The sequence below is a fragment of the Ruegeria sp. HU-ET01832 genome, assembly GCF_040371315.1.
GTDB classification, from domain to species: Bacteria; Pseudomonadota; Alphaproteobacteria; order Rhodobacterales; family Rhodobacteraceae; genus Ruegeria; species Ruegeria lacuscaerulensis_A.
This window is the reverse complement of the sequence record NZ_BAABWL010000004.1, coordinates 57,672-470,357: the sequence shown is the minus strand read 5'-3', so window position 1 is coordinate 470,357 and position 412,686 is coordinate 57,672. Positions and strand designations below refer to the sequence as shown.

Sequence of the window (412,686 nt, the reverse complement as noted above, 5' to 3'; positions counted from 1 at the left end):
GAAAAAACTCAGAATTTTAAAATTTCATTTATTTTCAGACACTTACCGTTAATTCTCCTTCCAAAACGAACTCCCCACACCACCGTTTCACCGTGTAACCCAGGTTTTGCATAGGCTTACCCACAGACTCAGGCGGAATCGACCTGTCGGAATCGGCTGAGCGGGTTCGACAGTGGCAGACGCAAGGCCAGAAGGCCCAGAATCACGCTCAGATAGATCAGTGGCTCGATCTGGAACCCTTTCGCCAGCATCACGTAATGCAGCCCGCCCAAAATCGCAGCTGGATAGACCAGACGTTGCAGGACGCGCCAGCGTGGACCCAAACGGCGCACCGACAGATTATTTGAAGTCACAGCTAGCGGCAGCAGCAGAAGAAATCCGGCCATGCCCACCGTGATATAGGGACGTTTGAGGATGTCGGCCCAGATCTGACTCGGCAGTTGCACATCCAAAACCAACCATACCAACAGATGCAGACTAACATAGACGAAGGTCAGCACGCCCAAAGCGCGACGGAACTTCGTCAGGTTCAGTCCCGAAAACCGCCGCAACGGGGACACCGCAAGCACGACAATTAACAGCTGTAACGCCAACTCGCCATAGCGATGTTCCAGCGCCTCAATCGGATCAATACCCAGCCCTCCGGTCAAACCCTGATAGAACAGCCACGGTGCCGGGATCAGGCCCAGCAGGTAGACGGCCCAAACAGGCACCCGGCGGAGTATCTGGTTCACGGTCTGCATGCGCTTAGTAGTATTCCGACAGATCCATGCCTTCGTAAAGACCGGCGACTTCAACCTCGTAGCCGTTGAACATCAGTGTCGGGATACGTTTCGAGAACAGCCCGCCCCCGATGGTACGCTCGGACGCCTGAGACCAACGCGGGTGATCCACATTCGGGTTCACATTACTATAGAATCCATATTCACGCGGGTTGGCCATGTTCCAGCTTGTCGGAGGTTCAACATCCGTAAGGGTAATCCGGACGATCGACTTGATCGACTTGAACCCGTACTTCCATGGAACAACCAAACGCAAAGGGGCGCCATTCTGGTTCGGGATCGGACGATCATAGATTCCGGTCGCCATGATCGTCAGCGGATGCATGGCCTCGTCCAGTCTCAAACCTTCACGGTAGGGCCAGTCCAGGACCGGGAATTGCACGCCGGGCATCTCATCCGGGCGATAGGCAGTCTCAAACGCCACATATTTGGCACCTTCTTGAACACCGGCCATATTCAGCAGATCAGCCAGTTCGAACCCGTTCCAGGGAACAACCATCGACCAAGCCTCGACACAGCGGAACCGATAGATTCGCTCTTCGACTGTCATCTCGGACAATATGTCTTTGAAGTCGTATTCACCGGGGCGGTCCACCAGACCATCAATCTGAACGCTCCAGGGTTCGGTGACCAGCGTGTGGGCGTATTTCGCAGGATCATCCTTGCGGGTGCCGAACTCGTAGTAATTGTTGTAGGACGTGATCTCTTCCCAAGTGTTGGGCGTCAAACCCTCAGGAGACTCTTCCGCGGAACCCTTTTGCGCAATCCCCGCCAGCCCGGCACCCGCAAGCCCAGCCATCACCTGCCGCCGGTTCATAAACATCGCCCTTGGGGTGACATCTGCATGTGTCAGTGTATTGGTCCAGCGACGCGCCATCTCTGTCTCCGTGATCGTACATTGTTAATTGTCAGTTAGTGCGCTCTTAGCACAGGACCAAGGCAACATGCGTCACGATTGGGAGACGAGGCTGTAACGAACCATCAGGCGGCGCAACTAAGGCTCAATACAATACTAAACGTCTAATCATTCATAAACTTCGGCTAAAAGTAGCCGCTTTTTCATACGAAATGTACATTTAACCCAACAGAACCTAGCGTCACCCTTGATATTGGCGCTAGCCAACCCGCAGCCCAGCCGCTTAAGTTTTCCCAAGGCGTGAAGGGACGGAGTTGAGATCACCCCAAGGCTGATCACGCAGATAGCGCCACAAAAAATACGACGATATGATCGGAAAGGACGAGACATGAAAATGAAGCTGGTAGCTGGCCTGTCGCTGGCCCTGTTCATCGCGGCATGCGCTGAAAAAGAGACCTACCCAATCTCTGGGTGCGACTCGAATGAGACATTCCCCGTGACCTGCGAGGAAATCGGTGAAGATACCAATCTCGATGAGAGCAACGCACAAGACCTGAATGCGTTGCCGACCGGCACCTAAGATTTCCGATCCTTTGGCCCCTCTGGGTCATGCACGTATTCAAGAGCCTGCCATTCGGCAGGCTCTTGTCGTTTGCGGTCCTTGAAATCAGTTATTCGTTAGATGCAACGTTAACCAAAACGCACAGAACCGATCACGGTGAGTTGAAGCATCGTTCCCCGAAACACTGCAGCCTCTCCTACCGCTATCTTTACAACTGCTTCTCGCAAAATGCAGTCTGTTCCGAAGGGGTCTTGTAGGGATCCTTCGAAACCCGACAACCGGGACAGCCGAAAGGGAGAAGACAAATGTGTGACATCTGTGTGATGAACGCGGTCAAGGACCGGATGCTTTCAAGGCGGAGTTTCTTCAAAGCCGCCGCAGCCTCGGGCGTGGCCGTAGCGGCGACCAGTGCAGCAGCGCCAATGGCGATGGCCGCGGGGCACGGCAAGGTTGAGGATATGACCCACACGATCAGCCCTGACTTTCCCACCTATTTTGGTGAGCCCGGCTATGCGTCCGAACAACTGTTCAATTTTGGCGACCACGGCTTCAACCTGCAACGCATGACTGTAAACGAGCACACCGGAACTCATATTGATGCGCCATTGCATTTCTCGGCGGATGGGGCAGCGGTCGACGAAATCCCGGTTACAGATCTCGTGGCACCGCTTTGTGTTGTCGATATCGCTGCGCGGGCGGCCGAAGATGCCGATACTTTACTGACACCGGACGATCTGAAGGCGTGGATGGCAACCCACGGAGATATTCCGGACGGCGCCTGCGTTGCCCTATACTCTGGTTGGGCCGCCAAGGTCGACAGTGACGCCTACCGCGGATTTGACGGGCAGGCGCAGCACTACCCCGGCTTTCATGTCGAAGCCGCTCAGATGCTGATCGAGGAAACGGGCGCGCGGTCGTTGGCTTCAGACACCCTGTCGCTGGATCACGGAATGTCGGCCGACTTTGCCACCCACTACGCGTGGCTGCCAACGGGCCGTTTCGGGATCGAAAACATCGCTGGGCTGGACCGCGTCCCCGCTTCGGGCGCAACGCTGGTTATCGGAGCGCCAAAGCACAAAGGCGGCACAGGCGGACCCGCGCGCATTTTCGCGATGGTTTGAATGATAACGGTCGAAAAGGATCGAATGCCCGATCCTTTTCGGCACCGCCAATGAGCGGGTCTTGAACATCGAATAAACCTGCCACAAAGTCCGGACTGCAACTCCAATCCCAGACATGTAGAAACCAGATATGATCACGACCGAGCGGATGATGAAGGCAACTGCCCTGCCTGAAGTGTCTGGACTATCCTTCGACGCGTTTTCCCAAAACGATCTGGTCAATCTGATCATGCAAAGGTCAGAGATCATTCATGATCAACCCCGCTCCGGCAGGATTAACCGCGCCTGGGCCGCCGGAAATCCCGAACCCGCCCTATCGCTTGTGCGGGATCACGGAACCGATCTGGCGCGCCGCGCTGCCGCAATTATCTATTTAGAGTATCTGGAACTTCGGGATACGATACAAAGCCTCGCTCCGTCATCGATTGCAGATATCGGCTGTGGTTATGCTATGTTCGATCTGTTTTTGTGGCAGGACCACAAGTGTCACCTGAACCTGATTGATTTAGAAACTACTACAGAACGGCATTTCGGATACGCGGAAACCGGCGCGGCCTATTCCAATCTGTCTGTCGCCCGATCGTTCCTGATGGAAAACGGCATCCGCGCCGGCGACATCAACTGCCTGAATCCCGGCTCAGACGAGCTCTCATCAATAGGCACCGTTGATCTGGCGATGAGCTTTATCTCGTGCGGCTTCCACTATCCCGCGCAGACCTATGCAGGTTTTTTTCGCGACGTGGTCGAAGACGACGGTGCCGTCATTCTCGACGTGAGAACCCGCAAACTCCGCGAAGGTTCTGCGTTTCTGGAAACCTTGGGTCAGGTTTCTTTACTTGTGGATGCGGCGCAAGGTGGTGCGTAACGGCTAATTGTCCGAAAAGGCCCGTAGGTTTATTGCGTGGTCAGCTTTGGCGCTCGGGCGCGAAAGAAAACGATCGTTTATCTGGGCAACAAAACACATGCTTTCGCAAACGAAAAAGACCTACCGAATGGGTAGGTCTTTTAAGACTTAAAGCTCAGTGCACGACCGCATCATCCGGCCTTGGACGATCCGACGTTCCCAATCGGTCGCCGATGATCAGGCCGTCTGAGCCCGCAGTAACCGGTACGGTCTCACCATCCTTGATTTCACCGGCCAGCAATGCCTCGGCCAGCGGATTCTGCAACGCGCGTTGGATCACACGTTTCAGCGGACGGGCACCAAAGACCGGGTCATAGCCTTCATCGGCCAGCCATTGCTTGGCGCCATCGTCCAGCGCCAGCTCGATCTTACGGGCGGCCAGACGTTTTTGCAGACGCGCCATCTGGATATCGACGATGCCATCCATGTCAGCCCGCTTGAGCCGGTCAAAGATGATCGTCTCGTCCAGACGGTTGAGGAATTCGGGTCGGAAATGGGCCCGGACCGCATCCATCACGTCGCGCCGCGCCTGCGCGCTGTCTGCGCCTTCGGGCAACTGGCTCAGCGCCTGAGACCCAAGGTTCGACGTCAGGATGATCAGCGTCTGCTTGAAGTCGACAGTGCGGCCCTGACCATCGGTCAAAACGCCATCGTCCAGAACCTGCAACAGCACGTTGAACACGTCCGGGTGCGCTTTTTCGACCTCGTCAAACAGCACGACCTGATAGGGCCGGCGCCGCACTGCTTCGGTCAGCACACCGCCTTCATCATAGCCCACATAGCCCGGAGGGGCACCGATCAGACGGGCAACCGCGTGTTTCTCCATGAACTCGGACATGTCGATACGAACCATCGCGTTGTCGTCGTCGAACAGGAAGTTCGCCACGGCTTTGGTCAGCTCGGTCTTACCCACACCGGTCGGCCCGAGGAACAGGAACGAGCCCAAGGGGCGGTTCTCATCATTCAGACCGGCCCGCGCACGGCGCACGGCGTTTGCGACGGCAGTGACGGCGGCATCCTGACCAATCACGCGGGAATGCAGATCGTCTTCCATCCGCAGCAGTTTTTCGCGCTCACCTTCCAGCATCTTGGCGGTAGGAATACCGGTCCAACGCTCGACCACAGACGCGATTTGGGCTGGCCGCACGGTTTCTTCGGCCATCATCGCATTGCTTTCGGCGTTCTCAGCGTCTGTCAGCTTTTTCTCAAGCTCGGGGATGACGCCATAGGACAGCTCACCCGCCTTGGCCAGATTGCCCTCACGCTTGGCGATTTCCAGATCGGCCCGCGCCTTGTCGAGCTGTTCTTTCAAATCCCGCGCACCTGCCAGCTTATCACGCTCGGCCTGCCACTGGGCGGTCATCTCGGCAGACTGCTCCTGCAGATCGGCCAGGTCCTTTTGCAAGGTTTCCAGACGATCCTTGGAGGCTGCGTCATCTTCGAGCTTCAGCGCCTCTTCCTCGATCTGCATCTGCAGGATCTGGCGATCCAGCTGATCGAGTTCTTCGGGCTTCGAATCCACCTCCATCCGCAGACGCGACGCGGCTTCATCGACAAGGTCGATCGCCTTGTCGGGCAGGAAACGGTCAGTGATATAGCGATGTGACAGGGTCGCAGCCGAGACCAGCGCCGAGTCGGAAATACGCACACCATGGTGCAGCTCATACTTTTCCTTGATGCCGCGCAGGATGCTGATCGTATCCTCGACTGTTGGCTCCTGCACCAATACAGGCTGGAAGCGACGCGCAAGGGCCGCGTCTTTTTCGACGTATTTACGATACTCATCCAACGTGGTCGCGCCGATACAATGCAGCTCACCCCGGGCAAGCGCAGGCTTGATCAGGTTTGCGGCATCCATTGCGCCGTCGGATTTACCAGCACCAACCAGCGTGTGCATTTCGTCAATGAACAGGATGATCTCACCAGCGGCCTCGGTCACTTCGGTCAGAACGGCCTTCAGGCGTTCTTCGAACTCACCACGGTATTTCGCACCAGCAATCAGCGCGCCCATGTCGAGCGCCAGCAGCTTTTTGTCCTTCAGCGATTCCGGCACGTCGCCATTGACGATGCGCAGGGCCATGCCCTCGGCAATCGCAGTTTTACCCACGCCGGGCTCACCGATCAGAACAGGGTTGTTCTTGGTCCGTCGCGACAGAACCTGCATCGAGCGGCGGATTTCTTCATCCCGCCCAATGATCGGGTCGATCTTGCCCTCAGCCGCCGCCTCGGTCAGGTCGCGCGAATATTTTTTTAACGCGTCATAGCCTTCTTCCGCCGACGCGGTGTCGGCAGTGCGGCCTTTGCGGATATCGTTGATCGCCTCGTTCAGTTTCTGCGCGGTGACTGCACCGTCTTCCAACGCCACCTTGGCTTTCGATTTCACCATGCACAGCGCCATAAGAATGCGCTCGACCGGGACAAAGCTGTCGCCTGCCTTGGTCGCGATTTTCTCGGCCTCATCCAAGACTTTGGCAGTCTGGCCGTCCAGATAGACCTGTCCTGTGTCGCCTTTGACCTTTGGAATACGCGCCATCGAGGCATCAAGCGCGTTCACGACACGGCTGGGCGCACCACCGGCCCGCGTGATCAGGTTGCTGGCCAGTCCCTGATCGTCATCCATCAATGCTTTCAGCAAATGTTCGGGCGTCAGACGCTGATGCTCTTCCCGCATCGCAATAGTCTGCGCCGCTTGCACGAAACCCCGTGCCCGCTCAGTGAACTTGTTCAAGTCCATAGTATTCTCCTTTTCCAAGCGCCCTGTGTCGATGCGCCCGCTTGGCGGCACGCTTCTGATCTGGGCCTCACATTCAATCTGGGAAATATCTGTCCCGGTTCAAGAGGTCGAAACGCTATTTCCGCCCTACCTGCGCGGAACCGAATAGACAGTGTATCCCCCGGTTTCAGCCACTTCTAGCGCGCCATACATCTGGACCAGAGATTGCGCCGCTTCACCACCTGTTGGACAGGATACCAGATCAGCGGCATCATCCAGAAAATCAATTGTAAACGCAGTCTCACCTGTGATCTGACAATCATCATTGGTCGAACGATAGCCTCTAAAAAGCCGCAGGTTGTCGTTTGTGGGGGTCCTTACGACCGTGTCAGCGGCCTCGGTTTCCAATGGCATATCCTGACATCCTGTCAGCAATACGATGATTACGGCGGGTGCAAACTGTTTCACTTTGAATTCCATTCCTTCAATCCGCGCACATTATACCACATCTGGTAAATTCTGCCGTGACCTGAATCACCTACTCGTCCCACATGGACAGAACCTTGCAAACCCGCTAGGACGCAGACGTTTGCCAAAAACGGAGCGCCCCCATGTCCGACGATCGCCTTATCGTAGCCCTAGATGTCCCCAACGCCCTGCAGGGTTTGGCCATGGCCGAAAGGCTGGGCGACAGTGTCTCTTTCTACAAGATTGGTTTGGGCATGCTTACAGGCGGCGGGCTGGCACTGGCCAATGAGCTGAAACAGGATCACGGAAAGCGCATCTTTTTGGATATGAAACTATTCGACATCGGCAATACCGTCGAAAACGCGGTACGTGGGCTGGCGCAGTTCGATCTGGATTTCCTGACCGTCCATGGCGACCCCCACGTAGTGCGCGCCGCGAAAGAGGGTGCCTCGGGCAAGGATCTGAAAATCCTCGCTGTAACCATTCTGACCTCGCTGAACCGCGATGATCTGGATGCCAGCCTGTTGAAGGATGGCGACGTGCAGGAACTGGTCGTCAAACGCGCGGCAAAGGCGTTTGAGGCCGGGGCAGATGGTGTCATCGCCAGCCCGCAAGAGGCCGCGCTGATCCGGGCCTTACCACAAGCCGAAGGTCGCCTGATTGTGACCCCAGGTGTGCGCCCGGCAGGTGCTGCGCTTGGCGATCAAAAACGCGTCGCCACCCCAGCGACCGCGATCGGTGACGGTGCAGATCACATCGTGGTCGGCCGCCCAATCTATCAATCTGACGACCCGAAAGCCGCCGCCGAGGCGGTTCTTGCCGAGTTAAATTCCTTGACACGGCACTAATCGCGGACGTCAGAAACCGCGGAAAAACCCGGTTTCTCTCAGCCAAACAGTTGACCTTACGTAACTTTTAATGAAAACCGCGCCAAATCGTCCCTGTGCCCGAAAACACACATGAAAACTGCCTGTTTTCCTTGTGTGAACTCGATCCTATCGAAACCTCTGATTTTCAGCGAATCTGGTCCCGTGATACTCCCCGCGGACCGTCTCTTCCTGAGGTCCGTCACCTCCCCCCGCAACGCGCGGGGGGTCTTCTTTTGCATCAAACAACCACGCGGCGGGGTTTTTCTTGACCAATTGGGTGGTATATTCAAACCCCGCGAATTGATCGAATGAGAGACGGGAACATCGCATGCCCGGTCTGTGCCGAGACTGCCTGACCACTGTGACGGACGACCGCCGCTGCCCTGCCTGCGGTAGTCCGCGCATCAAGACGCATCCTGAACTGTTTGACCTGACCATCGCGCATATGGACTGCGATGCGTTCTACGCTTCGGTCGAGAAACGCGACAACCCTGAACTTGCCGACAAACCCGTCATTATTGGCGGCGGGAAACGCGGCGTCGTGTCGACTGCCTGCTATGTGGCGCGTATTCGTGGAGTGCGTTCAGCGATGCCCATGTTCAAAGCCCTGCAACTGTGCCCCGATGCTGTGGTCATCAAACCCCGCATGTCGGTCTATGCAGAAGTCTCGCGTCAGATTCGGGCGATGATGGACGAGTTGACCCCAGTCGTCGAACCTTTGTCATTGGACGAGGCTTTCATGGACCTGTCCGGCACCCAGCGACTGCACAGTGCACCACCCGCAGTGATGCTGGCGCGCCTTGTGAAACGGATGAAGGATGAGCTGGGCGTGACTGGTTCAATCGGGCTTTCACATAACAAGTTCCTCGCCAAGGTCGCATCCGACCTCGACAAACCACGTGGCTTTTCCGTAATCGGCGAGGCCGAGACCGCTTCGTTTCTGCACGACAAGCCCGTCCGGCTGATCTGGGGCATCGGACCAGCTGCACAAGAATCGCTCGAGCGCGCAGGGATTCGTACGTTCTCGGACCTGTTGCGCTGGGATCAGGAGGCCCTGACAGCCAGATTCGGCGCGATGGGGTATCGGTTGTGGCATCTGGCCCGAGGACAGGACAAGCGCCGCGTCTCTGCCCATGAACCGATGAAGTCCATCAGTAATGAAACTACCTTTTTCGAAGACACGGCCAGCCCTGACATACTTGATGGTCATCTGTGGCGCATGTCCGAAAAGGTGGCGGATCGTGCCAAGGCCAAAAGTCTGGCTGGCAGGGTCGTGACCCTCAAGCTGAAGAAAGCCAATCACAAGATTATCACCCGCCGTGTCTCGTTACGTGATGCGACGCAGATTGCCGACCGCATTTACCGCACGGCCCGCAGTTTGTTCGATCAGGTCGGAGATCAGGGACCCTATCGCTTGCTTGGATGCGGTTTGTCGGATTTGTGCCCCGAGGATCAGGCCGATATCACGGGCGACTTGCTTGACCCCGGCGCAGCACAGCGGTCGCAGGCCGAACGCGCCACGGATGAAATCCGTCGCAGATTCGGACATGATGCTATCTTGAAGGGGCGATCTTTGCGCTGATCTTATTCGGCCGCAAGGCGCAGAGGCTCTTCACCGATCAATGTAATTTCGCCAATGACCTGCCGCAACAGCTCGCGAAAGGCGGTGAAATTCCCGTTTGGCTCAATCCGCGTTTCGTCCATATAAAGCGAACGGTCTATTTCGATTTGCACCGCGTGCTGATCGCGCGCGGGTCGACCATAGGTCTGCGTCACATACGCCCCAGCAAACGGTGCGTTTCGCGCCACTGTCAGACCAGCGGCCACAAACGCGGCTTCGATACGGTCCACGACTTCGCCAGAGGCTGCGGCGCCAAACCGGTCCCCTAACACGATCTGAGGGCGCGAATTTGCGGTGCCGGCCATGGCCACAGCTTCGTGCGGCATCGAATGGCAATCCACAAGGATCGCCTGCCCGAACGCCTTGTGCGATTCGGCCAACAATGCCTTGAGTCGCGTGTGATATGGCCGCCAGCAGGTATCGATGCGCAGCCGCGCCTCGTCCATTGTTAGCTTACCGCGATAAATCGCGCGACCATTCGCAACCACACGGGGGATTACGCCAAGCCCCGAGGACACGCGCGGATTGTGCCCCTGTCGACGCGCGCCTTCCACAAGCGCCGGATCCAACTCCTCGGCACTGCGGTTAAGATCCAGATAAGCCCTTGGCTTTGTCGCAGAAATCAGCGGCGCTCCAAAATCCGAAGCGGGTGCGAACAACTGATCCACGAACGCATCCTCAGAGGATCGAATCACGTCGCGGCTAAGAATGGTTCGCTCCATCAGCTCCTGAGGGTAGTTCCGGCCGCTATGCGGGGAAGCAAAGACCACACAAGACGTGCGCTTGGCAGGCATATCCAATACATAGGCGGCGTTCGGCATGGTGGCTCCTTGGTTCGGTCTGAACATAGACCGGAAAATAGTTATACCAAACCCCTTGAACCCCTTTGCGACTCCTTTTATAGACCCCGCTACCGGCGCGGGGTTCCGCGCCCCATTTCGTTATGGGGCAGGGCACGCAAAGGTAAAGTGGGCGGTTAGCTCAGCGGTAGAGCACTTCGTTGACATCGAAGGGGTCACAAGTTCGATCCTTGTACCGCCCACCATGATTTCACTGTTCCGGGGCTCCGGGACACCCGATTAACCCAGGCGCTGGCCACGTCTTTGATGAAGGCGCCGCAGATTGGAGACAGACCCATGAAGGTCAAGAACTCGCTCCGCTCGCTCAAGAACCGGCACCGTGATTGCCGGATTGTGCGTCGCAAAGGCCGCGTCTACGTGATCAACAAGACGCAGCGCAAGTTCAAAGCTCGCCAGGGCTAAGAACTGCACAAATCGAATTCAGGGAAACCGCGCCGGTTGGGTGCGGTTTTTTTGTTTTCAAATCGCATGTTGCGTTGATTTCCCGCTAAGCTGGTCGCTTGCATGTTTCAGATACTCACATTCCCTTGACGCGATGTGAGTTGGCAGCGCCCCCTTTGTCTGCGCAGCATCCTGCAGTCGCAGAACGAGATAGGGAATTCGCTATGACAATCAAACGCCGCCAATTCGTACAGCTGGGGCTTGCTTCCGCAGCCGCTCTGACACTGGGAACACCTTCTGTATTTGCCGCAGACAAGGAACGCACCGGCAGCCTTTCCGGCCGCAGCGGCTATAAGGTGAAGGGGACGGTTTCCGTTTCCGGCGACACCGTCACGCTCAAAAGCGATTATGTCTTCGACCCCAGCAAGAACCCGCCAGATATCAAAATCGGCTTTGGCAACGGCGAGAAATACGCGAAGGGCTCCAAGATTCACGACAAACTGACCGTGAAAAAGGGCGAAGCCTCATTCAAGATCCCTTCTGGCATCGACGTCTCCAAATACAACGAGCTGTATATCTATTGTGAGAAATTCACTGTGATTCTGGCCGTCGCGCCACTCAGCTAAATCTCGCCTTGCGCTATTTGAAATCCGCCTGCATGCGTAGGCGGGTTTCTTTTTTGCCCGGCTTTGCGGAGGGCGAAAATGTACAGTCAGGATTCCTTTTTTGATCTGTCCGCGTGGGGACAGGTCGGGCTTGTCTTCATCAGCCTCACTCTGTTTCTGATGATGGTGCTTTTGGCCCGGCGCTGCCTGAGACGTTTGCCGATATGGGCAAGGTTTCTGGGGGCGCTGATCCTTTTCTGGGTGTTTGTGTCGGCCTCGCCGCAGGTTTACTACATGTATTATCGCATGATCATTCCGGATTTGCCGCTGCAATGGGTCATCTGGCCACCAAAAAACGCCGTTATCCCTTTTGAAATGCTGTTTTTCTCGCACCAGAAAAACCTCAGCGCGCATGGGCAAGGCATACTCGGATGGGCCATTATTCTGGCCGCTGTTTTGCAACGTAGGCACCCTTAACGCCTTTCGGATATTCTGCACGTCAAGGTTAGTGCGTTGCGCCTTTCCAGCAGCGACCATTTTGACCAACTAATTTTGTCAGTTTTTCTTGCATCCCCGCCAGAATCGTTTAATTGACCAAATCAGTCGGGTTATTGCCCGCCACGACATTCAAAGTTGGGACACATGATGCTGAAATCCTCCACTTGTATTGCTGCCGCTCTGACGGCCCTTATTGCGACCTCTGCCGCGGCTGAGGGCGAGCTGAACCTCTATTCCTCGCGCCATTATGACACCGACGAACGCCTTTATTCGGATTTTGAAGAGGCCACTGGCATCACCATCAACCGTATCGAAGGCAAGGCCGATGAGCTGATCGCCCGAATGGAAGCCGAAGGTGCGAACTCACCTGCCGACATTCTGCTGACCGTCGATACTTCTCGCCTTGCCCGCGCCAAGAATGCAGGCATCCTGCAAGCGATCGACAGCGCGGTTCTGGAAGAGCGTATCCCTGCCAACCTGCAGGACGAAGACAACCAGTGGTACGGTTTCTCACAACGCGCGCGAATTATCTTCTTTGACAAAGCCGACGTCGCGAACCCGCCGGCCAACTATCTGGATCTGGCCAAGCCGGAATACAAAGGTTTGGTCTGCATCCGGTCGTCCAGCAACACCTATAACCAAACGCTGCTTGCTGCGATCATCACCAACCATGGTGCCGAGGCCGCGAAAACCTGGGCCGAAGGCGTTGTCGCCAACATGGCACGTGACCCGCAGGGCGGTGACACCGATCAGCTGCGCGGGATCGTCTCGGGTGAATGCGAAATTGCCGTTTCCAACTCTTACTACTTCGCCCGCGCACTGCGTAAAGACGTGAAGGGCCTGAGCGCGGATATCGACATGATCGGCATTCAGTTTCCCGCACAAGACGCGGAAGGCGCCCATATGAACCTGTCAGGTGCGGGCATCGCAGCCCATGCGCCGAACAAAGAGAACGCAGTGAAGTTCCTTGAATACCTCGCAGGCGAACAGGCACAGGTCTACTTCTCGAACGGCAATGATGAATTTCCCGCGGTCGAAGGTGTCGCTTTGGCCGAAAACGTTGCTTCGCTGGGTGAGTTCAAAGCGGATACAGTGAACCTGTCCGAAGTTGCCAAGAACATCCCCGAAGCACAAAAAATCTTCAACGAAGTTGGCTGGCAATAATCCTCTAGACCAGACAACGGGAAAGGGCGCGGTTTTCCGCGCTCTTTTTTGTTGTATTGTAATAAAATTTATCAATAATCTCATAAAAGGAAATGATTCTCATATTTGATAAATGTTGGATGATCTCTCAAACCGCCTCGCCAACCGATTAAACGAGCTGCGCCTGATGCGCGGTTGGTCCTTGGACCAACTGGCAGAACGCAGCTCTGTCAGCCGCGCCACTTTATCCCGGCTCGAAAAGGGGGGCGTGAGTCCGACCGCAGAAACGCTCGGCCGGTTGTGTGCCGCCTACGGCTTGCCCATGTCGCGCCTGTTGATGATGGTGGAAGACAGCTTTGCACCACGGGTTCCCTTGGAACGTCAACCTGAATGGCGCGACCCTGAAACCGGGTTCACGCGCAGGTCGGTTTCGCCCCCGGCCACCGGTCTGAGCGGTGAGGTCATGGAGGGGCACCTACCGTCTTCGACAGTTATCACCTATGACGCACCCCCGAAGCCGGGACAGGAGCACCATCTGATCATGCTGGACGGCGCTTTGACGCTAACAGTGGACGGCGTGGCGCACGACCTGACGGCCGGAGATTGCCTGCGCTATCACCTTTCCGGTTCGACCCGGTTTGAAACCTCAACCAAGCGCGGTGCGCGTTACTTGTTGGTGCTGATATGATCGAACGTTTGACCTCATCGGATCTGGACGGCGCATTGGACGATTTGGCGGGTATTCTGCACGCCTGTGTGCATGACGGTGCCAGCGTAGGATTCATCCTGCCCTTTCCGCCTGAACAAGCACGCGCCTATTGGCTAAACCATGTATGGTCCGGTGTTGCCGGGAACGAGCTGGATCTATTTGTGGTCCGCAACGCCCAGCATGTCTTGGGGACGGTTCAACTTATACCGGCCAAAATGCCGAACCAACCGCACAGGGCAGATGTCGCTAAACTGCTGGTGCATCCAAATGCCCGCCACCAAGGACTGGGCCGCGCTTTGATGGCCGCCTTGGAAGAGCGCGCTGCTCAACTCGGGCGCAATGTGTTGGTTCTGGACACGCGCAGTTCAGACCCGTCGCTGCGACTGTATCAAAGCCTTGGTTTCCAGATCGCCGGCGAGATTCCGAACTATTGCCGCAACCCGTTCGATGACCGGCTGGAACCCACAACGTTCATGTACAAAAACCTGCATTAGGCGCTGGTTTTCCGGACATTTGCGGCAAAGCAATAGCCGATCCCGTGAACGGTCTTGATAAAGGCCGGCGCGGCGGGATCAGCTTCGATTTTCTTTCGCAGACGCATGATATGGACGTCGATGGTCCGGTCTCCGACGACGATGTCTCGCCCGCGCGCCTTGTCCAGCAGCTGATCGCGCGAGAACACCACATGAGGATTGGTGACAAAGGCCAACAGCACCTCGAATTCGGTGGTGGTCAGTGGTGTGGCCTCGGGCGCGCCGGACGCGGTCAGGGTCCGCTCGTTCACGTTCAGCACCCAGTCCCCGAAGGTGATCGTTTGGGACTCGGAACCGTTGGTGGGTTTGTCGTCAGGTTTTGACCGACGCAGAACGGTACGGATGCGGGCCAGAACCTCGCGCGCCTCGAACGGTTTGGTGATGTAGTCATCCGCCCCAAATTCCAGCCCGACGACCCGGTCGAAAATCTCATCCCGGCCGGAGACCACGATAATTGGAATGTTCGAGTTCATCCGCAACTCGCGCGTGATGTCGAACCCGTTGCGGCCGGGCAACCCGATATCCAGCAGGATCAGATCAACTTCGGCCCGCGCCAGAACAGCATCCATCGCATCGCCATCGGCCACGCACGTGACTGCGCAGCCCTGCTTTTCAAGGTAACGCTGCAGAAAAGACGTGATCTGCGGGTCGTCATCGACCACAAGGATATGTTCTTGAACCATATTCGAGTCCGGGCGGGCAAAGTGGGCTGGCGCGGAACTGTTGTAGCCGCAGCCCCCCGACACTTGCAAGAACGAGCTCTGCCCCGACATCAGAACCGCAGGAAAGACAAGCTATGGCCCTGCGGCAAGGCTTCGGTTTCCGCAGGGATCACCGCCAGCCCATCCGACTGCGCCAACAGCGCAACACGTCCGCTGTAGGACGCCGCCATCAGGCGCAGACGCGGTGTTCCGTCAGGCTCTGCCCCCTCGATCACAACGGGTCGGTATTCCTGACGACCGGCCCGGCGGCTCAGCGGCTCGGACAGAACCGCTTGTTCCGGGGTCTGAGACGCGTGATGCAAACCGGCGCGCCGCGCCATCATGTGCGATCCAACAATCTGCCATGTGACATAGGCTGAAACCGGATTGCCCGGCAGCCCAACATAAAGCGCATCCCCGCGCCGCCCGAACATTATCGGCTTGCCCGGTTTCATCGCCACTTTCATCACATCCGGCTTGCCGCCGATGGCCTCGAACAGACGCGGCATGTGGTCTTCATCTCCGACCGATACGCCGCCCGTGGTGATGATCAGATCAGAGCTGTCGCAAGCCTCTCGCAGCACCTGTTCCAGCTTGGCGGGGTTGTCCTCGACCGGGCCTTTGTCGGTCAGGGCGATCCACGGCTTGTCCAGCAGCGCCCGCAGCATATAGCGGTTCGAGTTGTAGATTTGCCCCGGTCCCAACGCCTCGCCGGGTTGTTGCAGCTCGCTACCGGTGGAAAAGATCGTGACTTTCAACTTGCGGTACACCGTGACCTCGCCATAGCCGGACGATGCCAGCGCGGCGGCCTCGCGCGCGGTGATCTCACAACCACGGCGCAGGATCGGGGCGCCAGCCTTCAGGTCTTCGCCGACACGGCGGATGTGCTGGCCTGGCTTGGGGCGACGCGAGAACCGAATGCCTTGGGCGGTGGCATCACAATCTTCCTGCATCAAAATGGTGTCGAAATCCGGCGGGACCGGCGCGCCCGTGAATATCCGCAGCGCACTGCCCGCAGGCGCGTCATGTGCGCCGCTATCCCCGGCAGCGATCCGTCCCGCGACGGGCAGTTCAAACAGCGGACCATCGCCCAAATCGGCAGTACGCACCGCATAGCCATCCATCGCCGAGTTATCAAAAGCGGGCATATCCACCTTGCTGGTGCAATCCTCGGCCAGCACCCGCCCAATAGCGTCTATCAACGGCAGGGTTTCCGTTTCGGTGATCGGGTTGGCCACCGACAGGCCCTTGGTCAGGGCCTGGGAAACCGTCAGAAACATATGAGCGTGCCGGTCGCAGGCGCAGCCATCAGCCATTTTGAGCCTCCAGATATGTAAAGAGTTCCTCGAACTCCGCGCGCTCCGCCTCGCCGATATTGGGCAGGTGGGCGCGGGCGTCCTCGAGATTTGCGTTGGGGTCGCCCACCACCAACAGCATAACCATGCCGTGCCGGCCATGAACGCGGCAGCGAATGCCATAGACGCCTTCATGCTCGAAGGTCAGATCCAGCTCGGGCTTGCCGCGAATTTCGAAACTGCGTGCGCCCTCGGGAATCATCGGACGGATGGATGTCACTGTATGCCGCCCGGTCGAGCCCTTGAACCGCACCATGGAACCAGCGGGCACTTGCAGGAACTTGGGTTCGAATCGAAACGCATGGGCCGGGGTGTCTGCACTCAGGTCGATGATCTGGTGAACGACGGCAACGTCAGGGAGGTCATCGGCATAAAGGGCGGGAGCAATGGTCATTGCGCCCGCCAATATCGCTGCAGCCAGTTTCAGCGAAATGCTCATCTGTCCCTCCGGGCATTCAGGCTGCCCGTGCAGGTTCCCCCAACAGATCAGCCAATGCGTTTATCATAACCGGCCATTGCGCGCGGCGGTCTTCGTCGCGCAGTTCGGCCAGCAGTTCGCGGCCAATGGACACGATCGCTGGGGCGCTGTCCTTGACATAGGTCACAATACGCTGCTCGGGGTTGGCCAGCAGGAAAGGTACGATGGCCGCCCCTGCCTGATCCGGCGCGGTTTCCGACAGCAGCCGCATGGCTGCCTGACGGACAGGGGCCGAGACATCATCCAACAGGCTGCGCGCCACGTCAGGCGTGCCGTCCCATCGGGTCAGGATATGCATAGCGTCGATGCGGAACGGCGTATCGCCGGTTTTCACCATCGCACGCAGCTTACCCCGCAGGTTGTCCTGCGGCGGCAGATCAGCTTGTTGCAGCAGCTTCAATGCTTGCAGAGAAAGCGCGGAGTCTGTGTGCGACAACCCCTTGGTGATCAAATCGACCAGCTGGTCTTGATCCAATTCCGCACCATGGCGCGTGACGGCCGCACCCAGCGCGGCAAACGCCTGCTGCGCGATCTCGGTTTCCGGGTCTTGCGCAATCTGCGCCAGCATGACCTGCATTCCCTTGACCTCGCCCAACAGGCGGATGGCGGACATGCGGGTTTCACGCTGCAGCGCATCGGCATCGTCGTCCAGTGCCACGCGGCGGCGCTTAGGATGACGGGTTGCCTTGGCCAGCAGCGCCTGTTCGCGCGGAGTCAGGGGTTGCACCTCATCCTCTTGCGCTTCCTGCGTCATCTCGGCGGCAATCGCGTCATGTCCCAGGATCGCACCAAGGCTTGAGGTCGGGCCATTCTCGCCGCCATCGGACACATCCAACCCGGCCTCTTCCAGCGCGGCGATATCGGTTGGCTGGGTCTCTTCTTCTGCGGCTTCGTCGGCAGCAACAGGCATCGGGGCCAGCGCAAAGGACAGCAGCAACTCGCGCCCTTGTTGCTGGTTCACATGCGGACGGTCGGGATCCGTTACGATCATCGCCAGCGACGCAACGGACTTCAACCGTACTGACCGGAAGGGCGCGCGGCAGGCGCGTTGCAGCCATTCTGCCGCCTCACGAAGGGGCGAGTTCGCCAGCGCATCGACGATAGCCCATTGCAGGCGCTCGGCCTTGAGGTCATCGGCATCGACCGAGAAAAGCGCATTCAGCCGATCCGCCACCAATTCCGGAGCCAGCGCCGCCAGCAGGCCTAGCGCCTGCGCGGACACTTCGGGCTGTTGACCGGTGGCGAGGAAATCCAGCACCTGCCAGCGCAGATCATCCTGATCGGCAATCGGCGTTGTGCGATCCAGCCGCTCAATCAGCGCCAGTTGCACTTTGGCACCGGGGTCGCGCATCATGCGGTCCAGCAGCTCGGGTTCCGAAAACCCAGCCTGCTCCAGCGCGGCAATACGGATGTCCTCGACCGCATCGGTAAGCGCCTGTTCAACCAGCGCTACATCGGTGGGCATCAGCGCCTCATAGGCGATCAGGCGTACGGCCCCGTCCTTGTCGGTAACCGCCTTGCGCAGGATCGCTTCGGCCTCCGCCCCACCGATTGCGGCGAGCGTCCGCAAGGCACGATGGCGCAGGCGGCGGTTCGAGGATTGCGTGAAAACGCCCAGCGTCGGCACTGATGCCTCACCAATCCGGCCCAGCGCTTCGCAGGCCACATCACCCAGTTCCTGCCCGTCTTCGTCCATCAGGGCCATGACGATGGGTTCAATCGCCGCCACATCGCCCATCCGGCCCAGCGCTTTGATCGAGGCGATCTGCGTGTCGAGCCAGTCGTCCCATTCGTCCTGGTGCAGCTCATCCTCGTCCCATGTGATGTCCTCGCCGCGCCCGGTGACGAGGGTGCGCAGGTAAGGCGCTGCGTCTTCGGATTTCAACTCGGCCAGAGCGGTGACGCAGGCCAGTTTTACCTCGCCACACGGATCGTGGATCAGGTTTTCCAGCAGTTGCGGTGCTGCGTCCTGAACACCCAGCGCGCCCAGCGCTTGGGCGGCGTCCTGACGGACGTCTTCATCGTCATCCAGCAAAGCCTCGACCAAAGCCGGACTATTGGCGGCGCCAATGGCACTCAGGGCCTGAATGGCGCGCAGGCGGATCACGTCATATTCGGATTTTGCGTAGTCAGAGAACAGGCTGGTGGCCTCATCACGCAGGGCGGTATCGGAATGCATGTTCATATCGGGTCTGCCATGTTTTGCGGTTGGGTGGGGTTGGGTGAAAGTGGAAGGCAGATTTCCCAACCGATACCTGCCTTCCAGTTAGGCCGGGGACGCCCGGCCCATGGTCCCTTCTGCAGTGGGACCAGACCCGGGGGGCGGCATGGCGACCGCCCCCCGGAAAGCCGTCAGGCGATGTCGCGCGGAGCGAAGGACATCGTGCGGAACGAGGTCTTGTAGGGGCTCGGCCCCAGTTTCCGCAGCTTGGCAACGCCCATCTTGTAGTTGTAGTTGCCACTGATCCAGTCGACGATCCGGCCCTCAAGCGCGTTCGCGGGCTGCTGCATGTGCAGGAAGTCCATGTAGACCACGCTTTTCTTGATGGCGGGCGTGACCATGGCCACGGCGGTGATCGCCGCTTTGGTCAGTTCGATATGCCCGTTCTCCATCAGTTTCGAGAACTGGAAGTCATCGCCTTCCACACCCAGCAGCGTGGTCTTGTTGCCCGGAACGCGTTCCGAGTAGACCATCACGTAGTCGCCGCTTTCGATGCCGCGTTCAGCCGCATCGTCGGGGTGGATTTCGACCCAGTTTTCCGGCCAGCGCTGCACGATATACGGGCGGCGACGGTCATCAAAGCCAGACTGCCAGCGTTCGTTGATCCGACCGGAGGTCGCCCACAACTCGCCTTCTTCCTTGTTGGGTTTCAGCCATTCCCAATAGTCCGAGAACAGACCCCACGGCGATTTCTGGATGTTGCACTTGCCGGTCTGACTGTTGAAATGCGTCAGCTTCTTGTTGAACACATCCGCACCAGCCGCACCGGTATCGGGCAGTTCGCGGGTTGTGTCGTGCAGACGCTTGGTTTCAATCAGCGTAACCCCGTCGGCATCCAGCATGACCGGGCATTGCACGCCGTCGGTGCCGAATTCACGGACCTTCTGGTGCAGACCTTTGCCTTCCTTCTTGGCCAGACGATAGACCGCGTGGAAGTCCTTGCGCGACCCGCGGGTAAAGCGCACGGCCTCTTCGGCGACCTCGTTCGAGTTCTGCCAGTCGAACCCGTCAAAGCCCATCCGCTGTGCCAGTTGCGCAATGATCCACCAGTCGGGCTTGGCCGCGCCCGGCGCATCATAGAACTTCTGATACAGACGCAGACGGCGTTCGCCGTTGGCGCGCAGGAAGTCTTCCTCACCCCAGGTCGCTGCAGGGAACACGATGTCGGCGTAGCGGTTGCCGATCGGGTCTTGCAGATAGATGTCCTGGTTGATCACCACCATACCGCCGCTGTCGGCGCGGGCCTTCAGCGTATCGATCATCTCTTGCTTGTCGAAAGAGGCGATCTGATGCGAGTTGCGGACGGTCAGTTCCTCGAACTTGTCGGCCAGTTGCTGGCTGCCGCACATGGACTGGATCCATGTTGTGCCGATCACGTGGGCCATACGGGTATGACCTGCGATCAGATACCGGTCGGTATCCATGGCGCGGCGACGGCGACCGGGCAGTTTCTCGGGCGATTTGTTGCGCGGGTATTTCCCGCCCTTCACGCCGCCCCGCTGGTGACCACCGGCCCGGCCAATGACTTGACCCGGACGACCGCCACAGCCACAGATGATGCCCAGCGCGGAAATCGCCTGTGTGTTGCCGGTGTTGTTGGACCAGTAGAACCCTTTCTCGATCATGACCGAGGTTTTGGGCCGTGTGCCATCCGCCTTGGGTTTGGCCAGCCATTCGGCGGCAGTATAGATTTTCTGCACGTCGATTTCGGCCATGGCGGCAGCATTTTCAGGCGAGAACTCGTCCTGCGACAGCAGCCACTCTTTCCAGTCTTCAAAGCCTTTGGTCTGGAACTTGCCCCAGGTCGTACGCCACTGCCATGGCGTGTTCCGGGTGCCCTGACCGAAGCCGGATGAGCTTTCCCACTTGTTGTTGACCCATTTCTTGATCCAGTCGCTGTCTTCCCAGCCATTTTCCACGATGACGCGGGCAATGGCGTTGACGACCAGCAGGTCAGTGCCAGGCAGAACGTCGATATGCAAGCCACCCATCTTGACCGCATGGGCCACACCGGCCGAGCTGCGCGGGATCAGATAGATCTCTTTCTGACCGTTCTGCATCCCCTTCATCATCCACTGGGTATAGAGGATGGTCTTGGTCTCATACGGGTCGGTGCCGCAAACCAGAAGGGTTTCCGCATCACGCCAGTCTTCGTAGGACGGGCCGAAGTTGTCGAAACCCGCATCCCGGAAACCGGGGGTCGAGGTCACGTCGGACGGCGTGTCGTGGAAGGTGAAGTTCGCGGTGTTGATGTGGCGCAGCGCGTATTTCGAGATCGCATAGGTGTTCTCGATATACTGATAGCTGAAGGTTTTCACGCCATAGGCATTGGTGCCGTGCTTGGCGATGACGTGGTTGCCCACCTCAGCCGCCACATCCAGCGCCAAATCCCACGGAACCGGCATCAGCGTGCCATAGATCCGCATCAGCGGTGTCTTCAGGCGATCACGAGTCGGTGTCTGCGGGTTATAGCATTTCTGTGCGATACACCCGCCCCGCAAGGAACTGTCGCCGTCGGTGTTGACGTATTGCGTGTCCTTGTCCGGGATGATCACCACGTGGTGCGGCTGACCTTTGTGCAGAACGATATTGTGCTGGTTCGGCGCGACCCAAGCACCCAGCGGTGCAACGGGGAAATCCTCGCCAAATGCGTTTTCGTCTGCAGTGGGGCCACCGGGTTTGGCCGTCACGGGCCAGCGGTAGACTTTGTAACCACAGGCCACGATGCAATAGTCGCAGGCGGTCGAGATGACCTCGGCGCCTTTGGGCGGCAGCGGGACGTTGGTTTCGGGTACGTAATACGGGGTTGCCATGTGAGTATCCCCTTCCCTTATGCAATCAGGTTGTCGTAGCGGCCGTAGATCAGGCCGAACATGCCGACGGCGTAGATGTCATCACCGTCCAGTTCCAAAAGGACCTGCGGCAGCGACTGATAGGCTTGCCCCGAAACGAGGATGCCATGCCGTGTCACGTCATAGGTGGACAGGTGCAGCGGGCACGGGCCCAGCACCTTATGTTCGGGTTTGTAGCTGTCATACATCGACCCGCCTTGGTGGGTGCAGGTGAGGTTGAAGGCCACAACGTCCTTTTGCGGACCGATTCCGCCGCCACTTTCCACGCCGGTTTTCACAAGGATCGAGTCTGAATAGTCGCCCTCATCGGGGTAGTAGAACTCGACCGGGACGTCCTGTTCCAGCTCGGAGAGTTTGCCGATCAGCTTGCGCGGATAGGTGGACACAAGGGCAGGAACCTGTTCGGCCTGGCCGTGGCGAGTGGGCATGGCCACCATCACGGCAAAGGTTGTTGCGCCCGAGGCGAACAGGAACTGGCGGCGGTTCACGGTGCAGGCCTTCTTGGCCTCACCCGAACAGCTGCATCCGGTTGCGTTATGATCTTTCATGACGCTTACTCCTCTGCTGCAACCGCAGAAAGCGGCTGGTAATCCGGCAGATCGGGCTCTTCGACCAAGATCTCGTCACCGGACAGGGATTTCAGGAAGGCCACCAGATCCGCCTTTTCCTGATCGTTCAGGCCAAGCGGCTGGATCAGATCGGATTTGGTTGCTGCGAATTCATTCTCGCCACCGCCCTGGTTGTAGAATTCAACTACGTCCTCGAGCGTCTCCAACATGCCGTTATGCATGTAGGGTTCGGTATAGAGGGTGTAGCGCAGGCTTGGCGTGCGGAACTTGCCCAGATCGGCCTTTTCCTTGGTGCGGAAATAGAAACCGGGGTCGTCTTTGGTGTGGCGATAGAAATCCTCGGTCGAGCCTTTGGCATAGAGCTCATACCGGAAGGTCACTTGCGCCAGACCGTCATCTTCCCAGCCGCTATAAGGTGGAACGCCGGTGTTGTAGTATTTCTCGTCCGACAGCAGCGCGCCGTTGTGGCATTCGGAACATTGCGCCTTGCCGGTGAACAGCTCCAGCCCGCGTTTCTGTTCGTCGGTCAGCGCCGCATCATCCCCACGCAGATAGTTGTCGAAGGGCGTGTCGGTCTGAACGATTGTGCGTTCAAACGCAGCGATTGCGCGCCATGCGTTGCTGATGCGCGGCCATTGATCGCCGAAGACATCGTTAAAGCGTTCGACATACTCGGGCACAAAGGCCAGGCGGGCCTCCATCATGTCGGCCTCGCCGTTGCCGGCGACTGCACCGCCTGCAGCGGATTTGGCCTGGCTTTCAAGGCTTTTACTTGATCCCGCCCAGAACAGCTTGCCGTAATAAGCCGAGTTCACGATGGTCTGGCTGTTGCGCCAGTGAGTCGTGCCGGGATAACCGAACGAGATCGGCGCTTCGACGTCCCAGCCCACATCGGGCAGGTGACAGGCCGAACACGGCGTCGTCTCGTTCCCGCCCAGACGAGGATCGAAGAACAGCATCTTGCCCAGTTCGATCTTGGCCTCTGTCTGCGGGTTGTCCAGCGGGATGGGCGGCTCGCCCAGCGCCACTAACGGCGCGTCCGGATCGGGGTCTGCGCCGCCTATACCGGCCTCAATCGCGATACTGTCCGCAGCGAACGCTTGCGAACCGATGGCGGCAAACAAGGCAGCGGTGGCGATTGTGCCTGAAAGGTAAGACTTAAGGTCTTTCATGGGTCCACTCCTCAGTTTGTCGTTTCACGCCAGTTTTCGATCGGCGCATAGTCCGTATCGATCTCTTCGGCGACGAATTCGGGCCCGGTCAGCGGCTCGCCGGACAGTGCCTTCAGGAAGGCCACCAGTTGCGCTTGTTCGGTCTCGGAAAGGTTCAGCGGCTTGATGCGCGGATCCTTGTTTTCATCGTCACCGCCACCGGCGTTGTAGAAGGCCACCACATCTTCGAGCGTTTCCATCGTGCCGTTGTGCATATACGGCGCGGTATAGGTCAGCTCGCGTAGCGTGGGGGTCATGAAGGTGCCGAACGTGTCGGCGGTGTGGGTGCGGATATACGCTCCGGGGTCGGCGCGCAGGTTCATGTAGTTCTCGACGCCGAGGAACTTCATCATCGTCACGAAGGTGATGTGACGGGTCGGGTCCGCCCAGATGTCAGGGTTGTCACCAACGCCGATATTGTGCGGCAGGTCATCGGTGAACCGTTCGCCCGAGTGGCACGAATTACAGCCGCTGGCGTTGAACAGCTCATAGCCCGCCTTGGCCTCGTCCGACATCTCTCCGGTGTCGAAGGGCGCGCCGCGCGAGATCAGCGTTTTCAGATATTCCGGGATCGCGTTGCGAACGCCACCGTTCGAAGGCTCACCAAATCCGGCGGCTTCGAACATCTCGACATAGACCGGGTCCTGCTTGATGCGTTCCTGCATCAGACGCATGTCCATGTTCATGGAATAGGTCTCGGTGATGCTTTCGCGGGTCACGTCATTCAGGTTGGTGCCTATCCGCCCGTCATGGAACCATGCCTCGCGCTTGGCGCTGTTGATCAGCGTCGGCACGTTGCGGAAATGCAGGTTGCCCGTATAAGCGTCCGACAAGGCTTGCCCGTCGGTGAACCCGTTTTCCGGCTGGTGGCAACTGGAACAGGACAGCGCAGCGTCGCCGGACAGTCGCGGATCAAAGAAAAGTCGTTTGCCAAGGGCCGCCTTGGCTGGGTCGAACTCTATGGCTTCTACCGGGCCCGGCTCATCCGCCTGGGCCTGGTGAACCGGGATCGCAGCGCTCATCGTCAGCAGCGAAACTGTCGACAGCGCCGAGAACCATGTTCTGGCTTTGGTCATCATCTAAAAGCCCCTTTATCGCTATTCCGATCACTCGGTTTGGCCGAGGACCGGCTGAGCGAACCTTAGGGGGGAGATGTGTCACCAGAATTTGAAATGGATTAAAGAGTGTGAAGAGTTGTGAAGAAATGTAACGAGACCCTAGGCCATAAGGCTCCGGATAATACGTGCAAGACTTTGAACATCATACGGTTTTTGCACCCGTACCGTTTGATCGCTTTCAGCCGGACTGTCTGCATCATCGAAATAACTACTGACAAGAATCGTCGGAACATCCGGTCGGACGGCCTGGACCGAGGCGATAAGGTCAGTGCCCATAAGCTCTGGCATCATCAAATCTGACACGATCACATCATAGCTGTCGGGCGCCGCCCGAAAGGCGTCCAACGCGCGCATTGGTTGCGAATAGGCCTCGACCCGGTAGCCATAGCGCGTCAGCAACCGGCGCGTGACATATAGAATGTTCTCATCGTCATCGACCAGCAGGATGTGTTCGTCCCCGGTGACGGCGCGGGCCTCTTGCTGCTGTTGCGCACTCAGAATCGGCATCATGGGATAGAACAGGCTGAACCGGGTCCCCTTGCCCGGCGTCGAGGAAAGTTCGACCCGCCCGCGGCATTCCTCGACGCTGTTGCGGACGATCGCCATACCCAGACCGGTGCCTTTCCCGACCGGTTTGGTAGAAAAGAAGGGTTCAAATATCTTCTCTTGCACCTCGGGCGTCATCCCCGGCCCGTCATCGGTCACATCCAGTCGGATCACCCCAATCGCATCGTCCGGCAGATCGTCAAGGGATTCATCCTCGGCCTGACTGATGCGCAACACAACGTCGCCCGGGTGATCGCCGATGGCTTCGAACGCGTTGTGGCACAGATTCAGCAGGGTCTGAAAAAACAGTGTACCGTCAAATTCAGCAAAAGCCTGTTCAATGTCGATGTCAAAGCGGGTCTTGACGCTGGGAGGAGCGGCGACCTTGATCAGGTCCAGCGCCTCTTGCGTGGCTTTGACCATATCGCCGCGTTGCGGATTTCGAGGCCGCTGGCGGGCAAAGGTCAACATCTTGCGCACCAGCGCCTGAGCGCGACGTGCCGCGATACGAATATGGTTGACCGAGGTCTGAATGTCCTCGTTGTCCTCGGCGTCCAACTCGATCAGCTCGGCATTTCCGATCACGCTCATCAGCACGTTGTTGAAGTCGTGCGCGACCGAACCTGCCAGAATGCCCACAGCCTCCATCTTCTGGACCTGCGCGAATTGCTCGCGCGTGCGGCGGGATTCGGTCATGTCCTCGCCGATACCGATATAGTGGGTGATGCTACCATTCTGATCGACCAGCGGGAAAATCGCGGTCGAAACCCAGTAATGCGTCCCGTCTTTGCGCAAGTTGCGAAACACACCGTACCAGCTTTGGCCACTTTTCAGCTTGGCCTTCAGGTCGCTATAGACCCCCTGCCCCGAATGCCCCGATTGCAGCATTTTGGGCGAATGGCCATAGACCTCGTGCGGACCGTACCCGCTGAGGTCAAAGAACTTTCGGTTGGCGTATTCAATCCTCAGATCGGTGTCGGTGATGATGATCGAGGCCGGGCTTTGTTCAACCGCCCGCGCCAGTTTGCGCTCGGCCAGTTCCACTTGTTCACGCAATGCAAGTTCGGCCTTCAGGCGACGGTTGGTGCGCAAGATATTGGCGATCAGCAAAGTGGTCAGGATCGCGATCACGCCCACCAAAACGATCAACCCCACCAGCAGAAACGAGAAATTTCGGACCAGACGTTCGCCGTCCGAGAACGCGCGCACCATACTGGACAGACTGCGGTCGCGCTCTTGCACCCACAGGGTTTCAAGGGTCTGCAACGCCGCCAGGGCGTCGCGGTCATCCACACGCACCAACGCATCGATCTGCTCTGCGCTCAGGCCTGCGGCGATACCCTCCTCGATCAAAGGGATATTGCCAGTGTATTCCATGGCCACGGCTTCGATCTGCGCTAACGCTTCCAATTCAGTGGGGGATGGGTCCGAGGCGCGATAGGCCGCGATGGTATCCAGCAGGCTTTGGGACTGCCGTCGCAGGCGTGGACCCAAATCGGGATCATTGCGCAGCACATAATTCTTGAAGTTGTGGATCAGTCCGCCATAGCCAAAGTCTTCGCGAATGTCCGATATCCAGTAGCCACGCGGTGTGGTCTCGACCGAATAGTCCTGCCATGCCATTCGCATGTCACCTATCCGGTTCCCGGTTTCACGGGACATATACAGAAAAACGGACAGAATGATCGCCAAAGCGATGCCAATCACAAATGCAACAGCCAGAGGCCGCTTCAGTGATCCATCTTCCTGTTGGGGGTTGCTGTCCATGTTTGTCCCCTATCCCGTTGAGAACCGGGATAAGGGCGTTGCCTGACAGGTGGAATGCGCCACAACCGCGCGTACAGCCCTAAGCTTTGGATTTGTCCGTGGTCAGACCATTGGTTTCCGCAACGAAATCAGCCAGCATGGGTACATAGTCATCACCCCGACCTGCAGCCTCCATCGCCGCAAACGCGTTACGCAGAGTCGCCTGTACCGGCGTGACCGCGCCGATACTATTGGCCAGGTTCGCGACATATCGCATGTCTTTATGCGCGTTCGTGATGGCAAAGCGATGGGCGTTTTCGTCCCCTTCGAGCGTCCATTTCATGAATGTATCGTAGAACCCGTTGGACAGGCGGCTGGGACGCAGAACAGAATCCACCTGTTCAACGGTCAGCCCGGCCTTGCGGGCAACGGCCAGCGCCTCGGAATACAGAACAGCATAGCCCATGGCGACGAAGTTGTTGACCAGCTTCATCTTGTGACCCATCCCGACCTCACCCATGTGCACGACCAGACCGGCCCAACATTCCAGTACCGGTTTGATGCGCGCCAAGGTTTCGGGCGATGCGCCGACCATTGTATCCAGCGTTCCGGCCTCGGCCTCTTTCGGAGTTCGGCCCAAAGGTGCGTCTGCAAGATCCATGCCCGCAGCCCGCAGCTCTTGCACAAGTTGCAAGGTCGACACGGGATCCGATGTCGAACAATCAACAACCACCAACCCTTGTTTGCCCGAGGCCAGGATACCGTTTTCGCCACGGATCAGCTGTTCGACCTGCGGGCTGCCCGAGACGCACAAATGGATGATATCGCAGGCCTCGGCCATTTCACGCGCCGAGGTGACTTCGGTCGCACCACGCTGCACAAGATCTTCGACGGGTTGTCGGTTGCGATGCCCCATTACAACAAGGGGGTATCCTTTTTCGACGATGTTTTTGGCCATGCCATGACCCATCAGCCCAACGCCAATGAATCCGATAACGGGTTTGTTCATGTTCAGTCCTTTTCTGATCCGGCGTTTGGACTTAGCTGTCCGAGGATTGAGCCCAAAGGTTGACCTCGCCATTCTGAGAATAGCGGTCGATTTCGTCCAGTTCATCGGCCGTGAATTCAATATTGTTCAGCGCCCCGACGCAGTCGACGATCTGTTCACTGCGGGATGCACCGATCAACGCCGTGGTGATCCCGCCATCGCGCAACACCCAGGCAATCGCCATCTGCGCCAGCGTCTGACCGCGCATCTTGGCAATCGCATCCAGATTGCGCAGGTTCTCGATCGTGCTTTCGGTCAGCAGATCGGGGTTCAGTGATTTGTCTTCGGTTGCTCGGCTGCCTTCGGGCACGCCGCTCAGATACTTGCCGGTCAACATCCCCTGCGCCAGAGGGGTGAACGCGATCGACCCGATCCCCAACTCTTGCAGCGTGGCCTTCAGCCCGTCCGTCTCAACCCACCGGTTAATCATGTTGTAGCTGGGCTGATGAATGATGCAGGGCGTGCCAAGGTCCTTCAGGATCGCCGCAGCCTCGCGCGTGCGTTGGGAATTATAGGACGAAATCCCCACATAAAGCGCCTTGCCAGAGCGTACGATCTGATCCAGCGCGCCCATGGTTTCCTCGAGCGGCGTGTTCGGATCAAACCGATGCGAATAGAAGATATCCACATAATCAAGACCCATCCGCCGAAGGCTTTGGTCACAGGACGCGATCAGGTATTTCCGGCTGCCCCATTCGCCGTAAGGGCCTGGCCACATGTCATATCCGGCTTTGGACGAGATCACCAATTCATCCCTGTAACCGGCAAAATCATTTTTCAGGATTTCACCAAACGCCTCTTCAGCGCTGCCCGCAGGCGGGCCATAATTGTTGGCCAGATCAAAATGCGTGATCCCCAGGTCAAATGCCGTTCGACAAAGTTGTTGTTTCAACTGATGAGGCCGGTCAGCACCAAAGTTATGCCACAGCCCAAGCGAGATCGCGGGCAGTTTCAGACCGCTGTTGCCGCAATAGTTATAGGTCATCTCCGCATAGCGTGTCGCGCTGGGCACATAAGTGTTCGACGTCATTTTCGGGTGTCCTGAATCAGTGATGTCATTGCGCCCCGCGCTCGCCACGGCACCAAATGCGTGGCAGATGTTCAGCGCAGGTTGCCCGGATCATATTCCGTCGGCGACTTGCGCTCAAATGTCTTTAACCCTATTAAAAACATCTTATTGAACATCAGGAACATGGTCATGGCACGCCCAGATCGCGTTTTCAAAGCCGCCTATAATGCCATGCTGGACGCTTTGGTCGCCAATCCCAGCATCCAGAACATCTCGGCGATCGCGCGACAATTGGATGTCAGCAGAACAACCGCGCGCGCAATTCTGAACAGGTTGGAAAAAGCAGGGATACTGACGCAGGCCGGGCCAGACCGGCAATTGCTTCGGGTCCCTCAGCGGCGGGATTATTTCGCCGCCAGCGAAACCATGGACATGCGCGATGCCTTGGAGGCCACATTCATGCAAATGATCCGAAGCGAGGATATCGGTCCGGGCGCGCTGCTGAACGAGAGGCTTCTGGCGCGACAGCTCAACGTTTCGGTCCAGACCATGCGCGAATTTCTGATCGGGCTCAGCCGGTTCGGGTTCGTCCGCAAGGACCACCACCGCAGATGGGTTTTGGAAGGCGTCACCAGAAAATACGCGTTAGAGCTGCATGAGGTCCGCGTGATGTTCGAAAGCAGAGCAGTCGAGAAGCTCTGCCAGATCCCCGAGAATGACCCGTTCTGGGGCGGGCTCATCAGGTTGAAACAGGATCATCTCGAGATTTCGGCGCACTCCGATTTCGCTGACTTGGATTTCCCAGCCCTGGATACCAAGTTTCATCGGTTTCTGAACGCACATGCCGACAATCGGCTGATCGTGGGGTTTCAGGACGCGATCTCGATGATCTTCAACCACCACTACCTTTGGCCGCTGGAAGATCAGATTCACCATCACCTGACCGCGACCTCAGATCACCTGCAGATCATTCAGGCGGTTCTGGAGCGCGACCGCCGCAAAGCCCGCGCAGCGATGCAATCCCATCTCGACGCCACCCGGCACCGGTTCGAGGAGGCCACATCCTAAGACCCAAACTCAGACCGCCTGATGGACTTCGATGACGTTGCCTTCGGGGTCGTGAAAGAACACCTGATGCCATTCTTTGGCAAAGGCAGTTCCATAATCCGAATAGGGAATACCGTTGTCGTCCAGCAGCTTCATGAAGGCCGCAATATCATCGGTTCTAAAAGCGATGTGGCCGCGTTCGACCGGGTTTATCGTTTCGCCATGCTTAAAGGCGACGCCGAGGTCTTTCTCGGCCAGGTGCATCTGCATCTGCCCATCGGTCGCAAAGCGGATCTTGCCGCTATAGCCCCGGTCCTTCGTATCCTCGGATCGTGGGAAATTTTGGATCGGGATGTCATCCAACCCCAGAACGCCCGTGTAAAAATCGTGGAGACGATCCACATCTTGCGAGACAAAGTTGATATGGTGGAATTCCAATTTCATATCCGCGTCTTTCCATCGGCTGAGCATATTTTTTCAGATCGCAGATGATCAGAACCCGATGAGTTCAACAATCACAAATCTGACAGAGATCCCTGAAGAACGGACCTAACGGCATCTGCAATCGAACCGCAGCCGCAGGCAATTTGCAGGGATTCAAAACAACAACCTTGAAAAACAGCCCGTTTAGAGCGTCACTGTCAGTATGAAGATCGGAAAAAACTCATGAAGTCATGGATCATCATGGTTCATGTCTGCTGGGCGCTGGTCCTTGCTGCATGCGCGCCCACGTCCCGGACCTATGAAAAGACGGTGACGCGATCCGTCGCCGCCGAACCGACAAGCCAGCTTTACCGCGCGGCCAGAAGGTTGGGCGATCCCGGCGACGGGCGATCGGGCGTACGACTTGTCAGCGATGGGGAACAGGCGCTGGTCATTCGGCTGCTGATGGCGGCAGCGGCAGAGCAAGCGATTGATGCGCAATACTATCTGCTACACGACGATCCGACCGGGCATCTGTTTGCTGCAAGCCTGTTGCGTGCTGCGGACCGGGGTGTCCGCGTGCGCCTGTTGTTGGACGATATGGACACGTCCGGATACGATGCGATGACTGCCGCCCTTGATCTGCATGAGAATATCGAGATCAGGCTGTTCAACCCGTTCTGGCGAGATCAAAGCCTACTGATCGCCGGTCTGACCGACTTTAAACGCATCAACCGTCGGATGCATAACAAGTCGATGACCGCAGACAATACATTCACCATTGTAGGTGGGCGCAATATCGGTGCCGAGTATTTTCTGGCCCGCGAGGAAATGAACTATGCGGATCTGGATGTGCTGGCCACTGGCCCAGTGGTCCGTCAGGTCTCGGACAGTTTCGATACCTACTGGAACAGTGAATTCGCCGTTCCAGCCGCTGTGGTGATTGATGAACACCAGGGCTTTTCACTGAACGAGGCACGCGACCGGCTGAATGACCTTGTCGACGAGGCGCGCGATACGCCTTATGGCAACGCCCTGCGCAGGTCAGCGCAAGAGACCTTTGCCGGCAACGCATTGTCGGTTGATTGGGTTCAGGCCCGGCTATACGCCGACCCTCCATCCAAAGCAGCCGGCGCGGATGATCCCGAACAGATACTCGCGTCGCAATTGTTGCCCTATTTTGAGACAGCAAAAAACGAGGTCAACATCATCTCGGCGTATTTTGTGCCTCGAAGCAAAGGGGTTGCATGGATGTCCGAGCTGGAAAACCGCGGTGTCGATATCAAGGTCGTCACCAATTCGCTGGCGTCAAACGACGTGGCGCCGGTCTATGCCCATTACGCCAAAAAGCGCCGCGCCCTGTTGCGCGCCGGCGTCGAGCTGTACGAGCTGCGCCCGGATGCCTATCAGGTTCAACAACGCGGTATTAACTGGGCACAATCCCGTTCGGGTCTGCATTCCAAGGCATTCACCATTGATGATCGCTACGTTTTCGTCGGGTCGTTCAATTGGGATCCCAGATCCGTCAACATCAACACTGAGATGGGCATCCTGATCGATTCGCCCGACTTGGCGGTTCGGACAATGGGCGCGCTGGACGAGGCGCTGCCCGCGTACACGTACAACGTGACACTTGAAGAGGCTGGCAAACTGGTTTGGACAACCCGGCAACAGGACGGCACTGTCCTGCGATATGACGCCGAGCCGACAGGATCGGCGTGGGATCACATAGTCTCGGGTGTTCTGGCCATTTTACCGATCGGTTCGCAGCTTTAAAACACGGCAGTCCGGGTTCAGACCCTTGCTTTTTCGAAGGCCGTCCATGCGGTTTCGAACGCGTCGAAATCAAAACCCGGCTGGGTGGCGGCGTCCAGAATGATACGCTCCGTCGTCAGCAGCTTTTGGATCGCGCCTTCCAGCTGATCGACGATATCCTTTGGAATGACCAATGCGCCGTGTCGATCTGCATGGATCAAGTCACCCGGATATACCGTCATGCCAAATACCGAGACCGGCGTGTCCAGATCGCGTACATGGACGAAACCATGGCTTGGACCAACTGAGCCTGCAACAACCGGGAATCCGTCTGGCAGATCACCAAGATCGCGCATTACGCCATTGGTCAACGCCCCTGACATGCCAAACCCTTTGTGAATGGTGGTGTTAATCTCGCCCCAATAGGCGCCGATGCAGTCGGGGTAATCCACATCTTCTATCACAGCGACCGAGGGCGCGGGGCCTTCAGCCATGTATTTGTAATAGTCCATGCGTCTGGCACGGATAACGTCGGGCTCCTCGGTCGGGGGAGCAACCGCTGCAATTTTTGCCGTGCGCGCATAGCCCACGATTGCAGGCTCATTCGGGGCCGAACACATCATGGTACCGCGCGTAAATCTGTCAAATCCTCGCTTACCCTGAGCGACTTCTACGGCGTTGCAGACAGTGGGCGTATCCACTTTGCGCAACAGTGACAAAAGGGATGGTGTCATATGTCCTCCAACCAGCGCGCCAAAGCCGCCGTTGTTTCGTTTGGTTTCTCCAATGTGGGCAGGTGACCAGCCCCATCAATGACGTACAGTACGCTGTTTGGCAGTAGATCGTGCATCAACTGGTGGCGCTCGACCGGGCACAACCCGTCCTCTTGACCGCAAAGAACCAGCGCGGGTCCGGTATAGGCAGCCAAGGTTGCACGTTGATCGGGTCGGTCCATCAAGGCTTGCGATTGACGCAGAAAGACTTGAGGGCCCAGACCAGTTGCCATCTCCATGCACAAATCCAGAACAGCCCCCTGACGCGGCCCGTCTGCAAGATAGTTGGGTTTCATTTCGTCTCGCATTACATGCCACAGCCGCCCTTCGCGCACCGCGTCCATCTGCGGAGCACGGCGGGCTTTGACATCGGGCAGCTCGGCCATCGGGTTCGTGTCCAGCAAGGCCAGGCGTTCAATACGCTCGGGGGCCTGACGCAGAACCTCCATGGCAACAATCCCGCCCATCGACAAACCCGCCAGTGCAAATACGGGTGGCGCGTTGCGCAGGATATCCGCTGCCAGTTCCTGCACGCTGTCGTGCTGACACAGGGGAAAGGTCATCATCGGTACCTTGCCGGACAACGCGTCAATCTGCGGGCCGAAAAGCCGCGCATCGCACATCATGCCCGGTAACAGAATCAACGGTGTCATGCGCGGGCCAGCTCTGCCCCCTGGGCCAGCGCCTCTAGCTTGGCATAGGCGATCTGCGGATCAATCGCGCCGAATCCCGCAAACGTTCCAAAACCGCAATCGCTGCCTGCGATAACCCGATCCTCACCGACAATACCGGTAAAGCGTTCAATCCGTTGCGCCACAAGCTCGGGGTGTTCAATGAAATTGGTGGTGGTGTCGACCACTCCAGGGACCAGAACCTTGTCATCGGGAATCTCAGCTTTACGATCACGGAACACTGTCCACTCATGCGCATGGCGCGGGTTCGACGTCTCAAATAGCACATAGCGCGATTTTGTTGCCATCAGGGTGCTGAACACCTTGTCCATCGCGATATCGCAACAATGCGGGCCTTCGTAATTCCCCCAGCAGATATGCACTCGCACCCGGTCCTGCGGCACGTTTTGCAGCGCATGGTTCAGGGCCTCGACATGCATATCCGCGATCTTGAGAAATTCGTCATCCGACAGGTCCGTGAACAACATGTGGCGGGACAGGGCAAGGTCGGGGCAATCCAGCTGAATGTCCAAACCCGCCGCGACAATGGTTTCGTATTCCTCTTTCATGGCATCTGCCAATGCGGCCAGATAAGCCTCGCGCGTTGGGTAGAAATCATTTTGCAGAAACAGCGAGATCACACCCGGTGACGCAGCATTCATGAAACCCTGACCAACATCGTGCCGCGCCATGGCCGCCTTGAGGTTGGCGATATCTTTCTGCAATTCACCTTGCCCCTTCGAACGGACCTCGCCCGTACACATGGGTCGCGCATATTTAGGGGTGCCGCCATCATCGGCCAGCCGCTGCAGAAAGCTTGGGAACATCTTGAGATCCGCCGGCGCATTGCGCGGGCTGTCTCCGGAAAACCCGGTATAGCGATCTTTGACATAAGTCGCATAGGAAATCTTCGACGTCTCTCCGTCGCTGACAACGTCTATACCAGCGTCGGCTTGTTGGCGGACAGTCTCGTCGACGGCGCCCGCCATGCAGGCATCAAAGGCTGCTGCGTCATAAGGTTCGCCATTTTCACGGGCAAAGATAAAGTCCACGACTTCTTGCTTACGTGGCAAAGACCCGACATGCGTGGTTTTTACGGGCATCTTTAGCCTCCTTAAAGTTTTCGCGCCATCAACACTGTGTGGCTTTGCGTTTCCGGATCCTCGGCCAGAAATCCGGTCATCTGAAGCCCGTTGTCCTCAAGGCACCCGGCGTATCCGGCGGGCGAAAGAGACGCGTGGTAGACCGTTTCTGCGCCGACTGTACCGCTTGCCTCGCCTGCGCGCGGACCGACCGTCAACATCAGCATCCCACCAGATCGCAAGTGGCGCGCCATGCGGGCGATACAGGCTTTTTGCTCCGCGGCCGTCAGGTGAAAAAAGCTGTTCCATGCGATAATACCATCGAACTGACGACCCAGATCGAAATCCCGCATATCGGAATGCAGCCAGTCTCCGTCTGGCCACCGGTCCCGGGCGATGGCCAGCATGGCTTTGGAAAAGTCGACGCCCGTGACGTCAAACCCTTCGGCCATGAACCAACGGGCGATGGGGTCACCTGTTCCGCACCCCAGATCCAACACGTGATCACCCGGTTTAAGACTGCCCGTGAAGCGCGCCAACCAGCGCGCTTCGAACAGAGCTTTGGAACGACGTTTGTCATACTCTGTCGCCTGCCGTTCGTAGACAGCATGGGTATCCTGCGGGTCTGCGGTCATCCTGTCCAGGTTGCTCCGGCCGGATCATTGGTTGCGGTAATCCGGTACAGGCCAGCCTGCCCGGTCATGGATGGCACAACACTATAGGATTCGCCCGGCAGAACCAGAGCGGTGTCGCCCACGGACAATGTCGTCTCATGGTCATCTACAGCAATCCGCCAATGCCCACTGGCCGGCATCAGAACCACGGGTTTGTCGCTTGTGACCGCGTCCGGCACACACGATCCGCGGCCCAGGAAATCGACTTCGAAGCCGGGTTTGTCCTTGATCCATCCGTTCTCGCCTATCACCACTGCCGGTTTTTTGGCCGACAGCGCCATCAAGTCCCAATACCGCGCAACGTATTTGCCGACCACATCCTCGACCGGCACCTCGGGATAGGCTTTCAGCTCTTCCTCGGTCAGCAAAGGCATAGGGCGCACGTTGTGGGGCAGCTCTTGCCCTTTCTTGCTGTCGTACAGCACGCCATTGTCACCCAGCATCAAACCATGCGCCTGCGCATCCTCGATCACTTGCGGGGCCCATGTGACACCGCCCCCGGCATCGTCACCGCCCAGGATCGACATGATCATCCCGTAGTCCTGACCCACATTTTCGAACCCGCGAAAGATACCGGTGGGAATGTCGAAGATATCGCCCTCTTCGGCGATGAACTCACCCGCCGTGCCATAACGCCCCCAGAAGAACCGCCAGCGCCCTTTGGCGACAAAGAACACCTCGGCCGTAGTGTGGCTGTGCAGTGAATTTCGGCATTTCGGAGGCTGGCCTGCCGCACCGATGTTAAAACCGATCTTGTCGGTGATATGGACATGCTGATCGGGGCTTTCAGAGACGCCGCCTCCGACGATGGTAAAGTTCTCTTTCTGATCGCTACCCGGCGTATGGGCGTCGATAAAAGCGGTTTTGCAGGGTTGCAACTCGCCGTAGCGGACGATGCGTTGTTGGATGGTGCTCATGGTAATCTCCTAATGGGGTTGTGTTGCGATGGGGGTTAACCCGTCGCCCCAGGAGGGTGATTGTTCAGCCGGCGCGCCCGCAGCGCGGCGCGGTGGCAATGATACCGCCGCGCCTGTTCGCTGGGCTCGAGGCAGGTTGGCATCACAGGTCTCCGGTCGCCAGAATAAGCTGCTTCCAGATCGCCGTTTCATCGAACAGGGTCCATTCGCGGCGCAGGCGGATATCGCCGCCGATCAACTCGCCCCATTCGGCGTGGCTGATGCCCATCACATACAGGTCCGCCCCGGTGGGCACGCCAAACGCCCCCCAGCCATCATGTTTGCCATGCAAGCTCCAACGAATGGCCGAGCGGGGCGGCATGTTGGCATCCTCGCGACCGATCTGGTGATGAATAGTAAACGTCGCATTGGGCAGCGCGGCACGCAGAGACATCCAGAACCGGTCCACCGAGTCGCGCCCGTGGCCGGTAGCCCCACCGGGATATTCACTTTGCACGGCACGATCATAGTCGCGTTCAACCGCCCCCATATCCGCGCCCATCATCCGGGTCAGCAGGTCAGCATGGCGCTGGCCCCATTCGTTGTCATTGCCCCGCCCTTTGTACGGCCCGTCTAGATCATTGGCCGGGGTGAGAGGTTTGACGCATGCCTCGGCCCCGCCCTCACGCGCGATCAGGTCGCGGGCAAATTCCTTGGGCTCCCACCCCATCTGCCGGACGATCGCGCCATTGTCGCGGATCAGCCATTCATCGTCGATGGCATTGTTGCGGGCATGGCAGTCGGCCAGAATGCGATAGCGCAGCTTGGACCCGGTCGCCCTGCCGAACGCGCCATCGCCCAGGTGCGTGGCAGTGGACATGATGCGGTGGCTCGACAGCATCCCATCCTCAGGCGTGCCGGACCAGATCACATCCTCGCCCAGCAGGGTACGGTCGGGGAACTCGGCCAGTGTCGCCATGGTCGCGCCGATAACACCCTGATTGCCGGTCGAGACACTGCCCGGCATCCGCACGACGATATCCTTGCCGTAATACTCGTGCAGGGTCGCGATGCCGCGATCCTCCCAAATCTCTTTGGTGATGCCGATAATGTAGTCCGGAAAATCCCGGAATTTCGGATCAAAGCCCTTCATGTCTCAGTCCTTTGTGGTTTCCACCCCTTCGGCAAACGCGCCGAGGTCCGCACGATCAGCGGCCCGTCAATGGCCACTTTCCGCGGTTTGGCCGTGGCCGGGGTGTCGATATGGTCAAGCAATGCGGTGACGGTTTCAGCCACCATCAGATTGGCGCGCTGACGGATGGTCGTCAGGTTATAGGCGGGCCACCCGGCGGGCGGCACGTCGTCATAACCGATGACCGAGACATCCTCGGGCACGCGCAGGCCCAGTTCAAAGCGGATCACGTCCATCACCGCCAAAGCCATGTGATCATTGGCCACAAATACCGCGTCGGGCCGTTTGCCGGGGGCAACATCAAACATCCGGCGGGCGGCGGCGCGGGCGTTCTCAGTATGGAAATCTCCGACATCATGGGCGAACACATCCTGCCCGCCTTCAGCCAATGCCGCGCGGAACCCCGCCTCGCGGTCGCGCTGCGTCGAGGCGCCCTGCCAGCCCGCAACATAAGCAATGCGCTTATGCCCTCCGGCCAGCAGAAACTCGGCCACTTTGCGCCCGCCCGCATAGTTGTCCGAGGCCACCGTGGTGATCCCGTCAAGATCCTGCGTGCGGTTGAACAGCACCACCGGAACGCCGGCCTGCTGACAGCGCGTGGCGATATCCGACGACATTGGAACCGAGGCCAGAACGACCCCATCGACCTGATAGTCCAGTATTTCATCCATCACGTCGTCAATATTCCCGGCCGAGCGTGAGGCCATGAAGATCAGCACGTGATAGCCCTGTTCCTGCAGCGCGTTTGAGAGCTTCTCAAGCGCCTCGGGGTAGAAGTAATTCTCGAGATACCCCACCACCAAACCGATGATCCGGCTTTTGCCTGACACCATGGCGCGGGCCAGAACATTGGGCCTGTATCCCAGCTCAGCAGCCGCCTTGCGCACTTTGTCTTCGGTCTTTTTGCTGACGGATGCACCGGGCGTGAAAACCCGGCTGACCGCTGACTGGCTGACACCGGCCAGTTGCGCAACCTGCAGGGATGTGACCTTTTCAACCATCCGGTTTCTCTCTGAAAAGTGCAGCCAGCAATATCATCCCAGCATCTAGCCCCATCGTCGGCATACCGCGCGGTACGGTCGGGTCGTGAATGCTCAACCATGCATTGCCATCATGGTATTGATTCAGGGATTGCAATGCCGCCATTGAACCTTCGGTTTTTGCTATGTCCCGAAGACCGTCTATCGCATGCATCGGAGCTGTTTTTACAAACGCACGACCGCGCTGTTCACGTTGCGCACGAAATTCGGAAACCATAGCCTGGCTTTCGTCCTGCTTGGACACACCTTCATGGTCCCAACGTTTTGCGTCACGCATGACGGGGGCAACCCGCTCGGTCCAACGAAAACCGCGCGAGATCGTAGGAACCGCAAAGGTCAAATCGCAACAGGCATCCATGACCCCACGCAGACTGTCCGGTACTTGAAAGTCACCCCGGGTGTCCGGCAGTTGGCTTCCGGGGCGCTCGCCCAGAAACTGAACAAATAGCTGATGCACCGTATCGGCATCGGGTTCGTTCAGTTTACCGATCCGTTGCTGCGCATCATCCCGAACAGAGTCTTTGTCGATCTGTTTCAATCCGTATTCGTCCAAGATCGGGCCAAAACGCCCCCAAAAGTGATGCGGTTCTTCATTCGCCATCCCGGCAGAGGGTCGATAGATCATCGTTTTGCCTTCTTCGACGATAGCATCAAGGATCGCATCCCGTAGACGGCGTTGAATGCTGATATCCTTGTCGTCATAGCGCATCAGTCCGCCGTCCACCCCCCGTCAATCAACATCGAGGTGCCCGTCACCAGCGCCGAAGCGTCCGAGGCCAGATAGGTTACGGCACCCATGATATCTTCGACCTCTCCCACGCGATCCAGCTTGATCTTGTCCATGATCCACGCGGCGCGTTCGGGGTTATCAAACGTGGATTGTGTCAGTGGCGTGCGGATGAAAGTCGGGCAGACCGTATTGATGCGGATGCGCTGTTTGCCCCATTCGATCGACATCGCTTTGACCATGCCCTCAAGCCCGTGTTTGGTGGCGCAATAGAGCGCCCGGTCCACGCCGCCCACATGGCCCATCTGGCTTGAGATATGAATGATCGACCCCGGCCTGTCCGCCGCCAGCAGCGCCTTGGCCGCATAGGACGACAGGAAATAGGCCGAACGCAGATTGACGCTGGTAACTGCGTCGAAATCTTCAGGCGTGGTCTCGACAGCCGGGCTGTGGCGGGCGGTTCCGGCGGAATTGACGACCACGTCATAAGTACGGCCTTCGAACAGCTGTTTCAGCGCCTGCAAGTCGCCCTGATCCACCACCGCAGCCTCGGCCGACCAGCCCTGCGCCTGCAGTGCGGCGACGGTCTCAGCCAGCCGATCCGCCCCGCGCGCGGCACAGACCACATGCGCCCCGGCCTCTGCCAGTGCCACGGCGCAGCCCTGACCAATACCCGAGGAAGCACCGGTAACAAGCGCGGTTTTACCGCTTAGCGAAAACGAGGGGGTGCGGGGCAGGTCTTTCATCAGCTCATTCCATCCGGTATTTCAATTCGGCCCATATTCCGGGCCTTGTTGAATTCCCGCAGACGGGCGAACACGTCAACTCCCAGTTGGCGATAAGCGTCCAGAAGATCGACCAGAACCCAGTTTTCGCGGATGAGGCCATTCTCGAGCCGCCAGAAATCAAGGCTGCGCATTGTGATCCGCTGGCCCGAGGGCGCAATCCCCATCCAGCCGTCATGAGTTACCGTCTGGATCATGTTCGGCCAGCCGGTGACGGCGGCGTAGTCGCCATCGCCGAAGAAGTGATAGGTGATGTCATCCACATACTTCCCGCGATCCGGCATCCCGTTTAGAAACGGAATCTGGTGCCAGTTGCGAAACCCAGCATAGCCGCGCCCGGTTCCGATCCCAGCCGGGCCGTACCAGTTCATGCGGGGATGCCAGAACTTTTCCATCTCCATCACTTCTGGCCCACCTTCTGATGGGTGTTTCTTGAGGTGATCCAGCATGTCGATGATGTGCTGGCATGTCTGCTGGCCTTTATCGGCATCATATGGCCCCGGCACCAGACCATCCTGCGTCGCGGGGCCCGGCACATGCCATTCATGCCCAAGACTGGGGGCCATGGGCCAGGCGTTGGCCTGCATCATCACTTCGGGGATGTCCCACAGCGCCTGCATCTCGACGATCTTGCGGTCGCGGAAGCGATAGAATTCATGGAACCGCATTGTCACCTGATGGCCGGTCGGAGGAATCTCCAACCACGGCCCGGTGAAGGTACCGGTATAATAGCCGCCGCAACCGACCCAATCCGCGCCGTGTTCATCCGGCCCGGCCATGACGATGTAGTCGCGCCGTTCCAAATCTGGCCATGCGTCCAACAGACCCTTAAAGGCGGTGTCGTAGAAGGCATCGCTGCCGGTGCTGTCGCCAAACGGATGGCACAACCGAAACAGGGCGTCCGGGGCGCTGACCCTGGCCAGCGCCTGCCGCACACCCGTTTCGGTAAAGTCATACATAGCCGCCCTGACCGGCGCGATCAGGGCTTTATGCTGCGTATGAATATCACTCATTCGGCGGCGTCCCGATAGGGGGCCGCCTCGCCATAGGGCACGTTGATCCCGCCATAGCGGCGGACGCGGACGTTGCATTGCTCGGCATGGCCTACGAAGCCTTCCAGCATACACAGGCGCGAGCCATATTCGCCGATCAGCGTCGCCGCCTCATCGGTCAGAACTTTCTGATAGCTGTGTGTTTTCAGGTATTTACCCACCCAAAGCCCGCCGGTATAGCGCCCGGCCTTTTTGGTGGGCAGTGTGTGGTTAGTGCCAATTACCTTGTCCCCGTTCGACACATTGGTGCGCGGCCCAAGGAACAGCGCACCGTAGCAGGTCATGTTCTCAAGGAACCAGTCATCGCGGTCGGTCATGACCTGCACATGCTCAGAGGCGATATCGTCGGCGACCTGCAGCATCTCGTCATAGGTGTCGCAGACGATCACCTCGCCATATTCTTCCCACGACACTTTCGCGGTGTCTGCGGTGGGCAGGATACCCAGCAGGCGGTCGACTTCGGCCAAAGTATCCTCGGCCAGCTTGCGCGAATTGGTCAGCAACACGCAGGGGCTGTTATAGCCATGCTCGGCCTGACCCAGCAGGTCGGTGGCGCAAAGCTCTGCATCCGCTGCAGTCTCATCTGCGATCACCATGGTCTCGGTAGGACCTGCGAATAGGTCGATGCCCACGCGACCGAACAGCTGGCGCTTGGCCTCGGCCACAAAGGCATTGCCGGGGCCGACCAGCATGTGAACCGGGTCGATGGTTTCGGTCCCCAGCGCCATCGCGCCGATGGCCTGAATGCCGCCCATGACGTAAATCTCGTGCGCGCCGCCCAGATGCATGGCGGCGATCACTGCCGGGTTCGGTTTACCCTGAAACGGAGGTGTGCAGGCGATGATCCTTGGCACACCCGCCACGCTGGCTGTCGCCACCGACATATGAGCCGAAGCCACCATCGGGAACTTGCCGCCGGGCACATAGCAGCCCACCGATTGTACGGGGATGTTTTTGTGACCCAGAATGACGCCGGGCAGGGTTTCAACCTCGATATCCAGCATCGAGTCGCGCTGCGCCTGCGCAAAGTTGCGCACCTGTTCCTGCGCGAATTTGATATCGTCCAGCTCGCGCTCGGTCAGTTGGCCGATCAGCTCGTCGATCTGCTCCTGCGACAGGCGGAACGAGGCGGGCGAGTAATTGTCGAACTTCTCGCTCAGGTCGCGCACGGCGGCGTCGCCCCGGGTTTCGATGTCTTTTAGCGTGGCCTCGACCACGGCGCGGGTCTTGGCGTCATCCTCGGCCCGGTCAGCGTCGGATTTGCCGCGTTTGAGATACTCGATTGCCATAATCCTGATCCTTACTTGTCGGGGCGAGGGGCGGTCTTCTCACCCCGGTCATAGGCTTCCCAGCCCTCACCATTGAACAGATCGACCCCCAGCTGCGCGGCCACATGGGCGAAATCAACATTCACCCAGTTGTCGACAATCTTGCCATCGACAACTTTCCAAAAATCCATATACCGGATTTCAACCCGCTTGCCGGTGGGGGCGATGCCCAGAAACTCGCCGGAATGCGTGGCCTCCTGCCGGCCAAAGGCAGCGGCCCATTCGCCCATGTAAAGACGCGCCTCATCAATGCAGGTCTTGTCGGAAAACGCCGCCTGGAACGGGCGCTGCCAGTTGTCCTGAAACTCTTTCAGGCCAGTCTTGGTGCCACAGCCCTGATTGCCCAACCAGCGGAATCCTTGCGAGAAGAACTCGCCGATATCATCAATGCGGTGGTCATTTAGACCGTCCACCATCGTCTCGATCACGCGGCGCGTTTCATCCGTTTTGGACATGTCCGTATCACGGGTCAGAACGGCTTGTTCCGGGCGGGAACCCTTCATTTCTTTATCCTTTTACTGCGCCAGCGGTCAGGCCACTAACGATTTGGCGTTGGAAGATCATCACAAGGAAGAACAGCGGGGCGATGATCGACACCGCAGCGGCCACAGCGACCACCTGATCGGTCGTCGTTGTCTCGCGGTTGAACATGCCCGCAATGGCGGGGACCATCGTCTGGTTCTGTGCATCAAGCAGCAGCGAGGTCACAAGAAAGTCGTTATATGCCAGCAGGAAGCTGAACAGCCCGGTCGTGATCACCCCCGGCCACATCACCGGCATGATCACGCGGCGGAAAGCCTGAAAGTGGTTGCAGCCATCAACCCGTGCAGCCTCGTCCAGTTCGGCCGGAATGTTCTGGAAGAACGAGCGCAGCATCCAGATCGTGAACGGCTGGTTGATCGCCACCAGCACCGCGATCACGGCGAAAGGCTTGCCATAGAGCGTCGGTGCATTTTCACCCAGAATAGGCGCCAGCCATTCGGCCGAGTTGATGAAGACCGGCAGATAGCCCGCAACCAGAACCGAATGGGGCAGCGCGCGGAAGATCAGCGCGATCAGCAGGATCCAGAAGGCCAGTGTCGAGCCCGACCGCGCCAGACCATAACCGGCCAGCGTGCCTACGGTCAGCGATACGGTCACAACCCCGGCGGTCACGATCAGCGAGTTCTTGAAGTTGTTGGAAAAGCCCCGATCGACCCAGACGGTTTTATAGTGTTCAGTAGTCATGCCCAGTACGTCGCGACCCAGGGGACCGAACAGCGGGTTCAGCACATTCAGAACCGCAGGCAAGACGACAAAGAACACCAGCAGGAAGGCGATCAGCGCGACAAGCACTCCGACCACCCAACCGAACCATTCCTGGCCCGGTGACGTGTGTTCCTTGATCTTCGCGGGCAGCACTTTGGTCACGACCATGGCCGCGCCCCAGATCACTGCGATGCCAAGGATGATATCCAGAACCGACAACCCGTTGCCTGTGGCCAGCGTCGCGGGGCCAAAGATCACGTTCAGCGCGTTGCTGTCATAGGCATCCACAGGGGATTTGACGCTCATGATCGCGATCCAGACAATCGGGAAGGCGGCGACAAGGCACCAGAACGCGAGGAAGATGTTCGAGGTCAGCCGCAGGCTGAGAGGTTGGCGAAGCGCGCGCGAGGACATATCAGTGGCCTCCTTTATGGTCGCGCCAGGTGCGGCGCAGCGGCAGGATCAGCAGAAGGACGATCCCGATCATGGTCAGCATCGCGCTGGCCGAGGCCCGGCTGATCGACCGGTTGCCCGCCTGATCCGGCACGAGGAAGTCGAAGGTCAGCCATTGCAGTGAGATGACGTAAGCCTGGCTGGAGAAACCGACGATCTCTTCGAACACCCGGTAGGCGTCCATCAGGTGGATCATCGACACGAAGATGATCAGCGGCATCAGATGCGGAATGACGATGTACTTCATGCGCTGCCAGCGGGTCGCTCCGTCGATCACGGCGCTTTCCAGACTGTCCTGATTGACGGTCTGAAGCCCGGCATAGAACACCACGGCCGCAAACGGGGCCACGTGCCAGACACGGTAGAACATCATCAGTATTTCAATCGTCCACGCCTGCGCGAACAGGGCGATGTCGCGGTTCAACCACCATTCCAGCAACGCCGTCAGAATGCCGTCCCCACGGAACAGCCAGTTGATCGACAGTGCGCCGATCACCGGCGTGATGATGAAGGGCAACAGCGAGATGAAGATGACCGGCCCGCGGATCGACCCCGCGGCGTTGTTGATCAGAACCGCGATGCCCAGCCCGAACCCGATGACCAGAGGCAGCGTGATCAGCGTGAAGGTCAGCGTGAACCGCAGCGCCTTCCAGAAGTTGATCGTGGACAGGACCGACCAGTTGCCCTCGGTGATCGCACGCCACGCGCGTTCAGGCTCCAGCACATTGCGATAGCTTTGCAGGCCGACATATTCGGTCTGGGTGATCACCTCGCCATGCTCATCCAGCTTGGGCTGTGATTTCAACTCGGTCACGCAAGTCTGGGTCAGGAAGCCAGGGGTGCAGGTTTCAACTTCGACCGTCTCATAGACGGGTTGGGTGATGTAAAAGCTCTGCTTGAACACGCTGACCAACGGGAACGCGATAAAGAGAAGCATCATAAAGACAGAGGGGCCAACAAAGGCGGCAAATGTCCGGAAATTCATGGCTCTGCCTTTCTCATGGTTCTCGGGTGGTAAAAGAGGGAGGGCACGGGGCCCTCCCCAGAGAGGATCAGTTGCTGATCAGACCAGCCTCTTTCGCGGCGGTGATGTAATCCGCCTCGATATCGGCCAGCGCGGTCTGCGCGTCCTTGGCACCGGTCAGGTAATCGGCCAGACCATTGCCCAATGCGCTGTGAAGAACACCCATTGCGGCGCTGGCCGGGTAGGCCCCCGCACCTTTTTCCGCCGAAGCCGCAGCGCCAGCAGCCAGATCGCCGGGTTTGTAAGCGGCGTTCAGCCAGACAGCGGTGTCATTGTTGGCGCTGACCATGTCACCGTCGATGCCTTCCATGACCAGACGGAAGGCGGCGTCGGCCTCTTCATCGCTCATGTTCGAGGCGAGAACGATGCCGTCCCACCAGATCGTGGTCGAGGGACGTTCGGACCCCATCGGGGCCGAGGCCATAGTGACCTTGCCAACCACCTGGCTTTCGGCCTCGTCATTCATGGCAGCTGCGCGGCTGGCCCACAGGTTCGCCATGGCGATCTTGCCCTGCTGGAACTGCTGCTGAACATAGGTGGAGTCGGACACGAGATATTCCGGATCCATGAACTCGGTCATGGCCTTCATTGTCTCAAGCGCTTTGACACCCTTTTCATTGTTGATCGAGGGCATGTTGCCTTCGCCGATGAACGTGCCGCCTTCGCCCATATACATGTTGACGAATTCCTGGGCCAGGTTCCAACCTGTCTTAAACGTACCGCCGATGGGGTATTCCATCACGCCGGCCTCTTTGATCTTGGCCGCCGCCGCCAGAACATCGTCATAGGTCGCAGGCTCTTCGATGCCCAGATCGGCCAGAACGTCATTGCGGTACATCAGGTGCTGCGCGTTCACCATCATGGCAATCGCCATCACCTTGCCATCCACCTTGATCAACTGGTTGGGCAGCAGGTCCTGACCGTATTTCGCAACCAGATCATCCAGCGGACGGATCGTGCCCGCGTTCAGCAGAGGGATCATGGTTTCATTCGCAACGCCGCCAATCTGATACAGTGACGGGTCGGCCGCAAAGGCTTCGGGCTGCTTCTCGCGGAATTCCTGATCCAGCGATGCGCTGAAATTGCCGCATTCGGCCATCGCGTCCGTCACCGCTTTCCAGGCCTCAAAACCCGCTGACAGCGATTTCAGCGGCACTTCGTTTTCATAGGAACAGGCTGCCGATGCACCGCTTGCCGCGATGGCCATGGCGCCTGCCATTAGGATCGTCTTGAGTTTCATGCGTTTCTCCCTGTCAGGATGGGTCCGTCGTCGACGTCCGGACCGCTGTTATGCCCGTATGGGCTGTTTTTGGGGTTAGCCCCCGATCCGCGCACCGCTTCCAGCTTCGAAGAGGTGACAGATTTCCGTTGGCACCGAGAACGAGACGTTGTCCCCAATCTCGGCGCGGAATGATTTATCGGCCTTGACCGACACTAAAGCCCCGCCAACCCGGACCGAAATCATGGTCGCGTCGCCCAGCAATTCGAGCGTGTAGATCGGCGCGGTAATCTGGCCCGAGCCTTCGGCAAGGCTGGCATCCTCGGCCCGGAAGCCCAGCGTCATGGGGCCGTCCGGCGCGTCCACCGGTATCTCAACATTTTCCGCGCGGAACACCCCGCCCGCTACCTCACCCTCCATCAGGTTCATGGCCGGTGAGCCGATAAAGCTGGCCACAAAGGTATTCGCTGGTCGGTCGTAGATTTCGGTGGGGCTGCCGACCTGCTGCACTACGCCCTGTTTCATCACCACAACGCGGTCGGCCAGTGTCATTGCCTCGATCTGGTCGTGGGTTACATAGATCGTCGTCACCGCCAGTTCGTGGCTGAGGTTCTTGATCTGCGCGCGGGTCGAAACCCGCAGCTTGGCATCGAGGTTCGACAGCGGCTCGTCCATCAGAAACACGTTGGGCTCGCGCACAATGGCGCGGGCCAGCGCCACACGCTGCCGCTGACCGCCCGACAGTTCGGCCGGTTTGCGATGCAGGAAATCGTCCAGTTCAACCATCGCGCTGGCACGGCGCACCTTGTCGTCATGGGTCGCTGGGTCGATGCCGCGCACCTTCAGCGGAAAGCGGATGTTTTCATAGACGTTCATGTTGGGATAAAGCGCATAGCTTTGGAACACCATCGCAACATCACGGTCCTTGGGCTCCAGATCGTTGACGACCTTGCCGTCGATCAGGATCTCGCCCTCGGTCACATCCTCAAGCCCGGCGATCATGCGCATCGTGGTGGTCTTGCCGCAGCCCGACGGGCCTAACAGCACCAGAAACTCGCGATCTGCGATCGTCAGGTCAAAATTGTGGACCCCCACGAAGGTACCCCAGCGTTTGCCGACGTTGCGCAATTTGATTTCCGCCATGGTGCCCCCAACAAGGATTCGCTTTGCATACGTTTGCAAAACTGTAATTCGCATGTATCAAATCGGGCAAGACTTTTTTGCATACGTATGCAAAAATGAAGCTGAAACCCGACTCATCCCTGACGGATAAAACTGATAAAACACTGAGAAACATGGTAAATTCCAAACACTTTCAGAAAGCAAAAAAATTAATCATTGCCTTTCACAAGGAGTTGGAGGGCGCAGGCGAGCATCAAATCACGCAGGTTCTGGGCCAATTTTGCGCGCCAGATATGCTGTGGCGTGGCTTTCATCCATTCAATCAGCTCAGCGGTCCCGCGCAAATCGGGGACCGATTCTGGCAGCCGCTCAAACACAGTTTAGCCCATCTTCAAATACGCGAGGACGTTCTGTTTGCCGGACAGAACTCATTGCGGGACGAGGCCGATATCTGGGTCGTCTCAATGGGGCATCTTATGGGGTTGTTTGACCAACCGTGGTTGGGCATCCGCCCGACAGGCAAGCTGACTTTCCTACGATATTGTGCCTTTTATCGGATCGCCGAGGGGCAGATTGTCGAAACAGCTATGTATTTCGACATTCCGCATCTGATGGTGCAGGCCGGGCAGAACCCCTTCCCACCGCAGACCGCCATGCATGTGGTGCAGCCAGGTCCAAGAACGCATGACGGGCTGCTGATAACTGAACAGCCCATCGAAGAGGGGCAGAAAACTCTGGCCGTGATCAATGCGATGATTGCAGATCTGGGCCAATGGAACAGCGGGCTGTCGCTTGAGGATGAACTGGCCCAAAGCTGGCACGACGACATGCTCTGGTGGGGCCCCGAAGGCATCGGTGCGACCTATACGATCGAACGCTATGCCAAACAGCACTCCGGCCCGTTCCGCGCCGCTTTCACGAACCGCTCCAAGACCAATCATATTTGCCGACTGGCCGAGGGACATTACGGCGGCTTTTTTGGCTGGCCCAACTTTACGGCCATTCCAACCGGCGGTTTCATGGGGATGCCGGCCACCGGCCAGACCGGCGAATTTCGGGTGATCGATATTTATCGCCGTGATGGTGACAAATTGGCTGAGAACTGGATTTTCATTGACCTGCTGCATTTCTGGAAAGGGCAAGGCGTCGACATTCTGGAACGCAGCACAGGGATAGAAACGCCATGAAGATAGATGCACATCACCACCTTTGGGACCTGTCCGCTGTGACATATCCGTGGCTGGCCGAAAAAGGCGTTGTTCGATTTTTCGGTGACCCCGCGTCTATCCAACGGGATTATCTGCTGCCAGAGTTCCGCGCGGATACCGAAGCACAGGGCTTTGGCGCGTCGGTACATATCCAGGTAGGAGCAGCAGACCCGTGGGCCGAAGCGCGTTGGGTTCAATCCGTGGCCGACCAGTTTCCGGACTGGCCTCTGGTACAGGTGGCCTTCTGCGATCTGACGGCTGATGATCTGAGTGAACAACTCGATCGTCTTCAAACCTTGCCGTCCCTGCGCGGTGTTCGACAGATCATAGGCCGCGCGCCTGGCGAGGATGCAGTCACTGGAACCAATGCACTGCTAGAGGACCCCAAATTCCTATCCGGCCTTCAACACTTGGGGGCGCGTGGCCTGTCCTTTGACCTGCAACTTCTGCCCGAGTTGATGCAACAGACCGCTGCCGTTCTTGCCCAATCCCCCGAGACGCAGGTGGCATTGTGCCATGCCGGGTCACCGCATGATCGAACGGATGAAGGCTTGTGCCAGTGGTCCGATGCCTTGATGTCGTTGTCCTGTTTGCCGCAGGTTTATTGCAAGCTGTCCGGTTTGGGGATGTTTGATCACAGCTGGAGCGCCAACAGCGTTTCGCCCATCATTAAGACCTGCCTGTCCCATTTCGGATTTGACCGCTGCATGTTCGGGTCGAATTTCCCGGTCGACAGCCTAAGCGCGACATACCAGGACACCGTATCCCGGCATGAAGCCATCGTCCCGGTCGCCAGTCATAACGACGTCTTTCACAACACGGCGAAACGCTTTTACCGCATTGAAGCAGCGCGGAAACGGATAGAATGCCCCTAGTGGGCGACCCCCGACGGCCCGTGTTTCAACACATGCCACTGGCCAAAGCTATCCTTGAGGTCCAGCGTGATCGCAGCATTCGCCGTGGTCGAGGCGCTGCCGATCTCGGCGATGGTGAATTCGATCCCACCGGGAATATCAATGCGCACCCGGTGCTCTCCGCCACCATGCGGGGCCTGAATCGGGCGTCCGGTTGATCGCAACACGTCGCCTACTGTGACATTGGCCTTGCGCCCTTCAATGTCGACATCAAAGTCTATCGGCAGATACAGGGTATCATGCACGGTTTTGCACATGGCACGGAACACGAACCAATGGGTGGCCATTTCGTCGGTTTCTTCTCCGTGGAATACCTTTTCCAGTGCATTCCGCTGCGCGTCTGTCGCACCCGGATCAATGATCACCTGCATTTCCCCTCCGCCCTCGAAAATCGGGCCGGGCCAGGCATAAATCAGTGCCGCCTTGGTGCCTGTCAGGTCGATCTCGCCGAAATGCCCTTTGGACACCTCGAGCACTTCGAACCCTCGGCAATTCCCATGGGTGGGTAGTTCTTCGAACTGGCAGGGACAGGCGTAACCGCAATTGCAGTTCCCGAATGCCGCGCCCTCAACGTACCAATCTGTAAACGCCATCGTGACCCTCCTGAAATGAAAGCCCGATACCTGTCTTCATCTGCCCCGACGCCGGTATCCTAGCACATTTAGCCCAGAACTCCAAACCAAGGTACCAATCATCTGGAACGCCTCAAAGGTCTGTGTCCAAGTTCACAGTCAACGAGCTCTCAGCATGACAGTTTACCCAAGGGAAACAATTTCCTGCCAACCTAAAAGACAGGTTCGGAAAAGGACCGAATTAGCAAGGTCATCACGTGTGTGAAGGGATGGGTCATGACACTGAGGACGTTCAAAGAGCGCGTCATTCAAACCGGCAGTTTTGAGCTTATAGGCATTGCCTTTGTCTCACCGGTCTACGCCTATATCGCGGGATCTTCTATGGCGCATGGATTTGCGTTGATCACACTGCTGTCCATCGTCATTCTGATATGGTCGCCTATCTTCAACACCCTGTTCGACCTGCTGGAAAGGAACCAAACCTGCCGTTTGGCCTGCGCCCGGCCGCATCGGGTGCGAATTATTCATGCCGTGCTGCACGAGGTCACAGCAGTGATCATCACGTGCCCGTTGATGATGTATGTCGGAGGGCATTCGTTAAAAACCGCGCTGGCCTTTAACCTCGGTCTGACGATCACATACTCCGTCTATACCTATGTATTTCACATCGTTTATGACCGACTGCGGCCCGTTCAACCTGTGCGGGCAATTCAGATTGCAGCTATGCAACCGGTGGAATTGTCAGCCCCGCAAAACGTATGACAACACGGGTTGCGAGTATTCGCTCACACAGCCCCAAATACCTGTGAATCGAAGTGAAGCCTCCATGCCTTCCTATTGCCGAAGCGTTCGCCCACATGTGCGCTCATAACCATTTGGAACAAAGGACATGGACATGGTTAAGCGTATTCTTCTCGCCTCGGCGGCACTGACGATCAGCGCATCGGCATTGTCGGCACAGAGTCTGGCAGACGGCCTGTATATTCAGGGCTTCGCTGGTTACAGCCAACTGCAGGACAGCGACTTCAGCGGCACCGTCAATGGCGGCCCAGAAAACGTCGACACCGATTTCGACGGTGGTTTCGGCCTGGGTGTGGCCGTTGGCAAAGAGATCCCGCAATGGAGCAACGACACCATTGGTACCCGGATCGAACTGGAATTGTCTTATCGAGACAACGATGTGGATGGCGTGAACTTTTCCGGAAACGGCCCGGCCGCCGAAGGCAATGTTTCGGGCGATGTGACCCAGACTTCTTTGTTTGCGAACGTTCTGGTCGACTTCAAGCAGGCCGGGGCCTTCACCCCTTACGTAGGCCTGGGCCTGGGTGCGACCTATACCGACCTGGATTTCGCCTATGGTCCGGGTGTCGAACTGGACGACAGCGACACGACCTTTGCAGCCCAGATCATCGCAGGTGTATCTTATGACGTCAGCGCCAACACCTCTCTGACGCTGGATACCCGCTATTCGCGCGCCTTTGACGTTTCGTCTGATCGTCTGGCCCCGAACGGAGCGCTGACCGGAACTGTCGAAGACGATATCGACGCGTTTAGCGTAAATTTCGGTGTCCGCCAGCAGTTCTGATAGCATAGGGGAAGAGTTTCTCTCCGGTTTCTCTTCCCCCGCGTGTTCCTGTGCTCTATGCACGGGGGCATGCGTTCATTTATCATTCATATGTCCTCCAGCACCGCCCGGCAGAAGAACGCTGCAAAGCTGTGCCAGGATCTGCCAAATGGCGAGTTAATCGAGGCTGTGGATGGTCGCGATCCGCAACAAATAAACGATGTCCAACTATTTCCGGGTAATCTTTACCGCCCCGAATACCCGTTTAAATTGCGCCCGGCCGAGATCGGAGTGTTTCAAAGCCATCGGCGAATTTGGCAAAAAATGGTCGATGAAAAGATTGATCTGGCCATCACCACCGAAGACGACCTGCGCATCGACCCAGAACGCATGAAGCAGGCCCTTGAGCTGATCAAGCCGATTGCCACTCCGGATCACTACATACGTATCCCTGTCAAACAGCGTGAAACCGCTGCGGAGGTGCTGGCAAGACGAAAGGATTTGAGGCTTATTTTGCCCAAAGTCATTGGCTTGCAATGCGTCTGCCAACTGGTCGGGCGTCGGGCTGCGGAACGTTTGCTTGCGGTGACAAATCGAATCGACCGCCCGATAGATACGTTCCTGCAGATGCATTGGCTTACCGGACAACCGATCCACTCTTTGCAAGGCAGCGGCAATCAGGAAGTCGCGGGTGAGATCGGCGGCTCGACTATTCAGTTCCGACCCCCGGTCAGCGATAAGCTGACACGCGAGTTCAAACGCGCGGCTTACAGGGCAAAACTGATGCAGCACCCTCAGCGGGTTAGCGCCTGACACGCGCAGTTTATGAAAGCGGGGCTTTACGCCCCGCTCTGAGTATTAGCTTGGCGCTTTGGTTTTGCGCAGATAGGGAAAGATCGTTTCGAACTCGCCGAATTTCTCTTTGGCTTCTTCGTTGGAAACTGCAGGCGGGATGATCACGTCCTCGCCCGGTACCCAGTTGGCCGGTGTTGCAACGCCCTTGCTGCTCATTTGCAGACCGTCCAGCGCACGCAGGATTTCCGCAAAGTTGCGGCCCACTGTCATCGGATAGGTCATCGACAGCTTCAACTGCTTGTCGGGGCCAATGATAAAGACAGAGCGCACCGTGGCGCTGTCTGCAGGGGTACGGCCGTCGGGCAAATATGCTTCGGCGGGCAGCATGTCGAAGGCTTTTGAAACCGCAAGCCCGTCATCGGCGATGATCGGGAAACCGGGATTGGCGTTTCCGTAAGCCTCGATGTCCTTTTTCCACTTCTTGTGGTCCTCTACGCCATCGACCGAGACGCCAAGAACCTTGGTGTTACGCGCCGCCCATTCGTCATTCAACTGCGCAACGGCGGAAAACTCGGTGGTGCAGACAGGGGTAAAATCCTTGGGGTGCGAGAACAGAATCGCCCAGCTATCGCCAATCCAGTCATGAAACTGAATGGTGCCCTGATCCGTTTCTGCGGTGAAATTCGGGACGGTGTCATTGATACGCAAACCCATGGGGCCTCTCCTTCTGATACTGGTAAGCCTGATGAGAACTTAATCAATTTGCCCATAAGTTAAACTGCTGTTTCCGGATCGAGTTTAAATTCACGCATTTCGATTTGAAGCCCACACGGAATTGTCCCTTGCCCGGCGTCTACCATGGTGACAAGGTTGCGGCGAAAAACCGACCAACCGGTCGGGTCAACTACGAAAGGGTTGCAGCATGATCGAAAAGCGTAACTTCTACATCAATGGCGAATGGATAAGTCCTGCAGCGACCAATGATTTCGAAGTCATCAACCCCTCGACCGAAGAGCCCTGTGCGGTCATTTCCCTTGGATCACAACCGGATACGGACGCTGCTGTAGCGGCGGCAAAGGCGGCCCTGCCGGGCTGGATGGCAACCCCGGTAGAAAACCGCATCGCCCTGGTCGAGAAACTGATCGAGGTCTACGCATCACGTTCAGAAGACCTTGCGCAGGCGATGTCTATGGAAATGGGCGCGCCAATCGACATGGCCCGCACGCAGCAATCAGGCGCAGGGGTTTACCATCTTAAGAACTTTATCCGCGCCGCAAAGGCATTCCAATTTGAACGCCCGCTGGGCGATCATGCGCCCAATGACCGGATCATCTACGAGGCGGTGGGTGTTGCCGCATTGATCACGCCATGGAACTGGCCGATGAACCAGATTACCCTGAAAGTTGGCGCAGCGGCGATTTCAGGCTGTACGATGGTGTTGAAACCGTCCGAGCAAAGCCCCCTGAACGCGATGATCTTCGCCGAGATGATGGACGCGGCAGGCTTTCCTGCAGGCGTGTTCAATCTGGTGAACGGTGATGGTTTGGGTGTGGGGTCTCAGCTGTCGGCGCACCCGGACGTGGATATGATCAGCTTTACAGGTTCGACCCGCGCGGGAACTGCGATTTCTAAAAATGCAGCAGATACACTGAAGAAAGTGCATCTGGAACTGGGCGGCAAAGGCGCAAACGTTGTCTTTGCGGACGCCGATGAAAAAGCGGTCAAACGTGGCGTTTTGCACATGATGAACAACACCGGCCAAAGTTGTAATGCGCCAAGCCGTATGTTGGTGCAGCGCCCGATCTATGACCAGGCGGTTGAAACCGCAGCCGAGGTGGCCGCCAAAGTCGCTGTCGGTCCCGCGCTGGAAGAAGGTCGCCATATCGGCCCCGTGGTGAACGAACTGCAGTGGACTAAGATACAAGACCTGATACAGAAGGGCATCGACGAAGGCGCTCGTTTGGTCGCCGGTGGTACCGGGCGGCCCGAGGGTCTGAACAAGGGCTACTACGTGCGCCCCACCGTCTTTGCCGACGCCACCAACCAGATGACCATCGCGCGCGAGGAAATCTTTGGCCCCGTCCTGACCATGATCCCCTTCGACACCGAAGAAGAAGCTGTCGAGATTGCCAATGACACGCCTTATGGCCTGACCAACTATGTCCAGACACAGGACGGTGACCGCGCCAACCGCATGGCCCGCGTGCTGCGATCCGGTATGGTTGAGATGAACGGCCAGTCGCGCAGTGCTGGGTCTCCGTTTGGTGGGATGAAGCAATCAGGCAACGGGCGTGAAGGCGGTGTTTGGGGGCTTGAAGATTTCCTTGAGGTCAAAGCCGTCGGCGGCTGGGCTACCGAGTAAGCATACCTAGTGATCCAGTGGTGAGGCACCTAACGGTGCCTCGCTCTGTGTTTCAGGCATCCGCCTGAGCGGCTTCATAGGCCAGCATGGCGCGTTTGACGGGCAGGCCCCAGTGATAACCGCCCAGACCACCCGATTTCCGCAACGCCCGGTGACACGGGATCAGCCAGCTGACCGGGTTGCGCCCAACCGCCGTGCCCACGGCCCGCACCGCTTGCGGGGACCCCACCCGCTGCGCGATTTCGGAATAGGTCGTCACCTGCCCCGAAGGGATGTGCATCAGCGCTTCCCACACTTTAATCTGCAGCGGTGACCCGATCAGGTGCAGCGGGGTCTCAGACCGATCGGCACCAAACGACGCCTCGACCCAGGGGCGCAGTTTTTCGGTATTCTCGACATAGCAGGCTTTGGGCCAGCGCGAGGTCATATCCTCCATCGCCGCCGCTTCGCCGGTTTCCGCACCAAAGGCCATGCCGCAGATGCCCTTGTCGGTGCCCATCACCAGCGTCGGACCAAAGGGGCAGTCGAACCAGCCCCAGTATATCGTCAGGCCATCGCCTTTGCGGGCGTAATCGCCGGGGCTCATGGATTCCCATTTCAGGAACAGATCATGCAGGCGACCGGACCCGGACAGCCCCACGTTATGCGCCGTCTCCAGCGTGGTGAACCGCTCGCGCAGCAGCGCCTTGGCGTGGCCCAGCGTTAGATATTGCTGATAGCGTTTCGGCGACACCCCGGTCCAGCGCGAGAACAGGCGCTGAAAATGCGCTGGGCTCATGTCCATCTGGCGGGCCAGCTCGTCCAGCGACAGGGATTCGCCGCCCTGATCGATCAGCTCGATCGCGCGGCGCATGACGTTGTAATGGTATCCGCTTTCGGGGGTCTGGACGTTCATATCTCACCTCATCTGCTGCCCCGGACCATAGCCCGCGCGCCCGGCCACCGCGACCCGAAACCTGCGCATTGGCTTTGGGCTTGTGTCACAGGCCCTTGGGCGGCATTAAGGCCCGGATGGCAAAGCAACTCGACTACCACACGATCCGTGAGATCTTTACGCGTTTCCATGACGCCGACCCCGAACCTAAGGGCGAGCTGGATCATGTGAACGTCTATACTCTGGTCGTCGCCGTGGCGCTGTCGGCGCAGGCCACCGATGCGGGCGTCAACAAGGCCACCAAAGAGCTGTTCAAAATCGCCGACACGCCGCAAAAGATGCTGGATCTGGGCGAAGCGGGCCTGACCGAGCATATCAAGACCATCGGCCTGTTCCGCCAGAAGGCCAAGAACGTCATCAAGCTGAGCCGTATTCTGGTCGACGACTATGACGGCGAGGTGCCCAACTCCCGCGCCGCGCTGCAATCGCTGCCCGGTGTCGGGCGCAAGACCGCCAATGTGGTACTGAACATGTGGTGGCGGCAACCGGCACAGGCGGTGGACACGCATATCTTTCGCGTCGGGAACCGTACCGGTATCTGCCCCGGCAAAGACGTGGACGCGGTCGAGCGCGCCGTCGAAGATAATATTCCCGCCGATTTTCAACTGCACGCGCATCACTGGCTGATCCTTCATGGGCGCTATCACTGCAAGGCGCGCAAACCACTGTGCGGAACCTGTATCATCCGCGATCTCTGTCAATTCGAGGACAAAACCCTATGAAAACCTACCAGCTCACCGGTATCGGAAATGCCGTTGTGGACGTGATCTCTCAGGCCGATGACAGCTTTCTGGAGCTGATGGGCATCGAAAAAGGCATCATGCAGCTGATCGAGCAGGAACGCGGTGAAGTGCTCTATGCGTCGATGGAGGGGCGCGTGCAGACGCCGGGTGGCTCGGTCGCGAATACCATCGCGGGTGCGGGCGCGCTGGGTCTGGATGCGGCATTCATTGGCCGGGTGCATGACGACGCGCTGGGGCGGTTCTATGCCGATGCGATGAATGAGGACGGCGTCGATTTCGTCAACCCGCCGGTGCCGGGTGGCGAGCTGCCGACCTCACGCTCGATGATCTTTGTCTCGCCCGATGGCGAACGGTCAATGAACACCTATCTGGGCATTTCCTCGGAACTGTCGTCTCAGGACGTATCCGAGGACGTGTCAGGCAACAGCCAGATCATGTTCCTTGAGGGGTATCTGTTCGACAAGGAAAAGGGCAAAGCCGCGTTTCTTGAGGCCGCGCGCACCTGTCACAAGGGCGGCGGCAAGGCGGGGATCGCGATTTCCGATCCGTTCTGCGTGGAACGTCACCGGGTCGATTTCCTGCTGCTGATCGAGAACGAGCTGGATTTCGTGATCGGCAACGAGGCCGAGATCAAATCGCTGTTCGAAACCGATGATCTTGAGGACGCTCTGGCCAAAACTGCCGCGATTTGCCCTCTGGTCGTATGTACCCGGTCGGGTGATGGCGTGACGGTTTTGTTCGGCGGTCAGCGCGTGGATGTACCGGTGGAAAAGGTTGTGCCCGTGGACGCCACCGGTGCGGGCGATCAGTTCGCGGCAGGGTTCCTGTTTGGCATGGCCACAGGGCGCGATTACGAGACCTGCGCCAAGATCGGCAATGTCTGCGCCCGCGAAGTGATCAGCCATATCGGCCCCCGCCCCGAGGCAAACATGCAGGAGCTGCTGCGGGCAGAAGGCTTGCTGTAAGCGCCTAAGACCCCGCTGCCGCGTCGTTCAGGGCCCAATCATATTGATAGGCCCGAACACGCGGCACGTCCTGCAATCGTGCCTTCAGATCCGGATCGGCGGCAGTCTGGATATACGCCAGAATCGCCTGCTCGTTCGGTCCGAAATCCTCGCGGAACCAGATGAAAATCTTGGACAGGATCAGTCCGCCATTGTCAGTGAATCGGATCCCGCGCGGGTCGTTGATATAGGCGCGCTCGGCGGCAGCAAAGTCACGCTCTAACGTCTCGGCCTGCCAAGCACGGTCCATCAGGTTGGGGCAGCCCACGGCGGCGCAGTTCAGGGCATAGTGAATGCGCGGCTCGTTGAATTCGGGCCGGATGATGCGGTGCTCGATCTCGTTCAGAGTCAAGCTCTGCCCAGCGACCGTGACCAGAGGCCGGTTCCATGGCCCGATCGACAGCGGCCCGTCCTTGATGTCGCGGATTGAGGCGACGGGGTGGTTTTCAAGAATCACATCCACCGTCACCGCGTTGTACATGTTGATCCAATAGGCCAACTGTTGATCACGGGTCAGCGCCGCAGGGTCCACTGCTTGCAAATCTTCGATATACCCGTCCAGACGCAACCTGTCGTCGGCCGAGACCTGCCCGTAAGCCACGCGATTTACCCCCTGCGCATCAGGCGCGACATATCGGTTCAGAAAGGCGGTCCAGTCGCGGTGATCCACACGCTCTCCGGGTGGTTGGGCAGCGCGGGTCAGGGCACTGTTTGTCAAAGGTTCGGGCGCAGGAAGGGCCAAACGTTCGACACTGGCACAAGCCGCCAGCAAGGGCAGCAACAGAAGGATCAGCAAACGTCTCATGAGGCATCCTTTCGAGCTTGGCGCAGGGCGCGCATCTGCCCTTTCAGCCGTTTCATCGGGGCAAGAGCTGGGTCGCTAAGCTCGGGCAGGTCCGGCCCATTCGACAGGCGCGGAACAGCGGCGTTCCACCAGCTTGGGCCGGTGGGCCCGTCAAGACGATCAGGACTGGCCAAGTGCATATCGCGTTGAGCGTTGTGGACGCACATCGACAGCGGCCCATTCGCCGTGGCCACCATGAACACGCACGAGGCGCAGCGATCCTCCTCCAGCTGATCCGCCGCCATGAAATTGTGAATGAACACGGCTTGCCGCCTCACCGGGCCACGCAACAGACCAGTGCCCAAACGAGCGACACTCATCCCCAGATGCCCCAATGCGCGCAATGCCAGCAGCGGATGTCGTTGGATCATGCGCCCAACCTTGGGGCGAATACGGATATGGGCATCCTGATTGTCGTCCACCCCTTCCAGAGCCGCCATCACCCGATGCACCAGCGGTTGGTTTGACAACAACGAAACAGCCCGCCCCCCTGCTGTGACAACACTGGCATAACTGTTGCACTTGGAATGCCCTACAGCTGCCGTGCCGAAATGCAGCGGGGCCCCGTATCCCGCTTCAATCGAACGCGCGACGCTGTCCTGAGTGATCATCTCGGGGCGTTCGCGCAGAACACCGCGCCCGGTATCGGCCTGCATCTGGAACGAGACAAAGGCGACCTCGGGTCGGTCACGCAGAAACCGCGCCAATGCGGGAAGGTCATCAAAATTCCCCTCGAACACGGTGGTGTTGAACAGGATGCGCAGGCCCAACCCGCGCGCGCGTCGGATATAAGCACGGCGGACGGTGTTCAGCTCGACCTCGGAGGTGAACCCCTTGCGCTCTTGCGTCATGTCCACGTGAAAGGCCACATCATCCAGCCCCGCCGCCGCCAACCGCGTCAGGAAAGCGCGGCTGGTGCGGATACCATTGGTCATCAGGCAGGACCGCATCCCCAAACGCTTGATTTCGCGGCATAGCGCCTCAAGGTCTTCGACCTTGCGCAGGGTCGGGTCGCCCCCAGTCAGCTGAACCGACACTCCGGTACCATAGTGGCTGTAGATCGTCTTCAACCGCGCGAACAGAACCGAAAGAGGCGGGTCATAGGTCATCTCGGCCCGGTCCGAGAGATAGCACAGCGTGCAATCCAGATTACATCGCTGCGTGACCTCAAGCGCGACGCAGGCGATAGGATAGAACCGCCCCGCCGTCTGCCCGGCGTGATATTCCCCACAGCTTTGCAATCCCTCGCGCAGAGGCGCGCGGCGGTCGGAACCGGTGAATTTGCGCCCGGCGGGGACGATGGCGGGGGGGCTGTGAACGGTGTCTCTCATGCGCACCAAGCTAGAGACGGGCCGACGTGCGAACTACGCCCCCTCACGGCAAGTTGTCGCAGGGTGAGTGAAGGGGGGGCCCAAGTTTCGCCTTAAACCGAAACTATCAAACCGAGAATTGAACAAAGGATATTTAATACGCATGACACAGCGCGTTGCCGTATTGGTCGATGGCGACAATTTGAGTGCCCATCACAGCGATATGATCCTACAGGCCGGTCATCAGGCGGGTCGGGTGAACGTCGCGCGGGTATACATGAATGCAAGGCGCAATTCCTCCTGGCATCAGGTCGGCGCTTTTCACCTGATCCACAGCGGAAGCGGAAAGAACGCGACCGATCTTTTGCTTGCCTTCGACGCAATGGACGTGGCTCTGCAACAAAGTATCGACGTTGTCGTGATCGCAAGCTCGGACGGGGATTTCGTTCACCTGCACCGGAGATTGCGCGAGCGTGGCGTGACCACAATCGGTGCAGGTGAGGGCAAAACTCCTGAAAGCATACGCGCGTCCTGTGTTCGGTTCGTCGAGTTAAAACTTTCGGAACCTAAGGCGCTGCGACCCAAATCGGTCTCTGATTTGGATTGCCAAATCCGCAATATTATTGCGAGCAACAGCAAAACCGGAACAGGGATGCAACTGACCATCCTTGGGGCCAAAATGCACCGGCAGCACGGCATCAGGATTAGCGACCGCCCCGAGAAAACCTGGCGGCAATACCTGAAGTCCAAGCCTGAATTACATGAGTTGGACCCGGCTGGTCAGAATGCACATGTGCGGCTCAAACCGGACGGGTTTGAACAAATCGCTCAGTCCAGGTGATCCGCAAAAGCGGCGATCACTTGTTCGTAAACGCCCCGCTTGAAAGGCACGATCTCGTCCACCAGATGGGCGGGCTCCTGCCATTTCCATTGGGTGAATTCCGGGTGTTCAGTTTCGATATTGATCTGATCATCGCGCCCCGTGAAACGCAGCAGGAACCATTTCTGTTCCTGCCCGCGATAGCGCCCCTTCCAGATCTTCGGCACGATGTCATGAGGCAGATCATATGGCAGCCAGCCGGGGGTTTCGGCCACCACCTCGACCAGATCTGCGGTCACGCCGGTTTCTTCCCACAACTCGCGCAGGGCGGCATCGCGCGGGTCTTCACCTTTGTCCACACCACCCTGCGGCATCTGCCATGCGTCCTTGTGGCGGTCATTACGTTGCCCGACGAAAATCTTGCCCTCTGCATTCATGAGCATCAACCCGACACAGGGACGATAGGGCAGTTTAGCGATCTGGTCGGGGGTCATGCTGGGCCTCGTAATTTTCCTATGCAGGTTCTGTATCAACTGCCAGACTAACAGCAAAGACTTTGACGTTAGGTTTCACGTGACAACGTTGACGTGAACGTCAATCTAACGCTCACACAACCGAGAGGGAGAGTTCGCCGTGACTGCGTACCCAAACATGCTGGCCCCGCTGGATCTGGGCTTTACCACTCTGAAAAACCGGGTCCTGATGGGCTCGATGCATACGGGGCTCGAGGAAACGGGCGATTGGAATCGCGTGGCCGAATTCTATGCCGACCGCGCCCGCGGCGAAGTTGGGCTGATGGTGACGGGCGGGATTGGCCCGAACCTCGAAGGCTCGGTTCTGCCGGGTGCGTCGATGATGACCAATGACGATGAGGTCGCCAAGCATTCCATCGTGACCCAGCGCGTGCATGAGGCGGGCGGCAAGATTGCCATGCAGATCCTGCATGCGGGCCGCTATGCGTATGGTCCTAAATGCGTGGCCCCCAGCCCGGTGAAATCGCCCATCTCACCCTTCCCCCCCAATGAGCTGGATGAAGACGGGATCGAAAAGCAGATCAGCGATATCGTCAACGCCGCCAAGCTGGCCCAAAAGGCGGGCTATGACGGGGTCGAGATCATGGGGTCCGAGGGGTATTTCATCAACCAGTTCCTCGTGACCCATACCAACAAGCGCACTGACCGTTGGGGCGGATCATATGAGAACCGGATGCGCCTGCCCATCGAGATCGTGCGCCGCACGCGTGAGGCGGTGGGCAGCGATTTCATCATCATCTACCGCCTGTCGATGATTGATCTGGTCCCCAACGGCTCGACCCATGATGAGGTTGTCGAACTGGCGAAACGGGTTGAAGACGCGGGTGCCACGATCATCAACACCGGCATCGGCTGGCATGAGGCACGGATTCCGACCATCGCCACATCCGTTCCACGCGCGGCCTTTGCGTGGGTGACGAAAAAGCTGATGGGCAAGGTCGGCATTCCGGTCATTACCTCGAACCGGATCAACACGCCCGAAGTGGCCGAAGAGGTCCTGTCCACCGGCTGCGCCGACATGGTGTCTTTGGCGCGCCCGATGCTGGCGGATGCGGATTTCGTCGCCAAGGCGATGGAAGGCAAGTCGGCACAGATCGCGCCCTGCATTGCCTGTAACCAAGCCTGTCTGGACCACACCTTCAGCGGCAAGCTGACATCCTGTCTGGTCAACCCGCGCGCCTGTCACGAGACCGAGCTGGTGATCGAACCCGCCGAGACCCGCAAAACCGTGGCCATCGTCGGTGCAGGCCCCGCAGGTCTGTCCACCGCCATGACCGCCGCCCAGCGCGGCCATGACGTTACCCTGATCGACCGCGCCAGCGAAATTGGCGGCCAGCTGAACATGGCCAAACAGGTGCCCGGCAAGGAAGAGTTCTGGGGGTTGGTCGATTGGTTCCGCACCATGATCGCGGATCTGGGCGTCAAGGTGGAACTGAACCGCGAAGTCACGGCCGATGATCTGACCGGCTTTGACGAAGTTGTCATCGCCACCGGCGTCACCCCGCGTGATCCGCAGATTCCGGGGCAGGATCGGGACAACGTGATCGACTATATCGACGTGCTGCGCCACAAGGCCGAAGTCGGCAAATCCGTCGCCGTGATCGGCGCAGGCGGTATCGGGTTCGACGTGTCCGAATTCCTGCTGGAAGAGGGTCACAGCATCACCACTGACCTGCCTGCCTGGATGAAGGAATGGGGCGTCACCGACCCCGCCGAGCATCGCGCCGGTCTGGCCCCCGAAGGCCCGCAACCCGCCGCGCCTGCGCGTCAGGTGACTCTGCTGCAGCGCAAGAAGCAGGCGCATGGCAAGGGTCTGGGTAAAACAACCGGCTGGATCCACCGCGCCACGCTGAAGATGAAGGACGTCAATTTCGTCGGCGGCGTGAATTATGAATGCATCGACGACGACGGCCTGCATGTCAGTTTTGGCGAAGAGCGTGCCGACCCGACCGTGATCGCGGCGGATACGATTGTTTTGTGTTCCGGTCAGGTCTCGGACCGCAGCCTTGCGGATGCGCTGATCGAACGCGGCATCACCCCGCATGTGATCGGCGGCGCGGATGTGGCGGCGGAGCTGGACGCCAAACGCGCAATCAATCAGGGTACACGACTGGCGGCTGGTTTCTAAAGCGGCAAGCCGGGCCTCGTTGCGGGGCCCGACTTGCTTTTATTCGACGGTGATTGTGATCACCTCGGAGACGATGGGCGGATTATGGGGCACATGTCCCGCATCACCCAACACCAGCTGCAGCGTGTGTTCTCCAGGGGCCATCTCAAGCGTCACCTCGGTTTGGCCGCCGCCAAAATGGATGTGGTTGTCATCTGCGGGCAGACCATAGGCCAGCTCATCCGCGCCATCCTCGCCCTGCCCCAGAGGCGGACGGTCAATCAAAAGGTGATGATGGCCGGTATTTTCGGCCTCTGTCCCGGCAGGCGCCACACCCATGCCGTTCAGGCCAAAGACGATTGTTACTGGGGATTGCACGGAATCACCGTCGGACAGATTAACGAAATAAACCTCGGCATCTGGGTTCGATGGGGTCTCTCCTGCGGCCAGAACGATGCTGGCAGAAAACATCAGAGCAACGATGGAAAAAAAGGCTTTCATAATCTCCTCCTTGGTCACAAATTTGCCATTCTCATCTTAGCATATTTGCCTTGATCCCCATAAAACCCAGCGTTTATTGGGTTTGTGGCGAATTTAGAAACCACCGTTTCCACGTTTCCTATATTCGAACGATCCGTTTTAAATCCCTTTTATTATCCCGAATATGCCCTGTTTCCGCCCAGATTGCTGGCCAAACTGGTTGAAACGAAAAGACCTGGGGAACGAGAATGGACAGACTGACCGAAATGGAAGCCTTTGCCAACGTGGTGGACCAGGGTGGCTTCACTGATGCGGCGAAAAAAATGGGCATCTCCAAATCGGCCGTGTCAAAGCACGTCTCGAGCTTGGAGGCGCGCTTGGGCGCACGCCTTTTAAACCGCACAACGCGCCGTGTTTCACCGACCGAGATTGGCCTTGCGTATTACGACCGTGCCCGTCGGGTGCTCAATGACGCAGGCGAAGCCGATGCGTTGGTTACGTCAATGCAGTCCGCTCCGTCCGGCCTGCTCAGGATCAGTGTGGCGACCGATTTCGGCGTCAATCACCTGTCACCGGTTCTGTCCGAGTTTTTGTCAGCTTATCCCGATATCACCGTCAACATGGTCCTCAACAACCGCTACGTTGAACTGATCTCGGAAGGTTTCGACGTCGCGGTGCGTATCGGAGAGCTGGAAGACAGCACCTTGCGCGCACGCAAACTAACAGAAACCGTGAAACGAATGGTTGCTGCGCCAAGCTATATGGAAAAATACGGCTTACCGCAGAAGATTGATGACCTGAACGAACATAAGCTGCTGCACTATTCCAGCCAGTCTTCGGGCAATGTCTGGAAGCTGACCGCCCCGTCTGGCGAAAAGCGTCAGGTTCGGACCGCCGGCTGGTTGAGCGTGAATGATGGGCAGTCTCTGCTGAACGCGGCGATCTCGGGCCTTGGGATCGCGCATTTGCCCAGCTACCTTTATGCCAGTGCGTTGAAATCCGGCAAAGTTCTGGACGCGATGCCATCTTTGCCAGACGAGGTTCAGGGTGTCTTTGCGGTCTATCCGCCTGGTCGCTTTACGCAACCCAAAGTACGTGCATTCATTGATTTCCTGGTCGAGTCCTTCAAGGACAGAGGACCAATGGATTGGTAATTTCTCCCCGGTGAAGACTGAACGGCCCGTACGAAAGTGCGGGCCTTTTTTTCAATTCACCAGCAGGACTGCCTCGACCCTTCGATTCTGATCACGGCCTTCTGGCGTCGCGTTCGTTGTCATCGGTGCCAGATACCCAATCCCGCGGGCCTCAAGACGATTTCCCGCAACGCCATGACCCTCAATCAATCGGACCCGGACAGCCTGCGCCCGCCCCGTGCTGACCGAGATATTCGCCTCGAGCGTGCCGGTATCGTCGGTGTTCCCGACAAGCGCCAGCCGAACATCGGGATTTTCGGACATATAGGCCGCAATCAACGCCAGCGACGGAAAGGGACCTTCGCCCAGCGTAATCTCTCCGGTTCTGAAATGCAGGTCGTCCAAAATGACATGACCGTTCTGCTCCAGCTCGGACAGCAGACCACCGGCCTGATTTACCGTTTCTTCGACAACCAGCGCAGGCGGTTCGGGTGCATCCACAGGCGTCACACGGATCATCTGCACGTAGCCATCGGGGGGGGTACGACTTACCAACAAACTCAGGGCCTCTTCGCCGCGTGTGGCGGACAGAAAGCGATAGTCCTGAATGGCCACATACATGTCGGGCGTGGGTACGACTTCGGTGCCAAAACGGAAATCGAAGCCACCGCAGGTAATCGCCTCGCATTCGAATGCTATGTCAAAACCCTGATCCACGACTTGCTGACGCAGTGGCGCCAGTATCTGCAGCGTCGTACTGGACCCGGACTGCAATCGCCACGTCAACCGCTCAACCCGGCCTTCAATCACGCGATCTGGGACTTTGCCCGATTCAAAGCGACCGATGGGCATGTTATAACTGTCCAGTGCACTGGTGCGATCGCTCACCAGACGCGACCCCGACGGCAAAGCAACTTCCTGCGCCGCCGCCGACCCCGCCAGCAACATGGATATCAGGACCGCGCGGCGGATCATCGGGCCTGCGCGTGATACGCGTCATTCGGAGCCATCGCTGTTGCGCTGGCGACCCGGTTTGACATGTTGAAAAAGCCTGTGACGTTGGCGATATCCCAGATATCGCGATCGCTGAACCCCACGTCGCGCAAAAGCTGGCGGTCGGGCTCTTCGATCTCGGCGCTGGCAGTTGTCATTTTGACAGCAAAGTCCAGCATCGCCCGTTGCCGCGCGTCCAGAGGCGCGACCCGGTAGTTCATCACCAGCATCTCACCCAGTTGGGGGTTGCCCGACATCTGCCGCACCGCAGCCCCATGCGCCACAAGGCAGTAAAAACACTTGTTGATGGCCGAAACGACCACTGCAATCATCTCACGTTCAAGCTTGGACAACCCGCTATCGGCCAACATCAGATCGTTATACATGGCGGTAAAGGTGTTCAGCTTGTCGACATCAAAGGCATAGGCCCGCAACACGTTAGGCACAAATCCCAGCTTTTCGACGCAGATATCGAAATACCTCTGCGTTTCGGGTGGCAGAGGATCAGCCATCGGTAAATTCAGCGCAGTCGGCAGAGGATGGTCGGTCACGTCAGGCTTTTCTCCTTAGATACACTGACGGTAATGGTATTCTCCGACGATCTCCATTCCAAGTGCCTGATAGAGACCATTGGCCCCAGCATTTGCCTTGGTGCAGATTACGCTTAGGGTTTGCGCGCCTTGTTCCTGCGCCCAGAACGCAGCTGCACGCATCGCCCATTTTCCCAGCCCGTGGCGACGATGATCGGGCAGGATTTCCAACGCATGGACCATGGCAATAGCGCCATGCATGGCGACAAAACCGGTACCTGCGGGTTGATCCGAACGCCTCAATAGCAGACCCGTTTTCGGCCCCGTGGTACGGGCCATCACGGCCAATCGCGCAGGTCCGATCCCGCCTTTGGCCCAGATCTCATTCATGATGGCCAGCGGATCCCAGATGGCAAAGGCTGTCACACGCGGAATCGGGATATCCGTCAAGTGACCAACCGGGCAGGAATAGATATTGACGGGGTCCAGAACCTCATAGCCTCGGTTCTCGAGTTGCCGATCAAGCACCTCATCGCCGGGCCACAAACAAAAGATGCGCTTCTGACCCATCGCCAGCATCGCCGTTTCGGCCGAGTCGATCTGTGCCTCGGTCGCCGGTCCAAGAGCACTGGCTGCCGACACACGAGAACCGCCGCCCTGCCCTTCGCGCAGTTGAAACGGCCCAAGCCGTTCGTACCGTGCGGCAGGCCATGTGCCATCAACGATACTGGCCCAGCGCGTCAAAGCTGAAGCTCTTTCGCAAGCCGGGTGATTGCGGCATCGACTTGCGGCCCATCGGTGCCTCGGACGACAATATTGGCACCGAAGACACCGTTGACCTGAAATGGATAGCTGCCAATCGCCAAATCTGGAAAATCAGCAGCCAAGACGGCCAGAGGCCCCGCGATGTCACCTTCGCCGCGATTGACGCGCAGCGTCTGAGACAGCAGTGGGCTTCCACCGGTCAGGCCCGGCAAAACGCTGGCCACCATGGCCTGAAACACCGAAGGCACCCCGGCCATGACATGCACGTTCTCGATCGTGAAACCGGGTGCTGTCGATACCGGGTTGTCGATCAGGGTCGCGCCATCCGGGATGCGTGCCATGCGCAAGCGAGCCGCGTTCAGCTCTAACCCGGAATTTTTATAATGTGCTTCTAGCAGAGCCCGGGCGTCAGCGCGCACATCAATGGCCGCACCAAAGGCCCGTGCGATGCAGTCGGCAGTGATATCGTCATGTGTCGGGCCGATTCCACCGCTGGTAAATACATGGTCATGTGCATGGGACAGCGCCTTAACGGCCGCCTCAATCGCCGGAGCGTCGTCGCTGACAATGCGCACCTCTTTCAGGTCGATGCCTTGTTTGGTTAGCTCACCGGCGAGATAGTGCGTATTGGCATCGCGTGTGCGGCCCGACAGGATTTCATCCCCGATCACCAGCATTGCAGCGGTTGGATTGGCCATGGCGCATACCCTCTCTTGATCGACCCTACGGGCAGGTATAGGCCGTGGGACATGCGATTTGAAACCCCTCTTGTCCCCGCCCGCCTGATCCGCCGCTACAAACGCTTTCTGGCCGATTGCCAGCTGGAGGACGGGCGCGAGGTGACAGCCCATTGTGCCAATCCGGGCTCGATGATGGGGCTAGCGGAGCCTGGCCAGAAAATCTGGCTGGAACCCAATGACGACCCGAAGAAAAAGCTGAAATACGGCTGGCGGCTGGTCGACCATGAAAACGGGCATTTCACCGGGGTGGATACATCCGTTCCCAACAAAGCCTTGCGCGCCGCACTGCAGGCTCGTGACATCCCGGCTTTGGCTGCTTATGAAACCGTCCGGCCCGAGGTCAAATATGGACAAAACAGCCGCATTGATTTTCTACTGACCCAACCCGGCCTGCCCGACGCCTATGTCGAGGTCAAAAGCGTTACCCTGTCGCGCCAAACCGGTCTGGCCGAGTTTCCCGATAGCGTCACGGCGCGTGGCACCAAACACTTGGGCGAGTTGGCTGAGATGGCAACACAAGGACATCGGGCAATCATGCTGTATCTGGTGCAGCGCACCGATTGCGGCAGGTTTGCTCTGGCTGCAGACATCGATCCCGCCTATGTGGCAGCTTTTGAAGCCGCTAGAGGAGTGGAGCGGCTGATCTGCGGCACGACGATTTCGCCCCAAGGTGTTTGGGTCGACGCAGGCAAAGACTGGCAAATCACATAACTTAACCAGAGAACCGGAATTCGCCCAGATATGCACCGTTTTGCGGATTGAACCCGCGATAACTGCCATCTTCTGCCAGTCCCACGACCGCGCACAGCTTGCGGCCCTGTCGGAAAGTGGCCCAACGGCTGCAAATTTCACTCCCTTCCAACCACCAATCGCCAGTGTCCTGCCCCAGCTGCGGCACACGGATTTGAAATCCGCCGTCGCTATGTATCCGGGCGGATCCAGTGATATGAAACCGCTGAAACGCGATTTTGCGGTCCGTTGTCAACAAAGCAGACAGGTCATCCGCGGACAGCATCTGCACCTCCTCTCGGCACCCGGCAAGGACGCAAAGGGCAAGGATCAGGTTTCTTCTCAAACGTCGTGTCCTTTGTTGCGCAGCGTGACCCTATCGTCATTCTGCGGGTGCGCAGATCACAAGATCGCGCGAAATTACCCGCCAACTGACAACCCAATTGCATCTAAACTGCAGGCATGCTTGAATTTCTGCAGTATCAAACCATTTTTATTGATCTGCAAACCCGCGACCCATCGCCCTCTGGAACTTTCTGCACAAGCAGCGTAAACAAAGTGCTGCGCGAAACATTTGGAGCCTAGCGTCGATGAAAGAGCATCGTGGCCGCCTGACCAAGGACGGTATCCGCATCTATGAACAGGGTGACTTTGCCGGCATGCATGCGGCAGGGGCCTTGGCTGCACGGATTCTGGATGATATCGCCCCGCATGTGTTCCCGGGCCAGACCACCGGCGCGATTGACGGGTTGATCACCCAGATGGTCGAGGACGCGGGCGCGACCTCGGCAACCATTGGATACAAGGGCTATCAGCACGCCAGCTGCATCAGCGTAAACCATGTTGTCTGCCACGGCATTCCCGGCGACAAGCGGCTGAAAGACGGCGATATCCTGAATATCGACGTCACGGTTATTGTGGATGGCTGGTTTGGCGACACCTCACGCATGTATGTGGCCGGTAAGCTGCCCCGCAAAGCCGAGCGTTTGATTCAAGTGACCCATGACGCCCTGTTCAAGGGCATCGAGATGGTCAAGCCCGGCAACACCTTCGGTGATATCGGCCACGCGATTCAGGCCTATGTCGAGGCGCACCGGATGAGCGTCGTGCGCGATTTCTGCGGTCACGGTCTAGGGCGTGTATTCCACGCACCGCCCAACGTGTTGCACTACGGTCGTCCCGGCACCGGTGCCGTCCTGGAAGAGGGCATGTTCTTCACCATTGAACCGATGGTCAATCTGGGCCGACCCGAGACCAAGACGTTGGCCGATGACTGGACCGCCGTGACTCGCGACAAGTCGTTGTCAGCGCAGTTTGAACACTCGGTGGGTGTGACGGCCAATGGGGTCGAGATTTTCACCCTGTCACCGGGCGATATGTTCCACCCGACCTATTCGTCCAGATCAAGCGCCTGATCGCGGAGCAGTTTCAGCAACAAAGTTTCATCCCGCCACGGGATGACGGCGTCATGGATGAAAACCGGGGCGCGCAAGGGCTTGCGCTCGGGGCTGGTTGAGGTGTCGGCATCCTGCGAAGGTGCCCAGAACGGAGGGGTGAGTGCGCGATCCATACCGTAGCTTACCACATCCGGTTCAGAGTCCCAAAATCACCGGAACTTGAGCCATGTCCGTAAACAGCTCGGCCCCCAGATCAGCCAGTTTTTGCCCTCCGCCCTGTGGCGCATAAGCCAGACAGCGCATATCGGCGCGCATTGCGGCGGTGACGCCGCTAGGGCTGTCCTCGATCACGACGGGAGCTTTCGCGCCAAACTGTTCAGCCGCCGTCAGAAACAGGGTTGGATCGGGTTTCGCCACCTTTAGAACATGGGCCGAGAAAGCCACATCCCGAAACCTGTCCCACAGTCCGTTTTGGCCCAGTGTGATCTGCATCTTGTCCGGACTGCCATTTGAGGCGACGCAAAACGGGATATCTTGCGCGTCCAGCGTGACCAGCAGATCGGCAACACCCGGCATCAGGTCCACTCCGCCGCGAAGACGCGCGTAGGTCTCTGCATAGACTTCATCGACCCAATCCTGGGGTAGGTCCGCGCCGAGCGCGCGAGCCTTATCACGCACCCCGGTCATGGTGCCGCCAAGAAAGAACCCCACACTGTCTTCAAGAGTCAGGTCCAGCCCATAGCGTGAAAGGTTTTCGACCAGCACCTGATTGGACAGCGGCTCACTGTCCACCAGCACGCCGTCGCAGTCAAAGATCACCAGATCATGCATCGGCACCGCCCTTCCACATCAGCGTGATATGCGTATCGCCGTATTTGCGGCTGTCTTGCAGGGTGAACCCTTCGGGCGGCTGCATTGGGGCGTTTTCCTCCCACACGATCAGGGCGTCATCGTCGACCCAGCCGGGCAGCGCAGCAATAGCCTTTTGGCCCATCGATTTGCCGTAAGGCGGATCAAGAAAGATCAGGTCATAAGGCGTACCGGGATTGTCACCCAACCTGGTCGCGTCGCGGCGGATCAACTGGGTTCGGTCAGCGCTGCGGGTCAGGTCGATATTCTTGCGGATCAGCCCCTGCGCCACGCGCCCGTCATCCACGAAGGTCACATGAGTCGCACCGCGCGACAGTGCCTCAAGCCCCAATGCGCCGGTGCCTGCAAACAGGTCCAGCACGCGCAGCCCGTCAAAATCAATCTGGTGACTTAGGACGTTGAACAGACTTTCGCGCACCCGGTCCGTCGTAGGCCGCAAATGCGCCCCCGCATCCCCCTTGCCGACCGAGGCCAAAGCCCGGCCCCGGAAATCTCCGGCGATAATCCTCACGCTTTGAGCAGCGGTTTCAGGTCCGCATTCGGGTCGGCCACCACGGCGGGATCGGCGGTTTTGCCGGCGTCGATCAGGCGTTTGCCGACCATGTAGGCGCGCGGATCGTTCATCGCGTCCACCGCAATCAGTTGATCGCCTCTGTAATACCAGAAGGACACGGTTGCGCCCTCTCCCTGCCGGGTCACGACGCGATCATAGCCGGTGTTCAAACCGGCGATTTGCAGTTTGACGTCATACTGGTCCGACCAGAACCACGGCGTCGCGGTGTAATCCTTGGCCGCGCCCAGCATGTTCTGGGCCACGATTTCGGCCTGATCAATGGCATTGGGTACGCTTTCCAGACGGATACGCCCTTCGTCATGCGGGAAAGACGCGCAATCGCCCGCCGCCCAGATCGACGGATCCGAGGTACGGCCATGAGCGTCGGTTTTGATGCCGTTCTCCAGCTCCAGCCCCGCAATTTCAGCCAGCTGAGTCGCAGGCGCGATGCCCACGCCGACCACGACGAAATCAACGGCAATCTCGGTGCCATCGGTCAAAATTGCGCCTGTCACTTTGCCATCTTCGCCCAGCAGACGGTCCAGCCCGACGCCTTCACGGATATCGGCCCCGTATCCGGAATGCAGCGCGCGGAAATAATCGCTGGTCTCAGGTGCGGCGACCCGTTGCAGGATGCGGTCAGCCATCTCGACCAAGGTCACCTTGACCCCGCGCTTGGCGCAAACCGCAGCCGCCTCGAGCCCGATATAACCTCCGCCTACGATTAGCGCGCGGGCGCCGTCGGTCACGCGCGGCTCCATCTCGTCGATATGGGCAAGATCGCGCACCACATGTACGCCTGCCAGATCGCCACCAATCGCGGCAGGCAGGCGGCGCGGGTCGGACCCAGTGGTCAGCGCCAGTTCGTCATAGGAAATGACCTCATCACCCAGCGACACGGTCTTGGCTTGCGGATCAATCGCGGTCACGCGCTGGCCCAGACGCAGGGTGATGTTGTTCTCGGCATAAAAGCTCTCGGGGCGCAGGAACAGGCGCTCCAACTCCATCTCGCCCAGCAGGTAAGCCTTGGACAAGGGCGGGCGCTGATAAGGCAGATGCGGCTCGGCCCCGATCAGGGTGATATCGCCCTCAAACCCTTCTTTGCGCAGCCGCGCCACCAGCGATGCACCCGCCTGCCCGGCACCGATCACGACAATATGGCTCATCTTCCCCTCACCCTGTCGAATTCCCGTGGTCTCCTCCACGCGACCACCTATATTGCGGCTGAGCCCGACTCTGCAAATCCAAACGACAGGAGCACAAAAATGATTTCAACAGGTGATACGCTGCCCGACGCCACACTGACCCAGATGGGTGCCGAAGGCCCTGAAGAGGTTCGGATTTCCGACAAGACAAACGGGCGCAAAGTGGTGATCTTTGCCGTCCCCGGTGCATTCACGCCCACCTGCCATTCGGCCCATGTACCCAGTTTCATGCGTACAAAAGACCAGTTCGACGCCAAGGGCGTGGACGAAATCATCTGCGTCTCGGTCAACGACCCCTTCGTGATGAAAGCCTGGGGCGAGGCCACCGGCGCGTCCGATGCGGGCCTGACCATGCTGGCGGATGCCGCGTCCGAGTTCACAAAAGCCATCGGCATGGATTTCGACGCCCCGCCGGCGGGGCTGATCGCGCGCTCGAAACGCTATGCAATGCTGGTCGAGGATGGCAAAGTCACCGCGCTGAACCTGGAAGAAAGCCCCGGCGCGTGTGACATTTCCGCTGGTGAAGGTCTGCTGGACGTCATCTGACCCTGTCTGGCCCCGGCAAGGTCGGGGCCTTTTCGCCTAATTTCACTTGATAGACCGCTCTGAACCGAAAATACTTAACCCAGTTGTTCAGGGAATCCATTTATGAAAGTCATAACTATCACCCTATGTCTGGGCTCGGCAGGCGCTTTAGCTGCGTGCGGCCCGGCCCCTACCCCACAGCAGCAAGCCGCGCGACAGCATGAGATCGCATGCCTCAGCGGCACAGTCGGAGGCGCACTTTTGGGCGGCGTCATCGGCAACCAATTCGGTGGCGGATCTGGTAAAACGATCCTGACAGCGGCCGGCGCTGCTGTTGGTGGGATCGAAGGTCAGAAATTCGCATGCTGAGGGTACAGATCATGAAACTTGGTTTAGTGACGCTATGTGCAACCCTGTTGGCCAACACCAGTGTGGCCGAAACCGTGGCAGAGCTGCATGAGAACGAACTGAAAGCCATCGACGCCAACAATGACGGTTTTCTGTCCAAAGACGAGTTCAACGCCTTTTCAGACTATGCATTTCAGGCGATGGATGAGGACAAGAGTGGCACGCTGGGTCTGGAGGAAGCCAAACCCTTTCTGGACATAAAGCAATTCCAAAGCGTTGACCGCAATCGGGATAACGTTATCTCTCGATCAGAATATGATGCGCAGATGACTGAGGATTTCTCATCTGCCGACAAAAACAGGAACGGTCAGTTGGACTAGGACCGCCCCAACTCGACAGGAGCGCGCTATGAACAAATGGATTTCTCTGGGTGTTCTGGCTTTGCTTGCAGCGTGTGACGTGCCGCAAGCGCCGATTGTAACCGGACCGGATGGTCAGCAGCGGATACAAATAAACACCAGCGGGCTGACCTGTTATGACACGCGGTGTCTAGACATTAACCCGGCGGCGCGGTCGGTGCGATCGAATGGCCTACGAGAAACTCGCATCCCGAAAAATATCGACGTGAGCAGTGGCACTGTAACGCCTGATGAATTCCGGCAAATGGGTGTGGCTGCCTCGCTGGCGGGTGGCGTCGGCTCGGCAAGCGACCGGGGTTAAACCAGACTGTCCATCTTTCGGGCCAGCTTTGCGTCCAGCGCCGACAATCCACCCACATCATGGGTAGACAAGGTCACCTCGACCGTACGGTAGACATTGAACCATTCGGGGTGATGGTTCCATTTCTCGGCAAAGATGGCCACTTGGGTCATCCAGCCAAAGGCGTGGACAAAATCCTGGAAGATGAAAGTCTTGGTGATTGCGTCCCGGCCTTCCACCATGGTCCAGCCATTTTGAAACAGAGGGTCCAGAAGGGGGCCGCGCGTTTCCGTTGACAAAAGTTCGGTCATTGCTGTTCCTCCGGGTTCGCTTTTCTGAACGGGCCGTAATCCGTCAGAATCTCGATCTCTTCTCCCACTGCGCGGGCCTCGGCGTCCAGATATTTTCGGATCGCGTCGGAAAAGCCAGGGTCGTTGACCCAGTGAAGACTGTGCGTGCGCGTTGGCAGATAACCGCGGGCCAGCTTGTGTTCCCCCTGCGCGCCCGCCTCGACCCGTGACAAGCCTTGCGCAATGGCAATATCGATTGCCCGATAGTAACACAGTTCGAAATGCAGGCAGGCGTGATGTTCGATGCAGCCCCAATAGCGGCCATAAAGCGTCTCGCGCCCGATGAAATTCAACGCACCCGCAATTGGATATCCATCCCGTTCAGCCAGCACCAACGCCATGTCGTCGACCATGGTTTCATGAGCGATGTCAAAGAACTGACGAGTCAGATAGGGGACCCCCCACTTACGTGACCCAGTGTCCTGATAAAACCGCCAGAACGCATCCCAGTGCTCTGGCCGCAGGTCATCGCCCGTGTAGGTGCGAATCTGGCCGCCAAATCCACAGGCCTGCGCACGTTCCTTACGGATATTCTTACGTTTGCGCGACGAGAGCGCCGCCAGAAACCCGTCGAAATCCGCATAGTCATGATTGAGCCAGTGAAACTGTTGCGAATGACGCACCATCAGGCCCATTTCTTCACCCGCTTCGGCCTCGGCCTCGGTGCAAAAGGTCGCGTGGATGGATGAGACCTGATTATCCGCCGCCAGTTGCACCGCGCCTTGTACGAGGGCCGACAGGCCGACGCCCTCATACCCCGGCCGCACCAGAAACCGTCGCCCCGTGGCGGGTGTGAAGGGCACCGCAATTTGAAGCTTGGGGTAATAGCGCCCGCCCGCATTCTCATAAGCGTGCGCCCAGTTGTGGTCAAAGATGTACTCACCCTGCGAATGCGACTTGGCATACATCGGGGCCGCGCCGATCAGCATTCCGTCCAGATACGCGGTCAGATATTGCGGTTGCCAGCCTGAGCCGCGCCCGACCGAGCCGCTGTTTTCCAGCGCCAACAAAAACCGATGCGTGGTAAACGGATCCAGTGGGCGACCGCCATCGGCCGCCTCGGGACAGGCGCAACTGTCCCACTCTGCAGCAGGGATTTGCGACAGCGACCCCAATACCCGAACCTCGATTTGCGCCTGATCCATGTGCCCTCCGCGTCTTGTCTTTATCTGTGACGGATGGGGTGGGGTTCAACCCGAGTGGGCGGCCAAATACCCCTCGAAGGTCACATTATCGGCAACCTTGCGGGCCTCTGCCTCTTGTTCGGGCGAGCGGATGGTCCAACACAGGATCGGCACACCCTGCAACTTCAACTCGGCCACACGGGGACGCGCCAGGTCTGCAGCCTCATGACTTATAAAACTGGCGCTGACCCGTTCGAAATCGGGAATGCCACGCAAATGGTCGCAGACTGCTTGTGGCAGATGTTCGACCTTGGGCTGATACGAACAGGTTGTGATGCCACGCGGTAGATGGGGGGCAATTCGTGCCAGTTCGGCGACGGAATTTGGATTGAATGACATCAGCGCCAAGGCCCCGTCATAGCCCTGCAAAGCACGCACGGTGTCTTGCTCCAGAGGGCCAACATCAGTGCCCATCGCGCCATCCTGATCTTTCAATTCGATCAGCAGAGGCACTTGCCCGGCCACGATCTCAAGCACCTCGTCCAACGTCGGGATACCGTCTGCGGCATGCAAAAGCTGCGTCGTTTGCGCCTCGGCCGCCGAGATTTGCTGAATCGGGCCAGAACGGCCCGTCAGACGGGTCATGTCATAGTCGTGAAACACCATCGCCCGGTTGTCGCTGGTGCGTTGCAGATCAATCTCGATACCATATCCGGCCTCGACAGCCGCGCGAATGGCCGCCCGGCTGTTTTCCGGGCGGTTGTCCGAGAGGTCGTGCAATGCCCGATGCGCGATCGGAGACTGCAGGAACACGTCAGGCAAGGCGGGTGTCATGCGACCTCGAAAATACCTTCGATCTCAACAGCCACGCCCAAAGGCAGCGCCGCAGCACTGACAGCCGAGCGCGAATGGCGACCAGCCTCACCCAGCGCTTCGACCAGAAAGTCCGACGCGCCGTTGATGACCTGTGGCTGTGCTGTGAAATCAGGGGTCGAGTTCACGAACCCTGTCAGTTTGATCACCCGCACCAGCTTGTCGATATCACCGCCACATGCCGCTTTGACTTGCGCCAGCAGGTTGATCGCACACACTTTGGCGGCTGCTGCACCAGCTTCGACCTCCATGTCATCGCCCAGCTTGCCGATGATCATCGAACCATCGTTCGAAATCTGCCCCGAAACATAGACGATGTTACCAACGCGCACGAAAGGCACATAGTTGGCCGCCGGTGCCGGCGCGTCGGGCAGTGTAACGCCCATGCTGTCCAGTTTTGCTGCAATGCTCATGTGATGGTCCTCACCTTAATTCGAGTCGGTCGGACGCTAACCGGGAAAGACCGGTTCGAAAAGCACCAAACCGCCGAATTAAGCGTCAATGGTGCTGTAAGCATGACTTCTCTTATTCTTTAGTGTTGAACTCGTGTCACTTTACCTTGACCTCTTAACCGGGTTACACGCTGGCTGTTTCAATAGATTTGTGAAACACCTATGTGACATTGAATTGCGCCGTTAGAAACGGCCAAAGGCAGTATTGATTGAACGTTCAGGCGCATTCGTTCCTGACGTGTTGGAGTGGCAAAGACCGTGCTAAGCAAAATCCGCTTGAGGCCCCTTATCCTCCTGTCCCTAGTGGCTACTCTCGGCGCCTGCGCTACACGCCCGCCGGAAGGCACCCCTCCGGGTGAGGTGTTTGACCCTTACGAAAGAAATAATCGGGGTATTCATAAGTTCAATCTGGGCGTTGACCGGTTTCTGTTCCGTCCCGCCTCGAAAGGCTATGTGAAGATCTTCCCCGATCCGGTTGTGACCAGTTTCAGCAATTTCGCGGAAAACCTGACCATGCCGGGGCAGGCGCTGGACTATCTGTTGCAGGGAAATCTGAAACAGTCGGGCAATGCCCTGCTACGCTTTGCAATCAATACTACCGTTGGCGGGGCAGGCTTATCCAAACCTGCGGACGAGTTGAACCTGCCGCCGGTTGACACCGACTTTGGCGAGACACTGCATGTCTGGGGTGTCGGAGAAGGCGCTTATGTGGAACTGCCACTATACGGCCCATCGACCCAGCGCGACGCAATTGGTGTTGTGGTCAATCTTTTCTCGAACCCGATCAACTTTTCGCCTGTGCGCCCGATCGACAATATCGGCGTCTATGCCGAGGTTGTGCGGCGCGCCGGGGATCGGGGTCGGTTCTCGGATACGGTCGACTCGATCCTGTATGAAAGCGCCGACAGTTATGCGCAGTCACAGACCATCTACCTGCAAAACCGCCGGTTTGAACTGGCGCGAGACGATGAAAACGCCTATCTGGGCCTATATGACGACCCCTACGCAGACATCGGAACCGACCCTGTCAGGGACCCCTACCTAGACCCCTACGAGGACCCCTATGCTGAATAACCATCTGAATCGACGCGGATTTGTCGCCACTGGCCTGGCCGGTGTTTTGATGACCGCCCTGCCCGCCTACGCCCAGACCGAAGCCAGCGCCAAGGCGCTGGTGGTAAGTGTGGTGGACGATATCAACCGCGTGATCGCCTCGGGCAAGTCCGAAAAGTCGATGATCCGCGATTTCGAGAAGATTTTTGCGCAATATGCCGACGTACCAATTATGGCACGTTACGTGTTGGGTGCTGATGGCCGATCTGCCAGCCCGGCGCAGCTGCGACAATTCACCGACGCCTTTCAGGGCTATATCTCGAACAAATATGGCCGCCGCTTCCGTGAATTCATCGGCGGTCAGGTCACCGTGCGCAACGCCCGCAAGATCAAAGCGGGGTATGAGGTGCGCACCTCGGTTAAACTTCAGGGCTCGTCCCCGTTCGAGGTGACGTTCCTGGTGTCGGACAAATCGGGCCGTGACCGGTTTTTCAACATGTTCATCGAAGGGGTGAACATGCTGCTGACCGAGCGCACCGAAGTTGGCGCGCTGCTGGACGCGCGCGGAGGCGATCTGAACCGTCTGATCAAGGACATGAAGCAGAACAAGCTGAGCTGATCGGGTTCACATGACAAAAGCGCCGCGCGACCCTCATCGCGCGGCGCTTTTTTGTTGGGGCTTGAACGCCCTTAGTTCAAGCGCTCGCCGGTTTCTTTGGCGAAATACGACACTTTGCTCATGTCGAAGGCGAGGTTCAGAGGTTTCCCCGCCTGCGCGCTGGTTTCCGCGTGCAGACGCGCCGTGACCTGCTTGCCGCCCAGCTCCGAGACCACATAGGTGTCGGCCCCTGCAGGTTCGACCATATCGACAAGACATTCAGCCTCTTGCACACCGTCACCTGCGCGGAACCCGGCCTCAGCGATGTCCTCGGGACGCAGACCCAGGATCACGTCCTGCGGAAGGGCCAGATCACGCGAATCCGTCAACAGCAGGTCGCCACCCTCACGCGCGATGGCGATCTGGGTGCCCGAACCATTCTTGCGCGCCTGTGCCGGGATCAGGTTCATCGCGGGTGAGCCCATGAAATCCGCCACAAACAGATTGGCCGGGTTGTTGTAGATCTCGGCCGGGGTGCCGATCTGCTGCACCACCCCACCTTTCAACACGACGATCTTGGTCGCCAGCGTCATCGCCTCAATCTGGTCGTGGGTGACATAAACGATCGACGCATCCAGCGTCTGGTGCAGTTTCTTGATCTCGGTCCGCATCTCGACCCGCAGCTTGGCGTCGAGGTTGGATAGCGGTTCGTCGAACAAGAACAGCTTGGGATCGCGCACCAGCGCCCGACCCATGGCCACACGCTGACGCTGTCCACCTGACAACTGGCTTGGGCGGCGGTTCAGCAGTGGTTCGATCTGCAACAGCTGTGCGACCTCTTTCAGCTTGGCATCCTGCGTCGCCTGATCGACCCCGCGCACTTTCATGCCAAAGGTGATGTTCTTGGCCACGGTCATGGTCGGATACAAAGCGTAGGACTGGAACACCATCGCGATGTCGCGGTCCTTGGGGCTGACATGGGTCATGTCCTTGCCACCAATGGACAGGGTGCCGCCAGTGATCTCCTCCAACCCCGCAATGCAGTTCAGCAGGGTGGACTTGCCGCAGCCCGAGGGGCCAACCAGCACCAGGAAATCGCCCGGCTCGATCGAGATGTTGATGTCCTTCAGAATCTCGGTCGCACCGTAATTTTTGTAGAGTTTGTTGATATCAAGGATGGGTGCCATGGGTCTTATCCCTTCACAGAACCGGCGGTCAGGCCGCGGATGAAATACTTACCGGCAACGACATAGACGAGCAGCGTCGGCAGCCCCGCGATGATCGCGGCGGCCATGTCGACGTTGTATTCTTTGACGCCGGTGGTGGAGTTTACGATGTTATTCAGTGCCACGGTCACGGGTTGCGTGCCCGCCTGGCTGAACGACACGCCAAACAGGAAATCGTTCCAAATCTGCGTGAACTGCCAGATCACGGTCACAACGATGATCGGCAGCGACAGCGGCAAGAAGATCGACCAGAAAATCCGCAGGAACCCGGCCCCATCGACGCGCGCGGCCTTGGTCAGCTCGGACGGGATGGTGACATAGTAGTTGCGGAAAAACAGCGTGGTGAAACCCAGCCCGTAGATCACATGGACAAAGATCAGGCCCGGGATGGTGCCGGCGATCCCCATCATGCCCAACAGGCGCGCCATCGGCAGCAAAACCACCTGAAACGGAATAAAGCAGCCAAACAGCATCAGCGAAAAGATGATGTTCGCGCCTTTGAACCGCCACTGTGCAACGACATAGCCGTTCAGCGCACCCAGTAGGGTCGATATCGCCACCGCAGGCACCGCGATCAGAACCGAGTTCCAGAAATATGGCCGCAGGCCTTCGCACTGAATACCGGTACAGGCACCGGACCATGCGGTTTTCCAGGCGTCAAAACTGACCTCGCGCGGCAAGGAAATCAGGCTGCCAGTGCGGATTTCCTCAAGGCTTTTCAGCGATGTGGTCAACATCACGAACAGCGGCATCAGGTAATACAGCGCAAACAGGCCCAGCAGCACGTACAGCAACCAACGCAGGGCAATCTTGCCAACGGCACTTTGGCTACGGGGTTCGGTTTGGGATTGGGGCATCGACAGATCAGTCATTTTTCGCCCTCAGCTCTGAGTAAAGATAGGGAACGACGATAGCAAAGACGACCAGCATCATGATCATCGCGGAGGAAGCCGCCTGACCAATATCGCCGCGCGAAAACGCCATGGCGTACATGTATGTGGCCGGCAGATCGGTCGCGTAACCCGGTCCGCCGCCTGTGAGGGCGATGACAAGGTCAAAGCTTTTAATCGCAAGGTGGGCCAGCACGATGAAGGCCGACAGGAAGATCGGAGCCATCGACGGGATGATAATCGCCGTGTAGATGCGCCATGTTGGGATACCATCGACTTGGGCTGCCTTGATGATCTCACCATCCACCGAACGCAGGCCAGCGAGGAACAGCGCCATGACGAAGCCCGAGCTTTGCCAGATCGCGGCCATCACGATGGTGTAGATCGCGTAGTCCGGGTTCACCAGCCAGTCGAACTCGAAATTCGTGAAGCCCCAGCCCTGCACCATGGATTCGATGCCTAGGCCCGGGTTCAAAATCCATTTCCACGCCGTACCGGTCACGATCATCGACAGCGCCATCGGGTACAGATAGATCGTTCGGATGGCCCCTTCGACCCGGATCTTCTGATCCAGCAGAATAGCCAGAAGCAGGCCAAGCACCATCGCAATGATGATGAAAAGCGCGCCAAAGATATACAAGTTGTTGATCGCCGTATCCCAGCGGGGCGAGTCAAACAGGCGTTCATACTGGATGAATCCCTTGATCTCGTATTTCGGCAACAGTTTCGATCGTGTCAGTGACACCCAGGCCGTCCATCCGATAAAGCCGTAGACAAAGATCAATACGGCAATGAACGACGGTGCCAGCACCACCTTGGGCAGGTGGTTTTCCAGCCATTCGGACATGATTTCCTCCGGGGAAAGATGCTCTGCCCCGTCAGTATAGGGGGCAGAGCGATTTGGATCAGTAGCTGTTAGCCACTGCTGCCGCCAATTGCTGAACCGCGTCAGCCGACGACATATCCGAGTTGAAATGCGCGGTCACAACATCCGTGATCGCACCAGACTGCGACCCGCGCAGCGCCATGCCGTGGGCATAAGACGGCAGCAGCGAGCCTGCGTCCGAGGTCGAACCCATATCTTCGGCCGACAAGTTGGCGCAGATGTCAAAGTCATCCAGTGCCACGTCGGTCCGTGCCGGGATCGAGCCTTTGTTCAGGTTGAACACTTTCTGGAAGTTCGGTGCGACGATCAGCTTGGCCAGCAGGTCCTGACCGGCTTTCTTGTCATCTCCGTCCACATCGAACATTGCAAAGCTGTCGACATTGTACAGATAGCCGTCTCCGGGGGTCGAGGCGCACAGGAAATCCTCGCCGGGTTTTTTGCCCGCCGCCAGGAACTCGCCCTTGGCCCAATCACCCATGATCTGGAACGCCGCCTCACCGTTCATGACCATCGCGGTGGCCAGGTTCCAGTCGCGGCCCGAGAAGTTCTCGTCCACGTAGCCGCGCATTGTGCGCATCTGGTCGAACACCTGCACCATCGTGTCCGAGGTCAGCGCCTCAGGGTCCAGATCAACCAGCGCTTTCTGGAAGAACTCGGGACCGCCAATGCCCAGTACCACGGTTTCAAAAACGGTCGCGTCCTGCCATGCCTGACCACCATGGGCCAGCGGGATCACACCTGCGGCTTGCAGCTTATCCGCGGCAGCGTTGAATTCGTCCCACGTGGTCGGCATCTCGATGCCATTTGCGGCCAGAACGTCGGCATTGGCCCAGATCCAGTCAACGCGGTGTACGTTCACAGGCGCGGCGCACCACGTGCCCTCGCATTTCATATGGCCCGCAATTGAGGCTGGCAGAACATCGGCCCAGCCTTCGGCCTCGGCCACGGACGAGATATCGGCCAGCACCCCTTCTTCATACCATTCCTGAATGGCCGGGCCTTTCAACTGAACGGCCGTCGGCGCGTTGCCCGACAGAACGCGGGCGCGCAGCGCGGTCATCGCAGCATCACCGCCGCCACCGGCCACGGGCATATCGGTCCAGCTGCCACCATTGGCTGCGAATTCCTCTTGCAGGACGGCAACCGACTTGGCCTCGCCCCCCGATGTCCACCAATGCAGAACTTCTGCCTGGGGGCCCGCCAACACCGACGATCCGGCCACAACAGCCAGCGTCGATACGGTGGCAAATGCAAAACGTTTCATTTCTTGTCTCCTCCCTAGAGAACGAAGTGACTGCCGCAGCAGCGATGTCGGCCATACTGGGGCGCACGGGCCGTCTGGCAACTTGGAATCCGCGCCAAACCGGTGCATCAGCCCAATTTTTCATCGCTTCTGTTACCGCGTGTTACGTTGACATTGAATCTGTTTCCGTTCGTTACAATTGACGATATCGGAGGAACAGTGACTGGGAGGACAAACCGCGTGAGTATCCCGCGACTTTTGGTGGTGGATGACGACCCCGAGATGCGGGCGATGATGACCCAGTTCCTGCAGCAGAACGGGTTCATCGCCCTGCCCGCCAGTTCTGAAAATGAAATCCGCAGCCACCTGAACACCGGCCGCATCGACCTGATCCTGCTGGACGTGATGCTGGGTGATGAAAACGGCGTCGAGATCTGCGCCCGCCTGCGCGCCGAACAGGATGTGCCGATCATTCTGGTCTCGGCCCTCTCAGCCGACCATCAGCGCATGGCGGGGTATGAAGTCGGGGCCGATGACTATATCGCCAAACCCTTCAACCCTCAGCTTCTGCTGGCCCGCGTGCGGGCGGTGATGCAACGGGCGCGGCGGTCATCGTCACTGGCCTACCGCCGCCGCATCCACAGCTTCCGCTTTGACGGCTGGCTCTATGATGGCAAACGCGATGAGGTGCATTCGCCCGAGGGCTATTTGGTGGCGCTGTCACAACGTGAGACGGCGTTGCTCAAGGTTTTGCTGGCCAATCCGCATATCCCCCTGACAAGGGATGAGATCGTCGCCGCGCTGGATGTCACCGGCGGCACAGACAAGCCCGAGGCGCAGGGCCGCGCCATCGACATGCTGGTGGGGCGGCTGCGGTCAAAGATCGAAGTCAACCCGAAGGACCCGCAGATGCTGCGCACCGAACGCGGCGTCGGCTATGTTTTTGCCGCCGACGTGTCGGTGCAAGAGGAATGACACTGCGCCTACGCAATTTAGGCTGGTTTTGGGTGATCTCAGCCTTCGCAACAGGGCTGGTATCGGCCAGCCTGTGGTTTGCTTCGGCCCGCGCCTGGAATCAGTTCCTGACGCAATCCTTCGTCGCGGGGTTTACGGTTTACGAAGACCTGCGCACCGGAATGGCCCCAGCAGCCCCGCTGTCCATTACGCCCTTGTCACCGGCGGATGCCGTCCTGGCCGATAAGGGAGAGTTCCAACAATTTCCTGGGTCTTCGGGCCGTCGGTTCCTAACCAACCTTTCGATCCTGACAGACAGTTCCGCGCCGCTCAACGGGCGTGAATTGACGCTGGCAATCCTGTCCGATCGTCTAGTCTATCCGGTGTCAGATATCGTCTCGCGTAGCGATCAGACAGGGCCCGAGAAGATGGGTAACCTGACACGATTGCTGGCCACCTATTGCAGCGAGCCGATCCTGATCGCGCAGTTTGGGCGTGGGCCATGGTACCGCGTGGACGGAACCGGTATCTGGGGGTGCGGCGCGGCCCCGGCCGATCTACGCCTGCCCGCGATATTGCTGGGAATCGTAGCGCTGGCGGTGATCCTGACCTCGGTCGGTAACGTGTCTGATACGTTCACGCGATTTGCCCACGCCCTGCGCGACCGTCGGAGGCGCGGGGGACCCGATAGTTACGACGCAGATGGCCCGACCGAGCTGCGGGACATCGTGTCTGCCGTCAACGCCCATCTCGATGCCGAGCGCGCTCAGTTGGAACAACGTGCCACTGTCCTTTCGGGCGTCAGCCATGATCTGGGAACTCCTGCAACCCGAGTCCGATTGCGCGCTGCGCTCATCGCGGATGACGAACTGCGTGAAAAGCTCGAAGCGGATGTGGATCAGATGACAGGCATGATCGAAAGTGTCCTGACATACACGCGCTCCGAACTGAGTGTCGAAGAGCCTCGTCAAATTTCACTGACATCCCTGGTCGAGTCGGTTGTCGACGACTATCAGGATATGGATCGCCCCGTGACCTTGCAGAACATTGATCCTGTTGCGGTTGAAGGTGCGCCATCCGTTTTCATGTCCCGGCGCGGGCACGGCACCTTGCAGGAAGCGCGGCGCATGCTGGTCACCGCCAGACCGATTTCGCTGAAACGCGCCTTGACCAACCTAATCGACAACGCGCTGAAATACGGCCGCCATGCCGAGGTCCAGCTTGAAACCGACGCGCATTCTGCCACGATCACGGTCGAGGACAAGGGGACCGATCTGTCGGTTCAGGATATCGAAGCTCTGATGGCCCCTTTCCAGCGTGGAACCAATACAGGGTCGTCAGACGGGTTCGGCCTGGGTCTGACCATTGCCGCGACGGTCGCGGAACAGCATGGCGGCGCGCTGCGGTTTGAGGCCGGAGATCAGGGGTTGCGCGCCCGATTGACGATTACACGGCACTGATCTGTCAAGCCATGTAACTTCGGACCAAGGCGCTAGCGATCGACGACCATCCGTCCGCAATTACAAAAAACGCCAGCTTGAACGGAAGTGATACCGTGGCCGGCGGTACCATCATCATACCCATCGACATCAGCACCGCCGCAACGACAAGGTCGATGATCAGGAACGGCAGAAAGATGAAAAAGCCGATCTGAAAAGCGCGTGCGATCTCGGACAGCATGAAAGATGGCATCAGGATCGACAGCGGAGCATCCAGTGACACATCGACTGTATTGCCTTCTGGTCGAAGCGCAGCCATTGCGTGAAATGTATCGGGGTCCAGCCTTGCGGCCATGAAGGCGCGAAATGGCTGCAACGCCCGTTCCAAAGCAGGCTCAACCTCCATCGTTTCATTGACCATGGGACGGATGCCAGTGGTCCAGGCTTCGGTAAAGACGGGCTCCATTATGAAATAGGTCAGAAACAAAGCCAGGCTGACGATCAGCATGTTGGGGGGCGATTGTTGCAACCCGATCCCTTGCCGCAGAATTGCCAGTACCGTGATCAGAAACGGGAAGCAGGTGATCATGATGGCCAATCCGGGTGCCAGGCTGAGAACGGCGATCAACAGGATCAACTGGACCGTCCGAGCCGAGATCGAGCCCCCATCCTCCAGCGACAAAGATAGCTCCTGCGCCATGGCAAAGGACGGAGTCATCCCTATCAGCGCAACGATAAGCCACGGCAATACGCGCATCAGCCGATCCCGTTCTGCAGGTCAGCAATCTCGGTCAGGCGTACAGCCAGCTGGCCCGGCTGATCCCCTTCCAACTCTTCCAGAAGACCCCGTGCGACAAGCTGGTCGCCGACATAGAGGTCGACCGGGTCCTCGATACGTTTATCCAGCGTCAGCACCGCATTCTCACCCATGTTCAACAGGTCGCGGATCAAAGGTCGGGCGCGCCCCACGGATACGGTGACTTCGATCGGAACAGACTCGAACGGATTGGCTTTCTCTGGTTTTGGGGTTTGGGGATCACTCATTGCTCATTGCCTCTTTTGCCTCAAATACATACGCGTCGAACGCCCCGGCGACCGATGCCAGCAGCCCATCAGTATCAACTTCACGCTGAGTCACGCCGACCTGCAGCCTTGCCTGTCCGGCTTCGAGCGAGGGATCTTCGATCACCTTCACCGCCGTTGACAGGTTGGGTGGGATCAACTTCTGAACCTCAACCGCGCGCCCCTTGGGAACAAACACTTGCATCGGTTGTCCGATCTGTTCCTGTGCCATCTCGCTGAGCTGTTCAACCAACCGCGCGGCGAACCCGCGATCTAGCGTGTCGGGCAGAACCGCGTTCACAAGGCTGTTGAACATGGGCTCCAGCGACAAAGTCATACGCGTCACGGCTTCATGGTAGGTGAAGGACATGTCCTCCAACGACTTGGCCAGCTCGGCTGAGACTTGCTTACGGCTTTGCTCTTGCGCTTGCAGAGCGTCTTCCCAACCTGCGCTGTAGCCTTGTTCGAATGAGGCCAACCGCTGTTCTTCAAGCGCGTCTTCATCCAACAGGTGGAGCTTTCCTCCACCGGTTTGCAGAGTGAAATCTTCAAGAAGATGGGCTATCGACATCAAGCACGCTCCTCACCTTCTTCAAGCCAGCTGCGCAGGATTTCCACGGTCTCTTCCTGCTTGTCGCCGATCATCGTTCGCAACCGGTCCACAGGGTCGGCGCCGGGCGCGTTGGCGAGAGTCGGAACACCACCTACCGGGGCTTGTCCAGGCAGCGACTGGTATTGGTCAACTTCATCGGTCGCGATCTCTCCGGTCAGGTACGCTTCGGGTTCTGTCGCGGAACCTGCCGGCAACAAGGCAGGCACGGTGGCCGGTTTCATCAGAATGGGTCGAATGACAACCAGGGCAAGGATCAGCGAAACCGCTGCCAGAATGATCATCTGGATCAACGACATCGCATCAAGATAGATACTCCCCCAAATCGAGTACGAAGCCACGGTTCCCTGCGGTTCAACCACGGGCAAATTCATGGACTTCAGTGTAATGACATCACCACGCTCGGCATCGAAGCCAACAGCCGAAGCGACAAGCTCTTTCAGTGCGTCCATCTCGACTTCCGGCATCGGCACAAAGCTCTCGACGCCATTTGCGTCTGACGATGTTGTACCGTTTACCAGAACGGCAACCGTCAAACGTTTGATGGCTCCAGGCGCGTTGTGGACCTCCAGCTCGGTTTCCGAAACCTCATAATTCACCCGCTCGCGCGTTTGGGTTGCGTTCGAATTCGATTCATCGCCACCGGCCCCGTCCCCATCCGGCAAGTTCGATGCAACGGTCACATCTGCAGATTGGTTACGGGCACTATCTGATCTTTCTTCGACATCGGTACTGATTGCGACACGGCCATTAGGGTCAAATCGACGCTCACGGATCGACTCGGTTTTGGTGACGGTGTCCACGCTGACTTCGACCACTGCGTTGCCGGTCCCCACGCGGGCTTCAACCAGGCGCAGAACACGCTCGCGCAGCTGTTGGGCTTTGTCGTCGGCCGTATCGCCCGCTACAGGATTGTCTTGCGCACCAATGACCGCACCATTCGAGTCGATCACGGCGACGTTTTCCGGCGCCAAGCCACTGACAGCGGACGACACAAGAAAGCGGATTGCCTTGGCCTGATCCGAAGTAATGTCGGCCCCTGAGGATACCAGATAGACCGATGCCGTCGGGGCAACGCTGCGTTGGAACGGATTCGAGGATCCGTTCGCGATATGAACCCGTGCCTGACTGATGTGCGGGCCACCGACAATGGTACGTGCCAGTTCCCCCTCTTTCGCGCGCCAGTACGCAGCGTCGAACATCTGGGACGTCGTGCCAAAGCCGCTCAGCGAATCCAGCAGCTCATATCCCCTATTTCCGTTCGCAGGCAGCCCTTCACTGGCCAGGGTCATACGCAGCTCGTCAAGCTGCGAACCCGGTACGTAGATCGAGCCGCCGCGAATCTCATATGGCACGCCACGCTGGTCCAGCGACCGCACGATATCGCCAGCTGCGCCACTTTCCAGCCCGGCATAAAGCAAGGTCATCGACGGCGCGCCTACCAGTCGCGACATCGTTAGAACCCCAAGAAACACCAGCACTACTGCACCGGCAACGATGATTTGTTTACGCCTGTCCAAACTTGCCCAGACAGTTCCGATCTGCTGCACGCTCACCTCCGACTCGCCGGCATTCTGCCCGGCACATCCCTTGTTTGAACGATTGCCCTTAACAATCGGTTAGTCCCTGCCGGGTTATGACAGTTGAGGAACGGATGAATGAGGACGTCATGACCGACGCGACTGCAGAACAGGTCGAAGAGACTGAAAAATCAGGGAAAAGTGGGTTGATTATCGGTGCGATTCTAGCCGTGGCCGGGGCAGCTGGCGGATACTACCTGACCACGTCGGGAATGTTACCCTTTGGCCCGAAACCAACCGTTGACGCACCTATGAAAGAAGGTACGGAAAAACCTCTCAAGGCCCTGCCCGACGTGGTTTTTGTCGATCTGCCGCCGGTCATCGTTTCGATCAAGTCGGGCGATTCGCGGCACCTGAAGTTTCATGCGCAGCTTGAGGTGAATCCAGAACACCTGAGCGACATTGAAAAAATGAAGCCGCGAATCATGGACGTCCTGAATGGATATTTGCGTGCCGTTCAAGTTGGGGATCTGGAAGATTCCCTGGCGCTGATGCGCATACGCGGCCATCTGCTGCGTCGAATCGGGATCGTCGTCGGAGAAGACCGCGTGCGCGATGTTCTCGTGATGGAATTCGTACTGAACTAGGAGGCGAAATTGGAATTGATCGCAGATATTTTTCTGGTTGCCGGCGCTCTTGGTGCAGGCCTGTATTGTTTTGTTCTATCGCGCCGCCTCAGGCGTTTCACGGATCTTGAAAAAGGCGTTGGCGGAGCGGTGGCCGTTTTGTCTTCGCAGGCAGACGAACTTAAGAAATCACTGGATTCGGCCCGTGCGACGTCAGATCAGGCTGGTGATGAACTCAAGTCGCTAACTCTCAGAGCGGAATCTGTGGCCCAGCAGCTAGAGTTGATGATGGCGTCGATGCACGACGTCATTCCAGAAAAAGACGAGGTCGAAGAAACAGTTTCAGCAGGGGAGACCGAAACCGCTTTTTTACCGAAGGACGAGGTTTCGACAGAACCCGAATCCACGACCGAGCTGACAGAAAAGCCCGAGCCCAAACGCGCGATGGGTCTCATGTTTATGCGACATACGCGTAAAATCGGTGAGGGAACGGCATGACTCGCAAGGCTTCCAACCGGCCCAAAGGCGGCGTTCTTACAGTGATCTCGTTGTTGATGGTTGGCTCTGCAGCAATACGCGTTGGGCTTGAAGCCGGACCTGCTTTGGCCAAGGCCGCTGAGCCGTCGGTCACTGCCGCGAAACCGATAATGGACGACCATCCCAAAACCCGAGAATTGCTGACTGCTTTGTTGCGCCGCGAACAAGCATTGAAAGAGCGTGAAGCGGCGATTTTGGAAAAGGAAAGAGCCCTCGATATCGCTGATCAGGCGATCGAGACACGCCTTGTTGCATTACAGGACGCCGAAACGAGCCTTCGGGAAACGTTGTCCTATTCCCAAAAAGCAGCAGAGACCGATCTGACGCGGCTGACCGATGTGTACCAAAGCATGAAACCGAAAGACGCAGCAGCTTTGTTTGAGACAATGGATCCGGGTTTCGCAGCAGGTTTTTTGTCGCGCATGCCGCCGGACGCAGCTGCCGGCGTCCTTGCCGGGCTCAGCCCCGAGGCGGCCTATACAATCAGCGTCATCATGGCGGGGCGAAATGCTGCCGCCCCTCAGGAATAAACTCTATGTCCTTTAATCCCGCATTTGACTTCGTCGGAGAGCACACATGATCGGAATAATCGGAATCGTCGTCATTTTCGCCATGGTGTTCGGCGGCTATTTGGCTGCGGGTGGCAAAATGACGATCATCCTTAAGTCATTGCCATTCGAGATGATGATGATCGGAGGCGCGGCCGTGGGCGCCTTCTTGATCAGTAACGACATGAGCGCCGTGAAACACACCATCAAGGATATGGGCAAGGTTTTCAAAGGTCCCAAGTGGAAACCCGAAGACTATCGCGATCTGCTTTGTCTTCTGTTTTCGATGATCCGTATTGCCAAGGCGAACCCGGTCGAGGTCGAACAGCACATTGAAGACCCTCAAAACTCGTCTCTTTTTTCCGCCTATCCCAAGATCCAATCGGATAAGGAAGCCGTTGACCTGATTTGTGACACAATGCGATCCGCGTCGATGAATTACGACGATCCGCATCAGGTCGAGGAAGTTCTGGAAAAGCGGATGGAGGCGAATTTCCATCACGCCATGCATTCCAGCCATGCTTTGCAAACGGTGGCCGATGGCCTGCCCGCGTTGGGTATCGTTGCTGCCGTTCTGGGGGTTATCAAGACAATGGGCTCGATTGACCAACCACCCGAGGTATTGGGTAAGTTGATCGGTGGTGCTCTGGTCGGTACGTTTCTAGGGGTTTTTCTGGCTTATGGTCTGGTCGGACCCTTCGCTGGCAAGCTGAAGGCCGTGGTTGAAGAGGACAACCATTTCTACCAGTTGATCAAAGAAGTACTGGTCGCCAATTTACACAACCATAATGCCGCGATGTGTATCGAGGTTGGCCGACAAAATACACCGACGCATAACCGCCCCGGCTTCTCGGAACTTGAAGAGGCGCTGAAAGAGCTTAAGCAGGCAGCCGCATGAAAAAGTCCTGGGGCATAGCGGCCATCATGCTTGGGGCGGCTCAAGCCGTTTCCGCCGAGGAATTGACCGTCCGGACGGGTGAACATGACGGTTATACCCGATTGGTTGTACAGATCCCGCCTGATACCAGCTGGATTCTGGCCCAAACGAAAAATGGTGCCCGCCTTAACGTTGCACTCGATGACGTGACTTTCGAAACTGGATCTGTGTTCCGCCGTTTAACGCAAAACCGCCTGTCGGCATTATCACAAAAGAAACCGGGGGAGGCGCTAGATTTGCAATTTGGTTGCGACTGTGTGGCGTCCTCATTTCTTTACAAAGACACGATGATCGTGGTGGATATTGCGCCCGCTGCCTCCTTTCCACCGCTCAGCGAAGATATCCCGCCGCCTTTGCTCCCCAAAGCGGCTGTGCAGGAAAACCCGCTTGAGACAGTCCAGAAAACCGAGGTGGTGGCGCTTCCCTTGCTTAATTTGAACGCGCGGCAATTTGAAAATCAGCTATCCACAAAACTGCTGCAAGGTGCAGATCGTTCTATCGTCGATCTGAACCTTACTCCTGCGGGACCAAGATCAACCGGATTCCAAAACGCGCCTCTTCAGCCTTCAGATCTGGAGGCGAATATCAATGTCACCTCAATTCTTGACGAATTGAACGATCTGCTTGGCCCAGATCTCATTGAACTTGAACGTCAGCCGTCCTGCATTACCAATGCCGAGATTGGGTTTGACACCTGGTCTGACCTGCGACCGTTCTCGAAACAAGTGGCGAGCGCCCGCGCCGCTCTGTTTCATGAATTTGACCGCGTCGATCACGCACGCGCGTTAGGGCTTGCAAGGCTCTATGCCTATCACGGGTTTGGCGTTGAAGCGCTCGCCATGTTGGACCTTGCGATGCCTGACGAAAGCGAGCGGCATATGATTGTAACAATCGCCCAGATTCTTGACGAACGCTCGGTGGATGAGCCGAACCCGTTTCAGGGGCAACAGCGATGCGACAGTGACGCAGCCCTTTGGTCTGTATTGTCGGAAGGCGTACTAGCAAAAGATGCGCAACTGACGTCAATCGAACATGCATTTGCTCGTCTACCTGATCATTTACGCAAGCAAATTGGCCCCAGACTGTCGGAAATTATGGTGGAAGGCGGCCAATTGGAAGCCGCAAGACGGGTGCTTCGATCCGTTGATCGGGTTGAGAACACCAGCAGCGCCGATACGTCCAAAGCCAAAGCAGCGGTAGCTAAGGCGGAAGGCGACGGCCAAGCAACAGAGCTCCGTCTGAAAGAAGCAATCGAAGCGGAAGATGCGGGTTCCGAAGCGCCCCTTTCGTTGGCGCGCCTTATTGAAAAACGTTGGTCTGAACGCGGTGCGGTTTCACCCAAGGAATTGGGTTTGGCTGCGGCCTTTGAGATAGAATATCGCGAGTCCGACATGCATCCAATGTTACAGCGTGCGCATGCGGTTGCACTAAGCCTAAGCAATGATTTTGATCAGGCGATGGATACCGCACTGCAAATACCCAAAGGGCAAGACCACGAGGGAGCCGTTAACCGCGTTGTGCAAATTCTAGTTGAGCGGTCCGAGGACATAACATTTCTGCGCCATACAATCGGCTTATCCGGCAATGTCTCGAAGGTTTTGGCCACTGAAACCGCTGTGTCTGTCGCAGAGCGGTTGGTAGAACTTGGGTTCGCCAGCCGGGCATTTGCGCTAGCGAACCGGCCTCAGGACACGTCTTATAGGTCCAAAAGAGCAAGGCTTAGGGCGCATTCATCGTTACTGCAGGGACGTCCACATCAAGCTTTGCTGGAGTTGGAGGGAGACATATCCCAAGACGCGATGGCTCTTAAGACGCGGGCCTTGCAGGACATCGGGGATTTTGTACAAGCGGGACAACTTTTGGGCGATGCTAACGACCATGATGAAGCCAACAGGTTATTCTGGCTAGCTGGTCAATCCGACGCAATCACCAAAGAGCTTGAAGCCAAATATGGAACGGTCAACGACTTGACGCAGACTCTCACCAGTTCGCCTGAACGACACCCCGGAAAACCCTTGGCAGATGCAGAGGGCCTTTTGCAGGACAGTGCGGATACACGGGAAAATATCTCGACGCTTCTTGAAACGTTGAAAGACTAACTTTTTGAGTCTCTGAAATTTACTGTGCTTTTCTATAAGCAGGTGCAAAAAGCTGCGGGCTTAGATCGGAAAATCGTGAAGACTCACCTGTCCAGCCCAAAATAGCCGCGGCGATGGCGTCTGTGCGCTCGACACCGATCGCAGGCATGGCAAAGTCCTTGAACTTTGCGATCACATCTGCGCGGCTGAACGGATCTTCTGGCCCGCCTCGCGCGTGAACGTCGCCCGACGCAAAGACACGGCCGTCAGTTGTAGTAATACGCACATCAGCCCAACGTCCTTCGGGAAACCGTAGGGAATGACGTTGATCCTCGGATACCTGAATACGGGTGATGAAGGCGGCGACTTTTGGATCGCACAGACCCGCGCCCGAAATATGTTCGACGCCGATTCGCCCGTAAATCGCCTGAACGGCAACCGCAAAAGGCAGTGAGTATTGTGCTTGAGACGTCGTATCGGGCATTCCTGCGAATAAACGGGCGGCTTCATGAAAGCTGTTGATTTGCACCGTTTTGATTTGATCCGCCGATAGCGCATTGTTCAACATCAGCATTCGCACCCCGTCAATGGCAGCGTGGGCCCATCTGCAGATAGGGTAAGGCTTCACGTATTGATGCTCGACTTGCCAGAACTGGCCCAGGTCAGCCCAGTACTGCGCGGCCGGCTCGCCCTCGACCGTGATCGCCGGAGCGCCGGTAAAACCGCGTTCGGCCAGAACGGCGGCAGAGAGCCCGACCAATGCCCCCCAGCCAGAGCCATCATGCAACATGGTAGGGTTCGCAATTTCGCGCATCATTTGACTGCGCGGGCCGTGATATTCGGCAATACCCATGGCGTGTCGCATCTGTTCGCGAGAATGGCGGCGCAACCGGGATGCCATGGCCACGACGCCCAACGCATTCCAGGCGCCCGATGTGTGATAATCACTGACAGATGCGTGCAGCGACATACCGGCACGCCCGGCAACCTCGTACCCGGTGACGACGGCTGCCAGTGCTTCCGGGCCGGTCAGGTCCGGGCAATGTTCAGCCAGAGCGACCAGAGCCGGTAAAACCACCACGCCAATATGCCCTTTGGTAGGGTTGTAGCCGTCATGGCCGTCCAGATTGTCAATCTGCGTTGCAGCAGCATAGGCCGCGCCGGCCAGGCTTACGGTCCGCCCGTCAAACATCATCCGCGCGCTGAAACCAGGATCGGAACTGGCATAGAGCAGCGCTGCGGTATCCCGCGCGATCACACCAGCCTCCATCTGGGCGGACGCGATCAGGATACCCATCGTATCCAGCATCATCAGCGCAGCCGCTTCCTTGGCGGACTCTGGCATATCCGCCGCTGGCCGGTCCAAGGTAAACTCAGCAACACGGGTGAAAACATTGGTCATTCGGCGGGCTCTGCAGCGGGTCGATGGAGGCCGCGCAATCGAAGCCCGGACGGATCGAACGGAGGCTCTGCCAAGACAGTTGCGCTGTGTGGAGTGCCCAGAATGAATAGCTCGACCTTGTCGCCGGGTTGCGCAGCATCGGGGTTCACATATCCAATGGCGAGCGACTTGCCGACAGAATACCCATAAGCACCCGACGTGACGCGCCCGACCGGGCGTCCGTCAAGCGTGAAAATGGGCTCTCCCCCCGACGCATCGGCTGTCTTTGCATCAATCTCAAAGATCGACAGTACTTCTCGGGGCGGAGTGTCCTTGATCGCCAGATAGGCGTTTTTGTTCAGGAAGTCCTTATCCAGTTTGATCAATCCTGAAAGGCCGACCTCGTGCGGCCAATATTCCTGTGAATATTCGCGACCCCACGACCCATACCCTTTTTCGATGCGCAAAGACCCCAGCGCGCGACCACCAACTGGGCCTCCGCCAAGATCGTTTGCAGCGTCTAAAAGCGCAGTATAGAGCCTAACTTGATCCTCTTCGGCACAGTGCAACTCCCATCCGAGATCCCCGGTAAAGCTGACACGGATGGCTAAACACTGAACGCCCGCCACCTCGATTTGACGAGACCGCATAAAACGGAACCCTTCGTTAGACAGGTTTGCATTCGTCAGCCGTTGCAACAGATCGCGCGATCTGGGGCCGGCAACGTTGAAGCCCGCGATGCGGTTTGTGGCAACCTCGAAACTGGTGCCTTCTGGCAGATCAACCATGTTGAAGAACCGCTGGTGGTACCGCTCGGCCATGCCTGAACCGATCATCATGTATTCGTCATCTGCGACTTTGGTGATGGTAAAGTCGCCCGCCACGCCACCACGCACCGAGATCAGAGGCGTCAGGCAGGAGCGTCCAACCTCGGTCGGTACCCGGTTAGCAACAAGACGATCCAGCCAATCGTGCGCCCCCAACCCCTTGATCACGTAGTTGGCGAAGTTCGAGATGTCGATCACACCCACATTGTCCCGCAGCATCTGGACTTCACGGCCAACCGGTTCCCACCAATTTTGGCGGGTGAAGCCGGTAGTCTCGACCACACCAGGCTGATCGGCGAACCAGAGGGGGTGCTCCCACCCGCAGTTCAGGCCAAAGACACAGCCCATGTTCTTTTGCATCTGATAGGCAGGGCGCACTCGGGCAGGGCGGCCCGCGCTGCGTTCTTCGTTCGGGAAGTGAATGGCGAAGCGGTGCGTGTAAACGTCCTGCACCCGCGCTTTTGTGAAGGCCTTGTCGGCCCAGTCGCCAAACCGCGCCAGATCCCAGGCAAACATGTCGTATTGCGGCTCACCCTCGATCATCCATTGCGCCGACAACAGGCCAAGCCCGCCCGATTGCGAAAATCCGGGGATGATGCCGGTGCAACAGAAATAGTTCTGCAGCTCGGGCACAGGCCCCCAGATCGCGTTCGAATCCGGCGACCAGATCATCGGGCCATTGATCACCCGCTTCACACCGGCGGTAGCGGCCACTGGTACACGGTCGGTTGCGCGGATGACGTTCTCCATGATGCGATCCAAATCGTCGGGGAACAGATCATGGGCGAAATCAAGCGGCGTGCCGTTTTCGGCCCAAAACCGCATGTCTTTTTCATAGGCACCGATCAGCAAACCGTTGCCTTCTTGCCGGAAGTAGTACTCGCCATCCCGGTCGGCGATGGACGGCAAGCGGCGGCCCAACGCGGCGACTTCATCAATCGCTTCGGTGACGAAATACTGATGTTCAGTTGGTTGCAGGGGCAGTTCAATACTCGCCAATGCGGCCACCTCACGCCCCCACAGGCCGCCGGCATTCACCACCCATTGCGTGTGGATATCGCCCTTTGCGGTGCGTACGATCCACGATCCGTCAGGTTGCTGTTCAGTGCCTAACACAGGGCAAAACCGCTCAATACTGGCACCCATCGCACGTGCTCCGGCTGCATAGGCATGGGTCACACCCGAGGGGTCAACATTGCCGCCATCGGGTTCGAACATGATACAGCGGATATCATCGAATTGCGCCAGAGGGTGCAATTCCATGGCCTGTTCGCGGCTGATCTCGTGGAAGTTAAGACCGTAGAAACGCGCCTTGGCTTCTTGCAGGCGCAGTTGGTGTTCGCGATCCTCGGTCTGCGCCAAATAGAGCGAGCCGGATTGAAACACGCCACAGCCCTGCCCGGTTTCAGCCTCCAGCTGCTTATACAGGTTCATCGTATAGTGCTGGATACGGGTGATGTTGTTGTTGTCGTGCAGCCCGTGGATATTGGCCGCCGCGTGCCACGTGGATCCGCTGGTCAGCTCATCGCGTTCCAGCAGGACAACATCAGTCCAGCCCAGCTTGGCCAGGTGATACAGGATCGAGCAGCCGACCAGCCCCCCTCCGATGACAACGGCCTGAGCATGGGTTTTCATTGGCGCACCTCCTACAGAGCTTGCACGAAAGTCAGCCACAGGTCAGGGGCTACTGATGCTCTGTTCCCGACGCAAAATGTCGGTAATGACGATCAAAACGCCGGAAGCAAACGCCGCGTCGGCGGATCATCGCCCGGTGGCACCAAACGCGCGATGTCGTGAGCGTCTGTGTCTTGAAATGAGACGCACTGATTCTTTGATTAAATTAGGAAGCACGAAAATACGTGCCGAATTGGTCGAAACGCGACGGGACAGGCTGGTTTGAAACGCGGTGAAAACCGTGTGGATCAGCGGAAATCTTGAAAAAGTTCCTAAAATGTTCTATATTTGTTCCATCATTATGTCTGAGGTGGAACGGAGGTATTCGAGCTATGGCCAACGCTGCCCGTCAAAGCTGGTACGACGCACCCAGCAACGATTATCACATGCTGCCCGTCACAGACCGGCAGATGCGCTATGCGCGCGCGATTGCCCAGCAATCGGCGCTTGAAATCCCGGTCGAGGCACAACGCGACCGCAGGGCCATGTCCCAGTGGATTTCGGCGCATAAACAAGATGACCCGTCGCCATTTGCCAATTACCCCACTGGCAAACAGGTCGCTTTCGCTGAACGGATCTCGCGTTCCAAACGCAGACCGATACCGTCTGAGTGTTTCCGCGACAAGCACATGATGTCCCGGTGGATTGACACCAACAAATAGGCTCTAATCCGAGTGGTTTCGGGCATAAAGTGCCACGGCAGCGGCGACGAAGAGGCCCAGCAGGATGTAGCCTGTCACCGCTTCGGACACGGCCAACGCGCGGCACAGGCCGGTCGGGGCCATGTCGCCATATCCAACGGTGGTGAAGGTGACATATGAGAAATACAGGATGTCCCCCGGTCCGCTGGCACCGACCACGCAGTTGTCTTTATAGCCGAACGCACCATAGACGGCGGCGAACAGGAAGGGGACGACCTGAATAAAGGAAACGCCCATCAAGAACAGCACACGACGCGGCGATTTCACTTGGGTCATGTAGAACCAGGACTGCGACACGATCCACAACAGCAACCCGACCGAGGCGAGGGTACCGATCGTATCACCTGCGGTGGCCTCGCTCAGACGTGATAGGCCAAACCACGCAAAGAAACTGGCAACAACCATGCCACCCGCCGCCAGCAGGGTCGATTTCCATTCCGCCAGGGTGGTGGGTTTGCGCGACATTGGGCCTCCGGTCACAGGGTCTGCGTGTGATCATCCCGGTTTGCACCGGGGCCTGCAACCGGAATTGGCTTATTCTGCGCCCAGATGTTCCTGCCCGCGCGAACGTGCTAGACCGATCTGCTTTTGCCGCTCGCGGAAGCGCATTTTGTCTGCTTCCGAGGTCTCATCTACGCATTGGTGGCACGCAACGCCGTGCTCATATTCAGGCCGTTTCATATCCTCGGGCAGGATCGGACGGCGGCAGCCATGGCACAGATTGTGCGGCCCCTCGACCAGCCCATGCCCCACAGAAACGCGGTTGTCGAACACAAAGCACTCACCTTGCCAGGTGCTGTCCTCAGCGGGCATTTCCTCAAGGTAACGCAGGATACCACCCTTGAGGTGATAGACATCCTCGACCCCTTGCCCCAGCAGGAAGTTGGTTGATTTCTCACAGCGGATACCGCCGGTGCAGAACATGGCCACGCGCTTGTTGTGGAAGCGCTCCTTGTTTTCTTCCCACCACGCCGGGAATTCACGGAAACTGGCTGTTTCAGGGTCTATTGCGCCCTCAAACGTACCAATCGCCACCTCGTAATCGTTGCGTGTGTCGATCACCACCACATCGTCCGAGCGGATCAGGTCATTCCATTCCTCGGGCTCGACATAATTGCCGACGCGGGCACGCGGATCGACATCCGGCTGGCCCATAGTCACGATCTCTTTCTTCAGCCGCACCTTCATCCTTCCAAAAGGCGGGTGGTCGGCGGTGGCCTCTTTCCACTCCAGATCGGCACAACCCGGCAGCGCCGTGATATGGGCCAGCACCGCGTCAATCCCGGCGCGAGGGCCAGCGATGGTGCCGTTGATGCCCTCTTGCGCAAGCAGCAGCGTGCCTTTGACGGATTGCGCGCGGCAAAGCTCCAACAGGGGCGCGCGCAAGGCGGCGTGATCAGCGAAACGGGTAAAGTGATAGAGGGCAGCGATGGTATACATGCGCGCGGTCTAGCCTCACGCGCGCAGAGTCGCAAGGGACCGGATTGACGCCCCCTGCCCGCGCCCTTACCGATAGCAAAAAGGAGATCGCGATGACCCATGCCCTGATCGTAATCGACGTCCAAAACGATTTCTGCCCCGGCGGCGCGCTGGCGGTGCCCGAAGGCGACCAGATCGTGGCCCCTATCAACGCGATGATGGACGACTTCGACGCCGTGATCCTGACGCAGGACTGGCACCCGGCCGGGCATTCGTCTTTCGCCAGCTCTCACGCTGGGAAAAACCCCTATGACATGACCGAAATGCCCTATGGCCCGCAGGTTCTATGGCCCGATCATTGCGTGCAAGATACGCACGGTGCCATGTTTCACCCCAATCTGCGCACAGATGCGGACCTGATCATCCGAAAGGGGTTCCGCCCAACCATCGATAGCTATTCTGCCTTTTTCGAAAACGACAAGACCACCCCAACAGGGTTGGAAGGATACCTTAACACGCGCGGCATACGAAAACTGACGATGGCAGGGTTGGCAACAGACTTCTGTGTACATTTCTCGGCCGTGGACGCAGCCCGGCTGGGATTCGAGGTCACAGTTCGGTTGGATGTTTGCCGCGCTATTGATCTGGATGGTTCACTGGCGACGGCTGAAGCCGCGATGCGTGACGCCGGTGTAACGCTGTCCTAAGGGGTCGCGCCACGCTCGGCCAGGTATTTGACAATAACAAACAGAATTACGGCCAGCCCCAGTGCCACGCCGATCCGTCCCGGCAAGGTACGGCGTTCGGGCGATGCAGGGGATTTGTACCGAGGGTTTGGCGTCCAGTCCGCAACTGTACGGCGCTGACCATTGCGCGGACGGGCATTTTTAATGTCCCGAAGGAACTTTCGGAAATCGAACTCGCCGCAATATTCGCCCTGAACGCCCATCTTGCGAATATTGGCAAACAGAGCGCGTAGGATCCGCTCCCGTTCAGCCTCATCCCTTGGCCGGTATAGGCCGTGCACAAGATCGCTGCCGGTTGCGTCCAGACCAAAGCCTGCATCCTGAAAAATCTTGCGAATTTTTGGAGAGGCCGCCCTCAGAGCATCCGCAGTCTTCACACTGCGAAACATCGCACGCAGCACTGGTTTCTTCGAAAAACCATCCGGGCCCGAATCTGGATCCCCTTCCCCCGGATCGACGACAACAATGTCAAAATCGTACTCGAGAACCATTCACCAACTTAACCTCGTCCTTCGACCTCTCTTCTCACTAACCGGTGAAAAGAACACACAATATGCTCGCTTTGTGACCTGACATTGTCATTGTCACCAAACCAGCGACTCTTGCCATTCCACACACCGATTGATCTAACAACGGAAATCGCAGGAGTTCCTCATGGTCGATATTGCGGCACGTGTGTACAATCATAAATGGCAGATTGACCCGATTGTACGGTCTTTAATCGACACAGATTTCTACAAACTGCTGATGTGCCAGTCAGTGTTTCGAAATCGGCCCCAAACGGATGTTGTGTTTTCGCTGATTAATCGGTCGAATCACATCCCTTTGGCTAATCTCATCGACGAGGGTGAACTGCGCGAACAGCTGGATCATATCCGCTCACTCAGCCTCAGCCGCGGCGAAAGCACGTGGCTGCGGGGCAATATGTTCTACGGCAAACGGCAGATGTTCCGGTCCGATTTCATGGAGTGGTTCGAGAATCTGCGCCTGCCCCCCTATCATCTGGAACGTAAGGGCGATCAGTACGAACTGACGTTCGAGGGCAAATGGCACGAGGTCATGCTGTGGGAAATTCCCGCGCTTGCGGTACTGATGGAGCTACGCTCGCGCGCCGTGCTGAACGACATGCGCCGGTTCGAGCTGCAGGTGCTCTATGCCCGCGCAATGACCCGCGTTTGGGAAAAGATTGAACAATTGCGCGACATTGATGGACTGGGCATTGCTGATTTCGGCACCCGGCGGCGTCATTCGTTCCTTTGGCAGGACTGGTGCGTACAAGCCATGATCGAAGGATTAGGGTCTGCATTTTCCGGCACCTCGAACTGCCTGATCGCCATGCGGCGCGAGGTTGAAGCCATCGGCACCAACGCGCATGAACTGCCCATGGTCTATTCCGCGCTGGCGGATACGGACGCGGAACTGGCGCAGGCTCCGTATGATGTTCTCAGCGACTGGCATGAAGAACACGACGGCAACTTGCGCATCATCTTGCCGGACACCTATGGAACACAGGGCTTTCTGGACAGTGCGCCCGACTGGCTTGCAGGCTGGACTGGCATCCGTGTCGATAGTGGCGACCCAGCAACGGGGGCGGAAACCGCGATCAACTGGTGGAAATCACGCGGCGAGGACCCGCGTGAAAAACGCGTGATCTTCTCGGATGGGCTGGATGTGGACAAGATCCGAGAGCTGCATGGCCAATTCGCCGGACGGACAAAAGTATCCTTTGGCTGGGGTACATTGCTGACCAACGATTTCCGCGGGCTGGTCCCGCATGACGCACTGGCGCCGTTTTCGCTGGTGTGCAAAGCGGTCTCGGCCAATGGCCGTCCGACGGTGAAATTGTCGGACAACCCTGAAAAGGCGATGGGACCGGCGGACGAGATCGAACGTTACAAACGCGTCTTCGGCGTTGGCGCGCAAAAAGCGATCGAGGTGATCGTTTAGACCCTAACCATGGTAATTTGCCACGGTTTTAAGCTGTGAAAAGCCATAGAGCGCCTCGAAACCCTTTTCTCGGCCATGACCGGATTTGCCGACGCCGCCAAAGGGCAGCTCGACCCCGCCGCCTGCCCCGTAGTTGTTGACGAAGACTTGCCCCGCATTCAGCCGTTTCGCCAGTCGCATCTGCCGCGCGCCGTCGCGGGTCCAGATGCTGGCGACAAGCCCATAGTCGGTGCTGTTGGCGATCTCTGCGGCTTCGTCCTCGGTGTCGAAAGGGATCAGCACCTGCACTGGGCCGAAAATCTCATCCCGCGCCAACATGTGATCAGGCGGCACATCGGCGAACAGGGTTGGCCGCACATAAGCACCTTGAGCCGGAGCATCCTGCACGATCTGCCCTTGTCCGGCGATATTCAGGTCCGTGCCCTTGGCCAGAAACCCCTCAACAATCTCTTTTTGACGGGCCGAGATCAACGGCCCCACCCGCAAATCCTGCACCGCAGGTCCAACGGTCAGATCAGCATAGGCCTCAACCATGCGCGCCTTGACCTGCTCATAAACCCCACGCTGCACCAGAATGCGGGACGAGGCCGAACAGGTCTGACCCGCGTTCTGAATACCCGCATTCACCAGAAACGGAAGGGCCGCGTCCAGATCGGCATCGTCAAACACCAGTTGCGGGGATTTTCCGCCCAACTCCAACGTTACTGGTACAACATTGCGCCCCGCCGCCTGCTGCACCAAGGCCCCTGTCGCGACCGACCCTGTAAACGAGATATGGTGGACGCCCGGATGCGCCGACAGTGCCGCTCCGGCTTCGGCCCCTAAACCTGGCACCACGTTTAGCGCACCAGCTGGCAAACCCGCTTGTTGGGCCAGATGAGCAAAGGCCAGCGCGGTCAGACACGCCTCTTCCGCCGGTTTCAGCACGCAGGCATTGCCCATCGCCAGTGCCGCCCCGACCGAACGCCCGATGATCTGCATCGGGTAGTTCCACGGCACGATATGGCCCGTCACCCCATGGGGTTCGCGCAGGGTATAAACGGTGTAGCCATCCAGATAGGGGATCGTCTCACCCATCACCTTATCCGCCGCACCGCCGTAGAATTCGCAATACCGCGCCAAAGCCACCGCATCCGCGCGCGCTTGGGTCAGCGGTTTACCCACATCCATCGCCTCTAACGCGGCCAGATCGTCCACGCGTTCGAGTACCAACTGACCTAAACGAGTCAGGATGCGCCCGCGTTCCAGGGCGGTTTTATGGCCCCAATCCCCATCCAGTGCCGCCTGCGCGGCTGCGACCGCCGCACCGATATCGGACGCATCCCCCCGAGCGATGTGACAGATTTCAGTGCCGTCCGAGGGGTTGATCAAAGGCAGGTCGACGCCAGCAGAGGGCCCGATCCACTCTCCACCGATCAAACAAAGTGCGGGGTTGAACCAAAGAGGATTGGGCATGTTTCTCTCCATTCAGGCTCTAATCATACATTTCAGCCAACAAGCGCCCCGATATCAGGCAGCACCGGCGCGGCGTCGATCAGGGTACGGGTATAGACGTGCTGCGGATTGGCAAAGACCTGCTCGGTCTCGCCCTGTTCCACGATCTTGCCCGCCTGCATGACCATCACCCGATCAGTGATCGTGCGCACCACGTTCAGGTCGTGGCTGATGAAAAGGTAGGTCAGGTCGTAGGTCGCGCACAGCTCGGCCAGCAGATCCAGGATTTGCGCACGAACTGAAACATCAAGGGCCGAGACGGCCTCATCAAACAGGATCAATTCGGGGCGAATGATCAAGGCACGGGCAATAGCGATACGCTGACGCTGCCCGCCCGAGAATTCGTAGATGTACTTCCCTGCGTCATCGGGGCCGAGGCCCACGGCGGTCAGCATCTCGGCAATGCGGTCCTGGCGCTCTGATCCGGTGGGAGGCATGTCCAGCAAGTGAAACGGCTCGGTGATCAGGCGTGCGACTTTGTGGCGGGGGTTGAAGCTGCCATAGGGGTCCTGAAACACCACCTGCATTTTACGGCGCACCGCAGGGTTTGGTTTATGGCCCGTGAAAACAGTTGCACCATCCAGACGGATTTCCCCCGCTTGTACCTCTTCCAAGCCCAGAATAGCTCGCGTTAGGGTCGATTTTCCACATCCAGACTCACCTACCAAACCCAGCCGCTCACCACGATTGAGCGTAAAGCTGACCTGGTTCACCGCGCGGTGGTGGCCCGGCTTGTCGAACAAACCCTTGCGCGGCAAGCGATAGTCGCGGACGACCTGAGTGACCTCTAACAACGGGCGACCCCCCGCTGTGTCGGGCAAGGCCACCTGATGATCCGAGGCCTCAAACAGCATACGGGTATAAGGGTGCTGCATGTTGCGCAGCAGATCGTCGGTGGGGCCGGCTTCCACGACCTCACCGTGCCGCATCACGACGATCTGGTCTGCCATGTCAGCGACCACGGCCAGATCATGGGTGATCATCAGCAGACCCATGCCATATTCGCGAACCAACCCTTTCAGCAGATCGAGGATTTGTGCCTGCGTGGTCACGTCCAGCGCCGTTGTCGGCTCATCCGCGATCAGCAGCTTGGGCCGCAAGGCAATAGCCATGGCAATGACAACGCGCTGGCGTTGTCCGCCTGACAGCTCATGCGGATAGCGAGACAGGGGAAAGCGGTCCGGGGGAAGGCCCACGCGGCGCAACACTTCCTTCGCGCGGTCCAGAGCCTGCGTGGCAGGCATGGCCTTATGGATCAGGATCGTTTCCATGACCTGATCGCCGATGGTTTTCACCGGGTTCAGGGCTGTCATCGGCTCCTGAAACACCATCCCGATCTTGGCACCACGCAGGGCGCACATCTCGGCTTCGGGAGTGGTCAGCACGTCGCGCCCTTCTAGCCGGATCTCGCCCTGCGTCTGCGCCCCGCTGGGCAACAGTTGCATCACGGCCAAAGCGGTCATCGACTTGCCCGAGCCGCTTTCCCCTGTCACGGCGACGATCTGGCCGGGATCAATGGACAGGTTGACCTGTTTCAGGATCGGCACGCCGTAGATGGACAGCGACAGATTTTCGACCTCAAGCAAACTCATGCGCGCGCCACCCTGATCCGAGGGTCTAGCCAATCGCGCAACCCGTCGCCCAGCAGGTTCAGGCCCAGCACCGTGACAATGATCGCCAGCCCTGGAATCAGAGCCAAATGCGGGGCAAAACTGACCATTGTCTGCGCATCGGCCAGCATTCGGCCCCAGCTGGGCGTGGGCGGTTGCGCACCAAGGCCGACATAGGACAGCCCGGCTTCGGCCAGTATCCCCAGCGAGAACTGGATGGTGCCCTGTACGATCAGCAGATTGGCGACATTGGGCAAGATATGTTCCGCTGATATGCGCGCAGCACCCTTGCCCGAGACACGGGCGGCGAGGATGAACTCACGCTCCCAAAGGGAAAGCGCCGCGCCACGGGTGATGCGGGCGAAGACAGGGATGTTGAAGATGCCGATGGCGATGATGGCGTTTATGGCCCCGGCACCGAATACGGCTGTGATCAGGATCGCAATGACCAGCGATGGGAAGGCAAAGACCAGATCATTGCCGCGCATGATCACCTCATCCAGCCAAGATCCCTTGCGCGCCGCCGCTGTCAGGCCAAGCGGCACGCCCAGCGCCATACCGATCCCCACGGCAACCAGAGCAACCGCAATCGACGTACGAGCGCCCACCATGATCATCGAAAACATGTCGCGGCCGAAATGATCCGTCCCGAACCAGTTCTGTGCACTTGGTGTCTTGAGCTTGCCGGGAATGTCCAACGCGGCGTGGTCGTAAGGTGTCCAGACAAAGGACACCAAAGCCGCCAGCAGAACCAGCGAGGACAGCAAGGCGCCAAGGATCAGGTTGCGGCTCATGTCCGGCTCCTGAGGCGGGGATCGACTGCGGCATAGGCCAGGTCGACCAGGAAATTCACGGTGATGACGGCAAAGACCAGCAACATGACAACCGATTCCACCACAATCAGATCACGGGCCGAGATCGCCTGAAACACCAAACGCCCAAGGCCGGGCAGGTAAAAGACCTGTTCGATGATGATCGACCCAGCCAAGAGGAATGAAAACTGCAGCCCAATGATGGTCAGCACCGGGATCAGCGCGTTGCGAACGCCGTGCCGCCACAGGGCCTGACGGCGCGACAGACCCTTGGCGCGGGCGGTGCGCATGAAATCCTCGCCCAGAATATCCAGTAGGGATGAGCGCATGACCCGTGCCAGAATCGCCGCCTGCGGTAAGGCCAGCGCGATGGCGGGCAGCGTCAGCGAATGCAGCCCGGTCCAAAGCCACTGATCCCAGCCAGCGAACCCTCCGGCGTTGAACCAGCGCAGGTTGATGGCAAAGATCAGCACCAGCATCATGGCGAACCAGAAATTCGGCACTGCAATGCCCAGCTGCGTCGCACCCATTACGGTCAGATCGCCGGGCTTGCCCCGACGCGCAGCAGCGTAAATTCCGGCGGGGAAGGCAATCAGTGTCGACAAGGTCAATGCATAGAGCGCCAGCGGCAAAGACACCCAAAGCCGATCCTGGATCATCTGCGAAACCGGCGTGCGATAGGTATAAGAAGTGCCGAAATCACCCACCAGCATTCCGCCGACCCATTTGAAGTAGCGCTCGAGCTTTGAGCCATCCAAGCCCAGCTCGGCCCGCAACGCGGCCAGTGTGTCCTCTTGCGCGTTTACGCCCAGCATGAAGGACGCCGGATCGCCCGGCGCAACCTCGATCACCGCGAAGATCACTACCGAAGCAACAGCCAGGCTGATCATCAGCGATATCAGGCGTTTGAGAGCGTAGCGCAGCATAGATCGCACGTTAGGGTCACAGGCGCCGTTGGTCCAGCGTCTAAGGTATCAGCAAATAAGCAGAAACCGCGTAGCCGACGATCGCGGCATAGCCCAGAGGATAGATCCACTTAACCGCGTAATTGTCCAGCTTTCGCGCCGTGTCTTCGCGCCCGGCGACCTTGAGTCTGCGCAAGGCGACATTGAACACGATCAGCGCCCCGGTCATCAGGAACATCCATTGCAGAACGAAATCCAGAAAGGTCAGATAGCCCAGCTTGGGCAGATCAGCAGAAATCGCCCAGTTGAAAGCAACGAAGACCAGCAGGTTGCCGCCCGCAATCTCGATCCGTTTGCGGTATTCGTCCAGAAAGAACAGCGCCCAGCCAACAGCAACGAGTACCAGCATGGGCATGAACACCCGGATCATGTAGTAGGTTTGATGCCTGCTGCCCTGAAAGGCCAGCGACAACTGATCGCTATCTTTCCCCGACAGACCCTGAACCTGGGTTTTCACCATTCGCGCATTGCCCAGAACCCATTCTTCCTCGCCCAGCAGATCGCCCAGACCCGAGTAGTCTTCCAGCGGGTAATACGTCACGTAATCCGCGGGAAAGACTGAAACGACCTCGAAATAGAAATCCTGCGTGTCGAACGGGTACTTACGGAAATCGAAGTGAGGTGCCTGCAAGGTGAGCGAGGATTTCTCGACATAAACCACTCGCCCGTCACTGCGCACCGAGGCGGCGGCCTCGTGTATCCATTTGTTGGATTGCTGATTGTGGATCACGAAGGCGGGCATGACGGCGCCAATCTCGGCCGCGTGGTCCGCCAGGTCAGACGGGTTGAAGACCCGAATGTCCCGCCCCGTCTGCTCTGCGTCAAATGCCAGCAGAGGGTCCGTCCATTCGAACCGCAAAACCGCCACCGCACCATAGTTTTCCGCTTTTTGATCAACGCCGGTGATCTGGTCGATCCTGATCCCGACGCCCACATTCAGCGGATTTTCAGGGGTGCCAGCCAGTGCGTCCAACCGGGTGCTCAGCGCATTTTGCGCACCGGCCATCGAGGCCAGCCCGCACAGCGTTAACACGCATAGCAAAAGAACACGAAAAGACGTCATGATACCGTTCACCCCGACCCTTGAAAAACTGCGGCCGCACAATACAGCCCCAGTTCCAGTCATTCAGACCAACTGATCTGCGTCAGATCGATGGCAGCTGTGGGCGCGTTCTCCCACAGGCCCTGCACACCGGCTTTGGCAACACCCAGCTTGGCCAGCTGGAACAGATAGCCATTCACGAAATCGGTGGCGATCAGCCGTTGCGCATCGCCCAGCAATTTCTTGCGCTCATCAGGGTCGGTGGTTTCGTTCAGAAGTTCCATCAACGCTTGAAAATCGCTGCTGTCATATTGGAAGTAATAGTCGGGCCGCGCATAGATGCCGATGTCCATCGGCTCGGTGTGGCTGACGATAGTCAGGCCGAAATCCTTGCCCTTGAACACCGATTCCAACCATTGCGCCCATTCAACATTGATGATCTCGGCTTTGATCCCAACCTCCGCCAGCTGCGCGGCGATGATCTCACCGCCGCGACGGGCGTATGAGGGGGGCGGTAGATGCAGCGTGGTCTCGAACCCGTCGGCATAGCCAGCATCAGCCAGTAACTGCGCAGCTTTCTTGGGGTCATAGGCCGAATTGCCGGTCAGATCGACATAGGCCGGATTGTGCGGCGCGAAATGGGTGCCGATGGGGGTTCCATAGCCAAACATCGCGCCGTCGATAATTGCCTGACGGTCGATCGCATGGGCCATAGCCTGCCGCACCCTTATGTCGTCGAATGGAGCTTTCTTATTGTTGGTGGACAGGATCGTTTCGCCCTCGGTCGAACCGACCAGCACTTGAAAACGGGGGTCGGCCTCGAATTGAGGCAGGTTCTCGGGCGCCGGGAAGTTGTCGAACACGTCCACGTCCTCGGCCATCATCGCGGCAAAGGCTGCGGTGGGGTCCGAGATGAACTTGAACGTTGCTGTCTCAAGGCTGGGCTGATCGCCCCAATAGTTCGGGTTGCGATTCACCGTGATGCTGTCGCCCTGCACCCAGTTACCAAAGGTATAGGCCCCTGTTCCCACGGGATTGGTCTTGATGTCGTCGATACTCTCAGGCGCGACAATCACTGCGTCGCCCCAAGCCATATTGAACAGGAAATTCCCATTCGGCGCGGACAAAGTGACCTTGACGGTCAGCGGATCGACCACCTCGACGCTGTTGATCCCGGCGAACAGAGCTTTCTGCGCATTCGCGCTGTCTTCGGCGCGAGCGCGGTCAAGGCTGAACTTGACGTCCTCGGCATCCATGGTCGATCCATCGTGGAACGTCACACCTTCGCGCAGCTTGAACGTATAGATCGTCCCGTCTTCCGAGATCTCCCAACTTTCCGCAAGACCGGGCACGACCGAGCCGTCCCCCATAAAACGGGTCAGCCCTTCGAAGATATTGGTATAGACCACCGAATCGATGGCTTGCGCGGCGGCGCTTGTCGGGTCCAGATGCGGCGGCTCAAGCTGCATCGCGATGGTAATATCTGATTTGGCCAATGCCTCGCCTGCGAACAAGCTGGCAACGACGGCCAAAGCGGACGCAAAGGACCGAAATCTCTGCTTTGTCATGAAAATCACTCCCCACTGAAATATGCAGCCGCGTGTTTTTTCGGGCTATTGTCAGACCAATCTTCCCATAAACCTACAGTCAATCAAGGAAATGTTCGCGCAACCGGGGTTTCTATGCGGTGCCGCAATCTGCTATGCCGCGCTGCAACATAAACCCCGGAGGAGCGATCATGAGCGCCACCGCCCGCAAAAAAGCCCCCAACGCCGAAGATATTCGGGCGCGCAAAGGGGGCGAGCCCCTGGTCTCGTTGACCGCCTACACTACGCCGATGGCCCGATTGATGGACGACCATTGCGACTTCGTTCTTGTCGGCGACAGCGTCGGCATGGTCCTGCACGGACTGGAATCGACGTTGGGCGTGACGATGGAGATGATGGTGATGCACGGTCAAGCCGTCGCCCGCGGGCTGAGCAATGCGATGATGGTCATCGACATGCCCTTTGGCAGCTATGAACACTCGCCTGCCGACGCGTTCCGCAACGCAGCGCGGCTGATGGCTGAAACCGGCGCGGGAGCCGTCAAGCTTGAGGGCGGGGTCGAAATGGCCGAGACCATCCGCTTTCTGGTCAAGCGCGGCATTCCGGTGATGGCTCATATCGGCCTGACCCCACAATCGATCAACACGCTGGGTGGCTACAAGGTACAGGGCCGCGATGAACAGGCTGAGGCCGTGCTGGCAGACGCCTACGCCGTCGCAGGCGCAGGCGCGTTTTCGGTCGTGTTAGAGAAGGTTCCGCAACGTCTGGCCGATCGCATCACAGCCGAGGTTGCGATCCCCACCATTGGCATCGGTGCATCTGCGGGCTGTGACGGGCAAATCCTTGTGGTCGACGACATGGTGGGCTTTTTCACCGCCTTCAAACCGAAATTCGTCAAACGTTATGCCGAACTTGGCCCGCTGGCCGAGGCCGCCATCGCCGAATACGCCGCCGAAGTGCGCGCCCGCAGCTTTCCGGCGGACGAACATGTCTTTGCCGATCAGGCCCCGTCCAAAGGACCAAAGACATGACAGCCCCCATCCTGCGCCGCCTTGCCGATCTGCGCGCGTTGACGACAGAATGGCACCGCAAGGGTGAGGTCATTGGCGTGGTCCCCACCATGGGCGCGCTGCATCAGGGGCATCTGTCGCTGGTTCAGGCCGCCAAGGTGGGGGTCGACCGCGTCATTGTCACGATCTTTGTGAACCCCAAGCAGTTCAACAACCCTGAGGACTTGGCCAACTACCCGCGCACCGAACATGAGGACGCGCAGAAACTGGCCCCCATTGACGTGGATGCGATCTATGTGCCCGACCCGGATGAGATCTACCCGCAGGGCTTTGCCACCACCGTTTCCGTCACCGGCCTGACCAACGTGATGGAGGGTGAATTCCGTCCCGGCCATTTCGACGGAGTCGCCACTGTCGTCGCGAAACTGTTCCTGCAGACACAGGCAGACAGAGCCTATTTCGGCGAAAAAGACTATCAGCAATTGATGGTCGTGCGCCGTATGGCCCGCGATCTGGACATCCCGATCGAGGTTATTGGCTGCCCCACCGTCCGCGAACCCTCGGGGCTGGCGATGTCCTCGCGCAACCTGCGTCTGTCACCCGAAGGGTTGGAGATCTCTGCCCACAAACACCGGATCATGACCGAACTGGCCTCCGCTTTGAAAGATGGCGCGGCCTTTGACATTCTGGCTGCGCAAGCGCAGACCGATCTTCTGGCCGCAGGGTTCACGCAGGTCGAATATATCCAACTGCGCTGCGCTGACAGCTTAGAGCCGCTGACTCATGCCGACCGCCCCGCCCGGCTGTTTGTGGCCGCTTGGGCAGATGGCGTGCGACTGATCGACAATATTCCGGTCTGAACGCTCTGGCACCCGCACTATTGTTTGCGCTAAAGTCCTGCAAAACCAATACCAGAGGGGGGGCGCGGGCATGACCTATATTCTCGCTATTGATCAGGGCACCACATCATCGCGGGCCATTCTGTTTGACGCTGAAATGCAGCGCGCGGGCACCGCACAGCACGAATTCACCCAGCATTTCCCGCAGGAAGGCTGGGTCGAACACGACCCCGAGGAAATCTGGGACAGCGTTTTGCGGGTCTGCCGTGAGGTGATGGAAACCAATGGCGTCACCCCCGACCAAATCGCCGGTATCGGCATCACCAACCAGCGTGAAACCACCGTGGTCTGGGATCGCGCCACCGGGAAACCGATCCACAACGCCATCGTCTGGCAAGACCGCCGCACCGCCGAGATTTGCGCCCGCTATAAACAAGCAGGGTGCGAGGACGACGTGACGGCCCAGACCGGCCTGCTGCTGGACCCGTATTTCTCGGGCACCAAGGTGAAATGGCTGCTGGATACCGTCCCTGGCGCGCGTGAAAAGGCCGAGGCCGGAGAGCTGCTGTTCGGCACCATCGACTGTTTCCTGATCTGGCGTCTAACCGAAGGCCGCAGCCACGCCACCGACGCCACAAACGCCGCCCGCACCCTGTTGTTCGACATCCACAAAGGCGAATGGAGCACGGAGATCTGTGATCTGCTGGACGTGCCGATGAATATGCTGCCGCAGGTCCATGATTGTGCCTCGGATTTCGGAGAAACGACTCTATTAGGGGGAAATATCCCGATTCTGGGCGTCGCGGGCGATCAGCAGGCCGCGACTATCGGGCAGGCGTGTTTCCAACCGGGCATGATGAAATCCACCTACGGCACGGGCTGTTTCGCGCTGCTGAACACGGGCGACAAACCGGTTGAATCGAAAAACCGTCTGCTGACAACCATCGCCTACCAGCTGGACGGTAAGCGGACCTATGCGCTTGAGGGCTCTATCTTTGTAGCCGGGGCTGCTGTGCAATGGCTGCGTGATGCGTTGCAGATCATCGAAACGGCCCCCGAAAGCGGCGATTTGGCGCAACAAGCAGACCCTAATCAGCATGTCGTGCTGGTGCCCGCTTTTACCGGGCTGGGCGCGCCTTACTGGAAACCCGATTGCCGGGGCGCAGTGTTCGGTCTGACCCGCAATTCAGGTCGGGCCGAGTTCGCCAAAGCCACGCTGGAAAGCATCGCCTACCAGACCCGCGATCTGTGGCACGCCATGCAAGGCGATTGGGGCGCGGATACCGATGTGACGCTGCGCGTCGATGGTGGCGCCAGCGCTTCGGATTGGGCGATGCAGGGGTTGTCGGATTATCTGGGTGCTGAAGTTGACCGTCCGGTGATGCAGGAAACAACTGCTCTAGGTGCGGCGTGGCTGGCCGGAATGCGCGCGGGGGTCTATCCCGATCAGCAAGGGTTCTCGGAGACCTGGGCGCTGGACCGCCGGTTTAAACCTGAGATGTCGCAAGAGGATCGCGACGCCGCCTATGATCGATGGAAACGGGCTGTGTCAGCTGCGATGGCGTTCTGAACCGAGTGAGGGATCAGCTATGATCCTTCATCAACCGCTGCTTCTGACGTGACCAATCGCGCTTAGCCTGCGTTTCGCGCTTGTCGTGCAGTTTCTTACCCTTGGCGATGCCGATCTTCAGCTTGGCCCGACCCTTGTGGTTGAAATACAAAACCAGCGGCACCAGCGTCATACCCTTGCGCTGAGTCGCATTCCACAGATTTGACAATTCTTTGCGCGACACCAACAACTTGCGACGACGGCGTTCTTCGTGCTTGAAGACCTTCGCCTGCTCATATGGCGCGATATAGCTGTTGATCAGCCACAGCTCACCGTCATCGACCGAGGCATAGCTTTCGGCGATGTTCGAGCCGCCGGCGCGCAGAGACTTGACCTCGGAGCCTTCCAGCATGATGCCGCACTCGATATCCTCTTCGATCGCGTAATCGAAGCGGGCCCGCCGGTTTTCGGCGATGACTTTGTAATTCGGGTCGGTCTTCTGCTTTTGCTTGGCCATGACGCGTTGATTTAGGCGGCTTGGCGCGGCCTTGCAAGCCCTCAGGTCTTGGCGGAGATGATCAGGTCGGGGCCGAAAATCGTGTCGGCGTGGTTGTGCAGATAAATCTTGAGCCAGGGCGTGAATCGCGCGGGGTGGCGCTGCACCTCGGCCAGAAGGTCGTGATAGTCGATCCAGCGGATATCCATGACCTCGTCGGGGTTCGGTTCGATCTGCAATGGCCCACGCACATGGGCAAGGAAAACGTCCACCACCTCATGCTCGATCATCGAATTGCCCACATCGGCGTGGTATTCCAGCCGGTGGCGATATTCGGGATAGAGCCCGGTAATCCCCAATTCCTCACGCAGGCGGCGCACCGCGCATTCCGAGGGCGTCTCACCCCAGTCAGGATGGGTGCAGCAGGTATTCGCCCACAGGCCCGGCGTGTGGTATTTGCCCATCGCCCGACGTTGCAGCAAAATCTCGGTCCCGCGCACGACAAAGACCGACACCGCCTTGTGCCGCAAACCCTTTTCATGCGCTTCAAGCTTGTCCACGGGGGTCAACTCGCCATCGACCCAGGCCGGGATCATGATTCCCATCTTTCAACTCCTGCTGCCTGCCCGACGGACAGGTCGGACTCGTTCGGCTGCGTATTTCCAAGGTGGCGATGTTGAGCACTCATATCAATCGCACGAAAGGCCGCAGGGGGACTGCGGCCTTTCGATGAATCTCAGGAGATCGGTGTCAGATACTATTCGCCCGAAACGCTGACGATATAGGCATAGACGTCTTCACCGCCGGATTTCAGCCGGAAGGTCATTTTCGACTTGGCCGCTGTGTCATCCAGATAGGTTTTCAGGAAGGCTTTGGGGTCCTGAGAGTACTCGACAAAGGTTGTCTCATCCCAGACCAGACCGTTTTCACCTGCGGCCACGATGCTGTCACCGTATTTGAAGTCTTCAACCGTGCCAGCAGTGCGGCCCGCGATACCGTAAAGGTTCGGGCCGGTCTTGCCACCTTTGACGATCACTTCGCCATCCGGATCAGCGATCATGTGGCAGGATTTGCACTTGTTGAAGGCTTTCTTGCCAGCTTCTGCGTCACCTTCAGCATAGGCAGGAAGGGCCAGAAGGCCGACAATTGCAGTCGCGAGAATGCGATTCATGGCTTTTGCTCCGATAAATATTGGCTGCACCGAATGGAACGCCGGCACAGAAAAGAGTCAACGCGCAGATTGCCGCGCAACGACACAGTGTCACAACCCGACTTTAGTCGTCCTTAACCAAAGTCATGCGTCTGTGACCAACATGGCAGCAGATCGCCCAACTCGGGTGTGGCCAGATAGACGGCGCGGGCAATGGCCCGTGCAAGGCAGATCGAGGCCGTGTGGCCGATCAGCGCCAGATCCGCATCCGACGTCAGGGGTCGCGCACCGGTGCTGACTCCAAAGACCAGATCGCCATCTCCGGGCGTGTGGGCGGGCAGGATAGCACGGGCGATGCCGTCATGAGCCGCAACCGCCAACCGCTGACATTGCGGTTTCGATAGGGTTGCATCCGTGGCGACAATGGCGATGGTTGTATTGCCCTTGTCAGGTGCTGCCGGGTGCATGACCTGCGCCTTGAGGCTGGGCGCAGGCTGTCCAAGCCCCGAGGTCGGATCAGGCCCTAAACCGCCGAATTCGCCGCCCTGTTCGAACGGGGCGGCCCAGAAATGACGGTCGCCGGCCGTGGTGACACTGCCCAGCGGGTTGGCGGCAACCAATGCGCCGACAGTGACACCGTTTTCCAGCACCACCGAGGCAGAACCCAGCCCGCCTTTATGTCGGGCGGCCAAAGCTCCTGTGCCTGCGCCCGCTGTGCCCAGCGCGAAATCAGAGGCTGCGTTTTCGTACGCGGTGCGGCCCAATGCGCGATAAGGGTTCTCGGTCCATGTCTTATCACCCCCGTTCAGCAGATCGAACAAGATGGCTCCGGGAACGATGGGGACGATGGCGGGGCCGACGGCAAAGCCCCTGCCTTCCGCGCGCAAGGCGTCTGAGACACCCGAGCACGCGTCCAACCCAAAGGCCGAACCGCCAGACAGGGTGATCGCATCCACCCGCTGCACCGATTTGTCCGGGGCCAGCAGGTCGGTTTCCCGTGTTCCAGGCGCACCGCCCATCACATGTACCGAGGCGGTAAAGGGCGCGTCCGCCGTCAGCACTGTTGTGCCGGATTTCAACGCGTCGTCTTGCGCGTTGCCGACGCACAGGCCGGGGATATCGGTGATCAGGTTTTTCAGTCCGGGCGTCATTTCTAGGTGATCCTGTGGGGAGGGGAAGCGCGCAGGCGCGCTGCCTCCGGCGGAGGTATTTTTGGCCAGATGAAGGGCGGATCAGATACAGCGGCCACCGTCGACCTCCAAAGCTGTGCCGGTGATCATGCTGGCCTCGTCCGAGCACAGGAACAGGGCGGCGTTTGCCATGTCTTGCGGGGTTGAGAAGCGGCCGAGCGGGATGGTTGAGAGGAATTTGGCGCGGATTTCGGGGGTGTCCTCGCCCATGAAGGATTTCAGCAGCGGAGTTTCGCCCGCTACGGGACAGATGGCGTTGACGCGAACGCCTGATGGGGCAAGCTCGACGGCCATGGTTTTGGTGGCGGTGATCATCCAACCTTTCGAAGCGTTGTACCAGTTCAGGTTCGGGCGCGGTGACAGGCCCGCCGTCGAGGCCACGTTCAGGATTGCACCCGCGCCACGCGCCTTCATCTGCGGAACAAGAGCGCGCGCTGTCAGGTAGACGGATTTCATATTCACGTTGAAGACGCGGTCGAAATCATCTTCGGACACGTCCTCGAGCGGGGTTGGCAGATGGGTGACGCCCGCATTATTGACAAGAATATCGACGGGGCCGAAAGCATCGCTGGCCGCATCGGCCATGGCCTGAACTGAGGCCGGGTTGGCCACATCGACCGTATGGGCGGTGGCGTTTTCGTGCTGTATCGCCAATGCTTGTGCCGCATCGCCATTGATATCGGCGATCATGACCCGTGCGCCTTCTTCAAGGAACCGCTCGACGATACCGGCACCAAAACCCGACGCGCCGCCGGTGACGATTGCGGTTTTGCCCTTAAGCCTCATGGTCTTGCCCTCCCGTTTGGAGGTCAGACTAGCAAGGCGCGGGGAAACTGCCAGTTCAATCTTCGCTGACCCGCCCACGCAGCGCCTTGACGTCTCCGCGCGCTTTTTTCGCCGCCAGCCGCCGTTTGACCGAGCCATAGGTGGGCTTGGTCGCAACCCGTCGTTTGGGCTTGACCAGCGCGCGGGCGATCAGCTCGGCCAGCCGCGCGCGGGCCAACTCGCGGTTGCGGGCCTGGCTGCGGGTTTCCTCGCACTGGATGATGATCGCGCCCTCTTTGGTCCAGCGTCGCCCGGCCAGCTTTTTCAGCCGGTTTTTCACCGGATCAGGCAGCGACGGAGACCGAGCAGCTTCGAACCGCAGCTCAACGGCAGTTGAGACCTTGTTCACGTTCTGCCCGCCGGGTCCGGAGGACCGCACAAAGCTTTCGGTCATTTCCCAGTCTTGCAGAATGATATCGTCGGTGATGCGCAACATAGGCGCGACCTTAACTGCCCGAGCACAAAACAAAAAGGGCCGCCCCGGCGGGACAGCCCTTCGAAAGTTCAGGAGGTTGGGTCGGTTAGATCAATCGACCAGCCGGAGCGAGCGCTCCGCCAAGGGCTGCCCTAACAGGCGATCCCCCCGGTTGTTCCGACACCTCTCTCCAATCTCTTTCTCGACACTGGATCACCTCCTTATCTATCTGTTGCGGTTGATAAGGATGGTGACACAAGATGCGCCAATCTCCAAACGTTTTTTTACGCAGGCTGTGCGGTCAGGCGCGAGACGATCACTTTGAACGGGATCAGCGCGATCATGGCCAGCGACAGTTTCACCAGCCAATCCGCGAAAGCCAACGTCACCCACAGAGGGGCCATTGGACCCGTCAGCATGAAGGGTACCGGCTCCCACGCCCAGTTGATCGCGGCGTCGGCATTGGCGCCAAACACGGTGACCGAGGCCGAGAAGGCGATAGTAAAGAACAACGCCGTATCCAGCGCCGATCCGACCAGGGTCGAGACCAGCGGCGCGCGCCACCAGCGGCCTCCGCGCATTGCATTGAACACGGTGACGTCGGTCAGCTGCGCGATCAGGAACGCAGTCCCCGAGGCCACGGCGATGCGCAGCGGCACGGCGGCATAGGTGAAGCCATCGCCCTGCAGCATGATCTGACTGCCAATCAGCGAGCAGATGATACCGGTGATGAAACCTGCGAACACAACCTTGCGGGCCGTGGCCACGCCGTAGACGCGGTTCATGATGTCTGTGACCAGAAAGGCCAGCGGATAGGTGAAAGCACCCCAGGTCAACAGCCCGTCAAAGATCAGGAACTGGACCAGAATGTTCGAGGCCACGACGATGGCGGCCATGGCAAGAATGCCGGGAATGTAAGCGCGTTGCATATTTTGATGCCCGTTTTGTCAAGGTAGCGGCGACTTGGCCAGGGGGTATCCCAAGGCAAGCCGTGCGTTTAGACGCTTGGGGAACCTAAGTCAATCGGGCAGCAGGTATTCCACCAGCTCGGTGCTTTGCAAGGCTAGGAAGTTGTCATCCGAGATCATCGTTGCCCGCAGCCGCCCCTGATCGTCGCGCCAGATGGACAGACCTTCCAGGTTGTCATGCGCGCCGGTGCTGGTCTGGAACAGGGTTTCTTCGGTCTGAGGCCCGTCCCCGTCAATCTGCCAGCGCCGCAACCGGGATTTAAACCCCGTCCACCCCAGCGCACGTTCCAACACGTAAAGCCTGCCGTCGGGGTCGAAATCGGCCGATACAGGCAGGAATTTTCCGCTCTGCGGTAGCACAAACGGTGTCGACCACGCTTGCCCATCCCAGCGATAAACGGGGATGTCGCCATGCGGAGTCCGACTTTTCTCGGGCATGGTGTAAAGCTGACCTGCAGCGTCAATTGCCAAAGCTTCGAAAGACCCGTTCAGGTCAAGGGTTTGGAATGCCTGCGGTCGGGGTAGCACACTGGCTTTTGCACTTGGGGCGCGATAATGCGCCACGCGGTGCAGGGCCTCGAATGAGATGTAAAAGCTGCCATCGGGCGCAAAGGCGATACCCTCGGAATCGCCAACCCTTCCTGTCAAAGGTCGCCCCTTGCTGGACAGAACCGGCCAGTGGCCTGTGATTTGGATATCTCGGATACCGTTCTTATCCCGCGCGATGGTCGCGCTTACCAACGTCGCCCGATCGCTAAGCGCGACCATCTTGTGGCCGCCCTCTGATATCTGCAGGGCCGAAAACCCGCCGAACCAATCAGCGGTGTGACGCCACACATGGCTTTGCAGATGGGTCGCGGACTTGACCTCGACCGCTGTTGCTGCCCCTGCAAAGGGCAGCGCGCAGATCAGTTGGATTGCAGAACGGCGGCGCATTGCTGAGGCAGATCGGCCAAACGATATTCACGCCGGGGCTTCGGTGCCGGCGCATTGGGATCGGGCGGAGGCGGGTTGAGAATGTTGTTCACCCATTGCTGCGCTTGATCACAGCCATCGCCCTTGGGCGGCGGGTCCTGATTGACGCATCCTTTCGAGCCACGCGGACAGGCCAGCCGGACATGGAAATGATAGTGGTGGCCCCACCACGGCCGGATTTTTCGCAAATAGGCGCGGTTGCCCTTTTCATCCTTGCACATTTGCACCTTGGCGCCAGGAAAGACAAAAATCCGCGCCACGCGCTTGTCCTTGGCGGCGGCTTTCAGGATCTCATGGTGTTGTCGGGTCCAGTTGTCATTCACAAAGGCCCCTGCGGACCGGCGCAGGGAAATCGACGAGATATTCTCGCGCGCTTTGCGCCCCAGTCGCATGTTGTCGCCGGGCAGCATCCAGATGTCGATATCGAGGCCCAACTGGTGCGAGCGGTGACCGGATGTCATCGGCCCGCCCCTCGGCTGGCTGATATCCCCGATATAAAGCCCATTCCAGCCTGGCTGTTTCGCAGCAAACCGGCTGAGATCCTGCACATAGTCGATCGCCACCGGGTGCCCCCAGTTGCGGTTGCGCGACAGGCGCATGGCCTGCCAGGTAGGTCCAGTTTCGGGCAGCTGCACCGAACCGGCGGCACATCCGCGCGAATAACTGCCGAACGCGGCTGGTTTTTGCTGCGAACTTTGCTTTTGCGCCCCGAAAAGCTGTTTGGCCAGCGGCTGTGCGCCCACTGCGCCCGCCCATGCAATGGCCGCCAATACGGTCAAAAAACGTAATAAAATCATCTGCTCTGATCCCCTTCCGGTTTAACCCAGCGCATTAGGAACAAGCCCAGAATAAACAAAGCAATGATCGGTGACACCCCCAGACGCGCACTTCCTGTGGCCGCCGTGACAATCCCCACCAACAAAGGCGCGACAAATGCGGTGGCCCGGCCCGACAGGCCATACAGGCCAAAGCTCTCGACCGGGGCTTTTGGGTCCGTGTGGCGCACCATTAACGACCGGCTGGCCGATTGCAGGATGCCCCCCATACCGCCGATCAGGACGCCACAACCAAAGAACACCATATCCGGCAGGCCCGACCCCTCGGGTAAAGCAATGCCGTAAATCTGTGTCCGGTCCATCGACACCACTGTGATACAGACAAAGATCAGCACCCAGATCGCGATCAAAATCACTGGTTTAGGGCCGTATTTCTTGTCCGCCTTGCCCCCGATCCACGCAAAGATGGCCGAGGCCAGAACGCTGACAATCCCAAAAACGCCGATCTTGATCAGATCCCATTCCAGCACCAACCGCGCGTAAACGCCACCAAAGCTGTAAAGCCCGTTCAGCGCATCGCGGTAGAACATGGATGACCCCAGATAGGTCGCCAGACTGACCCGGTGCCGCAGATCCGAGATGGATTTGCCCAGCAGCCGCAGCGCCTCGGCCAGGCTACCCGTTTTCTCGGTCTGCGGATCATCGCGAACCCACAAGAAATAAGGCACCATAAACAGCACGAACCACAACGCGGTGAAGGGGCCGACAAACCGCGTCCCCTCCTGCGCGGCGGCGTCTAATCCAAAGGCCGGGTCCAGACCGATCAGTGTTTTGCCATTGGGCTGTTCCACAAACAGCAGCAACATAATCGCCAGCGAGATCAGCCCGCCGAAATAACCGAAGGCAAAGCCCGATCCCGAAATCTCACCCACTTCGCTGTCATCGCCCAGATCAGGCAATTGCGAATTGATGAAGATCAGCGCGTATTCCGCCCCCACAAAGCCCAGACCAAAGGCCGATAGCATCAGCCACATGTTCGACCCATCAGGCAGCGTGTACCACAGCGCAGCCGAGCCCACCGCATACATCACCGAGAACGCAAATATCCATGGGATGCGCCGCCCAGATACATCCGCCATAGCGCCCAACAAGGGGGCACCAAAAGCGATGATCAGCCCGGTGATCGTCAGGCAATTGGCCCAAACCGTTTGCGCCCGCGCGGCGGCGGCCTGTGCATCCAGCCCGGTGCCGCTGAAGTACCCCGCCGCAACGCCTGCAAAATAGGGGCCAAATACAAAAGTGACCAGCAATGTGTGATAGGGCTGACTGGCCCAGTCAAAAAACCACCAGCCCCAGATGCGCTTGCGCTTGGAAATCTCTGCCATGACTGCCCCTGTTATCGTTGTCTTTATAAGACGGGGCTTTACCCCAATTCGCAAGGGTTGTGTTGGCGCGGGCTTGCTCTTTGACGCCGGGGCGCTTACGTCTCGACAAAGCAATACCCCGGAGGCCCCATGCTGTCGCTGATCCAAATCCTTCTGCTGATCCTGGACATTGTCTGGTTCATCATTCTGGCCCATGTGATCATGAGCTGGCTGATCAATTTTCAGGTGCTCAACCTGCATCAACAGCTGGTGGCGCAAATCTGGTACGGCCTGAACCGCATACTCGAGCCGATCTACGGCCCGATCCGCCGTATCCTACCCAATATGGGCGGGCTGGACCTGACGCCGCTGGTCGTGCTGATCGGCGTCTATGCGGCGCGGATCATTCTGATCAACAATATGGTCTATTTCGTCTGACCTCTTGTTCACCGAATCTTAGTATGTGATTGTCCTGTCTTAAGAGCAGATAAACCTTAAAACAGGGCAACCCCGCAGATGTTCGACTCCGCGCCTTTGCTGCGAGATGTCTTTGGATTCGACGATTTCCGACCCGGTCAGGAAGAGATCGTCGACGCCGTGACGGCAGGCGAGAACGTTCTGGCCATCATGCCCACGGGTGGCGGTAAATCCCTTTGTTTCCAACTGCCTGCCCTGCTGCGCGACGGCGTGACGGTGGTGATTTCCCCCCTGATCGCCCTGATGCGCGATCAGGTGCGCGGGTTGCAAGAGGCCGGGGTTGAGGCTGGCGCGCTGACCTCGGGCAACACTCCCGAAGAAACCGATGCGGTCTGGGAGGCATTGGAGGCCGGGCGGCTGAAACTTCTATACATGGCCCCCGAACGTCTGGCCGCCGGGTCGGCATTGGGGATGCTGCGCCGGATCAATGTCAGCCTTATTGCGGTGGACGAGGCGCATTGCGTCAGCCAATGGGGCCATGATTTCCGCCCCGATTACCTGCGGATCGGAGAGCTGCGGCGTGCCCTTAACGTCCCCTTGGCAGCCTTCACCGCCACGGCGGATGCAGAAACGCAGGACGAAATTGTCGAGAAACTGTTCGATGGCACTACGCCGCGCAAGTTCCTGCGCGGGTTTGACCGGCCCAACATCCATCTTGCCTTTGCCGCCAAAGATGGCCCGCGCAAACAGGTGCTGGAGTTCGCCGCCGCGCGCAAAGGGCAATCCGGCATCGTCTATTGCGGCACCCGCAACAAGACCGAGGTGCTGGCGCAGGCCCTGCGCGCCGAGGGGCACTCAGCCTGTCACTATCACGGCGGTATGGAGCCCGAAGATCGCCGCATTGTCGAAACCCGCTTTGCGCGCGAAGATGGACTGATCGTGGTCGCGACCGTCGCCTTTGGTATGGGCATCGACAAACCCGACATCCGCTGGGTCGCCCATGCGGACCTGCCCAAATCCATCGAGGCCTATTATCAGGAGATCGGCCGCGCGGGCCGCGACGGCGGCCCGGCCGAGACTCTGACCCTGTTTGGACCCGATGACATCCGCCTGCGCCGCTCGCAAATCGACGAAGGGCTGGCCCCGGCTGAACGGCGTATGGCCGACCATGCCCGTCTGAATGCTCTGCTTGGGTTGGCCGAGGCGCTGGTCTGTCGCCGTCAAACCCTGCTGGGCTATTTCGGCGAAAAGGCCGAGCCCTGCAGCAAATGCGATCTCTGCGACACCCCGCCCGAAGTGTTCGACGGCACCACCCCCGTCCGCATGGCCTTGTCTGCCATCTTGCGCACCGAGGAATGGTTTGGATCGGGCCATCTGATCGACATCCTGCTGGCCAATGAAACCGACAAGGTCCGCGCGCGGCGGCATGACGCCCTGTCCACATGGGGCATTGGCAAGGACTGGTCCCGCCCGCAATGGCAGGCGATTTTCCGGCAGATGATGGGACATGATCTGGTCCGTCCCGATCCCGACCGCCACGGCGCGCTGCGCATGACCAAGGCCGCCAAGCCGATCCTGAAGGGCGAGGCGCAGATCAACCTGCGCAAGGACACGATCCGCAAAGCCACCCGGCGCCCCGCCGTCAAGGCTATGGTGGCCGAAGAAGACGCGCCGCTGCTGTCGGCGCTCAAGGCCAAACGCCGCGCGCTGGCAGAATCCCAACGGGTTCCGGCCTATGTCATCTTTCCCGACCGCACCCTCATCGAAATGGCGGAAACCCGCCCGATGACGCTGGACGATATGGCCCGGATCGGGGGTATTGGCGCGAAAAAGCTGGAACGCTATGGCGATACTTTCCTTGAAGTGATCGCGGGTGAGGCCGCCGCCCTGCACCCGGCCCGCCGCAAACTGGCCGGGCGCGATCAGGGCGAGATTTACGACCAGCTTCTGGCCGCACAGAATGACCTGACCCGCGGGCCGGACGGGATCGACAAACCGTTGACATGTTCGGCCTCGCAACTGGCCAAGGTGGCCCAACTGCGGCCCGGCGATCGGCGCGGGCTGGAACAGGTGCTGGGCGACCGTCGTCACGAAAGGTTTGGCGCTGCCTTTCTGGACGTGCTGGAACAGGCGGGCTAAATACGCCCTATCAGGCAAGGAGTAAGGGCGGATATGCTGGTAGTGATTTCCCCGGCCAAGCGGCTGGACTGGGCCGAGCGCGATGTGACGGTCACCCAACCCGATTTTCAGGACGACGCGATCCGGCTGTCGAAAACCGCCCGCAACCTGACGCTGGGCGATCTGAAAAAGCTGATGGACCTGAGCGATGATCTGGCACGCCTGAACCGCGACCGCTATCGCGCCTTTTCTGATGCGCCCGAGGCCGATCTGACCCGCCCCGCAGCGCTGGCCTTTGCCGGTGACACCTATCAGGGGCTTGAAGCCGCATCTTTGGATGCAGATGAAATGGCATGGGCACAGGATCACCTGCGCATTCTGTCGGGGCTTTACGGCGTGCTGCGTCCGCTGGACGCCATTCAGGCCTATCGGCTTGAGATGGGCAGCAAGCTGAAAACCCGGCGCGGCAAGAACCTGTATGAATACTGGCGCGATCAGCTGAGCAAGGCTTTGAACGCGCAGGGCGCGCAGATCGGGTCGGACGTGCTGGTGAACTGCGCCAGTCAGGAATATTTCGGCGCGGTTGATCCCAAAGCGCTTAAACTGCGGGTGATCACTCCTGTGTTCATGGAGGACAAGGCGGGCACCCCCAAGATCGTCAGCTTTTTCGCCAAGAAAGCGCGCGGGGCCATGGCTCGCTATATCATTCAGCACCGCCTAACCGATCCGGCTGGTCTGTTGGATTTCAACACTGGCGGATATTCCTATCGTCCCGACCTTTCGTCTGACGATAAACCTGTCTTTGTGCGCCCCTATTCGTCCTGATTCAGCATTGAAGGATCATAGGCCACCAACTCCACAGTATTGCCCTCGGGGTCTTCGGTGAAAATCCCTCGCCACCCGATCCAGCCAAACTGCTCAACCCGGTAGGGTTGGCCCATTTTGTCATACCAGCGCATCACGGCCTCTTGCTCCTCGAACGGTAGCGACAGCGCGATGTGGTGCAGCGATGATCCGGCCCCTGTGGCAGGTCGGTCGGCGCCGCTGGGGTGCAGCCCCGGTCGTGGGGCGGCAGCATGATGGAACAGGGCCAGCACCTGCGTATGACCTGCAAAGCCTTCGGCAATGCAGAAAAAAGGTGATGGCGCTGTTGTGGTCGCCGCTCAGGCGCTGCAGGCCGATGACGTCTTCGTAAAACGCCACCATCGCCGCCATATCAGCGCAGCGGATGGCGATCTCGCCCAAGGCGCGAGGGTGAAAGCCGCGGAGTTCAGTCATTGTGAAAGCCTAGCCCGGCACATACGCCTCGGCAATCAACGGGTGTGTCCCATCAGGTTGGTGGTTTTGGATCATCTGATGAATTTTCCGCTTTTGCAGCGGCTTGGTCAGATAATGGTCCAACCCCGCCGACAGGATACCCTGATCATCTCCTGCCATTGCATGCGCCGTAAGGGCGATGATGGGAACGTGGCGGCCCGTCTCAATCTCTCGTCGTCGGATTTCTGCCGTCGCCTGTTTGCCGTCCATGCCTGGCATAGATATGTCCATGAAAACAAGATCGGGGTCGAAGTCCTGATAAGCCTCAACAGCCTCAGTCCCGTTTTCTGCAAAGCGCAGATCGATGTTCAGATCTTTAACCATTTTTTGCAGGATCAACTGGTTGGTCCTGTTGTCTTCGGCGGCCAGAACCCGCATGAGCCGTTTTTGCGACCCGTTGGACAAGGAAGCCGCTATGGTTGTAACAGGCAGCACGTCATCCGTTTGCGCTGCGCGACCCAAAGCGGTCAGTCGCGAATAGAGTTCGGCTCTGGGTATGGGTTTCTGCAGAACACCTTCAACAAGATGGCGGGCTGGATTGGCGTGGATCATAGCTGGGTTGGCCGACATCAGGACAATGGGCAGGTCGTCCCATCCCCGGTCCTTGAGTGTGGTGGCAAGCTCTAATCCATCCATGTCAGGCAGATCGTGATCGCACAGAATTAGTCCCACGCTGTCGTCAATCTTCGACAACGCTTCGCTACCAGAGCTACAAACCGTTACCCGTGCCCCCAGACGACTGAACTGTTTGGCCAGGATGGCACGGTTTACAGCCATATCTTCGACCACGATGACGTGCCTCAGCCCCTCCGCCAGATCAGGCGGTTCGGGCTGGGGGCCTTCAATTGTCGGCAGAGAAATTCGGAACCCGAAGCACGAGCCCTGGCGTGGTTCACTTTCAACCCAGATCGTGCCACCCATCAAAGCGATCAACCGTTTAGTGATGGCCAGACCCAACCCTGTTCCTTCAAACTGCCGGTTGCGTTCATCCTCGACTTGGTTGAATTCACCAAAAATATGGTCAATTTTTTCGGCATCGATGCCTATCCCGGTGTCCTCGATTGCCACATGGATATCGCAGGTGCGCAGATCCGTATTGGGTACTCCTGTTACCCGAATGAGCACGTGACCGTGTGACGTGAACTTGACTGCGTTGCCAACCAGATTGGTCAAAACCTGACGCACTCGTCCCGGATCCCCCATGAAAAGAGTTGGCAGGAACAAGTCGTAGTCGACCAGCAATGTCAGCCCCTTGTCCCGAACACTGGGCTGCAGCAGCATAGATACTTCCAGTATGCATCGCTCAAAATCGAATTGTTCGGGATGCAGGATCAGCTTGTCAGCTTCGATCTTCGAATAGTCCAAAACATCATTGATGATGACCAACAATGCCTCGCCCGAATTGCGGATAGTATTGAGATAGAGCCTTTGTTCTTCATCCAGTGGCGTTTCCGACATCAGTTCGGTCATGCCCACGATACCATTCATCGGGGTTCTGATTTCGTGGCTCATATTTGCCAAAAACGCGGACTTTGCGCGGTTTGCGGCTTCAGCCCTTTCACGTGCGGCTTTCAGCTCGGCCTCGTGTCGGACCGACGCAGAAATGTTCAGCGCCAGGCTGACCACGTCCCCCCCGTTGCCGCGCTGGTCAATCAGTTTGAAGTAGTGGCCGTTCCAAAGGCGAATAATTTCAGGCTCGGGGTTCGTTTTCGCCCACCTGGCCTGCATTCGCCGTATCCAATCGCACGCAGCTTCATCGCCAAGATCAATCAATCCCTCGGTCGTGAGAATTTCCAGAATACGGGGATAGGCGATACCGGGCGCAACCTCGTCAATACCTTCGAACACACTCAGGTAGGCCGTGTTCGCTCCGATCAGGCGATTGTCGCCATCGAAAAACGCAAACCCGTCATGGAATGTCTGTATCGAATGCCACAGCCGACGCTCGGCCACTTCGATCTTGGCATTGGCCAGCGTCAGATCAGATTTGACCTTTTCGTTCTCATCGCGAACGGTCTCAACCTCGGCCTGCGTTTCGCCAATACGTTTGGTCAGGGCCATCGCGTGCAAGCCAAGTTTGCGATTGGCTGCCGACAGTTCTGCCTGTTTCATCTCAAGCAACCGTTCGGCAGCCAGCCGCGCGCGTCTTTCTTGTGCCAGTTTTGTTGCAAGACTCATCCGTGACGATCCCAAAGCATTTCCAACCCAGCATCGCGGCAGAGCGTGAAGAAGTGTTTAAGCCGTCACCTGAGCGGCTGGTCGTGGATCAGGGATTGGATGAAACCTAAGGAGCTTCATGCCGCGCACAGAAAATTGTCAGCCATCGGCCCTGTCGCTCGACGCCGTCAGAATGCGTAACAGACGGCCAGATCGGTTTACCCAAGCTTGCATGCCAAATACTCTGACCACCCTGTTGCCAGCGGGCGGAACGACGCTCGGTGCTCTGACCAAACGGGGCCTTGTCGTCAGAGACTTCGGGATCAACGCCGCCCTTCGCGCATCCAACCACCAATCAGGAAACCGCCCGCCAACAGCAAAACCAACCATGGCGGCAACAATCCGGCCTGCGTCACATCCCGCGTTTCATAAGCGTTGCGCGGCGTCAGGCCGATCCAACCGCGACCCGAGGCCGGTCGACCGGCCCGCACATTGCGGATTGACGGCATACCATCCTCGATCCGGATGGTGCCACCGCGCAGCCCCGCCAGAATAGGGTCCAGCACCTCCGAGGTGGCAATCGTGCGCTCGAATTCTTTTGGCGCGGCCGGGCCAAGGCCGATCACCGCCGAGTGCTCACCCTCCTGCAAACGGTAAAGGCCAATCTCGGGCCCGTAATACTGCGCTTCAAACCGACCGGGCGAGACCTCGTCCAATGTCACCTCAAGCGTTTCGCCATTGGGTTGCGTGACAGTGACCGGGCCAACTTCATCTTCCAAAGTCTGGCGAATAATGCGCATGACCTGGCCGTTGGCTTCGGCCCACAGGGCCTCTTCTTCCAGCTCGGGCTCTTTCATCATCCAATGCGCCAGACGGCGCAACAGTTCTAACTGCGGCCCGCCGCCTTCGAAACCGCGACTCCACAGCCAGGCGTGATCCGAAGCCAGCATGGCCACGCGACCCTCGCCCACCCGGTCCAGCACCAACAATGGCCGGTCTTCCACACCGGTCATCAGCACGTCACCCTTGCGTTGCTTGACGTCGATCTGGCGTAACCACGCCCCCCATTGATCCGAGTCGCCCAAATCGGTCGTCACCGGATGCCTGCGACCCAGATCACTTACCATCGGAACAAACCGCTCCTCGATCACACGCGCGGTCGGCTGTGCGGGAAGTATGGGCGCAAGCGGAGATCGAAAGATACTGTCGGCGCTGGCAAAATCCGGCCCCGCGGCGATCAGCACAGCGCCACCTTCGTTGATATAGTTGCTGACATTGTCCAGATAGATCGCCGGAAGAATGCCGCGACGCTTGTAGCGGTCAAAGATGATCAGGTCGAAATCGTTGATCTTCTCGAGAAACAGCTCGCGCGTTGGAAAAGCGATCAGCGAAAGCTCGTCAACCGGTACACCGTCCTGTTTCTCGGGTGGGCGCAGAATGGTGAAATGCACCAGATCAACCGAGCTGTCGGATTTCAGCAGGTTCCGCCAAGTCCGCCCGCCGGGGTGCGGCTCGCCCGAGACCAGCAGCACCCGCAACCGGTCGCGCACACCGTTCATTTGGATCAGCGCTGTATTGTTGCGGTCGGTCAGCTCGCCCTCGGCCTGTGGTACCGTGAACTGCAGAACATTGCGCCCGCCATGGGGCAGCGTGATGGGCAACTCGACATCGACACCGATGGGAATGGTAAATTGCTCTGCCTCGGCGCCATCGACCGAGATTTCTAGCGGGGCGGTTGCCGCACCCGCCGGAGCGGCACCGCTGTCTTCGACCCGCAATGTCAGGGTGACGGGCTCGCCGATAATGGCGAAGGCCGGAGCGTTACGAACGATCAGACGACGATCCCAATCATCGGCACGTCCCGTCTGCAAAAGGTGCATTGGCGCAGGAAGGTCCGGCGCCTGCTCTGCGTCGTGGATGATACCGTCCGAGACGACCAGAATGCCCGCAATTCTGGCGCGGGGCTCTTCGGCCAGCGCTTCGTTCAGCGCAGCCATGACCTGAGTACCCTCGTCGCCCTCACCGTCGCCAACTTTGATACGACGCAGTTCGGTGTTGTCGCGAGACTCGATCTCGGCGGCCAGATTATCGGCGGTTTGGACCGTTTGTTCAGCCCGGTCCGACAAAGTCTGGCTGGCGCTTTCGTCTTCGATCATCAATACGATGTCGGTCAGCGGAGCGCGATCTTCGACCTGATAAACGGGCCCAGTCAATGCCGCGACCACCACCAGCGCCGCCAAACCACGCAACGCCCAGCCCGACAGCCCACGCCACAGGGCCAACGCCACACCCGCCACGGCAATGGCAGCCACAACAGCCAAAACCGTCCACGGGATCAACGGGTCAAAAAGTACGGTTCCGGTCATTGTCCCAACCTGTCCAACAGCGCAGGTACATGTACCTGATCCGATTTGTAGTTTCCGGTCAGCACATGCATCACCAGATTGACCCCGAAGCGGTTGGCCAGCTCACGCTGACGTTCCCCAGCATAGCCGCGCCCAACGGGCAAAAGCGCCTGACCATTTCGATCCACGGCCCATGCCCCGGCCCAGTCATTGCCGCCGATCACCACAGGCGTCACATTGTCGTTGAGGTTCCTGAACGGCATCCCGTCGATCTGCTCAGCATCCAGCGGTGCAGACTCGACCCAAACATCCGTGCTTGCATACCGACCGGGAAAATCCTGCAGCAGATAGAAGGTCCGCGTCAGCACATGGTCACGGGGAATAGGTTCGAGCGATGGGATGTTCAGCGGTCCTGCCAGTTGCTGCAACTTGCGGCCATTGGGACTGGCGGCGCCGAACCGCGCCACATCTGAATCGCGCGTGTCAAACAGGATCATCCCGCCCGACCGCAAATAGGCGTTCAGCTTGGAATATGCCTCGGCCGAGGGTTGCGGTTGATCCGGAGTGATCGGCCAATAGAGCAACGGGAAAAAGGCTAGCTCATCACGTTCCAGATCCACTCCGATTGGGTCGGCCGGTTCGACCGATGTGCGGTAGAACAGCGTCTGCGCCAGCCCGCGCATGCCCGCGCCTGCGATATCGTCAACCTCTGCGTTGCCCGTCAACACATGCGCCAGCACCAGCTCGGTCGTGGCATTCAAGGCAAACTCGGTATCTTCGGGCGTCTGCGCCTGCGCGTCCGGCGCAATCAGTACAGCGCCCAGCGCCACAGCCGCAGCGCGGGCCAATCCCAGACGTCCTGATAGCGCAAGTGACGCTATAACATCCAACGTCAGCAGCAAAAGCGCGAGGCTCAGGAGGATACCGCCGATCGGGGTCTCGGTACTGATCTCTTGCCCCTTGATCGGCACATCTGCTGGCCAGGAAATAGGGGTCAGAGCCGCATCCTCGGTCAGAACGTTCAGCGCCAGCTTTTGTTTACCACTTTCATACAGCCCCGGACGCAGGTCTGGGCCGATCTGGCCCGAGACAAGATCGACACCGTCCACACCGGACAGGTTGCCTGCATCCGTTAGGGTACCAAAGCCGTCCATTACCTGAATCGGCTCCCACGTGGTGCCCTGCAACTGTGACTCTTGCCGTGACTTGGCCGCCGACGCGACCGCCAGACGGTCCAGCATTTCGACGAACAGACCCGACAGCGGCAGGCTGGACCATTCCGCATCTGCAGTCACATGAAACAGCACCACCTGCCCCAGACCCAAAGCCTTGCGTGTCACCAGCGGTGTGCCATCCGAAAGCGAGGCAATCACCCGATCCGCCAGATTAGGGTCGGGTTGGGCCATTACTTGCGTGGTCACCGAAACGTCCGACGGCACCTCGAGCCCGTAAAAGGGCGATTCTTCCGGGAACGGAGCCAGCCCCTTGGCCTCGCCCCAACTCATCGCACCTCCGACCGAGCGGCCCCCGCTGCGCAGGCGCACCGGCAGCAAAGCATCCTCGGCGTCGCGACCCAGATCACTGGCGGCCATACGTGGCCCTGCAAAGCGCAACAGCAACCCGCCCTGTTCAACCCATTCGACCATGGCCTCTTGCTCACCCGCAGACAGCTTCGCCACATCGGCAAGCACGATCACGTCCGGGTTGGCGGGCAAAACGTCCAGCAAACCACCCTCGACGAAATCTGCCGTTGGGATCAGCACCTGCGTTAGGTAGTGCAGCGGTGACAGCAGCTCGAGCCCTTCGCGGTTCAAGGTGCCGGCGATCAGGGCAACTTCGCGTCGCCGCAGGCTGTCATCGGTAAGTGTCAAAGCGCCGGCCGAGCGTTGGCCTTGGATTTCGAACCGCGTGATGCGGGCGCGCAACTCGGACGGTAAGGAAAGATCGACCTGGGCCTGTGTTTCACCGCTGTCGAACGTCATATCCACCGACTGCAGAACACGCATCGCACCGGCTGGATCGCGGCCCTGTGCCAGAACAGAGATTTCCTCAGCCGGTCCGGCCTCAGACCGTTGCGCGGTCAGTTGTATAAGCCCGTCCTGATAAGACGCCGGCAGGATCGCAAATACAGGCGAGGCAGACTGATACACCGTAACTTCGCCCCGCCGCTGCAACTCTGCAAGGATCGCGTCATACCCGTCATAGTCCAATCGATCGCTGAGCCAATGCGTATCGAACCCGCCATCTAGCTGTTTCAACGCAGCAGTGGTTTGTTCTATCTGGATCTCGGTTGGCTGCCACGGGGCGGGCGCCAGACCCGGCAACCTGCCGCGCCAGTCTTCGGCAGACTGGAACACCGGCATCTCAGGTTGGGTCAGGCTCAGGATTGCAACGGTCCGCCCAGCGCGCCCAGCCTCAGCCAGTTGCGCATCGATCTGGTCCAGCGTCGACGACCACTGTGTGGCCCCGGCCCAGCTGGCATCCAGCACCAACATCAACGGTCCTGACCCGGCTTGATCACGCGAGGGGTTCAGAACCGGACCTGCAAGCCCGATGATGATCGCCGCAGCTGCCAGCATTCGCAACAGCAATAGCCACCAGGGCGTCCGGTCCGAGACGCTTTCTTCATCTTTCAACCCCAGCAACAACGTTACCGCCGGGAACAACCGACGGATCGGCGCAGGTGGCACAGCACGCAGGATCAGCCACAGGATCGGCAAGGTCAGCAAACCCAGCAGCACCCAAGGCGCAGTAAAGCCAATACCCGCCAAAACCGTCATACAGACCCCCGATCCAACGCACGATAGAGCCACAACAGAGCCGCCTGCGCGCTGTCACCCGTGTGATGCAGCCCAAGTTGCCAACCGGTCGCGCGGCACAACTGCGTCAGCGCGTCCTTGCGTTTGGCAAGCCGATCCAGATAGCGGTCGCGCAGCTCTCCGGCTTTCAATGTCTCGTGGCGGGTCGTGCCGCCGACGCTTTCGAATATGGTCCGACCGCGATAGGGAAAACTTTCCTCGTTTGGGTCCAGAACCTGCAACAACACGCCTCGCACGCCCCGGTCGGCGGCCTTGGTCAGGGCCAGTTCGACCTCATCCATCGGTCCGAGAAAATCGGAAATGAACACAGCCCGCGCATGTGGGATCATGGCGCGGTGTTCGGGCGGCGCATAATCGGCCTCGGCATCCTCGGACCAGGCTTGCGCCAGTCGCACGATCTGTGCGTTGCCGCGCCGGGGCGGTAGGGTGGTGCCGGTCAGGCCCACGCGTTCTCCGCCTCGCACCAGCAGGATGGCCGTAGCTAGGCCCAGCAAGCGCGCCCGGTCCGCCTTGGTCGGGTGGTTCTTGTCAGACGCAAATCGCATCGAGGCGCCCTGATCGACCCACAGCATCACCGATTGCGCGATCTGCCATTCGCGTTCGCGTACAAACTGCTGATCCCCGCGCGCCGAGCGGCGATGGTCTATCATCCGACGACTATCCCCGATCTGTGCCGGGCGATATTGCCAAAAATCATCACCCAGCCCCGAGCGCCTACGCCCGTGATCGCCCAGCAGAACGGTTCCGGCCAGATGCTCAGCCCGCGCCAACAGCGGCGGCAGCCGAGACGCCTCGGCCTCGGATCTTTCACGAAGGGTCAGCGCAGCATTCACGCCGCAGCCTCGGTGCGGATCAAGCCGGCAGCGGTGCTTTCGATCAGATCAGCAAGGCTGTCCCCGCGCGCCCGGGCGGCAAAGTTCAGCGCCATCCGGTGGCTGAGCACAGGGCGCGCCATATCCAAGACGTCATCGGCATTCGGGGCCAGCCGTCCCTGCAACATCGCCCGCGCGCGCACTGTCATCATCAGCGCCTGCGCCGCACGTGGACCCGGCCCCCAAGCGACCGTTTCCGCCACCCGTTCGGACACGCCAGCCTCATCCGGGCGGAAGGCGCGAACCAGATCGAGGATCAGCTCAACCACCGAATCTCCGACGGGCATGCGCCGCAACAGAACCTGAGCGGCCAGCAGCTCTTCTTTGGTGAAAATCTCATGCGCGTCATCTTCTTCGACGCCCGTGGTGGCCAGCAGAATGTCACGTTCGGTCTGGCGATCGGGGTATTCCACGTCGATTTGCACAAGGAAGCGGTCCAACTGCGCCTCGGGCAGCGGATAGGTACCTTCCTGCTCAATCGGGTTCTGCGTCGCCAACACGTGAAATGGCGTCCCCAGCGAGCGATCCTCGCCCGCCACCGTCACAGTGCGTTCCTGCATCGCTTGCAGCAGCGCCGATTGCGTCCGGGGGCTGGCGCGGTTGATCTCATCCGCCATCAGCAACTGGCAAAAGATCGGACCAGAAATGAACCGGAAGTGGCGACTGCCATCTTCGGCGGTATCCAGAACCTCGGACCCCAGAATGTCGGCAGGCATCAGGTCCGGCGTGAACTGGATGCGGTTGCCGTGCAGGCCCATTACGGTCGACAGCGTTTCAACCAGTCGCGTCTTACCCAGACCGGGCAGACCGATCAGCAACGCATGCCCGCCGCACAGCAGCGCGGTCAGGGTCAGGTCCACGACCCTTTCCTGTCCGATAAAGCGACGGGTGATCGAGGCCTTCGCCTCTTGCAGTTTCGATTCCAGCGCTTCGATCTCGGACACGAGGTCGGCAGGTTCGGTCATGACTTTCCCTTCCGTGGACTATTATAAGCAGAGTGTATCGCGCTGAGAGGAAATGGCAAAAGCAATGAGCGGACAAAAACCTGTGACCCCGTCACCAGATGGCATTGAAGCATCAGTCAAAGCTGCCAAAACGCGGGGTTCGCCGCCGGTTCACCTTTGGAATCCTCCGTTTTGTGGCGATCTGGACATTAATGTCGCCAAAGATGGCTCTTGGTCTTATCTAGGGTCGCCGATCAACAGGTTCGAGCTTGTGAAGCTGTTTTCGTCAATTCTTAAGAAAGAAGACGGGAAATATTACCTCGTCACCCCGGTCGAGAAGGTGGGAATCACTGTCGAGGACGTGCCTTTCATCGCCGTCGATTTCGAGGTCGAGGGCAGCGGCGAGATGCAAAAGCTGACATTCACCACATATGTGGGCGACACGGCCGTCGCAGGTGCGGACCATCCGCTCCGGATTGTCATTGATACCGAAACAGAGGAGCCTGCCCCCTATATATTGGTACGCGCAAACCTAGAGGCGCGGATCGACCGCAAAAGCTTTTACCGGCTGGTCGACATCGCCGAGCATAGTGGCGATTGGTTCGGGGTCTGGTCAGACGGGCAGTTTTTCCCTCTGATCCGGTCGGATGATCTGCCGGACTAGGCCACCTGTGCCCGACGCTCTTGCGCCAGTATCACGGCCACTGCCACGATCGCCGCGCCCAGCGCGCGGGTCCAGTTCCACTCCTCGCCCAGCACCAGCATGATCAGCATCACGTAAAATGGCGCGATGTTGATGTGGAATGAGGTCAGCGCCACGCCGATCTTGCCCACGGATGCGATGAAAAACACCTGACTCAACCCCATGGAGATCAGCGCATAAATCACCAGCATCCCCGCTTTCTGCATGTCGAGCGTGGTTGTGGGCATCACCTCCATCCCCATCTGCGCGGCACCGGCGAACAACACGGCAGCGGTTCCCAGCCCCCCGACAAAGGTGATGGTGCTGCGCCCTGTCTGGCTGAGATCAGGGAAATCCCGCGCAATCGCCATGCTGGCCCAGCAGAACAGGCCCGTGGACGCAATGGCGCAAACCGCACCCAAGCCCAGCTGCGCCGGGGCCACCGCGCTGGTGGCAATTAAACCGCCGACAATCGACACGATCACGCCCAACGCAAAATTCCACCGCAGCCGCCGTGCGCCCGTCGCCACTTCTAACACCGTTGCGAACAAGGGCGCGCAGGATGCGATGATCGCCACGGTCACGGGATCGGTCAGCTTCTGCGCGAGGATGATCAGGAACATTGCCACGCCCAGCGTGCCGCCGACCCGCATCGCATGCCCCCAGCGCGCCCGCAAAACGCGCGTCGGCCCGTCAAACAGCACCCAGATCGGCACCATAACCAGCACCGCCAACGCCAGCCGCGCCACGAGCAACGCGACCGGAGGCCAGCTTTGCAGCAGCACCTCAGCCGCCGGAAACCCAGCCGCCCACGTCAACATACTGGCGACCGCCAAACCATTGCCCGATAAGCCAGAACTGCGCCCGGCAGACACAGAGAGGGCGTTCCCGCGCACGGGGTCAGGGCTCATCGCCATGGTGTCAGACCTTCTGTTGGATCGGCGACCGGAAATGATTCGCCGCATTGTCCCGAATGTTTCTGATCTGCGCCGGGCGTTCTGGCCGATTTTCGACAATCTGTCGTTTTCAGGCCCTTTCACCGCCAAACCCGGCCCGCTAAGGTCCGGCCACCATCAAACCGGGTCCGATCATGCCGAAATTTGCCGCCAATATCTCATTGCTGTTCGCCGAACTGCCCTATCTCGACCGGTTCCAAGCAGCGGCTGAGGCCGGGTTCAAAGCCGTCGAAATTCTGTTTCCTTATGATTTGGCCGCCAAGGAAACCCGCCGCGCCCTACTGGCTAACGGGCTTGAACTTGTGCTGATCAACGCACCACCTCCCAACTATACCGGCGGGCAGCCGGGCTATGCGGCCGTGCCTGGCGGCGAGGGGCGGTTTCGGTCCGATATTCGCCGGGTGATGCGCTATGCGGATGTGCTGAAACCGGGGCTGATCCATATCATGTCGGGCTATTCTTCGGGCCCTGTTGCGCTTGAAACGTTTGTGCGTAACCTGCAATGGGCCGCCGATGCCGCGCCACAGCAGCAGTTCACGATCGAACCGCTGAACCCTGTCTCGCAACCGGATTACTTCCTGAACGACTACGCGCTTGCCGCCGAGGTTCTGACCCAGGTAGACCGCCTCAATATCGGCCTGCAATACGACAGCTTTCACGCGCATATGATCCATGGCGACGCGCTGGAAATCTGGAACCGCTATCGCCCACATGTAGTTCATGCTCAGATCGGTGCCGCACCGAACCGGGCTGAACCGGGCAAAGGCCCAACGGACTTCGCGGCCCTGTTCGCGGCAATGGACCAACATGGGTACACAGGTTGGGTCAGTGCCGAATACACCCCGTCCACGCAAAATTCCGCAGACAGTCTTGGTTGGATGACCCCATAACTCTGGATTCTTGACAAAAAATCCAGCAAATGAAGAACGTCTCGACTTCGAAAGCGCCTTCAATGATACCAGCCCGTTTCGCCCACGCCCTTTTCGGTCTGATCATGTCAGGACTGATGTCCTGTATCGTTACAGGTATCGCAACCGTCAAGGCAGTTGGTTTTGGTCCCACCACCCTGGGTGACTGGTTCGGGTCCTGGGCCTTTTGTTGGCCCATCGCATTTCTTGTTATTCTAAGCCTTGGACCTTTCGTCAAACGTATGGTCGAAGGTTGGGTCAAGACGCAGGATTGACCCGCTGCAAAAAGGGCCCGCCGGGCCTGATGAGTAGCGCGCACTTAATGCGCTTCGGCCCAGTTGGCGCCCTGCCCGGCATCGACACTCAACTTGACATCCAGTTTAACGGCGGGATCCGATGCTCCCTCCATCACGTCGCGCGCCACACCGATCACCTGATCCACCGCATCCTCGGCCACTTCGAACAGCAATTCGTCGTGCACCTGTAGCAGCATCTTGGCAGGCAGCCCATTGATGGCGTCCGGCATCCGCACCATCGCCCGCCGGATCACATCTGCCGCTGTCCCCTGAATCGGTGCGTTGATCGCCGCTCGACGCGAGAACCCGGCATGCGGCCCCTTGGCATTGATCTCGGGCGTGTGGATTTTACGGCCAAACAGTGTCTGCACATACCCATGTTCTTTGGCGAACGCGACAGTGTCGTCCATATAGGCTCTGATACCCGGGAACCGCTCAAAATACCGATCGATGAAACCCTGCGCCTCGGCGCGTGGAATGCGCAGATTGCGCGCCAAACCGAAACCTGAAATCCCGTAAATCACGCCAAAGTTGATCGCCTTGGCTTGGCGGCGGATATCAGGCGTCATCTCATCAAGCGGCACGTCGAACATCTCGGACGCGGTCATGGCGTGAATGTCCAGACCATCGGCAAAGGCCTGTTTCAACGCCGGTATCTCAGCGATATGAGCCAGAATGCGCAGCTCGATCTGGCTGTAGTCGAGGCTGACCATCACATTACCTGGCTCGGCGATAAAGGCCTCGCGGATGCGGCGACCTTCTTCGGTGCGCACCGGAATGTTCTGCAGGTTCGGATCGGTCGAGGCCAGACGTCCCGTGTTGGCCCCCGTGATCGAATACGACGTGTGCACCCGGCCTGTATCCGGGTTGATATGGGTTTGCAGCGCATCCGTGTAGGTCGATTTCAACTTTGAAAGCTGCCGCCAATCCAGCACGCGGCGGGGCAACTCGTGTTCGGTGGCGAGGTCTTCCAGAATGTCCGCCCCGGTCGAATACTTCCCAGTCTTGCCTTTCTTACCGCCCTCAAGCCCCATCTTGTCGAACAGGATCTCACCCAGTTGCGCGGGCGAACCGACATTGAAGTTCTCTCCCGCCAATTCGTGGATTTCAGCCTCTAACCCGGCCATTTTCTGCGCAAAAGCGTTAGACATGCGGGACAGCACATCGCGGTCCACCTTGATGCCATGCATCTCCATCTCTTTGAGAACCGGCACCAGCGGGCGTTCGAGCGTCTCATAAACCGTCGTCACCTGCACCTGATGCAGTTGCGGTTTGAACAGCTTCCACAGGCGCAGGGTGATATCCGCATCCTCGGCGGCGTAAGCCGTCGCCTCGTCAATCGGCACCTTGTCGAAAGTGATGGCCGATTTGCCGGACCCCAGCAGCGGTTTGATCGGAATCGGCGTGTGATTCAGGTAACGCTCGGACAGCGTATCCATCCCATGCCCGTGCTCACCGCCATGCATCGCATAAGACATCAGCATCGTGTCGTCGATCGGCGCCACTTCTACGCCATAACGCGCGAAAATCTTGGCGTCGTATTTCATGTTCTGCCCGATCTTCAGGATCGAGGCGTCCTGAAGCATCGGTTTGAGCAAAGTTAGAGCCTCATCCAACGGCATCTGCCCCTCGGCCAGTGCATCCGACCCGAAAAGATCATCAGCGGCCCCATCGCGGTGGGTCAGCGGAATGTAACAAGCCTCGCCCGCCGTGACACACAGGGAAATGCCCACCAGATCGGCGATCATTTCGTTCAATCCGGTCGTCTCGGTGTCGACGGCCACCCAGCCGGTTTCATAAGCCCGGTCGATCCACGCCTGCAGCGCCGCCGCGTCGCGCACACATTCGTATTTCGAGGCGTCAAAGGGGATATCCTCAGCCTCGGTCACCACTTCGGGCGCAGGCGCATCGGCGATCACCGGGGCCTCGGCCCCCAGCTTGTCCGCAATGCGTTTGGTGAGGGTGCGGAACTCCATATCCGCAAGGAACCCAAGCAAGGTTTCGGGATCAGGGTCCTGCACCTCCAAATCGTCCAGCGTGAAATCCAGCGGCGTGTTTTCGTCCAACTGCACCAGTTTCTTCGACAGCTCGATCTGGTCGCGCTTTTCGATCAGGGTCTGGCGACGCTTGGGCTGTTTGATCTCTTCAGCGCGATCCAGCAGGGTTTCCAGATCGCCATATTCGTTGATCAGCAAGGCGGCGGTCTTGACCCCAATCCCCGGCGCACCGGGCACGTTATCTACGCTGTCGCCTGCCAGTGCCTGCACATCGACCACGCGTTCAGGCCCGACACCGAACTTCTCGAACACGCCATCCTTGTCGATACGTTTGTTCTTCATCGCGTCCAGCATCTCAACGCCGCCGCCCACAAGCTGCATCAGGTCTTTGTCCGAGCTGACAATAGTAACCCGCCCCCCAGCCTCGCGCGCCTGCACGGACAGCGTGGCGATGATGTCATCAGCCTCATATCCCTCCAACTCTTTGCAGGCGATGTTGAAGGCGCGGGTCGCCTCGCGGGTCAGGGGCATCTGCGGACGCAAATCCTCGGGCATGGCCTCGCGGTTGGCCTTGTAGAGATCATAGAGATCGTTGCGGAACGTGTGCGATCCCTTATCGAAGATCACCGCAACATGGGTCGGCGCATCCGGTCCGGCGTTTCCTTCGACATATTTCTGCAGCATGTTGCAGAACCCCGACACGGCCCCAATCGGCAGCCCGTCAGATTTGCGCGTCAGCGGAGGCAGCGCGTGATAGGCCCTGAAAATAAAGGCCGATCCGTCGATCAGATGCAGGTGACATCCTTTTCCGAAATTGCTCATGCGCGCTCTCCCTGTCGGTCAGGGGACGTTGTGCCACAGGGCCGCTCAGGTGGCCAGTCAAGAACGCGCGTCAGCCACCGAACAAGCCGCTGAACACGTCAGAAAAACTGTTGAGCAGCGCCATGATAACCAGCACGCCCAAAAAGGCGAAGAAGGCCATGGCAAAAAACTGAAACAGAATCGCACCTACGCCAATCACGGTACCGGCAATTGCAGGGCGCCTTCTTTCGTGACGCAGCAGCCCAATCACAGATACAACGATTGCCAAGGCCCCAAGCATGGCCACGCCGATCTGTAGAAAGTCATCCAGATCACGGCTGCGCGCGACGGGCTCGGGCTGTTCCAGCCCCGCGGCCGAGCGCAGGGTGGACTTGCCGATCTCGGCGGCCAATTCGCCCAGTGAAACGCCCGTCGATTGCTGCGGCGCAAACGGCCCTGCCCAAAACACGAACAACGCGGCAAACAGCGCAAGGGCACCAATACCAAACCCAATCCAGCCGAAAACCGGACTGGCTGTGTCAGTAGATGCAACTTCCGTCATCGAACTCATCCCAATTTCTGCAAATCGGCCATAGCATAAAACCACGGCAGTATTTGGGAGAACACTATTGCTTGCAGAAAACGCACCGTAACTGTGCCTGTATGACCATATCTCTTCGATTCAGCGATCCGCCATCAGGCAAGCAGCAAACCAAAGCTATGGGGCGCTGAACGCTCTGGTTGCCGCATCCCATCGCAATCCGGTTTTTTCAGCGATTCCGTGCATCTGCTTGTTCAACGACCTGTCATTCAGTCGACGGCTCAGGCTGCGCAATGGGACCAGATTGCGTTCCCCGTACCCGTCGATCAGCACGAACATCGGCACTGAGTCGCGCGTGCCGTAAACGATATTTTGCGCATGAATATCGCGACCCACGATCTGAAAGTCGAACAGCTTGTGGACAAAATCATTCAGCTTGTTCAGAACCTCGGGGGGCAGCCGGTGCTGCTGGCACAACGACATCAGATCCTGCGCCAGCGAGCCGTCCTCAGATTCCATACGCTCGACCACAATGCCCGGCCCGGCATCCGTTTGCACAACGCCAAAAGACCGCGCCAATGGCATTTTCGCGATATCCGGGCCGCTTTTCAACGCCGCCTTTATCTCGCACTCCAGCTCTTTCAATGCATTACGATAGACCGAGTCCGGCAGCAAATACCGCACAAAGCGCTTGGCAAAAGATCGGTTGGGCCGCGTGCGCGGGCGCGTCACCTTGATCAGAAGATCGGATTGGTCAGGGTAGGCATAGACGTTTCTGTGGCCACCTGTGGCAACAAGATCTTTGTCGGACAGGTGAACCAGTTGCACTGGAAAGATCATTCCGGATCCGCGTGGAAATGACACAAGAATTCTGACGCAGCACGCTACAGCATATCCTGCCCGGCGTCAGCCCTTGTAACAGTTTTATGTCAGATTGATTGCGCCTCTTCGGCCGCGGACCCTTTGAGAATGTATTTGCAATCGCAATAGGGGCATTCGACCCAACCAGTGTCTTCAGGGATTTGCAGCCAGACACGTGGATGGCCCAGTGCCCCTTCGCCACCGTCACAGGCGACACGGGTGGTTTCCACGATCTTGGTTTCCGGCGCTTCGATGGTCACGGCTGGCGATCCTTCTTCGGTTGTCGGCCTCGCGGGCATGTATTAGGTGCGTTTATGAGCGATGAGCAAACCGGGGGCAAGAGCCACATGAGCGATGCGGCAATCAGGATCGAAGGTCTGCACAAGACCTATCGCGGCAGCAAGGCACAGCCCGAGAAACACGCGCTAAAAGGCGTTGACCTGACGGTCCCGCGCGGGTCGGTCTTTGGATTGCTGGGGCCAAACGGGGCCGGGAAATCGACATTGATCAACATTCTTGCCGGGCTGGTGGTTAAATCGGCCGGAACGGTCTCTATCGGCGGGTTTGATCAGGATAAAAATCCGCGCCAGTCCCGTGCAGCAATTGGCGTAATGCCGCAAGAGCTGAACCTCGATCCGTTCTTCACCCCGCGTGGCGCTTTAGAGGTTCAGGCCGGTCTTTATGGCGTCCCCAAGGCCCAGCGCCGCAGCGACGAGATTCTGGAACTGGTCGGCCTTGGCGACAAGGCCGAAGCCTATGCGCGTACTCTGTCTGGGGGTATGCGTAGGCGGCTGCTGTTGGCGAAGGCTCTTGTGCATCATCCCCGCATTCTGGTCCTGGATGAACCCACGGCGGGCGTGGACATCGAACTGCGTCAGATGCTCTGGACCAATGTGCGCAAGCTGAACGAACAGGGCATGACGATTATCCTGACCACGCATTACCTGGAAGAAGCGCAGGAAATGTGTGACGAGATCGCGATCATCAACCACGGCGAAAAGATCGCGCAGGACAGCACCTCCAACCTGCTGAGTCGCATGGACAGCCGGACAATGGTCATTGCTCCGGACAGCCCGGTGACCGAACTGCCAACAGCGCAAGGGGTCGAGGCCACTCTGCGTGACGATGGCAGCTTGGTGCTGCAATATCGCAGCGCTGCGACCAGCGCCGAACAAGTTCTGGAGTCGGTGCGCACCGCAGGCATCCGTATCCGCGACGTCCGCACCGAAGAGGCAGACCTCGAGGATGTATTCCTCGCCCTGACATCTGCACGCGGATAAGAATTTGACCGTTAGACTCGATCTACCCGCGCCTGATAACAGTTGTTCCGCGCGGACCGGATGTGGATATAGGCCACATCGGGACGAGCAAAGATATCACTGATCTTTGCGCCGATCCGATCTGTGGGCGTAATCTCTCCGGTGCCATAGACGATCCGATCATCCAACCCATACCCTTTGAGCAGATAGTCGGGAGAGGTGGTCAGAATCTCGGGCATCTCATCCCCTTCATACTGTTCACACGGGGCGGCACACAGAAAGATCGGACCCGTTTCCGCGTAGGGTTGTGTCTCTGAAAAAGGGCGATGCGCCAATATCAGCATCTCTTTTCCTTCCGGAATGTTCTGCAGGCAATGGCGGCATGGATTGCCCGCACCTTCGGAAACGGCGCGCTCGGGTGAGGCGCCATATGCGTCCGGCCCTCCGGCCTGAAGCGCGCGGACTTGGGGGGTGGGCAATGCTGTGATCTTGAACATCTCGGGTCTCCTTTTTCTGCCACCCTGCCCAGAGGGGACACTGCAAACGACCCGTTTCCTGCGCAAAGGACTCGAAAAAGAACAAAAGGTGAATATAATGTGGAATCGCCATGTATGCCGAATTGTCGATCACATCGAACTTCACCTTTCTCACCGGGGCCTCGCACCCCGAGGAGTATATGCAGCGTGCCGTCACACTTGGTCTGCCCGCCATCGCGATTGCCGATGACAACTCGGTCGCCGGGATCGTGCGTGCCCATACCCAGGCGCGCGAGATCACCCGAAAGGTGCGCGAACGTGTGGAATGGGAAGGGCAGAACACGCTCATCGGCCCGCCCTGCCCCGATCACATCCCCAAACCGCCCTCCTACCCGATCCACGCCGTGCCACGCCTGATCCCGGCAGCCCGGCTAATCTTCACCGACGCGCCCACCGTCACCGCCCTGCCCCTGAACCGGCAGGGCTGGGGCAATCTGTGTCGTATCCTGTCCGCGGGCCGCCTGCGCGCCGAGAAAGGCGATTGCACCCTGCACCTGTCCGACCTGCTGGAGTTTTCCGACGGTCTGCACCTGCTGCTCTGGCCACAGGCAACCCGGTCGCCGGGCGGCGCGGACGCATGGCGGACACAGGCGCAACAGCTGACGCGCCGCTTTGGTGGGCGGATGCATTTGCTGATGCATCCCCGGTATGACGGGGCTGATAACGCCTATTTTTGTTTATTAGAGACTGAATCGCAGCAACTCGGCCTGCCCACCCTCGCCAGTGCTGCGCCACTGATGCATCACGGCGCGCGGCGCAAGCTGGGTGATGTGCTGACCGCCATCCGCCTGCGCCGCAAGGTCGATGATCTGGGCCGGGACGCTCTGGCCAATGGGGAACAGCGCCTGCGGTCCAAGGCCGAGATGTTGCGCATTTTCAAAGGCCATGAAGGGGCCGTCACCCGCGCCCATATGTTCAGCGAACAGCTGACATTCTCGCTGGATGAGCTGCGCTATGAATACCCCAGCGAGGGCAGCGAACAGGAAACCCCGACCCAACGCCTGCACCGTTTGGCGCATGAGGGGCTGAAATGGCGGTATCCGGCAGGAGCCTCGGAAAAAGCCAAAAAGATGCTGGCGCACGAACTGACCCTGATCGGCAAGCTGAAATATGAACCCTATTTCCTGACCGTCCGTGACATCGTCACCTTCGCCCGATCCCGCGATATCCTGTGTCAGGGGCGCGGCTCGGCGGCCAATTCGGTGGTCTGCTACTGCCTTGGCATCACCGAGGTCAGTCCAGAACTGGGCACGATGGTCTTTGAACGCTTTGTGTCCGAGGCGCGGGACGAGCCGCCCGATATCGATGTCGATTTCGAACATGAACGCCGCGAAGAGGTGATCCAGCACATCTATGACCGCTATGGCCGGGAACGCGCGGGCCTCTGCGCCACGGTCGTACATTATCGCGGCAAACGCGCCATCCGCGAGGTGGGGCGAGCGATGGGGTTGACCGAGGATACGATCTCGGCGCTCTCGTCACAGCTATGGGGGTTCTTCTCGGCCAAAGGTCTTGAAGCCGAACGCATGCGCGAGATTGGCCTTGATCCCGACGATAAACGCCTGAAACAGACTCTAATGCTAGTCTATGAGATTGACGGCTTCCCCCGTCATCTGTCTCAGCATGTGGGTGGGTTCATCATCACCGAAGGGCGGCTGGACGAACTTGTCCCCATCGAAAACGCCACGATGGAGGATCGTACGGTTATCTGCTGGGATAAGGATGACATCGATTCCTTAGGTATTCTGAAAGTCGATGTCCTCAGCCTTGGCATGCTGACGTGCATCCGCAAGGCGTTCGACCTGATCACGCAGCACCACCAAACCGGCTATACCCTTGCCACCCTGCCGCCCGAGGATCCGGCAGTGTATGACATGCTGTGCAAGGCGGACTCGGTCGGGGTGTTTCAGGTGGAATCGCGCGCGCAGATGAACTTTCTGCCACGAATGCGTCCGCGCAATTTCTATGATCTGGTGATCGAGGTCGCCATCATCCGCCCCGGCCCCATTCAGGGCGACATGGTCCACCCGTACATCCGCCGCCGGAATGGCGAAGAGGAGGTCAGCTTCCCCTCGGACGCGTTGGGTGAGGTGCTGGGCAAAACACTGGGCGTGCCGCTGTTTCAGGAACAGGCGATGCAGATCGCCATCGTCGGCGCGGGCTTCACCCCCGAACAGGCGGACCGGCTGCGGCGGTCGCTGGCGACGTTCAAGAAACATGGTAATGTCAGCGAATTCCGGTCCTTGTTCCTGCGCGGGATGGAGCGGAACGGCTATGAACAGGATTTCGCCGAACGCTGTTTTTCGCAGATCGAAGGCTTCGGCTCTTACGGTTTCCCCGAAAGTCACGCGGCCAGCTTTGCGTTGCTGGTCTATGCCTCGGCCTGGATCAAATGCCACCATCCGGGGATTTTCGCCTGCGCGCTGCTGAATTCACAGCCCATGGGGTTCTATGCCCCAGCGCAGATCGTGCGCGACGCGCGTGAACATGGGGTTCAGGTGCGCCCCGTCTGTATCAATGCCAGTTTCTGGGACAACGTGATGGAACCCGACGGTCACGGCGGGTTGGCTCTGCGGCTGGGGTTCCGCCAGATCAAGGGCCTGAGCGAGGAAGATGCCAGCTGGCTGACCGCCGCGCGCGGTAATGGCTACCATCAGGTGGATGATGTGTGGCGTCGTGCCGGACTTGGCCCCTCGGTAATCGAACGGTTGGCTGAGGCCGATGCCTTCTCCGCCTGCGATCTGACAAGGCGCGAGGCGTTGTGGCAGGCCAAAGCGATTGCCACCGCGAAGCCCTTGCCGCTGTTCTCGCAGGATCTGGAGGGCGAGGCGCTGGACGAGCCCGCAGCCTATCTGCCACAGATGACGCTAGGCGAGCAGGTAGTCGAAGATTACGTGGCCACCCGCCTCAGCCTCAAGGCGCATCCAGTGGCCCTGATCCGGCATCTACTGACGCCCGATCCGCGCGACAAAACCACACCTGTTGCGTGACGCCCAAACCGGGTATCGGCCCAGAACAGAGTCGAAAACGGACCAAACATGACCCGCCCCACGCTGTCGCCGCGCTTTCCCGCGACCCCAGATCAGATCAATGCTCAGGTCGCCGCCTTTTACGCCCGCGTGCGCGAGGACGCGGTGCTAGGACCGGTCTTCAGCACACATGTCCAAGACTGGCCCACGCATGAGAAAAAGATCGCCGCCTTCTGGCGCAACGCCATCCTGTATGAGCGCAGCTATGACGGCAATCCGCAACGGGTCCATATTGAACGGCCCGACGTGCAGCCCGACATGTTCGCCCATTGGCTGGACCTTTTCGAAGAGGTCGCCACCCAGACCCTGCCACCCGAGACCGCGATCCCGTGGGTCGCACTGGCCCGCCGGATCGGCGTGGGGATGAAGGCCGGTGTGCAATCTGCACGACAACCCAAAGACGCCCCTCCCATCCTGCGTTGATCCCGGGACATGGCGGTTTTGCCATGTTAGCGGTAAAATAGGGGCTATGCGGGTCGGCCAAATGGGTTTACTCAGGGGTACGACAGCCCCAATGCGCTGCGCCCCTACACCGACACATCACCCGAGGCCGCCTCATGAGCACTCAGAACACCACCCTTCGGGGGCTTGGCTATGCGTTTGCGGGCTTTGCCGTTTTTGCGAGCCACGATGTGCTGATCAAAGTGCTGGGTAGCACCTATTCGGTGATGCAGATCATCTTTTTCGCAACGCTGTTTTCCTTTGTGCCAATGGCGGTGACGATCCTGACCGACCGGACAACGGGCAATTTCCGACCACATCACCCATGGCTGGTCCTGCTGCGCTCGGCCCTGATGGTGACGTCTATGGTCTGCGCCTTCTACGCTTTCTCGGCGCTGCCGCTGGCCGAGGTCTACTCGCTGTTGTTCGCCTTCCCTCTGTTCGTCACCGTCCTGTCGATCCCGATCCTGGGGGAAGTCGTGCGCGCACAACGTTGGGCCGCCGTCGGCTGTGGCCTGATCGGAGTTCTGATCGTCCTGCGCCCCGGTGCCACGGATATCACTCTGGGCCATCTCGCGGCCCTGACTGCGGCGTTTTCCAGCGCGTTAGGGTCTGTTTTAGTACGCAAGATCGGGAATGAGGAACGCTCGGCCGTACTGATCCTTTATCCGATGCTGCTGGCCATTGTGGTCATGAGCTTGATGCAGCCCGCCGTTTACCAACCACCCTCGCTGCTGCATCTGGCGATGATGGCGCTGGTGGGCGTGTTTTCGGTCATCGCTCAGCACCTGATCATCCTTGCCTATCGCGCCGCGCCTGCAGGCGTGGTCGCCCCCAGCCAATACAGTCAGATCATCTGGGCCACATTGTTCGGCATGGTCTTTTTCAACGAGCGGCCGGATGGCTGGGTCGCTGTTGGGGCCAGCATCATCATCGCCTCAGGCGTCTATGTGGTCTGGCGCGAAAGCCGGGCGAACACCTCGTCGGTCAATACCCCGGTTCTGAGGGTCCGCTCGCCCCGGTCCGACACAGGCGCAAGCCGTCCCGGCAAATAAAAACGGCGCGCCATTCACAGCGCGCCGTCCTCAAAATCGCAGGTTCAGGGCCTTAGTAGACCACAACCGAGCGGATGCTTTCGCCCTTATGCATCAGGTCGAAACCGTGGTTGATGTCGTCTAGACCCATGGTGTGGGTGATCATCGGGTCGATCTCGATCTTGCCTTCCATGTACCAGTCGACAATTTTCGGCACATCGGTCCGGCCCCGCGCGCCACCAAAGGCCGTCCCTCGCCACGAGCGGCCCGTGACCAGCTGGAACGGACGGGTCGAGATCTCGGCCCCCGCAGGTGCCACGCCGATGATGATCGACTCACCCCAGCCCTTATGCGCCGATTCCAGCGCAGCGCGCATTACGCCCACATTGCCGGTGGCGTCAAAGGTGTAGTCGCCGCCGCCTTTGGTCAGGTTGACCAGATAAGGAACCAGATCGCCTTCAACCTCGGCCGGATTCACAAAATCGGTCATACCGAACTTGGTCGCCATCTCGACCTTGGCCGGGTTCAGGTCAACGCCAACAATCTGATCGGCCCCAGCCAGACGCAGGCCCTGAATCACGTTCAGACCAATGCCGCCCAGACCGAATACGATGGCACGGCTGCCGATTTCCACCTTGGCAGTGTTTATGACAGCGCCGATACCGGTGGTCACACCGCAGCCGATATAGCAGATCTTGTCGAAGGGCGCGTCCTCACGCACCTTGGCCAGCGCGATCTCGGGCAGAACCGTGTGGTTGGCGAAGGTCGAGCAGCCCATATAGTGCAGGATCGGATCGCCATCCAGGGTCGAAAAGCGCGAGGTGCCATCAGGCATCAGGCCCTGTCCCTGCGTTTCACGGATCGCCTGACACAGGTTGGTCTTGGGATGCAGACAGTATTCACACTCACGGCATTCCGGCGTGTAAAGCGGGATCACGTGGTCGCCCGGCTTCAGGCTGGTGACGCCTGGGCCGACCTCAACCACGACGCCTGCGCCTTCATGGCCCAGAATCGCGGGGAACAGCCCCTCGGGGTCGGCACCCGACAAGGTGAATTCATCGGTATGGCAGATGCCGGTGGCCTTGATTTCCACCAGAACCTCACCCGCTTTGGGGCCTTCAAGGTTCACATCCATCACTTCCAAAGGTTTGCCCGCCTGAACGGCGACGGCGGCACGGGTACGCATATCGTTGTCTCCCTGTCTTCTTTGCCCCGACCCTGCGGCAATCGCAGGAGGTTTTCAACTGCGCTTTGGTGACAGGTTTGTTAAACATCTGATATTGCAGAAACGACATTGCCGGAAAAAGGAACGCCAATGTACCGTTTTATCCCCACGCTGGCCCTGCTGGCCGCCTGCACCCAGACACCCGCGCCCGAGGACGCGCCCCTGTCGCCCGAACCTGCGCCGGTTGATCTGGCGTTTTGTCTGGGTGAGCCCTTTGCCAATTCTATCGGTCAACCTGTCTCGACCATTCAGGCCCAATTGCCTGAACGGTCCCGCGTTCTGGGGCCCGACGGCATTGCCACACAGGATTACCGGATCGACCGGTTGAATGTGTTTGTAGATGAGACCGGGATCATTCAGCGCCTGACCTGCGGCTAGGCGTGGACTCGGCAGACGATTCTACGATAAGAACAAAATGGGAACATTTTGATGTCTGCCGATGCCAAAACGCCGAATACTTTCACTCTGGTTTCCTCGTCTGGGGGCTGAACGGCTGATCCGCGCTGCGCGGGGGCTGCAGGATGGGCCTTTGGCTGTGGTGACCGAGCAGTCGAACATGCAGGTGATCACATCGCTGAACGCCACGGCGCAGACCGCCGGGTTGCGCGTGGGCCAACCAGTGCGCGATGCCCATGCCATGTGCGCCAATCTGGTGACACGCCCCCGCAACGCCCCGGCCGAGGCTGCGTTTCTGACCGCCCTGCGCCGGTGGGTGGGCAAGTTCAGCCCATGGGTTGCCGAAGAAGCCCCCGACGGCCTGATCGTGGATCTGTCAGGCTGCGCGCATCTGTTAGGCGGGGAAGAAGCGTTGTTGAACGTGATCGAAACCGACTGCGCAGATATGGGGCTGAGCGTACAGATGGGCATCGCCGACACGCTGGGCGCGGCCTGGGCGCTGGCGCGCTACGCGGGGCAACAGGCCACCTCCGACCGCAATGGCGACGCCATCAGCCAAGAGGCTCGCGCCACCCGCGCCCGCGCCACCAAGCGGCGGCACTGGACCAAGGGCGGGGCCGCACCGCAAGTGGTGGCTGTGGGCAGTGGCGCGCGGATCGCAGCGCCGGGGCAATCCTATGGCGCGCTCAGCCCCCTGCCCATCGCGGCGCTGCGGCTTGAGGATCAGGTGGTCGCACAGCTGAACCGTCTGGGTCTGCGCCGGATCGGCGATCTGTTGGGGCAGCCGCGCGCGTCGCTGGCGCGGCGATTTGGGCGGGGGCTGGTGCTACGGCTGGATCAGGCGATGGGCAGCGCGCCCGAGCCGGTCTCCCCCGCCCGCCCGCCGCATCACTTTGCGGTGCGGATGACCCTACCCAACCCGATCGGCCTGACCGAGGATGTGATGGCCGCCATCGACCGCGTTCTGCCAACGCTCTGCACCAAGCTAGAGGAGAAAGCGCGCGGGGTACGCACCCTACGGCTGGAAGCTCATCGCGCCGATCAGGCCGCCGAGGTTATCGAGGTCGGACTGGCCCGCCCAACCCATGACAAACACCGTATTCGGCCTTTGTTAGAGATGAAAATTGACCAGATCGACGCGGGCTATGGCATCGACATGCTGCGGCTTGAGGCGGTGCAGACGGAACCCCTACACGCCCGTACCATGGCCGGCCATGCCGAGGCGCGCCGCGTCGCCCGCAACCGGTTGGACGGCAACACCGCCGTCGAAGACCTTACGGCCAAGCTGGGGGCGCGGGTCGGGTTGGAGGCGATCACAAGGCGGCACCCGGCGGCCTCGCATATCCCCGAGAAAACCGCACAGGTGCTGGCCGCTGCGTGGTCGGAGCCCGCGTCCGACTGGCCCGCGCCGCCGCGCCCGCGCCCCTTGCAGATGTGGCAGCCCGAGCCGGTAACGGCCCCAGATACCCCAGACGTGCCCAGCACCTTCCGCTGGCGCGGGCGAGACTGGCAGTTGGCGCAGGCGACGGGGCCGGAACGGATCGCACCCGAATGGTGGCTGGATGACCCCAACTGGCGCAGTGGTGTGCGCGATTACTGGGTGGTTGTGACCGAACAGGGCGAACGGCTGTGGCTGTTTTATGGCCACGGAGGCACCATGTCGGCGGGCTGGTTTTGCCACGGTCAGTTTGGATAAATGCCTAATTAGGGTCTATTTTCCGCGATATACCAGCCAATCCGGCAGGTAATCGATCAGTCGGATCACCCAGGAAAACGGCGCGGGAAAATCGGTGCGGAACCGGCGACGCCCCATCGCTTTGGCCACGCGATTTGCTGCATCCTCGGGCGTCATCAGCATGGGCATCTTGAAGCTGTTCTTCTCGGTCAGGCGGGTCTTGATGAAGCCCGGATTGACGATCCGCACAGTCACACCAGTTCCAGCCAAATCATGCCGCATCGTCTCCGCCAGAGACACCAGCGCCGCTTTGCTGGCCCCATAGCCAATTGCAGCAGGCAACCCATGGTATCCGGCCAGAGACCCGATAAGCGTGATCTCACCCTGCCCGGCCTTGACGAAACCGGGCACGGTTTCTCCCAACACGCGCATGGCCCCGAGATAATTCACATCGACCATCCTCAGCGCGGTTTCCGTGTCCCAATCGCCACTGCGCATGGGATCATAGGCCCCGGCGTTATAAACCAGACCATCCACCGCGCCCGCCCCGGCCACTGCGGCGCGAACCGAATCCAGATCAGTCACATCCATAGGGATTGCGCGAGCGTTGGGCAAAGTTTCACACATCTCGGCCAGACGGTCGGCATTGCGCGCGGATAAGATCAGATGCGCGCCCTGACGGCTGAGAGCTTGGGCTAAAGCCCGCCCCAGACCTTCGCTGGCACCAATGATCCAATAAGTTTTTCCGTCAAAGCTGCTCATTCCGCGACCGTTTCATATGTTGTGTTTCTTTTACGACCGCGACGGGGCGCTGGATCAAAAGCAGATCCGCCAAGTCTTCTGTAACCCGAGGTCACAAAATAGTGCATTCAAGAAAAACACCTAATCCGATTGATCCACCCAGGCCCATTCTGCGTATCTTATTGTAATACGTTACATAACGAGGCTTGAATGTTCGACGAATCCCGGGGCGGCCGGAAAAAAATCGCAGTCATTGGCGCAGGCATCTCGGGTCTCTCCGCAGCTTACTACCTGTCAGAAAACAACGACGTAACCGTCTTTGAGGCCGAACCCCGACTGGGCGGCCACGCGCGCACGGTTATGGCCGGAAAGAACGGCGATCAACCGGTGGATACCGGGTTCATCGTCTTCAACTATGTGACTTATCCCTACCTGACCGCGCTGTTTGACGAGTTGAACGTCCCGGTCATCAAGTCGGAAATGAGCTTTGGCGCCACCATTGACAATGGCCGCATCGAATACGGGCTGAACAACCTGCGTACACTGACGGCGCAGAAACGCAACTTGGCCCGTCCCGCCTATTACAAAATGATCGCCGACATCCTGCGGTTCGGAAAAGAGGCCCCAGAGGCCGCCCAAGACGATGACACCACAATCGGAGAGTTGGTGGATCAGCTACGCCTGGGCCATTGGTTCCGCCACAACTATCTGATGCCCATGTGTGGCGCGATCTGGTCGACCCCAGTTGAGTTCGTGGATCAGTTCCCGGCCCGCTCGCTAGTGCAATTCTTCCGAAACCACGCTCTGCTGGCCAGTGGACGCGCGAAGCAGCATCAATGGTATTCCGTCAAAGGCGGTAGCATCGAATATGTGCGTCGCATCGATGCCGCCCTGCGCGCGCGCGGATGTGATATCCGATTGGCTGCACCGGTTGATCACGTGAAACGCGACGATGTGGGTGTTACGGTCCACAGCCAAGGTCACGCGGATCAGTTCGACGAGATTATCCTCGCCACGCATTCCGATCAATCGCTGGCCATTCTGGGCGATGCCGCGACCGAAGCCGAGCGCGCGGCACTTGGCGCAATCCGGTATCAGCCCAATACAGCGATTCTGCATTGCGACGAACGCCAGATGCCACGGCGACGCGCCTGCTGGTCCAGTTGGACCTATCGGTCGCAGGCTGGAAATGTTGGCGTAACCTACTGGATGAACCGGCTTCAGAATATTCCGGACAGTGACCCCCTTTTCGTGTCGCTGAATGCTTCATCAGAAATTCCTGCGGATAAAATCTATGATCAAGTCGAATTTGCCCACCCGGTATTCGACAAAGCAGCCCTGAAAGCACAAGGGCAAATCCGCGAGATGCAGGGACAGAACCGAACTTGGTTTGCCGGCGCCTATAACAGGCACGGCTTTCACGAAGACGGGATTGCCAGCGCGATGCATGTTGTTGCGCAGCTGAACGGCACCCCGCAAACCCTCGGAGCTGAAAATGACACTCTTGCAAAAGGCCCGGCCATCCCTGCCTAAGGGTGGCTTCCGCGCGGCGTTGATTTCGGTGTTGCTGCTGGCCTCTGGCGGGCTTGCAGCCTCACCGGGCCTGAACACGCTGGACAACCCTCAACTGCATGGCACGGCAACCTACCGGTATTTGGGGTTGCCTCTGTATAATGCGCAGCTGTTCACACAGCGCGGTGCGTCGTTTGATTGGGGGCAGGACTTTGCCCTTGAACTTCAATACCGCCGCAACGTGACGAAAAAGGCGCTGATCAATTCGACACTGGATGAGATGGAGCGCATCGGCAGCCCGGCCCCAGTGCGCGATCAGCTTGAAACCTGCTTCAAGGCCGTGAAGAAAGGCGACCGATACCTGGCCGTATCAGATGGACCAGATCGCGTATCTTTCTGGCTGAATGGAGCCAAGACCTGCACGATGTCCTATCCGGGCATCAAGCGCAGTTTCATGTCTGTTTTCTTGGGTGAAAACACGCGCTCAGCCTCCTTCTCGCAGAAGTTGCGGGGACAATAATGCTGTATCCGCGGGTCAGCCTCTATGCGCTGATGCTCGCGGCAGCGGGTATCCCGCTTTATATTCATCTGCCGCGTTTCGCCGCCGTCAATCTTGGTATCGGACTGGGCGTAATCGGTTCTGTCCTGCTGGTGATCCGGTTGGTCGATTTGGTGCAGGATCCTTTGATCGGCTGGGCCATCGACCGTTGGCCCAAGGCCCAACTTGTATTCGCAGCAATGGCTGCGCTGGGATTGGCCATTGGCTTTCCGGTCCTCTTTAACTTGCCCGAAGGCGCAAGAATCGCAGCATTAGTCTCTGTTCTGGTGTTACTGTTTTCGGCCTACAGCCTCGGCACGATCCTTTTGTATGGCCGCAGCGCCACCCTTGCAAAACAGACAGATCCGAAAGAACTGATGACATTGGCCGCATGGCGCGAAGGCGGCCAATTGTTGGGAGTGGTCGTCGCAGCCAGTGCCCCTGCTCTGTTTCTGGCGTTCGGAGCGGCCGCTCAGGGATATCCAGCTTTCGGCATATTCCTGGGCCTGTTAGCGATGCTGACATGCGCGGTGACGTACCCCATTTGGCTGCGTACGCCGATAACCGGCGACGGGTTATCTTTTGCAGGGCTGGGTCAGGCAGGTGCGCTGCGTCTGTTGGCTTTGGCGCTGGTGAACAGTTTGCCTGTGGCCATCACGTCAACCTTGTTTTTGTTCTTCGTTGAAGATCGTCTGCAATTGCCTGGAAAAGCCGGGCCGTTATTGATCCTGTTTTTCCTCAGCGCCGGGGCAAGCGTTCCGCTTTGGGCACGCCTAAGCAACCGAATTGGCCCGAAACAGACTCTGATAATCGCCATGCCCCTTTCGATCGCAGGCTTCATCGGTGCCGCCACTCTGTCGGCGGGGAACCTGACTGGGTTCGCGGTGATCTGTATTGCATCTGGTGCCGCATTGGGCGCGGATATGGTCGTGTTGCCAGCGATGTTCTCGGTCGTACTGACGCGCGCTGGCCTGAACGCATCCGCGGCGTTTGGCATCTGGTCATTTGCGGGCAAACTGGGCCTTGCATTGGCCGCCTTCTTCACTTTGCCGCTGCTCGAACGCAGCGGATTCGCTCCGGGACAAGCAAACTCGGCCGAGGCTCTGAATACGCTCAACCTCGCCTACGCAGTGCTGCCCTGCATCCTGAAACTCGGCGCGTTCGGAATGGTTCTGACGTTGCCAACGGAGGTCACTTCCAAATGACACTTGTTGCCATCCTTCTTGCCGCCATCCTTTTGGTGATCATTGCAAAGCGGAGGTTCCTGAGCTTTCGCTCACAGGTACCTGCGGACTACGCAAGCACAGGCCCTGCCTTTAACATGAAACAGAACCTAAACGGGGAAATCCTGTCCGAGGGGTTGATCTATGGACCCAACGGCAAGATGACCAACAGCTTTGTTGCCCGTATGGTTGGCGAATGGGACGGAAACACCGGTACACTGGCCGAGTATTTCACCTATTCCAACGGCAAGCAGATGACCCGCAAATGGTATCTGACACTTGGCACTGGCAACACATTTACCGCCACTGCAGATGACATCGTGGACGAGGGTCAAGGCACGATCTCGGGGTCTACTGTCAAGTTGAAGTACCGGATCATTTTGCCGCAAGATTCAGGCGGGCATACTCTGGACGTGACCGATTGGATGTATCTGACCGAAAACGGTGTGATCATGAACCGATCCGAGATGCGCAAGTTCGGAATAAAGGTTGCCGAACTGGTTGCCACGATGCGCCCTGCGCCCGAGGTCAAGACCGCGCATCTGAACGGGGCGAACGGATATGATGCAGACAGCGACGTGAGGCCGCTGCAATGATGATCCGGCGGCTTACTGTCTCAGCTCTGGCGATCGTGGGGATTGTGGCTTTAGCATCTTGTTCGGCCAAGCCGCGCGTTCCAAAGACGTTCCTGTCAGACCGGCAATTGAATCTGGAAGAGTTCTTTGAGGGCGAAACCGTAGCCTATGGGCAGTTCCAAGACGTTCTTGGCAATGTCCCGCGACGGTTTACTGTGGATATAGACGGCACATGGGACGGCAAAACGCTGACGCTTGTCGAAGATTTTGTTTATGACGATGGTGCCACGGAACAGCGGATCTGGACTCTGACCAAAACAGGTGAAGATACGTGGACAGGAACCGCTGCGGGTGTGCTTGGCACCGCCTCGGGTGTCGAGCGTGGGGATACGTTCAACTGGAAATACAAAATCGACCTGCCCATAAAAGAAGGCACAATGCGCGTGAACTTCGACGATTGGATGTGGCTGTTGTCGGATGACCGGTTGCTGAACCGCGCTTATGTTTCGCGTTACGGCGTGCGGTTGGGCGAAGTCATTCTGTTCTTTGAAAAGAAATGAAAAAGGGCGGATCTAAGGACCCGCCCAATAGTCTGTATGGTTCAGATCAACTTAGAAGTTGAACTGAGCACCAAAGTCAGCGCGGATGCGGCCGTCTTCGTCACCGTCTTTGATCTCGCCAACAGCGCCACGCAGGGTCGCACCGTTGCCCAGGTCGTAGATGGCACCAACACCGATGTTGCGCGTATCGTCATCCGCATTGCCGTCACCGTAAACGAACTGCAGGGTGGTTGCTGCGCCAACGTTGTAAGATGCCGACAGACCATAGGCAGTGCCGTTTTCGGCATCGTCAGCAACGTCGTCGTCTGCCAGGAACAGGGTGCCGTAGAAATCGCCCAGTTCTGCGCCGATGGTCAGAACGGCCAGGCTTTCTTTTTCAACGCCAGCGCCTTCGTCGGTCTCACCATAGGCCAGCGACGCGGTGATGTTGTTGAATGTGTACGAACCGCTTACGTCCCAGCGATCGCGATCGTCAGTCTGACCCGCGCCCAAGAATTGAGTGTCCTGATCATACGAGGCCGAGAACGCGAAATCGCCGACGGTGTAACGGAAGAATACCGCGTTTGCACCGGAACCGGTCGAGCTGTACTCGAGGAACGAGTAGTTAACGCCAACGTACTGGCCAAGGAATTCTTCCAGGCCGGGTTCGTTGCCGAAATAGTCATCCAGGTTGTCGAACGAACCCGAGACGTTGCCCGCGTCAACACGCAAGCCGCCGTAGATGACCGAGAAACGGGCGCCGTTCAGACCAGCTTCGTTCTGTTCACCGGTGGACGAGTCGTCGTCGGCCTGCAAACGAACGCGGCCCTGGAATTCGACACCGCTGTCGGTTTCGACATTGGCGTCGATGTTCAGGCGGAAACGCGACACCAGAATGGTATTGTCGGTCGAAGGATTGTTCACGTTGACGGCGCCGCCGGCGGTCGTGGTTGTGGTTTGTGCAGAACGATCTTCTTCGTAGCCAATACCAAAACGACCGTAGCCGCTGAATTTAACTTCCGCAGCAGCAACGCTTGCGGTTGCGATCAGCGCGGTCGATGCGATGAGGAGTTTTTTCATGGTGTGATTCCATAAATTTCGAGAGGAGGAAAGCCGCGCAATTGCGACTTGAGCTTCCATTCTTAGATTTACAGAAATTACGCAATATGTATCTTGCGTTTTTTTGTCAGCGCAATGGAGTCTGTTGCATCTTTGCACTGATCGTTGATCCCGCCGCAGCGGAGTTAGCGTTTATTTAAGAACCATTCGGGGATTCACCAGAAACATTACAAAGGTGTGATCAACAAAAATGGCGGCGGGCCTTGAAACGGCCAAACGCCGGAATATCGCATTGAAAATAAGGGTAAATTCAAAGCCCAAATATTTGAGTGCAGACAAAACGATCTGCATGTCCGATGGTGGTCAATTGCTGGTGTAAAAGAACGACAAACTGCGGCTGGTTCCTCCGGGTGGCAGAGGGAACGGCTCGGCGGCGCGAACTTGCGCGCGGGCCGCGCGGTCGACTTCGGGCGAGCCGGAACTGTCCACCACATCGACAAAGGCCAGTGATCCGTCAGGGTTGATCCGGAAGAAAACCTGCGCAAAGCCGCGCGCCGAGACAAAGACGACCGGGGCGCGGTTCAGATGGACCAGAACCTCGCCCGCATAGTTGGTGGTGTCCGAATTCCCGGGCCCTCGCCCACCAGACCGAGTGCCACTGTTGCCTCGGGTGAAGTTATCGACCCCGCTGCGCCGATAGGTGGATAAGGGCGACTCGATCTCTTGCGAAGGGAATCTCAGATCACTGAAATCCCGCGCGCCATTACTTGCGCCCTGCCGTCGGGGTGTCGGCTCGCGTTCGGGCCGTTGTGGCCGGATCGAGGACCGAACAGCCAGTTCCGAACCCGCCTCGGTCTCTTCCGGCTCGGCGGTTGCTTCGGGCAGAACGGGATCGACCGCTTCATCTTCAAGCGGCACAACCGGCACGACGGAAATTTCGGGCACAGGTTCAGCTTCGGGTTCAGGAAGCGCTGCCAGTTCTTCGACCTCCGGTGTCACGGGCGGCGTTTCGGTGGGGGCCTCAAGTTCCTCGGGCAAAACGTCCGGATCGCCTTCGGGTATCTCGACCACCTCTGCTGTTTCCACGGACGGAGTTTCTTCAATTTCATCGCTCGCGGCTTCTTCGCCTTCAGATGTATCTTCGGTCTCAGCCACATCCGGTTCGACTGGCTCGGTTTCTGCGGGCTGCACAACTTCGGCCTCACCAACATCCGGCGAGAAGGTCTGCTGAGGGTTTTCCGAGGCGACTAGCGCCTCGCTGACCGGCACTTCAGGTTCCTCTGGCAGTTCTTCGACAACTTCTTCTTCGGCTGGCGGCTCGGGCTCGGGGACAGGCTCCGGCTCTTCCGGTTCTGATGCGGGTTCGGCAAGGTCTTCGAAACTGTTGCCCAGTTCAACCGTATCTTGCGCGTCCGAAGTGCCAGCATCCTGAACCAGATTTGGCGTCGTAAAAGCAAGCCCCATGAAATGCAGAAGCAATGACACCAGCACGGCGACAACCGCGATGAAAATGGACCCCCGGATCATTCCAACGCCTTTTGGGTCACCACGAATACAGATGTTGCCCCAAGACGACGCAATGTCCCCGTAACTTCGACCAGACGCGCGCCCAGCGCCTCGCGATCGGGGACGATCCGCACCGGGCCGGGCTCTCGACCTTGCATATAGGCTTCGGGCTCAATCTCTGTTCCGCGAAAACTCAGGCTGCCGTCACTGTGCATTACCAAAGCATCGGGCGGTTCGCGCCCATCCAATTCGGACGTATCCACAAGCTGAAGATCCGGATCCAGCGGCACCGCAACCGTTCCGGCGATCAGAAAGAAGATCAACATCAGAAAGACGACATTGATCAGAGCGATCGTGGAGTCGCGTTTGCGGCGGGGACGGATTGAGCGGATCATTCCAGCACCAAAACGCTGAGACCTTCGCGCCCCCTGAGCCGGACCAAAAGGTCCACCAACCGCTGCGAGGTGGTCGCCTCGCCCAAACTGATCAGAATCTGGCCGGTTTCGACCTGCGCAGTCAGATCATCAAACGTAATGTCAGCACCGTTCAAAGTCAGCGTCTCGGGCCCGAGTTGAACAAAAAACCGTTCGGTCGGGGTATCAGAGGGAGTGCCGCCGCCGGTCGCGTTACTCAGCTCGATTTCGGCGTATTTCGAAAAAGTCGACGTGAGCATGAAGAACAGAAGCAGCAGAAAGATCACGTCGATGAGCGGCGTCATCGACAGCGGTCGTCTGACAAAGGGCGCCCTGTTACGCATGTCCCGGTGCGGTTTCCATGGGTTGGTCAGTATCGGCGCGCGGGATCGCTTGCCCCGGCACAAGGATCGTACGCAGCGCCTTGTCGGCGAATACTCTTTCACGTGCCGTCCGGCTTTCGAACCAAGACAGGACCATTGAGGTCGGCATAGCCACGGCCAACCCTACGGCAGTCGTGATCAGAGCCACCCAAATTCCGCCCGCCAAAAGTGACGGATCAACAGACGAGCCAGCGGATTGCAGGCTTTGAAACGCCTCGATCATACCCAGAACAGTCCCGAACAAACCCAGCAGCGGGGCCAACTGCGCCACCGTGTCTAACAGGCGAAAGCCGCGTTCAAGCCCGGCCAGCGCCAGCCCGGCTTCGGCATCCAGACGTTGGTCCAGCCCTGGTGCATCCGGCGCATCCATGGCCACTTCAACCAGCGGTGCCAGATAGCTGCGGCTTTTGGCCAGCCGCGCGCGCGCCGTCTGCTTGTCGCCATCATCCCAGGCGGCCAATGCCTGCGACAACACCCGGTGCCGTCCAACACCTGACACGGTGAACTGCCAGACCTTATAGAGCGTCACCGCAAGGGTCACGACGGACATGGCAATCAGGATCGCAACAACCGGCCCGCCAAGGTTCAGGATTTCGCGCAGCGCGTCAATCGGGCTCATCCCAGAAGCTCCACGTCTGTGCGGGTACTCAGCTTCAGTGCCTCAATGCAGATCGGACTGTCTGCGCCTTCGACCGAGCATTTCTTTGCACCGTTGATCAGCACTTGTCCGATGGACGCGCAGCTTACGTCGCGCAGGTCAAATCGCCGTAACCGAGGGCGATCCACGGGCAGTTCGCGAAAAGGGTACAGCGTCAGGGTGATCAGACTGCCGGATGTGTCGAAGATAACCGTTTCGAAACTGGCGTCTTCTATGTCGACACCGGTTTTGTTTTCGACCAGGAAGTTCATACGACAGCCCTGTTCGACATCCTGCAAGGCATTCAATTCAATCTGCAAATTCCCCGGCCCACTGTCCTGAGACTGCGCGGCAGACGCGAACGGCAAGCTACAGAAGATCAAAGCCACAAGGGCCGGACGGAGAAACGGCATTTACGTGCTCCCGATTGTTCAAAGTGGACATCGAAGACCGACGACACTTGACTGGCGATCCGCTACACATAGCGAACACCGCAAGCCGGTAAAAGAGCAGCAGACGGCTTTGTGAATTTCGTGGCAGACCTGCGCCTATTCGGTTGTAGTGTCACCATTTCCCGACGCCTCATCAGAGGGTCGACGCGTTGCGAATGCACAGGCGACCAACCATTCCATCGCGTTCGCCTTCATGTCATGTTCCGCTGTCACGGCGATACTGCGACTTTCGAAGATCTGATTGTAAATCGGCCAGTCATCCTGGAGAGAAGGGTAAATCGACCCTTGTGTCTTTCTCTGCTCCCATTTGTGCATCTTGCCTCCGGCTACTCCAAAGCTGATCTGGCCGGGAATCGTGGCCGTTCCACGCCGGTCGGTCATCAAAGGGTCCGAAAAATCGCGATGCCCCATACCTTGCACAAAACTGACATTGGCGGGATTGCAGCCCAGCCCGAACCACATGCCTTCCGCAGCCTTGTCTAGCAAATCCTGCGGCACGTCCTCTACCAACGCACCGTACATGGCAAACTGCCCGGCTCTCCAGTTCGAGCCGGGACCAAAACGCATCCAACCCCGGCCCCAAGGGTACGTGGCCGTCGTGTGCAACCCGAAATCCCGCCCCATTCTTTCGCCTTTTAAAGCGCGCGATTTTATCCAGCGACCGATCGCGGAATACACCTTGCTGTTTACGGGCCTGCCTTCTTTGGCGGCTTTCATATATTCGGTATTGCTGTAGGGATAGACACCCAATCGAACGCCGTCCACAGGCGTATCAGCCTGCGGGGCAAACGGGTTATGAGCTTCAAACGCGGCGCGCGCCTGTTTGTTACCGGTCGCCCGATACAAAGCCGCCGCGGCAGCGACACGAGCCTCGGCGACCCTGCTTTTCGACAAAACGGCCGTTTCATCAGCTTCGTCCATGTCCGGCACGGGTTGCTGTTCCGCCCAATTCCACGCCGACAGGGCTTCGGCAATGATCGCATCGCCCAGCACCTGGTCTGCGCAGGTGTTCTTGATCACATGCCCCAGCTTGGCTGCGCCGAAGACGAACCGATAAGCGGCCCAGACCTCGGGTCCATAGGCATAGATTTTCTGCACCGGGTTCCATGAAACCGATCCAAATATCCCGCTTCTGGAATACTCGACGCCCCCTATGATCGCACCATCCTCGTGCTGTGTGCGACGCCACAAAGACGCGCCCCAAAGTGCCTCGTGGATCAGATCAGGCAGGACGGTTTGACCATCTCCGATATCCTGCGCGTTCTTTTTGGCCTTCACGGCCGGATGCGCGAAAGGTTTGCCGCTTTCCGGCAGATTCAAGTTCAGAGTTCGACAGTGATCATGAGCCTCGACAAGTTCGGCCATGTGAAAGACCACATCCATGTGCTGCACGCGGCGATCCCAGTCACCCGCGTCATGCCATCCACCCCATGCGCTTGGATTGGTCGACATCGTCGACAGTTCGGGCGCGGCGTCGGTACCTCCTGTCCCCTGCACATACTCGGACAGCAATTCAAAAACGCGCGCTTTTCCGTAGCCCTCGCTTGTAACGCCCAGTTTAACGTCCGTTTGCCATATTCTGAGCCCATCGTCGGGGTGGCCGTCGCGCGGCCGCGATATCCCCTCGCCGAATGGTTCCGCAATTTCACAACCGGATCTCTGGTAATAGTACCAGCGGGCAGCCAGTCGCAGGGCTTTGTCGTAAGGTGCGAGTGATACAGGGAAAGGAAAAGACCGACCCAACCCGTCGACATGAAGATGAAAATCTCCCTCGAGATTCAGGTCAGAAAAGTCAGCCTCATATATATCGCAGCCATTGAAATTAAGGTCTTTCCGATGCGGCTCGGCCCCAGGTTTCACAAGTCGCAAACGACCTGACATCGCTTCGGCCCCGTCTTGGGTGGACGTAAGGCGCCAAACCGTGTCCTCTGATACTGCGCCATCCGTGTTTCCGGCCCGACCGTTCTGGTCCTGACCCCACCACGCACCGACATATGCCTTCTTTGGCCCGGTCAGAGGATATCCGGCGTGACAAACGTGGATCGCTTCGCTGAACGGGTTTTTTTCTCGGCGGTGTTCGCTCCTTTTTACAGTCGGCCCCTTGATGGCAACGACCGCACCTTCGGGAATGTCTTGATCCAGTTCGAAGGTTACAACATGCCGCTTCGTGCTTTCGAAACGTCCGTTTGCGACTGCCATCGTCTGAACAGGTGTAGATTTGCGGTACAGCGCGGTCACCTGCACGGCTGTACCGTCGACGGTCACTTGCCACTGATCGGCCTCATCAGCCAAAGCGTGCTTTTGATGGTCTTCTTTGCCCAGACGAAACCCGCCCAAGCGGCTGCCCTTCTCGACTTTGGCCCAACTTGTGAAAAGTTGAGGCATGGTCGCACTCTCATTCCCCGAGAAGTTCCCTGAACGACCATTCAACTTCCCAACCGAACCGAAATCCTTTGTTGGGTCCGGCGACCATACAACTCGGTCACTAGCGGTCACTTCAACAGATTCAGGTGCTGCCAATTTGGTATCAACAAGAGTGAGCTGGATAGTACTTGCGCCAATAAACCCAACACTATCTTCTGTCACATGCTGTCGCGCCTGAGCACGAACCGGCGCGGCCCCAGCCCAAAAAAGCCCTGCCAAACAGGTGCTTTGCAACAAAAACATACGCCGAGACAAAGCCATTGATCATGCGTCCCCTTCTGATCATTCGCCTATCTTACACCCTTCGATCCAAACTGCGAACGAAGCGCCAGATCAATTTCGGGCGAAACAAGCTGTCCGGGTACATGATCACGCCACATAAGCCTTCGAACAAGGCGACGGGTTTGCGCCCATACAGGTACTGATTTCGGACACCCGACCAAAACGCATCTATGTGCCGCGCACGTAAAAGAAAACGCAAACGCGCGCCGAATTCTTTTTGCATCTCAGGATTAACCGCAATCTTCTTGACGCAAGGCACCTGCTGCACAAACAGCGAACTGCGTGTTTTGAAATTCGCCCCGTTTGCGACCTGACGGTAATACAACAAAGCCGGGCCTCGGATCACGCTGAATTGGCCATGCAGCAAGACACGGCACCAGAATTCCCAATCTTCCCCGGCGGTCAGGTCTTCGTCATATCCTCCGGACAGCCGTGCCACCTCGGTGCGCAGGGCAAGCGCGCCTCCGTTTACGACGAAGTTCTTTTTCAACAAGGCAGGCAGTTGTTCCCCGTCCGGTACCAGCGACCTGTTATCGGCACCGCGCAGATGTTCACCATCGACATTAATACGCTGGACGCCCGCCAGCGCACCGATTGCGTCAGAACCTTCGAGAGCGTCCTTGTAAAACAGCAGCCCATCAGCATGCAGCAGATCATCCGCATCCAGGAATAACACGTAGACACCACGCGCCAGACTTAGACCCAAGTTTCGCGCGGCGCTAACACCCTTGGCCGGCCCGACAACTGGAATGAAACGCGGGTCGCGACCGGCAAACTCTTCGATGATGCCCCGAGTTCCGTCGGACGAGCCGTCGTCAATACAAAGAACCTCGAAATCTGCGAAGGTCTGGGCAATAAGGCTTTGAAACGTTTCTTCGATGAAACGTTCCATGTTGCGTGCGGGAATAACCACCGAAAACACCGGGTTTGCCTGCTGCATGTCAACGCCCCCCTATGCGATCGACCTGAACGGCCGCCGCGCTATATTCGGAAAAGGTTAATCGCGCCATCGCCGCCAGCATTCCCGCACCACGACAGACTTCAAGAACACCCCGATACATCCTTGCTCTGGAGCCGAAACCCAAACACAGGCACAAGGTTGCCCCCCACCCGATGGCCCCGACGCCTTTGACCATCCGTAGAACCACCCCCTGACGCCGGATCAACGCGATGCGCCCCAATGTATTGCCTTTGCGGAACCAACGTCGGCTTAGCCAACGCATGGTGGTCCTGTTTTCCGGGACATCATCCCAAACCAGCGCATCGGCTGCAGACCGGATCATGCCGCCCGTTTGCTTTAACCGCGAAAAGAACTCTTCATCCTCGCCTCCGGTCGTGTTGAAGCGCATGTCGAACCGCAGGCCATGCGCCCGAATGACCGCAGCATCCGCGATCGAGTTGTTCGTTGCAGCAGAAGGTAACTGAGCCCGATGTTCATAAGGCCCCATTTGAAACAGCCCTAGTGCGTCCACCCAATCTGGTGGTTTTTGCCGATATTTGGGCTGGACTGCGCCCTGCACAGCAACCGTCTCGGGTGTTTCAATCACATCAAGCATGCGCGCCAACCAAGTAGGAGAGGCCGTTTCGTCATCGTCCAGAAAGGCGAAATACCTTGCATCATATGGGGCCTCAGCCAGAGACCGGTTGCGCGCCGAAACAATGCCGCGCTCGTGCTCGATCACGTAGATCACCGGCCAAAGGCTAAGCCCCTGTATGTCGCCCAACTGGGATTGTGCTGTTTCATCCGGCGCGTTGTCCGCGATGACCAGCGTGATCCGGACATTCCAACCGTCCAGATCCTGCGCATTCAGGCTTTCGATCAGCATTTTCAGCCCATGCGGTCGCCGATAAGTCGCAATGCAAATCGCGACATGCAGAATGGGGTCTTGCTGAACCTTAGCGCACATTTTCAAACGCCCCAACTGGTTGGAAGAACCCCATGACTCACCCTTGGGATTCGGAACGGTCAGCAAACACGTCCCGCCATGTCGGCCACGGCAAGACATCCCGACCAGCTTGTTGGGCCACATATTCCATGTCCGGCGTGAACTGACTTGCCAGGCGCTGCCGCGTTTCCGGCATCGGCGGTGCCACTTTGGTTTTCAGGTGCTGCCTGTTCATCGACAGCGCCTGTTTCAATCCCGGCAATTCCTTCAGGGAACTTACCAGACCCGGCATGCCCAACGAACGGATTGTATCGCCGCCATATCGGAGTGTTTTTTGCACCCCGGGCATCCTATACGTGATGCTTTCATGGTGGCGGGCGCCTAGGGACACGGGGTTGGCCTCGGCCGCTACGCCAAGGTGGTCGCAAACTTTGTCATAGGTGCCACGAGGATCGGCGGAAATATCCTCGGAGAACAGCAACAGCAGCGCATCTCGATCAAAATGGGCAAGCCAACTTTCCAGATTGGCCTTGTAGTGACTTTGAAGCGCATAGGCAGGGTTTTGCGCCCATGCGGTCTCGAACGAAGTTGCCGGATCAATGTGGCCCTTGCGTATTTCGTGCATATGGTTCGAAAACGCCCGCTCGATCGGATCACGCAAAATGCAGATCAGTTTGAGATCTTTGTTGTAGGCCCGTGCCCTCTGAGCTGCGTCGCGACTGAAAAAATAGGTGGGCGAACACTCACCCCTGATACGGCCCTCAGAATTGTCGTCGAAACAGGATTCGTACCACGTGTACCCTCGGTCATAATTTGCGGTGAAAAAGTTCAGCTCTTTCGTTTCGCTGGTTACCACGTCCGGGTGTTCCGCGAGGACATGATGCAGCCATGTTGTCGCGGCTTTTTGCGCGCCAATGCCAATAAATCCGACTTTCGCCACTTTAAAACACCTTCCAACTCATCAACAGAACCCGCCCGACGACTTGAAATACGAAATACGCCGGCGGTGTGTGTTATTGCCGTCGCAATCGCCGGGATATGTCTTTTCTCAGAACAATACTCAGCGCGTGCGGAATGGTGTGCACATACCTTTTGATCAGGTATCGCGGACCAGTTGCAATTCGGTGCAGCCATTCCAGCCCCGACTTTTGCATCCACAAAGGCGCCCGAGCGTAATCACCAACTATGTAATGATAACACCCGCCACAGGTCACAATCCAAGCGCAGTTTTCCAACTTTGGAGCAATGCGCGCAGCGAAATATTGCTCTTTCGGCTTACCCAACCCAACCCAAAGAATATCCGCGCCGCTCGCATTGATATCTTCGATAATGGCATCTTCTTCGCTTTCGTCGAAGTACCCATTGCGCCGTCCGGCAATTTTCAAACCGGGATACAAATCCTTGAGTTTTTCAGTACAGTCGCGGTTTATTTCTTCGACGCCGCCCAACAAATAAAAACTTAGATCATTCTTCACTGCGACTTTTGCCGCCGAATGAATAAAGTCAGTGGTCGCAGTTCGTTCGGGGATTCGGGGTTGGCCCTTAATGAACTTGGAGGCCCAGACAACAATCTGGCCGTCCGCATGAACAATATCGGCAGAGTTCATGACCTTTGTGAACCGTTCATCCGTGGAATACGCGGAAATTGCATGCGCATTGGACGAAAACACCGTCAACGCACGGCCCAGCTGTCCTGACCTACGTTGCTTCACGTCTTCCACCATGGCTGACGTGAGTTCTTCGTCACTTGCAACTGCGACAGGCATTCCACCCACCAAAATATGCGGCAAACGCATTTCGGCATGTTTACTCATAATCAGTCGTCCCTAAAAACAAAGGTAGATACTAGGTACGGCGTAAGGTTAGCAGGCGTAGTGATTCTTACTATTAAATTTGGCTCTGAAACCCGGATTGCGGGCGAATTAACCTAAGTTAAGACTATTCTTATCACGTTATCTCGACTTTTAGCATCAATAGTTAAAATTTTAGTCTATTGTTCGCGCAATTGCAGATTTTTCTGTTGAATGCCCCCCTCTCGGCTTATGTTTCAAGATATAGATATTTAGTTTGTTTGTGAGTTATGACCGATCAGTACCGAAGAAGTTTGGATGCGGAACTATCAGGACTGGGACTGACCTCGGCAGGCGACCCGGAGCTTAGGGTTCTGTCAAACATTGCCTGGGCAATCCGGCGTTCTTTGTTTTGGGTACTATGCTTAGGCTTCATGGCGGCAGTTGTGGCCTATGCCCTGACGTATCTGTCGGTTTCAAAATATACGTCGAACGCCAAAGTAATGATCGAAACCCGCGTTCAGACGGAAACTGAATTCACACCGCAAGTATCCGGTTTGCCCTTGTCGCTAACTTCCCTTGAAAGCGAACTGGTCTTATTGCGCTCGACTGACTTGATAGAAACTGTCGTTGACCGGTTGGAGTTGCAGAACGACCCCGAGTTTTCAGGGCAAGACGAAGCTATTTCGTTGTCTCCGATTGATCTGGCACGGGGGCTGAAAGACCAGCTGGTCGCCTACCTTGTTGGAGAAGACAACGAGCTGGCGACCGGCGGTGAAGGTCAGCCAGAACTGGACCTGACGCGAGAAACCACCATAAAAAACCTGCAAGACTCAAGAAGTGTTGAACAGATTGGCGATCTTTCGGCGGTTTACGAAATTCGGGTAACCTCGGAATCTCCGCAAAAAGCGGCGTTAATCGCAAACAGTCTGGCCAGTGAATATATGACGCTTTTGACCAGAATGAAGCGCGACGACCTTGTGCAATCGCAGCAATGGCTTGCCACCCGGATCGGTCAAATACGCGAGGACCTGAACACGCTCAGCTCGGATCTCGAGGCGCACTCGATTGATACCCCCTTCACTCCGGACGAATACGCGACAATCAAGGCGCAGAGAATTAAGGCCGAAAAACGAGCAGCTCTGGTTGGTGATGAACTGTTCGAGATCGACGGGAAGTTAAAGACCCTGCGTTTCCTGAAAAGCAATGATCAACTGATTGAGGCGGTCGAGTTCGCGACAGAGACCGGGCTGATGTCCCAAGTTCCGGGCAAGGCCCTCGACTCTAAGGAAAGCGTTGCGGTGCTCGAAGATGCCCAAAATGCTGCAGGACGCAGATCTGACGTTCTGAAAGGGCAACTTGCGGCATTGAATCTCACTATCGAAAACTTCAAGGAACAACAGGTTCGTCAAGTTCAGCACGATTCAGTCACCAAGAGAATTGAAAACGAAATTTTGGTCGCTGAAGCAATCTATCGGGATTTTGTTTCTCAGCTTGGCCGTCGTGCAGAGCAAGGAGAGTACCTGGACGCTGGCGCGCATATTATCGAAACCGCGCGGGTTCCCGTTGAGCCTTCCGAACCACGGCGCTCCGTTACTGCGCTTATGGTCATGTTCGTGGTTGTTTTCTTTGGGTTGGCATATGTTGTTATTCGCGAACTATTCCAAAAACGCCTGAGAACGACTTACGAACTTGAAAACACCACTGGCATCAAGTTGTCGGCGATTGTGCCAGAAATGAAACGGAACCGTCCGTTCGAAACATTTTTTACAAAGAACGGTAAGATCGATTCCCAGCTTCTTCACTACGGGCGCAAACTTTTGGCGAACGCCGATTTTGGCTTACGAACACTTCGCCAGGATGGGGAATTGTCGACGTCTCAAGCTGCTGAGTTTTTTTCGAAGAGTCTGGACATAAAAAGCAACCATCGTACTCCGGAAAACGGGTGCATGATCTTTTCAGGCGCAACCGCGCTGGCGGATGAAGGCAAGACCTCTACGCTTCTACTGCTTGGTGCTGTCGGTGCCCAGGCGGGGTATCGAACATTGATCGTGGATTGCGACACAGTAACATCGACTTATCGAGACCTGTCTCAAGTCACCGAAGAGTCTCTGAAATACGCTGCCAACCACCCGTTATCTCTGCAGGATTTCATAGTTGGAACACCACAGGACGGGTTGGATGTTCTTCCCCTTGTCGGAACGCAAAAGGACACCAAACTGATCAAGTCCGTTGAGGATTTTCTGTGTTCTCAAACTTTCCTGAACCTACTGCATGGGTTGGCGGATTCATACGAGGTCATTCTGTTGGACACGCCACCACTTTTGCAGGCCGTGGAGTCCGCCTATCTTTCTCAGGTGTCGCAGCGTGTCATTCTGTTCACGCGCTGGAACAAGACTGACAGAAACTATGTTATGCAGGCAATGCGTGAGCTGGAAAATGCAGGGGTACGTCCGGCTGCCTTGGTCGCAACTCGCGTGGATATGAAGCAAATTAGAAAATATGGCGATCCGCTAATGGCTTAAGCCGGGTTAGCCGGTGGTTTCAAGCGTGCAGAACGTCTGCCGTCGTGAGTTTGAATGCGACCTGCCGATAAACACAGTTTAGCCAGTTTCGGTTCAGCACAAGGCCGGAAGAGAACGCGATCACTCCGTCAGCGGAGGCTCCGGCGCGATTTCCTGGACCGAGATCTCAAGGCTATCCCCAGGCAGCAACTGAGTCAGCTTGTCGACCTCTCGGGATTGCAACTGGCCATCTACCATCCGAAAAACGGTAACGGTGTAGTCGATATCCATAATCAGGCTTTCAGTACCGATTTCATCCGAGGCGCCCGCAAGATACTTCGAAATAGTGTCCATCTGATGCCGCGCGTCGCGAACATCCAAAGTAGCCGCCCTTCGTTCCTGAAGCAGCCGCAACGATCGCTCTTGTTCGTATTGCTCTTGGTCCCGTATCAGCCGGGTCATGATCAGACTTGTGCCCGCGAGGTCTTCCTCGACATCCAAAAGGCGGGTCGCTGAAAGAACGGTCGTACGCCGCGTATCAGCCAAACGGGACCCAGGAGCCAGACCTTTGTCGACCAGGCTGACGACTCTTGCTTCTTCCTCTTCGTCAGCCTTCAGCGCCTTGGCCAATTCGGTCTTTTGCTCTTCGAGAATCCGAATTCTTTCAGAAGCCTGTTTTTTTGCATTCGTGAAAAATTCCCGCTCACCGGCTTCATTTTCCTGGTTGATTTTCCGGATTCTGATTTGCTCGGCCACCAATTCACTCAGAACTTTAGGTGATACCGAAACCGCAGTTTCCACCGGAGGCAGCAAGTCCATGTCCTGAGCAATCTCGGACGAGGCACGCCACGCCGTAACAATACCTTCTGCATGTTTTAGTGCTGCTTGTCCGTAAGCGGTTTGCCATCGCAGCAATTGAATAGGATCAATGGTGATATCGTCAGTCAGCAGGCGGCTTCGGACACCACCGGCCAAAGCCACGGCCTCGCGCGCGGTTATTGCCACCCGAAAATCGATTTGACCGGTTTGCGCAACATCGCCCCCTACAATAATCGGCCGGTAGCCGTTGCGCACGATTTCAATCTCATCGCCGTCCAGCTGGATAATGTAGATCTCGCCGTTCTGGTCGTATTGCTTGACGATTTTTCCGGCCGCATCCAGTCGGACGAGTTGTTCAAGTTCATCCGTGGACCTGCCCTGAGCTTGAAACTGTCCCAACCATTTTAAATTGACATCCCCATGCGCATCTATGGTCGCGTCAAAGGACAGATCCTCGAGCCCGGTGAAGGCGACAGTCACTTCGTCCCCCGGCTCAAGATCAAAATCTGCGGCTGCTGTGGTCGCCACCAACTGGCTAAGGGACAAGCCCAATATCACTCCGGAGACCAAGCGAATGGCTTTAGCCCGTTGCACGCCGCAGTCGCCGTTTCTTTCGTCGCGTTTCATTTCAAAATATCTCTTACCGAAAAACACCGTGACACGCCGCAGTCAGCAGCCGGTACCGTTGCAAACCGCCCCAACGGTTCGAACCAGTATCTTAAGGTCAAACCAAAGGCTGATCTTCCGCGAATAGTCGCTGTCAAAAATCGCGCGATGCGAGAATCCAACGTCGTTGCGTTCGGAAACCTGCCAAAGTCCGGTAATGCCCGGTTTCATCAGATTGTACTCCTTCCCGGGATACATCTTCTGCTGTTCAGGCAGCATTGGACGTGGTCCAACAAGGCTCATGTCACCAATCAAAACATTCCATAGCTGAGGCAGTTCATCCAAGGAGGTCGTGCGGATAAATCGCCCGAGTTTCGTCACCCTTGGGTCGTCGTCCAACTTTTGCTTTGTTTCCCATTCGGACGCAAAGTTAGGATTATCGTCTAAATGTTTCTGAAGAAGCTGATCGGCGTTAGGCACCATCGAGCGAAACTTCAAAAAGTCGAATTCCCTGCCACCCAATCCAATGCGCTTTTGCCGGTAGATGACAGACCCCCCCTCAAGCTTGATCATAAGGGCAATTAAACCCATCAACGGAAGGACAAATGGGGCACCAATCACAACCAGAAAAACATCCAGAATGCGCTTCCCTTTTACGGCATAAAAGCTCTTCAAACTGTCTTTGTCACTCTCAAGCTGCACAGAAGCTTGATTATTTTGATAAATTTCAGCGTCTTCTAATTGGAAAGAACCTCGAAGTTGGTTCATGGTAACCCCCAAAACTAGCACTTTCGGACAACGGCCACATCGACGGAGCATTCTTCAAACAAAATGCACCCGAGAAACGCCTGGACCCAAATGGCTCACGACGTTCCAGCAAACCTAATTTTCGCTCAATAGATTCGAGGTCACGCGCAGGGTTGCGCGTTTACCCACCCATTATATTCTCCCGACTCACTAAAAAACGTGGTCAGAATTGTAGCCCCACAAGATGATCGCACTTCTGACGAGGCGAAACAACTTTTTTGTTATTAATTGACAAAGCGGATAGGCTCAGCTGCCTGAATTTTCCGCAAAATCCGTGCGCCGACGGTTCGCAGGACGATGTAGAATTTTTTTTGCTCGAAGAGTCAGATTAGCTAATCGTACAATACGCCGTCAGGCATTGCGACCAGAAGAGTTTTCGGTTTTCATCTGCACTTTACGCGTGAATTTTTCACGCAACTTTACGTTGAACGCAAAATTAAGACCCGCGATCAGAACCGGAGCACAACATCCGATGAACAAGCTGGTCAACGCAGCTGATCCAATGGTCGTTCCGGAAATAAGAAATGCTACAAAACACATTGCGGCGATCAACGGACCTGCCAGTAAGTAGACTGCTAGCATTGTTCTCTAAGCTCTTGCTCTTGGTGTTTCGCGTATTTTACTCTGCCTATCATGCGCCTCAAATGTGCGTTTTTTGGGGCATCCACTCACCAATATAGGTCAGTGAATCCTTTCGTTATGCTTTGACACATAATTTTGAAGCTGGTGTCATATTACCATCATATCTCTGGAACAACGACTCATCCGGCACAAAAAACCAAAATACGCAGCGTCGTTAGGCAAAATTGTGCCACCCAATATTATTGAGCTTTGCGGGCATTGGTTAAGAAGCTGTTAATAATACGCTATTTCAAAGAGGGAAATTCGCCGATGTTCAGCCCGCGCCTGATTTTTGCGACGACAACAAGAGCGGCGGTTTGTTTTACGGCCACAAGAGTGGCAAACATCGCCACTGCGGCAAGGGTCAACAAGCCAAGTTGAACCGGCAAGCCCGATGACGAGTTGGCCACTAACCCCAATGGAACAAAGGCAACGATCCCGGCGATCGCCTTGTAGATTTCAGGCGCTGGCACAGTGACCGGATCAATTTTGCGGCCGAAATACTGATAGGCCATAAAACTCAGGAGGGCGCTCAGTGCAAAGGCAAGAGCGGCGCCTCGCGCGCCCAAGAGCTCGATGATTAAGTAAGACAGGATCACATGCGCTATCAGGGCACAGCAGGTTATGGTCAGTTGCAACCCCGTCCGTTTCGCCCGCGTGAAAGAAAAGCTGATATAGGCACCCTGAAGCCCGAAAATAAACGAACCAAGCGTCAAAATCCGAAGGTATTCTGAAGAATTCTCGACAAAATCAGCCTCGAACAGAAGACTGGCCAATACCTCAGGAGCGCAGATCAGCGCCGCAGCAAGGGGAATCGACACCAGCATCAAGAACGAAAAGTAACGCTCCAGATAAGCGTTCGAGCTTGCGGTGCCATGCTTTTCCTGCATTTCAAAGACAGAGGGCGCGACAACGCGCATTATGGTGCTCATCAGTAGCCCCAAGGTTCGTGTAGCCAGTGCCTGCGCAGCGGCGAAGTATCCGGCAACCTCTAACCCGGCCAACGCAGCCAAAAGAGATTGCGACGACATCGCGAAAAACGTTGAGCTTGACGCAACCACGGCCAGCGGAAAACCGAACCACAGGTAGGTTTTTATTGCGCTGAGCTGTGGCCAGGCGATACCAGACTTCTTCAACGCGATACCCAGCGCATAGGCACCCGTCAGCGCAGCCCCCAGTGACATCCCGATCACCGCGCTTTTGTACCCCCCGCCACTTAGCACAAGCCCGATCGCGAAGGCCACGCCAAGCGCATGACGCAGCAGGGTGACCGCAGCGAATTTCGGGCCTTCATGATACAGTCGAAGGCACGTTGTTCCCACTTCGTGCATTGCCAGACTGACGCTGAAGATCGCAGCGTAAAACAGCCCGTCCACCCATGCTCCCGGCAAAATCAAGGAAGCAATTACGGAAACGACCAACACCATGACCGACAAGATCGCGCCCGCGCCCAGGGTCATTGCAATCGTGGTACCTTCGAATTCCTTAGCATGGTGGAATCGGCTGATCGCGATAACCAGCCAGAGAAACGTAAACGAGAACAGAATAGTCCCCAGTAACATTGTCAGATTGTACCTGGCAAAATCTGCCGGCCCCAAAACACGGGTAATTACGACTAGGATCGCCACCACAAAAACTGCGGACAGGATTCTGGGAACAAAGAACCAAGTCATCGAGACCGGCACCCTGTGGTCGCCTCTTTGAAACTCATTAGAACCTAACTGCCGTGATCAGGCACTTACACGACTCATAAACAACTGCACTGGAATTGCAGCAAGGATGGAGCCCTCCTTTTGACCTGTCAACTTTCCCCCTGGCTCGAGCAGGCAAAGTGGGCTCTGAACCAGACTTGAACGAGCGTTCTAGGGACCGACCCGTTTCGATTGAGTTCACGAAGATAGACAAGGCGTGGGGTGGTTAGTACGCTTTCCCAGCCTGAGCCGTCTATTGGAGCTTGTAGGCCACTTTTAGTCCGAACCCCGAATCGTGCCTTGACCCTATGAAAGCAACATACCGCACATTTTCGAGCCAGACCCTGGATGGGAGCACATTCCATCAGGTCGTATTAATGGTGTGCCAGGTTCTGATCGTTCTGACGGGAACTGGGCTCTTGTCCATCGTGCTGTGGCAAAACTCGCTGGCGAATAAAATCGAAATCCTATCTCTGGCGCCGATGCTTGCAATCACGTGCCTCTACTATCGGCATTTGCTCCGGGGGGCCGTCGCATCACCCGAGATCGTGTTGATTGTGATCCTTGCTGCAGCATCAGTGACGTGGAGCACCTATCCCGACGAGTCTTTGGAACGCAGCATTCCGCTAATCGTAACAACCGCATTCGGCCTGGCCATGGGCAGTATGATGTCGCTGCGAGGGTTGCTTTTATTCATTGCGACATTTTTCGGCTTATCAATGGTGCTGGCAATGGGGGCAATCATTGCGTTCCCGCAAGCAAGGGGTATCCCGCCGTGGGGGGACACTTGGAATGGGATCTATATGCACAAAAATGGGCTTGGGGCAGCGGCCACAGCTGCCTTGTTGTCTTGCACCTATGCAGTGAAAACACTTACGGGAAAACTGAAAACTCTGTTTGTTTTGCTAACGTTGCTATCCCTGTTTCTGCTTATTGCATCAGAATCCAGAACCTCTCAGATCCTGGCTGTGGTGACGATGTCTGCACTTTTTTTACGCGGCCTCTTCCCAAATCGCGAAATCATGTGGGCCATCTGCTTCATACTAATCTCGCTGTTTTTGGTGGGCGTGACTGCATTTGTTCTGACATCGACTGTCGCAGAGCCTTTGTTCGCGCTGATCGGGCGCAAGCCAACACTTTCGGACCGTATTCCGCTGTGGGAAATCGTATGGCCTTACGCGATGGACAGGTTTTGGCTGGGATACGGCTATGTCGCGCATTGGTACGAAGACGCACCGTACTTACGCATTTACTTCATCAAACTGGCGTTTCAGCCTTTCTATTCCCACAATGGCCTGATTGAAACTTTCCTGAATGTCGGATTTGTCGGCGTTGTTTTGTTTTTTCTTGCGCTCATGCGGTTCTTCTACGCGATTTTCTACAGCCTGTGGTTCATCCAGAACCGCGACTCGATCGCCTTCACCCTAGTTCTTGGGATGATGTTCGTCTTTGGCAACATAACTGAAAGTTTTATTCTGGAGAGGCTTTCCGCCACTTGGATGTTTTTCGTGGCTTATGCGACCAAGATGAACTTGATCGTTAAAACCGTGCGCACTGGTCAAGCTTCAGCCCAACAATAGAATTCACTCGGCGCGTTTCCGTTATGGAAATAATATTGCATATTTTGCGCAATGTTTCCGAAAACTGCTTCTGCAATCGCGCTTTAATCTTGCGGGAAGATTGACAGCAACCCGCCAAGTGTTGTCGACTTTGAATATTGAAAATTCGAGTCTTTTTCTAATCTTAGGAACTTTTGGGGAGGCCCAATTGAAGACAGCAATATTTGCAGGTGGCAAAGGATCCCGCCTGATCGAAGAAACCCGCATCCGCCCCAAGCCTCTGGTTGAAATCGCCAACCGGCCGATCCTTTGGCATATCATGCAGCACTACTCGACCTATGGGCATCACGATTTTGTCTTGGCCCTTGGGTATATGGGCGATCTGATCAAGCAGTATATATCCGATCTATGCCAGCACGACGGAAACCTCCGAGTGGATTTCGCCAAACGCGAATTGTTCGGCGAGCCCGAATATCACAACAGTGTGCTGGACGCGCAGATGCCGCCCTGGACGGTTGATCTTATTGATACTGGGACCAATACCATGACCGGCGGGCGCCTTGCCCGACTGCAGCCTTATCTGGGCAACGAAACTTTCATGCTGACCTATGGCGACGGCGTGTCCAACGTCGACCTTGATGCGTTGCTGGCCTTCCACAGGTCACATGGCAAGCTGGCCACGATCACCATGGTACGACCCCTTACGACGTTCGGCCATTTGCAGGTCCGCGAAGATGGTTTGGTCGAAGGCTTCATGGAAAAACCCGAAACGGCCGCTGACTGGATCAATGGCGGGTTTTTCGTACTGGAACCCGAGGTGTTCGACGCAGTGGCGGACGTCAATGGCGACGAAATCATGTGGGAAGAAGGCCCTCTGCCCAAGCTGATGGAATTGGGCCAACTGATGGCCTATCGCCATTCCGGCTTTTGGTATTGCATGGATCACCTTGCCGACAAACGTCGCCTTGAAGATATGTGGAAAAGCGGCAACCGGCCCTGGGCAACCTGGGAAAACGCGAACGGCAACGCGCCCCAGGCCAAAGAAGATGGCAACGGAAAACACCGCCCCGGAATAGGCCGAGGCGGCAATCCCGGCGATTGGGTGCGATACAAGTCCCTGTGACACAAACCGCCATTCGGGCCGGGCATAGACCGTCTGTCAGAAAGGCGTTGCGACAAGGCGTTAAGCTTGGATCAGGTCCAGGTGTGCGTTGTGTGTAAGGAGTAAAAGTGTGACCAGTTCCGCAGTTTCCGCACCGGTGCGACGCGAGGTATTGATATTCTCGCAACGCAAACTCAACGCAAATATCTCTCGGTGCTCGGGCTATGAGTTCGAGGATGTCGTTGCCGAGATCGAGGACGCTCAGGTTCTGACACCGACCCGTACCAGACAACCTCGCATTCCGTTGAATCCCAAGCGATGGTTGTCCAAACGGACGGACCTTTTCCAGCACTGGCCCTCTGGTGTGCCGCAATCTCGCTTGACCAAGGATTACGATCTTTTTCTTTGCAATGTGCAAAGACCTGATGAGCTATTGGTACTGGATGCGGTACCGAACTGGCGCGACCAATGCGACACGGCAGTCTGTGTACTGGAAGAGGTTTGGAGCGGCGATATCGATCTATACACTCCGTTGATCAAGTCCCTCTCGCAATTCGACCTTATCGCCTGCGCCTTTGCCGAAACTTGCGGCATGATTCAGGATCTGACCAACACCCCCGTCATCCAGATGCCCGCCGCTGCGGATATGGTCCGGTTCGCGCCCGACTCCCTGAACGTCGATCGGCCGGTCGACATGTATTCCATGGGCAGACGCCGCGCTGAATTGCACCAGAACCTGCTTGCCGCGATCAAGCAGAGACAGGGCTTTTACATCTACGATTCTGCCACCAAACCCCCGATCACCGGCGATCATACGGTGCATCGCGATTTGCTGGCGAATCTGATTCAGCACTCAAAGCTGTTCATGGTGGATATCGCCAAGCTGGGCCATGCAGATCAAAAAGCAGGCAATATCGCCTGGGGCCCGCGACACATTGAGGGCTTTGCAGGCGGCGCCATTCAGGTCGGATACGCCCCGGATATGGAGGACTATCATCGGTTCTTCGACTGGCCCGACTCGGTCATCAGATTGCCCGAAAACCCCGATGAAGCCTTGGAAAGGATCGTGGCCCTTTGGGATGATCCCGCCGAACAGGATCGGATTCGCAGGATCAATTTTGCGCACGGCCTGCAAAAACACGACTGGATGCATCGTTGGGCGCAAGTGTTGGACCATCTTAACCTGCCCGAGCCCGACGGTATGCTAAAACGTCGTCAGCACCTTTCAGATATCGCGGGGAAACTAGGTGCAACGCAACAGGAACAGACACTGGGTCCGAATGCCTTGGCGGCCACTTGATCCATCCCATTTCTGTGGTGAAGTCGTGGGGCGGCAGGTCGCACTCAGTACCCCCTCAAAACCAGTCAAAAAACCAGAACGTGCTAAAATCAAACTTGCCGCCCACACGAGAAGAATGACATTGTGGCAAAATTGTGTCCACTCCTCGAATGGAAACTGATTGTTAACTTTTTGGAAACTATCGCTTGAAAACCGATTCGATTGATCGCTTTCAGGAATCGCGTTCGCCTGAGAAAACACTCCGCGTATCAGTCGTTTTCGATCAGCGGCCAGCTTGTGTCCTTGGCTGAAATCTCAGTCACTTCATGCGGCCACGTTATTCGTAAGGCGGGGTCGTCGTACCGAAACCCGCCCTCATCTTGCGGCGAGTAATACTCGTCTACCATGTAACTGGCGACTGAGTCTGGCTGCAGCGTTTGAAAGCCGTGTGCAAAGCCCTTGGGCACATACATGGCAAGTCCGTTCTGTGCGCTCAATTCAGCGCTGAAACTCTGCAGATAGGTCTTGGAACCGGGGCGAATATCAACAATTACATCGAACAACGCGCCCGCAACGCATCGGATCAGCTTGGTCTCTTGCGCCGGGGCGTGTTGGAAATGCAGACCACGCAAAGTCCCTGCGTCACGGCTGAGGCTCATGTTCCCCTGCACGAAATTGGTCACAAGATCCTGCGCTGCGAACTCTTGGGCGCAGAACGTCCGGGCAAAGAAGCCGCGATCATCGCCGCGCCGCTCCAACTCGATCAGATAGGCACCGGACAGAGGCGTTTCCTGAAAGATCATCGTTGTCCCCTTTCCCTTCCACTGCCGTTGGTTAGGACACCGCAGGCTGCAGACCGATACCTTCGTACCGAGAAACGCTGTCCTTGGGTATCATCCGGCGCCCGTCGATCACCAAAGGCTGTACCGTTTGACCGTTCAACAGCATGGGAAGCTCGGAAAACTCGGGCCAACGCGTGACGATCATGACTGCATCTGCCCCATTTAGAGCCTGTTTCAGATCGTCCTCATAGGTAATCCTGTCCCCGAATAATGCTTCGGCTTCATGCCGAGCAATTGGATCATAAGCGGTCACAACAGCCTCATCCGCCAACAACTCGCTGATAATGGTCAAAGCAGGGCTTTCGCGGATATCATCCGTACCCGGCTTGAAGGCCACGCCCAGAACAGTGACGTGCCGCCCGGCCAAAGCCGGGATATGCGATCTGAGCCGGTCCATCATCTGATGCGGCTGTTTGGTGTTCGTCTGGATCACCGCATTCAGCAGAGGCATAGGTGCACCTGCGTTTTCGCCATAGGCAATCAACGCTTTTACATCCTTTGGAAAGCAACTTCCGCCAAAGCCGCAACCCGCCGCCAGATAGGTTATGAACCCCGGCCAGACCCTTTCCGCGTTTTCCGGCAGGATCGGCGTGAACCGCTTGTCCAGATGCATCCCCTCCATCGCTTCGACAACGTCGACACCGACCTTGGCACAGAGATTTCCGATTTCATTCGAGAAGGAAATCAACGTCGCCAACAGAGAGTTGGCTGTATATTTGATCATTTCCGCTGTCGCCGGGTTTGTCCGCACAATGTCGACGCCGGGGAAAACCGAATAAAGCTCATCCATCACGGCGATTGCGCGACTGTCATTGCCGCCGATCACGATCCGGTCGGGATGCATGAAATCGGCAATCGCTTCACCCTCTTTCAGAAACTCGGGGTTCATACCGGTGCCGAAATCCTGGCCTGCTTTTTTGCCAGAGGCTTCCTCAAGAATGGGCGTGACCACCGTATCCGTCGTGCCGGGCACCACCGTGCTTTTGACCACCACGACATGGTAGGCGTCTTTGTCTTTTAACACCTCGCCAATCTGACGGGACACGTCGCGGATGTATTTGAGGTCAATTTCACTGCCGTCGAACGGCGTTCCAACCGCGATCAGTGAAATGTCTGAGTTGAGCACCGCTTCGCGCAGGTCTGTTGTTCCGCGCAAGGTCTTGCCAACAGTTTCGCGCAACAGCTCGGCCAGTCCGTCTTCGTGTATGGGCGGGGTACAGGCGTTGATCTGGTCGATTTTTTGCTGAACTGTGTCCACGCAAACCACATCGTGCCCTTTACCCGCAAGACAAGCGCCTGAAACCAGCCCAACATACCCTGTTCCGATAACCGAGACGCGCATCACTTATCCTCCGCCTCTTGATTGCCGCTGTACCAGAGCAGCGCACGCCGCAGGCCCTCATCCACGCCAATCTCGGGGTCATATCCGATTTCGGCGCGGGCCTTGGCGATCACCGGGCACCGGCGGTTTGGGTTGTCGACCAGATAGTCCTTGTCGTCCGAGACCTGAAACACGACCTTGCCGGAATACCCGAATTCATCCTTGGCAATCGCGGTGACACGCTCGGCCAGATTGGCCATCGAAATCTCAGGTTCTTCGATCCCGATATTATAGGCTTCACCCGGTTTTCCGTTCAGCATGATCTTGTAATAGCCACAGACCGCATCGGCGACGTAGCAAAACGTCCGGGTTGGCGCGCCATCGCTGAGCATTACGATATCGCGCCCCGCAAAGATATCGCGGGCGAAATCCGGCAAAACCCGCCGGTCCGAGATCTTAAGCCCCGGTCCATAATTGTTGAAAGGCCGCGCGATCGTGATCGGCAGGTCGTGCTGTTGCGCGAACACGACGCACAGCGTTTCTCCATACCGCTTGGATTCGTCGTAACAGGCGCGTGGGCCGGTGCAGGACACATTGCCCCGATACGTCTCGGGTGTGGGAATGTTTTCGGGGGTCGGATCGCCATAAATCTCGGAGGTTGAGTAGAACAGGAACCCTTTGATCGGTTTGCCCTTTTGAGCCTGGCTCAAAGCATATTCCAACATATACCTCAGGCCGCCAACATTCGCGTCCATCGTCTCGAGCGGGTGTTGGCGATAGTAGATCGGTGACGCGATCGAGGCCGCGTGGATGATATAGTCATAATCGCCCATATCATCCGGCAGGGGGTTCGTGATGTCATGCGTGGCCAAGGTCAGGTTGGCATCACCTTCGATCGCTTTCAGCCAATCGGGAACGCCCCGGACATAATTGTCGAAAACGGTCAACGAGATCGGCCTACGGCCGGACAGCTTGTTCCAATGCAGGACGGATTGGACAAGGTAAAATCCCAGAAACCCTGCGCCTCCGAGGATCAAGAGATTTTGACCCGACATGGCCTGAAACTCGGGCCCGATCTTGCGGGCGATATAGTCTAAATCAGCAGAAACAACATCTTGAGCAGTTTTCACGAGAGTTTTCTCTTTAAAGTTAAGGACTGGTAACAGGGAACATTTCGTCTTGTTGCTGGCGCAGTTTAACCGTGAGGCTATCGGTTGGTAGATCGACATCGTCATATGTCAAGACGGCATCTTTCGAGATATCGCGCTTTAGCGTTGCGTTCTCGGCCAGACCAATCGGTAGCAGGCTCTGCGACCGCACCACGTCATAGTTTTCGCACATGCCATAGGTCATGTATCCGCCCAGACCATCCAGTTTGGCCCCGGCTTTCAGGTCGATCTTGGCACAGGTGATTACATCCACGACCGGACCGGCGATAGGCGCAATCACGGTATCCTGGGCCAAAGCCACACGCGCGGCGGACAACGGTACCTCAAAAATCGTCAGGTGGTAAGGCACATAAAAGCTGTAAAGGTCGTTCTGCCCCAGTTTGCCATAGTTCAGATAGTGGCGCTGCATATCGTCCTGCGCCTCGGCAAAGACGTACACGCCGGGGCTGGGCTGACTACCGACCACATACTCAACGATCCCGCCCAATGCGCGGATCTGGTCAAGATCATAGGCCCCGGTCAACTCGTCCACATGACCTTTGTGCTCAATCCCGATCATACCGCGTTGGGCCACTTTGAACCCGGTCGCATTGGCCACAATTGCCTGCTCGAAGCTGATCTTGGTGCCATCCGCGAACGAGGTGACCATGTGCGGGGTTTGCCCCCATTGCTTGGCGAAACCCTCCTGCGTGGTCGGATTGCGGTAACGATCCTGCAAGCCCTTGATGTTGCCGCAAACCCGAGGGATCAGACCGATGCTTTCAACAAATCGCAGCAGGTTGATCTGCACGCCCGGCTGATCGCCATCACATCCGGTCAGAATAACGCCCGCCTGATCTGCCATTTGCTTAAGCAGAGGCCCGACCGTGCTGTCCAACTCGGCATTCATCAGAACCATGTGTTTGCTGTTCTCAATAGCAGCTGTCGTGACCCGAGCGCCGTATTCCACATGGCCAGTTGCTTCGATCAACACATCGACCTGTGACATCGCACAGGCCACCAAAGGGTCTGCGGTGATCACGAACTTGCCCTGTTCGACAGCTATGTCAGCGGCAGCGACAGTTTCAGCTTCGACGATATCATTGGGGGGAACGCCGGCATCCAGCAATGCCTGCCGCGCGGCGGAAACAGTGCGGTTACACAAGACGCCGACATGCATTCCGGGGGTATATCGCACAACCTGATTGACCAGACCGCGCCCCATGAACCCGGCGCCAAATACACCGATCCGGACTGGGTTATTCTCGGCAGCACGGTTCTTGAGAAGGGTATCGACAATGATCATTTACATACAACCAATAAAACAACTAACAGTTCGATCTTTGCGCCAGTGGATAGCAAGTGGCAGACTTTAGTCAGACTGGGCCTTGCGCAAACCAACGCGCTTTGCTCACAAGCACTTGATCAAAGGATAAACTGGAATCGTGATTCACATAAACGATTCGATTTATCTGAGCATTCAGTGGCTGATTGAAGACGGCGCATTCCAAAGGATTGTCCAAAGAATAGTCAAAAGTACCGCCGGATTTGTGGTGTGCTTGCTCAAAACCATCCGAACCATGCGTCACTCGCCTCGTGATCAATGGCTCGGTGCGCTCCGCGTCTGTCTGCTCTGTCAATTGGACCCTAGGCCTGCTGCCGACGCCGCTTTGACCTGAGTTTCTTCAAGAATGGACAGGCAGCGTCGACAAAATGTTTCCGACGAATGTTTTGCAAAGTTTTGAATTGGAAACAGGACAGCTTGACTGGGTAAATCAGAGGAAATGCGCTTCATATGCCGCCAGTAGGAAGGGTCGTCGAACTTAAATCCACCTTCGCAAACAAAGATTTCACCTGAAACGTTATCGATTACCAAGTCATGCGCGAAAAAACCGTGGCCAAGAACATGGTGTAGGTTCCGCGCTATGCCTTCGAATGCCTCAGCATTTGGGACGACCAGAACGTCGTTCAGGTATTCGACCAAAGCGGGTTCAAGGGGGGTATCTTTGGCATGCACACTAGGGTTCTCTTCCTTCGCGTCGCGGGCCCTTGGATATGAATGAAGGATCGTGTCGTCGATGCAAACGATTCTGACGGTCGTGTAGAACAGTCGGCCGTCGTACTCGATCCGCGTGTCAATGAAGTCAGTAAATATCCGCCGTTCATCCTCAGCAGGTAATGCCTCGGTTCCCTCTTGAATCTCGGTCGGTAAGGCCGTCCCGAAACGACTTCTGACGAAGCCCCCGGTTTCCCTGAGCGTCGGAACCGGGATACCAGCATCCACAAATGCCTTGTGCGACGCCAGCTTGTCCGCCAACAACTGACCAGCCTCGGCGGTATTGAATGTCGCGACGGCTTTCTTTTCGAGATCCAGCACCTTCGCACTGAAAATATCACTATGGTCTTCACCAAATAGGTGGACCAGAAAAACCGGTACTTCATCGCTCAGAGACGCTTCCAATTCAGCAACATTTGACGCCCATTCGGTTGCGAACCCATTCCTTCGCAAAGTGTCACAGAACGTCGGAAGAAACTCGAATGCCGAAACCTTTCCGTTGGCGAGTGGCCCAGCCTTTGTCAGGGCCGAAAATACGACTTTTGCGCGTTTCTCGGTTGGCTGCGATTCTCTAATTAGCCGATCGAGGATAAAAAGCGGTATCTTCGGAGAAATCTGCAATACTTGCTTGGAGAATTCTTTTAACACAATGGAATTCCAGTCTAAAACAGAGTAACAATCCGAAGTTTCAAAACTGCCGTCTTGCTTCGCTAACAGACACCTAAAGCTTTTTGACCATTAGCTGGTCTGTCGTGCCCGCTAAAGAACGTAGCTTCCTTGTCGGTAAAACCTTACTCGGAAAACTTGGCACATTTGCAGTTCTCTCGCAACTCGGCCGTCGTTTGTCGCAAGACGGGTACGAAAATCGAGTTATTCCATCTAAGCGCCTACCCATAGTCCCGATAGTTTCCAAGCTCCCGCTGCCCAGTGAAAGCGATATGGACTACCCATACCCTTGGCTTCGGTCTTTGCCAGGCCGCATCGCTCTCGTGTCTGAGGTCGTTTCCCAAAAGGATATCGCTTTTGCGACAAAGCGGTGATCCTTGAAGAGTTCGAAATCTAGGCCCTTTGCTAAGGTGTTCTCGCTGTGGTTCCTTGGGTACAGTTTAATCGGTGTCACTATGCTTCCGTATTGCTTTCGGAAACCAAGTGAAAACGTATGGCCACCTTTGTGCAACCAATCGACGCTTGTGTTTTTTCGAAAAAGTGATGAGCCGTGCAGGATTCGAACCTGCGACCCACTGATTAAAAGTCTTATTAGCCCATTTTCGATAGCATTATAGCCAATTCGATTGGACAGTATATTCTTTTAAATAACAAGTTTTAGCGTGTAGAGGTTTCTATAAGACTATTCCCAACTCTCCGCACTTTGCTTACCCTGTGCTTACCCAAGCCGTCCGAGACCAATATGCCCAACGTCGGATTAGCAAAATCAAGTGTCGATCGCCTTTCAGCAACAAACCGGGACACGATATATTGGGACGACGGTCTGCCGGGTTTTGGACTTCGCGTGAAAACGACCGGAGTCAAAAGCTTCTTAGTTCAATATCGCAACAAACAAACCGGTCGGTCGAAACGCAAGACACTTGGGCGATATGGGCCGACCTTGTCTTTGGGCGCCGCCCGCGAAATAGCACGCGCGCTTCTTGCTGACGTGGTACGTGGCGCAGATCCTGTCGCCGATGCTCAAAGCCTAAGGCATTCACCAACGGTGAACTCACTTGCCACGCAATACATGACCGAACATGCGGAACCGAAGAAACGTCCCAGTAGCGTTCGGAATGATCGGTCAATGCTGGACAGATACATTCTCCCCAAGCTTGGGGATCTTAAAGTCATTGGAGTGACGCATCAGCCTGTTCAGAAGCTTCGCAATCAAATGCGTGATACGCCCTATCAAGCCAATCGCACTCTGGCGCTTATGTCGAAAATGTTTGAACTGTCTGTGCGCTGGGGTCAGCGTTCTGACAATCCGGCGCGCGGCATAGAAAAGTTCCCCGAGGAAAAGCGGGACCGCTGGTTGTCAGACGGTGCTTTTGGTGGCTCTGTCAGAGCATCCAAATCAGGTTGCAGCGAAAGCTATTCGCCTGCAGCTCCTGACAGGCGCACGGATCGGCGAAGTGCTGAAGGCGAAATGGGAAGACTTCGATTTGGACCGCGCGGTCTGGACAAAGCCGTCGCACCACACAAAGCAAAAGCGACGAGAGCACCTGCCGATTTCGTCAGCAACCTGTGATTTGCTTGCGGCAATGAAAGCAGGGGCATCTCCTGAAAGTCGTTGGTTGTTTCCGGGACGCTCTCCGGACCAACCGTACAAAGATCTGAAGAAATTTTGGAGCTCGGTCACCACATCGGCAGGCCTTCAAGACTACCGTATCCACGACAATCGGCATACGCATGCGTCGCATCTCGTTTCCAGCGGTCTGAGTCTGCCTATAGTTGGTCGATTGCTTGGACACACGAACCCGTCTACCACGCAACGCTACGCGCATCTCGCAGATGACCCGTTGCGGCAGGCAGCGGATGTGATGGGTAAGAAGATCAGCGGTGGCAGTTCCTGAAACCTGAGAATTTCCTGTGCTGAAGACACGCGAGCGGCAATTAGACTGCAGCTGTCGGCACAGTGTCGATGTTTGGGACAGAAGGGAATGGACGGAGATATAAGATGTCCAAATCTCTACTTCCCGTTGTCACAACGCGCCGTCCGCCTTGGAACAAAGGCAGACTAGTCGGACAGAAGCGGCCATTGCAGTCAAAGCAAGTCTGGGCCATTCGCGCTCGGCTCGAACTTGCAAACAAGCTGAGAGACCTAGCATTGTTCAATCTTGCCATCGATAGCAAGTTGCGCGGGTGCGATCTCGTCCGCCTGAAGGTTAACGATCTCGCCGTCGGCAATTCTGTTCGCGATCGGGTATCCGTTGTTCAACGTAAAACTGCGAAGCCAGTGCAATTTGAAGTGACGGAGAATACACGTGAAGTCGTGTCGCAATGGGTCTCTTCTCTATACATGCATGGACAACGGTATCTGTTTCCAAGTCGTATGCTTGCTTTGCCGCATCTTTCGACCCGGCAATACGCTAGGCTTGTCCGGGAATGGGTGTCAGCGATTGGTCTCGATCCGTCCAGCTACGGCACGCATTCGCTTAGGCGCACCAAAGCAGCTTTGATATACAGAAAGACCGGAAACCTACGTGCCGTTCAACTTCTGCTTGGTCACAGCAAAGTGGATAGTACGGTGCGTTACCTTGGCGTCGAGCTTGAAGACGCGCTTAGTATTGCCGAACGCATCGATCTTTAACCTTTTAGGCGGGCGGGATCGTCCGCTCGCCGCTCCCAAGCAGACTTTCGGAATCTCCCGTTAATATTCCGCTTCGAGCCCCTTCTACTAAGTGCTGCACGGTGCTCGAATGTCCGAGTGTGGGTGAAGCATCACCAGCCGCACGAGACCCGTTGGATCAAATCTTCCACTTGAAGCCTGTTTCTTGTTCAGTCACTTCCCAAAGCCTTGTCATGACGGTTTTGTCATACGCGTGCGGGTGCAATGTACCTTTGCCGACCGGGCCAACGGCTTCAAGGCGGCCCGTTGGTCCGTAGAGTGCGCGTTGATCGGTCAAAGTCTCTTCGGTGGCGCACATAACTTCGGGATAGGACCCTTGCTCGGCCGTTTGAACCATCGGTGTCTTGGTCATCAGCCACCAGATGAACCGCATCGTCCGGCTGCCGCTCGTACTGATCAGTGACGTTGCCGACGAGCCGGGATGGCAGACATAAACTTCGACCTCGGTGCGCCCAGCAACGGCAAGCAGGTCCTGTAATTCATAAGCGAACATCATTTGCGCCAGCTTGCTTTGTGAGTATGCGGTGTTCGGCCCGTAACCCTCTTCCCAGTTCATGTCGTCGAACTTGATCGTTTTCAGGCCCATGTTGTAGCCAAGACTTGCCACGACAACGATGCGGCCTTTTGAGGCTTCGATCCGTTCAAAAAGAAGACCACAGAGTAGGAAATGACCGTAATGGTTGGTGCCAAGCTGGCTCTCGAACCCATCTTCTGTCAGCTTGCGGGTTGGCACCTGTGCGATGGCCGCATTGCAGATGAGCGCATCGATCCGGGTAACGGAATTCAGAACCTGGTCCGCAGCTTCGCGTACGTTTGCTAGCGAGGCCAGATCCATACGAATGAAGCTCACTTCGGCTTCGCTGCCGAACTCACTTTTCAGGTCCGCAACAGCCGCCTGAGACTTCTCAACTGAGCGGTTCAACATCACGACCTTAGCGTTCTTCTTAAGAAGCATCCGCGCGGCCTGGAACCCGGCACCGGCGTTGGCACCCGTGATGAGAAAGGTCTTGCCAGACAAGTCGCCGAGGCGCTCGGGCATCCAACCTTTAGGTCCGAATGTGATATCTGGCATCATTTGTCTCCTATCTGCGTTGGCGCGGGGGCTGAGTGAATTGTGTTCCGGCCTAGAAATGCAGATAACTCTCGCCAGAAGGCGGAAACAGGCGAGATTATCACAAATACTTGCCCGATTGTATCAAGGTAGTTGTCAGCATCAATCTGGAGCCTTTAAATCGCTCTTATGAGTAAGGATCAGATCAAGCAAATCATCGCAGACCGAACTGAAACAGACGGCCTGACCGAGACGGGCATCAAGGGTGTACGGCTATTTCGCGCCACGCAATCAATCCCCTGCGTTCCAGCCGTTTATGAACCCTGCGTTGTGGCCATCGTGAGTGGGGTGAAGGAAGCCGTTTTGGATGGCCGGAGATACGAATACGACAACAGTCAATATCTCTGCTGCCCAATGTCGATGCCGGTCAAAGCGGGGACGCCATTGGCCTCGCATGACAACCCTCTCTACGGGATTATGATCTCACTGGAGCTACGTGTTATGGCCGAGTTGGCGATTGAGATGGAAAATGCCGGGGGCGTTCTGCGTTCGGTCAAAGGAGCACTTTGGGAGCCGGGAATTAGGCTCGCGCGATGGGACGATGGGTTCACGGAAGCGCTGTTGCGGCTACTGCGGCTCGGAGACAGCGAGACGGATACAGCGGTTCTCGGCGAGGCGCGATTGCGTGAGCTGCTCTATTCGATCCTGAAGGGAGAAGCGGGCACCTTCGCCCGGCAGGCATTCGGTGCTGGCAACGCCATCGCACGTTCCATTGCGCACGTGTCATCACACCTAGATGCGCCGATCTCGATTGACGATATGGCAAGCCGAGCGGGCATGAGCCGGGCCGTCTTCCATCGCAAATTCAAGCAGGTCACGACGATGGCACCAATCCAGTTTGTTAAGTCGATGCGCCTCAACAACGCCGCCATGAAGATCGCGGGCGGGATGCCTGTAAACGAAGCCGCAATGGACGTTGGATATGTCAGCCCGTCCCAATTCAGTCGCGAGTTCAGGCGCATGTATGGGCAATCGCCGAGGCAATGGGGAGAGGCACAGAAACTACTGGTCAAAGTTGCTCCAGGCTGACTTGCGTGAGCAGAGCGGACCTTGGAGCCACCGCAGAGCACGGAAGCTTTGTCCGCAGAGCGGTCATTAGCGAAAATTCTGCGAAAGTCTGCACCGAGCCCTAAGTTCAAATTTCTGCACCTTGCATCAATGCCGGAAGTTAAGAAGAAAACCGTCGTTGAGTGTTCTATTCAAACCGCACCTTCTTCACTTTTTGGGTTGTGCTTTTGCTCCCAAGGGGTGTCTCATACAAATTGTAATGTGATCATTGGATCTTAGCCGTGTTCGACGCGTCGACATACCTCGCGATAACATCGATTGCAGTCATCGGCACTGTTCACGTCTTCTGCGTATCTTTTTACCGGAGATTCCCCGCCCTAGCAGGCTGGCTTTCTGATTTTTCATCTGGGATCGGACTTGGCTATGCTTTCCTTTTCTTACTGCCAAAAATCGGTGAATTGTCGGCCGATTTGGCTGCAAATGGGAAATGGGAAAACTCGCTGTTCGGTTATTCGCTCCTAGGATTTCTCATTTACTACTTGCTGGAAGCCAGTCGCGACACGGGGGCCGATAACAGGTTGTCGCTTGGCTTGGACACAGTGGCACTTGGAACCTATAATTGCTTGCTTGCCATTACCGTCATGCAAACGACGGGAACATCACCTGAGCTGTACGCTGTTGGAACGTTGGCCTATTCATTGCATTTGTTTGGGGTGAATATCTTTCTCTATAAGACAACCAGTCGTTGATGTTCTGTTCTTCATTATTGCTAGCTGTGAAAACAAATGTCTCAAGCTCAGTTGGGTATGCCGCTTTTTCCAAAGTACGTACCCAATCTGACGGTGGAACTCGTGCTAATTCGCCAAAAACACTTGTGCCTTCAAATATCCATGGGCTTCTGTCTAAAGATTCAACGGTTTCATCCCAGAAATAACCAGCCTCCGCGCTTGCTGATTGCGTGGACGCAGTAAGCGCCGCACCGGAGGCCAAAAGAGCGATAGCAATAGCGGAAGTCGCTAACAGCTTGTTTGCACTTCTTTTCATTTTGGGGATCTCCGTCCGACTAGACAATCTCTAAGCAATCCAGCCACGCTTCAGATCTGGTGTCTAGCCCTTTGTGTTTGGGCCAGAGGTTGTCATACGACTGCGAATTAATCTCGGGTAGGACAGTTTAGTAGTCGCAAACGACGGATGACAGATACTGTGCGCTAGTCGCCTTGAACAATGTTCGCTTCGTACGCATCTCGGAGGATGTATAGCTCGAAATGAAGGTCCGCTTCGGTGTGAGACCGGTAATCGGAAAGCGATGAGCATTAGGCGGCTTTGTCCGAAACTCAGCCGTTCAGCAGATTTCAGCGAACGTCCGCTGCCGTTCAATGCAGACCTACAGGCGAATTTTCTCGGAATGACCACCAGCAATGACCGCTATCCGTTCCTAAGCCGTCATCTGACGAAAAGACTCAGATGACTGCCTTGAACCCAAAGCTGACCGGTTTAATTCCAGCACCAGCGCCTAAACGAATGATTGCCAATCGCCTAATGCAATTGAGCGTTATGTGAAAATTTCGTAAGAAAAAACCTCTAAGTCTTCCTCAAAACCCCGCAAAGAATGCCGCCCCAATTTTTTCGGCTCTTCAGATACCAAGTTCACAAAATCGCCTGTTGCTAAAAGCCGCACCTCCAGTTTTCGCGTCAGGCCCTCTAACCTGCTGGCTATCGCGACTGATGGGCCAGTTACCGTAAAGTCCAAGCGCTTTTCAGTACCAACATTCCCGTAGACAGCCGCCCCAGTGTGCAAACCAACCCCAAATTCAGCACGGTCTAATGGATCAAGTTCTTCATTCCTTTGGAACGCTTCACGCGCCGCGGACAGGGCAGCTTCGCACATGTCTTCGGGTAGTCTTCGTTGACCATCAAAAGGAAAGATCGCAAGCAATCCATCGCCAACGAATTTAAGAACCTCTCCGCCGTGATCGTGTACCGCCCCACCGACACAATCGAAGAATTGGTTGACCGTCGCGACATATTTTTCCGACGACAAGCGCTGGCTCAAAGCCGTAGAGCCGCGCATATCGCTGAACAAGAGAGCAGCGCAGTCAATTATGCTGACATCTCCCCGGGCTATTTGACCGTTCAGTACGGATCGACCGGACAACTTGCCTAGATAGACCTCCATCAACTCAGCTGCCAAGAACTGCTCCGACAATACACGCGCTGCACCAAGCAAAGGTAAAGATAGCCGCGACAGACCATCTACCTCACGGTCTGTGAAGCCAGAACGACGCTTTGTAGCAAAAGACACCGACGCGCCCAAAGCCCACTCCATATCTCCGTCAAAGACAACGGTACGATTGCCGAATGGTGCACTGCATACGACATAGTCGGTGACACCTGCTTCAGCGAGTTTTCGGAAAAGCGGAAATTTGTTACGGGTCGCTTGGTCTGTCAGATTTGCTCGCATGAAAGGAAACTTGATTGTGCCGTTCGCAAGTCCATCCGCCAAGTCCCAAACTTCCTCATTAAAGTGCTGTTTCGCAATCTCATTGGCCAATTTCGAATTCTCTCCGAAGGGTGCTTTGTCGAAGAGATCAGCCGTTACTGAGCTGCGTGGAAGAACAGTCCATTCAATACGATGGTTCGATGCATCCCACGTTGCATCGAGCAATCCAATTACAGGGTGCATCATCAGGCGGCCCAAGGAAACACGCGTGACCGGCACGCCACCATCGATCAGCCTGTTACTTAACTGCTCGACTAGTCCACCAAGATCAGCATCAAAAAAGGCCAGCTTTTGCAGCCAATCTGCAATGCGATCGAAAACATCCGCCATAACTTACACCTCCACCATCATCTTGTTACAGCCGAAGGCTCGTGTCATTCGGTTTGTCTTCGAACGCTCAATTCTCTAGCGATGGGTTTGCAAATTCTCACGCACGTTCGCTCGCGATATTGGCCAAAGCCCGTCAATTTTTCAGCCTTGGAAAAAATGCCAGGCACAACAGTCGATAGAAAAACGTGACTATTCAACTTTAAAGTACTCTTTCCAAGGTCCTGTGCAGCGGTGCAACTAATGGCCGCTTTGTCCGCAGAGCCGTCATTCGTTGAAAATTACTCGATGTCTCATGTGCGGACAAAGCGGTCTGTGGTTCTCCAATCAAATCGGCCGACCTTGGGTTTACAGTACACGGTTGTGGAGAGTGAGAAAGACTAGTTGTCTTCACTTCCGGAAGTATGTTGTCTCAATTGGTACCCTTATTGCATGCTGAGCAGGACGTTATGGCTCACGAGCGTCCAGATACCCTCCGGTTAAGCCCTTTTGAGTGTCAGATGGTATCGTCCCAAAATTAGGTTGTTGGTTGTTCGGGTGCGTCACCTAGAGCCAGCAGCAAAAGAATAGCCAAAAGGGGTGATCCAACCAGACCGATCAGGAACCAGATCAAACCGGATCGGTTGCGCCGCCCTGCCATCGTGATCGGCAGGATATAAAGCCAGATCACGACAACCAGCAAGATGAGCATAAAAATCAACTGGATAACTGGTGCGTCCATGAATTTTTTGCCTTTCGTATCTTGACGCCATATTTAAAACGGCTGGTCCGGTTAGATAGACAATGGCCCGAAAGCGTTTTCGGTTATTAATTTAGCCCGACATGGGTCCCGGGCGTCCCAACCCTCTCCCTTTGGGTTCCTTGGCTATCAGACAATGCCGTCCAAATGTTTGGTGTTTTCCGGGTCACAAGGTAGCAAGGTCGGCAAAACGGATAAAGTGGGTGTTCAAGGAACCTTTTAAAGCGCCTTTTCAATGAACTTTGAAAAAAGCTCACCCTGCGAGTTGATCCTAAGTTTCGCGTAAATGTTGCGTCTGTGGATGCGGACTGTGCCTGGAGAGATGCCGAGAATTGTGCCAACAGCTTCTGCCGAATGGCCCTTCAATGTGAACTCAACGACTTCTCGTTCTCGTGGCGTCAGAACGCCATCGCCAAATGCCTGGAATGCTAGATCAACGCGACGACTAACGCCATTCGCTGCGGCGCCGCGGGCCATCGTTGGAAAGTTACTCCAATGTTTGCAACAGGCTGCCCGAACGAGCGGCCATAGAGCGTGCAAATGACGAATTTCCTTGGCGGAAAAAGGCTTCTCTGCTCGCATGAGCGAGACCACAACCATCCCAGCGCCTGGGATTTCGATAAAGTAGCCAATCTCCTCTGCTAACCCAGTCCTTTTGTAATAGCTGCGATAGTATTCGCCCTGATAGAACCTGTCCGGTGCGATATCGCGCATGCGGTACAGACCCGGTGTTATTGGTTTTGTCGCGGCCAAAAAAAATGGATCAAGTACGTAGGGCCCGGCTTGGTAATCCTCAACAAAAATATGCCGTTTGCTTTTGGGGAAATCGTCGTGAAGGTCTATTGGTGCTTCGGTTCCGACATGGCCAAACACCACCGTAAAATCAAATGGTGCGACCTGCCGTAAGCCATCTGCCAAAGCACATGGAAATTCTGGGGTTCCGATCTTCTCCACGACCCTGCCGGCCTCTTCCATCCAATCGTACACACGCCGCTCCAGATTTTCGAAATGCACCTCTATACCCCAATTGTGGTATATACAGTTATTCCGAGTTATTGTTACTTTTTTCTTGTTTGAGTGGTATGCCAAAAAATGCCAAAAAATCAAGCAAAAGGAAAACGGCAGTATATGAGCTTTGACATGAGCGTTCCCATGCAGACGATTGCGGAACTCCGAGGAGTGACCAAGACCTTCGGGAATGTGGTCGCCGCCAAAGACCTGAATCTTTCCATTGGGAAAGGAGAGTTCCTGTCGTTCTTAGGCCCATCTGGTTGCGGCAAAACCACTGCGCTTAGAATGTTGGCAGGTTTCGAGAAGCCAACCGAAGGTCAGGTGTTGCTCGATGGAGAAGTCGTCAACGACTTGGATGCGCACCATCGCCCAGTCAACATGGTGTTTCAGCACTATGCTCTTTTTCCTCACCTAAGCGTGTTCGACAACATCGCGTACGGCCTGCGCCAACAACGACCACGCGTAGACAAACAAAAAATCGCGACAAAGGTTGAGCAAGCGCTGGAAACTGTCCGTCTTGGTGGGTTTGGCCCACGTCGCATCTGGGAGATGTCTGGTGGTCAGCAGCAACGCGTCGCTTTGGCGCGTGCGATCGTAAACGAGCCCAAGCTTTTGCTGCTTGATGAACCAATGGCTGCTCTGGATCGAAAGCTTCGAAAAGAAATGCAGTTTGAACTGCAGAACTTGCAACGACAACTGGGAATAACTTTTGTCCTCGTCACGCACGACCAAGAAGAAGCGCTTTCAATGTCTGACCGAATTTGTGTGATGGAAGGCGGCAGTATTGTGCAGGTTGGCAGCCCACGCGAACTCTATGACATGCCCCGCAGCCGCTACGTGGCTGGATTTGTAGGTACCTCAAATTTCTTTGATGCAACTGTGACTGACTCAGCAGCCGACCAAATCACTGTGCGTTTAGCGAGTGGCCAAAAGGTGCACGGAACTCCGGAGATTCCAATAGATGCAGGGCAGGAAGTGTGCGTTAGTATCCGTCCTGAACAGATCACGCTGACCCGCGCGCTACCCACAGCTGAAATCGCTCTGCCAGTTACCATTCAAAATCGGATCTTCCTTGGGGAGCACACAGAATACCTTGCGCGCAACGAAGCACTGGGTGACTTCCACGTACTTGTGCCAAGGCAAGCGGAATTGAACGAGGGGACGTTCAATGCAGGAGAGCAGGCCTTTGTTTCATGGGGCGAAGGCGCACTGCTGATCCTGGAAAAATAACAAATCCCGCAATCCAACAACAGAGAGGTTCACAATGACCAAGGATAATGGGACTATTTCCAAGCAAAAGTTCATGGAAGAGCTTCGCCGGTACCAAAAGGGTTCGGTTACACGGCGACATTTCTTAGGCGTGACAGGTCTTGGGATGGCAACGGCCGTTCTGGGCACGGCCATTCCTGGGTTGCGTCCACGCCCGGCATTTGCTGCCGGGGACATTGGCGACCGAGTGATCCTCGCCACATGGCCGAACTACCATGACGAGATGAACTTCGAAGCTTTCACGGAAGCCACTGGCGCCCATGTTCAGGTCAATGTTTTTGGCTCGAACGAAGAGATGTTGGCAAAACTACAGGCTGGAGGGTCTGGCTGGGACGTTTTCGTTCCAACCAACTACACGATCACTACGTATGTGGGTGAAGATCTGATCATCCCGCTCGATACGTCCAAACTGCCAAACTACGACGCAGGTTCATTCGAACAGCGCTTTTCCGACGCCGGTTCTGTCGATGGCCAGCTTTACGCGGTCCCAAAAAACTGGGGCACGACTGGCTTTGCAGTGAACACCAGCAAGCTTGACGGCGCTCCGACTCCAACCACATGGAAAGAGTTCTGGGACCTTACTATGGAAGGTTACTCAGGCCGGACAATGGTGCATGATTACCAACTCACCACCATCGGTAATGCCCTGAAATACTTCGGCTACTCCTTTAACTCGGTCGATGAGAAGGAACTGGCGGATGCCGAGAAATTGTTGCTGGATGCCAAACCGCATCTGTTTGCAATCTCGTCGGATTATCAGCCACCGATGCGTAACGGTGACGCCTGGATGACGATGTGCTGGACAGGTGACGGCAAGCAGATGAATGTCGACATGCCTGAAATCGCCTACGTTCTGGGAACTGAGGGCGGTGAACTCTGGTCCGACTACTACGCTATTCCTAAGGGCGCACCCCATATGGATGCCGCTTATGCGTTGATCGACTTCCTGCTGAACCCGGAAGTTAATGCGAAAGAAGTCCTCGCTCACGGCTATCCATCGGCTGATGCTCGCACCAATGCGTTGCTGCCGAAGGAACTACTGGAAGATCCGATCCTTTATCCGGCAGCTGACCTTCTGAATGCACTCGAGTTCGGCGCGGCGGCTACACTAACCGATCCAAACCGTGCCGAGTTGCTCGCCCGCTTCAAGTCGGCCTAAGCGGCAAGGCCGCCAATATCGGAAAAGACGAGGACAAAATGACCGAACGAGGCAGAAAAGCACTGTTGCTGGCTCCAGCAGGAATATGGCTTTTGGTAATGCTAGCCCTTCCTCTGCTGGTCGTCTTCGTCTTTTCCTTTGGCGAACGGGGTGCCGCCGGAGGCTACGTTCCAGCGTTCACGTTGGAACAATATGCCAACCTTCCTGCGCGATGGACGGCGTTTAAGAACACTTTGATCCTTGCACCTCTGGGGACTATCGCTGCGTTGGTAATTGCCTACCCGCTCGCCTACTTTCTTGCAGTGCGTTGTTCACCAAAGTGGAGAACTTCGCTGTTGATCCTAGTGATCGTGCCGTTCTGGACATCGATCCTGATCCGGTCATACGCTTGGATTTTCATCCTTGGGGGGCGTGGCTTGCCCGCTTTACTAGAGTCGATCGGCATCGATGATATCCGTCTGATAAATACGCCGTTCGCTGTGCTTGTCGGGATTGTCTATGGGTATCTACCTCTGATGGTTTTCCCGATTTTTGTAAGCTTAGACAAACTGGATAAACGCCTTCTGGAAGCATCGGCTGATCTCGGCTCTACCCCATGGCGTACGTTCCGTCAGGTGACACTTCCTTTGTCGGTACCTGGTATCGCAACTGGCTGCATGCTGGTCTTCATCTTGCTGATGGGCGAGTTTCTGATCCCAGCGATCTTGGGCGGCGGAAAGGTCTTTTTCGTCGGAAATGCGCTGGTGGACCTGTTCCTGCAGTCTCGGAACTGGGCGTACGGATCGGCGGTCGCAATGACTCTGGTTGTCGTAATGCTTGTCACTGTCTCAATTTACATGAAATTCATCTCGCGCCTGGGTGGCCAGCGCGAAGATGTCTCGCTGATGTGAGGGCCCGATGCGCTTATACGCGATTTGCGTCTACCTTTTTCTCTATATTCCAATCGGCATCATCGCGCTTTTCAGCTTTAATGCCGGACGACACGCAAGTCAGTTCATGGGGTTCTCGACCCAATGGTATGGTAAAGCGCTGAACAACCCATTTGTAATGGACGCGCTCGAGACCAGTCTGCTTGCGGCATTCATAACTGCTTGCCTCGCATCCACTCTCGGAACCATGGCGGCCATCGCTTTACAAGGGGTTAAGGGATGGCTCCGAACTTTGTTTGATGCGATGATTTATATTGCGATAATGATACCCGGTATCGTCATCGGCATCGCGACACTCATTGCCCTGGTCACCGTATTCGGCTGGCTAAACCCGCTTCTTGCAAGCCTATGGCCCGATGGAGCAAATCCCCCGCAACTTTCCATGGGGATGCCCACGCTTGTCGCCGCACACACCATGTTCACAATGGCGCTGGTCATAATCATCGTACGTGCAAGGCTATCGGGTATGGACCGCGCGCTCATGGAAGCTTCTGCTGACCTCTTTGCGACGCCCTGGGGCACCTTTCGACAGGTGACCCTGCCGTTGATAGCACCGGCAATTTTGGCAGGCTTCCTGCTCAGCTTCACTTTCTCATTTGATGATTTCATCATCGCGTTCTTCGTAGCTGGCTCAGAAACAACCCTGCCAATCTACATATTCTCATCCATCCGGCGCGGCGTAACACCCGAGATCAATGCCATCGGCACTATGGTTATGGGCGCTTCGCTCTTGTTGCTCGTAGCAGCTCAGCTGCTTTTGCGCCGAGGCGCCTCAAAATCGAATAGTTAAATAAAGGAGCCAAGTGACATGCGGCTTGCAGGTAAGGTCGCGCTCGTGACGGGCGCGGGATCAGGAATTGGTCGGGCGGGTTCAATGACAATGGCACAAGAGGGTGCGCATGTTGTGGTAACCGATCGCGATGCAACACTTGCTGAAGCCACTGTGGCCGCAATCGTTGCGCAGGGAAATCAAGCATCTGCCATACAGCTTGATGTGACCGATGACGATGCCCTTACCAGAACCATAGACGAAGCAGTTAAAAACTTCGGTCGGCTTGACGTGTTGCACTCTCACGCTGGGTTGCAGATCGAAGGAACGCTGGAAGAAGTGAAACCAGATGGAATGGATGCTTCTTGGGCATTGAATGTCCGCGCTCACTTCATTGCCGCGCGTGCAGCCGTCCCCCATATGAAATCACAAGGTGGAGGCAGCGTGATCGTCACGGCCTCCAATTCTGGGGTTCAATATGACCGGGGTATGATCGCCTATGCGACTACAAAGCACGCTGCAGTTGCGATGGTCCGGCAGATGGCAGCCGACTACGCTGTCCATGCAATCCGTTTCAATGCCCTATGTCCAGGATTTGTAGACACCCCTTTCAATGCAGGCTTCGAAAAGCAGATGGGAGGCCGTGCCAAACTGGAAAGCTACATCGAGCAGGCGATCCCCATGAGTCGATGGGCGACAGTTGAAGAGATTGGCCATGGGATCGTCTATTTAGCTTCAGATGAATCCGCTTTTATGACGGGGCAAGCCCTGGTTATCGATGGCGGTGAATGCATTTAGTGATGGGTTAGACCGCTCAAGAGAATGTCTATCGCCGCAATTCCTTTTGGCGAGCACATTTCAGTCCGCTTTGGGCTCCTTCCGGACTTCAGCGGCCGCGCAGCAATCCCGTGATATGGTGCCTCGTCAGTGTCGGGTTGTCGTTTCGGGAGGGCCTGGCGGATCGGAGGATCAGTCATGGAAACACCAAACCTTCCAGCCATTCGCGCACTTCGCCCCGCATGGAACAAGGGCCGCATCGTGGGTCAGAAACGACCGCTGAAGCCTAAGCATGTCTGGGCGATCCGTGTTCGACTTGAATTGGCCGAAAACCAGCGCGACCTAGCGCTGTTCAATATGGCGATCGACAGCAAGCTGCGCCGCTGTGACCTGGTGAAGATGAAAGTCGTCGATGCAATGGCATCAGGTCTGATCAAGGAGCGCGCCTCAGTCCTGCAAAGCAAGACGCAGAAACCTGTTCGCTTTGAGATTTCCGAAGGCACACGCGCCTCAGTCGAGAAGTGGATGGAAGACGAGCTCATGGTTGGCTCCGAGTACCTTTGCCCTGGCCGCTTCCACGAGCGGCTGCATATCTCGACCCGCCAGTATGCGCGGATCGTCCGCGATTGGGTCAAATCGATCGGTCTTGAGACGAGCGCATACGGTACGCATTCGATGAGGCGGACGAAGATGACCCAGATTTACAAGAAGACAGGCAATCTTCGCGCCGTTCAGCTCCTGTTGGGGCATACGAAGATGGACAGCACCGTCAGGTATCTCGGCGTCGAGCTGGAGGATGCGCTAGCAATCGCCGAAGACATTGAAATCTAGCAACTTCGGGTCGCCTTCGGGGGGGCGCCCAAAGCGACCATTTGCGTGAGCCGCAGCGAAAGGCTGCTTTGAGCCCAAAGCAGGCGTTCATTGCGTTACCCGGAACAGCTAGTTTGCGCGAAAAACTGAATTTGCATAGGAGCGCACAACGATAAAGAGAATGACTGTTTAACAAACCTATCAGGCGTTTGGACTGATCACGGCTGAAACCTCGTGATAACAGCGGTTCCCGGGGAAGTTGGTCCATTCATTGCTCGAAGTTCATTACTAGCCTCTTCCAATCGGACCTCCCTGGCGACCATTGGCTGGATATCCACTTCGCCACGTTCGATCATTCCTAGAAGACGAGGGTATTTCCATGAAGGCATACCACGAGTGCCGAAAAACGAGAGTTGTTTAGAATAGATCGCACGCATATTCACCTGCATCAGGCCGTCGCTCGACGGCATACCAATTTGTACGTGTCGACCAAGGATAGCGAGACACTCTAAGGATGCGTTCGTCGTTTTTTCGATCCCCAGCGCTTCTATGGAAACCTGTGCTCCTCCATCCGTGATATCTAGGATCGCTGCTGCGGCGTCTTCTTTGCTGGCATTTACTGTAGCGTCTGCGCCGTTGAGCTTTGCATGCTCAAGTTTCTCTTCAACCACATCCACTACGACAACTTGGCATCCAAGCATTTTTGCCAATAGAAGAACGGACAAGCCAATACCTCCTGTTCCGTGGACAGCCACCCATTCACCTGCTGCGACATCTGCACGGTCTGTCAAAGCATGCCAAGCAGTGGTTACACGACACCCGAGCCCTGCCGCCAAGGAAGGAGAGAGCGTTTCTGGCAAGTGAACCAAGTTATGGTCAAACGGCACAGCGACATATTCTGCGTAGGCACCTGGCGTTCCAAATCCTGGAACGATTTGGTAAGCACAAGTGTTTGATACGCCTGTTTGACAAGCGTTGCAGCTGCCGCAACCCAAGATGAATGGCGCTATGAGGCGGTCACCAACACTGTGCTTCGCTTGAGGCCCTGCCTCTACCACAGTTCCACAATATTCGTGCCCTAAGATGGAGCCATTTTGAACTTTGGGGTGCGCGCCAGACCATCCATGGTAATCCGAGCGGCATACTCCACAGGCTGCGACCTCCAGGACCACTCCATTGTCTGGGCAGGTTGGATCCGGGACCGTCTCAATCGAAAGATCTTCACAAAACTTTCTTACGACTGCAGCTCGCACTTATCGCTCCTAAAGATTCGGTTTCTTTGATCCAGCAATTCGGTTCGGTCGAGTCTAGACAGGCCTATCGCCTTTCACGGTCACACGTCGCCCTTTTCTCTCAGCGGGCCAATAGTCCCAGATCGCACGATGCATACAGCACCGGTTGTCCCAAAAGGCCATGTCGTTAAGTGACCACCTGAACCGGATTTGATAGTTGATCTGTTCCGCATGCTCGAAAAGCATGTTGAGGATCGCGTCGCTTTCCTTTTCCGACAAGCCCAAAATCTTTGTTGTAAATGTTCGATTCACAAACAGCGACTTTCGGCCCGTTTCCGGATGGGTCCTGACGATCGGATGAACTGCTTCGGGACAGTCAATTTCGCTGTCTTTTTGCCCCCGGTCGCTATAGCGGCCTTTGTAGATATGCTCGGAACTATGAAGTGCAGATAACCCGTTGATCATATCTTTTATCGGTTCCGAAAGATCATCGTAGGCCGCATACATATCACTGAACATGGTATCCCCGCCGCAGGGTGGTGCAATATGGATTTGCAGCATAGTTCCAAGGGGCGGTGTCTCATCGCAAGAGACGTCAGAGTGCCAGAACTCACCGTTTGCTACCTTGGAATTCTTAGTTGCATGTATTTCGAAAATCTCTGGGTACCCGTCCATCGTTGGGGCAGCGGGGTGTGCGTGAAGCGGCCCAAAGCGTTTCCCAAATTCAATGTGCTGCGCAGGTGTTATTTCCTTCTGCTCTTTGAAGAACAGCACCTGGTAGGTGTGAAAAGCTTCGCAGATCTCTGCAAACTGGTCGTCAGGCACAGGCCGGCTTAGGTCGACTCCGTAGATCTCAGCCCCGAGGTTTGGAGCGAAGGGTTTGGCGACGATGGAAGTATAGGCGTTGGATTTGGGAGCAACCATAAGCACCTCTGGGTTTGGTTTCATAAGGCGTGCTGTGCGCATGGTACACATCAACAAAAATGAACAAAAACGAAAAATCTTTGACAGATTGGTGAAAAACTTTCACGTATGGACCACGATTTAAGCGGTAGCGAGGTTATCGGAATGAGCATTCGGGCACTGCGAACTCTAATTGCAGTTCATCGACATGGTAGCTTCCGTGCCGCGTCAGAGGCGGAGCATCTAACTCCGTCGGCGGTCAGTCACCAGATGCGGAATCTGGAGGTCGCGTTGGGGCTCGATTTATTTGACCGATCATCCAAGTCGCCCAAATTTACTCATACCGGGCTAACCTTCGTCGGAGAGGCTGCTGCGGTGGTGGCCGCATATGACGGTTTGGCGGAAAGGGTGAAGTCGAACAACGAACTCTCTGGTGAAATAACTTTGGGTGCCGTTCCAACGACCCTGACTGGATTAGTGCCGACTGCGCTAGCGACGCTAAAGTCCGTGCATCCGGATATCCTTGTACGGATTGTTCCAGGTTTGACGAATCAGCTTTTGCTACAATTAGACCGCGGGCAGATCCAAGCGGCGATCATCTCCCGACCAGATATTCTGCCAAACACGTTGGAATTCTCTGAAATTGTATCCGAAAAATTGGTCCTGCTTGTCTCGGAAAACACCCCAGATTTATCTTCGAGAGAACTGCTTTGTGCGTCACCGTTTATTCGTTTTACGCGTGATGCGGTTGTGGGAAGGCAAATCGAGACTTGGCTGCAAAGGAAAGGCATTGAAGTCAAAGACGCTATGGAGCTTGAGAGTCTTGAAGCAATCTCAAGTATGGTCGCCGCTGAACTTGGCGTATCAATCATACCAGACAGCCGTTTAGCTGCATATGACCATCTGCGGCTCAAAAGGATCCCCCTTGAACAGAAGGGACCAGAACGCATTGTTGGCTTAGTAAGTATGACGGCATCGCCTTACACCAAAATGATCGACGCAGTTACGACGGCGCTAGTGGAAGCAGCAGATAGCCAACGGGTTTATCTGTGAGTTGGCACTCAATTAGGTATCCACAAGACATTTTCGACCACTTGAACCAGGAAAACTGGAAGTCAAAACTGGGTTTGGTTCAGTCATTAGCATGCAACGTGGAGAAAAACAGCTTCGAGCCCATAACGAACACTCATCCGATGTCGTTTTGCCGCTCTGCAAAGTATCGCTGCCATTAGCCAAAGCAAACTTCAGAGATGGAGAGGCAACGTACGGCCGAAAAAACAGTATTGACGCTCTTAATCTGCAGTCTAATTCGTTGGCTACCCTTGCAAAAAGCAGACTGCCTTTGTGATCTAACACTTTACCTTTACGGTCACTTGCGGTCCAAGAGTAAGGTACTCACGTTGCTGGTTCGTCGGTAGTGAGTGACGTTGAGCCAGCCTAGTCTGCACGGCTTTTAACGCTGTCTGAGTGGGGCCTCGCGTGCGGTAAACTATCCCCAACTCGGCCTCGCGAGGTTTCAGACACCGCTTGAGAGGTTCCCGATGGAACATAGTACCGGCCATCCAACCAACGCTGTCGGACGTCTGTTTCAAGCCCGAATTGACCTTGAGCTCCGACGTTTTCTGCTGATGAAACGTCCAAAATTACCCAACTAAAAAACAACAGATTCTTATGCTTAGGGAGGTTAGGAGAAAAACGAATGGCGACGCGCGGGTATTGTCTGTGTAAAAAAACAACCTGGGTCTTCCAGGGTAATCAAACATGGGCATGCTATTGCCACTGTGATGACCGTCGTCGGAATTGTGCGGCGCCGGTGGTTGCGTGGCTTGGTGTGCCGATAGAGAACTTTGAGTGGACCGGTGACAAACCCCGCACTTACGAAAGTTCCAAAGGCGTTTTCCGGCACTTTTGCGGGATTTGCGGGTCACCCATTGGATTTGAAGCCGATCACTATCCGGGTGGTATGCACCTTTATGCTGCGTCACTCGAAAACCCGGAAGATTTCAAACCGACTTTTCATGTAAACAAGCAAAGCAAGCTGCCTTGGCTTCAAATGAATGATAATCTCGACGCGTTTGAAGGCACATTACTAAACACTCCTAACGACCCAGACGGATATCAGTAGATGGGGAAGTCACCCGATTTTCTATATGGCAGATTAGTCCTGATCCTGTGAGTTGGGACAGACACAAATTGTGGCAGAGCAGCGAATGGCCGCTAAGTCCGCAGAGCAGACACTCATTTAAGTTGCAGCGAAGGTCCGCTTCGAGCCCCCAATCTGTCTTATGCTGCGGAACAGCCGAATGTCCACTTTTCTCCCAGGCGACCATCACGGCACGCGCCATCGCAATGACCTTAAGCCAACGAGGAATAAACCTCGGCAACTCGCTGAAAGGTCCAAAAGCAAGCGATAGCCGCACATCCACCGGCCAAGCCCACACGTAGGTACATCCAAAAGCTGGAGTTCACGCGTCGACACATTATCAAGGCAGGCCAGAGCGCAAGAATAATGGCGACTTGGCCAAGCTCGACGCCAAGATTGAAGGCAAGTAGGCTTTGCCAGACGTTTGGGGAGGTGACCTGCAAGATCTTGTGCAACACAAAGCTAAACCCAAGCCCATGCAAGAGACCAATCTGCGTTGTCAGAAGCACCATCGTGACCTCAGAACGCGCGTTGTCCTTGGAAGTCATAAACGCCGCTGCGGCTGCAAAAATGATAGAAAGCGCGATCCCGGTTTCAACGGCAGGAACAAACCAAGCGCCTGATGGCACAAACCCAAAAAATCCCAGCGACAGCGTTACGCTATGCCCCACGGTAAAACCGGTTGCACGCAGTAGTAGCGCCCGGAGAGTTTGCGCCCCAATGACCAGGCACACAACAAACAGAACATGGTCCAACCCTTCGAGGATATGCCGTATGCCTTCCCAGACAAAACTCAGGAATCCTCCGTAGCCTTCTTGCTGAACCTCCACAGGTTCGGTCATCAGGCCCCGAGACCGGAAAATCTGTGGTGTCTCGGACGCGTAGTCGAGAATTAGGTTGGCCGTTTGGTCTTGATCCGGCAAGCCGGGGTCTAGCACGTTAGAAATGCTGTACGATTGGACCGGGCCGTCAGTGTCATAATGCAGGACGAGATCGACAATTGTGTCACCAACAAAAAGCGGCGGCGTTAAGGCCGTTTCGGTGTCCACGGCCTGTTGAGCTTCGGCCAAAGTTGCAAATCCGGGCTCATTTCCAACTCGATGCAAGCGAACGGACTCAACTGTTCCTCTTAAGCGCTGATTGTCGACTAACAGATGCAACCCACCTTCAGCGAATTGCCCCAAACCATTGGGATCGCTCACGACAGCCTGCAAGTCGACAAAGTGGACTATTTGACCGTCGCTCTTGGCATTGGTCGTGAATGGTGCAGCTTCTGGTAAGGCATCACCATCCTGATCACCGACCTTGTCTGCAACCAGATAAGGCATGGGCGTGCGGATGTAGATACGCAGACCGTCTTCGAAATGCTCGACATGCGAAATTCGAACGTTGAGGTTAAGTAAAAAATGCGCCGAGGCTGACAGAGTCAGTGACAAAAACACACCGACAAACAGAGCGCCGAAAGCAAAAACCTTTGGTCTTGAACACTTATGCATTTGGATCGCGAGCCTCGATTACAGTTAATCCATCCAGCTTCCATTGCCCTGAATCAGGTGTAACCTCGGCCAGCACCCGGAACGTAACGGCGCGTATGTGGGCGTGCCCCCAATGACCACCCTTGGCTTTCACTGTCCATTTGGCCAGAGTGCTGAATCCGCCCGGTTTGAGGGTAGGGTCAACGCGCTCTAATTTAAGGTCTCTAATATCGGTAACTGCGGCGAGACTCCCTCCTGGCGTTCGGATCACGAGCCCGCGTTCCACCTCTGTTGCGATGTCGCCCAGAGACGCTGCCGTTACAATGTGGGCCAGCTCTGCCTTTCTTGCTGCCGACGAAGTTTCCAGGGTCACCGTGTTCAAGTTTTCGACCATCGAGCGCAGTATATCTTCCGCAACCTGTGGCTCAGGGGGGGTAGGCTTCTTCCAAGGTAGTTCTGGCAAATATCCCGAAAACGCGACGGTTGCTGAAGCCGCGACAATCATGGTTGCGCAACTGGCGTGCTTTGCAACTCTGCCTCTGCACAGTAGGAAAAAACCAAGTGAGACTGCACTGACAATCCCAGTGATCAAAGCGACTACCGGGTACTGCTGCGTCTGCCGCTCAACTGGAACCTGAATAACAGATGCTTTTTCGTATTGGAGCAAGTGGTTCCGCCAGTGGAACTGTGGATCCGCTGGTGTCACAGCCCCAAAGAACGGCCCGGCGATATCGTTTGAAATGGTCGCGACGCGGGTAATTTCCTCGTCAAACATATCCCATGTTACTGTCACCTGTTCGGGAATTTCTGCCGATGAGAAAGACAGGATAGCTCCGATAAACGCATTGTTCACGGACACTTCCTTTCCAGGCTCGACAACCTGAAATCCCTGCGATGTTAGTTCGAGGAGCTTTGCGGTTACGTTTGACGGTTGCACTGATTTGCCGTCAATTGTCACCGGGTTACGTGAAGCCAGGAAGGACGCCGCCTGGTTTACGATCAAGGCGCTGCGCTGTGGCGAAAGTGTTTGCCCCACTTCCGTGCTTTCACCAATCCAAGGCGCCAATTCACGCAGGCGGATCAGCGTCTCGTGTCGAACTTCTCGGGGTTCGATATAAAGAAAGGTTGAAGTCCCGTCCTGCGCTTTTCGATTCAGACTTGCTGCGGAAAATCGGGTTTCCCAAGGGTCAGGCAAGTGAATCTTTAACTCTGCTGGCTTTGACAGAAAGCGGAAATCCGTGACCGGAACCTCTCGGTCAAAAACCTGCATCCCGATTGTCACCAGAGGTTCGCCATCCCGCATTGGAGGCATTATAGTCAGCTCTTCGGGAAGTGAATTTTGAAACGGAAAGAACACTTCGACGAACAGAACACGCGGATCTTTTGGCGGGCTGGGGACAGTTTTGCCCGAGAATGGATCGCGCTGACCTGCAAGCGGTGAGGCCCGGTCTATGCGCGTTCGGTATTCTAACTTTCTGATTTCAGCGTGTAGGGCCTGTCCGTCCCTTGCAACAATAGACAGCGCCCGACTTTTGGCTTGGGCAGAACCTTGATCGGACTCTTGTTCAACCTCCGGCCCACCCTCGACGAAACCGGATGACAAACCGATTGGAAGCATATCCGCAAAGAACGGAATATCTTCGACATAGACCTCAAGGTCGACGTAAACCCCATCATCTTTGACATGAAGGACAGCAACATTGGGTGCGACTTCCGAACCGTTTGTCAAAACGACATCTGCTGAAACGGCCAGTGCACTTGAGACCATCACGCTCAGCATCAGGAATAATCGGCACAGATACCGCCAAATTGGAATTTTGTTCACCCCTGAACTTTAGTTTTCCGGCATTGGCGGTGGCGTGTAACCATCCCATTTGCCGGCTTGAACCTTTTCAGAAGGCTCTTTTTCTTTTGAACGCGGTGCATTGATGTATTCGTCGCTGACAGCTGGTGGTAGAGCATATTCGTCAACACTCGCTTCCCGAACAACGATCTGATCCTTAGTTACGTTTATCACCTGTAGATCTCGCGCCAGCGTGAGCGGTCCATCGTATGTCGAACGGACACCTTCCAGGATTGCCTGATAGTTTTCGGGCGAAAGAACAGAGTGATACCCTAGGGCCATTCGTGGCTCGACAGCGGACATAACTTTACCGAAAGCCGCAGGTTCCGTGTGAACGCGCGTAGCTACATAAGTCGCCTGTTTCATGTCCCAGCCAAAATAAGGGGCTAGCGCATCCGGTGGTAGAAACGCCTCGTGAGAAGCGAGGTCCGCCCCTTTGGCATATTCTACATACCATTTGTTAGGGTATGTATCGCCACCAAAGACGTATTTCAGCCCATTCCATTCCAGAGAATAACTTACCGAGCCATCTAAGCTGTGGATAGCAGGCCAGGAACGGATAGTTACGTCGTTCTCCTGATAAACAATCTCGTTTTCCTGCATGTAATCGAATTCAGTGACTTCGAGCTTGGCGCCATCATCCGGCAGCGCCCCCGTACGTGTGGCCAAGTCCCAAGCATAGGCTTTAGACATGCCCTCAACATAGGCTTTAGTGCCCAGTTCATCTTCTGATCCGGAAGGGCCGAAGATGCGGAGCGGGGTATATCTACCTGAAAGCCAACCCCCAACGTGGAGGCCCATGAAGTCTCCAACGTGATCAACATGCAAATGGCTGAAGAAGACCTTGTCGATCTTTGCGAAGTCCGGTCGCAGCGAGAACAGGTTTCCCGTTGCGCCAGTTCCTACGTCAAACAGAAAGACGTCCCCATTCCCAAGTTCCACATAAAACGAAATCGAAACGGCTGCCTTGGTTTGGTTTGGCATCCCCGTACCCAATGCCGTGATACGCATCTCATCCTCGCCGAGGATTTCAGTGTTGGGAAAGTAAGACGCGGGATATACACCGTTTTCGATTTCAGTGGCACTCCGACCCGTCGGCAAGGCGTTTTGCGCCGTGGCTGTGCCAGCCAGCGTCATGCCTAATGCCATCAATGTGCCGGCTGCGGTTTTCATTAAGTTATTCATTGATCCCCCCTTCAAAGCGAAGCCTCGTAAGAGAACACGAAACCGTGAACCTCCTGTTCACCATAGACATCTCTACGGTAAGTCCATAGACTGCTCTATGTCAAATAAAGAATGCTATAATCTGAATGTCAGAATCTATCACTCGAAACTCACCAAGAAACGCCGCGACCAAGGAAGACTGGATATTGCTGGCCTACAAAGTACTCAATGAGGGCGGCGTTTCCGCGATAAAGGTCGTGCCAATGGCAAAGCGACTGAACCTGACAAGCGGTAGCTTTTACTGGCATTTCAAGAACGTCCGAGAGCTTTTGGATGAGGTTCTCAGATATTGGGAGCAGGAACTGACTGACAAAGTGATCGCACAGGCAAAGACATTTGGCGGTCCCCCGGAAGACCGCATTCTTCTTCTTATGAAAAAGGTCATAGAAGAGGACGCCGCCTTGCCGGATCACGCTGTCTCAGTGTGGGCGAACACCGATGAGAAGGTGAAAGAATCGTATCAAAGAACCATCGGCAAACGGTTCCACTTCGCCGCCTGGATGTTTGAACAGGCCGGGTTTTCGAAAGAAGAAGCGAAAGCGCGCGGAAGACTGATGGTCACTTCGCTAATGGGAGACTCTTCGACCGGTCTGAAAACGCAAGGCGATTGGGAAAAGGTTATAGAACGGGAACACGCAATTCTTGTCGGAAAGTAGAAGATAGAAAAAGAAAGTTGCCCGTCACTGTAAGTTTGCTCGAAACGGACAGACAATTTTTAATTCCCTGTAGAAACAGCTCACGCAACAATGCCAGAAACCGACGTTCAGTCTGTGACCATCAAGGTTCGCTTTGTCCGCAATTCGGACATCGATCGATTTTCTCCAAATAACCGCTCTGCGGACTTTCCGAACTTTTGCTGCGGCTGCGCCAATGTCGGCTTTCTGGTAGTGTTTTAAACTGGGTAGTTTTCACCTGAACCATAAACGTATGAGTTTTGGAACGTCTTGCGGTGCAAAGAAAAATCGGAAGTAGGCATGCTTCGGCTCTTCAGGCTTCAAGGCTCCCTTGACACCGCTGACGATCAAGCAAACGTTTCTAAAATGGCTAGCATTGACTCTGAGTATTTTGGCAATTCCGATCAGCAACGTCTGCAGATGCGTGCAGACAATCTTTGGAAACTTTTGCGGGACATCCCCGACTATGCTTGTCACGGTCGCGTTGTGGCGCTAGCAAACTATTCCGAGCACAATCTTGAACAGCAAATTGCGCTTGCGCGTCTGCAAGGGGTCGGGTTGGTCGACCGGATGCCGCGGGAACATCTCGCCAAGCGCCGCGCAGGAATAGAGAACGCAGGTCTAGTAACGGATGTCTACGACCGCTGGGAAGGCTCTCAAGCGACGTTTGAAGCTACCGATGCAATTCTTGCTAAGCGTAGTTTGTCCGCTGATCTGAAGGTATGTGCCGTAACCGCAGACACTTCGAAAGAAGATTTGAAAAAACTCGATAGTCTTACTCAGAGTTGCGACGTGCTGCTTCCCATGGGCTCATTCCTTCGAGGTTTCGAACGGCCAAGCATATTTCTCTACGCGAAAGACCCTGACGGACTTGTCGTCGGAGCCGCCGCAGCCATGGCGCAATTTCACGACGACCACGACAAGGGCAGAATGGTGTGGTGGGGTATGCTCTCAACAGATCTCAATCGACGCGGAGAGGGCATCGCGTTGATATTGGGTGCCATGGTATTGCGCGATGTTCGACAGAAACTTGGATTCTCCGAATGTTTCACCGGCATTCGCGCAGGTAATTTGCCATTTGAGGCGCTTTGCTCGAAACTCGCATTGGCCCGAACAAATGCGGTAGATTTGCTCGCTATCAACCCAGAGTCGATTGGAGGTGGCCAAATGACCAAGTGATCAGGGCTTATCCGCTCAAGTCCGCGCTCCGCGCCCCCATCCAAAAACTATACACCTAAAACGCTCGTTTTTGGTACTTAGGGCAAAGTCACCAAAACGTTGAAATATCTAGTGTATCAAACCCTTGGTAAATCTGCCTTTGGTTCTTTTTTTGGCGCCCTTCGAAAAGCGGACGTTGGTGCGATGCAAAGCATTCGACCCATTGGGCTCGAAATAGGTATTCTCTGCGGTACACGTGATTGACTGATGGCAGCCCAAACCGGACCTTCATCGTCGGGCTTTGCAAACTCCGAAATGCGGACAAAGTTGCCGTAGGCTCAATGGTTGTTGAGGACCGATCTCAGCCCAATGCGGTCACGGGAAGACCGCCAATTACACTGTACGATACTGCCCCGGAGGGCACCCATAGAACTTTCTAAAAGTGCGGGCAAAGTGGCTTGGAGTTGAGTACTCCAGCAGTGTCGCAATTTCAGAAACCGACATTGGACTTTCGGCCAAGTACTCGGCTGCGCGCCGCATTTTTGCAGAGACGGCAACCATCTGACTTCAACTTCAAGCAACGGCGCGACGGCGCCCAAACTCCGAGCGCATCTTTTTGAACGCGTAAGCTGTGAACTTGTCTATTGCATCGCGATCAAGCGCCTGCTTCTGCCAGACGGTTTTGCCATACCAGCCGCCCGCATATTCTTCGACAATTCTAGAAACTTCAAATGTGTGCTGGGCGAGGGCTTGTTGAAATGCCACTCGCTGTGCATCGGTTGAAAAGCGTCGATCCTCGCCAGTGTGATTGGCGAGTTCCCGGCTCAGATAGTAGTCTAGAGAGCGGTACGTCAGCCGGGCAAAGAAATCCCGAGCGAGTCTTGCAAAAGCATCGCCCGCGGCGAAACTCGCGAGTGCTTGGCGAATTTCTTGCGGTGTCGGTTCAAACAGGGATGGCAACCGGTCGTGCAGCTGAATGGAAAGGCTTTCCAAGAGCGCGGCCTTCGCCAATTCTCCTGCATCTGAGGAACTTCGGAGATCGAAGCTCCTGCCATCAACGGCAAGATCCAAACCGGCCAGCAAGCCGGTCACTGAACCGAGTTCCGACGTCGCAATGCCCAAGTCAGCCAAAGCGTCTTCGAAGCCCGGAGCCCTTGAAAGCAAAGGCAGCCTCACGAGGAGATCACTTACAAACTGAAACCTGGGGTCACGACTCGCCCGTGCGAGATCGCGCTAAGATGCATCCGCTGCGGCCTCGGCGATCTCTTCGACTGACGCATCGGTTGCGATCAGATCAACGACCTCGCGCCACTTCCTGGACCGAGGCAAAGTGCCAAGCCTGATGTGCCCCATCAGTTCCTCCCTTGCCTGAAGAGTCATGCAACCATCAGGCGAATGTAAATGGAAAAATGGCGGCCTTCGCTTACCCGAAGCGAGTGTTCGGCATGAGATCGCCTCGTAAGTCTTTGAAAACAGTGGTGAGCCGTGCAGGATTCGAACCTGCGACCCACTGATTAAAAGTCAGTTGCTCTACCAACTGAGCTAACGGCCCACTCTTTTGTTAGGATCTTTCGATCCGTGGCGCTCTCTAAGGCATTTTCCCGATTGGGTGCAAGTCCTTATTTCACGCCTCGTTTCGCCTGTAATTTCTTAGGTTCCGGCGACCCGATAGGCGGCCTAATTAGGCAGGGGACGCTGGGGGGTCAACCCCTTTTTTCAGGAATCTGCGCGATAGGGTGGATTCATTTCAAAGGCAGGGTTATATGCCCGCCATGCAACGAATACTGACCTCGGGTTTGCCCTTCATGAAGATGCACGGGCTAGGCAATGACTTTGTCATTGTGGATGCGCGTGCGCAAAGCATTGACCTAACACCCGCCCTGGCAAAGGGAATCGGGCACCGTCAGTTTGGCGTCGGCTTTGATCAGTTGGCAGTCATCGAAAACGGCGAATCGGATGCGCATCTGGTGTTCTACAACGCGGACGGGTCGACTTCGGCCGCGTGCGGCAATGCCACGCGCTGCATCGCCCGCTTCCTGATGGAGGAAACCGGCAAGCCCGAGCTGACCCTGACGACGGAACGCGGCACGCTTTATGCGCGCGACGCGGGCGACGGGCTGACCTCGGTCAACATGGGCCCACCGCAGCTGGAGTGGCACGAGATTCCGCTGGCTGAAGAGGTTGATACGCTGGAACTGCCTATCGAAGGCGTTCCCTCGGCAACCGGAATGGGCAATCCGCACTGCACATTCTTTGTGGACGATGCCGAGGCCATCCCACTGGAAGAATTCGGATCGCGCTACGAATATCACCCGCTTTATCCCGAACGCACGAACGTTCAGGTGGCGCAGATCATCGGCCCCGATCACGTCCGTATGCGCGTGTGGGAGCGCGGCGTGGGCATTACGCTGGCCTCGGGCTCGTCTTCGTGTGCCACGGCGGTGGCGGCTGCACGGCGCGGCTTGACCGGGCGCAAGGTGCAGATCGAACTGGACGGCGGCACGATCTGGATCGACTGGCGCGACGATGGCGTTTGGATGACCGGTCCCACTGCCCATGTCTTCTCGGGCACGCTGACCCCTGAGTTTCTGGGGACTCTGGGATGAGCGCGCCCAAGTTCACCACTCTGGGCTGCCGCCTGAACGCCTACGAGACCGAGGCAATGAAAGAACTGTCGCAACAGGCGGGTCTGTCGAACGCCGTGGTGGTGAACACCTGCGCCGTGACGGCCGAGGCCGTGCGTAAAGCCCGGCAGGAAATCCGCAAGCTGCGTCGCGAGAACCCCGATGCACGTCTGATCGTGACCGGCTGCGCTGCTCAGACCGAACCCGAAACCTTCGCCAAAATGGACGAGGTCGACGCGGTCATCGGCAATACCGAAAAAATGCAACCCGACACCTGGAAAGGCATGGCCGCCGATTTCATCGGTCAGACTGAGGCGGTACAGGTCGATGACATCATGTCCGTGACCGAGACCGCAGGCCACTTGATCGACGGCTTCGGCACTCGTTCGCGCGCCTATGTGCAGGTTCAGAACGGCTGTGACCACCGCTGCACCTTCTGCATCATCCCCTATGGCCGCGGCAACTCGCGTAGCGTCCCTGCGGGCGTGGTGGTGGACCAAATCAAGCGGCTGGTGGACCGGGACTATAACGAGGTGGTGCTCACAGGCGTCGACCTAACCTCGTGGGGCGCCGATCTGCCCGCACAGCCCAAGCTGGGCGATCTGGTGATGCGCATCCTCAAGCTGGTGCCGGACCTGCCGCGCCTGCGGATCAGTTCGATCGACTCGATCGAGGTGGATGAAAACCTGATGCAGGCCATCGCGACCGAACCGCGTCTTATGCCCCACCTGCACCTGTCGCTGCAGCATGGCGATGACCTGATCCTGAAACGGATGAAACGCCGCCACCTGCGCGACGACGCCATCCGCTTCACCGAAGAGGCCCGCAAACTGCGTCCAGACATGACCTTTGGCGCGGATATCATCGCAGGCTTCCCCACCGAAACAGACACGCATTTCGAAAACTCGCTGAAACTGGTCACGGATTGTGACCTGACCTGGCTGCATGTCTTCCCCTACTCCAAACGCGAAGGCACGCCCGCGGCCCGCATCCCGCAGCAGATCAACGGCACCATCATCAAAGCCCGCGCCGCGCGCCTGCGCGCTGCCGGAGACGCTCAGGTCGCGAAACACCTGACCGCACAATTGGGCAAAACCCATCACATCCTGATGGAAAACCCACATATGGGCCGCACGGAACAGTTCACCGAAGTCACCTTCGATACGCCCCAACCCGAAGGTCAGATCGTAACCGCCTCGATCACCGATTACACGGACAGCCAACTCAAAGCCTGATCCGTCCTTCATCTGGCTAAAAATACCTCGGGGTTGAATTGGCCGCAGGCCAAGAAGGGGCTGGCCCCTTTATCCCGCCAGAAACAAGAAACCCCCGCAACCGGATGGCGCGGGGGTTTTTAATTTCAGCGATGCAAAAGCCTTAGTGCTGACGCTTGCCTTTGACACCGGCCCACAGGCGTTTGTTCACCAGATACAGCAGCACCGACAGAACCGACAGGAAGATCACGCCGACAAAGCCAGAGTACTTACGCTCCATCATCTTCGGTTCAGCCGTCCACATCAGGAAGGCAGCGATATCCTCGGACATGGCCTCAACCGTCGCCGAGTGACCATCGGCGAATTCCACCTGATCCTCGGACAGCGGCGGTGCCATCGAGATCCAGCCGCCAGGGAAGGCTTTGTTCTCATAGAGAACGGTGCCTGCCTCTTCCTTTTCCTCACCGGTATAGCCATCCAGCAGGGACGCGATGTATTCAGCTCCACCCATGCCTTTGAAGAACTGGTTGATCCCCAAGCCGTAAGGGCCGTGGAACCCGGCGCGGGCCTTTGCCATAAGGCTCAGGTCAGGTGCGCCAACGCCAGTGTTAGCCGGGAAGTGATCGGTTGGGATCGCAGGACGGAAATCATCCAGTTCCGGATCGAATACTTCGAAATTCTCTGCCGAATAGGCGATGACTTCTTCTTCCGAATATCCCAACGCTTCCAGATCACGCAGAGGTACATATTGCAGACCGTGGCAAGCCGCACAGACTTCGGTATAGACCTGAAGGCCGCGTTGAAGCTGGTTCTTGTCCCAGGTGCCAAACGGCCCCTCGAATGAAAAGCTGAAGTCCTCGATATGCTGCTCGCCGCCGCCTGCCGCGAAGGACGCAGCAGGGGTGAGGGCCAGAGCAAACGCGGCACCGATTGCAAGTTTCTTGAACATGTTTCCGGTCCCTCTTCTTACTCGGCCGGCGTGGCTTCGGCGTCAGCCTTGCCATAATGCGCGTTGAAGTCTTCTTCGATGGTCTCGGGCTGGGCCAGAGGTTTCTCGATCACACCAAGGATCGGCAGGATCACGAAGAAATAGGCGAACCAGTAAGCCGAGGCGATCAGCGAGAAGGTCGCATAGGGCTCCTCGGCGGGCATCGCACCCAGCCACATCAAGGCAAAGAAATCGACGATCAGCAGGTAGAACCACCATTTGAACATCGGACGGTATTTGCCCGAACGCACGCTGGAAGTGTCCAGCCACGGTGCCAGAGCCATCGCCAGGATCGCACCGAACATCGCAATCACACCAAAGAACTTGGCATCGATGATGCCGCCGGTGATGAAGCTTGCGAACTGAACAACCCAAACCTCACCGGTGAAGGCCCGCAGGATCGCGTAGAACGGCAGGAAGTACCATTCAGGCACGATATGTGCAGGTGTGACCAGCGGGTTGGCCTCGATATAGTTATCGGGGTGGCCCAGATAGTTCGGCATGAAGCCTACAACCGCCCAGAACACGACGAGGATCACGGCCAGCGCAAACAGATCCTTGATCACAAAATAGGGCCAGAAGGGCAGCGTGTCTTTCTCGGCATCGGCTTTCGACGTGCGGCGAACCTCAACACCCGTGGGGTTGTTGTTGCCGGTGGTGTGGAAGGCCCAGATATGCACGATGACCAGCGCCGCAATCACGAACGGCAGAAGATAGTGCAGCGAGAAGAAGCGGTTCAGCGTAGCGTTGTCCACCGCGGGTCCGCCCAGCAGCCAGGTCTGGATCGCATCACCAACGAAGGGGATCGCGCCAAACAGGCCGGTGATCACGGTCGCACCCCAGAAGGACATCTGACCCCAGGGCAGAACATAGCCCATGAAGGCAGTACCCATCATCATCAGGTAGATCAGCATCCCGATGATCCACGTAATCTCACGCGGGGCTTTGTACGAGCCGTAGAACAGGCCACGGAAGATGTGAATGTAGACCGCAACAAAGAACAGCGATGCGCCATTCATGTGCAGGTAGCGCAACATATAGCCGCCATTCACGTTGCGCATGATGTGCTCGATGCTGGCAAAGGCCAGATCAACATGCGGGGTGTAGTGCATCACCAGAACGATACCGGTAATGATCTGCAGTGCGAGACAGAAGGTCAGCACGATACCCCAGATCCACATCCAGTTCAGGTTCTTGGGGGTGGGGATCATGAGTGTATCGTACAGCAAGCCGACGATGGGCAGGCGGCTGTTCAGCCACTTTTCGCCGCTTGTCTTCGGCTCGTAATGATCGTGGGGAATTCCGGACATTTGGGTCTCCCTTAGCCGAGTTTGATGGTGCTGTTGTCCGTCCACTCAGCGGGCGGAACAGGCAGGTTTTCAGGCGCAGGGCCCTTACGGATACGACCGGCAAGGTCATAGTGCGAACCGTGGCAGGGGCAGAACCAGCCGCCAAAGTCACCGGCATCGCCCAGCGGCACACAGCCCAGGTGCGTACATACGCCCATCTGAACCAGCCAGGCACCGGGGGCTTCGCCCTCAGGCGAGGGCATGACGCGGTTTTCGTCGGTCGCGGGCGCATCAGCCGGTTGGTTGAAGTTGCGCGCCAGCGGATCGGGCAGCGCATCCAGACCTTCGGCGTCCTGCTCTTTGGCCTCTTGGATCTCGGCACCGGTGCGGTGCCGGATAAAGACGGGTTTACCCAGCCATTTCACAGTCAGCTGCGTCCCCGGCTCAACGCCGCTCACGTCCACACGGATCGAGGACAGCGCCTGAACGTCTGCCGAGGGATTCATTTGGTTGATCAGGGGCCATACGGCTGCACCCGTCGCAACGACACCTGCGCCGCCAGCGACGTAGTAGAGGAAATCTCTGCGGGTGCCTTCGTTGTCTTCTGCGTGGGACACGAGGTTTTCTCCGATTCCGGCGCCCGGAGGATACCGGGCAAACATGCATCAGCACCGCATCAAAGCGGCGTCTCATCGCGGCTATCTAGCCGGGAGAAATCGGTTCGTCCAGCGGTCATAGGCGCGCACTACGCCGCATCTGGGCATTCATGTCACTACGTCAGGTACTTTTTTCAAGGTTGGAGCTGATATTAGCCAAAGGATTCGAGCACAAGGGCCATGTCTCCGCTCAGGTGATTCGCGCTAATAACGGGCAGGTCCACGCGCGAACCGTCAGGTTTTGCAAAGCAGAAACCGAAGAAGCCAAGCTTTCAAGAATATTCCCAATTCTTGCCTTATTTTCTTCAACTTCAGTTAGATTCAGAGCGTATAAATTATTGAATTAAAATTAGATATTTCAAAATGACCCCATACGCTCGGAATTTGATTGCACTTGGCAAACGAATGCAAGAAGGCGCGGGTCAGGACAACTTTTAGCAGGACTTTTCCCATGCCACAGACTTCACGGATCACGCTGCTTTTCGCTTTGTTGCTATCGACACAGGCCCTCGCGGCCGGAGATCCAGCCAAGGGCGAGGCGCTTTACAACAGGTGTTCCTCTTGCCACGCGATCATCAAGGATGGTGAGGTCTTGGTCAAAGGAGGAATCACCGGACCGAATCTCTTTGGTGTTGTTGGGCGCATAGCTGGTACCGAAACCGACTACCTGAATGGCAGTGAACGGCTGCCGATCGGAATGTTCACCGACGACATGATCCGCGCGGGCCAGGAAGGGCTGGTCTGGACCGAAGACAGCATCGCCGCTTATTCCAAAGATCCGATTCGCTTTATTAAAGACTATCTTGACGACGAAACGGCCCGTCCCAACATGAGCGTAAAGCTGAAAAAAGGGGCCGAGGACATCGCGGCCTACCTGGCAACGTTCAGCGACTGACCCTAGCGCTGACCCCGCATCAGCGCGGTCAGCCTCGAAAGCTCTGAACCGATCCCCTCTGCCACCTGATCCGCTGCGGCCAAGCGCACGGCTTCGGGTTTGTTCTGGTTCAGCTTCCATGTGCCCTGAATTTCGTCGACTTGCATCCGGCACGGCACGATCATGCGCATCATCCGGTCCAGTGCATCAGGGGTCATCTTGCCGGTTGTCCAAGCTGGTTTAGGCAACAACCGCTGCTCATAAAAAGCCGACTGACGGTCCAGAAGATCCCGTAATTCATCATGCGGGCGTAGTTCCAGCTTTCCCGTCAAGTGAACGGCGACATAGTTCCAAGTAGGCACCTGATCTTCAACCCCGTACCAATTGGGTGAGACATAGCCGTCCGGACCGGCGACGGCGATTTTCGCGGCGCGCGGGACTGTCAGCGCGCGGAAAATCGGGTTCGACCGCACAATATGCAATTCTGCGACCGTGCCATCTTCGCTCAACAGGAAAGGCACATGACTGATCAGCGGAGCGCCTTCGGTGGACAGCGCCAATACGCCAAAGGCCCGCGCGCGGGCAAATTCGACGCTTAGGGCCTGATCTTCAGAGCGGAAAGCCGGGTTTGGGTGCATATCAAATCTCCTAACGGAACGCCTTGCAGATTCGCAGCGATCTTGGCAAGGTCCGCGTCGTTCTCAGGGCGGGGTGAAATTCCCCACCGGCGGTATGCGGGCGATGACCCGTAAGCCCGCGAGCGGCCTCGGTACACGAGGTGACAAGCAGATCTGGTGAGAAGCCAGAGCCGACGGTTACAGTCCGGATGAAAGAGAACGCGCAGCGTGCCCCTCGGCGCGGCTGCTCGTGATCGCCTTGGGTGACGTGTCTGTTTACGTAGGAGATCATGATGACACACACCCGCTATGCTTTCGTCAAAGCCAACTGGCATTCCGATATCGTTGATCAGGCGCTGGAAGGGTTCCTGCAACTTATCCCCGCCGACCAGATCGACGTGTTTGACGTCCCCGGCGCGTTCGAAATGCCCCTACTGGCCCGCGACCTGGCGCAAACCGGGCGCTATGCGGCCATCGCCTGTGCCGCTTTTGTGGTGGATGGTGGCATCTACCGGCATGATTTCGTGGCGCAGGCCGTGGTCGATGGGTTGATGCGCGCCGGGATGGACACGGGCGTTCCGGTCCTGTCGGTCTCGCTGACCCCCCATCAATATCAGGAAACTGACCACCACAACGCGATCTACCGCGCGCATTTCGTGGAAAAAGGGCGCGAGGCCGCGCAGGCTGCACTCAAAATCACCGAAACCCGCGAAAAAGTTGCGCAGGCGGCCTGATCTTCATCTTTTCGCAAATACTCAAACGCGCTGCCCACAGGGCAGCGCACCCCGCCCCAACCGCAAATCCGCTTGAGGCCAGAGGCTCTCCCCGCTAATCACAACCCTCAAAGGAGCACGCCCCATGTCGATGAACAGTTTCGGACACCTCTTCCGCGTCACCACTTGGGGTGAAAGCCACGGCCCCGCCTTGGGGGCGACGGTGGATGGTTGCCCTCCGGGCGTTGCGATCGACGAGGGTATGATCCAGCATTGGTTGGACAAGCGTAAACCGGGTCAGAACAAATTCACCACCCAGCGGCGCGAGCCCGATCAGGTCAAAATCCTGTCCGGCGTGTTCGAGGGGCAGACAACCGGCACGCCCGTTCAACTGATGATCGAGAACACCGATCAACGCTCCAAAGACTACGGCGATATCATCGACAAGTTCCGTCCGGGTCACGCAGATATCACCTATTGGCAGAAATACGGCATCCGCGACTATCGCGGCGGCGGGCGTAGCTCGGCGCGCGAAACCGCATCTCGTGTTGCCGCTGGAGGATTGGCGCGCGAGGCCATCAAACAGATCGCGCCAAATGTGCAGATCACCGGCTATATGACCCAGATCGGCCCACACAAAATCGACCGCGCCAACTTCGACTGGTCGCAGATCGAACAGAACCCGTTCTGGACACCCGACGCCCAAGCCGCTGACGACTGGGCCGCCTATCTGGATGATCTGCGCAAATCCGGCAACTCGGTTGGCGCTGTGGTCGAAGTCGTCGCGCGCGGCGTCCCCGCAGGGATCGGCGCGCCGGTTTATGCCAAGTTAGACACTGATCTGGCCGCAGCGATGATGTCGATCAACGCCGTCAAAGGCGTCGAAATCGGCGAAGGCATGGCCGCCGCAGAACTGACCGGTGAGGCCAACGCCGATGAGATTTTCATGGGTCAGAACGGCCCGCAATACAGCTCCAACCACGCGGGCGGTATTCTGGGCGGCATCTCGACCGGACAGGACATCGTTGTGCGGTTTGCGGTCAAGCCGACCTCCTCCATTCTGACGACGCGCAAGACGATCACTAAATCGGGTGAGGAAACCGAGATCATCACCAAAGGTCGCCACGATCCCTGCGTCGGCATCCGCGCCGTCCCGGTGGGTGAGGCGATGATGGCCTGTGTGATCCTTGATCATCTGCTGCTACATCGCGGCCAGATCGGAGAAAACCGTGGACATATCGGCTGACCTGCGCGGCCGCTTGCGCGGCGTCGTCGCGCAGCGCATGGAAACAGACCCGGCCCATGATCTGGCCCATCTGGACCGCGTCTGGGTGAACGCACAGGCCATTTCTGATGACCGGACAGATATGACTGTTCTGCTGGCGGCCAGCTATCTGCACGATCTGGTAAACCTGCCAAAAGATGATCCGGATCGCCATTTGGCCTCACGTAAATCAGCGTTGGAATCAGAGCCTATTCTGGGGGGTTTGGGTTATAGCCGCGCCCAGATCGACGCCACCAAACATGCCATTGAGGCGCATAGCTTTTCGGCAAATATTCCGCCCGAAACGCCCGAGGCCCGCATTCTGCGCGACGCCGACAGGCTGGACGCATTGGGCGCCATCGGGATTGCACGGAACTTCTCGGTCTCGGGCGCTTTGGGGCGCACTCTGTATGATGCAGCTGATCCCTTTGCCGCTGATCGCACGCTAGATGAACTGCACTTTTCACTGGACCATTGGAAAGTGAAATTGCTGAACTTGTCCGACGATATGCTCACCGAATCCGGACGGCAGATTGCAAAACGCCGTACCGCGCGGATGATCCGGTTTCTGGAAGACTTCGCCGAAGAAATCGGCAGTGAACTACCCAGTACATGGACAAACGGCGAGGCCACCCGTTGATCTTTGCCGACTAAAGGCGCAGGGTTCGGCCCATGGCAAAATCCTTAACATCGCATCGACCCGTCTTGGCGGTGGGTCTAAAGCTGGGCGCTTTGTTCCTGTTCACGGCGATGGCTGCAGTGGTCAAAGCGGTGTCGGATGACTTTCCACCCGGCGAAATCGTGTTCTTCCGATCACTTTTTGCGATACCGGTCGTCGTTGGCTGGCTGCTTTGGCGCGGAGAACTGGCACAAGGTCTAATCACCAGAAAACCCATGGGGCATTTCTGGCGAGGGGTTCTGGGAACGTCAGCCATGGGACTAACCTTCACCGGTCTGGCTTTACTGCCCCTGCCTGAGGTTACGGCGATTGGGTATGCCACACCGATCTTCACCCTGATTCTGGCGGCCTTCATGTTGGGCGAACGTATTCGTTTGATCCGCATCGGCGCAGTCAGTCTTGGGCTGCTCGGCGTATTGATCATGATATGGCCCCGGCTGGGCGGCAACAACATGGAAAGCACAGCGGCGATCGGGGCGCTTTGCGTTTTGGTTGCGACGATGGCGCGTGGGTTTGTACAAATCCACATCCGGCAATTGGTGCAGGTCGATCACCCCGCCGCCGTGGCCTTTTACTTTTCACTGACAGCAACCCTTTTATCGTCCTGTACGGCCTTGTGGGGCTGGACGACACCAACCCTTGAACAGACTCTGACAATGGCAGTTATAGGAATAACAGGCGGTGTTGCTCAGATTTTGGTGACCACGTCTTACAAGTTCGCGCAGGCGTCCATGCTGGCGCCTTATGACTATACAACGATGCTGTTTGCCGTGGTTATCGGGTACGTTTGGTTCGACGAACTGCCCACACTCGTCATGTTGATCGGTGCCACTTTGGTAATTGCGGGCAACGTTGTGGTGATCCTACGCGAACGTCAGCTGGGCTTGGAACGCAATAAAGCCCAATCTGCAACCGATCCCAAGACCTGATCTTTACCTTTGCCGAACTTCACCTAGGTTGGGCGCAACAGAATGAAAGGTTCCTCTCATGAGTGACGCGCAGGATCACAAGGAAAAGATGCAAAAGGTGCAGGCCCAGCACCGCAAGAAAGTATCCGAGGCCGTAGACCCGGATCGCGGGTTAGTCTTGATCAACACAGGCAAGGGCAAAGGCAAATCCTCGGCTGCGTTTGGTGTAGTGATCCGGGCGCTTGGCTGGGGTCAGAAAGTGGCCGTGGTGCAGTTCATCAAGGGCAAGTGGAAAACGGGCGAGCGCCGCTTTTTCGAAGAGCGCGATCTGGTCACCTGGCACACGATGGGCGAGGGCTTCACCTGGGACACGCAAGACCGCGAGCGTGACATCGCCGCCGCCAACGCGGCCTTTGACAAAGCGCGGGCGTTGATGGCCAGTGGCGAATACGACCTTGTGGTGCTGGACGAGATCAACATCGCCCTGCGCTATGAATATCTGACGGAGGATCAGGTGATTGACGGTCTGAACGAACGGGCAGTCAAGACTGGCGTGTTCCTGACGGGCCGCGACGCGCCGCAAGCCCTGCGAGACTATGCCGATCTGGTCACGGAAATGACCGAAGAAAAACACCCGTTTCAAGCTGGCATCAAGGCCCAGCGCGGCGTGGACTACTAAACATTGGGATGAAAGAGCGCCCCCGATCATAAGTCAGGGGCGCTCTGATCCTATCAAATTGCGCGAGACTTCGGGTCCAGCGTGATCGACCAAAGCTCGGTATCGGCACGGTCCATCAGGCGTACAGTCATCTGTTCGGTTGCACCGTCGATATCCACCAATCCAAAGAACTGAAGGCCAGCGCTGGGCGGCAGGTTGGCACCCTGATCCTCAGTCGGGGCTTTGACAAATTTGACCTCGGGACCAAAGGTCCCATCCATCGCGTTCGGACCAAAGGTTCCAGCGTGCAGCGGGCCCGAGACGAATTCCCAGAACGGCTCAAAGTCCTGAAATTGCGCTTTGTTAGGGTCATAGTAGTGCGCAGCAGTATAGTGAACGTCAGCCGTGAACCAAACCGTATTTGTGATCCCAGCAGTTTTGATAAATCGCAGCAGTTCGGCAATCTCCAACTCGCGCCCTTTGGCTGGGCCACTATCGCCGTTCGAGATCGCCTCGGCCCCGGACTTTTCGCGCCAGTTGTCCCAGACGATCAACCCAATCGGCATGTCGGACGCGATAACCTTCCACGTCGCCTCAGATGCGGCCAGTTCGCGTTTCAGCCAAGCCAGTTGCTCGGCCCCCAGAATGCGGGACTGATCGTTGATCTCATCCTCCATCGAGGCACCATTCGGCCCGCGATAGCTGCGCAGGTCCAAAAAGAACACGTCCAGCATCGGCCCATATGAAATCTTGCGATACACCCGCCCCGGCTCGGCCGGGGTGATGCGCAGCGGTGTCATCTCGTGGAAGGCGCGGGCGGCGCGGGATTGCAGCACGTGGACTGACTTCTCGGTATAGCGGTCGTCCGAGATCAGATCTTTCGCATCCGACCAGTTGTTCACGACCTCATGGTCATCCCACTGAAAAAAGGTCGGGCAGACGGCGTTCATGGCGCGCACATGCTCGTCCATCATGTTGTATTTCCACTGACCACGGAATTCGTCCAGCGTTTCAGCCACTTTGCGTTTCTCGTCGATCAAGGTGGTGTTTTTCCAGATCAGTTGATCATCCTTGACGACCTCAACTTGCATCGGACCATCGGCATAAATCGTGTCGCCCGAGTGAATGAAGAAGTCAGGTTTGTGCTGCGCCATGGTGGCGTAGGTGCGCATTCCGTCGTCGTCGATCCCCCAGCCTTGACCGGCCGTATCACCCGACCAAGCAAAACGGATATTCCGGCGTGAGGTCGGTGCAGTCCGAAATTGGCCTATAATAGGCTCTGATACAGCGTTAATGTCGTTCAAATCCGCTGCGGTAAACCGATAGAAGATGTCCTGATCCGACGGCAGCCCGTCAACCAGTCGCTTGACGGCTAGATCGCTGTTGGGGATTGCATCCATCGGAGTCAATTTGCGCGCATCAGCAAAGCTCTCGGTAGTGGAAACTTCCATCATCACGCGGGCGGGACGATCCGTGCGGGTCCAGATCATACCCGAGGTGGTGTCAACATCACCCGACTGAACGCCGTGGGTGAAAACCGGGCGCGAGGATGCGCGGCTGATGGCTGGCATGGACAGTGATGCGGCGAAGGCGGTGCTGCCAGCCAGAAAGGCTCGGCGGTTGGGGCGTAAGATTCGGGTCATTTGGGCTCTCCTGTCTGGTGGCCCTTAGGGACCACGCGATTGGTGAGCGGCAGTGAGCCGCCTGTTTGTAAAACAAGCGGCTCAGATTTTTGAAAGTATCACGATGATATTGTGACACTTGTGGATAACGCATTCACGCTGTCACACCCTCTTCCGGCGTGCTGAGCGAGATGACGGCGACCACCGCAGCGCCGTTTAACCAGTAGAATACCGCATCCAGGCCCGAAAACCCAAACAGGCTGGGCGCAGCCAGAAATGTCACTCCGACCAGAAGATCCACGGCCAGATGAAACTTATAGGGTAAGACGCGCCAGATCCCCAGGTGATGGTCGGTCAGAACGGTAAGCACAAAAGCGGCAACGCCAGTGACGACCGACAACCACAGCGCCAACGGATTGGATTGACCCAGCCCCAAAAGAAAAGGCAGCGTCATCAGGGCGATAGCGACGGGATAGTCCAGATAGGCATGGATATTGCGCGTAACGAAACGAACAGACATTATATTTCCTTTCCTTGCTTGGTATGGCTCCAAGGTAGGTCGGAAAGCCTGTACGTTTCAGTCCAGATCGTCCGCAAAAATTTGCAGATCGTCCAGAAATCAGGACATCAATGCATTGATCGATATGCTGCCGGCGACAGGCCGATCTGTTTCTTGAAGACGCGGGAAAAGGCTGCCTCGGATGCATATCCTACTTCGGCCGCCGCATCTGCCACATTCCACCGGTTTTCAGTCAGACCGTGGCAAGCGATCTGCATCCGCCAATCGGTCAGATATTGCATCGGAGTTGTCCCCATCTTCTCGGAAAACAGTTGCGCAAATGCGGTGCGGGACATTCCAGCCTCGCGCGCTAAGCTCTCAACACTCCAGTCCTGCGCAGGCGCCTGATGAAACGCTGTCAGCGCGCGGGACACACGCGGGTCAGCAAACCCGGCCAGCGCGGATTCGCTGGGGCTTTGATGTTCAAGATGGGCGCGGATGGCCTGCGCAAACAGAACTTCGGACAGTTTCAGCGCGATTAGATCGCCGCCAATACGCGTTCCACCAATCTCGGACCCAATCATCCGCAGGGTGGATTCGATCCAGGCCCCAGCTTCCTCGCCGTAATTCTCGATCAGGATATAAGGGGGCAGCCGGTCGATCAGCATATGTCCGGTACCCTGCCGCCCGGGTGGCCCAGTGAAAGAGAAATGCCCGCATATCAGCTGGGTATCGCGAGTCTTGTCCTCGCCGCCGTAGATCAGCACGCCATCACCCTGATAGCCTGCATCCTGCAGCACCTGTTCCAGCGGCAGCGCATCCAGCGGTTTGACCTCGTTGCACAGCAATGCATGGGCTGATCCATGCGGGATCAGGATCAGATCGCCCTGCTTCAGACGCAGCGTTTCACCTGTGTTAGAGACATGAACCTTCAGTTCACCGCGCTGCACAAAGTGAAACCGGGCTACGTTTTCAAAGGCCGGTACCTGAATGCCAAAAGGGGGCGTGAACGAAGTTCGGAAATAAAACGTACCGCGCAAAGACAGGCGGGTGAGGATATCGCTGAGAAGGTCCAACATAGACCTAACGTACAACCGTCTGCCAAAACATCCAGCAGCCCGGACGATCTGCATAATCTCTTGAACGCTGGGCAAAGAAAAACCCCCGCCAGAGCGGGGGTGTGATTCCTTGTGAACCGGGCGCGATCAGGCGCGGACCAGCGCCTCGTACTCGGCAGCGATCTCGCGGGTGATGTCGCCCACTTCGAACGTGTAGTCGCCGATTTGCCCGACCGGGGTGACCTCGGCTGCGGTGCCGGTCAGCCAGCATTGCTCGAAATCCGCCATTTCTTCCGGCATGATGTGACGTTCGATCACATTCAGACCCTTGTCTTTCAGCATCCCAATCACGGTCTGGCGGGTAATGCCGTTCAGAAAGCAATCGGCCAGCGGGGTGTGAACCTCACCATCCTTAACGAAAAACACGTTCGCACCGGTCGCCTCGGCCACATAACCGCGGTAATCCATGAACAATGCGTCCGAGCAGCCCTTGGCCTCGGCCTTATGCTTTGAGATGGTGCAGATCATGTAAAGACCCGCCGCCTTGGCGTGGACGGGGATGGTTTCGGGGCTGGGGCGTTTCCATTCCGCGATATCCAGCTTGGCACCCTGCATCTTTGCGTCGCCGTAATAGGCACCCCAAGGCCAGACTGCCACAGCCATCCGCACAGGGTTCTTAGCCGACGCGACCCCCATATCCTCACCCGAGCCGCGCCAGACAAGAACACGCACATAAGCGTCCTGCAGCCCGCTGGCTTTCAGAGTCTCTTCCTTAGCGGTTTCGATTTCGTCCAACGTGTAAGGCATCGGCATATCCAGCGCCTCGGCCGAGGCGATCAGGCGCTCGGAATGTTCCCGGCTTTTGAAAATCTTGCCATTGTACGCGCGCTCGCCTTCAAAGACCGAGGACGCGTAATGCATTGCGTGCGTTAGGATATGGACATTGGCTTCGCGCCAGGGAACCAGCTTGCCATCCAACCAGATGACACCATCACGATCATCATACCCCGCCATGCGAAACCTCCTGAACCGGGTCGAAATTTTCGATTATTGCGCCAATTAAGTCCGAACCGGACATAAAGTTGCGCAAAAACTGCGATTCGATACCTGTCTCCTCTTGGAATGTCAATAACGCTGACATAAACTCGGGCAGAAGTAACGTATGAGGCATGATATGTCTGACACCCGTCCCGCCCAGGTTTTCGGCGGCGAAAGCCTGTTGTTTCTGACAGATGAACAACTGCGGCAGGGGATCGAAGCGATGTTTTTTGCCTATCGCGGGTTCACGGCGGATCCTGATCGCATTCTGTCGGACCTTGCCTATGGTCGCGCGCATCATCGCGCGATCCACTTCATCAACCGCGCGCCAGGGACAACGGTTAACAACCTGCTGGCCATATTGGGGGTGACAAAACAGTCTCTGAACCGGGTTTTGCGCACGTTGATCGAGGACGGTTTGGTCGAAAGTCGCGTTGGAACAGTGGACAAACGCGAACGGCACCTATTTCTAACCCATGAAGGCGAAGCTCTGGAAGCGAAACTATCAGAAGCCCAGCGCGTGCGAATGCGTGCCGCATACAAAGATGCAGGCCCCGAGGCCGTGTCAGGGTTTCGTAAAGTACTTGAAGCCATGATGGATGCTGATATGCGTCATGCATATAAGAAATTGCGGGATACAACCTCATGAGCGATATGGACGCCCATCTGCTGATCGTTGACGATGACGAACGTATCCGGGATTTGCTCAAGAAATTTTTGATGCGGAACGGGTTTTTGGTTACGGCGGCGCGAGATGCAGCCCATGCACGTCGGGTTTTGTCGGGGTTGGATTTCGACATGATCGTGCTGGATGTGATGATGCCAGGGGAAGATGGTGTCAGCCTGACAAAGGCGCTGCGCGAAACCCATGCGACGCCCATCCTGTTGTTGACAGCCCGCGGCGAGACCGAGCATCGCATTGCAGGGCTTGAGGCGGGGGCTGACGATTATCTGGCCAAGCCGTTTGAGCCCAAGGAACTGCTGCTGCGCATCAATGCCATTCTGCGGCGCATGCCCGAAACGCCAGCACAAGAGACTGTCAGCAAAATCCTGACCCTGGGTCCGATCCGGTACGACGTCGAAAAAGGTGAGATGTGGCAAGGTGAAGAACCTGTTCGCCTGACCGCAACGGAAAGCCAGTTGATGAAGATTTTCTCGGCCCAGCCTGGCGAGCCGATCAGCCGGTCGAAACTGGTTGAAGATCTGGGCCGCGACAAGGGTCAGGCACAGGAACGCGCGGTGGATGTCCAGATCACCCGACTGCGGCGCAAAATCGAACAAGACCCCAAACAGCCGCGGTATTTGCAAACTGTACGCGGCGCGGGTTACATGTTGGCTCCGGACTGATTGAGCCGCTGCGCGGCGATTTCATGCCTTCGGCGAGGATATTTGTAGCCAGATGAAGATGGGATCCCGATGAAGACTGCGCTTTTGACTCATGCGGATTGCCTTGGACATATAACACCCGAGGGCCATCCTGAACGGGTCGCGCGGTTAGAGCATATTCTGCACGCTTTGGAACCATTGGATTTGGATCGCAAGACTGCACCCTTGGCAGCGGATGATGATTTGCTGCGTATTCATCCCGAAAGCTATATTCAGGATATTCGCCGTGCCGCTCCGACCGAGGGGTTCCGTCAGGTTGATGGCGATACGTTTCTGTGCCCAGGCTCGGTCAGTGCCGCCTACCGCGCGGCGGGCGCGGCTGTTCGTGCGGTGGATTTGGTGCTTGGTGGTGAGGCCCCAAACGCGTTTTGTGCGGTTAGGCCGCCCGGCCACCACGCGGAAACGGACACCGCAATGGGGTTTTGTGTTTTCGGTAATGCAGCGCTGGCGGCTAAACATGCGCTGGACCATCACGGATTGAAACGGGTCGCCGTTTTCGATTTCGACGTCCATCACGGTAACGGCACGCAGGACCTGTTGTGGGACGAAAAACGTGCTCTGGTCATCACTAGCCAACAAATGCCCCTGTGGCCGGGTTCAGGCCGGCCCGACGAGACAGGAACATTTGATACTGTTTTGAACATCCCCCTGCCTCCGGGCTCAAGCGGGGTGGTGATGCAGGCAGCTTATCGCGCGCTGGCCTTTCCGCGTCTCAGAGAGTTTCGGCCCGAGCTGATAATCATCTCGGCCGGGTTTGACGCGCATCAGGACGATCCGCTGGCAGAGTTGAACTGGTCCACAGATGATTTCGCATGGATCACCTCCGAACTTTGCAAAATTGCGGGCGAAGTATGCGGCGGTCGTATCGTCTCGACTCTGGAGGGCGGGTATGATCTGAGAGCCCTGTCCGAAGCCACCCGTGCTCATGTGGAAGAATTGATGAAGGCAGCCCAATGACCGAGACACCCGTCGACCAGATGACATTCGAACAGGCCATGAAAGAGCTGGAGACCGTGGTCGGCCAGCTGGAACGTGGCGATGTTGCATTGGACCAGTCCATCGCGCTGTACGAACGCGGAGCGGCGCTGAAGAAGCGCTGCGAGGATGAGTTGAAGCGGGCCGAGGAAAAAGTGGCCGCGATCACGCTGGACGCCAATGGTCAGCCGACCGGGACTACGCCTGTCGAAGGTCAGTAAATGTTTCGAGACAGATTGGCGCAGGATGCGGCGTTTATCCAGGACCACTTCAATACGGTTTTGGGGGCGCTGGACGATCTGGATGTGACCCGGGCGATGGCTTATGCCACCGAGGGTGGGAAAAGGCTGCGCGGATTTCTGGTATTGGAAAGCGCGCGGTTGCATGGGGTCGACGCCGATCGCGCGATTTGGCCAGCTACGGCGATCGAGGCGCTGCACGCGTATTCGCTGGTCCATGATGATCTGCCTTGCATGGATGATGATGATCTGCGCCGGGGGCGGCCCACGGTTCATGTGAAATGGGATGAAGGCACCGCCGTTCTGACCGGGGATGCTCTGCAGACGCTGGCCTTTGAGCTGTGCGCGCGTGCCGAGGTGGGCGAAGCCGCAATTCGCGCAGATTTGACCCTAACATTGGCCAAAGCCAGCGGTGCGCAGGGGATGGTTCTGGGTCAGGCGTTGGATATCGCGGCGGAAACAGCGGCCAGCCCGCTGACGCTGGATCAGATCACGCGGCTGCAGGCGGGCAAAACCGGGGCTTTGATCGAATGGTCGGCCTGTGCGGGCGCGCGATTGGCGCAGGCGGGTGCGGACCCGCTGCGCCACTATGCCCGCGCCCTGGGGCTTGCCTTTCAGATCGCGGATGACATTTTGGATGTTGAGGGCGATGCCGAAAAGGCCGGGAAGCGCCTGCAGAAGGATGCACAGGCGGGCAAGGCCACCTTTGTGTCGCTGCTTGGGTTGGAGGCCGCCAAGGCCCGCGCGGCGGAGCTGGTGGATCAGGCTTGTGCTGCGCTGGATGGCTATGGGCCTGCCGCTGAAACCTTGAAGGACGCCGCCCGCTTCGTTATTGCCCGGGACAGCTAAGCCAGGAACGCGCCATATGTCTGACCGCCCCAATACGACTCTGCTGGACCTTGTGAACCGCCCTGCGGACCTCAAGCAGTTCTCGGACTCGCAATTGCGACAGGTCGCGGATGAGCTGCGGGCCGAGACCATCTCGGCCGTGTCTGTCACCGGGGGACATCTGGGCGCGGGGCTGGGTGTGGTCGAACTGACCACGGCGCTGCATGCCGTCTTTGACACACCGCGCGACAAGATCATCTGGGATGTGGGGCATCAGTGTTACCCGCACAAAATCCTGACCGAACGGCGTGACCGCATTCGTACCCTGCGCATGAAAGACGGGCTGAGCGGGTTCACAAAGCGAAGCGAAAGCCCCTATGACCCGTTCGGGGCTGCCCATTCCAGTACCTCGATCAGTGCCGCGCTTGGGTTTTCCGTCGCGCGCGATTTGGGCGGTGTCACGCCCGAAGGGTTGGGCGATGCGATTGCCGTGATCGGCGATGGGTCGATGTCCGCAGGCATGGCGTTTGAGGCGATGAACAACGCTGGCCACCTGAAAAAACGCCTTGTCGTGATCCTGAACGACAATGAGATGAGCATTGCGCCCCCGGTTGGTGCGCTGTCCAGCTATCTGTCGCGGATTTATACCGAGGCCCCGTTCCACGATCTGAAAGCCGCCGCCAAAGGCGCGGTGTCCCTGCTGCCAGAACCCTTCCGCGAAGGGGCGAAACGCGCCAAAGAGATGCTTAAGGGCATGGCCATGGGCGGCACGTTTTTCGAAGAACTGGGCTTTTCCTATATCGGCCCCATCGACGGGCATGACATGGACCAGTTGCTGCCGGTTCTGCGCACGGTCAAGGCGCGGGCAACCGGGCCGATCCTGATCCATGTGCTGACCAAGAAAGGCAAGGGCTATGCCCCCGCCGAGCAAGCCCGCGACAAGGGGCATGCAACCGCGAAATTCGACGTGGTGACCGGCAAACAGCACAAAGCGCCTTCGAACGCGCCGTCCTATACCTCGGTCTTTGGCAAGACGCTGGTGGAGGAGGCTGGTCGCGACGACAAGATCGTAGCTGTGACCGCTGCGATGCCGGATGGCACCGGGCTCAACCTGTTTGCCGAACGCTACCCTTCACGCTGTTTCGACGTGGCGATTGCCGAACAGCACGGCGTGACCTTTGCTGCCGCACTGGCCGCAGGCGGGATGAAGCCGTTCTGCGCCATATATTCGACTTTCCTGCAGCGCGGTTATGATCAGGTTGTGCATGACGTGGCCATTCAGCGCCTGCCGGTTCGGTTCGCCATCGACCGCGCGGGCCTTGTGGGGGCCGATGGCGCGACGCATGCGGGATCGTTCGACATCGCTTATCTGTCCAACCTGCCGGGCATGGTGGTGATGGCCGCCGCCGATGAAGCCGAGCTGATGCACATGGTCGCCACCGCCGCCGCGCATAACGACGGCCCCATCGCCTTCAGGTATCCGCGTGGCGAGGGCGTGGGCGTAGACCTGCCCGAACGCGGTGAGGTTTTGGAAATCGGCAAAGGCCGCATTATCCAGTCCGGCGCGCGCGTCGCGCTGCTATCCTTCGGTACCCGTCTGGCCGAAGTTCAAAAAGCGGCCGAGGCGCTTGCCGCCAAAGGCATAGCGCCGACCATTGCTGATGCGCGATTTGCCAAGCCACTGGACCACGGCCTGATTCTGGATCTGGCCGCCAATCACGAGGCAATGATCACCATCGAAGAAGGCGCAATCGGCGGGTTCGGAAGCCATGTGGCGCAGCTGCTGGCTGATGAGGGCGTGTTTGATGACGGCCTGAAATACCGTTCAATGGTACTGCCCGATATCTTCATCGATCAGGCCAGCCCTGCTGATATGTACACGGTGGCCGGGATGAATGCCGAGCAGATCGAGGCCAAAGTGCTCTCGGTTCTGGGCGTGGCGACAATCGGCGAAAAACGCGCCTAATCTTTGTTTTTGCGGAAAATGGTGCCTCAAGAGGGCACTGAACAAAGTAATCACTAAGCGTCATTGTCTCAAAGGACGTGCGCGAAGCGTAGTCACCGATGCCGAGGGTACAGAGGTAACCCTGAACCTGTACGCCGCTCCAATGGTGATAACGCCCAACATGGCCAGAACTTCAGTTGGAAGTTCGTTGGTGGATATTGAGATTTTGGATGACGCCGTTGCTGCGACACTGCCAGCTGCGCAGTTGATGGACCTAATGGTGAATTTCGAAGGCATACGCGAATGGGGTAATAACTTAATGCGCGAGGAGTTGGCCCGCAAAGTCGGACGCGAGTGGTGCCTTGCAGCATTGAGCGCGCGGCAACGTTTAGAGTGGTTTCGAAAGGTACACCCCGGGTATGAAGCGCTGTTTGCCCATTTCCACATTGCTTCATACTTGGGAATGACGCCCGTCACATTGAGCAGAGCTCGTAACAGGTGATTTCAGTCAAATATTCTTAGGCGAAGGCAGTCGTAGCTCGGAACCATTCACTCGCTAAGCAATGGCGGTTTTGTCCGGCACAGCAGTCGTTCACGTCTAGCCACCTAATGGCCGCTCCCAGCATGACGCTGAAGGTCTCCGACTCCCAAGCGCTTTCACCCGCTATAGACATCACCGAAGGCCAAACTATCGCAGTAGTCATCTGTGACTCAGGTTTGAAATACATTTCGACTGATCTGTTTGCGTAAAATCGGTCATTCGGGAAGTCTTGGTGAAAGTCGGCTCTGTACGCGAAGCGGAATTTCGGGAAGTTTCCCTTAACGGCTGCTTCCGGCCAAAGCAGACATTCAAGCCGAGAAAACCGAAAATACTCTGTACGATGTCTGCTTTCACCGAGACCGGACGTTCGCCAAACTCGGTCCAATTTCCGATTTGCGGACAGAGCAGACATCGAGCGACGAGTAAATTTCATAGGACACGACGCCTGTATACAGCACCACCGCAAGGCGAATGACATTGGAGCTGGTCTTGAGGTGCTTGATTGGCGATTTTAATTCATAGAGTAAATGCTGCGAAAGCCCCTGCCCGCCGCAACTCTAGTTCTTCTGGAAAGACCCCACCTTAAGTCATTTACAAATTAATATATTCATTTTATTGATTGTAAATGGATCGAAATGAGTTTTCACGACGCAGATTCTTGTATGGCGCCACGTGTATCGCAGCGCTTGGAGTTCAATCCAAGATCGGGTGGGCAGAGTTACAACTCGGTGCTTCGGCTCGGATTACAACCATGTCAGATGGGTACCTGTCATTGCCTTCGGAAATGGTCTTTGGCGCCATGCCGAAGGAAGAGCTCAGGCAGCTTTTGGACAACTACAAGGTGGACGCGACCAAGTACGAGCCAGAGTGCAACGTGGCACTTTATCAAGATGATCAAAACTCCGTGCTGTTCGATGTGGGAGCTGGGCCAGATTTCATGCCCACTTCTGGTAAGCTTCTGGAGGCTCTTGAAACAGCCGACCTGTCGCCCGAAGACATCTCGCACGTGATCTTCACCCATGCGCACCCGGATCACATTTGGGGCGTTTTGGATGATTTCGATGACCTTCTGTTCCCCAACGCCACGCATCACTTCGGCCGTAGTGAGTGGGATTATTGGTGGAACCCCTCAACGGTGGATACAATTGGAGAAGATCGCGCTGCGTTCGCAGTAGGCGCAAAACGGCGTATGGAAGCAATTGAGGATCAGGTCGCGTTCTTTGACGACGGGCAAGAGATCCTTCCCGGTATTGCCGCACGCGCGAGCTTTGGACACACTCCCGGCCACATGGCGTTTGAAATTCGCAGCGGCGGTGAATCCGTGATGATTGTCGGCGACGCGCTGGGAAATCCACACGTAGCTTTTGAACGCCCCGACTGGCACAGCGGCACGGATCAGGATCCGCAAGCGGCGGCAGCAACTCGGAATTCACTGCTGGATCAGATTGCACACGAGCAAATGAAAATAATTGGTTTCCACTTGCCGAATGGTGGAATCGGCCGGATCGAGAAGACTGGGTCTGCTTATAAGTTCATTGGAGAACAATAATGATGCGATCGCTGGCGATTTTCTTGACCCTAGCCACACCAGCTTGGGCAAGCGAGGATATTGCAGACCAATACCCGCAAAGTGTGCTGTATTCCAAACCGGTCGAGTACATCCCCGGGGTCTATTCCGCCATTGGCGCAACCGCCCCGCCGACCTACGAGAACTCTGGTCACAACAACAACCTCAGCTTCATAGTTACCGGAGAGGGCGTGATCGTCATAAACGGCGGCGCGGCTTATGTGCTTGCCGAAGCGCTTCACCAGGAAATTCAGGCAATCACGGATCAGCCGGTTAAGTTTGTCTTCAACGAGAATGGTCAGGGGCACGCGATGCTTGGCAACGCCTACTGGTCAGAGCTGGGTATTCCGATCATCGCCCATTCGGATGCTGCGGCTGAATTCGAGGAATACGGCCCACAGATCCTTGAAGGAATGCAGCGGTACAACCAGGACAAGGCGGAAAGAACCTTCCTGGCAGGCCCAACCGAGACATTCGAGGATGAATACGTGGTTGAAATGGGTGATTTCCGGATTGAGGCCAAATATCTCGGGCCGGCCCATAGTCCCGGCGATATCTCGATTTGGCTGCCGAACCAAAGCCTTGTTATAGCGGGTGATATGGCGTTTCACGAGCGAATGCTGCCGATCTTTCAAGAGACCTATACAGCGGATTGGCTTGAAACATGGGACAACGAGTTCGAAGCTTTGGGAGCCAAATATGTCATCCCCGGACATGGTCATCCGACGAACATGGATCAGGTGCGCCGTTATACACGCGACTACCTGGTCTATCTGCGCGGCAAGATCCAAGAGCACATGGATGCCGGCGGCGATCTGGCAGAGGCTTACTATGTCGATCAGTCACCGTATGCCCATTTGGACACGTTTGAGGAACTGGCGACAAAAAATGCCGGGCGGGTATTTGAGCAGATGGAATTCGAATAACTCAGGACGTTTGAGGAACAGGAATTCGGCGCATTAACCTATGCGCGCTGATCGCTCCAACCCACATGAAGAAAATGGCAAGCCACGCCGTCAATGACAGGGCGGACCCTCCTGAAAGCCCTGCACCCACTGCGCAACCTCCGGCCAGCATGGCTCCAAACCCCATGAGGACAGCTCCAACAAGGTAGCGCTCCATCGGAGTATCCGGGCCAAAACGTTCGATCTTCCACTCCCCTGCAGTTAGGGCCGAGCCTGCGGCACCAATTGCTACGCCTGGAACTAGGCCGATACCGAAGGACAACACGACGTTTCGCTCGGCAACCAACGCCATCAGTGTATCCGTAGCCGGTCCGGTGAACGTGACTGACGAAACAGGCACGACTTCAAATGATGCTTGCGCGATGGCAAATGTCATTAACCAGCCAAGCGCCACCGCCACGCCAACTCCTGCAGCTGTTACGATCCTGATTGGCGCGACTCTCCGGTGGAATGCGAATGCAATTGCCGACACCAATCCCAACACTGCAACGGCTGTAAAAGCCACTGGCGAAAATCCAAGTATTTCTGAAAGATCTCTCGAGGCGCCTCCTGAGACAGTCCAGATCCCGGAAAGCAATTCGCGGGCGGGACTAAGAACGCCCGTGTAAGCAGCCTGAGCCACTAAGGTTAAAACCAATCCCGTAATCAGGGCGCGCAGATTACCGCAGGAGGCCAATACCAACAGGCGAGATGCACACCCACGCGCCAGAACCATACCAACGCCAAACATCGCTCCGCCAAGTATTGCGCCGCTGAGGCTGCCCGTCGACGCAATCGCGCGTGTCTCGGAAAGGTCTAACCACTCAAACGCGACAAACGCCTGCACTAAGGTGAGCGTTGCGGTGAAGGCGATTAGCCAGACAGCCAGGCGAGGACCAAGCTCGCCTTTGGCGACTTCGATGGTCGACGCTCTCAAACAAAAGTGAGACTTCTGGGCCGTCACGCCGAACAAGATACCGACAAGCGCACCGGCAAATGCCAAAGCGCCAGGGTCTCCCAACAAATCGATGAGTCTTTCCATCAACAGAGACTCTCACTTGGTTGCTTGCGCGTCCTTGTCTTCGGTCAAGTTGTTATTGAGCGGCCATTGGTCTGCGCGCCAATTGGCATTGTGTCCATAGCTCACCCAAGGCAGACACCAGTCGATCCACGTCGTCGGTGGAATGCACTGGGGAAGGTGTAATCCGTAGACGTTCCGTTCCCTTGGGGACGGTTGGATAATTGATCGGCTGGATATAAATTCCATAGTCACGCATCAGCACGTCAGAGATGAAGCGACACTTGACCGGATCGCCGACCATGACCGGAATTATGTGACTTGGGTTCGGTGTATGCGGAATGCCCAGATCGTCCAGCCTGTCTCGCACCTCGCGCACGCGCTGCTGGTGTAGATGTCGTTCCGAATTACTTTGCTTCAGGTGCCGAACCGAAGCAGCAGCTCCTGCGGCCATGGCTGGAGGCAATGCAGTGGTAAAGATAAACCCGCTGGCGAAGGATCGCACAAAGTCGACAAGTTCTTTCGACGCCGCGATGTATCCACCAACTACGCCGAATGCTTTGCCCAATGTCCCCTCAATTACGGTTAGCCGATCCATCAGGCCCTCGCGTTCGGCAATGCCTCCGCCGCGTGGCCCATAAAGCCCCACCGCGTGAACCTCATCCAAATAGGTCATCGCGCCATAGCGATCCGCCAGATCACAGATCTCGGCAATTGGTGCAATATCGCCATCCATGGAATAGACGCTCTCAAACGCAATGAGCTTCGGTGCATTGGCAGGGAGTTCAGCAAGGTGCCTTTCAAGGTCGGCTAAATCATTGTGTTTCCAGATACGCTTTTGGCAACGACTGTGGCGAATTCCTTCGATCATCGAGGCATGGTTTAACTCGTCGGATAAGACTGTGATGCCCGGAATGCGAGACGCCAATGTTCCCAGGGCAGCCCAGTTCGAGACGTAACCGGACGTAAACAACAGCGCAGCGTCCTGGCCGTGCAAGTCAGCAAGCTCTTGCTCCAGCAAAACATGCTGGTGGGTCGTTCCAGAGATATTCCGCGTTCCTCCCGCTCCGGCACCAACCTCATCGATCACCTTGTGCATTGCTGCAATAACACTGGGGTGCTGACCCATCCCCAGATAATCATTTGAGCACCAAACCGTGACTTTCTCGGGGCTATTTTCCGCGTAGCTACGCGCTGTCGGGAACGCGCCACGCTGCCTTTCGAGATCCGCAAAGACCCGGTAGTTCCCTTCCTCCTTAAGCTGGTCGAGTTGACCACGAAAAAACTGCTGATAGTTCATTTCAGTTCCCAACGGCTTCTTCTACGATCCCGGACAGCAGGGCCTGAACCTTTTGCATTGGTCCATCAGGATAGCTTCGGTATCCAACCATCACGCCATCGTCGCCTTCGGCTACAAAAATCCCATAGGGGCAGAAGCCAATATTCATCGGGTCTGCTTCCATCACTTCACGCGAGATTTTTGCCGAGCAGAAGATGAAGATGTCTGCAGCTGCAAATATCTGTTTGTCGCTGCCGACATCAGCGCCTGTTCGATTCAACATGTCGCCGACGTGGCTTACATAGTCGATGACCAGTCCCTGTCCCACAATAGCGGACTCGACGGCGAACGTTGCATCATCAAAACTGCCGTCGAAGGGGATAGTGATGATCTCTTCTGCAAGCCCTTGGCTCGCCAGAACAGTGGAAAACGCGGCTGCGGCGATAAAGTGTTTCATGTTTTTAGTCCTCCTCCTGAACCGCATTTTCTCAGATTGATCATCGGGGTCTTTGACACTGGTCAAAGCCCCCAATTGCCTCAACCAAACATGTCCGACGTGATACCGGCGTACCAACCCAGTGACTCTTCGTAAGTCGCTTTTCTCAAATCGGCATCTTCACCGGTTTGACTGATAAAGCCATCGACTTTCGCGATCTTTTCTGGCGTCGCCTCATAGGTTGCGCCAACCTTAACGCCATCATCGGTATCGATCAGCGACCAGCATGTGTTCGAGAATTTGGCCGGGAATACTTTAGACCCGGTCAACGCACCTCGTACCGCATTCGCACAGACCTTTGCCTGACTGTTTGCCGAAAAACCGGATTTCGGCATGTCACCCTGCTGGCTGGCATCACCAAGAACGTAGATATCCGGATCGGCTTTGGAGGACATGTCCGCAGCGTTTACTGGTGCCCAGTTGCCGTCGGTTACTCCCGCCATTTCCGCAATTCGACCGGCTTTCATCGCTGGGATCACATTGCAGACATCGACCTTTGTCTCTTCGCCGTCGATGGTCACCGTCATTGCATCCGGACTCACGGATACATTGCCGCCACCGAAATCTTCGCCGATCCAGTCGACCATTCCTTCGTAATTGTTTCCCCAGCCTTCTTGGAACAAAGCCATTTTCGAGAATTTCGGCTTCGGATCGGCGACAATGATCTTTGCTGTTGGGTTGTTTGCCTTCAGCACGTGCGCCACCATCGAAACCCGTTCATACGGCCCGGGCGGGCAACGGTACGGGTTAGGAGGAGCGACCATCGCGAAGGTACCGCCTTCGGGCATCGCCATGATCTGCGCTTTCAAAAGCTCAGTCTGAGAACCAGCCTTGTACGCATGTGGCATCTTGTTTTGGGCCGATAGGTCCCAGCCCTCGACCGCGCCATCAACAAAGTCGATACCCGGGCTGAGGATCAGTTTGTCATAAGGAACTGACCCACCACCTGCCAAGGACACCGTCTTTGCGTCGCGGTCGACCCCAGTGGCCCAATCATGCACGACGTTGATACCGTAGTTCGCGGCAAGCGTGCCGTAGCTGTGGGCGATGTCCGATAGCTCCTGAAAACCTCCCAAATAAAGGTTTGAGAAGAAACAGGTATAGTAAGTCCGAGACGGCTCAATCAGCGTCACGTCAATCTCACCTTTGCTGTCCTTTGCAATGTACCGCGCGGCAGTTGCACCGCCTGCACCGCCACCAACAACCACTACACGGGGCTTGCCTTGAGCCAGCACCATCGGAGCGGATAGCCCGGCGGCCACTACCCCTGCGGCTCCAAGAAATACTCGTCTATTGAGTGTCATCGCGTTTCCTCCCCTTAGGCACTTTCATTCTGGATTATTGAAGTAGGCGGCCAATGCCGCGATCTCGTCATTGTTCAGTCGTCCAGCGATCATTTGCATGACCGGATGTGGCCGCTGTTTGTCCTTGTAAGCGTGCATGGCGACCACGAAGTCTTCGTCAGGCCAGTACACAATCGAAGGAATGCCCTCATCGCCTCCCTCAATCTGGTGGCATGTTGTACATTCGCTGCTGAGATATGCGCCGTACTCAGGATCTCCTTGTATCGCTAGGATCGCAGGATCGATCGAATGATCCGTGCCTTTCGCGGTTGGATCCGCTTCCGGGATATCTCGGGGATTGTCTGAAAACCCCCGCAAATACGCGATCACGTTGGCTCGGTCTTCCGGGTCTTTCAATCCGCGAAAACTCATCCTCGTGCCTGACGCAAAAGCACGAGGGTTTTCGATGTAGGCGGACAGAGTGTCAGCGTGCCATTCCAGACCCGAGTTACCCGCGCGAACAAGACTCTTGGAATAATTGAACCCCTCGAGACCTGCAGCTTTCCGACCAAAAACACCGTTTAGATGCGGGCCTATTTTGTTCTCTGCTCCTTCGCCAACCTGATGGCAACCTTTGCATTTGGCGAACACTTTTTTCCCAGCTTCGGCGTCGCCGAGGTCTTCGGTGGCGTGGGTGGATGGGCCGAAAGCAACCACGACCGCTGCGCACTTCAAAACGTTCGACCAGCGCATGATCAGCTTCCGAACGACTTGAGGTAAACGATCACGGCTTCTATATCGTCTGGTTTCTTAAGCCCTGCAAAGGACATGCGTGTGCCCTTCATGTACTCCTTGGGTTTTGCCAGAAAGGCCGCCATTTCTTCTTCGGTCCAAACAAGGCCAGCCTCGGCAGCCGTTTTCATAGCTTTGGAGTATTTGAACTCTTCAGCCGACCCTGCGTTGGCCCCTATAACCCCGTTCAGCGCCGGACCCGTACTGTCCTTTGCACCGTCACCAACCTGATGGCAGGATTTACATTTCTTGAAGACCTTCTCACCGGCTGCGAACAGTTCCGTAGTCTGGTCAGCCTCGTCGGTTTCTTGAACAGCCGGTGTTGCGGCGGCTTCTTCCTCAGGCTTTGGCGCTGCGGCCGGAATGAACGAGGGCCCTTCCACCGTGAACGTCGGCAACTCGTCCGCGCTGGCTTCGTTCATGACCGAATTCGAACCGCCTTCTGGTGGCGTCTCAACCAGAAATACAGAGCGCATAGTAACACCGGCTTCTGTTTTGCAGTTCTCCATACAGGGTTCTTTTCGCCATTTTGCGTACTCAGTCTCAGGTCGCGTATCGACGACAAACCCATCCTTGTTGTGCATCTCGAATTCGGCGAAGTTGTCATTGCTGAGAACGAAATCGTCATCCACCAGGTCATTGGAATATAGAATGTAGGCGACGATTGCGTAGGTCTCATCCGCCGTCAGCGTACCCGCTTCACCAAATGGCATTGAGCGGGAAATATAGTCCCAAGCGGTCGACAAATGCGGCCAATAAGACCCGACGGTTTTTACAGGATCCTCGTCGGCAAGCGTGTCGAATCCACCGGCCAGAACAGGCCAATTGTCGGCGCCTTCGGCAAACTCGCCGTGACAGGACGCACACCGGTCGACAAACACTTCTTCTCCGGTCCAGACATCGCCTGATCCAACCGGCAAGCCACGCCCGTCGGGCAAGATGTCAACGTCCCAGGCAGCGATCTCTTCCTCCAATGCAGGACGTCCAAGCCCAATAGTACCGTCGCGAATGGGCGCCGGTGCAGTTAGGTTCGCACCATTTGCAACCCGTTCCGCGGCGGCCGCTTGGATTTCTTCGACTTTAGTCTCGAGTTCAGCCGCTCGACTGGCCTCCGCTTGCGCGTTTTTCAGAGCTGATGCTGCATGCGCTTCAACCTGACCTATCCGGGTTTCCAAAGTGTCTATCTTCGACTGGCCGTAGTTCCGATTGGCAAATACCAACGCTGCCGCAAGCACCAAGGCTGTGCCACCAAATACGGGCAGGAAAACATGACTAAGAGACTTCGACATTCTCAGCGATCCCTTCTGCGCTCACGTACCAAGTTTGGATACAGTTGTTGTGGTAGACAGCGTTTTCTCCGCGCTTTTCGCGTAGCTGGTCTTTGGTTGGCTGCACATAGCCGGTCTCGTCTATCGCCCGGGCCTGTAACAACATTGGTGCTCCGTCCCAATTCGTATCGAGATAGAAACGCGTCAAAGCCTTGCTGTCGCCCTGCTTGCCAAGACGCGCCGTCTCCCAGGTGATCCCACCGTCCTTGGACACATCCACCCGCGTAATTTGCCCGTGGCCTGACCAAGCAAGCCCGGAAATGACCAATGGTCCCGGTCCGTGTTTGATGGGCATTTGCGGGCTGGGTGAAGTAATGACGGACTTTGCATCCATAACCCACGTCCATTTCTGGGCTGTGCCATCAGCGTAGACATCAGTGTATTTTGATGTTTCTTCGCGGCTTTCGACCGCCATATCGACGACCTCAATGCGGCGCAGCCACTTGACCCACATGTTGCCTTCCCAGCCAGGCACAACCAGTCGCACCGGATATCCATGCTCCATGCGCAGCGCTTCACCATTTGCCTTGAAAGCCACCAACACGTCATCCAGTGCTTTTTCCATCGGGATGGAGCGGCCATTTGATGACGCGTCTGCGCCTTCAACATAGACCCATTTGTCTGGTGAGATATCGGCGCCGGCTTCCTGCAACAGCGTGCGCAGAGGAACGCCGGTGTATTCCATGTTATGAATCATGCCGTGCGTGAATTGGACGCCATTGAGTTGAGCACCAGCCCACTCCATACCGGTGTTCGCCGCGCATTCGCAGAAATACACATGGTTTTCGCGCGGGAAACGCTCAATGTCTTCATAAGTAAACACAAGCGGGCGATCGACCAGCCCGTTGATCATCAGGCGATAATCCTCTTTGCGCAGCTCGATCGCACCCGAATGGTGACGCTCAAAGGCGCATCCTTGCGGAGTGATAGTGCCATCAAGCGCGTGGATCGGCGTGAAGTTGATCGACGAAATTGGAGAGGCGGTCAGCCATTCCACGTTGCGCCGAACGACATGAGATTCGAAGCTGATCGGCATGCCATAAGGTGACTCATCAACACCGGCACCCGTGTAAGACGCCCAATCCTGAAGCTCTGTTATCAGTGGGTCGGGCGTGTCTGCCGCTGCCGCACCCGCAACTGATCCTGCGGCGACCGCAGCGCTGCCTTTTAGGAAGGCCCGACGGGACGGTTTGAACGCGTCATCCATAACTCTTAGGTCTCCATCTGTTTCTTAAGCGCCGACAACATCGACGCTGGTGTTCTCTTGCACCGTGACGGCGCCAAGGTTGCGAATGTGGTTTTCGACGACATCCCAGATCGGCGGACCCTCGGTGCCTTCGTTGACACTGGCCCAACCAGCCACGACGTAGGTTTTCGACGGATCAATCGCTTCACCCGTTTTGAGCAGGGTCATTTCGCTGATCCGCTGCCCTTGTGGTTTGGTCACATCGATGCGGTAGCCAAGCCCACCGACGCGTACCATATCGCCGCCCTGCTGGTAGTAGGGGTCGGGATTGAACAGGTTGTCACCGACATCCTCGAGGATCACATGGATGAATTCGCCCGTCATTTCTGTGCGATAGGCATTGGGATACGACATCGATGTGACGTTCCAAATGTCCTCGCGCGTGATATCCTGCCCAGGCAGTATTGACGGCCCCCAACGGACGCCGGGCGACATCGCGATGTCTGCCTCACGCTCATTGATCAGAGCATCGCAAATCAGGTCATCCCAGGTGCCGTTAAAGTTGCCACGGCGGTAGAGCAACGAATCCGTTTTGCCAATCACCTCACTCAGCGCAGCCTCGTACGGCGCGCGCTGATCATTTATCAGAGCAGTGATCGCAGGATCAGGAGCGATGACGTCAGAGAAGATCGGGATCAGCTTGTGCTTCAGCCCCATCATCTGCCCGTCCCTCACGTCGAGATCTACGCGGCTGACAAATTTGCCGTTCGAGCCAGACGCGATGATATGCGTTTTTCCGACCAGGACCGGCTCGGGAAGCGCGTCATGGGTGTGACCGCTGAGTATCACGTCGATCCCTTGCACCCGACCCGCCATCTTCTTGTCCACGTCAAAGCCGTTGTGGCTGAGGACGACAACGACATCGGCACCGGCATCACGAACTTCGTCCACCATTGCCTGCATGTTTTCATCTCGAATACCGAAAGAGTATTCTGGGAACATCCAGCCTGGGTTCGCGATGGGCATGTAAGGAAACGCTTGCCCGATAACAGCAACCTTTGCACCGCCCCGATCAAAAAACTTGTAGGGTTGGAATAGTTCAGCGGGTTCGTCCCATTCAGCATCAAAGATATTCTGCCCAAGGGCCGCAAAGGGCAAACCTTCGACGATTTCGTTAACCCTGTCGCTGCCCAACGTGAACTCCCAATGGAAGGTCATTGCATCGGGTTTCAGCGCGTTCATGACATTGACCATGTCCTGACCGGCCGTCTGATAGCAGGTGTATGAACCGTGCCAGGTATCGCCCCCATCCAATAAAAGGGCATCAGGGCGGTCAGCACGAATGGCGTTGATGACAGTTGAGACCCGGTCCAATCCACCAACCCGACCGTAGGTCTTGGCCAGCGCAGAGAAATCGTTGTAGGTCAGCGCATAGGCCGACGGGCTTCCCTCTTCGATCCCGTAGGCCTTGCGGAACGCCGCCCCTGTGACATGCGGCATCTGCCCTCGCGCATCGCCAATACCAAGGTTTATCTCGGGTTCGCGGAAATAGATCGGCTTGAGTTGCGCGTGGATGTCGGTGACATGGATCAGGCTGATATTGCCGAAGGTCTCGAATTCCAGCAGTTGATCCTGCGTTAGGCTTTGCTGCGCAGCAAGCCTGGCCCAGTTGCCAAACCCGGACGCCCCATACAAAGCCGATGCAGCCATTGAAACCTGCAAGAAGTCACGTCGAGAAATCATCTATCAGCTTTCCTATAACACATATAAATGTGTGAATGTAATTTTCCTGGAAAAACCCGCGCAGGACACTGTCCACGCGGGTCGTTCGTTATTGCCGTACTGCAGGAGTTTCGACTGAAAGTCCGTTGCCACGAGAGGCCACATAGAGCTCAAGCGCGCGAAACTCGTCCGATCCTTCGGCAAAAGTTTCCGCACGCGTATCGCGAATACAGCCGCGGAAACGATTGTGGCGCGAGATCAGCTTGGCTTGTTTCAGACGATATGTCGGGAACCCGTTGATCATACCTTGGCTCAGGTGGTCGGCACGGATCATGTTGCCCCAGTTGTCTTCATGACAATTGGCACAGCTCAACTCCAGCTGACCATAGCGGGTATAATACATCTCCTTGCCCTGCTCCCAAAATGGGGCGGCATCGCCATCAATCGCGACATTCATTGGCATCCCGCGTGATTGCAGACCGATCAAAGCGACCATGCCCTGCATATCGCCCCCGGACCATTTCCAGGCATCGGCTTCCATGCGGTCCGCACGGCACTTGTTGATCAGATCTTCCATGACGACCAACTTACCAGTTTCGGCATCCACCTTCGGCATGGACGCCTGCAATCCCTTGAAGCTTTCCACCCCATCGTGGCATGAGGCACAGCTCTCGCCAGCGGCACCATCAACGGTCTCAAAGAGATCGGCGGCCTGATCGACGAAGATCATTGCAGGATTGTCGAAGTCATCAATTTGAAGTGCTTGCGTTTCATCTGTGCGAAAATGCCAACCCGAGTAGATCGTGTCCAAATTTTCCAGATGTGCCGGAGCTTCAGTGACCGAAGTCATGTCCAACTCATCATTGATCACAAGATTCTCTTCGTCCGGTCCGGCCATTGCTGCCACTGGGAAAACCAGAACTGCCGCGATCGCCATTATTGCCTTGGTATTCATTGCGTTCCTCCCTTGGTGGACCAGCGCCAGAGTTCACGACCAGCGCTGACCGTCCTTAGTGGTCGAGCCGTCAGGCGATCTCGATCGTTTTTTTCTCGTCGTAGACAGAACCATCGTCATCGTACCAAGTGAAAACAAACTCGCCGGCTTCAGGCACGGTCGCTTCGAACTGGAAGTACGGATTGGTTGAAATCGCCGGCTCCATAGTCACATCAACCACCATTTCTCCGTTAAACTCGCAGGTGAAACGGTTGATGATCGAGCGCGGGATGACATTGCCTTCTTTATCCTTACGCTGGCCGCTTTCCATCTTGTGGCTGATCAGTGTCTTGATCGTTATGGTTTCACCAGCAGCGGCTGACTTTGGAACCTTGACGCGGGGTTTTACACCGGATGCCATTGGTTAATCTCCTGTTCTTCAGGGCGCGTGGCGATCAGCCGCCGCAGCCGCCGATTGTCACTTTTACGGTCGCGGACGCTTTGGCAAAGCTGCCATCTGCCATCTTCGCCACGGCAATGACGTCCTGCGTTCCGGCAAGACGGATGCGGGTTGATGCGGCTTGTTCAGCCGCCAATGGGCCGAAATTGAATGTCGCGACGCCCGGTTCGGGGTTGCCTGCAGCCACGATCAGAATTGCAGCGGCACCCGGGGCACTCACTTCGATAGGTACAGTATTTCCGTTTTCTGCGATTTCCGGTGCAGTCAACGTAACACCGCCATCAGCCACATCTGCCCCGCCTGTAAATGCCGCAATGGCATCTTCAGCAGCTGCATTTGCCCGAAGCGGCATAATTGTCAGGAACGCGGCGCCCAGCCCAAGGGCCAGTGTCTCGCGGCGAGAGAGTTCCATTTTCAATCTCCTTTGATTCTTCGAAAATCTGCGCCTGAAAGCGCAGCTATTCTTCTTTCAGGGTCGCAAGAAACGCGACCACGTCCTCAATTTCTTGTGCTGTCAGGATCGACGTCAAAGGCGCGGTTGGGGCTTTTCCGGTATAGGCGTCGCCCGGGCGGATATAACCGTCATCCTTGTAGAACGCAGGCATCACCGTACCTTCGAACGTCATCTTGGCATTTGCGACCAATCCGCGAAGTTCTGCTTCGGTCCAACGATCACCGGCGCCATCCAGCATCGGACCAACTTCGCCATGGAACGGGATGTCAGCCAAAGCCGAAACCGCGTGGCACGCAACGCAGTTGCCTTTTGACTTGTCCCCAACGATAAGCGCGCCATTCGCCGCGTCGCCAGCAGCACCGGTCAACGAAGCCTCAATGGCACCATAGTCGTCATAGGTTACGTCTTGCGGGTCTGTTTCTGCCGCAATTGCGGCAACGCCTGTCATTGCGCAGACCAATGTTAAGAGTCTCAGCTTCATGATCCCTCCCATTTGCTAACGCGCCGACGGCGCCTTGCGACCCAAAGCCTTGTGTACCGTAGTCGACGAGTACCGCTTGTCGCAACATTAAATTCATAATAATGAATTTTTTTATTTATAATGGCAGCGTTCAATCCTGAGAAACATTGTTTCGCTCTTGAATGCGCCGCGCATGATAGCGTTGGAAATCTTCACCATTTTCAAGCTCATATCGTTTTTCCTCGACCCAGGTGAAAAGGTCTAAGGTTGTTCCTTTTGAGAACGCTCCGGGCATAACAGCGACCGCAGCATCGATGGCTGTAGCGTCCTCTGGCACCTCTTCCGGCAGGAATACGAGCGTCGGGGTGAACAGAATCCCCCATTTTCGCATCAGCGCTCTTTGCTCATTCTCTTCACCGTCAAAGTCGATGGCCGTGGTGCTGCCATGCAAATCCAGTTGGACGACAAAGAAATTCTCTTCGATGAACGCTGCAAGGTCAGGCTGGGGGAACACTTCTTCATGCATTTTCTTGCAATAGATGCAGCCTTGTTGCTCAATAAATAAAACCAACCGCTTGTCTTCGCTTGACGCCTCTTCAAGATCCTCACGAAGGTCTTTGAAGGTGTCGCGCATCCACGGAGTTTTATGCAAACCGTCGTCGCCCAGTTCAGCGGCGGAAACTGCCCCGCCGATCAGACAAGCGATCAATAATGACAAAACTCGATTCATGTCTTCCTCCCGAGTTATCCAATGGCTGCAAGCCAAGGCATATGGTCGAGCATCCATTGTGCGATGTGATTGATGGAGTTGGTTGCGATGAGGATGCCGAAGAGCACCAGAAAGCCACCCATTGCCATTTCGATGAGGGGCAAGTGCTTTCTGAACCGTGCCATCCACTGCATGAAGGGGCGGACCAGGAAGGCCGCCAGAACAAACGGTGCGGTCATTCCAACACCGTAGACGAATAGAAGCACCGCTCCACGCCAGGCCGTTTCGGTTCCGGCCGCTATGAACAGGATTGCAGCGAGCACCGGCCCAACACAGGGGGTCCAGCCAAAAGCAAACGCCAATCCAAGAACATATGCTCCAACAAGGCTCACATTTGATGTATCACCAACATCCGCACGAAATTGGCGATACAGGAACCCGATGCGGATAATCCCCAAGAAATGCATGCCCATCACAATGATGATGGCCGCAGCGATCCAACGCAGGATGTCGAAATACTCTCGTACCAGCTGCCCGAATATCGAAGCCGTCGCACCTAGCGCCATGAAGATCGTTATGATCCCGGCTGCAAATGCTATCGCAGAAAGCGTTGCCTTGCGACGAACGCCGCCGGGAATTGTAGAACCCGCAGATATCTGATCAATACCGACGCCGGCCAGGTAGCTGAGATAAAACGGTACTATAGGTAGGATGCAGGGCGACAGGAACGACAATAGCCCTGCGACTAAAGCTCCCGCAAATGTAATGTCGAGCATGGTCAAACCCGTCCTGGCGCGCTATCATTCACACATTCAAAATAATAAAGATATATCACTGTGGTCAATTGGAGCTTGAGATGCGCCACCTAATTCTACTCTTGAGTGCAATTACGTTTTTTGTTTCTCCCGTGGTTTCACGGGCAGAAATGACTCTTCTGATGGCGGAAGAAGATGGGTGTATGTGGTGCGCACGCTGGGACACCGACATCTCGGAGATCTACCCCAAGACACCGGAAGGACATGCCGCTCCACTTCAACGCATCGATATCCACGCAGCCGTGCCTGAAGGCATCGCATTGGAGCGGCCTCTCTACTACACGCCAACCTTTGTTCTGCTGGACGATGGCCAAGAGGTCGGCAGGATCGAAGGCTATCCCGGCGAAGATTTTTTCTGGGGGTTGCTGGGCGTTTTGCTGCGTGACGCGGGGGTACCGATTGAGAGCTCTGGATAAACTGCGGCGCATTACATAAACTATTATGAATGCGTGAAGCTATGAAAGCGAGGCGATCTTGTTGGACAAATCTTCGAAACTGCCTGTGTTCTCCCCGGACATGTGCGCCGAAGACATGGACAGAATGATGGAAAATGCTCAGACGGCGTCAAGTTTCCTCAAGGCAATCAGCCATGAAGGACGCTTGATGATATTGTGCTATCTGTCCTCGGGTGAAAAATCTGTCGCGCAGATGGAAGAAATGCTCTCGGCACGCCAGGCCGCCGTGTCTCAGCAACTATCTCGCCTACGCTTTGAGGGCTTGGTCAAAACGCGACGCGAGGGGAAAACGATCTACTACAGATTGGCGGATGATCGATCGACACAGATCCTGGAAGTCGTTTACGATCTGTTCTGCAGGGAGAAATAGAAGCCGCCAAAACACCCGCCAGCTTTGGGAGGAGACTGGCAATGTTTGAAGCATTGGGAGACGCCAACGCCGTCGCCCTGATCGGTTTGATCGGTGGCATTGTGTTGGGCTTGGCCGCACGCATTGGCCGTTTTTGCACGTTGGGTGCAATCGAAGACTACCTTTACGCAGATGATGACCGGCGGCTGCGTATGTGGGCAATTGCGATTGGCGTAGCAATTGTCGGCAGCCACTTAGCTATGACTTTAGGTTGGCTGGACCCTCTTGGAACACGGTATCTTGCACAGACCTGGAACCCACTTGGGTCGATAATAGGTGGTCTCATGTTCGGTTACGGAATGGCCATCAGCGGAAACTGTGGCTATGGCGCGCTGGCAAGGCTTGGAGGCGGCGACCTTCGATCATTCGTCATCGTTTTGATTATGGGTCTTTCTGCTTACGTTGTCATGTCCGGGCCCCTTGCATATTTGCGCGTATGGGTCTTCCCCGAGGAAATGGATCTTGAAGGCCCTCAGAGCATTAGCTTCCTTGCCGAACAACTGACCTCTATCCCAGCTTGGCTCATTGGCGCTGTCATCGGCATTGCGTTGGTGATTTTCGCCTTGGCAAACCGGCGTTTCCGCCGCGCTCCCGCACAGGTATTTTGGGGATCGGTAGTTGGGCTGGCGATCGTATCAGGGTGGCTCGGCACGAATTGGGTTGCGACGCACGGTTTCGATGGTGAACCGGTTCAAACCCATACTTTCGCTGCACCCGTTGGCGACACAATATTCTATCTTATGACAGCCTCCGGAAACACTTTGTCCTTTGCGGTCGGATCAGTCTCCGGCGTTCTCATTGGTGCATTTTTGGGGTCCTGGTCCAAAGGTCATTTCCGATGGGAAGCATGCGAGGATCCACGTGAACTAAAGCGTCAAATGCTCGGCGCGGCGATTATGGGGCCAGGCGCGATCATCGCGGTCGGTTGCAGCGTCGGACAAGGTATATCTGCCTTCTCACTATTGGCCTACAGCGCGCCTGTAACATTCGCTGCCATATTCGCCGGTGCCGCGCTTGGCTTGAAACAACTCGTGTCTGGACTGTCCTTCATAACTGAGCGTTGAGGTCACAGTTCAAACGAGAATTCACGAGTGAAGGACCGTTTCGGCGGTTCTCTTTTATTCAGAAAGCGATTGCCATTGATGGCACATATGGGAACGAGGCGTTCATTAATCAAATACGCTCATACGTCCGCAATGCGGACCAAAGCGCGCGTTCTGATCACGTTCACAAACCAAGCTGATCTTAGTCACTCGCACGCTTCTGCAATGAGCGTTGTCCACGCATCGTTCTGGGACAAGAAAACCCTGCCGTTCAGACTGTCGACAAGATGAGACCGTTTGAGTCTGTCCATGACAGGCCCCTTAACTTCGGACAGATGTAGGCCAACACCAAGCTCTTTGAGGCGGTGATTGATCGCCTCGAGAGTTTCCAGCGCTGAGTAGTCCAGTTCGTTAACGGCGGAGAACATCAAAACAACATGTTTGACCTTAGTCCGTTCGGCAAGGCGACTTAGGATCAGTTCTTCCAGAAAGCCAGCGTTTACAAAGTAAAGGCTTTCGTCGATGCGCAGCGTCAACACCGTAGGTGCGGTTTCGACATCGTGGCGCAGGACATTTCGAAAGTGCTCTGTCCCTGGCACGCGGCCCACTTCCGCAACATGCGGTCGAGACGTCTTGTACAAATGCAAAAGTATTGAAATCGCCACTCCAGACGCGACGCCGACTTCGACACCCAGACCGAGCGTCAGCAAAACCGTTGAAGATACCGCGATGAAGTCCGCACGGGAATAGTCCCATGTTCTGCGTAATATTGAAAAATCCACGAGGCTCAGAACCGCCACAATGATTGTGGCGGCCAACGTAGCGTTTGGCAGAAAGTACACCAATGGTGTCAACGCCAAGGCGGCGATCGCGAGGCCAAGAGCAGTATAGGCGCCAGCAGCAGGAGTTTCCGCGCCAGCATCGAAATTGACGACTGATCGCGCAAATCCCCCCGTGACCGGGTAACCTCCGGTGAACGCTGCGCCTATATTTGCTGCGCCCAGTCCAATGAGTTCCTGGTCCGGATCAATCCGTTGACGTTTCTTGGCTGCCAAAGTTTGCGCGACTGAGACGGATTCGACAAAGCCAATCACTGAAATCAGAATCGCCGGAACCAACAGCGCTGCAAGCAAATCGGGCGCAAATCCTGGCAAAGTAAGCGGCGGCAGGCTTTGCGGGACTTCCCCAACGATTTCCACACCCATTTCGACAAGATCCAATGCCCAAACCGCAACCGTAGTAGCAACTACGGCGGCAACAGGTCCCGCCTTCGTCAGAATATCGGCAAGCGCCGCCGGGGCGCCTAGCCTAAATAATCCGGGTTTTAACCAACGGCGGGCCCCAAAAAGGAAGGCCGTCGCACTGAGACCGATAACAAGCGTAACCCAATTCACCTCATGCAAATGCGCAGCAATCGATGCTAGTATCTCGAACACTGTATGTCCGTGAGCATTGACACCCAAAATGTGCTTGAGTTGGCTGGCGGCGATCAAGATCCCGGATGCTGTGATAAAACCCGCAATCACCGGGTGGCTCAAAAAATTAGCCAGGAAGCCTAGCCGCAAGAACCCCAAAAGCAACAGGAAACCGCCAGAAAGAAATGCGAGGGTTAGTGCCGCAACCGCGTAGCCTGCCGTGCCTTGCTCAGCAACCTGACCGACCGCTGACGCTGTTAACAGTGAGACAACGGCAACCGGGCCAACGGCTAAGGCGCGACTGGTTCCAAATATTGCGTAAAGCAGAATTGGCGCGATGGATGCGTACAGCCCCGCTTCCGGTGGCAACCCAGCCAAGAGCGCGTAGGCCAAGGATTGGGGTATCAGCATGATGGTGACGATCACCGCCGCCATCAGATCGTTAGAGAGCTCCGCCCGTCCATAGCTGCGAGCCCAACTCAGAACCGGCAGATATTGATTCGCCCGCATCGTTACCTCCCGCTACGCCGCAGTGCCTCGTAGTGCGCGCCACAGCGCTGCAGCGCGCTGACCGCTTCGGCAGTAGCCAAGGACAGGCTCAGGCAGCTCTGCCAACGCCTTAGAAAACTCAATGTGGTTCGCTTCTGTTGCGCCGGAGTGTTTGACCGGCACATAGCGAGCTTGAAGACCTTGAGCCTTGGCGCAGTCTTGGATCTCGCCGAAGGTAGGCTGACCCTTTTCTTCGCCGTCAGGACGGACACAGATTAACGACCGAAATCCAAGCGTTTTGACTTCCGCAAAGTCATCGGTCTCTAATTGGCCGCAAGTACTGAAGTCGTCGGAAACTTGGGTGATTTCCATCGCTCTCATCCTTTCAAAATCAGAGTTTGTCGACCGGGATCTTGAGCATGGGGTTGCCGTCTACGTCCGTTGGCACCTCACCCGCACGCATATTTACCTGAAGTGATGGGATGATCAGCTTCGGCATTGCCAGCTGAGCATCTCGTTCTGTGCGGAACTTGACGAACTCTTCTTTTGATTTGCCACCGCCAACGTGGATGTTGTGGGCTTTCTCATCGCCGACAGTTGTTTCCCAGGCAATGTCCCGCCCGTTTGGTCCGTAGTCATGACACATGAAAAGTCGTGTTTCGTCCGGCAAGCTCAGGACTTTTTGAATGCTGTCGTAAAGCGTTGCTGCATCGCCTCCTGGAAAATCTGCGCGCGCTGATCCCCCATCCGGCATGAACAAAGTATCGCCCACAAAAGCCGCATCCCCTGCAACATGTACCATGCAAGCCGGCGTATGGCCGGGGGTGTACATTGTAAACACCTGCATATTGCCAACCATGTACGCATCGCCGTCTTCGAAAAGCTGATCGAACTGGCTGCCATCACGCTGGAACTCGGTACCTTCGTTGAAGACCTTTCCAAACGTGTCCTGCACGATCATGATCTTTGAACCAATGCCGATTTTTCCCCCAAGCTTTTCTTGGATATACGGCGCCGCACTCAAATGATCGGCGTGAACATGGGTCTCAATGATCCATTCCAAATTCAGATCTTGGCTTACGATCTGGCGGATGAGCTCGTCTGCGTGATCGTAAGTGATGCGCCCGGCAGCGTAATCAATGTCCATTACGCTGTCGACAATGGCACATGAGTTCGAGGTTGGATCCTTTACAATATAGCTGATGGTGTTCGTTGCCTCATCGAAGAAGGCCTGAACGTCCGGCTTGATGTTTATGTTCGAGTGATACGTCATCTAACTTTACTCCTGAGAGTTTGAGGCAAAGGGTGATTACGCCGCCGACTTAACAGGACGCGCGAAAAGGAGCCTGCGCAGTACAAACCCGGCAAGAACGGCAACCAGAAAGAGAGCGACTTCCCAACGCCCGGTGCCAAGTGCCGGTATAGCAGCGCCGGGGCAGAAGCCTGCAATTCCCCAACCGACGCCAAAGAGAGCAGAACCACCAACCAGTCGCTTGTCTACGGCCGTCGCGCTTGGAATCTGAAAACGCCCGCCAAAGAGCGGCGTTGTTTGCCGCCAGGCAAGTCTGTAGCCGAAGAAAGTGACCAGAAGCGCACCACCCATAACAAAGGCGAGGCTAGGATCCCACGTCCCGGCAATATCGAAGAAATTCAAAACTTTGGCCGGATCCATCATGCCCGAAACAGCGATACCAACGCCAAAGATCAGGCCAGCAAACAAAGCAAAAACAAGTTTCATTGCTTTATACTCCAAAGACATGACGGATCAGGAAGACTGTGATTGCAGTTGTGACCATGAAGGTCGGCACTGCCACCAAAGAGCGAACAGACAGCCGAGATAGTCCGCAAACTCCATGCCCTGACGTGCAGCCAGATCCGAGACTGGCGCCCAGACCGACGATCACACCGCCGATCACGATCATAATCGGGCTGACAGGTACCGTAAGTTCAGGCATTGCACCGGTCGCAGCATAGATCAGGCCCGGTGCGAGCATCATTCCCACAACCAAGGCTGTTCGCCAGGCGAATTCCTCGCGGTTTTCTGGGAATGCCAAGCCAGACAATATGCCCGTTGCACCCATGATCCGTCCCAGTCCGAGCATCAAAAGCACGGATCCAAGTCCAATTGCGAGCCCCCCTCCAAATGAGGCGATCGGCGTAAACGCGGTTTCCATCAGGCGTCTCCGGTTGTTCATGTTGCAACCTGATTACCGGCCGGCACCTTACTTTTCAGTGACAATGTCACTTAACGCAAAGAATTCATGCGCTGTTCGCCAAACGCTCTAATTGAGGTTTGTTCTGGAGGGTGATCCGCCCCCTCGTCTGAAGGATAAGTCCTCGCTTTTGAAAATCATTCAGTATGCGTGAAACGACCTCACGCGCTGTCCCTAACTCGTTTGCTAAAGCCTGATGCGTCGCCTGGATTTCGGAATGGCCTTCTCCTAGCGCCAAAAGGCGCTCTGCCAGTCGAACATCCATTCTGCCAAAGGCGACATCGTCGACCACGCGCAAAAGATCAATCAACCGACGAGAATAAGCCGAGAAAACGAAACCGCGAAAACTGTCTTCTTCAGCAGCCAGCCTATCAAATGAAGTTTTAGGTAATGTGATAGCCGTAACGTCGGTCTCGGCAATTCCCTCAGCATTATAAGCTTCCTCGGACAGCATGCAGGCGGTGGTCAGCACGCAGCTCTCTCCAGCTTCAACGCGATACAGCACGATTTCTCGCCCGGCATCAGAACTTTGAGAAACGCGTATGCGGCCGCCATACAAAAACATCAGACTGTCTGGGATGTTGTCGGGTCCAAAAACTTGCTGACCCTGCTTGTATGTAACGACGCGTGCTTCATGTAGAAGCTTATCCCTGACCCGCCGAGGTAGATTTCTCGTGCCAAGAAAGCTTTCGGTCCAATCTCCCTTCAATTTATGTCCTATGCTCTGTGCGTTCGGTTCACTGGTTCCCTACAAAGATGCGGTGGCACGCGATCTGGATCAATGGCTCTCTTCGTTTTTGTAGCCAGCTAGATCCGAGCATCGCCCAACATTGACCCGCCCGACCTGCCATTAACGCACGGCTCAGCGCTTTGGCCGCTTCGGGCTCAAGGCAGTCATCTGAGTCTTTTCGTCAGACGACGGCTTAGGAACGGATAGCGATCATTGTTGGTGGTCATTTCGAGAAATTTCGCCTGAAGGTCTGCATTGAACGGCAGAGTCGCGGACAAAGTTGCCATTAGCTGCACTGCGGCGCCAAAAGACCATTTGAACGTCTGGTCTGTGGCCGGAGCGGTCGTCTGCCTCGGGTGAGTTTATAACCGCAGTTAGCCGGAAGCGGACGTGACCAACGGGAATTTCCGTTTGAGGGAGCGTAGGCAGGTTAGCCGGAGAGCGGTCGCTCGGGGCGCAATTCATAGACAGTCGGTGTGCGGATGAAAACGCAATCAAAGTGACTGACCGCCGTAATTCATTATTCCGGTTCAAGGGAAGCTTCTACCAGAAAATGGCAGCATAGCGGTGCGCGAAGAACTTCGCGAAGGCCTTTATTTCGGGGCGACGATAAGCCTCTGGCGCAATCAGCATCAAATGCTCCGAGTTCATCTCCTCGAGCGGCGCAAAGCATTGAATGAGCGTGTCATCGCTTTCGGCAAGTTTCACGTTTATGATGCCAAGGCCATGACCCGACCGGATGGCGGCATGCATCAGATCCAGCTCGGAATAGGTTTGCCTGATCTGATCAGGTTCCGCATAGCGGATCAGCCAATCGTGAAAGGCTGACGGCACGCCTTCACGTAGGAAGCTGACAAAAGTATGGTTGAACAAGTCTTCGACCGAGGTCGGCAACCCGTGTTTTTCGGCGTATGAATGGGATCCGAAAAGCGCGTAGCGCGCGGTGCTGATCTTGCGGCAGATGAGGTCTGGATGGGGAGAGCTTTTCGTCACTCGCAGTGCTATATCCGCTTCGCCAGCCGATAGATCCAGGACTTCGACGCTGGGCAGGAATTCGAAGCTGACATCGGGGCGGAGCAAAGAGAACTCGTTGAAGATCGTTGCGACTCGGGGCGAGAAGTTGCCGGAATAGGCCGTGATCCGGATCGGCCTGGTGCTGCGCAACGTTTCGACTGTCTCGACCAGACAGATCGCCGCCGCTTCGATTTCTTCCGCCTTCTGCAGGATCGCTCGTGCTGTTTCGGTCGGCCGGAAGCCGCGCGTGTCCCGCTCGAACAAGGTTACGCCAAGCTCATGCTCAAGCGCCTCAATGCGGCGCGCAACAGTTGGCTGGGCCATGCCGAGCTTGGGCGAGGCAGCCAAGGTGGACCCCGCGCGCACGACAGCAAGAAAGACCCTGATGTCTGACCAGCTCCGGAATGCGCTCTTCATTTTTGTAGAATAGCACATCGCCGCGGCCGATACCGGAAAATCCCGCATCAACTACAGTGGGAGAACCTTCGCAGCAGCAAAAAAGGCCCGAGAGATGAACGCATTCAAGACCAGCGCCCGCACAGTCCCGCCGCTTCAAAAGGCTCTTGGCTTCATCCAGCGTGTATTCAACTTCGCCCCGCGCTCCCGCTCTGAGGAAACGCAGCCCGATGACGCCCGGGCCCGGCGGGAATTCATCTGGGACGTCCTTTCCCGCAACCCGGACGCCTTCTCCAGCGATGCCGATGTCCAAAGTATGATGAGTATGTATCCCGGCAGGTACTGACTAGTTCGGGCCCGACCTTGAGCGTAAATATGCGGGCGCCGATTTGGTTTTCTATGTACCTTTATTTGGCCTAGGGCTCGTGGCGCACGCGATGGCCGCTTCGTGGGCCGCGGCGGTGCTCAGTGCAGCCTTGGGAATTACCGTTTACTGGCCCGTCGCGTGTCTTTGGACCGTTAAGGCGGCTCGGGGCGCTGAGGGCTTGGGTTTTGCCCAAGGAGGAGTAATATCGGTTAGTCCTACCCGTGATCGCAGGCTGGGGTGTACTCGCATTCGTTTTGCTTCTGCTAGTCGCGAAATAGAGATGGAACTTGAGACCTGCGCATTGGAACTAATACCGGCGTCCGCTTTGAGCCCGAAACAGACATCACAAGCTCAAATATAAGCTTAACCCACCCTGTTGCTCTCCGCAGAACACTTATTTGATTAAATTACGCCGTGGCTGAAACTATAGCAGCAGGTATTGGCACTCTCCAGGGAGCGACTGAGCCAAATTCCACCTGAACAGCCTTGGCTATCGCAGTCCTAATCGCAGAAGCATTTTCGGCAGGCTGTGATCTAAGCAAAAGCGCACCTCTTACGGTGCCATCGTGAAAATAGTCAAAGGGAGTGGCAGGATCTGAAACTTCCCAAACGCTACTTGAAGATCGCATTTGAGGTTCAGTAAATCCGGCTGCTACCAAAATCGGATAAGCGTGTTCAGGATTTGCGAAAGCATGAAGAGGCGGCCCAGGAGGCAAAGAAACCTCTTTACTTCCATATCTTTCAATGGCTCCAAAAACTATTCGGAATGCGGCTGATGTCTCAGGAGATTCCCATACTGAGTAAACAAAGCGGCCGCCAGGTTTCAAAACTCTTTTCGCCTCCTTTATTGCGGCTTCGGCATTTGGGATGTGAAGAATGCCAAACCCCATTGTTACTGCATCGAACGAATTGTCTGCGAAAGGCAAAGTGGTTGCATCACCTTTCACAAAATCCACCATCGGCACTTCCCGACGTGCAATTTCGAGCATTGCTGGAGAGAAATCTAAACCGGTAACGTCAGCCCCTACAGTTGCGAGCCCCTTTGCAACAATTCCCTGGCCACAACAAACATCAAGCGCAACGGAGCCGTTCGTTACACATGAGGTTTCTACAATATCGGTCACACATTGTTCTGCCGCCGAAGCAAATCCCTCTGCATAGGCTTCTGCCGTTTTTGGCTCTGACCAGCCCTTCAACTCGGCCTTGCCGAACTCAGCGAAATTTTCCATTTCGATCTCCAGTCGCCATTGAGGGAGACGCTAACATTAGAGAAACTCAAAATCTAATCTTCCGTTTGGCGTTGCCGTCGTGAAACGGTCGATCATTTCACAGAAGGCAACTTTGCCCACACAGCTAACGCTCGACGACATCGTGGGGCAGCTTCGCCCACGAAGGCGAAGATTGGTAAGTATGGTCCATTTCTAGGCTGGATTTTGTCCTGTCACAACGAATTGCGGTGATACGAGCATATAGCTGCCGCAAGCCATTGCTTGCTCAACCAGTTCTACAATTTCATCGATTTTTGATGCAGCAAGCGTTCCGCTTTCGTGAGCATACTTTGCCATGTTGCGGACCATTCCCAAGAGACGACCGTCCACATCTGCATTCGCAAAGATTGAAATTTGGACGTTCTGAAAGCCTGCATCCAGAAATGTGCTGTATAGCTTCCTGCCCATGTCCGAGGTTCGGCAGGCATTCGATGCTGCTTTCACGAAAGCACGCCAAGCATCGTGCTCAACCGGCTCAGCGACCATGATGAACCAATCTCCGTCAACCGCATGTGCCAGGCCACCTGGTCGAAGTACCCTACGAAACTCTTTCAGCGTTTGGACTGGGTCGTCGACATACATCATCGTGTTGCGCGCGGTTATCCGATCCAGCGCTCCGTCTGTAAGCGGCAGCGAAACTCCGTCGCATTGATGTGTAGTAAGACGCCTGGCTAAACCAGCTTTGGCAGCATTCTGTTTGGTTAGGGCGAGGAACTCTGCGTTGATGTCGAGGGCATGAACATGTCCGTTTTTGCCTACCCGGTTGGCAAGCTCCACAGCGACATTGCCCGGGCCGCATCCAAAGTCCGCAACCGTTTGTCCCAACGAAATTCGAGCGGTCTCGTATAACGCCTCCGCCGCATCATCCCACCGGAAACCATCCTTGTAAGCCGACATGCGATCAGGATCGATGTCTCGCCAATGCGCTTTGTAGAACGGTTCGTCGGCCAAATCTCAGTACCTTATCCGTGTACACCAACTTACTTAGCACAATTGAAAGGCTGAAGTCTGTGAAGTCCTGGAATCCGATCAAGGCGCGACTGATCCTAATACAGCCAAGACATCGACGAGAACAAACGAACGCATACCGATCAGAATGTGCGTCGCCCAAGGTCGAGCCCTCACGAAGTGACTTCATAAGCGAATATTCGGGCAATCACGTGAGGTTCGCTGATCGTAAAAGGTCTGAAAGCTTCGCTCTTCTCAGAAAGCTTCCAGAGGCCATCGGTCTCAAGCCTATCCATTTTCTCACGAAAGCCGTGATGCTCATATATGTCGTCGCGGACGTTGAAGACAATATGGCCACGCCGCTTCACGACGCGGATTAATTCATCAAAGCTGGAATGCGGAGCATGTCCTTCGGTGAATACGCCAGTAACGATGGCCCCAGAAAAGGTGTCGGACGCGAAGTCAAGTGCCTCGCCCATCACCATTCGGTACAACTCGGAAAAAACGCCTGTTTCGTGCGCCTTGCTAAGCATTGCGTTCGAAAGATCGATTCCCACTAGATCGCGGTAACCCAGAATATGAAGGTTCTCCGAAGCCAAACCAGTTCCGCAACCCGCATCAAGAACTTTGCCGCCGGTTGGGACCCACCTTGCAAAAAACGCCGTAGCAAGAACAGGCAGTCGGAATCCCATTGCCGCGTTGTCAGCATCGTATGTTTCGGCCCATTCGTCATACTGGGATTCAAGAGCATCATTGCCGCGAACGGTAAAAGCAGACGACAAGTTGTTGCTGGCTACTCGGTCGGGCATTTCTCTCACCTATCTCGTCGTGGGTAGCAACCTAGCCTGTTCATTGATTAAGCGGAAGCGGCCTTAAGCTAGCGTCTGTTTTGTCCCGCAGAGCGGTCATTAGCGAAAATTCTGCGAACGTCTGCACCGAGCCCAAAGCAGACGTTCATTCTGACCACTGATAGCTTTTGAACATCGCAGGCGGGCGGTCAGCATAAGCCAGATGATAGCTGCTTTAGTTGACCCCCAGCTCCCCCAAAGTATGCAAATGAGATTGAACTAGAGCTTGATGCGGAAAGCCGCGAAACCGTCTGTGCCTTCTCCGGCCTCTTCGATTGAAACGCCTTTGACGTCGCCAATGTAGTCTCGGGCCTTTGGGCCGGTTTCGAAAAGAACGGTTGTGTTCTCAAGAGGCGCAAAGGACCAATTGGCGTCGGCTTTTGGGTTGATCGTTCCCTGTTCAACAATATAGCGCACAATGACGTCGCGATTGGTGTCTGGGGCCTCGAATACGATTGTATCACCCAGTGCGCCAGGGAACGAACCGCCGCCCGATGCACGATAATTGTTGGTGGCAATGATGAACTCCATGTCATCAGTGACCGGTTCACCTTGGAAGGACAAGTTCACAATTCGGGCTGCATCGGGATTCGCCACTTCGCCCTTTGGTCCAAAGCGCGGCGGTTTTGACAGGTCGATCTGATATGTCACACCATCCATTACATCGAAATTGTAAGACGGAAACTCAGGATTCAGTAGAACCGCGTCTTCTGAGCCTGACTCGATCGTGTTGAACATTCCGGCCGATCGCTCCAGCCAACCACGCAGCTGAACACCGTTCACTCGCACCGCGCGCACCGTATTTGGATAGAGATACAGATCAGCCACATTTTTTATGGCAACATCCCCAACCGGGACATCGGTGTAATAGTCGGGGCCTCCGCGACCACCCGCCTTGAACGGCGCCGCCGCTGACAGGATCGGCAAACCTTCATGCTCGGTGCCTTTTAGCATTTCTTCGACATACCATTTCTGCGCGATTGAAACGATCTGAACAGACGGATCATCAGCAACCAGCGCGAAATAGCTGTGCAATGGAGCGGATGTCTTGCCAACTGCTCGACGGACATAGGCGAGCGTTTCGTCGTGATCCTTCGCAACCGAGTCGAGAACCTTCTGATCGTCTCCGACCAAAGCGGTGATTGAGCGGTCTTCATTGCGTTGGGAAATCGCACGGGCCTCAGACGTAGTGGTAACCACACGCCACTCATTTCCTTCCCGTTCCAGCAGCAGATCCAGCAAACCAAGATGTGAACCCCAGAAGCCGCCCATGACAGCAGGTTTGCCCATAAGGGTGCCCTTTTCGACATCGATGCCGGGTCGGTCCGAAAATGTCGGCGAGGGGAAGACAAGGTGATTGTGGCCCGTGACCAACGCGTCGATCCCGTCAACACCCGCCAAAACGACTGATGCGTTTTCCATACCGTCGACATGATTGGCGTCGCCGATCCCAGAGTGTGAAAGGGCGATGACTAGGTCACAACCTTGTTCTTTCATCTCTGGCACGTATGCCCGCGCGGTTTCGACGATATCGCGGGTTTGAACATTGCCTTCCAGGTGCTTTCGATCCCAGTTCATGATCTGCGGCGGCGTAAATCCAATTACTCCAATTTTGATCGAGTGCTTAGCCCCATCGCCCATTTCGATTTCACGGTCGATGATTGCATAAGGCTTGATCAGCGTTTTGTCGTCACGCGGAGTTGCACCTTGTGCCTTTGAAACATTGGCCAAAACGACCGGGAACTCCGCACCCGCGAGTGATTTTTCCAGGAAATCCAGCCCGTAGTTGAATTCGTGATTGCCCAGAGTTGCGGCATCATAGCCAACGATGTTGAACGCGGTGATAATGGGGTGGGCGTCCCCTTCTTTCATGCCACGCTCATAGGCGATGTAGTCACCCATCGGGTTCCCTTGAAGAAAGTCACCATTGTCGACCAAGATCGAATTTGTCGCCTCAAAGCGAATTTCGTTGATGATTGAGGCCGTACGGGACAAGCCCACGGTGTCACGGGGTTTGTCAGCATAATAGTCATAAGGGAACACATGGACGTGGATGTCGGTTGTTTCCATAATGCGCAAATGCGCTTGGTTGTTGGCAGCCAAAACTGAAAAAGGATGCAAGGTGATCGCCGCTGCACCGGCTGTTGTTGCAAGAAACTGGCGACGCGAAATTGACGAGCGGCTGGAAAATGACATGGGTGACCTTTCGAATTGGCTGGCAACGAGAATTGTTGCCGCTTTTGCATAACGATCTTATGACAGTATTTCCTATCACATCTTGCAGACTTATTTCAGGGGTTTTGGACGAGCACCAAGCACCAACTCAGGGCAGTTGTTAAGTGATTGCGTCCGGTGAAACCAAGCTAGGAGTGTTTTGACAACGTATTTGCAAAATACTCAGTGCCATTTACCTTCGTCCGTGCTGCATTGACGGCGCTGAACTATTCTGAAGGTGGTCGCTGGAGCCAGTACTGGCCAGTGCGTTGCTCGAGCCCGCCAGTGACGTACGTTAACCAATAATCGGTGTAAACGACATTGCGGTTTTGCCTTCGCCTTGAGCCATGAAGGACACACACGCATGCACCTCTTGTTGCCGCGCGTACTCCGGACTTGAGACCCCGTGAAAGCTGTCTGTGAGCATTAGCCATCCGTCGATGCAGAGTAGGTGCTCGAAACATGTTTGGTGCCGCCGCTACTGACGGTGAGTTATGATGTTGAAACCTTCTTCGGGTAATGGTGGCACGAAATGCCGCGCAATACGGCGATATTGATCTTCTGTTGGTGCAAAGGCATGCGCGCCTTCTCTGTTGCGCTTATGCAGCCTGTGCAGACAAACTTCATCTGGCAAATCCAAAAAGTGAAGGTGGTGCTGCGCAGCCGTGTCTTTCAGCAAGTCGCGCATCCAAGCTCTATTTTCAACTGTGTTCGCTGGAAAATCGAGAACCACTGAAACGCCAGCCTTCAGCAAAGAAGCCACGTGACGCCCCATGACCGGTCGCAGTTTCCAAGCGCAATTCACGTAGTCCTGCAGGGACTTCATCTGGTCGCCAAACAGGGTGCTAAGCCATTCATCTTCTGAAATGAGCACGACTGCGTCTCTTTCCGCTAGTTCCGCTGCCAGAGTAGATTTTCCAGAAGCGACTTTGCCGCATAGCAAGTGAAGCGTTGGAATAGCCTGTGACATAGAACGAACTCCCGGATTACCTGATGGTCCCTGCGCTAAGTTGGTCCGCCAGTTGATCAAATACCAACCTGATCCTTCGTGCGGTATGTAACTCGGAGTGTGTCGCCAGCCAAATCGGGAACTTAAACGGCTCGCGGTCGGGGAGCACGCGCTCCACACCAGGTGTTAAGGCAGCCACATCATCCGACATTACACTTATGCCAAAACCTTGGCGCACCAGTTGCCAGGATACAATCCCGCTTTGTGAGCCAATCCTGAAGCTCTTTCGGGTTACTTTAATGCCCGCCGGATCGAGAAAACCGATCATCGTGTCGATGTCCCCAAACCCGACAAAGTCCAATTTCGCAAGTTCGTTTTCATTTTTTGGCCGTCCCACCTGATCAAGGTACGAAGGTGCTGCGTAAAAATGGGCCGTGGCCTCGGCGACGAGCTTTGCTGTCAGATCCGGCTGAGTTGGACGCACATGTCGGATGGCGATATCAGCCTCACGTCGCTGTATGTCTCGTATGTCATTTGCAGCAACGATGTCGATCTCTAGTCGCGGTGCCGCAAGTCGGATCTTTTTCAGTATAGGTGGCAGCTGATAGGCAGACATCACATCGGACGCAGTAATCCTGACTTGCCCTTCAACAGCTTGCGACTGGCTTGTCGCAGTAAGAGAAATCCTGTTCGCCACATCTGCCATTTCTCTGACATGCAACAAAAGCTCGGCGCCAGCAGTCGTCAAATTGAGCGACTTGCCGACTCTTTCAAACAGAGTGATGCCAAGGGCCGTTTCCAGCGCAGCAACTTGACGGCCAACAGTGGGTTGAGTTTGCTCAAGAACGCGTGCCGCTGCGGAAAACGAGCCTTCTTCGGCTGTCGCAAGAAAGGACCGTACCTGGTTCCAGTCGAAATTGATTGCATTCCAGTTCATGCATTTATGCATAACACTTCTGCAAATTGCGGCAATTCCATAAATGATTGTTTGGAAGTAAAGGATACGGCGACAACCTTTTTTAAGAGTAATGAAATGACTGCTTTGTCCAAGGATGCCGCGTTCTGGAGCAATATCTCGCAAAAGTATGCGGCAGACCCAATCCGCAACATGGAAGGGTATCTGAAAACACTCGAGCTCACTAAGTCGTACCTGAAAGCGGAGGACAACGTACTGGAAATCGGGTGCGGGACGGGTTCAACCGCGCTGCTGCTTGCACCGCATGTCGCCCATGTCACTGCCACGGATCTCGCTCCGGGCATGATCAAGATTGCCGATGAGAAGCGTGCTAAAGAAGGATTGGAGAACGTCACTTTCAAGGTGGCTGAAGTTCTTGAGCACGGTTTAGATGAAGGTTCTTACGATGCGATCTTGGCGCATAATTTGCTTCATCTTCTGCCTGATTTGGACCAAGCGCTCGAGCACATTTCGGCGCTTACAAAACCCGGTGGGCTTTTCATATCCAAAACCGTCTGCGCACCTGAGAGCGGTGGTTTCAAGTATGCGATGATCAGTCGGATCGCCATCCCAATCATGCAGGCTCTTGGGAAAGCCCCGTTTGTGCATTTTGTGTCTGGATCAGTGCTTGAAAGGAAAATCGCGTCCGCAGGCTTCGACGTGCTTTATACTTCTGATCAAGCCTCAATGCTTCAGAGCCGCTATATTGTCGCGCAAAAATCTTGAAGTTTTAGTTCGTTTAGCTGCATCCGTCGAAACGATCTTTGCGTAAACTTGCACGATACTTTCATACTGGAAGGAACGGAGTTACCTCGGCCTGCTTGTACCTTAAGAGTGTTGTTGCGAAAGGCCGTTTTATCCGCAAAGCGGACATTGACGATGCAATCCGTTGATGGCTGCTTTCACCGAAAAGCGGTCATTCGTGCAAAGCGCAGCGAGCGACTGCGTTGAGCCCGCTGCTGACGTGAAATCGACCCAAGCGTTCGGTTTTTTCAGACCACGGACTTTGCTCGATACGGCCAGGTTTAGCTGCGGACCAAGAAGACCGATGCGTCGGCGTGAGAAGCAACTCGTCCACCATTAGATGGCCAGATATAGTCCGCGACACCCGGTTTGTGCGTCGCCATCACTACAAGATCCGCGCCGGTCTCTTTCACGGCCTTGAGCAGAACGTCGTCGATGTCGGTCGTGGGATCATGGGCAATCATCATCTTGTGAGACACGGCATGCCCATATTGGTTTGCCTGTCCCTCCGTGAAATCAACCAACTTTTTCTCATATTCGGCCGGCGTGTGACCCAATGTGGTGGGAGCTGACATGGTCGCCCCGACGTAGCAGACTTTCGAATTGTGAATGCGTGCCAGGTCAGCGGCACAAGACAGGGCCAGCCCAAGGCTCTCTTCACGCTCCAAATCGACCGGAACCATTATGAGTCCAAACATTTCTTCCTCCCAAACAATTCTCCCCGTGCAGAAAGCAATTGGCCAACCCGCCAAGTTTGAAAACGGGTGCCGCATGTCGGGATCTGCTGATTCGGTGTTCGAACTTAGCAATGCATCGCGTTCGCAGATTTGATGTAACTCAAGAAGCTCCATCGGCGCGAAACCCGGCCGAACTGAATGCTGGCTTGTCCGCTAAGCGGACGCTCAGTCAGGTTTGGCGACGGTCCGCTCCTGAGCCAAAGCGGACGTGCTAAATAGTATGGCCATTCTTACAGTGGGAAGTGGGCGATGGGCATGGAATTGAAACCAGCCCAGGATCATCAGGCATCAACAAAAATTCGGGGGACAATTCAGGGGATGAATATCAAGCTGATCATTAAAATTTTAAAAATTAATACATTACAATGATATTTGGTGCCTCAAGAGGGACTCGAACCCCCGACCTTGTCCTTACGAAGGACCTGCTCTACCAGCTGAGCTATTGAGGCAGCGGGGGACCGTTTAAACCGTCTCGCCCTGACGTGCAAGACTTGTTCGGCAGGGCTTTTAGGCGTGCTTACAGCGCCCAAAACCCCGGTCAGTTTTGTGAAATTTTTACGACACTGCTGATCGCCGGTTGCCGTTTTTCTATTATTTCGATATTTCATGAAATATGATAAATGAAACAACCGACAAACTGGCCACCCTGGGTCACCCGCAACGCTTGATGGTGTTTCGCATGCTCATGCGACGATATCCTGACACTGTTCCAGCGGGTGAGCTTGCATCCGAGCTGGGTATCAAACCCAGCACCCTGTCGAATTACCTGAACGCGCTGCAACGCGCGGGGCTGGTGCGGCAAGAACGGTCAGGGACGTCGCTGCTCTATTCGATCGAGATGACGAATGTGCAGCACATGCTGGACTTCTTGCTGAACGATTGCTGCAGGGGCCGGCCCGATATCTGTATGCCGTTTTCACAAGGACCCGAGACTATGCCGGATCGCAAATACAACGTTTTGTTTTTATGCGTGGGCAATTCCGCCCGCTCGATCTTTGCCGAATCCATTCTGCGCACATTGGGAGAGGATCGCTTCAACGTCTACTCGGCCGGAACGCAGCCCACATCGCAGCTCAACCCATTTGCCGTTCAGGTACTGAGCGACAAAGGGCACGACACCTCAGTTCTGCGGTCCAAGCATATATCCGAATTTGCAGCCGATGGCGCGCCCGAGATGGATTTTGTCTTCACCGTCTGCAATCAGGCCGCCAATGAGGAGTGTCCCGCTTGGGAAGGCCAGCCAATCAGCGGTCATTGGGGCATGGTCGACCCGGTCAAAGCCACAGGCACGGACGCCGAGAAAAGTCTGGCCTTCCAGAACGCCTATGGCGCGCTGAAGCGTCGTATCGAGGCGTTTACCTCTCTGCCGGTCGAAAGCCTGGACCGGATCGCTTTGCAAACCGCCGTCGATGATATCGGCAGAACCCCCGTTGAGGATATGAAATGACCACTTACGCGGTAAACGGCCTTGGCCGGATGGGCAAACTGGCCCTGAAACCTCTGATCGAGAAGGGCGCCAAGATCGCTTGGATCAATGATGGCGTCGGCGACCCCGAGATGCACGCGCACCTGCTAGAATTCGACACGGTCCATGGCCGCTGGGATGCGGAGTTTACCCATAATGCCGACAGCGTGACGATCGATGGCACGCGCCTGCCGTTTGTTGGCACCAATGACCTGTCCGACCTGCCTCTGGACGGCGTGGATGTGGTGATCGACTGCACTGGCGTGTTCAAGACCGAGGCTAAGCTGGCACCGTTTTTCGAGGCGGGGGTGAAGAAGGTTGTCGTCTCGGCCCCGGTCAAGGACGGCCCCACGGCCAATATCGTGATGGGCGTGAATGAAAGCACTTATGACCCCGCAACCCATCACATCGTGACCGCGGCGTCCTGTACCACCAATTGTCTGGCCCCGGTGGTTAAGGTCATTCATGAGAATCTGGGTATCCGTCATGGCTCGATGACCACAATCCACGATGTGACCAACACGCAAACCATCGTGGACCGCCCCGCCAAAGACCTGCGGCGCGCGCGGTCGGCATTGAACTCGCTGATCCCGACCACGACTGGCTCGGCCACGGCGATCACGCTGATTTACCCTGAATTGACAGGCCGCCTGAACGGCCACGCGGTGCGGGTGCCCCTGCTGAACGCCTCGCTGACCGATTGCGTGTTCGAGGTGGAACGTGAAACCACCGTCGAAGAGGTCAACACCTTCTTCAAAGCCGCCGCCGAGGGTGAGCTGAAAGGCATTCTGGGCTACGAGACCCGGCCATTGGTTTCGACGGATTACACCAATGACGAACGATCTTCGATTGTCGATGCGCCCTCGACCATGGTGGTGAACGGGACGCAGATAAAGATCTATGCGTGGTATGACAACGAAATGGGCTATGCGCACCGTCTGGTGGATGTGGCGCTGATGGTGGGGAACGCGCTGTGAGCGACCGGCCCGAGGGACTGTCGGCCTATATCGCGGTCACGGCGGCCTATTGGGCCTTTATGCTGACCGACGGAGCCCTGCGGATGTTGGTGCTGTTGCACTTTCATACCATAGGGTTCTCGCCGGTTCAGTTGGCTTATCTGTTTGTTCTGTACGAAGTCGCCGGGATGGTGACCAATCTGTCAGCGGGTTGGATCGCTGCGCGGTTCGGGCTGACCTCGACGCTTTATGCCGGTCTGGGGATACAGATTGCGGCATTGCTGACAATGACGTTTCTGGACCCGCATTGGAGCGTCGCCACCTCGGTCGCCTTCGTGATGGCTGTACAGGGTGCCAGCGGCGTGGCCAAGGATCTGGCCAAAATGTCTTCGAAATCCGCCGTCAAACTACTGGCCCCCACGACAGGCGGAGGGTTGTTTCGCTGGGTTGCTATTCTCACCGGATCCAAAAACGCGGTCAAAGGGGTGGGCTTTTTGCTTGGCGCGATCATGCTGGTCACAATGGGCTTTATGACAGCGATCTTTGTCATGGCCGCTGTTCTGGCCGTGATCCTGTTCGCCGTCATTCGCTTTATGCCGCCCGGCCTACCCAAAGGGCGCAAAGGAGCCAAGTTCTCCGAGGTCTTCTCGAAATCGCCCAACGTCAACTGGCTATCGGTGGCTCGGGTCTTTCTGTTTGGCGCACGCGATGTGTGGTTTGTGGTCGGCATACCGATATACTTTTACGCCGTCCTGTCGGATGGCACGGAAGAAGGCAACCGCGCGGCCTTTTTCATGATCGGTACGTTCATGGCCGTCTGGGTCATACTGTACGGCGCGGTCCAAGCCAGCGCGCCGAAAATCCTGCGGGCCGCGGACCGTACCGAGGGCGACTTGATAAAAGCCGCCCGCACCTGGGCTGCTGTCCTGTTCTGCATTCCTGCGACGTTGACGGTCGCGGTACTGATCTCGGACGGACCGCAAACATGGCTGACCGCGACACTGGTTTTGGGTCTTTTGGTTTTCGGAGCGATCTTTGCAGTGAACTCGTCCCTGCATTCCTACTTGATTCTGGCCTTCACCAAATCCGAGCGGGTCACCATGGACGTCGGCTTTTACTATATGGCCAATGCCACAGGACGCCTTGTGGGCACCGTTCTATCCGGCCTTACCTACCAAGTCGGAGGCTTGCCTTTGGTCCTGGGCACAGCCGCGGCAATGGTCGCGCTTGCCGCGTTGACATCCGGCAAGCTGACCGACCAAACCCACGAGGCACATGCATGAGCGTCTTTGAAAGATACCTGACCATCTGGGTTGCGCTGGCGATGATCGGCGGCGTCTTGATCGGACTCGCCGCGCCCGGGCTGGTGGGCCTGGTCGCCTCGGCCGAGGTGGCAAGCGTCAATCTGGTTGTCGCGGTGCTGATTTGGGCCATGGTCTACCCAATGATGGTCGGAGTCGACTTCGGAGCCGTAGCCGGCGTTGCCCGCCAACCCAAGGGACTGATCGTGACCCTCGTGGTGAACTGGTTGATCAAACCCTTCACCATGGCTGTGTTGGCTGTACTGTTTTTTGACTACGTTTTCGCCCCGTGGATACGCCCCGAGGACGCCGCACAATACACCGCCGGTCTGATCCTGCTGGGTGCAGCGCCCTGTACGGCGATGGTGTTTGTCTGGTCGCAACTGACCAAAGGGGACGCGACCTATACGCTGGTGCAGGTCTCGGTCAACGACCTGATCATGGTGGTGGCGTTTGCCCCTATTGTGGCGTTTCTGTTGGGGGTCACTGATATCGCGGTTCCCTGGCAAACACTGGTTCTGGCGACGGTGCTCTATGTTGTTTTGCCCTTGATCGCAGGGTTGCTCACACGACGCAAACTAGGCTCTAAACAAGCGATTGAGGCGTTCTCGGCCCGCGTTAAGCCGTGGTCCATCCTGGGATTGATTGCCACGGTCGTCATCCTGTTCGGCCTGCAAGGACAAACGATCCTGGCCAAGCCGCTTGTGATTGTCCTGATTGCAGTACCGATCCTGATCCAGAGCTATGGCATATTCGCCCTGGCCTATGGCGCAGCTTACGCGCTGAAGGTTCCGCATCGTATAGCCGCCCCGTGCGCCATGATCGGCACATCCAATTTCTTCGAACTGGCAGTCGCCGTCGCCATCAGCCTGTTTGGCCTGAATTCAGGGGCGGCGCTTGCGACCGTTGTTGGCGTTTTGGTCGAGGTCCCGGTAATGCTGTCGCTTGTTGCCTTCGCGAACAGAACCCGCTCCCGGTTCCCCGAACCTACACCGTCCTGAACTCAGAGAACCGTCACAAAGAACGGCTTTAGTTTCTCTCCTGCCGCAATCGCGGACAACGCCGATTTGGCTGTATCCAGAGACTCGCGGATTGTGACGTCCATATCCAGATAGCGATAGGTGCCGAGGCGGCCGACAAACGTGACATTTTCCGCCTTGTTGGCCAGCTCGACATAATCACCCAGCAGCGCCTTTTCCTTGACCTGACGGATAGGATAATAGGGAATGTCGTCCGCTTCGGCCGCACGCGAGAATTCGCGGTAACACACGGAGCCGTCATGCGTTTCCCACGGCGCGAAATGCTTGTGCTCGGTGATACGGGTATACGGGATCTCTTCCTCGCCGTAGTTCATGACAGCACACCCCTGGTAGTCGCCATCATACGTGAAGCGTTCGAAATCCAGCGTGCGATACCCCAGCCGGCCCAGCTCATAGTCGAAATACCCGTCCAGCGGCCCCGAATAAAAAACGTGGTCAAAGTCATCGCCCATACTGCGGTCGAATGTCGTGCCCAGCTTCACAGTGATCGAGGGATGATCCAGAATACCCGCAATCATATCGGTGTATCCGTTTTCCGGCATGCCCTGGAACTTGTGGAAAAAGTAGTTGTCGTCGTAGTTGAAGCGAACAGGCAAGCGTTTCAGGATCGAGGCGGGCAGTTCGGACGGGTGACAGCCCCACTGCTTGATGGTGTAGCCCTTGAAGAACGCCTCATAAAGGTCCTGGCCAACAAACCGCATCGCCTGTTCTTCAAAGCTCTGAGGGTCGGTGATCGAGGTGTCCGCCTGTTCTTCGGTGATGAACTTAAGTGCTTCGTCTGGGCGCATCGTCTTGCCAAAGAACTGGTTGATCGTATGCAGGTTCACCGGCAGCGAAAACACCTGACCCTTCGAGGTCGTCTTGACCCGGTTCTTATAGGGCAGGAAGTTGGCGTATTGGTTCACATACCGCCAAACCTCTTCGTCATCCGTGTGGAAGATATGCGGCCCGTACACATGGACCATGACGTCGGTATCGGCATCCCGTTCTGTGTGGCAGTTTCCACCGATATGGTCACGGCTGTCGACCACGGTGACATCATGTCCTTGTTCCGCAAGTTCCCGACCGATCACAGCCCCAGACAATCCGGCCCCAACCATCAAAAACTGCATATCAGGGGCTTTCCTGTTTCATCGAAATCGTAGTCATATCGAGGGGTTTGATCAACTGACGGCGGGCAATCTTGAATATACCCGACCGCGCCTCGCTGGCACTGCGGAACTTCGGCAGAACCGACATCCATGCCCGGCACATGCGCCATCCCAACTGCAAACGACCCGAGATAGGTTGCCCACCTTGCAGGATCGCGGCAAAGACGACCGGAACGGTACGCCGCGACAGATCAAACATCTGCTTTAGAACGGCCTCTTCTTCCTCTGAGCTGAGGTTATTCGACTCGGCCATCGCAGCTTTCAGGTTCTTTCCGATCGGCCGCGTGTGGTGCATCGCGATCTCGTCCAGAATGGCTGTTCGAAACGCGCCAGCCTCGGCCCATCGGCACCAGATGTAGTCCAGACCATAGCCGCTCATTGTGCCCTGAAACAGCGGCAGTGCCTTTTTCAGAATGTCCTTGTGCAGGCACGGGGCCATGATCTCGATATAGTTTGTGTACCGCAGCACGAAGCCCGGGCATTGGCTGAACACAAAATGCGAGAAATAGCTTTCGGGGGTCAGCGACGGTTGTGCAATACGCAATCCGTGAACCTGCATAGCATCAAACAGCGCGTTTACATCCGTAGCGCTTATGTCCAGATCATCATCCGGCAGCCAATAGTAGTCATACTTATCAAGGTCACGGTCGGCGAGGGTCTTGAATAACCCGTCCCATTTGCCGCCTTTTACCAGCACAGCCTCGACACCGGGTTCAGGTTTGAATGCCGCAAAAGCCTCGTCCGAAAAATAGCTGATCAGAAGATCGTAGGTGCGATCTTCATAGGGGATTTCTTGCCACCGATGGTGCAATGACTTGTTGCCCGCACGGACAACCACAAGGCTATTCTTCATGCGCGGTTCCGAACCCGATTTCCTGCCTGCATCAACGGGCCGAGCCCTTCAATCATGTCTGGGTTCAACGGATGGCTCAACCGTCCGTACGTGTACTTCGTCTGGTACATTAGGTTTCGAACGAATCTGGCCATGGGCGAGCTGGGTTTCATTTTACTGCGGCAGTGGTCAATCGTGCTGTCTACCTCTTTGCGCTCCGCGACCATCTGCTCGGCAAGTGTGAGGATGGGTACGTTGTGTTCCCAATAGAATTTCAGGTCGATGTCGATGGGGCGCGCAATCGGGGCCTCGATCGCAAATAGTTGAGCGGCAGCACGCCGACCGATGATGTAACCTGTGGTTCTGGGCGGCAGGCGATCCGACAGGACAAGATTCTGATCTGCCACGGATTTAATCACCTGCCCGTTGCTGCTCGAAGTGCCATCCAGCTTTATCATAACACCTTCGAAACATTCGCCACATCCAGCCAGTTCATTGAAAAATGGCCTGGGATCTTGCACGAATGTCGCGTCATCTTCCAAAACAAGGCTCACGAAATCGGAAGAGGCCGCAATATCCTTCCATATCCGGCGATGCCCAAGGGTACATGCGACTTCGTTGCGGCTGAGCGGGCGTTTGAATTTGCTCCGATTCATGTCGGCATCATAAATGCGCTGCAACTCAGAGTTGTTCAACTGGTCTCCAGCAATGGCGTCGCAAAACTCATGGTTCAAGCCAAAGCGGGTAAATTCGCTTTCGCAGAAACGTCGCCGTTCAACATCTTTCGGCAAACTCAGAATGACGGCCTTAATCGACACTGTTCCATTACCACTAATTTTTTTTGCACCGCGTTACTACGGGCCGTATTTACTGAGCACAAGCAAAACTGGTCTACCCTTTTCCCGCGACGCGTCAAGGATTTCCTGCTGCAGAAAACCGCTGAAATTCAATCGTTACTCTCACGTTACAGCAATTTGCCCCACAATATCAGAGCTTACATTCTTCCAAACATGTACATATCACGATTAAACCAAAAAGAAAATCACCTGACCACTTCACGCGAGCTAGCGCGAATTTCTGTCAACGCTTCAATCTATCCATCATAATCAAGGGACCTCGCGCAGCAGAAGGTGCATACAAGACGCTATTAAGCTGTGCGGACAACTACCGGCATCGACATATAAACACCAAATAGAGGTCGGTGCACGAAGGCCCACAATACATCGCGCCAGCTTGTTGAACGAGAGCATCAAAACCTTGTACAAACCAGCTCCAACCCTTATTTGCCAAGGCCCCCGCGCAACCTTAGGATTGGGCAACTCTGTCGCGTCATTTGATCTGCCCTTTAGGCGGGGACGATTATAGGTTATCTGAGCGAGCGCATGATTTCACGATCTGGAGAAAGCAATGATTAAGCGTGCCTGGACCGAATGGCGATCAGGCTATATGGGCCGCCTCATCGTCGAGAGCTTTTTTGCCCAAGGTCATCTTTATGCTGTTGCGATCGTTGCAATGATCGCAGTTGCTGCAACCACCGCCGGCTCCGCCTACATGATGGAATACATCGTCGATGCGATGACCAGCCCTGAAATGCGTGAATGGGCTGGGATGATCGCGTTCGGCGTCATTCTTTTGTTTCTTACAAAAGCGGTGGCCTCCTATGTGCAAGCCATCTTCCTGGCACGGGCTGGAAACCGTATAGTTGCAAGGCAACAGGACCGAGTTTATCGCAAGCTGCTTCGGCACGGCGTATCATTCTTCGCACAAAATGAATCCGCCGATCTGCTAATGCGCACGACAAACGGTGCGCAGGCCGCGCGCAGGCTTATCGATGTCATCGTCACCGGCTTCGTTCGCGATGCGTTGACACTGATTGGCCTTGTGATCGTCATGGTGTATCAGCAGCCTGTATTATCGATCATGTTCTTTGTGGTTGGCCCCGTTGCCCTTTTTGGTGTTCGACGGCTTCTGAAAAGCGTCCGTGCGATTATGCAGGCTGAGTTCAAATCCTTGGCTGAAATCATTCGCGTCCTCCAGGAAACATCTTCTGGGATAAAGGTGATCAAGGTGTTTTCACTGGAAGAACGGATGATCACCCGAATGGACACGGCTATCCGGAAAGTCGAAAATCGTGCGAATGACATTGCACGCCTTCAATCAATCGCTAGCCCATTAATGGAATTTCTGGCCGGTCTGGCTGTTGCAGGTGTGCTGGTCATTAGCGCGCTTGGAATTTCTGGCAGTGAACAACCGTCTGCAGGGCAATTGATGTCGTTCATCACCGCGCTGCTTATGGCCTACGAGCCCGCAAAGCGTTTGTCGAGAATGCGCGTCCAGATCGAAACTGCCATGGTTGGTGTCGGGCTGTTATTCGGACTCTTAGATCAAGAAGACACGATGCCAGAAAGCCCCGTGGCACGCGACCTGCTTGAAGGACCGGGCGAAATCGCTTTGCGCAACGTCACCTTCAGCTATCACGGATCAATGCCTGTCATCCAAGATATGAACGTGACTTTCCAAGCCCAAAAAACCACTGCGCTAGTCGGCCAGTCCGGGGGCGGAAAATCAACGATTTTCGGACTGATAATGCGGTTTTATGACCCCGATGAAGGAAGTGTTGAAATTGATGGTCAGAATATTCAGGACGCTCGCTATTCATCGCTGAGGCGCAAGATCTCTTATGTCGGCCAAGATACCTTCCTTTTTTCCGCTTCCGTGCTGGAAAATCTACGCTGCTCCGCGCCGGATGCGACAGACGAAGAGGTTATTGAAGCCGCTAAAGCCGCACATGCTCATGGCTTCATTAGCGAGCTGCCCAACGGCTACGATACACATGTCGGAGAAAACGGCGCGTTCCTTTCCGGTGGTCAAAAGCAACGTATCGCCATCGCTCGCGCGGTATTGCGCGACGCAGAGATTTTACTGCTGGACGAAGCAACCAGCGCTTTGGATGCGGAGTCCGAGGCTCTTGTGAAAGCGGCGCTGGACACGCTGACACAGAGCATCACTGTGATCGTAATCGCACATCGGCTGTCCACGATCCTTGAGGCTGACAAGATAATGGTTGTCCAGGATGGGGCCGTTATCGAAGAGGGCAATCTGGACGAACTCATTGAACTCAACGGCCAGTTCAAGAGTCTCTTTGATCAGCAATTCAATAAACGTAGTTTTGACACTAACGCAGCAGAATGACGATATAGCCTTCTAATTCGTCAAAAGGAGTGGGCTCCGTGGGTCGGGGCGGGCGGCATTCTCTCACGGTTGGTGACGATCCTGACAAAACCGCGGCCAGGTAACCAAGTCGAAAGTAAAATCCTCGCTAAAATTCGTCTATCGCTATGGAAAGCACAATTTGCAACCGACAGACATCGAAGGGTCAATACCTGAGGCTACTCACCGATTCATATGTCTTCATTAGGGTCAGGATGCATTGATTTTCAACGCACTGCGTGAGCCACGGCTCGGAAAACGGAGCGGTGACATGAGCGACCTTTACCAGCTGACCAACGAGCAGATGGCCAAACTTACCCCTTTCTTCCCGAAGTCGCACGGCAAGCCACGGGTCGATGACAGACGGGTTCTGAGTGGGATTATCTTCATTAATCGCAATGGGTTGCGCTGGCGGGATGCGCCGCGGGAAAACGGTCCGCACAAGACGCTCTACAGCCGATGGAAGCGTTGGAGCGAGAAAGGCATCTTCGCGCAGATGACGGTCGGCCTGGCTGCCGAGCACGGCGAGGAAATGATCGTGATGATCGACGCGACCTATTTGAAGGCGCGTCGCACTGCGACCAGCATGGCCGCGAAAAAGGGGGGCGTGGACGCCTGATCGGCCGAACCAAGGGCGGCATGAATACCAAACTGCATGCTATCTGCGACAGCCGCGGGCGACCGCTCAGCCTGTTCGTCACCGCTGGGCAGGTCAGCGACTACATCGGTGCGCGGGCGTTATTGAGCAGCCTGCCCAAGGTCGACTGGCTTCTCGGGGACCGCGGCTATGATGCCGACTGGTTCCGAGAAGCGTTGCAAGACAAAGGGATACGCGCATGCATCCCCCGCCGAAAGAAACGAAAGGCACCGGTTCGATACGACAAGCGCCGATACAAACGACGCAACCGCATCGAGATCATGTTCGGCAGACTCAAGGACTGGCGGCGCGTGGCGACACGCTATTATCGCTGTCCCAAGGTTTTCCTCTCAGCCATCGCTCTGGCTGCAACCGTCATCTATTGGTTATGAATCCTGACCCTAACAATCAACTTGGACTAGTCAGATGAGGCTGCTCAGCCGCACCTCGTACAGAGTGGCAGGCACCCAAGAACAAATGGAACTAAAACGGCATTGGAAAGAAAATTTGACAGTGATCAGACACCTTCTTAGGTATGAGGAAATCAATACGCCCAGTAGTCGAAGCTCTTTTCATCTGATCGATTGAAAGTAGGTGCGTCTAAACCATTTGGTGAAAATTTTACAGGCAATGCCAAGTACTGAAATCACACATATCCCAACCTTGAGCGTTGTTGTACCTGTTTTCAACGACGAACAATATCTAGGCCAAAACTTAAAAAGCATTTTGGCGAACGCGGGGTCAGTAGATATTGAGATCATCGTTGTTGATGATGGTTCAACAGACAGAAGTTCGGAGGTCGCTGAAAAGGTCCTTGTAGAGTCGGACGTCAATTTCAAAATTATCCGCAAACCGAACGGAGGATTGTCATCAGCACGGAATGTCGGATTTAGGGCCGCCGAAGGTATTTATGTTGCGTTTCTGGATAGTGACGACTTTGTTTCTGGAACTATGTACCGGTCTCTAACTGATTTCGCGTCGAAGACGGGTTCGGTCCAAGTTTTTGCTAGAACAAAAACTTTTAATAACAACGATAATACTTGCCAAGATTTCTATGACATTTCCTATTGGGATGAGCTTCTGCAGGGTCAGAGCCGGCGTAGTTTTCGCCCACTTGAAAGCCCTTTGGTATTTCTTACACAACCGAAGATCTGTACACGAATATGGCTACGAGAATACCTTATTCGGCACAAATTTGAGTTTCCGGAAGGAAAAGTGTTCGAGGATATTTGTTTTCACCTAAGGGCCTTGGCTCTCAACGGTAAAGTTGGGATTGTGGACGAAGTGGGCTTGTATTACAGAGAAGACCATACTGGTCGAATAACTGGGAACATCGGCCCAGAGAGATATGATGTACTGGATAACGCCTGTAAATTTCTGAATTTACAAGAGATTTCGGCAGTCGATCGACTGCATGGCGGGTATCTTTTAGCAGGCCTTCTGAAAACCGTGTTCTGGTGCCGGATAGGATTACCATCCAATATGAAAAAGGAGTTCGACAAACGTGTTGCTCGCCTATTCCCAATGATCAACCCAAAGTGGATATTGGAGGCTTACGGAGTGGATCACAAAGTGATCAACAGGTTGCTTAAAGTAGTTAGCATTTACGGTACACCGCCGGATAGACTACGTGGCATTTTGCTTTGGGTGGGCGTTCGTTTGAAACGTATGGCACCCGAAAAGTTATTGGATTAAAAAGAAAATTTAGTTCTGCAGTAATTCTGCGCTCTAAACAAGAATAACGACTCGTGAAACCAAAAAAGGGTGGCAGAGCAAACGCGTGCCCAACGCGAGAACAATTGGGGATGATTAAATCAAATTGCTTGACGAATGTCGCCGAACACCAGAGCAACCAGGGTTTGCTAAACCTAAAAAATTGCCCTGAGTGGATGCAATCTAAATTCTGGAAGCAGGTATTTTCGAACGACTTGCTGATCGAAAAGCAAGGTTCAGGACCTATTGATTTCGGGCTGGCTACGTGATTCACGGTCGGAAAATCGAGCGGTGAACATGTCTGATCTTTTCTGGTTGAGCGATGCGCAGATGGCGCGTCTGAAACCCTTCTTCCCCAAGTCCCATAGCAAACCTCGCGTGGACGACAAACACGTGCTAAGTGGCATTATATTCAACAACCGCAATGGCTTACGTTGTTGCGACGCGCCTAAGGAATACGGTTCGCACAAGACGCTATACAACCGATGGAAGCGCTGGAGCGACAAGGGTATCTTCGCCGAAATGATGATTGTTTTGGCCGCAGGCCACGGCGAGAAGACGACGGTGATGATCGACGCCACCTATCTCAAGGCCCATCGCACGGCGTCCAGTTTGGGGGTCAAAAAGGAGGGCGTGTCCGTCTGATCGGCAGAACCAAGAGCGGCGTGAACACGAAACAGCACGCCATCTGTGACAGTCAGGGCCGCCCGCTGAACTTGTTTGTTACGGCAGGGCAAGTCAGCGACTACATCGGCGCCCGAGCTTTGGCGGGCAGCTTGCCAAACGTCAAATGGCTGCTCGGCGACCGGGGTTATGACGCGGATTGGTTCAGAGAAACGTTACAAGACAAAGGTATACGCGCCTGCATCCCCGGCAGAAAACAACGAAAGAAGGCTGTCCGCTATAACAAGCGTCGCTACAAACGACGCACCCGCATTGAGATCATGTTCGGCAAACTGAAAGACTGGCGGCGGGTGGTAACAAGATACGACAGGGGCCCAAAAGTCTTCCTATCCGCAATCGCCCTCGCAGCCCACGTCATCTATTGGCTATTAGTCTTGAGCCTAGCCCCAATTCGAGATTTCTCGAGAACGACGCGCCCAAGTCTCCGGGTTCGAACTACCGACCACGCTGAAGTACCTCGTAGACCTTTGCACCGCGCCACCGTCAAACATTTTGCGCGGCATCATCGAGGTCGATACCGTAGGACTTGGTCGCAGTCTATGTGAGTGTTAAGCGGACAGTTTATTGTTTGACCAGCAGTCAGCCAGCGAGGTTAGCTGATCCTCTGTTCCTCTTACAAAAAAAATCCTTTGATTGGACACACCACGTTGCAAAAAGGCTTCCAGCGATCGCCTACACCGTGAGAAGACCCGCATCAGATGACGACAAGCAACCCACGGTACTTAAGTCAAGCACTAAACCCTACCCTTGTATACGAGCTGAACAATTGTCGTGAATACATTTTGCTTCGGCTATTGTGATTGACGCCCAGTCGTGTATTTCAATAATAGACCGCAACGTGGCATCCATTCAGAGTCCAAGCGGCAAAATATAGGCACGAGCAATGACCGACCTCAACGAGTTTCCTATCTGGATGTACTGGGAAAACCTTCCTGGTAGACGTATGCCAACATACTTGAAAATGTGTTTTGAAATAGCACGGCAAAGACTTTCCGGGCGTTTGCAGCTATTGGACCCACAGAAAATTCAATCACTGTTGGGTGACATTGAAATAGACTTTTCAAAAATTCACATGTCGGATCCAAACAGGAATCCGTTAGCTCTCAAAGTAGATTACTACCGAGCTGCTCTACTAAAAAAATATGGCGGCTTATGGCTGGATGTAGACTGTGTTGTCCGAAAAGACATCATTCCCGAACTCAAAGAAGCGCTAAGTTCCTTTGACTTTTGGGGGATGCAAAAGACTGAAACAAGCGGAATTGTTACAAACAATATCATGGCAAGTAGGCCTTCCGGGACCCTTATTTCGGAATACTTAATAGCTATGGACGACCTCCTTAAATACAAAATCGAAAAAAACGAAACTTTTAACTGGACAGAAATTGGTGCGGAGCTTTTGACGCCGATCGTCGAGAAAAATAAATCCATCTGCAAACTAGAATTTGAATCCAAAGTTCATCCGGTAAACTACACCGAACACGAAAAATTTTGGACGCGAAGGGACGATTTACTAGATTTGGATGACCGCGTTAAATCGGCAAACATAGTAATGCTGTACAACGCAATGTTCACCGACGCACAGAAATCATTTACCAGGCGACAAATATTAAACCAAAATAGCTTAATGGGAGCCCTTATGCGAGAAGGCCTCTCCTTTCAAAATGAAGTACCTGCGTCAAGCAAAAAGAATTTTGCAGAAAAAGCAAGTTATTCGAAAAAGGATGTAGCGATCATCTTTTCGACAATAGAACGGCCAGAATCCTGCCTAGAGTTCGTTAAATCAATCAGAAAAGTTTTGGGCTCAGATATAGGAATATATATAGCAGCTCAAGGAAAAAATGAAGAGCAATACTCCGAAATTGAGAAGACGTATGGAGGAAGAGTATTCTTACTAGAAGAAGATGCAGGGCTTTCAAAGTGTCGGAACTACCTGGTAGAAAACACAAAAGAAGAAATTTTATTCTTGTGTGATGATGACTTTGTCTTTGATGACCGTTTAAAACTTGATGCAGCACTCAAGGTGATGTCAGAAAAACCAGAAGTTTCAATTCTAGGCGGAATGTTCGAAAATTATGACTACAGGGAAGGAAAAGTTTCCTCAATTTGCCCGACCTGTTTTAATCACTCGATGGTAGAGAAGGAAAGTGACGTAACCTTCATACCAACAGAGTATGTAGATTTTCCAAGAGAGTTCATCGGTAACTGTGCTTATATTCAGAAAATAGACACAGTAAACAATTTCGCCTTGATGCGCAGGGAAGTCTTTAGTGATTGCGGTGTCAGGTGGCACGATAGCATCAAAATTATGGGTGAGCATGAGCACTTTTATTACCAAGTGAAAAGGTGTACTCAGGAAATTGGCGTCTACTACACCAATCTTCTGTTTACACAACATCACCGAAAAACCAGCTCTCAGTTTGCGGCGCTTAGACGTCGTAATGAAGGATTAGCTATTGCGATGAATGATATTGGCGTGAGTTGCTTCCGCTTCCCCGGAAAACGAACTGATGTATTGCTGAAGGAAGAAACTTCGTTCCGGTTAGACCATAGAACTTGGGAATTGTCCTGGTGAGCCCTGAAAAATTCTTCGACATCCTTTTGGACAGTAACTATTGGGGTGACTTAATTTGGAACGATATGCTCTTTCTACCCAAGCGAAAGATCGTTTTTTTGTCATGCTCAAAAAATGCAAGTTCTAAAATTAAGTTGGAACTGTACAAAATTGAAAACGGTGTTTATCCACCTGAGCAGTTCAGCCCCCATAACAGAAGAGCCATGGGTTTCCAGAGTCCACTAGACATTGGACGGAAAAAGTTCTTTAAGCATATTTTCGATCCTGAAGTTACAAAGTTCACTGTACTTCGTGACCCGTGGTCACGCATTGTTTCATGTTACAATTCGAGAGTTTCCGATTATCTTATGGAGCAATATGACTCAATCAACTACGCTCGGAATGAGTGGATAGTTAACAGGCAAAAGATTATTGAGGCGACAAAAGGTACTCGCCATTCCGAATTGGGGGTTATCACCCAAGAAATAACTTTTGACCAATTTATTGGTTTTGTTATTTCCCAGAATGATTACGAAATGGACCGCCATTGGTACCATCAATATAAAGCTGTGTTTGTTGACCATATACCTTTCGACATAATCGGCACTGTCGAGCATTTGAACGCTTCGCTCCAGCGACTTGCGGAAAAGGTTGGAGACAACAATTATAAATTTGATGGCAAAATGCTCAACTCTTCCCGGTCAAGTTTGCACAATTTGGCAGTGTCGGAGTCTGTAAAAAATAAGTATCTTGAAAAGTTCTTCCGTGACGTTGAGCTATATAAGTCCGTTGTGCGGGAGTTCTAATGATGGGCCCTAAGATCAACACTTCCACTTTGCTGGTTATGCGTTGTGAAACGATGGCGAGCGTCGTCGAGTCCATTGCGTCTTTCGAAGTCTTGGACGAAGTTCGAACTTCATTATTGGTGATTACTGGACCCAGCCTAACTTTTGACCAAGTTTCCAACCTCCAACGCGAAAATGTTGCGTTATTAGCTTCAATAGATGGGACGAACCCCAGAAACATTACTGAGAGAATAAGCAATTTTTCAAACGCATTCGAATATGTTTGTTTTCTTCCACAGCACTTTAAGTTTTGCAGGTCGGTCGGAATACATGGTGCAATCGAGTTAATGGAGAGCCACAAACTCACACGTGTCTTTGGAATTATTAACGGCCCCTCGGGATGGAACAGTGCGGCTTTTCTTTCTGACCCAGTTAACTCGGGCGAAAGCCTGTTCTGCACACCAATCGAGATGGCCGTCGACACTTGGAAGGTCTGGGGGCCGTACTCGTACTGTGAAGTGGATTTTGGAGGTGACTTGGTAGTCTGCAGGATCGATGCGCTTCCAGATTTTCTTCCTGCCTTTATTCCGGGTTGTACGTGGGGGATACTTCTTCAGCTTTTCACTAAGAGTAAAGCCGAAGATGTGTCGGTGGTTTATTCTGGCCTTCACTGTCAGATAGCTCACGAAGTGACTTGGGAACTTGGAAAACACACGGGTTTCGGGGCTCGGGCCTATTCGGTAATGAAAGAAAGAGGCTTATTCGAGATAGTTTTTCTTGGTAGGGGGAAGCTTGTCTGCGATGATGATTTCGAAGACGCTATTTTTCAAGAGAGTGGCGTGCTTGATGTTTTTGGGAATCCATTGGGTGCGTTTCCAATTGGAAAATATTATAAAGTTCAAGCAGTTCGTGGAACGTTGGGCCCTCTGTACTCGGCGAGTGAGCATTTGCCTCCGTTTGAGAAACGGCTTCACAAACCCGGCGGTAAAAGGCATAATCTGAGTCTCGTCGAGCTGGAGTCAAAAATCGAAGATCTTCAAAGCCGATCAGTCGACAATTTTAAGCTAAATCGACTTTGGGAAGTTGCGTTGAAAAGGTCCGCGAAAGCTTTAGCTAAAAAATTCAAGAGAAAGTAATGGGCTTTTCAGTCAAATTGTGCCTCCAAATTAGCACACTTAGATCTATCGAGTAAACCTTGTCGTTGTGAATGGCGACTAGTTAGGCCTAACGGTCACAACTTAGTGCTGCTAAGATAATCTGATCACTGCTCAACCTGCGGACAAAAGCCCTAGCTTTGCTTGAACAACTTTCCAGCGTAACTCAGAACAGGTTTCCGCGTATTGTGCCCAGTGATTATTTCATACAGGTTGCAGAATGCCATGAGTTGTTTAACACGCTACAAAGGGAAAGATAACTCTGAATAGGATTCATTGTTATTAATAGTGCGCTTCAGGCCGGGACAAGAGAAGATCCGCCGATCATCTCATAGGCTTGGAGGACCAAAGGACTAAAGGACCAACAAGTTGTCGTCGGGTTTGACCAAAATATTTCTACATTTAGGCTACGAGAAAACTGGAACAACAGCGACACAGAACTTGCTGACAGTTGCGAATCCACACCTAGCTGAGATGGGTGTTTTTTATCCGGTCCGCCGTAACATCGAAGACGCATTGAAAGGCAAAGGGACATCTGGGAACATCCGCGCAAAGGAACCAGTCGCACCACAATTACTCAAAGCAGTCCGAGAGAATCCAGGCTATTCAACCTACATTTTCTCTAGCGAAATCGTCTTCTGGGAGATTGCCGATCAGATACCAGTTGTACACAACCAGATTTCGCCTGAGTACGATCTTTCAGTAGTCATTTCTGTACGAGAACCGCTTGAGATGCTGCAATCCTATTATGGGCAAGAGATCAAACGAAATGGCTATTTTGGAGAGATCGAAGGTTTTGTAGACGGTAAACAGCACCTGATCCATGCTTCCGATATTGTAGCTGTATGCTCTGATCTGGGAATTACAGTTAAGCTGTTCAACTACTCAGTGGCCAAAAGGGATATATCTAAATGTCTACTTGAGTACTTTGGAATACCGCAAGCTCTAGTGGATCATTGGGAAAAACAGATTCCCGCAATTATGAACCGTTCACTTACCTATGAAGAAAGAAATCTCATAAAGTCTGCAAACAAGGTGCTTGGCAAAGAATACGGCAGGAGATTGTCTGATGCTCTCGTGGTTGGATTTTCAGAAATAGCATCAGAGCCCCCTGAAATTCCCAAGACAATCTCGGAAAAGGTAGTTCAAAAAAATATCGACGCCGCGGCTTTCATTAACCAATACCTGTCCCCCAAAAATCAAATTTCTTTGCAAACAATAAAGCGAGCGGGGGATTTGGAACATACCAGATTTACAACTGCGCAATGGGACGCAGTTTTTGAAACTCTGGCCGAAGACATTGAACACCTAAGGCAGTCAAGGCTCGAAATTGAGAGAGTTCAGCATGAAAATGTACAACTGCAGAAAGAGGCGCGAAGCCTTAAGAAAAAAATCGAACACCTAGGGTCTAAAGTCAACGAGCTGAAGAGTGAAAAACTTAAAATATTTAGGAAGAACAATCAGCTTCAAGCAGAAAGAGATCACGCTTATAGGTATCCTTGGAAGTATTTGAGATCAGCGTTGAAACAACGTTTCCCAAGTGACAAGTGAACAGAAAACGCCACAACCGCCCTAGGGTCAGGACTCCTTGCCAGTAAATTACGAGCGCCGCGAGAGCGATTGCTGAGAGGAAGACCTTCGGGCATCGGTCGTATCTTGTTGCAACACGCAGCCAATCTTTCAGCCTGCCGAACATGATCTCGATCCGATTGCGGCGTTTGTATCGCCGCTTGTAGTATTTTACGGTCGTCTTACGTTGCTTTCGACCCGGGATGCAGGGGCGTATGCCCTTGTTTTTTAATGCTTCTCTGAACCAGTCCGCGTCATAGCCGCGGTCAACAAGCAGCCAATCGACATCCGGCAGGCTACTCAGTAACGCCCTTGCGCCGATATAGTCGCTGACTTGTCCGGCTGTGACAAACAGGTTCAGCGGACGCCCTTGGCTGTCGCAAATGGCATGCAGTTTGGTGTTCATAGCGCCCTTGGTTCGACCGATCAGGCGTCCACGCCCCCCTTTTTGACGCGCATGCTGGTCGCGGTACGGTGGGCCTTCAAATAAGTTGCGTCGAACATCACAGTCTTCTCTTCGCCGTGCTCAGCGGCCAGACCGACCATCATCTGTGCAAAAACACCCCTATCGCTCCACCGTTTCCAACGATTGTACAGCGTCTTGTGCGGGCCATAGGCAGCAGGCGCGTCACCGTAACCCATTGCGATTGATGACGATAATCCCGCTCAATACTCGCCGGTCATCTACGCGTGGCTTGCCGTGGGGCTTTGGGAAGAAGGGCTTCAAACGCGCCATCTGCGCGTCCGTAAGCCAGAAAAGATAAGACATGTTCACCGATCGTTTTTGAACCGTGAATCACGCTGTAAGACGGAAATCAACGGGTCCTGACCCTAGTCAGCACCCAGTTAGTTGGTTTGGTATTACAACTGGATCCGACGCGTGCTACGAACCGATCAACGTGTCGGCTGCATTCATAACCTTATAAACACTGCACGGGGAGGCGATAAAACCGCCTATAAGCTGCTAACGAACAAGGTTCTCTTCAAGACCGATCATGCCACGCCTGAAGAGTTTTTGCTTTCCTCGTGAGATCATTGCTTACGCGGTCTGGTCTTACCATCGCTTTGCGTTGAGTACTGCTGACGTTGAGGATCTGTTAGCTGCGCGTGGCGTGATCGTTAGCCGGGAAGCAGTTCGTCTTTGGGTCAATCGCTTTGGTCGTCACTTTGCAGATTGCATCAGGCGGGATCGCCCACGGCCGAACGACAAGTGGCACATGGACGAAGTTGTGATCCTGATCCGTGGCAAGAAACACTGGCTGTGGCGTGCGATTGACGCCAATGGAAACGTTCTCGACATTCTCGTGCAAACGCGCCGAAATGCTAAAGCTGCAAAGCGCTTTTTCAACGGGCTGGTTGCCAAGTTTGGCGAACCCAGGGTCGTCATCACCGACAAATTGCGCAGCTATATCAAGCCGTTCAAAATACTGGCACCGAACACCGACCATCGTGCCCACAAAGATCTGAATAACGCGATCGAAGTCTCGCACCGACCAACTCGCAAACGAGAAAAGATAATGGGCCGTTTCAAGTCTCACCTAAAGGCTCAGAGATTTCTGTTTGCGAATGACCAAATCAACCTGGTCTTCCGCCCCCACCAATATCAACTCACCGCAAACTCATACCGCCACGCTCGTTCCGACGCATTCAGCCTCTGGGACGATTACGCTGTGGAAATGACCGCTTGATCCTGTCTTCGCCAATACCTCACATGCTCGGGTCAACAACTTGGCAATACTCAGAGCACTAGTAAGTCTGGCGACCCCGGCAGGATTCGAACCTGCAACCTGCCCCTTAGGAGGGGGCTGCTCTATCCAGTTGAGCCACGGGGCCGCGCAAGGCTCTCTGTACCCCGGATTTTTCAGGTTGTCATGACCTTTGATGGGCAGTTGTAAAATGCGTCCTGTTCACGCTACCATCCCTTAAAACAACGACGCAGGTGCCATCGTGACAACAGAAACCAAACGCCCGCTCACTCTTCGGGATGTCTCTGAGGCTTCGGGGGTGTCCGAGATGACGGTCAGCCGCGTCCTGCGCAACCGGGGTGACGTGTCGGATGCCACCCGCACCCGCGTTTTGGCTGCCGCAAAAGAACTGGGATATGTGCCCAACAAGATCGCTGGCGCGCTGGCCTCAAGCCGGGTGAATCTGATCGCGGTGATCATCCCTTCCCTTTCAAACATGGTGTTCCCCGAGGTGCTGACCGGCATCAACCAAGTATTGGAAGATACCGAATTGCAGCCCGTGGTCGGCGTTACCGACTACCTTCCCGAGAAAGAGGAAAAGGTACTGTACGAGATGCTCTCGTGGCGGCCATCAGGTGTGATCATCGCGGGGCTGGAACATACCGAGGCCGCGCGTGCCATGCTGGACTCCTCGGGGATTCCAGTGGTCGAGATCATGGATACTGATGGCAAACCCGTGGATGCAATGGTTGGCATTTCGCACCGCCGCGCCGGACGCGAGATGGCGCAGGCAATCCTGAAGGCGGGGTACGAGCATATCGGGTTTATGGGCACCAAGATGCCGCTGGATCACCGCGCCCGCAAACGGTTCGAAGGCTTCACCGAAGTGCTGGGCAAACACGGGGTCGAAATTGAAGACCGCGAGTTCTATTCCGGCGGGTCAGCCCTTGCCAAGGGGCGTGAGATGACGCAGGCCATGCTGGAACGCTCTCCGGATCTGGATTTTCTGTATTATTCCAATGATATGATTGGTGCCGGAGGGCTGCTGTACCTGCTGGAGCAAGGTATAGACGTGCCCGGACAGATTGGTCTTGCCGGGTTCAACAACGTTGAACTGTTGCAGGGCCTGCCGCGCAAGCTGGCCACGATGGATGCCTGTCGGCTTGAGATCGGACGCAAAGCCGCCGAGATCATAGCCGCCCAACTGGCCGATCCCGAGGCTGAATTAGAGTCTCGCGTTACCCTGACGCCGAAAATCAGCTATGGTGACACGCTGAAACGGCGCTGACGCCGTGGCTATTCAAAAGCTGGACAATCGCACAGCCCGATTGCTGTTCATGGACCGTCATGCATTGGCAGAACAGCCTTCAGGGGGGGCCAAAGGGGCAGAGCTGCTGGATCTGATCCATCGGCTGGGTTTTGTTCAACTGGACAGTATCAACACGGTTGCGCGCGCCCATGATATGATCCTGTTCTCACGCAGGCCCAGCTATCGCGCGCAAAACCTAAAGCGCCTTTATGAACGCGACCGCGCGCTGTTCGAACACTGGACCCATGATGCCGCCGTTATTCCGATGGAATTCTACCGACACTGGCATCTGCGCTTTCAACGCGATGCTGAACTGCTGAAATCCCGGTGGAAGAATTGGCGACGCGATGGCTTCGAACAGCAGTTCCAAAGCGTTCTGAACCATATTCGTGATCATGGCCCTGTATCGTCGTCCGATGTCGGGAAGGACGAAAAGAAGGGCTCGGGCGGGTGGTGGGACTGGCACCCTTCAAAAACCGCGCTTGAATTTCTCTGGCGATCTGGCGCGTTGACGGTTGTCGGACGGCGCGGGTTCCAAAAACGATACGACCTGACGGAACGGGTGATCGACACGCATCTTTGCCCCGGCGATGCAGATATTGATGCGCCGGAAACAGTGAATTGGCTTTGTAACGCAGCCCTGGACAGGTTGGGGTTCGCCACGTCCGGTGAGCTGGCAGCATTCTGGGACACAGTCAGCGCAACAGAGGCGCGAGAATGGGTAAAGCAGGCTCTAAGACGGGGAGAAATTGAGGAAGTCGAAATCACATGTGCGGATGGGCAGACCCGCAAATTGGTTTCAAAACCGGTCTTGGCCGACACCAAGCCCCAGGCTGCCCCGCCGGGTCGCATTCGCGTCCTCAGCCCCTTTGACCCCATGCTGCGTGATCGAAACCGGGCCGAGCGATTGTTCGGATTTCACTATCGTATCGAAGTCTTCGTCCCCGAAGCGAAGCGTACCTATGGGTACTACGTCTTCCCGCTGCTTGAAGGCGACCGGCTTATTGGCCGGATCGACATGAAGGCTCATCGCGATCGGGGCGTTCTGCAAGTCAGTGCGTTGTGGCCAGAACGCTCGGTCAAATGGTCCGCGGCACGGACAAGTCGTTTGACCTCGGAGTTGGACCGGGTCCGCAGGTTTGCAGGGCTGGATCGCGTGGAGTTTTCTAAGCACTGGCTGAAAGAGCCTAAATAGAGGCTATTCAGGATCTGACAGCGTTAGAGAGATTGGCTGCAGCCCATCTATTCCACCCTCAAGAACGTCTCCGGGCGCAAGCGCCCCCACTCCGGCCGGTGTACCGGTCAGGATTATGTCTCCGGGTCGCAGATGGTAATATCCGGAAAGGTGACTGATGATCTCATCAATCTTCCAGATCAGTTCGTGCAAGGTCGCATCTTGCCGAACGTCGCCGTTCACGCTGAGAAAAATGCGTTTGTCATCCTCGGGCATCCAGTCCGAGGCGCGCGTCAGCGGGGCAAGAACGGTGCCATTTTCAAGGTCTTTGCCCAGATCCCAAGGGCGTTGCTTGTTACGCTCGCGGATCTGCAAATCCCGACGGGTCATGTCCAGAGCACAGCCATAGGCGTAGACTGCATCTGCGGCCTCGGCAGGTTTGGCATTGAAAACGGGCTTTCCGAGCGCGACTGCCAATTCCATCTCATGATGAAAATTCTGGGTTCCGGACGGAAACGGCACGGTCGCACCGGACAGAACGGCATTGGCTGCCGATTTGGTGAAATAGAACGGCGCTTCGCGGTCAACCTCGTGGCCCATTTCCGCGGCATGGGCTGCATAATTGCGTCCGACACAGAAAATGCGACCGACGGGGTAAAAGGACGACTCCCCGTGGATCGGTACCTCGATCGGGTCTGGCAAGGAAAACAACGTATCAGACATCTTTGGCCCCTTCTTGCAACGCACTGGACGCATCCTAAGGATACACCCGGTCTGAACAAGCCAAAGCGACGTCCTGACCCGGGTTACTTTGTAGCCCTACATCTTGGAATGACAGATCGAAGCACTAAATCAAAGGTTGCAGACAACAAACAGACGTTGAATTGCACCCAGACCATTCTTGCCCGCCCAAAGCCCCAAGATAGGGCAGATTGCACAAAAGACCGGGTGCACCTGTTTCAGAGAACCGCGGTCGTGGCCCGCCCCCCCAAGGGTCGCAACTTTCGCAATGTCGCCTCATTTCAGGTTGGCTGGTCCTCTGAAGCGTCGGTCGGACACAAAACACAAGTCTAAGTCCGACTCTCCCGCCAGGGGACACCAATCACCGCCTCTGGCGGGGCGCAGAGTTACCTCTCAGGTTTTGAGATCATAAAGATCGTTCAGAAGGTCCAGCAGCGTCTCATGCCTTTTGGGGCCCAATTGCGACTTTATCTCATCCGCCAGCCGGACTGTAACGTCGATATTGTCGCGGATGATCTGCTCACCCGTTGGCATGATCTCGACAATCTGTCGGCGCTTGTCGATTGGGTGGGCACTGCGCCGGATCAGTCCCTTAACCTCGAGCTTTTGCAAAATCCGTGTCAGGCTGGGCAACAACAGACACGCCCGGTCAGCAATCACCGTGGGCTCTTGTGGACCTTCCTCGTTCAGAACACGCAACACACGCCATTGCTGCTCGGTTACGCCGGCGTCTGCCAACATCTTCCGAATAGGGCCCATGACCCGTTCGCGGGCCCGAAGCAACGCAATCGGCAACGAGCGGGATGTCGATGGCAGGTCTTTGGTCATACGGAATCTTGACCGAAATCCAATAAGACTGCAACAGCGCGGAAAACCCCTTATTCAGAGCCTTGTTGTCCAGATTTGCCCGCATCACCTTCGAACCCAATGCCAAATCTGATTGACCTTTTCCCCCGAATGGCCATCACTGTCAGGCGTTTCCACCACCGCCTTGGAGGCCCCGCGATGCCAGCCCCTGTAAACACATTCAAAGAAGCTCTGGCCAATGGGGATCGCTTGATCGGCTGTTGGACCAGCTTCGCCGAAAGCGTCACCGCTGAAATCATGGGAACCGCTGGCTTCGACTGGCTGGTAATCGACGGAGAGCATGCGCCCAACGATATCCGTTCGGTTCGTGACCAGCTAATGGCCTTGTCGGCCAGTGCCACACATCCGGTTGTTCGGGTGCCCGTCGGAGACACCGCGCTGATCAAAATGGTATTGGACGCCGGTGCCCAAACAATTTTGGTTCCCATGGTCAACAGCGCCGATCAAGCGCGCGAATTGGTGCGCGCGTGTCGCTATCCACCAGAAGGGGTCCGCGGCGTCGGTGCCGGCGCCGCGCGGGCGACCGGGTATGGATCTTTCTCCGATTACATCCAGACAGCAGATGCGCAAGTCTGCCTATTGGTTCAGGTCGAAAACCGTGCCGGTATCGCCGCGCTTGATGATATTTTGAAAGTCGATGGCGTCGAAGGCGTTTTTATCGGTCCAGCGGACTTGTCGACGGATATGGGATACCAGGGCAACAGCGCGGCGCCGGAGGTTCGCGAAACGATTGCCGACGCAATCAGCCGAATCAAAAAAGCCGGCAAGGCTCCCGGAATTCTGGGCACTCATGAAGAGGCGACACAAAGCTACCTTGAGATGGGCGCACAATTTCTGGCTGTTGGAATCGACGTCATGATCCTGACGCAGGCGGCGCGCGCATTGGCGACGAAGTGGAAGACCCGGTAACGATCAGCTCTGCATCGCCGCAGCGGCCTGCGCATATCCACCTGACGCGCCATCAACGAAATGCACGTGGTCATCGCGGGTAGCTGAAGGCACAAAACAGGTCATCATCGCCTCGTCCTGTGCGTGCAAGCCGTAACGCACCTTGCCGCGCCCGCGCGCTTGTTCCAGCATCATCTGAATTTGCGCCAACGTCGCAGGATCGCAATCCAGCGTCATTTTAAGCCCGTCGTCGAACTTTCGATAATCCGCATTCCGACTAACCATGCGTTTATAGTGATCCGGCTCAAAGTTACCCAGCCGTTTGCCGGACCGAAACAGCAATGCGATCAGCAAATTCTGTACCAACAGTTTGAGCGTTTGACCAACAAGGCTGCCGCCGGCGCGCGAGACATGGGCATCAATGCTCAGACCAGGTGGTGGCCATCCGATCGGTGGGCCGTTTTCCGGTACCGGGTGACCCGCGCGCTCCAACCCTTCGGCTGCAGACAGAACCGATTGGGCGAGGTCGGCAAAATCCGCCTCGGTGGCGTGCGGCGTGGGTTCCACGACCAGCGAAACGATCTGCCCATGCTGCGCCCTAACGTTGGACCACCGACATGAAAGACCGGTTAGATCAGGGCGCGCACCGGGGTCGGCCTCGGGCACCATAAAGTGACCGGCCTTCATCTGTGTTTCCGCCCAAGCAAGCCCCCCGCCCGAGAACATCGCATAGTCGACCCCGTCCGATGGTGCGAAACGGGCGACGCGCAGGTCTTTGCCCGCCTTGCGGATTTCGGCCACCGTCACCAATGCTGCGCGCAGCGGAATGGAAAACTCTTCCTCAGCCCAGCGCCTCATGGCGGCCAGAACCTCGCGGGCCGCTTCAGCTGCACTGGCGGGCACGGCAAAGCCTGCGCCGTCACCACCGAAGACATACGGAAACTCGCGCCCGCTCATGGCGTTGATCATCGCTGAAATAACCGCTGCCCCGACGGTATTGACCGTTTTGTAGCGTCCCTGCGCGATCTGCCCGGTCGAGTCGACAATGTCCGCAACACCAACAACCCAGTCACTGGGAATGGCCGAAAACCGCTGAGGGTCGGCCAAACGGGTAAAGTCCCGCAGCAAGGGCAGGCTGTCGTAAAACGCGACCTGAGCGTCCTTCATAATAACCTCTTGTCGAAATTATCTTTGAACATAGAGCGATTGTGGCACCTGTCCCGCGAAATCGTCATTACACACATGCTTGTGTGCGGAGTCTTGCCGTGCCAAGCATAGCCGGTTAGCCGCGGCGGAGAGAGTCATTTCATGAAAGCAGGTTTGGTCGTGTTGTGCCTGGGCTATGTGCTCAGCCAGTTTTTTCGCGCCTTTCTGGCGGTTCTCAGCGTTGATCTGGGCCGGGATATCGGCGCCACACCCGAAGACCTTGCCTTTGCATCGGGTCTTTGGTTCCTGATCTTCGCCGCCATGCAACTGCCCGTCGGATGGGCGTTGGATCGTGTTGGCCCCCGACTGACCTCGACTGTATTGCTGCTGGTCGGCGGCGCTGGCGGCGCGCTGATCTTTGCCCTGGCAAGCACGCCGTTTCATATCGCTGTGGCAATGGGACTGATCGGAGTGGGATGCTCGCCGATCCTGATGGCATCGTACTTTATCTTCGCCCGTGAATACCCCCCTGCTCGTTTCGCCACTTTGGCTGCTCTGATGCTGGGTTTGGGGTCAGTCGGCAATCTGGTTGCCTCATACCCCACGGCGCTGGCCGTCGAGCTGATGGGCTGGCGGGCCACAATGGTCACATTGGCCCTGTTTTCGGGCGCGATCGCCATCGGCATCCTGTTCACAGTTCATGATCCCAAACGCGTTGAAACCGACCACAAAGGATCGGTTCTGGATCTGCTGAAGCAGCCCGCACTCTGGGCCATCTTGCCCCTGATGTTGGTGGCCTATGCGCCATCGGCTGCAACCCGCGGCCTTTGGGCCGGACCTTATCTAAGTGATATCTTCGCACTCAGCACAACACAGATCGGAACCGCCACTCTGATCATGGGCGCGTCGATGATTGCGGGCACCTTCGCCTATGGCCCGCTTGACCGGATATTGGGAACGCGGAAATGGGTGATCTTTGGCGGCAACGCGCTGGGCGTGGTCGCCCTGACCCTATTGTGCCTGTGGATCGACAATGCGGTCTGGTTGTCGGTAGTTCTAATCTCGGTCATCGGGTTCACCGGGGCCAGCTTTCCTGTCATCATGGCCCATGGCCGCGCCTTTGTTCCTCCACACCTAGTGGGCCGAGGCGTGACCCTGTTGAACCTGTTCGGGATCGGAGGCGTCGGCCTTGCCCAATTCGTCACCGGCCGCGTCCACGCGGCCACGGTAGACATCAGCCCCTCCGCACCCTACACAGCGATATTCGGCTTTTTCGCCATCTCGCTTGCCATTGGCTGCGTGATCTATCTATTCAGCCGGGACAGCGTCGACTGACGCCAACCCCGTCAGGAGAGCCCATGTCTGACCCGCGCGTCATTGCCCCCAATCTCAAACGCAGGCTTTCGGGCGTGACGGCAACGATTGCGCGGCTGGTGCCGTTGCAGGTACAATGGATCGACATTGCAGCCACCGGTCCGGGCCTACCGGATGACATCCCGCATATCCCGCTCGGCCGCCTGCCCTTTCTGTCGCGCAAAACCCTGCGCGTCTGGCACGCACGTCGCAATACCGAGATGCTGTTGGGTCTGTTCCTGCGAAACATCCTGCGGTTGCGACTGAAACTGCTGTTCACCAGCGCGTCGCAGCGGGCGCATACCGGCTATACCAAATGGCTGATCGACAAGATGGACGCCGTAGTCGCCACCTCGCGCAAAACCGCAGGGTATCTGGATCGGGATGCACAGGTGATCATGCATGGCATCAACCTGCAGGATTTTACCCCGCCCGAGGATAAAGCATCCGTTCGTGCCCGGTTGGGCCTGCCTGATGGGTTGCTGCTGGGCTGCTATGGCCGTATCCGCCACCAGAAGGGTACTGACGCCTTTGTAGATGCAATGATCGATCTGTGTGGCCGCTTTGACGATGTGCATGGCATTGTCATGGGCCGCGCTACGGAACAACACACCACCTTTCTGTCCGAATTGAAAGACAAGGTCGCGGTGGCGGGCCTGTCCGACCGCATCCTCTTCATGCCCGAGGTTACAGTCGACCAGATCGCCGAATGGTATCAGGTTCTGGACCTTTTCATCGCGCCCCAGCGGTGGGAAGGCTTCGGCCTGACCCCGTTGGAGGCGATGGCCTGCGGCGTACCCGTCGTGGCCACCGATGTCGGTGCGTTCTCTGAGATCGTTACTGACCCGTCATTGGGCCATGTGGTGGAGCCAGGCAATATCCCGGCCTTGGCCGATGCCGCAGCCCGGATGCTGGAAAACCGCGATTCCCTAGCGCAATCCGGCCGCGCCGCCCGTACCCATGTCGAGCAGAATTTCGACATCAACGGCGAAGCAAAGACCCTTGTCGCCCTCTACGAACGGCTTTTGACCGACACCTGAGGCGATGCGCCGCGTCAAATCGGTGTCATCGGGCGGAATCTGACCCGAAAACCCTTTTTTCTTTGCCGCAACGCAGCTATGAACGCGCGTCCTTAACTTTGGAGACATGAAATGGGCTATCGCGTCGTTGTCGCCGGCGCCACGGGTAACGTGGGCCGCGAAATGCTGAACATTCTGGCGGAACGCCAGTTCCCCGTCGATGAACTTGCCGTGCTGGCAAGCCGTCGTTCGCTGGGTACCGAAGTAAGCTTTGGCGACAAGACACTGACCACCCAGGACATCGACACCTTTGATTTCACCGGCTGGGACATGGCGTTGTTTGCCATCGGCTCGGACGCAACCAAGGTTTACGCGCCCAAGGCGGCTGCGGCTGGTTGTGTGGTGATCGACAACTCGTCGCTCTATCGCTACGACCCCGACATTCCGCTGATCGTGCCGGAATGTAACCCGCAGGCGATCCACGACTATAAAAACAAGAACATCATCGCCAACCCCAACTGCTCGACCGCGCAGATGGTTGTCGCTCTGAAGCCGCTGCATGACCGCGCCAAGATCAAGCGCGTTGTCGTCTCGACCTATCAGTCGGTCTCGGGCGCGGGCAAAGAGGGCATGGATGAGCTGTGGGATCAGACCAAAGCGGTCTATAACCCCACGACCGAAGTGGAGCCCAAGAAGTTCCAGAAGCAGATCGCCTTCAACGTCATCCCGCAGATCGACGTCTTCATGGAAGACGGCTCGACCAAGGAAGAATGGAAGATGGTGGTCGAGACCAAAAAGATCGTCGACCCGTCGATCAAGGTCACAGCCACCTGCGTCCGCGTTCCCGTATTCGTCGGCCATTCCGAGGCCGTGAATATCGAATTCGAGGAATTCCTGGACGAAGACGAAGCCCGCGACATCCTGCGCGAGGCACCGGGCATCATGGTGATCGACAAGCGCGAGGCCGGTGGCTACGTCTCGCCTATCGAATGCGCGGGCGATTTCGCGACCTTCATCAGCCGCATCCGTCAGGACTCGACGGTGGAAAACGGCATCAATCTGTGGTGTGTGTCCGACAACCTGCGCAAAGGCGCCGCCCTGAACGCGGTGCAGATCGCCGAACTGTTGGGCCGTGAGGTTCTGAAAAAGGGCTGAAATCGCTAATCTGAACCAATATGAAGGGCCGCCTTTTGGGCGGCTCTTTTTATTTGACTTGATGTATTGCGGTTCAATTGCAACCAATACGGTAGTTTGCAATTTTATTTCCGCGAGTGATTATGAAACCAGTGTTCTATTTGTTTGCCCTTGTGCCGACCATTCTGTCCGCTGAAACCTTTACCCTTGATACAGATGTCAGCGCCGTGACCGTTTACCCGGACAGCGCCCTGATCACCCGAAGAGCTGAGTTCGACGTTCCGGCGGGCGCTCATCGCCTGATCCTGCTGGGCACCCCAGAGAACGACGATTTGGGCCACCAAATCGCGACCATGCAATTCCGCGCCGATGGGTTAACCCAAACAGCCCTTATTTCACGTTTCGAAGACGTGCCCTGGCGTGACTATGTCGGCGACGCCGTCAAACAGGTAGAAGACCGCATCAAAGACATAGAAACGCGAATTCAATCGGTACAAGATCAGGCCGAAACCGCCCGATTGAAAGCCCAAGCTGCCGATCATACGATTACGTTCCTGTCCAATCTGGGGCGTAACGTAGGTTTGGCCGGATCGGATCCCGAAAACCTGCGCAACATTGCCCGCATGGTTGGAAACGAAGCCCTTGAGGCCGAAAACACTGCGCTGGCGGCAGAGCTTGAGGCCCGCGAAACAGAAACCCAACTGACCGAGCTTGAGACCGAGTTGGACGCAGCCCGCGCTGATCTGGTCGCCCTTTGGCCCGAAGCGAATGAACGTATCCTTATCGCCGTAGATGTTGTTGCCGAAGAAGATACAGAAGGAACATTATCACTATCATATCTCAGTTATGAAACCGCAACTTGGCAGCCGGCTTATGTATTTGATCTGAAGACCGGAAGTGTCCCGGAGGTACAGATCAGTCGTAGCGTTCTGGTGGGTCAAATGACCGGCGAGAACTGGAACGACATCACCCTTAGCGTTTCCACACTACAGCCCAACGATCAAAGCGCCGCGTCAAGGATTAGAGACAAACGCCGCTCCATTCGTGAAAAACCCAAAGCGCTGGAAGAACCGGTTGCAGAGGCGCCCGTTTTCGAAGTAACTCAAAGATGGAGACCGAGCGCCGCGTCAATTCAAGGAACAGGCACGACCTATACACTGCCTGTGCCGATCTCGATTTCCAGCGGATATGGGGCCGCCGAGCTGGAACTGGACAGCATGTCCCAACCTGCGGAAGTGTTTGCCCTGGCAAATCCCAGCCGGGATACCACAGCCTACCGGACCGCGCGGTTTACGAACCCTTATTCGCAAAACCTGTTTTCATCTGACTACGCCCGGTGGCAGGTCGACGGTGTTCTGGTCGCGGTCGACTCCAGCCCTGATATCGGCCCCGGCGAAGAGGTCGAGCTGGGATTTGGCCCCCTATACGCGCTCACCTTGCGGCGGCAGGTTCTGGGTCGGCGCAGTGGTGATGTCGGTTTGATTGCACGGTCGAACGAACGCGCCGAACGTGCGCAAATTCGTGTTGAAAACCTTTCGGATGAGACATGGCCCCTGCGGTTGCTCGACAGTGTTCCATATTCCGAACAGGATGATCTTAAGATCGAATGGACCGCGACCCCCAAGCCGACCGACGAGAATGTCGACAACCGGCGCGGTATTCTGGCGTGGGAAATGGAGCTTGCGCCCGGCCAAACCGAAACCGTTGAGATCGAAACCAAGCTCAGCTGGCCCGAAGGAATGGTTCTGAAGTGATGAGTAACTGCGTTTCAAGAAGGGCCTGACCGGCCCTTCCGATCGCAGCGCACTTACTGATGGTCAAACAACCACGAACTTCTTTTCATGTGGGTCATAGCATTGCAGCCCGCCCTCTCCGATATCGGTCCACAGCCCGTGCAGGCTCAGTGATCCGTCCTCGACAGCCGAAGCAATGAACGGGAAGGTCAGCAGGTTTTCAAGCGAGGCGACAACCGCGTGGCGCTCGAATTGGCGCGCCTGGTCCGTGCTGTCCTCGATATCCGCTACCAGATCATATTTCGGCTTAAGGATATCCATCCAACGCCCCACAAAGCTGTCTTTCGCTTCAAGCTGCGGGGCCTGTCCTTTGCACATGTCGATACAGCCCTGAACACCGCCACATTGCGAATGGCCCAGAACGATCAGATGCGCCACTTTCAACGCAGTTACAGCGTATTCGATTGCTGCGCTGGTGCCGTGGTGGTCTCCGTCCGGGGCATAGGGTGGAACCAGGTTGGCAATATTTCGGTGAATAAAAAACTCACCCTGATCGGCTCCGAAAATCGAAGTCACGTGCACCCGGCTGTCACAGCAGGAAATGACCATGGCGCGCGGGCGCTGTCCTTCGGTGGCAAGACGCCGGTACCAGACCTGATTTTCCGAATACGTCGTAGCTTTCCAGCCGTGATATCGCTTGACCAGATAGTTCGGCAAAGGTTTGGCGCGATCCATTTTTATGTCCTTAGTCTTGTGTCTGACGAGTGCTGTAACCTGAATTCGCCGAAAATTCGAGCCATTATCCCAGTGCGCTGCAAGGTTTTGCAAACGAATTCCGCGCAACAGTCAATCCACGCCGTGGGGGCGTTTAGAATTGGGGTAAATGTGGTGGAAAAGATAGTCACACTTGAACACAAGGAATCCGTCCGTCTGGATCCGGACCAGTTGAATGGTCTTTGCGGGCAACTGGGTGATCAGAATGCACTGGACGTGCTATGCCGCACAGTCGAGGAATTGGCCGTGCGTTTGTCGAATTGCGAACGCTACTGGCGGCGGCGTGATTGGACCAGCTTGCGCAAATGTGCGCGTTCCCTGGTGGCGATTTCCGAACAGGTCGGCATGACTGCGCTGGCGCGCGTAGCGGGCGATGTGGCGCATAACGTGGATGTTGGCGATGCCGTCGCCACTGGCGCAACACTGTCGCGCCTGATCCGCGTGGGTGAGAAATCGCTGACCGTTATTTGGGACCAGCAGGATCTTTCGGTCTGACGGGGCTTGCGGACGGATCGTGGACGGATAGGCTGGGCGCAAACCGAACCAGTTGAGATCCCCATGACTCTGTCCTTTGCCTCCGCCTCTGACCCGTCCCTGCCATTGCATGTGATCGCGCAGCCCGATCTGGAAAGCTGGCTTTCGGATCAGCCGGGATCTATGGCTGCTTGGGTGGAAAACAGCGGGTTCACGGCCGGCTTGGGTCAAACGCTGTTGATACCCGATGCAGACGGAGCGCCGTCCATGGCGCTGGCGGGCTACGGCAAACCAGCGGGGCGGGCGCGCAAACGGTTCCCACTGGCCGCAGCGGCCGAAGCGTTGCCCAAAGGCACGTATCGCATAGCCTCGGGAGTATCGGATGATGTGCTTGAGACCGAATGCCTGGGATGGTTGCTGACCGGATACAGTTTCGACCGCTATGCCAGTCAATCCGCCGCCAAAGCGCGCCTCGTCGCACCGGATGGCGTGAATGCCACCCGATTAGAGGTTCTTGCCAAGGCCGAGGCGTTGATCCGAGATTTGGTCAACACCCCCGCCTCGGATATGGGGCCGGACCAGTTGCAGGCCGCATCTGAAGCGCTGGCGCAGGAATTCGGCGCATCCTGTTCAGTAATTGCGGGCGATGATCTGTTGGATCAGAATTTTCCCATGATCCACACGGTGGGTCGCGCGGCCGCGCAGGCTCCTCGTCTGATCGAGATGAACTGGGGTAACGCGGGGCCGAAACTGACTTTGGTCGGTAAGGGTGTCTGTTTCGATACCGGCGGGTTGAACCTTAAACCCGGTGCATCAATGGGATTGATGAAAAAGGACATGGGCGGGGCAGCCAATGTGCTGGGTCTGGCGCGGATGATCATGGCGCTGAACCTGTCGTTGCAACTGCGTGTCCTGATCCCAGCGGTTGAGAATTCGGTGGCCGGGAATGCATTCCGACCCGGCGATATCCTGACCTCGCGCAAGGGCCTTACGGTCGAGATCAATAATACCGATGCCGAAGGGCGTCTTGTTCTGGCAGACGCGCTGGCGCTGGCGGATGAGGGGCAACCAGACCTTGTGATTTCGATGGCGACATTGACCGGCGCAGCACGCGTGGCGGTAGGAACCGATCTTGCGCCGTTTTACACCAATGATGATGGCGTGGCGGATGCCTTGGCCCGCGGCGCGCGTCAAGCAGCCGATCCGGTCTGGAGAATGCCCTTTCACGAGCCATATGAAGGGATGATAGAACCTGGCATCGCCGATCTGGACAATGCGCCGGCTGGTGGGTTTGCCGGGTCAATCACCGCCGCTCTGTTCCTGCGCCGCTTTGTGGGTGACAACCGTTATATGCATTTCGATATCTTCTCGTGGCAGCGCAGCAAGGAACCGGGGCGCAGCAAAGGCGGTTTGGGACAAGGTCCACGCGCCCTGCTGGCCGCCTTGCCCGAGATGCTGAACCTATGACGCGACATAGCATCATCAAACCGGTCGTCGATTTGATGCGCGCGCCCGATGGCCCTCGGGATCGACAGCTTTTATACGGGGACACTGTCGCGGTGACCGATACCGCAGATGGATGGAAGCAGATCAAAGCGGACAAGGATGGATACCGTGGCTGGGTCCGCTCGAACCAGCTTGGTCTGCACGTTCCTGCTACCCATTGGATCACTGCACCGGCGACGCATATTTACGCGCAGCCGGACATGAAAAGCCCGGATTCCGCGTCGCTGAGTTTCGGCAGCAAGATAACCGCCAGTTCCGAGAAAAATGGGTTTCTGGAAACTGGTCTTGGGTTTATTCCCGCTGTTCACGCCAAACCTGTCGGCGTCACCCTGACCGATCCGGTCGCTGTGGCCGAACTGTTTTTGGGCACACCGTACTTGTGGGGTGGCAACAGCCGGTTTGGGTTGGATTGCTCGGGCCTGGTGCAGGCCGGAATGCTGGCCTGCGGATTGCCTTGTCCAGGCGATAGCGGGGATCAAGAGCGTGAAGTTGGCAGAACACTACCCGACGGTACACCGCCCCAACGTGGCGATCTTTTGTTCTGGAAAGGCCATGTTGCATGGGTTTACGCTGAGGACATGCTTCTACACGCCAACGCCTTCCACATGGATGTGACGTTCGAGCCGATGACGCAGGCGATCGCGCGTATCAAGGATCAGGGTGACGGGCCAGTGACCAGCCAAAAAAGGCTCTAATCAAGGTCAACCGAACGGATCAGCTTGCGTTCCAATACCCGTAGCACGGTGCGCAGATCATGGCCGCGCTTCAGGATACGGCCATCCATGCCCACCACCGAATACATCCCCTGTTTTTGCCGCAGGCGTGGGTGCTTTTCGACCCGATAGATCGGATGTTCAGCCGTGCGGCGAAAGATGGAAAACACTGCCATTTCGCGCAGGTTGGAAATGCCGTAGTCCCGCCACTCTCCGGCGGCGACCATCCGGCCATAGACGGACAAGATATGCGACATCTCGTGGCGGTTGAAGGCGACGGGCATCTGGGCCGAGTTACCAGAGAACCGGCTAGGAGGCTGCATGTTCATACGCCAAGCCTTGCCGGAAAACGCGCCTGAATCAAGCCCACCCAACGCAAGGTGTGGTAATTTTGAAGCGACCTAGCGTCTGCGCCCCACTTGCCGGCAGATCAGAATAACCGGCAACAGCCCCACAGCCAGAATGACCAGAGACGGCACCGCAGCCCCCTCAAGCCGTTCGTCCGAGGCCAGCCGATAGGCTTGCACCGCCAGTGTGTCAAAGTTGAACGGGCGCATGATCAGGGTCGCGGGCAGCTCTTTCATCACGTCCACAAACACGATCAGCAGCGCGGTCAGCAGCGATGGTGTCAGAATCGGCAGGTGCACGCGGCGCAGCGTGCCCAGCGGGCTTTGTCCCAAGGACCGAGAGGCCGCGTCCATATTAGCGTGGACTGTGCTTTGACCGCCCTCATAGGCACTTAGCGCAGCGGCCAGGAACCGGACCATATAGGCCGCAACCAGCAGCCAGATCGAGCCGGTGACAAGCAAGCCAGTCGAGATATCGAAGGTCTGCCGCATCCACGCATCCAGAGCATTGTCGAAACTGGCAAAGGGCACGATCAAGCCGACGGCGATAACTCCGCCCGGCACCGCATAGCCCAGTCGCGCCATATAGCCAGCGCCCGAGGATACCCGACCAGGGCGCAGGCGCTGAAAGAACCCGACACAGATCGCAGCAAACACTGTAATCACCGCGGCCGTCCCCGCCAAAGTCAGCGAGTTCTGGATGAAGTCGATATAGCGCCGCGACAGCAGGTTCTGCTCTGATTCCATCCCCATCTGAACCAGAATGAATACCGGCAGCAAAAAGCCCAACAGTACCGGAATGGCACATAGCGTAAACGCCGCCGCCGCCTGCCATCCTTTCAGTTGGGCCGAGGGCAGCGATGCGTGGCTTTTGCCCGCCTGGTAATATTTCGCTTTGCCGCGTTGCATCCGTTCAGCCACGGCCATCAGCAGTGCAAAACCCAGAAGGCACAACGCCAGTTGCGCGGCGGCAGCACGATCTCCGATGGAAAACCAGCTGGTGTAGATGCCGGTGGCAAAGGTCTGCACGCCGAAATAGGCGACGGTGCCGAAATCGGCGATGGTCTCCATGATGGCCAGCAACACACCCCCGGCAATCGCCGGGCGCGCCATTGGCAACGAAACGTGCCAGAAGGCCAGCCACGGGCTTTTGCCCAGCGCGCGCGCAGCCAGAAACGCACTGGCGCTTTGCTGCAGAAATGCCGCGCGGGCCAGCAGATAGACATAAGGATAAAGCACGAGGATCAGCATTGCCGCTGCACCCTCGGTCGAGCGGATCTCGGGGAACCAATAATCACGCGGGCCCCAGCCGGTTATGTCGCGCAGGGTGGTCTGAACGATACCTGGGTGGTCCAGAATGAACGTATAGGCATAGGCCAGAACATAGGCCGGAAAGGCCAGCGGCAGCACCAGCGCGATTTCCAGAAACCTCACGCCGGGAAAACGGGTCATCGTCACCAGCCACGCCGCACCGACACCAATGGAAAACGTCCCTATCGCCACCAAAACAACCAGCACCGCAGTGGTCAGCGCATAGCCCGGCAAGACCGTTTCCATTAGGTGAGAGATCGTGTCCGTACCGCCTGTCACCGCCGCCAGAACGACGGCCAGCATAGGAAGCAGACAGGCCGCCGCCACCAGACAGGCCACGGTCGCCACCAACCGGGTGCCCAACGCGCCCCGATTGCGCGTTCCGTGTTCTGAGAATTCGACGTCGGCCATGATCCCGGCTTTTTACTGGCTAAGGCGCAGGTTTCGTCTTTAATCGACCAAAACGGTCAGAAACACCAGTGGGCAGGGATACAAATCTGCGGCACATACTGCCGCAGACCTGCTTGGCGTCATTCGTAAACGCGCTGATCCTCGATCACCAACCCGTCCTTGGGCAGCGATCCCGGCGCGACGACCTCGATCGCGCCCTTCAGTTTCAGCAGCTCGACAACCGATTTAGCGTAGGCCATGTCATCGCCACCGGGGCTTTCGATCTGAACAGTCATCATGTCCATCTCACCCTGTCGGGCGGCAATGACGCGGGCTTTGACGATCTCGGCATGTTTATCGACCAGCGCGGCCACCTGTTCGGGGCGTACAAACATACCCTTGATCTTGGTGGTCTGATCGGCGCGGCCCATCCAGCCCTTGATCCGTGCATTGGTGCGCCCGCAAGATGACTGGCCGGGCATGATCGCCGATAGATCGCCTGTGGCGAAACGGATCAGCGGATAGTCGGGGTTCAATGAGGTCACAACGACCTCACCCACTTCACCCTCTGCCACCGGGGTGCCGGTGCCGGGGGTCACGATCTCAACAATGACATGTTCGTCGATGATCATCCCCTCCATAGCGGGGCTTTCGTAGGCGATGTTACCCAGATCGGCAGTGGCATAGCATTGCAGGCACGAGATCCCGCGATCCGCGTATTCCTGCCGCAGTGACGGAAACAAGGCCCCGCCCCCTACAACGGCGGTAGTGAAATGAAGCTGGACGCCCATATCGTCCGCTTTGTCCAGTATGACCTTCAGGTAGTCCGGCGTCCCGGCATAGGCGGTGCAACCCACATCGCGGGCAGCAGTCACTTGCAGTTCGGTCTGTCCGGTGCCTGCGGGTAGAACAGCTGCCCCAACCGCGCGCGCGCCGCTTTCAAAGATCATACCCGCGGGCGTCAGGTGATAGCCAAAGCAATTCTGAACGATATCGCCCGGCCCCACACCAGCAGCGTGCAGGAATCGGCCCATGCGCCACCAGTCGGGATCGGTGCTGCCCGGTTCATAGATCGGGCCCGGAGATTGAAACACATGGTGGAAATGCCGTGCGGGTTTGACGGTGAACCCTCCAAATGGAGGACGTGCAGCCTGTGCCTGCGCCAAGTCTGATTTGCGCAGTACCGGAAGTTTGGGCAAGTCCTCGACAGACGCAACACCGCCCGTCACCACATCCGTCAGATGCGTTTGAAAACCCGGGGCGGAAAGGGCCCGAGCAAGTTGTTTTTGCAGCGCCTCGGCCTGATCAGCAGCGCGTTTGTCGGCTGATCGGGTCTCGAGTGCGTCGAAATAGGTCATCGCCAGATCCTCCATCCGCTTACAGCCACCTCTTGCGGCGGCGATAGGACCGCACATCGCGGAAGCTCTTGCGACCCTCATCCGACATGCCGAGATAAAATTCCTTCACGTCCGGGTTTTCGCGCAGTTCCGCCGCCGGACCGTCCATCACCACACGACCCGATTCCAAGATGTAGCCGTAATGCGCAAACCGCAGCGCCACGTTGGTGTTCTGTTCGGCCAACAGGAAGGACACACCCTCTTTCTCGTTCAGGTCTCTCACGATGCCGAAAATCTCTTCGACCAGCTGCGGGGCCAGACCCATCGACGGTTCATCCAACAAGATCGTCTCAGGTCGTGACATCAATGCGCGCCCCATGGCGACCATCTGTTGCTCACCGCCCGAAGTATATCCGGCTTGAGATTTGCGGCGTTCGGCCAGTCGCGGAAAATAAGAATAGACAAGCTCAAGGTCTTTCTGAATCGCAGCCGCACCGTCCTTACGGGTATAGGCACCGGTCAGCAGGTTCTCCTCGACCGTCAGGTGTTCGAAACAATGGCGGCCTTCCATAACCTGGATGACGCCCTTTTCCACAAGATCAGCTGGATCGCTTTCATGCACGCTGGTACCGCGATACTTGATCGTCCCTTTCGTGACCTCGCCCCGTTCCGAATGCAGCAGGTTCGACACCGCCTTGAGCGTTGTCGTCTTGCCCGCCCCATTGCCACCCAGCAAAGCGGTTATCCCGCCCTTGGGCACGGTCAGGCTGACGCCTTTCAAAACGAGGATCACGTGGTTGTAGATCACCTCGATATTGTTGACCTCAAGCAGGGTTTCAGCCTGCACTTCGGTGTTTTGAGCCGCATCCAGCATCAGTGCGTGTCCTCAGGCTTGTGTTGGGGTCGGGGCGGCGTCAATGCGCCACCCCGTTTTTCAGGAGATCGGATCAGCAACGTCCGTCGATTTTGTTCTCGGTCGCATAAGCGCTCGAGTCTTCGTTGATCAGCGGGCCGATCACGTCGCCATCGGTGGCCTTAAACTCTGAAATCAAGCTCCAGGTCTTGCTGGCCGCGTCCCATTGGGTCACACCAACCAAAGCGTCCCCGCCGTGGTTTTCGCACGAGACCGAGAAGGCTGGACCAAAGTTGGGCAGACCCAGTTCGGTCATTTTGGCTTCGGTGATTTCCAGCGCTTCCATACCATCGCGCATCATCGCAGGGGTGATGTCGTCGGTTCCGTGGATTTCCTGCGCTTTCTTGGCAGCTTCGGCGGCCAACATAGCGGCATAGAGACCGCGGTTATACAGAACCGTACCTACCTGATCGCCCGCACCGGCAGCCTTACCGGCGTCGACCACATATTTCTGCAGGTCGTCAAAGACCGGGAAATCGGTGCCCACGTTGTGGAAGGTCAGTGCCTTGTAGCCGTTGGCGGCTTCACCCGCAGGCAGCACGTCATTCTCGGAACCCGACCACCAGATACCGATGAAGTTTTCCATCGGATAGCGGATGTTGGCAGCTTCCTGAACAGCGACCTGGTTCATCACGCCCCAGCCCCACATCAGGACGAAGTCGGGACGATCGCGGCGAATTTGCAGCCATTGGGATTTCTGCTCCTGACCTGGGTGATCAACGGGCAGCGCAACGAGCTCAAAGCCATGCTTTGCCGACAGCTCTTCGAGTGTGCGGATCGGCTCCTTGCCGTAGGCCGAGTTGTGATAGACCAGCGCGATTTTCTTACCGCTGAGGTCGCCGTTGTTCGACTCCAACAGATAGTTGATCGCACCCGAGGCCCCATCCCAGTAGTTCGCAGGATAGTTGAAGGTATGGCTGAACACGTCACCGTTCTTGGCCGAAGTACGCCCATAACCCATCGTGTGCATCGGAATGCCATCTGCGGTGGTCTTGGGGATCAGCTGATAGGTAATGCCGGTCGAAAGCGGCTGATACACCAACGAGCCTTCGCCCTTGGTCGATTCATAGCATTCCACACCTTTTTCAGTGTTATAGCCGGTTTCGCATTCGATCACCCTGGTCGGAACTCCTCCGATCCCGCCATCGCGTTCATTCAGCAGTGTGAAATAGTCGGCATAGCCATCCGCAAACGGGATACCGCCCGCCGCATATGGCCCCGTACGATAACTAAGCGACGGAAAGACGAGGTCGGCCATAACCGGACCTGCCGCCATTACAGCGCCCAGCGCCATGGTTGCCAGTTTCAATTTCATCGGGTGTCTCCTCCCTTGGTTTGTCCGATGGTGAGCTCGGGCGTGTACCACCCGTTATGTGATTGGGCCGACCCGCTAGTGCGGGAATGGCCAGAGTCTCAGTTTTTCTTTCGCCACGCGCCACAGTTGCGCCAGACCATGTGGTTCAAGGATCAGGAACATGATGATCAGTCCGCCGACGATGACGAGATTCAAATGCGCCACGATATCGGTGGGCCAACCCAGCATGTCCGCACCGACGACCTTCAGCACGACTGGCAGCAGAACAAGGAACGCAGCCCCCGCGAAAGACCCGAAGATCGAGCCCAGCCCGCCGATAATGATCATGAACAGCACTAGGAACGATTTCTGGATGCCAAACACTTCGCCGACTTCGACCGCACCCAGATAGACCGCAAAGAACAGCGCACCCGAGACGCCCACAAAGAACGAACTGACGGCAAAGGCCGTCAACTTCGCCCGCAGGGGGTTCACGCCGATGATCTCGGCAGCGATGTCCATATCCCGGATCGCCATCCATTTTCGCCCGGTCGTACCGCGCGTCAGGTTGCGGGCAATCACGGCACAGACTGTCAGGAAGATCAGGCAAAACAGGTAGGTGGCCCAGGCTGGCGCATTCGGACCTGTGATGATGATACCAAATACTTCCCGTTCAGGCGCGTTGATCTGACCCGAGGCTGAGTAGTTGTAGAACCACGGCACGCGGTTAAACAGCCAAACCAGGAAGAATTGCGCCGCCAGCGTCGCCACGGCCAGATAGAAGCCCTTGATCCTAAGGCTTGGCAAACCAAACAAAACACCCACCAGCGCGGTAATGCCACCTGCAAGGATAACATGGATAAACATGCTGACATCAGGGAAGGCCGTCATCAGCTTATAGCAAGCGTAGGCCCCCACAGCCATGAATCCGCCTGTCCCCAACGAGACCTGACCGCAATAACCCACAAGGATATTCAACCCGATCGCTGCAATCGCGTAGATCAGGAAAGGCAAAAGCAAAGCGTTCGCCCAGTAGTCGTTGATGATGAACGGGATGATCCCAAATGCCACCGCCAGCACCACATAGTACCGATACCGGTCGAACTTGATCGGGAAGGTCTGGCTGTCATCCACGTAAGAGACTTTGAAGTCCCCTGCTTCACGATAGAACATGTCTTACTTTCCCCATTGTTCCTGCGCCCGGTTCCGGGCCGCAGCATCCAGTTGGTTCGATCCCTTGGCGTAGCCGCTCGCTTCGGACGCGCGCACAAGTTTCAAATAGGCCAGAACACCCATGACCAGACCGGCAAAAGCCAGTATGGCTGCGATTGTCACTTGCCCGTCCGACAGGTCGTCCGACGTCAGAGCGATATATCCAAACGCCCAGAACCCGGCCCAGGCAATGACATTGGTGATGGCGATCAGTTTGGTCATGCCCTACACCCTCTCGATGATCTTTTCGCCGAACAGACCCTGCGGCCGGAAAACCAGGAAGATCAGCGCCAGTACATAGGCAAACCAGTTCTCAGTCGCCCCGCCCACCATCGGACCGATGGCAAACTCAAACAGTTTTTCGCCCACACCAATGATCAGGCCGCCAACGATGGCGCCGGGGATCGAGGTGAAGCCGCCCAACATCAGAACCGGCAGCGCCTTGAGCGCGATCAGGCTCAGCGAGAATTGAACGCCCGATTTCGTGCCCCACATAATGCCCGCGACAAGGGCCACAAAACCGGCCACTGACCAGACCATCACCCAGATGAAGTTCAACGAGATCCCGACCGACAGCGCAGCCTGATGATCATCGGCCACCGCGCGCATCGCACGCCCTTGTTTGGTGTACTGGCTGAACGCCACCAGCGCCGCCACCAGCAATGCCGCGATCACTGTTGCAACAATGTCCAGATTGTCGATGAAGAAGCCGTAGCCAAAGATGTTGAACGTGCTCTCATCGATCCAAAGGTTGATGCCCTGCGGAAGGCCCACGTCCAGCGTCTTGATTTCGGACCCCCACATCAGGTCTGCAACACCCTCAAGCAGATAGGCCAGACCAATCGTTGCCATGAACAGAATGATCGGCTCCTGCCCCACCAGATGGCGCATCACAAAGCGCTGCACCGCCCAAGCCAGCAGAACCATCACCGCCATGGTCAGAATAATCGCCAGCAGCGCAGGCACGCTCCAGCCAAAATAGTGGATATGCGTCCCGAACGTGGCATTGATCAGATGCGCAAACGGCACCTGCCCTTTCATAATCCCGACCAAAGTCATCGCAGCAAACAGCGCCATAACCCCTTGGGCATAGTTAAAAATCCCCGAGGCCTTGTAGATCAGCACAAAACCCAGCGCGACCAAAGCATAAAGTACCCCAGCCATCAGGCCATTCAGGATGACCTCCATCGCGAATACCAACTGATCAGGCATGTCCGCCCCCTCTCATGTCTGTCAGATGTTTAGTCATGGCTCACCCCCAGATAAGCGTCGATGACTTCCTGATTGTTGCGCACCTCATCGGGTGTGCCGTCACCGATCTTGCGGCCATAGTCCATCACCACCACGCGGTCGCTCAGGTCCATCACAACGCCCATGTCGTGTTCGATCAGCGCGATGGTGGTGCCAAACTCGTCATTCACGTCCAGGATAAAGCGGCTCATGTCCTCTTTTTCCTCGACATTCATGCCCGCCATCGGCTCATCCAGCAGCAGCAGCTTTGGCTCCGCCGCCAAGGCTCGCGCCAGTTCGACCCGTTTCTTCAGCCCGTAGGGCAGGCGAGACACAGGTGTTTTGCGGATGTGCTGGATTTCCAAGAAATCGATGATCTTTTCGACCGCCTCGCGGTTTTCCGTCTCTTCCGCCTCGGCTTTACCCTTCCACAAGGCCTGTTGGATAATATTCGTCTTCATGAAGCCCAAACGCCCTGTCATGACGTTATCCAAAACGCTCATCCCCTCGAACAGAGCGATATTCTGGAACGTCCGTGCAATCCCCTGCTGCGCCACCTCAAAGGGTCGCATCTGCGGGCGTTTTGATCCGTGAAACCAAACCTCACCTTCCTGCGGCACATAGAACCCGGAAATCACGTTCAGCATCGAGGACTTACCCGCACCGTTCGGTCCGATGATGGCCCGGATCTCACCCTCGCGAATGTCGAACGAGATATCCTTGATTGCAACCACACCGCCAAAACGCAGGGTGATGTTCTTCATCTCCATCACCACACCACCGATCTTGCGGCCGTCTTCGGTGACATATCCTTCGGAACTATCCAGCATCAGATCCTCCCTGAGCTGCGAAAAAACGGGACGGCGGGCGGGGCGATGACCGCAAGGTCGAGCGGCGCTCGAGCGGCCCTCATTCCGCCGCAACCTTGTGCGAGGCCGCAGCAACAACCGGCGCGTCGACGATTTCCAGCGTGGCCGAGATCGACCCCTTCCGCCCGTCCTCATAGGTCACTTCAGTCGTAGTCGAAACGCTGGATGATCCGTCATAAAGCGCATCAATGATGTCGTGGAATTTCTCTTCCACAAAACCGCGCCGCACTTTACGAGTCCGGGTCATCTCACCATCATCCGCATCCAGTTCCTTGTGCAGAACCACAAAGCGATGCACCTGGCAGCCCGACAGCATCTCATCTGCCGCAACCGACTTGTTGACCTCTTCCACATGCGACTTGATCGTCTCTAACACGCGGGGATGACTGGTCAGTTCCTGATAGGACCCATAAGCCACATTGTTGCGCTCAGCCCAGTTTCCAACCGCCGTCAGGTCAATATTGATAAAGGCCACGCAGCGATCCTTGCCATTACCAAACAGAACAACCTCCAGAATGTCGGGATAGAATTTCAGCTTGTTTTCGACATATTTCGGCGCGAACATCGACCCGTCGGCCATTTTGCCCACGTCCTTGGCACGGTCGATGATCCGCAGATGGCCGGACCCTTCCTCGATGAACCCTGCATCACCTGTAGCCACCCAACCCTCGGCATCCTTGGTCGAGGCGGTAGAGTCCGGGTTATTGTAATACTCGACAAACACACCGGGCGAGCGATAGTGAATCTCGCCCTTGTCGTCGATCTTCAACTCAACATCCGGCGCGGGCACACCAACCGTATCCGCGCGCACCTCGCCATCAGGCTGCACGGTGATGAAAACGGTAGCCTCGGTCTGACCATATAGCTGCTTCAGATTGATACCCAGCGAGCGGTAGAAATCAAAAATCTCAGGCCCAATCGCCTCACCCGCCGTATAGCCGACGCGGAACCGGCCATAGCCCAGAGTATCTTTGAGCGGTCCGTAAACCAGCATATTGCCCAGCGCGTATTTCACCTTGTCGCCAAACCCAACCGGCTTGCCATCCAGTAACAGACCGCCCACCTTCTTGGCGTGATCCATGAAGTGACGGAACATGCGCTTCTTCAGCTTGCCCGCATCCTCCATCCGGATCATCACGTTGGTCAGCTGCGTCTCAAACACGCGCGGCGGGGCAAAGAAATAGGTCGGGCCTATCTCGCGCAGGTCGGTCATCATCGTGTCGGCGCTTTCGGGGCAGTTCACGCAGAACCCGCACCAATAGGCCTGACCGATCGAGAAGATGAAATCGCCCACCCACGCCATCGGCAGGTAGGACAGAATATCTTCGTTGCGGGTCAGATGGTCGAACTCGGCCGAGTTCTTGGCGCTTTCGATAACGTTGCGGTTCGACAGAACCACACCCTTGGGCTTGCCCGTCGTGCCCGAGGTATAGAGCATCACGCAGGTATCGTCATAGGTGATCGCCGCGATACGTTTGTCCAGTTCTGCGTCGAACCGCGCGTGTCCGGCGCTGCCCTCGGCCATGATGTCGTCCAGTGCGTTCATCTGGGAGTGGTCGTATTTCCGCATCCCGCGCTTGTCGGTGTAGAGGATATGCTTGACCTGATGCAGCCCCTGCTGAATCTCGATGACCTTGTCGACCTGTTCCTGGTCGCCACAGACGACGAACTTCGCACCGCAGTGTTCCAGAACATAGGCCATCTCTTCCGCGACCGAGTCCTGATACAGCGGCACCGGCACCGCCCCCACCATTTGCGCGGCGACCATCGACCAGTAATGCGCCGGGCGGTTGCGGCCTATGACGGCGATATGGTCGCCCTTCTCAACGCCGATCTCCAGAAATCCCAACGCCAGCTTGCGCACCTCGGCGGCGGTTTCAGCCCAGGACCAGCATTGCCAGATCCCGAATTCCTTTTCCCGATAGGCCGGGGCATCCCCGAACTGCGTCACATTGCGATGTAATAGCGCCGGAAGAGATACCATCCCCTCCGCGCCCGACTGCATCTGAGCCAATCTTTTTCTCCTCCCCATCCGACCCCTCCCCGGGCCGGAACTGGCGGGTCCAGGTTGGTGCCCGAACGCCAATGCCCCGATTAAGAGACATGAGAACGATCAGCGTCAAGTTTTGCCTGATGTTTTCTCAATCCTTACGAATTGTAACAGTGGTGGAAGGGTGATGGATTGGATGGATCGCCTGAGCACATCAGTCACAATGTCGTCACCAAGCCACGATATTTCCGCGCATTTTGATAATGAGCTATTTCAGCGTACCCTGTTTCTTACTGCTTCAGTTGATGGCCAACACGGTTGGCCACAGTTTCGTAGGGGGGGAAACACATGTCTATCCAAAAAGCCGCAAGAGAATTCTTTGAGGCCTGCGATACAGGCAAAGGCTGGGACGCCTGCAAAAACTTTTGCCATGAGGGCGCGACGTTTTCGGCACAAGCCGACGCATTGGCCGACGTCACTTCCCTAGAAGGTTACGCAGACTGGATGAAAAACCTGCTGACTCCGATCCCGGATGGTCATTATGAGCTCAAATCATTTTCTGTTGATGAAGAGCGTGGAATTGCAAGCATATTTGCCGTGTTCCATGGAACTCATTCCGTGGATGGCCCAGTGCCTGCTACGGGAAAAACTCTGGCCGCGGAATACGTCTATGCCATTGAGTTTGACGGTGACAAAATCAAACACATGACCAAGATATGGAATGATGCGCATTCCTTGAAACAGCTCGGCTGGGCCTAATACTTTAGGATCAGGGGTACAGGTCACAAATCACGCAATTCCGACCACCGCGTGCTCTCTTTTGGCCACAGGGGGCATGCGCCCTGCCGCGACACTACAACCAATCCCGCAGAATCGGGATCAACGGCACATCAGCTGCGGGCATAGAATAGTTCCGCAGATCATTAGCGCGGACCCATTTCAGCGCCTGACCTTCTCTTGATTGTGGTATCCCCTCCCATTTCCGGCAAGCGAACAGCGGCATCAACAGGTGGAAATCGTCATAGCTGTGGCTGGCAAAGGTCAGCGGTGCGAGGCAGGAGGCCCAGGTGTTGATGCCCAGTTCTTCCTCCAGCTCGCGGATCAGGGCGACCTCGGGGGTTTCGCCGGGTTCGACCTTGCCGCCGGGGAATTCCCACAGACCGGCCATGGACTTCCCCTCCGGGCGTTGCGCCAGCAACACCCGGCCTTCGACGTCGATCAGGGCGACGGCCGACACCAAAACGGTCTTCATGAACGATAATCCGCGTTGATTTCGATATAGCCGTGGGTCAGATCGCAGGTCCAAACGGTGGATGCGCCCTCGCCCAGCCCCAGATCGACCGCGATCACCAAATCCTGACCTTTCATGTAGGCGGCGGCGGCGTCTTCGCTGTAATCAGGGCTGACCCAGCCTTTCTCGGCCACAAGGATGTCTCCGAAAGAGATACTCAGCAGGTCACGATCCGCAGCCGCTCCGGATTTGCCGATGGCCATGACCACGCGGCCCCAGTTCGGGTCTTCTCCCGCAATCGCCGTTTTCACCAGTGGTGAGTTTGCAATCGCCAGACCATGCACCTTGGCATCCGCGTCCGAGGCCGCTCCAGTCACACGGATTTCCACGAATTTCGTGGCGCCTTCACCGTCGCGCACCACCTGCTGAGCAAGGTCCAGCATCACCGTTTCAAGCGCCTGCGCAAACGCTGCGTTGCCAGTAGCATCCACGCCCGAGGCCCCGGTGGCGCACAGCAGCAAACTATCCGAGGTCGAGGTATCGCTGTCCACCGTGATGCAGTTAAACGTGCGATCCGTCTGCGCGCCCAGCATGGACTGCAGCGCCGATTGTTCGACCCGCGCATCGGTGAAGATATAAACCAGCATCGTCGCCATATCCGGCGCGATCATACCGGAACCCTTGGAAATCCCCGCAATTGAGACTGTTTTACCATCAATCTCGACCTGCGCCGACGCCCCTTTGGGGAAGGTATCGGTGGTCATGATCGCCCGCGCTGCGTCCTTGATCGCGTGACGGCTGAGACCGGCCTTGAGCGCCTCAAGCTGCGATACGATACGATCATGGGGCAGCGGTTCGCCAATCACGCCGGTGGACGATGTAAAGACCCGCTCGACCGTGACGCCGGTGGCTTTGGACACGGCCTGCGTCACTTCGGCCACCGAGGTCTGACCGTAATGCCCGGTGAACGCATTGGCATTGCCCGAGTTCACAAGAATGGCCGCCGGGCCATCGCTGGCCCCACCGATCTTGTCCTGGCAATCAAGCACTGGCGCGGCGCGGGTAGCGGATCGCGTAAACACACCCGCCACCGAGGTGCCGGGGTCCAGCACCGCCAGCATCACATCGGTGCGGCCCTGGTAGCGCACGCCAGCCTCAACGGTGGCAAAGCGCACGCCGTCAATCGCGGGCAGGTCGGGAAATGCCGCCGGAGCCAGCGGGGACACTTTGGTAATCGTGGCCACCGGGTTTACTCCTGAATCAGGTCCAGCTGACGAACGATACCGGGCGTCATGCCCTCGATTTCAGGGCGGTCGATCTGAGCGCTTTGCGTCAGCTCATCAATGCGGGCCTGAATCGCTTCGTTCTGCAAGGTCTGAGCCAGTTCTTCCCGCACAGCGTCCAACTCGGGTGCCTCGGTTTTGCGTTTGTCGTTCAGGATGATCACGTGCCAACCGAACTGAGTCTGCACCGGATCAGAAACTTGTTCTTTGTCCAATCCTATGACGGCTGTCTCGAATTCCGGAACCATTCGTCCTTTTCCGAACCAACCCAGCTCGCCCCCATTCGGGCCAGAGGGACCGGTCGATTTTTCTTTGGCGAGTTCCGCGAAATCCGCACCGTCATCCAGTTGCGACTTGATCTCGTTGGCTTCTTCTTCGGTTTCGACAAGTATATGGCTGGCGTTGAACTCATCTTCACCTTCGAACTCGGCGAACCGCGCGTCATAGGCGGACTGAATCGCCTCGTCGGTGACCAGATCGCCGATCAAAGCGTTCACAGTCTGAACTGCCATCAACGAGCGGGTTTCATTCGCCAGCGCCAGCGCGTTCAGCTTGGTCAGCTCGTCCTGTTGCTGACCCAATAGCTGCTGCTGGATCAACTGTTCGATGATGAAGTCGTACAAGACGTCATCTTCAATCTGCTGATAATTCGCCGGAAGGGTCGCTACAGTGGCGATAACGTGACCCAAAGTGATCTCATCTCCGTTCACGCGGGCGACCACGGTGCTGGCGTCAGGCTTGGTTTCGGCGGCCAGCGGCAGGGCCAGCATGGCAGTCAGAGCCAGCGATGGCAGAAAAGTGAGGCCTTTGGGCATGGAATCATCCTATTTCTTTGCCACGACGGGGCGCAGCGTTGACACTGTGGAACCTGCCGCTTACATCGCTTTGAAGCCTTGGACAGGGCCGCCTTTCACCCCCCGTATCTATGGGTTGCGCGCAAGGTGGGCAAGCCTGTCGCAACCAAGACAAGAACAGATCCGATGGAGTGAACATGCTGGGACTCGGAACGCTCGCCAAAAAGGTGTTCGGAACACCGAACGACCGCAAGATCAAGGCGACCCGCCCCCTGATCGAAAAGATCAACGCACTGGAGCCCGAGTTCGAAAATCTCACCGATGAAGGTCTGATCGAAAAGACCGCCGAACTGCGCAAACGCGCGCTGGACGGTGAAAGCCTGGACGATTTGCTGCCCGAAGCCTTTGCCAATGTGCGCGAGGGCGCGAAGCGCGCGCTGGGTCTGCGGGCGTTTGACGTGCAGCTGATGGGCGGCACCTTCCTGCATCAAGGCAATATCTCGGAAATGAAGACGGGTGAGGGCAAAACCCTGGTCGCCACTTTCCCAGCCTATCTGAACGCACTGACCGGCAAGGGCGTGCATGTGGTCACGGTGAACGAATACCTGGCCAAGCGCGACTCGGAATGGATGGGCAAGGTGTTCGCCGCGGTTGGCATGACAACCGGCGTGATTTGGTCGGGGCAACCTGACGCCGAGAAAAAAGCCGCTTATGGGTGCGATATCACCTATGCCACCAACAACGAGTTGGGCTTTGACTATCTGCGCGACAACATGAAATCGGACCTTGCCGAGATCTACCAGAAATACCACAACTTCGCGATTGTGGACGAGGTCGACTCGATCCTGATCGACGAAGCGCGGACACCGCTGATTATCTCAGGGCCGTCTCAGGACCGATCTGATCTGTATACCGCGATTGACGCGCTGATCCCTTCGCTGGACGATGATCATTTCACGCTGGACGAAAAATCGCGAAACGTGACCTTCACCGATGAGGGCAATGAGTTTCTGGAACAGCAACTGATCGCCAACGGGCTGATCCCCGAAGGCCATTCGCTTTATGATCCCGAAAGCACGACCGTGGTGCACCATGTGAACCAGGGTCTGCGCGCGCATAAGCTGTTTCAGCGCGACAAGGATTATATTGTTCGTGACAATAACGTGGTACTGATCGACGAGTTTACCGGCCGTATGATGGCGGGCCGCCGCCTGTCCGAGGGTCTGCATCAGGCCATCGAAGCCAAGGAAGGCGTTCCGATCCAGCCCGAGAACGTGACGCTGGCCAGCGTGACCTTCCAGAACTACTTCCGCCTGTATGACAAGCTTGGCGGCATGACCGGCACCGCCCTGACCGAGGCCGAAGAATTCCAAGAAATCTATGGTCTGGGCGTGGTCGAAGTGCCGACCAACAAGCCGATTGCCCGCGTGGATGAAGATGACCAGGTCTATCGCACCGCGATGGAAAAATACGGCGCCATGATCGAGCAGACGAAAGAGGCGCAGGAGAAGGGGCAACCAGTTCTTCTGGGCACTACCTCGATCGAGAAATCCGAACTGCTCAGCCAGATGCTGCAGAAAGAAGGCATCGAACATAACGTCCTGAACGCCCGCCAGCATGAACAAGAGGCGCAGATCGTCGCCGATGCAGGCCGTTATGGCGCGGTCACCATCGCCACTAACATGGCCGGTCGCGGCACCGATATTCAGTTGGGCGGGAATGTCGAGATGAAGGTTTTGCAGGCCCTGGCCGAAAACCCCGAGGCCGATCCGGCTGAACTGCGTGCAGCCGAAGAGGCGCGCCACGCTGAGGAAAAAGAAAAGGTACTGGCCGCCGGTGGCCTTTACGTGATGGCGTCCGAACGCCACGAAAGCCGCCGCATCGACAACCAGCTGCGCGGCCGGTCGGGCCGTCAGGGCGATCCGGGCCGTACCGTGTTCTACCTAAGCCTCGAAGACGACCTGATGCGCATCTTTGGCTCGGAACGGCTGGACAAGGTGTTGACCACTCTGGGCATGAAAGAGGGTGAGGCCATCGTCCACCCCTGGGTCAACAAATCGCTGGAGCGCGCGCAATCCAAGGTCGAAGGTCGCAACTTTGACATGCGCAAGAACGTCCTGAAGTTTGACGACGTGATGAACGACCAACGGAAAGTGGTGTTCAGCCAACGACGTGAGATCATGTCTGCGGATGACCTCTCCGAGATCGTCTCGGACATGCGCGAACAGGTAATCGACGACCTGATCGACGAATACATGCCGCCCAAAACCTATGCCGATCAGTGGGACACCGACGGTCTGCATGAGGCGATCAAGGACAAGCTGACCATCGACGCGCCGGTTCAGGACTGGGCCGCCGAGGAAGGCGTGGACGACGAACAGGTGCGCGAGCGTCTGGTCAATGCCGCCGATGAGATGATGGCGCAAAAGGCCGCCGCCTTTGGCCCCGAAAACATGCGCAACATCGAAAAGCAGGTTCTGCTGAACACCATCGACGGCAAATGGCGCGAGCACCTGCTGACACTGGAACATCTGCGCTCGGTCGTTGGGTTCCGAGGCTATGCCCAGCGTGATCCGCTGAACGAATACAAGAACGAGAGCTTCCAGCTGTTCGAAAGCATGTTGGACAGTCTTCGCGAAACCGTTACGCAACAATTGTCACGCGTGCGCCCGCTGACCGAAGAAGAACAGCGCGAGATGCTGGCTCAGATGCAGGCGCAACAGGCGCAGGCTCAGCAAGCTGTCGACCAAGCAACCGAACAGGCCGAAGCAGTGGCCGAGGCCGAAGCCTCAGGCAATCCGCTCCCCGGATTTGATGAAAACGATCCCAACACATGGGGTAACCCGTCACGCAATGACCGCTGCCCCTGCGGATCGGGTAAAAAGTTCAAACACTGCCACGGCAGACTGACCTGATTTAACCCGGTTCAGTCACAATGAGTCCGCGCCACGGCCACATATTGGCCGTGTTTCGGCTTAAACATCCGACTCGCTCCTTCAACTGGGGAGGGTGTTTTGTTTGTAATCAAGAACTACGTGACCACCGGGGGAACAGTCGCATGCGCCCTCGCCATCGGTTACTTAATGCAGAATGGAACACCTGCGCAGCCGCAAGGCACGCAGGTCGCTGCAAACTCGGCCTCGTATCAGAGTGTCGGGATAACCGGGCTTGAGCATATCGTTCTGACCTCCTCGGCTCCTTCCGGTAATGACGCCAGCGAACCGCACTCTCAACGACACGCGGTCACGACCGCGCAATCGATCGCGGACAACAGCGATTGTGCCATCAGCGCACGCGCAGTTGCCGTTCCCGGTGCCGCGGCACATCTAAGCGTCATTGCCCCCTGCCACAGCAATTCGCGCATCGATATCCACCACAGGGGTCTGACTGTCACCCAAAAGACTGACAAGAACGGCAAGACAGACCTAACTGTTCCAGCCTTATCGGAATACGCGATCTTTCTGATCTCGACAGAGGATCAACAAGGAACGGTTGCCACGACTCATATTCCAGAAATCGCGCATTACAACCGGGTCGCCCTACAATGGACCGGGCAGACCGATCTTCAGATTCATGCTCTGGAATTCGGTGCCAGCTATGGCGGCAAGGGGCATGTCTCAGCCGATCCTGAAACCCAGGGAATCGGCAAAGTCGTACATCTGGGGCACACCGGGATAGGCGATGCCAAAAACATTCAGGTGTATTCCTACCCGGCTGGCCAATCCGCCCAATCCGGTTCGATTGCCCTGTCCGTCGAGGCCGAAGTGACCGCCGAGAATTGCGGTCAGGAACTGGCCCTGCAATCGCTGGAGTTACGCGGCGACCGTCGTCTGCGGTCACGCGATTTGTCGCTGACTCTGCCTGATTGCGGCCAGTCTGGCGAGTTTCTGGTGTTGAATAATCTGCTCGAAGACCTGACAATCGCGGCCAAATAAAACGCAGGCAGGCTCGGGCTTTTGATGACTTTCTATCGTGTGGCGGTGGCCGCACTGTTTTCGGCGATATATACCCTGAATGCATCGGCGCAGGATATCTCTCTTACCTCCCATGACGGCAAGGTCGAGGTCGTGGGTAACCTGTTGGGATTTGATGGTGAATTCTATCGCGTGGATACGCAGTTCGGAGAGCTGACCGTCGACGGCTCAGGCGTCACATGTGCCGGGCCTGCTTGCCCCAGCCTCACGGATTTCGTCGCCGAGCTGCGCTTTTCCGGTGCATCGGTCATGGCGGAAAAAATCTTGCCCGAATTGATCATCGGCTTTGCCCGACAAGAAGGGTTGTCGGCGGCGCCTATTCGGGAATCCTCAGGCCGATTTTACTATGAGTTGAAAACAACTGATCGTGAGGCACCGCTTGGTCGGTTTTACTTTGACCCTGGTACTACAGCCCGCGGGTTTTCGGATTTCATTGAAAATGAAACCGACATCGTGATGGCCCTGCGTGAGATCACTTCCCAGGAACAAGAGGCCGCGCGGGATGCCGGACTGGGGGACCTTCAGCATAGTCGGCGTGCGCGCGTCATTGCATTAGACGCACTGGTGCCGATTGTGGCCTCCGACAATCCTGTGGGACAGATATCCTTGGGGCAGCTGGTTCAGGTTCTGTCCGGCCAGATCGACAACTGGGTCGCACTCGGTGGTCCCGATGCGCCAATTTCCGTTCATATGCCCGAGGTTGGCTCAGGTTTGACTCAAGGTGTTGAAAAACAGCTTTTGCAACCCGCAGACGTTACGCTTGCCGACACGGTTATCCGACACAAACGCAGCACTGCAATGGCGCGGGCTGTTGCCAAGGATCCGTTTGCAATCGGGATCGCCAGCCAGGCCGAGGCCGATGCGGCCCGCGCGTTGGCCCTGGCCGGTGGCTGTGGTCATCCGCTGGCAGCCACGCGCCAATCTATCAAAACCGAGGATTACCCTCTGACCGCGCCAATGTTCCTGTATCTGCCCAATCGTCGGTTGCCGAGAATTGGACGACAGTTTCTGGCCTATATCCAAGGCGCCGAAGCTCAGGATGTGATCCGGAATGCCGGTTTCGTGGATCAATCGCCCGAGTTGCTGCCTCTTAGCGCGCAAGGTGATCGGTTGGCAAACGCCGTGGCATCTGGCGCCTCAGAAGTCGGTCTGGACGAATTGCAACGGATGGTCGAAACATTACGGCCGCGATCCCGTTTGTCCTTGTCGTTTCGGTTCGAGGCAGGCTCGTCCCGACCGGACGCGCAATCCAGATCGAACCTGCTCCATCTGGCCCAGCTTTTGGAATCCGGCAAGTTTGATGGACGAACACTGACCTTTGTCGGATTCAGTGACGGAGACGGCGCCGCCACCGCAAACGCCCGGATTGCCGAACTGAGGGCGAAAACCGTCAGAAACGCGGTGCTCGATGCGGTTGAAACCAAAATAGCAGACAGCGTGACGCTTGAAGTTGATGGCTTTGGCGAGGCGATGCCCATGGCCTGTGACGACACTGAATGGGGTCGCAAAATCAATCGCCGTGTCGAAGTGTGGGTCGAATAATCACTACAAGTAACCTTCCGAACGAAAACTCAGTTCGTTTGATTTTCCGATGATCAGATGGTCATGCAGAGTCAGGTCAAGCGCCAGACATGCATCCTGAATCCGGTTGGTCATGTCGATATCCGACTGCGAGGGCGTCGGGTCGCCCGACGGATGGTTATGCACTAGAATAAGCGCCGAGGCGTTCAGTTCCAACGCCCGTTTCGCTACCTCGCGCGGATAAACAGGCACATGATCAACTGTGCCCTTGGCTTGTTCCTCATCCGCAATCAGGACGTTTTTACGATCCAGATAGAACACCCGGAACTGCTCGGTCTCACGGTGGGCCATTGTGGTGTGACAATAGTCCAGCAACGCATCCCAGCCCGAGATCACGTGCCGTTGCATCACCCGCGCGCGGGCCATGCGATGGGCGCAAGCCTCAAGGATTTTCAGATCAGTGATGACTGTATCACCTACACCCTTGATCTGACGCAGCCGTTCTTCGGGCGCGGTCAGCACGCGGTTGAAATCCCCAAACGTATCCATCAGCGCCCGCGCCAGAGGTTTCACGTCCTGCCTGGGGATGGACCGGAACAGCACCAGCTCCAACAACTCATAATCCGGCATTGCGGCGGACCCACCCGACATGAACCTTTCGCGCAGCCGCTTGCGATGGTCTTTTATATAGGAGGGCAATCGACCACTTGGCAGCGGCTGCGCGGGCGCTTCGTCCGTTTCAAACAGCATCGGGGCTTCGGCAAAGGCGTCCTTGGTCATGTTCCAACCCTGACGCCGAATCGGTTTCCAAACCGTTAACGCGCTTCACCTGCCATGCGCGCCGTGGCGCGGCGAATGATCATATGCAACAGGATGGAAAACACGCCCAAAGTGAGCATTGCGGCAAACATCAGATCGGTCTTGGCGCGCCCATTGGCCAGCAGCATTAGATAGCCCAAGCCTTGAGACGAGCCCACCCACTCGCCAATCACGGCCCCGATGGGCGCATAAACCGCCGCCAGCCGCATCCCCGACGCCAGCGAGGGCAGCGCCGCCGGAATGCGGATATGCCACAACACCGCGCGCGGGCTGGCCTGCATGGTCCGGGCAAGATCCAGATAGCCGGGCGGCGTGCGCATCAACCCGTCAAAAAAGGACGAGGTGATCGGGAAATAGATAATTAGCACTGCCATCGCCACTTTGGACCACAGCCCATAGCCCAGCCACAGGGTCAACAGCGGGGCCAGCGCAAACACTGGCAGCGCCTGCGTGAACACTAGCATCGGCTGCACCAACACCCGCGCTGCCCGCGAATTGGCCAATTGCAGCGCGGTCACCACGCCCAAAACGGTGCCTACGGCCAAGCCAATCACCACCTCAACCGCCGTGATCCAGGTATGTTCGGCAATCAACCAGCGGTTCTGCCACCATGTTTCGGCCACCAGCGCAGGACCGGGTAGGATGAATTTCGGCAGACCCGTCAGGCTGACAATCGCCTGCCAGACGGCCAGCGCGAATACAGTTGCGGCAAGGGCGGACAGGATCTTCATGCCGCCTCTCTCAACAACCGCAACAACGCGCCCTGCGTCTCCAACGTTTCCAGGTCATCCACATGGCGCGGAGCCGGGGCCGAGGGCGGATCGCAGGGCGTCAGCCCCTGCGCGGTCATCACCATGATGGATTGACCCAGACGCGCGGCCTCGGCCGGATCGTGCGTCACCAGCAATACGGTGCGCCCCGCCAGCGACTCGGCCGCCAGATCCTGCATATCGGCGCGGGTGCGGGCGTCGAGGGCAGAGAACGGCTCATCCAACAGCACGATGGGCCGGTCCTCCATCAACGTACGCGCCAAGGCCACGCGCTGACGCTGACCGCCAGACAATTCTCCGGGTTTTTTGTCCAGATGATCCTGCAATCGCATCCGCTCGATCAGACGGTCCCGGCGGGCCAGGTCGGGTTTTTCCCCGCGCAGCCGCGCGCCCAGAGACACATTCTGCGCCACCGTCGCCCAAGGCAGCAGCAGGTCGTCCTGCGCCATGTAAGCGACGCGGCTTTGCACTGGCTGCGTGTCGCTGGCAGTGATCTGCCCTTTGAAATCTGCGCCCGTCTCCAATCCAGCAATCAGGCGCAAAACGGTGGTTTTCCCCACACCCGATCCGCCCAACAAGCAGGTCCACTGCCCCGCTCCAAGGGTCAGGGTCAACGGCGCGAACAATGGCGCGCCGTCGATTGTGGCCGAGCCACTGATGGTCAGATCAGGCGCTTGGGTCACGGGGTCAGGCCCATTTGCCAGAAGTTGACCTCAAGCTCGGTCGCAGTGCGGAAGGTCTGACACAGTCGATCCCAACGCGGTGAGGCTTCGAAATCTGCCCCAATACGCCGCGTTAGAGCCTGATCCAGCAATTCTCCTACCGCTTGACATGCGCCTTGGTAGTCCTCACCGGCATAGGTGTTGATCCAATCGCGATAGGTCTCGGATGTCGCCTCAGCAGCCAGGCGCGCGCCGATCTCACCATAACCCATGACGCAAGGCGCAAGGGCCGCCAGAAGATCCAGCAAGTCTCCGCTATACCCGGCCTCTAGCACGAACCGCGTGTATGCCAGATTTTCGGCTAGCTCGGGAGTCGCGAACAGCTCCTCCTGCGAAATCCCGGCCGCTTCGCAGATGCCGATATGCAGCTGCATTTCTTCGGCGACCAGAGCATTCACTGTTCCCACAGCGGTCAACATCTCGGAATGCGTTTCCGATTTCACCACCGCCAAAGCCCAGGCGCGGCTAAAATGGATCAGGAAGACGTAATCCTGCCGCAGATAGTGCAGGAACGCCTCACGCGGCAGCGTTCCGTCCTTCATGCCTTCAACGAAGGCGTGGCGGGTATAATCCCGCCACGGCCCTTGCGCCGCATCACGCATCAGCGCGAAGGCTTTGCCGTACCCGCTCATTGCGCGGTCACATCAATGGTGATGTCACTGACCGGATTGATGCTGTCGATCATGCCGCTGTCTTTCAGGAACGCCTCGAACCGTGCGTAGCGACCAGCGTCAAAACCAGCCGGACGCAAGGCAAAACGGGGCAGCGTGTCGACCCATGCACGGGCGTTCAGCTCATCCTGTAGCTCGGGCGAGGTGGCGGCGAAAATCTCCCAGCTTTTTTCGGGGTTGTTGACGATATACTGCGTGGCTTTCTCGGTCGCGGCCAGAAAACGCGCGATCATGTCGGCATCCATGGTTTCGGGATTGGCCACATAGATCAGCTCATCATAGGGCGGCACGCCTTCTTCCTCGATGTAAAAGCAGCGGCCCGCGACACCTTCGATATCCATTTGGTTCAGTTCGAAATTGCGGAACGCACCGATCACCGCATCCACCTGCCCGGTCATCAGCGATGGCGAGAGCGAGAAGTTCACGTTGATCAATTCGATATCGTCCAGCGCCACACCATGGGCATTCAGCATGGCGGTCAGGATCGCTTCTTCCACGCCCGCGACCGAGAAGCCGATCTTTTTACTCTTGAGGTCGGCTAAAGATTTAATCGGACCGTCTTCCAACACCAGAAGGCAGTTCAGCGGGGTCGCAACCAGCGTGCCCACGCGTTTCAGCGGCAGCCCTTCGTGGATTTGCAGGTGCAGCTGCGGCTGGTAGGACACCGCCAGTTCAGCTTGACCTGCAGCCACCAGACGCGGCGGGGCAGAAGGATCGGCCGGCGGGACGATTTCAACCTCAAGCCCCTGCTCGGCGAAATAGCCATTTTCCTGCGCCACGATGATCGGGCCGTGATCGGGGTTGATGAACCAGTCCAGCAGGACGGTCATCTTGTCCTCGGCCCAGGCTGGCGCAGCGGCCATTAGGGCGATGGCGGTGATCAACTTTTTCATATCTCGCGTTTCCTTTTCGCTTACGAGGTCGAGGCCGCGACGAGGACGATCTCGCCCGGCCAATCCGGTTGAATTTGTTCGGCAGCACGCCATGCGCGCAGGCCAGTGGCGCAACACAAGGCCAGTCTTTTGCCTTGTTTAGGATCTATTACACGCAAATTTTCGGGCGAAACGCGTTGCGCATTGGGGTGGGCTGGGATTGCTGCCTCTGCCTCATCGCGCAGCTCGACGATCTGGTCCTTCGTGCTGAGTTGGCTGGCCGAGACGAACCGAAAACAGCTATTGGGTTCGGGCGCGTTGTCGAACCGGAAGGTGCTGGTACGCAGGGTACGGGCGTCGTATTGAACCATCTGCCCCAAGGGCGAGGGTGAGATCCCAAGGATCAGGTTTAGCGCCATCTGTGCCTGCATCGCGCCTATTGTCCCAACGACCGGACCCAGTACACCGGCGGTTGCGCAGCTCGCTCCGCTATCGGGCGCGTCAGGGAACACCGCGCGCAACGAGGGTGCCCCTCCGCAGAACCCACCAACATAGCCCGATAACCCCAGTACCGAGGCGCTGATCAACGGTTTCCCCTGCGCCAGACACGTGTCCGACAGAATATAGCTGGCCGCATAGCTATCCGCACAATCTAGGATCACATCAGCCTGCGCGACCATATTGGGCGCATTTAAGTTGGTTAGAGCCTGTTTCAGCGCCCCAACATCAATCTCACTATTCAAGCTCCGGCAGCGCTCAGCCGCCACATCAGCCTTGGGTCGACCACAATCCGCCTGCGTAAACAAAGTCTGGCGATGCAGGTTGGACAAATCGACTGTATCCCCGTCCATCACCGTGATCCGCCCGACACCAGCCCCAGCCAGCAAGGGTAGAACCGGCGCAGCTAACCCTCCGGCCCCTACAACAAGCACATGCGCCGCAGACAACCGCGCCTGCCCTTCTGCCCCCACCTCAGGCAGGATGGTTTGGCGGGCATAACGGCTCATCGGGTGGCCTCGATCCATTGGCGCACGCGCGCTTCGGGGTCAGTGTTCAGGGTGATATCTGTCACGACCGAGACGATATCCGCCCCCGCCTGCAGAACACCCGGCGCGCGTTCGACGCTCATCCCGCCGATCCCGACCAGAGGGATATCGCCCACCCGCGCCTTCCATTCGGTGACACGTGGCAGGCCCTGCTGATGCCATTTCATCTTTTTCAGGATGGTCGGAAAAACCGGCCCCAGCGCCACATAATCCGGGTCCATGGCCAGAACGCGTTCCAACTCGTCGTCATCATGGGTCGATACGCCCAGCTTCAGTCCAGCCTTGCGAATGGCTTGCAGGTCGGCGTCGTCCAGATCCTCCTGCCCCAGGTGAATCCAGTCACATCCGGCCTCAATCGCGGCCTGCCAATAGTCGTTCACCACCAGAACCGCGCCATGCTGGCGGCACAGATCACGCGACAGGGTAATCTGTTCATGCACCGCATCGGGCTGATCCTTGACGCGCAGCTGCACCAGTTTGACACCCAATGGCAGCATCCGCCGCAGCCAGTCCGAGTGATCAAAGATCGGGTAAAAGCGGTCGAGGCTCATGACAGAAACGCCTTTCCGATCACGGGGGTCGAGGGTTCAGCCATATCGCGCGCCTCAATCGGGTCGGCTTGATGGGCCAGTTGCCCGGCCTCAATCGCCTGCATCATGGCCTGCGCCATCGCCGGCGGATCACCAGCACGCGCGACAGCCGTGTTCAGCAGAACAGCGTCATAACCCAGCTCCATCGCGCGCGCGGCGTGGCTGGGCAGGCCGATGCCAGCATCAATCACCAACGGCACATCCGGGAATTCCGCCCGCATCGCCCGCAAAGCGTATTCGTTGTTCAATCCGCGCCCCGACCCAATCGGCGCGCCCCAGGGCATCAGCACCTCACACCCTGCGGCCAGCAGACGTTCACCCACGATCAGATCATCGGTGGTGTAGGGGAAGACCTGAAACCCATCCTCGGTCAGAATGCGGGCAGCTTCGACCAGTTGGAACACATCCGGCTGCAGGCTGTCCGTGTGGCCGATCAGTTCCAGCTTGATCCATTTGGTGTCGAACACCTCACGCGCCATATGGGCGGTGGTCACAGCCTCTTTGACCGTGTGGCACCCGGCGGTGTTCGGCAGGACCAACACGCCCAGATCGCGGATCATCTGCCAAAATGTTTGCCCCGCGCCAGATTCCCGTCGCAGCGACACGGTGGCCACCCCGGCCCCGCTTTCCCGAAACGCCTGCTCCAGAATGGCCGGGCTTGGATATTGCGCCGTGCCCAGCATTAAGGGGTTGGACAAATCTGTGCCGTAAAACGTTTTCATCCTCAGCCCCCCTGCATCGGTGCGACGACCTCGACCCGGTCGCCATCTACCAGTTCGTGCGCAATGCGCAGGCTCGAAGGAACGAATTCCTCGTTCACCGCCGTTGCGACCCGGCCCGAGAATCCGCATTCAACCAACATTTCCGCCAGCGTCAGAGCCGTTATTTCTCGGGTCTCGCCATTAAGCACGATCTTCATCGACCATCTCCGAATGTTTATTTTCAAGCGCCAGATCGGCCACACCCTGCGCCAGCGCCGGGGCCAGTAGATAGCCGTGGCGATAAAGACCGTTGGCGTAAATCATGTGCCCCAACCGCCGAATACGCGGCAGGTTGTCGGGGAATGCAGGACGTAGATCGACGCCAATCTCCAGCACCTCGGCCTCGCCGAAGGCCGGATTCAACGCATAAGCCGCGCTGAGCAGTTCCAGCATAGACCGCGCGGTGATGCGGCTGCTGTCCTCGCTCTCGATCATCGTCGCACCCAGCATGTAGACGCCATCACTACGCGGAACGATGTAAAGTGGCATCCGAGGATGCAGCAACCGCACCGGCCGGGTCAGAGTGACCTCGGGGCAGCGGATCACCAACATCTCACCCTTCACACCTCGCAGATCATGCAAGACCTCGCGCGCGTGCAGTCCCCGGCAGTCAATCGCGTTTTCCAACCGCGAAGGCGCAAGCTTGCGGTGGAACACAACGCCCTGATCCTGCAACTGGCGATACAGGTCATGCAGCGCTTGACGCGGATCAAGATGTGCCTCTTGCGCAAAGTGCAGACCCTTGGGGAAATCATGTAAATCAGGCTCTAACTCGGCGATTTTAGATTGATCGACTTCGACGAATGCTTCAGTGCTGCGCGCAAATCGTCGTAAATCAGGCAGGTCGCGCGGATTGGCCACAACCAACGTCCCACACCGCTGCACCTGAGTCCGCGCGGCCCACCAATCCAACGCGGTCTGCCCCAAACGCATCACTGGCTCTTCAGCATTTTCATACTCGCACCATGGGGCTAGCATCCCACCGGCCCACCAAGAACAACCATGTGCTCCGGGTGGCCCGCCGGGGTCAAAAACCTGCACTTGTGCCCCGCGCGAGACCATTTCGCTGGCCACAGCCAAACCAGCAACGCCTGAACCTATGACCGACCAGATCGTCACGCAGGCCAAACCTGATGGAAATGATGCACCGGCCCATGACCATGCCCAATGTTCAAACGATCTGCTTGTGCAATCGCGCCCTGCAGGTATTCGTGCGCCTGCGCGACTGCGTTGGGAACTGACAACCCCTTCGCCAATCCCGCCGCAACCGAAGAAGACAACGTGCACCCGGTGCCATGCGTATTTTTGGTTTGACGGCGGGGGGCCGAGAATTCAGCGATCAAGCCCGTCCGATCTATCAAAAGATCATGACAGACGTCTCCCTTTCCATGCCCCCCCTTCATCAATACGGTCTGAGCCCCAAGGTCGCATAGCGCAAGCCCCTGTTCGATCATCTGTTCTGTAGTCTCCGCGTCCGACAAGCCCAGTAAACATGACGCCTCGGGCAAATTCGGCGTCAGTACAGAAGCACACGGCACCAACACGTCACGCAATGTCTGCACCGCGTCCTCGGCCAGCAAGGAGTCACCCGATTTGGCGATCATGACCGGGTCGAGCACAATCGGACCGCCGAACCCGGTGATACTGTCAGCCACGGTTCGGATTATTTCTGGAGTTGCCAGCATCCCGATCTTGATCGCCCCGACATCCAGATCGCTAAGCACGGCCTCAATTTGTGCTGCAATCACATCCAACGGAACACCGTGAACAGCCGTCACTGCCCGCGTGTTCTGCGCAGTGATCGCCGTGATCACGCTGGCGCCATACACTCCAAGAGCAGACATGGCCTTAAGGTCGGCTTGAATGCCGGCCCCCCCTCCACTGTCCGAACCTGCTATCGTTAAGGCAATAGACGCCATATCGTTGCTCCAGATAATCTTGGGCAATCGTGGCGTAGAAAACGTCCATAATTTGGCGACCGTTCCCTCCGCCGGTATTGCCCGGATCAGGTTCGATGGGTTGACGCAATAGCACCTCTCAGCCCCTCACAAGAGGCACCCCAACGGTTGGTGCGGAACATTTCAGGCACGCGAGAAATAATCAAGAGGATTCTGCGAGGCTCTGCCTCACGTTCCGAGCTACTTGTGGCCAGATAAAGTTCGAATCCCCTGCTTCATCTGGCTATAAATATCTCGGGGGAGTCGCCCGGAACGGGCGGCGGGGGCAGAGCCCCCTACCTGGCTTTTCAGCCCTTCATTCCATCCCAGAAAGACTTGACGGATGAGAAAAAGCTTTTGGACTCTGGGTGGTTGTCTTCACCTAAGTCGTCGAACTCTTTCAACAGCTCTTTCTGGCGGCTTGTCAGGTTCACCGGCGTTTCCACCGCAAGTTCAATGAACATGTCCCCTACACCACCACCGCGCAACGCCGGCATACCTTTACCACGCAGGCGCATCTGACGGCCAGACTGGCTACCAGCTGGAATCTGAACGCGACCACGCCCGCCGTCGATGGTGGGGACTTCGATCGAACCGCCCAGCGCTGCTTTGGCCATGCTGACAGGTACGCGGCAATAGAGGTTCACGCTGTCACGTTCGAACAGTTTGTGGTCCGACACTTCGACGAAGATGTACAGATCACCCGGAGGGCCACCCCGCATTCCAGCCTCGCCCTCGCCCGCTAGGCGAATGCGCGTACCGGTTTCGACACCAGCCGGAATATTGACCGACAGAGCGCGTTCTTTTTCGACGCGACCCGCACCGCCACAGGATTTACAGGGGTTCTTGATGATCTGACCCAGACCCGAACAGGTCGGACAGGTGCGTTCCACCGTGAAAAAGCCCTGCTGCGCACGGACCTTACCCATGCCCGAACAAGTGGGGCAGGTCGTGGGTTCTACACCACCTTCCGCACCCGAGCCATCACAGGCCGAGCAGGCCACAGCGGCAGGCACGTTGATGGTTTTTTGCAGACCCGAGAACGCCTCTTCCAGCGTCACGCGCAAGTTATAGCGCAGGTCCGAGCCGCGCGCCGCGCGACGTCCACCGCCTCCGCCACGTTGGCCGCCCATGAAATCGCCGAACAGATCGTCGAACACGTCGGAAAACGCGCTCGAGAAATCGCCCTGACCAAAGCCGCCGCCAGGACGGCCGCCACCGGTGCCGTTTTCAAAAGCCGCGTGGCCGAAACGGTCATAGGCTGCCTTGCGCTCGGCGTCCTTCAGGATGTCATAAGCCTCGTTCGCTTCTTTGAACTGGGCCTCAGCGTCCGGGTTGTCCTTGTTGCGGTCGGGATGCAATTCCTTGGCCTTCTTGCGAAAACCCTTCTTGATCTCATCCGCCGATGCGCCCTTGGTTACGCCGAGCACATCGTAGTAGTCGCGTTTTGACATCAGTATGTCCTTCTGCCTCAACGTAAATGGGCCGGCCCGGAGAACGGACCGGCCCGAATTGGCCCGGTGAGCCGTTAGTTACGTTTGTCGTCGTCCAGATCTTCGAACTCGGCGTCGACAATGTCATCATCGCCCGGTGCGGCATCGGCTGCGGCCGGTTCATCTTCGCCATCTTCAGCTTGCGCCTTGTAGATGGCTTCACCCAGCTTCATCGCGGCTTCGGTGACGTTCTGAATGCCAGACTTGATCTTGTCGGCGTTTTCAGTTTCCAGCTCGTCCTTCAACGCGGCAATCGCCAGCTCGATGGCTTCGATGGTGGTCGGGTCGACCTTGTCGGCATGCTCTTCCATCGACTTCTCGGTCGAGTGGATGAGGCTTTCCGCCTGGTTCTTGGCATCGACCAGCTCGCGGCGCTCCTTGTCGGCTTCCGCGTTCTCTTCGGCGTCCTTGACCATCTTTTCGATATCGTCGTCGGACAGACCGCCCGAGGCCTGAATGGTGATCTTCTGTTCTTTGCCGGTGCCTTTGTCCTTGGCCGAAACCGAGACAATGCCGTTGGCGTCGATGTCGAAGGTCACCTCGATCTGAGGCATGCCGCGCGGTGCGGGTGGGATATCTTCGAGGTTGAACTGACCCAGGATCTTGTTGTCCGCAGCCATTTCACGCTCACCCTGGAACACGCGGATGGTTACGGCGTTCTGGTTGTCTTCGGCCGTCGAGAAGACCTGAGACTTTTTGGTCGGGATTGTCGTGTTGCGGTCGATCAGGCGGGTGAACACGCCGCCCAGCGTCTCGATGCCCAGCGACAACGGGGTCACGTCCAACAGAACCACATCTTTGACGTCACCCTGCAGAACACCGGCCTGAATGGCGGCGCCCATGGCAACGACTTCGTCCGGGTTAACGCCTTTGTGGGGCTCTTTACCGAAGAACTTGGTGACCTCTTCGATCACTTTCGGCATCCGGGTCATACCGCCGACCAGAACAACTTCGTCCACGTCAGCAGCCGACAGACCGGCGTCTTTCAGAGCGGCCGCGCAGGGCTTCATCGACTTCTTGATCAGGTCGCCAACCAGTGATTCCAGCTTGGCACGGGTCAGCTTCATAACCATGTGCAGCGGCTGGCCATTGGCACCCATCGAGATAAACGGCTGGTTGATTTCTGTTTGCGAGGTCGAGGACAGTTCGATCTTGGCTTTCTCGGCAGCTTCTTTCAGACGCTGCAGGGCCATCTTGTCGGCCGACAGATCGACGCCGTGTTCTTTTTTGAACTCATCCGCCAGGTAGTTGACGATGCGCATGTCAAAGTCTTCACCACCCAGGAAGGTGTCGCCGTTGGTCGACTTAACTTCAAACAGGCCGTCGTCGATTTCCAGAATGGTCACGTCGAAGGTACCACCACCCAGGTCATAGACCGCAATGGTTTGGGTTTCTTCCTTGTCCAGACCGTAGGCCAGCGCGGCAGCTGTCGGTTCGTTGATGATCCGCAGCACTTCCAGACCGGCGATTTTACCGGCGTCTTTGGTGGCCTGACGCTGAGCGTCGTTGAAATAGGCGGGAACAGTGATGACCGCTTGCGTAACTTCCTCACCCAGATAGCTTTCTGCGGTTTCCTTCATCTTGCCCAGAGTGAAGGCCGAGATCTGGCTTGGGGAGTACTTTTCACCGCGGGCTTCGACCCACGCGTCGCCGTTACCGCCATTCACGATGGCATACGGCACCATTTTCTTATCTTTTTCGACTTCGGCATCATCCACACGACGACCGATCAGACGCTTGACGCCAAAGATCGTGTTGTCGGGGTTGGTGACCGCCTGACGTTTTGCAGGCTGACCGACCAGTCGCTCATCTTCGGTGAAGGCGACGATCGAGGGCGTGGTCCGCGCCCCTTCGGCGTTTTCGATGACCTTCGGCTGCGAGCCGTCCATGATAGCCACGCACGAGTTGGTGGTTCCCAGGTCAATCCCGATTACTTTACTCATATGTTCGATCCCTTTCTATTTAAGGCGATGTCCCGAGGCCGGGACCCGTTATGGCATCCCTGCCTCGATCTCAATTGCGCAATGGCCCTACACCATCACGCGTCCCGGCGTATATAAGGGCGAGACCAAAAGCCTGCAAGCGGTGTAAATCGCAGGTTTTCGGGAATCTGTGGCCTTTTTTGCAAGGTTTTGGCAAGGATTGGGGAATCTTGGATGGCACGGCTGCTTTTGCGCGATTTCGATATACGAAAAGCTTATCTGGACGGGCACGCTCAGGCGCAACTGGTCGATATGCTGCGGCCGATTCTGAAATCTGCGCCATTGTTTCGACCAACTACGGCTTCGGGCAAGGAAATGTCAGTCCGCATGACATCCGCCGGATCTTTGGGATGGGTATCAGATAAAGCGGGATATCGGTATCAGGATCTGCACCCTAAAGGAATGTCATGGCCTGCTATCCCCGATCCCATCCTTGATATCTGGCGGGACCTCGCATCATCCGAACGCGATCCCGATTGCTGCCTGATCAACTACTACGGCGAAGGAACGCGCATGGGGCTTCATCAGGACAAGGACGAGGCGGATTTTTCATGGCCCGTTCTGTCTGTCTCACTGGGTGATGACGCGCTGTTTCGCATCGGCAATACCACCCGCGGCGGCAAGACCGAGTCGATCTGGCTGAACTCGGGTGATGTCGTAATCATGGGCGGACCTGCTCGCCTGGCCTATCATGGCATAGACCGAATTAGGTTCGGTTCATCCCGGTTGCTGCCCAAAGGGGGGCGGATCAATCTGACCTTGCGTGTCGCACGTTAACTGCGGGCACCCCAGCTTTGCGAGATATGCTGGCGCGTAAAGAAAATGCCCAGCAGCCCGATCAGCAGCAAGACAAGACCGACCCACAGCGGGTACTCCCAACTTGTGTTGCGCGGAAAGTAGTTGCGAAACACAAACCCGCGGCACTGGTCAATGATATGAAACAGCGGGTTCCAGATGAACATCAATAAAGTAAACCCTCCCAAACTGTTTGCTACAAACATCTTGCCCGAGAAAATCATGTTCATACGCCGGTACACGGTCGAGGAAATGGACACAAAAGTTGGCAGCCAAGGCTTCAGCGCCATGAATACAACGCCTACAGCGCATCCCGTGAACCATGCCAAAACCAGCATGTAGAACGCACCACCCGGATCTTGCACCTCAAGCGGCTCGATCGCGACGTGGTATACAAACAGGATCACCAGGATCGAAACGAGCTGAGTGTATAATGTCCCAAAGGCCGCTGCCAAAAGCGATACCATCATGTTCATCGGAGAATGCAACATCATCGGATTGTTGCCCGTTGAAACCCCAGACACACCGCTTACAGATTTCACATGGGTCAGAAACAGAAATACCCCGGACAGCAAAAACAGGATCGGGTTACCGCGAATCTTCGCAACACCTGTGATTTTACCAACCAAGGTCATGATCAGATAGAACACCGTGACCAGCGCAAGAATTTGCACAATGTTCATAATCACGGCCAGTACAGCATTCGACCGTTGCGAGCGGATGCTGCGCACAACCGCATGATAGATCAGCTCAAGTGTGGTAAAGGCACCGCCCACCAGCGATTTATTTCGCTCAAAATAAAACACGTACGCACTCTTTCCCGCTGAATCGCCTGCAATTTGCCACGAATTTCTTGCCGTTCCGTAACCGGCGCATCATAAGGCCGTCAGGATTTTCGATCAACAAATCACTGGAACGGAGCATTGTTGTGACCTACGACGCCCTCATCCCTGTCATTCGACGCCTCGCCTTGGAAGCTGGCGACAAGATCATGGAGATTTATGAGGCAGATGATTTCGACGTCAAAGTCAAATCCGATGCCAGCCCCGTGACCGAAGCGGATGAGGCTGCAGACGCTCTGATTTCGGCCGGGTTGCGCGCTGCGTTTCCCGATATTCTGCTGGTGACCGAGGAACAGGCCGCCTCGCATTCGGAGAAAGGCGAAACGTTCCTGATCGTTGACCCGCTGGACGGGACCAAGGAATTCATCAACCGGCGCGGCGATTTTACGGTAAACATCGCTTTGGTCGAGAATGGCGTGCCGACGCGCGGCGTTGTCTATGCACCTGCTAAAGGGCGCATGTTCTATACCCAACCGAATGGCCAATCGGTCGAGGAAACCGGCACGTTGGACAAGGCACAAGCGAGCGATGTGTCACCGATATCAGTCTCTAAACCGGACAATTCGGCGTTGATGATCGTGGCGTCGAAGTCGCACCGGGATCAGGCGACCGAGGATTACATCAACAAATATCAGGTCAAGGACAGCAAAAGCGCGGGCTCGTCGCTGAAATTCTGTCTGGTCGCCACAGGCGAAGCAGACCTCTACCCCCGCGTGGGCCGTACGATGGAATGGGACACCGCCGCAGGCCACGCTGTTCTGGCCGGTGCGGGCGGACACGTGGTGCGGTTCGACGATCATTCCCCCCTGACCTACGGCAAGGACGGCTATGCAAACCCGTTCTTCATCGCCTACGCTCCGGGTGTTGAGCTGAAGGAGGCCTGATGTCTGTTCTCATCGCTATTCCCGCCCGCTACGCCTCGACCCGCTATCCGGGCAAACCGCTGGTGCCGCTGACCGGGTCTAGCGGCAAAGCCATGACCCTGATCGAACGGTCCTGGCGCGCGGCCTGTTCGGTGTCGAGCGTCGACAAGGTGGTTGTCGCCACCGATGATGACCGCATCCGCGAAGCGTCAGAGGCGTTTGGGGCCGAGGTCGTGATGACCTCGGAAACTTGCCAGAATGGCACCGAACGTTGCGCCGAAACACATGCCAATCTGGGCGCGGGCTACGACATTGTGGTCAATCTGCAGGGCGACGCACCCCTGACGCCGCATTGGTTTGTCGAGGACCTGATCGCGGGCCTGCGCGCCGCACCCGACGCCGGGGTTGCCACGCCAGTGCTGCGTTGCGACGGGGACGCGCTCAACAGCCTGCTGAACGACCGCAAACACGGGCGGGTCGGTGGCACCACCGCCGTTTTCGCGGCAGATCATAGCGCGCTCTATTTCTCGAAAGAGGTGGTGCCCTATACCGCGCAGTCCTATGCGGCCACTGACGACACCCCGGTGTTTCACCATGTGGGCGTCTATGCCTATCGCCCCGATGCGCTGGCGGCTTATCCCACATGGCCCACGGGCCCTCTGGAACAGTTGGAAGGGCTAGAACAGCTACGCTTCATGGAGAACGGCCGCAAAGTTCTGTGCGTCGAGGTTGAGGCCAAAGGCCGCCAGTTCTGGGAGCTGAACAATCCACAGGACGTGCCCAAGCTGGAACAGATGATGGCCGAGATGGGCCTGGATTGAATAAAACTGACGCTGGCGTGTTTATCCAACAGGAACTAAACACGCCCGGTTTCGAAAACTGGATACTGAATTGACGCATATTCTTGTCACCGGCGGGGCCGGATATATTGGATCGCATGCCTGCAAGGCGCTGGCGCAGGCCGGCTATACACCTGTGACCTATGACAACCTGATTACCGGTTGGCAGGACGCGGTGAAATTCGGCCCGTTCGAACAGGGCGACCTGCTAGACCGCGCCCGGTTGGATGAGGTTTTTGCCAAGTACCAACCCGCCGCCGTGATGCATTTCGCCGCCCTCAGCCAGGTGGGTGAGGCGATGTCCGAGCCTGGTAAATACTGGACCAACAACGTCACCGGCTCGCTAAACCTGATCGAAGCCACGGTCGCCGCGGGTTGCCGGAACTTTGTGTTCTCATCGACCTGCGCGACCTACGGCGAGCATGACAATGTGGTGCTGGATGAAGACACCGCGCAATTGCCGCTGAACGCATATGGGGCCTCAAAACGCGCGATCGAGGATATTCTGAGGGATTTCGAAGCAGCGCATGGACTGAACCACGTGATTTTCCGCTATTTCAACGTGGCGGGCGCAGACCCCGAGGGCGAAGTGGGCGAATTCCACCGCCCTGAGACTCACCTGATCCCTTTGATGCTGGATGCCATTGACGGCAAGCGCGACGGGCTGACTGTGTTCGGCACCGATTATGATACGCCCGACGGGACATGTATCCGCGACTATGTGCATGTTTGCGATCTGGTGGATGCCCATGTGCTGGGGCTGAATTGGCTGGAACAGGGCAAGGGCAGCCGGGTGTTCAATCTGGGCACCGGCTCGGGCTTTTCGGTGATGGAGGTGATCGGCCATTCCAAAGCCGTCACCAACCGCGAGGTGCCCTATTCAATCGGCCCACGCCGGGCTGGAGACTGCACCAAACTGGTTTCAGGGTCCGTCCGGGCCGGGGAGGAACTGGGTTGGTCGCCGGAAAGATCAACGTTAGAGACTATGATTGGCGACGCCTGGCGTTGGCACCAGAACGGCAATTACGAGAAATGAGCTTTTGGTGACCGATTCCGCGCCCGATAACCTTCCGCCCATCAGTTGGACGCAGAAGTATCGGTTGCGGCTGAAACGGAGGCGACTGCTGTGGCGATCCTTTCGCAGTCGCCACGACCTGACGGCCCTGGCAAACCGGACCGCAGGGATCGGACAAGACACCATTTTGGCGTTTACCACTCTGCGCAACGAAATCACCCGTCTGCCCTGGTTCCTGCGCCATTATCGCGCGCTGGGTGTTGACCACTTTCTGATCGTGGACAATGGCAGCGATGACGGCTCGGTCGAGCTGCTGCGCGACCAACCGGATGTTTCACTGTGGCAAACCCAGGCCAGCTATCGTGCGTCACGCTTCGGCTTGGATTGGCTGACATGGTTGCAGATGCGCTATGGTCACGGGCACTGGACCTTGATGGTGGATGCCGATGAACTGCTTGTCTATCCTGACTACGACACCCGGACCTTGCACGACCTGACCGCATGGCTGGACGCAAGGGGACAACGCGCTTTTGGTGCTTTGATGCTGGACCTGTACCCCAAAGGTCCGCTGGGTGCCGAACCTTATAACTCTGAAACCGACCCAACCGACCTGCTGAGCTGGTTCGATCCGGCGCCTTACAGATCACGAAGGCAATCGCCTTTAGGTAATCTCTGGGTGCAGGGCGGTGTGCGGGAGCGCATGTTCTTTTCAGATAGGCCGGACCGATCTCCAACCCTGAACAAGATTCCACTAATACGTTGGTCGCGGCGGTATGCCTTTGTAAACTCTTGCCATTCCGCATTACCCCAAGACTTGAATGCCACCTACACCGGGCCGAATAACCAAACCCCATCCGGGGTATTGCTGCATACGAAATTCCTGCCCGAGATCGTCGAAAAATCGCAGTCCGAAAAAACCCGCCGACAGCATTTCCACGATCCAGATCAATTTGGTGACTACTATGACGGGATAGCCGATCGGCCGACTCTCTGGACCTCTCAATCCGCACGCTACACGGGTTGGAAAACGTTGCAACAAGCCAAACTGATGGGTCTAATTGAGTGGGAAACCGCCACTGGGGCTAACGACTTGTAAATGCATTGCTTTGATACATGAAAAAATGGCATAACTCGACAATCACCCGGCACCACTCTGGCACATCCAGGCCCCGGGGATGCTCGCGTAAATCAAAAGGTTGGGCGGTCACGTGAGCCTGTTGGATTCTTACCGAATGAGACTGCGGCGCAAGCGCCGTATTTTGCGCTGCGTTCGAAAACGACGCGATCTTTCGACCGTCTCGAACAACACTGGTAAGATCAAACGCCGCGACACCCTGCTGATGAGCGTGGTGCGGAATGAAAAAATCCGCCTTCCTTATTTTCTGGAATATTATCGTAAGCTGGGTGTTAACCATTTTCTTTTCGTGGACAATGACAGTGACGATGGCACGGCCGAGTTCCTGGCCGCGCAGCCGGATGTTTCGGTCTGGCATACAAACGCCAGCTATCGGCGCGCGACCTTCGGGATAGATTGGTCGAACTACCTTCTGCGCAAATATGCCCATGGGCACTGGGTTCTGACCGTGGACCCGGATGAGTTTTTTATCTACCCGTTTTGCGACACGCGGCCGCTGCGGGCACTGACAGATTGGCTGGACGGATGCGCCGTTCGCAGCTTTGGCACGATGCTGCTGGATATGTACCCGCGTGGCCCGGTCGATGCACAGGTTTACACCGAAGGGCAGGATCCGTTTGAAATCGCTCGTTGGTTCGATTCCGGCAATTACATGATCACCCGGAACCCGGAATACGGAAATCTGTGGATACAAGGTGGGCCGCGGGCACGGGTATTCTTTCGCGACACCCCGTCAAAGGCACCAGCGCTTAACAAAATCCCGCTGGTTAAATGGGATCGTCGCTATGCTTATGTCAGCTCGACTCATTCGCTGCTGCCACGAGGGTTGAACCAGGTCTATGACGAATGGGGCGGCGAAAAGACCAGCGGCGCGCTGCTGCACGCCAAACTGATCAATACGCTGGGCGAAAAAGCCCGCGAAGAAATGGGCCGTCGCCAGCATTATCGAAAATCCGGGGAATATCAGGCTTATGCGCAAGGCCTGGACGAGCAGCCCGTCTTTTGGTGCACGTGGTCCGAGAAGTACATCAATTGGCGACAGCTTGAGATTCTGGGCCTTATGTCCAAAGGAAACTGGGCATGAGCAATCTGGGCGTCCTCATGCTGGTACACACGGCTCTGCACCGGGCCGAGCAGGTTGCTCGGCATTGGACGGCGTCAGGCTGTCCCGTCGTGATCCACGTGGATCAGAACGTGTCAGATCAGGTCTTTTCGGATTTTGTGGCCTCTTGCGATGACAATCCACTTATCCGGTTCTCCAGACGTCACAAATGCCCGTGGGGCAGTTGGGGCCTTGTTGAGGCGTCGCAGGCAGGGGCCGAACTGATGCTGGACGCGTTCCCAGACGTTCACCATGTTTACCTGTCCTCGGGCGCTTGCCTACCTTTGCGACCAGTACCTGAACTGATCGAGTACCTCGCGCAACGCCCCAGAGTGGATTTCATCGAAAGCGCAACCACGGCAGACGTAAGCTGGACAATTGGTGGCCTGGATCAGGAACGCTTTACGCTGCGATTTCCGTTTTCATGGCGCAGGCATCGCAAACTGTTTGATGCCTATGTCAAATTGCAACGTGCACTGGGAATGCGTCGCAGCATTCCCAAGGGGCTGGTTCCGCATATGGGTAGCCAATGGTGGTGTCTGACACGCCAGACCCTGTCCGCAATTCTGCAAGACCCCAAACGCAAGGTGTATGATCGCTATTTCCGGCGGGTGTGGATTCCGGACGAAAGCTATTTCCAAACACTCGCCCGATTGTATTCCACACATATCGAAAGCCGGTCACTGACCTTGTCCAAATTCGATTTCCAAGGTCGTCCGCATATATTCTACGACGACCATTTACAGCTTTTGCGGCGGTCCGATTGTTTTGTGGCCCGCAAGATCTGGTGCAATGCCGACCGCTTGTATCAGACCTTTCTGACCAAACAGAGCAGCGCAGTCTCTCCGGCTGAGCCGAACCCCGGCAAGATCGACCGAGTGTTTTCCAAAGCGGTCGAGCGTCGCACGCGCGGGCGGGATGGCTTGTACATGCAAAGCCGCTTTCCCCGGCATGGCAGCGAGAACGGTCTGACGTGTTTTCCCTACTCAGTGTTTCAGGGCTTTACGGAACTGTTCGACGATTTTGAAAGCTGGCTTACGGATACGACTGGTGCACGCGTCCATGGTCATCTCTTTGCCCCGGAACGTGCCCAGTTTTCGGGGAGTGAGACGATCTCGAATGGCGCACTCAGCGACTGCGCGACTTTGCGGGATTATAACCCAACCGCCTTCCTGTCTAATCTGATCTGGAACACGCGCGGCGAGCGGCAGTGTTTTCAATACGGGCCTCGCGACACGCAGTCGCTTAATTGGTTTCTGGCGCGCGACAAAAATGCTCAGATTTCAGTCGTGACCGGGGCGTGGGCCATATCTCTGTTTCGGTCAAATATGAATTTTTCGGATATCCGGGCCGAGGCCGCGCGCCTTCAGCAGATCGAAACCAAGCAGCTCGAGGTTTTGAACTCGGTCTGGACCAAAGCGCGGGTACGAACGTGGTCACTGGCTGAATTCGTCGAATCCCCCATGGAACCCCTGCAAACTGTGGCAGACGAAATTGGAATGCAGACCCAAGCCCACCTGACAACCGCGCCGACGATGGTCGACCTGAGCGGCTTCGGACAGTTTCTGCAGAACCTAAAAAACCAAGGAATGCACCCTTACCTGATGGGCGATTTTCCTGCCGATGATGTGTTCGGCAAACGGACAAGACCCTATCACAAACCCTATCTGGTGCAGTGACCACTTATGCAGCCCCGTTTCGACTATTTTGTCATCCTTGCCGCCATGCGCACTGGCTCCAACCTGCTCGAGGCGAACCTGAACGCGCTGGATGGTGTCACAAGCCATGGCGAGGCGTTCAATCCACATTTCATCGGACGCGTTAAATCGGACACGCTTTTGGACATTTCGTTGGACGAACGGGACGCCGACCCGTCTCGCCTGTTGGAAGCAATCAGGATTGCACCCGGCGAAATGAATGGGTTTCGTTTTTTCCAAGGGCATGATTCCCGAGTGTTAAAGCCCGTTTTGAGCGATCCCCGTTGCGCCAAGATTATCCTGACGCGCAATCCGTTGGACAGTTTCATTTCCCTGCAGATAGCGCGGGAAACCAAGCAATGGCAGTTAAAGAACGTAAAACGCCGACGCGAAGCTCAGGTTGAATTCGATCCTCACAGCTTTAGGGACTATCTAGACCAGCAGCAGGATTTTCAGCTGTTTTTGCTGCACCATTTGCAGGCAAGCGGCCAAACAGCCTTCTACATCTCGTATGATGACCTGCATCGTCTTGAAACACTGAACGGTCTGGCCAAGTGGTTAGGCTTGGAAAGTCGCTTGTCCCGGATCGACGACACGCTCAAGCCGCAAAACCCCGAGCCGCCTCTGGCCAAAGTCACCAACCCTGACGAGACCGAGCAATCCCTGCACGGGCTGGACTATTTCAATCTGCATCGCACACCCAATTTTGAACCTCGAAGAGGTCCGGCGGTCGCCAATCACGTTGCAGCACCGAACACGCCAGTGATGTATTTGCCAGTTCGCGGAGGTGTCGAGGATCGGGTTAAGGCGTGGTTGGCCAAACTCGACGGGGTGTCGCCCGAGAATCTGTTGACGAACCAGAACCGCAAGCAAACCCGGCACTGGCTTCAGTCCAACAAAGGGCATCGTAAGTTCACCGTTGTGCGCCATCCTTTGGCCCGCGCACATTCGGTGTTTTGCAGGAACATCCTCAGTACCGAACCTGGCGCCTATCTGAAGATACGCAACATACTGCGCAACCGGTTCAAAATCCCGATCCCGGGACAGGTGCGCGCTGAAACCTATTCACTGGATCAACACCATGAAGCGTTCAGCGCGTTTCTGGTGTTTCTGCGCCAAAACCTCGCCGGGCAGACCCCTGTTCGAGTGGACGGCGTCTGGTGCAGTCAGGCACAAGTCCTTGAGGGGATGGCGTCGTTCGCTCTGCCCGATCTGATCTTACGCGAAGATGAAATGACCAAAGCGCTTCCTGATCTGGTGCGAGAGATGGGTCATGATGCCCCACCCATGCCGGATACAGCCCCCGATGACGCGCCATTCACATTGGCCGAAATTTACGACGAAACACTCGAAACGCTGGCAGAGGATGTCTACCAGCGCGACTATATACAATTCGGGTTCGGAGGATGGAAACCGGCTACGGGCGCAACGTGATAGTCGTGCCGCGGTTCACCATCGCATAGATCTCTTCGATCTCATCGTTAGTGACCGCGATGCAACCCGCCGTCCAGTCTTCTGTTTTCTTTGCCCGTTTACGCTCGGCCCGCTTGTTGGGTTGGCCGTGGATAAAGATGTCTCCGCCCGGGTCAACACCCGCCGCCTTGGCCTGAGCCACATCCTGCGAGTTGGGATAGGAAATACCCAACGACAGGTGATAACGGCTGTTGGGATTGCGGCGATCAATCAGATACGTGCCTTCCGGCGTGCGTCCATCACCGCGCTTGGTCTTGGTGCCCCGCGGAGCAAAGCCAAGGTCGACCTTGTATTCCTTCAGGACATGTTCGTTATGAAGAAGATAAAGTTTACGTGCACCCTTGTTGATCACTAATGAGGTGACCTCGGGCCCGTCATAGGTCAGAAATCTTGGGCTGGCCGACGCGCAGGCCGAAAGGCCCAGCGTTGCTACAGCACCCATTCCAAATGCTCGACGATCCATGTTTCACTGCCTGCTGCTCTGTTTTTTTCAAGGATTATGCCAGAATCGGCAAAAACTGAAATCACTTTTTGATGTCCGAGTGCTCAATTAAACGGCGCTCGATGCTTTCCAGCCGCTCCAGAACTTCATCGCGGTAGGCGTCGGTTTTAACCTCATCCTCGGCATGGTGGGCATCCTGCATCGAATTCACGATCAGACCGACCAGCAGGTTCACCACGGCGAATGTCGTGACCATGATGAAGGGCACAAAGAACAACCAGGCATAGGGGTACACCTCCATCACCGGGCGGACGATACCCATCGACCAGCTTTCCAGCGTCATGATCTGGAACAACGTGTAGGCCGACAGACCCAGATCTCCGAACCACTCGGGAAAGCTGTAGGAAAACAGTTTGGTCGAGATCACGGCCCCGATATAGAACAGGATCGCCATCAGTAGGAACACACTGGCCATGCCCGGCAGCGCCGAGACGAAGCCTTCCACCACTCGGCGCAGGCGCGGCGCAACGGATATTACCCGCAACACCCGCAGAATTCGCAGTGCCCGCAGCACCGACAGGGCACCCGCACTCGGGACAAGAGCGATGCCCACGATGATGAAATCGAAGATATTCCAGCCGCTTGTAAAAAACCTGCGGCCCGTTGCGACCAGCTTCATCGCGATCTCAGCCACAAAGATCGCAAGACACAACTTATCCAGAGTTACGATCAGGGGGCCCGCAGCCTCCATCAACGTGGGTGAGGTCTCCATCCCCAAAAGCACCGCATTGAACAGGATGACCCCGGTGATGAATTTCCCAAACCATGGGGCTTCGATGATGGTCAGCAGGCGCTGAGTGATCCCCATTGGGATGATCTCCTGTGCGGTTAGGGGTTCAGGGTGAACCGGGCGGCAAGTTCGGTGTGGGACGACCATCGAAATTGGTCAACCACCTGTACCCATTCAAGGGTGTATCCCGCGTTAACCAGCGTCTTTGCGTCGCGGGCAAAAGTCACCGGGTTGCACGAAACATAGGCAATCACCGGACGTTTGGCCTGCGCCAGCTCGACCGTTTGCGCCTCGGCCCCGGCGCGGGGCGGGTCAATGACCCCGGCGTCATAGGATTTCAGCTCATCGGGCATCAAAGGGCGGCGGAACAGGTCGCGCGCCTCGGTCGTGACTTTCTTGAGGCCCTGCGCCCGCCGCCAGCCCTGATCCAGCGCCTCGGTCATCACGGCCTCGCCCTCGACGGCATGCACTTCGGCGGCTTCCGCCAGCGGCAGAGAGAAGGTTCCGCTGCCCGCAAATAAATCAACGATCCGCTTTGCCCCCTGTGTGGCCTGCGAAACCGCCTGTAACAGAGCCTGTTCGCCATCTTTTGTCGCTTGCAGAAACGCGCCGGGGGGCGGCACGACCGCCGCCTTGCCGAAGTGTTGAACGGGGGGCTGACGCATGGCGATGACTTCACCGTCCCAGCTGAGGCGGGCGAGGCCGTGTTTCTCGGTCGCTTGCGCCAGGGCCAGCTCCAGCGGGCCGTCCAGCGGTTTACCACCTTTCACGGCCACATCCAGCCCGCCTTCAGACAGGGTCAGGGTAACGGCCAAAATCCCCTTTCGGCTGCCACCCAACAGGGCCAGCGCCTCGGCCACTGGGATCGCAGCGATCAGGTCCGGATCCAGCAGGTGACAATCGGGGATCTCGGTGATGGTATCAGACGCGCGTCCATGGAATCCCGCAAGCGTGCCCTTTTTCGTCCGCCGCACGGCGACGGTGGCCCGCCTGCGCGAGCGTTCCGGCGAGGTGTGAATGGGCCGCATCGGCGCATCGAGCCCCTGCGCGGCCAGCGCGTTGCGCACCACATCCACTTTCCACCCAGCGACAAAATCGTCTGACGCGTGCTGCAGCTGACACCCGCCGCACGCCTTGTAGTGGCGGCACGGCGCCTTGACACGCTGGTCCGAGGGGGTTTCGACCCGGATATCTTGCAAAAACTGACCGTCCACCGTGCCGCTAACCACCTCACCCGGAAGGGTGCGAGGGGCGTAAACAGGGCCATCGGCGATGCCATCGCCCTGATGACCAAGGCGGATTATGGTGAATTGCTGCGTCATGGGGGCCTGATACCGGGGCTATGCGCGCAACAAAAGCCCTTTGGGTATTATTCCGCCGCCTCGACCTGAATGAACCCGCCGGACTGGCGATGCCAGAACCGGGCATACAGACCGCCTTGCTCTAACAGGGCCTCATGGGTGCCGGTTTCCACGATCCGGCCCTGATCCAGAACCACGATCCGATCCATCTCACTGAGCGTGGACAGGCGGTGCGCGATTGCCAGCACGGTCTTGCCTTGCATCACCCGGTGCAACGCGGTTTGAATCGACGCCTCGACCTCGGAATCCAATGCCGACGTCGCCTCATCCAGCACCAGAATCGGCGCGTCCTTCAGAATGGCGCGGGCCAGAGCGATCCTCTGCCGTTGCCCGCCCGACAATTTCACCCCCCGCTCACCCAGATGCGCGTCATAGCCCTTACGGCCATGGGCGTCCTGCAAGGACAGGATGAACTCATGCGCTTCAGCTTTTTGAGCTGCAGCAATCATATCCTCCTCGGACGCGTCCGGGCGGCCATAGAGGATATTCTCGCGCGCGGATCGGTTGAACATCGCAGTTTCCTGCGTGACCATGCCGATCTGACTGCGCAGGCTGTCCTGCGTGACCTGACTGATATCCTGCCCATCAATCAAAATCGCGCCTTTTTCCCCGTCATAGAGCCTGAGTAGTAGCGATACCAAGGTTGATTTACCCGCGCCGGATGCGCCGACAATGCCCAGCTTCTCGCCCGCGTGAACGGTCATATCCACATCCGACACACCGCCCACATCACGGCCATAGGCAAAGCTGACATGGTCAAAGGCGATCCGGCCTTCGGGCACGCGCAGGGCGGTCGCGTCCGGCGCATCCTCGACCCGGTCGCGCTTGGCCAGCGTGTTCATGCCGTTCTCGACCTCACCCACATTGGCATAAAGGCCCATCAGAGTGAAACTGACCCAGCCGGTCATCTGCGAAATGCGGATCGAGACCGCACCTGCCGCCACAATATCCCCTGCTGTCGCGATCCCATTGCGCCACAGCATCAGCGTGACGCCCAAGAGCAGAACCGGCAGAACCCCGGCCAGTACCATAAGGATCAGCCGGAAACTGGCCGACAGCTTGCCGAAGGCGAGCATCTTTTCCCGCAGATCGACCATCGCCTTTCGTGCGGCCTGATCCTCGAAGTCGGAATGGGCAAAGAGCTTCACGGTTTTGATATTGGTTATCGTGTCGACCACTTGCCCCGACACCATCGCCCGCGCCCCGGCCCGTGCCGCCGACCGCACGCGGATGCGCGGCAGATACCAGCGGATCAGCAGGAAATAGACCACCAGCCAAGCGGCAAAAGGAAGGATCACCAGCGGATGAATAGACCCTAACAAAAGCAAAGAGCCCACAAGCGAGGCAAGCGCAAACACAATCGCACTAATCGTTTCCGACACGACAGAGGCCAACGCGTTCGAGGTCTGCATCTGTTTCTGCGCGATCCGGCCTGCGAAATCGTCGTCGAAATAGGTCACAGACTGACCCAGAGTCCAGCGGTTCAGCTTGGCCAGAACCAGCGGCGGAATGTTGGGCATGACGATGTAGTTGTTCGAAAAGGCCGACAGCCCGAAAAACACCGGACGCAGCAGCATGAAAAACGCCGCCACCCCTAAGATCGTCCACAGCGCGGGGCCGCTCAGAATGCCCTCGGGCCCGGTTTCCGCAGTCAGGTCGATCACAAGACCCAGCATCCACGCCGTGCCCGCTTCCATCGCGCCGGCGGTGGCTGAGAAGGCCGCGGCTACAAAGATCATCGGCCAAGCGCCCGACAGGCACCAGCGAATGAACGCCCCCAGCGTTTGCGGCGGGGGCGTTTCGGTGTTTTTGAACGGGTTGATCAGGTCGGCAAGCTTCATTCCGCAGCCTCGGGGTTCAGAAAGCCACCAGATTGCCGCGCCCAGAACTGCGCGTAAAGCCCGCCATTGGCCAGCAGTTCAGCATGACCACCCTGTTCGACGATCCTGCCGCCATCCATGACCAGAATGCGGTCCATCTGAGCAATGGTGCTGAGCCGGTGGGCGATGGCGATCACGGTTTTTCCCTGCATCATGCCGTAAAGCGTTTCCTGGATTGAAGCTTCGACCTCGGAATCTAGGGCGGAGGTCGCCTCATCCAACAGCAAAATCGGCGCGTTTTTCAGAATGACCCGTGCCAGCGTCACCCGCTGCCGCTGCCCACCCGACAGTTTTACACCGCGTTCACCCACATGCGCGTCATAACCGGTGCGCCCCTGCGGGTCTTGCAGATCCAGGATGAACTCATGCGCTTCGGCCTGTTTGGCGGCGGCGATCATCTGATCCTCGGTCGCGTCGGGACGGCCATAAAGGATATTGTCCCGCACCGAGCGATGCAGCAGCGCGCTATCCTGTTGCACCATGCCGATATGGCTGCGCAAACTGTCCTGCGTAACCTGCGCGATGTTCTGACCGTCGATCAGGATCGCCCCTTGTTCGACGTCGTAAAACCGCAAAAGTATTTTTACTAGGGTCGATTTTCCGGCCCCAGACCGTCCAATCAAGCCGATCTTTTCGCCCGGCTGGATCGTCAGGTTGATGTGGTCCAGTCCCCCGGTTTTGCGCCCGTAGTGATGCGACAGATCCCGGATGTCGATCTGACCGTTGCTTAGCTGCAAGGGTTGAGCACCCGGCGCATCCAGCAGATCGATGGGTTGAGCAATAGTCTCCATCCCCTCGGCCACGACGCCAAGCTGGCGAAAGAAACTGGTCAGCGCCCACATGATCCAGCCAGTCATCGCATTCAACCGCAGGGTCAAAGCGGTCGCCGCCGCTACCACCCCAACCGAGGCACTGCCCTGCATCCACAGCGCAATCGCCCAACCGACAACGCCCACGATCAGCAGCCCGTTCAACGTGACCAAAACCGCATCCATGATGGTGAAAATCCGCATCTCGATCTGGAAGGTGCGGCGGGTTTCCTCGATGGCTTCGCGGGCATAGTCGAGTTCCTGCGCGTCATGGGCAAACATCTTGACCGAATGGATGTTGGTATAGCTGTCCACAACTCGCCCTGTAACAGCCGAGCGCGCATCAGAGGCCGCCTGCGACGCAGGGCCAACACGCGCCACCGTCCAGCGTACGAGTATCGCGTAGAGCGCAAACCAGATCAGCAACGGCAAAAGCAAACGCGGATCAGCTGCCATCAACAGGATCGCAGCACCCACCAGATAGGCCAGCGAGAACGAGATTGCGTCAAATACCTGAAACACCGCCTCACCCGCAGCCGGGGGCGTTTGCATTATGCGGTTGGCGATCCGGCCCGCGAAATCATTCTCGAACCAGCCCACAGATTGACGCAGCACATGCTTATGCGCGCGCCAACGAAAAATAGTGCCTATATTGGGCAAAATCGCGTTGTTTAGCAAAAGTACGTCCACCACGTGCAGCAGCGGGCGCAGCAGCAACACGAAGGCGGCCATCAGGATCAACTCGGTGCCGTGGGCCTGCCAAACTTCGGCCGGGGACCCGGACAGCAGGTCAACAACGCGGCCCATATAGTAGATCAGCCCGACTTCGACACCGGCCACGATGATCGAGATCAGCGCAGCCCAAAAGAACAGCCGATAAAACGGTCGCGTGTATTCCAACATGAACGGCCACAGCCGCGTGGGTGGTGTGTTGGTTTCCTGATAGGCGACAAAAGGGTCAACAAGGTTTTCGAAATAGCGAAACATGGAGGATGCTCCAGATTGAGCAGATAACAGGTCATGCGAAGACAGATGGCGCCAGAACACCACCCCTACGGGTCAAAGTGTTCCGGCTTTAGCCGAACCAGATCCCGTAATACATTCGCATCCCTCCATTCATGTGACAGCCGCACGTAATCACAAACCTTTCGACTTGTCATCCCTTTTTGAGACCTCGCCTACCCGCCCAGCAGATCACTTCGGGTCAGGGCAAAGCCGGATGCGATCCAGCGGGCCTCAAGCTCGGCCAGCTTCTTGCCCAGCGCGGGACCGGTGAAATCGGGGATCAGATCGGTAGCCTGAACGGGGAAATCGGCGGCCGCCCCGGCGCGCAGGTCTTGGCGCATCGCCTCGGACCAAGGCTGTTCCAGCAAGGCGCAACGCAGCAGGGTTTCGTGCATCCCGCCCTCTTCGCCATAGCGAAAGCCCAGCTCGGCAATGCTGGTGGTGGCCATTGCCTCATCACGCATCCGGGTCAGGCGTTGCAGCTGCGCCTTGCTTAGACGCAGGGTTTTGGCGATCTCGGGCGTTGCTATGGAAGCCAGGCGGCGGATCGGGTCAGGCGCGGCCCCGGCCTGTTCTTCCAACGCGACCAACGGGGCAAGCGCGCGATCCTCGGCCCCCGGCAGCACCTGCACCAACACCCCCGCCTGCCGCATCGCCGCGACCGAAGGCGCAGGGTCAGGCGCGCCAAGCAACTTCAACATCTCGGCCCCGACTCGTTCGCGGGACAAGCCGGACAACCCGTCCAGATTGGCAGCAATCGCGGCCAGTGCATCCGCGTCGAAACCCGCTTCCATATTGCCGTACCATGCATGAAACCGGAAAAAGCGCAGCGAGCGCAGGTAGTCCTCGCGAATGCGGTTTTCGGCGGTGCCGATGAAGCGCACCCGCCGCGCCTGCAGGTCCGGCAAACCGTTAAGCGGGTCCAATACAGAGCCATCGGGTCGGGCGTATAGCGCGTTCATGGTGAAGTCACGCCGCGCGGCGTCTTCTTCGATTGTGTCGGCAAAGGCCACAACGGCGCGGCGGCCGTCCGTCTCTACATCACGGCGAAAGGTGGTGATCTCATGCGGGACGCCGTGGCTGACCACGGTGACAGTGCCATGTTCGATCCCGGTGGGAATGGCCTTGAGGCCCGCGGCCTGCGTCAGTTCCATCACCCGTTCGGGGCGCGCATCCGTTGCGACGTCGATATCGGAAACCGGTGCACCCAGCAGCGCATTGCGCACGCAACCACCTACAAACAGCGCCTGTGCCCCGGCATCCGTCAGGGCTGCGCACAATTTTTGGGTTGCTGGGTCCGCGACCCAACCGTCCGAGATTCGTGTCATTCGTTCATCCGCGCGGCCAATCCCCGCAACATCCGGGCCGTCGCGCCCCAGATATAATAAGGACCGAACGGCACTGCATAATAATACCGTTTGTGGCCACCCCAGCGGCGCGATTCAACAACATAATTCGCCGGATCAAGCACATGTGTCAGAGGAACCGAGAATACCTCGTCAACCTCGCCCGGCTCGGGGGTGATCGGGAACGGGTCCCGCAGGATTGCCACAACCGGCGTCACAGTGAACGCGGTGACGGTTTCGTGCGGCGGCAGATGGCCCAAAACCTGCGGCACATCGCTGGGCAGGCCGATTTCCTCCTGCGCCTCACGCAGGGCGGCGGCGGTCACATCCGCGTCGCCTTCGTCTTGTTTGCCGCCGGGAAAGGCGATCTGGCCCGGATGATGTTTCAGCGCCGAGGACCGTTTCGTCAGGATCAGGCAAGGCTCATCGCTTGCGATTGAGATCGGAACCAGCACACCGGCCGGACGCAGTTTGCGCCCCTCGGGCAGCACCGTGTCGGGGTTCAGGTCGAAATCGCTGGACCCCGGGCCGGGGCGGCGCAGCGCCGCCCGCAGCTGTTCGGTGGGATCAGGCCTCATCCGCATCAAAACCGACAGAGGCCGGATCCAGCACGTAATGCGCACCACAGAATTGGCAATCTGCGGTCACGTCACCTTCGGGCGTGGTCATCTTTTCAATGTCGCGCGCCGAGTAGATCGACAGGCTTTGACGCACGCGATCCTCGGAACAGGTGCAGCCGAATTGCACTGGCTGCGCGTCATAGACACGCGGCTGTTCCTCGTGAAACAGGCGGATCAGCAGGTCGGTGGGCGCGATCGAGGGGCCGATCAGCTCGAGATCCTCGACCGTATCCAGCAGGATGTTCACGCGGCCCCAGTTTTCACCTTCGTCGCCGTCGACCAGATCATTGGCCGTCAGAATCTCACCGCTGCCTTCACCCGATGCGGCAAAGGGCGAGGCTTTGGGCATGTGCTGCAACATGATCCCACCCGCGCGCCAGTGTTCACCGACGCCCGGCTCAGTCGATTTGCCAAAGCTGAGCGAGAACCGCGTCGGCAACTGTTCGGATTGCGCGAAGTACGCCTCGGCACAAGCACTAAGCGAACCGCCCGCCAGCGGGGTGATGCCCTGATACGGCTGCGTGCCCTCACCCTGGTCGATGAGGATGGCAAAATACCCCTCACCCACCTGATCAAAGGGGGCGGCATCGGTCAGCTTATCTCGGTCGAAACTGGCATAGGCACGGATGCGGGCCGGTTCGCCCTCTTGCGTGGGGGCATAGTAATCAGTGGCTATCATGCGCACCGCGCCCTTGGACTGCACCTGAAGCGACAGTTTCCAGCGCAGAGCAACGGTCTGGCCGATCAGCGCGGTCAGCAGGGCCATCTCGGCCACCAGAGCCTCGACCTTTTCGGGGTAATCATGCTGTTTCAGGATGCCGTCCAGCACCCCGTCCAGCCGCGCGACGCGGCCGCGCATATCCGACAGATCAAGTTGAAAGGGCAGGACGGTGTCGTCCCACGCGATTTTGGTTCCAAGAGACATGGGGTTTCCTTACACGCCACAGATTGGCATACCGCCAGCATATAGGTCGAAGTTTTCGGGTTGTAAGGGGCCATACATGATCAGACGGTTCGGTGAAACCCCGCAATCGGGGCAGAAATACATCAGACGTGTCGGAGTTTATGCTTTGTTACCGCGCGGCGGCAGCCTGTTGCTGACCTGCCAGTTGCAGCCCGGCCCCGATCTGCAACTGCCCGGAGGCGGTATTGATCCGGGCGAATCACCGATCACCGCCCTGCATCGCGAAGTGTACGAGGAAACCGGCTGGCTGATCGCCGCGCCGCGTCGCATGGGCGCGTTTCGGCGCTTTACCTTCATGCCCGAATACGACCTGTGGGCCGAGAAAATCTGCCTGATCTACCGCGCCCGACCCGTGCGCCGCATCGGCCCCCCGACCGAGCCGTTTCACGAGGCGTTATGGATGGACTGCGTGGACGCTGCGCAGATGTTGGGCAATGCGGGCGACCGTCACTTCGCCAAGCTACATTTACAGGGCCTTTAGGTTCCGCTGTATTCAAAGAAAACTGCCGACACATCGTCGTCCATTCCGGTGTTGGGCACCATCTTCTGTGTCAATCGCCAGAACATATCATCCAGAAACTCTGTCCCACATCGCTCGGGCACGCAGTTCAGCGCCAGGTCCCGCAACCCCTCTTCCTCAAGCAAACCGCCATCAGCAATACTACATTCGGTAAAGCCATCAGAATACAGCAGCAGTTTGTCGCCCGGCTGCATATAGGTCTCAGTACGCTGGAATTTGACATCCGGCAGCAGGCCGATTGGCAAGCCGCCTTCGCCCAGAAACTCGGTGGTTCCGTCGGCCCGCAGCATTAGCGGATGGGGATGACCGGCCTGAACCATCTTAAGATGCCCGTTGCGCAAATCGACAATCGCGTAAACCATCGTGAAATATTCTTCGACACCTGCATCCGCCATTAGTCGAGAATTCAACATCTCGGCCACCTGTTCCGGCGGCAGCAGCGCATAGAATTTGTCAAATCGCTTTTCCATCGCCACGTTTTGATCAAAGTGGTTGCTGGATAGATACCCCCCCAACCGTGCCGTCATCATGGCCGAGGTTATACCGTGGCCCGAGACATCAATGCTGTAAAATCCCAGCCGGTTCACGCCGGGCGAAAACATACCGACCAGGTCGCCGCCGATATGCCCGCAAGGTTTCAATAACAAACTGACCCGCGACTTGCCGAATTCCCTGGTCAGTTCCGGCACCAGAGATTCCTGAATCTTGCGCGCCTGCATCAGATCCTTGTCGATGGCGTCATGCGCCATGCGCAACTCTTCCAGCGCGGTTTCGATCATACGGTTTTTCTCGGACAATTCACGCTGCATATCCAGAATGCGGGCGCCCGCCGAAATGCGCGCGCGCAGTTCATCCGCCTCAAGCGGTTTGATCAGGAAGTCGTCGGCCCCCGCATCCAGACCCCGCGCCACTTCCTGCTTTTCGCTTTTTGATGTCAGCAGAATGAAATAGCTGTACTGGTCGCAGTCCAACGCGCGGAAGGCCCGACAAAATTCCAACCCACTCATCCCCGGCATGACCCAGTCGCTGAGCACCAGATCAGGCAGTGTGTTTGCGCAGATCTCGATGGCCGCTTCACCATTGTCGGCCTCGAAGACTTCGAACCCCCATTTCTTCAGAGACGCCACAAGAATGCGTCGTTGCAGGCGGCTGTCATCAACGACAAGCACCTTTTGGATCGCTCCAAAATCCAGCTCTGACCTGATGTCTTTGCGACTGACCTCTGCCACGTGAGTCCTCTGCGATGGGTCGCCTACCTAATTCTGCTCAACCTATAGCGCAGCGGTTTAACAACCGGTGAAAGGCAATACTGAACCCGCTTAACCCAACGTTTACCTTGGGCGGGCTAAGCAAGCAGACAACAGTTATTGCGGAGCTTGCGGCATGATCGACTGGGCCAGAGTCAAACAGCTTAGGGATGAGGTCGGCGCAAGCGAGTTTGACGAAGTGGTGAATATTTTTCTTGATGAAGTACAAGAAGTAATTGGCCGCCTTCGCGCCGACACCCATCGGGTAAGTTTTGACCAAAACCTGCATTTTCTGAAAGGCAGCGCACTCAGCCTGGGATTCCAATCATTGGCAAAGCTGTGCCAAGACGGTGAAAGGCATTCCGCACAGGGGAACAGCAAATCTTTAGACCTCGATAGTATCGTTCAGGTGTTTGAGGCATCAGCTGCGGAATTCAAGTCCGATCTGGGGAAGATCTCGTAGCCTTACAGTTTGATCGGAAAGCCCTCGGGAAAACGGAATTTCCGCAAAGTTACCTCAAGCGCCCGGTCGTGGGTGAAATATCCGTCGGCCATTGTCTTTAGCGTTCGGGTGGCCTCTTGTCGGCTCAATTCGACGCATTCTTCCATCGGCAATTCCTGTGTGCGTGCAAGCTCTTTTACAAGACGACGGAAACGGCGTGAGCGCCGACGCCAGCCCACGATACCGACCGATTGCCCTGGTGTGCTGGCGATCTTGACGCCGTCCGCCATGGACTGGTCCACAAGCGGCGATCTTTCCTCTTGGCGTCGATGCAACTCTTGTAGATTTCCATAGTGAAAGTGCAGGTTGAGCAGACCCGGCAGCAGACGGAACGTGTCGTTTGTCACACCATGCCCGCCCGTTCCAAAAGCGGCCCGGCGCTGGACGATACACGGTTTCGAATAGGGAACCTCGAAAAGGCTGAACTTTTCGCCTTTGAACAACAAATCTTCATCATCGTCCTGCAAAGTGACCAAATTGAATCCGACAGCGCCAGCGGTGTTTTCATCAAATGCGAATTCATAGTCTAGCAAACCCGATCCATCGGCGGTCAGCAGCACTTCATCACAATCCGAAACAATCACTCGGCTGTAGAACTGAGTCAGCATGGCTGAAAAATCCGACAGCATTCGCCAGCGGGCATATTCAAACGTTTGGTGCAAACCATCGCGCAAAATCGCAATCACATTGCAGCCCTCGCCGATCCGATCGATTTCAGGATCAGCTCCGTGCGACAGAATATAGACGTTCTCGGGCCCAAGCTGGGCCGAGTAGTAGGCGACCCATTTCTCAAGATACCAATAGTCGCGCCATACCATGGTCACTGCTGCAAGCGGCTTCATCTGTGCACTTTCCAGTCTTGTTCGCTCGCTCGTGCCTAGGCGAATTTCCAAGTGCAAACAAGTCGGTCGACAAATGCGCCGTCAGATCACGAACTGCGCAAGCGTTTCGTCTTCGGTGATGTCGGTATAGGTGAATCCGGCTTCGTCCAAATGCGCAAACAAGCGGGCGAAATTCTCGGGCTTGCGGGTTTCGATCCCGATCAGGACCGAACCGAAATTGCGCGCCGATTTTTTCATGTATTCAAACCGGGCGATGTCATCCTCGGGGCCAAGGATACTCAGAAATTCCTTCAACGCGCCGGGGCGCTGCGGCAAGCGCAGGATGAAATACTTTTTCACACCCGAATAGCGCTGCGCCCGTTCCTTAACCTCGGGCAGGCGTTCGAAATCGAAATTCCCACCGGATGTCACACAGACCACAGTCTTGCCGCGGATAAAACTTTGGATATCGCCCAGCGCCTCGATCGCCAGCGCACCGGCGGGTTCCAGCACGATGCCCTCGACATTCAACATCTCGATCATGGTGGTGCAGATGCGGTCCTCGGACAGGACATGCACGTCGGACAGGTGACGATCCTTGAGCAGCGCAAAGGGCTTCGCGCCGATCTTGCCCACCGCCGCCCCATCGACGAAATTGTCCACATGGTCCAGCGCCACCGGATGCCCCGCCGCCATCGCCACATGCAGGCAGGCCCCGCCTTTGGGTTCAACAAACAGGCAATGAGTGCGATCCCCGAACCACGTTGCCACGCCCGAGGACATACCGCCCCCGCCAACCGGCAGGATCACGTGATCAGGCAGATGGCCCAACTGCTCCTCGATCTCAACCGCCAGAGAGGCCTGACCTTCGATCACATCCTCATCGTCGAACGGCGACAAGAAATGGCCACCCTGATCGGCGCACCAGGCCTGCGCTGCGGCCAGAGTGTCGTCGAAATAGTCGCCGGTCAGGTGGATTTCGATATTGTCGCCGCCGAAAATGCGGGTTTTCTGGATTTTTTGCTGCGGCGTCGTCACTGGCATGAAGATCACGCCGCGCACGTTCAAGTGTTTACACATGAACGCCACGCCCTGTGCGTGATTGCCCGCGCTGGCGCAGACGAACAGATCTTGTCCCTGCTGTTTGCGCATGGCGTTGAACGCTCCGCGAATTTTATACGAGCGCACCGGGCTGAGGTCTTCGCGTTTCAGCCAGATATCCGCGCCATATCGGTCAGACAGATGGGCATTGCGCTGTAGCGGCGTTGCCGGGAAAACAGAGCGCATCGCCTGTTCGGCGGCGCGGGCGCGGGTCATGAAATCACTCATGACCCGTTCAGTGGCCGATCCTGACTAAAAGAGCAAGGAATACATATGTGTACGGGCGTCAATCGAGTTCGCGTTTTTCGATGAAGACGCCATACATGGTTGTAAGAATACTGACGTTGATCAGCGGCAATACCAGCATTGAGAATAGCAGCGTTAGCAGAATCCCCAAGATCGGAATAATGGCCAGCAGCGTAAAGACCATCTGTACCAAAAATTGGAACAGGGCGTTCACGACCAAAAGCACAATAATCGCTCCGCCTGCACTTGAGGTACTACCCCATGCGTTCGAAAGGCTTAACGGCTCACCAAGCGCTGCGGCTGGCAGGATAACGGACAGGCGGTAGAAAGCGACTATCAGAAAGATGGCATATACGACCATTACAGCGGCTGAAAACGCGCCACCGCCGGTTGCCAACAGAAGGACACTCATCGGCAGAAACGCGACCCCCATCAGAAGTCCAAGCAATAGAATGCGCCCAAGGTAGGCGAGGATTCTATCGAACCGGAATGCCGGGAATATCCCGCTGGGATATTCGGTCAGCAGGATAAAACGGTGCCAGGACACGGCGATCCAGAACATCGTCAGCACAAAGATGATTGCAACACAGACCACCAAAATCGCAAACGAACCATTGGCTGCGGTCGAAGGAAACGCCCCGGTACTGGCGTCCAACTGGTCCCACGGGATGTCGATTAGAAAAAACAGGGCAATCGTCAGCGCCGTTGCAATCAATGACGGACCCAGCGTGATCTGAAGCGCTTGCTTAAAATTTCCAAAAACCATCCGCACCGAGTGCACAAAAATCTTCCAACCCAACATCCGAAAACTGCCCTTTCAACCATTTCGTGTTTTATATGCGAATGTTTCACCCGAAATCAGGCAGCCCGTCAACGCAGATAACTTGCCCCCGCTTTCAAAACCCGCTAGGGGCCAGTCGTTCTACGCATAAAGGGAAGTCAGATGTCCGCGCCCAAGAAAGTTGTTCTGGCCTATTCCGGTGGCCTTGATACCTCGATCATTCTGAAATGGTTGCAGACCGAGTATGGCTGTGAGGTCGTTACCTTCACCGCCGATCTGGGTCAGGGAGAGGAACTGGAACCCGCCCGCCAAAAGGCCGAGCTGCTGGGGATCAAGCCCGAGAACATCTACATCGAAGACATCCGTGAAGAGTTCGTTCGCGACTTCGTCTTCCCCATGTTCCGCGCCAATGCGCAATACGAAGGGCTGTATCTACTGGGCACGTCGATTGCGCGGCCTCTGATCTCGAAGCGCCTGGTTGAGATTGCGGCAGCGACCGGGGCCGATGCCGTGGCGCATGGCGCGACCGGCAAAGGCAACGATCAGGTGCGGTTCGAACTGGCCGCCTATGCGCTGAACCCCGATATCAAGGTCATTGCGCCCTGGCGCGAATGGGATCTGACCAGCCGTACCCGTCTGATCGAATGGGCCGAAGCGCATCAGATTCCGATCGCCAAGGACAAACGCGGCGAGGCTCCGTTCTCGGTCGATGCGAACCTGCTGCACACCTCGTCCGAGGGCAAGGTTCTGGAAGACCCCGCCGACATGGCGCCGGACTATGTGTACCAGCGCACCGTCCACCCCGAGGACGCCCCAAACGAGCCGGAATTCATCGAAATCGGCTTTGAAAAAGGCGACGCGGTCAGCATCAATGGCGAGGCGATGAGCCCCGCAACCATCCTGACCAAGCTGAACGAATATGGCGGCAAGCACGGCATTGGCCGTCTGGACCTGGTCGAAGGCCGCTTCGTTGGTATGAAGTCGCGCGGTATCTATGAAACTCCCGGCGGCACCATCCTGCTGGAGGCCCACCGTGGCATTGAATCCATCACCATGGACCGCGGCGCGATGCACCTGAAGGACCAGCTGATGCCGCAATATGCCGAGCTGATCTATAATGGCTTCTGGTACTCGCCCGAGCGTGAGATGCTGCAAGCGGCCATCGACAAATCGCAAGAACATGTCACCGGCACCGTCCGCGTGAAACTGTACAAGGGTCTGGCCTCGACCGTTGGCCGCTGGTCGGATCACTCGCTGTATTCCGAAGCGCATGTGACGTTTGAAGAAGATGCCGGTGCCTATGATCAGACAGACGCGGCGGGCTTTATCCAGCTGAACGCGCTGCGATTGAAACTGCTGGCCGCACGCGACAAGCGCCTGAAATAGCGGCAACGCTGCACCAAAAGGTTGAATAGGGCTTCGCGGTCGCAACTCTGCCGTACAATCGCCTTTTTGAATGTTCAGACAAAGCGGGTCGGTTCCCTTGTGGGATTGGCCCTTTTTTCTATCCATTCTTTTGAGGCTGAAATGCAGGCAAATCACCCACAAGGCACCCCAAACGAATTCGAGTTCCGAGGCTCGGCCAGCGAGTATTTCGGGATCTGGATCGTCAACTTGCTGTTGTCGCTAATCACGTTCGGAATTTACAGCGCGTGGGCAAAGGTTCGGACCAAGAAATACTTTTATCAAAACACCTATGTGGCGGGACGCAGTTTTGACTATCACGCAACCGGCCTTCAGATTCTGTTCGGACGGATTATCGTCGTTGCGGGTATCGTGATTTACTCCGTTCTCGGCGCAATCCCGATTGTGAACCTTGTGTTGATATTGGGGCTGATCTTCGTGATCCCATATCTGCTTGTCCGCTCACTGCGGTTTCAGGCGCGTGTCTCCAGTTGGTCGAATGTTCGGTTCGACTTTCAAGGCACATGGGGATCGGCGGCGGCCAATTACTTCCTGTACCCGATCATCGCCGCGCTGACGCTCTATACGACATGGCCATTTGTCACGCGATCCGTCCAGAGGTTTCACGTGAACGGTCACAAATTTGGTGCAACTGCAATGTCCTTCGACAGCCCGATCGGGCCGTTTTACAAGGCCGCACTGGCGGCGATGGCTTGGGGTTTGGGAACCATCGTCGTTGCGATTGCAGTGGTTGGTGTAAACATGAATTTCGTAGAAGCTCTGGCCTCGATCAACGAAAACCCCGAGGACGTCGCCGCCGCGATCGACGTTATCCTGATCTTGTTGCTTCTTTTCGCGGTCTTTGTCCCGGCCTCGATCATCTATCGCGCCATGGTACGCAATACGGTTTACAACTACGCCATTCTGGGCGACGGCCACAGGTTCTATTCGGATGTGAACGCGCTGCGCTTGCTGTGGATTTCTGTTTCAAATGCGGTCGTCATTTCTGTGACCCTTGGTCTGATGTTGCCTTGGGCGCATGTTCGCCGGGCGCGGTATCTGGCCAATCACACCACCTTTATCCCCTCGGGTTCGCTGGACGAATTCGTCGGAGATGTCACGGCCAATGTCAGTGCCATTGGCGATGCCTATGGTGACATCGAAGGCTTTGACATCGGTATCGCGGTCTGACCGTTGCAAGAGCTGCCCGATAATATCAGCGCGCCCGTTGAAGGGCGCGCCTATCCACCACTCAGCTCACGCGAAATCCATGCGCGTCTGGCTGTTGGATCCAATACCGTCTGGTTGATCGACGGAGACGGGCAGATACAAACACGCTGTGCCCCGAATGAGCTGGATATCGAGCCCCGCGTCGGGTCGACCGAACGCAGGGTGAATTTTCCAGATGGCACCCTTTTTCTGACCACCAGACATGCCGCGCTGGAACACTTGATTTCCGATAGCAGTGGATCCTGGCTGCACCATGCCGAACGCTTTCACCCTCGGCTTATTCTGGTCTCGATCGCCTGTCTGTTTGCCGCCTGGGGTGTATGGAAATATGGCCTGACCGTGCTGGTCGCACTGGCCGTCTGGATGACGCCACCGCCGCTTGTATCGGCCATTGATGCCAGCACCTTGCAAGCAATAGACAAAGTGCTGGCGAAACCCAGCGCCCTGAGTCCGGACCAACAGGAACAGGTTCAGAACAGTTTCGACCGTCTTTTGACCAACATGGGACCCGAGGCGCAAGACTTTGCCTACACTCTGCAATTTAGGCGCCTGCCAGGAATTGGCCCAAACGCGTTTGCCTTGCCCAACGGAACCATCGTCGTGACCGATGAGCTGGTAAAGCTGATCTCGGTGGACGCGATGGCAGGTGTGCTGGGTCATGAAATCGGGCATGTCGCTGAACAGCACGGTTTGACCCAGCTGTATCGGTCGCTTGGGACATTTGTCCTGATCGGAATGATGGCCGGAGATACTGGCCCCATCCTTGAAGAGGTTCTGCTAGAGGGCAATCTGATCCTGTCCCTGTCCTATTCGCGCCAGCATGAATTGTCTGCTGACCGATACGGAGTCGATCTGGCCGCCCGTTCAGGCTTTGACCCAAATGGGTTGTCCGAGTTTTTCGATATTCTCGAGACCGAGTTCGGAGATCACGGTACCGATTGGTTCAGCACCCATCCGGGGTTCCAGGAACGGCAGGAAAACTTCAGAGAGTTGAACCACCGCCACTAGCCGTTGTGCCTAGGGTCAGAGCCTTCTTCACCGTTACGTAAGTTGTCCTTTGGTCAAGCTTGCGGATAAACCCATTGGCTCTTTACGGTCTCGCGAACAGGGAAAGAGGATATCATGTTGCAAGAGATCGCGGACGGAATTCAAAAGAACCTCGCAGGCAAGAGCTTTGAGGGCTCTCTCAAATTCGATTGCGGTTCCGATGGCGTGATTGTTCTGGCCGACAATCAGGCCACGACACAGGATCAGGATACGGACTGCACCATCAAAATCTCGCAAAGCAACCTGACCAAACTGCTAACGGGCAAATTGAACCCGATGACGGGTGTTGCCCTGGGTAAGCTCAAGATTTCGGGAAACATGGGCGTTGCGATGAAGCTGGGACAATTGCTGGGATAAACTCGTCTCACCAGCGCGTGACAAACGATGTCAGGCGATTGCACGGATCAAAAAGAGAAGGCAAGTTTCTATTAGAAGGAGACCTGCCATGACACGCATCGCTTATCTCGACTACGTCAAACCGACGCTTCTTTTTGCTTTGATTACGATCGCGGCCTTGCTGCGTGCCGCCCCCGCGCCCGCAGCAGGAACCGAGACCCTGACCGTTGCCGGAGGGTGTTTCTGGTGCGTCGAATCCGATTTCGAATCCGTCCCCGGTGTGATCGAAGCGGTTTCGGGTTTCACCGGCGGCAAAGCTGCCAACCCCACATATGATCAGGTGTCCAAGGGCGGCACCGGCCACTACGAGGCCGTCCAGATTACGTTCGACCCGGCTCGCGTTTCCCGTGAAACCCTGCTGAACATGTTTTTCCGTTCGGTCGATCCAACGGATGCCGGCGGTCAGTTCTGCGATCGTGGAAACAGCTATCGCACGGCGATTTTCGTCTCCGGCGCCGGCGAAAAGGCCGTGGCCGAGGCTGCAAAGGCCGACGCCCAGCGCGCTTTGGGACAGACGGTTGTAACGCCCATCCTGCAGGAAGGCGCATTCTATCCGGCGGATGAATACCATCAGGATTACTACAAAGGCGACAAGCTGGTCTTCACCCGCTTCGGACCCAAGCGTCAGAAGAATGCCTATAAGGCTTATCGCAACGCCTGTGGCCGAGACGCCCGCGTCAAACAGCTTTGGGGTGGCGACGCACCTTTTGCCGGGTCTTAGTCGAACCGCGCTTCCCTGACTTCTTTGAGGTCGGGGATCACATCTGCCGTACCGTGCCGCGTGACCATCAGGGCCGCGGCACGATTTGCTTGTGAAATCGCCTGCGCCATCGGCATTCCGCGATCCATCCCCGCCAGAACATAGCCGGTAAAGGTGTCGCCTGCTCCGGTTGTATCCACGGCCTGCACCTTATGGGCCGGGAAGTCTAAGGCTTCTCCGCGATGATAATACCGCGCGCCTTCGGCCCCCAGTGTGACAATCACATGCTCAATTTGGAGGTCCGTAACAGGTTGACCGGTGGCCTCGTGCAACTGCTCGGCCTCGACCGCGTTGAGGATCAGGAAATCCAGATATGGCAGCACGGCCTGAACGGACTCTGCCTGAAACGGAGCAGCAGCATAACAGACCGTCAGACCCATTTCACGGCCCATCTTCGCCGCCTCAACCTGCAGATTGGTTTCGTTCTGCGTCACCAACAGATCGCCTTGCGACGCGGATGACAGCGCTTGCCCCAGTTGATCCTGTGAAATCGCATGGTTCGAGCCCTGAAACAGGATGATATTGTTCTCACCCTGCGCATCCACAGCAATGATTGCGTGGCCCGTTTGCACATCGACCTGAGCTATGTAGCGCGTATCAACACCATACTCGGTCAGTCGATCCCGCGCCCAGCGCCCATCAAAACCAACGGCGCCGATATGCGCAATCCGTGCACCAGCCCGGGCCGAGGCCACAGACGTATTCGCACCCTTGCCTCCCAGAAACCGGTCCAGACGGCTGGCCGAGAGCGTTTCCCCCGGCCCGGGCAGATGCGGCACGTCATAGATCATATCCGCATTGATCGAACCGAGGTTCCAGATCGTCATGGTTTACCCGAAATGTCGCAAGAGGCCAGAATGGCCATGTTCAGGATGTCATTCGCGGTCGAGACGGTCGAGCAGATCTGGATCGGCTTATCGACACCCGACAGGATCGGGCCAATCACGGTCGCGCCGCCCATCTCTTGCATCAGCTTGGTCGAGATCGAGGCCGAGTGCCGCGCAGGCACAATCAGGATATTGGCCGGACCCGTCAGACGCTGGAACGGATAAGCCGCTTGCTGATCCACGTTCAACGCCACATCGACGGTCATCTCGCCCTCATACTCGAAATCCACGCCGCGCTGGTCAAGAACGGCCGGGGCGCGATGCATCTTTTCAGCACGTTCCGATACCGGATACCCGAAGGTCGAGAAGCTTACGAAGGCCACGCGTGGTTCAAGCCCCATATGACGCGCCACAGCGGCCGAGCGTTCGGCGATATTGGCCAGATCATTCTCATCCGGCCACTCATGCACCAAAGTATCGCCGATCAGCACAATCCGCCCTTTATACAAAAGCGCTGTTACCCCCGCCGCGCCATGGGCAGCGTCAGCGTCGAACACATGGTTGATACGGTCCAGTACATGCGCTGATTTACGCGTGGCGCCAGTCACCAGACCATCCGCATGGCCGTGGGCCAGCATCAGCGAGGAAAACACGTGGCGGTCACGCGCCGCCAGACGGTAGACATCTTTGTTGTCGAAACCTTTACGCTGCAGGCGTTTATACAGAAAATCGGTATAGGTATCGAGGTGCATGGTATTGGCGGCATTCACCACCTCAAGCTCGCGCACAGCATCGCCCAACCCAGCCTCTTCCAGCTTTTGCTTGACGTCATCCTGGCGACCCACAACCAGCGCCTTGCCAAAGCCTGACCGCTGATAAGTCACCGCAGCGCGCAACACGCGCGGATCGTCGCCCTCGGCAAAGATCATCCGGCTTTGCGCCTGACGCGCCCGTGCGTTCAAACCGCGCAGAATGCTGGCCGTCGGATCCATGCGGGATTTCAGGCTGAGCTCGTAAGCGTCCATGTCGATGATCGGACGCCGCGCGGCCCCGGTATCCATCCCGGCCTTTGCAACCGCCGGAGGAATGCGGTGGATCAGGCGCGGATCGAACGGCGTAGGGATGATATAGTCACGCCCGAAGGTCAGCGACTTGCCATAGGCCATGGCGACCTCATCCGGCACATCCTCGCGCGCAAGATTGGCCAGCGCGTGGGCACAGGCAATCTTCATCTCATCATTGATGGCGCGGGCGTGGATATCCAGCGCGCCGCGAAACAGGTAGGGAAAGCCCAGAACGTTGTTCACCTGGTTGGGATAATCGCTGCGGCCCGTGGCGACGATCGCATCCACGCGGACCTCGTGCGCCTCTTCTGGCGTGATCTCAGGGTCAGGGTTCGCCATAGCAAAGATGACCGGATTATCGGCCATGCTGGCGACCATTTCCTGCGTCACCGCCCCTTTGACCGAAACGCCCAGGAACACGTCGGCACCGTTCATCGCCTCTTCTAGCGTGCGTAGGTCAGTGGTGATCGCGTGGGCGGATTTCCACTGGTTCATCCCCTCGGTCCTGCCCTGATAGATCACGCCCTTGGTGTCGCAGACGATGCAGTTTTCATGCCGCGCACCCATGGATTTGAGCAGTTCGATACAAGCGATGCCTGCAGCGCCCGCACCGTTCAGCACGATCTTAACATCTTCGATCTTCTTGCCTGAAATATGCAGTGCATTCAGCAGGCCCGCCGCGCAGATCACTGCCGTGCCGTGCTGATCGTCGTGGAAGACGGGGATATCCATCTCTTCCTTCAAGCGCTGTTCGATGATGAAACACTCGGGCGCCTTGATGTCCTCAAGGTTGATGCCGCCGAAAGTAGGCCCCATCAGGCGCACAGCGCGGCAGAATTCATTCGGGTCTTCGGTGTCCAGCTCAATATCGATCGAGTTCACATCGGCGAACCGTTTGAACAGGACGGATTTGCCCTCCATCACCGGTTTCGACCCCAGAGCGCCCAGATTGCCAAGACCCAGAACCGCCGTCCCGTTCGAGATCACAGCCACCAGATTGCCCTTGTTAGTATAGTCGTACGCAGTCTCGGGCGCTTCGGCGATGGCTTCACATGGAACAGCGACGCCGGGGCTATAGGCCAGAGACAAATCGCGCTGCGTGGTCATGGGAACGGTGGCTTGCACCTCCCACTTGCCGGGGGTGGGGTCCAGGTGAAAGGCCAGCGCCTCTTCTTTTGTGATCTTCGTTTTGGGCATCTTATCGGTCGTTTCCATGACTTCGGGGCTTATGCGTCATAACGCAGGCGGGGCTGCGCCTCAACGACAATACGTTTTCACCTTTCGTCACGGTTGGGGGATTTGTAAGGTCACGCCCGGAAGACGCCAAAAGGGGGCCGCTTTTGTCCACAGTCACGCCGATGATGGCGCAATATCTTGAGATCAAAGAGGCCCATTCAGACGCCCTGCTGTTCTACCGCATGGGCGATTTCTACGAGATGTTCTTTCAGGACGCCGTCAATGCCGCCGAGGCATTGGACATCGCCCTGACCAAACGCGGCAAGCACAATGGTGAGGACATCCCTATGTGCGGCGTGCCGGTGCATTCGGCCGAGGGTTATCTGCTGACGCTGATCCGCAAAGGCTTTCGCGTGGCCGTGTGCGAGCAGATGGAAAGCCCGGCTGAAGCTAAGAAAAGAGGCTCTAAATCAGTGGTTCGGCGCGATGTTGTGCGTCTGGTAACACCCGGAACGCTGACCGAGGACGCGCTGCTTGAGGCCCGCCGCCACAACTTTCTGGCTGCATATGCCGAGGTTCGGGATGAGGCCGCGTTGGCATGGGCTGACATTTCCACCGGGGCGTTTCACGTGATGCCTTTGACATCCGTGCGGCTCAGCCCCGAACTGGCGCGGCTGGCCCCGTCCGAGTTAATCGTGGGCGACGGCATGGAACAGGCGTTGAACGAGACGGTGCGCGATCTTGGGATTTCATTGACCCCCATCGGGCGCGCCAGTTTCGACAGCACGGCGGCAGAAAAGCGTATCTGCGGGTTGTTTCACGTGGGCGCTTTGGATGCGTTCGGGTCTTTTGGCCGCGCCGAAGTGTCCGCCATGGGCGCGCTGATCGACTATCTGGAGATCACGCAAAAGGGCAAATTGCCCCTGCTGCAAACGCCGCTGAAGGAATCCGAGGACCGCGTGGTCCAGATCGACGCCGCCACGCGCCGCAATCTGGAACTGACCCGGTCGCTCTCAGGCGGGCGCGCCGGGTCACTGCTGTCGGTGGTTGACCGCACCGTGACGCCGGGCGGCGCACGTCTGCTGGAACAGCGCCTGTCCAGTCCGTCTCGTAATCTGGACATAATCCATGCCCGGCTTGATGCGGTGAGTTTCGCTGCTGAGGACAACCTGATCGCCTCGGACCTGCGCGAGGCACTGCGCAAAACCCCCGATCTGGACCGCGCCCTGTCGCGCCTGTCGCTGGACCGTGGCGGGCCGCGCGATCTGGCTGCCATCCGCAACGGCCTGACCCAGGCCGCCGCGATTGCCGAAATCTGCGAGGCGCAGGATCTGCCCGTTCTGCTCTCGACCGCGTTGCAGAACCTCGTGGGGTTCGACGATCTGCTGAACCTTCTAGACGAGGCTTTGGTCGCCGAACCGCCCCTTCTGGCCCGCGATGGAGGCTTCATCGCCCCCGGCTTCGACCCCGAACTCGATGAGGCCCGCACTCTGCGCGACGAAGGCCGGTCCGTCATCGCCGGGTTCCAGCAGAAATACGCAGAGCACACCGGCATCACCTCGCTGAAAATCAAGCACAACAACGTGCTGGGCTATTTCATCGAAACCACGGCTACGCACGCCGAGAAAATGCTGAACCCGCCTTTCAGTGAAACCTATATCCATCGCCAAACCACCGCCAATCAGGTGCGGTTTACCACGGTGGAACTGTCCGAGATCGAAACCCGCATCCTGAACGCCGGAAATCTGGCGCTTGAGATCGAAAAGCGGCTCTATCAAAGGCTTTCTGGCGATATCTTGGCCCTTGCTGCCCGCCTCAACCAAGCGGCCCGCGGGCTGGCCGAGCTGGACCTGACCACCGCGCTGGCCGATCTGGCGCGGGGTGAAAACTGGTGCCGTCCACAGGTCGACAGCTCGCGCGCGTTCAACGTGCAAGGCGGTCGCCATCCGGTCGTGGAACACGCGCTGCGCCAGCAATCGGGCGATGCGTTCATCGCCAATGACTGCAATCTGACCGCAGATCAGGGGGCCGCGATCTGGCTGCTGACCGGTCCCAACATGGCCGGTAAATCGACCTTCCTGCGCCAGAACGCCCTGATCGCCCTACTGGCGCAAATGGGCAGCTATGTCCCGGCCGAACAGGCCCATGTCGGCGTGGTCAGCCAGCTATTCAGCCGGGTCGGAGCCTCCGACGATCTAGCCCGTGGGCGTTCAACCTTCATGGTCGAGATGGTCGAAACCGCCGCCATCCTCAATCAGGCCGATGACCGCGCGCTGGTTATTCTGGATGAAATCGGGCGCGGCACCGCCACCTATGACGGCCTCTCCATCGCCTGGGCCACGCTGGAACATCTGCATTCCGCCAACCAATGCCGTGCGCTGTTTGCCACCCATTACCACGAACTGACCGCGCTGGCCGGCAAGCTGGAAGGCGTCGACAACGCCACTGTCGCCGTCAAGGAATGGGAAGGCGAGGTCATCTTCCTGCACGAGGTCCACAAGGGCGCCGCCGACCGATCCTACGGCGTGCAGGTCGCGCAACTGGCCGGGCTGCCCGCATCCGTGGTCGACCGTGCCCGCGTTGTTCTGGACCAGTTGGAGAAAACCGAACGCGAAGGCGGCAAGCAAAAGGCGTTGATCGACGACCTGCCTCTGTTCTCAGCCGCGCCGCCACCTCCGCCGCCCGCGCCTAAAGCATCGCCCGTCACAGATATGCTGGACGACATCCTGCCGGACGAGTTGACCCCGCGCGAGGCGCTGGACCTTATCTACAAACTGAAAGAGGCGGCCAAATCCTGACCGCCCCTTTCCAAGTCTGTGTGATCGCTTAGCTCGCAGGTGTCGACGACACCCCAACCTGCGCCGGGCGCAGCAGGCGGTCATGCAGCATGAACCCTTCGGCTGAGACCTGAATGATGTCGCCCGCGCGTGTTCCCGGCACCGGAGCTTCGAACATCGCCTCATGCACATTCGGATCAAATCGATCACCAACCTCGGGGGTGATCACCTCGATCCCGTGTTTCTGGAACACGTTCGTCAGCGCACGCATGGTCAGCTCAACACCTTCGATCAGACCGGCAGCAACCTCTTTCTGCTCATCGGTCGCGGCCTCAAGCGCGCGTTTCATGTTGTCGTAAACCGGCAGCATGTCACGGGCCAGTTTGGACCCACCATATTGTTCCGCATCGCGACGCGCCTTGTCGCCCCGCTTGCGCGCGTTTTCGGCATCGGCCAGAGCGCGCATGAACCGGTCTTTGTACTCGTCACGCTCGGCGCGCAGTTCGTCCAGTTCCAATGCCTCGTCACTGAACTCTGCGATTTCTTCCGCCAGCTCTTCGGCCTCGGCGGCTGCTATATCGTCCAGAAAATCTTCGTTCTTGGGCTCTGCCATCTCTTACCCTCTAGCTCCGGTCGGAAATCAGCTTGCCGACCAGTTGCGCCGTATAATCCACGATCGGCACGATCCGTCCATAGTTCAGTCGCGTAGGTCCAATAACCCCGACCGCACCGATTATCTTTCGATCAGCGTTCATATATGGAGACACCACCAAAGAGGAACCCGAAAGTGAAAAAAGTTTGTTCTCAGAGCCGATAAAAATGCGCACACCCTCGCCATCTTCAGTCAATTCAAGAAATTCGGCGATGTCACGCTTACGCTCCAGATCGTCAAACAGGGTGCGAATGCGATCCAGTTCCTCTTCCTGTGCGGGATCATGCAGCAGATTCGCCCGCCCGCGCACAATCAAACGGGCTGAGTCGCTGCCATCATTGTCCCAGGCCGCGATTCCACTTTCGACCAATTCGCGCGCCAGCACATCAATTTCCTGTTTACGCGCGTCGATCTGTGACAGCATCTGCTTGCGTACTTCGCTGATCGTGCGCCCCTCGATCAGCGCATTAAGGAAATTCGCCGCCTCACGCATGGAACTGGGCGTCTGCCCTGGAGGCGGGGTGAACAGGCGGTTTTCCACGTGCCCGTCCGAAAAAACCAGCACCACCAAAGCCCGGTCATGGCCCAGCGAGACGAACTCGATATGCTTGATCTCGGCCTCATGCTTGGGCGTCAGCACCAGTGATGCGCCTTGTGTCACGTGTGACAGGGCCGATCCCACCCGGTCCAGCATTCCGCCTACATCACCTGCGTTAGAGCCTAATGTCTCGTCCAGCTTCTGCCGGTCATCAGCGCCCAGATCGCCGACCTCAAGCAGCCCATCGACAAACATTCGCAGCCCCTGCTGCGTTGGAATCCGCCCCGCAGACACATGAGGGCTGTCCAACAGGCCCAGAAATTCCAGATCCTGCATCACATTGCGCACCGTCGCGGCGCTGACTTTCTCCGACAGGGTACGGGTCAGGGTGCGGCTGCCCACCGGCTCGCCACTTTCCAAATAGCTTTCGACGATCAACCGAAACACCTCGCGCGAGCGATCGTTCATCTCATTCAGAATTTTACTTGCTTCGCTCATCGGCGGCCCCCTGCTGGATCGTCATTAAATCGCAGGCAAATGAAAGGTCAATCGGGGTTGCATCGTAACGCCACGGGGCGGTATCCCAAAGCCAGCAAACAAAGGAAATTCCATGCGACCCTCAGGACGTAATCTAGACGAAATGCGCGCTGTTTCCATCGAGACAGGTTTCACCAAACATGCCGAAGGGTCTTGCCTGATCAAGATGGGCGACACCCATGTGCTGTGTACCGCCACAATCGAGGATCGCGTGCCGCCTTTCATCAAAGGCTCGGGCCTGGGTTGGGTAACGGCGGAATACGGGATGCTGCCCCGCGCGACCAACACCCGGATGCGGCGCGAGGCGGCCTCGGGCAAGCAAGGGGGCCGCACCGTGGAAATCCAACGCCTAATCGGCCGCGCCCTGCGTGCCGGTGTGGACCGGGTTGCCTTGGGAGAACGTCAGATCACAGTCGACTGCGATGTGATCCAGGCCGATGGCGGCACCCGCTGCGCCTCAATCACCGGCGGTTGGGTGGCGTTGCGTCTGGCGGTGAACAAGCTGATGAAGGCGGGCGATGTGATCAGCGATCCGCTGATCGATCCGGTCGCCGCCGTGTCTTGTGGCATCTATGCCGGTCAACCCGTGTTGGATCTGGACTACCCCGAAGACAGCGAGGCTGGTGTTGACGGCAACTTTATCATGACCGGTTCGGGCAAGCTGATCGAAGTGCAGATGAGCGCCGAAGGCTCGGTCTTTAGTCGTGCGCAGATGGATCAGCTGATGGATCTGGCCGAAAAAGGCGTCGGCGAGTTGGCCGCCGCGCAAAAGGCCGCGACCGCATGACCCGCAAGTTCGACAGCGACAGGCTGCTGGTTGCCACTCATAACAAAGGCAAGCTTGAGGAGATGGCGCATCTGCTTGAGCCCTTTAGTGTGACCGTGATCGGTGCGGGCGACATGAACCTGCCCGAACCGGAAGAGACCGAGGATACCTTCGTCGGCAACGCCCGGATCAAGGCGCATGCCGCCGCGCAAACAACCGGCCTGCCTGCCCTGTCGGACGATTCTGGGATCACCATCGACGCGCTGAACGGCGCACCCGGCGTCTACACTGCCGATTGGGCCGAAACTGGCAATGGCCGGGATTTCCTGATGGCGATGACCCGCGCTCATAATGAGTTGGAAGCCAAAAACGCCCCCCACCCGCGTACTGCGCAGTTCCGCAGCACGCTGGTGCTGGCCTGGCCCGACGGTCATGACGAAGTGTTCGAGGGCATCGCCCCCGGCCATCTGGTCTGGCCCATTCGCGGCGAAGGCGGGTTTGGATATGACCCGATGTTTGTTCCCGACGGCTATAACATTACCTTTGCCGAGATGGATCGCTGGGAAAAGAACAAGATCAGCCATCGCGGCCGCGCGGTGGAGATGTTCGTGAAGGGCTGCTTTGGCGGATGATTGGCGCAACGGGGGCTTTGGCCTGTACGTGCATTGGCCCTTTTGCGAGGCCAAATGCCCATATTGTGATTTCAACAGCCATGTATCGCGTAATATCGATCAAAAACAATGGCTTGAGGCATATCTAACCGAGTTGCGTCGCTCGGCCACAGAAACGCCCAATCGCGTGTTGAACACGATCTTCTTCGGTGGCGGCACCCCATCCCTGATGGACCCCGACACCGTCGCCGCTGTGATTGATGAGGCCCGCGCCCTTTGGCGGCCCGCCAATGACATGGAAATCACGCTTGAGGCCAATCCCGGCTCGGTCGAGGCTGGGCGCTTCGCTGCCTATCGTGATGCCGGCGTGAACCGGATCTCGATGGGGGTACAAGCGCTGAACGATGAAGATCTGCGTCGTCTGGGCCGTATCCACACAGTGGCCGAAGCACGCGCCGCCTTTGATATCGCCCGGAATTGCTTTGACCGCGTCAGTTTCGACCTGATCTATGCCCGCCAGCATCAAACGTTGGACGATTGGCGCGCGGAACTAACCGAAGCCCTGTCGATGGCCGTTGATCATCTGTCACTGTACCAACTGACGATCGAGGAAGGCACCGCCTTTGGCGACCGTTACGCGGTGGGCAAACTGCGCGGCCTGCCCGAGGATGACCACGCCGCTGACATGTACCTCGCCACGCAAGAGATTTGTGAGGCCCACGGCCTGCCCGCCTATGAGGTTTCGAACCACGCCCGACCGGGGTCAGAGTCGCAACACAATCTGATTTACTGGCGTTATGACGATTATGTCGGCATCGGCCCCGGAGCACACGGACGAGTAACCGCAAACGGAACAAAATGGGCCACCGAAACATACCTATCGCCGAATGCATGGCTGAAAGCAGCATCTGCGGGATCAGGTGAGAAGGAGCGAGCTGCCTTAACTCTGCAAGATCAGGCAAGTGAATACCTTATGATGGGGATTAGGATTGGCGAAGGACTAGATATTGATCGATTTGGTGCTCTGTCCAAGCAACCTCTGCCACAAGAAAAACTGCAACATCTCTGCGAACTTGGGATGATCGAACTGCATGATAACCGGCTTCGCGCAACCAAAGATGGACGCGCAGTTCTAAACGCCGTCATTCGAGAATTGTTGGGGTAACATGCAGTATCTCTGGGCAGCTTTGGGTTTGATTAGCGTCGCGCTTGCCGTGATCGGCATTGTGCTGCCCCTTCTGCCCACGGTGCCGTTCCTACTGTTGGCGGCGTTCTTCTTCGCGCGCTCGTCTTCACGACTGCACCACTGGCTAATCACGCATCGTACGTTTGGACCATTAATCCAGGATTGGCAGAGCTCTGGCGCCATTCGACCCGCCGCAAAAAGAGCGGCCACCGTGTCGATCGCCGCCGTCTTTGGAATTTCTGTTCTGATCGCGGTGCCCATCTACGTATTGGCAATTCAAGCCGTCGTTCTTGGCGGTGTGCTAACTTTTATCTGGACCCGGCCTAACGGCTAAGTTTGGCACACAGATCGTCCAACTGATCCAGATTCTCATATGTCAAAACAACCTGTCCCGTCTCGGTTCCGGCTTTATGATTGATGACAACCTTCATTGCGAGAATTGCAGACAGGTCTTTTTCAAGCGCGCGCGTATCGGCGTCTTTGCCCGCATCCAAATTCCGTGATCGAGGTGCAGATTTTTCAGCCTCGGGTTGGTGCTGCTTTTTTACCAAAGCCTCAGTTGCACGCACCGAAAGACCATCTCGAATGACGGTTTTAGCCAGATCGGTCGGGTTTTCAGCCGTCACCAAAGCCCGCGCATGTCCGCCAGAAAGCTTCCCCTCAACGACGAAATGCTGAACGTCCATTGGCAAAGACAAAAGTCTCAAAAGATTCGCTATGTGACTGCGGCTTTTACCCAGTGCTTCGGCGAGTTTCTCCTGCGTATGACCAAAGCGATCCATAAGCTGTTTGTAGCCCGCCGCCTCTTCTACTGCGTTCAAATCGGCGCGCTGGATGTTTTCGATAATAGCGACTTCCAGAACCTCAGTGTCGTCGAAATCCCGGACGATCACCGGTATATTGTGCAATTGCGCCATCTGAGCAGCGCGCCATCGCCGTTCGCCCGCGACGATTTCATAGTCCCCTTCAGAGATCTCGCGTACGATCAGCGGCTGAATGATGCCCTTTTCTTTGACTGAAGCCGCGAGTTCATCCAGTTGCTCGCGCGAGAATGTTCTGCGTGGCTGATTAGGATTCGCGTGCAGTTTTTCGATTGGTACCGTCATGTCCGGACGACGCGGTTCAGATACAGAGCGACCTTCGGGTTCTTGCGTCACATCAGCCATCAAAGCGGACAATCCGCGGCCCAAACCTCGGGGTTTTGCTTTCTTTGCGGCCACGTGACCCTCCTTTTACCGCTTATGCAGCGGCTTTTTTGTTTTTATGAATGACTTCCCGTGCCAAATGACGGTATGCCATTGCCCCTAAAGAGCCGGAGTCATATTGCAATACAGGCAACGCATAAGACGGAGCCTCACTCACCCGAACATTTCTAGGTATCTTGGTTTTAAATACCATCTCACCCAGATTGTCACGCGCGTCCTTTTCGACCTGCCGGGACAAGTTGTTGCGGTTATCATACATGGTCAACACAACACCTTCGATTCTGAGGTCCGGATTCGCTGTTTGTCGTACCTCTCGGATCGTCATCATCAGTTGTGATAAACCTTCCAAGGCGAAGAACTCGCTTTGCAAAGGAACAAGGACAGAATGCGAGGCCACCATAGCATTCACAGTCAGCAAGTTCAGTGACGGTGGACAGTCGATCAGCACAAAATCAAATTCAAACTTGTCGATCGCCGTTTGTCGCAACGCGTCGTGCAACAGATAGCTGCGCTTCTCATTTGAAATAAGCTCAATATCCGCCGAACTCAGATCCACTGTGGCCGGAATGACGTAGAGTCCGCCAATTTCTGTCTCTTGGATAACTGCCTCTAGCGGAGCGTCGTCCAGAATAAGGTCGTAAGTTGTCCAATCCCGGTCTTCAACACCAAGCCCGGTTGAGGCGTTGCCTTGGGGATCCAGATCGACAACCAGGACATTACACCCAGCTTCGGCTAGTCCCGCCGCGAGGTTGATCGCAGTTGTTGTCTTCCCTACCCCACCTTTTTGATTGGCAACCGCAATAATTCTGGGGCCGGTGGGGCGAGACAGGTCAACCACGTGAAACTCCTTTGATCTTAAGGATAACGGCTTGGGGTTCTGTTAAACTTGTAATCGGGTCGGCTTGGAAATTCCATTCTTCCCGAGCGTCGTCCAATTCTTTTTTCCAGTTTGCGCCTTTCGGCAACAACGCCACACCGGACTCGCTTAAATGCCTGTCACAATAGGATAAAAGCGTCTTCAGATCCGCTAGTGCACGGGCTGACAAGACTTGCGCATTCAATGGGCCAACTGTTTCAATTCGCTTAGATATGATCTTACAATTGGCACCACATTCGCGCGCAACATTCCTTAGAAAGGCCGATTTCCTCTGATCGCTTTCGACAAAAGTAAACTCTGCATTTGGGTTCTCTTCTACCGCCATCAAAGCGCAGACCATACCTGGAAAACCTCCTCCGCTACCCAAGTCAGCCCAGTTGTCGAATGTATCTGCACACCGATAAACCTGAACCGAGTCCTTGATGTGCCGAACCCAAATTTCATTAAGACTGTTGCGAGAGACAAGATTTATTTTGGGATTCCAGCGATTTACCAAGTCAACGTATGTCGTCAGCCGTTCCAATGTTTCACGTGAAACATCCAGACCTTCGAAAATCGCCCCGATCATGCTTTTCGCACCTTTTGGTCCCGCCGAAGTTTCGCTAAGACCAAAGTCAAAGCTGCGGGTGTTACGCCTTCTACGCGTCCGGCCTGAGCGATATTTTCAGGTCTGGCAATGGACAGTTTCTGCTTCATCTCAGAAGACAGCCCTTCCAAAGCAAAAAAGTCAAAATCCTGCGGAATTTCGTAAGACTCATCCCGCTTCATCGCCTCAACATCTTTTTTCTGACGTTCGATATAATTCGCATACAAGGCATCGCGCTCTACCTGAAGGCGTATGTCTTGGTCGACGGCCTCCAATGCAGGAATTAAGGGAAGTAAATCTTCGAACGAAACATCTGGGAATGCTAGAACGGCCATACCATCCCTGCGGTTACCGTCTTGGTTTACATTAATACCAGCAGATCGGATTTCCTTTGGCGTAAAACTGCGTTCAATCAACTTAGCCTTTGCAGAGCTAAGCTTCTCCATCTTTTCATTAAATGAGGTTCTGCGAACAGATTTCACACAGCCTAAATCCAAACCAATCGGTGTTAAACGTTGATCAGCATTGTCAGCACGCAAAGACAAGCGGAATTCGGCCCGAGAAGTAAACATTCGATACGGTTCAGCAACGCCACGAGTTGTCAGATCATCTATCATAACGCCGATATAACTGTCTGAACGTGTGAAATGGACGGGACCTTTATCAAATGCCGACAAAGCAGCATTTAAACCTGCAACCAATCCTTGGGCCGCGGCTTCTTCGTAACCTGTTGTTCCATTGATTTGCCCGGCAAGGAAAAGTCCGGGCACCTCTGGAAGTGCCAATGATGACGTCAGTACACGCGGATCGACGTAGTCATATTCAATTGCGTACCCAGGTTGAAGAATCTCAGCGTTTTCCAGGCCCTTAATCGACTGAACGTATTCCAATTGAACATCTTCGGGCAAAGAGGTGGAGATTCCGTTGGGATAGATTGTGTGGTCATTCACACCTTCGGGCTCAAGGAAAATTTGATGAGAGTCCTTGTCTGCAAACCTAACAATCTTGTCTTCTATAGATGGACAATACCGAGGACCAATCCCGTCAATGTGGCCACCATACATCGCTGATCGCGACAGGTTTTGCTCGATAATCTCATGCGTTCGTGAGTTGGTATGTGTTATACCGCAGGAAATCTGAGGCGCTTGGACGGTCTTGGATAAAAATGAGAATAACGTCGGAACGTCATCACCGTCCTGACGCTCCAGATCAGACCAATCAATGGTGCGGCCATCAAGCCGCGGTGGCGTTCCAGTCTTAAGCCGACCTAATGGAAGTTCGAAGCTATCCAGTCTCTCGGCCAGTTTAACCGATGGTCTGTCACCCATTCGACCACCGGGTCTGGAAACATCACCTATGTGAATGATTCCCCGAAGGAACGTACCTGAGGTCAAGATCACTGCAGCCGCGCGTACTTCAGACTCATCCGAGAGCTTTATGCCGACAACCTTGTTGCCAGACATCAGAAAGTCCACGACCTCACCAATAACTACGGTAAGGTTTGGTTGTGCTTGTGTTTCTTTCTGCATTGCAGATCGGTACAGAGCTCGGTCTGCTTGTGTTCTGGGCCCTTGCACCGCTGGACCTTTTCGGCGATTCAGTAAACGAAACTGAATTCCTGCCGCATCGGCGACCCGGCCCATGACGCCATCCAACGCGTCGATTTCTCGAACAAGATGCCCTTTGCCCAGTCCTCCAATAGCTGGGTTGCAGGACATGACGCCAATATCTGACGCAGAAAGTGTCACCAGTGCAGTATTGGCACCCATCCGTGCCGCAGCATGACCAGCCTCGGTTCCAGCATGGCCTGCACCAATAACTACAACATCGAAATCTGAATGTTTCACGTGAAACACTCCTTACTTACCCAGGCAAAAACTAGAAAAGATCTCGTCCAACAAATCTTCCACGCCTATTCTGCCAACCAACGCCTCGAGCGCCCGAATTGAACTGCGCAACTCCTCAGCCACGATATCATACATGTCGGGGCCTGATTCAAGAAACGACATCGCAGCGATCAAGGAGGTCTGAGCATTCACCAGCGCAGCACGATGCCGTTCCCGTGTTGCAATACCAGAACTAGTGGTTCGTTGACCAAGGACCCCCGATATATCGGATACTAGTCTATCCACGCCCTGACCTGTTATCCCCGATACTCCACCATCTGATACACTGCGAAGATCAGATTTCGGCAACACATGGATATCCCCCTTTTGCATAGAGATACCCAATGATTCAGGATCTTCGGCAAGGAAAACTCTAAGATCAGCTGTTTCCGCCCGTTTCCTGGCAAGCTCGATTCCCAGATTTTCAACGTGATCCTCAGTCTCGCGAAGGCCCGCTGTATCCAGCAAGGTAACCGGAAGCCCATCCAAGTCCATCCTTACTTCAATGACGTCTCGGGTAGTTCCGGCGTATTCGGAAGTGATTGCCGCTTCACGCCCTGCCAATGCGTTAAGCAAAGTCGACTTACCTGCGTTAGGAAGACCTACTATAGCCACTTCAAAACCAGATCTGATGCGTTCCGCAATCCGGACACCTTCGGCTTGATGCTGCAGGTCCGTTACAACACACGAGATCAAAGAGCGGACCTCAGGAGTTACGTCTGTTGGAACCTCTTCGTCGGCAAAATCGATCACGGCCTCCAACAATGAGGCCGCTCTGATCAAATCGCGACGCCATCTTTCCGCAAGCGTTCCTAGTCCACCTGCAAGTATTACCTGCGCCTGCTTACGCTGCGCTTCTGTTTCCGCATCTATGAGATCGGCCAACCCCTCGACCTGGGTCAGATCCATCTTACCATTCTCAAGCGCGCGGCGGGTGAATTCTCCGGGTTCTGCCAGGCGCAGACCGTTCGTATCCGACAGGCAACGCATGACGGCATTCACCGCGGCTGTACTGCCATGTATTTGTAGCTCTGCCACGTCCTCGCCGGTGAAACTGGCTGGTGCCTGAAATGTCAAAACCAGCCCATCATCCAGACGTGACCCATCTGGTGCCCGCAAGGTCCGCAACTTCATCCCGCGCGGCTGTAAATCCCCACCCGTCAAATCTGCCGCTGCAGAATGCGCCATGGGCCCCGAGAGGCGGATCACCGCCACCCCGGCTTTGCCTTGAGCGCTGGCCAAGGCGAATATCGTATCCATTCGAAGGCCTCGCGTTGGTTAAGACCTGTGTCAGGTATTCATTGAATCGAAGAACTCGCCATTCGTCTTCGTCTGTTTCAACTTGGACAGCAGGAATTCGATTGCATCGGTCGTGCCCATCGGGTTGAGGATTCGGCGCAGAACAAATGTCTTGGCCAGATCGCCCTTGTCGACCAGCAGGTCCTCTTTCCGGGTCCCGGATTTGAGGATGTCGATGGCTGGGAACACGCGCTTGTCGGCGATCTTGCGATCCAGCACGATTTCCGAGTTACCGGTGCCTTTGAATTCTTCAAAGATCACCTCGTCCATCCGGCTGCCGGTGTCGATCAGCGCTGTGGCGATGATGGTCAGCGAACCGCCCTCTTCGATGTTCCGGGCCGCACCAAAGAATCGTTTGGGTCGTTGCAGAGCATTCGCATCCACACCACCGGTCAGAACCTTACCCGAAGATGGGACCACAGTGTTAAACGCCCTACCAAGTCTTGTGATCGAGTCCAAAAGAATCACAACATCTCGTTTATGCTCAACCAGACGCTTAGCCTTTTCGATCACCATTTCCGAAACGGCCACGTGGCGCGTCGCCGGTTCATCAAAGGTCGAAGACACGACCTCACCCTTCACCGAGCGCTGCATGTCCGTCACCTCTTCGGGACGTTCATCGATCAGCAGGACGATCAGATAGCACTCGGGGTGGTTCTGTTCGATCGAGTGCGCGATGTTCTGCAGGATCACCGTCTTACCCGTCCGCGGAGGCGCCACGATCAGCGACCGCTGGCCTTTCCCAATGGGCGACACGAGGTCGATCACACGGGCCGATTTATCCTTGATGGTGGGGTCCTCGATCTCCATCTTCAGGCGCTCATCCGGGTACAGAGGCGTCAGGTTGTCAAACAGGATTTTGTGCTTGGCCTTTTCGGGCTCTTCAAAGTTGATCTTGGTTACTTTGATCAGCGCGAAATAGCGTTCATTGTCGTCAGGCGCTTTGATTTCACCTTCGACGGTGTCGCCAGTGCGCAGCGAATGCTGGCGGATCATGTCAGGCGACACATAAATGTCATCCGGACCTGGCAGATAGTTTGCCTCGGGCGAGCGCAGGAAACCGAACCCGTCTTGCAGCACTTCCAGAACGCCGTCGCCACCCACGGTCCAGCCCTCGTCCGCGCGTTCGCGCAGGATCTGGAACATCATCTCGCCCTTACGCATAGTCGAGGCGTTTTCGATCTCCAACTCTTCGGCCATGGCCAGAAGGTCTTTGGGGCTTTTGGCTTTCAGATCGGCCAGATTCAGGGATTCATTGGACATGATGCAAACCTTCACCGCTGACTGTGCGGCACGAAGTGGAATTTCAGTACGGAAGATACGCCGCCCGGACGGGCGTGTTGTGCGTTACATACGCATCCCGGCGGTCCGAGTCAAATGCTCGCTCAGAACTTCAGAACGACCGCCAGAACGATGATCACCATCAAAACGGTCGGAACCTCGTTCATCATGCGGTACTGCCGCCCAGTGAGCTTATTTCGACCCTCTATGAAGTCCTTGCGTCGCGCCATCAGCCAATGATGGAACCAGGTCATCCCGATCACCGCAGCCCCCTTGGCCCAGGGCCAGGCCCAATCCCAGCCAACAATGCCGGGTGTGAGAACCATGATCAGCCCGCAGACCCACGCCACGATCATCGCCGGACGCATAATCACGCGCAGCAGCTTCTCTTCCATTTCAAAGAAGATCTCCTGCGCTCCGTCTACTGCTTGCGCCTTTTCTACGTGATAGACGAACAAACGGGGCAGATAGAACAAGCCTGCCATCCAAGAGATCACAGCCATAATATGGACAGACTTCACCCACGGGTAGATTGCGAAAAGGAGGTCGGTCATGCTGGCTCCGAGGGTTGCTCGAAACCCTCCCTAATAAAAAAATAAGAAAAGAAAAAGGAAGATGGTTTTGTAGGGTGAACAATTTCCGTGGATTACTTTTTTACACAAGTGTTTTCCCCAGGTGGATAGAATCCAGCTTGAATAAAACGATTCTGTTGAAGAAAAAAATTCTTTATAAAAAACAGTATTTTAAACCATTATTGAATGTGTACTTCTGGGGATAACTCTTTGGGTAATTAAGAAAACTAGGGTTATACCATTCGGCAGACTTATCCTTGTCCCGGATGGACAGGATTTGGGCGACTCGGGGAAGTTTCAGTCGAAAACACCGGGCTTGCGTGTCAACCTGAAAACCATACAAACCATCTTAGAACGCTCAACGATTTGCACACGGGGTTTTCCACATGTCTGTCCCCATCATCCTGGCCTCGGGGTCATCCATTCGCGCGCAGCTTCTACAGAACGCAGGCGTGCCATTCACCGTCCAAGTCGCACGCGTAGACGAAGAGACGATGAAACGCGCCTTGCTGGCCGAGGGTGCCAGCCCGCGCGACATTGCCGATGCGCTGGCCGAGATGAAGGCGCGCAAGGTCAGTGACAAGAGTCCCGGCGCGATGGTGCTGGGCTGTGATCAGGTGTTGGATTTCGACGGTCAGCTGTTGTCCAAACCCAAAACGGCCGAGGATGCTTTTGCGCAGCTTAAGGCGATGCGGGGCAAGCGGCACATGTTGTTATCTGCTGCCGTGATCTATCAAGACGGCGAGCCGATCTGGCGGCATGTGGGTCAGGTTCGCCTGCGGATGCGGATGAGCTCGGATGCGTATCTGCGCGACTATATCGACCGCAACTGGGAGAGTATCCGCCATGCGGTCGGGGCCTATAAGCTTGAAGAAGAGGGCGCGCGCTTGTTCGCCACCATTGACGGAGATTATTTTAACGTTTTGGGTATGCCTCTATTAGAGCTGCTGAACTACCTGGCTGTCAAAGGGGTGATTGATCAATGAGCAAGACAAAAATTCCTTTGGCTGGGGTGATTGGTCATCCGGTCGCGCATTCGAAGTCGCCTCAGTTGCATGGACATTGGCTAAAGACATATGGGCTGCCGGGTCACTACGTGCCGATGGATGTGGCCCCGGAAGATTTGCAGGATGTTTTGCGCGCATTGCCCAAGGCTGGGTTCGTGGGGGCAAATGTCACTGTTCCACATAAAGAGGCTGCGCTGCGACTGGCCGACGAGGTTTCGGACCGGGCACGCAAGATTGGCGCGGCAAATACGCTGGTGTTCCAGAAAGATGGCCGAATTCACGCAGACAATACCGATGGCTACGGGTTTCTTGAGAACCTGCGCAGCGGTGCGCCGGATTGGTCCCCGTCGGGCGGACCTGCGGTTGTGTTCGGGGCTGGCGGTGCCGCGCGGGCGGTGCTTCAGGCTTTGGTTGACGCAGAGGTGCCCGAGATTTTGCTGACCAACCGTACCCGTGAACGGGCCGAGATATTGCGCGATGAATTTGGACCCAGCATCAAGGTTGTCGATTGGGTTCAGGCTGGAAATGTGATCGAGGATGCGGAATTGGTAGTCAACACCAGTTCTTTGGGGATGCAAGGGCAGCCCGAACTGCGTGTGCCGCTGGACGGGTTGCAGCCCGGTGCGGTTGTGACGGATCTGGTCTACGCACCGCTGAAAACGCATTTATTAAAAACCGCCGAAGAGGTCGGCTGCACCACTGTCGATGGCCTAGGCATGTTGCTGCATCAGGCGGTTCCGGGTTTCGAAAGTTGGTTCGGCGTCCGCCCCGAGGTCAATTTGGACCTGCGCGCGGCTGTTTTGTCATGAGTTTCGCGCTGGGCCTGACGGGCTCGATCGGAATGGGCAAAAGCACGACGGCGCAGATGTTTGTTGATGAAGGCTGCGCGCTGTGGGATGCCGATGCGGCCGTACATAGACTCTATTCAAGGGGTGGAGCTGCTATTGACCCAATGCAAGCAGCTTTCCCGACCGCAATCTTTGACGGCGCCGTCAGCCGGGAAGTGTTGAAACAAATCATCGGAAATGACCCGGCTGCGCTGAAACAGATCGAAGGCATCGTGCACCCTCTGGTCGCCGCAGACCGTGCGTCGTTTCGGGCGAACGCCAGGGCGGATATTCTGGTTTTCGACATTCCCTTGTTGTTTGAAACCGGTGGAGACGCTGCGATGGATGCCGTCGCCTGTGTGTCGATCCCAGCCGATGAACAAAAGCGTCGCGTGATGGCGCGCGGTACGATGACCGAGGCGCAGTTCGAACAGATTCGAGCCAAACAGATGCCCAATGAAGAAAAATGCGCTCGGTCGGACTATGTGATCGAGACGGACAGTCTGGACCACGCCCGCGCGCAGGTGCAGGATGTGGTCCGGCAGATACGGGCGGGGCTGGAAGATGCGTGAAATTGTACTGGATACCGAAACCACGGGCTTTGACCCCGAAAGTGGCGATCGAATCGTCGAGATCGGCGCGGTTGAGCTTTGGAACCACATGGCCACGGGCGAGACCTATCATGTCTATATCAACCCCGAGCGCGGGATGCCCGAAGAGGCCTTTGGCGTGCATGGTATCGGCCCCGACCTGCTGGATAACCCACGCCCGCCGGAAAAGGGCGAGGTCACGCTGAAAGATAAGCCGGTTTTCGCAAAGGTCGGTCAGGGGTTTCTGGATTTCGTGCAGGATTCGCGGTTGGTGATCCACAACGCCTCGTTCGACATGAAGTTCCTGAATGCCGAACTCAAATGGATGGGTTTGCCGACCCTGCCTATGGCACAGGCACTGGATACGCTGGCCATGGCTCGCAAGAAATTCCCCGGCTCGCCCGCGACTCTGGACGCGCTGTGCCGGCGGTTCAATATCGACAATTCGAACCGAACGCTGCACGGCGCGCTTTTGGATTCAGAGATCCTGGCCGAGGTGTATCTTGAACTGATCGGCGGACGACAGCCGGATTTTGGTCTGTCGACTTCAGCGGCGGCAACAGCAGCCGGGGGTGAGGAATGGCGGCCCACAGCCCGTCCGACGCCGTTGGCCTCAAGGATCACGGAGGAAGAGCGCGCGGCGCATGAAGGTTTTGTTGAAAAACTGGGCGAAAATGCCCTGTGGACCCGCGCCTGAAGGTGTCCCCGGCGCGGGTCTGATTGTTTAGGCTTCTGCTTTCTGCGCCTCGGCCTGACGGCGCATCAGCTCATTCCGGTACAAAGCTACAAAGTCGATATTGTCCAGATTGACCGGCGGATATCCACCGTCGCGTGTTACGTCGCTGACAATACGGCGCAGGAACGGGAACAGCATCCGGGGACATTCGATCATCAGGAAGGGGTGCAGCTGATCCTCGGCCACGCCTTCCACATGGAACAGACCACAATAGTCGATCTCGCACAGGAACAGGACGTCTTCCATCCCCTTGGCTTTGGACTTGAGGTTCAGCTTGACCGAGACCTCATACTGATGCTCGACCTGACGCTTTTTAGCGTCAAGATTGACCTGAACAGAAATCTCGGGCTGCACGTCGCCCGACACACCCTTTTGGGCCATCACGTTTTCAAAAGACAGATCACGAATGAATTGTCCCAGAACGCGCATTTGAATCTGAGGTGCAGCCGGTGCGGCTGCGATGTTTTCTTTGGCGTCTTCTTCGGCCATGGGTCTACTCCGAAACTAAAATCCGCCATTGCTTAGCAAGTTGGGCGCGGCACCTCAATGCAGGTCACGGGCCATCCACCCATTTCGATGGTTTTGATGGGTCACGACGGGGTTGAACTTCGGTGTATTCCCCATCAATCACGTCATCACCCGATGGGTTGGGGCCACCGCGAAACTGCGTGCCCGTACCCATCTGGAATTGAGTTATCTGCACTTTTGATTTCAGATATCGAAATACAGCGACGCGAACCCCCGGAATAAGAAGGGCAAATCCGACCGCGTCGGTGAAAAAGCCTGGCGTCAGCAACAACACACCGGACAGCAGGATCATCGCTCCGTGGGCTAATGGCTCGGTCGGATCGTCAAGGTCAGCAAAGGAACGCTGCAGATTTGCCAGCGCCATGCGACCTTGTGTCCTGACCAAAGCAGTACCAATAACAGCGGTCACAACGACAATTGCAAGCGTGGGCCACAGGCCGATCAGACCTCCGACCTGAATGAACAGGGCGATTTCGATGATCGGAACCAGCAAAAATGCCAGAAACAGATACATAAGCGTTATCCTTTACTACAGGTCGGGCAGTAGACTTGTCCCGAACTGTCACCTACATAGTGGCATGAGGCCGCGTATACAAAGCTGCGGTCTGATAAAGAGGATGAAATGAACGAACCGATGATCCAGTTGCTGGTCCTGGCCGGAATTGCCGTTTTCCTGATCCTACGCCTCAAAAGCGTGCTGGGGACGCGTGAGGGTTTTGAGAAGCCCCCCGTTCAACAGCAGCCAGAAGCGCATAAATCGCGCCGAGACTTCGAGGTGATCGAAGGTGGCCCGGATCACGACATTACCGACCACGTCGCCGAAGACAGCGAGCAGGCCCAATCCCTGGCCGCGATGAAACGGATTGAGCCCGGCTTTTCTGTCAGCGAATTCGTCCAAGGCGCCCGCGGTGCTTATGAGATGATCGTCATGGGGTTCGAAAAGGGCAATCTGGATGAAATCCAGCCCTTCTTGTCCGAAGAAGTGTTTGACACATTTGTTTCGGTGGTCGCCTCTCGCGAAGATCAGGGTCTGACCATCGAGGCCGAGTTTATCGGTGTGCGGGAAACCGCCCTAGCTGATGTGAAGTTCGACAAGGACACCAACGAAGCCGAAATCACCATGCGATTTGTGGGTGAGCTGACATCGGTTGTCCGGGATCGCGGTGGGGATATCATCGAAGGCAACCCCAACACCGTCAAACGCCAAAAGGACAGCTGGACCTTTGCCCGCGTCATGGGCTCGGACGATCCTAACTGGCTGCTTGTTGCCACGGACGCATGATTGCTGCGCTTCGGTCGCTTTTGCTGGGGGCTGTGATGGCAACCTCTGCCAGCGCCGAGGCGACGCGTTCCATTCTGTCATTTGACGATCTTGATGGCTGGGCCGCCGATGACCACGGTGCGGCCCTTTCAGTTTTCTTGAACACATGTGGTGATCTGGAAGATCCGGACTGGCGCGCCCTGTGTGCTGTCGCCCGCACCTACGAGGCGGATGCTGCACGTTCCTTTTTTGAACTGTTCTTTCGCCCCGTTCTGGTCGAGGACGGTGATGATGCCCTGTTCACGGGGTATTTTGAACCCGAACTGGATGGCTCTCGCACGCGGACGGAACGGTACAAATACCCGATCTACAAAATGCCCCCCGAGGCACGGGCCGACGGACCTTGGTTGAGCCGCCGCGATATTCTGACAGGCGAGGCTATGAACGGCCGCGGGCTTGAGATCGCATGGGTCGATGACCAGGTCGAGTTGTTTTTTTTGCAGATTCAAGGCTCGGGCCGTATTCGCCTGCCTGATGGCGGTGGATTGCGCGTGGGCTATGGCGGGGCGAACGGCCATCCGTATCGTTCGATCGGGAAAGAGCTGATCCGACAAGGCGCATTGGCTGCGCATCAGGTCAGTGCGCAGATGATCAAATCCTGGGTCCGCAAAAACCCCGAGGCCGGTGCCGAACTGCTGTTTCACAACCCCTCTTACGTGTTTTTCCGAGAGGTCACGCGCGTGGCACCCGAGTTTGGGCCGTTGGGCGCAATGAATAGGTCTGTCACGACCATGCGCAGTATTGCCGCTGATCCCGCCTATACGCCGCTGGGCGCACCGGTCTGGGTGGAAAAGAACGGCAAAGATCCTTTGCGCCGCTTGATGATTGCACAGGATACCGGGGCTGCAATCAAAGGCGCGCAACGAGCAGATATCTTCTTTGGAACCGGGGACGAGGCCGGCCGCGCTGCTGGTCGTCTTAAGGATTCGGGGCGCATGGTTGTTTTGCTGCCAATCCAGCGCGCCTATGCGCTGTTGCCGGATGCATTCTGATGACCCGGCGCAAACTGACCGAGGACGAGATCGAGCTATGGCGCAAAGTTGCCAAACAAGCTGAACGGATGCATCCCGAGTTGCCACAATCCGTACATCCGACCCAACTGCCCAAGCCCAAGCCGACCAAAACGCCCAAAGCGCGGGTCGACCCGTTCGAGTTTGGCCAAACAGCGCCAGCCAAGCCATCGCGCAATTCGCTGCAGCCCTCTGTCACGGATCGGCTACGGGCTAGCCCGGTGCAGATGGACGCCAAGGCATTTGGTCGCATGAAGCGGGGCAAGATCAAGCCAGAGGGCAAGCTGGACCTTCATGGAATGCGCATGGACACGGCCCATCCTGCCCTTGTCCAATTTGTGCTGACCGCGCAGGCACAGGGCAAACGTCTGGTTCTGGTGGTGACCGGTAAAGGCAAGGATCGGGATGAACCCGGTCCCATTCCCACCCCGCGAGGCGTTCTACGCAATCAAGTGCCGCATTGGCTGTCGATCCCGCCGCTGGCGCAGGCAGTTTTGCAGGTTACTCCTGCGCATATCAGTCATGGCGGTGATGGCGCGTATTACGTCTATCTGCGACGCACGCGCTAAAACTAGCGAACAGCGCGTGTAATTCCGATCCAGACCAACGCGCTAACGGCAATAAAGAAAACACCGATCCATAAGAACTGATTGTCCAGTGCCATACCTTGGTCAATCAGAACTCCTGTCAAACCGGGACCGATTGCTGAACCCAATACCATGACCGCCGTGGCCATCGCCTTGATCGCACCAATATGGCGGGTTCCATAAAACTCGGCCCAAAAAGCGCTGGGCAGGGTACTGTTTGCCCCGACGGTCAGGGCCAGAAAGATCAATGCCAGTGCCGCTCCTCCCAGTGTATCCGTGGCCGAGACGATCATGAATCCAATTGCCATAGGTAATTGGTAAAACGGCATCATCCGCGCAGTGCCCCATTTGTCCAAAGCCCAACCCGCTGCAAACATCGAAAGCAGCGAAACCCCGGTATAGACCGGAAACAGGGCCACCAGTTCAATATGTCGCCAGTCTTTGATTTCAGCCAGGTGCACTTGATGGAAGAAGAACGCAGTGATGAAGGCGGATGGTCCCAGTATTGCAGGGGTCATGAACCAGAAAAGCGGGCTCAGGAGTGCTTGCCTCCGGGTCCAGTGGCGCCCTTGCATACCGACAGAGGAATATGCGGTGGCAAGGCTTTGCGGGGTTCGTTCTTTCCGCAGCAGAAACAGTAGGACCGGGATTCCCAAAACCACTACTCCGGCGGACATCAACCAAAGCAATCGCCAGTCTAAAAACACCATCGCGGCCACAAAGATCACTGGCAGCAATGCTTCGCCCACTGCGAACCCGACGGAAGCGATTGACAGCGCCTTGCCCCGCGTCGCGGTGAACCAGCGCGCCATTGCGACCATGGCCAGATGGACGCTCATGCCTTGACCAAACAAGCGCAGCAAAAAAATTATGACCGGCAACAGGAACAACAGGCTATTGAGTGCCATGGCCAACGCCGCCAGCGCCAAACCGGCCAGAACTGCAGGCCCCAGCACACGCACACGGAAGATATCCGTCAAACCTCCGGCCCAGATCATGACGACGGCAGAAACTGTGGTGCCCAGCGAATACAACCCACCCCACGCCCCATGGCTCAGCCCATAGGCGGTACGAATCTCGCCCGAAAAAACCGAAATGAAAAAGGTCTGACCGAAACTGGACAGGAATGTCAGCACCACTCCCGCACCCAACCACGCCCCGTTGTCACGTAGAAACCGGGCAGCCTGAAACTGCGTCACGGAGAGCTGACCTGCGCTTGTCCTGTTTCGGTCAGAACGATCTCGGTCGCGCCGGTCGGGTTGCGGACGCTTGCTGGGGCAATCACGTCGATGCCCCGCTGTTCGGTGCCAAATGTATTGCTGACCCGGCGGGCCGACCCGATGATCGCAAGCAATGCAGGTGAGGTTGCAGCCACGAAATGCGAGGATTCTGCGTCATCATTAAAGGCCGTCGTGTCCAAAATGCTGATCTTGTACTCGGCCAGCGCGTCGGTCGAGCTGATATTGCCCAGCCGTTCGCCCTTGGTGGTGCCGCGCAGCCGCGCCGAGACGCTCAGCAGCTTGTCCTTTTGTGAAACGATGACGATGAAGGGGTCAGGCGGGGTCTTGATGACGTCCATCTGGGACCGGAACAGATCCACATCCAGATCAGGCGCGATCAGAACAACCCCCTCGATGTTGCGCTTGGACCATCCGGGTTCGCGCAGCTCGGCCTGTCGCATCATCTCCATCGTCAGGGCGGTGCCCATGGAATGCGCCACCAGAACCACGCGTTTGACACCCATGGATTTCAGGTGGCGGACGGTTTTTTCCAGCCCGTCGCGGGCAAACAGCATACTGTCCAGATCATAGGCATAGCCATATCCCGTGGCCTGACTGGGCCAGGAATAGACCATTGTCGCGCCGGGGATGTTCAGATCGTGACTAAGCTGAGCGGCACGAAAGGCGGTTTCTGCCTGGGTGGTGTTGTACCCATGAATAAATATCGACACCTCATCTGCGCCTTTGAGGCGTGATTTCATGTCTTTGGGCCCCTGCAATTCCTCGACCCCGGCCATGACAAACTGTTTTTCAGGGTTTGGATTGGCGTAAGAAAAATCCAGCGTTCCCGGCGTGTGGTTGGGCGGAATAGAGACCGTCATTTCCAGAAATTGCAGTGTCTCACCGCGTTTGAACCCATATGATCCATCCACTTCACGCGCGCGGGTGGTGGTGGCAAAAATGGTCTCGGCCGTGCCGACGCTCAGCGCAGATGGCACAGTTTTGGACACGGTGCGATCCACGCAGGCGGTCAGAGACGTCGCGGTCAGAATAATCAGAAGGTAACGCAGCACGGGGAACGGCCCTTTAGAGGTTTGGCCCTAGGCTAACGCATTCCCGCCCCACGTCCAGCGAGGCAGGTTGGCACAGGCGGCAAAAATCAGCCGGGTGCGTTACAGAACGTAACGGCTGAGATCGGTGGATTTGGTCAATTCGCCCAGATTGTCATCCACGAATTGCGCATTCACAGTGATTTCCACTCCGGCCTGATCGGGTGCTGTGAACGAGAGTTCCTCGAACACGCGTTCCATCACCGTATAAAGCCGTCGCGCGCCGATGTTTTCGATGCTTTGGTTCACATCCGCCGCGATCTTGGCGAGCGCCGCGATGCCGTCATCGGTGAAACTGACAGTCACCTCTTCGGTGCCCATCAGTGCGGTGTATTGGCGGGTCAGGGCATTGTCGGTCTCGGTCAGGATACGCACGAAATCCTCTTCGGTGAGCGCGCGCAGTTCAACCCGGATCGGCAGACGCCCCTGCAATTCCGGCAGCAGGTCCGAGGGCTTAGCGATGTGGAACGCGCCTGAGGCGATGAACAGGATATGGTCGGTTTTCACCGGACCATGTTTGGTGGACACGGTGGTGCCTTCGATCAGCGGCAGCAGGTCGCGCTGCACCCCCTCGCGGCTGACATCGCCACCGCGCGCATCCGAGCGGGCGCAAACCTTATCGATCTCATCCAGAAAGACGATGCCGTTCTGTTCGACTGACTCCAAGGCCACACGGTTGACGGTTTCGTCATCCAGCAGCTTGTCGGCCTCTTCCCCGATCAGCGCGTCATAGCTTTCGGCCACGGTCATGCGTTTTTTGACGGTGCGCCCGCCGAACGCCTTGCCGAAGATATCGCCCAGATTCATCATCCCCATCTGACTGCCGGGCTGACCGGGCAGGTCAAACATCGGCATCGGGTTTGAACTGTCGGCCAGCTCCAGCTCGATCACCGTGTCATCCAGCTCTCCGGCCTTGAGTTTTTTGCGGAACATCTCGCGCGTGCCTTCGCGGGCGTCTTCCCCAGCGATGGCTTCGATCACCCGGTCTTCGGCGGCCTGATAGGCGCGCGCTTTCACATCCTCGCGCATGTATTCGCGGGTCTGGATGATCGCAGCATCGGCCAGATCACGGACAATCTGTTCGACGTCACGGCCCACGTAACCCACTTCGGTAAACTTGGTCGCCTCAACCTTGATAAAGGGGGCGCGAGCCAGCTTCGCCAGACGGCGGCTGATCTCGGTCTTGCCGACGCCGGTGGGTCCGATCATCAGGATGTTCTTAGGATAAACCTCGTCCCGGATGTCATCGGCCAGTTGTTTGCGCCGCCAGCGGTTGCGCAGCGCCACAGCGACCGCGCGTTTGGCATCCTTCTGACCGATAATGAAACGGTCCAGTTCCGAGACAATCTCGCGCGGGGTCAGGTCGGTCACGGGTGCAGTCCTTTCGATCAGCGGTTTGGCTTACGTAGTCACCGCACAGGTGAAAACAACAGCGGCAGCGTTGGTTAGCAACGCCCTATCGTGTTTGCAATTGCTTTCCATAGGTGAAACGCGCCCATTCTGTTACGGTGGCCTGAAGGTCAGGAGCTTGAAAATGACGAAAATTGCCAAGATCACCCTGCTGTTTGTGGTGTTTGTGGACTTGCTGGGTCAGGGTCTGGTCTTTCCGATCATCAACTCGCTGATCATGGAGACGTCGTCCAGTTTTCTGCCCGAAAGTACACCGATGGGACGGCGGCATTTCTACTACGGTTTGGTGATCGGGTGCTTCTTTCTGTCGTGGTTTCTTGGGGTGGTTTATGTGTCCAAGGTCTCGGACTCGATCGGACGCAAGAACGCGCTACTGGTTTGTCTGGGTGGGGCGCTTGTGGGCTATGCGCTGACGATCGCCTCACTTTACCTCAACAGCCTGCTGCTGTTGATCATTGGGCGGTCAATTACTGGGTTCACAGCCGGAAACCAACCAATCGCGCAGGCGGCGATGATTGATGGCAGCACGGATGCCGCCGACCGGGATCGTAACATGGGGTACATCGTTACCGGCGTCAGCTTTGGCCTGGTCGGAGGGCCCATCATCGGCGCCGTTCTGTCCGACGCCACTTTGCTGGGCAGCTATGCCACGCTCAAGATGCCGTTCTACGGCGCGTTTGTTCTGGTGCTGATCGCCATCTTCATGGTGATGACCTTTTTCAAAGACACAAGGACCGAGCGGACTGCTTTCGTGTTTCGCCCCCGAGATATCACCGACAGCCTGATTGCAGTGCGCGGGCATCCGATGGTCCTGAAGATCCTGCCAGTCTATTCCTTCTTCATGATCGCCAACGTCACCTTCTATGTGTTCGTCGACAATTATCTGACCAGTCGCTTTGGCTATGGCGTCATCGGAGGGAGCATGGCCATGGTCGTCATCGGCTTTGCCCTGGCCTTTTCCAGCACCTTTCTGGTGAAACCAGCACAACAAAGGTTCAGCAAGCATCAGATCATTTATGTCTCGCTGATCACAATGGTGATCTGTGGCTTTGGTTTCGCCTTTAGCCCCAGCGGTGTTCTCAGTTACGTGCCGGTGTTCTTTTTCTATTTCTTCTTCGGGGTATCTTATCCGACTTTACTGGGCTTGTTTTCAGCAAGTGTCAGCGAAACCGATCAGGGCTGGGTCATGGGCGTGACGACAGCCGTCTTCTGCCTGGCTGGAGGGATCATGTCCCTGATTGGCGGCGGATTGATGAGCATCGATATCCGCGTGCCCTACTATATCGTCATCGTCGCGGCGATACTGGGCCTGATCGGCATGCACCGCCGCTGGAAAGGGAAAGAGATCAAGGCGCTATTGGCCTGAGACAGTTTTGCGTTTGATTTGAATCGAAATACGCTGCCTCTCCCTGCGGTCGAACGCGCATTTAGATGCATTTCACCGAATTAAACGCAGAACGTCTTAAATTTCCTCGACCGTCAGATTGCCGTTGGTGTAGACGCAGATATCGGCGGCAATAGCCATTGCCTCGCGCGCCACGGTTTCGGCGTTTTTGTCACTGTCCATCATCGCGCGGGCGGCGGCCAATGCGAAATTGCCACCCGACCCGATGGCGGCGACGTTGTGTTCGGGCTCTAGCACGTCCCCTGCCCCGGTGATCACCAAAAGGTCTTTGCCGTCGGTGACGATCAGCATCGCCTCAAGCTTTTGAAGGTATTTGTCGGTGCGCCAGTCTTTCGCCAGCTCGACCGAGGCGCGGGCCAGTTGGCCCGGCGTTGCCTCAAGCTTGGCTTCCAACCGTTCCAGCAAAGTGAACGCATCGGCTGTTGATCCGGCGAAACCAGCCACAACCTCGAACCCACCGGGGGACAGGCGGCGCACCTTGCGGGCAGTGCCTTTGATCACCGTCTGGCCCAGACTGACCTGACCATCCCCGGCAATCACCACTTGGCCGCCTTTCTTGACGCCAATAATTGTCGTGCCATGCCAACCGGGAAAATCGCTGTCTGCCATAGGGGCCTCCGTTTTCAACTGGCATCCTATATGGGCCGGGCGTGCGTTCAGCGCAACAGTTCTCAAACTGCTCAAAAGATATGCATTGAGTGCAATTCGGGGTTACCGGACTAGCAATTGTGAGACTCGGGCTTTGATCCTACATGAGCCTCACAACCGACGAAGGGTCGGCTGTTTCAGTTACAAGGAATGCGCAAATGGCAACCACCGCAAATATCCATGCGCCGCTCGGAGCAGCTACCATCCTGCATGTAGTGGACGCGTTCTTCGGAACCTATGAAAAGGCACTGGCGTGGAATGAATCCCGCAAGACACGCAAGCTGTTGTGGGAACTCTCCGACGCCCAGCTGGACGATGTCGGTCTGTGCCGTGCGGATATCGAAAAATTCTGATCCGCAAACGGAATACCCGCTTAGACAAGCCGCTCGAAGTCGAGCGGCTTTTTCTTTGTCAGGACAGTTTGTATTGGCCGTCCATGTCAGGCAGGAATGCCTCGATCGCAGCGGTGGCCACAACATGACGCCCCCCGTCTGGGTCAACGACATCAATCCCACCTTGAACCGCACGAACTTGCGCCCGACCGCGTGGCAAATCAGCAGCCACCTGATCACAGTCCACAGCTGACGGCTGTTGTACCCCGAGCGTCACCTGAACCCGCATCGCTGTGTGATCCACACCAAGCTTGGAAAAAAGCGTGATCGAGGAATGGTGCAGCGCATCCTGCACTGCGCGTCTTGCGGCCTTTGTGTAATCCTGCCCGTACAGGTCATTTCCAGTGCCCATCTCAAGGATAATTCGCTTTTCGCCCATCAAACGGCCTCCATATCAAACGAGACTATGATTGCGGCATTGGCGATCACGGTGTGACCTTGCGCATCAGGCTTTTCTATATCCAATCCTCCTTGATTGACCTGGATCGAAGGTCGCCCATAGGGAAAAACGGCCTTCAACGCCTCGACATCCACTTTATCCGGTTGGGCTACGCCGATTTCGGCATCAATGATCATGGCCTCTTTCTGAAAGCCGAACAGCTCTGCCATATTCACCGAGTTGTGCCACAAGGCATCCTTGATCGCGCGCAGCGCAGCCTCGGTATAGTCTTGGCGGCGCAAGGACGTTCCCATGCCAAATTCAACAAGAACACGTGTTTTAGCCATTTGATCCTCGGTCACAAAAAAGGCGCCCCTAGTGGGACGCCTTTTATTTCGGTTGATCCAATGGATCAGATGGACTCTTCGATCCAGCTTTGCAGCGCGGCTTTGGGTGCCGCGCCTGCGCGGTTCGAAACAACCTGACCGTCCTTGAAGATGAACAGCGCGGGAATACCGCGTACACCCATCGCTGCAGCGGCGTTCGGGTTGCTGTCCACGTCAACCTTGGCAATTTTCACCTTGCCGCCATACTCGGTCGCCAGCTCTTCCAGAGCGGGGCCGATTTGCTTACAGGGGCCACACCATTCTGCCCAGAAATCGACAACAACAGGGATGTCGGAATTCTTGACTTCGGCGTCAAAGGTATCGTCGGTTACGGCTACGGTCGACATATTCTGTCTCCTGAATGGGGAATGCTTGGCTTCAGAACCTAGGCACGGGGTATCCCGAGGTCAAGGTATCTGGGCGCGGGTCAGTGCTTGGGTCACAAGTTCGTGTGGCAACCACATTAGCTGCGCGGTACGGGTCCATAGGATGGCGGTTTTCACTTTTCGGTCGGGATAGATTTGGGCCATCGCTTGCGCATAAGCTCCCATCTGCCGCAAAAGACCCTCGGGGCACGCAGTCGGGACCTGTGGAACGGTGGCGTTTGATTTAAAATCAATCACCTGCACCTCAGTTTCGGTTACGATCAGCCGGTCAATCACCCCATGCATTCGTTGACTGCCCAGATCTGCGCTAACAGGAACTTCGGCCAGCGTGTTTTCCGCAAAGACTGGCCGCAAGTGGTCCGAGGTCAGAACGGCCTTTGCCTCTGCCAGCAGATCGTTGCGTTCGATGTCTTGCATATCGGGAAGTACTCTGGCGCAAAGCTGCGGCCAGTCCTGATATGGTGCGCTGGGCAGGTGTTCCAGCAACAGATGCAGGCGGGTGCCCCTGAGTTTGGCGGCCTCTTCATCCTGCCCCGCATCACCCGGCAGTGCCTTGGCTCCACCCAGATTAGAAGGGCTGAGCGTCTCGGACTGCGGCAAAGGCGGCGCGGCGGGGGATTCAAACATTGCGGGCAGATCAGTCTGCGTGGTTTCGGCCTGTTCCTGTTCGACAAGCGACAGCGCGTCCCAATTCCCATGCGACAGGCGCAGAGTTTCCGAGCCCGGCAATTGCGCGGCCCCTGCCCGCGCCATTGCCGCCGCGACCATCTGATACCAGCTGGTGACATCCTTGCCGACATCGCCCGCAGCCCCGACGATCAGCCACTTTTCTGCCCGTGTCAGAGCCACATAGAGCAATCTCAGGCGCTCATTCTCTTCCCGCGCGCGGGCCTCAGACCGGGCCTGTGCGATCAACGCGGGTGAGGCATCCGCGGGCACTTTCCACAAAGGCACCCCCTCGCCCACCATGATCTCGGCATCGCGGGGGGCTTGACGTTTTCCGGTATCGGGCAGGATCACGATCGGAGCCTCCAGCCCCTTGGAGCCATGCACTGTCATCACCCGGATCATGTTGCCGACACCGCTCATCTGCCGTTTGATTTCCAGATCGTCGGTTTGCATCCAGACCAGAAAGCCGGTCAGGCTGGGAATATCCGTGCGCTCATAAGCTAGGGCCTGCGACAGCAGCGCGTTGATCCCGTCTTCGGCCTCGGCCCCCAGACGACCCAGCAATTTGCGCCGTCCGTCATGGCGAGTCAGGATGCGTTCGATCAGGTCATAGGGGCGCAGAAAGTCGATCTGGCCGCGCAGGTCATTCAGAATCTCAAGCGTTTCGGGGAAATCCTCGGCCCGGTGGCGCAGGGCGGCCCATAGGAACTGCTCGGACCGCCGGTGTGCCAAATCGAATAGCTGCTGCTCGGTCCACCCGAATAACGGTGATTTCAGCACAGTGGCCAGCGACAGACTGTCTTCGGGCGTGGTCAGAAAGCTGAGCAGAGCGGCCAGATCTTTCACCGCCAGTTCCGCCCCGACCTTCAGCCGGTCGGCCCCGGCGATGGGCAGATTGGCGGCCTTGCAGGCGCGGATGATCTCGGCAAACAGATCGGACCGGCGCTGCACTAGGATCAGGAAATCGCCCGGCTGCACCTTACGCCGCACGAACGCGCCGGGTGTGTCGCCATCCTCGGGGATCGTTTCACCCCGGTCGATCATCTCTTTGATCGAGTGTGCCACCTCTTCCGCCAGAATGACCGTGTGATGCCGCGCGCCGGGGCGATCGACGGGATCGGTCCAGTCGCCGTCCTCTTCGTCCTCGACCTTTTCAACCACCGGCCACAGATCGACTCGCCCCGGCAGGCTGGTCTTGAACGCGCGGTGCAGGGCCTTATCCTGAAACCCGGCCTCGGCGTGGCCTTCGAACAGGATATTCACCAAAGACAGGATCGCGCTGGACGAGCGGAAGGAATATTCCAACTCCAAACTCTCAAGTTTAGAGCCTGAATTGATCAACCGCCGCCCGAATTCCTGCTGCATCTGGTCAAAGGCTGCAGGGTCCGCGCCTTGGAAGGAATAGATCGACTGTTTCTTGTCGCCGACCACAAAGATCGTGCGCTCGACCCCGGACCTTGCCCCCTCGCCGCTGGTGAATTCCTGCGCCAGTTTCTCGACCACGTCCCATTGGTCGGGGCTGGTGTCCTGTGCCTCGTCCACCAGAATGTGGTCGATGCCACCGTCCAGCCGGTACAGCACCCATTCGGCCACCGCCGGGTCGTTCAGCACTTGCCGTGCGCGCAAGATCAGGTCGTCGAAATCCAGCCAGCCGCGCAGCTGCTTGCGGCGCTCATATTCTGGCAGGAACGCAGAGGCGAACCGGTGCAGCACATGGGTCTTGCGCGCCGCCACCAGCGCCAGCCGCTGTTCCCGAGCGGCCTCAATGCGCAGCATTAGCGCCTCAAGTTGTGACATCTGTCCGGCCAATGCGCCTTCGCGTAGGGCTTTGGTCGGGAATGCGTTGATCTTGGCGGTAAAGGGTTCTTTGGCGGCCTTTCCGGTCAGAAACACGCTTTCCAAGATGGGCAGACTGCTGATCCGGGGATCGGTGAACGCCGACAGTTTTGCGGCCGCCTTGGCGTTGTTGCCGCCGCTTTCCGTCAACGCGGGCAGGATCGCGCGGATCAGGTCGACCTCACCGCCCAGAAACACGCGCGCAATCAGGGCGTCTTCGTCGAACCCATCGGGCAGGTCGAACCGGTCCAGCAGATCAGCCCAGCCCAAGGGTTGCGCAAACAGGTTGCGCTTGTGGGTGATCGCGGCGGTCAGATTGTCGAACCCGGTATCGGTGACAAACCGCGCCACATCCTCGATCAGAGCGGCATGAGGGCCTTCGGCGAAATCCTCGACGATTTCTTCGCGCAGCAAGGCGGCGGCGCGGTCTTCCATCTCGGAAAACTGGGGGCTGACACCGGCCTCCAGCGGGAATCGCCGCAGAAGCGAGGCGCAGAAAGAGTGGATCGTCTGGATTTTCAGCCCGCCCGGCGTTTCAATCGCGCGGGCAAATAGCGTGCGGGCTTGTGCCAGACGGTCGGGATCAATCCGGCCGGGGACGCCCAGATCGGTCAGTTGCGCCAGCAGCGCCTTGTCACCCAGCATCGCCCATTCGCCCAGCCGTTTGAACAGACGGTTCTGCATCTCACTGGCGGCGGCTTTGGTGTAGGTCAGGCACAAGATGTGCTGCGGCTGCACCCCGTCCAGCAGTAACCGCGCCACCCTGTCGGTCAGAACCCGCGTTTTGCCCGAGCCCGCATTTGCCGCCAGCCAGGTCGAGGCATCGGGCCGCGCTGCCTGCACCTGCCGTTCGGTCGCGTCGTTGCGGGCGCTCATGTCAGATCCTCGGGCTTGGTGTCTGCGGTGCGGTCCCATTCGCCGAACCGGGCCAGATGGTCGTAATCGCCAGAGTCGGTGTCTTTGTGCAGCATCCGACGCGAGGAAAAGCCTTGGTTAGGCTCTAAATAAGCCGAAATCAGCTCTTTTAGCTCGGTCAACACCTTGTCCGTCGGTTCTTTCGCCAACGGTGCGGGCACTTCTTTGTAGCTGCCGCCCATGCCGATAAACACCGCCTCAGCCACGGGCAGAGGGTCAAAACCCTCGATCCCGCCCTGCTCGGCCATGGCGGCTTCGATCAGCAGTTGCTTGTCAAATTTGGACTGCTGGCTTTCGGTCGGAGGCGCACCGGTTTTGTAATCCACCAGCCGCAGCGCGCCCCGGCTGTTCAGGTCGATCCGGTCAGCGCGGCCTGCAATGGTGAAATCCAGCGGCTTTAGCACCAGTTTCATCGCGGCTTCGAACGCCACCGGCCCGCCATCGCCACGCCGGGCAGTTTCGGCACTTAGGAAGTCGTCGGCAATCCGTTCCAGCCGCGCCAGCCACAATTTGCGGGCAGTCGGCCATGCCACATGCTGATCCAACAGGGTTTCGGCGCGTTTCAGGAAATTCTCGCGGGTCAGCAGTGCGGTGTCCAACACGCTGTCCTTGACGAAATGTTCCAGAATCTCGTGGATCACGATGCCACGCAATAACGCATCGGGGGCCTGCACCAACGGGTCCAGAGGCCGCAGCCGCAGCACATGTTTGGCGTAAATCGCATAAGGGTCCCGTATCAGGCGCTTGATCTCGGTCACGCTCAGGCGACGCGGGCGCGACGCGATCGGTGGGCGCGGGGACGGGCGCGACGCCGCCGAAATTTCGGGCGCGATTTCAAGTTGTTCCGACCAGCTCAGCCATTTCTGCCCGCGCCCGCGCATGGCCGAAAGGGCGGCTCGACCGCCCTGTTCCGGCAGGCCCTGCAACAGGTTCGTCAAACGGTTCAACCAGCGCGACGGCACGGTTTCGGCATCATCGGATCGGGTGGCCCGGGTCAGCCAGACCTCGGGCGCGCCGATGGCCTGTTGGAAATCATGCGCCGACAGACCAATCCGCCGTTCGGGCAACAACAATCCGGCCTTGGCGCGCATCTGGCGGTTCAGCCAGGGATCAGGGCTGGGGGCTTCGGGCCAACTGCCTTCGTTCAATCCGCCAAGAATCAGCAGATCGGCCCCCTGCACCCGCGCCTCAAGCGTGCCCCAGATCATGATATGGGGATGCGGTGCGTCGCGATCCCGTACCTCTTCGCCTGACAGCAATGCACCCAGCAAATCCGCAAAGTCATGCGCCGTCATCGGACCACCATGACCAGCTTCTTCCGTAAGTGCGGTCAGAACCGACAAAGCCTTTTGCCCTGCGTTCTTGTCCCAAAGCGTACCGGGACCCCCGGTATTTCCCGCTGAAATCGCTTCGGCCAGATCGCGCAACCGGATGACCCAGTCCGATAGTGGCAGATCTGTAGTCACCCGTTGGTCGCAGAAGTGATGCGACACCCAACGCACCCAATCGTCCGGCACCTCTTTGCGGATCGCAAACGCGGTCAGGCTGCGGCTGTCCGGGAACGGAGGTCCATGCCGCCGCAGGTCAAGCTCCAGATCGCGCGTGTGCAGCAGATGCGTGCCGCGATCGCCACCATCGTGGCAAAGGGGATGTTTTAGCAGTGTCAACAGGGCCTCGCCATCCAGCCGTCGCGCAAACAATCCGGCCACATGGCGCAGGAACCGCCCCGGTGGTGAAAGCTGCATCGGCAGACCTGCGCTGTCATCTGGCAGAATGTTCCATCGATCCAAAGCAGCACTGACTTGCCGCGTCAGCATCCGGTCCGGGGTGATCAGAGCAGCGGTCTGACCTGTCTCGGCCGCTTGCCGCAAGCGCAGGGCAATGGCCAGCGCCTCGTCCCGCGGCGATTGTGCCTCGACCAGGGTCAGGTCTTTCGTCGCGCCGTTCAAATCTGTCAGCTTGGGCCCTTCGGACATCCAGGCATCCGTGATGGGTGCCGGGCGTAATGCTAGGGAAACCAACCGGTTACGCGCGGGTGACGGAGGTGTATCAGGTGTCCAGGGCGTGACTTGATCGGGCCTCAGATCAAGCTGAGTTGTCAATTTGTGAAATCGGTATTGCGGGTGATCTTCCGAGGTCAGGGCATCGTCCAACCCCCGCCAGACGTGATCAGGCTGATCGAAGTCGTACCCCGGCAGGATCAAAGCACCCTGTGGAAGGCGCGCCACCGCCTCCATCAGCATCAGTGTGGTGCCGCGTGATCCGGTCGATCCTGCCAGAATGACCGGATGTTGTGGAGGTGCGTCCCGCCACCGCGCAATAAGGTTTTCGACGACGATGCGCTGCCGGGCCTGCGCGTCCAGCGCATCGGGCCCTGCGTCGATGAATTGATCTGCGATCCCAATAAAGGCCTGCGCGCGTGCCCAATGGCCAGACAAGTCGCTGACATCCAGCTGCCCGATTGCCTCGGGCGACACGCCCTCGCCCTGCATTTCGTCGATCAATGCGGCCAGACTGTCGGACAAATCGAACAGCGAAGATCGCGCCGCCAGATCAGGTTGTTGGTCCAGTAGTTTTGAGACCAGCTGTGTCAACTCCAACCGCCTGCGTAGTGCCGGAATAGCTGGCGGAACGCTAGCCAGGTCAACGCTTTCGCCCAAGTCTGTGACCAAGGACAAACGCGGCAGAAGGCAGGCTGGCCCTTGGTCGAACAACTCGCGCACACGTCTGGCCATTCGCCTTGTGTTTACCACCAGCTGCACCTTGGCCAATTCCTCGGGCGGATAGTCATTGCTGCGGTGACGCAACCCTTTCACCAAAGCGGCCGGAAAATCCGTGCCGGGGGGAACGGCAAATACACGGGGCAGACCGCTGGGGTCAAACATCCGCCAACATCCTTTCAGCCAGAGCGATCCCTTCGGGACTGCCCACATCGCACCAGCGCCCGGGATATGTCAGGCCAAACAACCGACCGTTCTGATGCATTCGGTCCCACAAAACATTCAACGAAAACGCCTTGTCCGGGATATCGGCCAATCCATCGGTTTTCATGATCTGCGCGCCACCATAAATCAGCCCCGGGCCGCGCGTGATGCGGCCGTCGCGATCTGCAGTGAAATCACCCTGACCCGCATGTCCATCGGCTTGGTCTGTTGGTATGCACATCAATAGCGCATCCATCTTTTCGGGATCCCAAGCATCCCGCAGCATCCCAAGTGGATTTGGCCCCGACCAGATCGCATCTGAATTCAGGGTGAAAACAGTACTAGACCCTAACAAAGGCAATGCTGCGCGCAATCCACCCCCTGTTTCAAGGATTTCGGGTTGTTCATGGGACAGCAAAACACCCTTGGGGGCAAGATGAGCCTCAAGCTGATCTGGAAGGTAATGCAGGTTGGCGACCTTACGAATTGGATCAAGGTCGTTGACCAAATCAAGCGCGTAGTCAATCAGTGGGCGGCCTGCGCATTCCACCAGAGGTTTCGGCCGATTCTTGGTCAGCGCACCCATACGATTTCCGAACCCGGCAGCAAACAGCATGATGGCATCAGGCGTGTCGGTCATGATTGTCTGAGCTTTGCAAGGTTTTCCGGTGTCGGTGAAGGTAGCCCATCACGCAACAGATCGGACACAGTGACCAACGCGGGATGTTCCAGATCGCGCATCAAGTGCGTCCATGTCGCGGGGATCAGGTCGACATATTGCGGTTTTCCATATTCCGTCGCCAATCGGGCAAATACACCGAGAATACGCAGGTTTCGTTGCGTTCCCAGAACGGCATATGCGGTGCGGAAATCGTGGTCGTTCACTCCGGTTGTCTGAATATACCTGTTAACCATCCGCATTTCGGTTCCAGGTGCTACATCCCGGCGCACATCTTGCAGAAGCGAGACCAGATCATAAGCGGGATGGCCCAGCATGGCTGTCTGAAAGTCCAGCAACCCAACGCGGGCAACGCCGTCGCGTTCAGGCAACCAAATCAGGTTTTCAGCGTGATAATCCCTTTGGACAACAACTTTTGTTCCCGCAGTTTCCCGGTGCAGGATATCTGCAAACCGGTGTTCGAACCGATCCCGTGCGTCCTCGTCATGCGATCCTTGAATCGACTGGGCGTATTTGGTGAACGACAGTGCGGCCAGTTCCGTCATCAAGGATGGGCCATAGGATGGCAATGAAAGCGTCGGTGCCTTGTGCAGCGTGATCAAAACGTCTGTGGCTGCCTCGTAGAATTCACGTTCCAACGTCGGAGATCGCCGCAGCACACGCGCAAATAGATCGTCGCCCAAATCCTCAAGCAACAAAAAGCCATATTCGGTATCTTCGGCATAAATTTCGGGCGCGCTAAGGCCGATGGATCGCAAATGGTTTGCCATTCGGACAAACGCTTCGACGGGTTCAGCCTGACCCGGTGGCGAGTCCATCAAAACCGCTGTCTTGCCGGTATCCGGATCGGTCAGACGCTCATAACGGCGGTTCGAGGCGTCCCCGGCCAAAGGCGCACGCTGCGCATTGGCCCACGGGGTTTGAGCGATCAGCGCTTCGGCCAGCACAGCTCGGTTTGTCATTGAGCGGCCTCCAGTCTGCTGGCCCATTCGGTATTTACCCACGAAAGGGTTATAAGGCGTTTTTCCACAGTGTTAGGGTCTGTTTCAAACGAAAGCGTCAAGGCATTTTCAGGTTGCATCGACCCGAGTTTGTCTGGCCATTCCACAAGGCAAATCGCTGTTTCAAATGCCTCGGTCAGGCCAAGCTCATCGACCTCATCCACTGCGCCAAGGCGGTAAAGATCACAGTGCCAGATTTCTCCGATTTCGGTGTCATAAACCTGAACCAACGTAAATGTTGGCGAAGGAACGTCTTCGGGGATGCTCATCACCGATTGAATAAGACTGCGGGAGAAGTGGGTTTTTCCGCTGCCAATTTCGCCTTCGAGCAAGAGAGTATCGCCCGGACGTAGAATCCGGCCCAACCGAGCGGCAAAATCTGCCGTCTCACAAGGCGAGTTGAAGGTGATTGCAAAGGGCGCGGTCGTCATGGCGCCACAATGACGTCGCACCGGTTTGCCTGCAACCCGGTTCAGGCGCTGATCTGGTGTAACTTAGGTTGAAGAACTGTTTTATCTTCTGTTGCAAACCGGATAATTGTCGCTCCGTTTTGCATCGGGCAGATTGTGCATTCAAGCGAAGCACCATTGCGCATACGCAACTCTGCCGACCATTCTGCCCGGTTGTCGCGCATCCCTACAAACTCTCGAATCTCACCGAAAACAGGGGATGCAGTACAAAGTTCCTGCCAACTGCGGGTGACATCCAGAACTGAATCGGCGTCAAAGCCCGAGTCTCCGCTGTCGCCCCACAGATTTTGATAGGCGTAATTGGTAAAGGCCAGGGTTCCGTCATCGCCAAAAACGGCGACCGCATCCGCCAGTTTGTCCAGAACCGATTGCATCAGGTCCATTTCTGAACGGAACCGCCGGGTTAGGGTGATCTCGGCCGTGATGTCTTCGAACAAAAAGGCGACGGCACCGTCGGGATGGGGGCGACCGCTAACCGAATAAACCGACCCTGAGGGCAGGGACCACGTTTCCTGATAATTCCCGTCCTCGGCAGCCTCAAGCAGGTCATTCATCTGACTGCGCCAGCTTCGGTAGTTCTTGGGTTCGGGCATCATGTGTTGATCCCTTAGCCGGTCGAAGAAACTGGACAGGCTTGGCCGGCAGCTGAGGAAGTCCGGGGGCAGGGTGGTGAGGTCAATTAGGGCCGGGTTGAATAGGGCCAATTGTCGGTTGCGGTCGAAAATCGCCAAGCCAATTGACAGTTGGGCAAAGGTCTTGGTCATCGTCTGAACGAATTTGCGTTGGGCGGTTTCGGCGTCGACAATCGCGTTGATGTCGACGGCGTAACATAAGTGCCCCTCTGGATGGTGGACCCGTGTCAGATCGAACCAAAGCTTGATTTCGCTGCCGTCCGACGAAATTGAAACCCGCGTCTTTCCACCCAGTCGGGCATCTTCTTCGGATCCGGGAAACAACGGCGCGGTCAGATCCGTATCCTGACCCCGCACCTTGCGAACCAACGAAATATAGGCTGCGTTGCACCAACGAAATGTGTCTTGTTCATCCAGTAACCAGACGGGATACGGCGCGCGTTCCATTGCCAGGCGGATTGGATCGTTCGCTTCACGGTTGATGGTGGCAGGGCAGATGCTGTTTTCACGTAACTGAACCCTGACTATGCCGTCGATCCATTCGCACATGACGTCACGCTCGACCGTGCAGTCTATGGCGGGGATGATCAGATTACCCTCCTGTCGGATGCAGTCCGGAGTTTCGGGAAATGTGGGAAAGTCTCGCTGCAGTAAACGGCGCAGGTCGTGCCAGGACCGGACTTCTTCGAACCCTTCTAGCGCGATATCCGAGTGGCTGATCAGACGTTGATCGTCGAACAAAAACACCGCGTCAAACAAGGACGTGGGCGAGGATAGGCCGAAATTGTCACCCCTGTGCCGACGGCGCGGCAGCAGCCATTGCACCGCAAGGCCGGCAGAGACCAAGCTGATGACAGCCAGAATGAACCAGTCGACCATGAACGCCCCGCAACAGAAATTACGAAACCGGATTATGGTTACCAATGGTTAACGGGGTCTTAACTCAGACCTGAATCCGTTGGTTCGCGCCAGACGGGACCGGGGTGTCTCCTTGTTGCGCATCAACCAGGTTTCTCGGCCAAGTGACCTTAACGATAGCCCCCCGACGTTCGGGGTATTCGGATAAGGTCTGATAGGGGTCTGAACCGTTGGCAAAATCCAGTTCCGCTCCGCTGCGCTCCAGCAGGGTTTTGGCGATGAACAGGCCCAAACCCATGCCTTCGTATTCCGGGCGTGCGCGTTGATCGGTTTCGGCGCGACGGCGGCGCATGAACGGATCGCCAATCCGCCCGATCATCTGAGACGGATATCCGCGCCCGTCATCCATGATGCTGACAATGATCTGATCAGAGCTCCATTCCGCCTCGACCCAAACGTTCGCGCGGGCAAAATCCACCGCATTCTGGATTAGGTTCCGCAACCCGTGAATGATTTCGGGCTTGCGCAGGATCGAGGGTTGCTGAACATCCCCGTCATCCGCAGGGCCTTCGGTAAAATGGACGGTTTTGCCCCGGTGAATGTGTGGTTCTGCAGCCTCGTTCACCACGGTTGAAAGAGGGGCTTGCCGCAGATGCAGATCATCCTTTCCGGCCCTGCCCATGTCGCGCAATATGTCCCGGCACCGGTTGGCCTGTTCTCGGATCAGCGCGGCATCCTCTTTCAGTTCGGGCCGGTCATCCAGTTCTTCGATCAACTCCGAGCTGGTCAATTTGATTGTGGCCAGCGGCGTGCCCAGTTCATGTGCTGCCGCAGCAACAACACCACCCAGATCGGTCAGCTTCTGTTCTCTCGCCAGGGCCATATGCGTGGCGGCCAGAGCCTCGGACATGGATTGAACTTCGGAACTGACACGATGTGAATAGGCACCCAAAAAGACGATCGCGATGACGATCGCGGCCCAGTTTCCGAACAACAGGATATCCGGGATTTCAAGATCCATTCCGACATCCGTGCGCAAGGGCACATGGAATTCGGCCAGCAGAGTAGTCAGAACAATTGCAACGACGCCAACAATCAACGTCGACCGGGTACTCATGACATTGGCCGAGATCGTTACTGGCCCCACAAGCAGCAACGCAAACGGATTGTTCAGCCCTCCGGTCAGGTACAGCAGAACGGTCAATTGCAACAGGTCGAACAGAACCATCAGGAAGTTCTCGAACTCTGACAAGCGCTTGTTTCTTGGGAAGATCAGGATCGCAGTCAGGTTGCCTAGGATCGAGACCCCGATGGCCAGATAGCACAGCATCACATCCAGCTCGACGTGATAGGTCTGTTGGGCGACGGTGATGGCTGTGATCTGGCCGATGATGGCAACCCAGCGCAGCAGGATCAGCGTGCGCAGCCTGATCCAGCTGCTGCGTTCCTGTCCACGCCATAATGTGATGTTGGAATTGGCCATGGGTTCACTATGTCCTGTTGCATCGGCTGATCATCTTGATAGGTGTCCGGGCCGAAACGATCAACAACCCCTCTGATCATTAGGATTGAAGTCATGGTCCGTCTTTATGCCGTTCTAGCCACCGTTGTTCTTGCCATTGGTCTGGGGGCCATGTGGCTACTGACCCGAGGTGCCGGATCAGATGATCAGTTCGCACAATGCCGGTCCAGCCAAATCGCCGGTGGCACCGCAGCAATCGGCGGCCCATTCGAATTGATCAACGGAGAGGGTCAGACTGTCACCGACGCTGACGTTATCACCGAGCCGACACTGGTCTATTTCGGCTATACGTTCTGTCCTGATGTCTGCCCGTTCGACATGTCGCGCAACGCCGAGGCCGTGGATATACTGGCGGGTCGTGGCCAGTCGGTGACGCCTCTTTTCATCTCAATCGACCCAGACCGGGACACGCCAGAAGTGGTGGCCGACTATGCCTTTAACATGGGTGGTAAAACCATCGCGCTGACCGGTTCGGCCGAGCAGGTCAAAGCCGCCAGCCAAGCTTACAAGACCTATTACAAGGCCCATGACAAAAGCGACGAATACTATCTGGTCGACCATTCCACCTTTACCTACCTGATGACGCCCGAGACCGGATTCCTTGAATTCTTCAACCGCAATGACTCGGCTGAACAGATGGCCGACAAGGTCGGGTGTTTTCTGGACAAACTGTGATCCGTTTGACCTTTGCAATGGCGCTGCTATTACTCATAGCTAGGCCAACGGCGTGAAATAGCGGAAAGAATAGAATATGGCAGACAGCTCTGATCTGGATATCGGCCCGGACAAATCCCTGCTTCTGGTAGATGATGATGAGCCTTTTCTGAGACGTCTGGCCAAAGCCATGGAAAAGCGCGGCTTCGAGGTCGAGACCGCAGGTTCGGTCGCCGCAGGCCGTGCCATATCCACAGCCCGCCCACCCGCCTATGCGGTCGTGGATTTGCGGCTTGAGGACGGCAATGGTTTAGACGTGGTCGAAGTGCTGCGTGAAAAGCGCCCGGATAGCCGGGTTGTGGTTCTGACCGGATACGGCGCGATCGCGACCGCCGTGGCCGCCGTTAAGATCGGCGCGACCGATTATCTGTCGAAACCCGCCGACGCCACTGACATCACCAACGCGCTGCTGGCCAAGGGCGACGAACTACCACCGCCCCCGGAAAACCCCATGAGCGCGGACCGCGTGCGCTGGGAACATATTCAACGGGTTTATGAGCTGTGCGACCGGAATGTGTCCGAGACTGCCCGCCGACTAAACATGCACCGTCGGACGTTGCAGCGGATTTTGGCAAAGCGCAGCCCGCGATAAGCTTGTTTGAGTCCTCGGCGCTGAGATTCAGTCTTTCTATGTGTTCTAGCCGGCAGTTAAGTTGCCGTATGTCGTCATGTGTCACGCCTTCGTGACTTGCACCTCTGCGACCTGAGGCCAAGTGTTCGCCTCGGGAAAACACTTAACAAGACAGGAACCTCTCAAATGATCGGTTACGTGACCATCGGCGTGTCAGACATGGAGCGCGCAAAGAAATTCTATACCGAGCTGCTTTCGGATCGCGATGCCAAGGTGACGCTGGATGTGGGGCGCATCGCCTTTATCGGCAACCAGCCCGGTGCGCCGATGCTGGCTGTGTGCGAACCCTATGACGGTGGTGATTGTGCGCCGGGAAACGGCACTATGGTGGCTTTTGCAGCGGATTCGAAAGAGCACGCGCAGGCGATGTACGACAAGGCGATCAGTCTTGGTGCCACTGACGAAGGCGAGCCCGGCCAGCGCGTGCCGGATGTGTTCTACGGGGCTTATGTCCGTGACGCGGACAACAACAAGATCTGTTTCTACGTCTTCGGCTAAAGCTGTGCCAACAGGGCGGCGTGCCGGTCAGTATAGGCGCGCCGCACCTCGACCGGAGGGCGCAGGACAATGTTCAGCCCCTCAATCACCGACTTGTCGGGGCGACCAAAAAACTTGCTCGCCTCGGCCTCGGAAAAGCCCGCGATCTGGGTGGCCTCCATCCAGGCGCTGATCTTGTCTGCCTTTTTGATCTGACGTTTCACTGTCTTCGGCACCGCAGCGGGCAGGCCAAAGCGGAAGTGGATCGCCGCCGCCAACCGATCATCCAACGCGCCATAGTCGGGACCGACGGCGGATTTGACCGGCGAGATCATGTCTCCGATCACATATTCGGGGGCGTCATGTAACAAGGCCGCCAGCCGCCATTTGACCGGCGCATTGGGGGCGATGCGGCCATAAAGTTCTTCGACCAGCAGCGAGTGTTCGGCCACGGAATAGGCGAAATCCCCTGCCGTCTGGCCGTTCCAGCGCGCCACAAAGGCCAGTCCATGCGCGATATCTTCGATCTCGATATCCACAGGGGTGGGGTCCAGCAGGTCCAGCCTACGGCCCGACAGCATCCTCTGCCACGCGCGGGGTTGTGTTGCCATTATGCCATGCCTCGTCCGTACAGCCGCGATTGCGCCTCAATTTTATGGTATGGTTTACCTGTCAAGATCACCAGCTGCCAACTTTTTCTTGAGCATTCGTGCTTTGAACAAGTGCGCGGTGATACCGACATCAAGTACCGAGGGGGGCGCATGCTTCTCCCGGTGTGCCCCTCTCGATTGAAACCAGAATCGAAAGGAGCTTGTTATGTTCAAGCGTTTATTTGGAGTTGCCCTGGCTTTTGGAATGGCCGCGACTGCGCCTCCGGCTTTTGCACAGCAGAACACTTGTGGGCAGCGTGATCACGTAATCGCCAAGCTACAGGACAGCTATTCGGAACAGCTAGCCTTTGGCGGATTGCAGAAATCGCGCGGCGGGCAATCGGTGATGGAGGTTTGGACCTCTGAGGAAACGGGAAGCTATACCGTTTTGGTGACCCATGCGAACGGCCTGAGTTGTATCGTCGCCGTTGGCACCGATTTTTTTGAGGCGATCCCCAAGATCAAGGTAGACGGCACGCCAAGCTGATTTTAGCGACAAAAATCCCGTTTCCGGCCATCTGCGTTGCCACGCCCATAAAGGGATGTTACGGGCAACCCGGAACAGTATTTACCGGAATGGAGTACCTGATGGCCGGGGACTATATCGTCAAAGACATTTCGCTGGCCGGGTTCGGCCGCAAAGAACTGGATATCGCCGAAACTGAGATGCCGGGCCTGATGTCCCTGCGTGCAGAATATGGCGAAAGCAAACCGCTGAGCGGCGCGCGCATCGTTGGCTCGCTGCACATGACCATCCAAACAGCCGTTCTAATCGAAACGTTGGTGGCGCTTGGTGCAGATGTGCGCTGGGCGTCGTGCAACATCTTCTCGACCCAGGATCACGCGGCAGCGGCAATCGCCGAGGCTGGCATTCCCGTCTTCGCCATCAAAGGCCAGACGCTGGAAGAGCATTGGGATTACCTGGACAAGTCCTTTATGTTCGATGACGGCCCGAACATGATTCTGGACGATGGCGGCGATGCGACGCTGTATATCCTGCTGGGCGCACGCGCCGAAGCCGGTGAAGACATCATCCCCGTTCCGGGCTCGGAAGAGGAAGAGGTGATCAAGAAGCAGATCGCCAAGCGTATGGCTGCAAGCCCTGGCTGGTTCACCAAGATGCGCGACCAGATCAAAGGTGTGTCCGAGGAAACCACGACCGGCGTGAACCGTCTGTATCAGCTGGTGAAAGAAGGCCACCTACCTTTCCCCGCGATCAACGTGAATGACAGCGTCACCAAGTCGAAATTCGACAACAAGTATGGCTGCAAGGAATCGCTGGTCGACGGTATACGCCGCGCCACCGACACCATGCTGGCCGGTAAGGTTGCCGTGGTCTGCGGCTATGGCGATGTGGGCAAAGGCTCGGCCGCGTCGCTGGCCGGTGCCGGTGCCCGTGTGAAGGTGACCGAAGTTGACCCGATCTGCGCGCTGCAGGCCGCAATGGACGGGTTCGAGGTCACTCTGCTGGAAGACGAAGTTGTCAGCGCTGATGTGTTCATCACCACCACCGGCAACAAGGACGTGATCCGCATCGAGCACATGCGCGAGATGAAGGACATGGCCATCGTCGGCAACATCGGCCACTTCGACAACGAAATTCAGGTGGCCAGCCTGAAAAACCACAAATGGACCAACATCAAGGAACAGGTGGATATGATCGAGATGCCCTCGGGCAACCGCATCATCCTGCTGTCCGAAGGCCGTCTGCTGAACCTCGGCAACGCCACCGGGCATCCGTCGTTCGTGATGTCGGCCTCGTTCACCAACCAGGTTCTGGCGCAGATCGAGCTGTTCACTAAAGGCGATGAGTACAAAAACGACGTCTATATCCTGCCCAAGCATCTGGATGAGAAAGTCGCCCGCCTGCATCTGGACCGTATCGGCGTGAAGCTGACTCAGATGGACTCGGAACAAGCGGCCTATATCGGCGTGAAGCCCGAAGGTCCCTATAAGCCCGAGCATTACCGCTACTGATCGCGGATCGGGTATGACGAAACGCACGGGACGCCGCCGGTTCATGCGACTGGCGGCGTCTTTCTTTTCCATCATCGTATTTCTATTTCTTGTTGGTTCTGCCGGATTCCTTCTGGTGACACACCCGAAGTCACCCTTGCCTGACCAATGGAACCCACTGCGCGATCTGTCGATTACGGCCCCGGTTACTCTGGTTACGCGGTTTCAGTTGAACCGTGCTCTGGCGGATGGGGCGCAATGCAAGGCGGTACTGTCTGCGGACGAAGTGGCGTTTGCTGAGATGGAGGATTTGGTCGTCGATCAGAATTGCGGGATCAGCGGACGGGGCCTTCTGTCGCGCCTTGTTACCGCAGATGTCCGAGGGGTCGAAACGCGCTGTACCACAGCTCTGCGTCTTGCCATGTGGGAACATCACGTGGTTCAGCCTGCTGCGCGGGACATTTTGGGCACCGAGGCGCGCGCTCTGCGGCATCTGGGCAGCTATAACTGTCGCCGGATGCGGACCGCGCAGGGGCAGGTCAGCCGATGGAGCAGTCATGCAACCGCGGATTCCATTGATATCGTGGGGGTCGATCTGGCTGATGGACGCACACTAAACCTGTTGCGCGACTGGCCGACTAAAGGGCCCGAATCCGAATTCCTACGCCAGATCGGGCAGGGCGCTTGTGATTGGTTCCGCGTGGTGCTGAGCCCCAATTTCAACAAGCTGCACGCGGACCACTTCCATTTGCAGGGGCCGGGCTGGGGCTATTGCAGATAATCCGGCCCCGAGAACCGTGGCCGAAGATTGGCTTAGCGTCCGCTGACCGCATCAGCCAGAGATTTGAACCGGACGATCTTGTAGATACCCTTCGAGGCATCTTCGCCATTGTTCAAAACGGGAGAGCGGTGCAACTCGTTAATCGTGGCATAGACATACCCATCCGCACCGATCGAAAACCCGTCTGGCCACGGCAATTCATCGTCCGACTGGAACAGCACTTCATAGCTGCCATCCGGCTTGGTGACGCCCAGCGCATTGTCCGTCATAGCGGTGATGTAGACATTGCCGCCGGTATCCACGGTTGACCCATCTGAGATCGGCTTGTCGCCATAGCGATCAACCTTGGCCTCAAGATCGGCATCTGACAGGCTTTCATCCAGCAGCGCAGCGGTAGGAATGCGGTACATCGCACTTGCAGTCATTGGGGCAAAGTAAACCCAGGTGTTGGTCGGATCGACGGTGATCGGGTTGATGCCTATCTTGGCCGGATTGCCGCCCAGCGTGATCTCACGCCCGTCAATCACCATCGGTGTATCTTCAGGAATCGTATATTTAGAGCCTTCCAGAACCCGCCGCGCGCGCCCGGTATCCAGATCAACCACGATAATGGCCGAGTTCTGCCCGTCGCCGGTATCCGAGATGTAGATGGCTCCATGATCGCGATCCACAGCCAGATCGTTCAGGAACGATGTGGGCCGCGCCACAGGCGCACCGATATAGTGGATCGCGTGCAGCGTTTCGGTTTTGGTGTCCCAGCCGACCACGCGTCCGGTCTGGTTCTCGCCCTGACCATCCAGCATCCACAGGATTCCATCGCGATCCGCCCGCAGGCCCAACACGCCGTTCAACCCGTCCGCATCATCGTTCGGGGCGCGGGCCCAGTCTTCGGTCGGGTAGGGTTTGGTGGAGCCGTCCGGCATCACTTCAACCACGCGCAATTCGGGGCCATAGAATTCATGCACGGACATGAACATGCGCCCATCCGGGCCAATGGCCAGATTGCCCGGAGGCATGGCCTTTTCAAACTCAAGATAGGTTTCCAACTCGGCTGCCGCTGCGGGCAGGGCCAGCGCAAGCGCGCATGTGGCTGCGTAAAGTGATTTCATCAGGTTCTCCTCTGGTCGTGGTTCAGCAGATACCATTTGAAATTTTCCGCGATAACTGGCTCAATCTTGAAACCAGCGTTAGGAATTTTCAAATGTACCATGTGAATGACCTGCTGACCTTTGTCTCGGTCGCGAAAACCGGCGGCGTCGGGTCCGCGGCCAAGGCGCAGGGGATCTCGGCGGCGACGGTCAGCCATCGCATCACGAAGCTTGAGGAGGTTCTGAACCTCAAACTCTTCCACCGCAACAGCCGCAAGGTGCAACTGACCGAAGAAGGTCTGATCTTTCTGGACCGGATCGAACCTTTGTTGGCCGATTTGCGCGATGCCGAGCTTGAGGCCGGCAGTGGCACTGGCGCATTGCGCGGACATTTGCGCGTGACGCTGTCACCCTGGATTTTGTCGCGCTTCATCATGCCGGTCATGAGCGCGTTTCAGGCCGAGCATCCGGACCTGACGGTCGAGTTTCTGGCCGTTGATCGCTATGTCGCGTTGGTGGATGAGGGTATCGACTGCGCGATCCGGGTGGGACAGATGGCCGACAGCACACTAAAGGCCCGTAAACTAAGCGATAATGACAGGATCATCTGTGCTTCACCGGTGTTTTGCGAAACATATGGACTGCCGGCCACGGCTGAAGACTTACGCCTAATGCGCTGGGCCTGTCTGCCGTGGCAAACTCGGCTCGACATCACGGATGGTCACGGTGCTGCGCAGTTTTCGATCCCGCGCGGGATTGCAGTATCGAACTCGGATATGTTGACCGAAGCGGCGGTACAGGGGTTGGGGCTTGCGGTCAAATCCCGCTTAGCTGTTCAGCGCGAGTTGGAAAGCGGGGCACTGGTTGAGGTCATGCCTGGTGTTTTGCGGTCACCTGACGCTCCGATCTCATTCGTGCATGCAGGGAACGCAACACCTGGGCGAAAGGTGCGCGCTTTCTCGGACTTGGCCAATCGCGCCTTTCAGTGAGTTTTACGTGTTTCCTTGGGGGGAAATAAACCAGTTTTTCCCGTTGTGACCTACCCTCAGCTGAATAGATTTCCCGCACTTGTTTCAACCTTTTGTGACTTCGCAGCAAGACGCTGCTTTACGGAAGAGCCAGTCATGGGAAAACGCGACGACTTGATTGCAAAATACGCGGAAGATCTGAAGAACAAATGCGGGATGGATCCCGATATGGACTTGCTGACCAAGGTCACGATCGGTTGCGGTCCGGCGATCTACGATGCCGACGCATCGACCGTGGCGGCCTCGCAAGAGGGCGAGATTGAGACTGTCAAAAACAACTTCCTGATCAAGAAACTGGGCCTGTCCGATAGTCCTGCGTTAGATGAGGCGATACAATCGGTGCTTGGCACTTATGGCATGTCAGAGCGCAATAAATACCGCGCTGTGGTCTATTACATGCTGACCAAACACTTCGGCAAGGAATCGGTCTACGGCTGATCCAATAGCGCCCGTCGCAGCGGCGGGCGTTTCCAATTTTAAGTACTTGGTGTTTGTATCGGCGCCGCTGTTTCGGCTAGTGTCATCTTGTGGCCAGGACGGTCAGAACCGAAGAATTTCTATACGCGTGTGGTGAGTCGGGAGCACGCGGGGTAGGGAAGGTTCTGCATCCGTCGGAACCTTCCCTTTTTTATTCCGCCTGAGTCTGCCCCAGATCGCAGATCACCTGCCATTCGGCATCCGTAACCGGCTGCACTGACAGGCGCGAGTTTTTCACCAGCACCATCTCGTCCAGCCGTCCATCGGTCTTGATCTGGTCCAGCGTGACCAGTGTTTTTAAGGGCCGTACGGCCTTGATATCCACACATTCCCAGCGGTCATCATCGGTGGTGCTGTCAGGATGGGCGGCGGCGCAGACCTCGACGATGCCAACCACCGCCTTGTCCTTTTGCGAGTGGTAAAAGAACCCCCGGTCGCCCACCGCCATCTGGCGCATGAAATTGCGCGCCTGATAGTTGCGCACGCCGTCCCATTCCTCGCCTGCGTCCCCTTTGGCAACCTGTTGGTCCCAGCTCCAGGTCGAGGGTTCGGATTTGAACAGCCAATATGCCATCAGCCGATGACCTTTTTCCACGCGATCAGGTCGACGGACTGGAACAACCCGGCCTTAGCATAGGGATCATTGTCAGC

General features: G+C 56.9%; 406 protein-coding genes, 4 tRNA genes, 4 pseudogenes and 2 riboswitches (1 of these 416 cut by a window edge). Of the genes and pseudogenes, 169 read left to right on the top strand and 245 right to left on the bottom strand.

The window, feature by feature from the left end; all coding sequences use genetic code 11:
* Positions 1-128: 128 nt before the first annotated feature.
* On the bottom strand, positions 129-743 hold the full coding sequence (msrQ, locus tag ABWV79_RS15085) for a protein-methionine-sulfoxide reductase heme-binding subunit MsrQ (protein WP_353392884.1): 615 nt from the start codon (positions 741-743) through the stop codon (positions 129-131).
* A 4-nt stretch (positions 744-747) separates the two neighbouring features.
* Positions 748-1,659, bottom strand: coding sequence for a protein-methionine-sulfoxide reductase catalytic subunit MsrP (gene msrP / locus ABWV79_RS15080; RefSeq protein ID WP_353392882.1), 912 nt, complete (start codon positions 1,657-1,659; stop codon positions 748-750).
* Between the two features lie 367 nt (positions 1,660-2,026).
* On the opposite strand from msrP, the gene ABWV79_RS15075 reads away from it, so the two are divergent.
* From ABWV79_RS15075 to ABWV79_RS15065, 3 genes are all read left to right on the top strand, one after another.
* On the top strand, positions 2,027-2,218 hold the full coding sequence (locus ABWV79_RS15075) for a hypothetical protein (RefSeq protein ID WP_170356042.1): 192 nt from the start codon (positions 2,027-2,029) through the stop codon (positions 2,216-2,218).
* Between the two features lie 287 nt (positions 2,219-2,505).
* Positions 2,506-3,321 carry a cyclase family protein gene (locus tag ABWV79_RS15070; protein WP_353392880.1) on the top strand — a complete coding sequence of 272 codons (816 nt, stop codon included), beginning with the start codon at positions 2,506-2,508 and terminating at the stop codon, positions 3,319-3,321.
* A gap of 130 nt (positions 3,322-3,451) precedes the next feature.
* Positions 3,452-4,186 (top strand): hypothetical protein, encoded by a 735-nt coding sequence (locus ABWV79_RS15065; protein ID WP_353392879.1) that lies wholly within the window; start codon positions 3,452-3,454, stop codon positions 4,184-4,186.
* A 154-nt stretch (positions 4,187-4,340) separates the two neighbouring features.
* On the opposite strand, the gene clpB is transcribed toward ABWV79_RS15065, so the two are convergent.
* Together clpB and ABWV79_RS15055 are read right to left on the bottom strand one after the other, a co-directional pair.
* Complete coding sequence (gene clpB / locus ABWV79_RS15060; RefSeq protein ID WP_353392877.1) at positions 4,341-6,959, bottom strand: ATP-dependent chaperone ClpB; 2,619 nt, start codon at positions 6,957-6,959, stop codon at positions 4,341-4,343.
* Between the two features lie 126 nt (positions 6,960-7,085).
* Positions 7,086-7,418, bottom strand: a complete 333-nt coding sequence (locus ABWV79_RS15055) for a hypothetical protein (RefSeq protein WP_353392875.1) — start codon at positions 7,416-7,418, stop codon at positions 7,086-7,088.
* Positions 7,419-7,549: 131 nt separating this feature from the next.
* On the opposite strand from ABWV79_RS15055, the gene pyrF reads away from it, so the two are divergent.
* Together pyrF and ABWV79_RS15045 are read left to right on the top strand one after the other, a co-directional pair.
* Positions 7,550-8,254: an orotidine-5'-phosphate decarboxylase gene (gene pyrF, locus ABWV79_RS15050; RefSeq protein WP_353392873.1), complete on the top strand. Its 705-nt coding sequence runs from the start codon at positions 7,550-7,552 to the stop codon at positions 8,252-8,254.
* A gap of 349 nt (positions 8,255-8,603) precedes the next feature.
* The gene (locus ABWV79_RS15045; RefSeq protein WP_353392871.1) at positions 8,604-9,857 is read left to right on the top strand and encodes a DNA polymerase IV; all 1,254 of its coding nucleotides are present in this window, start codon (positions 8,604-8,606) and stop codon (positions 9,855-9,857) included.
* A gap of 2 nt (positions 9,858-9,859) precedes the next feature.
* Here the strand turns inward: ABWV79_RS15045 and ABWV79_RS15040 are convergent, their stop codons facing one another.
* On the bottom strand, positions 9,860-10,717 hold the full coding sequence (locus ABWV79_RS15040; RefSeq protein WP_353392869.1) for an N-formylglutamate amidohydrolase: 858 nt from the start codon (positions 10,715-10,717) through the stop codon (positions 9,860-9,862).
* A 149-nt stretch (positions 10,718-10,866) separates the two neighbouring features.
* Here ABWV79_RS15040 and ABWV79_RS15035 point away from each other — a divergent pair.
* The 7 genes from ABWV79_RS15035 to ABWV79_RS15005 all read left to right on the top strand — a co-directional run bounded on the left by ABWV79_RS15035 (position 10,867) and on the right by ABWV79_RS15005 (position 14,586).
* A tRNA-Val gene (locus ABWV79_RS15035) sits at positions 10,867-10,941 on the top strand.
* 91 nt (positions 10,942-11,032) lie between these two features.
* On the top strand, positions 11,033-11,158 hold the full coding sequence (ykgO, locus tag ABWV79_RS15030) for a type B 50S ribosomal protein L36 (protein ID WP_008755722.1): 126 nt from the start codon (positions 11,033-11,035) through the stop codon (positions 11,156-11,158).
* Between the two features lie 203 nt (positions 11,159-11,361).
* Positions 11,362-11,763 carry a DM13 domain-containing protein gene (locus tag ABWV79_RS15025; protein ID WP_353392868.1) on the top strand — a complete coding sequence of 134 codons (402 nt, stop codon included), beginning with the start codon at positions 11,362-11,364 and terminating at the stop codon, positions 11,761-11,763.
* A 78-nt stretch (positions 11,764-11,841) separates the two neighbouring features.
* Positions 11,842-12,219, top strand: coding sequence for a hypothetical protein (locus tag ABWV79_RS15020; protein ID WP_353392867.1), 378 nt, complete (start codon positions 11,842-11,844; stop codon positions 12,217-12,219).
* Positions 12,220-12,387: 168 nt separating this feature from the next.
* Complete coding sequence (locus ABWV79_RS15015) at positions 12,388-13,404, top strand: Fe(3+) ABC transporter substrate-binding protein (protein ID WP_170755269.1); 1,017 nt, start codon at positions 12,388-12,390, stop codon at positions 13,402-13,404.
* Positions 13,405-13,516: 112 nt separating this feature from the next.
* Positions 13,517-14,071 (top strand): helix-turn-helix domain-containing protein, encoded by a 555-nt coding sequence (locus tag ABWV79_RS15010; RefSeq protein ID WP_353392865.1) that lies wholly within the window; start codon positions 13,517-13,519, stop codon positions 14,069-14,071.
* Positions 14,068-14,586: a GNAT family N-acetyltransferase gene (locus tag ABWV79_RS15005; protein WP_353392863.1), complete on the top strand. Its 519-nt coding sequence runs from the start codon at positions 14,068-14,070 to the stop codon at positions 14,584-14,586. The genes ABWV79_RS15010 and ABWV79_RS15005 overlap by 4 nt, the downstream gene beginning before the upstream one ends.
* Here the strand turns inward: ABWV79_RS15005 and ABWV79_RS15000 are convergent.
* The 11 genes from ABWV79_RS15000 to mgrA all read right to left on the bottom strand — a co-directional run bounded on the left by ABWV79_RS15000 (position 14,583) and on the right by mgrA (position 29,500).
* Entirely contained in the window at positions 14,583-15,308 is a 726-nt protein-coding gene (locus ABWV79_RS15000) for a response regulator (RefSeq protein WP_170755266.1), read from the bottom strand. The genes ABWV79_RS15005 and ABWV79_RS15000 overlap by 4 nt on opposite strands.
* An 89-nt stretch (positions 15,309-15,397) precedes the next feature.
* Positions 15,398-16,642, bottom strand: a complete 1,245-nt coding sequence (locus tag ABWV79_RS14995; RefSeq protein ID WP_353392862.1) for a molybdopterin molybdotransferase MoeA — start codon at positions 16,640-16,642, stop codon at positions 15,398-15,400.
* Positions 16,635-17,120, bottom strand: coding sequence for a plastocyanin/azurin family copper-binding protein (locus tag ABWV79_RS14990; RefSeq protein WP_353392860.1), 486 nt, complete (start codon positions 17,118-17,120; stop codon positions 16,635-16,637). Before ABWV79_RS14990 ends, ABWV79_RS14995 begins: the two co-directional genes overlap by 8 nt.
* Before the next feature lie 16 nt (positions 17,121-17,136).
* The gene (locus ABWV79_RS14985; RefSeq protein WP_353392859.1) at positions 17,137-19,344 is read right to left on the bottom strand and encodes a HEAT repeat domain-containing protein; all 2,208 of its coding nucleotides are present in this window, start codon (positions 19,342-19,344) and stop codon (positions 17,137-17,139) included.
* Positions 19,345-19,511: 167 nt separating this feature from the next.
* A complete protein-coding gene (locus ABWV79_RS14980; RefSeq protein WP_353392857.1) occupies positions 19,512-22,193 on the bottom strand; it encodes an arsenate reductase (azurin) large subunit in 2,682 nt (893 codons plus the stop codon).
* A gap of 17 nt (positions 22,194-22,210) precedes the next feature.
* The gene (locus ABWV79_RS14975; protein WP_170724694.1) at positions 22,211-22,780 is read right to left on the bottom strand and encodes an arsenate reductase (azurin) small subunit; all 570 of its coding nucleotides are present in this window, start codon (positions 22,778-22,780) and stop codon (positions 22,211-22,213) included.
* Positions 22,781-22,785: 5 nt separating this feature from the next.
* Complete coding sequence (locus ABWV79_RS14970; RefSeq protein WP_353392855.1) at positions 22,786-23,973, bottom strand: cytochrome-c peroxidase; 1,188 nt, start codon at positions 23,971-23,973, stop codon at positions 22,786-22,788.
* A gap of 11 nt (positions 23,974-23,984) precedes the next feature.
* On the bottom strand, positions 23,985-25,091 hold the full coding sequence (locus ABWV79_RS14965; protein ID WP_353392853.1) for a cytochrome-c peroxidase: 1,107 nt from the start codon (positions 25,089-25,091) through the stop codon (positions 23,985-23,987).
* Between the two features lie 138 nt (positions 25,092-25,229).
* Complete coding sequence (locus ABWV79_RS14960; RefSeq protein ID WP_353392851.1) at positions 25,230-27,443, bottom strand: ATP-binding protein; 2,214 nt, start codon at positions 27,441-27,443, stop codon at positions 25,230-25,232.
* Between the two features lie 79 nt (positions 27,444-27,522).
* Positions 27,523-28,503: an NAD(P)-dependent oxidoreductase gene (locus ABWV79_RS14955; protein ID WP_353392849.1), complete on the bottom strand. Its 981-nt coding sequence runs from the start codon at positions 28,501-28,503 to the stop codon at positions 27,523-27,525.
* On the bottom strand, positions 28,463-29,500 hold the full coding sequence (gene mgrA / locus ABWV79_RS14950; RefSeq protein ID WP_353392847.1) for an L-glyceraldehyde 3-phosphate reductase: 1,038 nt from the start codon (positions 29,498-29,500) through the stop codon (positions 28,463-28,465). The genes ABWV79_RS14955 and mgrA overlap by 41 nt, the downstream gene beginning before the upstream one ends.
* Positions 29,501-29,668: 168 nt before the next feature.
* Between mgrA and ABWV79_RS14945 the strand changes: the two genes are divergently transcribed.
* Positions 29,669-30,547, top strand: coding sequence for an FCD domain-containing protein (locus ABWV79_RS14945; protein WP_353392845.1), 879 nt, complete (start codon positions 29,669-29,671; stop codon positions 30,545-30,547).
* Between the two features lie 9 nt (positions 30,548-30,556).
* Here ABWV79_RS14945 and ABWV79_RS14940 read toward each other — a convergent pair whose 3' ends face one another.
* Complete coding sequence (locus ABWV79_RS14940; protein ID WP_353392843.1) at positions 30,557-30,970, bottom strand: VOC family protein; 414 nt, start codon at positions 30,968-30,970, stop codon at positions 30,557-30,559.
* A 222-nt stretch (positions 30,971-31,192) separates the two neighbouring features.
* On the opposite strand from ABWV79_RS14940, the gene ABWV79_RS14935 reads away from it, so the two are divergent.
* On the top strand, positions 31,193-32,725 hold the full coding sequence (locus ABWV79_RS14935) for a phospholipase D family protein (RefSeq protein ID WP_353392841.1): 1,533 nt from the start codon (positions 31,193-31,195) through the stop codon (positions 32,723-32,725).
* Between the two features lie 17 nt (positions 32,726-32,742).
* Here the strand turns inward: ABWV79_RS14935 and ABWV79_RS14930 are convergent, their stop codons facing one another.
* The 16 genes from ABWV79_RS14930 to ABWV79_RS14855 all read right to left on the bottom strand — a co-directional run bounded on the left by ABWV79_RS14930 (position 32,743) and on the right by ABWV79_RS14855 (position 48,011).
* On the bottom strand, positions 32,743-33,438 hold the full coding sequence (locus ABWV79_RS14930) for an RraA family protein (protein ID WP_353392840.1): 696 nt from the start codon (positions 33,436-33,438) through the stop codon (positions 32,743-32,745).
* Complete coding sequence (locus ABWV79_RS14925) at positions 33,435-34,130, bottom strand: alpha/beta fold hydrolase (protein WP_353392838.1); 696 nt, start codon at positions 34,128-34,130, stop codon at positions 33,435-33,437. Before ABWV79_RS14925 ends, ABWV79_RS14930 begins: the two co-directional genes overlap by 4 nt.
* Positions 34,127-35,251 (bottom strand): cobalamin-independent methionine synthase II family protein, encoded by a 1,125-nt coding sequence (locus ABWV79_RS14920; protein ID WP_353392836.1) that lies wholly within the window; start codon positions 35,249-35,251, stop codon positions 34,127-34,129. The genes ABWV79_RS14925 and ABWV79_RS14920 overlap by 4 nt, the downstream gene beginning before the upstream one ends.
* An 11-nt stretch (positions 35,252-35,262) precedes the next feature.
* Positions 35,263-35,865, bottom strand: a complete 603-nt coding sequence (locus tag ABWV79_RS14915; RefSeq protein ID WP_353392835.1) for a class I SAM-dependent methyltransferase — start codon at positions 35,863-35,865, stop codon at positions 35,263-35,265.
* A complete protein-coding gene (locus ABWV79_RS14910) occupies positions 35,862-36,821 on the bottom strand; it encodes a cupin domain-containing protein (protein WP_353392833.1) in 960 nt (319 codons plus the stop codon). The genes ABWV79_RS14915 and ABWV79_RS14910 overlap by 4 nt, the downstream gene beginning before the upstream one ends.
* 142 nt (positions 36,822-36,963) lie before the next feature.
* The gene (locus tag ABWV79_RS14905) at positions 36,964-37,953 is read right to left on the bottom strand and encodes a nuclear transport factor 2 family protein (protein WP_353392831.1); all 990 of its coding nucleotides are present in this window, start codon (positions 37,951-37,953) and stop codon (positions 36,964-36,966) included.
* Positions 37,950-38,993, bottom strand: coding sequence for a LacI family DNA-binding transcriptional regulator (locus tag ABWV79_RS14900; RefSeq protein WP_353392829.1), 1,044 nt, complete (start codon positions 38,991-38,993; stop codon positions 37,950-37,952). The genes ABWV79_RS14905 and ABWV79_RS14900 overlap by 4 nt, the downstream gene beginning before the upstream one ends.
* Positions 38,986-39,741: a hypothetical protein gene (locus ABWV79_RS14895; protein WP_170356010.1), complete on the bottom strand. Its 756-nt coding sequence runs from the start codon at positions 39,739-39,741 to the stop codon at positions 38,986-38,988. Before ABWV79_RS14895 ends, ABWV79_RS14900 begins: the two co-directional genes overlap by 8 nt.
* Positions 39,741-40,505 (bottom strand): SDR family NAD(P)-dependent oxidoreductase, encoded by a 765-nt coding sequence (locus ABWV79_RS14890; protein ID WP_353392828.1) that lies wholly within the window; start codon positions 40,503-40,505, stop codon positions 39,741-39,743. Before ABWV79_RS14890 ends, ABWV79_RS14895 begins: the two co-directional genes overlap by 1 nt.
* Positions 40,505-41,557 (bottom strand): ester cyclase, encoded by a 1,053-nt coding sequence (locus ABWV79_RS14885; protein WP_353392827.1) that lies wholly within the window; start codon positions 41,555-41,557, stop codon positions 40,505-40,507. Before ABWV79_RS14885 ends, ABWV79_RS14890 begins: the two co-directional genes overlap by 1 nt.
* Positions 41,554-42,885, bottom strand: a complete 1,332-nt coding sequence (gene hisD / locus ABWV79_RS14880) for a histidinol dehydrogenase (RefSeq protein ID WP_353392826.1) — start codon at positions 42,883-42,885, stop codon at positions 41,554-41,556. The genes ABWV79_RS14885 and hisD overlap by 4 nt, the downstream gene beginning before the upstream one ends.
* Before the next feature lie 11 nt (positions 42,886-42,896).
* Entirely contained in the window at positions 42,897-43,427 is a 531-nt protein-coding gene (locus ABWV79_RS14875; RefSeq protein WP_170755243.1) for an ester cyclase, read from the bottom strand.
* A 4-nt stretch (positions 43,428-43,431) separates the two neighbouring features.
* Positions 43,432-44,586 (bottom strand): carbohydrate ABC transporter permease, encoded by a 1,155-nt coding sequence (locus ABWV79_RS14870; RefSeq protein WP_353392824.1) that lies wholly within the window; start codon positions 44,584-44,586, stop codon positions 43,432-43,434.
* Between the two features lies 1 nt (position 44,587).
* Positions 44,588-45,610: a carbohydrate ABC transporter permease gene (locus ABWV79_RS14865; RefSeq protein WP_170356002.1), complete on the bottom strand. Its 1,023-nt coding sequence runs from the start codon at positions 45,608-45,610 to the stop codon at positions 44,588-44,590.
* 67 nt (positions 45,611-45,677) lie between these two features.
* Complete coding sequence (locus tag ABWV79_RS14860; RefSeq protein WP_353392823.1) at positions 45,678-46,889, bottom strand: ABC transporter substrate-binding protein; 1,212 nt, start codon at positions 46,887-46,889, stop codon at positions 45,678-45,680.
* A gap of 75 nt (positions 46,890-46,964) precedes the next feature.
* Positions 46,965-48,011, bottom strand: a complete 1,047-nt coding sequence (locus ABWV79_RS14855; protein ID WP_353392822.1) for an ABC transporter ATP-binding protein — start codon at positions 48,009-48,011, stop codon at positions 46,965-46,967.
* 152 nt (positions 48,012-48,163) lie between these two features.
* Here ABWV79_RS14855 and ABWV79_RS14850 point away from each other — a divergent pair, with 152 nt between their 5' ends.
* The gene (locus ABWV79_RS14850) at positions 48,164-49,177 is read left to right on the top strand and encodes a nuclear transport factor 2 family protein (RefSeq protein ID WP_353392821.1); all 1,014 of its coding nucleotides are present in this window, start codon (positions 48,164-48,166) and stop codon (positions 49,175-49,177) included.
* The gene (locus ABWV79_RS14845; RefSeq protein WP_353392820.1) at positions 49,174-50,073 is read left to right on the top strand and encodes an amidohydrolase family protein; all 900 of its coding nucleotides are present in this window, start codon (positions 49,174-49,176) and stop codon (positions 50,071-50,073) included. Before ABWV79_RS14850 ends, ABWV79_RS14845 begins: the two co-directional genes overlap by 4 nt.
* Here the strand turns inward: ABWV79_RS14845 and ABWV79_RS14840 are convergent.
* The gene (locus ABWV79_RS14840; RefSeq protein ID WP_353392819.1) at positions 50,070-50,705 is read right to left on the bottom strand and encodes a DUF1326 domain-containing protein; all 636 of its coding nucleotides are present in this window, start codon (positions 50,703-50,705) and stop codon (positions 50,070-50,072) included. The genes ABWV79_RS14845 and ABWV79_RS14840 overlap by 4 nt on opposite strands.
* Positions 50,706-50,960: 255 nt before the next feature.
* On the opposite strand from ABWV79_RS14840, the gene ABWV79_RS14835 reads away from it, so the two are divergent.
* The 3 genes from ABWV79_RS14835 (at position 50,961) to ABWV79_RS14825 (ending at position 53,061) form a co-directional block, all read left to right on the top strand.
* Positions 50,961-51,446: a PACE efflux transporter gene (locus ABWV79_RS14835; protein ID WP_353392818.1), complete on the top strand. Its 486-nt coding sequence runs from the start codon at positions 50,961-50,963 to the stop codon at positions 51,444-51,446.
* 133 nt (positions 51,447-51,579) lie between these two features.
* On the top strand, positions 51,580-52,269 hold the full coding sequence (locus ABWV79_RS14830) for an outer membrane protein (RefSeq protein ID WP_170755237.1): 690 nt from the start codon (positions 51,580-51,582) through the stop codon (positions 52,267-52,269).
* A gap of 69 nt (positions 52,270-52,338) precedes the next feature.
* The gene (locus ABWV79_RS14825; protein ID WP_353392816.1) at positions 52,339-53,061 is read left to right on the top strand and encodes a glycosyltransferase family 25 protein; all 723 of its coding nucleotides are present in this window, start codon (positions 52,339-52,341) and stop codon (positions 53,059-53,061) included.
* Positions 53,062-53,106: 45 nt separating this feature from the next.
* Here the strand turns inward: ABWV79_RS14825 and ABWV79_RS14820 are convergent, their stop codons facing one another.
* Positions 53,107-53,757, bottom strand: coding sequence for a peroxiredoxin (locus ABWV79_RS14820; RefSeq protein ID WP_170355987.1), 651 nt, complete (start codon positions 53,755-53,757; stop codon positions 53,107-53,109).
* 208 nt (positions 53,758-53,965) lie between these two features.
* Here ABWV79_RS14820 and ABWV79_RS14815 point away from each other — a divergent pair, with 208 nt between their 5' ends.
* The gene (locus ABWV79_RS14815) at positions 53,966-55,405 is read left to right on the top strand and encodes an aldehyde dehydrogenase family protein (protein ID WP_353392814.1); all 1,440 of its coding nucleotides are present in this window, start codon (positions 53,966-53,968) and stop codon (positions 55,403-55,405) included.
* A gap of 52 nt (positions 55,406-55,457) precedes the next feature.
* Here the strand turns inward: ABWV79_RS14815 and ABWV79_RS14810 are convergent, their stop codons facing one another.
* Positions 55,458-56,300 carry a bifunctional helix-turn-helix domain-containing protein/methylated-DNA--[protein]-cysteine S-methyltransferase gene (locus tag ABWV79_RS14810; RefSeq protein ID WP_353392812.1) on the bottom strand — a complete coding sequence of 281 codons (843 nt, stop codon included), beginning with the start codon at positions 56,298-56,300 and terminating at the stop codon, positions 55,458-55,460.
* 116 nt (positions 56,301-56,416) lie between these two features.
* Here ABWV79_RS14810 and nth point away from each other — a divergent pair, with 116 nt between their 5' ends.
* Positions 56,417-57,061 carry an endonuclease III gene (gene nth / locus ABWV79_RS14805; protein ID WP_353392810.1) on the top strand — a complete coding sequence of 215 codons (645 nt, stop codon included), beginning with the start codon at positions 56,417-56,419 and terminating at the stop codon, positions 57,059-57,061.
* A complete protein-coding gene (locus ABWV79_RS14800) occupies positions 57,058-58,047 on the top strand; it encodes an adenosine kinase (protein WP_170355980.1) in 990 nt (329 codons plus the stop codon). The genes nth and ABWV79_RS14800 overlap by 4 nt, the downstream gene beginning before the upstream one ends.
* Before the next feature lie 4 nt (positions 58,048-58,051).
* On the opposite strand, the gene ABWV79_RS14795 is transcribed toward ABWV79_RS14800, so the two are convergent.
* Both ABWV79_RS14795 and ABWV79_RS14790 read right to left on the bottom strand, forming a co-directional pair.
* Positions 58,052-58,891, bottom strand: coding sequence for a DUF547 domain-containing protein (locus ABWV79_RS14795; RefSeq protein ID WP_170355978.1), 840 nt, complete (start codon positions 58,889-58,891; stop codon positions 58,052-58,054).
* The gene (locus ABWV79_RS14790) at positions 58,888-60,261 is read right to left on the bottom strand and encodes a radical SAM protein (protein WP_353392807.1); all 1,374 of its coding nucleotides are present in this window, start codon (positions 60,259-60,261) and stop codon (positions 58,888-58,890) included. The genes ABWV79_RS14795 and ABWV79_RS14790 overlap by 4 nt, the downstream gene beginning before the upstream one ends.
* Before the next feature lie 142 nt (positions 60,262-60,403).
* Here ABWV79_RS14790 and ABWV79_RS14785 point away from each other — a divergent pair, with 142 nt between their 5' ends.
* Positions 60,404-61,081 carry an NYN domain-containing protein gene (locus tag ABWV79_RS14785; protein ID WP_353392805.1) on the top strand — a complete coding sequence of 226 codons (678 nt, stop codon included), beginning with the start codon at positions 60,404-60,406 and terminating at the stop codon, positions 61,079-61,081.
* On the opposite strand, the gene ABWV79_RS14780 is transcribed toward ABWV79_RS14785, so the two are convergent.
* The gene (locus tag ABWV79_RS14780; RefSeq protein WP_353392803.1) at positions 61,069-61,554 is read right to left on the bottom strand and encodes an RNA pyrophosphohydrolase; all 486 of its coding nucleotides are present in this window, start codon (positions 61,552-61,554) and stop codon (positions 61,069-61,071) included. The two genes, ABWV79_RS14785 and ABWV79_RS14780, sit on opposite strands and share 13 nt — an antisense overlap.
* A gap of 139 nt (positions 61,555-61,693) precedes the next feature.
* Between ABWV79_RS14780 and ABWV79_RS14775 the strand changes: the two genes are divergently transcribed.
* Positions 61,694-63,721, top strand: coding sequence for an FAD-dependent oxidoreductase (locus ABWV79_RS14775; protein ID WP_353392801.1), 2,028 nt, complete (start codon positions 61,694-61,696; stop codon positions 63,719-63,721).
* 39 nt (positions 63,722-63,760) lie between these two features.
* Here the strand turns inward: ABWV79_RS14775 and ABWV79_RS14770 are convergent, their stop codons facing one another.
* Positions 63,761-64,201, bottom strand: coding sequence for a DUF4399 domain-containing protein (locus ABWV79_RS14770; RefSeq protein WP_170755228.1), 441 nt, complete (start codon positions 64,199-64,201; stop codon positions 63,761-63,763).
* 227 nt (positions 64,202-64,428) lie between these two features.
* On the opposite strand from ABWV79_RS14770, the gene ABWV79_RS14765 reads away from it, so the two are divergent.
* Entirely contained in the window at positions 64,429-65,334 is a 906-nt protein-coding gene (locus ABWV79_RS14765; RefSeq protein WP_170355969.1) for a LysR family transcriptional regulator, read from the top strand.
* Positions 65,335-65,385: 51 nt separating this feature from the next.
* Here the strand turns inward: ABWV79_RS14765 and ABWV79_RS14760 are convergent, their stop codons facing one another.
* From ABWV79_RS14760 to ABWV79_RS14745, 4 genes are read right to left on the bottom strand one after another with little or no spacing between them, the layout of a single operon-like run.
* Complete coding sequence (locus ABWV79_RS14760) at positions 65,386-66,288, bottom strand: OmpA family protein (protein ID WP_170755227.1); 903 nt, start codon at positions 66,286-66,288, stop codon at positions 65,386-65,388.
* A complete protein-coding gene (locus ABWV79_RS14755) occupies positions 66,285-66,857 on the bottom strand; it encodes a peroxidase-related enzyme (RefSeq protein WP_353392798.1) in 573 nt (190 codons plus the stop codon). The genes ABWV79_RS14760 and ABWV79_RS14755 overlap by 4 nt, the downstream gene beginning before the upstream one ends.
* Positions 66,858-66,872: 15 nt before the next feature.
* On the bottom strand, positions 66,873-67,580 hold the full coding sequence (locus ABWV79_RS14750; protein WP_353392796.1) for a GNAT family N-acetyltransferase: 708 nt from the start codon (positions 67,578-67,580) through the stop codon (positions 66,873-66,875).
* Positions 67,577-68,299: a competence/damage-inducible protein A gene (locus ABWV79_RS14745; RefSeq protein ID WP_353392794.1), complete on the bottom strand. Its 723-nt coding sequence runs from the start codon at positions 68,297-68,299 to the stop codon at positions 67,577-67,579. Before ABWV79_RS14745 ends, ABWV79_RS14750 begins: the two co-directional genes overlap by 4 nt.
* Before the next feature lie 51 nt (positions 68,300-68,350).
* Between ABWV79_RS14745 and sfsA the strand changes: the two genes are divergently transcribed.
* A complete protein-coding gene (sfsA, locus tag ABWV79_RS14740) occupies positions 68,351-69,052 on the top strand; it encodes a DNA/RNA nuclease SfsA (protein ID WP_353392792.1) in 702 nt (233 codons plus the stop codon).
* Position 69,053: 1 nt separating this feature from the next.
* Here sfsA and ABWV79_RS14735 read toward each other — a convergent pair whose 3' ends face one another.
* Positions 69,054-69,356 carry a hypothetical protein gene (locus ABWV79_RS14735; RefSeq protein ID WP_353392790.1) on the bottom strand — a complete coding sequence of 101 codons (303 nt, stop codon included), beginning with the start codon at positions 69,354-69,356 and terminating at the stop codon, positions 69,054-69,056.
* A 304-nt stretch (positions 69,357-69,660) separates the two neighbouring features.
* On the opposite strand from ABWV79_RS14735, the gene map reads away from it, so the two are divergent.
* On the top strand, positions 69,661-70,485 hold the full coding sequence (gene map / locus ABWV79_RS14730) for a type I methionyl aminopeptidase (RefSeq protein ID WP_353392788.1): 825 nt from the start codon (positions 69,661-69,663) through the stop codon (positions 70,483-70,485).
* Here the strand turns inward: map and ABWV79_RS14725 are convergent.
* The 4 genes from ABWV79_RS14725 to ABWV79_RS14710 are packed head-to-tail and all read right to left on the bottom strand — an operon-like array spanning position 70,461 to position 73,056.
* Entirely contained in the window at positions 70,461-70,640 is a 180-nt protein-coding gene (locus tag ABWV79_RS14725) for a hypothetical protein (protein ID WP_353392786.1), read from the bottom strand. The two genes, map and ABWV79_RS14725, sit on opposite strands and share 25 nt — an antisense overlap.
* Positions 70,641-70,662: 22 nt before the next feature.
* Complete coding sequence (locus ABWV79_RS14720) at positions 70,663-71,298, bottom strand: HAD family hydrolase (protein ID WP_170755221.1); 636 nt, start codon at positions 71,296-71,298, stop codon at positions 70,663-70,665.
* Entirely contained in the window at positions 71,291-71,848 is a 558-nt protein-coding gene (gene rsmD, locus ABWV79_RS14715) for a 16S rRNA (guanine(966)-N(2))-methyltransferase RsmD (RefSeq protein ID WP_353392784.1), read from the bottom strand. Before rsmD ends, ABWV79_RS14720 begins: the two co-directional genes overlap by 8 nt.
* Entirely contained in the window at positions 71,845-73,056 is a 1,212-nt protein-coding gene (locus ABWV79_RS14710) for an NAD(P)/FAD-dependent oxidoreductase (protein WP_353392782.1), read from the bottom strand. Before ABWV79_RS14710 ends, rsmD begins: the two co-directional genes overlap by 4 nt.
* 99 nt (positions 73,057-73,155) lie before the next feature.
* Between ABWV79_RS14710 and ABWV79_RS14705 the strand changes: the two genes are divergently transcribed.
* From ABWV79_RS14705 to ABWV79_RS14690, 4 genes are all read left to right on the top strand, one after another.
* Entirely contained in the window at positions 73,156-73,641 is a 486-nt protein-coding gene (locus ABWV79_RS14705; protein WP_353392780.1) for a peroxiredoxin, read from the top strand.
* A gap of 102 nt (positions 73,642-73,743) precedes the next feature.
* The gene (locus ABWV79_RS14700) at positions 73,744-73,989 is read left to right on the top strand and encodes a glycine zipper 2TM domain-containing protein (RefSeq protein WP_353392778.1); all 246 of its coding nucleotides are present in this window, start codon (positions 73,744-73,746) and stop codon (positions 73,987-73,989) included.
* A gap of 11 nt (positions 73,990-74,000) precedes the next feature.
* Entirely contained in the window at positions 74,001-74,348 is a 348-nt protein-coding gene (locus ABWV79_RS14695; protein WP_247742508.1) for an EF-hand domain-containing protein, read from the top strand.
* 28 nt (positions 74,349-74,376) lie between these two features.
* Positions 74,377-74,688 (top strand): hypothetical protein, encoded by a 312-nt coding sequence (locus tag ABWV79_RS14690; RefSeq protein ID WP_170355941.1) that lies wholly within the window; start codon positions 74,377-74,379, stop codon positions 74,686-74,688.
* Here the strand turns inward: ABWV79_RS14690 and ABWV79_RS14685 are convergent.
* Genes ABWV79_RS14685 through ABWV79_RS14670 form a run of 4 tightly spaced genes read right to left on the bottom strand, consistent with a single transcriptional unit; the run spans position 74,685 to position 77,427 of the window.
* Complete coding sequence (locus ABWV79_RS14685) at positions 74,685-74,978, bottom strand: 4a-hydroxytetrahydrobiopterin dehydratase (protein ID WP_170355939.1); 294 nt, start codon at positions 74,976-74,978, stop codon at positions 74,685-74,687. The two genes, ABWV79_RS14690 and ABWV79_RS14685, sit on opposite strands and share 4 nt — an antisense overlap.
* Entirely contained in the window at positions 74,975-76,162 is a 1,188-nt protein-coding gene (locus tag ABWV79_RS14680) for a GNAT family N-acetyltransferase (protein WP_353392776.1), read from the bottom strand. The genes ABWV79_RS14685 and ABWV79_RS14680 overlap by 4 nt, the downstream gene beginning before the upstream one ends.
* Positions 76,163-76,207: 45 nt before the next feature.
* Complete coding sequence (locus ABWV79_RS14675; RefSeq protein WP_353392775.1) at positions 76,208-76,975, bottom strand: glycerophosphodiester phosphodiesterase family protein; 768 nt, start codon at positions 76,973-76,975, stop codon at positions 76,208-76,210.
* Positions 76,972-77,427 carry a RidA family protein gene (locus ABWV79_RS14670; RefSeq protein WP_170355934.1) on the bottom strand — a complete coding sequence of 152 codons (456 nt, stop codon included), beginning with the start codon at positions 77,425-77,427 and terminating at the stop codon, positions 76,972-76,974. Before ABWV79_RS14670 ends, ABWV79_RS14675 begins: the two co-directional genes overlap by 4 nt.
* A gap of 315 nt (positions 77,428-77,742) precedes the next feature.
* On the opposite strand from ABWV79_RS14670, the gene ABWV79_RS14665 reads away from it, so the two are divergent.
* Both ABWV79_RS14665 and ABWV79_RS14660 read left to right on the top strand, forming a co-directional pair.
* Positions 77,743-78,540: an MlaA family lipoprotein gene (locus ABWV79_RS14665; RefSeq protein ID WP_353392774.1), complete on the top strand. Its 798-nt coding sequence runs from the start codon at positions 77,743-77,745 to the stop codon at positions 78,538-78,540.
* The gene (locus ABWV79_RS14660; RefSeq protein WP_353392773.1) at positions 78,530-79,138 is read left to right on the top strand and encodes an MlaC/ttg2D family ABC transporter substrate-binding protein; all 609 of its coding nucleotides are present in this window, start codon (positions 78,530-78,532) and stop codon (positions 79,136-79,138) included. The genes ABWV79_RS14665 and ABWV79_RS14660 overlap by 11 nt, the downstream gene beginning before the upstream one ends.
* A 71-nt stretch (positions 79,139-79,209) precedes the next feature.
* Here the strand turns inward: ABWV79_RS14660 and ABWV79_RS14655 are convergent, their stop codons facing one another.
* From ABWV79_RS14655 to ABWV79_RS14640, 4 genes are read right to left on the bottom strand one after another with little or no spacing between them, the layout of a single operon-like run.
* On the bottom strand, positions 79,210-80,304 hold the full coding sequence (locus tag ABWV79_RS14655) for an ABC transporter ATP-binding protein (RefSeq protein ID WP_170355929.1): 1,095 nt from the start codon (positions 80,302-80,304) through the stop codon (positions 79,210-79,212).
* 5 nt (positions 80,305-80,309) lie between these two features.
* Entirely contained in the window at positions 80,310-81,215 is a 906-nt protein-coding gene (locus ABWV79_RS14650; RefSeq protein ID WP_170355927.1) for a carbohydrate ABC transporter permease, read from the bottom strand.
* On the bottom strand, positions 81,208-82,080 hold the full coding sequence (locus tag ABWV79_RS14645; protein WP_170355925.1) for a carbohydrate ABC transporter permease: 873 nt from the start codon (positions 82,078-82,080) through the stop codon (positions 81,208-81,210). The genes ABWV79_RS14650 and ABWV79_RS14645 overlap by 8 nt, the downstream gene beginning before the upstream one ends.
* 58 nt (positions 82,081-82,138) lie before the next feature.
* A complete protein-coding gene (locus ABWV79_RS14640; protein ID WP_170355923.1) occupies positions 82,139-83,383 on the bottom strand; it encodes an ABC transporter substrate-binding protein in 1,245 nt (414 codons plus the stop codon).
* 219 nt (positions 83,384-83,602) lie between these two features.
* On the opposite strand from ABWV79_RS14640, the gene ABWV79_RS14635 reads away from it, so the two are divergent.
* Both ABWV79_RS14635 and ABWV79_RS14630 read left to right on the top strand, forming a co-directional pair.
* Entirely contained in the window at positions 83,603-84,337 is a 735-nt protein-coding gene (locus tag ABWV79_RS14635) for a response regulator transcription factor (protein ID WP_170755211.1), read from the top strand.
* On the top strand, positions 84,334-85,776 hold the full coding sequence (locus tag ABWV79_RS14630; protein ID WP_353392770.1) for a sensor histidine kinase: 1,443 nt from the start codon (positions 84,334-84,336) through the stop codon (positions 85,774-85,776). Before ABWV79_RS14635 ends, ABWV79_RS14630 begins: the two co-directional genes overlap by 4 nt.
* A 4-nt stretch (positions 85,777-85,780) precedes the next feature.
* Here the strand turns inward: ABWV79_RS14630 and fliP are convergent, their stop codons facing one another.
* From fliP to fliF, 4 genes are read right to left on the bottom strand one after another with little or no spacing between them, the layout of a single operon-like run.
* Positions 85,781-86,512: a flagellar type III secretion system pore protein FliP gene (fliP, locus tag ABWV79_RS14625; protein WP_353392769.1), complete on the bottom strand. Its 732-nt coding sequence runs from the start codon at positions 86,510-86,512 to the stop codon at positions 85,781-85,783.
* On the bottom strand, positions 86,512-86,799 hold the full coding sequence (locus ABWV79_RS14620; RefSeq protein WP_170355916.1) for a FliM/FliN family flagellar motor switch protein: 288 nt from the start codon (positions 86,797-86,799) through the stop codon (positions 86,512-86,514). Before ABWV79_RS14620 ends, fliP begins: the two co-directional genes overlap by 1 nt.
* Positions 86,792-87,388 carry a FliH/SctL family protein gene (locus ABWV79_RS14615; RefSeq protein ID WP_353392768.1) on the bottom strand — a complete coding sequence of 199 codons (597 nt, stop codon included), beginning with the start codon at positions 87,386-87,388 and terminating at the stop codon, positions 86,792-86,794. Before ABWV79_RS14615 ends, ABWV79_RS14620 begins: the two co-directional genes overlap by 8 nt.
* A complete protein-coding gene (gene fliF / locus ABWV79_RS14610) occupies positions 87,388-88,977 on the bottom strand; it encodes a flagellar basal-body MS-ring/collar protein FliF (protein WP_353392767.1) in 1,590 nt (529 codons plus the stop codon). Before fliF ends, ABWV79_RS14615 begins: the two co-directional genes overlap by 1 nt.
* Positions 88,978-89,096: 119 nt before the next feature.
* Between fliF and ABWV79_RS14605 the strand changes: the two genes are divergently transcribed.
* From ABWV79_RS14605 to ABWV79_RS14585, 5 genes are read left to right on the top strand one after another with little or no spacing between them, the layout of a single operon-like run.
* Entirely contained in the window at positions 89,097-89,594 is a 498-nt protein-coding gene (locus tag ABWV79_RS14605) for a flagellar basal body-associated FliL family protein (RefSeq protein ID WP_353392765.1), read from the top strand.
* 9 nt (positions 89,595-89,603) lie between these two features.
* Entirely contained in the window at positions 89,604-90,071 is a 468-nt protein-coding gene (locus ABWV79_RS14600; protein ID WP_353392763.1) for a hypothetical protein, read from the top strand.
* Positions 90,068-90,640 carry a MotE family protein gene (locus tag ABWV79_RS14595; RefSeq protein ID WP_353392761.1) on the top strand — a complete coding sequence of 191 codons (573 nt, stop codon included), beginning with the start codon at positions 90,068-90,070 and terminating at the stop codon, positions 90,638-90,640. Before ABWV79_RS14600 ends, ABWV79_RS14595 begins: the two co-directional genes overlap by 4 nt.
* 46 nt (positions 90,641-90,686) lie before the next feature.
* Complete coding sequence (motA, locus tag ABWV79_RS14590) at positions 90,687-91,556, top strand: flagellar motor stator protein MotA (RefSeq protein WP_353392759.1); 870 nt, start codon at positions 90,687-90,689, stop codon at positions 91,554-91,556.
* Entirely contained in the window at positions 91,553-93,694 is a 2,142-nt protein-coding gene (locus ABWV79_RS14585) for a hypothetical protein (RefSeq protein ID WP_353392757.1), read from the top strand. Before motA ends, ABWV79_RS14585 begins: the two co-directional genes overlap by 4 nt.
* A gap of 19 nt (positions 93,695-93,713) precedes the next feature.
* Here ABWV79_RS14585 and ABWV79_RS14580 read toward each other — a convergent pair whose 3' ends face one another.
* Entirely contained in the window at positions 93,714-95,075 is a 1,362-nt protein-coding gene (locus tag ABWV79_RS14580; RefSeq protein WP_353392755.1) for an MmgE/PrpD family protein, read from the bottom strand.
* A complete protein-coding gene (locus ABWV79_RS14575) occupies positions 95,072-97,516 on the bottom strand; it encodes a GcvT family protein (RefSeq protein WP_353392753.1) in 2,445 nt (814 codons plus the stop codon). Before ABWV79_RS14575 ends, ABWV79_RS14580 begins: the two co-directional genes overlap by 4 nt.
* 371 nt (positions 97,517-97,887) lie before the next feature.
* On the opposite strand from ABWV79_RS14575, the gene ABWV79_RS14570 reads away from it, so the two are divergent.
* On the top strand, positions 97,888-98,217 hold the full coding sequence (locus ABWV79_RS14570; protein ID WP_170755199.1) for a hypothetical protein: 330 nt from the start codon (positions 97,888-97,890) through the stop codon (positions 98,215-98,217).
* Positions 98,218-98,220: 3 nt separating this feature from the next.
* Here ABWV79_RS14570 and ABWV79_RS14565 read toward each other — a convergent pair whose 3' ends face one another.
* Together ABWV79_RS14565 and trhO are read right to left on the bottom strand one after the other, a co-directional pair.
* On the bottom strand, positions 98,221-98,721 hold the full coding sequence (locus ABWV79_RS14565) for a potassium channel family protein (protein WP_353392751.1): 501 nt from the start codon (positions 98,719-98,721) through the stop codon (positions 98,221-98,223).
* Between the two features lie 69 nt (positions 98,722-98,790).
* Positions 98,791-99,696, bottom strand: a complete 906-nt coding sequence (gene trhO / locus ABWV79_RS14560) for an oxygen-dependent tRNA uridine(34) hydroxylase TrhO (RefSeq protein WP_353392749.1) — start codon at positions 99,694-99,696, stop codon at positions 98,791-98,793.
* Between the two features lie 92 nt (positions 99,697-99,788).
* On the opposite strand from trhO, the gene pncA reads away from it, so the two are divergent.
* On the top strand, positions 99,789-100,382 hold the full coding sequence (gene pncA, locus ABWV79_RS14555; protein WP_353392747.1) for a bifunctional nicotinamidase/pyrazinamidase: 594 nt from the start codon (positions 99,789-99,791) through the stop codon (positions 100,380-100,382).
* Here pncA and ABWV79_RS14550 read toward each other — a convergent pair.
* A complete protein-coding gene (locus tag ABWV79_RS14550; protein WP_170355890.1) occupies positions 100,379-100,912 on the bottom strand; it encodes a hypothetical protein in 534 nt (177 codons plus the stop codon). The two genes, pncA and ABWV79_RS14550, sit on opposite strands and share 4 nt — an antisense overlap.
* A 163-nt stretch (positions 100,913-101,075) precedes the next feature.
* On the opposite strand from ABWV79_RS14550, the gene pncB reads away from it, so the two are divergent.
* On the top strand, positions 101,076-102,368 hold the full coding sequence (pncB, locus tag ABWV79_RS14545) for a nicotinate phosphoribosyltransferase (RefSeq protein ID WP_353392745.1): 1,293 nt from the start codon (positions 101,076-101,078) through the stop codon (positions 102,366-102,368).
* Positions 102,369-102,371: 3 nt separating this feature from the next.
* Here pncB and ABWV79_RS14540 read toward each other — a convergent pair whose 3' ends face one another.
* From ABWV79_RS14540 to ABWV79_RS14515, 6 genes are read right to left on the bottom strand one after another with little or no spacing between them, the layout of a single operon-like run.
* Complete coding sequence (locus ABWV79_RS14540) at positions 102,372-103,823, bottom strand: aldehyde dehydrogenase family protein (RefSeq protein WP_353392743.1); 1,452 nt, start codon at positions 103,821-103,823, stop codon at positions 102,372-102,374.
* Positions 103,824-103,855: 32 nt separating this feature from the next.
* Positions 103,856-105,454 carry an ABC transporter ATP-binding protein gene (locus tag ABWV79_RS14535; protein ID WP_353392741.1) on the bottom strand — a complete coding sequence of 533 codons (1,599 nt, stop codon included), beginning with the start codon at positions 105,452-105,454 and terminating at the stop codon, positions 103,856-103,858.
* Positions 105,451-106,266: an ABC transporter permease gene (locus tag ABWV79_RS14530; protein ID WP_209195758.1), complete on the bottom strand. Its 816-nt coding sequence runs from the start codon at positions 106,264-106,266 to the stop codon at positions 105,451-105,453. Before ABWV79_RS14530 ends, ABWV79_RS14535 begins: the two co-directional genes overlap by 4 nt.
* On the bottom strand, positions 106,263-107,210 hold the full coding sequence (locus ABWV79_RS14525) for an ABC transporter permease (protein ID WP_353392739.1): 948 nt from the start codon (positions 107,208-107,210) through the stop codon (positions 106,263-106,265). The genes ABWV79_RS14530 and ABWV79_RS14525 overlap by 4 nt, the downstream gene beginning before the upstream one ends.
* A 40-nt stretch (positions 107,211-107,250) precedes the next feature.
* Positions 107,251-108,312, bottom strand: a complete 1,062-nt coding sequence (locus ABWV79_RS14520; protein WP_353392737.1) for a ligand-gated ion channel — start codon at positions 108,310-108,312, stop codon at positions 107,251-107,253.
* A gap of 59 nt (positions 108,313-108,371) precedes the next feature.
* Positions 108,372-109,859 carry an ABC transporter substrate-binding protein gene (locus ABWV79_RS14515; protein ID WP_353392736.1) on the bottom strand — a complete coding sequence of 496 codons (1,488 nt, stop codon included), beginning with the start codon at positions 109,857-109,859 and terminating at the stop codon, positions 108,372-108,374.
* Between the two features lie 170 nt (positions 109,860-110,029).
* Between ABWV79_RS14515 and panB the strand changes: the two genes are divergently transcribed.
* From panB to glpK, 3 genes are all read left to right on the top strand, one after another.
* Positions 110,030-110,869 (top strand): 3-methyl-2-oxobutanoate hydroxymethyltransferase, encoded by an 840-nt coding sequence (gene panB / locus ABWV79_RS14510; protein WP_170527510.1) that lies wholly within the window; start codon positions 110,030-110,032, stop codon positions 110,867-110,869.
* A complete protein-coding gene (gene panC, locus ABWV79_RS14505; protein ID WP_353392734.1) occupies positions 110,866-111,708 on the top strand; it encodes a pantoate--beta-alanine ligase in 843 nt (280 codons plus the stop codon). The genes panB and panC overlap by 4 nt, the downstream gene beginning before the upstream one ends.
* Positions 111,709-111,778: 70 nt before the next feature.
* Positions 111,779-113,257, top strand: a complete 1,479-nt coding sequence (gene glpK, locus ABWV79_RS14500; protein ID WP_353392732.1) for a glycerol kinase GlpK — start codon at positions 111,779-111,781, stop codon at positions 113,255-113,257.
* 13 nt (positions 113,258-113,270) lie between these two features.
* Here glpK and smpB read toward each other — a convergent pair whose 3' ends face one another.
* From smpB to ABWV79_RS14450, 10 genes are all read right to left on the bottom strand, one after another.
* On the bottom strand, positions 113,271-113,753 hold the full coding sequence (smpB, locus tag ABWV79_RS14495; protein ID WP_209195765.1) for an SsrA-binding protein SmpB: 483 nt from the start codon (positions 113,751-113,753) through the stop codon (positions 113,271-113,273).
* Positions 113,754-113,794: 41 nt separating this feature from the next.
* Complete coding sequence (gene idi, locus ABWV79_RS14490) at positions 113,795-114,337, bottom strand: isopentenyl-diphosphate Delta-isomerase (protein WP_170355873.1); 543 nt, start codon at positions 114,335-114,337, stop codon at positions 113,795-113,797.
* 152 nt (positions 114,338-114,489) lie between these two features.
* Positions 114,490-114,903 carry a c-type cytochrome gene (locus tag ABWV79_RS14485; protein WP_170755183.1) on the bottom strand — a complete coding sequence of 138 codons (414 nt, stop codon included), beginning with the start codon at positions 114,901-114,903 and terminating at the stop codon, positions 114,490-114,492.
* Positions 114,904-115,016: 113 nt separating this feature from the next.
* Positions 115,017-116,033, bottom strand: coding sequence for a P1 family peptidase (locus tag ABWV79_RS14480; RefSeq protein WP_353392729.1), 1,017 nt, complete (start codon positions 116,031-116,033; stop codon positions 115,017-115,019).
* Between the two features lie 81 nt (positions 116,034-116,114).
* Positions 116,115-116,858, bottom strand: a complete 744-nt coding sequence (locus ABWV79_RS14475; protein WP_353392727.1) for an SDR family oxidoreductase — start codon at positions 116,856-116,858, stop codon at positions 116,115-116,117.
* Positions 116,859-116,913: 55 nt separating this feature from the next.
* Positions 116,914-117,333 carry an alternative ribosome rescue aminoacyl-tRNA hydrolase ArfB gene (arfB, locus tag ABWV79_RS14470; protein WP_170355867.1) on the bottom strand — a complete coding sequence of 140 codons (420 nt, stop codon included), beginning with the start codon at positions 117,331-117,333 and terminating at the stop codon, positions 116,914-116,916.
* A 263-nt stretch (positions 117,334-117,596) separates the two neighbouring features.
* Positions 117,597-118,241 (bottom strand): queuosine precursor transporter, encoded by a 645-nt coding sequence (locus ABWV79_RS14465; RefSeq protein ID WP_170355865.1) that lies wholly within the window; start codon positions 118,239-118,241, stop codon positions 117,597-117,599.
* 90 nt (positions 118,242-118,331) lie between these two features.
* Positions 118,332-119,216, bottom strand: coding sequence for an esterase-like activity of phytase family protein (locus ABWV79_RS14460; protein ID WP_353392726.1), 885 nt, complete (start codon positions 119,214-119,216; stop codon positions 118,332-118,334).
* Positions 119,189-120,052, bottom strand: coding sequence for a penicillin-insensitive murein endopeptidase (mepA, locus tag ABWV79_RS14455; RefSeq protein WP_170355862.1), 864 nt, complete (start codon positions 120,050-120,052; stop codon positions 119,189-119,191). The genes ABWV79_RS14460 and mepA overlap by 28 nt, the downstream gene beginning before the upstream one ends.
* Complete coding sequence (locus tag ABWV79_RS14450) at positions 120,049-121,416, bottom strand: MFS transporter (RefSeq protein WP_353392724.1); 1,368 nt, start codon at positions 121,414-121,416, stop codon at positions 120,049-120,051. Before ABWV79_RS14450 ends, mepA begins: the two co-directional genes overlap by 4 nt.
* Positions 121,417-121,545: 129 nt before the next feature.
* On the opposite strand from ABWV79_RS14450, the gene ABWV79_RS14445 reads away from it, so the two are divergent.
* The 3 genes from ABWV79_RS14445 (at position 121,546) to yaaA (ending at position 124,755) form a co-directional block, all read left to right on the top strand.
* A complete protein-coding gene (locus ABWV79_RS14445) occupies positions 121,546-121,833 on the top strand; it encodes a YggT family protein (RefSeq protein ID WP_353392723.1) in 288 nt (95 codons plus the stop codon).
* Positions 121,834-121,911: 78 nt separating this feature from the next.
* Positions 121,912-123,951, top strand: a complete 2,040-nt coding sequence (recQ, locus tag ABWV79_RS14440; RefSeq protein ID WP_353392722.1) for a DNA helicase RecQ — start codon at positions 121,912-121,914, stop codon at positions 123,949-123,951.
* 33 nt (positions 123,952-123,984) lie between these two features.
* Positions 123,985-124,755, top strand: a complete 771-nt coding sequence (gene yaaA, locus ABWV79_RS14435) for a peroxide stress protein YaaA (RefSeq protein WP_170355855.1) — start codon at positions 123,985-123,987, stop codon at positions 124,753-124,755.
* On the opposite strand, the gene ABWV79_RS14430 is transcribed toward yaaA, so the two are convergent.
* The 6 genes from ABWV79_RS14430 to ABWV79_RS14405 all read right to left on the bottom strand — a co-directional run bounded on the left by ABWV79_RS14430 (position 124,743) and on the right by ABWV79_RS14405 (position 134,405).
* The gene (locus tag ABWV79_RS14430; protein WP_353392909.1) at positions 124,743-125,027 is read right to left on the bottom strand and encodes a VOC family protein; all 285 of its coding nucleotides are present in this window, start codon (positions 125,025-125,027) and stop codon (positions 124,743-124,745) included. The two genes, yaaA and ABWV79_RS14430, sit on opposite strands and share 13 nt — an antisense overlap.
* A gap of 190 nt (positions 125,028-125,217) precedes the next feature.
* Complete coding sequence (locus tag ABWV79_RS14425; protein WP_353392720.1) at positions 125,218-127,425, bottom strand: response regulator; 2,208 nt, start codon at positions 127,423-127,425, stop codon at positions 125,218-125,220.
* A 302-nt stretch (positions 127,426-127,727) separates the two neighbouring features.
* Entirely contained in the window at positions 127,728-129,770 is a 2,043-nt protein-coding gene (locus ABWV79_RS14420; RefSeq protein WP_353392719.1) for a hypothetical protein, read from the bottom strand.
* Positions 129,767-132,529, bottom strand: coding sequence for a DUF4159 domain-containing protein (locus ABWV79_RS14415; RefSeq protein WP_353392718.1), 2,763 nt, complete (start codon positions 132,527-132,529; stop codon positions 129,767-129,769). Before ABWV79_RS14415 ends, ABWV79_RS14420 begins: the two co-directional genes overlap by 4 nt.
* Positions 132,526-133,401, bottom strand: coding sequence for a DUF58 domain-containing protein (locus ABWV79_RS14410; protein WP_170755171.1), 876 nt, complete (start codon positions 133,399-133,401; stop codon positions 132,526-132,528). The genes ABWV79_RS14415 and ABWV79_RS14410 overlap by 4 nt, the downstream gene beginning before the upstream one ends.
* Positions 133,398-134,405 carry an AAA family ATPase gene (locus ABWV79_RS14405; RefSeq protein ID WP_170355845.1) on the bottom strand — a complete coding sequence of 336 codons (1,008 nt, stop codon included), beginning with the start codon at positions 134,403-134,405 and terminating at the stop codon, positions 133,398-133,400. Before ABWV79_RS14405 ends, ABWV79_RS14410 begins: the two co-directional genes overlap by 4 nt.
* 52 nt (positions 134,406-134,457) lie before the next feature.
* Here ABWV79_RS14405 and ABWV79_RS14400 point away from each other — a divergent pair, with 52 nt between their 5' ends.
* Positions 134,458-135,048, top strand: a complete 591-nt coding sequence (locus ABWV79_RS14400) for a DUF1285 domain-containing protein (RefSeq protein ID WP_170355843.1) — start codon at positions 134,458-134,460, stop codon at positions 135,046-135,048.
* Here the strand turns inward: ABWV79_RS14400 and ABWV79_RS14395 are convergent.
* Positions 135,045-135,983 (bottom strand): DMT family transporter, encoded by a 939-nt coding sequence (locus tag ABWV79_RS14395; protein ID WP_353392716.1) that lies wholly within the window; start codon positions 135,981-135,983, stop codon positions 135,045-135,047. The genes ABWV79_RS14400 and ABWV79_RS14395 overlap by 4 nt on opposite strands.
* Positions 135,984-136,156: 173 nt before the next feature.
* Between ABWV79_RS14395 and ABWV79_RS14390 the strand changes: the two genes are divergently transcribed.
* Positions 136,157-136,912, top strand: coding sequence for a hydroxypyruvate isomerase family protein (locus tag ABWV79_RS14390; protein ID WP_353392715.1), 756 nt, complete (start codon positions 136,157-136,159; stop codon positions 136,910-136,912).
* A 62-nt stretch (positions 136,913-136,974) separates the two neighbouring features.
* On the top strand, positions 136,975-137,205 hold the full coding sequence (locus ABWV79_RS14385; protein WP_170356052.1) for a DUF2798 domain-containing protein: 231 nt from the start codon (positions 136,975-136,977) through the stop codon (positions 137,203-137,205).
* A gap of 44 nt (positions 137,206-137,249) precedes the next feature.
* On the opposite strand, the gene polA is transcribed toward ABWV79_RS14385, so the two are convergent.
* The 4 genes from polA to ABWV79_RS14365 form a co-directional block, all read right to left on the bottom strand.
* Positions 137,250-140,045, bottom strand: coding sequence for a DNA polymerase I (gene polA / locus ABWV79_RS14380; protein WP_353392714.1), 2,796 nt, complete (start codon positions 140,043-140,045; stop codon positions 137,250-137,252).
* 70 nt (positions 140,046-140,115) lie between these two features.
* The gene (locus ABWV79_RS14375) at positions 140,116-140,586 is read right to left on the bottom strand and encodes a hypothetical protein (protein WP_353392713.1); all 471 of its coding nucleotides are present in this window, start codon (positions 140,584-140,586) and stop codon (positions 140,116-140,118) included.
* A gap of 156 nt (positions 140,587-140,742) precedes the next feature.
* Positions 140,743-141,405 carry a YrbL family protein gene (locus tag ABWV79_RS14370; RefSeq protein ID WP_353392712.1) on the bottom strand — a complete coding sequence of 221 codons (663 nt, stop codon included), beginning with the start codon at positions 141,403-141,405 and terminating at the stop codon, positions 140,743-140,745.
* A gap of 89 nt (positions 141,406-141,494) precedes the next feature.
* Positions 141,495-141,686 (bottom strand): zinc-finger domain-containing protein, encoded by a 192-nt coding sequence (locus tag ABWV79_RS14365; RefSeq protein WP_170355833.1) that lies wholly within the window; start codon positions 141,684-141,686, stop codon positions 141,495-141,497.
* An 87-nt stretch (positions 141,687-141,773) separates the two neighbouring features.
* Here ABWV79_RS14365 and ABWV79_RS14360 point away from each other — a divergent pair, with 87 nt between their 5' ends.
* Entirely contained in the window at positions 141,774-142,706 is a 933-nt protein-coding gene (locus tag ABWV79_RS14360) for an ABC transporter ATP-binding protein (protein WP_353392905.1), read from the top strand.
* An 11-nt stretch (positions 142,707-142,717) separates the two neighbouring features.
* Here the strand turns inward: ABWV79_RS14360 and ABWV79_RS14355 are convergent, their stop codons facing one another.
* Positions 142,718-143,182, bottom strand: a complete 465-nt coding sequence (locus ABWV79_RS14355) for a DUF1203 domain-containing protein (RefSeq protein WP_353392711.1) — start codon at positions 143,180-143,182, stop codon at positions 142,718-142,720.
* Between the two features lie 110 nt (positions 143,183-143,292).
* Here ABWV79_RS14355 and ABWV79_RS14350 point away from each other — a divergent pair, with 110 nt between their 5' ends.
* From ABWV79_RS14350 to ABWV79_RS14340, 3 genes are all read left to right on the top strand, one after another.
* Positions 143,293-146,211, top strand: coding sequence for an error-prone DNA polymerase (locus ABWV79_RS14350; protein WP_353392709.1), 2,919 nt, complete (start codon positions 143,293-143,295; stop codon positions 146,209-146,211).
* 48 nt (positions 146,212-146,259) lie between these two features.
* The gene (locus ABWV79_RS14345; protein WP_353392707.1) at positions 146,260-146,673 is read left to right on the top strand and encodes a group III truncated hemoglobin; all 414 of its coding nucleotides are present in this window, start codon (positions 146,260-146,262) and stop codon (positions 146,671-146,673) included.
* A gap of 134 nt (positions 146,674-146,807) precedes the next feature.
* Complete coding sequence (locus ABWV79_RS14340) at positions 146,808-147,746, top strand: DMT family transporter (protein ID WP_170355825.1); 939 nt, start codon at positions 146,808-146,810, stop codon at positions 147,744-147,746.
* 52 nt (positions 147,747-147,798) lie between these two features.
* Here the strand turns inward: ABWV79_RS14340 and ABWV79_RS14335 are convergent, their stop codons facing one another.
* Positions 147,799-148,911 (bottom strand): S-(hydroxymethyl)glutathione dehydrogenase/class III alcohol dehydrogenase, encoded by a 1,113-nt coding sequence (locus ABWV79_RS14335; protein ID WP_170355824.1) that lies wholly within the window; start codon positions 148,909-148,911, stop codon positions 147,799-147,801.
* A gap of 129 nt (positions 148,912-149,040) precedes the next feature.
* On the opposite strand from ABWV79_RS14335, the gene ABWV79_RS14330 reads away from it, so the two are divergent.
* Both ABWV79_RS14330 and ABWV79_RS14325 read left to right on the top strand, forming a co-directional pair.
* On the top strand, positions 149,041-149,328 hold the full coding sequence (locus ABWV79_RS14330) for an I78 family peptidase inhibitor (RefSeq protein WP_353392705.1): 288 nt from the start codon (positions 149,041-149,043) through the stop codon (positions 149,326-149,328).
* Positions 149,329-149,389: 61 nt separating this feature from the next.
* Positions 149,390-151,042, top strand: a complete 1,653-nt coding sequence (locus tag ABWV79_RS14325) for a Y-family DNA polymerase (protein WP_353392703.1) — start codon at positions 149,390-149,392, stop codon at positions 151,040-151,042.
* 15 nt (positions 151,043-151,057) lie between these two features.
* On the opposite strand, the gene ABWV79_RS14320 is transcribed toward ABWV79_RS14325, so the two are convergent.
* Positions 151,058-151,783: an SDR family NAD(P)-dependent oxidoreductase gene (locus ABWV79_RS14320; RefSeq protein WP_170355818.1), complete on the bottom strand. Its 726-nt coding sequence runs from the start codon at positions 151,781-151,783 to the stop codon at positions 151,058-151,060.
* A gap of 189 nt (positions 151,784-151,972) precedes the next feature.
* On the opposite strand from ABWV79_RS14320, the gene ABWV79_RS14315 reads away from it, so the two are divergent.
* The 5 genes from ABWV79_RS14315 to ABWV79_RS14295 are packed head-to-tail and all read left to right on the top strand — an operon-like array spanning position 151,973 to position 156,170.
* Positions 151,973-153,295 (top strand): NAD(P)/FAD-dependent oxidoreductase, encoded by a 1,323-nt coding sequence (locus tag ABWV79_RS14315; protein WP_353392702.1) that lies wholly within the window; start codon positions 151,973-151,975, stop codon positions 153,293-153,295.
* Positions 153,258-153,794, top strand: coding sequence for a chalcone isomerase family protein (locus ABWV79_RS14310; protein ID WP_353392700.1), 537 nt, complete (start codon positions 153,258-153,260; stop codon positions 153,792-153,794). Before ABWV79_RS14315 ends, ABWV79_RS14310 begins: the two co-directional genes overlap by 38 nt.
* Positions 153,794-155,017 (top strand): MFS transporter, encoded by a 1,224-nt coding sequence (locus tag ABWV79_RS14305; protein ID WP_353392698.1) that lies wholly within the window; start codon positions 153,794-153,796, stop codon positions 155,015-155,017. Before ABWV79_RS14310 ends, ABWV79_RS14305 begins: the two co-directional genes overlap by 1 nt.
* Positions 155,014-155,631, top strand: a complete 618-nt coding sequence (locus tag ABWV79_RS14300) for a DUF3833 domain-containing protein (RefSeq protein WP_353392697.1) — start codon at positions 155,014-155,016, stop codon at positions 155,629-155,631. The genes ABWV79_RS14305 and ABWV79_RS14300 overlap by 4 nt, the downstream gene beginning before the upstream one ends.
* A complete protein-coding gene (locus ABWV79_RS14295) occupies positions 155,628-156,170 on the top strand; it encodes a DUF3833 domain-containing protein (RefSeq protein WP_353392695.1) in 543 nt (180 codons plus the stop codon). The genes ABWV79_RS14300 and ABWV79_RS14295 overlap by 4 nt, the downstream gene beginning before the upstream one ends.
* Before the next feature lie 51 nt (positions 156,171-156,221).
* On the opposite strand, the gene ABWV79_RS14290 is transcribed toward ABWV79_RS14295, so the two are convergent.
* The 11 genes from ABWV79_RS14290 to ABWV79_RS14240 form a co-directional block, all read right to left on the bottom strand.
* Positions 156,222-157,229: a porin gene (locus tag ABWV79_RS14290; protein WP_170355807.1), complete on the bottom strand. Its 1,008-nt coding sequence runs from the start codon at positions 157,227-157,229 to the stop codon at positions 156,222-156,224.
* 342 nt (positions 157,230-157,571) lie between these two features.
* A complete protein-coding gene (locus ABWV79_RS14285; RefSeq protein ID WP_353392694.1) occupies positions 157,572-158,735 on the bottom strand; it encodes a TonB family protein in 1,164 nt (387 codons plus the stop codon).
* Entirely contained in the window at positions 158,732-159,109 is a 378-nt protein-coding gene (locus tag ABWV79_RS14280) for an ExbD/TolR family protein (RefSeq protein ID WP_170355803.1), read from the bottom strand. Before ABWV79_RS14280 ends, ABWV79_RS14285 begins: the two co-directional genes overlap by 4 nt.
* A complete protein-coding gene (locus tag ABWV79_RS14275) occupies positions 159,106-159,432 on the bottom strand; it encodes a biopolymer transporter ExbD (protein ID WP_170356050.1) in 327 nt (108 codons plus the stop codon). The genes ABWV79_RS14280 and ABWV79_RS14275 overlap by 4 nt, the downstream gene beginning before the upstream one ends.
* Positions 159,433-159,463: 31 nt before the next feature.
* Entirely contained in the window at positions 159,464-160,129 is a 666-nt protein-coding gene (locus tag ABWV79_RS14270; RefSeq protein WP_353392692.1) for a MotA/TolQ/ExbB proton channel family protein, read from the bottom strand.
* Positions 160,126-160,560 carry a hypothetical protein gene (locus tag ABWV79_RS14265; protein ID WP_170355800.1) on the bottom strand — a complete coding sequence of 145 codons (435 nt, stop codon included), beginning with the start codon at positions 160,558-160,560 and terminating at the stop codon, positions 160,126-160,128. The genes ABWV79_RS14270 and ABWV79_RS14265 overlap by 4 nt, the downstream gene beginning before the upstream one ends.
* 135 nt (positions 160,561-160,695) lie before the next feature.
* Positions 160,696-162,984 carry a glycoside hydrolase family 9 protein gene (locus ABWV79_RS14260; RefSeq protein WP_353392691.1) on the bottom strand — a complete coding sequence of 763 codons (2,289 nt, stop codon included), beginning with the start codon at positions 162,982-162,984 and terminating at the stop codon, positions 160,696-160,698.
* A gap of 334 nt (positions 162,985-163,318) precedes the next feature.
* Positions 163,319-164,245, bottom strand: a complete 927-nt coding sequence (locus tag ABWV79_RS14255; RefSeq protein ID WP_353392690.1) for a glycosyltransferase family 2 protein — start codon at positions 164,243-164,245, stop codon at positions 163,319-163,321.
* 1 nt (position 164,246) lies between these two features.
* Entirely contained in the window at positions 164,247-165,212 is a 966-nt protein-coding gene (locus ABWV79_RS14250; RefSeq protein ID WP_353392689.1) for a glycosyltransferase family 2 protein, read from the bottom strand.
* Between the two features lie 37 nt (positions 165,213-165,249).
* Positions 165,250-166,131: a sulfotransferase family protein gene (locus ABWV79_RS14245; RefSeq protein ID WP_170355796.1), complete on the bottom strand. Its 882-nt coding sequence runs from the start codon at positions 166,129-166,131 to the stop codon at positions 165,250-165,252.
* A gap of 73 nt (positions 166,132-166,204) precedes the next feature.
* Positions 166,205-167,005: a WecB/TagA/CpsF family glycosyltransferase gene (locus tag ABWV79_RS14240; protein WP_170355795.1), complete on the bottom strand. Its 801-nt coding sequence runs from the start codon at positions 167,003-167,005 to the stop codon at positions 166,205-166,207.
* A gap of 266 nt (positions 167,006-167,271) precedes the next feature.
* Here ABWV79_RS14240 and ABWV79_RS14235 point away from each other — a divergent pair.
* Both ABWV79_RS14235 and ABWV79_RS14230 read left to right on the top strand, forming a co-directional pair.
* Positions 167,272-167,607 (top strand): annotated as a pseudogene (locus ABWV79_RS14235) (Wzz/FepE/Etk N-terminal domain-containing protein); the annotation flags it as partial.
* Between the two features lie 336 nt (positions 167,608-167,943).
* Complete coding sequence (locus ABWV79_RS14230) at positions 167,944-169,506, top strand: AAA family ATPase (RefSeq protein WP_353392903.1); 1,563 nt, start codon at positions 167,944-167,946, stop codon at positions 169,504-169,506.
* 120 nt (positions 169,507-169,626) lie between these two features.
* On the opposite strand, the gene ABWV79_RS14225 is transcribed toward ABWV79_RS14230, so the two are convergent.
* From ABWV79_RS14225 to ABWV79_RS14210, 4 genes are all read right to left on the bottom strand, one after another.
* Positions 169,627-170,931 carry a polysaccharide biosynthesis/export family protein gene (locus ABWV79_RS14225; RefSeq protein WP_353392688.1) on the bottom strand — a complete coding sequence of 435 codons (1,305 nt, stop codon included), beginning with the start codon at positions 170,929-170,931 and terminating at the stop codon, positions 169,627-169,629.
* 42 nt (positions 170,932-170,973) lie between these two features.
* Complete coding sequence (locus ABWV79_RS14220; RefSeq protein WP_353392686.1) at positions 170,974-171,678, bottom strand: sugar transferase; 705 nt, start codon at positions 171,676-171,678, stop codon at positions 170,974-170,976.
* A 390-nt stretch (positions 171,679-172,068) separates the two neighbouring features.
* Positions 172,069-172,299: a hypothetical protein gene (locus tag ABWV79_RS14215; RefSeq protein WP_170746523.1), complete on the bottom strand. Its 231-nt coding sequence runs from the start codon at positions 172,297-172,299 to the stop codon at positions 172,069-172,071.
* Between the two features lie 284 nt (positions 172,300-172,583).
* Entirely contained in the window at positions 172,584-174,011 is a 1,428-nt protein-coding gene (locus ABWV79_RS14210) for an oligosaccharide flippase family protein (RefSeq protein ID WP_353392684.1), read from the bottom strand.
* A gap of 395 nt (positions 174,012-174,406) precedes the next feature.
* Here ABWV79_RS14210 and ABWV79_RS14205 point away from each other — a divergent pair, with 395 nt between their 5' ends.
* From ABWV79_RS14205 to ABWV79_RS14195, 3 genes are all read left to right on the top strand, one after another.
* A complete protein-coding gene (locus ABWV79_RS14205; protein WP_353392682.1) occupies positions 174,407-175,609 on the top strand; it encodes an O-antigen ligase family protein in 1,203 nt (400 codons plus the stop codon).
* Positions 175,610-175,796: 187 nt separating this feature from the next.
* Positions 175,797-176,711: a glucose-1-phosphate cytidylyltransferase gene (gene rfbF, locus ABWV79_RS14200; protein ID WP_353392680.1), complete on the top strand. Its 915-nt coding sequence runs from the start codon at positions 175,797-175,799 to the stop codon at positions 176,709-176,711.
* Between the two features lie 109 nt (positions 176,712-176,820).
* Entirely contained in the window at positions 176,821-177,990 is a 1,170-nt protein-coding gene (locus ABWV79_RS14195) for a glycosyltransferase (protein WP_353392679.1), read from the top strand.
* 248 nt (positions 177,991-178,238) lie between these two features.
* On the opposite strand, the gene rfbC is transcribed toward ABWV79_RS14195, so the two are convergent.
* The 5 genes from rfbC to ABWV79_RS14170 all read right to left on the bottom strand — a co-directional run bounded on the left by rfbC (position 178,239) and on the right by ABWV79_RS14170 (position 183,984).
* A complete protein-coding gene (rfbC, locus tag ABWV79_RS14190) occupies positions 178,239-178,772 on the bottom strand; it encodes a dTDP-4-dehydrorhamnose 3,5-epimerase (RefSeq protein WP_353392677.1) in 534 nt (177 codons plus the stop codon).
* A gap of 31 nt (positions 178,773-178,803) precedes the next feature.
* Positions 178,804-180,153, bottom strand: a complete 1,350-nt coding sequence (locus tag ABWV79_RS14185) for a UDP-glucose dehydrogenase family protein (RefSeq protein WP_353392676.1) — start codon at positions 180,151-180,153, stop codon at positions 178,804-178,806.
* Positions 180,153-181,262, bottom strand: coding sequence for an NAD-dependent epimerase/dehydratase family protein (locus ABWV79_RS14180; RefSeq protein WP_353392675.1), 1,110 nt, complete (start codon positions 181,260-181,262; stop codon positions 180,153-180,155). The genes ABWV79_RS14185 and ABWV79_RS14180 overlap by 1 nt, the downstream gene beginning before the upstream one ends.
* Positions 181,263-181,281: 19 nt before the next feature.
* Entirely contained in the window at positions 181,282-182,586 is a 1,305-nt protein-coding gene (locus tag ABWV79_RS14175; RefSeq protein ID WP_353392674.1) for an NAD(P)H-dependent oxidoreductase, read from the bottom strand.
* 330 nt (positions 182,587-182,916) lie between these two features.
* Positions 182,917-183,984, bottom strand: coding sequence for a hypothetical protein (locus ABWV79_RS14170; RefSeq protein ID WP_353392673.1), 1,068 nt, complete (start codon positions 183,982-183,984; stop codon positions 182,917-182,919).
* Positions 183,985-184,744: 760 nt separating this feature from the next.
* Between ABWV79_RS14170 and ABWV79_RS14165 the strand changes: the two are divergent.
* The 3 genes and pseudogenes from ABWV79_RS14165 to ABWV79_RS14155 all read left to right on the top strand — a co-directional run.
* A pseudogene (locus ABWV79_RS14165) lies at positions 184,745-185,263 on the top strand (integrase arm-type DNA-binding domain-containing protein); the annotation flags it as partial.
* Positions 185,264-185,366: 103 nt separating this feature from the next.
* Positions 185,367-185,897, top strand: a complete 531-nt coding sequence (locus tag ABWV79_RS14160) for a site-specific integrase (RefSeq protein ID WP_353392672.1) — start codon at positions 185,367-185,369, stop codon at positions 185,895-185,897.
* 104 nt (positions 185,898-186,001) lie between these two features.
* Positions 186,002-186,634 carry a tyrosine-type recombinase/integrase gene (locus ABWV79_RS14155; RefSeq protein ID WP_353392671.1) on the top strand — a complete coding sequence of 211 codons (633 nt, stop codon included), beginning with the start codon at positions 186,002-186,004 and terminating at the stop codon, positions 186,632-186,634.
* Positions 186,635-186,791: 157 nt separating this feature from the next.
* Here ABWV79_RS14155 and ABWV79_RS14150 read toward each other — a convergent pair whose 3' ends face one another.
* Positions 186,792-187,745 carry an SDR family oxidoreductase gene (locus tag ABWV79_RS14150; protein WP_353392670.1) on the bottom strand — a complete coding sequence of 318 codons (954 nt, stop codon included), beginning with the start codon at positions 187,743-187,745 and terminating at the stop codon, positions 186,792-186,794.
* Between the two features lie 168 nt (positions 187,746-187,913).
* Between ABWV79_RS14150 and ABWV79_RS14145 the strand changes: the two genes are divergently transcribed.
* A complete protein-coding gene (locus ABWV79_RS14145) occupies positions 187,914-188,813 on the top strand; it encodes an AraC family transcriptional regulator (protein ID WP_353392669.1) in 900 nt (299 codons plus the stop codon).
* A gap of 618 nt (positions 188,814-189,431) precedes the next feature.
* On the opposite strand, the gene ABWV79_RS14140 is transcribed toward ABWV79_RS14145, so the two are convergent.
* The 4 genes from ABWV79_RS14140 to ABWV79_RS14125 form a co-directional block, all read right to left on the bottom strand.
* Positions 189,432-189,836 (bottom strand): hypothetical protein, encoded by a 405-nt coding sequence (locus ABWV79_RS14140; protein WP_353392668.1) that lies wholly within the window; start codon positions 189,834-189,836, stop codon positions 189,432-189,434.
* Positions 189,837-190,344: 508 nt separating this feature from the next.
* The gene (locus ABWV79_RS14135) at positions 190,345-191,622 is read right to left on the bottom strand and encodes an adenylate/guanylate cyclase domain-containing protein (protein WP_353392667.1); all 1,278 of its coding nucleotides are present in this window, start codon (positions 191,620-191,622) and stop codon (positions 190,345-190,347) included.
* Between the two features lie 514 nt (positions 191,623-192,136).
* Positions 192,137-192,340 carry a hypothetical protein gene (locus tag ABWV79_RS14130; RefSeq protein ID WP_058283652.1) on the bottom strand — a complete coding sequence of 68 codons (204 nt, stop codon included), beginning with the start codon at positions 192,338-192,340 and terminating at the stop codon, positions 192,137-192,139.
* A gap of 237 nt (positions 192,341-192,577) precedes the next feature.
* A complete protein-coding gene (locus tag ABWV79_RS14125) occupies positions 192,578-193,345 on the bottom strand; it encodes a helix-turn-helix transcriptional regulator (RefSeq protein ID WP_353392666.1) in 768 nt (255 codons plus the stop codon).
* A 105-nt stretch (positions 193,346-193,450) separates the two neighbouring features.
* Here ABWV79_RS14125 and ABWV79_RS14120 point away from each other — a divergent pair, with 105 nt between their 5' ends.
* From ABWV79_RS14120 to ABWV79_RS14095, 6 genes are all read left to right on the top strand, one after another.
* Positions 193,451-194,599 carry an ABC transporter ATP-binding protein gene (locus ABWV79_RS14120; protein WP_414478926.1) on the top strand — a complete coding sequence of 383 codons (1,149 nt, stop codon included), beginning with the start codon at positions 193,451-193,453 and terminating at the stop codon, positions 194,597-194,599.
* Positions 194,600-194,633: 34 nt separating this feature from the next.
* Complete coding sequence (locus ABWV79_RS14115; protein WP_093962198.1) at positions 194,634-195,797, top strand: ABC transporter substrate-binding protein; 1,164 nt, start codon at positions 194,634-194,636, stop codon at positions 195,795-195,797.
* A gap of 38 nt (positions 195,798-195,835) precedes the next feature.
* Positions 195,836-196,687 carry an ABC transporter permease gene (locus ABWV79_RS14110; protein WP_093962199.1) on the top strand — a complete coding sequence of 284 codons (852 nt, stop codon included), beginning with the start codon at positions 195,836-195,838 and terminating at the stop codon, positions 196,685-196,687.
* Positions 196,688-196,694: 7 nt separating this feature from the next.
* Positions 196,695-197,516, top strand: a complete 822-nt coding sequence (locus ABWV79_RS14105; protein WP_170355768.1) for an ABC transporter permease — start codon at positions 196,695-196,697, stop codon at positions 197,514-197,516.
* Between the two features lie 18 nt (positions 197,517-197,534).
* The gene (locus tag ABWV79_RS14100) at positions 197,535-198,293 is read left to right on the top strand and encodes an SDR family NAD(P)-dependent oxidoreductase (protein WP_353392665.1); all 759 of its coding nucleotides are present in this window, start codon (positions 197,535-197,537) and stop codon (positions 198,291-198,293) included.
* Positions 198,294-198,470: 177 nt separating this feature from the next.
* Positions 198,471-199,103 carry a tyrosine-type recombinase/integrase gene (locus ABWV79_RS14095; RefSeq protein WP_353392664.1) on the top strand — a complete coding sequence of 211 codons (633 nt, stop codon included), beginning with the start codon at positions 198,471-198,473 and terminating at the stop codon, positions 199,101-199,103.
* Between the two features lie 197 nt (positions 199,104-199,300).
* On the opposite strand, the gene ABWV79_RS22310 is transcribed toward ABWV79_RS14095, so the two are convergent.
* Both ABWV79_RS22310 and ABWV79_RS14080 read right to left on the bottom strand, forming a co-directional pair.
* Entirely contained in the window at positions 199,301-200,254 is a 954-nt protein-coding gene (locus tag ABWV79_RS22310; protein ID WP_502949865.1) for a zinc-binding dehydrogenase, read from the bottom strand.
* Positions 200,255-200,389: 135 nt separating this feature from the next.
* Positions 200,390-201,238, bottom strand: coding sequence for a TauD/TfdA dioxygenase family protein (locus ABWV79_RS14080; RefSeq protein WP_353392663.1), 849 nt, complete (start codon positions 201,236-201,238; stop codon positions 200,390-200,392).
* Positions 201,239-201,346: 108 nt separating this feature from the next.
* Here ABWV79_RS14080 and ABWV79_RS14075 point away from each other — a divergent pair, with 108 nt between their 5' ends.
* Both ABWV79_RS14075 and ABWV79_RS14070 read left to right on the top strand, forming a co-directional pair.
* The gene (locus ABWV79_RS14075; RefSeq protein ID WP_353392662.1) at positions 201,347-202,270 is read left to right on the top strand and encodes a LysR family transcriptional regulator; all 924 of its coding nucleotides are present in this window, start codon (positions 201,347-201,349) and stop codon (positions 202,268-202,270) included.
* 646 nt (positions 202,271-202,916) lie between these two features.
* Complete coding sequence (locus tag ABWV79_RS14070; RefSeq protein WP_353392661.1) at positions 202,917-203,342, top strand: GFA family protein; 426 nt, start codon at positions 202,917-202,919, stop codon at positions 203,340-203,342.
* Positions 203,343-203,572: 230 nt separating this feature from the next.
* Here the strand turns inward: ABWV79_RS14070 and ABWV79_RS14065 are convergent, their stop codons facing one another.
* From ABWV79_RS14065 to gntH, 3 genes are read right to left on the bottom strand one after another with little or no spacing between them, the layout of a single operon-like run.
* Positions 203,573-204,796, bottom strand: a complete 1,224-nt coding sequence (locus ABWV79_RS14065; RefSeq protein WP_353392660.1) for a HupE/UreJ family protein — start codon at positions 204,794-204,796, stop codon at positions 203,573-203,575.
* 52 nt (positions 204,797-204,848) lie between these two features.
* Complete coding sequence (locus tag ABWV79_RS14060; protein ID WP_353392659.1) at positions 204,849-206,615, bottom strand: hypothetical protein; 1,767 nt, start codon at positions 206,613-206,615, stop codon at positions 204,849-204,851.
* A gap of 54 nt (positions 206,616-206,669) precedes the next feature.
* Positions 206,670-207,863 (bottom strand): guanitoxin biosynthesis MBL fold metallo-hydrolase GntH, encoded by a 1,194-nt coding sequence (gntH, locus tag ABWV79_RS14055; RefSeq protein WP_353392658.1) that lies wholly within the window; start codon positions 207,861-207,863, stop codon positions 206,670-206,672.
* A gap of 125 nt (positions 207,864-207,988) precedes the next feature.
* Here gntH and ABWV79_RS14050 point away from each other — a divergent pair, with 125 nt between their 5' ends.
* Together ABWV79_RS14050 and ABWV79_RS14045 are read left to right on the top strand one after the other, a co-directional pair.
* Positions 207,989-208,558 (top strand): TetR/AcrR family transcriptional regulator, encoded by a 570-nt coding sequence (locus ABWV79_RS14050; RefSeq protein WP_170756182.1) that lies wholly within the window; start codon positions 207,989-207,991, stop codon positions 208,556-208,558.
* 318 nt (positions 208,559-208,876) lie between these two features.
* Entirely contained in the window at positions 208,877-209,755 is an 879-nt protein-coding gene (locus ABWV79_RS14045; RefSeq protein WP_353392657.1) for a hypothetical protein, read from the top strand.
* A gap of 372 nt (positions 209,756-210,127) precedes the next feature.
* Here the strand turns inward: ABWV79_RS14045 and ABWV79_RS14040 are convergent, their stop codons facing one another.
* The 3 genes from ABWV79_RS14040 to ABWV79_RS14030 all read right to left on the bottom strand — a co-directional run bounded on the left by ABWV79_RS14040 (position 210,128) and on the right by ABWV79_RS14030 (position 211,286).
* The gene (locus ABWV79_RS14040) at positions 210,128-210,274 is read right to left on the bottom strand and encodes a helix-turn-helix domain-containing protein (RefSeq protein ID WP_353392899.1); all 147 of its coding nucleotides are present in this window, start codon (positions 210,272-210,274) and stop codon (positions 210,128-210,130) included.
* 33 nt (positions 210,275-210,307) lie between these two features.
* Positions 210,308-210,826 (bottom strand): hypothetical protein, encoded by a 519-nt coding sequence (locus ABWV79_RS14035; RefSeq protein ID WP_353392656.1) that lies wholly within the window; start codon positions 210,824-210,826, stop codon positions 210,308-210,310.
* 384 nt (positions 210,827-211,210) lie between these two features.
* Positions 211,211-211,286 (bottom strand) — tRNA-Lys (locus ABWV79_RS14030).
* Positions 211,287-211,497: 211 nt separating this feature from the next.
* Between ABWV79_RS14030 and dapF the strand changes: the two genes are divergently transcribed.
* Together dapF and mtaB are read left to right on the top strand one after the other, a co-directional pair.
* The gene (gene dapF / locus ABWV79_RS14025) at positions 211,498-212,340 is read left to right on the top strand and encodes a diaminopimelate epimerase (protein WP_353392655.1); all 843 of its coding nucleotides are present in this window, start codon (positions 211,498-211,500) and stop codon (positions 212,338-212,340) included.
* Complete coding sequence (gene mtaB, locus ABWV79_RS14020; RefSeq protein ID WP_353392654.1) at positions 212,337-213,593, top strand: tRNA (N(6)-L-threonylcarbamoyladenosine(37)-C(2))-methylthiotransferase MtaB; 1,257 nt, start codon at positions 212,337-212,339, stop codon at positions 213,591-213,593. The genes dapF and mtaB overlap by 4 nt, the downstream gene beginning before the upstream one ends.
* A 142-nt stretch (positions 213,594-213,735) precedes the next feature.
* On the opposite strand, the gene ABWV79_RS14015 is transcribed toward mtaB, so the two are convergent.
* From ABWV79_RS14015 to petA, 3 genes are read right to left on the bottom strand one after another with little or no spacing between them, the layout of a single operon-like run.
* Complete coding sequence (locus tag ABWV79_RS14015; protein WP_353392653.1) at positions 213,736-214,521, bottom strand: cytochrome c1; 786 nt, start codon at positions 214,519-214,521, stop codon at positions 213,736-213,738.
* Between the two features lie 17 nt (positions 214,522-214,538).
* Positions 214,539-215,870, bottom strand: a complete 1,332-nt coding sequence (petB, locus tag ABWV79_RS14010; RefSeq protein ID WP_353392651.1) for a cytochrome b — start codon at positions 215,868-215,870, stop codon at positions 214,539-214,541.
* Positions 215,871-215,881: 11 nt separating this feature from the next.
* Positions 215,882-216,466, bottom strand: a complete 585-nt coding sequence (gene petA, locus ABWV79_RS14005) for a ubiquinol-cytochrome c reductase iron-sulfur subunit (RefSeq protein ID WP_170355724.1) — start codon at positions 216,464-216,466, stop codon at positions 215,882-215,884.
* 490 nt (positions 216,467-216,956) lie between these two features.
* Between petA and ABWV79_RS14000 the strand changes: the two genes are divergently transcribed.
* Positions 216,957-217,400 (top strand): c-type cytochrome, encoded by a 444-nt coding sequence (locus ABWV79_RS14000; protein ID WP_170355723.1) that lies wholly within the window; start codon positions 216,957-216,959, stop codon positions 217,398-217,400.
* A 2-nt stretch (positions 217,401-217,402) separates the two neighbouring features.
* Here ABWV79_RS14000 and ABWV79_RS13995 read toward each other — a convergent pair whose 3' ends face one another.
* Positions 217,403-218,017, bottom strand: coding sequence for an FMN-binding negative transcriptional regulator (locus ABWV79_RS13995; RefSeq protein ID WP_353392649.1), 615 nt, complete (start codon positions 218,015-218,017; stop codon positions 217,403-217,405).
* A gap of 55 nt (positions 218,018-218,072) precedes the next feature.
* Positions 218,073-218,221, top strand: a riboswitch (FMN riboswitch).
* A gap of 68 nt (positions 218,222-218,289) precedes the next feature.
* Here ABWV79_RS13995 and ABWV79_RS13990 point away from each other — a divergent pair.
* The 5 genes from ABWV79_RS13990 (at position 218,290) to cobO (ending at position 222,239) form a co-directional block, all read left to right on the top strand.
* Positions 218,290-218,730 carry a 6,7-dimethyl-8-ribityllumazine synthase gene (locus tag ABWV79_RS13990; protein ID WP_353392648.1) on the top strand — a complete coding sequence of 147 codons (441 nt, stop codon included), beginning with the start codon at positions 218,290-218,292 and terminating at the stop codon, positions 218,728-218,730.
* A 124-nt stretch (positions 218,731-218,854) separates the two neighbouring features.
* Positions 218,855-219,955 carry a chorismate synthase gene (aroC, locus tag ABWV79_RS13985; protein ID WP_353392647.1) on the top strand — a complete coding sequence of 367 codons (1,101 nt, stop codon included), beginning with the start codon at positions 218,855-218,857 and terminating at the stop codon, positions 219,953-219,955.
* Positions 219,939-220,613 (top strand): HD domain-containing protein, encoded by a 675-nt coding sequence (locus ABWV79_RS13980; RefSeq protein WP_353392646.1) that lies wholly within the window; start codon positions 219,939-219,941, stop codon positions 220,611-220,613. The genes aroC and ABWV79_RS13980 overlap by 17 nt, the downstream gene beginning before the upstream one ends.
* 32 nt (positions 220,614-220,645) lie before the next feature.
* Positions 220,646-221,581, top strand: a complete 936-nt coding sequence (locus tag ABWV79_RS13975) for a DMT family transporter (RefSeq protein ID WP_353392645.1) — start codon at positions 220,646-220,648, stop codon at positions 221,579-221,581.
* Positions 221,582-221,639: 58 nt separating this feature from the next.
* Positions 221,640-222,239 carry a cob(I)yrinic acid a,c-diamide adenosyltransferase gene (gene cobO / locus ABWV79_RS13970; RefSeq protein WP_353392644.1) on the top strand — a complete coding sequence of 200 codons (600 nt, stop codon included), beginning with the start codon at positions 221,640-221,642 and terminating at the stop codon, positions 222,237-222,239.
* Positions 222,240-222,292: 53 nt separating this feature from the next.
* Here the strand turns inward: cobO and ABWV79_RS13965 are convergent, their stop codons facing one another.
* The 4 genes from ABWV79_RS13965 to ABWV79_RS13950 form a co-directional block, all read right to left on the bottom strand.
* Entirely contained in the window at positions 222,293-223,861 is a 1,569-nt protein-coding gene (locus tag ABWV79_RS13965) for an alkaline phosphatase D family protein (protein WP_353392643.1), read from the bottom strand.
* A 133-nt stretch (positions 223,862-223,994) separates the two neighbouring features.
* Positions 223,995-224,360 carry an SPW repeat domain-containing protein gene (locus ABWV79_RS13960; protein WP_170355715.1) on the bottom strand — a complete coding sequence of 122 codons (366 nt, stop codon included), beginning with the start codon at positions 224,358-224,360 and terminating at the stop codon, positions 223,995-223,997.
* 107 nt (positions 224,361-224,467) lie between these two features.
* Positions 224,468-225,418 carry an AraC family transcriptional regulator gene (locus tag ABWV79_RS13955; RefSeq protein ID WP_353392642.1) on the bottom strand — a complete coding sequence of 317 codons (951 nt, stop codon included), beginning with the start codon at positions 225,416-225,418 and terminating at the stop codon, positions 224,468-224,470.
* A gap of 126 nt (positions 225,419-225,544) precedes the next feature.
* Complete coding sequence (locus tag ABWV79_RS13950) at positions 225,545-226,411, bottom strand: branched-chain amino acid aminotransferase (RefSeq protein WP_170355713.1); 867 nt, start codon at positions 226,409-226,411, stop codon at positions 225,545-225,547.
* Positions 226,412-226,571: 160 nt separating this feature from the next.
* Between ABWV79_RS13950 and ABWV79_RS13945 the strand changes: the two genes are divergently transcribed.
* From ABWV79_RS13945 to ABWV79_RS13905, 9 genes are all read left to right on the top strand, one after another.
* Positions 226,572-227,084: a MarR family winged helix-turn-helix transcriptional regulator gene (locus ABWV79_RS13945; RefSeq protein WP_170755434.1), complete on the top strand. Its 513-nt coding sequence runs from the start codon at positions 226,572-226,574 to the stop codon at positions 227,082-227,084.
* On the top strand, positions 227,081-227,782 hold the full coding sequence (locus ABWV79_RS13940; protein ID WP_170355711.1) for a response regulator: 702 nt from the start codon (positions 227,081-227,083) through the stop codon (positions 227,780-227,782). Before ABWV79_RS13945 ends, ABWV79_RS13940 begins: the two co-directional genes overlap by 4 nt.
* A 69-nt stretch (positions 227,783-227,851) precedes the next feature.
* Positions 227,852-228,778 carry a histone deacetylase family protein gene (locus ABWV79_RS13935; protein WP_353392641.1) on the top strand — a complete coding sequence of 309 codons (927 nt, stop codon included), beginning with the start codon at positions 227,852-227,854 and terminating at the stop codon, positions 228,776-228,778.
* Entirely contained in the window at positions 228,775-229,017 is a 243-nt protein-coding gene (locus ABWV79_RS13930) for an exodeoxyribonuclease VII small subunit (protein WP_170355709.1), read from the top strand. Before ABWV79_RS13935 ends, ABWV79_RS13930 begins: the two co-directional genes overlap by 4 nt.
* The gene (locus ABWV79_RS13925; protein ID WP_353392640.1) at positions 229,018-229,884 is read left to right on the top strand and encodes a polyprenyl synthetase family protein; all 867 of its coding nucleotides are present in this window, start codon (positions 229,018-229,020) and stop codon (positions 229,882-229,884) included.
* Positions 229,885-229,900: 16 nt separating this feature from the next.
* On the top strand, positions 229,901-231,829 hold the full coding sequence (gene dxs, locus ABWV79_RS13920) for a 1-deoxy-D-xylulose-5-phosphate synthase (protein WP_353392639.1): 1,929 nt from the start codon (positions 229,901-229,903) through the stop codon (positions 231,827-231,829).
* 190 nt (positions 231,830-232,019) lie between these two features.
* On the top strand, positions 232,020-232,310 hold the full coding sequence (locus tag ABWV79_RS13915; protein WP_353392637.1) for a Crp/Fnr family transcriptional regulator: 291 nt from the start codon (positions 232,020-232,022) through the stop codon (positions 232,308-232,310).
* A gap of 790 nt (positions 232,311-233,100) precedes the next feature.
* Positions 233,101-233,898 (top strand): MBL fold metallo-hydrolase, encoded by a 798-nt coding sequence (locus ABWV79_RS13910; RefSeq protein WP_353392636.1) that lies wholly within the window; start codon positions 233,101-233,103, stop codon positions 233,896-233,898.
* Positions 233,898-234,842, top strand: a complete 945-nt coding sequence (locus ABWV79_RS13905; protein WP_353392635.1) for an MBL fold metallo-hydrolase — start codon at positions 233,898-233,900, stop codon at positions 234,840-234,842. Before ABWV79_RS13910 ends, ABWV79_RS13905 begins: the two co-directional genes overlap by 1 nt.
* Before the next feature lies 1 nt (position 234,843).
* Here the strand turns inward: ABWV79_RS13905 and ABWV79_RS13900 are convergent, their stop codons facing one another.
* The 14 genes from ABWV79_RS13900 to ABWV79_RS13835 form a co-directional block, all read right to left on the bottom strand.
* A complete protein-coding gene (locus ABWV79_RS13900) occupies positions 234,844-235,902 on the bottom strand; it encodes a YeeE/YedE family protein (RefSeq protein ID WP_353392633.1) in 1,059 nt (352 codons plus the stop codon).
* A 52-nt stretch (positions 235,903-235,954) separates the two neighbouring features.
* A complete protein-coding gene (hemA, locus tag ABWV79_RS13895; protein WP_353392631.1) occupies positions 235,955-237,178 on the bottom strand; it encodes a 5-aminolevulinate synthase in 1,224 nt (407 codons plus the stop codon).
* Position 237,179: 1 nt separating this feature from the next.
* On the bottom strand, positions 237,180-237,614 hold the full coding sequence (locus ABWV79_RS13890; RefSeq protein ID WP_058276423.1) for a DUF302 domain-containing protein: 435 nt from the start codon (positions 237,612-237,614) through the stop codon (positions 237,180-237,182).
* Positions 237,615-237,694: 80 nt separating this feature from the next.
* Entirely contained in the window at positions 237,695-238,957 is a 1,263-nt protein-coding gene (locus tag ABWV79_RS13885) for an FCSD flavin-binding domain-containing protein (protein ID WP_170527764.1), read from the bottom strand.
* A gap of 24 nt (positions 238,958-238,981) precedes the next feature.
* Positions 238,982-239,689 (bottom strand): c-type cytochrome, encoded by a 708-nt coding sequence (locus ABWV79_RS13880; protein ID WP_353392630.1) that lies wholly within the window; start codon positions 239,687-239,689, stop codon positions 238,982-238,984.
* 2 nt (positions 239,690-239,691) lie between these two features.
* Positions 239,692-241,017, bottom strand: a complete 1,326-nt coding sequence (locus tag ABWV79_RS13875) for a c-type cytochrome (protein WP_170353165.1) — start codon at positions 241,015-241,017, stop codon at positions 239,692-239,694.
* Positions 241,001-242,263 carry a sulfite dehydrogenase gene (soxC, locus tag ABWV79_RS13870; protein ID WP_170353166.1) on the bottom strand — a complete coding sequence of 421 codons (1,263 nt, stop codon included), beginning with the start codon at positions 242,261-242,263 and terminating at the stop codon, positions 241,001-241,003. The genes ABWV79_RS13875 and soxC overlap by 17 nt, the downstream gene beginning before the upstream one ends.
* A gap of 24 nt (positions 242,264-242,287) precedes the next feature.
* Positions 242,288-243,985 carry a thiosulfohydrolase SoxB gene (gene soxB, locus ABWV79_RS13865; RefSeq protein ID WP_353392629.1) on the bottom strand — a complete coding sequence of 566 codons (1,698 nt, stop codon included), beginning with the start codon at positions 243,983-243,985 and terminating at the stop codon, positions 242,288-242,290.
* A gap of 88 nt (positions 243,986-244,073) precedes the next feature.
* Positions 244,074-244,919, bottom strand: a complete 846-nt coding sequence (gene soxA, locus ABWV79_RS13860) for a sulfur oxidation c-type cytochrome SoxA (RefSeq protein WP_170353168.1) — start codon at positions 244,917-244,919, stop codon at positions 244,074-244,076.
* 70 nt (positions 244,920-244,989) lie between these two features.
* Positions 244,990-245,319, bottom strand: coding sequence for a thiosulfate oxidation carrier complex protein SoxZ (soxZ, locus tag ABWV79_RS13855; protein WP_058275042.1), 330 nt, complete (start codon positions 245,317-245,319; stop codon positions 244,990-244,992).
* Between the two features lie 34 nt (positions 245,320-245,353).
* On the bottom strand, positions 245,354-245,770 hold the full coding sequence (soxY, locus tag ABWV79_RS13850) for a thiosulfate oxidation carrier protein SoxY (RefSeq protein ID WP_058275041.1): 417 nt from the start codon (positions 245,768-245,770) through the stop codon (positions 245,354-245,356).
* Between the two features lie 46 nt (positions 245,771-245,816).
* The gene (soxX, locus tag ABWV79_RS13845; RefSeq protein ID WP_170353169.1) at positions 245,817-246,293 is read right to left on the bottom strand and encodes a sulfur oxidation c-type cytochrome SoxX; all 477 of its coding nucleotides are present in this window, start codon (positions 246,291-246,293) and stop codon (positions 245,817-245,819) included.
* A 130-nt stretch (positions 246,294-246,423) separates the two neighbouring features.
* Positions 246,424-247,002: a thioredoxin family protein gene (locus ABWV79_RS13840; protein ID WP_170353170.1), complete on the bottom strand. Its 579-nt coding sequence runs from the start codon at positions 247,000-247,002 to the stop codon at positions 246,424-246,426.
* A 14-nt stretch (positions 247,003-247,016) separates the two neighbouring features.
* The gene (locus ABWV79_RS13835; RefSeq protein WP_170353920.1) at positions 247,017-247,757 is read right to left on the bottom strand and encodes a cytochrome c biogenesis CcdA family protein; all 741 of its coding nucleotides are present in this window, start codon (positions 247,755-247,757) and stop codon (positions 247,017-247,019) included.
* Between the two features lie 149 nt (positions 247,758-247,906).
* On the opposite strand from ABWV79_RS13835, the gene ABWV79_RS13830 reads away from it, so the two are divergent.
* From ABWV79_RS13830 to ABWV79_RS13820, 3 genes are all read left to right on the top strand, one after another.
* Entirely contained in the window at positions 247,907-248,212 is a 306-nt protein-coding gene (locus ABWV79_RS13830; RefSeq protein WP_331251815.1) for a hypothetical protein, read from the top strand.
* Between the two features lie 100 nt (positions 248,213-248,312).
* Positions 248,313-248,621, top strand: a complete 309-nt coding sequence (locus tag ABWV79_RS13825; protein ID WP_058276434.1) for an ArsR/SmtB family transcription factor — start codon at positions 248,313-248,315, stop codon at positions 248,619-248,621.
* A gap of 41 nt (positions 248,622-248,662) precedes the next feature.
* Positions 248,663-249,724, top strand: coding sequence for a YeeE/YedE family protein (locus ABWV79_RS13820; protein ID WP_170353172.1), 1,062 nt, complete (start codon positions 248,663-248,665; stop codon positions 249,722-249,724).
* 185 nt (positions 249,725-249,909) lie between these two features.
* Here ABWV79_RS13820 and ABWV79_RS13815 read toward each other — a convergent pair whose 3' ends face one another.
* From ABWV79_RS13815 to ABWV79_RS13785, 7 genes are all read right to left on the bottom strand, one after another.
* A complete protein-coding gene (locus ABWV79_RS13815) occupies positions 249,910-251,628 on the bottom strand; it encodes a SulP family inorganic anion transporter (protein WP_170353173.1) in 1,719 nt (572 codons plus the stop codon).
* Positions 251,629-251,640: 12 nt separating this feature from the next.
* Positions 251,641-251,979, bottom strand: coding sequence for a protein tyrosine phosphatase family protein (locus tag ABWV79_RS13810; protein WP_170353174.1), 339 nt, complete (start codon positions 251,977-251,979; stop codon positions 251,641-251,643).
* A gap of 19 nt (positions 251,980-251,998) precedes the next feature.
* Positions 251,999-252,880: an MBL fold metallo-hydrolase gene (locus ABWV79_RS13805; RefSeq protein WP_353392627.1), complete on the bottom strand. Its 882-nt coding sequence runs from the start codon at positions 252,878-252,880 to the stop codon at positions 251,999-252,001.
* Positions 252,881-252,916: 36 nt separating this feature from the next.
* Positions 252,917-253,345 carry a DUF6691 family protein gene (locus ABWV79_RS13800; RefSeq protein WP_170353176.1) on the bottom strand — a complete coding sequence of 143 codons (429 nt, stop codon included), beginning with the start codon at positions 253,343-253,345 and terminating at the stop codon, positions 252,917-252,919.
* A gap of 4 nt (positions 253,346-253,349) precedes the next feature.
* Positions 253,350-253,781, bottom strand: coding sequence for a YeeE/YedE family protein (locus ABWV79_RS13795; RefSeq protein WP_170353177.1), 432 nt, complete (start codon positions 253,779-253,781; stop codon positions 253,350-253,352).
* Between the two features lie 85 nt (positions 253,782-253,866).
* On the bottom strand, positions 253,867-254,529 hold the full coding sequence (locus tag ABWV79_RS13790) for a Crp/Fnr family transcriptional regulator (protein WP_170353178.1): 663 nt from the start codon (positions 254,527-254,529) through the stop codon (positions 253,867-253,869).
* A 564-nt stretch (positions 254,530-255,093) separates the two neighbouring features.
* Positions 255,094-255,981: a LysR family transcriptional regulator gene (locus ABWV79_RS13785; protein WP_353392626.1), complete on the bottom strand. Its 888-nt coding sequence runs from the start codon at positions 255,979-255,981 to the stop codon at positions 255,094-255,096.
* A 94-nt stretch (positions 255,982-256,075) separates the two neighbouring features.
* Between ABWV79_RS13785 and ABWV79_RS13780 the strand changes: the two genes are divergently transcribed.
* Positions 256,076-256,306 (top strand): hypothetical protein, encoded by a 231-nt coding sequence (locus tag ABWV79_RS13780; protein WP_353392625.1) that lies wholly within the window; start codon positions 256,076-256,078, stop codon positions 256,304-256,306.
* A 428-nt stretch (positions 256,307-256,734) separates the two neighbouring features.
* On the opposite strand, the gene ABWV79_RS13775 is transcribed toward ABWV79_RS13780, so the two are convergent.
* The 4 genes from ABWV79_RS13775 to ABWV79_RS13760 form a co-directional block, all read right to left on the bottom strand.
* Complete coding sequence (locus ABWV79_RS13775; protein WP_353392624.1) at positions 256,735-257,556, bottom strand: methyltransferase domain-containing protein; 822 nt, start codon at positions 257,554-257,556, stop codon at positions 256,735-256,737.
* Positions 257,557-257,748: 192 nt separating this feature from the next.
* On the bottom strand, positions 257,749-258,546 hold the full coding sequence (locus ABWV79_RS13770; RefSeq protein ID WP_353392623.1) for a methyltransferase domain-containing protein: 798 nt from the start codon (positions 258,544-258,546) through the stop codon (positions 257,749-257,751).
* Between the two features lie 170 nt (positions 258,547-258,716).
* Positions 258,717-259,352 carry a class I SAM-dependent DNA methyltransferase gene (locus ABWV79_RS13765; RefSeq protein WP_353392622.1) on the bottom strand — a complete coding sequence of 212 codons (636 nt, stop codon included), beginning with the start codon at positions 259,350-259,352 and terminating at the stop codon, positions 258,717-258,719.
* Positions 259,353-259,610: 258 nt separating this feature from the next.
* Complete coding sequence (locus tag ABWV79_RS13760) at positions 259,611-261,518, bottom strand: bifunctional 2',3'-cyclic-nucleotide 2'-phosphodiesterase/3'-nucleotidase (protein ID WP_496905845.1); 1,908 nt, start codon at positions 261,516-261,518, stop codon at positions 259,611-259,613.
* Here ABWV79_RS13760 and ABWV79_RS13755 point away from each other — a divergent pair.
* Positions 261,484-261,639 carry a hypothetical protein gene (locus tag ABWV79_RS13755; protein WP_353392620.1) on the top strand — a complete coding sequence of 52 codons (156 nt, stop codon included), beginning with the start codon at positions 261,484-261,486 and terminating at the stop codon, positions 261,637-261,639. The genes ABWV79_RS13760 and ABWV79_RS13755 overlap by 35 nt on opposite strands.
* A gap of 444 nt (positions 261,640-262,083) precedes the next feature.
* On the opposite strand, the gene ABWV79_RS13750 is transcribed toward ABWV79_RS13755, so the two are convergent.
* Both ABWV79_RS13750 and ABWV79_RS13745 read right to left on the bottom strand, forming a co-directional pair.
* The gene (locus tag ABWV79_RS13750; RefSeq protein ID WP_353392618.1) at positions 262,084-262,575 is read right to left on the bottom strand and encodes a P-loop nucleotide/nucleoside kinase family protein; all 492 of its coding nucleotides are present in this window, start codon (positions 262,573-262,575) and stop codon (positions 262,084-262,086) included.
* Positions 262,576-262,591: 16 nt separating this feature from the next.
* Complete coding sequence (locus tag ABWV79_RS13745) at positions 262,592-263,491, bottom strand: LysR family transcriptional regulator (protein ID WP_353392617.1); 900 nt, start codon at positions 263,489-263,491, stop codon at positions 262,592-262,594.
* Between the two features lie 96 nt (positions 263,492-263,587).
* Between ABWV79_RS13745 and ABWV79_RS13740 the strand changes: the two genes are divergently transcribed.
* Entirely contained in the window at positions 263,588-264,235 is a 648-nt protein-coding gene (locus ABWV79_RS13740) for a class I SAM-dependent methyltransferase (protein ID WP_353392616.1), read from the top strand.
* 299 nt (positions 264,236-264,534) lie between these two features.
* Here the strand turns inward: ABWV79_RS13740 and ABWV79_RS13735 are convergent, their stop codons facing one another.
* Both ABWV79_RS13735 and ABWV79_RS13730 read right to left on the bottom strand, forming a co-directional pair.
* Positions 264,535-264,951 (bottom strand): universal stress protein, encoded by a 417-nt coding sequence (locus tag ABWV79_RS13735; protein ID WP_353392614.1) that lies wholly within the window; start codon positions 264,949-264,951, stop codon positions 264,535-264,537.
* A 412-nt stretch (positions 264,952-265,363) separates the two neighbouring features.
* A tRNA-Thr gene (locus ABWV79_RS13730) sits at positions 265,364-265,439 on the bottom strand.
* Positions 265,440-265,603: 164 nt separating this feature from the next.
* Between ABWV79_RS13730 and ABWV79_RS13725 the strand changes: the two genes are divergently transcribed.
* Genes ABWV79_RS13725 through arsB form a run of 4 tightly spaced genes read left to right on the top strand, consistent with a single transcriptional unit; the run spans position 265,604 to position 269,713 of the window.
* On the top strand, positions 265,604-266,437 hold the full coding sequence (locus ABWV79_RS13725; RefSeq protein WP_353392613.1) for an arsenate reductase/protein-tyrosine-phosphatase family protein: 834 nt from the start codon (positions 265,604-265,606) through the stop codon (positions 266,435-266,437).
* Entirely contained in the window at positions 266,434-267,432 is a 999-nt protein-coding gene (locus tag ABWV79_RS13720) for an ArsJ-associated glyceraldehyde-3-phosphate dehydrogenase (RefSeq protein ID WP_353392612.1), read from the top strand. Before ABWV79_RS13725 ends, ABWV79_RS13720 begins: the two co-directional genes overlap by 4 nt.
* On the top strand, positions 267,429-268,694 hold the full coding sequence (gene arsJ, locus ABWV79_RS13715) for an organoarsenical effux MFS transporter ArsJ (protein ID WP_353392611.1): 1,266 nt from the start codon (positions 267,429-267,431) through the stop codon (positions 268,692-268,694). Before ABWV79_RS13720 ends, arsJ begins: the two co-directional genes overlap by 4 nt.
* A complete protein-coding gene (gene arsB / locus ABWV79_RS13710; protein ID WP_353392610.1) occupies positions 268,691-269,713 on the top strand; it encodes an ACR3 family arsenite efflux transporter in 1,023 nt (340 codons plus the stop codon). The genes arsJ and arsB overlap by 4 nt, the downstream gene beginning before the upstream one ends.
* Before the next feature lie 2 nt (positions 269,714-269,715).
* Here the strand turns inward: arsB and glf are convergent, their stop codons facing one another.
* The 3 genes from glf to ABWV79_RS13695 are packed head-to-tail and all read right to left on the bottom strand — an operon-like array spanning position 269,716 to position 272,553.
* Positions 269,716-270,864, bottom strand: coding sequence for a UDP-galactopyranose mutase (gene glf / locus ABWV79_RS13705; RefSeq protein WP_353392609.1), 1,149 nt, complete (start codon positions 270,862-270,864; stop codon positions 269,716-269,718).
* 1 nt (position 270,865) lies between these two features.
* Complete coding sequence (locus ABWV79_RS13700) at positions 270,866-271,756, bottom strand: hypothetical protein (RefSeq protein ID WP_353392607.1); 891 nt, start codon at positions 271,754-271,756, stop codon at positions 270,866-270,868.
* The gene (locus ABWV79_RS13695) at positions 271,753-272,553 is read right to left on the bottom strand and encodes a glycosyltransferase family 25 protein (protein WP_353392606.1); all 801 of its coding nucleotides are present in this window, start codon (positions 272,551-272,553) and stop codon (positions 271,753-271,755) included. Before ABWV79_RS13695 ends, ABWV79_RS13700 begins: the two co-directional genes overlap by 4 nt.
* Positions 272,554-273,142: 589 nt before the next feature.
* Here ABWV79_RS13695 and ABWV79_RS13690 point away from each other — a divergent pair.
* From ABWV79_RS13690 to ABWV79_RS13655, 8 genes and pseudogenes are all read left to right on the top strand, one after another.
* Entirely contained in the window at positions 273,143-274,927 is a 1,785-nt protein-coding gene (locus ABWV79_RS13690) for an ABC transporter ATP-binding protein (RefSeq protein ID WP_170355699.1), read from the top strand.
* Between the two features lie 289 nt (positions 274,928-275,216).
* Positions 275,217-275,974 (top strand): IS5 family transposase gene (locus ABWV79_RS13685; RefSeq protein ID WP_353392605.1). Its coding sequence is split into 2 segments (ribosomal slippage): positions 275,217-275,541 and positions 275,541-275,974, totalling 759 coding nucleotides; the frame shifts between segments, so codons are not numbered across the junction.
* Positions 275,975-276,194: 220 nt separating this feature from the next.
* A complete protein-coding gene (locus ABWV79_RS13680) occupies positions 276,195-277,277 on the top strand; it encodes a glycosyltransferase family 2 protein (protein WP_353392604.1) in 1,083 nt (360 codons plus the stop codon).
* Positions 277,278-277,592: 315 nt separating this feature from the next.
* Positions 277,593-278,347 (top strand): annotated as a pseudogene (locus ABWV79_RS13675) (IS5 family transposase); the annotation flags it as partial.
* A gap of 515 nt (positions 278,348-278,862) precedes the next feature.
* Complete coding sequence (locus tag ABWV79_RS13670; RefSeq protein ID WP_353392602.1) at positions 278,863-280,551, top strand: glycosyltransferase; 1,689 nt, start codon at positions 278,863-278,865, stop codon at positions 280,549-280,551.
* Positions 280,548-281,336, top strand: coding sequence for a sulfotransferase family 2 domain-containing protein (locus ABWV79_RS13665; RefSeq protein WP_170355695.1), 789 nt, complete (start codon positions 280,548-280,550; stop codon positions 281,334-281,336). Before ABWV79_RS13670 ends, ABWV79_RS13665 begins: the two co-directional genes overlap by 4 nt.
* Positions 281,336-282,451, top strand: coding sequence for a hypothetical protein (locus ABWV79_RS13660; RefSeq protein ID WP_353392601.1), 1,116 nt, complete (start codon positions 281,336-281,338; stop codon positions 282,449-282,451). Before ABWV79_RS13665 ends, ABWV79_RS13660 begins: the two co-directional genes overlap by 1 nt.
* A gap of 387 nt (positions 282,452-282,838) precedes the next feature.
* On the top strand, positions 282,839-284,020 hold the full coding sequence (locus ABWV79_RS13655) for a hypothetical protein (protein WP_353392600.1): 1,182 nt from the start codon (positions 282,839-282,841) through the stop codon (positions 284,018-284,020).
* 40 nt (positions 284,021-284,060) lie between these two features.
* Here the strand turns inward: ABWV79_RS13655 and ABWV79_RS13650 are convergent.
* A pseudogene (locus ABWV79_RS13650) lies at positions 284,061-284,807 on the bottom strand (IS5 family transposase); the annotation flags it as partial.
* 226 nt (positions 284,808-285,033) lie between these two features.
* Here ABWV79_RS13650 and ABWV79_RS13645 point away from each other — a divergent pair.
* Positions 285,034-285,726: an IS6 family transposase gene (locus ABWV79_RS13645; protein ID WP_353392599.1), complete on the top strand. Its 693-nt coding sequence runs from the start codon at positions 285,034-285,036 to the stop codon at positions 285,724-285,726.
* 68 nt (positions 285,727-285,794) lie between these two features.
* On the opposite strand, the gene ABWV79_RS13640 is transcribed toward ABWV79_RS13645, so the two are convergent.
* Positions 285,795-285,871: transfer RNA gene (locus ABWV79_RS13640), tRNA-Arg, on the bottom strand.
* Positions 285,872-285,985: 114 nt separating this feature from the next.
* Here ABWV79_RS13640 and ABWV79_RS13635 point away from each other — a divergent pair.
* Together ABWV79_RS13635 and ABWV79_RS13630 are read left to right on the top strand one after the other, a co-directional pair.
* Positions 285,986-287,011, top strand: coding sequence for a LacI family DNA-binding transcriptional regulator (locus ABWV79_RS13635; protein WP_353392598.1), 1,026 nt, complete (start codon positions 285,986-285,988; stop codon positions 287,009-287,011).
* A gap of 4 nt (positions 287,012-287,015) precedes the next feature.
* The gene (locus ABWV79_RS13630) at positions 287,016-288,227 is read left to right on the top strand and encodes a winged helix-turn-helix domain-containing protein (protein WP_353392596.1); all 1,212 of its coding nucleotides are present in this window, start codon (positions 287,016-287,018) and stop codon (positions 288,225-288,227) included.
* A gap of 3 nt (positions 288,228-288,230) precedes the next feature.
* Here the strand turns inward: ABWV79_RS13630 and ABWV79_RS13625 are convergent, their stop codons facing one another.
* On the bottom strand, positions 288,231-288,929 hold the full coding sequence (locus ABWV79_RS13625) for a fumarylacetoacetate hydrolase family protein (protein ID WP_353392595.1): 699 nt from the start codon (positions 288,927-288,929) through the stop codon (positions 288,231-288,233).
* Between the two features lie 411 nt (positions 288,930-289,340).
* Positions 289,341-289,775: a homoprotocatechuate degradation operon regulator HpaR gene (gene hpaR, locus ABWV79_RS13620; protein ID WP_170355688.1), complete on the bottom strand. Its 435-nt coding sequence runs from the start codon at positions 289,773-289,775 to the stop codon at positions 289,341-289,343.
* A gap of 177 nt (positions 289,776-289,952) precedes the next feature.
* Here hpaR and ABWV79_RS13615 point away from each other — a divergent pair, with 177 nt between their 5' ends.
* Positions 289,953-290,723, top strand: coding sequence for an HpcH/HpaI aldolase family protein (locus tag ABWV79_RS13615; protein WP_353392594.1), 771 nt, complete (start codon positions 289,953-289,955; stop codon positions 290,721-290,723).
* A gap of 3 nt (positions 290,724-290,726) precedes the next feature.
* Here ABWV79_RS13615 and ABWV79_RS13610 read toward each other — a convergent pair whose 3' ends face one another.
* Complete coding sequence (locus tag ABWV79_RS13610; protein ID WP_353392593.1) at positions 290,727-291,869, bottom strand: DUF3095 domain-containing protein; 1,143 nt, start codon at positions 291,867-291,869, stop codon at positions 290,727-290,729.
* A 141-nt stretch (positions 291,870-292,010) separates the two neighbouring features.
* Between ABWV79_RS13610 and ABWV79_RS13605 the strand changes: the two genes are divergently transcribed.
* The 4 genes from ABWV79_RS13605 to ABWV79_RS13590 all read left to right on the top strand — a co-directional run bounded on the left by ABWV79_RS13605 (position 292,011) and on the right by ABWV79_RS13590 (position 297,108).
* A complete protein-coding gene (locus tag ABWV79_RS13605; protein ID WP_353392592.1) occupies positions 292,011-293,183 on the top strand; it encodes an MFS transporter in 1,173 nt (390 codons plus the stop codon).
* 23 nt (positions 293,184-293,206) lie between these two features.
* Complete coding sequence (locus tag ABWV79_RS13600; RefSeq protein ID WP_353392591.1) at positions 293,207-294,241, top strand: glycosyltransferase family 4 protein; 1,035 nt, start codon at positions 293,207-293,209, stop codon at positions 294,239-294,241.
* Positions 294,242-294,352: 111 nt separating this feature from the next.
* Positions 294,353-295,375, top strand: coding sequence for an aspartate-semialdehyde dehydrogenase (locus ABWV79_RS13595; RefSeq protein ID WP_170355683.1), 1,023 nt, complete (start codon positions 294,353-294,355; stop codon positions 295,373-295,375).
* 122 nt (positions 295,376-295,497) lie between these two features.
* Positions 295,498-297,108 carry a DUF4139 domain-containing protein gene (locus ABWV79_RS13590; RefSeq protein WP_353392588.1) on the top strand — a complete coding sequence of 537 codons (1,611 nt, stop codon included), beginning with the start codon at positions 295,498-295,500 and terminating at the stop codon, positions 297,106-297,108.
* A gap of 63 nt (positions 297,109-297,171) precedes the next feature.
* Here ABWV79_RS13590 and ABWV79_RS13585 read toward each other — a convergent pair whose 3' ends face one another.
* Positions 297,172-297,822: a carbonic anhydrase gene (locus ABWV79_RS13585; RefSeq protein WP_170355681.1), complete on the bottom strand. Its 651-nt coding sequence runs from the start codon at positions 297,820-297,822 to the stop codon at positions 297,172-297,174.
* Between the two features lie 153 nt (positions 297,823-297,975).
* On the opposite strand from ABWV79_RS13585, the gene ABWV79_RS13580 reads away from it, so the two are divergent.
* The 3 genes from ABWV79_RS13580 to ABWV79_RS13570 all read left to right on the top strand — a co-directional run bounded on the left by ABWV79_RS13580 (position 297,976) and on the right by ABWV79_RS13570 (position 300,536).
* Positions 297,976-298,356, top strand: coding sequence for a hypothetical protein (locus tag ABWV79_RS13580; RefSeq protein WP_414478922.1), 381 nt, complete (start codon positions 297,976-297,978; stop codon positions 298,354-298,356).
* A gap of 63 nt (positions 298,357-298,419) precedes the next feature.
* Positions 298,420-299,802, top strand: coding sequence for a leucyl aminopeptidase family protein (locus ABWV79_RS13575; RefSeq protein ID WP_353392587.1), 1,383 nt, complete (start codon positions 298,420-298,422; stop codon positions 299,800-299,802).
* Positions 299,799-300,536, top strand: a complete 738-nt coding sequence (locus ABWV79_RS13570) for a C40 family peptidase (protein ID WP_353392586.1) — start codon at positions 299,799-299,801, stop codon at positions 300,534-300,536. The genes ABWV79_RS13575 and ABWV79_RS13570 overlap by 4 nt, the downstream gene beginning before the upstream one ends.
* On the opposite strand, the gene ABWV79_RS13565 is transcribed toward ABWV79_RS13570, so the two are convergent.
* The 10 genes from ABWV79_RS13565 to ABWV79_RS13520 form a co-directional block, all read right to left on the bottom strand.
* The gene (locus ABWV79_RS13565; RefSeq protein WP_170355678.1) at positions 300,533-300,883 is read right to left on the bottom strand and encodes a DUF2794 domain-containing protein; all 351 of its coding nucleotides are present in this window, start codon (positions 300,881-300,883) and stop codon (positions 300,533-300,535) included. The two genes, ABWV79_RS13570 and ABWV79_RS13565, sit on opposite strands and share 4 nt — an antisense overlap.
* Positions 300,884-300,955: 72 nt before the next feature.
* Positions 300,956-302,623 (bottom strand): ABC transporter permease, encoded by a 1,668-nt coding sequence (locus tag ABWV79_RS13560; RefSeq protein ID WP_353392585.1) that lies wholly within the window; start codon positions 302,621-302,623, stop codon positions 300,956-300,958.
* Positions 302,624-302,742: 119 nt separating this feature from the next.
* Positions 302,743-303,960 (bottom strand): phenylacetate--CoA ligase family protein, encoded by a 1,218-nt coding sequence (locus ABWV79_RS13555; protein WP_353392896.1) that lies wholly within the window; start codon positions 303,958-303,960, stop codon positions 302,743-302,745.
* A gap of 19 nt (positions 303,961-303,979) precedes the next feature.
* Positions 303,980-304,813 (bottom strand): ABC transporter ATP-binding protein, encoded by an 834-nt coding sequence (locus ABWV79_RS13550; protein WP_170355676.1) that lies wholly within the window; start codon positions 304,811-304,813, stop codon positions 303,980-303,982.
* A 73-nt stretch (positions 304,814-304,886) separates the two neighbouring features.
* Positions 304,887-306,167, bottom strand: coding sequence for an ABC transporter substrate-binding protein (locus ABWV79_RS13545; protein WP_170355675.1), 1,281 nt, complete (start codon positions 306,165-306,167; stop codon positions 304,887-304,889).
* Between the two features lie 75 nt (positions 306,168-306,242).
* Entirely contained in the window at positions 306,243-307,319 is a 1,077-nt protein-coding gene (locus tag ABWV79_RS13540) for a branched-chain amino acid ABC transporter permease (protein ID WP_170355674.1), read from the bottom strand.
* Positions 307,320-307,322: 3 nt separating this feature from the next.
* A complete protein-coding gene (locus tag ABWV79_RS13535; protein ID WP_170355673.1) occupies positions 307,323-307,580 on the bottom strand; it encodes a hypothetical protein in 258 nt (85 codons plus the stop codon).
* 3 nt (positions 307,581-307,583) lie between these two features.
* Entirely contained in the window at positions 307,584-308,570 is a 987-nt protein-coding gene (locus ABWV79_RS13530) for a branched-chain amino acid ABC transporter permease (protein WP_170355672.1), read from the bottom strand.
* A gap of 29 nt (positions 308,571-308,599) precedes the next feature.
* Complete coding sequence (locus ABWV79_RS13525) at positions 308,600-309,418, bottom strand: ABC transporter ATP-binding protein (RefSeq protein WP_170355671.1); 819 nt, start codon at positions 309,416-309,418, stop codon at positions 308,600-308,602.
* A 79-nt stretch (positions 309,419-309,497) separates the two neighbouring features.
* Positions 309,498-311,441 (bottom strand): AMP-binding protein, encoded by a 1,944-nt coding sequence (locus ABWV79_RS13520; protein WP_502949864.1) that lies wholly within the window; start codon positions 311,439-311,441, stop codon positions 309,498-309,500.
* A 354-nt stretch (positions 311,442-311,795) separates the two neighbouring features.
* On the opposite strand from ABWV79_RS13520, the gene ABWV79_RS13515 reads away from it, so the two are divergent.
* Complete coding sequence (locus tag ABWV79_RS13515; RefSeq protein ID WP_170355670.1) at positions 311,796-312,206, top strand: ester cyclase; 411 nt, start codon at positions 311,796-311,798, stop codon at positions 312,204-312,206.
* A gap of 94 nt (positions 312,207-312,300) precedes the next feature.
* Here ABWV79_RS13515 and mutT read toward each other — a convergent pair whose 3' ends face one another.
* The 3 genes from mutT to ABWV79_RS13500 are packed head-to-tail and all read right to left on the bottom strand — an operon-like array spanning position 312,301 to position 314,776.
* Positions 312,301-312,699 carry an 8-oxo-dGTP diphosphatase MutT gene (mutT, locus tag ABWV79_RS13510; protein WP_353392583.1) on the bottom strand — a complete coding sequence of 133 codons (399 nt, stop codon included), beginning with the start codon at positions 312,697-312,699 and terminating at the stop codon, positions 312,301-312,303.
* Entirely contained in the window at positions 312,696-313,922 is a 1,227-nt protein-coding gene (gene argJ / locus ABWV79_RS13505; protein WP_353392582.1) for a bifunctional glutamate N-acetyltransferase/amino-acid acetyltransferase ArgJ, read from the bottom strand. The genes mutT and argJ overlap by 4 nt, the downstream gene beginning before the upstream one ends.
* 5 nt (positions 313,923-313,927) lie before the next feature.
* Entirely contained in the window at positions 313,928-314,776 is an 849-nt protein-coding gene (locus ABWV79_RS13500; protein ID WP_353392581.1) for a peptidylprolyl isomerase, read from the bottom strand.
* A 176-nt stretch (positions 314,777-314,952) separates the two neighbouring features.
* Here ABWV79_RS13500 and secA point away from each other — a divergent pair, with 176 nt between their 5' ends.
* The 3 genes from secA to ABWV79_RS13485 all read left to right on the top strand — a co-directional run bounded on the left by secA (position 314,953) and on the right by ABWV79_RS13485 (position 320,271).
* Positions 314,953-317,670, top strand: coding sequence for a preprotein translocase subunit SecA (secA, locus tag ABWV79_RS13495; protein WP_353392580.1), 2,718 nt, complete (start codon positions 314,953-314,955; stop codon positions 317,668-317,670).
* A 99-nt stretch (positions 317,671-317,769) separates the two neighbouring features.
* Positions 317,770-318,690, top strand: coding sequence for a hypothetical protein (locus ABWV79_RS13490; protein ID WP_353392579.1), 921 nt, complete (start codon positions 317,770-317,772; stop codon positions 318,688-318,690).
* Between the two features lie 24 nt (positions 318,691-318,714).
* Positions 318,715-320,271: a substrate-binding domain-containing protein gene (locus ABWV79_RS13485; RefSeq protein ID WP_353392578.1), complete on the top strand. Its 1,557-nt coding sequence runs from the start codon at positions 318,715-318,717 to the stop codon at positions 320,269-320,271.
* 3 nt (positions 320,272-320,274) lie between these two features.
* Here the strand turns inward: ABWV79_RS13485 and radC are convergent, their stop codons facing one another.
* The 13 genes from radC to dnaK form a co-directional block, all read right to left on the bottom strand.
* On the bottom strand, positions 320,275-321,030 hold the full coding sequence (gene radC / locus ABWV79_RS13480; protein WP_353392577.1) for a RadC family protein: 756 nt from the start codon (positions 321,028-321,030) through the stop codon (positions 320,275-320,277).
* Between the two features lie 35 nt (positions 321,031-321,065).
* Positions 321,066-321,800: an ABC transporter permease gene (locus ABWV79_RS13475; protein ID WP_353392575.1), complete on the bottom strand. Its 735-nt coding sequence runs from the start codon at positions 321,798-321,800 to the stop codon at positions 321,066-321,068.
* On the bottom strand, positions 321,797-322,522 hold the full coding sequence (locus ABWV79_RS13470; protein WP_353392574.1) for an ABC transporter ATP-binding protein: 726 nt from the start codon (positions 322,520-322,522) through the stop codon (positions 321,797-321,799). The genes ABWV79_RS13475 and ABWV79_RS13470 overlap by 4 nt, the downstream gene beginning before the upstream one ends.
* Positions 322,519-323,193 carry a thiaminase II gene (gene tenA, locus ABWV79_RS13465; protein ID WP_353392573.1) on the bottom strand — a complete coding sequence of 225 codons (675 nt, stop codon included), beginning with the start codon at positions 323,191-323,193 and terminating at the stop codon, positions 322,519-322,521. Before tenA ends, ABWV79_RS13470 begins: the two co-directional genes overlap by 4 nt.
* Positions 323,190-324,125, bottom strand: coding sequence for an ABC transporter substrate-binding protein (locus ABWV79_RS13460; RefSeq protein WP_353392572.1), 936 nt, complete (start codon positions 324,123-324,125; stop codon positions 323,190-323,192). Before ABWV79_RS13460 ends, tenA begins: the two co-directional genes overlap by 4 nt.
* Positions 324,126-324,145: 20 nt before the next feature.
* Entirely contained in the window at positions 324,146-325,111 is a 966-nt protein-coding gene (locus ABWV79_RS13455; RefSeq protein ID WP_353392570.1) for a HesA/MoeB/ThiF family protein, read from the bottom strand.
* Positions 325,108-325,701 carry a thiamine phosphate synthase gene (locus ABWV79_RS13450; protein ID WP_353392568.1) on the bottom strand — a complete coding sequence of 198 codons (594 nt, stop codon included), beginning with the start codon at positions 325,699-325,701 and terminating at the stop codon, positions 325,108-325,110. Before ABWV79_RS13450 ends, ABWV79_RS13455 begins: the two co-directional genes overlap by 4 nt.
* Entirely contained in the window at positions 325,698-326,462 is a 765-nt protein-coding gene (locus ABWV79_RS13445) for a thiazole synthase (RefSeq protein ID WP_353392567.1), read from the bottom strand. The genes ABWV79_RS13450 and ABWV79_RS13445 overlap by 4 nt, the downstream gene beginning before the upstream one ends.
* Before the next feature lie 2 nt (positions 326,463-326,464).
* Entirely contained in the window at positions 326,465-326,659 is a 195-nt protein-coding gene (gene thiS, locus ABWV79_RS13440; protein WP_170355656.1) for a sulfur carrier protein ThiS, read from the bottom strand.
* Positions 326,643-327,620 (bottom strand): FAD-dependent oxidoreductase, encoded by a 978-nt coding sequence (locus tag ABWV79_RS13435; protein ID WP_353392565.1) that lies wholly within the window; start codon positions 327,618-327,620, stop codon positions 326,643-326,645. Before ABWV79_RS13435 ends, thiS begins: the two co-directional genes overlap by 17 nt.
* Entirely contained in the window at positions 327,617-328,420 is an 804-nt protein-coding gene (gene thiD / locus ABWV79_RS13430; protein ID WP_353392564.1) for a bifunctional hydroxymethylpyrimidine kinase/phosphomethylpyrimidine kinase, read from the bottom strand. The genes ABWV79_RS13435 and thiD overlap by 4 nt, the downstream gene beginning before the upstream one ends.
* A gap of 46 nt (positions 328,421-328,466) precedes the next feature.
* Positions 328,467-328,573: riboswitch (TPP riboswitch) on the bottom strand.
* Positions 328,574-328,746: 173 nt separating this feature from the next.
* The gene (dnaJ, locus tag ABWV79_RS13425; RefSeq protein ID WP_353392563.1) at positions 328,747-329,892 is read right to left on the bottom strand and encodes a molecular chaperone DnaJ; all 1,146 of its coding nucleotides are present in this window, start codon (positions 329,890-329,892) and stop codon (positions 328,747-328,749) included.
* A gap of 74 nt (positions 329,893-329,966) precedes the next feature.
* Positions 329,967-331,874 carry a molecular chaperone DnaK gene (gene dnaK / locus ABWV79_RS13420; protein ID WP_353392562.1) on the bottom strand — a complete coding sequence of 636 codons (1,908 nt, stop codon included), beginning with the start codon at positions 331,872-331,874 and terminating at the stop codon, positions 329,967-329,969.
* Positions 331,875-332,087: 213 nt separating this feature from the next.
* On the opposite strand from dnaK, the gene ABWV79_RS13415 reads away from it, so the two are divergent.
* Entirely contained in the window at positions 332,088-332,690 is a 603-nt protein-coding gene (locus tag ABWV79_RS13415) for an alpha-ketoglutarate-dependent dioxygenase AlkB family protein (protein ID WP_170355651.1), read from the top strand.
* On the opposite strand, the gene ABWV79_RS13410 is transcribed toward ABWV79_RS13415, so the two are convergent.
* Positions 332,687-333,514 carry an ABC transporter permease gene (locus ABWV79_RS13410; protein ID WP_170755481.1) on the bottom strand — a complete coding sequence of 276 codons (828 nt, stop codon included), beginning with the start codon at positions 333,512-333,514 and terminating at the stop codon, positions 332,687-332,689. The genes ABWV79_RS13415 and ABWV79_RS13410 overlap by 4 nt on opposite strands.
* Positions 333,515-333,636: 122 nt before the next feature.
* Between ABWV79_RS13410 and cysQ the strand changes: the two genes are divergently transcribed.
* The 7 genes from cysQ to ABWV79_RS13375 all read left to right on the top strand — a co-directional run bounded on the left by cysQ (position 333,637) and on the right by ABWV79_RS13375 (position 341,635).
* Positions 333,637-334,434, top strand: coding sequence for a 3'(2'),5'-bisphosphate nucleotidase CysQ (gene cysQ, locus ABWV79_RS13405; RefSeq protein ID WP_353392561.1), 798 nt, complete (start codon positions 333,637-333,639; stop codon positions 334,432-334,434).
* Positions 334,434-335,234, top strand: a complete 801-nt coding sequence (locus ABWV79_RS13400) for a 3-deoxy-manno-octulosonate cytidylyltransferase (protein WP_353392560.1) — start codon at positions 334,434-334,436, stop codon at positions 335,232-335,234. The genes cysQ and ABWV79_RS13400 overlap by 1 nt, the downstream gene beginning before the upstream one ends.
* A gap of 70 nt (positions 335,235-335,304) precedes the next feature.
* Positions 335,305-336,288: a UDP-glucose 4-epimerase GalE gene (galE, locus tag ABWV79_RS13395; RefSeq protein WP_353392559.1), complete on the top strand. Its 984-nt coding sequence runs from the start codon at positions 335,305-335,307 to the stop codon at positions 336,286-336,288.
* A 7-nt stretch (positions 336,289-336,295) separates the two neighbouring features.
* Positions 336,296-337,363 (top strand): glycosyltransferase family 2 protein, encoded by a 1,068-nt coding sequence (locus ABWV79_RS13390; protein WP_353392558.1) that lies wholly within the window; start codon positions 336,296-336,298, stop codon positions 337,361-337,363.
* A 136-nt stretch (positions 337,364-337,499) separates the two neighbouring features.
* Complete coding sequence (locus ABWV79_RS13385; protein WP_353392892.1) at positions 337,500-338,486, top strand: glycosyltransferase family 2 protein; 987 nt, start codon at positions 337,500-337,502, stop codon at positions 338,484-338,486.
* Positions 338,483-340,183, top strand: a complete 1,701-nt coding sequence (locus ABWV79_RS13380) for a DUF5927 domain-containing protein (RefSeq protein WP_353392557.1) — start codon at positions 338,483-338,485, stop codon at positions 340,181-340,183. Before ABWV79_RS13385 ends, ABWV79_RS13380 begins: the two co-directional genes overlap by 4 nt.
* Before the next feature lie 6 nt (positions 340,184-340,189).
* Entirely contained in the window at positions 340,190-341,635 is a 1,446-nt protein-coding gene (locus ABWV79_RS13375) for a nodulation protein NodH (protein WP_353392556.1), read from the top strand.
* Here ABWV79_RS13375 and ABWV79_RS13370 read toward each other — a convergent pair.
* The 8 genes from ABWV79_RS13370 to hslO all read right to left on the bottom strand — a co-directional run bounded on the left by ABWV79_RS13370 (position 341,619) and on the right by hslO (position 350,852).
* Complete coding sequence (locus ABWV79_RS13370) at positions 341,619-342,137, bottom strand: L,D-transpeptidase family protein (RefSeq protein ID WP_353392555.1); 519 nt, start codon at positions 342,135-342,137, stop codon at positions 341,619-341,621. The two genes, ABWV79_RS13375 and ABWV79_RS13370, sit on opposite strands and share 17 nt — an antisense overlap.
* A gap of 61 nt (positions 342,138-342,198) precedes the next feature.
* Positions 342,199-342,984 (bottom strand): ion transporter, encoded by a 786-nt coding sequence (locus ABWV79_RS13365; protein WP_353392554.1) that lies wholly within the window; start codon positions 342,982-342,984, stop codon positions 342,199-342,201.
* 20 nt (positions 342,985-343,004) lie between these two features.
* Positions 343,005-344,228 carry a class I SAM-dependent RNA methyltransferase gene (locus ABWV79_RS13360; RefSeq protein ID WP_353392553.1) on the bottom strand — a complete coding sequence of 408 codons (1,224 nt, stop codon included), beginning with the start codon at positions 344,226-344,228 and terminating at the stop codon, positions 343,005-343,007.
* 47 nt (positions 344,229-344,275) lie between these two features.
* Entirely contained in the window at positions 344,276-346,108 is a 1,833-nt protein-coding gene (locus ABWV79_RS13355; protein ID WP_353392552.1) for an ABC transporter ATP-binding protein, read from the bottom strand.
* Positions 346,105-347,943 (bottom strand): ABC transporter ATP-binding protein, encoded by a 1,839-nt coding sequence (locus ABWV79_RS13350; RefSeq protein ID WP_353392551.1) that lies wholly within the window; start codon positions 347,941-347,943, stop codon positions 346,105-346,107. Before ABWV79_RS13350 ends, ABWV79_RS13355 begins: the two co-directional genes overlap by 4 nt.
* Before the next feature lie 191 nt (positions 347,944-348,134).
* Positions 348,135-349,289, bottom strand: coding sequence for a CCA tRNA nucleotidyltransferase (locus tag ABWV79_RS13345; protein WP_353392550.1), 1,155 nt, complete (start codon positions 349,287-349,289; stop codon positions 348,135-348,137).
* Complete coding sequence (locus ABWV79_RS13340) at positions 349,286-349,885, bottom strand: CoA pyrophosphatase (RefSeq protein ID WP_170755494.1); 600 nt, start codon at positions 349,883-349,885, stop codon at positions 349,286-349,288. The genes ABWV79_RS13345 and ABWV79_RS13340 overlap by 4 nt, the downstream gene beginning before the upstream one ends.
* Positions 349,875-350,852, bottom strand: coding sequence for an Hsp33 family molecular chaperone HslO (gene hslO / locus ABWV79_RS13335; RefSeq protein WP_170355637.1), 978 nt, complete (start codon positions 350,850-350,852; stop codon positions 349,875-349,877). Before hslO ends, ABWV79_RS13340 begins: the two co-directional genes overlap by 11 nt.
* 76 nt (positions 350,853-350,928) lie before the next feature.
* Between hslO and ABWV79_RS13330 the strand changes: the two genes are divergently transcribed.
* Positions 350,929-351,372 (top strand): NUDIX hydrolase, encoded by a 444-nt coding sequence (locus ABWV79_RS13330; protein WP_353392549.1) that lies wholly within the window; start codon positions 350,929-350,931, stop codon positions 351,370-351,372.
* On the opposite strand, the gene ABWV79_RS13325 is transcribed toward ABWV79_RS13330, so the two are convergent.
* Positions 351,369-352,640, bottom strand: a complete 1,272-nt coding sequence (locus tag ABWV79_RS13325) for a PP2C family protein-serine/threonine phosphatase (protein ID WP_353392548.1) — start codon at positions 352,638-352,640, stop codon at positions 351,369-351,371. The two genes, ABWV79_RS13330 and ABWV79_RS13325, sit on opposite strands and share 4 nt — an antisense overlap.
* 154 nt (positions 352,641-352,794) lie before the next feature.
* Between ABWV79_RS13325 and ABWV79_RS13320 the strand changes: the two genes are divergently transcribed.
* On the top strand, positions 352,795-353,121 hold the full coding sequence (locus tag ABWV79_RS13320) for an Hpt domain-containing protein (protein ID WP_353392546.1): 327 nt from the start codon (positions 352,795-352,797) through the stop codon (positions 353,119-353,121).
* Positions 353,122-353,123: 2 nt separating this feature from the next.
* On the opposite strand, the gene ABWV79_RS13315 is transcribed toward ABWV79_RS13320, so the two are convergent.
* The 3 genes from ABWV79_RS13315 to ABWV79_RS13305 all read right to left on the bottom strand — a co-directional run bounded on the left by ABWV79_RS13315 (position 353,124) and on the right by ABWV79_RS13305 (position 356,130).
* Entirely contained in the window at positions 353,124-354,002 is an 879-nt protein-coding gene (locus ABWV79_RS13315; protein ID WP_353392545.1) for a hypothetical protein, read from the bottom strand.
* 81 nt (positions 354,003-354,083) lie between these two features.
* Positions 354,084-355,310, bottom strand: a complete 1,227-nt coding sequence (gene ilvA, locus ABWV79_RS13310) for a threonine ammonia-lyase IlvA (RefSeq protein ID WP_353392544.1) — start codon at positions 355,308-355,310, stop codon at positions 354,084-354,086.
* 58 nt (positions 355,311-355,368) lie between these two features.
* Positions 355,369-356,130: a hypothetical protein gene (locus ABWV79_RS13305; protein ID WP_170355631.1), complete on the bottom strand. Its 762-nt coding sequence runs from the start codon at positions 356,128-356,130 to the stop codon at positions 355,369-355,371.
* Between the two features lie 141 nt (positions 356,131-356,271).
* Between ABWV79_RS13305 and ABWV79_RS13300 the strand changes: the two genes are divergently transcribed.
* The 5 genes from ABWV79_RS13300 (at position 356,272) to msrA (ending at position 360,907) form a co-directional block, all read left to right on the top strand.
* Positions 356,272-357,495 carry an argininosuccinate synthase gene (locus ABWV79_RS13300; protein ID WP_170355630.1) on the top strand — a complete coding sequence of 408 codons (1,224 nt, stop codon included), beginning with the start codon at positions 356,272-356,274 and terminating at the stop codon, positions 357,493-357,495.
* Positions 357,496-357,636: 141 nt separating this feature from the next.
* Positions 357,637-358,704, top strand: a complete 1,068-nt coding sequence (locus ABWV79_RS13295; RefSeq protein WP_353392543.1) for a YjgN family protein — start codon at positions 357,637-357,639, stop codon at positions 358,702-358,704.
* 3 nt (positions 358,705-358,707) lie between these two features.
* Entirely contained in the window at positions 358,708-359,751 is a 1,044-nt protein-coding gene (locus tag ABWV79_RS13290) for a M48 family metallopeptidase (protein ID WP_353392542.1), read from the top strand.
* A gap of 114 nt (positions 359,752-359,865) precedes the next feature.
* Positions 359,866-360,147 (top strand): SCP2 sterol-binding domain-containing protein, encoded by a 282-nt coding sequence (locus tag ABWV79_RS13285; protein ID WP_170355627.1) that lies wholly within the window; start codon positions 359,866-359,868, stop codon positions 360,145-360,147.
* 88 nt (positions 360,148-360,235) lie between these two features.
* Positions 360,236-360,907, top strand: a complete 672-nt coding sequence (msrA, locus tag ABWV79_RS13280) for a peptide-methionine (S)-S-oxide reductase MsrA (protein WP_209195965.1) — start codon at positions 360,236-360,238, stop codon at positions 360,905-360,907.
* Here the strand turns inward: msrA and ABWV79_RS13275 are convergent.
* Both ABWV79_RS13275 and ABWV79_RS13270 read right to left on the bottom strand, forming a co-directional pair.
* Entirely contained in the window at positions 360,904-361,773 is an 870-nt protein-coding gene (locus tag ABWV79_RS13275) for a ribokinase (protein ID WP_353392539.1), read from the bottom strand. The two genes, msrA and ABWV79_RS13275, sit on opposite strands and share 4 nt — an antisense overlap.
* Entirely contained in the window at positions 361,770-364,034 is a 2,265-nt protein-coding gene (locus ABWV79_RS13270) for an NADP-dependent malic enzyme (RefSeq protein WP_353392537.1), read from the bottom strand. Before ABWV79_RS13270 ends, ABWV79_RS13275 begins: the two co-directional genes overlap by 4 nt.
* 161 nt (positions 364,035-364,195) lie before the next feature.
* Between ABWV79_RS13270 and mutS the strand changes: the two genes are divergently transcribed.
* Positions 364,196-366,811 (top strand): DNA mismatch repair protein MutS, encoded by a 2,616-nt coding sequence (gene mutS / locus ABWV79_RS13265; protein ID WP_353392890.1) that lies wholly within the window; start codon positions 364,196-364,198, stop codon positions 366,809-366,811.
* A 28-nt stretch (positions 366,812-366,839) separates the two neighbouring features.
* Here the strand turns inward: mutS and ABWV79_RS13260 are convergent, their stop codons facing one another.
* Positions 366,840-367,403: a nucleotide exchange factor GrpE gene (locus ABWV79_RS13260; RefSeq protein WP_170355624.1), complete on the bottom strand. Its 564-nt coding sequence runs from the start codon at positions 367,401-367,403 to the stop codon at positions 366,840-366,842.
* A gap of 10 nt (positions 367,404-367,413) precedes the next feature.
* Positions 367,414-368,478, bottom strand: coding sequence for a heat-inducible transcriptional repressor HrcA (gene hrcA, locus ABWV79_RS13255; RefSeq protein ID WP_353392535.1), 1,065 nt, complete (start codon positions 368,476-368,478; stop codon positions 367,414-367,416).
* A gap of 112 nt (positions 368,479-368,590) precedes the next feature.
* Here hrcA and rph point away from each other — a divergent pair, with 112 nt between their 5' ends.
* Genes rph through ABWV79_RS13235 form a run of 4 tightly spaced genes read left to right on the top strand, consistent with a single transcriptional unit; the run spans position 368,591 to position 371,414 of the window.
* Positions 368,591-369,304 (top strand): ribonuclease PH, encoded by a 714-nt coding sequence (gene rph, locus ABWV79_RS13250; RefSeq protein ID WP_209195975.1) that lies wholly within the window; start codon positions 368,591-368,593, stop codon positions 369,302-369,304.
* On the top strand, positions 369,301-369,915 hold the full coding sequence (gene rdgB / locus ABWV79_RS13245) for an RdgB/HAM1 family non-canonical purine NTP pyrophosphatase (RefSeq protein WP_353392532.1): 615 nt from the start codon (positions 369,301-369,303) through the stop codon (positions 369,913-369,915). Before rph ends, rdgB begins: the two co-directional genes overlap by 4 nt.
* Positions 369,905-371,059, top strand: coding sequence for a radical SAM family heme chaperone HemW (gene hemW / locus ABWV79_RS13240; RefSeq protein ID WP_353392530.1), 1,155 nt, complete (start codon positions 369,905-369,907; stop codon positions 371,057-371,059). Before rdgB ends, hemW begins: the two co-directional genes overlap by 11 nt.
* Position 371,060: 1 nt before the next feature.
* Positions 371,061-371,414 carry a YbaN family protein gene (locus ABWV79_RS13235; RefSeq protein WP_353392528.1) on the top strand — a complete coding sequence of 118 codons (354 nt, stop codon included), beginning with the start codon at positions 371,061-371,063 and terminating at the stop codon, positions 371,412-371,414.
* On the opposite strand, the gene ABWV79_RS13230 is transcribed toward ABWV79_RS13235, so the two are convergent.
* The 7 genes from ABWV79_RS13230 to ABWV79_RS13200 all read right to left on the bottom strand — a co-directional run bounded on the left by ABWV79_RS13230 (position 371,404) and on the right by ABWV79_RS13200 (position 378,768).
* The gene (locus tag ABWV79_RS13230; RefSeq protein ID WP_170355618.1) at positions 371,404-372,300 is read right to left on the bottom strand and encodes a ParB/RepB/Spo0J family partition protein; all 897 of its coding nucleotides are present in this window, start codon (positions 372,298-372,300) and stop codon (positions 371,404-371,406) included. The genes ABWV79_RS13235 and ABWV79_RS13230 overlap by 11 nt on opposite strands.
* Positions 372,301-372,319: 19 nt before the next feature.
* Positions 372,320-373,123 carry a ParA family protein gene (locus tag ABWV79_RS13225; RefSeq protein ID WP_353392526.1) on the bottom strand — a complete coding sequence of 268 codons (804 nt, stop codon included), beginning with the start codon at positions 373,121-373,123 and terminating at the stop codon, positions 372,320-372,322.
* On the bottom strand, positions 373,116-373,730 hold the full coding sequence (gene rsmG, locus ABWV79_RS13220) for a 16S rRNA (guanine(527)-N(7))-methyltransferase RsmG (RefSeq protein WP_170355616.1): 615 nt from the start codon (positions 373,728-373,730) through the stop codon (positions 373,116-373,118). The genes ABWV79_RS13225 and rsmG overlap by 8 nt, the downstream gene beginning before the upstream one ends.
* Entirely contained in the window at positions 373,727-375,595 is a 1,869-nt protein-coding gene (gene mnmG, locus ABWV79_RS13215) for a tRNA uridine-5-carboxymethylaminomethyl(34) synthesis enzyme MnmG (protein ID WP_170355615.1), read from the bottom strand. The genes rsmG and mnmG overlap by 4 nt, the downstream gene beginning before the upstream one ends.
* Before the next feature lie 12 nt (positions 375,596-375,607).
* Positions 375,608-376,894 carry a tRNA uridine-5-carboxymethylaminomethyl(34) synthesis GTPase MnmE gene (mnmE, locus tag ABWV79_RS13210; RefSeq protein ID WP_353392523.1) on the bottom strand — a complete coding sequence of 429 codons (1,287 nt, stop codon included), beginning with the start codon at positions 376,892-376,894 and terminating at the stop codon, positions 375,608-375,610.
* A 30-nt stretch (positions 376,895-376,924) separates the two neighbouring features.
* A complete protein-coding gene (gene rho, locus ABWV79_RS13205) occupies positions 376,925-378,196 on the bottom strand; it encodes a transcription termination factor Rho (RefSeq protein WP_170755515.1) in 1,272 nt (423 codons plus the stop codon).
* Between the two features lie 122 nt (positions 378,197-378,318).
* Positions 378,319-378,768 (bottom strand): CopD family protein, encoded by a 450-nt coding sequence (locus ABWV79_RS13200; protein ID WP_170355612.1) that lies wholly within the window; start codon positions 378,766-378,768, stop codon positions 378,319-378,321.
* Positions 378,769-379,172: 404 nt separating this feature from the next.
* On the opposite strand from ABWV79_RS13200, the gene ABWV79_RS13195 reads away from it, so the two are divergent.
* From ABWV79_RS13195 to dnaQ, 4 genes are read left to right on the top strand one after another with little or no spacing between them, the layout of a single operon-like run.
* On the top strand, positions 379,173-379,772 hold the full coding sequence (locus ABWV79_RS13195) for a Maf family protein (RefSeq protein ID WP_170355611.1): 600 nt from the start codon (positions 379,173-379,175) through the stop codon (positions 379,770-379,772).
* Positions 379,769-380,602: a shikimate dehydrogenase gene (locus ABWV79_RS13190; RefSeq protein ID WP_353392520.1), complete on the top strand. Its 834-nt coding sequence runs from the start codon at positions 379,769-379,771 to the stop codon at positions 380,600-380,602. The genes ABWV79_RS13195 and ABWV79_RS13190 overlap by 4 nt, the downstream gene beginning before the upstream one ends.
* Positions 380,599-381,192 (top strand): dephospho-CoA kinase, encoded by a 594-nt coding sequence (gene coaE / locus ABWV79_RS13185; RefSeq protein ID WP_353392518.1) that lies wholly within the window; start codon positions 380,599-380,601, stop codon positions 381,190-381,192. Before ABWV79_RS13190 ends, coaE begins: the two co-directional genes overlap by 4 nt.
* Positions 381,185-381,907, top strand: coding sequence for a DNA polymerase III subunit epsilon (dnaQ, locus tag ABWV79_RS13180; RefSeq protein ID WP_353392516.1), 723 nt, complete (start codon positions 381,185-381,187; stop codon positions 381,905-381,907). The genes coaE and dnaQ overlap by 8 nt, the downstream gene beginning before the upstream one ends.
* 27 nt (positions 381,908-381,934) lie before the next feature.
* Here the strand turns inward: dnaQ and secB are convergent, their stop codons facing one another.
* Positions 381,935-382,435 (bottom strand): protein-export chaperone SecB, encoded by a 501-nt coding sequence (gene secB, locus ABWV79_RS13175; protein ID WP_353392514.1) that lies wholly within the window; start codon positions 382,433-382,435, stop codon positions 381,935-381,937.
* Between the two features lie 64 nt (positions 382,436-382,499).
* Positions 382,500-382,988, bottom strand: a complete 489-nt coding sequence (locus ABWV79_RS13170; RefSeq protein ID WP_353392512.1) for an FxsA family protein — start codon at positions 382,986-382,988, stop codon at positions 382,500-382,502.
* Positions 382,989-383,096: 108 nt separating this feature from the next.
* Between ABWV79_RS13170 and ABWV79_RS13165 the strand changes: the two genes are divergently transcribed.
* The 3 genes from ABWV79_RS13165 to ABWV79_RS13155 are packed head-to-tail and all read left to right on the top strand — an operon-like array spanning position 383,097 to position 385,374.
* The gene (locus ABWV79_RS13165) at positions 383,097-383,756 is read left to right on the top strand and encodes a Tim44/TimA family putative adaptor protein (RefSeq protein ID WP_170355605.1); all 660 of its coding nucleotides are present in this window, start codon (positions 383,097-383,099) and stop codon (positions 383,754-383,756) included.
* On the top strand, positions 383,753-384,787 hold the full coding sequence (mltA, locus tag ABWV79_RS13160) for a murein transglycosylase A (protein ID WP_353392510.1): 1,035 nt from the start codon (positions 383,753-383,755) through the stop codon (positions 384,785-384,787). The genes ABWV79_RS13165 and mltA overlap by 4 nt, the downstream gene beginning before the upstream one ends.
* Positions 384,787-385,374 carry a Smr/MutS family protein gene (locus ABWV79_RS13155; RefSeq protein ID WP_353392508.1) on the top strand — a complete coding sequence of 196 codons (588 nt, stop codon included), beginning with the start codon at positions 384,787-384,789 and terminating at the stop codon, positions 385,372-385,374. Before mltA ends, ABWV79_RS13155 begins: the two co-directional genes overlap by 1 nt.
* A 2-nt stretch (positions 385,375-385,376) precedes the next feature.
* On the opposite strand, the gene ABWV79_RS13150 is transcribed toward ABWV79_RS13155, so the two are convergent.
* The 3 genes from ABWV79_RS13150 to hslU form a co-directional block, all read right to left on the bottom strand.
* Entirely contained in the window at positions 385,377-386,591 is a 1,215-nt protein-coding gene (locus ABWV79_RS13150) for an MFS transporter (RefSeq protein WP_353392507.1), read from the bottom strand.
* The gene (locus ABWV79_RS13145; protein WP_170355601.1) at positions 386,588-387,685 is read right to left on the bottom strand and encodes an alpha/beta hydrolase; all 1,098 of its coding nucleotides are present in this window, start codon (positions 387,683-387,685) and stop codon (positions 386,588-386,590) included. The genes ABWV79_RS13150 and ABWV79_RS13145 overlap by 4 nt, the downstream gene beginning before the upstream one ends.
* 99 nt (positions 387,686-387,784) lie before the next feature.
* Complete coding sequence (hslU, locus tag ABWV79_RS13140; RefSeq protein ID WP_353392505.1) at positions 387,785-389,092, bottom strand: ATP-dependent protease ATPase subunit HslU; 1,308 nt, start codon at positions 389,090-389,092, stop codon at positions 387,785-387,787.
* A gap of 163 nt (positions 389,093-389,255) precedes the next feature.
* Here hslU and ABWV79_RS13135 point away from each other — a divergent pair, with 163 nt between their 5' ends.
* On the top strand, positions 389,256-390,497 hold the full coding sequence (locus tag ABWV79_RS13135; protein WP_209196012.1) for an MFS transporter: 1,242 nt from the start codon (positions 389,256-389,258) through the stop codon (positions 390,495-390,497).
* A 96-nt stretch (positions 390,498-390,593) separates the two neighbouring features.
* Here ABWV79_RS13135 and hslV read toward each other — a convergent pair whose 3' ends face one another.
* Entirely contained in the window at positions 390,594-391,145 is a 552-nt protein-coding gene (gene hslV, locus ABWV79_RS13130) for an ATP-dependent protease subunit HslV (RefSeq protein WP_170755528.1), read from the bottom strand.
* 197 nt (positions 391,146-391,342) lie between these two features.
* On the opposite strand from hslV, the gene ABWV79_RS13125 reads away from it, so the two are divergent.
* Positions 391,343-391,537, top strand: a complete 195-nt coding sequence (locus ABWV79_RS13125; RefSeq protein ID WP_353392503.1) for a DUF1127 domain-containing protein — start codon at positions 391,343-391,345, stop codon at positions 391,535-391,537.
* Positions 391,538-391,595: 58 nt separating this feature from the next.
* Here ABWV79_RS13125 and ABWV79_RS13120 read toward each other — a convergent pair whose 3' ends face one another.
* The 10 genes from ABWV79_RS13120 to regB form a co-directional block, all read right to left on the bottom strand.
* Positions 391,596-391,955 (bottom strand): Lin0512 family protein, encoded by a 360-nt coding sequence (locus ABWV79_RS13120; protein ID WP_353392502.1) that lies wholly within the window; start codon positions 391,953-391,955, stop codon positions 391,596-391,598.
* Positions 391,955-392,302, bottom strand: coding sequence for a Lin0512 family protein (locus tag ABWV79_RS13115; RefSeq protein ID WP_353392501.1), 348 nt, complete (start codon positions 392,300-392,302; stop codon positions 391,955-391,957). The genes ABWV79_RS13120 and ABWV79_RS13115 overlap by 1 nt, the downstream gene beginning before the upstream one ends.
* A 65-nt stretch (positions 392,303-392,367) precedes the next feature.
* Positions 392,368-392,688 carry a thioredoxin gene (gene trxA, locus ABWV79_RS13110; RefSeq protein ID WP_170355595.1) on the bottom strand — a complete coding sequence of 107 codons (321 nt, stop codon included), beginning with the start codon at positions 392,686-392,688 and terminating at the stop codon, positions 392,368-392,370.
* Between the two features lie 60 nt (positions 392,689-392,748).
* Positions 392,749-396,108: a double-strand break repair helicase AddA gene (addA, locus tag ABWV79_RS13105; protein ID WP_353392499.1), complete on the bottom strand. Its 3,360-nt coding sequence runs from the start codon at positions 396,106-396,108 to the stop codon at positions 392,749-392,751.
* Positions 396,105-399,032, bottom strand: coding sequence for a double-strand break repair protein AddB (gene addB / locus ABWV79_RS13100; protein WP_353392498.1), 2,928 nt, complete (start codon positions 399,030-399,032; stop codon positions 396,105-396,107). Before addB ends, addA begins: the two co-directional genes overlap by 4 nt.
* Positions 399,025-399,711 (bottom strand): nucleotidyltransferase family protein, encoded by a 687-nt coding sequence (locus ABWV79_RS13095; protein ID WP_353392496.1) that lies wholly within the window; start codon positions 399,709-399,711, stop codon positions 399,025-399,027. The genes addB and ABWV79_RS13095 overlap by 8 nt, the downstream gene beginning before the upstream one ends.
* Entirely contained in the window at positions 399,708-400,712 is a 1,005-nt protein-coding gene (locus tag ABWV79_RS13090; RefSeq protein WP_353392494.1) for an aminoglycoside phosphotransferase family protein, read from the bottom strand. Before ABWV79_RS13090 ends, ABWV79_RS13095 begins: the two co-directional genes overlap by 4 nt.
* On the bottom strand, positions 400,709-401,182 hold the full coding sequence (gene tsaE / locus ABWV79_RS13085; RefSeq protein WP_353392493.1) for a tRNA (adenosine(37)-N6)-threonylcarbamoyltransferase complex ATPase subunit type 1 TsaE: 474 nt from the start codon (positions 401,180-401,182) through the stop codon (positions 400,709-400,711). Before tsaE ends, ABWV79_RS13090 begins: the two co-directional genes overlap by 4 nt.
* Before the next feature lie 41 nt (positions 401,183-401,223).
* Positions 401,224-402,732 (bottom strand): PAS-domain containing protein, encoded by a 1,509-nt coding sequence (locus ABWV79_RS13080; RefSeq protein WP_353392491.1) that lies wholly within the window; start codon positions 402,730-402,732, stop codon positions 401,224-401,226.
* A gap of 64 nt (positions 402,733-402,796) precedes the next feature.
* A complete protein-coding gene (gene regB / locus ABWV79_RS13075; RefSeq protein WP_353392490.1) occupies positions 402,797-404,194 on the bottom strand; it encodes a sensor histidine kinase RegB in 1,398 nt (465 codons plus the stop codon).
* Positions 404,195-404,287: 93 nt separating this feature from the next.
* Here regB and ABWV79_RS13070 point away from each other — a divergent pair, with 93 nt between their 5' ends.
* From ABWV79_RS13070 to ABWV79_RS13060, 3 genes are all read left to right on the top strand, one after another.
* The gene (locus ABWV79_RS13070; RefSeq protein WP_353392488.1) at positions 404,288-404,908 is read left to right on the top strand and encodes an SCO family protein; all 621 of its coding nucleotides are present in this window, start codon (positions 404,288-404,290) and stop codon (positions 404,906-404,908) included.
* 76 nt (positions 404,909-404,984) lie between these two features.
* Positions 404,985-405,539, top strand: coding sequence for an ActR/PrrA/RegA family redox response regulator transcription factor (locus ABWV79_RS13065; protein WP_142637470.1), 555 nt, complete (start codon positions 404,985-404,987; stop codon positions 405,537-405,539).
* Positions 405,540-405,704: 165 nt separating this feature from the next.
* Positions 405,705-406,076 carry a VOC family protein gene (locus ABWV79_RS13060; protein WP_170355586.1) on the top strand — a complete coding sequence of 124 codons (372 nt, stop codon included), beginning with the start codon at positions 405,705-405,707 and terminating at the stop codon, positions 406,074-406,076.
* On the opposite strand, the gene ABWV79_RS13055 is transcribed toward ABWV79_RS13060, so the two are convergent.
* Positions 406,073-406,666, bottom strand: coding sequence for an HD domain-containing protein (locus ABWV79_RS13055; protein ID WP_353392485.1), 594 nt, complete (start codon positions 406,664-406,666; stop codon positions 406,073-406,075). The genes ABWV79_RS13060 and ABWV79_RS13055 overlap by 4 nt on opposite strands.
* Before the next feature lie 205 nt (positions 406,667-406,871).
* On the opposite strand from ABWV79_RS13055, the gene ABWV79_RS13050 reads away from it, so the two are divergent.
* The 3 genes from ABWV79_RS13050 to ABWV79_RS13040 all read left to right on the top strand — a co-directional run bounded on the left by ABWV79_RS13050 (position 406,872) and on the right by ABWV79_RS13040 (position 409,442).
* Positions 406,872-407,192 carry a hypothetical protein gene (locus ABWV79_RS13050; protein ID WP_353392483.1) on the top strand — a complete coding sequence of 107 codons (321 nt, stop codon included), beginning with the start codon at positions 406,872-406,874 and terminating at the stop codon, positions 407,190-407,192.
* A gap of 101 nt (positions 407,193-407,293) precedes the next feature.
* On the top strand, positions 407,294-408,682 hold the full coding sequence (ahcY, locus tag ABWV79_RS13045; RefSeq protein ID WP_353392481.1) for an adenosylhomocysteinase: 1,389 nt from the start codon (positions 407,294-407,296) through the stop codon (positions 408,680-408,682).
* Between the two features lie 13 nt (positions 408,683-408,695).
* Positions 408,696-409,442 carry an extensin-like domain-containing protein gene (locus ABWV79_RS13040; protein WP_353392479.1) on the top strand — a complete coding sequence of 249 codons (747 nt, stop codon included), beginning with the start codon at positions 408,696-408,698 and terminating at the stop codon, positions 409,440-409,442.
* Between the two features lie 32 nt (positions 409,443-409,474).
* Here ABWV79_RS13040 and ABWV79_RS13035 read toward each other — a convergent pair whose 3' ends face one another.
* Positions 409,475-410,551 carry an L-dopachrome tautomerase-related protein gene (locus ABWV79_RS13035; RefSeq protein ID WP_353392477.1) on the bottom strand — a complete coding sequence of 359 codons (1,077 nt, stop codon included), beginning with the start codon at positions 410,549-410,551 and terminating at the stop codon, positions 409,475-409,477.
* A gap of 92 nt (positions 410,552-410,643) precedes the next feature.
* On the opposite strand from ABWV79_RS13035, the gene ABWV79_RS13030 reads away from it, so the two are divergent.
* Together ABWV79_RS13030 and ABWV79_RS13025 are read left to right on the top strand one after the other, a co-directional pair.
* Entirely contained in the window at positions 410,644-411,519 is an 876-nt protein-coding gene (locus ABWV79_RS13030) for a LysR family transcriptional regulator (RefSeq protein WP_170355581.1), read from the top strand.
* Between the two features lie 135 nt (positions 411,520-411,654).
* Positions 411,655-411,996, top strand: coding sequence for a DUF2853 family protein (locus ABWV79_RS13025; protein WP_353392476.1), 342 nt, complete (start codon positions 411,655-411,657; stop codon positions 411,994-411,996).
* Between the two features lie 190 nt (positions 411,997-412,186).
* Here ABWV79_RS13025 and ABWV79_RS13020 read toward each other — a convergent pair whose 3' ends face one another.
* Both ABWV79_RS13020 and ABWV79_RS13015 read right to left on the bottom strand, forming a co-directional pair.
* The gene (locus ABWV79_RS13020; protein ID WP_353392474.1) at positions 412,187-412,609 is read right to left on the bottom strand and encodes an EVE domain-containing protein; all 423 of its coding nucleotides are present in this window, start codon (positions 412,607-412,609) and stop codon (positions 412,187-412,189) included.
* Positions 412,609-412,686 carry the 3' end of a YciI family protein gene (locus ABWV79_RS13015; RefSeq protein WP_170355578.1) on the bottom strand. Its footprint extends 192 nt past the window's final position, so 78 of the gene's 270 nt are visible here — the last part of the coding sequence; its start codon lies off the right edge, out of view; it ends in the stop codon at positions 412,609-412,611. The genes ABWV79_RS13020 and ABWV79_RS13015 overlap by 1 nt, the downstream gene beginning before the upstream one ends.

Excerpts from the sequence above, each read along its gene's own strand:
- msrQ (WP_353392884.1), bottom strand. The coding sequence starts at position 743 with ATGCAGACCGTGAACCAGATACTCCGCCGGGTGCCTGTTTGGGCCGTC.
- msrP (WP_353392882.1), bottom strand. The coding sequence starts at position 1,659 with ATGGCGCGTCGCTGGACCAATACACTGACACATGCAGATGTCACCCCA.
- ABWV79_RS15075 (WP_170356042.1), top strand. The coding sequence starts at position 2,027 with ATGAAAATGAAGCTGGTAGCTGGCCTGTCGCTGGCCCTGTTCATCGCG.
- ABWV79_RS15070 (WP_353392880.1), top strand. The coding sequence starts at position 2,506 with ATGTGTGACATCTGTGTGATGAACGCGGTCAAGGACCGGATGCTTTCA.
- ABWV79_RS15065 (WP_353392879.1), top strand. The coding sequence starts at position 3,452 with ATGATCACGACCGAGCGGATGATGAAGGCAACTGCCCTGCCTGAAGTG.
- clpB (WP_353392877.1), bottom strand. The coding sequence starts at position 6,959 with ATGGACTTGAACAAGTTCACTGAGCGGGCACGGGGTTTCGTGCAAGCG.
- ABWV79_RS15055 (WP_353392875.1), bottom strand. The coding sequence starts at position 7,418 with ATGGAATTCAAAGTGAAACAGTTTGCACCCGCCGTAATCATCGTATTG.
- pyrF (WP_353392873.1), top strand. The coding sequence starts at position 7,550 with ATGTCCGACGATCGCCTTATCGTAGCCCTAGATGTCCCCAACGCCCTG.
- ABWV79_RS15045 (WP_353392871.1), top strand. The coding sequence starts at position 8,604 with ATGCCCGGTCTGTGCCGAGACTGCCTGACCACTGTGACGGACGACCGC.
- ABWV79_RS15040 (WP_353392869.1), bottom strand. The coding sequence starts at position 10,717 with ATGCCGAACGCCGCCTATGTATTGGATATGCCTGCCAAGCGCACGTCT.
- ykgO (WP_008755722.1), top strand. The coding sequence starts at position 11,033 with ATGAAGGTCAAGAACTCGCTCCGCTCGCTCAAGAACCGGCACCGTGAT.
- ABWV79_RS15025 (WP_353392868.1), top strand. The coding sequence starts at position 11,362 with ATGACAATCAAACGCCGCCAATTCGTACAGCTGGGGCTTGCTTCCGCA.
- ABWV79_RS15020 (WP_353392867.1), top strand. The coding sequence starts at position 11,842 with ATGTACAGTCAGGATTCCTTTTTTGATCTGTCCGCGTGGGGACAGGTC.
- ABWV79_RS15015 (WP_170755269.1), top strand. The coding sequence starts at position 12,388 with ATGCTGAAATCCTCCACTTGTATTGCTGCCGCTCTGACGGCCCTTATT.
- ABWV79_RS15010 (WP_353392865.1), top strand. The coding sequence starts at position 13,517 with ATGTTGGATGATCTCTCAAACCGCCTCGCCAACCGATTAAACGAGCTG.
- ABWV79_RS15005 (WP_353392863.1), top strand. The coding sequence starts at position 14,068 with ATGATCGAACGTTTGACCTCATCGGATCTGGACGGCGCATTGGACGAT.
- ABWV79_RS15000 (WP_170755266.1), bottom strand. The coding sequence starts at position 15,308 with ATGGTTCAAGAACATATCCTTGTGGTCGATGACGACCCGCAGATCACG.
- ABWV79_RS14995 (WP_353392862.1), bottom strand. The coding sequence starts at position 16,642 with ATGGCTGATGGCTGCGCCTGCGACCGGCACGCTCATATGTTTCTGACG.
- ABWV79_RS14990 (WP_353392860.1), bottom strand. The coding sequence starts at position 17,120 with ATGAGCATTTCGCTGAAACTGGCTGCAGCGATATTGGCGGGCGCAATG.
- ABWV79_RS14985 (WP_353392859.1), bottom strand. The coding sequence starts at position 19,344 with ATGAACATGCATTCCGATACCGCCCTGCGTGATGAGGCCACCAGCCTG.
- ABWV79_RS14980 (WP_353392857.1), bottom strand. The coding sequence starts at position 22,193 with ATGGCAACCCCGTATTACGTACCCGAAACCAACGTCCCGCTGCCGCCC.
- ABWV79_RS14975 (WP_170724694.1), bottom strand. The coding sequence starts at position 22,780 with ATGAAAGATCATAACGCAACCGGATGCAGCTGTTCGGGTGAGGCCAAG.
- ABWV79_RS14970 (WP_353392855.1), bottom strand. The coding sequence starts at position 23,973 with ATGAAAGACCTTAAGTCTTACCTTTCAGGCACAATCGCCACCGCTGCC.
- ABWV79_RS14965 (WP_353392853.1), bottom strand. The coding sequence starts at position 25,091 with ATGATGACCAAAGCCAGAACATGGTTCTCGGCGCTGTCGACAGTTTCG.
- ABWV79_RS14960 (WP_353392851.1), bottom strand. The coding sequence starts at position 27,443 with ATGGACAGCAACCCCCAACAGGAAGATGGATCACTGAAGCGGCCTCTG.
- ABWV79_RS14955 (WP_353392849.1), bottom strand. The coding sequence starts at position 28,503 with ATGGCGAGGTCAACCTTTGGGCTCAATCCTCGGACAGCTAAGTCCAAA.
- mgrA (WP_353392847.1), bottom strand. The coding sequence starts at position 29,500 with ATGACGTCGAACACTTATGTGCCCAGCGCGACACGCTATGCGGAGATG.
- ABWV79_RS14945 (WP_353392845.1), top strand. The coding sequence starts at position 29,669 with ATGGCACGCCCAGATCGCGTTTTCAAAGCCGCCTATAATGCCATGCTG.
- ABWV79_RS14940 (WP_353392843.1), bottom strand. The coding sequence starts at position 30,970 with ATGAAATTGGAATTCCACCATATCAACTTTGTCTCGCAAGATGTGGAT.
- ABWV79_RS14935 (WP_353392841.1), top strand. The coding sequence starts at position 31,193 with ATGAAGTCATGGATCATCATGGTTCATGTCTGCTGGGCGCTGGTCCTT.
- ABWV79_RS14930 (WP_353392840.1), bottom strand. The coding sequence starts at position 33,438 with ATGACACCATCCCTTTTGTCACTGTTGCGCAAAGTGGATACGCCCACT.
- ABWV79_RS14925 (WP_353392838.1), bottom strand. The coding sequence starts at position 34,130 with ATGACACCGTTGATTCTGTTACCGGGCATGATGTGCGATGCGCGGCTT.
- ABWV79_RS14920 (WP_353392836.1), bottom strand. The coding sequence starts at position 35,251 with ATGCCCGTAAAAACCACGCATGTCGGGTCTTTGCCACGTAAGCAAGAA.
- ABWV79_RS14915 (WP_353392835.1), bottom strand. The coding sequence starts at position 35,865 with ATGACCGCAGACCCGCAGGATACCCATGCTGTCTACGAACGGCAGGCG.
- ABWV79_RS14910 (WP_353392833.1), bottom strand. The coding sequence starts at position 36,821 with ATGAGCACCATCCAACAACGCATCGTCCGCTACGGCGAGTTGCAACCC.
- ABWV79_RS14905 (WP_353392831.1), bottom strand. The coding sequence starts at position 37,953 with ATGAAGGGCTTTGATCCGAAATTCCGGGATTTTCCGGACTACATTATC.
- ABWV79_RS14900 (WP_353392829.1), bottom strand. The coding sequence starts at position 38,993 with ATGGTTGAAAAGGTCACATCCCTGCAGGTTGCGCAACTGGCCGGTGTC.
- ABWV79_RS14895 (WP_170356010.1), bottom strand. The coding sequence starts at position 39,741 with ATGCGCTATGACGACAAGGATATCAGCATTCAACGCCGTCTACGGGAT.
- ABWV79_RS14890 (WP_353392828.1), bottom strand. The coding sequence starts at position 40,505 with ATGAAAGACCTGCCCCGCACCCCCTCGTTTTCGCTAAGCGGTAAAACC.
- ABWV79_RS14885 (WP_353392827.1), bottom strand. The coding sequence starts at position 41,557 with ATGAGTGATATTCATACGCAGCATAAAGCCCTGATCGCGCCGGTCAGG.
- hisD (WP_353392826.1), bottom strand. The coding sequence starts at position 42,885 with ATGGCAATCGAGTATCTCAAACGCGGCAAATCCGACGCTGACCGGGCC.
- ABWV79_RS14875 (WP_170755243.1), bottom strand. The coding sequence starts at position 43,427 with ATGAAGGGTTCCCGCCCGGAACAAGCCGTTCTGACCCGTGATACGGAC.
- ABWV79_RS14870 (WP_353392824.1), bottom strand. The coding sequence starts at position 44,586 with ATGTCCTCGCGCGCGCTTCGCCAACCTCTCAGCCTGCGGCTGACCTCG.
- ABWV79_RS14865 (WP_170356002.1), bottom strand. The coding sequence starts at position 45,610 with ATGAATTTCCGGACATTTGCCGCCTTTGTTGGCCCCTCTGTCTTTATG.
- ABWV79_RS14860 (WP_353392823.1), bottom strand. The coding sequence starts at position 46,889 with ATGAAACTCAAGACGATCCTAATGGCAGGCGCCATGGCCATCGCGGCA.
- ABWV79_RS14855 (WP_353392822.1), bottom strand. The coding sequence starts at position 48,011 with ATGGCGGAAATCAAATTGCGCAACGTCGGCAAACGCTGGGGTACCTTC.
- ABWV79_RS14850 (WP_353392821.1), top strand. The coding sequence starts at position 48,164 with ATGGTAAATTCCAAACACTTTCAGAAAGCAAAAAAATTAATCATTGCC.
- ABWV79_RS14845 (WP_353392820.1), top strand. The coding sequence starts at position 49,174 with ATGAAGATAGATGCACATCACCACCTTTGGGACCTGTCCGCTGTGACA.
- ABWV79_RS14840 (WP_353392819.1), bottom strand. The coding sequence starts at position 50,705 with ATGGCGTTTACAGATTGGTACGTTGAGGGCGCGGCATTCGGGAACTGC.
- ABWV79_RS14835 (WP_353392818.1), top strand. The coding sequence starts at position 50,961 with ATGACACTGAGGACGTTCAAAGAGCGCGTCATTCAAACCGGCAGTTTT.
- ABWV79_RS14830 (WP_170755237.1), top strand. The coding sequence starts at position 51,580 with ATGGTTAAGCGTATTCTTCTCGCCTCGGCGGCACTGACGATCAGCGCA.
- ABWV79_RS14825 (WP_353392816.1), top strand. The coding sequence starts at position 52,339 with ATGCGTTCATTTATCATTCATATGTCCTCCAGCACCGCCCGGCAGAAG.
- ABWV79_RS14820 (WP_170355987.1), bottom strand. The coding sequence starts at position 53,757 with ATGGGTTTGCGTATCAATGACACCGTCCCGAATTTCACCGCAGAAACG.
- ABWV79_RS14815 (WP_353392814.1), top strand. The coding sequence starts at position 53,966 with ATGATCGAAAAGCGTAACTTCTACATCAATGGCGAATGGATAAGTCCT.
- ABWV79_RS14810 (WP_353392812.1), bottom strand. The coding sequence starts at position 56,300 with ATGAACGTCCAGACCCCCGAAAGCGGATACCATTACAACGTCATGCGC.
- nth (WP_353392810.1), top strand. The coding sequence starts at position 56,417 with ATGGCAAAGCAACTCGACTACCACACGATCCGTGAGATCTTTACGCGT.
- ABWV79_RS14800 (WP_170355980.1), top strand. The coding sequence starts at position 57,058 with ATGAAAACCTACCAGCTCACCGGTATCGGAAATGCCGTTGTGGACGTG.
- ABWV79_RS14795 (WP_170355978.1), bottom strand. The coding sequence starts at position 58,891 with ATGAGACGTTTGCTGATCCTTCTGTTGCTGCCCTTGCTGGCGGCTTGT.
- ABWV79_RS14790 (WP_353392807.1), bottom strand. The coding sequence starts at position 60,261 with ATGAGAGACACCGTTCACAGCCCCCCCGCCATCGTCCCCGCCGGGCGC.
- ABWV79_RS14785 (WP_353392805.1), top strand. The coding sequence starts at position 60,404 with ATGACACAGCGCGTTGCCGTATTGGTCGATGGCGACAATTTGAGTGCC.
- ABWV79_RS14780 (WP_353392803.1), bottom strand. The coding sequence starts at position 61,554 with ATGACCCCCGACCAGATCGCTAAACTGCCCTATCGTCCCTGTGTCGGG.
- ABWV79_RS14770 (WP_170755228.1), bottom strand. The coding sequence starts at position 64,201 with ATGAAAGCCTTTTTTTCCATCGTTGCTCTGATGTTTTCTGCCAGCATC.
- ABWV79_RS14765 (WP_170355969.1), top strand. The coding sequence starts at position 64,429 with ATGGACAGACTGACCGAAATGGAAGCCTTTGCCAACGTGGTGGACCAG.
- ABWV79_RS14760 (WP_170755227.1), bottom strand. The coding sequence starts at position 66,288 with ATGATCCGCCGCGCGGTCCTGATATCCATGTTGCTGGCGGGGTCGGCG.
- ABWV79_RS14745 (WP_353392794.1), bottom strand. The coding sequence starts at position 68,299 with ATGGCCAATCCAACCGCTGCAATGCTGGTGATCGGGGATGAAATCCTG.
- sfsA (WP_353392792.1), top strand. The coding sequence starts at position 68,351 with ATGCGATTTGAAACCCCTCTTGTCCCCGCCCGCCTGATCCGCCGCTAC.
- ABWV79_RS14735 (WP_353392790.1), bottom strand. The coding sequence starts at position 69,356 with ATGCTGTCCGCGGATGACCTGTCTGCTTTGTTGACAACGGACCGCAAA.
- map (WP_353392788.1), top strand. The coding sequence starts at position 69,661 with ATGAAAGAGCATCGTGGCCGCCTGACCAAGGACGGTATCCGCATCTAT.
- ABWV79_RS14725 (WP_353392786.1), bottom strand. The coding sequence starts at position 70,640 with ATGGATCGCGCACTCACCCCTCCGTTCTGGGCACCTTCGCAGGATGCC.
- ABWV79_RS14720 (WP_170755221.1), bottom strand. The coding sequence starts at position 71,298 with ATGCATGATCTGGTGATCTTTGACTGCGACGGCGTGCTGGTGGACAGT.
- ABWV79_RS14710 (WP_353392782.1), bottom strand. The coding sequence starts at position 73,056 with ATGAGCCATATTGTCGTGATCGGTGCCGGGCAGGCGGGTGCATCGCTG.
- ABWV79_RS14705 (WP_353392780.1), top strand. The coding sequence starts at position 73,156 with ATGATTTCAACAGGTGATACGCTGCCCGACGCCACACTGACCCAGATG.
- ABWV79_RS14700 (WP_353392778.1), top strand. The coding sequence starts at position 73,744 with ATGAAAGTCATAACTATCACCCTATGTCTGGGCTCGGCAGGCGCTTTA.
- ABWV79_RS14695 (WP_247742508.1), top strand. The coding sequence starts at position 74,001 with ATGAAACTTGGTTTAGTGACGCTATGTGCAACCCTGTTGGCCAACACC.
- ABWV79_RS14690 (WP_170355941.1), top strand. The coding sequence starts at position 74,377 with ATGAACAAATGGATTTCTCTGGGTGTTCTGGCTTTGCTTGCAGCGTGT.
- ABWV79_RS14685 (WP_170355939.1), bottom strand. The coding sequence starts at position 74,978 with ATGACCGAACTTTTGTCAACGGAAACGCGCGGCCCCCTTCTGGACCCT.
- ABWV79_RS14680 (WP_353392776.1), bottom strand. The coding sequence starts at position 76,162 with ATGGATCAGGCGCAAATCGAGGTTCGGGTATTGGGGTCGCTGTCGCAA.
- ABWV79_RS14675 (WP_353392775.1), bottom strand. The coding sequence starts at position 76,975 with ATGACACCCGCCTTGCCTGACGTGTTCCTGCAGTCTCCGATCGCGCAT.
- ABWV79_RS14670 (WP_170355934.1), bottom strand. The coding sequence starts at position 77,427 with ATGAGCATTGCAGCAAAACTGGACAGCATGGGCGTTACACTGCCCGAC.
- ABWV79_RS14660 (WP_353392773.1), top strand. The coding sequence starts at position 78,530 with ATGCTGAATAACCATCTGAATCGACGCGGATTTGTCGCCACTGGCCTG.
- ABWV79_RS14655 (WP_170355929.1), bottom strand. The coding sequence starts at position 80,304 with ATGGCACCCATCCTTGATATCAACAAACTCTACAAAAATTACGGTGCG.
- ABWV79_RS14650 (WP_170355927.1), bottom strand. The coding sequence starts at position 81,215 with ATGACTGATCTGTCGATGCCCCAATCCCAAACCGAACCCCGTAGCCAA.
- ABWV79_RS14645 (WP_170355925.1), bottom strand. The coding sequence starts at position 82,080 with ATGTCCGAATGGCTGGAAAACCACCTGCCCAAGGTGGTGCTGGCACCG.
- ABWV79_RS14640 (WP_170355923.1), bottom strand. The coding sequence starts at position 83,383 with ATGAAACGTTTTGCATTTGCCACCGTATCGACGCTGGCTGTTGTGGCC.
- ABWV79_RS14630 (WP_353392770.1), top strand. The coding sequence starts at position 84,334 with ATGACACTGCGCCTACGCAATTTAGGCTGGTTTTGGGTGATCTCAGCC.
- fliP (WP_353392769.1), bottom strand. The coding sequence starts at position 86,512 with ATGCGCGTATTGCCGTGGCTTATCGTTGCGCTGATAGGGATGACTCCG.
- ABWV79_RS14620 (WP_170355916.1), bottom strand. The coding sequence starts at position 86,799 with ATGAGTGATCCCCAAACCCCAAAACCAGAGAAAGCCAATCCGTTCGAG.
- ABWV79_RS14615 (WP_353392768.1), bottom strand. The coding sequence starts at position 87,388 with ATGTCGATAGCCCATCTTCTTGAAGATTTCACTCTGCAAACCGGTGGA.
- ABWV79_RS14605 (WP_353392765.1), top strand. The coding sequence starts at position 89,097 with ATGACCGACGCGACTGCAGAACAGGTCGAAGAGACTGAAAAATCAGGG.
- ABWV79_RS14595 (WP_353392761.1), top strand. The coding sequence starts at position 90,068 with ATGACTCGCAAGGCTTCCAACCGGCCCAAAGGCGGCGTTCTTACAGTG.
- motA (WP_353392759.1), top strand. The coding sequence starts at position 90,687 with ATGATCGGAATAATCGGAATCGTCGTCATTTTCGCCATGGTGTTCGGC.
- ABWV79_RS14585 (WP_353392757.1), top strand. The coding sequence starts at position 91,553 with ATGAAAAAGTCCTGGGGCATAGCGGCCATCATGCTTGGGGCGGCTCAA.
- ABWV79_RS14580 (WP_353392755.1), bottom strand. The coding sequence starts at position 95,075 with ATGACCAATGTTTTCACCCGTGTTGCTGAGTTTACCTTGGACCGGCCA.
- ABWV79_RS14575 (WP_353392753.1), bottom strand. The coding sequence starts at position 97,516 with ATGAAAACCCATGCTCAGGCCGTTGTCATCGGAGGGGGGCTGGTCGGC.
- ABWV79_RS14570 (WP_170755199.1), top strand. The coding sequence starts at position 97,888 with ATGGCCAACGCTGCCCGTCAAAGCTGGTACGACGCACCCAGCAACGAT.
- ABWV79_RS14565 (WP_353392751.1), bottom strand. The coding sequence starts at position 98,721 with ATGTCGCGCAAACCCACCACCCTGGCGGAATGGAAATCGACCCTGCTG.
- trhO (WP_353392749.1), bottom strand. The coding sequence starts at position 99,696 with ATGTATACCATCGCTGCCCTCTATCACTTTACCCGTTTCGCTGATCAC.
- pncA (WP_353392747.1), top strand. The coding sequence starts at position 99,789 with ATGACCCATGCCCTGATCGTAATCGACGTCCAAAACGATTTCTGCCCC.
- ABWV79_RS14550 (WP_170355890.1), bottom strand. The coding sequence starts at position 100,912 with ATGGTTCTCGAGTACGATTTTGACATTGTTGTCGTCGATCCGGGGGAA.
- pncB (WP_353392745.1), top strand. The coding sequence starts at position 101,076 with ATGGTCGATATTGCGGCACGTGTGTACAATCATAAATGGCAGATTGAC.
- ABWV79_RS14540 (WP_353392743.1), bottom strand. The coding sequence starts at position 103,823 with ATGCCCAATCCTCTTTGGTTCAACCCCGCACTTTGTTTGATCGGTGGA.
- ABWV79_RS14535 (WP_353392741.1), bottom strand. The coding sequence starts at position 105,454 with ATGAGTTTGCTTGAGGTCGAAAATCTGTCGCTGTCCATCTACGGCGTG.
- ABWV79_RS14530 (WP_209195758.1), bottom strand. The coding sequence starts at position 106,266 with ATGAGCCGCAACCTGATCCTTGGCGCCTTGCTGTCCTCGCTGGTTCTG.
- ABWV79_RS14525 (WP_353392739.1), bottom strand. The coding sequence starts at position 107,210 with ATGCTGCGCTACGCTCTCAAACGCCTGATATCGCTGATGATCAGCCTG.
- ABWV79_RS14520 (WP_353392737.1), bottom strand. The coding sequence starts at position 108,312 with ATGACGTCTTTTCGTGTTCTTTTGCTATGCGTGTTAACGCTGTGCGGG.
- ABWV79_RS14515 (WP_353392736.1), bottom strand. The coding sequence starts at position 109,859 with ATGACAAAGCAGAGATTTCGGTCCTTTGCGTCCGCTTTGGCCGTCGTT.
- panB (WP_170527510.1), top strand. The coding sequence starts at position 110,030 with ATGAGCGCCACCGCCCGCAAAAAAGCCCCCAACGCCGAAGATATTCGG.
- panC (WP_353392734.1), top strand. The coding sequence starts at position 110,866 with ATGACAGCCCCCATCCTGCGCCGCCTTGCCGATCTGCGCGCGTTGACG.
- glpK (WP_353392732.1), top strand. The coding sequence starts at position 111,779 with ATGACCTATATTCTCGCTATTGATCAGGGCACCACATCATCGCGGGCC.
- smpB (WP_209195765.1), bottom strand. The coding sequence starts at position 113,753 with ATGGCCAAGCAAAAGCAGAAGACCGACCCGAATTACAAAGTCATCGCC.
- idi (WP_170355873.1), bottom strand. The coding sequence starts at position 114,337 with ATGGGAATCATGATCCCGGCCTGGGTCGATGGCGAGTTGACCCCCGTG.
- ABWV79_RS14485 (WP_170755183.1), bottom strand. The coding sequence starts at position 114,903 with ATGAATCGCATTCTCGCGACTGCAATTGTCGGCCTTCTGGCCCTTCCT.
- ABWV79_RS14480 (WP_353392729.1), bottom strand. The coding sequence starts at position 116,033 with ATGACGCCCGGACTGAAAAACCTGATCACCGATATCCCCGGCCTGTGC.
- ABWV79_RS14475 (WP_353392727.1), bottom strand. The coding sequence starts at position 116,858 with ATGAGGCTTAAGGGCAAAACCGCAATCGTCACCGGCGGCGCGTCGGGT.
- arfB (WP_170355867.1), bottom strand. The coding sequence starts at position 117,333 with ATGTTGCGCATCACCGACGATATCATTCTGCAAGACTGGGAAATGACC.
- ABWV79_RS14465 (WP_170355865.1), bottom strand. The coding sequence starts at position 118,241 with ATGCAACGCGCTTACATTCCCGGCATTCTTGCCATGGCCGCCATCGTC.
- ABWV79_RS14460 (WP_353392726.1), bottom strand. The coding sequence starts at position 119,216 with ATGCGCCGCCGTTCTGCAATCCAACTGATCTGCGCGCTGCCCTTTGCA.
- mepA (WP_170355862.1), bottom strand. The coding sequence starts at position 120,052 with ATGATTTTATTACGTTTTTTGACCGTATTGGCGGCCATTGCATGGGCG.
- ABWV79_RS14450 (WP_353392724.1), bottom strand. The coding sequence starts at position 121,416 with ATGGCAGAGATTTCCAAGCGCAAGCGCATCTGGGGCTGGTGGTTTTTT.
- ABWV79_RS14445 (WP_353392723.1), top strand. The coding sequence starts at position 121,546 with ATGCTGTCGCTGATCCAAATCCTTCTGCTGATCCTGGACATTGTCTGG.
- recQ (WP_353392722.1), top strand. The coding sequence starts at position 121,912 with ATGTTCGACTCCGCGCCTTTGCTGCGAGATGTCTTTGGATTCGACGAT.
- yaaA (WP_170355855.1), top strand. The coding sequence starts at position 123,985 with ATGCTGGTAGTGATTTCCCCGGCCAAGCGGCTGGACTGGGCCGAGCGC.
- ABWV79_RS14425 (WP_353392720.1), bottom strand. The coding sequence starts at position 127,425 with ATGAGTCTTGCAACAAAACTGGCACAAGAAAGACGCGCGCGGCTGGCT.
- ABWV79_RS14420 (WP_353392719.1), bottom strand. The coding sequence starts at position 129,770 with ATGACCGGAACCGTACTTTTTGACCCGTTGATCCCGTGGACGGTTTTG.
- ABWV79_RS14415 (WP_353392718.1), bottom strand. The coding sequence starts at position 132,529 with ATGACGGTTTTGGCGGGTATTGGCTTTACTGCGCCTTGGGTGCTGCTG.
- ABWV79_RS14405 (WP_170355845.1), bottom strand. The coding sequence starts at position 134,405 with ATGACCGAACCTGCCGACCTCGTGTCCGAGATCGAAGCGCTGGAATCG.
- ABWV79_RS14400 (WP_170355843.1), top strand. The coding sequence starts at position 134,458 with ATGGCAAAAGCAATGAGCGGACAAAAACCTGTGACCCCGTCACCAGAT.
- ABWV79_RS14395 (WP_353392716.1), bottom strand. The coding sequence starts at position 135,983 with ATGGCGATGAGCCCTGACCCCGTGCGCGGGAACGCCCTCTCTGTGTCT.
- ABWV79_RS14390 (WP_353392715.1), top strand. The coding sequence starts at position 136,157 with ATGCCGAAATTTGCCGCCAATATCTCATTGCTGTTCGCCGAACTGCCC.
- ABWV79_RS14385 (WP_170356052.1), top strand. The coding sequence starts at position 136,975 with ATGATACCAGCCCGTTTCGCCCACGCCCTTTTCGGTCTGATCATGTCA.
- polA (WP_353392714.1), bottom strand. The coding sequence starts at position 140,045 with ATGAGCAATTTCGGAAAAGGATGTCACCTGCATCTGATCGACGGATCG.
- ABWV79_RS14375 (WP_353392713.1), bottom strand. The coding sequence starts at position 140,586 with ATGACGGAAGTTGCATCTACTGACACAGCCAGTCCGGTTTTCGGCTGG.
- ABWV79_RS14370 (WP_353392712.1), bottom strand. The coding sequence starts at position 141,405 with ATGATCTTTCCAGTGCAACTGGTTCACCTGTCCGACAAAGATCTTGTT.
- ABWV79_RS14360 (WP_353392905.1), top strand. The coding sequence starts at position 141,774 with ATGAGCGATGCGGCAATCAGGATCGAAGGTCTGCACAAGACCTATCGC.
- ABWV79_RS14355 (WP_353392711.1), bottom strand. The coding sequence starts at position 143,182 with ATGTTCAAGATCACAGCATTGCCCACCCCCCAAGTCCGCGCGCTTCAG.
- ABWV79_RS14350 (WP_353392709.1), top strand. The coding sequence starts at position 143,293 with ATGTATGCCGAATTGTCGATCACATCGAACTTCACCTTTCTCACCGGG.
- ABWV79_RS14345 (WP_353392707.1), top strand. The coding sequence starts at position 146,260 with ATGACCCGCCCCACGCTGTCGCCGCGCTTTCCCGCGACCCCAGATCAG.
- ABWV79_RS14340 (WP_170355825.1), top strand. The coding sequence starts at position 146,808 with ATGAGCACTCAGAACACCACCCTTCGGGGGCTTGGCTATGCGTTTGCG.
- ABWV79_RS14335 (WP_170355824.1), bottom strand. The coding sequence starts at position 148,911 with ATGCGTACCCGTGCCGCCGTCGCCGTTCAGGCGGGCAAACCTTTGGAA.
- ABWV79_RS14330 (WP_353392705.1), top strand. The coding sequence starts at position 149,041 with ATGTACCGTTTTATCCCCACGCTGGCCCTGCTGGCCGCCTGCACCCAG.
- ABWV79_RS14325 (WP_353392703.1), top strand. The coding sequence starts at position 149,390 with ATGCCAAAACGCCGAATACTTTCACTCTGGTTTCCTCGTCTGGGGGCT.
- ABWV79_RS14320 (WP_170355818.1), bottom strand. The coding sequence starts at position 151,783 with ATGAGCAGCTTTGACGGAAAAACTTATTGGATCATTGGTGCCAGCGAA.
- ABWV79_RS14315 (WP_353392702.1), top strand. The coding sequence starts at position 151,973 with ATGTTCGACGAATCCCGGGGCGGCCGGAAAAAAATCGCAGTCATTGGC.
- ABWV79_RS14310 (WP_353392700.1), top strand. The coding sequence starts at position 153,258 with ATGACACTCTTGCAAAAGGCCCGGCCATCCCTGCCTAAGGGTGGCTTC.
- ABWV79_RS14305 (WP_353392698.1), top strand. The coding sequence starts at position 153,794 with ATGCTGTATCCGCGGGTCAGCCTCTATGCGCTGATGCTCGCGGCAGCG.
- ABWV79_RS14300 (WP_353392697.1), top strand. The coding sequence starts at position 155,014 with ATGACACTTGTTGCCATCCTTCTTGCCGCCATCCTTTTGGTGATCATT.
- ABWV79_RS14295 (WP_353392695.1), top strand. The coding sequence starts at position 155,628 with ATGATGATCCGGCGGCTTACTGTCTCAGCTCTGGCGATCGTGGGGATT.
- ABWV79_RS14290 (WP_170355807.1), bottom strand. The coding sequence starts at position 157,229 with ATGAAAAAACTCCTCATCGCATCGACCGCGCTGATCGCAACCGCAAGC.
- ABWV79_RS14285 (WP_353392694.1), bottom strand. The coding sequence starts at position 158,735 with ATGATCCGGGGGTCCATTTTCATCGCGGTTGTCGCCGTGCTGGTGTCA.
- ABWV79_RS14280 (WP_170355803.1), bottom strand. The coding sequence starts at position 159,109 with ATGATCCGCTCAATCCGTCCCCGCCGCAAACGCGACTCCACGATCGCT.
- ABWV79_RS14275 (WP_170356050.1), bottom strand. The coding sequence starts at position 159,432 with ATGACGCCGCTCATCGACGTGATCTTTCTGCTGCTTCTGTTCTTCATG.
- ABWV79_RS14270 (WP_353392692.1), bottom strand. The coding sequence starts at position 160,129 with ATGAGCCCGATTGACGCGCTGCGCGAAATCCTGAACCTTGGCGGGCCG.
- ABWV79_RS14265 (WP_170355800.1), bottom strand. The coding sequence starts at position 160,560 with ATGCCGTTTCTCCGTCCGGCCCTTGTGGCTTTGATCTTCTGTAGCTTG.
- ABWV79_RS14260 (WP_353392691.1), bottom strand. The coding sequence starts at position 162,984 with ATGCCTCAACTTTTCACAAGTTGGGCCAAAGTCGAGAAGGGCAGCCGC.
- ABWV79_RS14255 (WP_353392690.1), bottom strand. The coding sequence starts at position 164,245 with ATGCAGCAGGCAAACCCGGTGTTTTCGGTGGTTATTCCCGCACGCAAC.
- ABWV79_RS14250 (WP_353392689.1), bottom strand. The coding sequence starts at position 165,212 with ATGTGCGCTAAGGTTCAGCAAGACCCCATTCTGCATGTCGCGATTTGC.
- ABWV79_RS14240 (WP_170355795.1), bottom strand. The coding sequence starts at position 167,005 with ATGAGTAAACATGCCGAAATGCGTTTGCCGCATATTTTGGTGGGTGGA.
- ABWV79_RS14230 (WP_353392903.1), top strand. The coding sequence starts at position 167,944 with ATGAAGCGCGACGACCTTGTGCAATCGCAGCAATGGCTTGCCACCCGG.
- ABWV79_RS14225 (WP_353392688.1), bottom strand. The coding sequence starts at position 170,931 with ATGAAACGCGACGAAAGAAACGGCGACTGCGGCGTGCAACGGGCTAAA.
- ABWV79_RS14220 (WP_353392686.1), bottom strand. The coding sequence starts at position 171,678 with ATGAACCAACTTCGAGGTTCTTTCCAATTAGAAGACGCTGAAATTTAT.
- ABWV79_RS14215 (WP_170746523.1), bottom strand. The coding sequence starts at position 172,299 with ATGCTAGCAGTCTACTTACTGGCAGGTCCGTTGATCGCCGCAATGTGT.
- ABWV79_RS14210 (WP_353392684.1), bottom strand. The coding sequence starts at position 174,011 with ATGACTTGGTTCTTTGTTCCCAGAATCCTGTCCGCAGTTTTTGTGGTG.
- ABWV79_RS14205 (WP_353392682.1), top strand. The coding sequence starts at position 174,407 with ATGGTGTGCCAGGTTCTGATCGTTCTGACGGGAACTGGGCTCTTGTCC.
- rfbC (WP_353392677.1), bottom strand. The coding sequence starts at position 178,772 with ATGATCTTTCAGGAAACGCCTCTGTCCGGTGCCTATCTGATCGAGTTG.
- ABWV79_RS14185 (WP_353392676.1), bottom strand. The coding sequence starts at position 180,153 with ATGCGCGTCTCGGTTATCGGAACAGGGTATGTTGGGCTGGTTTCAGGC.
- ABWV79_RS14175 (WP_353392674.1), bottom strand. The coding sequence starts at position 182,586 with ATGATCATTGTCGATACCCTTCTCAAGAACCGTGCTGCCGAGAATAAC.
- ABWV79_RS14155 (WP_353392671.1), top strand. The coding sequence starts at position 186,002 with ATGTCCAAATCTCTACTTCCCGTTGTCACAACGCGCCGTCCGCCTTGG.
- ABWV79_RS14150 (WP_353392670.1), bottom strand. The coding sequence starts at position 187,745 with ATGCCAGATATCACATTCGGACCTAAAGGTTGGATGCCCGAGCGCCTC.
- ABWV79_RS14145 (WP_353392669.1), top strand. The coding sequence starts at position 187,914 with ATGAGTAAGGATCAGATCAAGCAAATCATCGCAGACCGAACTGAAACA.
- ABWV79_RS14140 (WP_353392668.1), bottom strand. The coding sequence starts at position 189,836 with ATGAAAAGAAGTGCAAACAAGCTGTTAGCGACTTCCGCTATTGCTATC.
- ABWV79_RS14135 (WP_353392667.1), bottom strand. The coding sequence starts at position 191,622 with ATGGCGGATGTTTTCGATCGCATTGCAGATTGGCTGCAAAAGCTGGCC.
- ABWV79_RS14130 (WP_058283652.1), bottom strand. The coding sequence starts at position 192,340 with ATGGACGCACCAGTTATCCAGTTGATTTTTATGCTCATCTTGCTGGTT.
- ABWV79_RS14120 (WP_414478926.1), top strand. The coding sequence starts at position 193,451 with ATGCCAAAAAATCAAGCAAAAGGAAAACGGCAGTATATGAGCTTTGAC.
- ABWV79_RS14115 (WP_093962198.1), top strand. The coding sequence starts at position 194,634 with ATGACCAAGGATAATGGGACTATTTCCAAGCAAAAGTTCATGGAAGAG.
- ABWV79_RS14110 (WP_093962199.1), top strand. The coding sequence starts at position 195,836 with ATGACCGAACGAGGCAGAAAAGCACTGTTGCTGGCTCCAGCAGGAATA.
- ABWV79_RS14105 (WP_170355768.1), top strand. The coding sequence starts at position 196,695 with ATGCGCTTATACGCGATTTGCGTCTACCTTTTTCTCTATATTCCAATC.
- ABWV79_RS14100 (WP_353392665.1), top strand. The coding sequence starts at position 197,535 with ATGCGGCTTGCAGGTAAGGTCGCGCTCGTGACGGGCGCGGGATCAGGA.
- ABWV79_RS14095 (WP_353392664.1), top strand. The coding sequence starts at position 198,471 with ATGGAAACACCAAACCTTCCAGCCATTCGCGCACTTCGCCCCGCATGG.
- ABWV79_RS14080 (WP_353392663.1), bottom strand. The coding sequence starts at position 201,238 with ATGGTTGCTCCCAAATCCAACGCCTATACTTCCATCGTCGCCAAACCC.
- ABWV79_RS14075 (WP_353392662.1), top strand. The coding sequence starts at position 201,347 with ATGGACCACGATTTAAGCGGTAGCGAGGTTATCGGAATGAGCATTCGG.
- ABWV79_RS14070 (WP_353392661.1), top strand. The coding sequence starts at position 202,917 with ATGGCGACGCGCGGGTATTGTCTGTGTAAAAAAACAACCTGGGTCTTC.
- ABWV79_RS14060 (WP_353392659.1), bottom strand. The coding sequence starts at position 206,615 with ATGCTGAGCGTGATGGTCTCAAGTGCACTGGCCGTTTCAGCAGATGTC.
- gntH (WP_353392658.1), bottom strand. The coding sequence starts at position 207,863 with ATGAATAACTTAATGAAAACCGCAGCCGGCACATTGATGGCATTAGGC.
- ABWV79_RS14050 (WP_170756182.1), top strand. The coding sequence starts at position 207,989 with ATGTCAGAATCTATCACTCGAAACTCACCAAGAAACGCCGCGACCAAG.
- ABWV79_RS14045 (WP_353392657.1), top strand. The coding sequence starts at position 208,877 with ATGCTTCGGCTCTTCAGGCTTCAAGGCTCCCTTGACACCGCTGACGAT.
- ABWV79_RS14040 (WP_353392899.1), bottom strand. The coding sequence starts at position 210,274 with ATGCGGCGCGCAGCCGAGTACTTGGCCGAAAGTCCAATGTCGGTTTCT.
- dapF (WP_353392655.1), top strand. The coding sequence starts at position 211,498 with ATGCCCGCCATGCAACGAATACTGACCTCGGGTTTGCCCTTCATGAAG.
- mtaB (WP_353392654.1), top strand. The coding sequence starts at position 212,337 with ATGAGCGCGCCCAAGTTCACCACTCTGGGCTGCCGCCTGAACGCCTAC.
- ABWV79_RS14015 (WP_353392653.1), bottom strand. The coding sequence starts at position 214,521 with ATGTTCAAGAAACTTGCAATCGGTGCCGCGTTTGCTCTGGCCCTCACC.
- petB (WP_353392651.1), bottom strand. The coding sequence starts at position 215,870 with ATGTCCGGAATTCCCCACGATCATTACGAGCCGAAGACAAGCGGCGAA.
- ABWV79_RS14000 (WP_170355723.1), top strand. The coding sequence starts at position 216,957 with ATGCCACAGACTTCACGGATCACGCTGCTTTTCGCTTTGTTGCTATCG.
- ABWV79_RS13995 (WP_353392649.1), bottom strand. The coding sequence starts at position 218,017 with ATGCACCCAAACCCGGCTTTCCGCTCTGAAGATCAGGCCCTAAGCGTC.
- ABWV79_RS13990 (WP_353392648.1), top strand. The coding sequence starts at position 218,290 with ATGACACACACCCGCTATGCTTTCGTCAAAGCCAACTGGCATTCCGAT.
- aroC (WP_353392647.1), top strand. The coding sequence starts at position 218,855 with ATGTCGATGAACAGTTTCGGACACCTCTTCCGCGTCACCACTTGGGGT.
- ABWV79_RS13975 (WP_353392645.1), top strand. The coding sequence starts at position 220,646 with ATGGCAAAATCCTTAACATCGCATCGACCCGTCTTGGCGGTGGGTCTA.
- cobO (WP_353392644.1), top strand. The coding sequence starts at position 221,640 with ATGAGTGACGCGCAGGATCACAAGGAAAAGATGCAAAAGGTGCAGGCC.
- ABWV79_RS13965 (WP_353392643.1), bottom strand. The coding sequence starts at position 223,861 with ATGACCCGAATCTTACGCCCCAACCGCCGAGCCTTTCTGGCTGGCAGC.
- ABWV79_RS13960 (WP_170355715.1), bottom strand. The coding sequence starts at position 224,360 with ATGTCTGTTCGTTTCGTTACGCGCAATATCCATGCCTATCTGGACTAT.
- ABWV79_RS13955 (WP_353392642.1), bottom strand. The coding sequence starts at position 225,418 with ATGTTGGACCTTCTCAGCGATATCCTCACCCGCCTGTCTTTGCGCGGT.
- ABWV79_RS13950 (WP_170355713.1), bottom strand. The coding sequence starts at position 226,411 with ATGGCGGGGTATGATGATCGTGATGGTGTCATCTGGTTGGATGGCAAG.
- ABWV79_RS13945 (WP_170755434.1), top strand. The coding sequence starts at position 226,572 with ATGTCTGACACCCGTCCCGCCCAGGTTTTCGGCGGCGAAAGCCTGTTG.
- ABWV79_RS13940 (WP_170355711.1), top strand. The coding sequence starts at position 227,081 with ATGAGCGATATGGACGCCCATCTGCTGATCGTTGACGATGACGAACGT.
- ABWV79_RS13935 (WP_353392641.1), top strand. The coding sequence starts at position 227,852 with ATGAAGACTGCGCTTTTGACTCATGCGGATTGCCTTGGACATATAACA.
- ABWV79_RS13930 (WP_170355709.1), top strand. The coding sequence starts at position 228,775 with ATGACCGAGACACCCGTCGACCAGATGACATTCGAACAGGCCATGAAA.
- ABWV79_RS13925 (WP_353392640.1), top strand. The coding sequence starts at position 229,018 with ATGTTTCGAGACAGATTGGCGCAGGATGCGGCGTTTATCCAGGACCAC.
- dxs (WP_353392639.1), top strand. The coding sequence starts at position 229,901 with ATGTCTGACCGCCCCAATACGACTCTGCTGGACCTTGTGAACCGCCCT.
- ABWV79_RS13910 (WP_353392636.1), top strand. The coding sequence starts at position 233,101 with ATGTCAGATGGGTACCTGTCATTGCCTTCGGAAATGGTCTTTGGCGCC.
- ABWV79_RS13905 (WP_353392635.1), top strand. The coding sequence starts at position 233,898 with ATGATGCGATCGCTGGCGATTTTCTTGACCCTAGCCACACCAGCTTGG.
- ABWV79_RS13900 (WP_353392633.1), bottom strand. The coding sequence starts at position 235,902 with ATGGAAAGACTCATCGATTTGTTGGGAGACCCTGGCGCTTTGGCATTT.
- hemA (WP_353392631.1), bottom strand. The coding sequence starts at position 237,178 with ATGAACTATCAGCAGTTTTTTCGTGGTCAACTCGACCAGCTTAAGGAG.
- ABWV79_RS13890 (WP_058276423.1), bottom strand. The coding sequence starts at position 237,614 with ATGAAACACTTTATCGCCGCAGCCGCGTTTTCCACTGTTCTGGCGAGC.
- ABWV79_RS13885 (WP_170527764.1), bottom strand. The coding sequence starts at position 238,957 with ATGACACTCAATAGACGAGTATTTCTTGGAGCCGCAGGGGTAGTGGCC.
- ABWV79_RS13880 (WP_353392630.1), bottom strand. The coding sequence starts at position 239,689 with ATGCGCTGGTCGAACGTTTTGAAGTGCGCAGCGGTCGTGGTTGCTTTC.
- ABWV79_RS13875 (WP_170353165.1), bottom strand. The coding sequence starts at position 241,017 with ATGTCGAAGTCTCTTAGTCATGTTTTCCTGCCCGTATTTGGTGGCACA.
- soxC (WP_170353166.1), bottom strand. The coding sequence starts at position 242,263 with ATGGATGACGCGTTCAAACCGTCCCGTCGGGCCTTCCTAAAAGGCAGC.
- soxB (WP_353392629.1), bottom strand. The coding sequence starts at position 243,985 with ATGATTTCTCGACGTGACTTCTTGCAGGTTTCAATGGCTGCATCGGCT.
- soxA (WP_170353168.1), bottom strand. The coding sequence starts at position 244,919 with ATGAATACCAAGGCAATAATGGCGATCGCGGCAGTTCTGGTTTTCCCA.
- soxZ (WP_058275042.1), bottom strand. The coding sequence starts at position 245,319 with ATGGCATCCGGTGTAAAACCCCGCGTCAAGGTTCCAAAGTCAGCCGCT.
- soxY (WP_058275041.1), bottom strand. The coding sequence starts at position 245,770 with ATGGAACTCTCTCGCCGCGAGACACTGGCCCTTGGGCTGGGCGCCGCG.
- soxX (WP_170353169.1), bottom strand. The coding sequence starts at position 246,293 with ATGAAGCTGAGACTCTTAACATTGGTCTGCGCAATGACAGGCGTTGCC.
- ABWV79_RS13840 (WP_170353170.1), bottom strand. The coding sequence starts at position 247,002 with ATGAATCGAGTTTTGTCATTATTGATCGCTTGTCTGATCGGCGGGGCA.
- ABWV79_RS13835 (WP_170353920.1), bottom strand. The coding sequence starts at position 247,757 with ATGCTCGACATTACATTTGCGGGAGCTTTAGTCGCAGGGCTATTGTCG.
- ABWV79_RS13830 (WP_331251815.1), top strand. The coding sequence starts at position 247,907 with ATGACTCTTCTGATGGCGGAAGAAGATGGGTGTATGTGGTGCGCACGC.
- ABWV79_RS13825 (WP_058276434.1), top strand. The coding sequence starts at position 248,313 with ATGTGCGCCGAAGACATGGACAGAATGATGGAAAATGCTCAGACGGCG.
- ABWV79_RS13820 (WP_170353172.1), top strand. The coding sequence starts at position 248,663 with ATGTTTGAAGCATTGGGAGACGCCAACGCCGTCGCCCTGATCGGTTTG.
- ABWV79_RS13815 (WP_170353173.1), bottom strand. The coding sequence starts at position 251,628 with ATGCGGGCGAATCAATATCTGCCGGTTCTGAGTTGGGCTCGCAGCTAT.
- ABWV79_RS13810 (WP_170353174.1), bottom strand. The coding sequence starts at position 251,979 with ATGGAAATCACCCAAGTTTCCGACGACTTCAGTACTTGCGGCCAATTA.
- ABWV79_RS13805 (WP_353392627.1), bottom strand. The coding sequence starts at position 252,880 with ATGACGTATCACTCGAACATAAACATCAAGCCGGACGTTCAGGCCTTC.
- ABWV79_RS13800 (WP_170353176.1), bottom strand. The coding sequence starts at position 253,345 with ATGAAACTTGTTTTTGCTTTGTTTGCTGGCCTGATCTTTGGCGTTGGT.
- ABWV79_RS13795 (WP_170353177.1), bottom strand. The coding sequence starts at position 253,781 with ATGGAAACCGCGTTTACGCCGATCGCCTCATTTGGAGGGGGGCTCGCA.
- ABWV79_RS13785 (WP_353392626.1), bottom strand. The coding sequence starts at position 255,981 with ATGAAGAGCGCATTCCGGAGCTGGTCAGACATCAGGGTCTTTCTTGCT.
- ABWV79_RS13780 (WP_353392625.1), top strand. The coding sequence starts at position 256,076 with ATGAACGCATTCAAGACCAGCGCCCGCACAGTCCCGCCGCTTCAAAAG.
- ABWV79_RS13775 (WP_353392624.1), bottom strand. The coding sequence starts at position 257,556 with ATGGAAAATTTCGCTGAGTTCGGCAAGGCCGAGTTGAAGGGCTGGTCA.
- ABWV79_RS13765 (WP_353392622.1), bottom strand. The coding sequence starts at position 259,352 with ATGCCCGACCGAGTAGCCAGCAACAACTTGTCGTCTGCTTTTACCGTT.
- ABWV79_RS13750 (WP_353392618.1), bottom strand. The coding sequence starts at position 262,575 with ATGTCACAGGCTATTCCAACGCTTCACTTGCTATGCGGCAAAGTCGCT.
- ABWV79_RS13745 (WP_353392617.1), bottom strand. The coding sequence starts at position 263,491 with ATGAACTGGAATGCAATCAATTTCGACTGGAACCAGGTACGGTCCTTT.
- ABWV79_RS13740 (WP_353392616.1), top strand. The coding sequence starts at position 263,588 with ATGACTGCTTTGTCCAAGGATGCCGCGTTCTGGAGCAATATCTCGCAA.
- ABWV79_RS13735 (WP_353392614.1), bottom strand. The coding sequence starts at position 264,951 with ATGTTTGGACTCATAATGGTTCCGGTCGATTTGGAGCGTGAAGAGAGC.
- ABWV79_RS13725 (WP_353392613.1), top strand. The coding sequence starts at position 265,604 with ATGATAAATGAAACAACCGACAAACTGGCCACCCTGGGTCACCCGCAA.
- ABWV79_RS13720 (WP_353392612.1), top strand. The coding sequence starts at position 266,434 with ATGACCACTTACGCGGTAAACGGCCTTGGCCGGATGGGCAAACTGGCC.
- arsB (WP_353392610.1), top strand. The coding sequence starts at position 268,691 with ATGAGCGTCTTTGAAAGATACCTGACCATCTGGGTTGCGCTGGCGATG.
- glf (WP_353392609.1), bottom strand. The coding sequence starts at position 270,864 with ATGCAGTTTTTGATGGTTGGGGCCGGATTGTCTGGGGCTGTGATCGGT.
- ABWV79_RS13700 (WP_353392607.1), bottom strand. The coding sequence starts at position 271,756 with ATGAAGAATAGCCTTGTGGTTGTCCGTGCGGGCAACAAGTCATTGCAC.
- ABWV79_RS13690 (WP_170355699.1), top strand. The coding sequence starts at position 273,143 with ATGATTAAGCGTGCCTGGACCGAATGGCGATCAGGCTATATGGGCCGC.
- ABWV79_RS13670 (WP_353392602.1), top strand. The coding sequence starts at position 278,863 with ATGACCGACCTCAACGAGTTTCCTATCTGGATGTACTGGGAAAACCTT.
- ABWV79_RS13660 (WP_353392601.1), top strand. The coding sequence starts at position 281,336 with ATGATGGGCCCTAAGATCAACACTTCCACTTTGCTGGTTATGCGTTGT.
- ABWV79_RS13645 (WP_353392599.1), top strand. The coding sequence starts at position 285,034 with ATGCCACGCCTGAAGAGTTTTTGCTTTCCTCGTGAGATCATTGCTTAC.
- ABWV79_RS13625 (WP_353392595.1), bottom strand. The coding sequence starts at position 288,929 with ATGTCTGATACGTTGTTTTCCTTGCCAGACCCGATCGAGGTACCGATC.
- hpaR (WP_170355688.1), bottom strand. The coding sequence starts at position 289,775 with ATGACCAAAGACCTGCCATCGACATCCCGCTCGTTGCCGATTGCGTTG.
- ABWV79_RS13615 (WP_353392594.1), top strand. The coding sequence starts at position 289,953 with ATGCCAGCCCCTGTAAACACATTCAAAGAAGCTCTGGCCAATGGGGAT.
- ABWV79_RS13610 (WP_353392593.1), bottom strand. The coding sequence starts at position 291,869 with ATGAAGGACGCTCAGGTCGCGTTTTACGACAGCCTGCCCTTGCTGCGG.
- ABWV79_RS13605 (WP_353392592.1), top strand. The coding sequence starts at position 292,011 with ATGAAAGCAGGTTTGGTCGTGTTGTGCCTGGGCTATGTGCTCAGCCAG.
- ABWV79_RS13600 (WP_353392591.1), top strand. The coding sequence starts at position 293,207 with ATGTCTGACCCGCGCGTCATTGCCCCCAATCTCAAACGCAGGCTTTCG.
- ABWV79_RS13595 (WP_170355683.1), top strand. The coding sequence starts at position 294,353 with ATGGGCTATCGCGTCGTTGTCGCCGGCGCCACGGGTAACGTGGGCCGC.
- ABWV79_RS13590 (WP_353392588.1), top strand. The coding sequence starts at position 295,498 with ATGAAACCAGTGTTCTATTTGTTTGCCCTTGTGCCGACCATTCTGTCC.
- ABWV79_RS13585 (WP_170355681.1), bottom strand. The coding sequence starts at position 297,822 with ATGGATCGCGCCAAACCTTTGCCGAACTATCTGGTCAAGCGATATCAC.
- ABWV79_RS13575 (WP_353392587.1), top strand. The coding sequence starts at position 298,420 with ATGACTCTGTCCTTTGCCTCCGCCTCTGACCCGTCCCTGCCATTGCAT.
- ABWV79_RS13570 (WP_353392586.1), top strand. The coding sequence starts at position 299,799 with ATGACGCGACATAGCATCATCAAACCGGTCGTCGATTTGATGCGCGCG.
- ABWV79_RS13565 (WP_170355678.1), bottom strand. The coding sequence starts at position 300,883 with ATGAACATGCAGCCTCCTAGCCGGTTCTCTGGTAACTCGGCCCAGATG.
- ABWV79_RS13560 (WP_353392585.1), bottom strand. The coding sequence starts at position 302,623 with ATGGCCGACGTCGAATTCTCAGAACACGGAACGCGCAATCGGGGCGCG.
- ABWV79_RS13555 (WP_353392896.1), bottom strand. The coding sequence starts at position 303,960 with ATGACCTATTTCGACGCACTCGAGACCCGATCAGCCGACAAACGCGCT.
- ABWV79_RS13550 (WP_170355676.1), bottom strand. The coding sequence starts at position 304,813 with ATGCTGGATGCGGCTCAAAACACCGAAGTGCAGGCTGAAACCCTGCTT.
- ABWV79_RS13545 (WP_170355675.1), bottom strand. The coding sequence starts at position 306,167 with ATGAAATTGAAACTGGCAACCATGGCGCTGGGCGCTGTAATGGCGGCA.
- ABWV79_RS13540 (WP_170355674.1), bottom strand. The coding sequence starts at position 307,319 with ATGTTCTATCGTGAAGCAGGGGACTTCAAAGTCTCTTACGTGGATGAC.
- ABWV79_RS13535 (WP_170355673.1), bottom strand. The coding sequence starts at position 307,580 with ATGACCAAACTGATCGCCATCACCAATGTCATTGCCTGGGCCGGGTTC.
- ABWV79_RS13530 (WP_170355672.1), bottom strand. The coding sequence starts at position 308,570 with ATGCCTGATCAGTTGGTATTCGCGATGGAGGTCATCCTGAATGGCCTG.
- ABWV79_RS13525 (WP_170355671.1), bottom strand. The coding sequence starts at position 309,418 with ATGCTGGATAGTTCCGAAGGATATGTCACCGAAGACGGCCGCAAGATC.
- ABWV79_RS13520 (WP_502949864.1), bottom strand. The coding sequence starts at position 311,441 with ATGGTATCTCTTCCGGCGCTATTACATCGCAATGTGACGCAGTTCGGG.
- ABWV79_RS13515 (WP_170355670.1), top strand. The coding sequence starts at position 311,796 with ATGTCTATCCAAAAAGCCGCAAGAGAATTCTTTGAGGCCTGCGATACA.
- mutT (WP_353392583.1), bottom strand. The coding sequence starts at position 312,699 with ATGAAGACCGTTTTGGTGTCGGCCGTCGCCCTGATCGACGTCGAAGGC.
- ABWV79_RS13500 (WP_353392581.1), bottom strand. The coding sequence starts at position 314,776 with ATGCCCAAAGGCCTCACTTTTCTGCCATCGCTGGCTCTGACTGCCATG.
- secA (WP_353392580.1), top strand. The coding sequence starts at position 314,953 with ATGCTGGGACTCGGAACGCTCGCCAAAAAGGTGTTCGGAACACCGAAC.
- ABWV79_RS13485 (WP_353392578.1), top strand. The coding sequence starts at position 318,715 with ATGACTTTCTATCGTGTGGCGGTGGCCGCACTGTTTTCGGCGATATAT.
- radC (WP_353392577.1), bottom strand. The coding sequence starts at position 321,030 with ATGACCAAGGACGCCTTTGCCGAAGCCCCGATGCTGTTTGAAACGGAC.
- ABWV79_RS13475 (WP_353392575.1), bottom strand. The coding sequence starts at position 321,800 with ATGAAGATCCTGTCCGCCCTTGCCGCAACTGTATTCGCGCTGGCCGTC.
- tenA (WP_353392573.1), bottom strand. The coding sequence starts at position 323,193 with ATGAGCGGGTACGGCAAAGCCTTCGCGCTGATGCGTGATGCGGCGCAA.
- ABWV79_RS13460 (WP_353392572.1), bottom strand. The coding sequence starts at position 324,125 with ATGAAAAAGTTGATCACCGCCATCGCCCTAATGGCCGCTGCGCCAGCC.
- ABWV79_RS13455 (WP_353392570.1), bottom strand. The coding sequence starts at position 325,111 with ATGAGCCGTTATGCCCGCCAAACCATCCTGCCTGAGGTGGGGGCAGAA.
- ABWV79_RS13450 (WP_353392568.1), bottom strand. The coding sequence starts at position 325,701 with ATGAGCCTCGACCGCTTTTACCCGATCTTTGATCACTCGGACTGGCTG.
- ABWV79_RS13445 (WP_353392567.1), bottom strand. The coding sequence starts at position 326,462 with ATGAAAACGTTTTACGGCACAGATTTGTCCAACCCCTTAATGCTGGGC.
- thiS (WP_170355656.1), bottom strand. The coding sequence starts at position 326,659 with ATGAAGATCGTGCTTAATGGCGAGACCCGAGAAATAACGGCTCTGACG.
- thiD (WP_353392564.1), bottom strand. The coding sequence starts at position 328,420 with ATGGCGTCTATTGCCTTAACGATAGCAGGTTCGGACAGTGGAGGGGGG.
- dnaJ (WP_353392563.1), bottom strand. The coding sequence starts at position 329,892 with ATGTCAAAACGCGACTACTACGATGTGCTCGGCGTAACCAAGGGCGCA.
- dnaK (WP_353392562.1), bottom strand. The coding sequence starts at position 331,874 with ATGAGTAAAGTAATCGGGATTGACCTGGGAACCACCAACTCGTGCGTG.
- ABWV79_RS13415 (WP_170355651.1), top strand. The coding sequence starts at position 332,088 with ATGGCACGGCTGCTTTTGCGCGATTTCGATATACGAAAAGCTTATCTG.
- ABWV79_RS13400 (WP_353392560.1), top strand. The coding sequence starts at position 334,434 with ATGTCTGTTCTCATCGCTATTCCCGCCCGCTACGCCTCGACCCGCTAT.
- ABWV79_RS13385 (WP_353392892.1), top strand. The coding sequence starts at position 337,500 with ATGAGACTGCGGCGCAAGCGCCGTATTTTGCGCTGCGTTCGAAAACGA.
- ABWV79_RS13380 (WP_353392557.1), top strand. The coding sequence starts at position 338,483 with ATGAGCAATCTGGGCGTCCTCATGCTGGTACACACGGCTCTGCACCGG.
- ABWV79_RS13375 (WP_353392556.1), top strand. The coding sequence starts at position 340,190 with ATGCAGCCCCGTTTCGACTATTTTGTCATCCTTGCCGCCATGCGCACT.
- ABWV79_RS13370 (WP_353392555.1), bottom strand. The coding sequence starts at position 342,137 with ATGGATCGTCGAGCATTTGGAATGGGTGCTGTAGCAACGCTGGGCCTT.
- ABWV79_RS13365 (WP_353392554.1), bottom strand. The coding sequence starts at position 342,984 with ATGGGGATCACTCAGCGCCTGCTGACCATCATCGAAGCCCCATGGTTT.
- ABWV79_RS13360 (WP_353392553.1), bottom strand. The coding sequence starts at position 344,228 with ATGACGCAGCAATTCACCATAATCCGCCTTGGTCATCAGGGCGATGGC.
- ABWV79_RS13355 (WP_353392552.1), bottom strand. The coding sequence starts at position 346,108 with ATGAAGCTTGCCGACCTGATCAACCCGTTCAAAAACACCGAAACGCCC.
- ABWV79_RS13350 (WP_353392551.1), bottom strand. The coding sequence starts at position 347,943 with ATGTTTCGCTATTTCGAAAACCTTGTTGACCCTTTTGTCGCCTATCAG.
- ABWV79_RS13345 (WP_353392550.1), bottom strand. The coding sequence starts at position 349,289 with ATGACACGAATCTCGGACGGTTGGGTCGCGGACCCAGCAACCCAAAAA.
- ABWV79_RS13340 (WP_170755494.1), bottom strand. The coding sequence starts at position 349,885 with ATGAGGCCTGATCCCACCGAACAGCTGCGGGCGGCGCTGCGCCGCCCC.
- hslO (WP_170355637.1), bottom strand. The coding sequence starts at position 350,852 with ATGTCTCTTGGAACCAAAATCGCGTGGGACGACACCGTCCTGCCCTTT.
- ABWV79_RS13330 (WP_353392549.1), top strand. The coding sequence starts at position 350,929 with ATGATCAGACGGTTCGGTGAAACCCCGCAATCGGGGCAGAAATACATC.
- ABWV79_RS13320 (WP_353392546.1), top strand. The coding sequence starts at position 352,795 with ATGATCGACTGGGCCAGAGTCAAACAGCTTAGGGATGAGGTCGGCGCA.
- ABWV79_RS13315 (WP_353392545.1), bottom strand. The coding sequence starts at position 354,002 with ATGAAGCCGCTTGCAGCAGTGACCATGGTATGGCGCGACTATTGGTAT.
- ilvA (WP_353392544.1), bottom strand. The coding sequence starts at position 355,310 with ATGAGTGATTTCATGACCCGCGCCCGCGCCGCCGAACAGGCGATGCGC.
- ABWV79_RS13305 (WP_170355631.1), bottom strand. The coding sequence starts at position 356,130 with ATGTTGGGTTGGAAGATTTTTGTGCACTCGGTGCGGATGGTTTTTGGA.
- ABWV79_RS13300 (WP_170355630.1), top strand. The coding sequence starts at position 356,272 with ATGTCCGCGCCCAAGAAAGTTGTTCTGGCCTATTCCGGTGGCCTTGAT.
- ABWV79_RS13295 (WP_353392543.1), top strand. The coding sequence starts at position 357,637 with ATGCAGGCAAATCACCCACAAGGCACCCCAAACGAATTCGAGTTCCGA.
- ABWV79_RS13285 (WP_170355627.1), top strand. The coding sequence starts at position 359,866 with ATGTTGCAAGAGATCGCGGACGGAATTCAAAAGAACCTCGCAGGCAAG.
- msrA (WP_209195965.1), top strand. The coding sequence starts at position 360,236 with ATGACACGCATCGCTTATCTCGACTACGTCAAACCGACGCTTCTTTTT.
- ABWV79_RS13275 (WP_353392539.1), bottom strand. The coding sequence starts at position 361,773 with ATGACGATCTGGAACCTCGGTTCGATCAATGCGGATATGATCTATGAC.
- ABWV79_RS13270 (WP_353392537.1), bottom strand. The coding sequence starts at position 364,034 with ATGCCCAAAACGAAGATCACAAAAGAAGAGGCGCTGGCCTTTCACCTG.
- mutS (WP_353392890.1), top strand. The coding sequence starts at position 364,196 with ATGATGGCGCAATATCTTGAGATCAAAGAGGCCCATTCAGACGCCCTG.
- ABWV79_RS13260 (WP_170355624.1), bottom strand. The coding sequence starts at position 367,403 with ATGGCAGAGCCCAAGAACGAAGATTTTCTGGACGATATAGCAGCCGCC.
- hrcA (WP_353392535.1), bottom strand. The coding sequence starts at position 368,478 with ATGAGCGAAGCAAGTAAAATTCTGAATGAGATGAACGATCGCTCGCGC.
- rph (WP_209195975.1), top strand. The coding sequence starts at position 368,591 with ATGCGACCCTCAGGACGTAATCTAGACGAAATGCGCGCTGTTTCCATC.
- rdgB (WP_353392532.1), top strand. The coding sequence starts at position 369,301 with ATGACCCGCAAGTTCGACAGCGACAGGCTGCTGGTTGCCACTCATAAC.
- ABWV79_RS13235 (WP_353392528.1), top strand. The coding sequence starts at position 371,061 with ATGCAGTATCTCTGGGCAGCTTTGGGTTTGATTAGCGTCGCGCTTGCC.
- rsmG (WP_170355616.1), bottom strand. The coding sequence starts at position 373,730 with ATGATCGGGGCGATTTTCGAAGGTCTGGATGTTTCACGTGAAACATTG.
- mnmE (WP_353392523.1), bottom strand. The coding sequence starts at position 376,894 with ATGGATACGATATTCGCCTTGGCCAGCGCTCAAGGCAAAGCCGGGGTG.
- rho (WP_170755515.1), bottom strand. The coding sequence starts at position 378,196 with ATGTCCAATGAATCCCTGAATCTGGCCGATCTGAAAGCCAAAAGCCCC.
- ABWV79_RS13200 (WP_170355612.1), bottom strand. The coding sequence starts at position 378,768 with ATGACCGACCTCCTTTTCGCAATCTACCCGTGGGTGAAGTCTGTCCAT.
- ABWV79_RS13195 (WP_170355611.1), top strand. The coding sequence starts at position 379,173 with ATGTCTGTCCCCATCATCCTGGCCTCGGGGTCATCCATTCGCGCGCAG.
- ABWV79_RS13190 (WP_353392520.1), top strand. The coding sequence starts at position 379,769 with ATGAGCAAGACAAAAATTCCTTTGGCTGGGGTGATTGGTCATCCGGTC.
- coaE (WP_353392518.1), top strand. The coding sequence starts at position 380,599 with ATGAGTTTCGCGCTGGGCCTGACGGGCTCGATCGGAATGGGCAAAAGC.
- dnaQ (WP_353392516.1), top strand. The coding sequence starts at position 381,185 with ATGCGTGAAATTGTACTGGATACCGAAACCACGGGCTTTGACCCCGAA.
- secB (WP_353392514.1), bottom strand. The coding sequence starts at position 382,435 with ATGGCCGAAGAAGACGCCAAAGAAAACATCGCAGCCGCACCGGCTGCA.
- ABWV79_RS13170 (WP_353392512.1), bottom strand. The coding sequence starts at position 382,988 with ATGTATCTGTTTCTGGCATTTTTGCTGGTTCCGATCATCGAAATCGCC.
- ABWV79_RS13165 (WP_170355605.1), top strand. The coding sequence starts at position 383,097 with ATGAACGAACCGATGATCCAGTTGCTGGTCCTGGCCGGAATTGCCGTT.
- mltA (WP_353392510.1), top strand. The coding sequence starts at position 383,753 with ATGATTGCTGCGCTTCGGTCGCTTTTGCTGGGGGCTGTGATGGCAACC.
- ABWV79_RS13155 (WP_353392508.1), top strand. The coding sequence starts at position 384,787 with ATGACCCGGCGCAAACTGACCGAGGACGAGATCGAGCTATGGCGCAAA.
- ABWV79_RS13135 (WP_209196012.1), top strand. The coding sequence starts at position 389,256 with ATGACGAAAATTGCCAAGATCACCCTGCTGTTTGTGGTGTTTGTGGAC.
- hslV (WP_170755528.1), bottom strand. The coding sequence starts at position 391,145 with ATGGCAGACAGCGATTTTCCCGGTTGGCATGGCACGACAATTATTGGC.
- ABWV79_RS13125 (WP_353392503.1), top strand. The coding sequence starts at position 391,343 with ATGGCAACCACCGCAAATATCCATGCGCCGCTCGGAGCAGCTACCATC.
- ABWV79_RS13120 (WP_353392502.1), bottom strand. The coding sequence starts at position 391,955 with ATGGGCGAAAAGCGAATTATCCTTGAGATGGGCACTGGAAATGACCTG.
- ABWV79_RS13115 (WP_353392501.1), bottom strand. The coding sequence starts at position 392,302 with ATGGCTAAAACACGTGTTCTTGTTGAATTTGGCATGGGAACGTCCTTG.
- trxA (WP_170355595.1), bottom strand. The coding sequence starts at position 392,688 with ATGTCGACCGTAGCCGTAACCGACGATACCTTTGACGCCGAAGTCAAG.
- addA (WP_353392499.1), bottom strand. The coding sequence starts at position 396,108 with ATGAGCGCCCGCAACGACGCGACCGAACGGCAGGTGCAGGCAGCGCGG.
- addB (WP_353392498.1), bottom strand. The coding sequence starts at position 399,032 with ATGTTTGACCCCAGCGGTCTGCCCCGTGTATTTGCCGTTCCCCCCGGC.
- ABWV79_RS13095 (WP_353392496.1), bottom strand. The coding sequence starts at position 399,711 with ATGACCGACACGCCTGATGCCATCATGCTGTTTGCTGCCGGGTTCGGA.
- ABWV79_RS13090 (WP_353392494.1), bottom strand. The coding sequence starts at position 400,712 with ATGACAAACCGAGCTGTGCTGGCCGAAGCGCTGATCGCTCAAACCCCG.
- tsaE (WP_353392493.1), bottom strand. The coding sequence starts at position 401,182 with ATGACGACCGCGCCCTTTGCAATCACCTTCAACTCGCCTTGTGAGACG.
- ABWV79_RS13080 (WP_353392491.1), bottom strand. The coding sequence starts at position 402,732 with ATGGTCGACTGGTTCATTCTGGCTGTCATCAGCTTGGTCTCTGCCGGC.
- regB (WP_353392490.1), bottom strand. The coding sequence starts at position 404,194 with ATGGCCAATTCCAACATCACATTATGGCGTGGACAGGAACGCAGCAGC.
- ABWV79_RS13070 (WP_353392488.1), top strand. The coding sequence starts at position 404,288 with ATGGTCCGTCTTTATGCCGTTCTAGCCACCGTTGTTCTTGCCATTGGT.
- ABWV79_RS13065 (WP_142637470.1), top strand. The coding sequence starts at position 404,985 with ATGGCAGACAGCTCTGATCTGGATATCGGCCCGGACAAATCCCTGCTT.
- ABWV79_RS13060 (WP_170355586.1), top strand. The coding sequence starts at position 405,705 with ATGATCGGTTACGTGACCATCGGCGTGTCAGACATGGAGCGCGCAAAG.
- ABWV79_RS13055 (WP_353392485.1), bottom strand. The coding sequence starts at position 406,666 with ATGGCAACACAACCCCGCGCGTGGCAGAGGATGCTGTCGGGCCGTAGG.
- ABWV79_RS13050 (WP_353392483.1), top strand. The coding sequence starts at position 406,872 with ATGTTCAAGCGTTTATTTGGAGTTGCCCTGGCTTTTGGAATGGCCGCG.
- ahcY (WP_353392481.1), top strand. The coding sequence starts at position 407,294 with ATGGCCGGGGACTATATCGTCAAAGACATTTCGCTGGCCGGGTTCGGC.
- ABWV79_RS13040 (WP_353392479.1), top strand. The coding sequence starts at position 408,696 with ATGACGAAACGCACGGGACGCCGCCGGTTCATGCGACTGGCGGCGTCT.
- ABWV79_RS13035 (WP_353392477.1), bottom strand. The coding sequence starts at position 410,551 with ATGAAATCACTTTACGCAGCCACATGCGCGCTTGCGCTGGCCCTGCCC.
- ABWV79_RS13030 (WP_170355581.1), top strand. The coding sequence starts at position 410,644 with ATGTACCATGTGAATGACCTGCTGACCTTTGTCTCGGTCGCGAAAACC.
- ABWV79_RS13025 (WP_353392476.1), top strand. The coding sequence starts at position 411,655 with ATGGGAAAACGCGACGACTTGATTGCAAAATACGCGGAAGATCTGAAG.
- ABWV79_RS13020 (WP_353392474.1), bottom strand. The coding sequence starts at position 412,609 with ATGGCATATTGGCTGTTCAAATCCGAACCCTCGACCTGGAGCTGGGAC.